Here is a 460,337-nt window from a genome sequence, read left to right as displayed (position 1 = left end):
CGCGCAGTTCCCGCATGAAGTTCTCCACGCCGAGCAGTCCGTCGGTGCGGCCGTTGGAGGTGCCGGCGGAGAGGCTGAGGACGTCGGGCCAGCCGCCGGCGTCGACGGCCTCGAAGAGCTTCTCGCCGAACTCCGACTCCAGGATGGCGCCCGCGTCGTTGAGGCTGCCGCGCACGGTGATGTCGGTGTTGGGCGCGACGGCGGCGACGAGCCCGGCGATGAACGTGCCGTGGCCGACGTACTGCTGGAGGATGCCCTGGTCGTCGCACTCCTGCACCTGGGCGTCGCCGCCGGTGTGGGAGAGCAGGGCGCTGGAGCGGTAGTCCTTCATCAGCCCGGTGTCGACGACGAGGACGCCGACGGCGGTGTCCGGGTCGTACGCGGTGTCGGCGGGCGCCGGGTTGAGCGGCTCGCTGAGCGGGACGGGGACCGGTTCGTCGCCGGGGCAGGCGTTGACCGCGATGTGGACGACATGGTTGCGGGCGGCCATCCGGTGCCCGGCCCGGTCCTCCCGTTCGCGCACGGACCGCAGCGCGTGGGCGACGGCGCGGTCGGCCTCCCGGCCGCCCTCACCGGGGTCGCCGACCCGGATGCGGGTGATGCCGCTGCGGTTGGTCCGCGGGCCGGCCCGGCGGATCTGGTCCTGGTCGAGGTCGGGAGCGGCCGTGAAGTGCGCCCGTACGGCGTCCTCGACGATGCCGGCCTCCTCGCCGTCGCGGACGAGGACGACGCCCTTCTCGTACATGAATTCGGCCGAGTCGTCCGGGCCCATCGCGAGGGGGACGTCCGGCATCGATCGCTGGATCTGGTCGAACTGTTCGTGGAATCGCTGAGGTGCCATGGCGGGTCCTCCCACTGGGCGACGGCGTCGGTCGGTGCGGCGGAGCGGTCGTCGGTACGCGCCGATCCTCCTCGACATGAGCCGCCCGGCCGTCATTTGATACAGCGCCGAACCTGTGGGGCGTGGTCGGGGGCCACTACCATCCGAGGAGTGACAGCGGGAAGCGACTCGGTGGCGGCACTGCTGCCGATGGTGTTCGCCGATCCGGGCGAGGCTCTCGCGAGGGCTCGGGCGCTGCTCGACGCCGATCCCGACCCGGTGCACGCCTCCGTCGCCCATCAGGTGATCGGTATCTGGCAGCGGGACTTCGGCGATCTGCGGCTCGCGCTGAACCATCTGCGGCGGGCCCGGGACTTCGCGGCGCGCGCGGACTCGGCCGACCGGGAGGCGGACGTGCTGGCCACGCTGGGCGTGGCGCTGGTGCACGCCGGGCGTACCCGGGAGGGCCTGGCGGCGTTCGAGCGGGGGGTCGCGCGGGGCGGTGGGCACACGCGGGCGCGGGTGCTGTACCGGCGGGCGTACGTGTGGTGGGTGCTCGGCCGGCATCGTGAGGCGCTGGAGGACGTACGCCGGGCGGTTCCCGTGCTGCGGCAGGCGGAGGACGTGATCTGGACGGCGCGGGCGCTGACCCTGCGGGCGACCGTGCATCTGGCGCTGGGGTCGGTGGAGCGGGCCGAGGCGGACTTCACCGCGGCCGAGGCGCTGTGGGACACGACCGGCCAGGAGCACGACAAGGCCGACGCGGTGGAGAGCCGGGGGCTCGCCGCGTTCCGGTCGGGTGACGTGCCGGTGGCGCTGCGGCTGCTCGACGAGGCGGAGGAGCGGTACGCCCGGCTCGGCACGCCGACGTTCATGCTGAACATCCGGCGCTGCGAGGTGCTGATGGCGGCCGGGCTCGCGCCCGAGGCGCTGGCCGAGGCGGACGCGGCGATCAGGAGGCTCGACGGGATCGGCGGTCAGTCCACGCGCAAGGCGGAGCTGCTGCTGGCCGCCGCGCGGGCCGCACGGCTGGCCGGGGATCCGCACACCGCGATAGCCCGTGCCGCCCTCGCGGTACGGCTGTTCGCCGGGCAGCGGCGCACCTGGTGGGAGACGCACGCCCGGCTGGTGCTGATCGAGGCGCGGCACGCGGCCGGGCGCGGGTCGGGCCGGCTGGTCGCCGACGCCGCCGCGGTGGCGGAGAAGCTGGCCTCGTTCGGCGCACCGGCCGCGCCGGAGGCCTCGCTGCTGGCGGGGCGGATGGCGCTGGGCCTGGGCTGGACGGCGGACGCGGAGCGGCATCTGGCCGTCGCCGCCCGCAGCAGGCGCGTCGGTCCGCCGCTGGCGCGGATGACGGGCTGGGCGGCTCAGGCGCTGCGGGCCCGGTCCGCCGGGTCGGCCCGGGGGGTGCTGGAGGCCTGCCGGCGGGGTCTGGACGTGCTGGACGACCACCGGATGACGCTGGGCGCCTCGGAGCTCAGGGCGCGCGCCACCGAGCAGGGCGCGGAGCTGGCCGCGCTCGCCCAGCGGGCGTCTCTGGTCTCGGGCGGGCCCCGGCGGCTGCTGGTGTGGAGCGAGCGCTGGCGGGCCACGGTGCTGTCCACGGCGCCGACCCGGCCGCCCGCCGATCCGGAACTGCTCAGCGGAATGACGGCGTTCCGAGAGATCGCCTCCCGTGCGGAGGCCGCCCGGATGGAGGGCCGGCCGGTCCCGGCGCTGGAGCGTGAACAGCGGCGCCTGGAGCGGGAGATCCGGTCCCGGACCCTGCACATGCGGGGCGAGGCGCCCGGGGACGGGGACCGCTTCGACGTCGGCAGGCTGCTGGAGCGGCTGGGCGACGAGGTACGGCTGGTGGAACTCGCCGTGCTCGACGGGCGGGTGCAGGTGCTGCTGTGCGGGCAGGGGCGGGTGCGCAGGTTCGAGGCCGGGCTGCTGGCCGAGGCGGAGACGGAGGCCGAGCACGTACAGGCCGGGCTGCGGCGGCTGGCCCATCCCGGGGCCGAGGGGCGCCTTCCGGTGGTGGAGGCGGCCGGGCGCCGGCTGGAGGAGCTGCTGCTCGGCCCGGCGGCGGCGCAGCTGGGCAGCGGCCCGGTGGTGGTCGTGCCGCCGGGGCGGCTGCACCGGGTGCCGTGGGCGCTGCTGCCGTCGCTGCGGGAGCGGGTGCTCAGCGTGTCGCCGTCGGCGGGCAGTTGGCTGCGGGCCAAGGAGACCGCGCCACCGCCGGACGGCTGCCATGTGCTGGTACGCGGCCCGGGCCTGGCGACCGGCGGCGCCGAGGTGCCCGAACTGGCGGGGCGGTACGGCTGCGCGACGGTCCTGGAGGACGGCGAGGCGCGGGTGCCGCGGGTGCTGGAGGAGCTGGACGGGGCCGCGCTGGCCCATATCGCCGCGCACGGCACGTTCCGTGCGGACAGTCCGCTGTTCTCGTCCCTGCGGATGGCCGACGGGCCGATCGTGGTGCACGACTTCGAGCGGCTGGACCGCAGCCCGTACCGGATCATCCTGTCCTGCTGCGACACCGCCCGCCTCGCGTCCGTCGGCGCCGACGAACTGCTCGGTCTGGTCACCGCGTTGCTGCCGCTGGGCACGGCCGGGGTGGTTGCGTGCAGCGCACCCGTCAACGACGCCGCGGTGGTGCCGCTGATGCTCGCGCTGCACAAGGGCCTCGACGCCGGTCTGTCCCTGGCGGAGGCGCTGCGCGACGCCCGGTCCGCGCTGCCGGGCGACGCACTGCACCAGGCCACGGGGTGGGCGTTCTCGGCGTTCGGGGCGGCCTGACCCGTCCCCTGTGCGGGTCAGGCCGCCGGTCTCGGGTGACTCAGGCCGGTTGGGCCTCCGGCACTTCGGTCAGCCATGGCAGGGCGCCGCGGTCGTTCGCGCCGAGCCGGGCGTAGGCGCTGTAGAGGTGGTTGCCGACGGTGCGGATCGACAGGGTGAGGCGTTCGGCGATCTGCCGGTTGCTCAGGCCCGCCGCCGCGAGGGTGACGATCTGCCGCTGCCGGGCGGTGAGTTCGCCGAGGACCAGCCCGGACAGCGCCGGTGTGCGGGCGCCCTGGCAGCGCCGGGCCAGGGCCACGGCCCGGGTGCGGGAGTGCCGGGCGGCACGCGGATCGCGGTGTGCGCCCACGGCCTGGGCGTGCGCCTCGGCGGCGAACAGCGTGAAGCCGCGCCGCTCCAGTTCCTCGGCGACCTCGTCCAGGGCCGGGCCGTCGGCGCGGGTGAGCGCGTCGGCGTGCCGGGCGAACACTCCGGTGAGCCGGTCGATGACCTTCTCGGGGGCGCCGAGGCGCACGGCGTCGTAGGGGTCGGCGAGGTCCGCGAGGAGGGTGTCGAGGTCGCCCCGGACGTCCGCGGTGGGCTCTCCCGACTGGGCGGAGGCACGGTCGAGTTCGTCCCGGCACGACGCGTCCGAGGGCGCTCCGCGCAGCCCCTCTCGCGCCCAGGCCGCCGCTTCCCGCAGCTCCCCGCGCAGCCGGGCGAACCGGGCGCGTACGGCGGCGTACCCGCTCGGCAGTGTGCCGCCCTCGGCGACCAGCCACTCCCCCACCGGCGTGGGCACGGCCCGTACGTCCGCTCGTTCGATCCCGTGCGCCAGTGCGGCCGACTCGGCGTCGAGGGCGGCGGCGTACACGTCCGGTGTCCGGGCCAGCCGACGTGCCCGCAGCCGGCCTGCCGCTGCCCTGAGCACCGGGCCGTGCAGGGGGTGCGCCAGGCGGACGGTGCCCGCGTCGTCGACGCGGATCAGGCCGTCGGACTCCAGGACTTCCAGCGCCCCGATGTCCGCGTCGTCCGGCTGCAGCGGCAGGGGTTCGGCGAAGGCGAGGCGGTCGAGGGTCTCGCGTTCGCGGGGGCAGGCGCGGTCGAGGACGGGGGCGGTGCGCTCCCGTACGGCCGTGGTCAGCGGCACCGGGCCCCGCCAGGTGCGTTCCTCGGTGCCCGGGACGTGGGTGAGCCTCCCCCGCACCGCGCCCAGCAGATCGCGCAGCAGCCGCAGATCGCCCTGGCTCAGTCGCCGCAGCCGGCCGGCGGTGAGCGGGTCGAGCGGGCCGGCGCCGGCCGTGAGGAGCTGTGCGATCTCCTCCTCGGCCGGCGGCTCCAGGGTGAGGCGGGGCAGCAGCTCGCCGGTCCACAGCCGGGAGATCGCGCCGGGCACCGGGGTGCCGTCCGTGGCGACGACCAGCAGACGGGTGCGTCCCTGCACGGCGAGTTGGTGGACCAGGGCGGCGGAGGCGTCGTCGAGGAGGTGCGCGTCGTCCACGACCAGCGTCCGTACGCCGGCCAGGAGCTGGACCGCGCGGTGCAGGGTGACCGTCTCGGGCAGCAGATGGGCGAACGCGGCGAAGGGAAGGGCGCGGCTCTCGGGCGTACCGGCCGCCCGGGCGCAGTCGGTGCCGCGGACGGCCTCGGTGACGAGACGGGTCTTGCCGCAGCCCGCCGGGCCCGTCAGCACGATGCCGCGGCGTCCGCCGGTCAGGGCCCTGCGGACCAGCTCCAGTTCGTCCTCCCGCCCGGCGAACGGCCAGGGCAGTTCCAGGGGTGTCGCGTCCCGCTCGTAAGTCGTCACACAGACATGAGCGCGACTACTCACTTCTGATACAGGGCGACTTGAGTAGCCCCCGACTCAGGCGCCCGGGACGGCCCGCGGGGCAGGCTGTGGCCATGACCGCACGCTACTGCTCGCTGGCTCAGGCGCCGGCGCCCGCCTTCGCACCGGGGCTGGCGGCGGAGCGGCTGAGCGCGCTCGCGAGCGGACGGCGGATGTGGGTCAACGGCACCGTTCTGCACTACTGGTTCTTCGACGGCGACACCGACGCGTCCGTCATCCCCGTGCCGGGGAGGGGGATGACGCGACGCGTGTCGTGGGCCGGCGCCGAGGAACAGCGGGATGTGGTGCGGGCGTGCTTCCAGGAGTGGCAGGACCTCGGCGGCGGGATCTCCTTCGCCGAGGTCGACGACCGCTCGGAGGCCGAACTGCGCATCGGGTTCCAGTTCGGCGACGGCTCCTGGTCGGCCGTGGGCCGCGACGCGCTCCTGGCCGGCCGGCACGAGCGGACCATGAACTTCGGCTGGGACCTGACCGCGCCCGGGGAGCGCGGGACGGCCCTCCACGAGATCGGGCATGCGCTCGGCATGCTGCACGAGCACCAGAGCCCGTTCGCCGGCATCCACTGGGACGACGAGGCGGTGTACGCCGAACTGGCGGGCCCGCCCCACCACTGGAGCCGGGAGAGGACGCACTACAACATTCTGCGCAAGCTCGACCCGGACGAGGTCAACGGCTCCGTCTGGGACCCACAGTCGATCATGGAGTACCCGTTCTCGTCGGGGCTGGTCCTGGAGCCGGAGCAGTACCGCGCGGGTCTGAACCCGCCCGGCACCCTGTCCGCCGCCGACAAGGAGTTCGTGCTCCGCTGGTATCCGCCGGCGAACCCGGCGGGACCGTCCGAACTGGTGCCGTTCCGCTCGGCCCCGCTCGGTCTCGGCCCGGGCGAGCAGGCCGACTTCGTCGTCGACCCGCCGGAGACCCGCACCTACACGCTGGGCACCTTCGGCGACGGCGACACCGTCGTCGTGGTCTTCGAGGAGCGGGACGGGGAGCCCCGCTACCTCGCCGGGCAGGACGACGGAGGGACCGCGCGGAACGCCACGATCAGCGCCCGGCTCGTCAAGGGCCGCCGCTACCACGTCCGCGTACGCCTGTACTCCGCCTGGGGTTCCGGCGAGACGGCGGTGATGTGCTGGTGACAGCACCGACGCGCCGCGCGGACACCTGAGCCACAGTCCGGCACCGGGGGAGCGGTCGAGGACGTCGCCCATGGGGGTGGGTGACGTCCTCGACCACGCCATGTCCTGGTTCACGGCCGGGGCGGGGGCGCACGGCCGACGGACGCGGTGCCGTCGAGGGCCTCACCGAGGGCGGCGGGGGCGGACGCGGGGCGCACCGGCCCCGGCGCCGTGGATCCACCCCAGGGGTGAAGAGCGTTCATCGGCGGCCGACATGGGGCATCGTGACAGGGAACGGCTGGCAATGGCGTTACGCCGTCCGAGTATTGATGCCTACGCTTGATTGCTCTCGCGGCTGCACGTCCGTACCGGAAGACGCACGAGGTGCCGGCGGCCCGACTACGCTCGCGGCGTAACACCGGGGGATGGGGGGGGAGCAGGTGGAGACGTCCCGACGCGATCGTGCCCGGCGGCCGAAGCTGCCGGCGGCGGTCCCGGCCGTCCTGCTCTGGGCGCTGGGCGCTCTGGTTCTGGGAATCGTGATCGGTCTGGCGGCGGACCCGTCGCGCCTGGTCGGCACCACCGGGTACGTCTTCGTCACCGGACTGCTGCTGGCCCTGGGCCTGTACGGCAGCACGTACGGCATCGAACTCGCCGATCTGCGCCGCGATCTGCGCGGTGTGGTCGCGGCGGTCACGCTGGGCGTCGTCCTGAAGGCGGCGATCGTCTCGGGCGTCATGGTCTGGGCCTTCGACCGCCCGCAGTATCTGATCCTCGGCATCGTCGTCGCACAGATCGACCCGCTGTCGGTGACCGCCCTCGGCAGGGACAAGCACATGTCGCGGCGCGCCCGGTCGCTGCTCACGGCATGGGCGTCCTTCGACGATCCGATGACGGTCCTGCTGACGCTGTACGTCGCCGGGTACGCCTACACGGCCGCGGGACACCCGGGCGCGCCGTCGGTGGTGGGCGGCGGAGCCCGCGGCTACGCCCTCGGACTGGCGTTCAACGCGCTGCTCCTGGCCGGTGCCCTGGCGCTGTGGTGGGCGGGCGGCAGGCTGTGGCCGGCGCGGCGGGCCAGGAAGGAGTCCGCCGAGCCCGGCGAACTCGACCGCCCCCGGCGGCCGGTGACGCCGCTCGGTGCCCTGCTGGTCGTGGCCATGCTCGTGCTCGCCGCGGCGAACATGCTGATGCTCGCGGTGGCGGTGGCCGGACTGTTCCTCCGCGCGCGGGCGTTCGCCCGGCCGCTCGCGCGAGCGGTCACCAGTGCCTTCCTGCTCGCGACGGCTCTGCTGGGCCTGTTCGCCGCCCAGGGAGTGTCGCTCGGCCCGGGGGTGCTGCTCGGCGCCTCGGCGTTCGGCGCGCAGGCGGTGGTGGCCGTGCTGCTGATGCCCCTCTTCGTACGCGGCCTGTCCCGAAGGGACCGGATCCTGCTGGGGATCGGTCAGCAGAACGGCCTGACGGCCGTGCTGCTCGCCCTCACCCTCGAACGCGACTTCCCGAAGATGGTCGGCATCGTCGCCCCGGCCGTGGTGACCGTCAACCTGCTGCACTACGGGGCGCGGATCGCGTTCGGCTGCTGGTCCCGCCACCAGGCCGGGAAGAACCGGCAACCCGAGGGCGGACGGCAGCGTCTCCCCCGGCATCCGGCGGCCGAGGACGGCGGGGCGGGCGAGGCACCGACGGCGACCGACGGACTGCGGTCCTCCGCGTAGCCGAATGTCGTGCGGCGGCCCGGACGGGTCGCGGCCAGGGGAACGGGGGAGGCCGGATGGGTGAGCGGAGAGGGAGCCGTGCCAGGCGTCCCCGCGGGCGACCGCGCTGGAGGCCCGTCCTGCTGCTCGGCACGTTGCCGCTCCTCCCCGCGACCGCCGGACCGGCCGCCGCCGACACGGGCAGGAGCGATGTCCGGCTGGTGTACTGCCTCGCCGACGAGCACCGGGGCGACCTCCGGGACGCGGCGGTGCGGCTCGGTGTGGTGCGGCGGGCCCCGGGTCCGGTCGGCGGTACGGACGCCGTACGGGTGCCCGGCCGCGGGGGCGGCGTGATGTCGCTCGACGACTGGACCGGCAAGCGCCCGGGCGACTTCGAACGAGTCTGCGACGCGGTGATGGCCGCCGCGGGCGACCCGCCGGGGGCGTCCGCGGACCAGGGCGGCGGGGCGCTGGGCGGGTTCGCCGACGGGGCTCTCCTGCTGGTGACCGGCGCCGTGCTCACCGTACTCGGACAGAAGACGGAACGGATCTCGGCGGAGCGGCGCACACACGGCCGGCAACTCTCGGCGGCCGTGCTGGAATTCCGGAGGATCGCATGGCTGTATCTCGCGGAGTACGAGCAGGTGGCCGAGACGGACCACGCCGAGGCGTCGCGGGCCCGGGAGGCGCTCAGCGGCCTCCTCGCCCTGGTGCCCGGCCCGGCCCCGCGCCGCGAGGCTGCCCGGCTGCTGGCCGAGTCCCTGCCCCTGGCGGACAGACTGCCGCGCAGCCGGGACGGGCAACTCCTGCAACCGCACGACAGAAAGAGCGAGGCGGACGCCGTGCGCACCACCCTGGACCGGCAGACACGGGAGGTGGGGGATCTGCTGCGCCCCGCACCCGTCCGGTGGCTGCGCGGATCACGACACAGCGGCCGTCCCACGAACGCCGGAGGGCAACACGGATGACCAACTCCGACTGGGCGAACCCCTACGGAGTGCGCAAACCGTACGGATCGAACGGCGCGGGCAACGGCGACGGCCGTGACAGCGGCGCGAACGGTTCCGCCGTGCTCAGCGCCGATCACCCCCTGGTGCCGTGGAAGCAGGCGGACCACATGGACCAGTGGGTCGACGTCGACCACTCCCGTGACGAACTGGACCGCTTCGAGCGGGACTGGCCCACCCTCGGCGAACTCCTCGACTCGAGCTCGGGGCACGGCCGGGTGGTGATCGTCAGCGGACAGCCCGGCATGGGCAAGACGTCACTGATCCACCGGTGCATCCACGAGGCACGCCGGCGTGTGGCGGCGGCGGCGTCCGCGGCCGGGAACCCGCTCGTGCTGTTCGCGCCGACCGCGGGGCTCGACAACGACGGCCGCCGGATCAGTGTCGACCCGGACGGCCGGTCGTTCGCGCCGACCCGGCTGATCAACGCCCGCATACGCCGCGAGATAGCCAAGAAGCTGCTGCTGCACGAGTTCTCCGAGCCACGGGTGCAGGCGATCATCGCGGAGGAGGACCCGTTCCAGGCCTACAGCGAGATGAGCGACCTGCTCATCCAGCACAACGCGCTGCTCTTCGTGGTGATCCCGCACATCCGGTGGAACGACGCCCATCTCCGGGCGGCATTTCTGCGCACCTGTCTGAGCCCGGCGCACCCCAGGATCGTACTTTTCGTCGAAGTGAGCCACGGCGCCGCGGAGACACCGAGGGAAGTGACCGCCGCACTCAGAGGATCGGCGGCGGTCACCCATCTCGCGCTGCGCGAGCTGGACTCCGAGGACATCTGGAGGTTCAGCCACAGCGCCCGGGCCGCCGACGGCGGACCGCACGGCCTGGTCGAGCCCGACAGGAGTTCCCTGATGGCAGCACACGACGAGTGGAAACCCTCCGACGTACGCGAACTGCGCAAGGTCTTCCACTCGGCGGCGAACGCCCTGCGCAGCGCGCCGCACCCCTGGCCGATCGACGCCGACGCGCTCAGACCCCACTGGGAGAGCCGGCGGGCGCACCGCGACGACCTGCTCCGTGAGCCGATCCTGCCCCGCCCCGGCGGCTGATGCCCGCCGCCACCCCGACCGCGCCTCTCCGGACCCGCAAGGAGTGCCATCGTGGCCGCAAGCAGCGCAGACACCTGGTACAGCAACCCCTTCCCCCTGGTGCCGGTCGTGCGGCTCGGCCCGTCGGCGGACCTGGGTGAGGCACCGGTCGAGGCCGCCGACTCGGGCAACGCCCATGTCTCCACCCGGTTCCTCGGGGATCTCGAGGGCCTGGTGCGCGACTACCTCCGGGACCGGCCCCGGGGTGGCCGGCGCGGCCGGGCGATCGCCGTGGTGGGAGAGTTCGGCCTGGGCAAGAGCCACGCGGCGCGCGAGGTCTGCAACGGGCTCGCCCGTCCGGACGGCCCGGCCATGTGGATCGTGGACGAACCGGTGCAGGACTTCGGCCGCATGTACCGCGACCGGCTGCGCGGCCCCGCCGACACCCCGGAGGGCAAGGCCGCGTTCGAGGAACTCGTCCGGGACTACTACGCCTATGTGACGGCGGCCCGGGTCGGCGAGCAGAGCTCCGACACCCGGCCGGGCCGGCCGGACGACATCCCGCTCGGCGACATCGCCCTCGACGACATCGCCACCGGGCTGCGCGACCGCGTCCTGGACCCCGACAAGGTGGTCTCCGCCCTGCGCTACGACCCCGAGGTGATGCACGCCGATCTGCGGGTCACCCTCGGCGAGGTCACGGAGCACAGGAGGTTCGCCACCGCGTTCGCCCTGCTGCAGGACCCCCGGTTCACCTCGATGGTCTGGGCGTGGCTGACCGGTGACGAGCCCGCCCCGCAGCTGCGGGAACGCGGCATCAGGGACGCCGTCACGGGCATCGACCCGGTCTTCGACGCGCTGGCCGTCCAGGGCTTCCTGCACGGCCGGGTCGGCAAGCCGTACGTCCTGCTGATCGACTCGCTGGAGAAGGTGCTGGACTGGCCGGAGGACTCCCGGCGTACGTTCGTCGATGCCTTCGAGCGCCTGGTCAACGTGTATGTGAGCCGGGGCGGGCTGCTGGTGTTCTGCACCTCGCCGAGCGGGCTCAACGCGTTCCGCCCGAGCCTGCACGAGCGGGTGGTGCAGCTGTGGCCGGCCCGCTTCACCGCGGAGCTGACGGCGGATCTCGTCGCCGAGTACATCGGTTCGGGTGCCCGTCCGGGCCCGGCCCAGGGCGCGGGCGCGATCGAGCGGTGGCCCGCGCCCTTCGGTTCCGAGTCGGTCGCGATCCTCCAGGAACTCACCGGCGGGGTGCCGCGGGAGATCCTCAAGACCTGCCACCACGCCTGGCAGTTGAGCGAGGACGGCGGCGGCGCGGTCCGGGAGGTGACCGCCGCGACCGTGCTGCGGGCGGTGCGCGATCTGCACGACAACGTCTCCGAGGACCAGGTGCTCTCCACCGTCCATGACGCACTGGCCCTGGGTCAGTGGCGCATCGCCTCGGTCGATCCGGTCCCGGAACGGGGGCCCGCCGTCGACGGGCCGCTGGTGGTGGCGTACTGGCTGGAGCCCTTCCCGAACGCCTACATCGCGATCGTGGTCACCCCGTCGGTGCTGGTGGCGGACGACCAGGAGCGCATCACCGCGCGCGTCCGGGCGCTGCGCGGCGCACTGCATCCGGCCCGGGCCGAGGTGCTGCTGGTGGTCAACGGCCATGTGTCGCGGACCATGCGGGACCGGCTGGCGCGCTCGCTCGGCTCGCAGCCCCTGCTGTACCGCCCGGGTGACTTCGAGCGGGCCGTGAACGAGGCCCTGGACCGGCTGCGCGCCCGGCTCACGGAACTCCGCCAGGAGGCCGATCTCGCGGAGCTGACCAGCGAGCTGCGCGGTGCGCTCGGCGAGCACAGTTCCCAACTGGGCCGGCTGCGCCGGACGGTGAGCGACCTGGCCCGGCGTGATCTGGTCGCGACGGCGCCCGGCCCGGCGCGTACGGCACTGCCGGAGCCGGTCGAGGGCCGGTTCGAGGAGGTGTTCTCGCTCCTCGACGCGGCCGTGGAACGGCTGGCCGGCCGTTCCTCCGGCGCCGGCCCGGGCGGCAGCACGCCGCTGCGGGCGGGGCGGGCCGATCTGACGGCGCTGGGCTGCGCCACGCTGGTCCGGCAGCTGACGGAGAGGTTCCGCACGGGCGCCGACGCCTGGTTCCGTGCCGCCTCGCCCGGCGCGCCGTCCGAGGAGCAGTGGGCGGGGCTGCGCCGGGTCTGCCGGGAGTACGAGACGGCGGTCGAGGTGCTGCCCGTGCAGTCCCTCGGCAGTTCCGGCCCGGCCCACCGGCCCAGCGCGGCGCGCGTGGTGGAGGCGCTCGCCGACGAGGTCTGGGGCGGGCTGGTCAGCGCGGTCCGGGCTCCGTGATCTCGCGCAGGACGCCCGCCAGTCGGTGCAGCCGGCTCTCCGCGTGGGCGACCTGCCGCTGGTCCAGCGTCACCCCGAGGACGTAGTCCCGCGGCGACAGCCAGGTCACGTACACGGCACCCTCCTGGACGTCCAGGACCAGACGGTCGGCGGGCGGCCGCACCACCAGCCGCAGCGCGTCGGTCAGCCGGGCGAGATGCCCGCGCAGGCTCTGGGCGAGGTCGCGGTACCCGGTGCGGCGTGAGCGCACGCTGGTCTCCAGGAAGCGCGGGCCGAGCTCGGCGTTCTCGAAGACGTCGCCCGCGCAGACGAGTCTCCAGTCCCGGTAGAAGGCCGCGTAGTGCAGGTCGATGGTGTTGACGTGACCGCCCCACAGGGCCCGCAGCCGCATTTCGGACAGGTTCTCGTGCTCGGCGGCCGCCGTCCCGAAGTCGATGCGCAGCTTCTCCTTGTGTTCCGGCAGGGGTACCGGGGGGTCCGTCAGGCCGCCGGGCAGTTCGTCGGGCAGGTGGTGCACCTGGGTGCGGATGGCGGAGACGAGGGTGTTCATGGCCTCGTCGGCGGCGGGCATCCCGCCGGGCGTGTCGGTGAGCGCGGCCAGGTACTCCCCCGGTTTGACGCGACCGCCCCACAGGCCACCGCGCGCGTTGGCGACCACGACGCGCATCAGCTCGCCGGTGCCCAGCGGCCGCATCAGCGCGCCCAGGTCCTGGGTGCACAGCAGGAGCCGGCTGCCGGGCAGTGCCTCGTTGGCGATGTCCTCGCCGCCCACGGTGACCAGGCCGGCCAGCGGGGCACAGTCGTTTCTGCGGAGGACGAAGTCGATGATTCCGCTGCTGTAGTGGGACACCGACCGGAGAGCGGGGACGCCGGCGAAGGCCCCTTGGCACAGCTCGGTTATTCGGCCGTGGCCCTCCGGGAACCAGTGGGACTCGGTGAAGAGCTCGGTCTCCGGGTGCGGGGCTGCTGCCACGTACGCTCACCTTTCCGTCGGGGGAACCGTCCGGACGCCGGCGCCGGCGCCGGGGCCGGTGTCCGGCCCTGGATCCGGGCCTAGATGCCGGGCAGTTCCAGATCGATGTCGAAGTCCCTGGCCGGTGCCGTGCGGGCGGTGGGGCGGGAGGTGAGCCAGGCGTGGTGCGCGCCCACCCGCCGGCCATCGGGCCGATGCCCCATGTCGAGGTCCCGCAAACGGCGCAGGGCGCGCTCGGCGAGTCCGGTCGCCTCGTCCACGCGCCCGGCCGCGGCCAGGGTGGCCGCGAGGGAGTTCTCCGCGGCGGAGACCCAGGGGTGGCTGTCGCCGAGCCGGTCCTCCAGGAGGTGCAGCGCGGCCCTGCCCGTGGCCTCGGCCTCCTCGACGGCGCCGGTGGCCCGCAGGTACACGGCGTGGCGGACCCCGGCCAGTCCGGCGTAGGGGTGCCAGGCGCCGAGGGTGCTCTCCAGGGCGTGGCGGCACTGGCGGGCCTCGTGTTCCGCCTCGTCGTGCTTGCCGAGCGCGTGCAGGTCGGCCGCCAGGCTGAAGCGGCAGCGCAGGGTGTCCAGGTGGTCGGCGCCGAACCGGCCGGTGGCTTCGGCGAGCACCCGCCGGTCGCGCTCCAGGGCCTTCTCGTAGCCGTAGACCTTCTCGTGCGAGCGGGCGGAGTTGTAGGTGATGCGGCGTTCGCTGACGGCCAGGCCGAGTTCGATGCTCAGCTGGGTGCCGGTCGCGACGTCGCCGTGCCGGTGCAGCCACTGGCGCAGCAGGTCCTGGGACTCCGCGTCGCGGCCCAGGGTGCGGTAGACCCAGGCGAGCAGGTCGGCGGACCGCCAGACGGCCGGGTCGTCCTCGCCGCCGGCGGCCTGGCGGTAGCGGAACCGGGCGAGGAGCCGGGCCAGCGAGTCGGCGGCGCGTCCGCTGAGGGCCTCCGTGAACGCGAGGTTGTGCTCGGCCTGCACGGTCGCGCGGTGCCGCGGTCCGAGCAGCAGCGTCAGGCCCTCCAGCACCGGCCGGGCCTGGAAGAGCGCGTCGGAGAACCTGCCGAGGGAGCGCAGCACGGCGCCGTAGGAGTCGGCGGACAGCAGCGTCCTCGGGTGCAGGGGGCCGAGCAGTCTGCGGTAGCCGCGCAGGGCCTGTTCGGAGAGCTGGCGGGCCTGTTCGTAGGCCCCGTCGAGGCGGTGGGCGCGGGCGGTGAGGTTGAGCAGGCGCAGATACTCCGGTGACGGGTCGTCGCTCTGCGGGCTCCAGGCCTCCTGCGCGCGTGCGGAGATGTCGAGCAGCCGGGCCAGGTCGGCGGTCTCGCCGCGCTGGCTCAGGGCGTTGAGATGGCGCAGCAGGGAGCGCCGGACGCGGGGGCAGTCGTCCTCCCACAGGCGCAGCGAGTACACCTCGCGTGCCCAGTCGGCGGACAGGCCGCGGTTCTCGTCCGGGGTGAACTCGGCGAGGGTGCCGCGCAGCACCTGCTCGATGCGGGCGCGCTCGTCCGGTTCCATGCCGTCGCGGAGGGCGTCCCGTACGGCGTGGTGCTGCCCGAGGGGCTGGTCGGGCCGGTCGAAGTCGACCTCCAGGAGTCCGACCCGGGACAGCGCCCACAGGGCGACGCTCACCATGTGCTCGTCGGGCAGCCGGGTGTCGGCCGGGGTGCGGCGGGCGCCGGGGTCCCGGGCCGTCGTGTCGTCGCGGGCCAGCTCCGAGAGGATGCGTCTCGACCTCAGCAGTTCGAGCCCCATGCCCCGGCCGGTGAGCAGCGAGGCCGCGTTCAGCAGCCAGCCGAGGGCGTCGCTGGTGCGGCTCTCGGCGCGCCAGGCCGCGGCGCCCGGGGTGTGCAGCACGGTCTGCCGGGCCACGCGCACCATGACCGCCACGGGCGGGGCCGTGCCCTCCCGTTCGAGCAGGGCCTCCTGGGCCGTGCGGTACTCGGCGAGGAGGTGGGCGACGGCGGCGCGGGCCGCTGTCCGGTCGTCCATGCTGTCGTCGCGCCGGTGCGCCGCGGCGCGCTCGGCGAGGCAGAGGGCGGCGATGCGTACGGCGAGCGGGACGAAGCCCAGGACCTGCCCGACGTGCTGGGCCTGTTCCTCGTCGATCTGCGCGAGCCGTTCACCCAGGACGGCCCGGCATTCGGCGGGCGACACGGGCGGCAGGGCGAAAGCCGCCATGTCCGCCGTGGCGGGGGCGGTGCGGCTGGTGATGAGGACGTGCCCGCGTGCGTGGGGCGTGGGCAGCAACTCCCGCAGTCCGTCGGGGGATTCGGCACCGTCGTACACGAGCAGCCAGCTCTGCGTGTCGGTGCGGGAGAGGTGGTCGAAGAGGGCCGGGGAGGCGCCGTCCCCCGTCGTGACCAGGTCCAGTCGGCCGGCGAGCCGGTTCAGGCCGCGGCGGACGCGGGGGAGCTCCCAGGAGCGCACCCACCACACCACGTCGTAGGCGGAGCCGAAGCGGTGGCACAGCTCCCGCACGGTCTCGCTCTTGCCCCAGCCGCTCGCGGCGTGCACGACCAAGGGGGTGTGGTCCCGGCCGGCCGTGTGCAGTTGCTCCAGGAGACCGCCGAGGACGTCGTCTCTGCCGACGAAGCCGCTGTAGCGGGGGGCCACGTTGGTGACGGCGGGCAGCCGCGGGAACCGCGCGCCGGGCGGGCCGTCGGCCGGGGGCGGGGCGCCGAGGCCGAGTCCGGCGTACAGCCGCCGCACGGCCTCGTCCTCGTCGGTCCCGCGCAGGTCGATGCGCTCGTGGTGGGCGGCGCCCGCGTCCGGGAAGGGCTCGTCGGCCAGGACGATCCGGACGTCGGGGTGGGACAGCGCGGCGAGCTGCGCCAGCGCCGCGTGGTCCATGTCCGCCGGGGAGAGGAACAGCAGGGCCGTGCCGGGGGCCGGGCGGTCGCCGGAGTAGGCGTCCTGGGCGCGCAGTTCGGTACGGATGCCGCCGCGCCGGAACCGGTCCTCCAGCCAGGCGGCCCAGGGGGCGTGGCGCTGGGAGTGGACGAGGGTGACCCGGCTGAGCGGCACCGGCCGCCGGTTGCGGAGCCAGTCGGCGAGCCGCTCGTAGTAGGGACGCAGCCCGGTCACCGAGCCCTCGGGCTCGCTCTCGACGGCGAGTTGCCGGGTGTCCAGGTAGAGCGGGTGGTACGGGATCTCCAGGAAGGCGACCTCGGACGTGCGGGAGGTGCGCGAGAGGGGGCCGAACTTGCTGCGGACCCGTTCGCGGGCGCCGCGCAGCCTGTCGTGCGACTCGACGTTGCTCTTCAGGCCGAGGGCCAGCAGCCGTACGGGCCGCTCGGCGCGGCCGCCGCTCAGCTGCTCGGCGAGGGCGGCGGCGCCGTCGATGGACCAGGCGGTCATGGCGAAGCAGAGGACCAGCGAGTCGGCCAGGGAGCCGAGTCTGCCCTCGGGCGGTGCGCCGGGCGCGTCGGGCAGCGGGGCCTCGACGAGGACGTGGTCGTGGCGCAGGGCGTCGGGGTCCGAGGCGAGGGCGAGGAGGGACGCCGCGTCCGGGCGGGTGACGGAGGCGATCCGGCCGGGCACGGGCTCGGGCACCGGTGCGCCCGCCGGTGCGCCGGTGGCGCGGCCGTCCACGATGAGCACGCTGCGGTTGCCCGCCGCCAGCAGGTCGGCGACGTTGCGGACGGTCGTGCTGACGCCGAGGTTCTCCGCGGTGGAGCAGAAGAGGACGAACCGTCCCGAGCGGTCGGCTGCGTGGGTGTCGGGCATGGCCACTCCGCTTTCGGACGGCAGGTGCTGGACGGTGGTGCACGACAGTCAGGGACGGTCAGTATAAGGCGGGTTGCCCCTGATCAGGCGGTTTCGCGCTCGACGGTGGCGTCGCCACGCGGCGCCGGTCACTGGCTCTCGCTGAACCCGGTGACGAAGGGATCTCCCGCCGTGCGCCCGGTGCGCAGCCGACGCAGGGTCTCCCCGAGCACCGAGGGCGGCAGCGCGGCGAGGTCGTCCAGCGGCACGTCGGTGAGGTCCAGCACGACGGACTCCAGGGTGGCCTCGCCCTGCTCGGCACCCGCTTCCTCGAGCTCTGCCATGGCCCATCCTCCGCGGATCGTGTCCAGTGTTGACGTCCCCACCGGGTGGCTCCCGAAACCGGCTACTTTCGGGCGGGGGCCGCGGGGACGACGGAATCTCGATGTTGACGGTCTGTCACGGGGACCGAATACTGGGGCAAATGGCGTGGCCGACCGGGTGGGCACCGGGTCGGTCGGCATGCGAACCGGGGGGTACGTATGAATCGACTGCGCCATGCGGAGCCGCCGTGGCCGGTCGCGGCCGACGTCGTGGCGAGGGAAGCCGCCGGATGGGTGCCCGCCCCGTTCCACTCCTTCGTGCTGAAGATGCACAGCCGCTGTGACCTCGCCTGCCGCTACTGCTACATGTACCGCTCGCACGACACGACTTGGCGCGAGCAGCCGCGGGTCATGGCGCCGGACGTCCTCGACCGTACGGCCGAGCGCATCGCCGGGCATCTGGCGGCGCACCGGGTGCCCGAGGCCGGGGTGGTGCTGCACGGCGGCGAGCCCCTGCTCGCCGGGGAAGCCACGCTCGGCCGTGCCGCCTCGGTGCTGCGCTCCGCCATGGGTCCCGGGGTGCGGCTGCACCTCGCGCTGCAGACCAACGGCGTACGGCTGACCGAGCGCTGGCTCGACCTGTGCGCCGAACACGGCATCCGCGTCTCGGTCAGCCTGGACGGCGACCGGGCGGCACACGACCGGCACCGGCGCGGTGCCGACGGGCGCGGCAGCCATGCCCGGGTCGCCGCCGCCCTGCACCGGCTGTCCGACGGGCCCCATCGCGAGCTGTTCGCGGGCCTGTTGTGCACCATCGACCTGCGCAACGACCCGGTGCGCTGCTATGAGCACCTGCTGACGTACCGGCCGCCGGCGGTGGACTTCCTGCTGCCGCAGGGCAACTGGCACACTCCCCCGCCGGGGCTGCGGCCCGGCCTGCCGGGCACGCCGTACGCGGACTGGCTGTGGCGGGTGTTCGAGCGGTGGTACGGGGCCAGCCGGCGGGAGACCCGGGTGCGGCTGCTCGAGGACATGATGGCGCTGCTGCTCGGCGGTGCGCCGGAGACGGAGGCGCTGGGTCTGGCCCCGGTGCGGTACGCCGTGGTGGAGACGGACGGCTCCCTCGCCCAGGACGACACGCTGCGCACGGCCTATCACGGCGCCGCGCGGACGGGTCTGCACGTCGGGCGGGACTCGTTCGACGCGCTGCTGCGCCATCCGGGCGTCGCGGCCCGCCAGTGGGGCGCCGACGGACTGTCAGCGCCGTGCCGCGACTGCCGGCTGCTGCGGGTGTGCGGGGGCGGCCACTACGCCAACCGCTACCGCCCGGCCACGGGGTTCGCCAACCCCAGTGTCTACTGCGCCGATCTGACTGCTCTGATCGACCGGGTCAGGGAGCGGCTGGCCGGGGACCTGGACCGGCTGCGCGGCGCCCCGGCGGAAGCCGCATGAGGCCCGTGCCGCTCCGTATGCCCGGCAGGCTCTTCACCGAGGTCGCGACGGGCGGCGGCGGGGCCGAGGCCCTGGAGCTGCTCGCCCGCGCCGAGTACAGCCGCCGCCTGGCCTGCGCCCACGCGGTCACCGAGGCCGCCCGTGACATCGGCGGCGGCGTGGCCGACACGGCCGGGCAGGCCTGGGAGCTCCTCGCCGCCGCGCACCGGGCCGATCCCCGGGCGGTGTCGGCGGTCCTGACGCACCCGTCGGCGGGCACCGCGCTGATCGGCCTGCTGGCCCGTCTCGACCGTGCCGTCGAGGGCGAGGCCGGTGCGGCGGGCGGGCTTCCGGTCCACCGGTTCAGCGCCCTCGCCGCGGCCGCTGCGGTCCGCGCGGGGGTGCCCGCACGGGTGCGGTGGCCGCTGACGGCGGACCGGGTCTTCCTGCCCTCGCTCGGTGGTGCCGGCTTCCCGGGTGCGGGACCGGGTGACGAGGCCGAGGTGGTGGTCGGTGCCGACGGAGCGGCCCGGATCGGGGTGGCGGGACGGAGTTCCGTGCCCGGCCCGGTCTACGTGCCGCGGGGCCCGTACGCCTCCGTATCGACGGGACGCTGGCAGTCGGCACACCGGCTTCTGGTGCTGGACTCCGGCGCGCCGCTGCTCCTGGACGACGTCGACCCGCTGCGCTTCCCGGGCGTCCCGGAACGGCCCCTGGGCCTGGCTGCGGACGATCTGCGCTGGTGGGAGGCCACGACCCGGGAGGCCTGCGACATTCTCCGGTCCCATCACCCGGGGACCTACGCCGAACTCGCCGCCGGCCCCCGCACCCTGGTCCCCCTCGACAGCACCGGCAGCTTCAGCGGCAGCAGCGCGGAGGCGTTCGGCTCCATGGCGTTGTCCCGGCCGCGCACCGGGCGGGGTCTCGCCCTGTCCATGGCCCACGAGTTGCAGCACAGCAAGTTCGCCGCCGTACTGCACCTGTTCGATCTGTTCGAGCCGCGTGGTGAGGAGCGCTACTACGCGCCCTGGCGCCCCGATCCCCGGCCCCTGCTCGGACTGTTCCACGGGGCGTACGCGCATCTGGGCGTGACGGACTTCTGGAACCGCCGCCGGGACGTGGAGCGGGACCCCGGGGAACTCGCCCGGGCCGAGGCCCAGTTCGTCCGCTGGCGCACGGGCGCCCGGGAGGCCGCGGAGGTCCTGCTGACCTCCGGGCGCCTCACGCCCCTGGGGCAGCACTTCGCCCGGACGATGCTGAACACCCTCGACGGCCTGTGCCGCCTGCCCGTACCGGCCGAGGCCCGGCGCCGGGGGCTGGCCCTGGCGGCGGAGCACCGGGCGGAGTGGGTACGGAGGAACGGCGTGCCACAGGCTCTGCTGATCTGACGGAGCCCGCGCGTACCGCGCCCGCGAACGCGATCGGGTGGGTGGCACATGCCACCCACCCGATGCGTCGGCGTACCCGCAGAGCTTTCTCAGGACTGCGGACGGCTGCCGTGGTTCGCGCCGTTCTTGCGGCGGGCCTTCTTCTTGCGACGTCGCTTCGAGGACATCGAACCTCCTCTTTCTTGCTTCTTGGTCACTGTCCACCGGCTTGTCGCATCCGGTGATCACAGAGCGCCTTTCCAGCCGTCGCTACGGCAAACACACCCGATGCGGATGCACATGGGTGGCCTACGTCACGGTGGTGGCCTGGGCGGTCCCTGGTCAGTCCGCCCGCACGGGATGCGTGAGGTTGGTTCCGGTCGCCGGGTCGAACACATGGGCCTTGGCCATGTCGACCCGCAGCTCCACCGGTTCTCCCTCGCGGGCACGCGTGGCGGCGTCCAGGCGGGCCACGAGGTGACTGGTGTCGGCGCCGGTGTCGCGCAGGCCGGACTCCTTGGCGAGCTCCTCCAGCTCGGCGGTCTTCACGGGCCCGCCCTCCGCCGCGAAGTAGACATACGCGTCGGAGCCCAGTGACTCCAGTACCTCCACGGTGGCGGTGAAGACCGGGCCGGTCCGGTCCCGGTCATGGGACAGGGCCAGGTCCGCGAATGCCTCCGGTCGCAGTCCGAGGATGACCTCGCGGGGAGCGTTCTGGCGTTCCAGCGACTGCCGCGTACGGTCGTCGAGGGTCAGGTCGCCCAGGGGCGAGCGCAGGGCACCGCCCTCCAGAGTGGCGTTCAGGAAGTTCATCGCCGGGGAGCCGATGAAGCCCGCGACGAAGATGTTGCGCGGCAGGTCGTACAGCTCGGCCGGTGTGCCGATCTGCTGGACCAGGCCCTGTCGCATGACCACGACGCGGTCGCCCAGCGTCATCGCCTCGGTCTGGTCGTGGGTGACGTACACGGTGGTCGTGCCGAGGCTCCGCTGCAGCCGGGAGATCTGGGTGCGCATCTGCACCCGGAGTTTGGCGTCCAGGTTGGACAGCGGCTCGTCCATCAGGAACGCCTTGGGATCACGGACGATCGCCCGGCCCATGGCCACCCGCTGGCGCTGACCGCCCGAGAGGTTGGCGGGCTTGCGGTCGAGGTGCTCGGTCAGGTCGAGAACGCGGGCGGCCTCCGTGACCTTGGCGTCGATGGTGGCCTTGTCCACCTTGGCCAGGCGCAGCGGGAAGCCCATGTTCTCCCGGACGTTCATGTGCGGATACAGGGCGTAGCTCTGGAACACCATGGCGACGTCGCGTTCCTTGGGAGCCAGGTCGTTGACGACTCGGCCCCCGATGCGCAGGGTGCCCTCGGTGATGTCCTCGAGTCCGGCGATCATGTTCAGGGTGGTGGACTTGCCGCAGCCGGACGGACCGACCAGGATCACGAACTCGCCGTCGGCGATGTCGAGGTCCACGTCCTTCACGGCGAGGGACCCGTCGGGAAAGCGCTTGGTGACTCCCTCGAGGATGATCTCGGCCATGGGTGGTGCCTCCTTGCCTTCCCCGTTCAGCCCTTGACTGCCCCGGAGGTCAGTCCGGCGACGATCCGCCGCTGGAAGAGCAGGACGAAAACGATGATCGGGATGGTGATCACCACAGCGGCGGCGGCGATCGACCCTGTGGGCTGCTGGAACTGGGAGCTCCCGGTGAAGAACGCGATCGCGGCCGGCACGGTGCGCGCGGACTCGGTGGACGTCAGCGAGATCGCGAACAGGAAGTCGTTCCAGCAGAAGATGAACACGAGAATGGCCGTGGTGAACACGCCCGGCGCGGCCAGCGGCGCGATGACCAGCCGAAAGGCCTGCGCGGGCGTCGCCCCGTCGACCTTGGCGGCCTTCTCCAGATCCCAGGGGATCTCCCGGAAGAACGCCGACAGGGTGTAGATCGCGAGCGGCAGCGAGAAGGTCATGTACGGGATGATCAGCCCGATCCAGGTGTCGAAGATCCCGATGATCCGCTCGATGTTGAACAGCGGTGACACCAGGGAGATCGGCGGGAACATGGCGATCAGCAGTGACATGCCGATGAGTACCCGCTTGCCGGGGAACCGCAGCCGGGCCACCGCGTAGGCGGCCATGGTGCCCAGCGCCACCGCGATCACCGTGGCGATCAGGGCGATACCGATCGAGTTGATCAGCGCACGGGTGAACTCGGAGGTCTCGAAGATGCCCCGGTAGTTCTCCCAGGTCCAGTCCCTGGGGATGTAGTCGCCGTCCGTGAGGGTGCCGGGGTCCTTGAACGACAGCGCGGCGATCCACCACACCGGGAACAGGGCGTACAGCACCACCACCACGTTCAGGACGCCCCAGCGGGCGGCATGTGTCTTTCCCACTTCGGCCATCAGCGCTTCACCTCCGCGCCGGGTGCGGCGGTGCCGAACAGTTTGACGAAGGTGAAGGCGATGATCCCGACGCAGATGAAGATCAGGACCGAGATCGCCGACCCGATGCCCAGGTTGAGCGCGGTGAACAGGTTGTCGTACCCGAGGATCGACAGCGAGCCGGTGCCCTGGGCGCCCGCGGTCAGGATGTAGATGTTGTCGAAGATCCGGAACGCGTCCAGGGTGCGGAAGAGCAGTGCCACCAGGATGGCCGGCTTCATCAGCGGCAGCATGATCTTGGTGAAGCGCTGCCAGGCGGTGGCCCCGTCCACCATGGCCGCCCTCAGGGTCTCCTCGGGGACCAGCGCGAGGCCCGCGAGCAGCAGCAGGGCCATGAACGGCGTCGTCTTCCACACCTCGGCGAGGATGATCAGCCAGAGGGCGGGCCACTGCTCGGTGAGCGGAGCCTCCCCGCTGGGCAGCAGCCCGGCGAGGTATCCGAGGTCCGGGGTCCAGGCGTACTGCCAGGAGAAGGCCGCGACCACGGTGACGATCCCGTACGGGATGAGGACCGAGGTGCGGACGACGCCGCGCCAGAAGATCGTGCGGTGCATCACCAGGGCGAGCCCCATTCCGAGGACCAGTTCGATCGCCACGGACACGGCGGTGATGAAGGCCGTGACCCAGAAGGCGTCCCACCAGAACGGGGAGGACAGCACCGCCCCGTAGTTGCTCAGGCCCACGAAGTCCGCCCGTCCGGGAAAGCGGAGGTCGTACCGCTGGAGGGACAGATAAATGGCGTACCCGATGGGGTAGGCGGTCACGGCGATCATGACCACGACGGCGGGCGCGCAGAGCAGCCAGCCGAGCCGCCGCTCCTGCCGGGCGCCCGCCGAGAGGGCCGCCCGGTCCGGCGCCTCCTGTTCGTGCTGGTTCACGGGATCACACCCTCGGATCGCAGGGCATCGTCGATCTGCTCCCTGATGGTGTTGACGGAACTCACCGGTTTGATCCCGGACGGCGGAGACAGCGTGTGGGAGACCGCGATCGACACGTTCTGGTAGACCGGAGTGATCGGGCGCACGCTCGCCGATTCCAGGGCGGTGAGCACGTCCTTGGAGAAGGGGTACTCCTTCATGAACGCGGGCTCGTCGTAGAGGGCGCGCAGCGTGGGCGGCAGTCCGCCCTCCAGCGCGGCGGTGAGCTGGTTCTCCCGGTTGCGCAGGCACAGCGCCGCCTCGAAGGCCAGGTCGGGGTGGCGCGAGTAGGCGCTCACCGCCAGGTCGATGCCGCCGATGGTGGGCCGTGCCGGGCGGTTCGCGTCGACCCGGGGGTACGGCGCCCAGCGGAAGTTCTTGAACAGCTCGGGGTTGTTCGCCTTCATCGACGGATAGACGAACGGGTAGTTGATCTCGAACGCCGCCACCCCCGACTCCATGGCGAGGCGGTTCTGGTCCTCCATCTGGTTGGGCAGGGAGGGGTCCGCGGCCGGGGAGTTCGCCAGATCCCGCATGATCCCGGCGGCCCGCACGGCGGGAGGACCGAGGGAGGGCTCGGTCGCGCTCGCGTTGAGGATGGAGCCGCCCGCGCTGTTGATCAGTGAGTTGAACCAGGCGGTCAGGCCCTCGTACTGGGCGCCCTGGATCTCCACGAAGTGCGGTTTGCCCTGCCGGGCGAGAGCCTCGGCCATGCCCAGCATCTCGGCCCAGGTCCTGGGCGGGGTGGGCACCAGGTCCTTGCGGTACCACAGGAGCTGGGTGTTGGTGTTGTACGGGACGGCGTACAGCTTGCCCTTCCAGGTCGAGGTCTGCAGCGGTACGCGCAGGGTGCCCTCGACGGCCTGCCGCTTCGCCGTCCCCGTCCATTCCCGGATCCAGCGGGCCTCTGCGAACTCCGCCGCCCAGGTGACGTCCAGACCCAGGATGTCGAGCGAGTCGTCCTCGGCGGCGAGCCTGCGGACCATCTGCTGGCGCTGGCCGTCCGCGGCGCGCGGGAGCTTGTTGTAGCTGATCCGGTAGCGGCCGCCCGAGGCCTGGCCGCACCGGTCGGCAGCCTTCTGGAGCGCGCCGGAGTCGTCCGGGAAGTTGTACCAGTTGAGGGTGGGCGTGCCGGAGTCCTCGTCACCGCCACAAGCGGCGAGCACGGACGCCAGCAACGGCAGTACGGCGAACGCCCTCAGCCATCGCGTCCCTCTGGGACGTCCTCTCGCGTGCACGCGCTCCACACCTCGCTCCCGGACGGTGGCACGTTCTCGGACCTCGCAGCGCTTCCCTCCCGGCGAACACTAAAGACCATGTAATGCAACATCAAGGACATATCGCATCGAATCGACCACGTCGGTGAACCCGAGGGCGCGAAAGGGGGAGGGGGGGAGGGGGAACGAAAAAGAGGCCACTTCCGATCAACCGGAAATGACCTCCGACCCGCTACTCAGCAAGTCGGGACGACAGGATTTGAACCTGCGACCCCTTGACCCCCAGTCAAGTGCGCTACCAAGCTGCGCCACGTCCCGATGCGTCCCGCGCGGGGTGAACCGCGTGATCACGCAGGTCAACCCTACCGCACCTGGGGAGGGGCGTCGGCCTCACGGCCCTCGTGGTGACTGCGGCCGATCTGGGCCCCGGTCCGGCCGGCGAGGCCCGCGGTCGAGACGGCGACGGCGAGGACGGCCCACCAGGGGATCTCCGCCCTGGTCGCGTGTCCGGCGCAGGCCGCGACGGCCAGGAGCGCCGGGACCGTACCCCCGATCAGCCCGGCACGCCGGACGGGTCGGTGCCGCGTCTCTTCCACGTCGTGATCCCCCTTCGCATGCGCGATCGCGCGCCCCGGGGAGCTCGACTCCCGGGCATATGCCGCAAACAATACGCGAAGTCGACGGCAACTCCCTACCCGGGCATACGGGTTGAGACGGACACCGGGCGATGTGCCCGTAATCGCCTGATGTCCGTCAACGCCCCGTGGTCCGCTCCCCCGTCAGTGCGCGCCGATCAGCGCCCTGCCCGTGCCGTCCCCGGCCGGCCGGCGCGCACCGCGTATCGCGGCCAGGCCGATGAAGGCCATGGAGGACAGGCCCGCCAGCGCGAAGGCGGTGAAGCCCCAGTCGCCCTTGTTCGCGGCGAGCAGCTGGCCGCCGAGCCACGGCCCGAAGACGGCGCCGAAGCGGCCCATGCCGGAGGTCCAGCCCACGGCGGTGGCGCGGCTCTGAGGGGCCGAGCGGATGGAGACGGTCGCGTAGATCATGGTCTGGGCGCTGTTGAGGAAGACGCCGGTGAGGAGCAACACGCCGTCGCCGGGCGGGAATTCGAGGGTCACGGGGGCGGCGGTGCCGGGGACGCCGGCGATCTCGGTGTCCCCCGTGTAGTCCACCCGGCCGCCCGGGGTGGCGAAGGATCGCGCAACGCCTCGATCACACTGCCGAGGTGGGCGCGGACGGCCTCCTCGGCCGCCTGCGGGTCCCTGGCCCTGATCGTCTCGATCATGGCCAGGTGCTCGTTCAGGGATTGCTGGGGGCGCCCCGGCCGCAGGGCCAACTGGTAGCGGTGACGCACCAGTTGGGCGTTGAGCCGCTCCAGCAGCTCCACGGCCGTCCGCTGGCCGGAGAACTCCCGGACGCGGGTGTGCAGTTCGTGGTTGAGGTCCGAGTAGGTGACCGGCTCGCCGTCGGCCACGGCCTTGGTCATCGCCGTGCCGAGAGCGGTCAGTTCGGCCAGTTGCTCGTCGCTCGCCGCCACGGCCGCCTTCGCCGCGCACAGCCCTTCCAGGGCCATGCGGCACTCGGTGATGGCGACCGCTTCCTCCACGCTCACCACCCGCACCCGCGAACCGCGGTTGCGGATCCGCTCGACCAGCCCTTGTGCCTCCAGATCGATCAGTGCCGCACGGATGCTGGCCCTCGTCACACCGAACTGCTCGGCGAGTTCGTTCTCCACCAGCCGCTGCGCCGGTGCCATCTCGCCGTGCAGGATCGCCCGCCGCAGCTGCGCGAGCGCGTGCTGCTTGGCCTGCTCTCCGGTGCTCGGACGGGCTTGAGTCGGCATGCGTTGCCCTCCCTGAGTGAGTGCCTGTCGAACGTAAATCTAGCCAAACAAGATTGTCAACAATTTTGTCGGCTAGATTGCCCGCAGGTACTCAGTCAGGGAGGGCTTCGGTCAGTACGGTCGCCAGGGTGAATTTGGTGATGTCGGCGAGATAGCCGTAGTCGAGCGTGTCCGGAGCGTCGGAGGTCCGGTGGTAGTGCGGGTTCCCTTCCCCTTCGTAGGCGCCGATCGTGACGTCTCCCCGCGCCTCGAACGGCATGTAGTCACTGGCGAAGATGGGGCCGAGTCGCACCGGCAGCTCCGTGTGGTCCGCCGCCGCCTGCGCCATGACCGCGCCGAAGGCGTGCGAGGCGGCGTCGTTGCCCGGCACGGCGTTCCCCAGGTCGCGCTCCACCGTCACGGTGCCGTCCTCCGGAGGTCGGCCCACCATGTCCAGGTTCACCACCCGCAAGGCCGAGACCCCCTCGGCCTGGAGTGCCGCCGCGTACGCCGTGGCCCCCCACAGTCCCTGTTCCTCGCCCGAGAAGGCCACGAACCGGACCGTGCCGGCCAGGGCGACCGGGGCGAGCAGGCGGGCGATCTCGAGGGTCGCGGCCACCCCGCTGGCGTTGTCGTCCGCGCCCGGCGCCCGGGCTGTGGCGTCGTCCGGGTCCTGCATGCGGCAGTCGTAGTGGGCGCACAGGATGATGACGGGCCCGTCGGCCGCCGTGCCGGGCTTGGTGCAGATCACGTTGTCGGCGCTGTGACCGGCGTTGGTCCAGGTGCGTCGGGTCACCTCCGGATATCCCGCCGCCGACAGCCGGTCCACGACCTCGTCGGCGGCCGGTCCGATGAACGGCGAGAAGGTGTGCCGCGTCGGGAAGTTCGCCAGTGCCTCCACGGTGTCGCGCAGTGCGTCCGCCGACACCGACGCGACGAGCGGGGCGATCGACTCGTCCGCACGCTTGCCCGTCCTACCGCGTTCCGTCGGCACGAAGGGTTCGGCGGGGCTTGGCGGGTGGGCCTTGAGCGGTGGCGCGAGCGGCAGGCCCTCGAGTACGTCGCGGTCCATCTCCTGCCTCCTCAGCCGGCGTGGAGGTCGGGCCGGCAGTAGGCACAGCCGGTGTAGCCGCGGGCGAGCGCGTCCTCGGCGCGCCGGAAGGGCACCTTGCTCCCGGCGCCGAGCCTGGACCAGTGCGGGCAGGTGGAGACGTGCAGTTCGCCGCTGCGCGGGTTGCCGAAGAAGAAGTCCTCCAGTTCCTTCACGGCGGTGATCTGGATGGTCATCCGCCCCGCGATCTGCCCGTCCTGGTACTGGGTGGCCACGAAGGGATAGAGCCGGAGGTGCTCCGCGTGCTGGGAGAAGTCGATCGTGATGTCGGCCGCCACCCGGTCGTCGGGCTCCAGCGTGAACCCGTCGACGACGGCGGTTCCGCCTCCGGGCATCTCCAGAGTGGAGCGGACCGTGCCCGTCTCGGTCAGGGTGCAGCCGGTCAGCTCCGCGTCCCGCGTGAGGCGGGTCAGCGTGCGGATCGAGACCCGGGAGTCGTCCGGCAGGGCGGTCGCGTCCAGGTGCCAGGAACCGCTGGTCCGGGCGAGGCCGCCGCGCAGCGTGATCGACATGTGCGTCTTGCCGCCCGGCGCGGCCAGTTGCGGCGCCACGTTCCGCTGCGCCACGTTGTTGTCGAACCGCACCAGGTGCCCGTGCGGCACCGGTCCGTTGAGGGTGGCGGTGATGGCGGGGTCGGGGGCACCGTGCACGACGGCGACCAGGCATTCGTGGTCGGCGCTCTGCGGGGTCCACACGAGCGGTCCCACCCGCACCGCCCCGCCCGCGGGGATCGGCTGGTCGATCACCACCGTGCCCAGCGACCGGAAGTGCGTCGGCCAGAGCATCCCCGTGCCCGGATCGCACCGGAACGCCTCCACCTGGAACGCTCCGCTCGCGGCCTCCTGGGTCCCTCGGTTGTGCACCCGCACGTAGAGGAAGTTGGGCCGGTCGTTGACAGGCGGCTCGTGGCCGAGTTCGGGGTTGTCACCCGTGCTGATGTCGTTGTTGCGGACCCAGATGTCCGGCGACTCCCAGAACGGGACACCGCTCGGCACGGTGCCGAGGTCGGCGGGGTTGTCGCCGATGTAGACGTCCACCGGCCGCGGCGCCCACAGTCCCTGGTTCACGAAGGCCTCGTCCATCACCTTGCTGTAGAGGCCGCCGGTGAGCGTGGAGTCGGCGGTGATGCAGCCCCTGGCCATGCTCACGGCGTGGCCGCGCCCCGAGGAGGTGTCGTCCGGCACGATGAGCAGCATCTCCAGCATCGTCCTGTTGATCGCGTCGGCCGCCGCTATCCGTACGGCGGGATCGGGCGAGTCGCCTCCCATGCCCAGGTAGCACCGCCACAGCGCCGTGCCGAGCATCGAGTTGCGCAGGTTGACGCCGAAGCCGTTGAACGCCGGGGCGTCGAAGCGCTGGGGGACGTCGAGCCGTCGCTCGGTGCTCCACCGGTCGGTCGCGTTGTTGTCGAAGGGGAACGTCTCGGTGCGCCGGTGCCCGCCGGGGTTGAACCGGTCGCGGTAGATCGCGGGCAGCGCGTCGCAGACGCTGTGCTCGTACGAGCCCGAGCCGCCGTGCTGGGCGTCGAGCCAGTCGAACACGCCGTGGGTGTACTCGTGGCCGATGACACCGAGGTCGCCCGCGTCGGGGGCGCCGCCCTCGCCGAAGCGGATCCGCGGAGGTGTCAGCGTGCCGTGCCATTCGCTCTGGTCCTGGCCGTCATAGGCCTGGGCGTCGACCTCGACCTTGGCCATGTTGGTGTTGAGCGTCGTATTGCCCAGGGTGCGCAGATAGCGCGCGAAGGAGTCGAGCCAGTAGTAGGCGTTGGCGCTCAGGAAGGCACGGTCGGCGGGGTAGGGCCGGTAGGTGAAGTCCGGCGACGTCTCCTCCGGCTGGGGGAAGGCCGGGGTGTCCCAGTCGGTGCACTCGAACCAGTCCCCGTCGAGCCGGAATCTGCCTCCGGCGGCCGGGGCGACCTCCGCCTGGACGTCCCGGCAGGAGGTGTCGAGGGTGGCCGCGCTGGAACCGCCGTGCACGGTGGCGTCGTCGGACGCGGTCACGGGGTCGGGCATGAAGACTCTGAGACCGGCCGTCACGTATTTCCCCGCGAGGGCGAGCCAGAGCAGCTTCCCGGAGACGGCGTCCACGACGACCCGGAAATGCTCGAAGGGGCCGGTGGTCTCGACGAGCAGATCGTGCACGAGATGGAGGGCGCCGTCGGGCTTCTGCCCCTTTTTCAGCAAGGCGACCGTCGCGCTGGGATAGTCGCTCTCCGGCAACGGGGGCCTGGCCGTGTCCCGCAGGTACACCAGCTCGTCCCTGACGATTCCGACGGACGCGAAATCGCCCTGGAACGGCGCGAGGGCGTTCTTCCGCACGGCGTCGAGCGGCTGGGCCGTACCGGGGTCGGGGGCATCCGTGACATCGACCTCCGCCGTGTGATCGACCTGGATGACGGCGGCCTGGTTCACATCGGCCACGGCCTGGACGGTGGCGCCCACGATCGGCAGGTCGTGATGGAACTGCTGGTAGCGCACGCGCAGGGTGGCCGCGCCCTCGGCGGAGTCGACCTCGCGCAGGTCGATCCGCTCGGTCCTGAGGTCACGGGAGCGCGCCTTCATGAAACGGTCGATGGCCTTGCGAGCCGTCGGCGCGCGGGTCAGGGTCGCCCCGGGATCCGCATAAGTCCGCAGCACACCGTCGGCGTCCGCGTGTTCACCCACGTCCGGAACCATTCTCAGCGGCTTGTGGGCCTCCGGGCCCGGCATATTCCTCTGCTGTCCGGCGTGGTGCGCATTCATGAGATGCCTCCTCCAGCGAATGTGGAGGGAAAGAGGAGAAAACGCCAAGCCGCCTTGGCACTCTCGGATTTGGGGGTGTCGGAATAAATTCTAGTCCCGCCTGTCAGGGGCGGCGACTTGGGAAATCCCGCCGGAATCAGCCTCGTTGAAAACGAAACGTCGTTCCCCGGACTTCCAGCGTCGGCGTCGCGAGGTGCACGCGCCCCTCTCCCCCGGGTCGTTCGAAACGGTCGAGGAGGAAACGGGCGGCGCGGCGGCCGACCTCGTGGCCGGCATTGTCGACGGTGGTGAGCCACAGATGGCGCAGCCGGGAGATGCTCGTGTTGTCGTAGCCGACGAGGGACACGTCGTGCGGGACGCGCAGGCCGAGTTCCGCCGCCGCCGAGAGGGCGCCGACGCAGGTGATGTCGTTGACGGCGAAGACGGCCGTGGGCCGGTCGGGGCGGTTGAGGAGGCGGACGGCGGCGCGGTAGCCGCCCTCCTCGGTCATGTCGCCGGTCTCGACGACGGCCCGGTCCGCCAGGCCGTGCTCCCGCATCGTCGCCTCGAAGCTGCGGCGGCGCAGTTCGCCGACGGCGCCGTAGCCGGCGAGGTGTGCGATGCGGCGGTGGCCGAGGCCGATGAGGTGCTCGGTGACCAGCCGGGCGCCCTTCTCGTCGTCGCCCGCGACCTGGTCCACCCCGGGCGGCACCGGCTCGCGGGCGCCCGCCAGGACGACCGGCATGCGCGCGGCGACCGCGCCGAGGGCCGCCGGGTCGGGCAGGGTGCCGACCACGACCAGCCCGTCGACGCGCAGGTCCAGCAGCGGGTCGGCCGGGTCCTGGCCGGTGCGGCGGTTGAGGCGTGCGTCGGCCAGCAGCATGTGCAGGCCGTGGGCGTGCAGCAGGGAGTTCAGGCCGTCGAGGAGGTCGACGAACCAGGGGTTGCGCAGGTCGTTCAGCAGGACGCCGACCGTGCGGGTGCGCCGCTCGCTGAGACTGCGGGCGGCGGCGTTGGGCCGGTAGCCGAGTTCCCGGGCGGCCCGGAGCACGGCGTCCCGCTTCTCGGGGCGCACCTGGTCGGAGCCGCGCAGCACCAGGGAGACCAGCGACTTGGAGACGCCGGCCCGCTCGGCCACGTCACGGATCGTCGGCGGTCTCATGGATGGACCGTTCCATGGAGTCAAGCGGCTTGTCAAAGGCTTGACATCCACGGGAAACCGCGCTCAGGGTGGCATGGACAGGTTCTGGAACGGTCCAAAGAGGGGCTCTCATGGTGGACACGCTCGGCGTCGCCGTCATCGGATTCGGCTGGATGGGGCGGGTGCACACCCAGGCGTACGCGCGCGTGCGGCACCACTTTCCGCGGCTGCCCCTCGTCCCGGAGCTGGTGACGGTCGCCGAGGAGGTGCCGGGCCGGGCGGAGGAGGCCGCCGCGCAGTTCGGGTTCGCCTCGACGACGCGTGACTGGCGCGAGGTGGCCGCCGACCCGCGGGTCAAGGCGGTCAGCATCACCGCCCCGAACTTCCTGCACCGCGAGATCGGCGTCGCCATGGCCGAGGCGGGCAAGCACATCTGGATCGAGAAGCCGGTGGGACTGACCGCCGAGGACGCCGGCGCCGTGGCGGACGCGGTGGCGAAGGCCGGTGTGCAGGGCGCCGTCGGCTTCAACTACCGCAACGCGCCCGCCGTCGAGGCGGCCCGCGAGCTGATCGCCTCCGGGGAGATCGGCACGGTCACGCATGTCCGCATCCGGCTGTTCAGCGACTACGCGGCTCATCCCGAGGGGGCGCTGACCTGGCGGTACGAGCGGGAGCGGGGCGGCAGCGGAGTGCTGGGCGACCTGGCCTCGCACGGCACCGACCTGGCCCGGCATCTGCTCGGCGACATCGCCTCCCTCACCGCCGACACGGCGATCTTCCTGCCCGAGCGGGCCCGCCCGACCGGCGCCACGGCGGGCCACAGCCGCGCCTCCGGCGGGGAACTCGGTCCCGTCGAGAACGAGGACTACGTCAGCTGCCTGCTGCGCTTCGCCTCCGGGGCGCGCGGTGTCCTGGAGGCCTGCCGGGTCTCGGTCGGCGAGCAGAACAACTACGGCTTCGAGGTGCACGGCACGAAGGGCGCCGTGTTCTGGGACTTCCGCCGCATGAACGAACTGGGCGTCAGCCGCGGCACGACGTACCAGGACCAGTCCGTCACCACCGTGTACGTCGGCCCGGGCCACGGCGAGTTCGCCGCGTTCCAGCCCGGTGCGGCGAACTCGATGGGCTACGACGACCTGAAGGTCATCGAGGCGTATCGCTTCCTCCGGTCGGTCGCGGAGGGCACCCCGCACGGGGCGACGCTCACGGACGCCGTGCACAGTGCGGCCGCGCTGGACGCGATGGCCCGGTCGGCGGCCGGTGGTGTGTGGGCGGACGTGTCCGCCGGGGCGTGACGTCTCAGGTCTGCTTCTGGAGGCGGCGGCCGAGGAGGAACCTCACCGGCACGAGGACGAGCCACAGCCACATGGCGTGGGACCCCGTCACCAGGGCCAGCGGGACGGTCACGGCGAACACCACCACCATCGTGGCGCTGTCGACGAGGTAGAGCGTGGTGGCGGCCTCGGAGGGGATGCCGCCGCGGAGCCAGGGGCGTTTGGCCAGGAGGGCGGCCAGCGCCAGGTGGCCGGCGCCCATCGCGGCGACCGCCGCCGCGTAGACGGCGACCGAGACGGGCTCGTCGCCGTACTCCGCGAGCAGCCTGGTCGGGAAGGGCACCAGGGCCGCGACACCCAGTCCGGCGATGGACAGAGTGATCACCTGTCCGTCGATCTCCCGTACATCACGGAAGATCCTGCGATGGTCGTGCCAGAAACTGCCGAGCACCGTGACGCTCAGGGCGTAGGCGCCGAGGTCCGGCAGCAGCGCCCGCAGGGACTCGCGATACGCGGCGGGACCGAGATCCCGGGGCACGTTGAGATCCAGGACGAGCAGGGTGATGGCGATGGCGAACACACCGTCGACCAGGGTCACCAGCCGCTCGGGCCCGCCGTCCGGGCGCGATGTCCACATGGGCACGACGGTAAGGCACCCCGCGTCACACACCCGGGGCCTGCGGCGGCATGTTGTACGGCGTCACCACCTGGATCGCGGACGGCAGGGTCACTCCCGCCGGCGGCAGCGCGTCGTGCGCCCGCATGACGGTGTGGCAGGCCTCGCGTACGTCCTGGCGCAGGTCGTGGTGGAGCACGGCGGACAGGCGGTGCTCGCGCAGCAGCCGGGTGTTGTCGTGGTCGAGGTCGTGCGCGACGAACACGGCGCACTCGCGGCCGAGGTCCTCGAACGCCCTGAGCGTGGCGATGTTGCCGCCGCCGATCGAGTACACCGCGCGGATGTCCGGGTCGCGTTCCAGCGCGGCCCGGACGAGGTCGTACTGGGTGGCGTCCAGGCCCTGCCCCTCGGCGATCTCGACCAGCGTGCGCTCGGGGTGCCGGGCGCGCATCCCGCCGCGGAAGCCCATCTCGCGCTCCTCCTCGTTGCGGAAGAAGCCGCTGCTGAGGCTGGTGAGGATGTTGCCCGGCCGGTCGCCGAGCCACTGTCCCATCAGATAGGCGGCCGTCGCCCCCGCCGCCCGGTCGTCTATGCCGACGTAGGCACGGCGGGCGCTGGCGGGCAGGTCGGTCACCAGGGTCACGACCGGGATGCCGGCGGCTTCGAGCCGGCCGACGGCCGCGGTGACCTCGGGGACGTCCGGGGCCTTGAGGATGACGCCCTGCGAGCCGCGCCGGGCGATCCGGTCCAGGGTCCGCACCAGTTCCCCGACCGGGCCGGTCTCGCGGAAGTGGAAGCGGGAGCGCAGCACCGCCGGGTGCAGGGACGGCAGCTCGGCCTCCAGGGCGGCGCGGATCGCCGTGGTGAAGCGCTCGGGCGCCTGCATCACGATGTCGACCATGAACGTCCGGCCGACGAGCCGGACCTGGGTGCGCTGCCGGTCCAGGTCGGCTATCGCCCGGCGCACCTCCCGCGCGGTGCTCTCCCGCACCCCGCCCCGGCCGTTGAGCACCCGGTCGACGGTCGCCTCGCTCAGCCCCGCCTGACGGGCGATCTCCCGGATCGGGAAGGGGTGGCCCATGCGTCGGCTCCTTGAGGGGTTTTTGATGGCTGCCTGCTGGTTGTTCGAGGGGTTTGTACTGACAAGAATGACAGGGCTGCGTCGCTCCGTGACCCCGAAGGGACGACGATGTCCTTCACTTCCGTACACCACCGTGCCTGGCTGTCCGAGCAGGACTGCGATCTCGACGCGTTCCGCGCGCTGGTCGAGCAGGAGACGGACCCCGCCGACCATCCGCACGCCTCCGCCGTGGAGCGGAACGTGCCGGTCTACGACACCGGTCTGCTGGAGGGCGACCGGGTGGTCCAGGCCGAGCTGTCCCGGGCGCTCGCCGACGGTCCCGGCATCGTCGTCTTCCGCGGTGCGTTTCCCGACCCGGACGTCGTGGACCGGGCCACCGCCGTGTTCGACGCCCTGATCGCCGAGCAGCGCGCCTCGGGTGCGACGGCCGGCGACCATTTCGCGAAGCCGGGCGCCAACGACCGGGTGTGGAACGCGCTGGAGAAGGCGGCCCTGTACGACGCGGAGACCTTCGCCGACTACTACGCCAACGAGGTGCTCGCGCTGGTCGCCACGGCCTGGCTGGGCCCCGGCTACCAGGTCACCTCCCAGCTCAACGTGGTCAACCCGGGCGGCGCCGCGCAGAGCGCGCACCGCGACTACCACCTGGGCTTCCTGTCGAACGAGGTCGCCGCCGCCTACCCCGCGCACGTGCACCGCCTCTCCCCCGTGCTGACCCTCCAGGGCGCGGTCGCGCACTGCGACATGCCGGTGGAGTCCGGGCCGACGATGTACCTGCCGCACTCGCAGAAGTACGAGCCGGGCTATCTCGCCTGGCGGCTGCCGCGGTTCCGGGCGTACTTCGACGCGCACCAGGTGCAGCTGCCGCTCGCCAAGGGCGACGCGGTCTTCTTCAACCCGGCCCTCTTCCACGCCGCCGGCACCAACCGCTCGGCGGACATCCGGCGCTTGGCCAACCTGCTGCAGGTGTCGTCCGCGTTCGGGCGCGCGATGGAGACGGTGGACCGGGAGGCCGTGGCCAACGCGGTGTACCCGGTGCTGCTGAAGCGCCGGTCCGAGGGTGCCGACCAGGCGTGGCTGGACCGGGTGATCGCGGCGAGCGCCGAGGGCTACCCCTTCCCCACCAACCTCGACAGCGACCCGCCGGTCGACGGCCTGGCCCCGCCCTCGCAGGCGGATCTCGTACGGCGGGCGCTGCGCGAGGAGTGGACCCCGGAAGCGCTCCGTGCGGAGCTGCGGGCCGGTACCGAACGGCGAGAGAGCTGAGGAATTTCATGGGACTTCTGGACGACCGGATCGTCCTGGTCAACGGCGGCAGTCAGGGCGTCGGCGCCGCCGTCGCCCGGGCCGCGGTCCGCGAGGGGGCGGTCGTGGCCGTCACCGGGCGGCGCCCCGAGCCCGGCGAGGCCCTGGTGGAGGAGCTGATCGCCGGAGGCGGCAAGGCCCTGTACATACGGGCCGATCTGTCGGACGCCGAGCAGGCGAAGGCCTCCGTGGCCCGGGTCGTCCAGGCGTACGGCCGTGTCGACTGCCTCGTGAACTCCGCCGGGCTGACCTCGCGCGGGACCCTGCTGGACACCACGCCCGAGCTGTTCGACCAGCACATCGGGATCAACCTCAAGGGACCGTTCTTCGCCATGCAGGCGGCGGTCGCGGACATGGTCGCGCGCGAGGCGCCCGGCACGGTCGTCAACATCATCACGTCGTCGGCGCACGGCGGGCAGCCGTTCCTCGCGCCGTACGTCGCCGCGAAGGCGGGGCTGATCGGGCTGACCCGCAACGCCGCGCACGCGCACCGGTGGGACCGGGTCCGGATCAACGGGCTGAACATCGGCTGGACGGCGACGGAGGGCGAGGACGCCACGCAGAAGGCCTTCCACGGGGCCGGGGACGACTGGCGTGACCAGGCCGCCGCGAAGCTGCCGATGGGCAAGCTGGGGCAGCCGGACGAGATCGCCGACTTCGTGGTCCTCCTGCTGTCGGACCGGTCCGGGGTGGTCACCGGGTCGATCATCGACTGGGATCAGAACGTCCTCGGCGGACTCGACTGAGGAACACAGCGCGCAGCACCACCCCCTGTTGACACCAAGGAGCAATACCCATGCGTATCGGAATCCTCGGCCTCGGCCGTATCGGCGCCTTTCACGCCGAGACCCTGTCCGGGCTCGACGCCGTCGAGTCGCTCGTCGTCACCGACCCGTTCGCCGGTGCCGCCAAGGCCGCGGCCGAGCGGTTCGGCGCCGAGGTCGTGGACTCGCCCGAGGCCCTGCTGGCCGCCGGCGTGGACGGCATCGTCGTCGCGGCGGCGACCGACGCCCACCCGGCGCTGATCCTGGCCGGGGTCGACGCCGGTGTACCCGTCTTCTGCGAGAAGCCCGTCGCCAAGACCATGAGCGAGGGCGTCGAGGTACTCAAGGCCGTCCGGGGCAGGGACGTGCCGATCCAGATCGGCTACAACCGCCGTTTCGACACCGGGTTCGTCGCCGCGCGGGCCGCGGTCCAGGCCGGTGAGCTGGGCACGCTGCACACCGTGCGCTCGACCACGCTGGACCCGGCGCCGCCGCCGGCCGCGTACATCGCCGCCTCGGGCGGCATCTTCCGCGACTGCTCGGTGCACGACTTCGACATCATCCGCTGGGTGACCGGCCGTGAGGTGACGGAGGTGTACGCCGTCGGCGGCAACCGCGGCGCCGACTTCATCAAGGAGGCCGGCGACGCCGACACCACCGGCGCGATCCTCACCCTCGACGACGGCACGATCGCGGTGGTCTCCAACTCCCGCCACAACGCCCGTGGTTACGACGTCCGCATGGAGATCCACGGCTTCACGGACTCCATCGCCGTGGGCCTGGAGGACAAGCTGCCGCTGCGCTCGGTCGAGCCGGGCGTGACCTTCCCCGCGGGCACGCCGCACGACTTCTTCATGGACCGCTTCACCGAGGCCTACCGCGCCGAACTGACCGCGTTCACCGAGGTCGTCGCCGGCTCCCGTCCCTCCCCCTGCACGATCGAGGACGCCCTGGAGGCGGGCTGGATCGCCGACGCGTGCACGCTGTCACTGCACGAGCACCGTCCCGTGACGATCGAGGAGGTACGGGCGCTCTGACGTTCCGCTGCGGGAGGCGGGCCCTGGCACCCGCGGCTCAGGGGGCGCGCCAGACGTTGGCGAACGCCTCGTCCTCGATGGCCCGTCGACGGCGGACGGCACCCAGTTCCGCCACGGCGTCGGCCACCGCGGCGCACACGGCCTGGGCGGCGTCGTCGGGCAACGGGAGGTCCTCGGGCACCTCGCCGCGTGCTCCGACGGCCGCCGCGAGTGTGGCGAGCACCGGCTCGTCGGTCGCCCGGCGGTGCCGGGCGCGCTCCCGGGCGGGGGACTCGACCGGCGCCGGCATGGTGCCGCGGAAGCGGATCCAGGCGGCCCGCGGCCGTACGAGGAGCCCCTCTTCCTCGAGGACGGTCAGGTACTCCTGGGCCAGTCCGCGGCCCCTGCGCCACAGCCAGTCCTCGATCGGCTCGTACGGCTCGTCACGCACCAGCGCCGTCGCGGCCCGCTCCAGCAGCGGGTCGTCGAGGGGCGGCGCCGGGCGGGACACGATGCGGTCGCCGTCCAGCGTCACCACCTCGGCACCGAGCAAGTCGATCACCTCGGCCCCGGCCAGCCCGAGCGACAGGTCACCCTGCGTCACCGGCCGGCCGGCGGCCGCGTCCATCGCCACGATCATCAAGTCGCGTGCCGTACCCATCACCGCTCCTCTCGGAGGCACTGATCACGCTACGCCGCGACCGCCCGCGGGGCGACCAGGATCCGTACGACGCCAGGCCACAACGAGGAGGAACGACAGGCATGAGCGCACCAGACCGGGAGCCCCTGCGCATAGGACTGCTGGGGGCCGCGCGGATCACCGAACGCTCCCTGATCGCCCCGGCCCGGGCGACCGGCCACCGGCTCGTCGCGGTGGCCGCCCGCGACCGTGCCCGCGCCGAGGCGTTCGCCGCCGGGCACGGTGTGGAGCGGGTGGCGGGGTCGTACGCCGAGCTGGTGGCCGATCCCGAGATCGACGTCGTCTACAACCCGCTCGCCAACGGACTGCACGGTCCGTGGAACCTGGCCGCTCTCACGGCGGGCAAGCACGTCCTGTCGGAGAAGCCGTCGGCGAGCAACGCGCGGGAGGCGGCGGAGGTACGGCAGGCCGCCCGGAAGGCCGGGACGGTCTTCATGGAGGCCTTCCACTACCTCTTCCACCCGGTCACCCGCCGCCTGCACGAGCTGCTGGACTCGGGTGAACTCGGCGAGCTGCGGCACGCCGAGGCCATGGTCGCCATCGCCGCGCCGCCGGACACCGACCCGCGCTGGTCGCTGCCGCTGGCCGGCGGCGCCCTGATGGACCTGGGCTGCTACAGCCTGCACGCGCTGCGGATGCTGGCCCCCTGGGCGGGCGGCGCACCGCGCCTGGCCGGGGCCCGGGCCGGGGAGCGCGCGGGCGCGCCCGGGGTCGACGAGTGGCTGGACGCCGATCTGGAGTTCCCCGGGGGCGCTACGGGCTCGGCCCGCTGTCACATGGCGTACGACGGGCTGGAGATGAGCATCCGGATCGTCGGCTCCCGGGGCGAGGCGACGGCCCCGAACTTCGTCCTGCCCCAGCTGGACGACCGGATCGTGGTCCGCACCCCGGAGGGCGAGCGCACGGAGCGGCTCGGGACGCGCTCGTCGTACACGTACCAGTTGGAGGCGTTCGCCGCGCGGGTGCGCGACGGTGCTCCGCTGCCGCTGGACGCGGACGACGCGGTGACGACCATGGAGCTGATCGACGCCAGTTACCAGGAGGCCGGGTTCGCGCCCCGGCCCCGGACCAGGATCTGAAACAGGCCCGGGGGGCAACCCCCGGGCCAGTTCACACGTACAGCTCGGGTCTCTCCACCAGCTCGACCTCGACCCGCCCGCCGTCCTCCAGCGCCCGTACGCCCGCCTCGCACACGGCCGCCGCGGCGTAGCCGTCCCAGACGCTCGGGCCGGTGACCTCGCCGCGCCGGGTGGCGTCGACCCAGGCCTGGATCTCGTGGTCGTAGGCCGTCTCGAAGCGTTCGGTGAAGTCCTGGGCAATGGTGCCGCCCCAGCGGCCGGCCATGTTGGTGACCAGGGCGTGGCCGTCGCCGACGCGGGCGGTGCCGCGTTCGCAGACCACCTCGGCCTGGACCTGGTAGCCGAAGCCGCAGTTGACGAAGATCTCCACGTCGGAGAGGGCGCCGCCGTCGGTCTCGAAGACGACGAACTGCGGATCGCGCAGCCCGTCGGGGGCGTTGGCGGAGGGGGTCGGGCGCAGCACCGTGACCGCCGTGATCTCGTGGCCGAGCAGCCAGCGGGTCGCGTCGGCCTCGTGGGCGACGGAGTCGGTGACGAGCATGGTGCTGGTGAAGAAGGGCGGGCTGGCCGCGTTGCGGTGCCGGTTGTGCACCATCAGCGGGCGGCCGAGCTGGCCGGTCGCCAGCAGGGCCTTCAGCTTCGCGTACTCGGGGTCGTAACGGCGCATGAAGCCGACCTGGACCCGGCGGTGGCCGAGGCGCGTTTCGGCTTCGAGGACGCGCAGGGCGGAGGCCGCGTCGGGGGTGAGCGGCTTCTCGCACAGGACGGGCAGATCGTGCTCGAAGGCGGCGAGCAGGGTGGCCTCGTGGGCCGGGCCCGGTGAGGCGATCAGGACGGCGTCGACGTCGGCCGCCGCCATCGCGGCGGCCGGGTCCGTGTAGGCGGTGCAGCCGTCGACGCGGGCGGCGACGGCTTTCGCGCGTTCCGCGTCGACGTCCACGACGGCTGTCACCCGTGCTCCGCTGGTGACTTCATGGATGCGGCGCACATGGTCGGCGCCCATCCTTCCGGTACCGATGACCGCGACTCCGAGGGTGGTGGCGCGCTCGGTCATGGCCGTCCTTTCGGGTCGTCAGGCGCCGCAGGACCTCAGGAACTTACGGGTGCGCACCGCGATCGGCAGCGGCTTGTCCGGCTCGCAGGGGTACATGTCCTGCTCGACGATGGCGAAGAGGTCCACACCGAGCTTCTGCGCGGCCGTCAGGACCGGGCCCAGCTCGGGCACACCGGCGGGCGGTTCGCACATCACACCGCGCGCCACCGCGGGGCCGAACGGCATCTCGTTCTTCACCACGTCGGCGAGGATGTCCGGGTCGACCTGCTTGAGGTGGAGGTAGCCGATGCGCTCGCCGTACGTCTCGATCAGTTTGACGCTGTCGCCGCCGCAGTAGGCGTAGTGCCCGGTGTCCAGGCAGAGGTTGACCGCGTCGGAGTCGGTCGAGTCGAGGAACTGCTCGACGTGCTCCTCGGTGTCGATGTGGGTGTCGGCGTGCGGGTGGACGACGATGTCCAGGCCGTACTTGTCCTTCACCTCACGGCCGAGGCGCTCCATGCCCGTGGTGAGGTTGCGCCACTGCTCGGTGGTGAGCTCCGGCGCCTCCAGGATCTCGGCGGTCTTGTCGTCGCGCCAGAAGGACGGGATCACGACGAGGTGCTTGGCGTCCATGGCCTGGGTGAGCGCGGCCACGTTGCTGACCTGCTCCCAGGTGGATTCCCACTCGGAGGGGCCGCGGTGCAGACCGCAGAAGATGGTGCCGGCGGAGACCTTGAGGTTCCGCTTGGTCACCTCGTCGGTGAGCCGGGCCGGGTCGGTCGGCAGGTAGCCGTACGGGCCGAGTTCGATCCATGAGTAGCCGGCTTCGGCGACCTCGTCGAGGAAGCGTACCCAGGGCACCTGCTGGGGGTCGTCGGGGAACCAGACGCCCCAGGAGTCGGGGGCGGAGCCGACCCGGATGCGGTCGAGCGCGAGGGCCATGTCAGGACTTTCCTTCCGAAGACGAGGCTACGGGGGCGGTGAGGTCTCCCGCCTCGGGGAGCTCTTCGACGTCGACGCCGCGTACCTGCGCCAACTCGTGCTTGAGGGAGGCCAGTTCGGTACCGCCGGCCATGTGGTTGGTCAGCTCTTCGAGGCTGACCTCGCTGCGGGAGGCGGACAGTTCCATGGTGCCGAGGCGCAGCACGCTGAAGTGGTCGCCGACCATGTAGGCGTGGTGCGGGTTGTGGGTGATGAAGATGACGCCGAGGCCCTTCTCGCGGGCGGCGGCGATGTACTTCAGCACGACACCGGACTGCTTGACGCCGAGGGCGGCGGTCGGCTCGTCGAGGATCAGGACGCGGGCGCCGAAGTAGACGGCCCGGGCGATGGCCACGCACTGGCGCTGGCCGCCGGAGAGCGTGCCGATGGGCTGCTCCATGTCGTCCAGGACGATGCCCATGTTGCGCAGTTCCTCGTCCGCGGTCTTCTTCATCGTCTCGATGTCGAGACGGCGGACCGGCCAGGGGCCCTTGGTCATCTCGGAGCCGAGGAAGAAGTTGCGCCACACCGGCATCAGCGGGACGACGGCGAGGTCCTGGTACACCGTGGCGATGCCCTGGTCGAGGGCCTCGCGCGGGGTGGAGAAGCGCACCGGTGCGCCGTCGACGAGGAACTCGCCCTCGGTGTGCTGGTGCAGCCCGGAGATGATCTTGATGAGGGTGGACTTGCCGGCGCCGTTGTCGCCGAGGACGCAGGTCACCTTGCCGGGGTGGACGGTGAGGTCGACGCCGTGCAGGGCGCGGATGTTGCCGTAGGACTTGCCGGCGCCCCTGAGTTCGACGAGTGCGGCGTCCTTGGTGGGGGCCTTGTCGGTGGCGGTTGCTTCGCTGGTCATTGCGGTCACCTCCGGGTCGCCGTGCGCTGGACCCACAGATTGATGAGGACGGCGCCGAGGAGCATCACGCCGAGGAAGGCCTTGAACCAGTCGGGGTTCCAGCCGGCGTAGACGATGCCCTGCTGCACCATGCCGAACATGAAGGCGCCGAAGACCGGGCCGATCGCGGAGCCGTAGCCGCCGGTGAGCAGACAGCCGCCGATGACGGCCGCGGCGATGTAGATGAGCTCCTGGCCCACGCCCTCGCCGGACTGCACGGTGTTGAAGGAGAACAGCTGGTGCATGCCGACGAACCAGGCGCCGAAGCCGACCAGCATGAAAAGTGAGATCTTGGTGAAGGTCACCGGAACGCCGACGGCCCGGGCGGAATGCTTGTTGCCGCCGACGGCGAAGATCCAGTTGCCGTACTTGGTGCGCAGCAGCACCCAGGTGGCCAGGGCCGCGAAGACCAGCCACCACACCACGGTGATCTTGACGTTGACCCCGCCGACCTCGAAGGTCGAGGCGAAGAGCTTCTGCGCCTGGGTGAAGCCGTCCATGTCGCTGATGTCGTCGGTGGCCACGTTCTCGGTGACCAGCTTGGTGACGGCGAGGTTCACGCCCTGAAGGATCAGGAAGGTGCCCAGGGTGACCAGGAAGCTCGGCAAGCCCGTCTTGACCAGCAGCCAGCCGTTGAACGCGCCGATCGCGAGCGACACGATCAGGGCGACGATCACGCCCACCCAGACGTTCAGGGTCAGCTGGTAGCTGAGCATCGACGCGGTCAGCGCCGAGGTGATCACGGCGACACCGGCCGAGAGGTCGAACTCGCCGCCGATCATCAGCAGGGCCACGGGCAGCGCCATGATCCCGATGGTCGACGACTGGTACAGGATGTTGGCCATCGAGCTGCCGTCGCGCACCGGCGGCGCCGTGAACAGGAAGAACACGAGCACGGCGACGGCGCCGAGGAAGACGCCGACCTCGGGCCGGGCGAGCAGCCGCAGCGCCAGCGGGCGCTGCCGCGTCCGGCCGTCGGACTGCTTCTGGCCGGGGGCCGGCGGTGTGTCCACCGCCGGCGTGGCCTGCTGGGTCATGCTCATCACCGGTTGCCCTTCGCGGCGAACTCCCCGATCTTGTCGACGTTGGACTTGTCGACGAAGGCCGGGCCGGTCAGCACGGGCTGCTCACCGCCACCGCTGTAGTTGCCGTTGTTCTTGTAGAGCCACAGGCCGTCGACCGCCAGGTAGCCCTGAAGGTAGGGCTGCTGGTCGACGGCGAACTGGATGTCGCCGCCCTTGATGGCCTTGATGAGGTCCTTGTTGAGGTCGAAGGTGGCGACCTTCGCCTTGCTGCCGGCGTCGCCGATCGACTGCACCGCGGTCAGCGCGAAGGGGGCGCCGAGGGTGACGACGTAGTCGATGGACGGGTCCTGCTTCAGCTTGGCGGTGATCGTCGACTTCACGCCCGGCATGTCGGTGCCGTTGACGTTCTGGGTGTCGAGCTTGCCGTCGAAGGTCTTCTCGACGCCGTCGCAGCGCTGGGTCAGGCCGACGTTGCCCTGCTCCTGCACGACGCAGAGGGCGTGCTTGGCGCCGACCTCGTTGAGCTTCTTGCCGAAGGCCTCGCCGGCGACGGACTCGTCCTGGCCGAAGAACTCCAGCATGTTGAGCTTCTTCCAGTCGCTCAGGCCGGAGTTGAGGCCGACGACGGGTATGCCGGACTTCTCGGCCTTGCCTATGACGCCCTTGAGCGCGTCCGGCTTGGCGAGGGTGACGGCGATGCCGTCGACCTTCTGGTCGATCGCGTTCTGGACCAGGTTGGCCTGGTTGCCCGCGTTCGGGTCGGCGGAGTAGACGAGCTTGATGTTGTCCTTGGCGGCCGCGGCCTCGGCACCCTTGCGGACGGTGTCCCAGAAGGTGTCGCCGGGTGCCTGGTGGGTGACCAGGGCGACGGTCATGCGCGGCGTGGTCGCCTTGCCGGCGGAGGCGTTCGCTGCGCCTTCCTCGGCCTCCTTGCCTCCGGAACTGCTGGAGCAGCCGGCGAGGGTCAGGGCCGCCACCGCGGCCACGGCGACGACGGGCGCGATCCTGCGAGAGCGGGGGTGAGAAGAGCGGTCCATCTTTCCTGGCACCTCACTGTGCTACTGCGGGGGAAAGGGGAGGGATCACGAAGGGGATCCGTGGTCCCGGAACCTTACGGAGTCCGGATCATGATGCCGCAAACAGACTGTGGCGATGCCACGGGATACAAGTCCCTGCCGCGCTCGCTGTCAATACTTTGTTAAGACATCATTTCACAAGCAGGTCCGAATGTAAGTACAAACTATTGACAGCGCCGCCCTCCGAGCCCTACACCTGAGGGGCGGCAGGTCCCTCGGATCCACGCCCCCACCGTGTCAGGGCGTCCCGGGACCCGCATCCCCAGCTTCCCGAGGAGGTCGCGCATGGCCGGGCCGGCACAGTATTTCGACTTGATCACGATGGGGCGCATCGGAGTCGACCTCTATCCCCTGCAGACCGGGGTCTCCCTGGACCGTGTGGAGACATTCGGGAAATTCCTGGGAGGTTCGGCGGCCAATGTGTCGGTCGCGGCGGCCCGCCTGGGACGCCGTACGGCGGTGATCACCCGCACCGGCGACGACCCCTTCGGCACCTATCTGCACGAGGAGCTGAAGTCCTTCGGCGTCGACGACCGCTGGGTCACCCCCGTCGAGGCCTACCCCACGCCGATCACGTTCTGCGAGATCTTCCCGCCGGACGACTTCCCGCTGTACTTCTACCGCCGCCCCAAGGCCCCGGATCTGGAGATCCACACCGACGAGCTGGACTTCTTCGCGATCCGCGGGGCCCGCATCTTCTGGATCACCGGCACCGGCCTGAGCGAGGAGCCGAGCCGCTCCGCCACGCTCGCCGCCCTCAAGGCCCGCGACAAGTCCGGCATCACCGTCTTCGACCTCGACTGGCGGCCGATGTTCTGGCGCGACCCCGACGAGGCCCGCCCGTACTACCGCGAGGCCCTCAGCCACGCCACCGTCGCGGTCGGCAACCTCGACGAGTGCGAGATCGCCACCGGCGTGCGCGAACCGCAGGCCTGCGCGGAGGCGCTGCTGGAGGCGGGCGTGGAGCTGGCCGTCGTCAAGCAGGGCCCCAAGGGCGTACTCGCCGTGCACCGCGACGGCACCAGGGCCGAGGTGCCGCCGGTGCCGGTCGAGGTGGTCAACGGCCTGGGCGCGGGCGACGCCTTCGGCGGCTCGCTCTGCCACGGTCTGCTCGCCGGCTGGGACCTGGAGAAGATCATGCGCCACGCCAACGCCGCCGGCGCCCTCGTCGCCTCCCGCCTCGCCTGCTCCTCCGCGATGCCGACCGAGTCCGAGGTCGCGGACCTCCTCGCCGAGGCGTCGTCGGCGAGCACGAGCCTCTGAAACGGAGCCCGCATTGAACATCGGCATCCCCGACCTCACCACGGTCAGGGCCCGCACCCCCGAGGCGGTCGCCGAGGCGGCCGCCCGCCGGGTGCGCCGCCCGCTGATCGGCGACAGCGGCCGGCTGATGATCGTGGCCGCCGACCACCCGGCGCGCGGCGCCCTCGGGGTCGGCGACCGGCGCCTGGCCATGGCCAACCGTGCCGACCTGCTGGAACGGCTGTGTGTCGCGCTGTCGAGGCCCGGCGTCGACGGGGTGCTCGCCACCGCCGACATCCTGGAGGACCTCCTCCTGCTCGGGGTGCTGGAGAACAAGGTCGTCATGGGCTCGATGAACCGCGGCGGACTCGCCGGGGCCTCCTTCGAGATGGACGACCGTTTCACCGGCCACCGCGCCGAGGACATCGCCCGGCTCCGCTTCGACGCGGGCAAGCTCCTGGTGCGCATCGACTACGACGACCCGGGCTCGCTGACCACCCTGGAGTCCACGGCCCGTGCCATCGACGCCATGGCGGCACACCGGCTCCCCCTGTTCGTGGAGCCGTTCATCTCCCGGCGGGTCGACGGAAGGGTCCGCAACGACCTGTCCGCCGAAGCGGTCACCCGGTCCGTCGCCATCGCCTCGGGCCTGGGCGGCACCTCCGCCTACACCTGGCTGAAGCTGCCCGTCACCGACGACCCGGACGACATGGCCGAGGTGCTGGAGACCTCCACGCTGCCCGTCGTCCTGCTCGGCGGCGAGGTGGGCGAGGACCAGGAGGGCGCCTACGAACGCTGGCGCAAGTCCCTGCGTCTGCCCACCGTCCAGGGCCTGGTCGTCGGGCGTTCGCTGCTCTACCCGGCCGAGGGCAGCGTGGAACAGGCGGTGGACACGGCCGTCGGCCTGCTGTGACGCGAGAGGCACCTGCTGTGATTCAAGTGGCACCTGCTGTGATCCGAAAGGCACGCACACGATGACGTATCACCTTCCCGCGGGTAAGGCCCTCGGCGGCCCCTACATCGTCGACATCACGCCCGAGAAGGCGGGCTGGGGCCACTCCAGCCTGCGGATCCTGGAGCTGCCGCCGGGCGGCACGCACTCCTTCGAGACCGGCGACAGCGAGTGGATCGTCGTCCCGCTGAGCGGCGGCTGCACGGTCGCCGCGGCGGACGACTTCGGCCAGGACACCTTCGAACTCCGGGGCCGCCGGGACGTGTTCAGCGGCGTCAGTGACTTCGCCTATGTGCCGCGCGACGCGCGGGCGACCGTGACGTCCGCCGCCGGCGGGCGGTTCGCGCTGACCGGCGCGCGCTGCGAGCGCCGGCTGCCCGCACGCTACGGAGCGGCCTCCGACGTGCCCGTGGAGCTGCGGGGCACCGGGAACTGCTCGCGGCAGGTCAACAACTTCGGCGCGGCGGGCGTGTTCGAGTGCGACAAGCTCATCGCGGTCGAGGTGATCACGCCGGGCGGCAACTGGTCGTCGTTCCCGCCGCACAAGCACGACGAGCACCGGCCGGGCGAGGAGTCCGTGCTGGAGGAGATCTACTACTTCGAGTTCGCCGGCCACGAGGGCATCCCCGGCCTCGGCTACCAGCGGGTCTCCCCCTCCGGCCCCGGCCGGGACACCGACGTGCTGGCCGAGGTCCGCGACGGCGACGTGGTCCTCATCCCGGACGGCTGGCACGGGCCCTCGATGGCCACGCCCGGCCACCACATGTACTACCTCAACGTCATGGCGGGCCCGGAGGCCGAGCGCGCCTGGCTGATCTGCGACCACCCCGACCACGCCTGGGTCCGCGACACCTGGCCGGACCAGCCGGTCGACCCCCGGCTCCCCCTCTACACCGCCCCGGAGACCTCCGCATGAACGCCCGCACCCGCCGACTGACGACCGCCCAGGCCCTGGTGCGGTTCCTGTCCGCCCAGTACACCGAGCGGGACGGCGTGCGGCGCCGGCTGATCGCCGGGACCTGGGGCATCTTCGGCCATGGCAACGTCGCCGGGGTCGGCCAGGCCCTCCTGGAGGCCGGCGAGAACGTCATGCCGTTCCACCAGGGCCGCAACGAGCAGTCCATGGTGCACGCGGCGGTCGGCTACGCACGGCAGCTCAACCGCCTGTCCGCGCAGGCGGTGACGACCTCGATCGGCCCGGGCGCCACGAACCTGGTCACCGGTGCCGCGCTGGCGACGATCAACCGGCTGCCGGTGCTGCTGCTGCCCGGCGACTACTTCGCCTCGCACGCCCCCGACCCGCTGCTCCAGCAGCTGGAGCACCCCGTCGAGGCGGATGTGTCGGTCAACGACACGCTGCGCCCGGTGTCGCGGTACTTCGACCGGATCACCCGCCCCGAGGCGCTGATCCCGTCGGCGCTCCAGGCCATGCGTGTGCTGGCCGACCCGGCCGAGACCGGCGCCGTCACCCTCGCCCTGCCCCAGGACGTGCAGGCGGAGGCGTACGACTGGCCGGAGGAGTTCTTCGCCGAGCGCGTCTGGTACGTACGGCGTCCCGCGCCGGACCCGGTGGAGCTGGCGGCGGCCGTCGAGGCGATCCGCTCGGCCGAGCGCCCGCTGATCGTCGCGGGCGGCGGCGTCCACCACAGCGAGGCCGAGGAGGCCCTGAAGGCGTTCGTGGAGGCCACGGGCGTCCCGGTCGCCTCCACCCAGGCCGGCAAGGGCTCCCTGCGCTTCGACCACCCCGCCGACCTCGGCGGCATCGGCCACACCGGCACGGCCGTCAGCGACGACCTCGCCCGCACCGCCGACCTCGTGATCGGCGTGGGCACCCGTTACACGGACTTCACCACGGCCTCGGGCACGCTCTTCCAGAACCCGGACGTGCGGTTCCTCAACCTCAACATCACCGGCTTCGACGCGCACAAGCTGGCGGCGCGCACGCTGGTCTGCGACGCGAAGTCCGGCCTGGAGCGGCTGCTGGAGGCACTCTCCGGCCACCGCGTGAGCGAGGCGTACGAGGCGGAGTGCCGCTCCGGCAAGGACCGCTGGGACGAGATCGTCGAGGCCGTCTACCGCGCCGACGACGAGAACGCCGTGCCGACCCAGACGCAGGTGCTGGGGGCCCTGGACGCGACCGTGGGCGACGACGACGTGGTGATCAACGCCGCCGGTTCGCTCCCCGGCGACCTGCACAAGCTGTGGCGCTCCCGCAGCCCGCGCCAGTACCACCTGGAGTACGGCTACTCCTGCATGGGCTACGAGATCCCGGCAGGCATCGGCGTCCAGCAGGCCGCCCCGGGCACCCCGGTCTGGGCGCTGGTCGGCGACGGCACCTATCTGATGATGCCGACGGAGATCGTCACGGCCGTGCAGGAGGGCCTGCCGGTCAACATCGTCCTCATCCAGAACCACGGCTACGCCTCCATCGGCGGTCTGTCGCAGGAGACCGGCGGCGAGCGCTTCGGCACGGCCTACCGCTTCCGGGCCGCCGACGGCACCTTCACCGGCGACCCGCTCCCGGTCGACCTGGCCGCCAACGCCGCCAGCCTCGGCATGGACGTGCTGCGCGCCAAGACGGTGCGCGAGCTGCGCGAGGCACTGGCCGCGGCCCGCGCCTCCGACCGGCCGACGTGCGTCCACGTCGAGACCGACCCGGCCCCGACGGCTCCCCCGGCCGAGGCCTGGTGGGACGTGCCGGTGGCCGAGACCGCCTCCCGCGAGGCCGCCGTGGAGGCCCGCGAGCGCTACGACCGCCAGGTCGCCGATCGCCGCCGCCACCTCTGAACTCCCCGCTGACATCAGGCTCCACGAAAGGCCCCGCACACGATGAGCACCATCACCCACTGGATCGACGGCAAGCCCGTCGAGGGCACCTCCGGCCGCTTCGGCCCCGTCTACAACCCGGCCACCGGCGCCCAGGAGAAGCAGGTCGCCTTCGCGACCGTCGACGAGGTGGACGCCGCCGTCGCCTCCGCCAAGGCCGCCTTCGAGTCCTGGGGAGAGTCCTCGCTCGCCAGGCGCACGGCGATCCTGTTCAAGTACCGCGAGCTGCTGGACGCCCACCGCGACGAGATCGCCGAGCTGATCACCGCCGAGCACGGCAAGGTGCACTCCGACGCGCTCGGCGAGGTCGCGCGCGGCATGGAGATCGTCGAGCTCGCGTGCGGGATCTCCGTCCAGCTCAAGGGCGAGCTGTCCACCCAGGTCTCCACCCGGGTCGACGTGGCCTCGATCCGCCAGCCGCTGGGTGTGGTCGCGGGCATCACGCCGTTCAACTTCCCGGCGATGGTGCCGATGTGGATGTTCCCGCTGGCCATCGCCTGCGGCAACACCTTCGTGCTGAAGCCCTCCGAGAAGGACCCGTCGGCCTCCTTCCGGCTCGCCGAACTCGCCTCCGAGGCCGGGCTGCCCGACGGCGTGCTGAACATCGTGCAGGGCGACAAGGTCGCGGTGGACCGCATCCTGGAGCACCCGGACATCGAGGCGGTCTCCTTCGTCGGCTCGACCCCGATCGCCAAGTACATCCAGCTCAAGGCCGTCGAGCACGGCAAGCGCGTGCAGGCCCTGGGCGGCGCCAAGAACCACATGCTCGTCCTGCCCGACGCGGACCTGGACCTCGCCGCCGACCAGGCGATCAACGCGGCGTACGGTTCGGCGGGCGAGCGCTGCATGGCCGTGTCGGTCGTGGTCGCGGTCGGCGACATCGGTGACGAGCTGGTCGGCAGGATCGCCGAGCGGGCGAAGAGCCTGAAGATCGGCCCGGGCAACGACCCGGCGTCGGAGATGGGCCCGCTGATCACCCGCGAGCACCGCGACAAGGTCGCCTCGTACGTGGCGAGCGCCGCCGAGCAGGGCGCCGAGGTCGTCGTGGACGGCACGGGCTTCTCGGTCGACGGCCACGAGGACGGCTTCTTCCTCGGCGTCTCGCTGCTGGACCGGGTGCCGCTGACGGCGGACGCGTACCGGGACGAGATCTTCGGCCCGGTGCTGGCCGTGGTGCGCGCGGAGACGTACGAAGAGGCCATCAAGCTGATCAACGACTCCCGCTGGGGCAACGGCACCGCGATCTTCACCCGGGACGGCGGCGCCGCGCGCCGCTTCCAGCTGGAGGTCAAGGCGGGCATGGTCGGCGTCAACGTGCCGATCCCGGTCCCGGTCGGCTACCACTCCTTCGGCGGCTGGAAGGACTCGCTCTTCGGCGACCTGCACATCTACGGCAACGACGGCATCGCCTTCTACACCCAGGGCAAGGTCATCACCACCCGCTGGCCGGACCCGTCCGACGGCGGCATCAACCTCGGTTTCCCGAGCAACACCTGACACCCGGAGGGGGGTTCATCCATGGCGAAGACCGGTGACCGGGCCCGCACCACGGCCGTCCCCGCGCTCAGCTCACTGGACTTCGCCCTGGACCGGGGCAGTCCCGTGCCGCTGTACCACCAGCTCGCGCAGCAGCTGGAGGCCGCGATCGAGCACGGGGTCCTCGCCCCGGGCAACCTCCTGGGCAACGAGGTCGACCTCTCCGTGCGCCTCGGCCTGTCCCGCCCCACCGTCCGCCAGGCCATCCAGTCCCTCGTCGACAAGGGGCTGCTGGTCCGGCGGCGCGGGGTGGGCACGCAGGTGGTGCACAGCCAGGTCAAGCGCCCGCTGGAACTGAGCAGCCTCTACGACGACCTGGAGGCGGCGAAGCAGGGGCCCACCACCGAGGTCATGCGCAACGAGGTCGTCCCGGCGTCCTGCGATGTCGCGGCCGCCCTCGGCGTAGCGGAGGGCAGCGAGGTCACCGCCCTGGAACGGCTGCGCCGCACCCACGGCCAGCCGGTCGCCCTGCTGTGCAACCACCTGCCGACCGCCCTGCTGGACCTCGACAGCGCCCGGCTGGAGTCGACGGGCCTGTACCGGATGATGCGCTCGGCGGGCATCACCCTGCACAGCGCCCGCCAGACCGTCGGCGCCCGCGCCGCCACCGCGGAGGAGGCCGCCCGCCTGGACGAGCAGGAGGGCGCGGCGCTGCTCACCATGCAGCGGACGGCGTACGACGACACCGGGCGCCCGGTCGAGTACGGGACACACATCTACCGGGCGTCGCGCTACACCTTCGACTTCCAGCTGCTGGTGAGGCCGTGAGGGAACCGGTCACCTCTTGCGCAGCATCCGGCTGAACGGCGTGTCGGGTCGGTCCAGGCGCTCGCCGTCCAGCGTGATGTCCACGGCCTCGTTGAAGAAGGCGACGCGCCCCTGGACCGCCGCCACGGCGGGCAGCGGGGCGGCATAGCTCCAGAGGATGTTGGGCGGCACATCGCCCTCCCCGCGCCAGGACCAGTACTCGGCGGTGCCCTTGTAGGGGCAGCCGGTGCTGTGGTCGGTGGTGTCGAAGAGGTCGAGGCGGACGTCCTCGCGGGGCAGGTAGTACCGGGTCGGCAAGGAGGTCTCGAAGAGCAGGACGGGGTCCCGGGTGTCCGCGACGGGCTGCCCGTCGATCTCGACCCGGACATGGCGGCTGCTCGGCAGCGCGTCCACGCGTTTGTGCGGGTCACGGGGGTGGATGAAGATCTCCTCGTCCTCCTCGTACCAGTGGTCGAGGCCGGTGTCGGTGCGCAGGAACCACTCGAAGGCGATGTGGCCGGCGAGGTCGTCTGCGGGGAACGTCCAGGCCGCGTTGGAGCGCACCTCGCCGTCCACGTCGAGGTCGTAGAAGATCCGGGAGCCGGTGTGTTTGCCGGTGGGCGGGTTCTTCGCCGGGCGGAGGAGGTCGGTGCGGACGTCCGCGTGCGGGAAGACGTACTGCGGCACCGGCAGGTGGGGCTCCCAGACGAGCACCGGGTGCCGGCTGTCGACGACGGTGACGTCGCCCTTGCGGCCGCGCACCCAGCGCTCGCTGGGTTCCCACATGAGGCCTTCGGGGGTGGTCCTGATCGACGGGGCGGCGGTGTGGGCCGGGCGTGTGGTCATGGCCGGTGCTCCTCGGGGAGGTCCGGATGTCCGTTCCCCTCCACGGTCCCACGGTCGCGGGAATCGGCGCCGAACCGGGCGGGAAAGCCGCATTAAGCTGGAGAGACCCGACATCAGGCCGCGAGGCGCTCGTGATGGCAGGAGAGAGGCGAGGTCAGCATCCCAGGCAGCCGCAGCTGCCCGACCTGCACGTGCGCCTGCGTACCGAGCTGAACCGGATCGACGAGCAGTTGCGCGCCCTGCTGGACGCCATGGACCGGATGCAGGGCCTGCTGGGCGCGGTGGTGGCCATCAGCCGGGAGGTGGAACTGACCGCGGTGCTGCACCGCATCGTGACCACCGCCATGGACCTGGTCGGCGCCCGCTACGGCGCGCTGGGCGTGCTCAACGCGTCCGGTGAGCGCCTGGAGGAGTTCATCACCGCCGGTCTGTCCGAGCGGGAACTCGACGACCTGGCCGACACCGACCTGCCGCGCGGTCTGGGCGTCCTCGGCCACTTGATCAGCCACCCCGAACCCCTGCGGCTCGACGACATCCCGGCCCATCCGTCCGCCGTCGGCTTCCCGCCCGGCCATCCGCGTCTGCGGACGCTGCTGGGAGTCGCCATCAGCGTCCGCGGCGAGATCTACGGCGATCTGTATCTCGCCGAGCGGCGTGACGGACAGCCCTTCGACGTCCATGACGAGAACGTCGTGACCGCCCTGGCCAGCGCCGCCGGGATCGCCATCGAGAACGTCCGTCTGTTCGAACAAGTGCGGGTCGGAGCCGAGCAGTTCCAGCGGCTTCTCCTGCCCGCGCTGCCCGACCTGCGGCCCTTCACCGCCGCCGCCGTCTACCGGCCGGCCGCCGAGCCCAGCAAGCTCGGAGGGGACTGGTACGACGCGATCCCGCTGTCCGGCGACATCGTGGCGGTCGTGATCGGGGACGTCGTCGGCCACGATCTGAAGGCCGCGGCCGCCATGGCCTCCACCCGCAACATGCTGCGGGCCCTGCTGTTCGACCGGGGCAGTACGCCCGGCGCGCTCCTGGCCCGGCTCGACCGCACGCTCCAGGCGATCACGAGCAATCCCGTCACCACCACCGCCCTGGCCCGCATCGAACCGGAGGGACCGGGCTGGCGCATCCACTGGAGCACGGCGGGCCATGTCCCGCCCCTGCTGATCACCCCCGGCGGACAGGCGGAGTACCTGATCGCCGAGCCCGGACTGCCGCTCGGGGTCGACCTGGACGAACCCCGCCCCGACCACTCCCGGTTCCTCCCCCCGGACGCCACCGTGGTCTTCTTCACCGACGGGCTGATCGAGCATCCCGCCCACCCCATCGACGAGAGCCTGGACGAGCTCGCCGTGCTCGCCGCCGCCCACGCGCATCGGCCGCTGCCCGAGTTCGTGCGGACGCTGGCCGACCAGCACCCGAGCGACGGTCACGACGACATGGCCGTCCTCGCGCTGCGCACCCCGCCCGCCTGACCTGCCGTGGAGGTTCGAGTGGATCCGACGGATGATGGTCGGGGGATGTCGATGCGGAGGTCCCCGATGGCTGTCGCGCGGCGTGCCGGGGCCCGGCGCTTCGGCGCGGTCGCCCTGGAGATCTGCGCCGTCACCGCGCTGTACTGGGGATCGGCCGAGATCGGACTGCTCCAGCAGCAGGTGCGTGGCCAGGTCACTCCCCTGTGGCCGCCCAGCGGTATCGCGCTGGCCGCCCTGCTGCTGCGCGGGCCGCGGGTCTGGCCGGGGATCGCACTCGGGGCGTTCCTGGTCAACATCGCGCTGGGGCCGTCGTTCCCGGCCGTACTCGCGATCGCGGCGGGCAACACGCTCGCACCCGTCTGCTCGTACGCCCTGCTCCGCCGCGCCGGGTTCCGCAGCGAGATGAACCGTCTGCGTGACGCCCTCGCCCTGATCTTTCTCGGCGCGTTCACCGGCATGCTGGTCAGCGCCACGGTGGGCACCGGGACGCTCGTCCTCACCGGGGTGCTGGACGCCGGCGAGTTCTGGGCGACGTGGTCGGTCTGGTGGACCGGCGACGCGGTGGGCGTCCTGGCGGTCACACCGGTCCTGCTGGTTCTCCGCTCGGCGCGCCTGCCCCGGGGCGTCCCGCTGTCCCGATGGGTGGAGGGGATCCTGCTCGTGGCGGTCACGATCTGCGTCGGCTTCGTCGAGACCAGCACCACGCCGCTGCTGTTCCTCGGCTTCCCGCTGCTGATCTGGGCGGCCTTCCGCTTCGGGCTGGCCGGGGCCGCGCCCTGCGCCCTCGCCGTGTCGACGTTCGCGATCATCGCGGCCGCGCAGAACACGGGCCCGTTCGCCGGTCATGACCTCTTCACCAACATGATCACCCTGCAGGCGTTCAACGGCTCCGTCTCGCTGACCGCCCTCGTGCTCGGAGCGGCGGTCAACGAACGCGCCCAGACCGAGCGGGAGATCGCGCTGGCGTGCGGACAGCTCGCCGAGATGGTCACGAAGATCGCCGCGAGTGACCGCCCTCCCGCGCTTCCCGCCGGTGAGGGTGAGCGCGACATGCGGGACACGGCCCCGAAGTGACGAAGGGGCGGTCCCCGGCTTTGGCCTGAAGGCCAAAGCAGCCCCTGCCGTCTTGGCCGACGCGCACACCCTTCTCCACTCCCCCGTTCCGCATCATCAAGGGCCGAAGCGGGAGTCGTGAGAGGAGTGAACGCGTGGACAGTGTGCGAACCAGGCCGCGGAGATCCGTTGACGAGGCCGGTATCCGCGGCAGGCTGACGCGGCGGCGGGACATCGCCGATCTGGTGGCCGAGGCCGACGGCGGTCAGCTCCGCCGGACCATGGGGCTCACCCAGCTCACGCTGCTCAGTGTGGGTGCCACGCTGGGCACCGGGATCTTCGTCGTGCTCGGCCAGGCGGTGCCCGAAGCGGGCCCGGCCGTGGTGTTCTCCTTCGTGCTCGCCGGGCTCACCGCGCTGTTCTCCGCCCTGTCCTACGCCGAGCTGGCCGGCATGATCCCCGGTGCCGGGTCCTCGTACAGCTATGCCTACGCCACGCTCGGCGAGCTGGTCGCCTGGGTGTGCGGCTGGTGTCTGGTGCTGGAGTACGGCGTCTCGGTGGCCGCCGTCGCGGTCGGCTGGGGCCAGTACGTGAACGAGCTGCTGGAGCTCACCGTCGGCTGGACGCTGCCCGCGTCGCTGGCCGCCCCGCCCGGCGCGGGCGGTGTGCTGAACGTCCCGGCCGCCGCGATCGTCGCCCTCGCCATGGTGGTGCTGTTGCGCGGCTCCCGGGAGAGCGCTGTCGTGAACGCCGTCATGGTGGCGGTGAAGGTGGCGGCCCTCGTGCTGTTCTGCGCCGTCGCGTTCACCGCGTTCCGCGCCGGCAACTTCCGGCCGCTGTTCCCGCTCGGCATGGCCGGGGTGAGCGCGGGCGCCGCCTCGCTGTTCTTCTCGTACATCGGCTTCGACGCCGCCTCGACCGCCGGTGAGGAGGCGAAGAACCCACAGCGCGACCTGCCGCGCGCCATCCTCCTCTCCCTCGGGCTGATCACCGCGCTGTACTGCGCGGTGGCCGTCGCGGCGGTCGGCGCGATGCCGTGGCAGCGGTTCGCCGGCACCGAGGCCACCCTCAGCGAGGTGCTGGTCCACGCGGTCGGCGGTGGCACCCTGTGGCCCGTCCTGCTGTCCGTCGGGGCGGTCGTCGCCACCACGAGCGTCGTACTCGCCGTGCAGTACGGGCAGACCCGCATCCTGTTCTCGATGGCGCGCGACGGGCTCGTCCCGCCGCTGTTCGCCAAGGTCCACGCACGGACCGGCGTGCCCCGCGCCAACATCGTCATCGTGTCCGCGTTCGTCATGGTGCTCGCCGCCCTGGTACCGCTGGGCGCGCTCGCCGACGCCACCAGCATCGGCACCCTTTTCGCCTTCGCGCTGGTCAACGCCGCCGTCCTGATCCTGCGCCGGCGCAGCCCGGGCGCGCCGCGCAGCTTCCGGGTACCGCTCGCGCCCCTGACCTGCACGCTGGGCACTCTGTGCTGCGGCTATGTGATGGGGGGACTCGGCGCCGACACCTGGATCGCGTTCGGCGCGTGGATGGCCGTCGGACTGGCCGTCTACCTGCTCTACGGCATCCGGCACTCCCGGCTCGGCCGACCCGCACCCGAGAAGGAGAGCACGGAATGATCCCGCTCGACCCGGCCGCGAACCCGGTGGACCTGGTGGATCTCACGAGAACCCTGGTGGACATCCCCTCCGAGAGCGGCGAGGAGGCAGGCCTCGCCGACGCCGTGGAGTCCGCGCTGCGCGCCCACCCGCACCTCAGCGTCGTACGCGTCGGCAACTCCGTCGTGGCCCGCACCGATACGGGCCGCGCCGAGCGCGTGATCATCGCCGGACACCTGGACACCGTCCCGGCCGCCGGGAACCTGCCCTCCCGGCTGGAGGGCGAGCGGCTGTACGGGCTCGGGGCGTGCGACATGAAGGGCGGCGTCGCCGTCGCCCTGCGGCTCGCGGCCGTCCTCGCCGCGCCGGTGCGGGACGTGACGTACGTCTTCTACGAGTGCGAGGAGGTCGCCGGTGACCGCAACGGCCTGCAGCGCATCGCCGCCGACCGCCCCGACCTGCTCGAAGCGGACCTCGCCATCCTCATGGAACCGTCCGACGCGGGCGTCGAGGCGGGCTGCCAGGGCGTCCTGAACGCGGACATCACGGTGCGCGGCGAGCGCGCCCACACCGCCCGCTCCTGGAGGGGCGTCAACGCCGCGCACCGAGCGGCCGCCGTGCTCCGGCGCCTCGACGACCACAGCGCCGAGCGGATCGTCATCGACGGACTGGAGTACCGCGAGGGGCTGAACGCGGTCGCCGTCCGCGCGGGCATCGCCGACAACGTCGTCCCCGACACCTGCGTGATCGGCGTCAACCTGCGTTTCGCGCCGAGCCGTTCGCCGGAGCAGGCCACGGCGTATCTGCGCGCGCTGTTCCCCGAGTACGAGGTGGAGGTCACCGAGGTGGTGCCGGGCGCCCTGCCCGGCCTCGGCCAGGGGCCGGTGGCCTCGCTGGTCGCGGCGCTGGGTGCGGTTCCCCGCCCCAAGCTGGGCTGGACGGACGTGGCCCGCTTCACCGCGCTCGGCACGCCCGCGCTCAACTACGGCCCGGGCGACCCGACGCTGGCGCACACCGCCGGGGAGTATGTGACCGTCGGGCAACTGCGGGAGTGCGAGCGGCGGCTCGCCTCCTGGCTGAGCGGCTGACCGACCCTGCCCGGGTGTCAGGCCAGGCCGGTGCCGCGCAGCCCTCCGAGCGTGCGCAACTGCAGCCACAGCACCAACCGCTCGTCCGGGTCGTCCAGATCGACACCGAGGTGCTGCTGCGCCTGTCGGAGGCGGTACCGGCAGGTGTTGGGGTGGACGGCGAGCAGCCCGGCGGCCCGCGCGACGTCGCCCCCGGCGTCCAGCCAGCACACCAGGGTCCTGGCGTAGTCGGTGCCGTGCCCGGCGTCGTACGCCAGGACCTCCCGCCAGGACCCGGCCGTCAACTCCCGCCGCCCGTCCATGAGTTCCCGCAGCCGCAGCAGCGTGACCCGGGCTCGTACCTCCGTCACGGCGGCGACGTCCTCCCCCGGGCCGAGCACTCGCAGCACCAGGTCGGCGTCGTCCCGCGAGCCGCGCACGGCGGCCGGCTCCGCCACCGTCTCGCCCAGCCCGGCCCGCACCCGCATCCGCAGCGCCTTGGCCGCGCGCCGCACGATGTCCTCGGCAAGGCGCCGGTGCCGCTCCTTGCGCCCGTCCGAGCCGCTCGGCTCCGCACCGGTCACCGGCAGCAGCGCGTACACACGCCCGTCGAGCAGCACGCACGCGTGCCGCCCGTACCGCGCCTCGCAGTGCAGCCGCACGAGGTCGAGCAGCCGCAGCGCGGTCTGTTCCTCGTCGGGCGTGGACCCGGCGCCGTCGAGGGCGAAGGCCACGACCCGTACCGGGGTTCCCTCGGCGAGGCCGAGGCGGTGCGCGGCGCCCGCCGGATCGGCGCTGCCGTCGAGGAGGCGGCGCAGCAGGTCGCTCGTCAGCTGCCGGGACAGCTCCTCACCGGCCCGCGCCCGCAGCAGGAGCAGGGCGGCCGTGGACGCGCCACGGGCGAGCGCCTCCTCGGCATCGGGGCCGAGATGTCCGTCGTCGACGACCCACACCGACCCCAGCGTCTCGCCGCCCGCGCGGATCGCCACGGCGAGCCGCGGCAGCTCCTCGCCGTCCAGCGCGGCGAGGCGTACGGGACCGGGGGCGGCGAACAGGACGCGGTACTGCTCGCTGTTCTCGGGGCTGCTCGGCACCTGACGGCCCAGAATGCCCTGCCGCCGGGCCTCGTCGACGGCCTGCCGGGGCAGGGTGGAATACGCCAGGATCCGCTGCCGGGCGTCCTCGACGACGGTCGCCCCGCCCACCGCCGCGGCCACCGCGTTGGCCAGCGAGAACAGGTCCCCGAACGCCGCTCCGCTGTCCCCCGGTCCCGGCCGGGACCCGATCGCCGAGGCCAGCAGCAGATGGACGTGATGCCAGGCGGCGTCCTCGTCGACGCCGAGCAGCGCGAGGCCGTGGGCCTCCGCCGCGGCCACCGCTTCGGGCTGCGCGGCCCCGCCCCGTACGACGAGTCCGGCCGCCCCGGCCGCGGCGGCGTCGCGCGCCAGCGGCTCGATCCGGCCCGGCGGCAGCCCGACGGCCAGTACCAGGGCACCGGGCGCGCTGCGCGGGAACGTGTCCCCGTGGCCGTACAGCAGGATCTCGGTGACGGGCGTGGCGAGGCCGTCCGCCGGGGCGGCGAGCACACGGAGCAGGGGCTCGCCGAGCGTGCCGGTCAGTTCCTCGAGGGTGCGGGCGTCCATGGGTGGTCGGGCTCCTGGGACGGTGGGGTACGGAGGGGGCGGCGGGATTCTGTCGGGCGATGATCCCGGCCGGCCTTGGCCGATCGCAACAGAGGCACGTGCCTTCATTGTGCCTGCCGACAACGGCCGCCGGCCCCCCGGCGACGGAGACTCACCGCATGACACCTGTGACGATCAGCGCCGCCGGGTCCGGGCCGGCGGAAGCACCCCGCACGGCCGGGGGCACACCCCTCGGCCCCTGGGCGGGCATCGCCGACGCCGCGGCCCGCACCGCCGCGGTCACGGTCCGGACCGTGCACGACGTGGCCGGTATCCACGCCGTGGCCGACTTCCTCGCCGACGTGTGGCAGACGCCCAGGGCCACCCCGCCGTACCCGGCCGAGGTGCTGCACAGCCTGGTGCACGCCGGTGGCGCGGTGCACGCCGCGTACGCCGCCGGACCGTCGGGCGAGCGGCTCGCCGGGGCGGCGGTGGCGGTGTTCGGCGCCCCCGCCGAGCGGGACGTGTACTCGTTCGTCGCGGCGGCGATCTCGGGGGGCCGGGGCGTGGGCTTCGCGGTCAAGCAGGCGCAGCGACTGTGGGCGCTGGAGCGGGGCGCCACCACCATGCGCTGGACCTTCGACCCGCTGGTCCGCCGCAACGCCCGCTTCAACCTGGTCAAGCTGGGTGCGGTCGGCAGCGAGTACCTGGTCGACTTCTACGGGCCGATGAACGACGGCGTGAACGACGGCGACGAGAGCGACCGGCTGACCATCACGTGGGACCTGACGACGGGGACCACACGCACGGACGACCCCGCCGCGGACCGCTCGGCGGCCGACGTCGTGAACCGGGCACCGGACGACGGACCGCTCGCCCTGCGCGACGCGGACCGGCTGTGGTGCCGTGTGCCCGAGGACATCGTCGCGCTGCGCGCCGCCGACCCGGCCCTGGCGCTCGCGTGGCGGCACGCCGTCCGCGGGGTGTTCACCGAGGCGTACGCCGAGGGCCTGCGCGCGACGGCCATGTCACGCGACGGCTGGTACCTGCTGACCCGTTCGTCCTGCAAAACGCCCCACGAAAGGCAGCGATGAAGCTCGAACGCGTGGAACTGCTCCACGTCGCCATCCCCCTGGTCACCCCCTTCCGAACGTCGTTCGGGACGATGACCAGCAAGGACACCTTCCTGCTGCACGTGGTGACCGACGAGGCCGAGGGCTGGTCGGAGTTCGCCGCCGACCCCGAGCCCCTGTACTGCTCGGAGTTCGTCGCGGGCGCCGAGATGGTCGTCCGGGACTTCCTACTGCCGCCCGTGGCCGCTCTCCCCGCACCGACGGCGGCGGCCGTCGCCCCCGCCATGGCCTCCGTCAAGGGCCATGAGCTGGCCAAGGCGACCCTGGAAACCGCCCTCCTGGACGCCGAACTCCGCGCCTACGGGATGTCCCTGGCGACGTTCCTCGGCTCGGTGCACGAACGGGTGCCCGCGGGCGTCTCGGTCGGCATCAAGAACTCCGTGCCCGAACTGCTGGACGACGTGGAGCGCTACCTCGCCGAGGGCTATCTCCGCATCAAGCTGAAGATAGAGCCGGGCTGGGACGTGGAGCCGGTGCGCGCGGTACGCGAACGCTTCGGCGACGCGCTGCCGCTCCAGGTCGACGCCAACACCGCCTACACGCTCGCCGACGCCGACCACCTGCGCACCCTCGACGACTTCGGGCTGCTGCTGATCGAGGAGCCGCTGGAGGAGAACAACCTCCACGCCCACGCCCGGCTCCAGCAGCGTCTGCGCACCCCGGTCTGCCTCGACGAGTCGATCCACTCGGCGCGCGACGCCGCGTCCGCGATCGCGATGGACGCCTGCCGGGTCGTCAACGTCAAGCCGGCCCGCGTCGGCGGCTACCTCGAAGCCCGCCGCATCCACGACGTGTGCGCCGCCCACGGCGTGCCGGTGTGGTGCGGCGGCATGCTGGAGACGGGCATCGGCCGCGCCCCCAACCTGGCGCTGGCCGCCCTCCCGGGCTGCACCCTCATCGGCGACACCTCGGCCTCCCGCCGCTACTTCGCGGAGGACATCACGGAACCCTTCACCCTCCACGACGGCCACCTCCCCGTACCCACGTCCCCCGGCATCGGCGTCACCCCCCTCGCGGAGGCCCTCGCACGCTTCACGACGTCGAGGCGGGAGCTGTACGCGGCGCGGCGGTGACGTCGTGCGGGCACGGGGTCGATATCCGTTGCACGGCGTGATTTCCCCGCACGACACGCCAGCAACCGTGTGACAGAGCGTCAGCCGGATCCCCCGGGCGGTCCAGCCGCCTCACCAAGTGCCTTTCGTTTCAGCATTTCTGATGGAACATCACAAGAGCGACCCCGAACCTTCGAACACCCGATCGGCCCCTTTTCGTCGCCCCTCGAAAATCCCTGAGGTGGCGACAGGAATAGGCATGCGTATGTTCATTCATGGTCGGCCGCTCAGCTGACAACCATGAGATATGGAGAAACGGAATGCCTGTGAGAAAAAACGGAATGCGCACGCGTACCGTTGTCGCGATCGCCTTGTCGGTGGGCATCACTGTCCTCGCTGCAGCCGGCGTGAACTACGCCTCGGCTTCCAGTCCGGCCCCGAAGTCCGCCCTGTCGGTCCAGCAGGCCGCCGCGTCCGCGCCCCTGGGAGGCGACGACCAGTCGAGCTACAGCCACGGGAACGACGACCACGGACGAGTTCACGTCAACGAGCGGATGTACTCGGCCGAGCCGGGTGTGTGCACCGCCGTGATCAGCAGTCCCGCGACCAGCTTCAACGTCCGGAACGAGAGTGACAGGACCGTCGAATTCTTCATCGGCATCACCTGCGACAACGGTTCCGCGATCGCCACCATCGGGCCTCGGAACTCCAGCAGCGCGATCCCCGGCACGACGGTCTTCGACGGGGCCGTGGTGCCCTTCGCGCTGGTCGGCAGCTTCCGGGCGGTCGACAAGCACCACTGACCCCACACGGATCAGGACAGCGACGCGCCTTCCTGTACGGCACTCGGCACCGGCCCGCCATCATCGGGCCGGGCCCGTGCGGGTCGGGGTGGACGATCGAGGAGTGCTCATGTCAGGACAGTTCGAAGCGACCATCGAGATCGACCGGCCGGTCGAAGCGGTCTTCGACTACCTCGCCGACGGACGCAACGATCCGCAGTTCAGCCCCCGCGTGCTCAAGATCGAGCGGGTTCCCGATGCCCCGACCAGCGTGGGAACGGTCTTCCGCAGCACGGTCAAGGACGCCGGGATGAAATCAGCCAGGGAGTTCCGCATCACCGACCTCGAGGCGCCGGTGAGGATCCGGTGGGCCGAGGTGTCGAAGAACAGCGTGACGGCCGACGAAGGCGGCTACGACCTGGAGCCCCTGGCCGGTGGCAGGACCCGGGTCCGCATCTACAACGTGCTGGAGGGCCACGGCCTCGGCAAGCTCCTCGTCGGCCTGGCTCTCACCGCCGCCCGCAAGGATGCCCCCGCCTTCGGCGCCCGGATCAAGGCAGCGGCTGAAGCGGCCCTGTGACAGGTGTTCGGGACGCCCCGCGGCCTCCACCTCCTCACGGGAGCCGCGACGCCCGCCGTCGTGCCACACGTCGTGCCTGTCACCGGCCGAGCAGACGCATGCCCGCCTCGTCGTGGTGGTCACCTGCCGCTGCGGGCAGCTGGTCGAGCTTCTCGATCTGCTCGCGGGTCAGGACGATGCCGTCGGCGGCGCTGTTCTCCTCGACCCGCTGCACGCGCTTGGTGCCGGGGATGGGGGCGATGTCGTCGCCCTGGGCGAGCAGCCAGGCCAGGGCCACCTGCGCGGGTGTCCCGCCGGCTTCGTCGGCGACGGCCCTGACCTCGTCGGCCAGGCGCAGGTTGCGCTGGAAGTTCTCACCGGTGAAGCGCGGGTTGTTCTTGCGCCAGTCGGTGTCGTCGAAGTCGTCGGTCGAGCGGATCTGTCCGGTGAGGAAGCCGTGGCCCAGCGGCGAGTAGGGCACGAAGCCGATACCCAGCTCCCGCAGGAGCGGCAGCACCTCCGGTTCCGGATCACGAGTCCACAGGGAGTACTCCGACTGCAGGGCCGCCACCGGGTGGACGGCGTGGGCACGCCGGATGGTCTCCACGCCGGCTTCGGACAGCCCGATGTGGCGGACCTTGCCCTCGGCGACCAGTTCCGCCAGGGTCCCGACGGTGTCCTCGATCGGGGTGTCCGGGTCGACACGGTGCTGGTAGCAGAGGTCGATGTGGTCCGTGCCCAGGCGCTTGAGGGATCCCTCGACGGCGATGCGGATGTTCGCCGGGCTGCTGTCGATGCCGCCTTCGCGGCCCGTGTGCGACATGAAGCCGAACTTCGTGGCGAGCACGACGCCGTCGCGGCGCCCCTTCAGCGCCCGGCCGACGAGCTCCTCGTTGGTGTACGGCCCGTAGACCTCGGCGGTGTCGATCAGCGTGACACCCAGGTCGAGTGCCCGGTGGATCGTACGGATCGACTCCGCGTCGTCGGTGCCCGCCCCGGTGTAGGCGTGGGACATCGACATCGCGCCCAGACCGATTCGGGAGACCTCCAGGTCTCCCAGCTTGATGTGCCGCATCGTCCGCTCCTCGTCGTTCGGATTCCTGGACCAGGTGCCAGCGTGCTGCCGATGCTCACCACCTGGCAGACCGCGCTGTGCCGGGGAGCGGTGTTCAGGGGTGTGACAGGGCCCCCCTTCCGGCTGGCCCGCAGGTCCACACGGCTCACAGACTGGAACGCATGACTGATCCGCGGCAGAACAGCACACTCACCCTCGACAACGGCATCACCCTGCCGGTGCTCGGCTTCCGGGTCTTCTAGAGGTCGGCGAAGGTCCGCGCCGCTCCGGGGTGGACCGCTCCGAGGTGTTCCTCGAGACCAAGGTCTGGGTCACGGACTACGGATACGACGAGACGCTGCACGCGTTCGAGAAGAGCACCCGCAAGCTCGGGGTGGACCGGCTCGACCTCCTGCTCCCGCACCAGCCGGTGCCGGAGCGGTTCGACACGACGGTCGCCGCCTACCAGGCACTGGAGAAGCTCTACGAGGAGGGCAGGGCCCGGGCGATCGGCGTCAGCAACTTCATGCCGCATCACCTCGCGGAACCGGTGGAGCGCACCAGCGTCGTCCCGGCCGTGAACCAGGTCGAGCTGCACCCGTACTTCACCCAGCCCGACGTCGAGAAGGCGAACGCCGAGCACGGCGTCCTCACGCAGGCGTGGTCTCCGATCGGCGGGATCACCTTCCACTGGGACAAGGACGGCACCGGACGCAGCACGCTCCAGGACCCGACCCGGATCGCCGAGAACTTCGACGTCTTCGGCTTCGAGTTGAGTTCCGAGGAGCTCGCCGCCCTGGACGCACTCGACACGGGGGTCCGCGGCGGCCCGGACCCCGACGTCACCAGCCCCGAGCGGTTCGACGTCGTCATCCCCGAGGACTGAGGCCGGAGATGTCGTCAAAGGGTCACGCTCACTTCAGGAGCGATGCGAGGATGACGGCTCCCGGGCAGAACCGGGCCGTGCCGCTCCGGAGCGGCACGGACAGCTGTCGGCCTGGCGGACCCGCTCCGTCCTGACCCTCGTCGCGGAGCCCGCTTTGCCTTTACGGACAGGCACCACCCGCCCCATACCCCTGCTCCTGTCGATCGTTCTCGCGGTCGGAACGCTCACCGGCTGCGCGCTACAGGACCTCGCCAGGGACTGTGGGGGGACCGACGACCGGGTGAAGGAGCTGGCCGCGCTCGGCATCCTCGACTCCCGGCCCGCCGGGGCCACCGTCGCCCGGGGCTTCGAGGAGGTCGACGCCGGCTGCTGGGCGGACAGCGGCGATGTCTCGGTGTACGCCGACCGGACCTACGCCTTCCCCGGCACGGAGGCCGAGGTCGCCGCGCACTACCGGACGGCAGCGGAACGAGACGGATGGGCTCCGGCCCCCGAAGCCGTGTCCGACGACCTCTGTTTCACCAAGAAGAGAGTGGCCCTGCGGATCGTCTTCCTCACCGCCGAGGGCCTCGCGGAGGACGGCCACGGAAGCCGCCCCGACCTCACCACCGGGGCCGGCTACTCGATCCGCGTCGACTCGTTCGCGAACAGCGGCGTCGAGGCGGGCTGCTAGACCCTAGCCCTGATCCGCCGGTGACGTGGCCGGTCAGTCGGCCGCCGCTGTGCGCAGGGCCTCGCGGTGGGCCCGCGCCGAGGTCCTCGCCGTTTCCGGCGCGTCCCGCGTCGACGCCGCCGTGGACTGCGTGGGCGGTGACGCCGTCGCCGTCTCCCAGAAGCTGCTGAAGGACCCTCCCGGGTCGCCTCGATCGTCGACCCCGAGGTCACCCGGCTCGGCGGACACCACGTGTTCACCCGGCCCGTTCCCGAGGACCTCGCCGCCCTCGCCGCCCTCGCGGCTCTCGCCGGCAAGATCGTGCTGGACATCGGCTGAACCCGAGCGCCGTGCCCGGACCTGCACAAGATCAGGACTGCATGACGAAGGGCCGGTTTCGGATGCCTCCGAAACCGGCCCTCACTCGCGACTCTCACAAGTCGGGACGACAGGATTTGAACCTGCGACCCCTTGACCCCCAGGAGTGAGCGTCGAGGGTATTTTACGGATATAGCAGACCTAATCATGACGCAGGAGGTGAGTGGAAGTTTCCCTCGTGCACCATCGCGCACACCGTGTGGTCCCCAACTGGTCCCCACTCGCGGGCACGGCTCTGATGCCAGACGCTCCGTGAGACGCATCGACGCCATGACCAGGATGCACCGGCTGGACATCTGCGGACGCTGCCGTACAGCTACCCGCCCCCCCCCGAGGGCGACATCTTCGCTCTAGGCACAGATCTTCACCACCGCCGACGCTACGAGGCAGATCCGTGATGGCGTCCCTTGACGTGGTTTAGTCGATCAAGGTGAGGGAGTGCGCTGGGGGCGTATGCCGATGGGTTTTCGCTCCCTGCCCGCAGGGTGGGCCATCGTGCAACTCTCCGTAGTGAACGCGCAGTTCAACGCAGGAGGTGCAGGATGGCCCTGTCTCAGCATGACTTACTGCGGCTGCTTGAGTCACTACGTTCGGCGGACGGGCTCGAGCTGGTCCGCCATGTGGCCGAGCGGCTGCTCCAGGAGCTGATCGAGGCCGAGGCCACGGCCCGGATCGGCGCGGAGTGGAATGAGCACACCGACACGCGCACCGCGTTTCGCAACGGCCACCGCGACAAAACGCTCAGCACCCAGGCCGGCGACCTGGACCTCGCGATACCCAAGCTCCGGTCGGGCAGCTTCCTTCCCGCACTGCTGGAGCGACGCCGCCGCATCGACCAGGCCCTGTATGCGGTCATCATGGAGGCCTACATCCACGGCGTGTCGACGCGGCCGGTCGACGGCCTGGTCAAGGCCCTCGGCGCGGACACCGGGATCTCCAAGAGCGAGGTCTCGCGGATCTGCCAGGACCTGGATGGCCAGCTGACCGCGTTCCGCGCCCGGCCCCTTGACCACGTCCGCTTCCCGTACGTCTATCTGGACGCGACCTACTGCAAGGCGCGGGTCGAGCACCAGATCGTGTCCCGCGCTGTGGTGATCGCCACCGGGATCACCGAGGACGGCGGCCGGGAGGTACTGGGTGTGATGGTCGGCGACAGCCAGACCGAGGTGTTCTGGACCGACTTCCTGCGTCACCTGCGCGAACGCGGTCTGACCGGGGTCCGGCTCGTCATCGGCGACCACGACCTGGGGCTGGTCAAGGCCATCCGCAAGGTCATGCTCGGGGCCGCCTACCAGCGCTGCAGGGTTCACTTCCTGCGCAACGTGTTCAGCGTGATCAGCAAGGAAGCGGCCGAGACGGCCGCCGCCACGATCCACACGATCTTCGCCCAGCCCACCGCGGATGCGGTCCGCACCCAGCTCGACACCGTCGCCGACATGCTCGGAAAACAGTTCGCCAAGGTCAAAGACATGCTGCTGGAGGCGAAGGACGACCTGACCGCCTTCGCCGCCTTCCCGGAGCGACATTGGAAGAAGATCCAGTCCACCAACCCGCTCGAGCGGATCAACCGCGAGGTCAAACGCCGCACCGACGTCGTCCAGGTCTTCCCCTACGACGAAGCACTCCTGCGGCTGGTCACCGCCGTGCTCTTCGAACTGCACGACGAATGGATCGCCTTTCCCCCGCCGCTACCTGCCCGAGGGAAGCATGGACCAGCTCCACCCCTCCGAGCGCCCAGAAAGCGCCCCCGCGCTACCCAACACCACCAACACGACCGCCGGATGATCGGCTACACCACGACAAGGGACACGACCCCTCGGCGGCCGAACTCCAGCCCACCTACACGCCCGACGTCCAACTGGCCAGTGCCTATGCGGGCGCGCCACCCGCCAATGACCGGGGTCATGAAGGGGATCGACGGAAGCGCCCTGGTCAGCGCTCTTGGCTAGGCGATCAACGGCTTCTCTCAGACCTACCCCACCTGCGCAGTGTCACCGAGGCGAACCTCAACGACGCCGGACGGGGCGGCAACGTCACCTACGCGGCCGTTGACCTGCCCAACCTCGGCGACAGGATCCTTACCAACCAACTCGCCCCCCCTCCTTACCGACCAGGGAACGGCGATCTCCTGGCCCACCGACCGACTGGAGGGCGAACGGACCGCGTTCAATTGCTGGACGATGCCCTTCCAGCCCTGATCGATCCATCCGGCGGCCCGCCACCGCGGCGGCCGCCGGCCGATCGGGCGCTGACGTCCGTCGCACCCGTTGAGAAGACACCAGCGGATCGGCGACCACATGTTGGACGGCTCACCGACAACTCCACGGCCGGCCTCGACGAAAAACGCTTCCGTTCCATCCGGCCCGGGGAACTGGTGCGGCTCGGTCTGGCGGCACCCGCCACCGGACGGCCCGGCGAGCAGCCAAGGGACGGACATCATGATCGTCGCGCCGTACGGGCAGGTGACAGCCCTCGACGACGTGTCGCTCACGGTTGAACCCGGTGTGGTGACCGGATTCCTGGGACCGAACTACGCGGGCAAGTGCCCGTTCTTCCCGTGCTGCAGGTATACGTGCAGCACGGGAAGATAGGGGCTCGTCGAGTGGCGCGGGAAGAGACAGGACGCGCCGCCGCCGACTCAGGCGGGCCGCTCGCGGTATCGGCGGCCGAGTCGGCGGCGCGCCGAGAAGTGTTCTGGCACGCACGCGGCGAGTGAGCCCACAAGCCGAGTTCCCACGGCGGCGGTGCCGAGTCCGCCGCCAGGCCCGTCAGAACGCCCCCAGCCCCACCACCGGGGCTTGTTCGGCCCTGCAGTGGCAGAGGACATTACGGATGAACAGCTGCACCCGTCAGCGACCGAAACCCGCTGACGAATCGAGGCCGGCCCATCCCTCCTTGTGCGCATTCGTCGTGGTCGCACACGCGACCGCATTGGCGTCAGACCTGTGACAAAGAGGCATGCCTTCGTCTACGAGTGAATTCGAGGACGCGACGAAATCCGAACCCACACTGTTGGGTGGCATGGCCGATGTGGTGGCCCCGTGGGCGGCACGGGTGGCGGCCACGTTGAGGCTGGCGGACCTGCTGCGGTACGAGGCAAAACCCGTGGCCGTTCTGGCCGCCGAGGCAGGCGCCGACGAGGACGCGCTGGGCAGACTGCTTCGATTCCTCTCCTGTCGCGGGGTGTTCATCGAGCAGGCACCGGGCACGTTCGCGATGAACGCCACGGCCGAGCCGCTGCTTGACGATCACCCGATGGGCCTGCGGATCTGGATGGACCTGAACGGGCTCGCCGGGCGGTTCGACGCGGTGTACTCCGCTGGTCTCCTGGATGCAGTGCGGACCGGCGCGGACGGCTACACGAGCGTCTACGGGCGGTCGTTCTGGGAGGACCTCCACGCGCACGGCCGGGTCGAGGAGTTCGACCGGATGATGAGCAGCGACGCCGGGATCTGGATGTCCGAGGTCGCCGCGCAGCACGACTGGGACCGGGTGGGCCGGGTGACCGATGTCGGAGGCGGAAACGGAGCCCTGCTCAAGGAGTTGCTGGGCGCCCACGCCGGACTGCGCGGGACGCTGGTCGACCTTCCCGGCTCCGTACCGGGCGGGAAGGCGACGCTGACGGGCTTCCCGGACCGTGTGTCGTTCTCGCCGGGCAGCTTCTTCGACCCCTTGCCCGAGGGATCGGACGTGTACGTGCTGGCGCACGTGCTGCACGACTGGAACGACTCCGATGCCCGCAAGATCCTCGCCCGGTGCGCGGAGGTGGCCGGGCTCCGGGGCCGGGTACTGGTCATCGACCGGACCGGCGCCGAGGAGGACGACCTGCTGGAGTTCACCGAGATGGACCTGAAGATGATGGTCCTCTTCGGCGCCAAGGAGCGCACCGCGGACGAGTTCGCCGCGCTGGGGGAGAGTGAAGGGCTCAGCCTTTGCTCAGCGAAGCCGCTCGAAGCCGGCCTGACGATGATGGAGTTCGCACCGCACGGTGCGTGAGAGCGTGCGGGCCGTACCGGTCACCGGGTGCGGCCCGCACCCAATTGTCCTCCGCGTGCCGGAAACGCGTGTGGATGTCACGCCAGTTCTGTGAACACCTTGAGCGCACAGCCACCGCAGGCATGTACTCCACGCGCGCTCATTCGGCCACCCTCACGAGGTCGATCGGGAGGACGGTGTCCGGGCGTCGAGGCGAATGAGGGTGTCCGGCGGAGCGCTCCGCTCCACTCCACACCGCCGCGACCTGCACCTTTCGCACCGCGACCCGAACCCCGATTAGACCCCGGGAGCTGCGCACAGACTTGACCAAAACTTGGGGAAAATTTCGCCTGTCATTGACGTTCGCCTGTCACGGATCTGATGATGGTCACAAGCGGACGGTAATTGACTCGTCTCAACTTCGGAATGTGAGGCAGCAAAAGAGGTTTCGTGGTGTGTAGGTAAGTTACTGGTCGGGTGATCAGTGTTCAGACGGAGGATTTCTGGGCTCATGCTGGACATTGCGCACAGCGGTGCGACGGAACCATCGAAATGCAGGAGTGAATCAATTTCCTTATCCATCGAGAAGTTACTCCTCTGCGACTCACCGAGATCGCACACTGTCGATTCCGACCATGTGAAGATGCTGGCCCAGCTGGAGGACAGCCTTCCGCCCATCACCGTGCACCGGGGGACGATGCGCGTGGTGGACGGTGTGCACCGTCTGGAGGCCGCCAAGATGCGCGACGCGACGGAAATCAACGTCGTGTTCTTCGAAGGAACGCTGGAGGAGGCGTTCGCGCACGCGGTCGAGAAGAACGTCCGGCACGGACTGCCCCTCACCGTTCAGGAGCGGACCGACGCGGCGGCCCGGATCATGACCTCGCACCCCGACTGGTCCGACAGGCGGGTCGCCTGCACGACGGGGCTGTCCCGGAAGGCCGTCGCGGAGATCCGGCGTACCGGTCTGGGGGACCACTCCGGGCAGACGGCCAGAACGGGCCAGGACGGACGTGTACGCCCGGTGAACAGCGCCGCCGGCCGCGAGCAGGCCGCGCAGGTGCTCCGCGAGAAGCCGAGCGCGTCACTGCGGGAGGTCGCCAGGGTCGCGGGCATCTCGCCCAGCACGGTGCGCGATGTCCGTAACAGGATCGCGAACGGCGACGACCCGGTGCCTGCCCGCAGGCAGCCGCAGGACCGGTGGCACCCCGCCCCGGAGACCGCCGCTCCCGGCACCGTCCGGTCTGCCGCGCAGCAGCACCAGCAGATGGTCCGCTCCCGTCACTACGAGACCCTCCTCCACGGCCTCAGAAGCGATCCCTCCGTACGTCTCACCGAGTCCGGCCGGCTCGTCCTGCGGCTCCTGGAGACACGGCTGATCCTGGTCGGTGAGCGGAACCGACTGATCCAGGGGATCCCGCACCACTGTGTGCCCAATCTGTCCGTCGCCGTACGGCAGTGCGCGGAGGCGTGGAACGAATTCGCCGCTCAACTGGAGACGCACGAGCTGGCTGAGGAAGCTGTCAGGGACTAGCAGGAACAGTCCAGCCGCGACGGGTGGCCGCCCCGGTGTGCAACTGGCTCCTGGGCCCAGTCGAACACCAGCGGGACCGCTCCCCGCGATCTCGCCGGGCACGGTCGGCGCTCGGGCGCCCGGTCGCAGCCACCCCGTGACGCGCGCCGGCCCCTCTGGCCGGGGCCGGCGCCTCAGGTGCCACAGCATCATTGGCAGGCCCGCTCCCAGGGAGCCGCCTGCGACGGGGACGCGGTCAACTCGCCGCGTCGCTGTGCAGATGGTCGAGGGTGTCGACGAAACCCTGCCAGGCAGCTTCGGTGTCGGATGTGCGCCGGTGCTCCCCACGGAACCACTCGACGAACTCCGCGACGTCCAGCAGGCTCCATCGGAGCCGGTAGAGCGCCAGCGCGGCCCGGTCGGGCGTATGTCCGGTCAGCTCCGTATAGCGGGCGAGGACCGCCGGATCCCCCGACATCAGAGAGAGGTCCCGTTCAGGTACCGCCAGCCCCACCGTGTCCCAGTCCACCAGCAGATAGCCGTGGTCACCGAGGATCAGGTTCCCCGGGTGCGGCTCGCCGTGCGTGACGACGAGCGGTGCCCCCCGGCCGCGTACCCGGGCAACCAGTTCGGCGAACTCCGACAGCCGCCGACGGAGCGTCGCCTCCTGACCGGCCAGCAACTCCCGGGCCGGCTCGGAGAACGGTCCGCCCGTCCACATGCCGGACAGCTCGGTCAGAGCGGTGTGCACGCCGTGCAGTCCGGCCGGCGCCAGGTCGGTGTGCGGGGTGGTCTCCGGCGGGGTCCGGCTGTGGAGCTTCGCGAGCAGCTCCAGCACCTGGTCCTGCTCCTGACCCGTCAGCTTTTGACCGAACTCGCCCGGACGGCCGTCGACATGAGGGAAGACGGTCAGTGCGTAGCGCGGGTCCAGTCGCAGGAGGGAACTGCCGTCCGCTGTGGTCCGGGGCGCCACCACGAAACCCAGACCGTCCTGCTCGCTCAGGTGCAACGCGGTGTCCATGGCGCGCCGCAAGCCGCGCAGCGCCGCTGCGGCGCCCTGGCCGCAGTGCTCCTTGTGCTCGAGATCGGAGACGGTGACGAACCACCGTTGTCCGTCGTCACCGGTGATGTGCCAGTGATAATCCCCGAAGCCGATCGGCGCGTACGACGAGGTCGCCGTGGAGATGCCGAAGTCGCGCAGCCGCTGAAATAAAATATCCTGGTTCAGTTTCTCAGGAAGATCTTCCATGGGGGAACGCTAACAGCTCGTCCGGTCGTTCATGAATGGATATTCATCGAATTCCCGCATGCGCCGCAGCGGCGAACACAACAGCATGGGAGCGACCACCACCAGAGCGCCTGCCAGGATCCACAGGGCCTGGCACACCCCCACGGAGGCGGCGAGCGCACCCCCTGCCGTCGCACCGAGTGGGGCGGCGCCCCACACGGCGAAGCGGAACATCGCCGTCATCCGGCTGAGCAGACTCGGCGGGCACACCTGCTGGCGATACGTGACCTGCATGATGTTGAAGACCGTGATTCCGGTACTGATCGCGATCTGTCCCAGGACGAACGCCGTGACCCGCCAGCCGTCGCCCGATAGCGGGATCAGGAACATGAAGGGAGCCACGACCGGGACCGCGAGCACCGCGGTGCGGCCGGCACCCAGCGCCGTGGTCAGACGGGGGGCCAGCCACGCGCCGATCAGGGCGCCCACGGCACCCGCGGCCAGTAGGAAGCCGACGAGCCCCGGAGCCACCCCGACGACGCTGTTCAGGAATACGACGTCCAAGGACAGCGTGGCCGAAAGGATCAGGTTGTTCGCACTCGCCGAGAGCGCGAGCAACCGCAGGACCGGATGCCGCAGCAGGATTCTGATGCCCTGCCACGTCTGTCGGGCCAGCCCGTGAGAGGGCTCGGGCGGCTTGGCGTCGGGCACCGGGATACGCCACAGCAGCAGTGCCGAAAGCGCCGAGGCCAGCCCGTTGGCCGCCACCGCGAGGTGCGTACCGAGCCACTGCACACACACGCCGCCCAGTCCTGGACCGCCCAACTCCGCCGTGGCTCGGATCATTTGGAGGTTGCTGTTGCTCCGGAAGAGGCGGTCCTTGACCATCAGCTGCGGCAGGTAACTGTGGTCGGCGATGTCGCCGAACAACTGGGCGCAGCCGAGCAGCAGGGCCACGGCGTAGAGGTGGGGCAGAAAGAGCGCGTCGATCGCCCAGGAGGCCGGCAGCGACATCAAGGCGGCGAACCGCAGCAGATCCGTGCCGATCATGACCCGGCGCGGCCGCAACCGCTCGACGATCGCTCCGGCGAGCAGGCCGAACACCAAGTAGGGCATGAAGTAGAACGTCTGTAAGAGAGCCATCTCCCAGGCCTCCGCGCCCAAGGAGAGTGCGGCGGTGAGCGGGAGCACGACCAGGGTGGCGGCGGCGCCGGTCTCGTTGAGGACGTGCGAGCCGAGGAACAGCCGGTAGCCGTAACGGCGTTCACGGTCGGTGTGGTGGGCAGGCGGGTGGTTCGCGTACGGGCCGGCAGTGCGGCCCGGGCGTTCTGGCATTGCGTCACCTTGGGTCGTCGTTGTCACACCACGTCATAAGGAGGCCGGTGCGTCGGTGCGCCGTGCGCACCGGGCGGCGGGTCGGGGACGCGCGGTCATTCGGGTCCGAGGAGCGCGCGGAGCTCTCCCACCAGGGCCGGTGGGCAGGCGATGACCATCCGGTCGCTCGCGGGACCGCCGTCGGCGTCGCCGACCCACGCACCCGCCTCGCTCGCGATCAGGGCTCCGGCGGCGCGGTCCCAGTGCCGGGTGTCGCCCTCGTAGTAGGCGCCGAGGCGGCCGGCCGCCACCCAGCACAGGTCCATCGCCGCTGATCCGCTGCTGCGGATGTCCCGGACGTGGCCCATGACGCGCGCGGCCAGCGCGGCCTGCTTCGCGCGCACCGTGAGGTTGCTGCTGAAGCCGGTGGACAACAGGGCCTCCCGGAGCGCGGTGGGGGCGGACACGCGCAAAGGCCGGCCGTTGAGGCGGGCTCCTTCACCGCGTACGGCGCTGAAGGTCTCCTGGCGGGAAGGGTCGTGCACCACACCCACGACACCGGCACCTTCCACTTCGGCGGCGAGGGAGACGACGAACGCCGGATTGCGGCTGACGAAGTTGCCGGTACCGTCAAGTGGATCGATCACCCAGCGCACGCCCGAGGTACCCGGCCGCTCTCCGCCCTCCTCGCCGAGGATCCCGTCGTCAGGCCGGTGCGCTGTCAGCAGTTCGACGATGCGGTCCTCGCTCCTGCGGTCGAATGCGGTCACCAGGTCAGTGGGTGACGCTTTCGCCTCCGCCTGTACGGGCCCGTCCGCCGGTGCGCTCAGCAGGATTTCCCCCGCTTCCCGCGCTGCGAAGACGGCGAGTTCTATCAGCGCGCCGTGGTCAAAGGAACTGTGCGAGGCGTTCATTGCACCCCCTTGTAGCGTCTTGATTTCCGTGTGAAGGTATCACCATCCCGTTTCCCGAGGCCCTGTCAGGGCATTCACCGTGCTTTCCACGGTTCTCCCGATGACCCGACGTCCTAAGTTGGTGCCGTGTCAGAAACAGAGCGCATACGCATAGGTGTGATCGGTTGTGGCACCGTTGCCCAGATCATGCACCTGCCCTATCTCCAAAGCCTTTCCGAGCAATTCGAGATATCCGCGCTCAGCGACCTTTCGCCCGGTCTGCTCGATCTGCTCGGTGACCAGTACGGCGTACCACCGGCCCGCAGGTTCCTGGATTACCGGGGATTGCTGGAGACCGATGTGGACGCCGTTCTGGTGCTCAGCGGCGGCAGTCACGCCCCGCAGGTCCTGGCCGCCGCAGAGGCGGGCAAGCACATTCTGGTGGAGAAGCCGCTGTGCTTCACCTTGCGCGAGGCGGACGAGATCGAGGCCGCTGTGAGCAGGTCCGGAGTGCGGCTGATGGTCGCGTACATGAAGCGTTTCGACCCCGGCTTCCGGCACGGGGAGCGGCTCGTCCGCGCGATGCGGGAGCCTCGGTACGTGCAGATCAACACGCTGCACCCGAGCGAGGACCAGTACATAGACATTCACGGGGTGCAGCGTTTCGGCGACATACCCCAGGCGGTCGCACAGCGGGTGGAACGGGCTCAGGAAGAGCTGCTCGACGAAGCCGTGGGCGGGATTTCCGACGCGTTGCGCTTCGTCTATCACGATGTGTTCCTGGGCAGCATGGTGCACGACATCAACGCGCTGCGGTCCCTCGCCGGAGAGCCGACGGATGTGCTCTTCACGCACATCTGGCCGGCAGATTCGGAGTTTCCCTCCGTCACCACCGTCCTGCGACACACCGGAAATCTTCGCACCGCGTACACCTGGACGTATCTGGCCGAGGTACGGGACTACTTCGAGGAAATCGCAGTGTTCTCCTCGGCCGAGCGGGTGCGTGTGCAGTTCCCGTCGCCGTTCCTCAAACACCGGCCGACACCCGTCGTCGCACAGCGCATGGAGAATGGCGCGCTGGTGGAGGAGCGGGTCGAGGTGTCGCACGCCGAGGCGTTCCGTGAGGAACTGCTGGCCTTCCACGAATGTGTGGTGAGCGGGGTCCGACCGCTCACCGACGTATCGGACGCTCGCACGGACATCGCGGTCCTCCAGCAGATCTTCGCGGCCTTCGATCCCCCCGGGCTCGGCGGAGAGACGAAGACGAGCCGGGGCTGAGCCATGCCCGCAGAAGGGGATACAACGTGAGTCACAGCGTCACGCTCCCGTCCACGGAGCACATCATCGAGCTGGAGAAGCGGCACAGGCTGCCCGGCAGCCAGTCAATGACCGACCTCGCGGGCATCGTCGTCGATCGCGCGGTCAACGCCGAGGTCTGGGACACGGACGGCAAGCGCTACATCGACTTCTTCACCGGGGTGGGTGTCAGTAACATCGGCCACTCCCATCCCCGGTTCCTGGAAGAGCTGAACGCGCAACTGAGCAAGTGCGCGGTGGGGACGTTCTACACCGACGCACGGTCCCGGTACTACGCTCTCCTCGCCTCCCAACTCCCCGAACAGCTCAGGGGCATCCACATGTTCTCGACCGGCAGTGAGGCGGTCGAGGCGGCGGTGAAGCTCGCCAGAGCCGCCACCGGCAAGCAGGAGATCCTCAGTTTCTGGGGCGGCTTCCACGGTAAGACCCAGGGTGCGCTGAGCCTGCACGGCGGGCCGCGCAAGCACGGCTCCGGCCCCTTCCCGCCCGGATCGCACCAGGCGCCCTACGCCGACTGTCGCCACTGCCCGCTCCAGTTGGAACACCCCGGATGCGGCCAACGATGTGTCGACCTCGCCGAGCAGTCCCTTGCCAACGCCTCCGTCGGGGACCTGGCAGCGGTCATCGTGGAGCCGGTACAGGGCACGAACGGGAACATCGTCCCGCCCGAGGGGTATCTGCGCGCGCTGCGTCACTTGGCCGACCGGCACGACGCGTTGCTGATTCTGGACGAGGTCATCACCGGCTTCGGACGGACGGGCGCCCTGTTCGCCTTCGAGCACGACCCCGGCATCGCGCCCGACATCGTCGTGCTCGGCAAAGCGATGGCGTCCGGCATGCCCGCGAGCGCCATCGTCAGCAGGCCGGGACTGGCCGAGGGCACCTCCTTCGCCGTACCGAGTGCCGCGGCGTCGACCTTCGGCGGCAACCCGCTGGCCAGCGCCGCCTCGCTGGCCACCTTGCGGGTCCTGCTGGACGAACGGTTGCCCGAACGCTCCCGGGAACTTGGAAAGTTGGTGGCGGACCGCCTGGCCGCGTGGCGGGAGGAGTTCCCCTTCGTGGGCAACGCGGACAACGCCGGCCTGATGATCGGCGTCGAGCTGGTGCACCCGGCGACCCGTCGCCCGCTCCCCAAGGACCTGACCCGGCGGCTCTTCCGGCAACTCATGGCCCGGGGCGTCCTGGCGATGGCATACGACAGCAGGATTCGGCTCTATCCACCGCTCAGCATCCCGCCGCACCACCTCGAAGAGGGCCTGGCCGCGTTCGAGGGCGCCTTCCGGTCGATGGCCCCCGCCATCAGCCGTCTGTGACCACGACGAACGAGGGGAGAGCGCCCATGGAACTGGGCTGTGTCGTACGGAGCGCCGAGGAGGCCGAGCACGCCGCCGGTCTCGCGTTCGACTACGGCGAGGTGAAGGGCGACATGCTCTGCGTCCCGAGGGACGATCTGCCGGCCCTGACCGCCCGCCTACAGCGCACCGGGCTGCCTTTCAAGGCCATGACCTCACCGCTGCCCCGGCGGTACGGGTGCCGGGTGGTGGGCCCGGATGCCGACCACGCGAGGGCACTGAGCGTCTTCCGCGACATGTGCGATCGGGGCGCCGCGCTCGGCGTGGGCACCGTCGTGCTCGGCAGCGGACAGGCCAGGGACGTGCCTCGAGGCTTCCCGACCGAGGAGGCCGGCCGGCAGTTCCGGGACTTTCTCGTCGCGGCGCGGGACGTGTGCGCCGAGCGCGCCATGACGGTCGCCCTTGAGCATCTGAACAGCACGGAGACGAACCTCGTCAACTCGTGCACCGAGGCCCGCACCGTCGTGGAAGCGGTTGACGGCGCCGGCGTACGGATCACCGCCGACTGCTTCCACCTCGTCAGCGAAGGACTCCACGTCCGTACGGAGGTCGCTGCCGCGGGCAGTGCCATCGCGCACGCGCACACCTCCGCGGTGCCGCGCGGCAGCGGCGACTTTCGGGAGGAAACACAGCGGGAGTTCGTCACGGCGCTGCTGGCCGCCGGTCACGACGGCGGGCTGACCGTCGAGGACGAGTTCGCAGACTTCGGCCGGGAGGCGGCAGAGGCGGCCGGCCTTTTCCACCGCATTCTCGGCAGCACGGCCGCACCGTCCTGAAGGCGGAGAGCGCACCGCACCGACCCCGGGAGTTGAACCGCGTGGCACTGACCTTCCTCACCGACCACACCTCGCCCCTCATGCGGGGCCTCGCCGACCGCGTCGTCGCCGACTGGAACGAGCGGCACTCCGACACCCCTGTCAGCCTGACGGTGCTCGACCACGAGGAACTGCGCGACGAGATGCGCACCTGCCTTACCGGAGCCCCGTCCGCCGACGTCATGACCTGGTTCGCGGGCAACCGGATGGACTCCATGGTGGACCAGGGCCTGATGCTCGACGTCTCCGCCATGTGGAAGACCGAGGGGTTCGACCACGTCTACCTGCCACGGTTCCGCAACATGGCCGGAGGCATGGGGCCCTCGTCCTTCCTGCCGACCTCGCACTACTGGTGGGCGGTCTACTACCGCCCCTCGGTCTTCGCCGCAGCGGGCATCACCGACCCCGTCACCACCTGGGACGACCTCACCGCTGCCTGCCGGAATCTCACCGCATCTGGAGTCACCCCCTTCGCGCTCGGCGCCCGCCACCGCTGTCCGGCCGCGGCCTGGTTCGACTACCTCAACATGCGGCTCAACGGGCCCGACGTGCACGAAGCCCTGATGACGCTGCGCATCCCGTATACGGACGACCGGATCCGCCGGGTGTTCGCCTTCTGGCGAGAACTGATCGAGCAGGGGTACTTCCTCGGCGACCCGGGCGGATACGACGAGGAAGAGGCAGTCGCCGCCGTCCTGCGCGGCGAGGCGGGCATGACGCTCACCGGCGCGTACACCACCGATGAGTTCACGCCGCCGGGGGAGCCGGACATCGACTTCTTCCGCTTCCCGCTCATTCACCCGGACCTGCCCATCGGGGAGGACACTCCCGTCGACGGGTACTTCGTGCCCGCGAACTCCGCCTCACCCGCCGAGGCCACCCGCTTCCTTGCCCACCTGGGCTCGCGGCACGTGCAGCAGCTGACCATCGAACGGCTTTCCACCCTGCCCACCCGTACCGACGTGGACACCGAGCGGGGAGGGCGGCACGTGGCCAAGGGCATGGAGATCCTCCGGGGAGCCGACCACCTGAGCCAGTTCTACGACCTCGACACGCCCTGGGAACTCGCGAACGTCGGCATGTCGGCGTTCGTTTCCTTCGCCCAGGACCCCACACGCGGCGACGAACTTCTGCGCGAGCTGGAGTCCGCGCGCCAGGACCAGCTCAGCAAGACCCCGCCCACCGCATCGCGCTCGCTACCCGCGTCCCACTGACCAAGCCTGGCCCCACCCACCCAGGGAGAAACATGATGCCCGCACGACGCTCTCCGTTGGCGCTGCACGGCGGGACTCCGGTCCACGACGGCGGCTGGCCCGCCTGGCCGCAGGCGCCGGAAGCCACCCTCACCATGCTCAAAGAGGCAGCGACGTCCAGGCGTTGGGCGATCAGCGGCGCCTACACCGGTACGCCGAGCTTCGAGCGCCGTTTCGCCGACGCCTTCGCCTCATACCACCAGGTGCCGTACGCGGTGCCCACCACCAACGGCTCCGCCGCGCTCACCATCGCCATGGAGGCGCTGGGTGCCGGGCCCGGCACCGAGGTGATCGTCCCCGGCCTGACCTGGGTGGCCTGCGCCTCTTCCGCGGCCGCGCTGGGTGCCACACCGGTCCTGGTAGACGTTGACCCCGAGACGCTCAGCATCAGCGCCGACGCGGCGAAGGCAGCGGTGACCGACCGGACCGTGGCCATACTCGTCGTGCACGCCTACTGCTCCGGCGCCGACATCGACGCGTTCCTCGAACTCTCCAGGAGCACCGGCATCCCCCTCATCGAGGACTGCTCCCAGGCGCACGGCGCCGAGTGGAAGGGCCGCAAGGTCGGCACGTACGGCACCATCGGCGTGTTCAGCCTCCAGCAGACCAAGGTCCTCACCAGCGGCGAGGGCGGCGTCGCGATCACCTCCGACGACGACCTCTACGACCGGCTCCAGCAGTACCGGGCCAACGGCCGGCGCTGGGCCGCGCGGCCGGTCCTCCACCAGCTCGAACTGGAGGACATCGGCACCTTCGAGGGACACAACCACGCGATGTCCGAGTTCCACGCCGCCGTTGCCCTCAGCCAGCTCGACTACCTGGACGCGCAGAGCGAGATACGGAGCGGCAACGCGCACATCCTGAACGGACTGTTGGAACACATACCCGGCGTGTCGACCGTGCCGGCCCCGGCCGGGCTCACGCGGCGCACCTACTACGACTACGTCATCCGGCTGGACTCCGACCTCCTCGGCCCGGTTCCGGTGGGCCGCGTGGCCGACGCGATGGCCGCCGAGCTGGGCATGTTCTTCGAGACCCTCGACGCACCGCTGAACGCGAACCCGCTCTACGGCCCGCTCAAATCGCCCCGCACGCCTCGCTCAACGGCTGTCCGGGAGGATCTGGACCCCGCGCGGTTCCCGCTGCCGGCCGCCACCGCCGCCTTCCACACCTGCTTCGCCTTCCTTCACCAGGCCCTGCTCGGCTCTGCGGAGGACATGGAGGCGATCGCGACCGCGGTCGAGAAGGTGGTGCGGAACATCGACAGGCTTCAAGACGGGCCGAAGGGAGCCATGCGATGAACGTGCACGTGGAAGACGGAAAGGTGATCAATCCGGAAGGCATCGAAATCAACGCGAGCTTGCAGTGCAACATGCGATGCAAGTCATGCGCGCACCTCTCGCCGCTCTTCCGCAGGGAGAACGCCGATCCAGCGGAGACACACGACATCCTCACCGTCCTCGCCGGGAACTACCGCGCGTCCTACGCCAAGATCATGGGCGGTGAGCCACTGCTGCACCCGGACATCGTCGGACTGATCGAGGCGGTGCGTGCGAGCGGGGTCTCGGACACCGTCCTCGTGGCGACCAACGGCACCCTGCTGGACCGAGCCCGCGAGGAGTTCTGGCGGATCGTGGACTCCCTCGAGATCTCGGTCTACCCCAGCCGCCCCCTCACCTCCGAACAGATCGATCGCTACCAGGGCATGGCCCGGGACCACGACGTGTCCCTGCTGATCAATCATTACGGGCACTTCCGTCAGATCTACTCGGAGACCGGCACCGACTCGCGGTCGCTGGTGCAGGACGTGTTCGACACCTGCAAACTCGCCCACTACTGGCGTTCGCACACGGTGTTCGACGGCTGGCTCTACCGCTGCCCGCAGAGCCTGTTCATGCCGCAGAAGCTGGAGAACGGCGGCTGGGACCCCCATGAGGACGGCCTTGAGATCGCGGACGACCCCGGCTTCCTGGACCGGCTGCACCAGTTCCTCACCCGCGCCAAGCCGTTGCGCGCCTGCGGGAACTGCCTGGGCAGCGTCGGCACGCTGCACCAGCACACCGAGCTGCCCCGCGACGCATGGCGGCCGCAGCAGAAGCTGGAGGAGCTGATCGATGTCGAATTCCTCGAGCTGTGCAAGAGCGACATCGCCGCAGACGACGGTTGCGTCGACTCGTCCTCCTTCGTCTCCCGAGAGGCAGGCTGACCATGGGCGAACAGTCACGATCCGAAGAAAGCGTCACCGTCGTCACTCTGACCCGCTACCGACCCGTACAGGTCCAGCGGGCGATGCGCAGCGTGCGTGCCCAGCGAGCCGGCGTGACCGTCCGCCACCTGGTGCTGATCGACGACAACCGGGAGATCCAGACCACTCTGGATGAGGTCGCCACGGACTTCCCCCTGTGCGACATCCGGTACGTCCCCCGTGAACCGCACGAGACTTCGGGCCCCGGCCGCGCCTCCCGGCTGCGGAACATGGGCGTGCGTCACGCCTCCAGCACGTGGGTCGCCTTCCTCGACGACGACAACGAGTGGGACCCCGACCACCTCCACAGCCTGCTCAGCTGCGTGCGGGAACACCGGACCCGCGCGGCCTTCAGCGACGTGAGCCTGCTGCACACGGACGGCACGCCCTATCGCGAGCCCCGCTGGCCTTGGGCGAACAGCACCGCCGAGGCCGAGGCCACCTACCGGGAGCTCGCGGCCCGGGGGATCTGCGAGCCGGGTTCCAACGTCATCCGGCACCGGCCCGACGCCCTGGAAGTCCCCGTGGACACCAGCGCCTGGCTGCTCGATCGCCAACTGCTGCTGGAGGTGCCGTTCGACGAGCACTTCTCGGCCACCGACGCCCAGAACCTCGTGAGCGAGGACGACAAGCTCTTCTACCGGCTGAACGAGCGTGGCGAGCCGATCATCGCCACCGGCCGGGCGACCCTCAACTACTACCTGGGCGGCTACTCCAACAGTGCCGAGACCGTCGCGCCCGCGGAGCGGGATGCCATCTCCTGGGCCCCCGAATGACCGCCGCCCCGCGACCGGGGAGGCCTGGGACCCGGCCTTGCCGACGCTTCACCGGAAGGGACCACATCCTCGTGACTGAGCCGACCACGACCGAAGACCGCTGCCCCTTGGAAGCCGACCACGGCGCCTTCCACTGGGGGGACAGCCTGCAACTGATGGAGGCCATCCCCGACGCCAGTGTGGACGCCGTGGTCTGCTCGCCGCCCTTCGAGGGCGGCGAGCTGATAGCCGACGAGGGCCGCACGGGCGACGCTTTCGTCGAATGGATCGAGCCCTTCTTCCAGCAGTTCCAGCGCGTCCTGCGTCCCTCAGGCTGCGTCGCGTTCGAGCTGGGCGGCATCTGGCTCTCGGACGGGCCCGGAAAGGCGGTGCAGCACGCGTCCGCGCTGCGGGCACTGGCCGCCTCGGGATGGCGGCTCGTGCAGGACTACTACTACTACAACCCGCAGTTGCTCCAGCCGGAGCCCGGCGGCGCGCCCCGGGCCGCCGACTCGGTCACGCCCATCTGGGTCATGGCCAGGACTTACGACGTCCATTACGACGTCGAGGCGCTGGGGCGCGGCGACCGGGGCAAGGTCGTACGCGGCAACCTCCTGGAATTCGATACGTCGGGTATCTGGGACCAGGCGTACGAGCAGACGCTGGCCCGACTGGGGCTGGAGCCGTACGGGGACCGCTGGCCGACGGCCGTCCCCGAGCTGTTCGTTGAACTGCTGACCTGGCCCGGGGGGCTGGTCCTCGACCCGTTCGCCGGTACCGGAGCCACCTGTTTCGCAGCCGAGCGGCTGGGCAGGCGGTGGATCGGCATCGAGCGCGACCGAGGACTGGAGCAGCACGTGCGCGCGATGTTCTCCGCCGACCGGAACGGCGCGCCGATCCTGGACTGAACCGGCTACGACCGGGGCGCGCACATCACCCGCCCCGGTCGTGGGGGCCGACCGTGCCTCAGGCGGCAACCGCCGGTGGCACCGAAAGCAGTTCCTCGGGCACCTCGCAGTCGGTCCAGCGGCCCTCGTCGGCCGCCGAGGCGTACGCCGCGTCGATCACGAACGACGTGGTGAGCGCTTCCCTGATCAGCTCTGTCTGGTGCCCGCGTTCGGCGGTCATGGCCAGGAAGTCCCGCAGCATGCTGGGGAACCACTCCTTGTGCGTCGGGTCGTCGAACCCGGACTCGACAGTGGTCCGCAGCACGTCCCCGCCGGCGGTGGCGGTGAGTTCGTCCCCGTCGACCACCACGGAACCGGCGCTGCCGATGACGGAGTAGCCGGTGCTGCGGTGCCCGGCAGCCCACGACAGGGTCATCGCGATCTCCACGCCGTCGTCGCAACGCATCCGCAGCAGTGCCGAATCCTCGGTGTCCCGGTAGGGGTCCCCTTCCCGCATGCGGCCGGTGAGGCAGGACACCGAGCGGGGTGTGCAACCCGTCAGATTCATGGCGAGATAGATGCTGTGGGGGCCGTGGTCGCGCAGGATGCCACCCCGTGACGTCTCGAACTCGCGCCGCCAGTGCGTCCGCCACTCCGGGACGCCCTTGGCGTGCCCGGAGCGCAGTGTCCGGAAGTTCGCGCCGAGCACCTTCCCGAACCCGGGGTTCTGGATGTGCTGCTTCAGCGAGGCCAGTACGGGCGCGAACTTGTAGACGTGGCACGGGTAGTAGACCCGGTCGGTCGCTCGTATCAGTTCCATCTGTTTCCGGTAGCCGCCGTCCTCGTCGGGCAGGAAGACCGGTTTCTCGCACAGAACGTGAAGACCGTTCGCTAGGCCCAGCTCGGAATACCCGGCGTGGCTGCCGGGCGGAGTGCAGATGTCGATGAAGTCCAGGTCCTCGTTCGCGACGAGGCTTTCGAAGTCGCTGTAGGCGGGCAGGCCGTACGTGTTCTCCACGTGATCTCGGCGTTCCTTCGAAACGTCCAGCACGGCGGTGATGGTCAATTCATCGACCCTGGAGTATCCGACCATGTGCCCCATGGCGATGGTGCCGAATCCAATGATGGCGCCCTTCATTGCAGCCTCCTTCGGGCGTGCGGATCAAGAGTATTGGTACTGGCGCGTCCAGTCGGGTGTCAAACTTCCATCTGCACAGCAGAATTGAGCCTGTGCAGAAAGTCAGGTCGCTCCCCGGTGAGAAATACGGTGACCGCACGTACCCTCTTTGAAAGGAGCTCGTCGAAGATCGAGGGGATCGTGCATGGTGAACATGAATGGGCAAGTCCCTGCCTTATCGCGGACAGCCGGGACGGCCGGGACAGCTGCTGTCGTGGGTGCTTCCGGCTTCATCGGGAGCCATCTCTGCCGTGGCCTCGCATCCGTCGGCATACGCACTTTCGGTTTCACTCGGGATAAACCGTTCGCCCCCCTGGGCAGCGTGCACCGGGAACTGCTGAAAGCCGAGACGATCTATTACTTGGCGGGCAGCGCAACCCCCGCGCTGGCGGAGGAGCGGCCGGATCTGGCCAAGGCGGACCTCTGGAATCTCCAGATGCTCTTGTGGAGTGTCAGAAAGACCACCCACCGCCCCTTGGTCGTGCTCGCCAGCTCGGGCGGCACCGTGTACGCGCCCGATGCCCCGCAGCCGTTCCGCGAGGATGCGCCAACCCTGCCGGTCTCGGCGTACGGAGCCGCGAAACTCGCCCAGGAGCGCGCGTTGACGGCGGTGGAATGGATCACCCCGGTGATCATCCGGTTCTCCAACCTCTACGGTCCCCGTCAGGTCCCGCGCCGGGGGTGCGGGGTGATCGCGCACTGGGTCAAGGCAGTGCGCGAGGGCGCACCGCTCACCCTCTTCGGCCACTCAAGCAGGGACTACCTGCACGTGGAGGACGCCGTCGAGGCACTGCTCGCGGTCCATCGGCGCGCCGCCCAGCTCCGTGCCGCCCGGACGCCCACCACACTGAACATCGGCTCGGGCGTTCCGGTGGGACTGAACGAGCTCTACCGGTGCTTCGAACTCGCCGCCGGGCACAGCATTCCGGTACAGCGCCGGCCTGCCAGGAGCTTCGACCGTACAGACATCTGCCTGGACGTGACGGCGGCCGAGAAAGCCCTCGGCTGGACCCCGCAGATCCCCCTGGAGGTCGGACTCGCACGCATTCTGGGCACCGCCGTGCGCCAGCCGTAACCGCCCGTGCGAACGGCTCGGACATCTTCCGCGACGAAGCCCGGACAAGGCTTGCTCGACCTTGCTATTCGGACGAGGCGAAAGCGGCACGGGAGCGGCACGGGACAGCCGCGCCATCAACTCAGCCGTTGTCGGCCGTGAGCACCTCTTGGTCAACGGGCGGTGCAGCGCCCTTCGGAACAGCACCTTCAGCCGCCATTCCAAGAGGCCAGAGCCTTACTGATCAGGCCCTTGGCGGCGTCCCCATAACAAGGGGCGTTGCTGCTGAGGCATCAGACGACCAGCGTCCATCTGCAGTCATTCCTGCGGCGGATTTCGGTGCGGCGTTCCCAGGGCCGGTGGGCGTCCCACGCCGCGGACAGCGACCGAGTCGCCACCCTGGCCCATGGCCACGCCACCGCCGACGAGATCGACCGGCGCCTGGCGACCCTCGACACCGCGCCCTGATCACCGCCCTCACTCACTGAAATTCAGCCACTGAATTTCCATCCCCTCCCGGAGGCCCCGCATGAGCACCCTCTCCTTCAAGGTCCTCGACCTCGCCTCCCGACCGACAGCAAGAACAAGACCGCCACACTCGTCACCGGTGTGCAGGAGCCGCTGCTCGTCGGCACCGCCTTCACAGCGCCGACGGCCGCCGCCTGGCCGCAGAGATCCTCGACTTCGGCAAGAAGCTGACCACCGTCTTCGTCAGCCACGGCGACCCCGATTTCTACTTCGTCGCCGAACCGGCAGCCTGCAGAGGCAAGTGGGGTCTCCGGTCGGGGTCCGGGTGGTCCTACCGGCGAGGGCCGGGCAGGGCCGGTCGGCGGGTGGTGCTCCAGCGCGGGATGCTGGGCGCGGGGAGCGCGGCCGGGCGGCGGGATGCGGCGGCCCGCTGCACAGATCGCGATCACGGCAATGCCCAGGGGCGTGGTCGACATCGAGGCCGTGGTGCTCAATCCAGCCGGGCCGGCGTGCACACGCGATCGTCGCTGCAGGATCCTGCCACACCAGCGCGCTCCAGTCGGCTCGGCGTACCTGCACCGCGCCAACACCGTCGCCCAGCTCGCCGTGCAATTCGGCCAGTTCGTCAGCACGGCACATGCCCACACGACAGCCCTCGTCGACCTGCTCGCCGACCGTGCGCCCGGCCTGCTGCGCGCCCTGCGCGAAGTCCGACGCTGACGACAACAGCTTCCTACTGCCGGGTGATCTGCACGTCGAGTTAAGCGAGTCTCCTCGGCGTGGGTCAGACTGCTCTGCAGTCCTTCGATCTCACCGAGCCCGCCCTCTCGTCCGGCTTCCAGGATTCGGGCAAGGAGGTTGTCGCGGATCTCTACGAGCCGCGGTCGTTCGGAGGCGTGGTCGATCGGCCCTCCTCTGACTGGGCACGGCCATGGACTCTCGATCCTCGTCGCCCCCACCATGCACCCCGTGCGGCACGGCTCAAGGTTCCAGTCGACTGCACACCTGGGGGGACAATCTCGGCGGGACGCGGGGACAGTGGCGGCAGATAGGAGGCAGCGGTGAGCGAGAAGTGGTCCGGGACGGAGGGGACCTGGCCGGACGGGCGGGAGATCGACCCGTCGCTGGCATCCTTGCGGGCCGCGACTCGAGCCTTGCGGTTTCATCTGGACACGCTGCCCGCGGTGTTCCACTTCGATGGGCCGGCCGACCAGTTCCTCACCGAGGCTGCGTTCCCCTACGCGCGATGGCGGTACGCCTGCGCGGACTCTCTGCTGGGTTCGGGGATCGGCGGCACCGTCGTGGGGGCCATAGCCCGCAGCCTGTTCGACGACGGTCTGCTGTGGCAGTGGATTGCCCAATCGCCTGCTGAGAGGCGGCCGGGTCTGCTGGATAGCATGCTTCAGGAACGCAACCGGATCTGCGGATATCTGGCCACCCACGATGCGACCTGCCCCAACTTGGCCCGCTGGTTCGTTCCACTGGACGGCGTCACCGACCTGACGGGGGCATCCCTGGAAGCACTTGCGGCACCGGCGCTTCCTGATGGCACCGAGCTCTTGGATCTGTTCCTCTCCACCACCCCCACCCGGCACGCGCCGACCTCGCTGCTCGGCGGAGGTGTCGAGGACCTGTTGGATGCCGCCCGGGGCTTGCTAGCCGTATCCGGTCTGCGTGGGGCGGTGATGGTGCTGGCGCACGCCGGTCATGGCAACCTGTTGGGATTGCAGAGCAGTCTGGCCGCCGGCGGTGCCGCCGGGCATGATCTGCGAGCCGATCACGAGGCGCTATTCATGCATGTAGCTGCCGTCGGAGTCACCGTCACCCTTCTCGGCGTCTGCGCGGCGGCTCCGGAGTGCTGGCCACCGGAAATCGGGCAGGCAGGCTTCCTGGGCACACTGATGCGGCTGACCGAGGATGTCGTCACGGCGGCAAGCATGGTACACGGCCTGGGCGACCCCAAGCCCCAGGCGGTAGTCAATCCGAAGGTCAGGACAAAGGTACGGACGCGGCGTCTGCGGCCCGAGACCCTGGTGGCGCATCACGAGGTGCTGCCGGACGTTCTGCATGCCGGTCCGGTCATCCGCGCGGTCCGCCAGTACGAGGAGTTCGTCGGCAGCTGGACCGTCAATCCGTGGGCTCATGGTGATCCCAAGCTAGCAAGTGTTCTGGCCTACGGCGGTGCCCATTCCACGTTCTCCACCGTGATGAACACCTTCGACGATCATGCCGCTGTATCAACCGTGTTCGCCGCGCGGATGCTCCTGGAGGAAGCGGCCCGTTTCACCTGGCTGACCCAGGACCTGCACGACGAGGACGCGTTCGTGCAGCGGTCCACCCAGTACTTCGACGAGTTCCGGGCGAAGAAGAAGAACGCGATCGCCACGTTCGCCGGCAACGGCGTTGCCCTCGCCGCAGCCACCAGGCTGCTGAAGACGCCCGATGGCGTCGTCGAGGGGCCGGAGACGATCACCAAGGGTCGTCAGCCGCTGCCGTCGATCGACAAGATGCTCCTGCTGATGGGGACGCCCTATCCCGAGCCGGGCTGGCTTCCCGTGGCCTACTCGCTCCTCAGCCAAGTCACGCACAGCACTCCCGTCGGCATCGTCCACATGACCCGCTATCGCGAAGACGTTCTGTCCGCACACGACATCTCCCCCGAGATGCTCTCCCTCGCTCTGGACGTGGCCTGCCTGGGCAGTGCACGCCTGCTCGGCATATCCGGCCTATTGCTGTCCCAAGGCAGTGACGAGGCGCAGCAGTACGCGATCGGCCTGGAAAGACGTGCCTACGAAGTCCACAACATCGCCCGTCTGGTGCACGGGCTGGACTGAGCCCGCCGACCGCCTGCCCGCGGGCGCGCCGTCAGTGAGTCGGGGTGGGGGTATCGAGCTGCCGATCGGCCTCGGCCCCGATCGCATCAAGGGTGGCCTTGAGGTGTTCGAGTGACCGGGGCAGGAGCCGGGGCCCGCGCTGCCTGCCCCGGGAGTCGAAGACACCGGATCGGTGAGCTCGACCTGCAACTCGGCCTTCCGATCGTCTTGGCGCTCGGAGATCACCACCGCGCGGTGCGTCACTTAGCCTCGATCCACCGACGCGGTTTCGAAATGATCTCCGAGGCTCCGTAACGGCATCCCGCACGCCTGCGAAGTCGCCGACCACTGCCGGGCAGAGCGAGGTATAGGCGACGGCAGCGGCAACGCGCCGGTAGCCGAAAGAGCTTGGGCACGTAGGCTGAACGGGTGCCTGATCAATCCCGTGTCCAGAACGACGAGAGGTGTGCAAGTCCGTATGCGACGGGCGGCGGAGGAACCGTCCTCGAGCACCGCTACGGGGCGCTGCTGCTAAGCCATCTACTCACAGCCGATCCCCTAGCAGAGCTCGGGGACGACGTGACCCCGGACGAGCTCGTCTTCCAGGCAAGTGCCTCCAGCGCGGTCGACGACCTGCTCCTGAGCGGACGTTCGGCCGACGGCGCTCGGCGGCGAGTCTCGATCGGCGTTCGCAGAGATCCATCGTTCGTACCCAGCAATCGGGCGACCGTCGAACTTATGGGCTCCTACGTCCGAGTGGTTCAGGAACACGGACAGGAAATCGCCGAGGGCCGCTGGCGGCTCGCCCTGATCGTGGCGAGCCCCAACCCGCACGTACGGGAACTCCGGGAACTGGCCGGAATCGCTCGCGACACCGAGAGTGCAGACCAGTTCCGTTCCGAGGTCTCGCGCCCTGGGCGGACGCAACGACAGGTACGGGAGCGACTGCGACATCTCGACACCGTCATCGCCCTGGCCGCGGCAGGTGAGGGGATCGACATGACCATCGTATCCGCGACCGAGCTGACCTGGCGTGTGCTAGGGACGTTGCGGCTCCGAGAAGTGCGACTCGAAGGTGTCGATGAGTCGGACCGCACGATGGTGGTGGGACGCCTCCGGGGCGTCGTCGAATCCGGCACGGCAGAAGCCGCGGACCGCTTGTTCAGCCGACTTTGCGAACTCGTCGGGCGGTACGCACCAGCTGCCGCGACAAAGTCGGTCGACTCCCTGCGACGTGACCTGATCGGCTTTCCTCTCGCCGTGAGCCCGTCGAAGGGCAAGGGCATTGACGACTCGGATGATGCGGCGGCGCACGTCCCTGTGGTGCGTTCCGCCTACTTGTCCCAGGTCCGGCGGATCGCGCCGGAGCGGCTGCGGTCGCGTGCAAACGAAATGGACAAGTTGACGCACTTCTGCACCGGCCCCGAACCGGGACCGCAGTACGTGTGGTGGCGCGCTGAGGCATGGGCGGGCAAGTCGGCACTGCTTTCAACCTTCGTGCTGAATCCGCCTCCCGGAGTGCGGGTGTTGTCCTTCTTCATCACCGCCCGCTGGGCAGGACAGGCGGATAGCAAGGCGTTCACGGAGGTAGTTCTCGAACAGGCATGGGAGCTCATGGGCGAGCCCATGCCTATGCTGCTCACCGACGCCACCCGCGAGGCACATCTGCTGGGGGCGCTCGAGCGTGCAGCAGACATGTGCCGGCGGAGGGGCGAGCGCTTGGTCCTCGTGGTGGATGGCCTGGACGAGGACCGTGGGGTGACCACCGGTCCGGACGCGCACAGCATCGCGGCGATCTTGCCAGCCGACCCGCCCTCCGGCATGCGCGTGATCGTCGCTGGGCGACCGAATCCTCCGATCCCCGTCGACGTCCCCGACGACCACCCGCTGCGCCGGCCTGAGATCGTGCAGACGCTGGCCGCCTCCCCGTACGCAGAGGTGGTCCGGCAGGACGCAGAGCGCGAACTCAGGAGACTCCTGCACGGAACTACGGTCGAGAAGGATCTACTCGGCCTGTTGGCGGCGGCCGGAGGAGGGCTCTCCGAAGCAGACTTGGCTCAGCTCACCGGCCTTTCGGAAGGGGAGATCGAGAGCCAGCTTGGGGCGGTTTCGGGTCGTACATTTGCCTCCCGGGCCGGACGGTGGCGATCACAGGTGGCGATCTACGTCCTCAGCCATGAGGAGATCCAGCGGCAGGCGCTGCGCTTTCTCGGCGAGACCCGCCTGGCCAAGTACCGGGAACGGATCCACGCATGGGCCGAAGGGTTTCGCGCAGCGAAGTGGCCGATCGGCTCGCCCGAGTACCTCCTGCACGGCTACTTCAAGCTCCTTCACAGCACGGGTGACGTCCCCCGCATGGTGACGTGTGCTACGGATCCCTACCGGCACCATCGGATGCTGGACACCATCGGCGGCGACAGCGTTGCGCTCGCGGAGATCGCGACCGCACAGGAGTTCCTGCTCCGCTCTCCCGCGCCGGACCTCGTCGGGCTAAGCCGACTGGCCGTCCACCGGGCCAAGCTCACCCAACGAAACGATCATATTCCTACTTATCTGCCTGTGGTCTGGGCACAATTGGATCGACACAGCCGTGCTGAGGCCCTGGCCCGCTCGATCACCACGCCGGCGCGACAAGTCCGGGCACTCGCTTCGGTTTCACGCCATATGGCGGCCGCCGGGGACGTCCAGCGCGCCCGGAAGGTGGCCGAGGAGGCCGAGCGGTGCGCCCTTACCGTGAGGGAGATCGGCGGGCAGGCTCACGCGTACGCGGTGACCGCCCGGGCCGTCGCCCGAGCCGGGAACCCGGATCGTGCGCGGTTGTTGGTCACGCACGCGGAAGAGCTGGCCGGCTCGATAGCGAACGGAGTGCAGCGGTCACAAGTCCTCTGCACCGTCGCACGTGCCGCCGCGGTCGGCGGGGACGTGAAGCGTGGCCTTGCGCTGGCGAAGTCCGTGCCGCACGCTTCTGAGCGTGCCCATGCCCTCTGCGCCGTGGTGATGGAGGTGGCCGACGCCGGTGACTGGCGCAGGGCCCAGGACATCGCGCGCTCGGTGCGCCCACCGTCCAATCGGGCCCAGGCGCTCGCTGTGGTCGCACGGGCGGCGAACGCCGCTGGCGCCGGGCGGATCGCCGCAGACCTCGCGAGGCAAGCCGAGTCTCTCGCGTCGTCCCTTCGGAACCCGGGACGCCGGGCCTGGATTCTCGCCTCAGTCGCACGTGAGATGGCGGAAGCCGGCATGGAGAGAAAAGCGATCAAGCTCCTTCGTCAGGCCGAGAAGGCCGCTCATGCGGTGACCCGAGGAGCCGAGAGGTTCAACTGCCTCATCGCCGTCGCCCGGGTCATGGCGTTCTCAGGTGCCTCAGATCGCGCAGTGACCCTAGCGCACAGCTTCGACTCCCCTGGCCGTCGGGCGACAGCGCTGGCAGTCGTGGCATCGGGCCTGGCCGCGAAGGGGGAAGCGCAGTGTGCAGAGGACCTTGCCACAGAGGCAGAGGCAAGGGCGCGATCCATGAACGGCCGGGATCACATCGGGAGAGACCAGGCCCTTCTCGCGCAGGCCACGGCATCGACCGGTGATCTATCTCGGGCCGAAGGGATCGCCCGCGCCATTTCCGATGTTCCGCAGAGGGATCGTTCTCTGACCGTCGTCGCGGAGGCGATCGCTCTGGCAGGTGACCTGGGCCGAGCGGAAGGCGTCGCCGCCTCCATCATCGACGTGGCACAGCGGTCGACGGCACTGTGGCTGATTGTCAAGGCGGGCCTGACTCGTGCCGATCGAGAACGGGTAGCCAGGGTTGCCCGTTCGATCGAGGACCCGGGGTGCAGGCGCAAGGCTCTCTCCGCGCTGTCGCGTGAAACACCTACAGTCCCTGGTGGGCAGAAGAGGTCGCCTCGAAAGCATCGCCCGTCCACTGACCCCGGGAACCCGAGTTCCTCCGAGACTGGGCACCCCCCGTGGCCCTCCTCTTTCGTCAACACACACCAACAGGCCGATGGTCCCGCCAACCATGCCCGTACGGCTGTGGAGAACGGTGACGTACAGGGGGCCAGAGAGGCTGTGGAGTCCATCGTCTCCCCCGGGCTCCAGGTCGAGACCTTCGTCTCCCTCTCGACGAAGGCCGCGGCGGCGGGAGACACACGGATGTCCGAGGACCTCATCGAGTGTGCCCTCGCCGTAGCCGACGCACTGCCGAACACAACGAGCCGAGCCCGGTACATTACCGTGATCGCGAAGGAGATGGCCCTGGCAGGCGACCCTGATCGAGCGGAACGGCTCATCGGTTCGATTACCAGCCCGCCACTCCTCCAGAAGGCCATGAGCGTCGCCGCCTCGGCCGCGGCACACGCCGGTCACCTCGTGCAGGCGGAGCGCATCGCCCGCAGCATCTCCGACGCGTCACGGAGGGCGAAGGCTCTCGCGGCCGTCGCGCGGTGCATGGTGGAGTTCGGCGCCCTCGACGATGCGGAGCGCATCACGCGGTCGATCACCGAACCGCTCCAGCGAGCGCGCATACTCAGCGAGATCGCTCTCGGCCACGCGGGAAGCGGCGACATCGCACGTGCCGCGGAGGTCGCCGCCAGCATTACCGAGCCTGCTGAGCGTTCCAGGGCTCTGACGACGATCGCGCTCGACTCCCATGCCGATCGTGCGCACGCGCTGGTTGCACAGGCCCTCTGCGCCGGCCACTGGAGCATCTGCCTCCCAGCGCTGGTCCGACTCGCACCCGAGGTTGTCACCGCGATTGGTGTGGAATCCCTTCGCGTGCACGATCAGGAGGACGCGGCCGCCGAGGCTGCCGGCCCGAGCAGAGGCGAACGCGATCGCCGAGACAGCCAACCCTGAAGATCGTAGAAGTACCGTCCGTGACGCGTGGGTTCGAACAGAGCATGCGGTAGGACTCCACGAAGCTCCCGCAAAAGCTCGCGAATCTGCACCTCGACCGCGTCCACCACCGAGCCCTTCGCCGGACGCTCATACTTCGGCGGCCGGTCATGCGCCAGCGCGCGTTTCGCCGTGTTCTTCGAGATGCCCAGGTGCCGGGGATCGCCCGGATCGGCATCTGCTCGGCCTAGGGGGTGTCTGACAATTCCGGTCTGATCAGCGAGATTCGGCTGAGCTGGCAATCCGGAGGTGCGCCGATCGGCTGGGGGACTGGGCAGTGGCTACGAACGGCGGGCCAGTAGATGGGCGTCGAGGAAGCCCCGGTCAGAGGCTGGATCGTGGAGCAGCCGGGTGAAGGGATCGAGCCCAGCATCGCCCAGCAGTTCGGCGAGGCGATCCACCGGCCAGCTGTAGGCGGGCGCCACCTTGTGGTCGAACCGGACCGGTTCTTGTCCGTCGGTCCCGAAGAAGGAGACCAGGAGCAGACCGTCCGGCGCCAGGACGCGTACCTGCTCGGCGAGCAGCTCCGGCAGCTCCCCCGGAGGGGTGTGGATCATCGAGTAGTGGGCCAGTACGCCACCGAGCGTGCCGTCCTCGATCGGCAGGGATTCCATCCGCGCCTCTTGGAAGCGCAGCGCCGGATGGGCCTGCCGGGCGTGGTCGACCATACCGGGGGCAAGGTCGAGTCCGAAGGCGTCCAGGCCAAGTTCGTGCAGCATGGCTGTCAGATGTCCGGGCCCGCACCCGACGTCCGCTGCCCGCAGGTTGCCCGTCGCGCGCACCAGTTCGGCGAAGGTGCCGATCATGGCCCGGGAGAAAGGCTGTGTCTCCAGCCGGTTTGCGAACAGCGATGCGTACAGCTCGACGACACCGTCGTAGGCCGTCCTGATCTCGTCCTGATGATTCGCCACGGGCAGGACTCTATAGCCGGTCCGATAATTGATCTTGTGGCAGGTCGAGGTGAGTTGACGGATGCGGCATGGAGGCGGATAGAGCCCCTTTTGCCTCAGGTGGACGGACGGGGCCGTCCGTGGCGTGATCACCGGCAGGTGGTCAACGGGGTGCTGTGGCGGCTGCGGACCGGGGCTCCGTGGCGGGATCTTCCCGACCGGTTCGGGCCGTGGCAGACCGTCTACGAGCGGTTCGCCCGCTGGGAGGCGGACGGCACCTGGGCACGGTTGCTGGAGCATGTTCAGGTCCGCGATGACGCGGTGGGCCGGGTGCTCGAACTCGGCGCGGTGATCCATCAGCCAGGCCAGGTAGAACAAGCCCTGATTGATCACGCCGGCATCCGTGCCACGCTTGTACTCAACGATGACCGGCGAGCCGTTCTCGTCCAGCCCGAGCGAGTCAATCCGGCCCCCGTGCACCGGTCCGGTGCTGTACTCGCTCGCCAGAAGCCGCACGCCCAGCAGCGTCTCCATGTGGGTCTCGACGAGGCCCTGTACATCTGCCTCGATCTCAGCAAGACGCGGCATGACCTCGGCCATGCCGTTGTTCGTCGTGTCCGTGCGGAACAGCTTCAGGCCCGACACCTTCCCCTCCTCGGCTCGGAGATCGCCAACGCCGACGAGGTGCGGGATTGTTTCCGCGAGAGGCTTCGGGGACGTGAAGATAATGTGAGAGCCTGCGTCCGGCCCGATCGCGGGGGCCCGCGTCCCCCGGTCACCGGGAATCCGCGATTCCCCCATGCGTCCCCCGCGCCCGGGGGGGGGGGGCAGCACCCGGAGGCTGCGTTTACGCAGGTCAGCCCCCGTAGCTCAGTGGATAGAGCAGGCGCCTTCTAAGCGCCTGCTCTATCCGAGGGCTACTGGGAGTGTCCGTGGGCCAGCAGCACGGCGACGCCACGCGGGTCAAGCGCAGCATGGCCAACTTCGCCGTAGTCGCCCTAGACCGGCTCGAAGCCCTCGTACGCAACCGGCTCAAGCGCCTTCGGTACCGGCCAGACACCCTCGACGGGTTCATAGCCGGCACCGGCCTGACTCTGGACGATCCAGAGCCCCCTGACGAGCCGAAGTCAGTAACTACCACCACAGCAGTAGTTCAGCCCCCTGCCATCAGAGTTCCGTTCAGGCCACCTCCAGAACCCTCGGAACGCCCCCACGTCGGCGGGGAGGGCCGGCTCTGAAGGCGATCAAGGGCCTGGGGGCTCGGAACACCCCCACGCCGGCGGGGAGGACGCACGCGGGTTCTTCCCGCCGGTGCTCCACACCGGAACACCCCCGCGTCGGCGGGGAGGACAGGACCGGCCGGGCCAGGTTCTTGCGGCGCTTCGGGACACCCCCTCATCGGCGGGGAAGACCGGGCGGCGCGTCCTTGCCGATGTTGGACAGCGGAACACCCCCGCATCGGCGGGGAGGAATCCTCCTGGTTGGCGAGGGTCTGCTCCATCTGCGGAACACCCCCGCATCGGCGGGGAGGACCACTCAGCGACGTACTGCCGGTTATCCGGGCCCGGAACAAGGAAAGAGCGGCGGTGGGGATGTAGACGAGGTCCGTGCGGTGTTCGTCGATCTGGATCTGCGCGCACACTCCGGTGTCGTCCTATACCACGCGGACCATGTCCAGGTACAGGAAGGAGAGGGAGTCAGAGTCCTCCCGCCGACGTGGGGGTGTTCCGTCGCCCGCCTTCACGCCCGGAGAGACGGACACGTCCTCCCCGCCGATGCGCGGGTGTTCCGATCCGCGAGCTGAAGGCCAAGCGGACCAAGCTGTGCTCCCCGCCGACGCGGGGGTGTTCCGCCCGGATCGCTGCACGACGCCATCGCCGCGCCAGGTCTCCCCGCCCACCCTGGGTGGCGTGCGGGTACTGAGCGTCCTCTCCGCCGACGTGAGGGTGTGCCGTCATTCTGCTCGTCCGTGAGCTGGAGGGCCAAGTCCTCCCCCACCACTGGGGTGCTCTGCCGACCAGCGACGCCGTCCCCTTGGCACTGCGGTCCTCCCCGCCGGCGCGGGGTGTTCCGGCGTCTCACTCGTACGCATTCGCGCCATGGGGTCCTCCTCACCGACGTGGGGGGGGGTGCCTCTTTCCCACGCGTCGCCCCCGGCATCGGCGGGGAGGACGGCGGACCGGCTGAGCGATCCACACGCGGGGTCCGAACATCCTCCCTTCGGCGAGGAGGACGTCGAGGTACAAGAAGTACAGGAAGTCGGCGACGCCGGGGAGAGCAAGGCCAGGGCGGTCGCGGCCAGGCGCTTATTGGCCTGGCCGCCGTCGAACGTGGGCTCATGCGGCCGCGCGGGCAAGGCTGAGCAGCCCAGCGCCGTAAGACTTGGCCCGTCCGATGCCGACCAGTACGGCCTCGGCCAGGGCGTCAGGGTCGGTGACGGTGGCGGTGCCGTCGTAGCGCACCAGGTGATGCCGCGCGGCGGCGGCGCTGTCGCGGCGGCCGTGCACGGCAGCGACCAGGGTGGGCAGCGCTGTGGTCAGGTGCAGTCCGGCCTCGTGGGCGCGGCGTGCCCACCACTGGTCGGCGTCCGGTCCGGTGAGCGCGATGCGTTTGCCACGTTGGCCCCTGTTCTCCAGTGGCAGGCGTTCGGTTTTGACCGGGTTGACGACGATGCGGTAGCGGACGGCGAGGCCCTTCTGAAGGGCGTTGAACACCGGGGTGAGGTCTTTGACGTCGGCGTGGCCGTAGTCGTCGGGCAGGCGTGTCGGGTCGAGGGTGGCGGCCTGGACCAGGAGCGTGCTGAAGGTGTCGGTTACGTCGAGGCGGTACAGGAGCCCGGCCGCCTGCCGGGGACTGCCGCCCAGGCCGTCGGGTACCAGACGCATAAGGGTGCGGTGCATGTCGGTAGCGTTGCGCAGGTCGCGCTGGACGGCGCGGCTGTGGGGATTGAGGCGGATGCGGGCGAGGGCCGCGCTGGGGCTCATGCGGCGGCCTCCTTCATGGCGTAGTGGACCAGCTTTGTGGGCAAGGTGTGGGGCCGGTAACCAGGTGCAGGGAGTAGCGTTCCCCGGTGCGGTGGAGCTGGCGTCGTGCGCAATTGCGGCCGTGCAGGGCGGCAGAGGGGCATGTCGTACACGGTGTGCACGTCTGCTTCGCCGGCCGCCGGGCCGGTCCACCCGGACGGTGAACTCCAGAGCCGCGTACCGGTCGAATGCGCCTGTGTCCTGGTGTGTGATGCCCTGCGCCGCGGCAAGCGCGCCGAGCAGCGCGGAGTGCCTGGGGGACGGGGCGGTGTCCCCGCCGGGGGGCGAACGCCGAGCGTTCGCCCCCGGACTGCATCAGGCCGGCCAGCCGGAGTGCGAGCCCGTTCGCGCCCGCGCTCTGGCGGAGCAAGCAGCATCGATGAGGGTATAGCAGGAGTCGTACGCCGCTTCGAGCGCGTCGGGGAACATCTGCACCATGCGCTGGCACAGTCGGGTGCCTTGCACGTTGCCGCTCAGTTCGGCGGGCCTCGCGAGAGCAGGGCACGATGGGGGGCTAGCCATGCAGTCACCGGGTGCTCCTTTCCGCCATCGCGAAGTGGGTGTCGATGTAGTTCTGGAGCGTCTCCAGGTAGCCGGTGCCGAAGCCTTTGTAGGCGGCGTCCGGTAGGTGCACGGCACGCCGGTACAGCGGCCGAGGCCGGTACCGGCGTGCCAGTGGTGCGAAAGACATAGGTTCGTCGGTGACCTCGCCGCTGTGGTGATCCCCGTCGCCCTTGTCCGGGGCGTCGGAGTTCACGGGGAGCGCACCGAGCGGTCTGTCGCCGTAGAACTCAATCGGCTGGCGGCCGCTGCGCGGCCTCTTGGCAGCCAAGGGCAGCTGTACCAGGTGGCGCAGCGGATCTTCCCCGCAGCCCAGCAGGATCGGGCCTTCCGGCGGGCATGACCGGCGGCCGAGAAAGAGCGGCCAGTACGGGTCACGCAGAGCAGCGGCGCACGTGTGCAGCAGCGCTTCATCATCGGACGTCAGCGCGAGCGTGAAAGCAGCGTCGGCTAGGTACTGGCGCCTGGATACCAGAGTGCCCTTACCCTCGGGGCGGTGTTTTCCGTCGACGGTGATCACTGTCTCGTCGGCGGGCAGTCCACCGCCGACGGTGTGGAAGTCGGACAGCACGACACCGGGTCGGTCGACACGTACGGTCATCGACAGCTCCGTGAGGTCGTCCAAGGACGCCTGGCGCACTCGCCCGAGACCTGCGGCTAGCATGCCCACGATGCCCGACCGGGTGGGGAATCGGGCTGTGTCACGTCGCGCGTACTTGCTGTGCGTGCCCCAGGACTGGAGTGGGCCTGCCAGACGCAACAGCAGCCCTCGGGAGGGGCGGTCGGTCACTGCGGGGCCTCGGCGAGAGCGAAGTCGACGGTAGCGGTGACGAGAGCGTCGAAGGACGAGTGACGCTCGCCGAGGTGCTCGAGCTTGTCGAACTGGAGGGAAGCATGGGCCGCGTGCAGAACTCGGTCGGGGCCGAGGAGAGTGTTCGCGGCCTTGGCGTACGCATCGATGCCTTCCACGGAGCGCCCGACGAAGCCGCCGTGTCCGGCTGAGCGTACGGGTTCCTCGAAGGCTGCGGCGAACGACAGCGGCCGGTCGGAGCGGACCGCCACGTGGACCAGATGCGGGATGGTGTGCGGGGCGGTGGAGTTCTTTTTCGCCTGCGGCAGGGACTCGATGAAGGAGAGCAGGAACTGGCCGACGAGCTCGCGGGCGGCATCGAGTGCGATGTCGCTGTCATCGCTCAGATTCTTGATGAGTTCCTTGAGATCGACGGTGGCGAACCGGTAGAAGGTGCCGGTGCTGAACTCGGCAGTGCCCATGTGGCCACTGCCCGTTTCATCATCCTTCGCTTCGGTGACATCGTCGACAGCTGCGAAGTAGTCGAGTTCGACCTCAGTGGTGTGCGTGGTGAAGGCGTGCGCGACCTGGACGGCACCGTCCACATTGGCCTGGTCGACCTCGGTGAGCATGCGGCCAAAGAGGTTGATGACCCCGTTCCTTTTGGCAAGGATCTTGTCGATCTTCCCTTTCAGGGCGCTTTCGGGCTTGTTCTTTCCTTTGCCGGTGAAGTCGGTCGTGAGCGCGTCCTTGTTGGCTTCGGCGATGTCGGCCAAGTCCTCGACAGCGTCTTCGGGAAGATAGACGAGCGCGTTGGTGAGGACCTTGTTCGTGATCGGTTGCTTGTCCTTCCCCTTGGCCACCTCCCACTTGATGCTGCTCCCCGCCGCAACATGCGCGCCCGCGCGTTCGGCAAGCGCCTTGTCCCACCCACGCTCGCGAAGCACCTCGGCGACCCGCTCGCCGATGCGGCGTGTGCGCAGCGCGTTCTCGCCGAGCGTGTCCTGGAAGTGCTTGCGGGTGGCCCGCTTCCAGGACTGGCTGGAGATGCGGGTACGCAGGGCGTCGCCGTAGAGCATGCTTTTCACCGAATTAGTGTCGTCCCGATTCAGGTTCGCGTAGGGGACTGGTTGGACGACGTGGATGTCGATGAAGCGTGGCTTGAGGTTCATCGGGGATCTCCTGTGGGTGAGGGTCAGTCCTGGTCGGCGCCGGCCGTGATCCGGTAGAAGTCCTGCAGCCAGCGGCGGCTGATACGCCCCGACTGGTACTGCCAGTCGACGAGGTCTGCCAACAACTGTTCCCAGTCCATAGAGGCGTCGGTGGTGCGTACCTGATTCACCGCAGCAGGGAGGTGCAGGTGGATACCGCGGAGGCTCTGCCGCGTCAGGAGGTTGATACGGCTTTCTGCGGCGCTCATCCGCATTGAGGCGCCCTTTGCGGTGACGGCTTGGCCCAGGGTGGCACCGAACGAGGAGCCATACGGTGTCGGCCCGGGCGGAGTCCCCCTCTCGTCCGGTTCTCCCTCCTCCCGAGGAGCCTCCTTCTTTGCGGCCCCGTGTTCATCTGCGGTGTCTTCGTCGTCTCCCTGGTCGGGTGAGAAGGCGTGTCGGGGCTGAGCCGCGATCAGCGAGGCTACTGTGTAGTGAGCCTGCGCTGTCTTGTCGTCGCACCCTTCCGGCAGGCGCGGCGTCAGCAGCCGGTGCATGGGGCGTGTGCGCGGGTGGTCCAGGTCGCGGCGCAGGCCCGCGCGCAGCGCCGCACGGGCGCCGGGGTCTGTGCGGCACAGATGTTCAATGTGTGCGGTGAATGCGGCGTACGTGGCGCGATTCCTCTGCCGCTTGCTCGCTTCAGAAGCTTGGAAGGTCACAGCTTGTCCTCGGGTCGGCGGGCGACGGTCACGACTTCTTGGCCGCACTTTTCGTCGCCGGTTCCTCCATCGCTTTGTGCGGGTCTTTCAGGGCGGCGAGAATGATGGCCTTCGCCCTGGTGACGGCCTTGGCGCCTCGTGGTGTGCGCGTCACGGAGCCGGTCACTGCCTCGTAGGCGTCGAGCGCGTGCCGTCCGAAGGCTCGGCACGCGGCCTCGAAGTCGAATCCGGTGTCCATGGGGCCGCCAGAGCGTGTCAACTGCCGGAACCGCGACCAGAACTCGTCCTCCGCCGACGGCCAGTACCGTGCCGCGACCGCATCCAGCCAGGCCCCCGGATCGTTCTTCTTGTCGTCCGTGTACTTCAGCCAGGCTTCCTTGGTGGCCTGCTCCAGCCGGTACCCGAAGAGCTCGCCGAGTTCGCGGAGCTGGCGCACGGGCCGCTCGGTGCTCGCCGCATCCTCTTCCACTCGGGATAGGAGCACCGGGGTCACGGAGTCGACGTACTGGTGGTTGGCTGCCTGGCTGGCGTCCTGTTCGAAGCCGAGGGCGCGTACCCGTAAGTACTCGCTGACGTCGAAGGCATGGTCCATGACCTTCGGCTGGATGGGGTTTGCGTCGTCCAGTTGCTTGAGCAGGAGGGCGTCGATGTCGCGCCACAGAGAACGGGAGGAGCATGCGAGCCGGGGGGATGTCTTCCCGTACTTGGCGATGTCCCAGATCAGGTAGTCGTCTTCCGGCCGGATCCGCTCGGCGTCATAAGCCCAGGTGATGTACGCGTCGGCCGTATGCTCGCCGTCCGGGGCGGGGATGAGACAGAGTGCGTGCTGTGAACAGGCGGTGAGCCGTGAGCAGGGGCCCTGCGGCTCGGGCATCGGCTTGAGCGGGTCTGGGAGGTCTTCGCGCTCCCACGGGCACAGGTCCGTGTGCCGACTGACGTCGCCGTCCGGCGGTGTGAGACCGGCCAGCAGCGTCAAGAGCAGGTTGTCGCACTGCGGGTGGTACGACAGCGCGGCTCGCAGTGGTGAAGCTTTCGCATAGTGGCTCCTCACTTGCCCGACCGCACGTCTCGAAAGGGCGCCGGGGTCTCCCCAGTAATGCCAGGTCAGCAGCGATAATGCCGTGTGCGAAAGATCGAGGGGCACGGGAGTGTCGTGGCTCCAGTGCTCGAACCAGGAGTGGTTGTTGCCCGCTGCCCGGCTCATGACCAGCTTGTGGACGCCGGCAGTGTTGTTCCTGTCGCACTGGTCAGGGAGGCGGGGGTCCTGGAGCCACGGACGATCGCCGTCGAACAGGTTGAAGCGGTGGCTCCACTGACCGAAGTAGCCTTCGATGCCGGCTTTGCGGCCGTCAAACAGGTCGATGCTCTGCTCAGGAAACCCTTGTTCGAGGACCTGTTCCCGTCGGTCGCCCCAGCTTCCGGGCCCTGCCTCGTCCAGAGCGGTGATCCGGGCGGTCAGCGCGTACAGCAAGCGCAGCAGCGCCGAGTGAGCCGGAGCCTCCGGGATCAGCAGAGTGCGGATCTCTCGGGCGTGCACAAACAGATCCCTGAGCCCCACTTCAGGTGGGCGCGACTGCCCCTTCACCCATGCGACCGGAATCCATGGCTGGTCGATCAGATTCGACGCAGACGTGTTCACGCCCCTCCCCCATCATTGCGCGTCACCAGATACTAGAAGGACAAGCGGGGAGGATGTGGGCCGTTAGGGCAACCGGTCGACAGTCAGGCCCAGTTCGTTTACGTGGAATCGGTGCCTCTCGCCGGTTCGCACCCACGTCCCGTCTTCCCAGGTCATGTTCAGCCGGAGGACAGTCTTGAGGGCGGCCATGTCGCGCCAGACGCTGTTTGCATCGCCCGCCACGCCGTCGACGAGTCGCTGCGGTACTGGGATCAGGTAGGGGACAAGCTGGCCCGGCTTCGGTCTGCGCTTGGAATCGCGTGCAAGCTTCTCCTTGAGGACCCCGTCCTCAAGGAGAGACCCCGGGTACAGGCACACCACATGCACCATCTCCTCGCCGAGCACGGAGGAGAGCAGTCCGGGCTCCATACCGGGGTGGTCGCGGCTCAGCAGGCCGAGGTCGCCATCAAGCTCCCGCGGCCCCGGCACCTGCAGCCAACCTGCAGTACCGGTGGCCCTTCGTTCTCGGACCGTCCGCCGGTTGTCCAGCTGCTGAAGCTCACGCGCCGCAGCCTCCCCCAGCCTGTTGACGAGTTCGTCGGCGTACACCTCATCCAACAGCAGGGGCACTTCCTCCGGCATGGAAATCGTCCTGCCGGCCCCCAGAACTATGTCAGTACGCCGCACCAGGGCGACGTCGTCCAGTTCAGACTTGTTGTCCGCTCGGAGCACCACGAGCCGCGGCTGGTCACCCGCGCCCTGTGCCGCACGGGCCAGCAGGTCCGCGAGCGGCGCCGGACCCGATACGACGAGGTCGAATCGCAGACCTCTGACGTGTTCCAGCATCGGCGTCGTCACCAGCGCGGAAGGCCCACTGATGCCGCCGCCGGGAGAGAAGTTTTTCCGGCAGGCCGCGAGACGCCGCCATCGGTCCTTGTTGCGCATCTGTTCATGAACCAGGGTCACATCGAGTCCGGGCAGGTCCTGCGAGAGCTGACGGAACGTACGGATGGCTTCCGCAGGCGTCGACCGGTAGACGACGGCCCTGCCGTTGCCGGCCACGACCAGGGGCACAAGAGCCGCCTGGATCTCGTCGTACGGTGCACCATCAAGGACCTTGATGCCGAGCGTGCTAGCACGAACGGCTCCCGCAGGCTGCCGAGGCAGGTGCCCGCCTCCGGACTGAGCATCCACGAACGACCACGCCGGCAGCCGGCGAGGCTGCACCATCGGCTCCCTACCCCCTCCAGCGCCACGGCGATAGGCCGCCAGCATCGCATCAACCGACTTGTCCGCAGACATCGCGGCCAGGACAACTGGAATCCGCAGCGCAGCGGCCCACTCCAGAAACCGGAGCATCAGCTTCTGCCCCCAGGCACCGCGGGCATGGGCCTCGTCCACCACGACCACCTTGCCGGAGAAGGCAAAGAGTCGCATCACGTTGAACTTCACCGGCATGACCGCCTGGAGAAGTTCGTCCACCGTCCCCGTGCCCAGCGCAGCAAGCAGTGCACGGTGATGGGAGTTGAGCCAGCTGTTCGCTTCCGGGGCCCACTCCTCACCAGGCTCCGCGCTGACATCACCGGCCACATGGGCCTGCGCCCACTGCTTCGCGGCTTCCACCGGCTTCAACCGCGAAGAGCTGTGAAGCAGGAGCGACCGCCAGGGGCCCGTCAGGGCCTGCTCAGCGAAAGCATGCACCTGCGCCATGTGGCTGTCGGCCGATGAACCGGTCGGCAGCGCATAGAAAAGACCGCGTGCGCCCGCTGCACGCCCGAGGACCGCCGCTGCGCGAAGAGCCGCTTCCGTACGCTCCTCCGACGGCGAAGACGTCACCACCACCAAGCCCGGACCGTGTTCAGTCACCAAATCAGGCAACTGACCCTCCATGCTGGCCAGAAGGCTGGTCTCACCCGCACACTGAACCGCGTCCGGCCGGGCGAAACCCGTCCCGAGCAGGTCGGTCTTCTGCACCAGACGGAGAGCCGCTTCGCGGGCGATCTTCCAGTAAGCGTCCAGGTCTTCAGGAGCCCCAGCCCATCCCTCCTCCCTGAGCCTGGCCCGAATCTCTACTTCGATGCTGGCCAGCCAGTCCGACAGGGTCACCAACCCCGTCAGAACGACAGCCGCTCCCGGCGTCATCCGCCCTTGCGGAACCGAGGTCGCCCCTGTCACTCTGCGCACCTCATCAAAGTGGACCCGCCGCTGCTCCTCCCAACTACTCGTGCCCAGACCGGGGTGACGGGCGACAGGGCACCTGTAATCCTTGCTGTAGACGGCCGGGTGGTAGCGACCGCCGTGCCCACCGAGCATTTGGGCCACCGCGTGACTGAGCTGGGACTGCGGACGCCGCTTCGACGACGGATAGCCGATCTCCTCGAAGATCCCCGCCAGCCACCAGTGCGCTGCCGCCTCGTGCGACTGCCTGTCCTGCGCGGCGTCAGCCGCGAATCCGTACCCCGGCTCACCGCCCAACTCCTGCGCCAGCAGCTCTCCATCCGCCTTCTTCGGGCCGCTCCGGTGGAGTTGGAACGGCACGCTGATCTTCCCGATGTCGTGCAGTCCCGCCCAGAACGCCGCGAGCGCCCGCACCTCCTCGTCCGGAACCTGCAGTGCCCCGACCACCATGCTCCGCTGGTGCGAGGTCAGCAGTTCATCCCAGACGACCTCCGCAACGGCTGCCGTATCCAGCAGATGACAGATCAAAGGGTGCGTGCGGTGAGCCCCGCGGGCGTTCTTGCCCAGCCCGGCAGCCTTGCCCCACAGGCGGGAGTCCAGGGACATGAGGTGCTCCTTGTCGCGGATGCAGTGCAGCTGCCGCACCTCTTTGAAGACCGGAGGGGGGAAATTCCCTCAAGCACTGCCACACCAACGTGCTTCCCGCCGTAGAGTACATACCGCTGCACGCCTCCCTGGGAGGTGCGCGGAACCTGATTGACTCTCCAGGCGACGACAACGCCGAGACGAACGCACGACCCTCCCGAGGGATGTGGCGCAACCTCGGCCCAGTCTGCGCTCTGGAGATGCAGTGTCCCGGTTCCTGCACAGGTTCGTCCTGCGCCGTGAGGTACTTCTCGGTACCTCACGCGTAGTGGTCAGCGCGGTGATCCGTGCTCTGATCAACGAACTCGTCAGCTGGCTCTTCTGAGCCAACGGTGACGGACCCCAGGGGTCCGTCACCCCTTATGTGCAAACGCCCCCCGATGGCCGAACACATTCTGCGCAGCCGGGTTACGCCGCACGACGAGACGTCCGGCTACAAGCAGACGATGCCGACTCCACCCGAGCGGAGGTAACCTCGCCCTCGCTGCTGCACTGGACGGCACGCGTCGCCTCGAGCGTGTCGAGTCGACGTACCTGGGCGTGCAGCAGGGCCCCAACAGCACGCTCGTGTCCTACTTCAACAAGCTGGCCAGGTGGCCCGCCCCTCCGAGACTTGTCCTCCCCGCCGACGCAGGGGTGTTCCGTGTGGCATGCAGAACGCGGACACCGGATGGAAGGCGTCCTTCCCGCCGACGCGGAGGTGATCCGCGGTCCGGGCGACGGCCCAGGTTCTTCCCGTCGTTCTCCCTACCAACGCGGGGGTGTTCCGGTCTGCCCACGCCACCAGTCGCCAGCCTGGTCGTCCTCCCCGCCGACGCGGGGGTGTTCCGACCTGTCCGGTGTCGTAGGAGCGGCCGTCGTTGTCTTCCCCGCCGACGCGGGGTGTTCCGTCGACGAAACGTACGGCGGCTCGCGTTGGCCGTGTCTTCCCCGCCGACGCGGGGGTGTTCCGGCCAAGGGCATGGAGTCGGAGCGTGTCCGGATGTCCTTCCCGCCGAGGCGGGAGTGTACCGTAGAAGTCGTATCAGGCGACCTATGGGGGCGGGTCCTCCCTGCCGACGCGGGGGTGTTCCGTACCGGGTCCGCTTCGCTGGCTCGCTGCGTGTGTCCTCCCCGCCGGCGCGGGGGTGTTCCGCTGACAATCGTCGGCAGCCCGAACGTCCTGCCGTCCTCCCCGTCGACGCGGGGGTGTTCCGTTCCACACCGCCCTGACCGAGGGCGAGCTCACGTCCTCCCCGCCGGCGCGGGGGTGTTCCGCACGGCGTTCGGATCTACTCCGTACTCGCGGAGTCCTCCCCCCGATGCGGGCGTGTTCCGCGGTGCCGTCCGGTACCGCTTCGTAGTCGATAGTCCTCCTCGCCGGCGCGGGGGTGTTCCGCGCGACCTGGCGCCGATCCATCGCAGGCCGGTGACCTGCGTGGGTCTTCCCCGCCGACGCGGGGGTGTTCCGATCTCGTACTTGGTGATGTGCGGAATCTTCGTGTCTTCCCCGCCGACGCGGGGGTGTTCCGGTCATCGAGTCGTGGACCGAGGATCCCGATCAGGCTTCCCCTCCGACGCGGGGGTGCTCCGGTGGCCATGGGGATCATCGGGGTTGCCATGGCGTCCTCCCCGCCGATGCGGGGGTATGCCGATCTCGCAGCGTGGGTACAGCCAAGCTTTCGAGTCCTCCCCAACGACGCGGGGGCGTTCCGCGGTGGACTCCCCTCCGACGCGGGGTGTTCCGCGGTGGTTCTCCGGGCCGTGCTGGAGCAGGCGGCCACCCGCCGACGCGGGGGTGTCCCGGACGGCACCGTCTACCTCGTCGGGTACGGTCGGTCCTCCCCGCCGACCCGGGGTGTTCCGTCGTACTGGCCGGTGAGACCAGCCCGGTTCGCGTCCTCCCCACCGACGCGGGGGTGTTCCGTTGTCCTGGAGCGTGGAGAGGGACGGCACGAGGTCCTCCCCGCCGACGCGGGGGTGACCCGTCGACTTCCCGGAGGGCAGCGGACGCCGGTGGGCCTCCCCGCCGACGCGAGGGTGTTCCGGTGCCGGACCCGGGCACAGTCCGGACGAGGCCGTTCTTCCCACCGACGCGGGGGTGTTCCGCCGGACGGTCACGCCGCCTTCACGCGGCCAGTGTCCTCCCCGCCGACGCGGGGGTGCTCCGGCTCCCACCGGCCAGCGGGACGCGGCGGGGGCGTCCTCCTCGCCAACGCGGGGGTGTTCCGGACGTGCCCCGTCTGGGCGAGGCGTACGTTGCAGACCTCCCCGCCGACGCGGGGGTGCTCCGGTGGCCGGCCAGTCCATCTACGTGCACGATGGGCCTTCCCCGCCGACGCGGGGGTGTTCCGTTCGCGGTCGATCTGACGACCGGTGACACGACGTCCTCCCCGCCAACGCGGGAGTGTTCCGGGCGCCATGCCCGGGCTCGTCGCCGCCGCCGAGTCCTCCCCGCCGACGCGGGGGTGTTCCGTACTCCCTGGACGCGGAGACGCTGGAGGCCGGGCCCTCCCCGCCGACGCGGGGGTGTTCCGCGTACAGACCCGATGACCGGGCTCGAGGTCGTGTCCTCCCCGCCGACGCGAGGGTGTTCCGATGTCGGTGACGGGCCAGTGCCACACCGGAGCGTCTTCCCTTCCGCCGCGGGGGTGTTCCGGACGAGGGCTACGTGCGCACCGCCGGATGGGCGTCCTCCCCGCCGACGCGGGGGTGTTCCGTCGTAGATTCCCTTGAAGCGCTTGGCCAGGTCGTCCTCCCCACCGACGCGGGGGTGCTCCGAACCGGCTTCAGGTGGCGTTCCGGTGGCTTCCTGCCTCCCCCGCCGACGCGGGGGTGCTCCAATGCGGCCCACCCTCAGGTCCACGACTCCGGGTCCTCCCCGCCGACGCGGGGCTGTTCTGGCTGCTCGTTGTCGCCCTCTGTCCGGTACAGGGTCCTCCCCGCCGACGCGGGGGTGTTCCGCAGGTTGCTCGATACGTCGAGTGGTCCGAGGAGTCCTCCCCACCGACGCGGAGGTGTTCCGGTGCCGAAGATGCGCAGCCAGGGTCCGATGTCGTACTCCACGTCGACGCGGAGGTGTTCCGTACACGCACATAGCGATGGGACTTACGCCCCCGTCCTCCCCGCCGACGCAGGGGTGTCGGTCCTCTCCGCCGACGCGGGGGTGTCCCGAGGATCAAGGACAGCGCCGCGGACTTGCCGGCGTCCTCGACGCGGGGGTGTTCCGGCGCTGACGAGCAGCCGTTCGTCGTGGGCGTCGTCCTCCCCGCCGACGCGGGGCTGTTCCGGACATCGGGCCCAGCGGCCCGGGCATCATCGTCTCCTCCCCGCCGACGCGGGGGTGACCCGTCCCGGCAGGTGCACTGCAGGGTCGCGCCGTCGTCCTCCCCGCCGATGTGGGGGTGATCCGGAGTCGAACCGCAAGTTCGACGAGTGGGCGGCGTCCTCCCCGCCGCAGTGGGGGTGTTCCGGCCTCGCCGGTGACTTCGATCCTCACCAGGTCATCCTCCACGCCGGCGCGGGGGTGTGCCGACCGTGAGCCGGGCCTTGGCGGTGCTCAAGTGGTCCTCCCCCGTCCCGACGCGGGGGTGTTCCGCAGATCATGGGACCGCTGTCCGGGGGGGCAGTTGTCCTCCCCGCCGACGCGGAAGTGTTCCGTACTCCGGGAACTCCAGCTCGTCCAGGAGGCTGTCCTCCTCGCCGACGCGGGGGTGTTCCGAGAGGCCACCGATGGCCACAGAGACTACCTTCGTCCTCCCCGCCAGGCGGGGGTGATCCGGTGATCGTGCGGCCGCCCGCGCCGTTGTTGACGACCTCCCCGCCAACGCGGGGGTGTTCCGTCGACCGGATGGCGGGCAGATGGCCGCTGGCGTCCTCCCCGCGCCGCGGGGGTGTTCCGAGCGGCATGGCCTACCTGACGTTCTCCTCCGGGTCCTATCCGCCGAGGCGGGGGTCTTCCGGCGACGCTTCATCAGACGCCCCCGGTGACGAGGTCCTCCCCGCCGAGGCGGGGGTGTTCCGAGCCTCGGCAGCCGGGAAGGCACGCTCGGCTTGTCCTCCCCGCCGACGCGGGGGTGTTCCGGTCACGGTGGTGACGAGGACGGCCACGGCCGAGCCCTCCCTGCCGCCTCGGGGGTGTTCCGGCCCTCGAAGAGGACATGTGGCTGTGGTGGGGGTCCTCCCCGCCGACGCGGGGGTGCTCCGTCGATCTCCCAAGTGCGTACCCCAATGCGTTCGTCCTCCCCGCAGGCGAGGGGGTGTTCCGTCGTCGGCCCACATGCGCACGTCCCGCAGCGTGTCCTCCCGCCGAAGCGGGGGTGTTCCACCGTCTGGGACGTACAGGGGTGGATCCTCGCGGTCCTCCCCGCCGACGCGGGGGTGCTCCGTACTCGTCGCACTCCCGTTCCAGGCGCTCCAGGTCCTCCCCGTCGACGCGGGAGTGTTCCGGGCAAGGACTACGGGCACATCACCAAGTCCTGGCCTTCCCGCCGACGCGGGCGTTTTCGAATGGACACTGGGACGTACTTCTATGCGGAGGGTGTTCCGGTGCGCGCGTCTCGTCTGCGTGTCGTTGTCGAGTCCTCCCCGCCGACGCGGGAGTGTTCCGGCCTTCGCCGCGCCCGAGACGGTCCCGTCCAGGTCCTCCCTGCCGACGTGGGGGTGTTCCGAACCGGAGTAGGGATGATCTGCTCGTCGCTGTCCTCCCCGCCGACGTGGGGGTGATCCGCGCGAGTACGTCCGCCGCCAGCTGATCGAGCAGTCCTCCACGCCGACGCGGGGGTGTTCCGACCAGCCGAAGAGCCTTGCCCGTCAGATCTGGGTCCTCCCCGCCGTCGCCGGTGGAGTGTTCCGGCCGGGTTCGACGCGATGGGCAACACCGTGGCGTCCTCCCCGCCAACGCGGGGGTGTTCCGTTGATCAGGTGGTACTGCCGCGCTCCCTGGACGTCCTCCCCGCCGCCACTCGGTGCTGGAGCAAGCTATGCCCGAGCGCGTGGGACGTTGCCCCGCTGTCCGGGTGGTGTGGCAGGGTGCTCGACATGTCGAGCACACCACCAGAGCTCTCCGAGGAAGACCTGGCCCGCCTGCGTGAAGCCATCAGCCGGGCGGCGAACCCGCACCTCCCTCGTCTTCAGGAAGCCATGGTCCGTATACAAGCCGATCAGCAAGCGCAACTGCGCCTGGCGGCCGCCCCCATGGCACGTATGCAGGAGCAGATACAGCGGCTCATGCGGGAGGTCATGGCGCCAGCCGAGGAGGCGCGGCGGGAAATGGTCCGTCAGGCGATGGCCCAGTGGAGCCACGGCTGGCGTCGTGCCTGGGAGGCGCATCTTCAGCAGAACCTCGTCGCAGCGCGGCTCGCCGCTCAGGCAGCTGTTCTGGACACAAGCCCGCTGAGTCGGGTGCTTCGGGACATGGAGGCGTGGCGGCGGCTAACCGAGCAGCAGCGGGCCGAAGCCGTCGCCGCGGTCGAGGAAGCCTACGAGGGCACGTCGGCCGACGAGGTCCCCGCCGGGATGGTTCAGGAGCTTGAGGACGCGGTCCGTGACTATGCGGCGTCCGAAGCTGTGTACCTGCCGATCGAGGTCCGCCGTGAGTCCTTCGCCCTGTTCATCGCCACCATCGTGCTGAGTACGCTGATGACGCTGGCGTTTACCAGTGACACCGCGGATGGTGTACTGACCAAGGCCGTGGAGCTCAGTGTCCTGGCCGGGGTGTCGATGGTCGCGGCCGGAAAGGCGTGGGACCGCTACAGCGGTATTGAGCAGGCCGACGGGGACGAGGGGAGCTAGGCGCCACACATAACAGACCTCTGCGGCTACCCCGGGCAATACCAGGCTATGAGGGGAACCGCCGTCGCGCACATGCAAGGGCCCGCAGCCGCAGCTCTGCTGGGCGTCTGGCTCGCCACCGACGTTCTTCGGTCGCTGGCGCCGCAGTCGTCCCCGCCAGCGCGGGGGTGCTCCGGAGTCCGACAGGATCGCCTCGACCGCGGCGATGCCCTCCTCGCCGACGCGGGGGTGTTCCGTCCTCGAACCAGGCGGAGCCCATCTTCACGTTGTCCTCCCCGCCCACGGGGGTGTTCTGTTGCAGGCCGTGACCTTGGTTGCGGAGCAGTGGTCCTCCCCGCCGACGCGGGGGTGTTCCGCTGGGCGAGCACATCGTCCGCCTGGAGCGGGAGTCCTCCCTGCCGACGCGGGAGTGCTCCGTTCGCGGTTGATCTGACGACCGGTGACACGACGTCCTCCCCACCGATGTGGGGGTGTTCCGCAGTACGCGGACAACCTACGGGCCGGCATCGCGTCCTCCCCGCCGACGCGGGGGTGCCCCGTTGATGATGTCCGTCTCGGAGGTCACCGCGCCGTCCTCCCCGCCGACGCGGGGATGTTCCGTTCCCCATCAATCACCGCCTGAAGGCCGCCGCGTCCTCCCCGCTGACGCGGGGGTGTTCCGGAGGATCAGGGCAGCATCGACCTCGAGGCTGCGGCGGGGCTGGGCTGGACTTGCCGGGAACGCAAGGGGCACTCCTATGAGCTGAGCGGCGGCTATGCCTCGGTCAACGGACGCAGCAGGGAGAATGTCTGCCATGACAGAGGGATGGGGGGCGGTTGCTGCTGCCCTGATTGCGGGCGTCGTCGCAGTCGCAGGTAGCTTCATCGGTATCTACGTCGGGCGACGCCACGCTAAGGCACCGGGCGAAGGCAAACAGACCATCGCCAACAAGGTGCTGACCAACGCCATGGTCTACGTGCCGGAGGTTGCCGTCACCGAGCTGGCCGACCTCTCCGAACGCCACCGCGGCGCCCTGGAGCAGGCCAAGGACATCAAGAAGCCCGCCGACAAGAGCATCCTGCCCCAAGGCGAAGTGGAGGGCGTGCTGCGCTCACGCAACGGCGTCATCAACCTCTTCGGACGCATGCTCGCCGAGATCGACGACGCCGGGGTGGACGGCGCCGTGCAGGTCGCCCACGCCCTGACCACACACGAAACCGACGTCGAACTCGACTACTTCTCCGCCGTCGACGACGTCACCGCCCTGTGGGACGACGCCAGCGGCAGCGGCCACATGGGACACGCCGAGTTCAGCGCCGGCACCTTCTACCGCTACGCCACCCTCGACCTGCGCGACCTGATGACCAACATCGGCGACGACCCCGCAGCCGCCCGCGACCTCACCACCGCCTTCCTGACCTCCTTCATCACCTCACTGCCCCAGGCCAAGAAGAACTCCACCGCCCCGCACTACCGCGCCCGCCCCCTGTACCGACGCACCCTCCACCTGCCCGCCGCCCAGCACACCGGCCTGGGCACCCACCACCTCCACACCCTCGCCGACTACCTCAACGACCACCTCAACCAGCCCGAGAGGAGCACGCGTTGAGCATCTGGCTGACCCGCATCGTCCCCGACCCCCGCTCCGCAGAAGCCCGCCGCGACCTGGCCGGCACCACCGCAGCCATGAACCTGCACCGCCGCCTGATGTCCCTGTATCCCGACCAGGCCGGACCCGACCCCCGCGCCCGGTTCGGCGTCCTGTTCCGCATCGACGACACCGCCACCGGAGCGCACATCCTCCTCCAGAGCACCCACCAGCCCGACCTCACCCGACTCCCCCACGGCTACGGCACCACCCAAAGCCGCCCCCTCGACGCCCTCCTCGACGCCCTCAAACCCGGCCTGACCATCCGCTACCGCTGCGCCGCCAGCCCCGTACGCAAACCCGGCGCCACCACCCGCGCCCTCTACAACCTCCCCGCCGCCGTCCCCCTCACCGGCAACCACGCCGACGAATGGTGGACCCGCCAAGCCGACACCGCCGGCCTCAAACCCCTCACCCTCACCTCCCACCCCCTCGACACCGCCCACGCCACCCGCACCCCCACCACCGGCGCACCTCAACGCATCCGCCACGCCCGAACCCGCTTCGACGGCTCCGCCACCATCACCGACCCCGACCTCCTCCGCCAGAAGATCACCGAAGGCATCGGCCGCGGCAAGGCATACGGCTGCGGCCTCCTCAGCATCGCCCCCACAAAGAACAACACCCCATGACCCGCCCACCAGCCGGGATTCTCGCCGACTTGACGCGCTCTCCGTGCGAGCGGAGGTAATCCGAAGGTGTGGCGCCTCAACGTCGTCGAGACGACGTGCTCTCCGCGCGAGCGGAGGTGGTCCGCCAAAGTAGAAGCGTGGCGCGTTCTGTACGCGGTGCTTTCCGTGCGAACAGAGGTGATCCGTACACCGGGGTTACGGGCGCGGACTTCGACCTGTGCTCTCGGTGCGAGCAGAGGTGATCCGCGGGTTGCTGGCTCGACGAGCGGTGCCGCACCGTGCTCTCCGTGCGAGCGGAGGTGATCCGGACGACTCCCAGTGGGCACGGTCGACCGAGACGTGCTCTCCGTGCGAGCGGAGGTGATCCGAGCGCGCCCACCCCGTTGCGCAGCCCACCGACGTGCTCTCCGTGCGAAGCGGAGGTGATCCGGTGGCCATGGGGATCATCGGGGTTGCCACGGTGTGCTCTCCGTGCAAGCAGAGGACCCGCGGCCCGCGCGGACGGCTTGTTCGGCGAACTCGTGCTCTCCATGCGAGCGGAGGTGATCCTCGTCCGTTTCGGGCTTGGATGTCCTTGCTGAGCTGCTCTCCGTGCGGCGGAGGTGATCCGACCATCAAGCCGGAGATGCGCGGCGCCGGGTTCTGCTCTCCGTACGAGCGGAGGTGATCCGTCCGCTGCGTAGGCGGTCTCGTGGCGGGTGAACTGCTCTCCGCGCGATCGCAGGTGATCCGACCATGTCGGCCTAGGGGGCGGGGGCGTGGCCCCGCTCTCCATGCGAGCGGAGGTGATCCGGTATACCACCCGGTGCACGAGGCCATCAGGCTGTGCTCTCCGTACGAGCGGAGGTAATCCGCTGATGCTGGATATGGGCAGGCCCTTGGGCAGGTGCTCTCCGCGCGAGCGGAGGTGATCCGTAGAACTGCCGCTCTGGGCGGCCTCGGAGTTTGCGCTCTCCGCGCGAGCGGAGGTGTTCCGACCCAGCACGGCAAGCGGTACCAGTGGGGCGGGTGCTCTCCGCGCGAGCGGAGGTGATCCGTCGTCTTCGTCCACGTCGCCGTCGTTCCAGGCGTGCTCTCCGCGTGAGCGGAGGTGATCCGGCGGGCACCAGGCGGTCGCCCAGCCACGTCGTGTGCTCTCCGCGCGAGCAGAGGTGACCCGGACTTTCCCCCCGGGCGCGGGCCCAGCCAGAAGTGCTCTCCCCGCGAGCGGATGTGATCTGTACGGCCCGGCAGGGGACGCAACCCCTGCCGGGTGCTCTCCGCGCGAGCGGAGGTGATCCGCTGGTCGACAGCCTCACCAAGGGGACCGCATCGTGCTCTCCGCGAGAGCGGAGGTGATCCGCTCCTCACGGACAACCGGTGGATGGCCAGCGCGTGCTCTCCGCGCGAGCGGAGGTGATCCGAGTCCGAGGTAGACGTCTCGGGCTCGCTCGATGTGCTCTCCGCGCGAGCGGAGGTGATCCGCTGCTGGGGGCCGTCTTCGGATGGCTGTGGGCGTGCTCTCCGCGCGAGCGGAGGTGATCCGGAGATCCGAGATGGGCTGGATCGCCGGATCGAGTGCTCTCCGCGCGAGCGGAGGTGATCCGGCGTTCGGCGCGATCTTCTCCTGGCTCTGGGCGTACTCTCCGTGCGAGCGGAGGTGATCCGGCGGTCGCCCCCTGGAGACTGCTGACCTGATCGTGCTCTCCGCGCGAGCGGAGGTGATCCGTGGACCACCGCGTTGCCGGCGTTCGTGGTCGAGTGCTCTCCGCGCGAGCGGAGGTGATCCGTGCGTGGACGCGGTGGAGTTCTGGTACAGCAGGTGCTCTCCGCGCGAGCGGAGGTGATCCGTCGATCGTGACCACGCCGGTGGTGAAGGCGGCGTGTTCTCCGCGCGAGCGGAGGTGCTCCGAACCCACTTCTCCCAATACGACTTGCCCGACCGTGCTCTCCGTGCGAGCGGAGGTGATCCGCGGGCCGTGATCGCCCGCGCTGTCCGCATCCTGTGTTCTCCGTGCGGCGGAGGTGATCCGACCATCGAGCCGGAGATGCGCGGCGCCGGGTTCTGCTCTCCGCGCGAGCGGAGGTGATCCGCGGGGGCGCACGGGCGAGGGGCAAGCGGTCGAGTGCTCTCCGTGCGAGCGGAGGTGATCCGTACACCGGTACCTGCATTCTGCTGGAGTACCAGTGCTCTCCGTGTGAGCGGAGGTGATCCGCACCCGGCGCAGGGCGAACGGTTCTTCGGTAAGTGCTCTCCGGGCGAGCGGAGGTGATCCGGCAGAGAAGAAGCGGCTTCAGAGGTTCGGTGTGTGCTCTCCGCGCGAGCGGAGGTGATCCGCAGGTCTTGCCCGCGCCGAGGAGGAGCAGCGCGTGCTCTCCGCGCGAGCGGAGGTGATCCGGTGACGGTGCCGCGCGGCCCGGGGACGGGTATGTGCTCTCCGCGCGAGCGGAGGTGATCCGACGGTGGCTGAGGACGAACGGTTCCCGGGCGTGTGCTCTCCGCGCGAGCGGAGGTGATCCGAAGCCGCTCACGTCGATGTCGCCGTAGTCGATGTGCTCTCCGCGCGAGCGGAGGTGATCCGCCTTCCGCAGCATGCCGAAGCTGGACGTCAAGGTGCTCTCCGCGCGAGCGGAGGTGATCTGGATTCGTCCGGGGAGCCGCATCCGCATAGGCCGTGCTCTCCGCGCGAGCGGAGGTGATCCGGTCGACGAATATCGGCCATCGAACTCGCCCGGTGCTCTCCGCGCGAGCGGAGGTGATCCGCTGGTCGCCAGGCGGTCGACATCCGGCGGCGCGTGCTCTCCGCGCGAGCGGAGGTGATCCGGTGCCGCGGTAGTCGTTTCCGTACTTGGCCAGGTGTGCTCTCCGCGCGAGCGGAGGTGATCCGTTCGGCGGGTTCTTGAACACGCACGTGTTGCCGTGCTCTCCGCGCGAGCGGAGATGATCCGCCTCCTGCCGGGTCATCACGGGTCCCATCCTCGTGCTCTCCGCACGAGCGGAGGTGATCCGACGTCCTGGTCGGGCAAGAAGGCCCAGGGTCGAGTGCTCTCCGCGCGAGCGGAGGTGATCCGTCGCTGGCCGACAGGGACGGCGGGACGCGCACGTGCTCTCCGCGCGAGCGGAGGTGATCCGTCGCTGGCCGACAGGGACGGCGGGACGCGCACGTGCTCTCCGCGCGAGCGGAGGTGATCCGGCGGGTGACCTGCTGGGCGCCTCGTTCGCGGCGTGCTCTCCGCGCGAGCGGAGGTGATCCGAACCCGGCGATGTACTCGGCAGCGCTCATGACGTGCTCTCCGCGCGAGCGGAGGTGATCCGGAGGACTGACGTGCTGCGCTCCGTACCCGCCCGTGCTCTCCGCGCGAGCGGAGGTGATCCGTCTCGGTCGCGCCGCAACACGTGACCTGGTGGGTGCTCTCCGCGCGAGCGGAGGTGATCCGTCCCGCCTCGACCAGTCGCTCGACGTGACGACGTGCTCTCCGCACGAGCGGAGGTGATCCGTCAGGCGAATAGCCTTGCCCGTGAGATCCGGCGTGCTCTCCGCGCGAGCGGAGGTGATCCGTACCGGTCCGGCTTCTGGTAGCCGGGCCGCACGTGCTCTCCGCGCGAGCGGAGGTGATCCGCCGGCCTTCCCCAACTGGCTCAACTCCACGCGGTGCTCTCCGCGCGAGCGGAGGTGATCCGCCCTTGATGGGGTCCAGGGTGGGGGCCCCGAAGTGCTCTCCGCGCGAGCGGAGGTGATCCGACCGCCTCACCCGCATCGTCGAGACCGCCACCGTGCTCTCCGCGCGAGCGGAGGTGATCCGGGTGACCGGTGTTCCCGCGGGAACACCCTCAAGTGCTCTCCGCGCGAGCGGAGGTGATCCGCCGGTGGTGGCCAGACCTCCGGCGACCTCGGGGTGCTCTCCGCGCGAGCGGAGGTGATCCGCCCGCAGTTTCCCTGACGGGCAGAAGGCGGCAGTGCTCTTCGCGCGAGCGGAGGTGATCCGATCTCGGGCGCCTTCACGGAGACGTTCGGCCCGTGCTCTCCGCGCGAGCGGAGGTGATCCGCATGAGGCCCTCGGCGTCCGCTGGTACGAGCTGTGCTCTCCGCGCGAGCGGAGGTGATCCGGACATCGGGTTCCCCTTCGAGTGGCTGGCCCTGTGCTCTCCGCGCGAGCGGAGGTGATCCGGAGATGGTCCGCCCGGTCGCCCTGGTCCGCCCGTGCTCTCCGCGCGAGCGGAGGTGATCCGTTGCGGAGCAGGCCGCTGTTGCCGATGGCCTTGTGCTCTCCGCGCGAGCGGAGGTGATCCGTCCAGGGCCGCGTACTCCAGCCCGAGCCCGGCGTGCTCTCCGCGCGAGCGGAGGTGATCCGAAGGCGCATTACCAGTCCCTCGCCCTGAAGTCGTGCTCTCCGCGCGAGCGGAGGTGATCCGATTTTCGCCCCCTTCGGGGCGGCGGCCGGTGCGTGCTCTCCGCGCGAGCGGAGGTGATCCGCCAGATGTGGCGATGCTGCTGCATCGCTCCGTGTGCTCTCCGCGCGAGCGGAGGTGATCCGACGACCTGGCGGCCCTGAGGGTTGTTGATCAGGTGCTCTCCGCGCGAGCGGAGGTGATCCGAACACCCCGGCGCAGGAGGCGGCGGCGAGGACGTGCTCTCCGTATGGGCGGAGGTGATCCGAACCAGGCCGAGCACTACAGCACGGCCCAGGTGTGCTCTCCGCGCGAGCGGAGGTGATCCGCCGATCGCGGCCTCCACGAACTCGGTCTCGCTGTGCTCTCCGTGCGAGCGGAGGTGATCCGCTCAGTTCCGCCTACGGCCTGGCTCCTGCTCGTGGCCGTTCTCTGGGACCTTCCTGGGACTTCCGGCCGCATCAGCCAGCACGAGCGTGAAAGAACCGAAAGGGCATTTGTACAGGTCAACGACCCACGACGACCGGACGCCGTAGGTCAGGACGTCCTTCCGGGACAACTGATCATCAGGAACGAGCAGCCCCACGCAGAGCGTCGCCCGCCCTCGGCACCCATCGGTATCGCCGGAAACCGCTCGCGCCCGGGCACCCAAGGCGTAACGGGCCGGTCTTGCCGCTCACAAGCAGTTCATCGGCCAGCACTACGCCACTCGGCGAGACACCTCCACCCCAGGACTGCATCCCACCACTCCAGCTGACGGTCAACGGGCCTCGGCCAGCAGGGAATGGGCTCATAGGACCAGCGTCAGGTTCCCGGTCCTGCCGCTTCCCAGCCCCACTCCCCCTGCGCAGCAGCGAAATAGCGGCCGTCGACGGCAGGAGTCCTGTGGGACCCCGTGGGAATTCCGGCTGCGTCAACGGACACGGCTGTGGAACATCCGAAGGACCGCCTACCGCCGTCCGACTCAGCGGCAACATAGCCCGGAAACGCCGGTTAGCCAAACCGGCGTTTCCGGAGACTATTAGTGCACCAACCTCCGCACCCGAGCACAACCGCAGATCGAAGCACCGGCGAAGGCACGTCGCCGTTGCCTGCCGGAAATTTGCTGCGCGTTCTCAGTTCGCGAACTGTGCTGTCCGTCTCTGGACTCAGTGACCTCGCCGCCTGCCTGAGAGTGGACGCCTCAACCCTGCGCCGCTGGCGCACCGCCCAGCCACCCCAGGGGCCGCCATTCGTCACGGTCTCGGAACGCGTCGTCATGTACAGCACCCTTGACGTCGAGGAATGGCTGCGCCACCGACGTACCGTCCCGGCCAAGGGGCTCAATGGCCGATAAGACCAACGTTCCTGTCGGTGTCCGACTCTCGACCGATATCGAGTACCGTCCTGACCGCCCCAGTCCCTATCGGGCGCGTGTCCGGTGGACCGATCCGACAAGCAAGCGACGCCAGTCGCTGTCCGAGGGAAAGGACAGCGAAGAAGAAGCCCAGGAATGGCTCCAGGCCATCATCGAGGCCGCGGAGGCCGGCCTGAGCCCGTCGCTGGCCACCATGAAGCTCGCCGAATACGGCGAAGGGAACATGGACCTCGCCCTGCGCGGCCTGGAGTTGAAAACGCTTGACCCCTACCTGTCGGGGTGGCGGATGCGCGTTGTCCCCGCCCTGGGCCACCTCGCGGTGCGGATGATCACCAATGGTGTCGTCGACCGCACCGTGCAGAACTGGATCGCCGACGAGCACAGCCGCTCCACGGTGAAGAACACGATCGCCGTCCTGGTCCGCATCATGGAGCAGGCAGTCCGCGACGGCATCATCAAGGTCAACCCCGCCCGGGTGACCGGCTGGCAGAAGCTCTACAAGCAGGCCGAGGACGAACTCCTCGACCCACGGGCGCTGGCCCTGCCCGACTGGGAGACCCTCGTTGCGCTGGCCGACGCGCTCGTTGCCGCCTCCCACGACCAGTACCGCGGCTGGGGAGATGTGGTCGTCTTCGCTGCGTGCACCGCCGCACGGATCGGCGAGGTCTCAGGCTGCCGTGTCGGGGACATCGACACCACCCAGTGGATCTGGACCGTGCGGCGCCAGACCACACCCGCGCCCGGCGGACTGACCGACAAGGGCACCAAGGGCAAGCGGGCCCGCAAGGTTCCCATCGTCGAGGAGATCCGCCCCCTCGTCGCTCAGCGTGTCCTGTCCGCCGGCCCGAATCCCGATGCCCGCCTGTTCACCGGCCCGCGCGGCGGACGCATCTCCACCGCCGTCCTGCGCGACGCTACACACTGGGACGACGTGGTCACCAAGCTCGGCTACGAGCACCTGCGCCGCCACGACCTCCGCCACACCGGACTGACCTGGTTCGCCGACGCCGGAGTGCAGGTACACGTCCTCCGCAGAATCGCCGGCCACGGCTCCCTGACCACCACTCAGCGATACCTACACCCCGACGTACACAAGATCACGGCCGCCGGGGCGGCGCTCTCCGCGCACCTCAGCGTGCTCCGCGCACCTCGCTCGCTGCCGACCCCGATCGTCGCGACCCGCTGAACCCGGTCAAGAGCGCCGGTCCCCAACTGGTCCCCAAGAATGATCAAGGACCGGTTTCGGATGCTTCCGAAACCGGTCCTGACCTGCGACTTCTCCAAGTCGGGACGACAGGATTTGAACCTGCGACCCCTTGACCCCCAGTCAAGTGCGCTACCAAGCTGCGCCACGTCCCGATGCGCGCCCACTCGCGGGTGAAACCGCGTGATCGCGCGAACAGCACCTTACCCCACACCCCTGGCCGCGCCGAAAACGGCCCGGGCGGGACAATCGGCGTATGGGCAGCAACGGCAGCAAGGGAAGCGCGGAACACACGGGAAGCTCCTCGGCGGACCGGGCGGGCGACGCCCGGGACCGCGACAGCGAGGGGCGGGCACGCAACGCCCGGCCGCGGGACGGTCTGGGGCGGCCCCTGCCGTACGGCACGGACGGTGTGCCCCGGCAGCCCGAGGGCGTGGTCCGCACGCCGGAGGAGACCGTCGCCGAGGCACAGCGGCTGCTGGACGAGGGAAAGCCGTTCCACGCGCACGAGGTGTTCGAGGACGCCTGGAAGTCGGGCCCCGACGCGGAGCGGGAGCTGTGGCGCGGTCTCGCCCAGCTCGCCGTCGGCCTCACCCACGCCGCCCGCGGCAATCTCACGGGCGGTGCACGGCTGCTGCGACGCGGGGCGGGCGCGACCGAGACGTGGGCCTCCGGCTCCGGGCAGCCGCTGCCGCACGGCATCGACCTGGCGGGCATCGCCGGCTGGGCCCGGGAACTGGCCCAGGACGTGGAACGGGACGGCCGCGCCGTGGACGCGGGGGCACGGGCGCCTCGGCTCCGGGGAGCGGGCGCGGGGCGCTGAGCAGACCCCTGAGCAGGGGCGCGGGGGCCGAGCCGGTGCGGGGGCTGTCAGTGGTGTGCGGCAGACTCGGGGTGTGCGAAAGATTCATGTCATCGGTATCGGCGCGGGCGACCCCGAGCAACTGACCCTGCAGGCGGTCAGGGCGCTGCGGAGCACGGACGTGTTCTTCATCCTGGAGAAGGGCGAGGTGAAGGCGGACCTCACCCGGCTGCGCCGGGACATGCTCGACACGCACCTGACGCAGGGGACGTACCGCGTCGTCGAGGCGCGTGACCCGGAGCGGGACCGGGCCGCCGACGGCGCGGCCTACTCCCCCGCCGTCGGTGACTGGCGCAGCGCCCGCGCCGACATCTACGAGCGGCTGATCGCGGAGGAGCTCGGCGAGGAGGAGACCGGCGCGTTCCTGGTGTGGGGAGACCCTTCGCTGTACGACAGCACGCTGGGGATCCTGGAGGAGGTGCTGGAGCGGGAGGCGGTGGCGTTCGAGTACGACGTCATCCCCGGCATCAGCAGCGTCTCGGCGCTCGTCGCCCGGCACCGGACGGGACTGAACCGCATCGCCCGGCCCGTGCAGATCACCCCCGGGCGGCGGCTCGCCGAGGGCTTCCCTGAGGGTGTGGACGACGTGGTGGTGATGCTCGACGCCCACCAGACCTTCCGGCAGTACGCGGGGGAGGACGTCGACATCTACTGGGGCGCCTATATCGGCACTCCGGACGAGATCCTGGTGTCCGGCCCGATCGCCGAGGCCGCGCCCCGCATCGAGCGGTTGCGTGCCGAGGCCCGTGAGCGCAAGGGCTGGATCATGGACACGTATCTGCTGCGCAGGCACCCCCGCGACTGACGGGGCTATCGTCCGGACATGGAGTCCGTGCGTGCCGTACTGATCGACATCGACGGGGTGCTCACCGTGTCGTGGCGGCCCCTGCCCGGGGCCGTGGAGGCGTTGCGGGAGATCCGGGAAGCCGGGCTCGCCGTCCTGCTGGTCACGAACACGACCTCCCGTACGCGGGCTTCGATCGCCGGGGCGCTGGCGGACGCGGGGTTCCCGGTGTCCGCCGAGGACATCCTGACCGCCCCCGCGGCCACGGCCGCGTATCTCGCCGAGCACTGTCCCGGCGCCCGGTGCGCCCTGCTGAACAGCGGCGACATCGAGGAGGACCTCGACGGTGTGACCCTCGTCGACGCGGCGGACACCGGGACCGTGCCGGATGTCGTGCTCGTCGGCGGGGCCGGTCCCGAGTTCGGCTGGGCGGCGCTCGACCGGGCCTTCGGGCAGTTGCAGCGCGGGGCCCGGCTGGTGGCGATGCACCGCAATCTGTACTGGCGTACGGACGAGGGGCTGCGGCTGGACGCCGGTGCGTTCCTGGCCGGGCTCGAGCAGGCCGCCCGGGTGGAGGCCGAGATCACCGGCAAGCCGGCGCGGGCGTTCTTCGAGGCGGCGCTCGCCCGGGTGGGCGCCGGTGCGGGAGAGGCCGTGATGGTGGGCGACGACGTCGAGTCCGACGTCCTCGCGGCGCAGCGGGCCGGTGTCACCGGGGTCCTCGTGCGGACCGGCAAGTTCCAGCCGGAGGCACTCCGGGCTGCCGACGGCACGCCCGACCACGTGATCGGCTCCTTCGCGGACCTTCCGGCGCTGCTGCGGGGCTCCGCGCGGCGGTAGTCGCCGGTCGGCGCGGCAAGGGCTTCAGCGCAGCAGGAGTTGCAGTCCGCCCACGATCGTCGCCGCGATGACCAGCTGCTCGAACAGCCGCTGGTTGATCTTGTTCACCGCCCACTTGCCGAAGAGCGCGCCGGGGACGACGAACACGACGAGCGCCAGGTCGAGGAGTAGCGAGCGGCCGTCGATCAGGCCGAGTCCGGCGCTGAAGGGCAGCTTGGAGACGTTGACGATCAGGAAGAAGAAGGCCGACGTACCGAGGAATCCGAGCTTGCGGAAGCCCGCGGAGAGCAGGTACATCGACATCACCGGGCCGCCCGCGTTGGCGACCATGGTGGTGAAGCCGCCGAGCACGCCGTAGGAGCGGGCCTTGGCCCGGCCCGCCCGGCTGGTGAGCGAGTCCGGTTCCTCCTCCGCGTCCGCCGTACGCCGGCGCCACACCGTCACGCCCGCCATCAACAGCAGGATCGCGCCGATCGAGGTCCGTACGATCGCGTCGTCCGCCCACATCAGGAACACCGTGCCGACGACGACGCCCGCGGCGACCGCCGGGAACAGCCGCCACAGGGTGGGCCAGTGGGCGTGCCGCCGGTAGGTGGCGACGGCCAGCAGGTCCCCGGCGATCAGGACCGGCAGCAGGACGCCGGTGGAGGCCCGGGCGGGCAGCACCGCGGCGAAGATGGCGAGGCTGACCGTGTTGGCCCCGCTCACGGCGGTCTTCGAGAAACCGACGAGGAGGGCCGCGAAGGCGAGTGCGGCGAACTCCCAGCCGGTGATGTTCCAGAGCGTCATCGTGTTCATGCGAACACTGATGCTATGTGCACCGAACGGGGCCCTGTAGTGCCGTCTCGCCTGGTGGCCCCAGAGGCGCCGGTCTACCCCCGTTCGACGAGAAGCGCGCTGCCCTGCCCGACCCCCACGCACATCGTCGCCAGCCCTCGCCCCGCTCCCGTACGCCGCATCCGGTGGAGCAGTGTCGTCAGGATCCGGGCGCCCGAGCAGCCCAGGGGGTGGCCGAGGGCGATGGCGCCGCCACTCGGGTTGACCAGGTCGGGGTCGATGCCGAGCTGGTCGACGCAGGCCAGGGCCTGGGCCGCGAAGGCCTCGTTGAACTCGGCCTCCTCCAGGTCGCCGACGCTCCAGCCGGCGCGGGCCAGGGCCTTGCGGGTGGCGGGGACCGGGCCGATGCCCATCACGTCGGGGTGGACACCGGCGGAGGCGCCGGCGACGTAGCGGCCCAGGGACTGAAGGCCCAGTTCGTTCAGGGCCTCCTCGCTGACCAGGAGGAGACCGGCGGCGCCGTCGTTCATCGGGGAGGCGTTGCCCGCGGTGACCGTGCCGCCGTCCCGGAAGACCGGCTTCAACCGGGACAGCTTCTCGTACGAGGTGTCCTCGCGGACACACTCGTCGGTGTCGACGACCACGCCGTCGGGGCGGGTCACGGGCAGGAGTTCGTCGTCGAAGTGGCCGTCCTTGCGGGCGAGGGCGGCCCGTTGGTGGCTGCGCAGGGCGAAGTCGTCCTGGCGTTCGCGCTCGATGCCGTAGCGGGCGGCGACCTCCTCCGCCGTCTCGCCCATGGACAGCAGTCCGTGCAGGTCCCGCATCGCGGGGTTGACCAGGCGCCAGCCGAGGCGGGTGTCGACGGTCTCGATGCGGTGGGGCAGGGCCTCGTCGGGGCGGGGCAGGACGAAGGGTGCGCGGCTCATCGACTCGGAGCCACCAGCGATCACGATGTCGGCCTCGCCTGCGGCGATGGTGCGGGCCGCCGTGGTCACGGCCTCCAGGCCCGACGCGCAGAGCCGGTTGACCGTGGCCCCGGGGACGGACTCGGGGAGGCCCGCGAGCAGGGCGGCCATGCGGGCGACGTTGCGGTTGTCCTCGCCGGCCTGGTTGGCGGCGCCCCAGTAGACGTCGTCGACGCGGGCCGGGTCCAGCGCGGGCACGTCGCCGACCAGGGCGCGGACCACGGTCGCGGCGAGATCGTCGGGCCGCACCGAGGAGAGGGCTCCCCTGAGCTTGCCGATGGGAGTGCGGCGGGCGGCCGCGAAGTGGACGGGACGCACGAGAGGACTCCTCACACACCGCACATTAATTAGCACTGCTAGTTTCGGACTATAGACCCTCGTCCCGCCGCCTGTGAAGATCCCGGGGGCGCACGGGTTCGGGGCGGGCATCGCCGCAGGTCGGCACGTCGTTCCGAGGCGGATGACGAGCGCGTTTTGCACGGGTACGCCCGGGGCACCCGCGCGGTCGTGGAGTGGCGTCACGCGCCGCTCCGGACCACGAAGAACGACGCGAGAAGGAGAAGCGCCCCATGACGGCCGTGAGGAGCACACTGTCCGACGAGGCCCGCCGGGTCTCCTGCGAGGCACTCCAGGACACCCTGGTCGATCTGCTCGGACTCTCGCTGGTCGGGAAGCAGGCCCACTGGAACGTCGTCGGACCGCGCTTCCGGTCCGTCCACCTCCAGCTCGACGAGGTGGTGACGGCCGCGCGGAACTTCGCCGACACGGTCGCGGAGCGGTCCGCGGCGCTCGGTGTGCCGCCGGACGGCCGGCCGGAGACCATCGCCAAGACGTTCACCCTGCCCGGCCCCGAGGAGGGCTGGGTGCGTGACTCGGACGCCGTGCAGGTCCTGGTGGAGGCCCTCGAGGACGCCGTCGGCCGGCTGCGCGAGCGCATCGACGCGACCGAGAAGGCGGACCTGGTCACCCAGGACCTGCTGATCGGCATCACCGCGGAGCTGGAGAAGCAGCGGTGGATGTTCGACGCCGAGAACTTCCCCCGCCAGGGCTGACCGGCGCACGCACGTACGTACGGAAGGAAGGGGCATCCGATGACCGACGCCCTCGAACTCGACGCGCTGTGGGAGGACTTCCACCGCGTGGTGAACATGACCTCACAGGAGCTCGCCGCCTGGTTGCGGATGCGCGACGCCGACGAGGACGCGGAGCCGCTGCCCGACCAGGCGGGGAGCGAGACCGGACAGCACGTCCTGGCGATCCTCCAGAAACGGCGCACCGACCTGACCGAGGACGATCTGCGGGTGATGCGGAACGTCGTGGACCGGGTCACCTCCCAGGTGGACCTGGAGAACGAACCGCTGCCCGAGGTGACGGCCGAGGACACCCGCCGCCGGCACCGGCTGATGACCGTCGGCCACGACCCGCTGAAGGCGTAGCGCCGAGCCGCGAGCAGCGGGGCGGCCTCCGGCGTGGCAGGAGGCCGCCCGCTGCTCAGCCCAGCAACCACCCCCCGTCCACGGTCAGTTCGACCGCGTTGACCGAGCGGTTGCGCAGCAGGAAGTCGACCGCGTCCACCACGTCCGCCATCGTGGCGAGGCGGCCCGTGGGCGTCTCGGTACGCAGTGTGGTGAGCACCTTCTCCGGCTTGGCCTGCCAGTAGGGGCTGTCGCCGACGACACCGGGATGCACGGCGTTGACCCGGACGGGAGCGAGTTCGACGGCGAGGGAGTTCATCAGGCCGCGCACGCCCGCGTTGACGGTCGCCACCGTCGTCGCGCCCGGATAGGGGCGCTCCTTGGCCTGTCCGCCGAACAGCACGATGGCGCTGTCGTCGTGCAGTCGGGTGCGCAGCGTGTGCACGACCTCGGTGTAGCCGACGAGCTTGAGGGTGACCAGACGCAGCGCGGCGTCGATGTCGTACTCGGTCACCTTGTTGTCGTCCCGGGAGACACCCGCGATCACCAGATGGTCGACGCGGCCCATGTCGGCCAGCGCCGCCGCGACCTCCAGCGGTCGCGACAGGTCGAGGGCGAGGCCCCGGGCGCCGAACTCCTTGGCGAGCGTGTCGGCCCGGTGGGCGTCGCGGCCGGTCAGGACCACGTCGTCCCCGCACTCGGCCCGGGCCCGAGCGAACTCCAGGCCGATCCCCGAGGTGCCTCCGACGACAAGGACACTGCTCATGACTCCTCCTCAAGCGCCTGGCGCAGGTAGTCCCAGTCCCGCGTGAACCGGTAGGAGTGCCGTGACGGCGGCTGCGGCGCCTGTGTCTCCAGCCACCGCAGGGGCCCCTGCCCGGCGTTGACGAACCCATGCACGCAACCGGCGCCCGCCCAGGCGAGGTCGCCGGGTTCCAGCCGGTACCGCTCGCCGTCGAGGGTGGCCTCCGCCACGCCCTCGAGGATCAGATACGTCTCCTCGAAGGGGTGGTCGTGCGTGCCGATGACGCCGTCGGACGCGTACCGCACCATGAACATCGTCGAGGCGACCGCGCCCAGGTCGCCGTCGACCATCATCTTCACGGTGATGCCGCTGTAGACGAGCAGCGCGGTGCGCATGCTCGCCGTGGCGGCCAGCAGGTCCTGGGACTGTTTGCCGGGATCCATCTGGTCGGGCTCGAAGTGCCCGAAGGTCCGGGTGCGCGGGTCGCGGACGTCGATCCGGACCGGGTCGCGGGCGGGCAGCTCCGGCACCGCCTGGGTGTCGTGCCCGTAGCGCGCCCGCGGCACGGGGGCCAGCATGTCCGCCCAGCACCCGCCGGTGTCCCCTGCCCCGCGCCAGGCGTGCGGAACGCCGGTCGGCAGGAGGCCGTAGTCGCCCTCCTCCAGGAGGTACGACCCGTCGGGCACGTCGAGGATCACGGCCCCGTCGAGGACGTGGAAGATCTCCTCGTACGAGTGCACATGGGCGGGCACGCGGCCGTCCGGCCGCAGTTCACAGAGGCCGAAGCCGGTGTGCACGCTGCCGTCGTCCTCGCCGACCAGCGTCCGCCGCCGGTGGCCGTGGCCGTCGTACGGCGGATCGGGCCGGTCGGCGGCGCGGCGCACCAGGTGGTTCGTCATGCGGGGGCCCTCTCCCCCTTCGCCTCCTTCGCCGCGAGGAGCCGGTCGCGGGACTCCTCGACGAGCCGGCGGGCCCGCCCGGTGTCGGCGAGCAGCCTCCCGTCGCGCTTGTGGATCACGCCGTCGACCAGGACGGTGTCGACGTTGGACACGTCCGCGCACAGGGTCACGGCGGCTGCCGCGTCGTGCACGGGGGCGACGTTCGGCGCGGTGGCGTCGATCGCGACGATGTCGGCACGCTTGCCGGGGGTCAGCGAGCCGGTGCGGTCCTCGAGACCCGCGACATGGGCGCCGTTGACGGTGGCGATCTCCAGCATCCGGCGCGCTGTCAGCATGGTGCTGGGCGCCGGCATGTTGGCCTGCCAGCAGTCGGCGTTGACGCGGGCGCGTTCGGCGCCGAAGGCGGCGCGGATCTGGGTGAACATGTCGCCGGGCACGGTGGTGACGACGTCGATGCTGAGCGAGGGCCGCAGTCCGTGCTCGATCGCCTGCATGACGGGCGGCCAGCCGTGCCCCATCTGGAGCTCCACCTGCGGCGCGACCGACACCGTGCCGCCGCTGTCGGCGACCATCCGCCACTCCCCCTCGCTGAAGTAGCAGCAGTGGACGTAGGTGGTGTCGGGGCCGAGGAGCCCCATGCCGTGGAGCTGCCTGACCATGCCGAAGCGGCCGGCGAGGCGCCCCATGGCGACGTGCACGGTGATCGGGATGCCCAGCTCGCGCGCCAGGGCCCACTCGGCGGCGACGACCTCGTTGACGCAGAAGCCGGGGCCACGGGTGGCGAGGCCCATGGTCAGCAGGCCGTCGTCGGAGGCGAAGTGCGTCGACCGGATCCTGCGGACGTCGTCCGCCGGGATCGCGACCTTGCTCTCGAACCAGTACTCGGCGAGGGAGGTGTTGGCGCTGCCGTACGCGTACTGCGCCCGGATGCCGGTTTCCTTCAGGCCCTGGATCGCGGCATCCGGGTGCTCGGGGGTGTTGTTGATGTGCGACCAGTCGACGAGCGTGGTGATGCCGGCGTTGAGGCATTCGAGCGCGCCCGCGAGGTTGCCGGCGTAGACGTCCTCGGGGGTGTAGAGGGGTGCGAAGCTGTCGAGGACGTCGACGAAGTAGTCGTCGAGGGTGGCGTCGGGGGCGACGCCCCGGATCGGGGCCTCCCAGGTGTGGCGGTGGGTGTCGACGAAGCCGGGGATGACGATGCGGCCGGTCATGTCGAGGATCTCGGCATCGGCGCTGATCTCGGGCCGTACGGCCGCGATCCTGCCGTCCTCGACGAGGACGTCCCCCTGGGGCAGGTCCCCGATGTCGGGGTCCATCGAGATCACGTGACCGGAGCGCAACAGTGTCCTTGTGGTCATCGCGCTTCCTCCCATGGGCTGTTCGGTACGGGGCCGGCGGGCAGCTCAGTAGGCGGCGAGTCTTCGCACCGCCGTGACGACTTTGCCGACGGTGGGGACGACCTGCTCCTCCAGCGCGTCGGCGAACGGCAGCGGGACACACTCCCCCGTCACCCGCCGTACGGGCGCGTCGAGCAGGCCGAAGCCCTCGTCGGCGACGACCGAGACGACGGTGGCGCCCCAGCCGCCCTGGTACGGGTTCTCCTCGACGGTGACGAGCCGCGAGGTCTTGCCCAGTGAGGCGAGGACGGTCGCGGTGTCCAGCGGGACCAGCGAGCGCAGGTCGATCACCTCCGCCTCGATCCCCTCCCCCGACAGCACGTCGGCGGCCCGCAGGGCCAGGGGCACCGTGGAGGCCAGCGTGACGAGCGTGACGTCCGTGCCCTCGCGCACGACGGCGGCCCGCCCCAGCTCGACGAGGTGACCGGGCGGTGGCGGTGTCCCCTTGGTGGCCAGGAGGGCCTTGTGCTCGAAGAAGACCACGGGGTCGTCGCTGCGGATCGCCGCCGCCAGCATGCCGATGACGTCGGCGGGCGTCGCCGGTGCCGCGATCCTCAGGCCGGGGACGGTCAGCGCCCAGTTCTCGGTGGCCTGGGAGTGCTGGGCGCCGAAGCCCAGTCCGCCGCCGTTGGCGGTGCGCACGACCAGGGGCACGGTCACCTGGCCGCCGGTCATGTAGCGGACCTTGGGGATCTCGTTGGCGAGGTAGTCCCAGCAGCAGGCCAGGAAGTCGGAGAACATGATCTCCGCGACGGGCCGCATCCCGGTCAGGGCGGCGCCCATCGCCGCGCCCACGATGGCCTGTTCGGAGATGGGCGTGTCCCACACCCGCCCGGGCCCGAACTCCTTGTGCAGCCCCACGGTCGTCTTGAACACCCCGCCGGCCGCGCCGATGTCCTCCCCGAGGCACACCACCGACGTGTCCCGGCGCATCTCGCGCGCGATGCCCTCGGCGACGGCGTCCCGGTAGGTGATCACGTCCGCCATGCGACACCTCCGTCGGCCCACACGTCGGTCAGTGCCTCCCACGGGTCGGGCGGCGGCGCGGCCTTCGCCGCCTCGACGGCCCGCTCCACGACGGCCCGGGCCCGCTCGTCGGCCTCGGTGACGGCCTCCGCCCCGATGCCCAGCTCGGCGAGCCGTCCCCGCGCGAGGTCCAACGGGTCGTGCTTCAGCCACCGTTCGACCTCCTCGGCCGGGCGGTAGGCCGCCGGGTCGGCGCGGCTGTGCCCGTAGTGGCGGTAGGTCTCGGCCTCCAGCACGGCGGGCCCGTCTCCGGCCCGGGCCCGCCCCGCGAGCCACTCCACCGCCTCCGCCACGGCCACCACGTCGTTGCCGTCGACCACCTCGCCCGGGATGCCGTACGCGGGCGCCCGGTCGGCCGCGGGCCGGGGCACCGCCGTGACCTCCGCGATGGGCGTGTACTCCATGTACAGGTTGTTCTCGCAGACGAACAGCACGGGCAGTTTCCACACGGCGGCCAGATTGAGCGACTCGTGGAAGGCGCCGATGTTGGTGGCGCCGTCGCCGAAGAAGGCGACCGCGAGCTGCTCGGTCCCCCGCAGCCGGGCCGACCAGGCCGCGCCGACCGCCATCGGGAGGTGGGCTCCGACGATGGCGTACGAGCCGAGCATGCCGGTGGCCGCCTTGGTCAGGTGCATGGAGCCGCCCTTGGCCCGGCACAGCCCGGTCGCCCGGCTCATCAGCTCCGCCAGGCACTCCTCGGGCGTGGCGCCCCGGGCGAGGGCATGGTGGTGGCCCCGGTAGGTGGCGAACACGTAGTCGTCCGGGCGCAGGGCGGCACTCGCGCCCACGGCGATCGCCTCCTGCCCGGCGGCGAGGTGGGTGGTGCCCTTCACCAGCCCCTGGAGGAACAGGTCGTGGGCGGCCTTCTCCGTACGGCGGATGACGGCCATCCGCTCGTAGGCGGCGAGGAGCCCGGCCGGTTCCATCACGGCGACCCGGTGTTCAGGTGCGACTGTGACTCCCGGCAGGTGTTCAGCTCGCCGCCCACCGTCCAGTACTTGCGCCCGGCCACCAGCAGTTCCTCGGCGGGGAACTTGGTGATGACCTCGCAGCCGTCGGCGGTGACGACCAACTCCTCCTCGATGCGGGCGGCGGACCAGCCGTCGGCGGCCGGCCAGTAGGTCTCCAGGGCGAACACCATGCCCTCCTCGAGGACTTCGGGGTGGTCGAGGGAGACCAGGCGGCTGAAGATCGGCTTCTCCCAGATCGACAGGCCGACACCGTGGCCGTACTGCAGGGCGAAGGCGGCGGTCTCGTCGGCGAAGCCGAACTCCTCGGCGCGCGGCCAGACCCGGACGATGTCGGCGGTGGTGGCCCCGGGCCGGACCAGGGCGATCGCCTGGTCCATGTACTCCCGGCAGCGCACATAGGCGTCCCGTTGCGCGAGGGAGGCGCTGCCCACGGCGAAGGTGCGGTAGTAGCAGGTGCGGTAGCCGAGGTGGCTGTGCAGGATGTCGAAAAAGGCCGGGTCGCCGGGGCGGATCAGACGGTCGCTGTAGACATGCGGGTGCGGTGAACAGCGCTCGCCCGAGATGGCGTTGACGCCCTCCACGTACTCGCTGCCGAGGTCGTAGAGGACCTTGCTGACGACCCCGACGCACTCGTTCTCGCGGACGCCCGGGCGCAGATGTCCGTAGAGCTCCTCGTAGGCGGCGTCGACCATGGCGCAGGCCTGGGTGAGCAGGGCGATCTCGTCGCCGGTCTTGATCCGGCGGGCCTCCAGGAAGACCTGCTGTCCGTCGACGACGTCGATGCCCTCGGCGCGCAGGGCGGCCAGGACCGGCATCTCGGCGACGTCGACGCCGAGCGGTTCGTTCACCGACCCGTGCTCGCGCAGCTCGGCGGCGATCTTGGCGGCCACGTCCTCGGCGATCCCGGCGTCCGGGTGGAAGGCGCCGCGCAGGGTGGAGATGCCGGCGCGGGCGCCGGTGGGCGGGCCGCCCTTGCCGTCGCTGTAGTCCAGCCACGGGTTGTACAGCTGGTGGTGGCGGGCGGCGGAGCCGAAGTCCCAGACGACCGGTTCGCCGTCGCGGACCAGCAGGGCGAAGCGGATCAGCTTGTCCATCGCCCAGGTGCCGATGTGTGTGGCCGTCATATAGCGGATGTTGGCGAAGTCGAAGCTGAGCACCGCGCCCAGCTCGGACCGGTTCAGGGACTCGTGCAGCCGGGCCAGCCGCTGCCCCCGCAGCCGGTCCAGGTCGATGCGCTCTTCCCAGTCGACGGCGTTGGGGCCGTATGTGCGGATCGCCATGGCGACCACCCCCACTTCGGAGTGAACGCCCGGGTGCCGGGGGTGTCAAGTGTCACTGAACATCGCCCGACACGAACCAGACGCCCACAGCGGGTACCTCTCCATCGTTGCGGTATCGGTGGGGAGTCGTCGACTCGAAGCAGACGGCATCGCCCGGGCGCACCGTGTACTCGTCGAAACCGAGGGTGAGGACCAGCTCGCCGGAGGTCAGATAGCCGTACTCGGTGCCCCCGTGCCGCATCAGTCCGCCGGAGCCGGCGGAGGAGCCGCCGGGCCGGTAGGTCACCAGCAGGAAGTCGATGTCCGCGCCCGGCACCCGGCCGAGACGCTCCCACACGACCCCCGAGTCCAGCTCCAGCGTCTCGCGCTCCCCCGCGACGGCCAGCGGGCCGATACGCCGCCCCGGGTCGGCGGCGAAGGCCGCGAGGGCGTGCGGGAGGGAACCGGGCGTGCTCGCGCCCACCACGGGCGCCGGGGCCCGTGCGTCGAAGAGGGACTCCACGGAGATCCCGAGGGCCGTCGTGATCGCGTACAGCGTGCTGACGGAGGGCTGGCTCTTGCCGGTCTCGATCTGCGACACGAGGCTCGCCGACACACCGACCTCCCGGGCCAGCGCACGCAGGCTCGTGCCGCGCTCCAGCCGGGCCTGCCGGATACGCGCGCCGACCGGCGGCACGACGGCGGGGGACACGGGCGGCTCCTCTCGCGCGCGGCGGGTGTACAGCTTCATTGAACAGCGCGCGTGAGCCCCGAAGCCAGGCGTCGGACGCCTCGCTCAGCGCTTCCCCGCCGGAAACGCCGCCCGCACCTGCCAGCCCGCTCCCCCGGCGCGCGGCCCCGCGCGCAGTTCGCCGCCCAGCGCGGTCACCCGTTCCGTCAGGCCGACCAGGCCGAAACCGCCGCCGTGGGCGGCCTCCGGGAGCTGGGTGCCGCCCTGGCCGTCGTCCTCCACCCTGACCTCCAGCCGGTCGCCGGGGCGGGCCAGATGGACGGTGACCCGGGTGGCGTCGGCCGCGTGGCGCCGTACGTTGGTCAGCGCCTCCTGGACGACCCGGAACGCCGCCGCCTGCACCTCGTGCGGCACATCGTCGGAGACGTCCGGGTCGCGGTGCAGGACGGACTGCTGGACCGGGCTCGCGAAGCCCTCGACCAGGTCGGAGATGCCGGCCAGGTCGCCGACGGGGCGGCGGTCGGCTGCCTCGGGGCCGGTGTCGCGCAGCACGCCGACCGTGCGGCGCATGGAGGCCAGCGCCTCGGTCGCGGCGTGCTCGATACCGGCCAGGACGGGGTCCAGGTCCTGCGGCTGCCGCTCGGCCATCATGCGGGCCACCTGCGTCTGCACGAGGATCCCGGTGACGTGGTGGGCCACGAAGTCGTGCAGGTCGGCGGCGATCGCGACGCGTTCGGCACGGCGGGTGTCGACGACCGCGACGGTGCGCCGGTAGTCCAGGGAGCGCAGGTACGCGGCGAGTCCGGCGGTGAGCCCGATCAGGAACAGTCCGATCGCGGCGTACGCCGGCACCTCGTCCTGCAACGACCGGAAGTACCGCACCGGCAACAGCAGCAGGGCCACCCCGTCGAGCACACCGCACAGCAGAGCCCACGGCCATGGGCAGTGGCGTACGGCGATGAACAGCAGGCTCAGCAGGATCGCGACCTCGCCCGGCCCGAACGGCACCTCCGCTCGGTCCGTCAGCAGCACCCCCGTCGTGAAGAGCACGGAGATCAGGGCGGGCCCTGCGGTGCGCAGCTGGGGGGTGAGCCACCGCGGCCGCCGCCCGTCCGGCCACAGCACCGCGGCGAGACCGGCGAGGAGCACCGCCGCCGACGGCCAGGGGGCCTGGCCGAAGCCGCTCGCGATCAGCAGGTCGTAGACCGCGGCCGCCACGAGGAACCCGACGCCGAAGCCCCGGACGCAGCCCCGGGGGGAGGTGGATCTCATGCGGATCACGGTAGGCGAGGCCCCCGCACGGCGGGATCGGCCGAACGGCCGAGGGCCCGCCCCCGGACCTGGCCGTTCGGCGGAGGCGCGCACCCGGGACCGCGGACAAGGCTGGAGCCTCGTCCGCCCGACGCCCCCCTGCCCGGTCCCGACCCTGAGGCATGATCGACCCATGACGAACCCCGTCCCACCGGGCCCCGCCGGTCGCTCCGGCGCTCCCATCCGGGTGCTCATCGCGGACGACCAGGACATGGTCCGCACCGGTTTCCGCTTCTTCCTCGACGCCCAGCCGGACATCACCGTGGTCGCCGAGGCCCGCGACGGCGAGGAGGCCCTGGCGCTGGCCCGCCGTGAGCGGCCGGACGTGTGTCTGCTGGACATCCGGATGCCGAAGCTGGACGGACTGGAGGCGACCCGGCTGCTGGCAGGACCGGATGTCGCCGACCCGCTGCGGGTGGTCGTGGTCACCACCTTCGATCTCGACGAGTACGTGTACGGCGCGCTGCGCGGCGGCGCCTGCGGCTTCCTGCTCAAGGACTCCGGCCCGACCCTGCTCGCGGAGGCCGTCCGTGCCGCCGCCGCGGGCGACTCGCTGGTCTCCCCGTCGGTCACGGTCCGTCTGCTCAGGCACATCACCGCCGCTCCGGCCTCCGACAGTGCCCAGCAGCCGGTGTCCCCGGCCCCCGCGGCCCCGCTCCAGGAGCCGCTGACCGAGCGCGAACTGGACGTGGTCCGCCTGGTCGCCCTCGGCCGCACCAACGCCGAGATCGCGGCCGAACTGTACGTCTCGCTCTCCACGGTCAAGACGCATCTGTCCAGCGTCCAGCTCAAGCTGGCCGCCCGGAACCGCGTCGAGATCGCGGCCTGGGCCTGGCAGAACGGGCACGCGCAGACCGGAACGTGAGACGTCCGCACTCCGGGCGGCGCTCACCCGAACAGTCCGGTGCCGGTGGTGGCCCGCCGGAGCCGGTGGTGCGCTGAGGACACGCGTCACGCTCTCAGGAGGCACTCCCGATGACCCGTCGCCCGTCCCCGCTCGCCCGCGTTCTCTCCACCGCCCTGGCCGCAGGCACGCTGCTGGCCACCGCCGCCTGCTCGGACGACGGAGACGGATCGCGCGCGTCGGGCATCACCGCGACACAGGTCGCCGGGAAGCAGCAGACCCCCTCCCCCAGCGCCACCCTCACCGAGGACGGCGCCCGGGCCGCGCTGATCACCGAGGCGGACATCGAGGACGACTGGACCCAGGTCAAGGACACGGAGGCCGAGAACTGGAACGACAGTCTGGTCATCGGCACGGTCGACGTCTCCGACTTCCTCACCGCCAAGACCGACGCCGCCGACTGCCAGCGCCTCATGAACTCCCTGTTCGACGACGATCTGCTGGGCAGGCCGTCGGGAGCGAACGCCTTGCGCGGCTTCGAGCAGGGTGACTCGCGCCTGCTGTACCAGGTCGCCTCCTACGACCGGACCGACCCGCAGGACTCCCTGAGCTGGATGGCGACCCTGCCGGAGAAGTGCGACCAGTTCACCGTCACCGAGGACGGCGAACAACGCACCGTCCAGGTCATCGAGACCTCGCTGCCGAAGGTGGGCGACGCCCGTCAGGGCCTGCGCGTGACGGTGCAGGGCACGGCCGGGGGCGCGGAGGCCACACTGACCCTGACCGTGGCAGCCGTACGCGTCGGCAACGACGCCATCACCGTCACGGCGGGCGGGCTCGACGGGGACGAGCAGGACTCCGCCGAACAGGCGGTGAAGATCGGCACCCAGAATCTGAAGGACGTGCTGGCCGGCAAGACGCCCTCCCCGGACCCCAGCGAGGTCGAGTAGGGCCCGCCGTTCTCTCCTGCACGCCGACCGATCCGCCGACCGCCTCCCCGCCTCCGCCGATTCCCGGGACAACGTGATCACCGGAACGGCACAATGGCGGCGATGACCGGTCCTCCGGTCGCTCGTGCGAGGAGAGGAAGAGACGTGAGTGAGAGCCACACCCCGCCGAGCGGCTCGGCGCGGCTGAACACCGGTGTGGCGCACAACGCGCGGGTGTGGAACTACTGGATCGGCGGCAAGGACAACTACGAGGTCGACCAGCAGGTCGGCGAGCACGTCGCCGGCATGTTCCCGATCATCCGGGACATCGCCCGGGCGGACCGGGACTTCCTGGGCCGGGCCGTGTCGTTCCTGGCCGGCGAGCGCGGAGTGCGGCAGTTCCTCGACATCGGCACCGGGCTGCCGACGGCGGACAACACCCACGAGATCGCCCAGCGGATCGCGCCCGACTCACGGATCGTCTACGTCGACAACGACCCGATCGTGCTGGTGCACGCCCGCACCCTGCTGACGGGCACCCGGGACGGCGTCACCGCCTACATCGACGCCGATGTGCACGACCCGGACGCCATCCTCGAACGGGCCGGGCACACCCTCGACTTCGACCGGCCCGTCGCCGTCATGATGCTGGGCATCCTCAATTTCGTGCTGGACACCGAGAAGGCGCGGGACATCGTGCGCCGTGTGATGGCCGCGGTCCCCTCCGGCAGCTTCCTGGTCCTCACCCACCCCACCTTCGACGACGAGCTCGGCGGCGCGGGCCAGATACCGGCCATGAAGTTCTGGAACGAGAACGCCACTCCCCCGATCACCGCCCGCGGCGGCGAGGACATCGCCGCTTTCTTCGACGGTCTCGAGCTGCTCGAACCGGGCATGGTGTCGTGCGGTCAGTGGCATGCCGAGGACGGCTCGGCCGTGCTGGTACCGCAGTTCGGCGCGGTGGCCGTGAAGCCCTGACCGGAGGAAGAGGCGTATGACCACCCTTGCCGATCCCGTGCCCGGCGGCCGCCCCGGCGACGTCGAGCGGGCCACCGCGCTGAGCGGCGAACTCGCCGGCCGGGGCGTGCACGGCGTCGTGCTCGCCTACGTCGACACCGCGGGCATCGGCCGGGTGAAGACCGTCCCGACGGCCCGGCTCGCCTCCGCCGCGGCCTGGGGCGTCGGCATGTCCCCGGTGTTCGACACGTTCCTGGCGAACGACTCCATCGTGACCACCGACGTCCTCGGCTCCCCCGACGGCGACCTGCGTCTCTACCCCGACCTCGACCAGCTGGTGGTGCTGGCCGGGCAGCCCGGCTGGGCGTGGGCGCCGGTCGACCGGATCACGCAGGAGGGGGAGCGGCACCCCGGCTGCACACGCACGTTCCTGCGCCGGGTCGTCACCGAGGCGGCCGAGCGGCACGGTCTCTCCTTCCGGGCGGCCATCGAGATCGAGTGGACCGTGGCCCGCGGCGACGCACCCGACGACGCGTTCGTGCCCGCGACGACCGGCCCCGCCTACGGCGCCACCCGGCAGGTCGAACTGGGCGACTGCACCGCCGACCTGCTGGCGGCCTGCGCGGCGCAGGGCATCGACGTCGAACAGGTCCATCCCGAGTACGCGGCGGGGCAGTTCGAGATCTCGGTGGGTGCGCTCGATCCGGTGGCGGCGGCCGATCGCAGCGTGCTGGTGCGGCAGACCGTGCGCGCGGTGGCCCAGCGGCACGGGCTGCGGGTCTCCTTCGCCCCGGCGGTCGTGGGACAGGGCGTCGGCAACGGCGGCCATGTCCACCTCTCCGCCTGGCGTGACGGCGTCAACCTGCACTCGGGGGGCGAGGGCCGGTACGGCATGACGGCCGAGGCGGAGTCGTTCACGGCCGGCCTCCTCGCCCATCTGCCCGCCCTCACGGCCGTGACCGCCCCGAGCCCGGCGAGCGGTCTGCGGCTCAGGCCCTCCCAGTGGGCCGGTGTGTTCACCGCCTGGGGCCGCGAGACCCGGGAGACCGCCCTGCGCGTCATCACCGGCACCACGGGCCTGCGCGACCAGGCGGCCAACCTGGAGATCAAACCGGTCGACCTGGCGGCCAACCCCTATCTCGCGATCGGCTCCCTGATCGCCGCCGGGCTGGACGGCCTGACGTCGTCCGCCGCCCTGCCCGGGGAGATCACCGGGGACCCGGCACGGCTGGCCGAGGCGGAGGCGGCGGCCCTGGGCGTACGGCGGCTGCCGGTCTCGCTGCAGGAGGCCGTCGAGGAGTTCCGCGCGGACGAACCGCTGCGGGCGGCCCTCGGACCGGTCCTGGCCGACGCGGTGATCGCCGTACGGCGGGGCGAACTGGCGTCCGTGGCCGGGCTGGACGACGACGAGGTGGCGGCGGCCTACCGCTGGAAGTACTGACGTGGGCGCGGTCCGCGAGACCCTCGACGCCCTGCGTCTGGTCGACCACCACTGCCACGGCACCGTCACCGCCGACCTCGACCGCGCGGCCTTCGAGTCGCTCATCACGGAGGGCGACGTCTGGCCGGGCTTCTCCCCCTTCGACAGCCCCGTGGGCGTGGCCGTGCGCCGCCACTGCGCTCCCCTGCTGGACCTGCCCCGGCACGCCCCGGTCGAGGAGTACCTCGCCCGCCGCTCCGAGCTGGGAGGGCACGAGGTGCGGCGGCGCTTCCTGCGCGCCTCGGGAACGGACGTCCTCTGCGTCGACACCGGCTTCGCCGCCCACCGGCTCACCACCCCGCCCGAACTCGCCGAGGCCGCGGGCGGGTCCGCGTACGAGGTCGTACGGCTGGAGGCGGTTGCCGAATCGGTGCGGACCGCCGGGGTGGAGCCGGACGCGTACGCGGACGTCTTCCGCGCGGCCGCGCTCGACGCCGTGCGGCGGCCCGGCGTGGTGGCCGTGAAGTCGGTGGCGGCCTACCGCACGGGCTTCGACCTGGACCCGGCCCGCCCCTCGGACACGGAGGTCACCGAGGCGGCCCGGCGCTGGTCCGGGCGCGGGGGCCGTCTCGCCGACCCGGTCCTCGTACGGCACCTGCTGTGGACCGCCGTCGACCTCGGCCTGCCGCTCCAGTTGCACACCGGGTTCGGCGACAACGACATCCGGCTGCACCGGGCCGACCCCGCCCACCTCACGGACTGGCTGCACCTGACCGCCGGGACGATCCCCGTGCTGCTGCTGCACTGCTGGCCCTACCAGCGGCAGGCCGCCTATCTCGCGGCGGTCTTCGAGCAGGTGTACCTCGATGTCGGTCTCACCCTGCACTACGTCGGCCCCGCCCGGGCCGGCGCGGTCCTCGCGGAGGCGTTGGAGATCACACCGTTCCGCAAACTGCTGTACAGCTCCGACGCGTACGGTGTGGCGGAGTTCTTCCACCTCGGGGCGCTGGCCTTCCGGCACGGGCTCGCGGGGCTGCTCCAGGAGCGGGTGGACGCCGACGAGCTGTCCCTGCCGGACGCGCTGCGCATCGCGCGGTGGGCCGGGCGGGACAACGCCCTGCGGGTCTACCGGCTGCCGGACGACATGCCGGGAGGGGATTAAGACGGCGTGGGGCCGGTCACAGTTCCCCTGGAGCGGCTATCCAGGAAGTCCGAACGGCTGAAAGTATGATCAAGCAATGTCTGACATGACCGATACCACGCCCGGCTGGCTGTCCTCCGACGAACTGGAGATGACACGCGCCCGCATGCCGATCCTGTACGTCGAGGCCGTCCCGGTACGCGTCGACGACAGCGGCGAAGTCACCAGTGTCGGTGTGCTGCTGCGCATCGGGCCCGACGGAACGGTCAGCCGGACGCTGGTCTCCGGCCGGGTGCTGCACCACGAGCGCGTCCGCGACGCCCTCCTGCGCCATCTGGAGAAGGACCTCGGCCCGGTGGCGCTCCCCCGCGTCCCGGCGTCGCTCCAGCCCTTCACGGTCGCGGAGTACTTCCCGACGCAGGGGATCACGGCGTACCACGACCCCCGCCAGCACGCGGTGTCGCTGGCCTACATCGTGCCGGTGACGGGCGACTGCCGGCCTCGGCAGGACGCGCTCGACCTGGTGTGGTTCAGCCCGCAGGAGGCCGTCTCCGAGGCGGTGCAGAGCGAGATGCCGGGCGGGCACGGAGTGCTGCTGAAGCAGGCGCTGGCCCATGCGGGCTGTGTGATCTGACGAGGGCGGGCCCTTACGAAGGGGTGAGCTGATGCGGCTTCCCGACATGCCGCTGCACGATCCGTTCGTCGTCGCCGACGAAGAGACCCGCACCTACCACCTCTACACGTCCAACGTCCCCTCCGTGTCGGGCGTGGACGGCACCGGCACGATGGTCTACCGCAGCCACGACCTGCGCGACTGGACGGCCCCCGTGGTGGTGTTCCGGACCGCAGGGCAGGAGGGGATCTGGGCGACGGACGGCGCGTGGGCGCCGGAGGTGCACGCGTGGGACGGCAGGTACTACCTGTTCACCACGCTGCACAACGAGGACCGACCGCTCCCGGTCCCGCCGCCCAACCAGTGGGGTGTCCCGTTCCGGACCCCGACCCATATGCGCGGCACGATCACGGCGGTCTCCGACTCGCCGCTCGGCCCGTTCACCGTGCTCGACCCCGCACGCCCCGTCCCGCCCGAGCACCTCATGACCCTCGACGGCACGCTGTACGTCGACCCGTCCGGGCAGCCCTGGATGGTGTACGCGCACGAGTGGCTCCAGACCGTCGACGGAACGATGGAGGCGGTCCGGCTGGCCCCGGACCTGTCCCGGACGACCGGCGACCCGGTCTACCTCTTCAAGGCCTCGGACGCGCCCTGGACCGCCGAGCAGATCCCCGCCGGCGTACCGCACCAGCTCGCGCCCTACATCACCGACGGCCCTCAGCTGTACCGCACCCCTGACGGGTCGCTGCTCATGCTGTGGTCGACCTACGAGAAGAACACGGCCGGCGAGGACGGCACCGTCAGCGGCGGCTACGTACAGACCTACGCGGTGTCGAGGTCCGGGGACGTCCGAGGCCCGTGGGAGCAGCGCCGGCCGCTGGTCCGCGACGACAGCGGCCACGGCATGCTGTTCCACACCTTCGACGGCCGGCTGATGATGATCCTCCACCGGCCCTTCGAGAACGCCCGCGGGAAGCTGTACGAGATGCGGCTGAGCGGTCACGAGCTGGAGATCCTGCGCCGACGCGACGACCTCGACGGTGGCGGCTGACGCCACAACGCTGACGCCGGAACGCAATCAGCGGGCCTGCCTTCCGGCAGACCCGCTGGTCGATTCTGTCGGGACGACAGGATTTGAACCTGCGACCCCTTGACCCCCAGTCAAGTGCGCTACCAAGCTGCGCCACGTCCCGTTGCCCGTCTGACCTGGGGGTTCCCCCGGCCGAACGCGCAGGGAAACAATACCGCACTCGCGCCGGTGATCGCGCATCCGTTTCCGGGGGCCGGCCCCCGGGGGGACGTCACTCCTCCGTCGGGAGTCCCAGCCGGGGATGCGCGTCCAGGAGCCGGTTCGGGGCCGCCTGGCGCCAGGAGTCGGCGAGGACGACCCGCAGCTCGCCCTCGTCCTCCAGTGCGTCGAGACGGGCCCGCACCCAGGCGAACGACGCCTCGTGGTCGGCGATCCAGAATTTCTTCGGCTCGGCGAGCACCAGTTCGTCCCGCTCCACCTTGGGGCAGCGCACGGCGACGGACGTCTCGTCCTCGGGCAGCGTCGCGAACATCTTTCCCGCGACCCGGAAGGTGGGCATGCTCCAGGCGATCTTCTCCGTCGTGTCCGGCAGGGAGAGGGCGATACGTCGTACGTCTTCGGCATCCGGCATGGCAGGCACGGTAGCCCCTCCCACTGACAGTCACCTGGTGAGAGCGCCTGCGGGGATGCGCTTGTAGTAGATCGTCGTCGGCCGGAGCACTCCGTCGGGGCTCGCCGCGTAGTCGGGGATCGCGCCGATCGCGGTCCAGCCGGCGGACCGGTACAGCCGCTCGGCGGGGCTGCCGGTCTCGGTGTCCAGGTGCAGGAGGGTGACCCCGGCCGCCGCTGCGGCGTCCTCCGCAGTCGCCAAAAGCCTGCGGCCGAGGCCGCGCCCGCGGGCGTCCGGGTCCACCATGAGCTTGACGAGTTCGGCGCGGTGCCGACTGTTGGCCTTGCCCGGGAAGGCGAGGCTCACGGTGCCCTGCACCCGGTCCCCGTCGTACGCGGCCCACACGACGAGCCGGCCCGCGGCCACGTCTGCGGCCCGCTCCGCCCACCAGGCGAGAGCCTCCGCGCGGTCGAGCGGGGCGAGGAAGCCGACCGAGGCACCGGTGTCGACGGTGGCGGCCAGCAAGTCCGCCAACTTCCCTATGTCCGCTGCCAGTTGCGCTTCGCCGAGACGATTGACGATCACGGCCGCACCACCGCCAGCAGGTACCGCACGCCCTCGGGAGCGGCGCACCGGAACCGGGTCGGCCCCCACACGCGCATGCGCAGGCAGTCGCCGGTGCCGAGGTGGTGTTCGGCGTCCTGCGCGGTCACGTCGAGGGCGCCTTCCAGGACCCAGATGTGCTGCTCCAGGCCGGCGACGGGCGGACGATCGTAGGCGATGTCGGCGCCGGGTGAGAGGCGGGCCTCGACGAGTTCGCCGCGCAGGGCGGAGTGCGGCGGGGACACGGACCGCCGTACGAATCCGGAGGCCTGGTCCTGCCAGCGTGGCTGGTCGGTCGCCCGCACCACGGGTGCCGGTTCGGCCTCGACCTCGCTGAGCAGCTGGGACATGGTCCGCCCGTAGACGGCGCACAGCCGGTTCAGCAGCGAGGCCGTGGGACTGATCTCCGCCCGCTCGGCCCGGGACAGGGTGGACCTGCTCACTCCACTGCGGTCGGCCAACTCGCCCAGGGACCAGCCGTGTTCGGCCCGCAGCTCGGCCAGGAGGACACCCAGCCGGGTGTCGACGGGGTCCGCACCATCGCCATCGGTTCTCATATTCGGGACGCTATCCCGGATATGAGACAACCGGGTTTCGCGATCCTCACACCGGCAGCGGCTGCGCCTGTCCCACCGCACCGAGCGCGTCCAGCACCGGGCGGATCAGGGGATGCTCCTCGGCTCCCCGGCGGACGGCGGCGAAGACCCGCCGGGTGGGTGCGGTGCCGTCGACGGGGCGGACGACCACGCCCGTCAGGTCCATGCCGCGCAGCGCCGAGCGCGGTACGAGGGCGACACCGGCGTCGGCGGAGGCGAGGGCGACGACCGCGCGGAAGTCGTCCGAGGAGTGCTCCATACGAGGCTGGAAGCCGGCGTTCTCGCAGGCCAGGACCACCACGTCATGGCAGGGGTTGCCGGGGTACGGGCCGATCCAGGGGTCCTTGGACAGTTCGGCGAGCGGGACCTCCGGCGCGCCGGACAGACGGTGGGTGACCGGCACGACGGCGTCGAAGGGCTCGGCGTACAGCGGGACGTGGGCCAGTCGCGGGTCGTCGGCGGGCGGGGCACCGCGGTACTCGACGGCGACGGCGACATCGACCTGCCGGTCCAGCACCATCGGCAGGCTGGCGTCGCCCTCGGCGTCCTGGACGCGGAGGCGGATCCCGGGCGCGGACTCGGCGAGCCGGGCCACCGCGGGCGCCACGACCAGGGCGATGCCGGTCGCGAAGGCGGCGACCGTGACGGTGCCCGCCGCTCCCGAGCTGTACGCGGCCAGCTCGGCCTCGGCCCGCTCCAGCTGGGCGAGGACCGCGTTGGTGTGGTTGAGCAGGATCTCACCGGCGGGGGTGAGCCGTACGCCCTTGGCGCCGCGTTCGACGAGCCGGTGCCCGGTCTCCTGCTCCAGCGCGGCGAGCTGCTGGGAGACGGCCGACGGGGTGAGGTACAGCGCGGCGGCAGCCGCCGTCACCGTACGGTGGTCCGCCACCGCACGGAGGATGTGGAGCCGCCGCGCTTCGATCATGCGATCGATTGTCTCAAACGCGCCGCTCAGGCCTGCTCGGCGTCCAGCTCGGCCCGTGCCGCCACGAACGCGTCCACCGCGCGGTTGACGTCCTCGGTCGAGTGCGCGGCCGAGAGCTGGACCCGGATCCGGGCCGCCCCCTGTGGCACGACCGGGTAGGAGAAGCCGATCACGTACACGCCGCGCTCCAGCAGCAACTCCGCCATGCGCCCGGCGACGGCCGCGTCACCGATCATCACCGGTGCGATGGCGTGGTCGCCGGGGAGGACGTCGAAGCCCTCCTCGGTCATCCGGCCGCGGAAGAGGGCCGTGTTCTCGGCGAGGCGGACGCGCAGGTCGTCCGCGGACTCCAGCAGGTCGATGACCTTCAGGGAGGCCGCCGCGATCACCGGGGCGAGCGTGTTGGAGAAGAGGTACGGCCGGGAGCGCTGGCGCAGCAGGGCGACGATCTCGGCGCGGGCCGCCACATAGCCGCCGGACGCGCCGCCGAGGGCCTTGCCGAGGGTGCCGGTGATGATGTCGACGCGGTCCATGACGCCGTGCAGTTCGGGCGTGCCGCGCCCGCCGGGGCCGACGAAGCCGACGGCGTGCGAGTCGTCGACCATGACCATCGCGTCGTAGCGGTCGGCCAGGTCGCAGATCTCGCGCAGCGGCGCCACATAGCCGTCCATGGAGAAGACGCCGTCGGTGACGATGAGCCGGCGCCGCGCGTCGGACGCCTCCTTCAGACGGGCCTCCAGCTCGGCCAGGTCACGGTTGGCGTAGCGCAGGCGGCGGGCCTTGGACAGCCGGATGCCGTCGATGATCGACGCGTGGTTGAGCGCGTCGGAGATGACCGCGTCCTCCGGACCGAGCAGCGTCTCGAACACGCCGCCGTTGGCGTCGAAGCAGGAGGAGTACAGGATCGTGTCCTCCTGGCCGAGGAACGCCGACAGCCGCGCCTCGAGTTCCTTGTGCACCTCCTGCGTGCCGCAGATGAAGCGGACGGAGGCCATGCCGTAGCCCCAGCGGTCCAGGGCCTCGTGGGCGGCCGCGACGACCTCGGGGTGGTCGGCGAGGCCGAGGTAGTTGTTGGCGCAGAAGTTGAGGACCTCGCCGGGACGGCCGCCCGCGGTGACGTTCACGGTGGCCGACTGCGGGGTGCCGATCACGCGCTCGGGCTTGTGCAGACCGGCGGCGCGGATCTCGTCGAGGGTGACGCGCAGGTCGTCGCGCACGGAGTCGAACATGAGGGCTCCTGAAAGGGTCGCGGAGAAACGTGCTGAAAGAAGGGGGAGTTACGCGGTCCAGTCGAGGATGACCTTGCCGCCGAGGCCGCTCGCCGCGTCGGCGAACGCCGCCTCGAAGTCGCGGAAGCCGTACCGGCCGGTGATGACGGGCGAGAGGTCGAGGCCGCCTTCGAGCAGCACGGACATCGCGTACCAGGTCTCGAACATCTCGCGGCCGTAGATGCCCTTGACGGTGATCATCGAGGTGACGATCCGGGCCCAGTCGACGGGGAACTCCTCGGCGGGCAGGCCGAGCATGGCGATCCGGCCGCCGTGCGTCATGTTGGCGATCATGTCGCGCATGGCCTCGGGGCGGCCGGACATCTCCAGGCCGATGTCGAAGCCCTCGCGCAGACCGAGCGTGCGCTGTCCGTCGGCGATGGTCGCGCCGGAGACGTCGAGCGCGAGGCTCACCCCGATCTTGCGGGCCAGCTCCAGCCGCTCCGGACTGACGTCGGTGATCACGACGTTGCGGGCGCCGGCGTGCCGGGCCACTGCCGCGGCCATCAGCCCGATGGGACCCGCGCCGGTGATCAGGACGTCCTCGCCGACGAGCGAGAACGACAGCGCGGTGTGCACGGCGTTGCCGAACGGGTCGAAGATCGCGGCCACGTCGAGGTCGACGGGCACCCGGTGCACCCAGACGTTGGCGGCGGGCAGCGCCACGTACTCGGCGAACGCCCCGTCCCGGCCCACGCCCAGCCCCACGGTGGCCCGGCACAGATGACGGCGGCCCGCCAGGCAGTTGCGGCACTTGCCGCACACCAGATGTCCCTCGCCGCTCACCCGGTCGCCGATGCCGATGTCGGTGACGTCCCGCCCGGTCTCCACGACCTCGCCGACGAACTCGTGCCCCAGCACGAGCGGGGTGCCGATGGTCTGCCGCGCCCAGCCGTCCCAGGCTCTGATGTGCAGGTCGGTGCCGCAGATACCGGTGCGCAGCACCTTGATCAGTACGTCACCGGCCCCGACGGCGGGCTCCGGGACGTCCGTGAGCCACAGCCCGGGCTCCGCCTTCTCTTTGACCAGTGCCTTCACCGCTGGGGCTCCTGAGGGTGAGTCCCGGCTCCGGGCATGCCGAAGAAGCCCCTGGGCCGGGAGAGGAGTGGGATCGCACTGCAATCTGCCGTACTGCGGCCGCACCGGTCCATCGAGACTTTCTTAAGCGCCGCCTCAGCTTTCCTTCACGCCCCCAGGGGAGGCCGCGCGAACCCGGGCGGTCAGTAGGGCAGCGAGCCGTCCAGGCCCTCCAGCCTCAGGACGAGCTGCGCGGCGTGTTCCTTGATGGCCGTCAGGCCCGGCTTCCCCCAGGGCCGCGGCTCGACGTCGGCGACACTGACCGTGCCCAGCACCAGCCCCGTGCCGTCGAGGAGCGGTGCCCCCAGATAGGAGCGGATGCCGAACTCGTCGACCACCGGGTTGCCCGCGAACCGCGGATAGTCGCGGACGTCCTCCAGGACCAGGGCCTTGCGTCGCGCCACCACATGGGGGCAGAAGCCATGGTCGCGGGGCAGGGCACGGCCCACCTGAGGGCTGGTGCCGTCGCCGCGCACCACCGGCGCGACGGCCGGGACGTACAGGCCCGCGTAGAACTGCCGCTGCTCGTCGGGGAAGTTGACCATGGCGTAGGGCGCCCCGGTGAACTCGGCGAGGCGGCGCGCGAAGGCGTCGAGCGCGGGTTCGGGACGCTCACCCAGGCCCAGCCGGCGCAGTCGGTGGGTGCGGGCGGGGGCCTCCTTGTCCTCGGGGGTGAGCAGCAGACGACCGGCCGGGCGCGGCGGGTCGTAGCTCATGGGCGTACTCGCGAAGTGTGGGCATGCGTCATACAGGGGCTCCGTGGCAGGTGTGAGGGGGTCACATATGGGCGCTGTACCCCGTCGTGGGGGCCGGGGTGTGGGCGATGAGGTGGCGGACGAGGGTCAGCAGGGTCCGGACCCCGGAGCTGGAGATCCGGGCGTCGCAGCACACGACGGGGACGTCCTCGGTCAGGTCGAGGGCCGCGCGCACCTCCTCGGGGTCGTAGCGGTGGGAGCCGTCGAACTCGTTGACGGCGATGATGAAGCCGAGGCCGCGCTGTTCGAAGAAGTCGACCGCCGCGAAACACTCCTCCAGACGGCGGGTGTCGGCGAGGATGACCGCCCCGAGAGCGCCCTCGCACAACTCGTCCCACATGAACCAGAATCGTTCCTGGCCGGGTGTGCCGAACAGGTACAGCACATGTTCGGGGTCGAGGGTGATGCGGCCGAAGTCCATGGCCACGGTCGTCTCGACCTTGTTCTCGATGCCGTCGAGGTTGTCGGTCGCGGCACCGACGGTGGTGAGAAGCTCCTCCGTGCTGAGCGGCGCGATCTCGCTGACCGCGCCGACGAAGGTCGTCTTGCCCACGCCGAATCCGCCCGCGACCAGGATCTTGAGCGCGGTGGGGAACGGATCGGCGCTGCCGCGCGGTCCGTCGGCGTAGTCAGAGCTGTCGTCGTAGTCCATCGAGCACTGCCTCCAGAAGAGCCCGGTCCGTCGGGTTGTGGTAGAACGCGGGGGGCTTGGTGGTCAGCGCCCCGCAGTCCACGAGATCCGCCAGCAGCACCTTGGTGACGGCCACCGGCAGTTTCAGATGGGCGGCGACCTCGGCGACCGCGACGGGCGCGCGGCACAGGTCGAGCGCCTGGGTGTGCTCGAGGCCGAGATAGCCGAGGGGGGTCGCCCCGGTGGCCATCAGCTGCGACATGAGGTCGAGCGCGACGGTGGGACGGGTGCGGCCGTTGCTGACGGTGAACGGGCGCACCAGCCGCCCGGCCGCGTCGTCGAGCCAGGGCCCGTCACCGGCCGCCGTCACGGTCAAGGCCTCATCGCCGGGGGTTCGACGGACTGCTGCCGGGGAGCGGTGACCAGGTAGGGGCGGACGCTCTTGACGAGCATCGCCATCTCGTAGCCGAGCACGGCCGCGTCGGCCTCGCGGCCGGCGAGCACGGCCAGGCAGGTGCCGGAGCCGGCGGTGGTGACGAACAGCAGGGTCGAGTCGAGTTCGACGACGACCTGCCGTACGTCACCGCCGTCGCCGAAGCGGACGCCGGCGCTGCGGCCGAGGGAGTAGAGGCCGGAGGCCAGCGCGGCCATGTGGTCGGCGCTGTCCGGGTCGAGGCCGTGCACGGACTTCACGAGCCCGTCGCAGGACAGGAGCACCGCGGCGTTCGTGTGCGGTACGCGCTGCACGAGGCCGCTCATCAGCCAGTCGAGATCGGACACCTGCGCGGTCGGCGCATCACTCGCCATCGTGGATCGACTCCTTGGGGTACGAAGGTCTGCGGGAGCGCTGGGGGCGGGGGTGGACATGGGTGTGGGGGTGGATACGGGGGTGGTCATCCGGCGGGTGCGCTCCCGTCCTGCCGGGTGGTGGTGCTGTGGTCGGTGTGCGCCGCCTCGGCGAGGCTGATGCCGCGCTGGAAGGCCGCCATCAGGCCGGGGTCGTGGCCGACGAGGTGCTCGGGGTCCTGGCGCGGCGTGGGACCGTCGCGCAGCTGGGGTGCGATGTGCTCCTGGGCGCGGCGGCGGGGCAGTTGGGGTTTGCCCATGGTGCCGCGCACGGCGCCGTTGCGGGGGGTGGGCGGCTCGGTCACGTTCCCGGCGAGGACGCGCCGGTCGTCCGGGCCGATCCCGGGACGTGCCTCGGCCGGGGTGGGCCGTTCCCGACGGGTGCCGCGCATGGGCAGGGGCGCGGGGTGGCCGTTCTTCGGGGTGCCGCCCGAGTCCGGTTCGGTTTCCCGCTGGTGCGCCCGGAACGCGATGGGTGCGGGGGGCGGGACCGACGGCACTGGCTCGGACGCGGCACCCGACACGGACGAGAATCCGTATGCCGTCGAGGCCCCTGACGCGGGAGCGGATCCGGAATCGGGCGGGCCGCCGTGGCCCATCCCGCCGGCCACCGCCACCGCCGCCTCGGTCGAGGACGGCCTCCCGGACTCCGCTGCCGGCTCGGACTCAGGCTGCCCGGTGCCCTCCGGCGCGCCGGCCCGAGCCCCCAGCAGTGCCTGCGGCACGACGAGCACCGCCTGCACTCCGCCGTAGATGTTGGTCTGGAGGCGGACGTTGATGCCGTGCCGCCGGGCGAGCTGTGAGACCACGAACAGGCCGATACGGCCGTCCGCGAGAAGCCGGGCGACGTTCACCTGGTCCGGGTCGGCGAGCAGGGCGTTCATCCGCGCCTGCTCCTCGACGGGCATGCCGAGTCCGCGGTCCTCGACCTCGACGGCGAGCCCGGAGGTGACGAGGTTGGCGCGCAGCAGCACCTGCGTCTGCGGGGCGGAGAACACCGTGGCGTTCTCGACGAGTTCGGCCAGCAGGTGGATGACGTCGGCGACGGCGTGGCCGCGCAGGGTGCCGTCGATCGGCGGCACGAGTTTGACCCGCGAGTACTGCTCGACCTCGGCGATCGCCGAGCGCAGCACCTCGGTCATGGAGACCGGGTTGCTCCACTGGCGGCGGGAGACCGCCCCGCCGAGCACGGCGAGGTTCTCGGCGTGCCGGCGGATGCGGGTGGCGAGATGGTCGACGTGGAAGAGCCCCTTGAGCAGCTCGGGGTCCTCCATCTCGTTCTCCAGCTCGTCGAGGATGGAGATCTCACGGTGCACCAGTGACTGCAGGCGCCGGGCGAGGTTGACGAACACCTCGAGCTTCTGTTCGCTGCCCGCCTGGCTGGAGAGCTGTGCGGCCTCGACGACGGCGGTGAGGGCGCCGTCGTGCGCACGGGTCAGGTCGGCGGCGAGGAGGTCGAAGTCGTCGGAGTCCTCGGCGGGACCGCCGCGCTGCTCGTCGGGAGCGTGCTGCGGCGGGCCGTCGCCGCGGCGCAGCGTCTCGACCAGGGTGCGCAGATCGGCCTCGCGCCGCTCGGTGGTGCGGCGCAGGACGCCGACGCGGTCGTGCACGGACCGGGCGGCCCGGTTGGCGGCCACCGCGGCGACGACGACGGCGACGAGGGTCACCGAGACCGCCCCGGCGAGCACGGCCCACAGCGTGGGGCCCGGGCGCGCTCCGGTGGACCGGACGGTGAAGAGGACGGCGGCGCAGCCGCTGAGGGCGACGGCGACGGGCGGCAGCACGGCGAGACGCAGCAGTTGGGGCCGTATGTGGGTCTCGGGCAGCGCGGGTGCGGTGCGGGCGGCCGGCCGCCCGTGCCGCCCGCCCTCACGGCGGTCTGCGCGTGGGGCCGGGGCGCGGAGCTGAGACATCGGTGTCCTCGTACTGGTCCGTCGGTCCGGGGTGCCAGGGGGGCTCGCGGGCGTGCGATCGGGCTCGCGTGGCCGCTTCCGCGCCCTCCGGGGCGCCTGTCCGGACGCTCCCCGACTCCGCCCGGCTCCGACGCGACCGGGATCCGGGTCCTGGCCCGGGCCGGAGGCCACGGCCGTGGCCGTACCGGCGTCGGTGGTGCGTGGGCGGCGGGGCTCCCCGTCGCGTCGACTCCCTCGTCCGCCTTGCGCCTGCACGTGCCGGTCCCCGCTCCCTGATCCGTCCTGCTTCCCGACGGCCACTGACAGTAGTCGCCAGCGCATCATGTGCGGTGGGCAGTTGACAAACTCATACGCTGAGCGTCCCGCCCTGGTATGAGGTCTCGCACGACAGACCGATAATTCCGCCCCGCACCCGGCCATGAACAGGCACAGTCCGATCCGACCTGGTCAGAAGCGGTCACACGGAAACGGCGAGGGCCGGGGAGCCTCTCGCTCCCCGGCCCTCGTCGACCGCCTGCGGCCCGCTCCCCGTCAGCCCGCCGGGAGCGTTTCGGGGTTCTCGGCGCCCTTCGCCGACCCACCCCGACCGTCACTCACCGTATCGGCCTGGGCCATGGCTGCCGCGTCCGCAGCCAGCTCGGCCGCCGCTTCCGCCGCCGCCGGAGCCGACTTGAAACCGGAGCCCGACCAGCCCGCGGCCACCACGGTGTGCGGAAGGCCGGGCACGGGTCCCAGCAGAGCTGTCGGACCGACGTACAGATCGCGGCCACGTACGCTGGTGAGCGCCCTCGCCGCGGTCAGGAACGGCAGCCGCGAACGCACCCGTTCTCGGAGAAGGCCGATCTGAGCAGCCGTCAGGGCCGTGTCGGCGGCGGGCGGCACGTCCCACTCCTCGACCGGGAACCCGGCCAGCACCGCGTCCAGGCCGTCGGGCCGCGCCCACATCCCGGTGGTCAGGTCGACCAGCGCGGGGAGCGGGGAGCTCCCCGTCCCGGTCGGCCGCTCGAAGATCGCGTACTGGATCCGTTTGGTGCGGGCGGTGTGCCCGGCAGGCCAGTGTTCACCGAGCAGTCCGGGCGTGCCGCAGCCCGCCGCCAGCACCGCCGCCGCCGCGTGCAGCCGGCCGTCCACGACGACTCCGGAACCGGCGTCTGCGGCCAGCGTCCGCGCCGCCGGGCCGTGCACGATGTGCGCCCCGGCGCGGCGGGCCCGGTCCGTCATCGCGGCCAGCGCCACGACCGCCACCGCGTACCCCCCGCCCGGCTCCCACACCGCGCCCTCGAGACCTTTGCCCTCGATCAGGGGCCAGCGGCGGGTCACGTCGTCGATGTCCAGGACCTCGGCGGCAAGGCCCCCGGCGACCAGGTCGGCGACTCCCTCGTCCGCGGCGGCCCTGCCCCCGGGCCCGAACAGGACCAGCGAGCCGGTCCTGCGGAACCCGTGGGCGGCCGCCCGCTCTTCGGTGCCCCACAGAAGCTGGAAGGATCTGATCGCCCGGACCCGCTCGGCGGTGTCGGCCTCATAGGCGCGCACCAGTGCCCCGGACACCGTGCTGGCGGCGTCTCCCTCGCCGTCCAGCAGCGCCACCGACCGTCCGCGCTCCGCGACTTCGGCCGCCGTCGCCCTGCCGACCACGCCCGCCCCGACCACGGCTACGTCGAAGGAAGCCCGAGGCGTGGGAGGGACGGCGACGGGCAGCACCTCCCAGCCCGCGCCGGGCGAGCCGGCCACCGGCTCACCCCGCGCGTCCAGCGCACAGGCCAGTTCGCCCCGCACGGTCTCCACCAGCCGCTCACCACGGCGCTCCGGATGCTTGCCGAGAGCTCCTGCCAGCGCCGCGCAGGCCGCCACGACCCGTGCCGCGGGTCCTCCGGTCAGCCGCGCGACCCGTACGCCCTCGACGGCGGCCCCCGCGAGCTCGGCGAACTCGGGTATGTCGCAGTCGTCGGTCGCGACGATCCACTGTCCCGGATCCGGCGGCGTCCGGCTCCGCAGCAGTGCGGCCGCCCCGTGGTGGACACCGCACAGGGCGATCGCCGCCCCCGGGGTCGCGCGCCACTCGGAGTGGACACCCACCGACAGCTCCGGCTCGGCGGCCTCCCGCAGGAGTCCGGCGAGCCGCAGCCCGTAGCCGGTACCGTCGTGCACCACGTCCAGGCGCTCGTGCCCCTGCCCGCGGCAGGCCGCCACCACGGCCGCGGCCTGCCCGGCGTCGTCGGAGCACAACCTCAGCGCGAGGCCGTCGGACCCGTCGAGCAGGCCGGGGGCCGTGGCGAGCGGCAGCAGCACCGGCAGCCGGTGCTCCCTGTAGACCGGCAGGGCGTCGCGGGCACCGAGGCTGTTGAAGTGGCCGACGACCGCGGCGAACCCACCGTCGGAGACGACCTCGCGCGCCCTGGCTCCGCCCTGCTCCGCGTCACCCAGGTCGTCGAAGAACTCCCACTCGACCGGGGCCCGGCGCACCGCGTCGACCGCACTGTTCAGGAGTTCGCCCCAGGCTGCGCGCGGCCCGCTGAAGGGCCCCACCACGGCCACCCGGGGGCGCAGGAGCACTTCCCGTGTTCGCATCGGCCGTCAGCTCCCGAAGACCGGGCCGTCCGGCAGCGTGAGCACCGTCCCCGCCGGGGGCGGGGCCAGTGCCGCCGCGTCCACGCGCCGCGCGGGGTCCCACCCCAGGGCCTCGCTCAGCCGGGCGGCGCCCATGGGGACGACCGGGGCGGCCCAGGCGGCCAGCGCCGATGCCACGGCGAGTTCGCCGCTCAGGGCGGCCCGATACGCGTCGCGGCCCGCGGGGCGTTCCCGCTCGTGGCGGTGGACATGTCCGAAGTCCGCCCCGCAGCGGACGACTTCGTCGAGGAGACCGACCGCGCGGCGGGTGTCGAAACCCTCGACGGAGTAGGCCTCGCGCAACTCGCCGCAGAGGCGAGTGAGGCGCGCTTCGAGCAACTCCCAGCCGTCGGCTCCGGCCGGTCGCTGGGCCGGGGCGACGCCGCCCGTCTCCGCGCGCAGGGCCTGGACCAGGCGGTTCAGCCAGTCGTTCCACACGGTGTCGAGGTGCTCGCGAGCCTGGACGAGGTCGCCGCGGCTGAAGTTGGTCTGGCGGCCGTTGGGCCGGTCACGCAGCACGTGGAAGCGCAGGGCGTCGGCACCGCCCTCCTTCAGCGCCTCCAGCGCCCACACGGCGTGCCGGCGGCTCGTGGAGAACTTCTTCCCCTCCAGCCGGTAGAACTCGTTGACGACGAACGCCCTGGCCAGCGGCATCTCCGGGTCCCAGGCCATGAAGAGCGCCGGGAAGAGGACGGCGTGGAAGTAGCCGTTGTCGTAGCCGAAGAACTGGACCGGGCCGACGGAGGGCCGGGCGGAGTCGGGATCGCACTGCAGGAGGTACCCGGGCGCCATCTCGAACCACACGAAGGTCCGCTGGTCCTCGAAGCCGGGCACGGTCACCGGGACGCCCCAGTCGGAGGGGTGGCTGACCGCGATCTCCGGCATGCCGTCCCCGAGCATCCGCTCGCACAGCGCGCGCAGGTGCGGCGGCATCAGCGTGTCCCGCCAGAAGCGGGCCAGGCGGTCGGCGAAGGGCGCCAGCGGCAGGTAGAGGCGGGTCTGCGGGCGCAGCTCGGCCGCCGCACCGCACACGACGCAGTGCGGGTCGACGAGGTCACCGCAGTCGTTGGGCCGACCGCACGGCTCGCAGGCGTTGCCGTTGGAGCCACTGCCGCAGTGCGGACAGCCTCCGGAGACGTACGCCTCGTAGAGCCAGCGGTCGCAGGGCACGCAGTAGGGGAGCGGCCGGGTGCGGGGCACCAGGACCCCGTTGTCGTACAGCTTCTGGAAGAAGGCCTGGACGAACTCGGCGTATCCCGGGTCCCTGCGGGGCGCGACCAACCGGTCGAAGTCGGCTCCGACGAGTTCCCAACCGCGGCTGATGCGCTCGCCGTTGAGGTCCGCGATCTCCTCGCCGGTGTGCCCGTCGAGTTCCCCCCGCACGGCGACGTAGCTCTGGTGGTCGTCGAGGCCACTGGTCATCAGGACGCGTTCGCGCTCGGCGAGAGTGAAGCGGCGCAGCACGTCGGCCGCGAGGTAGGGGCCCGCCATGTGGCCCACGTGCAGTTCGCCGTTGGGCGTCGGCGGGGTGGCGGTGATCCAGGTGAGGGTGGACGCGCTCATGACTCGTCCCCGTTCCTCGGGTTCTCCGGCTCGTGCAGGGGCCAGTAGAAGGAGACCCAGCTGAGGCCGGTGTCGCCGGAGTTGTGCACGACGTGGGCCTGGTTGCGGGGTATGACCAGCACCGTGCCGGCGTCGATGGCGGCGCTGTCGTCGCCGACGTCGACCGTGCCCCGGCCGCCCAAGGTGATCATCACCTCGTCCTGGTCGTGGCAGTCGGGCGCGGATCTGTCTCCCGCGGAGAGGAAGCAGGCCATGGCGCCGAAGGGCGGCTCCTCGCCCGGCCCGGCCCAGGGCACCAGACGCTGGCAGGCCATGCCGAACTCCGGTGCCGCGTTGTCTTCGTGGATTCGGAATGTCGTGATCATGTGCCTCTCGTTCTCTCAGCACGCGTTGGTGGGGCGTCCATCGGTCCCGGCCCGGCGGTCAGTAGGCCTTGACCGGGGCGGCGTCCTGCCGTGCGACGGCCGGGTCCACCGCGTGTCCGGCGCGTTCCAGCACGGAGTCGAGGATCTCGCCGGCGCGTACGGCGGCGTTGGACAGCAGTGAGGAGGTGATGCCGTGGGAGTGCTCGGTGGCTCCGCAGAGGTACACGCCCGCGTCGGTCTCGGACGCGGTGGCGACCCGGTAGTCGCGCTCGACGAGCAGCTTGCCCTCCGCGTCCCGGCGCAGCAGGTCTCCGGCGGGGCCGAGCAGATCGAGCGGGTCGGCCGCCCGGTAGCCGGTGGCGCAGACCAGCAGATCGGCCTCCAGGTCGGTGGTGCGGCCGGTCGGCTGGTGATGGATGGTCAGCTTCACGGATTCGTCGGATTCCTGGACGTCACGCATCACCGAGACGTTGTGCAGGAGCAGGCGCTCCACTCCGACGATCTTGTCCTGGTAGATCCGGCGGTACATCTCCTCGATGAGGTCGACATCCACGACGGAGTAGTTGGTGTTGGCGTGGTAGCCGAAGAGCGAGCCCTTCACCTGCGGCGGCGCACCGTGGAAGTCGTCGACGGCCGAGGGGTCGAAGATCCTGTTGGCGAAGGGGCTGTCGTCGGCCTGGCTGTAACCGAACCGGGAGAAGACCGCGTGCACTTCGGCCGCCGGGTAGGCGCGGTGCAGGTGGTCGGCGACCTCGGCGGCGCTCTGTCCCGCCCCCAGGACGACGAATCGGCGCGGGGTACGCGTCGACGCGTCCAGGCGTGCGAGGTCGTGCAGCGTGGTCGAGCTGTGCCGTACGTGCGCGGAGACCTCGAGCCCGCTGGGCATACGAGGGACGAGGCCCGGGGCGAGCACCAGGTTGCGGGCCCTCCTGACGACCAGTTCGCCCGTGTTCTCGTCGCGGGCGATGACCTCGAAGTGGGTGACGGCCCCGCCCTCGGCGACGGGCCTGGCGGAGACCATCTCGTGGCCGTAGCGCACCAGCTGCTCCAGCTGGCCGGCGCACCACGAGAGGTAGTCGTGGAACTCCACCCGGGACGGATACAGGACCTTGTGGTTGATGAAGTCGACGAGCCGGTCCCGGGCGTGCAGATAGGGAACGAAGCCGAAGCGGCTGACCGGATTGCGCATCGTCGCCAGGTCCTTGAGGAAGGCCACCTGCATGGTGGCGCCCTCGATGAGCATGCCGCCGTGCCAGTCGAACGCCGGTTTGCGTTCGAGGAACTCGGCGGTGAGCGGGACTCGGCCGCCGGTCTCGTTGTGTTCGGTGACGGCGATCGCGAGTGCCAGGTTGGCCGGGCCGAACCCCACGCCCAGCACGTCGACGACAGGGCTGTCCGTCCGCGACGAATCCATGTGTTTCCCTTTCAGTCTTGTGCCGGCCCCACGAGTTCGGAGCCCTCCCCGTCGAGCACGGCCCGTTGCCGGGCGCGCGCGACCAGGACGGTGCGGTACTTGAGGAGGATCACGATTCCGAAGAGGCCGTAGAGCGCCGCGACACCCCAGCTCGAGACGACCGCTCCGAGGGTCATGCACAGGGAGGCGATGAGCAGGGCGAGGCGGACGTTGAGGTTGAAGACCGCCATGTACTTGGTGCGCGACCGCTCGGGGACCAGGTCGGCCAGCATGGTCTGCTGCACGGGCACGTTGAGCAGCTCGCCGACGGTGAGGACCAGCATGGCCACGAGCAGTACCCAGCCGTTGCCCGACACGGCCATCACCATGTAGCCGGCGGTGAACAGGATCACGCCGGCGTACAGCCGCGGCGCGTCGCTCATCCGGCGCAGCACCCGGTGGACGACCAGGGCGAGCAGGACCACCAGGAGCGTGTTCTCGGCGCGCAGGATGCCGAGGATCTCCACTCCGTTGACCGTGGCGTCCCAGGAACCGAAGCTGAACAGCCGCTGTTCCTCGAAGGTCTCGCTCACCCGTACGTTGATGTAGTAGTTGATCTGTACTTCGATTGCCATCCGCAGGGTGGCCGCGATGAGGAGCGCCGAGAAGAGCCGGTCGGCGAGGACCGCGCGGTATCCGGAGGCGAAGCTGCGGACGTAGGCGCGCGCCGACTCGGCCTTCTCCGAGGCCGCACCGGCCGGGGCCGTCTCGCTGATCTTGAAGAACGTGATCAGCAGCACGGCGAGCGAACCGGCGGCGACGCCCGCCAGCATCTGGGGGAAGTAGTCCGCGTACAGGAAGCCGCCGATGAGAACGCCGCAGGCGAGGGCCAGGTTGATGGACCAGTAGTTGATCGTGTACACGAACTGCCGTGACTCGGGGGTGCTGACGTCGACGACCATCGCGTCGTTCGCCGGCACCGCGAGGTTGGACGCGAGGCTCGCGGCGAGGAAGCCGGCGTAGATGACGCCGGCGTTCTCCCACCAGGGCATCGCGGCGGCTGTCATCGTCACGTACGCGACGACGACACCCGCCTCGCCCGCCAGCAGCAGCGGACGGCGGCCGTGGATGTCGGCCAGGTAGCCACCGATCAGCGATCCCGACACCTCGCACACCGCGATGACCAGGACCATCGCGCCCGCCACCGCAACACCGAACCGCTGGGCCAGGAACACGGTCATCAGGGGCATGACCATGACGTGGAGGAAGCGCTGCACGGATCCCACGACGATGCGAATGCGGAGGTTGGGGTGCAGTGACCGGAATTTCATGTCAGGCACGCACTCCGGTGTAGATGTCGTAGTACTCGCCGTCGACGGGCGTCTTGTGCACGTCGACGAGGCCGCAGCCCTTGAGGATCTCGACGAGCTGGTCGTGGCGCAGATAGCGGGAGCGTCGCTGGAACTCGTGGCGGCTGCCGTTCACCGTCAGGGTGCTCGACCAGGTGCGGATACCCGTGGACCGGTCGATCGAGATGGACTCGGCGATGTCGACGGTGTGCTGCCCGATGCGCAGGGTGGGGTGGACGACCGACTGGTCCTCGCGCCGCTCCAGGTCCGCCGCACGCGTGATGTCGACGTAGAAGCGCCCGCCAGGACGCACGCAGGCCACCCACTGCCCGATGGCCTCGGCCATCTCGGCCTGGTCGGCCAGCCCTTCGTCGTCCCAGGCGCCGGCGTAGATGTAGTTGCCCCCACCGCGGTTCATCACCACGTCGAAGCCCTCGGCGTGCCGGCGCGGGAGGTCCTCCCACAGCACGAGTTCGGGCCGGACGTCGAGACCCTCGACGCGGGCGTTGCGCCGGAAGTGCGTCAGCATCAGTTCGCTGCCGTCGGTGCAGGTGACGTCATAGCCGCGGCGGATCAGTTCCAGGGCGGGAAAGCCGCTTCCGCAGGCACAGTCGAGAATGCGGAGGCCCTCCGCATCGCCCAGCCACTTGGCTATTCCGTCGGCGGTCTCCTCACGGTCGAACTCGAAGAGCATGCACAGTTCCCACAGCGTTCCGATATCCGGCTCACCGGCATCCAGAGCCGCCTCGATGCGCGCATCGGAAACTGACACGACTTCACTGTTCGTCAGGGCTGGTGCTTTTCCCACACCCCATCCTTCCCATGCCATATGAGCATTTCCTGTGACCTTCGCAGCGGCTCGAGCGCCCTGTCAAGCGGTTCCTGAAAACATCTCAGACCGCCTGGCCGTGCTATAGAACCGCGTTATGAGCTGATTAGGAGAAGGGATTGGACAGGCCCTCTCCTTTCGTGCGCCACTGGTTAAGCCGTACCGGAATTCCGAAAACTCGCCGGAGGTAGCCCTGATGCTCGATGAGCACTCGCGCGTGTTCCGCAGGCGGCGATATCTCATGTGTCCGCCGACCCATTTCGACGTCACGTACTCGATCAATCCGTGGATGGACCTGAGCAAACCGGTCGACCAACGGCTGGCCGTCACGCAGTGGGAGGGGCTGCGTGACCTGTACGTCGCGCTGGGACACACCGTCGAGTTGATCGATCCCGTGCCGGGCCTGCCGGACATGGTCTTCGCCGCGAACGGGGCCACCGTCGTGGACGGCCGGGTGCTGGGCGCCCGCTTCCGCAACTCGGAGCGCGCCGCCGAAGGGCCCGCCTACGCCGAGTGGTTCCGCAGCCACGGCTTCCCCGAGGTGCGCGAGTCCGACCATGTGAACGAGGGTGAGGGCGACTACCTCGTCACCGGTCGCTGGCTGCTGGCCGGCTGCGGCTTCCGCTCCGACCCGGCGGGCCACCTCAAGGCGCAGGAGTTCTTCCAGCGCCCGGTGGTGAGCCTCACCCTGACCGATCCGCGCTACTACCACCTCGACACCGCTCTCGCCGTGCTCGACGACGACCAGATCATGTACAACCCCGCCGCGTTCTCCCCCGGCAGCCTCGCGGTGCTGCGCGACCTGTTCCCCGACGCGCTGATCGCCTCCGACGACGATGCGGCGGTCTTCGGCCTCAACGCGGTCAGCGACGGATACAACGTGGTCCTGGCACAGGCCGCGACCGGGCTGATCGAGCAGTTGCGCGCGCACGGCTTCCACCCCATCGGCATGGACCTGTCGGAACTGCTGAAGGCCGGCGGCGGCGTCAAGTGCTGCACGCAGGAGATCCGCACACCGCTCACCGCCCAGCACCGGACGGCCGTAGTTCCCGTGTAGCCGGGGGGCGCGGGATCCGGGCGACCGCCGCGGCGTCCGGCGGCCGTATGCGCCGGGCCCGCCCGGGGGCGACGGCGTCCGGCGCGGACGAGGGTGACACGGCCGGTTCGACGGCGCCGTTCACGAACGACACGAAGGTGTGCAGGGCGGCATTGGCGTTGTCCTTCCGCCAGGCCAGCGCCATCGGCACCGCGACCGGCACGGTGAAGGGCTTGAACACCACGCCCGGCACGGCCAGCAGCGCCGCCGACGGCTCGGTGACCAGCGTGATGCCCGCGCCCTGTGCCACGGCCGCCAGCATGTGGGCCTCGTCGGGTTCCAGCCGGCTGATCTCCGGCGCGGCACCCTGTCCGTACACCGCGCCGAGGATGGACTCCCACAGACCGCTGCGCTCACGCGGGAAGAACACCAGTGGCTCGCCGAGGAGTTCCGTCGGCGAGACGCCCGGCCGGTCCGCGAGCGGGTGGCCGGTCGGGACGGCGACGACCACCCGGTCGTAGGCGATGACGGAACACTGGAGGTCGTCGCCGTCGATCGGCGGCCGGATGAAGCCGGCGTCGATCGTGCGCAGCCGGATCCTCTCGACGTTCGAGTGCGTGTGGCCCGTCGCGGTCTCGACCGTCATGTGGGGATACCGCTCCCGGAATCGGCTGGTCAGTTCGGATGCCAGCCCGATGCCGCCCGAGCGGGAGTAGGAGAGAGTGAGCTTCCCGTTGTGACGGCCTGCAAGCACACTGGCGAAGCGGTCGAACTCCTCCGCGTGGGCCAGCAGTTGCCGGGCCTTCGGCACCAGTACCCGGCCCGCGGCCGTCAGGGCGACGCCCTGCCGGTCGCGCTCGAACAGCGGCATGCCGAGCCGGCGCTCCAGCGCCTTGATGCCCTGGGAGAGTCCCGGCTGCGTCATGTGCAGTCGCACCGCCGCCCTGCCGAAGCTCAACTCGTCGGCGACGGCGAGGAAGTAGCGCAGGCTGCGCAGGTCTCCGGTGGTGATGCCCTCGCCCTCGAAGGCGTTCTGACCGTTCACGTCGCACGCTCCAGCAGCCCACGGGTACGCAGCACGTACCGCTCCAATGGTGCGAAGAGAAGGAGTTCGACACAGATGCCGACGCACAGGATCAGCAGGATCGTCGCGAGGACCAGAGGCATGTCCTGCGCCACGCGCCCGTTCTCGAGCATCTGGCCCAGTCCGTACCCCATCTCCGGGGATCCCGCGATGAGTTCGGCGGCCATCAGGGACCGCCACGAGAACGCCCAGCCCTGTTTCAACCCCGCGAGGTAGCCGGGCAGGGCGGCGGGCAGCAGGATGTGACGCACTCCCCGCAGGCCGCGTGCGCCCAGCGACCGCCCGGCGCGCACGAACAGCGGCGGCACCTGGTCCATGCCCGCCACCAGCCCGTTGGCGATGGACGGTACGGCACCCAGCAGCACGACCGCGTAGATGGCCGTGTCCGTCAGGCCGAACCAGATGACCGCGGCCGGGACCCAGGCCACCGAGGGCAGGGACTGCAACCCGGTCAGGATCGGCCCGACCGCGGTCCTGACGGGACGCACACGCCACACGAACAGCCCGAGCGGCGTGCCGATGGCGATCGCCGCCAGGAAGCCGAGGGCTCCACGCGAGACGCTCTGCCCGATCACGCCCAGCGTGGTGCCCAGGTACCACTGCTCCACCAGGGCGTCCCACACCGCACGCGGGCCGGGCAGGACGTAGTCCGGCTTGACCCCCGAAAGGTGGACCAGCTCCCAGACCGTCAGGAACAGGGCGCAGGCGACCACGGGGGGCGCCACGCGCGCCAACAGCACTCTGCCCAGTCTGGCGCCGCCCTTGTGCTGGGTGCTCTGCAGAGCGTCGAGGCCGGTGCTCAGCCCGTGCAGGTCGGTGCTGTCCCGCGAGGTGTCCGGCGGGACGACTGGGGCTTCGGCAGCGTTCCGGGACCGTCTGGTGTCAGCTCCTGGCATGACGGCTTATTTCCTTGCGTAACTCTTCGGTGATTTCCTTCGACTTCTCCGCCACTGCCTCGTCCTCCAGACGCCTGGGGTACGTCAGGTCGATGCGCCACTCGCGGGCGATCCGGCCGGGCCGGGAAGCCATCAGCACCACCCGGCCGCCGAGCCGCACCGCCTCCCGGACGTTGTGGGTCACGAAGAGCACGGACAGACTGCGGGTGTCGGTGGCGGGCTGGTTCCACTCCTGCCACACCCTGATCAGTTCCTCGTGCAACAGGTCGCGGGTGATGGCGTCCAGCGCCGCGAACGGCTCGTCCATCAAAAGGACTTGTGATGACTGGGCCAGGGCGCGGGCCAGCGCGACGCGCTGGCGCATGCCGCCGGACAGCTCGTGCACCCGTTTGCCGTACGCGCCGCTGAGCCGGACGAGTCCCAGCAGACGCTCCGCCTCGGGGCGGCGCTCACGCCGGGGAACTCCTCTGAGCCTGAGCGCCAGTTCGACGTTCTTCCCGGCGGTCAGCCACGGAAACAGGGCATGCTCCTGGAACATCAGCGCCGGGCGCGGGCCCACCGCCGAGACCTCCCCCGCGCTGGGCTCGTCGATCCCCGCCGCCAGCGCGAGCAGGGTGGACTTGCCGCAGCCGGAGGCACCCAGGAGACACACGAACTCGCCGGGCGCGACGGCCAGACCGATGTCGTCGAGCACGAGCTGATCGCGGCCCGGGCGGCCGAAGAACTTGGTCACCCCACGGAGTTCCAGCGCGGGCGGGACGGCGACGGCACGCACCGGGGCCGTGACCGGGGCCGGCGGGGCGCCGGCCGCCGCGAGGGACTCGGCCGTACGCGGACTGTCGTACACCGGCCGGTTCACAAGCCGCCCCCGTAGCCGTCCGTGAAGGCGGCGCCCGCCATGCCCGCGGCCAGCGTGGCACCGTCGGCCGGGTCGATCAGCAGGAAGGATCCGGTGCGGCGCGAGTGCGCGTACCCGTCCATGGCGAGCGGCTCGGAGGTGTGCAGCACGACCGTCGCGATGTCGTTGGCCGTCAGTGACTCCGGCCGGGGGCGGCGCGCCAGGCCGTGCGCCGTGTCGATCCGGTAGGGGAGGTCCTTGACGACCGCCCTGACGGTGCGCGTGGTGTGCTTGAGCAGTACGTGATCCCCCACGGCCAGGGGACGCTCATGCAGGTGGCACACCGTCGCCTCGACGCGCCGGGTGAGTTCGGGCGCGGCCCCGGTCGGCACGACCAGGTCACCGCGCGCGACGTCCAGGGCGTCGGCGAGCAGGACGGTCACGGACTCGGGAGCCGAGGCACGCGGGACGGGGACGCCCAGGGCGTCGATCCCCGCGATGGTCGTCACCTGGCCGGAGGGCAGCAGGGTGACGGACTCTCCGACGCGGAAGCTGCCGGCGGCGATCTGGCCCGCGTATCCGCGGTAGTCGGGGTGCTCGGCGGTCTGCGGCCGGATCACGTACTGCACCGGGAAGCGTGCCTGGTGCCCGGACAGGTCGCGGCTCACCGGGACGGTTTCCAGGTGTTCGAGGACGGTGGGGCCGCCGTACCAGTCCATGTTCGCGGACGGCTCCACGACGTTGTCCCCCGCCAGCGCGGAGATCGGGATCGTGGTGATCTCGGGAACGCCCAGGTCGGTCGCGTACGCGGTCAGTTGCACCGCGATCCGCGCGAACACCGACTCCTCGTATCCGGCGAGGTCCATCTTGTTCACGGCGAGCACCACGTGCGGGACCCGCAGCAGGGCGGCGATGGCGACATGGCGGCGGGTCTGCTCCACCACCCCCTTGCGGGCGTCGACGAGGACGACGGCCAGGTCGGCGGTGGAGGTGCCGGTGACCATGTTCCTGGTGTACTGCTCGTGGCCCGGGGAGTCGGCCAGGATGAACCGGCGCCGCGGGGTGGCGAAGTAGCGGTACGCCACGTCGATGGTGATGCCCTGCTCGCGTTCGGCGCGCAGACCGTCGGTCAGCAGAGCGAGGTCCGGGGTGTCCCGGCCTCGGTTGCGGGAGGCCTGCTCAACGGCCTCCAACTGGTCGGCCAGCACACTCTTGGAGTCGTACAGAAGCCGTCCGACCAGCGTGGACTTGCCGTCGTCGACGGAGCCCGCGGTGGCGAAGCGCAGCAGCGTGGTGGTGTCCGCCGGCCCCTCGGCGGGCTGCTCGGTGGTCGTCCCCATGTCTAGAAGTACCCTTCGCGCTTGCGGTCTTCCATCGCCGCCTCGGAGAGCTTGTCGTCGGCGCGCGTGGCGCCCCGCTCGGTCAGCCGGGTGGCGACGATCTCCGTGATGACCTGCTCGACGGTCCTGGCGTCCGAGTCCACCGCTCCGGTGCAGGACATGTCCCCGACCGTCCGGTAGCGGACCAGTCGCTTCTCCCCCGCTTCCGAGGCGGTGGGTCCGCCCCACTCCCCCGCGGTCAGCCACATCGCGGAGCGCCGGAACACCTCCCGTTCGTGGGCGAAGTAGATCTCCGGCAGCTCGATCCGCTCACGCTGGACGTACTGCCACACATCCAGTTCCGTCCAGTTGGACAACGGGAAGATCCGCACGTGCTCGCCCGGGGCGTGGCGGCCGTTGTAGAGCTGCCACAGCTCGGGACGCTGGCGGCGCGGATCCCACTGCGAGAACTCGTCCCTCAGGGAGAACACCCGTTCCTTGGCCCGCGCCTTCTCCTCGTCCCGGCGTGCGCCGCCGAAGACCGCGTCGAAGCGGTGCTGCCGGATGGCCTCGGTCAGCGGGATGGTCTGGAGCGGGTTGCGGGTGCCGTCGGGGCGTTCGCGCAGGACTCCGCGGTCGATGTAGTCCTGCACGTCGGCCACGAGCAGCCGCAGCCCGTACCGGGCCACCGTGCGGTCCCGGAAGGCGACCACCTCCGGGAAGTTGTGCCCGGTGTCCACGTGCAGCAGCGGGAACGGGACCGGTGCCGGGGCGAAGGCCTTCAGCGCCAGGTGCAGCATGACGATGGAGTCCTTGCCGCCGGAGAACAGCAGCACGGGGTTCTCCAGCTCGCCCGCCACCTCACGGATGATGTGCACCGCCTCCGACTCCAGCGAGTCCAGATGGCTCCAGCCCCGCGACACCGGCGTGTGCGAGTGAGCTGCGGTCGCCCGCGTCACGACAACCCCCTCACGATCAGCAGAGCGTGGAGCGACACGGCGGACTCCTGCACCGTCTGGTTCTGCGTCTCGATGCGCAGGTCCGGGGACTCGGGCACCTCGTAGGGGTCGTCCACCCCTGTCAGGCCGGTCAGTTCGCCCGCGGCCTGCCGGGCGTACAGCCCCTTCACATCGCGCTCGGCACACACCTCCACGGGCGTGGCGACGTGCACCTCCAGAAAGGCGGTCCCGCTCTGTTCATGGCGCTTGCGCACCGCCTCGCGGCTGTCCCGGTACGGGGCGATCACCGGGACGAGTGCGATGATCCGGTTCCGGGCGAGGATCTCGGCGACCAGCCCGATGCGCTGTACGTTCGTGTAGCGGTCCTCGCGGCTGAAGCCGAGGCCGGCCGAGAGGAACGAGCGGATCACGTCACCGTCGAGCACCTCGACGCGATGCCCGTCGCCGCGCAGCCGTTCGGCGAGCGCGGTGGCGATGGTGGTCTTGCCGGAGCTCGGCAGTCCGGTCAGCCAGACGGTACAACCCTGGTGTAAGACAGCCGTCATACCCCCGCGCCCTCCTCGGCGACCGGCCAGTCGGGGCAGACCCGGGCGAACGCCGCCCGGAACCGCTCGTGCAGCTCCGGCGCGCAGACGGCCAGGTCGGGCAGCATCGGATCCGCCCGGTTGTAGCGCGGCACGCTGCCGTCGAGCCTGAGAACGGTGCAGCCGTAGTGGGCGGCGACCGCCGCGGGCGCCGCCGAGTCCCACTCGTACTGGCCGCCGGCGTGCACGTAGAGATCCGCCTCGCCGAGCACGACGGATGCCGTCTTGGCCCCGGCCGAGCCCTGGGGCACGAGATCTGCGCCCAGTTCCCCGGCCAGACGTGTGACGAACTCGGGCGGCCGGGTGCGGCTGACCAGCATCCGGGGACGCCGCCGGACGGCCGCCCGGGGCGGCACCGGGTCGTCGGTGCACAGGACGGTGCCGCGTGCGGGCAGGGCGACGGCCCCCGCCCTCACCTCGCCTTCCTCCCACAGCGCCACGTGCACGGCCCAGTCCTCGCGCGGAGGCTCGGCGAACTCCCGGGTGCCGTCGAGCGGATCGATGATCCAGACCCGGCGCGCCCGCAGCCGGCCGCGGTCGTCGGCCGCCTCCTCCGAGAGGACCGCGTCGTACGGCCGGTGCCGCTTGAGCAGGTCGGCAAGGACGGACTGGGCACCACGGTCCCCGGCCGCCTTCAGCTCGCGCGGGTCGTTGTCCGGCGTCGCCGCCGCCCTGATCGCCATGAGCCGCGCGCCCGCCTCCTCGGCGCAGGCGCGCGCGAAGGCGTGGTCGTCCTGCTGCGCCTCACCCGTGTCGTGTGTGTCAGTGGTACTCATGTGTTCTCCCCGTGCTGGTCTTGCCCGGCCCCGGCCCCGCAGAGCCCTGCGGTCCGAGAACTCGTTGGAGGAAGGTGCGGGTGCGTTCCTGGCGGGGATCGTCGATGACCTGCGACGGCAGGCCCTCCTCGACGATCACGCCGTCGTCCATGAAGACGACGCGGTCGGCCACGTCCCGGGCGAACGCCATCTCGTGCGTGACCACGAGCATCGTCATGCCGTCCAGCCCCAGGTCGCGCATGACGGTGAGTACCTCGCCGACGAGCTCGGGGTCGAGGGCGGAGGTCGGCTCGTCGAAGAGCATCACGCTGGGGTTCATCGCCAGCGCTCGGGCGATGGCGACGCGTTGCTGCTGCCCGCCCGACAGCTGCGCAGGGTAGGCGTCGGCCTTGTCCACGACGCCGACGCGGTCCAGGCAGTCACGCCCGACGCGCTCCGCCTCGGCGCGGTTCCGCTTCAGGACGCGCCGCTGGGCGATGGTCACATTTCCCAGCGCCGTCAGGTGCGGGAACAGATGGAACATCTGGAAGACCATTCCCATGCGTCGGCGGGCCGCGTCCAGGTCGGTGTCGGGGTGGTTCATACGGACACCGTCGACCCGGACGACGCCCGAGGTGGGCTCCTCCAGCATGTTCACGCAGCGCAGCAGCGTGGACTTGCCGGACCCGGAGGGGCCGATGACGCACACGACCTCGCCGGGCGCGATGCTCAGGTCGACTCCCTTGATGACGTCGAGCCCTCCGTACGACTTGTGCAGTCCGACCACTTCGACGGCTGGTTGAGCCGTGGCCATGCGTCAGCCCCTTTCGGCGCGGCGGCTCTCCAGCCGACGCACCAGGATCCCGAGCGGGACGGTGATGAGGAGGTAGCCGAGGCCGGCCACCACGAGCGGGGTGGAATCGGCCTGGTCGGCCGCCACGTCGGAGCCGAACTTGGCGAGTTCGGTGGTGGCCGCCGTGACCCCCAGGACGAACGCCAGCGATGAGTCCTTGAAGAGCAGGACGAGTTCGTTGGTCAGTGGCGGCACGACGATACGCAGGGCCTGCGGCACCACGATCGAGACCATGGCCCGGGTGTGCGACATGCCCAGGCAGCGGGCGCTCTCCATCTGGCCCTTGGGCACGGCCTGGATGCCGGCCCGGAAGGTCTCGGCCATGTACGCCGCCGAGACCAGGCCCAGTGCCAGCGCCACCTGACCGTAGATGTCCCCGGGCAGCGTGAATCCGGGAAAGGCGACCGGGATCCCGAAGCCGATGATCAGGAAGATCACCAACGCCGGCAGTCCCCGGAAGATCTCTATGTAGAGCAGCGCGGTCCAGCGGTGCAACGGTACGGAGGACAGACGCATCAGGGCCAGCACGAGCCCGAGCAGGAAGCCGAGGACGTAGCCGCAGAGTGTGTAGATGACGGTGTTGCGCAGCGCCACCGTGAGCAGGTCGGGGAAGGTCTCGCGGGCGACGCCCAGGTCGAGGAAGTGCTCCTGGACGGCGGCCCAGTCGACCTGCAGGGCCGGCGCGGCGACAACGGTCACGAACACCGCGTACTGCACGATCAGGCTGACGCGTCTGCGGCGGCGCGGGCTGGAACCGGCTGTCGCGGAGGGTGCGGGAGCGGGGTCGAGGTTCAGGGGAGCTGCGGACGTCTTTGCCATGGCTCCCTCAGTGAGTCGCGCTCTGCTCGGGTGGGACACCGAGCCACTTCTGGTGGAGTCGGGCGTAGCTGCCGTCCCGCTTCGCTTCAGCGATCACCTCGTTGAGCACCTTCAGCAGGTGCTCACTGCCCTTCTTCTTCACCACGAAGCCGTAGTGCGCTCCGGTGCTGATGGGCTCTCCGGCCGTGAACTTCCCGGCCAGTTCGGGCTTCTTGAGCCAGCTGGTGACCACGGGGAGGTCCTGCACGATGACGTCGACGCTCCCCGAGCGCAGGGCGGTGAGCTGCTTGCCGGAGTCCTTGTACTCCTGAGGCTCGATGCCCTTGTCCACCGCGGCCTTCATGCTCGTGGTGCCGGTCAGCACGCCGACGCGCAGTTGGCCGGCTTCGGCCTCGTCGAGCGTGGCCACCGGCTTGTCCTCGGGGCTCATCAGGCTGAGCGCCTCGTCGAAGTACGAGTCCGAGAAGGCGACGTTCTTTCTGCGCTCCTCCGTGATCGTGATGCCGGCCGCCGCGACGTCGCACCTGCCGGAGTTGAGCGCCGCTCCGCTCCGGATCGGGTCGAAGTCGATGTCGACGATCTCCTGCTTCACCCCGAGCCGCTCGGCCACCTTGTCCATCAGCGAGATGTCGAAGCCGACGACCTTGCCGTCCCGGGTGAAGGAGAAGGGCTCGTAGGGCACGTTGGTGCAGACCACGATCTTCCCGGCCTTGACCAGCGTGACATTCTTGACCAGCGGTGACGCGGCCTTCTCGGTGGCCGTGCCACCGCAGGACGCGGTGAGGAGAGCCACCGACAGCATCGCGCCGCCGACGGCCCGGCGGCGTCTGTGGTGGGGCGACGCCGTCACGGAGTCTTCTGCCCTTGCGTCTCGCCGGCATCGACGACTTCCACGTCGAGCTTCTCCGCGAGGGCGCGGGCCACGTCGTGGACGACGGCCGGGTCCTGGCCGGGCTGCCAGGGGTGCCACACGGACAGCAGGCCGGTGAAGTCGAAGCCCTTCTCACCGGAGACGACGTCCGTGCCGGGCTTGGCCACCGGGAAGTACGTGCGGAAGTACGGCGAGTGCATGGCCTCGCCCACGCTGTTGCGCACGACCCGCCCGTTGCGGTAGACGACCTTGGCGCACACGGTCATCCGGGGCGACTGCTTCCGGTTCTCCTGGGCGAGGATGTCCTCGACGCTCTCGCCGCACGCCGCGCGCAGGAACATGCGCACGAAGTCGATGGCGTAGACGTCCTTGATGTGCCGGTAGACGTGACCGCCGGAGACGCGGATCGAGAACTCGACGACCCGGTAGCGCCCTTCGGCGTCCTGCCGCATCTCGGCGTTGAACAGGCCGTGCTTCACGCCGAGCGCACGGGTGATGCTCGCGGCGATGCCGGCGACCTCGTCCTCGTGCTCCGGGGTCTTGAACGGCAGCGTGTACAGGTCCTCTTCGAAGTGCGGGCCGGCCGAGTGCTTCTTGTTGTGGACGCCGCCGAGGATGAACTGCCCGTCGAGTACGACGCCGTCGAGAGTGATCTCCTCGCCCGGCAGGTACTCCTCGAGGACCGCCCAGGACTCCGGGGCGCCGGAGAAGTAGAAGTTGCGTCCGCTTTCGATGTAGCCCTGGATCACCTTGAGCGAGGCCCTCAACCGGTCCACGTCGCTGACGAGTTCGACGCAGTCGCTGGCGGCGGCCCGGGTCGGCTTCACCATGAGCGGCAGTCCTCGGGCGGTGGCCGCCTGGACGGCCGACTCGATGTCGGTGACCGGGTGGAACCAGACCGAAGGGATGTCGTGCTCGGCCAGGAACGTCCGCTGGCGCAGCTTGTCGCGGCAGATGCGGGCGGCCTCGGGGATCGCCCAGTCGAGGCCGAGTTCCGCGTTGGCGTCCTCGACGATCTCGATGTCCGGCTCGATGAAGGTGACGACGGCGGAGGCGCCGCGTTCCCGGGCGGTCTCGACGGCGGCCTTCACGAAGTCACGCTGGTCGGAGTCGTGCGGGAGCCGGCGTACGGAGGCGAAACGGGGGTCGTTCGCCCAGGGCTCCGTGTCAACGGTGAGGAGGTGGGTCCGTATGTCCAGGTCGAGCAGGGTCTGAACGTGGTCCGGGGACGTGCTCAGCCCGCGTCTCATCACGAGGACGAGGGTGCGTGTCCGGTCGGTGACCTTTGTCATGCGGCTTCGGAGCTCCTTGGTTCGGCGTACGAGGGAACAGAGTCCGCGGGCGACGGCCCAGGGCGGGGTTCTGGCCGGGGCTCAGGCGGGGTAGCCGTACAGCTCCAGGGCCTTGGCCAGGCGCTCGTGCGCGAGCTGTTCGACCCGTGGGGTGAACGCCTCCCGCCAGCTGCCGATCTGGCCCTTGAAGAAGGAGAAGGAGTCCCTGCGGAAGATCCCGTCGGAGGTCTTCTCGGGGTCCGCGTCGGCACCGACGAACTCGATCACACGCCGTACCACGTCGAGCTGGGCCTCGGCCGAGCCACCGCCCTGCGCCCCCACCATTTCCTCGAACGATATGTTGCAGACCTTGGGGTGGTTCAGCAGCCAGAGCATCCGCTCATGGTCGCCGCTGCCCGGGAAGGCCGGATCCGACAGCGCGTAGAGAAGGCGCTCCTCCAAGGATCCCTTGGCGGCCAGAATGTTGTTGAAAACCTGGAACTCGCTGAAGTTGCCGAATCCCTGAGCGGTCCTCCCGAGCAGGAAGTTCACCATCGAGAGAACCATGTCCCGGGGATCGCGGTACATGAAGAGGATGCGCGGCTCACCGGTCCGGGACCATTCCTCGATGAATTTCCCATCGACCTTCTTGATGTCGAGTTCCGGAACGATCCAGCAGGTGTTCTCCGGCGTCCAGGAGAAAGGTGTGTCCGAGGTGCGCCGCAGGGCGTTGTCGACGGCTTCGGTATGAGTGAGCTGAGCGCCGTAGCGGTTGACCAGAGGCATTCCGAGACGCTGTTGCCAGGCCCAGCCGAGCGCCTCCCAGGCCTGGTCCGCGCCGGCCCGGTAGGCCTCTTCCCCCTGCTTCTTGAGGGCTTCGGCCGCATGGTCGCCGTGCACCATGCGCACGACTCGATCACGCGTCTCGTCACCCAGAACCGGCCGGATTTCCTGTGGGATCCTGGACTGGCCGTAGATCTTGTAGCCGAGAGCCAGCATCAGCTCCTGTACGAGATGGGTGCCGGATTTCATCAGCGAGACAACAATGACTCTTTCCGCCCGAATACCGCTGACATCCGGAACCTGTTGCTGCACAGCCATCCCCTCACTTGCCAGCCGATGACTTTTGTCAATCAACGGACAACTCTGACTCTAATGTTGATTAAATCGTTGCAAGCCCTTGACATCAATGTCAACCAAAGAAACTTCTGCCCCATCCGTCCAGGGCGCCTTTCAGCCAAGAATGTTTCACCTTTGACACCCTCCCCACCCCCACGGCACTGATAAGTGCCCCTTATGGCGAAAAGGGGCGAACGGAACAATCACCTCACCCCGTGGCGCCGGGTCACCCCCGTGAACTCGCACCGCTCATAACGTTTGCTTTCGCTTAGCCGCCGCAAAGAAATGGAGGGGGGTATTCCGGGCGGCGGGGGACGGTGCGCATTGCAGCTTGCGTCGGCCATCCGATTGTCCGAGAAGCCCCCGTGAAGGCACATCGACCGGCCGATTCGCCCAGAATCCCCGACTCACCCTTGACGACCGCACCGAGTTCAGCACTCACGGATGGGGCGTAAGATCGGAATTCCCGTCAGCTCGCCTGGCCGTACGTCCGAACAGGAACAGCGCATGATGCACCTCACCGTCCTGGGCGGCTGCGGAGCATGGCCGGTCAAGGACCAGCCGTGCAGCGGATATCTGGTGGAGAGCGAGGGTTTCCGCCTGTTCGTCGACCCCGGTTACGCGACGTTCCCCGCGCTCCAGGAGCATCTGACGGCCGAGCAGGTCGACGCCGTCCTGGTCACGCACGGGCACCCGGACCACTGCGCCGACCTCAATCCCCTGCTGCGTGCCCGCGCCCTCACCGAGGAGCCACCGGCCGCCCTGCCCGTGTACACGCTGCCCTCGGCGCTGGACGCCGTGCTCTCCCTGGACCGTCCCGGGATGCTGAGGGGCTCCTTCGAACTGCGCGAGTTCCAGGGCGGCGACAGCTTCGAGATCGGCCCCTTCCGTATCGACACGCGCCTGCTGCCGCACTTCGTCCCGAACGCGGGCGTACGACTGACCGCGGGCGGCACGTCCCTGGCCTACACCGGGGACACCGGGCCCAGTCCCGAGGTGACCGCCTTGGCGCGGGACGCCGACGTGCTGCTGTCCGAAGCCACGTATGTCGATCAAGTACCGCGTGCCGACGAGGAGTTCCTCTTGAGCGCACGTATGGCGGGTGAGTACGCTGAGGCGGCCGGGGCAGCACGGCTACTGCTCACACATCTGTGGCCGGGCACCGGTCAGGCACCAGCCGTGAGCGCGGCTGCCCGGGCCTTCACCGGACCGATCGACGTGGCGCGCCCCGGCCTCGTGGCCCATGTCCCCGCGGCCGTCTCCCCTCCCTCCGCCGGTCTCCACACCTGACCTCGAGGACCCGCATGCGCCTTGCCCCGTTACCGTCAGTGCCCCTGATCCGGCTGGCCGCGGCGGTGGTGGCGCTCACCGTCGCACTGAGCCTGCTGGCGGGATGCGGATACGGAAAGAACCGGCCGATCGCGGCGGACGCGGCGGGGGCACCCGCCCGGGGCCCCAAGCTCTCCGTCGACACCGTGCGCGTCGGCTACCTGCCCAACCTCACCCATGCCACCGCGCTCGTGGGCCTCGAGCGGGGCTTCTTCGCCCGGGAGCTGAAGGGCACCGCGCTCGCTCCCCGCAGCTTCAACGCCGGCCCGGCCGTGATCGAGGCCCTCAACGCCGGTTCCGTGGACATCGCGTGGACCGGACCGTCACCCGCGATCAACGGATATCTGCGGTCGGGCGGGGACGCGCTGCGGATCGTGGCGGGCGCGGCCTCCGGCGGAGTGCGGCTCGTGGTGAACCCCGACCGCATTCGCTCCCTGAACGAGGTGAAGGGCAAGCGGATCGCCACGCCGCAACTGGGCAACACCCAGGACGTGGCGTTCCTGCACTGGGCGGCGAGCCGTGGGTGGAAGATCGACCCGGTGACCGGCCGGGGTGACGTCTCCCTGATCCGCACCGACAACCGGGTGACGGTGGACGCCTTCCGTTCCGGATCGCTGGACGGTGCCTGGGTTCCCGAGCCGACTGCCTCGATCCTGGTCGCGGAGGGCGCGCGCGTGCTGCTGGACGAGGCGGACCTGTGGCCCGATCGCCGGTTCGTCACGACGAACGTCATCGTCTCGCCCAGGTTCCTGGCGAAACACCGGGACGTGGTCGACGCGGTCGTACGGGCTTCCGTCGCCGCCAATGCCTGGATCGCCGAACACCCCGAAGAAGCCAGGACCACGGCCGGCGCCCACCTCGAGCGCTTGACGGGGCAGGCGCTTCCCGCCGCCGTGCTCGACGCCGCCTGGCAGGGCATCACGTTCACGAACGATCCGCTGGCCCCGACCCTGCGCGCCCAGGCCCGGCACGCCGCCCGGTTGCACCTGCTCGAATCGGATGACCTGACGGGGATCTACGATCTTGGCCCGCTCAAGAGGGCCTTGCGGTCCGCGGGGCTTCCGCCGGTCACGGATGATGGGCCCTGACCCCGGCGGCGGACCTCCCCACTCCTGAGGCGCCGCGCCGCCGGATCACTTCTCACCCGCGAGGTCGAGACCGTCCGGAGCCGTCGGAGCCGTCGCAGCTGTCGGAGCGGTCGGCACGGGCGACACTCCGGGCGGAGTGGCCGGCGCGGTGGCCCCCCTCGTGGTATCGCGCCACGGCCGGGCGATGGGTGCGGCCACCGCCTGCCACCAAGGCTGCCCGGGAAGCTTCCCAGCCGGTTCGAAGGGCTCGCCCGGCCGGGGGAACGCCACGTCCTGTCCCGCCTCCCCGGCCAGGTCCTTCGTCCACTCCCCCGGCTCCGCCCAGGCATGGGTGGCGAGGTTGAACGTGCCCCAGTGGATCGGCAGCAGCACGCCGTGCGGCTTGCCTCCTTGCAGGTCGAGGTGAGCCCGGAGCCCTTCCGGGGGCGTCATGTGGATGTCGGGCCAGAAGTCGGAGTAGGCGCCGATCTGGATCATCGTGGCGTCGAACGGCCCGTGCTCGGCGCCGATCTCCTTGAAGCCCTCGAAGTAGCCGGTGTCGCCACTGTGGTAGATCCGGTGCTCCTCGCCGGCGACGACCCAGGAGGCCCACAGCGTGTGCTGGGTGTTGCGCAGGCCCCGGCCGCAGAAGTGCCGGGCCGGGGTGGCGGTCAGGGCGAGGCCGCCGATCTTCGTGGTCTCGTGCCAGTCCAGTTCGCGCAGCCGGTCGGCGGACACGCCCCAGTGCTCCAGGTGCGCGCCGACGCCGAGCGGCACGGCGAACAGGGTGTCCGTGCCGGCCAGGGCCTTGATGGTGGGCATGTCCAGGTGGTCGTAGTGGTCGTGCGAGATGACCACCACGTCGACCGGGCCGAGCGCGGCCAGCGGCAGGGGCGCCGGGTGCAGCCGCTTGGGTCCGGCGAAGGGGAACGGGGAGCAGCGCTCGCCCCACACCGGGTCGAACAGGACCCGTCGGCCGTCGATCTCCGCGAGCACGCTGGAGTGCCCCATCCAGGTCAGCCGCAGCCCGGTGGCCGGGGGCCGGGCGATGTCGGCGAGGGTGGTGGAGTGCATCGGCACCGTGCCCTTGGGGCTGCGGCGGGGCCGGGTCTCCTTGTCGAAGAAGACCTTCGCGAAGTCCAGGGTGGAGCCCGAGGGCCGGGTCCGCGCGGGGCCGCCGGGGTTCTGGAAGACCCCGTCCTCGAAATGGGGTGATCTGCGGATGCGCGCCATGCGCTCACCGCGCGGATCCGCGCCGAACGCCCCGGGCCGCAGCGCACGGAGCCCGGTGCTCAGGGAACGGAAACCGGCCACGGTACCTCCAAGTGGAGTCGGTCAGGCTTTCCATTATGGTCGGCCCCTCCGACAACACCGGGGCACAGGGGTCCCTCCGAGCGTGATACTGACCCTTGATTCAGTAACACCGTCAGCGACCCCGGCGAAGGAGCCCGTATGGCCGGCCCCCTGCTGTCCCTCACCTGGACCGACCACCTCACCGGTCACCAGGGCTTTCTGGTCGTGGACCGGCTGGTGCGCGGTGTCGCCAGCGGCGGTCTGCGGATGCGCGCGGGCTGCACCCTGGAGGAGGTCACCGGCCTGGCCCGCGGGATGACCATGAAGGAGGCCCTGCACTACGACCCCGAGAGCCGCTACGTCCCGCTCGGCGGTGCGAAGGGCGGCATCGACTGCGACCCCCGGGACCCGGAGGCGTACCCCCTGCTCGTGCGCTATCTGCGCGCGATGCGGCCGTACATCGAGAGCTGCTGGACGACAGGCGAGGACCTCGGGCTCACCCAGGACCTGGTGGACCGGGCCGCCGCCGAGGCGGGGCTGGTCTCCTCCATACAGGCCGTGTATCCGCTGCTGGACGACGAGGCCGAGGCGCGGCGGCGGCTCGGGGACGCGTTCGCGGTCGAGGTGGACGGCCTCGGTCTCGACGAGCTGGTCGGCGGCTGCGGTGTGGCCGAGGCGGCCCTCACGGCCCTGGACCGGGCCGGCGTGCCGTACGCGGGGACGCGGGTCGCCCTCCAGGGGCTGGGCACGATGGGCGGGGCGACCGCCCGCTTCCTCACGCGCGCGGGGCTCACGGTCGTGGCCGTCGCCGACCTCAAGGGCACGATCGCCAACCCGGCGGGCCTGGACGTCGAGGCGCTGCTCGCCGCGCGGGACGCCCACGGCACCGTGGACCGCTCCGCGCTGCGGCCCGGCGACCGCGACCTGCCCGGCGACGCGTGGCTGTCGGCCGACACGGACGTCCTGGTACCCGCGGCCGTCTCGTACGCGATCGACTCCGGGAACCAGGAGCGGATCACCGCCCGCTGGGTCGTCGAGGCGGCCAACATGCCGGTACGACCGGAGGCGGAGCTGCTGCTGGCCGCGCGCGGGGTGACCGTGCTGCCGGACGTGGTGGTCAACTCCGGCACGAACGCCTGGTGGTGGTGGACGCTCTTCGGGGACATCGGCGCCGACGCGGAGGAAGCGTTCGCCCACACCCGTGGCTCGATGCGGACCCTGGTCGAGCGGATGCTGGCCCGCGCGCAGGCCGACGGGACGACACCGCGAGCCGCCGCGCACGCGATCGCGGCGGACCGGCTTCCGGTGATCGCGGAGCGCTTCGGCTGGTACCGCTGAGGGACGGCGAACCGGCCGAATCCACACGTCAAGGGGGTGCACGCGCGTGTGTAGGGTGACGGCGTGACGAGAGTCCGGTTGAGCGTGGCGGAACGGCGCGGTGATCTGCTGCGGGCCGCCGTCGAGCAGATCGAGGCCCGGGGTGTGACGGCGGTCCGCATCGCCGACATCGCCTCGGTGCTCGGTGTGAGCAACGCGCTGGTCCTCTATCACTTCTCGACGAAGGAACAGCTGGTCGCCGCCGCGTTCCGGCACGCGGCGGAGGGCGACCTCGCGCATCTGCGCAAGCTGCTGGGACGCCGTACGTCGGCGCTGCGCCGGCTGCGGTCGGCCGTACGGTGGTACGCCCCGACGGGCCAGGCCAAGGGCTGGCGGCTGTGGATCGAGGGCTGGGCGGCGGCGCTGCGCGAGCCCGCGCTGCGGGAGGTCGCCCAGGAGCTCGACCGGCAGTGGAAGGCGGCCATCGCCGAGGTCATCGCGGAGGGCGTCGCGGTCGGCGAGTTCCACTGCCCCGACCCGCACGGCACGGCCCTGCGCCTGACCGCCCTGCTCGACGGTCTCGCCGTCCAGCTGACGTCCTACGAGGGCGCGGTGCCACGGGCGCGGGCGCAGGAGTGGGTGGAGGACGCGCTGTCCCGCGAACTGGGTCTGGACTCAGCGGCCTTGCCGTGAGCCGGTCACACCCGGGCACCCCCGCCCCAGCGCACTCACGCCACCGAACCGATCCGCATCCTGATGTCCTCCGGCGACAGCGCCCCCTTGGCCGTCACATGGTCCCCCGACGACTCCCCGCGCAACCGGCGCCCGATCCACGGCACCAGGAACTCGCGCGCCCAGTGGACGTTGTCCCGCCGGACGTCGAGGGTGCCGCGGGGCGGCAGCGGGGGCCACTCCTGCTCGGGGTCGGCCGGCACCTCGAGGCCGAGCACCTGACCCGCCCGGAGCGCCACGCGCGTGTGCCCGTCGGGCGACAGGTGCAGCCGGTCGGCGTCCCAGGCCCGACGGTCCTGGACACTGCGCAGGGACCACAGGTCGAGCACCGGGCAGCCGTACCGGTCGGCGACGGCCCGGACATGCCCGTTGTACGTGGCGATCTTGCCGCGCAGATGCTTGAGCACGGGCACGCCACGGGTGTCGAACCCGGTCGTCACCATCACCGTGCCGGCCACCGCGGTCAGCTGGGCGATGGCCCGTTCGAACCGCTCGGCCACCTCGTCCGGGTCGGTGCCGGGCCGGATGATGTCGTTGCCCCCGGCGCAGAAGGAGACGAGGTCCGGGGCCATGTCTACGGCCCTCGGAAGCTGGTTCGCCACGATCTGGTCGAGGAGTTTTCCGCGTACGGCGAGGTTGGTGTACCGGAAGTCGCCTTCGGGCCTGCGGTCGGCGAGCAGCACGGCGAACCGGTCGGCCCAGCCGACGAACGCCCCGTCGGGGCCGGGATCACCGACGCCCTCGGTGAAGCTGTCCCCCACCGCCACGTACGACCCGATCACTGCTCTGCTGTCACTCTTCGAATCGTCTGCCACAGCAGCTCATGATTCACCCTCGAATGTGACCTACGCGACCGTAGGCAGGGGTTGACGGGCGGTGAGATAAGCCACTCCTAAAGTGTTCGCCAACTCCGGAATAGGCCACCCTTCAGGGATGTTGCGGGGTCAGTCGCCAGACCCGGAAGCCCGTGATCCGGAAGTGGCTCCACACGGTCCGGAAGGCGAAGTGCCCGCTCGTGTACGGCTGCGGGTCGGTGTAGTCGAAGACGAGCCGCCCGTTGTTCCACCAGCGCACCGTCGACCCGTCGGAGACGATCCGGACCCGGTTCGGCTCGCCCGGGACCAGCAGCGGCTCGGTGTAGTCGTAGACCAAGGGGCGCACACCGGCCTGGCCGACGTAACGCCGCAGCCGGGTCGTGGTGTTGTAGTTGGCGCCGAACCCGGCGTAGTACGTCGTCAGGTGGTCGTACTCCTCCAGCGCCCCGCCACGCGGCGTCGCGAAGAGGTCGCCCGGGGAGCGGACGTCGGTCGCGTTCCAGAAGTTGTTGAGGTCCGAGACCCGGTCGTTCACCCCGCCCTCGGAGACGGGCGTGGCGGTGTACTCGAGGACGTACGGCCCTTCGAGGCGACGCCGGAACCAGACGGTCGCTCCGCTCGGCACGTCGATGTCCAGGACGCCGCGGGAGGCGGTGACCGTGCCGCCGCCCTGGAGTTCGGTCGCCCACTGGGCGAGGCCGTGGCAGAAGTCGTCGTGGGCGATCAGGCGGCGGTGACGGGGCGCGGCGTTCGCGGTCGCCGTCGGGGCGAGGGCGGCCAGGGCGGCTCCGGCCGCCAGGGCTCCGAACGTTCTCCGGGTGGTCGGCACGGGACACAGCTCCTTCAGAAAGCGCTTGCACTCACGACGGGATCACTGTGTCCCAACTGCCGCTTCCTGTCGATCCCTTGAGGCCCTTGAGGCGAAAGGCGATCGACGGCCGCACACACCGAAGGCCGGACCCGGGGATCGGGGTCCGGCCTTCGGCCGCGTGTCAGGCAGGTGTCGTGCGATCGGTCAGCCCACGGAGACGCCGTGCGAGCGCAGGTAGGCGACCGGGTCCACGTCCGAGCCGTAGTCGGGCGAGGTGCGGATCTCGAAGTGCAGGTGCGGCCCGGTCACGTTGCCGGTCGCACCGGACAGACCGATCTGCTGCCCGGCCGTCACGGTCTGGCCGGCCGAGACGGAGAGCTGGGACAGGTGGGCGTACTGCGCGTACTTGCCGTCCTCGAGCTGGATGACGACCTGGTTGCCGTACGCGCCGCCCCAGCCGGCGGAGACGACCGTGCCCGCGCCGACGGCCTTGAGCGAGGTGCCGGTCGGGACGACGAAGTCGACACCGGTGTGGTAGCCGCTGGACCACATGCTGCCGGACATGTGGTACGGGGTGCCGACGGCGGCGCCGTCCACCGGGAGGCTGAAGCCGGAGGCCTCGGCGGCCGGCTTGGCGGCGGCCGGCTTCGCGGCGGTGTCGGCCTTGGAGGACGACTCGACGGCGGACGACTTCTCGGCCGACGCCTTCGGCTTCTCGGCCGCCTTCGGCGCGGACGACTGCGTCTTGGGCGCGCTCGCCGCCTTGTCGCCGACCGAGAGCTCGAGACCTGGGTGGATCAGCGACGGGTCGGAGCCGACCACGTCACGGTTGTCGTCGTAGAGCTTCTTCCAGCCGCCGCTGACGTTCTGGTCGTCGGCGATCTTCGCGAGATAGTCGCCGGCCTTCACGGTGTACGTGTGGGCGCCCGTGGCCTTTTCGGCGGCCTTCTTCTCAGCGGCCGGAGCGGACTGGACGGCCTTTTCCGGAGCCGACTGCGGGGTCGCGGCGTGGGCGCCGGCGGCACCCATGAGCGGAAGGGCGAGGGCGGCCCCGCCGGTTCCGGCGACGGCTATGGAGCGGGTGAAACGCTGGGACTTCGGGCGGCGGTGCTTACCCTTCGCGGGCATGGCGGATTCCTCTCCGGCGCCTGCGAGGTGAGCTGTCGGGTGCGGGCTGGAGATGCCCGGCCGCGCCGAAGTGCGGCTGAACCCCAAGCCGTTCCGGGAACCGGAACAGGCGTCGTACCTGTGGGTCCCCCGCTCCTGCCATACACGGGTGAGTGTGTGCGGGCTCCGGGCGGCGGCAGGATTAGGCGTCCGTCCGGATTGGTGTGGAACGTAAGCGACCGAGACGCAATGGGACAAGCTTGCGGTTGCCTGTGAGGGTGTTTTTCTTGACGCGTCGGCACATTTCCCGTCACCGAGCGTGGATTTCCGATCTCTGCTTCCCCTCAATGCCCCTGAATAACGCAAGAATTACGTGAACATGACGACAACACATCGTCACGAATATGACGATGGTCACGCACCCCGACCTCATCTCCTTTACGATCGGGGCACGTTATGCCGAAACACCTGAAGTGCCTTATTCGCCTTATTCGGACAGAACGACTACTTGCGCTTAAGGCGGACGACCGCGGCATCCAGGTCCCCGCGCAGACCGACCCGCAGCCCGTGATGTGCCAGTACGGCCCCTCGGTGAACTTCGCCCGTTTCGAGGCATTCGTACGTTGCTGTCGGGTCGAGGCCCCGCAGCCGGAGCGCCGGAACGGGCTCGCCGTAGCGCTGCGCCTGGAGCCAGGCCAGGACGACGGCCTCGTCGCCGAGGACGTACTGCACCGCGCTCAGGCCGCCCTCCGGGGGCCGCAGCCGGTACAGGTCGCCGCGCTGCACCACGGGCCGGATCTCCTTGTAGAGCCCCACCCACTGCCGCGCCTCGGCGAGCTCCTCCGCCGTCCAGCGCGTGAGGTCGCCGCCCACCCCGAGCACCCCGGCCATGGCACTGACGAACCGGAACCGCAGGGAGCTGGCCCGCTGGTTGAGCATGGCGTTCGGGCTGTCGGTGACCCAGGCGGCCATGACCCGGGCCGGATGGATCTGGCTGAAGCCGTGCTGGATGGCGAGCCGGTCGAGCGGGTCGGTGTTGTCGGAGGTCCACACCTGGTCCGTGCGGCCCAGCACCCCGAGGTCGATCCGGCCGCCGCCGCCCGAGCAGGACTCGAAGGCCACCCCGGGGTGGGCCGCCCGCAGCCGGTCCAGCAGGGCGTACAGGGCGCGGACGTGGTCGACCCAGAGCCGCTGCGGGTAGGGGTCGTCCGGCCACCCGGCGTCGCTGAAGCAGCGGTTGAAGTCCCACTTGACGTAGTCGATCGGCGCGCTGGAGAGCAGCCCGTCGAGCTGCTCCCACAGATACTCCTGGACGTCCTCGCGGGCGAGGTTCAGCACGAGCTGATTGCGGAATTCCGTCCGCTTTCGTCCCGGTTGGTACTGCACCCAGTCGGGGTGCGCGCGGTACAGGTCGCTGTCCGCGTTGACCATCTCCGGCTCGACCCAGATCCCGAACCGCATACCGAGGCCGTGCACATGGTCGGCGAGCGGCTTCAGCCCGCCCGGGAAGCGGTCGGGGTTGGGCGTCCAGTCACCGAGCCCGGCCCGGTCGCTGGTCCGGGACCCGAACCAGCCGTCGTCGACCACGAACAGCTCCACGCCCATGCCGGCGGCCCGCTCGGCGAGCGCCCGCTGCTGCTCCTCGGAGATGTCGAACTCGGTGGCCTCCCAGGAGTTGAACAGCACCGGGCGGTCCCGGTCCGCGTCCGGGACGACGTGGGTCCGCTGGTACGCGTGCCAGGCGCGGCTCGCCCCGCCGAAGCCGCCGTCGCTCCAGAGACCGGCGAAGACGGGGGTCGTGTACGACTCGCCCGTGCCCAGCGTCAGCAGGCCCGAGTCGTCGTACCCGGCCCCGCCGGTGATCTGCACGCGCGCGTCGGGGAGTTGGGCCACCGCCATCCGCCAGGACCCGGACCAGCCCAGGGCGCAGCCGTAGACCTCCCCGCGCTCCTCGGTCGCGTCGGTGTCGAGCGCGACCCACGGCAGATGCTGGTGGGAGGTGTGGCCGCGACGGCTGCCGATGATCTTCTCGCCGTAGGTGAGGGTCGAGCGCGTCAGCCGGGACTCGGCGCCCCAGCGGCCGTGCAGCTGGGACAGCCGCCAGGTGTCGCGGTCGGGCAGGGTCCAGGTGGCGGAGTCGGCGCGCAGCACCTCGACGGACGGTCCGTGGTTCTCCAGGGTCACCCAGCGCTCGACGACATCGGCCGAGGAGCGCATCCGGTAGTGCAGCGTGACGGCGAGGTCGCCGTCGCGGAAGCGGAGCCGCAGCTCGCCGTCCTCGGCGTTCTCGGCGTTCTCGGCGTCATGCCCCTCGTAGGTCCACTCGGTGCCGCGCCGCTCGGCGGTGCGCACGGACAGGGCGGGGCGGGTGAAGCGGGGGCCGCCCTCGACCGGGTACTCCTCGCGTCCGTCGAGCGGAGACTCGAAGGCCCAGTAGTCCGGCAGCGGCCGGACGGCCAGCGCCTCGGCGTCGGCGAGGCCGATCCGGGCGCCCCAGTGCAGGTGCAGCAGTTCGTCCCGGTCGGTGACATGGACGGCGTAACTGCTGGCCGGCCCCGAGAGCACCCATGTACGACCGTCTTCGGAGATCTCCAGCATCAAGCCCTCACAGATTCGAACAAGCCCGACCAGGTGCGACCAGGCACGAACATCATCAAGGGCTGCGGGGGCTTCCGGCAACGCCTGTGGACAACTCATTGCCCCTGGCAGGCATGTCGTATCGTCGAGTGGTGCCCGTCGACGAGCCGCGCCGACGGCGCCGTGTGGGAGGAGCCCCCGTGACGCAGCAGGTCCCGTCGACCGAACCCGAGCTGGCCGCAGTGCGCAACTTCCGTGATGTGGGCGGACTGCCGACCGTGGACGGTCGGCGGGTGCGCCAGGGAGTGCTGTTCCGCAGCGGCCATCTCGCGCACGCGACCGGTGAGGACGCCGCCTTCCTGACCGGCCTGGGCCTGCACACGATCTTCGACTTCCGCAACGAGGCCGACCAGAAGCTCGAGGGGCCGGACGTCGAGCTGCCGGGCGTGCGCAATGTGAACCTGCCGCTGAGCGACCCCGCCGACGGCGCCGAGTTCTGGAAGCTGGTCCGCGACGGCGACCTGGAGCAGCTGCGGGCGATCCTCTCGGACGGCAAGGGCGCGGGCCGGATGATCGCGTCCTACCGCACGATCATCAAGCACCGCACCGCCGAGCACTCGAAGGTGCTGCACGCGCTCGCCGAGGACAGCGTCCCCGCGCTGATGCACTGCGCGGCGGGCAAGGACCGCGCGGGCCTGTCGGTCGCGGTGACGCTGCTCGCGGTGGGCGTCGAGCGCGAGGCGATCGTCGAGGACTACCTGAAGTCGAACGAAAAGCACCGCCGCTACAAGGTGCGGCGCAGCGGCTCCGCCGACTCGGCCTACTCTCCCGAGGTCATGGAGCTGCTCAGCCCCCTGTTCGACGCGCGCGCCGAGTACCTGACGACTGCCTTCGACACCATCGAGGAGACCTGGGGCGGCGTCGACACCTACCTGGAGAAGGGGCTCGACCTCTCTCCGGAGACCCGCGAGCGCCTGCGCGACCGGCTCCTCGACTGAGGAACGGGACCGAACGGGACTAGCGGGCCCCCGCCTCGAAGAGGAAATAGACGAACGCGGCGAAGACATGCCCCATCACGAGGTAGACGAACAGCCGCACCCACAGGGCGCGCGGGAATTTCTCCTCCATGTCGCTCATGGCGTCTCTCCAGGGGTGGGGCCGAGGCACAGGGTGGCCGTCGGGCTCTGCATCAGGGTGTGGACGAACAGCAGCTCGACGCCGTCCTGGTCCTCGGCGGCGATCCGGTGCGGGGTGAGCGAGTCGAAGTGGGCGCTGTCGCCGGGCGCCAGCCGGTGGGTGGCGTCCCCGAGGCGCAGCCGCAGCCGGCCCCGCAGCACATGGAGCCACTCCTCGCCCGGGTGGACGCGCACGATGTCGCCCTGGGAGCCGTACGGCACATGGACGCGCAGAGCCTGCATCCCGCGCCCGGAGGCGCCGGCCTGCCAGTACGTCCAGCCGCCCGCCGTGGTCGGTTCCATGTCGGCGGCGCGGACTACGGCGTCCCGGCCGGCGACCGTCTCACCGAGCAGTTCGGAGACGGTCGTACCGTAGACGCGGGCCAGCGCGAGCAGCATCGGCAGCGAGGGCTGGCGCTGTCCGGTCTCCAGACGGGAGAGGTGGGCGGGCGACAGCCCGGCGGCACGGGCCGCGGCCTCCAGCGTCAGGGAGGCCTGGCGCCGCAGCGCGCGCAGCTGCGGGGCTACGGCGGGCAGCGCATCAGGCTGTTCGGAGGAGCTCATGGCTCCATTCAGCCGGAGGCTTGCCTCACCGGCAAATTTCTTGCCTCAGAGGCAAACCCACGAAGCAACGCTTACCGGTTGGCCACCGCCTGCTTGACCAAGGTCTTCCCGAAGTCCCACACCAGACCGCCGTCGTGCGCGTCGTCCATCACGGCGGTGAAGGCGTCGACGAAGCGGTCCACCTCCCGCTCGCCGATGATCAGCGGCGGGATCAGCTTGATCACCTCCATGTGGTCGCCGGAGACCTGGGTGAGGATCCGGTGCCGCTGGAGCAGCGGCACGACGACCATCTGCGCGAACAGTCCCTTGCGCGCGGCCTGGAGCATGGCCCAGCGGCCGCGCAGCTTCAGCGACTTCGGCCGGCCGAACTCGATGCCGATCATCAGGCCCCGGCCGCGGACGTCGGCGAGCATCTCGTACCGGTCCGTCAGTGCCGCCAGCCGGGACCTCAGCCGCTCGCCAGTGGCCCGGACATTGGCCACGACCTGCTCGTTCTCCATCACCGACAGCACGGCCAGGCCCGCCGCCATGGCCTGCGCGTTGGAGCCGAAGCTCGCCGAGTGGACCAGGACCCGGTCCATGGACGAGTAGACCTTCTTGAAGATCCAGTCCTTGCCGAGCGTGGCGCCGACCGGTACATAGCCGCCGGAGAGGGCCTTGGCCACGCACACGAGGTCGGGTTCCACGCCGTCCTCGTGCTGGTAGCCGTAGAAGTCGCCGGTGCGGCCGAGGCCGGTCTGCACCTCGTCGGCGATGAGCAGCGCCTTGTGCCGGTGCAGCAGCTCCTGCGCGGCGAGCAGATAGCCGGGCGGGGCCGCCAGCACGCCCTTGCCCTGGATCGGCTCGACGATCAGGGCGGCGACGTCGCCCTTCTTCAGCTCCCGTGCCAGCGCGTCGAGGTCGCCGAGCGGTACGGCCGTGTCGGGCAGCAGCGGGGCGAAGCCGTCGCGGAAGCCGGACTCGCCGTTCACGGAGAGGGAGCCGGTGGTCAGGCCGTGGAAGGCGTGCGCGCAGTACAGGACCCTGGGCCTGCCGGTGACGAACCGGGCGAACTTCAGCGCTCCCTCGACCGCCTCCGTGCCGCTGTTGCCGAAGAACACCCGGTCCAGGTGCGGGCTGTGCGCGAGCAGCTTCTCGGCGAGCAGGCCGGGCAGCGGCTGGCAGTCGAAGCGGGTGAGGTCGGCGAGCCGCGCGTCCAGGACGTCGTGCAGGGCCTTGCGGACGACGGGGTGGTGGCGGCCGATGCCCATCACCCCGAACCCGGCGAGCATGTCGAGGTAGTCGTTGCCGTCCGCGTCGTAGAAGTAGGCGCCCTCGGCGCGCTCGTAGACCTTGTCGAAGCCGATGGTGTGCAGCATGCGCGGGAGCTGGTGGTTGAGGTACCGGGTGTGCAGCTCGTAGCGCTCGGCCGCGCGCTCGGCCAGCAGCTTGCCGAGGTCGAACTCCCCGGCCTGCGACGACTCCGACGCGGACTCGGCGGTTGTCATTCCAGTGGCTCCTTGGACAGCTCTTGCTTGACGGCCAGGCTCGCGCTGATCCGTCCGGCGATCTCGACGGGTGTCAGGCCGATGTCGGCGAGCACCTCGCCGCGCTTGGCGTGCGCGAGGAACTGCTCCGGGATGCCGAAACGCCGTACCGGTACGTCGACGTCGGCGTCGCCGAGGGCCAGCGCCACGGCCGAGCCGACCCCGGCCGCGCGGCTGTTGTCCTCGACGACGGCGACCAGGCGGTGTGCGGCGGCGAGGCCCGGGAGCGCCGGGTCGACGGGCTTGACCCAGCGGGGGTCGACGACGGTGCAGCCGATGCCGCGGGCTTCGAGCAGGTCGGCGGTCTGGAGGCAGACGGGCGCCATCACGCCCACGGCCACCAGGAGCACCTCAGGCTCCGGGGCACGGTGCAGCACGTCCAGTCCGCCCACCCGGTCGAGCGCCGGGACCGACGGGCCGACGGACTCCTTCGGGAAGCGCAGCAGGGTCGGGGCGTCGTCGACGGCGACCGCCTCGCGCAACTGGAGCCGTAGTTGGTCGGCGTCGCGCGGCGCGGCGATCCGCAGGCCGGGGACGACCTGAAGGACGGACAGGTCCCACATGCCGTTGTGGGAGGCCCCGTCGACGCCGGTGACCCCGGCCCGGTCCAGGACGAAGGTCACCCCGCAGCGGTGCAGGGCGACGTCCATCAGGAGCTGGTCGAAGGCGCGGTTGAGGAAGGTGGCGTAGACGGCGACGACCGGGTGCAGTCCGCCCGTCGCCAGGCCCGCCGCGGACACGGCCGCGTGCTGCTCGGCGATGCCGACGTCCCACACCCGGTCCGGGAACCGCTCGGCGAAGGTGCCGAGGCCGACCGGATGCAGCATGGCGGCGGTGATCGCCACCACGTCGTCCCGCTCCTCGCCGATCCTGACGATCTCCTCGCCGAACACGGAGGTCCAGGAGGGGCCGCCCGCCGGTGAGAGCGGCGCGCAGGTCAGCGGGTCCATGACGCCGACGGTGTGGAAGTGGTCCTCCTCGTGGGCGAGGGCGGGTTCGTAGCCGCGGCCCTTCTCGGTGAGGCAGTGGACGAGGACCGGCCCGTGGAAGCGTTTCGCGCGCCGCAGGGCGGACTCCACGGCCCCGATGGCGTGCCCGTCGATCGGGCCGACGTACTTCAGGCCCAGGTCCTCGAACAGGCCCTGCGGGGCGAAGGCGTCCTTGAAGCCCTTCTTCGCGCCGTGCAGGGCCTCGTAGAGGGTGTGGCCGACCAGGGGCGTGCCCTGGAGCACGTCCTTGCCCCAGGCCAGGACCCGCTCGTAGCCGTCGGTCGTGCGCAGGGTCGCGAGGTGGTTGGCGAGGCCGCCGATGGTGGGGGCGTAGGAGCGTTCGTTGTCGTTGACGACGATGATCAGCGGCCGGTTCTTGGCGGCCGCGATGTTGTTCAGGGCCTCCCAGGCCATGCCGCCGGTCAGGGCGCCGTCGCCGATGACCGCGACGACATGGCCCTTCTCCCCCTGTACCTGGCGGGCCTTGGCGAGTCCGTCGGCCCAGCCGAGGGCCGTGGAGGCGTGGCTGTTCTCGATGACGTCGTGCTCGGACTCCTCACGCGAGGGGTAGCCGGACAGGCCGCCCTTGCCGCGCAGTTTGGAGAAGTCCTGCCGTCCCGTCAGAAGCTTGTGGACATAGCTCTGGTGGCCGGTGTCCCACAGGATGCGGTCGACCGGTGACTCGAAGACCCGGTGCAGGGCCACGGTGAGCTCCACCACGCCCAGATTGGGTCCCAGATGGCCACCGGTCCTGGCGACCGCGTGCACCAGGAACTCCCTGATCTCGTCGGACAGTTCACCGAGTTCCGCCTCGGACAGCGCCTTCAGATCGCGTGGTCCCCGGATGCTCTCCAGAATCGTCACGTCGGGCCCCCTTCGAATTCCGTGCTGCTCAGCTCACGGTGACTGCGGGCTCCCCCGGCCCCGTGCCGTCCTGCTCCATCTGCTCGGCGATCTTCATCGCCTCTTCGATCAGCGTCTCGACGATCTTCGACTCGGGGACGGTCTTGATGACCTCGCCCTTGACGAAGATCTGCCCCTTGCCGTTGCCGGAGGCCACCCCCAGATCGGCCTCCCGCGCCTCGCCGGGTCCGTTGACCACACACCCCATGACGGCGACCCGCAGCGGCACTTCCATGCCCTCGAGTCCGGCCGTGACCTCGTCGGCGAGCTTGTAGACATCGACCTGGGCGCGTCCGCAGGACGGACAGGAGACGATCTCCAGCCTGCGCTCCCTGAGGCCCAGGGACTGCAGGATCTGGATGCCGACCTTGACCTCCTCGGCCGGCGGCGCCGACAGCGACACCCGGATCGTGTCGCCGATGCCCCGGGACAGCAGCGCGCCGAACGCCACCGCCGACTTGATCGTGCCCTGGAACGCCGGGCCCGCCTCCGTCACCCCCAGGTGCAACGGGTAGTCGCACTGCTCGGCGAGCTGCCGGTACGCCTCGATCATCACGACCGGGTCGTTGTGCTTGACGGAGATCTTGACGTCCCGGAAGCCGTGCTCCTCGAACAGCGAGGCCTCCCACAGCGCGCTCTCCACCAGCGCCTCCGGGGTCGCCCTGCCGTACTTCTGGAGGAGGCGCCGGTCCAGCGACCCGGCGTTGACGCCGATCCGGATCGGAGTGCCGTGGTCCTTTGCGGCCTGCGCGATCTCCTTGATCCGGTCGTCGAACTGCTTGATGTTGCCGGGATTGACGCGGACGGCCGCGCAGCCCGCCTCGATCGCCGCGAACACGTACTTCGGCTGGAAGTGGATGTCCGCGATCACGGGGATCTGCGACTTGCGGGCGATGGTCGCGAGCGCGTCCGCGTCGTCCTGGGTCGGGCAGGCGACCCGGACGATCTGGCAGCCGGACGCGGTGAGTTCGGCGATCTGCTGCAGGGTGGCGCCGATGTCCGACGTACGGGTCGTCGTCATCGACTGCACCGACACCGGGGCCCCGCCCCCGACCGCCACCGGACCGACCTGGATGCGGCGCGACACGCGCCGCTCCGCGATCGGCCGGGCCGGCACCTCGGGGACACCCAGCGAAATGGCGGTCATGGCATCTGCTCCCGATTCCCGGAGACCGTCTCGCGCAGGGCGCGCAGGGACTCCTTCAGCGATCCCATGGTGGCGAGCACGGCGGTGGGCTCGTAGCCGCAGTGCGCCATGCAGTTGGCGCAGCGCGGGTCCTTGCCGCGGCCGTACTTGTCCCAGTCGGTGTCCTCGACCAGCTCCCGGTACGTCGGCACATACCCGTCGCTCATCAGGTAGCAGGGGCGCTGCCAGCCGAACAGCGAGTAGTTCGGGATCGCCCACGCGGTGCACGGGAAGTCGACCTTGCCCTCCAGGAAGTCCAGGAAGAGCGGGGAGTGGTTGAGCCGCCAGCGCCGCCGGTTGCCGCCCGCGAAGGCCTTCTTGAACAGCTCGCGGGTCTGGTCCACGCCGAGGAAGTGCTCCTGGTCGGGGGCCTTCTCGTAGGCATAGGCGGGCGAGATCATCATCTCGTCGACCTGGAGGTCGTCGTTGAGGAAGTTCAGCACCTCGATGATGGTCTGCGGGGTGTCGGTGTTGAAGAAGGTCGAGTTGGTGGTCACCCGGAAGCCGCGCCGCTTGGCCTCCTTGATGGCCTCCACGGCCTCGTCGAAGACGCCCTCCTTCGCCACCGACTCGTCGTGCCGCTCGCGCAGCCCGTCGATGTGCACCGCGAAGGCGAAATAGGGGGAGGGCTTGAACTTGTCCATCTTCTTGCGCATGAGCAGCGCGTTGGTGCAGAGGAAGACGTACTTCCGCCTGGCCACCAGCTGCCGCACGATCTCGTCGATCTGCGGGTGCATCAGCGGCTCGCCACCGGCGATGGACACCATGGGGGCACCGGACTCCAGCACCGCCCCGACCGCCTGCGCGACCGGCATCCGCTGCTTGAGCACCCCGGCCGGGTGCTGGATCTTGCCGCACCCCTCGCACTTGAGGTTGCAGGCGAACAGCGGCTCCAGCTCGACGATCAACGGGAACTTGTCCCGTCGGCGGAGCTTCTGTTCAGCCAAATATGTAGCGACCTTGATGGACTGTCGAAGCGGCATGGCCATCTGGCTCACCTCCTGGGGAGCAGCAAGGAACGGTGCCATTCGAAGAAAGCGGGAAGGACGGAACGAAGGACACGGAAAGCTGATATTCCACCGCGCACCGTGCCGATCCGGACGAGTTCATGTTCTGGAGCGTCCACGACCACCCGGACGGCCGCAACCGGGCGCTCGCCAGCGCGCACGGCGCTCAGGAGCGTGACGGCGGACTCCATGTCGACCGCGATCGCGCCGGTGGCGAGCAGATCGGACCGTTCGGGACCGCGTACGACGTGGTCGGAGCCGGTGAGCGGCCCGGTGTGCACGGTCCGCCCGGGTACGGCCCGGGCCAGCTCCTTGACCAGCAGCTCGGTCCCGACGCAGGCTGTCGTGCCCCGCGGGTCGCGGGTCTCCTCGGCGACGACCAGGTCACCGGGGTGCATGCCGGGCGCGAGGCCCGCGCAGAAGCCGGTGGCCAGGACGGCGGCGTCGCGCAGGGCCGGCTCGGCGAGCATCCGGGTGACGGACCGCTCGGCCGCCGCCGGCCCCATGCCCGTGCGCAGCACGGTGACCCGCCCGCCGGCGCCGCCCCGGTCGCCCGCGCGCAGGGCGAGCTGCTCGATGCCGAGCGCGCAGGCGATCAGCAGCGGGACCGAGGCCGGCTGGGTGCTCATCAGCTCCCCTTGGCCTTGGAGTACGGCCTCCCGGCCTCCCCGCTCCCCTGGTGCCGGTCGGCGAAGGGCTCCCCGTGGACGTAGCGGCCGAGCGCGGTGAGCGGGAACACCTGCCGGTAGAGGTGGTAGTTGATCGAGAAGTCCCACGGGAAGCCCGTCCCCGTGAAGTAGGGCTCGTCCCAGGAGCCGTCCTCCCGCTGGGTGGCGGCGAGCCATTCGACGCCGCGTTCGACGGCCTTGGAGTCCCGCTCCCCCGCCGCGAGCAGGGCCATCAGGGCCCACGCCGTCTGGGAGGCGGTCGAGGCGCCCTTGCCGCTCCACTCCTTGACGTCGTGGTAGGAGCGCAGGTCCTCGCCCCAGCCGCCGTCGTCGTTCTGGACCGACTCCAGCCAGGTCACGGCCCGCCGGATCGCCGGGTGCGCGGCGGGGATGCCCGCGGCCACCAGGGCGGGCACGACGGACCCGGTGCCGTAGACGTAGTTGACGCCCCAGCGTCCGAACCACGAGCCGTCCGGCTCCTGTTCGGCCAGCAGCCACTCGATGCCGCGCCGGGTGCGCGGGTGGTGGGCGAGTCCTTCCACCGCGAGCATCTCGACGACGTGCGCGGTGACGTCCGCGGAGGGCGGGTCGATGACCTCGCCGAAGTCGCAGAACGGCAGCCGGTTCGGGAACGGGCTGGTGTTGTCGACGTCGAAGGCGGCCCACGCGCCGTTCCTCGACTGCATGCCGAGGGTCCAGCGCAGACCGCGCGCGATGGCCTTGTCGATCCGCTCCGGGTCGTGGTGGGTGATCCGGCGCAGCGCGAGGATCACCTCGGCGGTGTCGTCGATGTCGGGGTAGTTGTCGTTGTGGAACTCGAACGCCCAGCCGCCGGGCGGAAGTTGGGGCCGTTTGACGGACCAGTCGCCGGGTCTGACGATCTCCTCGCCCAGCATCCAGTCCGCGGCCTTCACCAACTGGGGGTGGTCGGCGGGCAGTCCGGCGTCGGCGAGCGCGATCGCGGCGAGGCAGGTGTCCCAGACCGGCGACTGGCAGGCCTCGATCATCCGGGCCCCGTCCTCGCGCCACACGGCGAACCGGTCCAGGGAGGCCAGCCCCTCCCGCATCACGGGGTGCTGGAGGTCGTAGCCGAGCAGGTGCAGGGCGATGATCGAGTACACGGCGGGCGGCTGGATGCCGCCCCAGCAGCCGTCGTTCTCCTGCCGTTCGACGATCCAGCGGGCGGCGCTGTTCATGGCGGCTCCGCGCAGCCGGCGCGGGGCGACCTTCCGCAGGGCGTGCAGGCCCTTGTCCATCCGCTGGAAGGCGCCGTCCCAGCTGGCCATCGGGGCGATGGGCTTGGCGGGGTTCGGGGTGGCCGGGTCGGTGTGCAGCTCGTCGAGCGGGAAGGGCGCGGGGCGGACCGGCCGCTTGGCGGAGACGATCGTCAGGGGCACGATGGTCTGCCGGGCCCAGCAGCCGAAGTCGTAGATGTTGAGCGGCAGCCACTTCGGGAACCAGATCAGTTCCGGGGGGAGTTCGGGCAGGTCCTCCCACTTCCACCAGCCGAACAGCGCGAGCCAGATCCGGGTGAAGACCCGGGCGGCGGCGATGCCGCCCCGCTCGCGGATCCAGGCGGAGGCCTTGGCCATGTGGGGCGCGTCGGGCGCGTCGCCCGCAAGGCGGAGGGCGACGTAGGCCTCGATGGTGGCGGACAGCTCGCCGGGGCCGCGGTAGAAGGTGGCCCAGGCGCCGTCGTCGCGCTGCTCACCTCGGATGAAGAGCGCCGCGGCCCGGGTGGTCTTCTCGTCGCGGATGCCCAGGAACTGACGGAGCAGCAGGTCCTCGGCGTCCATCGTGACGTTGGTCTCGAGGTCGCCCTTCCACCAGCCCTCGGCGTCCTGGCGGGAGAGCAGGAAGTCGGTGGCACGCCGGGCGGCGCGTGCGGCGGCTTCTGGTACCCCGGCCGCCGCGGGGATGTCGGTGTCGTGTTCGCTGGCCGAGGCGGCGCGGGGTGGCAGGGCCCCGGTGCTTCCGTCGGTCGTCGCTGTCATGGCTTCCCCTTCGTGCAGTGGTGCAAGGTGTGCAGCTGCTGTGGGTCCGCCGTCGGCCGGTGCTCCGTGGTGCCTCGCGGCACCGGCCGGCGACTACGCGAGGGCTATTCGGCCGATAGTGATCATCTCTTTCGTACGACGACGAAGTCGGCGAGCGCGGCGAACTGGTCCCGCACCCGGTCGGGCATGTCGACGGCGTCGAGGGCTTCGATGGCGATGGTGTGCTGGCGGCGTGCCTCGTCGGCGGTCCATTCGCGGCCGCCCGCCTCCTCGATGAGGGCGGCGCGGGCCGCGAACTCCTCCTCGGAGAAGTTCTCGAAGTCGCTGCTCTTGGCGTCGGCGGCGAGGATCTCGCCGAGCCGCTCGGAGGCGGAGCCGCCCGCCGCGAGGGCGGCCACGACCGGCAGCGACTTCTTGCGCTGGCGCAGGTCGCTCCAGGTCCGCTTGCCGGTGGAGACCGGGTCGCCCCAGATGCCGAGGAGGTCGTCGACGGCCTGGAAGGCGAGGCCCAGGTGGTAGCCGTACTTCTCCAGCGTGTCGGCGGTGCGGTCGTCGGCGCCGCCGAGCACCGCGCCGATGGAGCTGGCGGAGGCGAGCAGGGCGCCGGTCTTGTTGCCCTCCATCTCCAGGCATTCCTCGACGGTGACGCGGTCGCGGTGCTCGTAGGAGATGTCCTGGGCCTGACCGTCGATCAGGGCGCGGGTGGCGGTGGTCAGACGGCGGGTGGCGCGGCCGGCCTCGACGGTGCCGAGTTCGAGGAGCACCTCGTTGGCGAGGGCGAACAGGGCGTCGCCGACCAGGATGGCCTGGGCGGGGCCGTGCACCTTCCAGACCGTGTCGCGGTGTCGGCGCTGCTCGTCGCCGTCCATCAGGTCGTCGTGGAGGAGGGAGAAGTTGTGGACCAGTTCCACGGCGACGGCGCCGGGGATGCCGGTCTCGGGGGCGGCGGACATGACCTCGGCGGACAGCACCGCGAGGGCGGGGCGTACGGCCTTGCCGCCGTCCCCCGCCGTGGGCCTGCCCTGGGCGTCGATCCATCCGAAGTGGTAGGCGGCAACAGTGTCCATGGGAGGTGCCAGGCGGTCGATGGCCGCCCGCAGGACCGGCATGGCCAGGGTCCGACCGCGCTCCAGGAGCGCGGCCACGTCCACCGCGGTCTCTCGAGCGGCCTTCGAGGCCGGGGGCACAGTGGGCACAGTCTCTCCTCTTGTTGCGGTACCGGAGGTGCGGGGGCCGCCTGCCGTGTGGTGCTGGTGATCGAGCATCACGCCGCCTCCTCGAACTCGAAGAGGTGGCGTGGGCGGGGCCGGCCCAGGGCGCCCAGCACGGCGTCCGCCGCGCCGACGCCACTTCGGACCGCACTCTCCATGGTCGCGGGCCACCCGGTGGCGGTCCACGCTCCGGCCAGGTAGAGGCCGGATGCCTTGGTGCGGGCACCGGGCCTGAGGCGCCCGACGCCGGGGGTGGGAGCGAAGGTCGCGGTGCGCTCCCGGGTGACGAAGAAGTCCTTCACCTCGGCGCCGCGGGTCAGGGGCAGCAGCCGCTCCAGCTCGGGCAGGTACCGCTCGCGCAGCACGGCCACGGGCTCGTCGATCTCGTCCTGGGCCGCGGACTGGGACAGGGCGAGGTACTGGCCCTCGCGCAGCCCGGACGCCTCGGTCCGGTCGAAGACCCACTGCACCGGGGAGCCGAGGGTGGTGAAGAAGGGCTGGGCGAGCACCTTGCGGTCGTACACCACATGGACGTTGAGGATCGGCGCGGTGCCGATCTCCAGAAGCCGCTCGGGGGCGTCCAGGGCCCCCTCGGGCAGCAGGTCGTGGGCCTCACGCTGCGGTACGGCGAACACCACCGCGTCCGCCTCCAGCGTCTCGCCGGGAACCTGAACGCTCCACCCGCCGTCGGTGTTCTCCACGACGGAGGTGACTCGTGTCCGGATCTCGGTGCGGACGCCCGCAGAGTCGAGGGCCTTGCGGGCCAGCCGGTCGTGCAGCTCGCCGAGCGGGACGTGCGCCCAGCCGATGTCGGCCGCGCCCGGGTCGGACAGCAGCCCGGTCTTGAACACCATCGCGGCGAGCCCCAGGGAGGCGTCGCCCGCGACCGCGTTGAGGGTGGCGACCCCGACCAGGTCCCACAGGGCCTCGACGGCACGGGCCGACTGGCCGTGCGCGGTCAGCCAGCTGCCGAAGTCCTGTGCGTCCAGCGCCGGATCGGCGAGGTCGAGGCCCTTGAGCGCGAGCGCGGCGCGGCCCACCTTGGCACGGTCGGCGAGCGAGAGGTGCGGGTAGGTGGCGAGGCTGCGTCCCAGATGCAGGGGCACGGGCAGCGCGTCGCGCCGCAGCCTGCCGAGGCGGCGTCCCTCGGGCCGCGCGACGTCCAGGACGGGTACGTCGAGCCGGTCCTGCAGCGGAGCCAGGGCCGCGCCCTCGATGCGGTCGAGGAACCAGCGGTAGGCGGTGCAGCAGCGCAGGTACACATGCTGTCCGTTGTCGACGGTCAGCTCGCCGCGCTGGAAGGAGAAGGCCAGCCCGCCGAGTCGCGGCCTGCCCTCCAGCAGGGTGACGCGCACTCCGGCGTCGGCGAGCGCGAGCGCGGTGGTGATGCCGGCGAGCCCGCCGCCCACCACGACGGTGTGCCGCCCGTCCGCGACCGGCCCCTGGGACCGCGTGCCGTGGGTCATCGCGCCCCCTCCCCTGCGCGGCGGCCGTGCGCCGAGAACGCTGCGGGACCGGCCGTCTCCGTCTGGGACGCGACACCGCACCGGAGGGTTGCCCACCGCTTGTCTCCGACGGTGTGGCGGAGAGGGACGTCGCAGCCACGCCGGGCCACCGCACCCCCACCGGCGAGGCCGCCGCCGACTACGGCGCCGGATCCCCGGCGGCGCGGGGAAGACCCCGGCCGCACCTCCCGACAGGCGCGCGGGCCGCGCGCCCTGGCACCGAGGCTGTCCGACCCGTCGCGGGTCCCTCGGCAGGCATACGGGGCCCGCGCCGTGACGCCGAAGCTGTCCGACCCGTAGCCGCACGCCCCGGCGCGAATGCCGTCCGACCCGAAGCCGGCCTCCCGGCAGGCGAACGGGCCGCACGCCGTGACGCCGCAGCTGTCCGACCTCACACCGGCCCGCCGACAGGCACGCAGGCCGCGCGCCGTGACGCCGCAGCTGTCCGGCCTCACACGGGCACGCCAGCAGGCACGCAGGCCGCGCGCCGTGACGGCGCGGATGGTGTCCGGACCGTAGCGGGCGTCCCGGCAGGTGTGCGGAGCGCGTGCCGGGAGGTCGGTGCAGTCCGACCCGTCACGGGTCCCCCGGCAGGGGTGTGCCTCGTCGTCGGTGGTCTCCTCCTGGCCCCGTTCGCCTGTCACGCGCGCCTCCTGACGGCACGTCGCGTCACATGGCGGGCGTCCAGGCCGGACAGGCCGCGTACGGCGACGTAGGCCTTCTCCCGGCCGGGGAGGGAGACGCGGCCGCGCAGCACGGCCTCCGGGTCGCGCTCGATGCGGTCGAGGAGGCGGCGGTAGATGCCGGCCATGGCGGCGACACAGGCGCCGCTGCGCCGGTCGAGCATGGGGAGCAGCCGGTAGCCCTCGGCGAACAGAGCGCGGGCCCGTCGCACTTCGAAGTGCACGAGGCCCGCGAAGTCGGAGCCCTCCGGTGGCCGCGGCCCGCTGAAGCCGGCCGAGCAGCCGAACTTGGCGAGGTCGTCGGCGGGCAGGTAGGTGCGCCCGCCCACGGCGTCCTCGCGGATGTCCCGCAGGATGTTGGTGAGCTGGAGCGCAAGCCCGAGCGTGTCGGCATACTCGGGCGCGCGGTCGACGCCGCGCGCCCCCGGCTCCGTGCCGAACACACCGAGCGAGAGGCGCCCGATGGCGCCCGCGACACAGCGGCAGTAGACCTTCAGGTCGTCCCAGGTCTCGTACGTCTCACCGCGGACGTCCATCAGGACACCGTCGATGAGCTCGTCCAGGCCGCCCAGCGGGATCGGGAAGGCCCCGGCGGCGTGCGTGAGCGCGACCGCGACGGGATCGATGTCGTCCTCGTCGACCTCGCCCTCACGGATCCGGGTGAGCAGCGCCCGGGTCTCCTCCATCCTGGCGACCTTGACATCGTGGGCGAGCGCGCCGTCGCCGATGTCGTCGACCCGCCGCGAGAACGCGTACAGCGCCGACATCGCACGGCGCTGAGGCGTCGGCAGCAGCCGGATGCCGTAGGCGAAGTTACGGGCCTGCCGCCCGGTGACGGCCTCGCAGTAGCTGTAGGCGGCGAGTACCGGTGGGGACGCGTGTGGTTCCGACTCCACGGTCCGGATCACCCCTCTCCTCGCAGAGTCACGCCCACCTCACGCAGCAACCGGACCTTGCCGGGCTCGGGCGGGCCGGGAAGTACGTCGTATTCGGCGGCGGCGATCGCGTGGACGGCCGCCCTTCCCCCCGCCACGAACCCCGCGAGCAGCAGCTTCAACCTGCCGTGGACGCTACCCACCAGGGGGGCGCCTTCATTCAGGAGATCCCGGGCCCTTTGCGCCTCATACGCAATCAACGCACGGACCGACGCTCCGGCAGATTTCGTGGCGAGATCCGCCTCCCGGACGTGAAATCGCTTCATGTCGGCGGCGGGCAGGTACACACGGTCGCGGCCGAGGTCCTCGGCCACGTCCTGGAGGTGCTCGACGATCTGCAGGGCCGTGCAGATCATGTCGGAGCGGCGGATCCGCTCGGGCGTCGAGGTGCCGGTGACGGAGAGGACCAGACGGCCCACGGGGTTGGCCGAGAGTTCGCAGTAGGCGAGGAGGTCGTCGTACGTCTCGTACCGGGTGACCAGCTGGTCCTGGCGGTTGGCGGCGATCAGGCCGAGGAACGGCTCCGGGGTCAGCGAGCAGCGGCGGACGGTGGGCTGGAGGCGGCGCAGCAGGGGGTGGCGCGGGGTGGAGTCGAAGACCCTGCGCAGGTCGGCCTCGAAGGCGTCCAGCAGGACCAGCCGGTCCTCGGCGTCCTGCGGGGCCACGCCGAGCAGCCGGGCGTCGGCACCACCGGGGGCCAGGTCGCCGTCGCCGATGTCGTCGACCAGGCGGGCGAAGCCGTAGACGGCCATGAGGTCGGCGCGCCAGGGCCGGGGCAGGAAGAAGGGGGCCACGGGGAAGTTCTCGCCCGCGGCCTTGTCGAGGGTGCCGCGCTCCGGGTCGAGGGCGCGTGCCGTGCCGGTTCCCGTCACCGCCGGCTGCCCGGCGCGGGGACGGCACGTGCTGCGTGGAGCTGGGGAGTATCCGTAGCCATCGCCGTCACATCTCCCGTTCTACACTGCCGACCCAATACACACTATTTCGGACACGCCGCCCAGCCGTCCGCACGGCTGCCCGACGAGCGGTGTCGCGCATTATCGCCCTGATTGCCGTGTTTCGGGACCTGTACAGCTTACGTTGTACAACGTGTCGGGGTCCGCCAGGGTGTCCCGCACATCACGAGAACACACCGATTGGCCCCAAGCTTCCTGAGATGGACCGGAGTTGACGTTTCCTTTGCAGACGCGGGGCCCCGCCGGAACAGTTGCGGCGGGGCCCTGGCCGATCCGGGCTACTTGCCGGTGAACTTCTCGTACTCCTTGAGCACCTCGTCGGTCGGGCCGTCCATCCGCAGCTCACCGCGCTCCAGCCACAGGACGCGGTCGCAGGTGTCGCGGATCGACTTGTTGTTGTGGCTGACCAGAAACACGGTGCCGGCTTCCTTGCGCAGCTCGCGGATGCGGTCCTCGGAGCGCTTCTGGAACTTGCGGTCGCCGGTGGCCAGGGCCTCGTCGATCATCAGGACGTCGTGGTCCTTGGCCGCGGCGATGGAGAAGCGGAGCCGGGCCGCCATGCCGGAGGAGTAGGTGCGCATGGGCAGGGTGATGAAGTCGCCCTTCTCGTTGATGCCGGAGAAGTCGACGATCTGCTGGTAGCGGTCCTTGATCTCCTCGCGGGACATGCCCATGGCGAGCCCGCCCAATATGACGTTCCGCTCGCCCGTGAGGTCGTTCATCAGGGCCGCGTTGACGCCGAGCAGCGAGGGCTGGCCGTCGGTGTAGACCTTGCCCTGCTCGGCGGGCAGCAGACCGGCGATGGCACGCAGCAGGGTCGACTTGCCGGAGCCGTTGGAGCCGATCAGGCCGATGGCCTCGCCGCGGTACGCCACGAAGGAGACGCCGCGTACCGCGTGCACCTTGCGCACGCCCCGCGCCGCGTCGTCGGAGCCCCGCTTCAGGATCCGGCTGAGGGCCGCGGTGGCGCTGCCCTTTCCGGACTTGGCGCCGTTGACGCGGTAGACGATGTGAAGGTCGTCCGCGACGACGGTGGGGATCCTCGCGTCCTGCTTCTGCTCAGCCACGGCCGTACCTCTCCTCCGCCTTCCAGAAGTACACGAAGCCGCCGAGGGCGAAGAGCACGGCCCAGCCGCCCGCGGCCGCCCACACATGGTCGGGCAGGTACTTGGAGCTGTAGTCGTCGATGAGGGAGAAGCGCATCAGATCCATGTAGATCGCGGCCGGGTTCCACTGCAGGACGTTCGAGATCCAGTCCGGCTTGGACTCGAGGAAGATCGGGATGGAGAACATCACGCCCGACGCGTACATCCACGTCCGCATCACGAACGGCATCAGCTGCGCGAGGTCCGGGGTCTTGGCGCCCGCCCGGGCCATGATCAGCGCGAGTCCGGTGTTGAAGCAGAACTGCAGGAGGAGCACCGGGACGATCAGCAGCCAGGACAGGTCGGGGTAGTGACCGAAGCCGATCGTGATGGCGAACAGCACGATCATCGAGAACAGCAGCTGCTGGAGCTGCTGCAGCGCGAACGAGATCGGCAGGGAGGCGCGCGGGAAGTGCAGGGCGCGGACCAGGCCGAGGTTGCCGGAGATCGCGCGCACGCCCGCCATCACGGAGCTCTGCGTGAAGGTGAACACGAACACGCCCGTGACCAGGAACGGGATGTACACGTCGCGGGTCATGCCCCGGTCGGCTTCCAGGAGCAGGCCGAAGATGAAGAAGTACACGGCCGCGTTCAGCAGCGGCGTGGCCACCTGCCACAGCTGGCCGAGCTTGGCCTGGCTGTACTGGGCGGTCAGCTTCGCGCGGGAGAAGGCGAGGATGAAGTGCCGCCGGTCCCAGAGCTGACGGACGTACTCGATGAGGGACGGCCGGGCGCCGCTGACGCTCAGCCCGTGCTTGGCGGCGAGCTCCCTCGCCGTGAGTCCCTCGTCGGGCGCCGCGGACGCGCTCACCGCGACCGGGGCATCGTGCGTTGTCTCACTCACTAGTGGAAACTTTCGTCTTCGAGATGCGTGGCCTGTGCGGGCCTGCATGAGCCGGGGGCCAGGGTACGGCCCGGGTGCTCCCGGATACTCCCGGATACGAGCTTGTCAGATGACGGGGGGCCGGCCCAGTCGGGTCAGCCGCCACACCGTACGCCACTTCATGGGCCGGCGGGGTCCGCACGGAGTCGTCCAGCCTTCGCGGAATCCGCCGAACCAGGCCCGCAGGGCGAGGCGGCTGGGGCGGCGTACGAGGGTGAGCAGCAGCCACACGCCGAGATAGACCGGGACGAGCGCCGCGGGGAGGTTTCTGCGGGCCAGCCAGACGCGGTTGCGGGCGACCATGCGGTGGTAGACCGCGTGCCGCGAGGGCGCGGTCGTCGGGTGGTACAGCACCATGTCGGAGCGGTAGTCGATCATCCAGCCCGCGTCGAGGGCCCGCCATGCCAGGTCGGTTTCCTCGTGGGCGTAGAAGAACTCGTCCGGGAGTCCGCCGACGTCGGCGAAGACCCGGGTGCGGACGGCGTTGGCGCCGCCGAGGAAGGTGGTGACGCGCGAGGAGCGCATCGGGTCGGCGGCGCGCAGCCGGGGCACGTGGCGGCGCTGGGTGACGCCGGTCTCCGGGTCGGCTATGCGAAAACTCACGATGCCGAGCTTCGGGTCGGCCTCGAAGGCCTTCCGGCACAGCGCGGCGGTGTCGTGGCCCGCGAGCAGCCCGTCGTCGTCCAGGAACAGCAGGACGTCGACGTCCCGGCCGGCCGGGCCGAAGGCCTCGATGCCGACGTTGCGGCCGCCGGGGATGCCGAGGTTCTCGGGCAGCTCGATGGTGCGGACGCCCTCGGGGACGTCCGGGACGGGCGAGCCGTTGCCGACGACGACCACCTCGACCGGGTCGCCGTCCTGCTTGGCGACCGAGTCCAGGAGGGCGCGCAGTTCGTCGGGGCGGTTGCCCATGGTGATGATGACCGCGCCGACCTTCATGCCGCTCACTTCAGCCTGCTCGAAGCGAGGATGGACACGAGGTGGAGCAGGGTCTGCACCAGCGCGATGCCGGCCAGCACGGCCACGCCGAGCCGGGAGAAGAAGAGGTCGCCGCGGGCCTGGTCGACGATCGCCAGCACCAGGATCAGCAGGGACGCCTCGATGCCGAGGATCAGCCGGTGGAACTTCAGGGCACCGGCGGCCTTGCGGGCCAGCGCCATGCCGGAGGAGCGCATCTCGGAGGCGGTCTCCTGGACCGGCGGCTTTCCGGCCTGGTGCCGGGCGACGCCGACGAGGTCGGTCTCGGCCTTGATCAGGATGGCGCCGAGGGCGGCCAGGGTGCCGAGGAAGGCCCACAGCCAGTCGATCCGGCCGCTGCCCCACAGGTCGGCGGCGCGCAGACCGAAGCCGACGAGCACCGCGGCGTCGGTGAGGTAGGCACCCACCCGGTCGAGGTAGACGCCGTTGAGCGAGTACTGCTTCTTCCAGCGCGCGATCTCGCCGTCGACGCAGTCCAGCAGGAGATACATCTGGACCATGACGACGCCGAGCACCGCGCCCGCGATCCCCGGCACCAGCAGGGCCGGGGCCGCGAGCACACCGAAGACGGTCATCAGGTAGGTGAGCTGGTTGGGCGTGACCCTGGTGTTGACCAGGTAACGGTCGACCCGCAGGGACACCTCACGCATGTAGAGGCGTCCCATCCAGTGCTCACCGCTGCGCCGGTCCTTCACCCCCGCGGGGTGAACGACGGGGCGTAGTTCAGCTACCGATGGCCTTGACATAGTCGGCGTAGATGTCCTTGATCTGTTCGGTGTTCAGGTCGAGGTGTTCGATGATGGTGTAGCGGCCGGGGCGGGTCTCCGGGGCGAACTCGACGGCCTTGACGAACTCGTCCGTCGTGAAGCCGATCTCGTCCGGCAGCACGGGCAGCCCGTGCCGGCGCAGCACCTCGGCCATGTAGGCCGACTCCTCGTGCGCCCCGCGCAGCCACATCGCGAAGGCCGCGCCCAGTCCGCACTGCTCGCCGTGGGCGGCGGCCCGCTTCGGGTAGAGCAGGTCGAAGGCGTGGTTGATCTCGTGGCACGCCCCGGAGGACGGCCGTGAGTCGCCCGACACCGACATGGCGATGCCGCTGAGGACCAGCGCCTCGGCGAGCACCTGGAGGAAGTCGTTGTCGCCGATGCCGCCGGGGTGCCGGAGCACGGCCTCGCCCGCCTGGCGGGCCATGGCCGCGGCGAGGCCGTCGATGCGCTCGCCCTTGACGCGGTTGGCCAGCTCCCAGTCGGCGATCGCCGAGATGTTGGAGACGGCGTCGCCGATGCCGGCGCGGACGAAACGGACCGGGGCCTCACGGATCACGTCCAGGTCGATGACGACCGCGATCGGGTTCGGCACTCCGTACGAGCCGCGGCCCGCGTCGTTGTCGAGGGTGGCGACCGGCGAGCACAGACCGTCGTGCGCGAGGTTCGTCGGGACGGCGACCAGCGGCAGGCCGACGCGCGCCGCGGCGAACTTGGCGCAGTCGATGATCTTGCCGCCGCCGAGCCCCACGACCGCGTCGAAGTGGCCGGCCTTTATGTCGCTCGCCAGCCGGACCGCGTCGTCGAGGGTGCCGCCGCCGACCTCGTACCAGGTGGCGCCGGGCATGCTCGGCGAGATGCGCTCGCGCAGCCTGGCGCCGGAGCCGCCGCTGACGGCGACGGCGAGGCGGCCGGACTGCGAGATGCGCTCGTCGGCGAGGACACAGGCCAGGTCGTCGAGGGCAGCCGGACGGATGTCCACGACGAGCGGGGAGGGGATGAGCCGGGTCAGTACTGGCACGCGATCTCCCGTCCGCGGGCGAGATCGTCGTGATTGTCGATCTCCACCCACTTGACGTCGCCGATCGGCGCCACGTCGATACGGAAGCCGCGGTTCACGAGCTCTTGGTAGCCGTGCTCGTAGAACTGCTGCGGGTCGGTCTCCCACACGGTCTTGAGCGCGTCGGCCAGCTCGGCGGCCGCGTCGCCCTCGATGAGGGTGACGCCGATGTACTCGCCGGTGGCCTCGGCGGGGTCCATCAGCTTGGTGATCTTCGTCATGCCCTTGGCGGGGTCGACGACGACCTTCATCTCCTCGTCGGCCAGGTCCTTGACCGTGTCCAGGGCGAGGATGATCTTCTTGCCGTCGCCGCGGGCGGCGAGCAGCGTCTTCTCGACGGAGACCGGGTGGACGGTGTCGCCGTTGGCGAGGATCACCCCGTCCTTGAGGGCGTCACGCCCGCACCACAGGGAGTAGGCGTTGTTCCACTCCTCGGCCTTGTCGTTGTCGATGAGGGTGAGCTTGACGCCGTACTTCGCCTCCAGCGCTTCCTTGCGCGCGTACACGGCCTCCTTGCGGTAGCCGACGATGATGCCGACCTCGGTGAGGCCGACCTCGGCGAAGTTGGCGAGGGTCAGGTCGAGAACCGTCGGTTCGCCCTCTATGCCCGCGGGACCCACCGGCACCAGAGCCTTGGGAAGGCTGTCGGTGTAGGGGCGCAGACGCCGTCCGGCGCCGGCCGCCAGCACGAGGCCGATCATGCGGGTTCTCCTTCATCGTGTACGGCGGGCGCGCCACCCTTGTGGGCGGCCACCCAGAAGCGGATGCTCTCGAGGAGCACCACCAGGGCCACGGCCACGGCCAGAGCCGTGAGCGCGACCGTGAACTGCGAGGCGGTGAGCAGCGCGGCGAGGACGGTGACGAGCAGCGTCCGTCCCTCGTGCCCCCCGATGGAACGCACCAGCCAGGCCGGGGACGCTCCGGCGTTGCCGCGGATGCGGTACACCGTGTCGTAGTGATGGTAGGCGACCGCGGCCACCAGCCCGAAAGCCGCAGGAAGGGCTCCGTTCACGTCCGCCTTGGCCGCGAGGACGAGGACGGTGCCGTACTCGGCGGCGCGGAAGAGCGGCGGGACGAGCCAGTCGAGGGCGCCCTTGAGGGGGCGGGCGACGGCGAGGCCCGAGGTCAGGGCGTAGACGACGGCGGCGACGATCGCCCACGGTCCGCCGAAGCCGGTCAGGGCGGCCGTGAGCACGACGGCGAGGCCGCCGAGGAAGGCCACGACGGGGGCCGTGAAGCCCGGCAGCCCGCGGGCGGGCTTCTTGAGCGCCTCCGCTAGGCCCTGGGCGAGCGGCCCGCTGTCCGCGAGGTCGGCCAGCGCCTGCGCCGCCCGGTCGGTCCGCCGGGCCTTGCGGGTCAGGGAGCGCAGCACCCGGCCCGCCGTGGTGTAGGTCGCCGCGAAGGCGCAGCCGATGAGCAGCGCGTAGAAGGTGATACGAGGAGTCGTGGCCGCCGTGAGGACCGCGATCATCGCCCAGCGCTCGCCGATGGGCAGGACGATCATGCGACGGACCCAGACCGTCCAGCCGACGCTGTCGAGCTTGCCCGAGAGGGCGGCGGTGGGGCTGGTGTTGGCGGTGGCGTCGTGGTTCGCCTCGTTGAAGGAGAAGTCCACGACGTGCCGGCAGGTCTGCAGGACCATGGCGCCGAGCGCGAGGGCCCAGACGTCGTCACCGCCGCGGGCGGCTCCGAGGGCGAGGCCGGCGTAGTAGGCGTACTCCTTGGCCCGGTCGAAGGTGGCGTCGAGCCAGGCGCCGAGCGTGGAGTACTGCAGGGAGTAGCGGGCGATCTGGCCGTCGACGCAGTCCAGTACGAAGGACGCGATCAGCAGGACGCCGGCCGCGACGAAGCCGCCGCGGGTGCCGGTGGCCGCGCAGGCCGCCGCTATGAGGGCGGTGATGAGCGAGGCGGTGGTGACCTGGTTCGGGGTCAGGCCGCGGCGGGCGCACCAGCGGGCGATGTAGCGGGAGTACGGGCTGATGCAGTAGGTGGTGAAGAAGCCGTCGCGGGACTTCACGGCCGACTTCAGGCGTACGGCCTCGTCGTCGACGGTCGTCAGCGCCTGCCGTGCCTCGTTGCGGACCTGCGGGTCGGCGGGGACGACGGCGACGAGGCTGCCCAGCTCGGGGCGGTGCACCTCGGTGCCGTCGGTGTCCAGGGCCGTGAGGATGCGGTCGGCGAGGCTGTCGACCAGGGTGGTGCCGCCGCCCGCGGAGTTCTCGCGGGCCATCGCCCGGGTGAGGGCCTGGCGGCCGGCGGGCTGTGCGGTGACGGCGCCGGGGATCGCGGCGAGCGGGAAGCGGGGGTCGGTGAGGCCGAGCCGCAGCGCGTGCACATGCCCCACGAACCGGGCGTCGACCAGGGCGACCCGTTCCTCGCCCGGCACCGCGGCGAGCAGGGTCTCGGCCTCGGCGGTGTCGGCCGCGCTCCGCACGTCGAAACCGAGGGACCGCAGATCGGCCTCGATCGACGATCCGGGGACCGGCTGACCGGTGAGGATGGCGGTCGACAACCGAATTCACTCCCTGGTACCGACGCGTCCGCGCCAGTGCTGTGCTGGGTGGGGGCGCCCGCTCCGGTGGCTCCCGGGCGGCATGTCGGCAGAGGCTATCGGATACCGGGAAGGCCACGTTCACCGCCTGTTCGGCAGATCGATCAACGTGGTTCGCACAAGCCTTTGCCGCGATCATCATCGTGGATCCGGGGCCCGCCCCACAAACCGCGCCCCCCAGACCGGACATCGGGGACATTGCGTGGGGCCCGGTCGTGGCGGCATAGGGTGGGCGACCATGACTTGGCTGATCACAGGCGGGGCCGGCTACATCGGAGCACATGTGGCGCGGGCCATGACCGAGGCCGGGGAGCGCGTCATCGCGCTGGACGACCTCTCGGCCGGGGTGCCCGCGCGGCTGCCCGGCGACGTTCCGCTCGTGGAGGGGTCGTCGCTCGACGGTGAGCTGCTCAAACGAGTGTTCGCCGAGCACGGTGTGACGGGTGTGGTGCATCTCGCGGCCCGCAAGCAGGTCGCCGAGTCCGTCGCCCAGCCGACGCGGTACTACCGGGAGAACGTCGGGGGCCTGGCGACCCTGCTGGACGCGGTCGCCGGGGCCGGTATCGAGCGCTTCGTGTTCTCCTCGTCGGCGGCCGTGTACGGCGACCCGGGTGTGGACCTCATCACGGAGGACACGCCCTGCGCGCCGGTGAACCCGTACGGCGAGACCAAGCTCACCGGTGAGTGGCTGGTGCGGGCGGCGGGCCGGGCGCACGGGATCTCCACCGTATGTCTGCGCTATTTCAACGTGGCGGGCGCGGCGGCGCCGGAGCTGGCGGACACGGGTGTCTTCAACATCGTCCCGATGGTCTTCGACCGGCTGACGCGCGACGAGGCGCCGAGGATCTTCGGCGACGACTACCCGACCCCGGACGGCACCTGCATCCGTGACTACATTCACGTCGCCGACCTGGCCGAGGCGCATCTCGCGGCGGCCCGGCGGCTCGCCGACGGGAACGTCCCGGGCGATCTGACGGTCAACATCGGCCGCGGCGAGGGTGTCTCGGTGCGTGAACTCATCACGGTCATCGGCGAGGTCACCGGCGACCGGCGGCCCCCGCTCATCGAGGAGCGCCGCCCCGGGGACGCCCCGCGGGCGGTGGCCTCGGCGGCCCGGGCGGCCGAGGAGCTCGGCTGGACCGCGCGGCGCGGGGTACGCGAGATGGCCGAGTCGGCATGGCGCGGCTGGCTGCTGCACCACGGCTCCTGACGCCCTGACGGCGCCCTGACCTGCGTATCGTTTCCGCAGGTCAGGGCACATGACAACGGTGTTCAGTGCCGCGTTGCACATACCCCCTCCCCGTAGTTCACTGGGGTGCCCGGGCACGAGCGGACAGACATCGGGCAGACACAGGAGGCGGCTTTCATGGGGGCTGGGCACGATCACGGGCATACGCACGGGGCGCCGGCCGGAGGTACGGCGACCTCGGCGTACCGCGGCAGACTGCGGGTCGCGCTGGCGATCACGCTCGGCATCGTGGTGGTCCAGATCGTCGGCGGGCTCCTCGCGGACTCGCTCGCGCTCGTCGCGGACTCGGCGCACATGGCGACGGACGCGCTGGGCCTCGGCATGGCGCTGCTCGCGATCCACTTCGCGAACCGCCCGCCCAGCGACCGGGCCACGTTCGGCTACGCCCGCGCCGAGATCCTCGCCGCCCTGGCCAACTGCCTGCTGCTGTTCGGGGTCGGCGGGTACGTCGTGTACGAGTCGGTCCAGCGCTTCATCACACCCGCGGACACCGAGGGCGGGCTCACCGTCGTGTTCGGTGTGATCGGCCTGGTCGCGAACCTGGTGTCGCTGGCGCTGCTGATGCGCGGCCAGAAGGAGAGCCTGAACGTGCGGGGCGCGTTCCTGGAGGTGGCGGCGGACGCGCTGGGCTCCGTCACGGTGATCGTCTCGGCGACCGTGATCATGCTCACCGGCTGGCAGGCAGCCGACCCGATCGCCTCGCTCGTCATCGCGCTGATGATCGCGCCCCGTACCTGGAAGCTGCTGCGCGAGACGCTCGACGTCCTGCTGGAGGCGGCGCCCAAGGGTGTCGACATGACGGAGGTACGGGCCCACATCCTGGCGACCGACGGGGTGGAGGACGTCCATGACCTGCACGCCTGGACGATCACCTCGGGCATGCCGGTGCTCTCGGCGCATGTGGTCGTCAGCCCGGAGGCGCTGAGCGCGACAGGCCACGAGAAGATGCTCCACGAGTTGCAGGGCTGCCTCGGTGACCACTTCGACGTGGAGCACTGCACCTTCCAGCTGGAGCCGACCGGGCACGCGGAGCACGAGCCGCATCTCTGCCACTGACGGTCGGTGGCTGATGGGGTGTCCGGGGCTGGTGGGGCGCATTCCGATGTGAGTGCGCCGGGGGACGCAGCGCCACGGCGCACGCCCACGCCCTGCCCCTCCCCGCATCGGCAGGGACGATTTTCGGCCCATCGCGCCGGGCACGATCTGCTCCTGGGTCCCTCTTCCGGCATCCAGCGGCGCCGTCCGCGCTCCGCGCTGCCGCGCGGGGACATGCGGGCCACGCCGCGAAGTGCCGGGAGTGCCGGATTCGTACGGCAGACTTGGGGCGCGAAGACCGATGTGAAGGATGGGTATGCCGATCACACCTGCCACCGCGACGCACAACCCGTCGAACGGCACCGCAGACGCGATTTTGCTGGAACTGGTCGACGAGGACGGCGTGACGATCGGCACCGCGGAGAAGCTCGCCGCCCACCAGCCACCCGGACAGCTGCACCGCGCGTTCTCCGTGTTCCTCTTCGACGAGTACGGCCGGCTGCTGCTCCAGCAGCGCGCGCTGGGCAAGTACCACTCCCCCGGTGTGTGGTCCAACACCTGCTGCGGCCACCCCTACCCGGGCGAGGCGCCCTTCGCGGCGGCGGCACGCCGGACCTTCGAGGAACTCGGCGCCTCCCCGTCCCTGCTGGCCGAGGCGGGCACGGTCCGCTACAACCACCCGGACCCGGAGTCCGGTCTCGTGGAGCAGGAGTACAACCACCTCTTCGTCGGCATGGTGCAGGCCGTGCTGCGGCCGGATCCGGAGGAGGTGGCGTCGACGGCGTTCGTGACCCCGCCCGAGCTGGCGGAGCGGCATGCCAAGGACACCTTCTCGTCCTGGTTCATGACCGTCCTGGACTCGGCCCGCCCGGCGATCAGGGAGCTGACCGGAGACTCGGCCGGCTGGTGACCAAGGGCCCGACAGCGGGGCCGGGACGGCCTTAGAGGAAGCGGACGGGCTTGAGCGGCAGGGCGGCCCAGATCACCTTGCCGCCGCTCGTGGTGTATTCGACGTCGCACATGCCGCCCGCCTCCCGGGTGACCTCGCGCACCAGGAGCAGTCCGCGGCCGCCGGTCCGGCCGTGGTCGGCCTCCAGCGCGGTGGGCCGGTACGGGTGGTTGTCCTCCACGGACACGCGCAGCCACTCCGCCCCGACGGCCAGCTCGACGGCGACCGTCGGCGACAGCACCGCCGCGTGCTTCACGGCGTTCGTCACCAGTTCGGAGACGATCAGCAGCAGCCCCTGGGCCAGGTCGTCCGAGACCGGCACGCCCTGACGCATCAGCAGGTCCCGTACGGCGTGCCGCGCCTGCGGGACCGAGGCGTCGACAGCCGGCGCGGTGAACCGCCAGACCCCCTCGTACGGCAGCGGATCCGCGGGCCCGAGAGGCACCGCGCCGCCCTGTGGACGTGGGCCGGACCCACGCCCCTCGTCGTCCATCGTCCGGTCGCCACCCTCGCGCTCGATTGTCGCCACGTCTCGAGTGTTGGTAACGATGCGCTCCGCACCCCGGGACTGAACAGAAGTCAGCAAGTATCGAGCACTTCTGACCGTTGGCGTATGACACGGTCAGTTGTGGGACTGGTCCTGTCCCTGTTGTGCCATCTCGGCGAACTATTCGGGTTGTACGGGTTTGCCTTCCGGATAGCATCCGGCGCATGGAGCCGCAGTTGTTGTACAGCGTGACCGACTCGGTCGCGACGGTCGTCATCCGCCATCCGGAGAAGCGCAACGCCATGACGGCCGCGATGTGGCGCTCGCTGCCGCAGCTGCTGGAGGAGCCGGCCGGCGACCCCGCCGTGCGGGCGCTGGTGCTCACCGGCGAGGGCGGGACGTTCTGCGCCGGGGCCGACATCTCGACGCTCCGGGGCTCGCCGGAGGAGGCACAGGGCCTTGCCGTGCGGGCCGAGGAGGCGCTCGCCGCGTTCCCGAAGCCGACGCTGGCCGCGGTGCGCGGGCACTGCGTGGGCGGCGGGGCCCAGCTGGCGGCGGCCTGTGATCTGCGGTTCGCCGAGGAGGGCGCGCTGTTCGGGGTGACGCCAGCGAAGCTCGGCATCGTCTACCCGGCGTCCTCGACCAGGCGGCTGGTGTCCCTGGTGGGTCCGGCCACCGCCAAGTACCTGCTGTTCTCCGGTGAGCTGATCGACACGGAGCGGGCGCTGCGCACCGGTCTGGCCGACGAGGTGCTGCCCGCGGGTGAACTCGGCAAGCGGGTCGCCGAGTTCACCCGGATCCTGGTGTCCCGTTCGCAGCTGACGCAGGCGGCGGCGAAGGAGTTCGCGAACGGCGGTACGGACCGGGACGCGCACTGGGCCGGGCAGGCGCGCGCGAGCGGCGACACCGCGGAGGGCGTCGCCGCGTTCCTGGAGCGCAGGCAGCCGCGGTTCGACTGGAGCGTGTCTACGTCAGCATGACGGCGGCGTGCGACCGGAGCAGTTCGACGACGTGCGCGGGGGCCTTCTCGGGCGATCCGGCGTCGTAGGGCGGCTGCGGGTCGTACTCGGTGGCGAGCTGGACCATCTGGGCGTGGTCGTCGCCCGCGATCCGGCCGAGGAGGGTCAGTCCCATGTCGATGCCGGAGGAGACTCCGGCCGCGGTGACGTACTTTCCGTCGGTGACGACCCGCTCCCCCGTGGGCTCGGCGCCGTAGCGCTTCAGTTCCTCCAGGGTCAGCCAGTGGGAGGTCGCGCGGCGGCCCCGGAGGAGTCCGGCGGCGGCCAGCAGCAGGGAGCCGGTGCACACGGATGTCGTCCAGGCAGTGCCGGCATCGGCGGCGCGCAGCCAGCCCAGGAGCGGCTCGTGCGCCATCAGCGCCTCCTGGCCCGGGCCGCCGGGGACGACGACGATGTCCGGGTTCGGCACGTCGGCCAGAGTCCGGTCGGCGATGAGCGCGAGGTTCCCCGTCTCGTTCCGCACGGGGCCGGTCCGCTCGGCGACGAACACGGTCTCCGCGTCCGGGAGGCGGCCGAGGGTTTCGTAGGGGCCGACGGCGTCGAGGGCGGTAAAGCGGTCGTAGAGGACGATGGCGATCTGCATGCGGGGTACCTTCCGACAGTTCGAGACGGTTCGTGGCGGTTCGCGTCGATGTGACGGGGCTCAGGGCGTGGTCGCGGGGCGGAAGCGGCGGCGGTACTCGGCCGGGGGCGTCCCGAGGGCTTTGACGAAGGCTCGGCGCATGGCCTCGGGGGTGCCGTAGCCGCTGGTGCGGGAGATCTCCTCGATGCCGTCGGTGGTGTCCTCCAGGAGCCGGCGGGCGTGTTCGAGGCGGACCCGGTCCACGTACCGCCCGGGCGTCATACCGGTCTCGTCCCGGAAGGCCCGGGCGAAGTGGCGGGGCGAGAGGCGGGCGCGGGCGGCGAGTGCCTCCACGGAGAGGTCGGCGTCAGGGCGTTCGGTGATGAACCGCTGGACGTCCCGGAGCGGCTCGCGGTGAGCGGTCTGGGCTTCGAACTGGGCGCTGAACTGGGCCTGGTTCCCCGGGCGGCGCAGGAAGACCACCAGGTGGCGGGCGATGGCCAGGGCGGCGTCCCGGCCCAGGTCCTCCTCGACCAGGGCCAGGGCGAGGTCGATGCCGGCGGTGACACCGGCCGAGGTGGCGATGTGCCCGTCGAGTACGTAGACGGGGTCGGGGTCGATCTCGACGGCCGGGTGGTCGCGGGCCAGCCGGTCGCAGTACGCCCAGTGGGTCGTGGCGCGGCGGCCGTCCAGGAGCCCGGCCTCGGCGAGCACGGCCGCACCGGTGCACACGGAGACCAGACGCACGGCACGCGGCCCGCGCTCGCGCACCCAGTCGACCAGGCGCGGGTCGGGGTCCAGGGAGCCCGACCCGCCGGGGACGAGAAGGGTGTGCGGGTCGGACGCACCGTCCAGGGACCCGTCGGGTACGAGGGTCAGTCCACTGGTGGTGCGCACGGGCGCGCCGTCCGGGGAGGCCGTGCGGATGCGGTACGTCCCCGGGGTGAGCAGCTCCGCGCCCGCGAAGACCTCCACGGGCCCCGTGACGTCGAGACTCTGCACGCCGTCGAAGAGGACGGCGAGAACGGTGCGCTGGGCCATGGCCTTGATTCTTCGCGGGCGCGGAGTGTGGCCGCAATGACGAATTTCCCACCTTTCCTGCCATGAGAGGTGTCATGGGAGGCGCCAGGGGAAGTGCGGCCGTGGAGGGCATACCAAGCGGTTGGTAACCTGCCGGGCATGACGACTGCCGCCCTTGAGCCGCTCGCCGGCCGCCGCTGCCAGAACGTGCTCAACTCCCTGCACGCGACGCACTACTTCTCGCCGGATCTGGGACGGGAAGTGGGCGCTGCCGGGATCACGCATCCCCACGCCGTGAACTTCGCCGTGCGGGCCGCCGCCCTCGGACCGGTCGGGCCCGGTGCGGTGACGGCGGCCTTCTACAACTACAAGTACGAGCTGGTGGCCCGGCATGTGCCGGCGGTGTGGGAGAGCGCCGCACCCGGCCAGGTGCTGGCGGCACGCTTCCGTGCGGTCGACGCGACCCTGCGCCGCCTGCTGGGCGAAGAGGCCCTGGCCTCGGAGGAGATGGCCGAGGCCGCGCGGCTCGCGCTGCGCGCCGCCGAGGCCTGTTCGCGCGGCGCGCGGCCGCTGTACGCCGCCCATGCCGACCTGCCCGTCCCCGAGGAGCCGCACCTCGCGTACTGGCACGCGGCGACCCTGCTGCGCGAGCACCGGGGCGACGGGCACCTGGCCGCCCTGATGGCCGCGGGCCTGGACGGCCTCGAGGCGATGGTGACCCACACCGCGACGGGCAAGGGCATGGCGCCGAAGTGGGTGTTCACCACCCGGGGCTGGAACCAGGAGGACTGGGACGCGGCGACGGACCGGCTGCGTGAGCGCGGGCTGCTGGACCCGGCCGGGGAGCTCTCCGAGCGGGGTGTCGCCCTGCGCGAGGAGATAGAGCGGGAGACGGACCGGCTCGACCGGGCACCGTACGAGCACCTGGGCCCGGAGGGCGTGGCCCGGCTGACCGAGCTCGGCGCCGGTTTCGCACAGGCCGCGTTCGTGGCCGGGGCCTTTCCGGCGGATCTGATCGGCAAGGCCTGAGGGCCGCCCCGCACCCCTGACCCGCATGAATGTTCCGCTGTGACGCATGGTGAGGCGTCGGTGAGGTACCCGGCCTCTCCCGATCAGTGCGGTCGGGAGAGGAAAGGGGAATCACCGTGTTCCGTGCCATCGCAGACGTGCTGCGCCAGATCGGCGGCGCCGTCGCCACCGTCGTGACGCTGCCCTTCCGGGCCCTGGCCCGGCTCTTCGGCGGAGCCTCCTCCGCCACCCGCGGCCGCAGGGCCTGACCGGGGGGCCGCCGGCGACCTGCCGGGGGTACCGCCCTGGCCCCCGAGTGTCGGTGTCACCTGCCACAATTGCCGCGCAACCTCAGTGGAGAAGGCGGTACGGGATCGTGACGACACCCGGGGCCAACGGGTCCATCAACGTAGGGTCCATCGAAGGCAGGATCGCCGAGGAACTCGGCGTACGGGAGCGGCAGGTCAGGGCCGCCGTGGAACTGCTCGACGGCGGTTCTACGGTGCCCTTCATCGCTCGCTACCGCAAGGAAGCGACCGAGATGCTCGACGACGCGCAGCTGCGCACCGTCGAGGAGCGGCTGCGCTATCTGCGGGAGCTGGAGGAGCGGCGGGCGGCGATCCTGGAATCGGTGCGCGAGCAGGGCAAGCTCACCGAGGAGCTGGAGGCACGGATCCGGGGCGCCGAGACGAAGGCGCGCCTGGAGGACATCTACCTCCCGTACAAGCCCAAGCGGCGCACCAAGGCGCAGATCGCCCGCGAGGCGGGTCTCGAGCCGCTGGCGGAGGGGCTGCTCGGTGATCCGGGTGTCGAGCCCCTCGCCGCGGCGGCCGCGTTCGTCGACGCCGACAAGGGCGTGGCCGATCCGCAGGCCGCCCTCGACGGCGCCCGGGCGATCCTCACCGAGCGGTTCTCGGAGGACGCCGACCTGATCGGCGAGCTGCGCGAGCGCATGTGGGTGCGCGGGCGGCTGGCCGCCAAGGTGCGGGACGGCAAGGAGGAGGCGGGGGCGAAGTTCGCCGACTACTTCGACTTCGCCGAGCCGTTCACCGAGCTGCCCTCGCACCGTGTGCTGGCCATGCTGCGCGGCGAGAAGGAGGACGTCCTCGAACTGGCCCTGGAGCCCGAGGAGGCCACGGACGGCCCGTCGTCCTACGAGGGGATCGTCGCGAACCGGTTCGGGATCGCCGACCGGGGCCGCCCCGGGGACAAGTGGCTGAAGGACACGGTCCGCTGGGCGTGGCGCACCCGCGTCCTCGTGCACCTCGGCATCGACCTGCGGCTGCGGCTGCGCACGGCCGCCGAGGACGAGGCCGTGCGGGTCTTCGCGGCGAACCTGCGCGACCTGCTGCTCGCGGCCCCGGCGGGCACGCGCGCGACGCTCGGCCTGGACCCCGGCTTCCGTACGGGTGTGAAGGTCGCCGTGGTGGACGCCACCGGCAAGGTAGTCGCCACGGACGTCATCCACCCGCACGTCCCCGCCAACCGCTGGGACGAGGCCGTCGCCAAGCTGGCCCGGCTCGCGAAGGAGCACGCCGTCGAGCTGGTCGCCATCGGCAACGGCACGGCGTCCCGCGAGACCGACAAGCTCGCCGGGGAGCTGATCACCAAGCACCCGGAGCTGAAGCTCACGAAGGTGATGGTGTCCGAGGCCGGCGCGTCCGTGTACTCGGCGTCCGCCTTCGCCTCGCAGGAGCTGCCCGACATGGACGTGTCGCTGCGCGGCGCCGTGTCGATCGCGCGCCGGCTGCAGGACCCGCTGGCCGAGCTGGTGAAGATCGACCCGAAGTCCATCGGTGTCGGTCAGTACCAGCACGACCTGTCCGAGCTGAAGCTGTCGCGTTCGCTGGACGCGGTGGTGGAGGACTGTGTGAACGGCGTGGGCGTGGACGTCAACACGGCGTCGGCCCCGCTCCTCGCCCGGGTCTCCGGCATCACCTCCGGGCTCGCGGAGAACATCGTGGCGCACCGGGACGCCAACGGGCCGTTCACGGCCCGGGGCGGTCTGAAGAAGGTGGCGCGGCTCGGCCCCAAGGCGTACGAGCAGTGTGCCGGCTTCCTGCGGATCCGCGGCGGTGACGACCCGCTGGACTCCTCCAGCGTGCACCCGGAGGCCTATCCGGTGGTGCGGCGCATGGTGAAGACCAGCGGCCAGGAGGTCGCCGCGCTCATCGGCAACACCGGTGCGCTGCGCTCGCTGAAGCCGCAGGACTTCGTGGACGAGACGTTCGGTCTGCCGACCGTCACCGACATCCTGAAGGAGCTGGAGAAGCCGGGCCGCGACCCTCGTCCGGGCTTCAAGACGGCCGCCTTCCAGGAGGGCGTGGAGAAGATCTCCGACCTGTCGTCCGGGATGGTCCTGGAGGGCGTGGTGACGAACGTCGCCGCCTTCGGGGCGTTCGTCGACGTCGGTGTGCACCAGGACGGCCTGGTGCACGTCTCCGCGATGTCGAAGACGTTCGTCAAGGACCCGCGGGACGTGGTGAAGCCCGGGGACATCGTCAAGGTGAAGGTCCTCGACGTGGACATCCCACGCAAGCGGATCTCGCTGACGCTGCGGCTGGACGACGAGGCGGCGGCCTCGCAGGGCCAGGGCGCCGGTTCCGGTGAGCGCCGGCAGCGGGGCGGGCGTCCGCCGCAGCAGCGGCAGGGCGGTCGTGGCGGTGGCGGCGGTCGTAGCGGGGGTGGCGGTTCGCGTCAGGCGCCGCCGCCCGCCAACAGCGCGATGGCCGACGCGCTGCGCCGCGCGGGCCTGGCCGATCCGAAGAACGGTCGCCGCTGACGGCTTCGTCTAAAGGCCGTGGGGAGCAGCGGGGCCGTTGTGGCTGGTCGCGCGGCTCCCCTCCGGCGGCCCGTCAGCGCTCGGTCACCTTGCCGTCCGCGACCTCCAGGCGGCGCGTCACATGGACGGCGTCCAGCATGCGGCGGTCGTGCGTGACCAGCAGGAGCGTGCCCTCGTAGGCGTCGAGGGCCGACTCCAGCTGCTCGATGGCGGGCAGGTCGAGGTGGTTGGTCGGCTCGTCGAGGACCAGGAGGTTGACGCCCCGGCCCTGGAGCAGGGCCAGGGCGGCCCTCGTGCGCTCGCCCGGGGAGAGGGTCGCCGCGGGGCGCAGGACGTGTTCCGACTTGAGGCCGAACTTGGCCAGGAGGGTGCGGACCTCGACCGGTTCGGTGTCCGGGACGGCCGCGCGGAAGGCGTCGAGCAGAGTCTCCTGGCCGTGGAACAACTGGCGGGCCTGGTCGACCTCGCCCAGGAGGACACCGGAGCCGAGCGCGGCGTGCCCGGCGTCGAGCGGGACGCGGCCGAGCAGGGCGGCGAGCAGCGTCGACTTGCCGGCGCCGTTCGCGCCGGTGACCGCCACCCGGTCCGCCCAGTCGATCTGGAGGGACACCGGGCCGAGGACGAAGTCGCCGCGGCGCACCTCGGCGTCCCGCAGGGTCGCGACGACGGCGCCCGAGCGCGGGGCCGACGCGATCTCCATCCGCAGTTCCCACTCCTTGCGCGGCTCCTCGACGACGTCCAGCCGCTCGATCATGCGCTGGGTCTGGCGGGCCTTCGCGGCCTGCTTCTCGCTGGCCTCGCTGCGGAACTTGCGGCCGATCTTGTCGTTGTCGTTGCCCGCCTTGCGGCGCGCGTTCTTCACGCCCTTGTCCATCCATGACCGCTGTGTCTGGGCGCGGTCCTGGAGGGCCGCCTTCTTGTCGGCGTACTCCTCGAACTCGTCGCGGGCGTGCCGGCGGGCCACGTCCCGCTCCTCGAGGTAGGCCTCGTAGCCGCCGCCGTAGAGGTTGATCTGCCCTTGGGCGAGGTCGAGTTCGAGGACCTTGGTGACGGTGCGGGTGAGGAACTCGCGGTCGTGGCTGACGACCACCGTGCCGGCGCGCAGGCCGCTCACGAAGCGTTCGAGGCGCTCCAGGCCGTCCAGGTCGAGGTCGTTGGTCGGCTCGTCGAGGAGGAAGACGTCGTAGCGGGAGAGCAGCAGGGAGGCGAGGCCGGCGCGGGCCGCCTGGCCGCCGGACAGGGACGTCATCGGCTGGTCCAGGTCGATCGCGAGGCCCAGTGAGTCGGCGACCTCCTCGGCGCGTTCGTCGAGGTCGGCGCCGCCGAGCCCGAGCCAGCGCTCCAGGCTGGTGGCGTAGGCGTCGTCGGCGCCCGGGGCGCCGTCGACCAGGGCCTGGGTCGCCTCGTCCATGGTCCGTTGGGCCTCGGCGACGCCGGTGCGGCGGGCCAGGAACGCCCGGACGGTCTCGCCGGGGCGGCGGTCCGGCTCCTGTGGGAGGTGGCCGACGGTGGCGGTCGGCGGGGACAGGCGCAGTTCGCCCTGCTCGGGTGCGACGAGTCCGGCGAGCATCCTGAGCAGGGTGGACTTGCCGGCGCCGTTGGCTCCGACCAGGCCGATCACATCGCCGGGCGCGACGACGAGGTCGAGTCCGGTGAACAGGGAGCGGTCGCCGTGGCCGGCGGCGAGGTTCTTGGCGACGAGGGTGGCAGTCATCAGGTCGCTGATTTTAATGGGCCGCTCAGTGGGTCACTGCCGTCACCAAAACGCTTCCGGAGGTGCGCGCCACGACGTAGGACCGGCCCTTCACCGCCCTGGCGTCGAGGGCGACGCGGTGACGGCCGGGTTCGAGGACGCCGTCGAAGATCTCGTGGGTGTGAGTGCGGGAGAGCCGGTCGAGGCGGTACGCGGTGAGGGTGACCCGGCAGGCGGAGGTGACCTCGATGTCCGCCCCGCCGTCGGCGGCGGTCAGGTCGGTGAGGCGGTGCTGTGCCAGCGGGCCGCGGTCCAGGGCGTGTTCGATCTGGGCGACGAGCAGGGGGACGATCGGGGCGAGGCCGTCGACGTGGACGACGGGGACCTCGGCCTGCTCGAAGGCGCGGCGGACGGCGGCGCGGTCCCGCTCGTCGGTCGCGTGGCCGAAGGCGACGGCGCCGTAGGCGCGCAGTTCGTCGGCGGGCACTCCGTCGGCGTCGTGGGCGATGTCGGCCCCGACGCCGATGGTGCGTAACGCCGCGGCGAGCTTGGCCAGGACGGCGACGCGGGCGCCGATCAGCAGGACACGGGGGCGCGTGTCGGGGGCGGAGCCGTTCAGCAGGGCGCTCAGGGCCGTCCGGTACTCGGCGCCGCGGAAGCGGAACGGGCCGATGCCGTGGTAGCCGTTGAGGTCGAGGTCGGCGTGTTCGTCGGTCTGCCAGGCGAAGTCCCGCCAGATGAAGTCCTCGCCGTCCCGTCGGATGACCGCGGTGACGGCTCCGCAGGCCAGGTCCTCGCACTCGGGGCAGCCGTAGACGACGTAGCGGCCGCCGGGCAGGGGTGCCGGGCTCTCCAGGAGCAGGCTGCGGACCTGCGCGGTGAAGATGGCGGGCGGGATGTCGGAGGCGAGCGGGGAGACCGCGTCGAGGTCGGAGAGCCGGAACAGCAGCGGGCGTCCGTCGACGATGAAGTCCACGAAGTCCCGGTGGACCTGGTATCCACCGTCGTGGAGAACTCCGCCCGCCCGCATCGCCGGTGCCAGGCCGAAGGTCGCATATGCGGCACACATGCTGTGAGTATCCCCATACTGCGCGTGATGTGAGCACGGCATGACACATTCCGCTACGGTCCCGGCATGGCGGGCGAGCGAAGTGACGAGATCCTGGTGGTCGGCGGCGGGGTCGTCGGGCTGACGACCGCGGTGGTGCTGGCCGAACGCGGGCGGCGGGTGCGGGTGTGGACGCGGGACGCCGTGGAGGCGACCACCTCAGCGGTCGCGGGGGCGCTGTGGTGGCCGTACCGGATCGAGCCCCTGGCGCTCGCGCGTGCGTGGGCGCTGCGGTCGCTGGAGATCTACGAGGAGCTGGCGGCGCGGCCCGAACCGACCGGCGTACGCATGGCCGAAGGGGTGCTGGGCGGGACCCGTCTCGACGAGGTCGGCGGATGGCTGGCGGGGCGGGTGCCGGGGCTGCGGCCGGCCACGGCCGGGGAGTACGCGGGGACGGGCGTGCGGGCACGGCTGCCGCTGATCGACATGCCGGCTCATCTGCCGTGGCTGCGGGAGCGGTTCGTGGCGGCGGGCGGGGTGGTCGAGGCTCGTACGGTGTCCTCGTTCGCGGAGGCCGACGCGCCGGTCGTGGTCAACTGCACGGGGCTGGCAGCGCGGGAGCTGGTGCCGGATCCGTCCGTGCGGCCGGTGCGCGGGCAGCTGGTGGTCGTGGAGAACCCCGGGGTCGACGAATGGCTCGTCTCCTCCGACGCGGCCGGGGACTACGCGTATCTGTTTCCGCAGCCGGGCGGGCTCGTCCTCGGCGGTACGGCGGAGGAGGACGCGTGGTCACCGGAGCCCGACCCCGCGACGGCCGAGGCGATCGTCCGCCGCTGCGCGGAGCTACGGCCGGAGATCACCGGCGCACGGGTCCTGGAACACCGGGTCGGGCTGCGCCCCACCCGCCCCGCGGTCCGGCTGGACCGCGACGCCCTGCCGGACGGCCGGCTCCTGGTGCACAACTACGGCCACGGCGGCGCGGGCGTCACGGTGGCGTGGGGGTGCGCGGAGGAGGCGGCGCGGCTGGTGTGCGACGGAGGCGACGGGTCGCTGCGCGGCTGACTGCCCCGAGCCGGGGCGAGAGGCGGACGCCGCCGGGTGCGGGCAGCCGGGCCGCTCGGCCCGGGGGCGTGGAGCCCGAAGCGCCTCGGCCAAGAACGCCCGGGCCGCCAAAGCCGGATGCCCCCGGCCCGAGGCATCGGAGCCGTCGGGCTCCGACGCCCCGGTCGGGGGCATCCGGCAGGGCGGTCGATCGGGTCAGTGCTTGCCGATGGGGTCGCCCTCGACGTCCGGGCCGCGGCCCGGGCCGACTCGGAACTCGAAGTCGCCGTCGTACTTCGTGTGGCCTTCCATCACGGCCATCTCGACGGCCTCGGAGCCCATCTGCTCACGCACGATCACCGGGTCGCGGCGCAGATCGCGCATGAGGGCGACGCACATGAAGGTCATCACGACGACGAACGGCGCCGCCGCGAGGATGGTGAGGTTCTGCAGACCTGTCAGCGCGTCGCCGGAGCCGCTGCCGACGAGCAGCATGATCGCGGCCACCGCACCGGTGACGACGCCCCAGAACACCACCACCAGGCGGCCGGGTTCGAGCGCGCCCTTCTGCGAGAGCGTGCCCATGACGATCGACGCCGCGTCGGCACCCGAGACGAAGAAGATGCCGACGAGGACCATCACCAGCAGGCTGGTGACGGTGGCGATGGGGAACTGCTGCAGCACGTCGAAGAGCTGGCCCTCCGCGGTCGCCTCCTTGCCGAGCCTGCCCTCCTCCTGCAGCTTCATCGCCGAGCCGCCGAAGATCGCGAACCAGATCAGGCTGACCGTGCTGGGCACGAGGATGACGCCGCCGATGAACTGCCGGATGGTCCGGCCCCGGCTGATGCGGGCGATGAACATGCCGACGAACGGCGTCCAGGAGATCCACCACGCCCAGTAGAAGACGGTCCAGCTGCCCAGCCAGTCCGCGACGCCCTCCCCGCCGCTGGCCTCCGTACGGCCGGCCAGCTGGGGCAGGTCGCCGAGGTAGGCGAAGACCGACGTCGGCAGCAGGTCGAGGACGATGATGGTCGGGCCCGCCACGAACACGAACAGGGCGAGGACCAGCGCCAGCACCATGTTGGTGTTGGACAGCCACTGAATGCCCTTCTCCACACCGGAGATCGCGGACGCGACGAAGGCCAGGGTCAGCACCGCGATGATCGTGACGAGCAGCCCGGTGCTCACCTTGTCCATCCACTTCAGCTCCTGCACACCGGAGCCGATCTGGAGCGCGCCGAGCCCCAGGGACGCGGCGGAGCCGAAGATGGTCGCGACGATCGCGAGGATGTCGATGACGCGGCCGGCGGAGCCGTTCGCGTGCTTCTTGCCGATGAGCGGGGTGAAGACGGCGCTGATGGTCTGGCGGCGCCGCCTGCGGAAGGTGCTGTAGGCGATGGCCAGGCCCACCACGGCATAGATCGCCCAAGGATGGAGCGTCCAGTGGAACAGGGTGGTGGCCATGGCCGTCTCCATGCGTTCGCCGGAGTCGGCCGGGTCGGTGCCCGGCGGGGGCGTCGAGTAATGCGACAGCGGCTCGCTCACGCCGTAGAACATCAGGCCGATGCCCATACCCGCGCTGAACATCATCGCGACCCAGGACACCGTGCGGAACTCGGGCTCCTCACCCTCCGCACCGAGGTGGATACGGCCGTAACGGCTGATCGCGAGCCAGAGGGCGAACACGACGAAGCCGGAGGCGGCGAGCATGAACGCCCAGCCGCCGTTGTGCATCAGCCCGCTGAGCATGCTGGAGGAGACGGATTCGAGCGAGTCGGTCGCCGTGGCGCCCCAGATCACGAAGGCGAGGGTGAGAGCCGCCGTGACACCGAACACGATCCGGTCGGTCTGGGGCCCCTCCTGACCGGGGAGGCCGGCTTCCGAACCCGGCAGCGCGCCTCCCCCCTGGGGATCGTTCTCGCTTGGTCGGTCGTGTGTCACTGGCGGCACCTTTCATTGAACGTAGGAGGAAGGTAAATCCTCCGTAACGCCCCTACCACGTGTGGCGCAATTACACCCCTCTCAACATTGCGTTTCGGACTCGGTCTCGGTCAGGTGGTAGGTGGCCCGCCCGTCGAGCAGCAGCGGGACGAGCGCCCGCAGGGGCTGGCGCAGGGGTACGAGCACGCCCTCGGCGTCCCGTCGTACGCGCACACCGTGCAGTGCGAGTTCGTCGCCGACCTCGGCGTACTGCGCGGCGGTGAGGCGGTAGCCACAGGGCGGGTTCTGGATCACCTCGGCGGGTTCGGGCGTGTCGTTGTCGGCGCCGCCGACGTAGACCGGGCCGGTGGCCGTGTAGCCGGCGAGCCGGGCCTCGGCCGTCGTCGCCTCGATGCGGTCCCGGCGCTGCTCGGTGTATCCGAACAGGCCCTTGAGGGCGTCCAGTTGGGAGGTGACCCGGCGCCGGTTGTTCAGCGCCTCGTCCGCCTTCTCCGCTTCGGTGAGCGGGTCCACGCGGCTCTCGATGAGCAGTCCGATCGCATGCTTCACACCGGACATATTGCGCAGAATGCGCTCCTGTCCGTCTCCGGCGACCTGTTTGACCGGTTCGCCGGTCTCGGGGTCGGTCCAGATGCCGTAGGTGCCGGTCGAGTGGCCGGCCCGCTGCGCCGCGGGGCGGACGTAGGCCTCGGAGAGGGTCTTCGCCTCGTCGTGGACCGCGTCGTGGGTGTTGAGGTTGCGCGGCCACAGGTCGAAGAGGGCTTTATCGTAGTACTGGGGTGTTGCTCCGTATTCGTGCAGGTCGTAGATGATGTCGGGGCGCTGGTCGCGGATGAGCGCGGCCAGGGCGCGGCCCTCGGCGGTCTTGAGGGCGAGGTGGTCGCGGTTGATGTCGACCCCGTCGCTGTTGCCGCGGGTGTTCGCGGCCCGGCCGTCGGGGTTGGCGGTGGGCACGACCAGGACGGTGGTGCGGTCCAGGAAGCGCCGGGTGCGGCTGTCGCGGGCGTACGCGAGGTCGCGGACGGTGGTCAGACAGGCTTCGCGGCCGGAGGGTTCGTCGCCGTGCTGGCTGCAGACGAGGAGCACCTTGTTCGGGCTCGGGCCGGTGCCGATCCGCACGACCTGGAGCGGGCGGTCCTGCTTCGTCGTGCCGAAGCGGGTCAGGGAGACCCGGCTGCTGGAGCGGTCGACGGCCCTGAGGAAGTCCTGTTCCTCGGGCTGGGTGGTCCAGCGGGCGCCGTCGGTCCGCTCGAAGCCGGTGCGCGGCGGGGAGTCGGTCGCCGTGGTCGCCTGTGCGGGGACGGCGACCAGGGACGCGGCGAGGGCGGCGGCGGTCAGGGTCAGGGCGCGGACGCGGTTCACTGGGTTCCCTCCGGGACGCGGTGGGTGGTGCGCGGTTCCCGTACGCCGTCCAGGAGCGCGGCGACGGGCGGGGTGAGCGCGGAACCCGCGGTGGCGCGGGCGAAGGCGGCGGGTCCGCCGACGAACGGCACGTCGGCCGAGGTGCGGGAGAGGTCGAGCGAGAGCTTCGGCGTGTCGGCGGGAGGGTCGATGAGGCCCTGGTCGGTGCCCGCGACGATCAGGGCCAGGCGGTGGCCCTTCGGGACGACATGGTCGGTCGCCGCCAGATCGAGGGTGATCGTGTACCGCCTGCCCGGGGTGAGCGGGGAGCCCTTGTCGTCCGAGGCGTGGTTGCCGAGGTCGGCCCAGCCGCGGCTGACGACCGTGTAGTCGACGTCGGCGGTCTTGGCCTTCGCCTCCTTGAAGCAGGAGCTGTCGCCGGCGGTGCTCGCGCCCCAGCAAGTGCGGTCCGGGAGGGTGGTGATGCCCTCGCCGGCGTCGGCGTAGTCGCGGATGGTGTCGGGGCCGATGTCCACGAGGACGGCCGAGAGATGGGCCGTCGGGGTGGACGGTGTCGCGGTGACGGTGACCTCGGAGGAGCCGGACAGGCGCAGGTCGCGGGTGAGCGGCCCGGTGGCGAACCCGGCCTTCTCCGGTGTCGACTTGTCGATCTGAGTGGCCCAGTCGGTCTCGCTCAGCTTCGGGTCGTCGGTGAACGTCTCGGTGCCGTGGCCGCGGCCCAGGCCGAGGGTGCCGACGCCGGGCTGGGCTCCCCGGTCGGGGCGCAGGGTGGTGGCCCGGGTGCCGGCCGGCGGCCAGACCTCGGAGGTGCTCCACTGGTCGGGGTGGCGTTCGATGTCGGCCATGGGCTCGCGGTCGATGCCGTTGTCGTAGCCCATGAGTTCGTGGTCGAACCAGCGGTGCAGGGTGTCGACCCAGGTGGCGCGGCGGAAGTCGAAGGGATCGACGTGGCCGGTCTGGGAGAGCCAGATCTTGCGCTCGACGCCGTGCTTCGCGAGGGCGTCCCACCACTGGCCGACGTGCTTCATGCGCACGTTGAGGTCCTGCATGCCGTGGATCAGGAAGACGCTGGCCCTGACCTTCTTCGCGTTCTTCACGTAGTCGCGCTCGGTCCACAGCGGGGTCCAGTCACCGGTGCGCGGGGCCCCGTCGACGAGCTTCTGCTGCACGGCGCCGCACTTCTCGCGGGCGTCGGGGCTGTTGACGTAGTCGGACAGCCACTCGGGGCCGGAGTCGTAGAGCGGGGCGCCCTGCTGGAAGTAGTAGTCGTACCAGGAGGAGATGGCGCTGATCGGGACGATGGTCTTCAGGCCCTTGACGCCGGTGGCGGCGACGCCGTTGGCGATGGTGCCGTCCCAGCTCTTGCCGATCATGCCGGTGCGGCCGTTGGTCCAGCCGGCCTTGGCGCGGGTGGTGCCGGTGCGGGTCGTGTAGGCCTTGGCGCGGCCGTTCAGCCAGTCGACGACGGCCTTCGCCGACTGGATGTCGGAGCGGCCGCCGACGTCGTCACAGCCGTCGGAGCGGTTGGTTCCGGCCAGGTCGACGCCGACGAAGGCGTAGCCGCGGGGCACGAAGTAGTTGTCGTAGTACAGCGGCATCTGGACGACGTCGCCGTTCGCGTCGTACGTCTTGCGCTGGCTCTCGTTGCCGCGCCCGCAGCAGGAGTAGTACGGGCTGGCGTCCATGATCACGGGGATCTTGCGGCCCTGCCGGGCGGGTTCGCGGGGGCGGACGATGTCGACGGCGACCCGGTCGGCCTTCCCGTCGCCGTTCCCGTCGAGTCCGGTGTCCACCCAGACGGCCTCGCGGACGGCCTTGTCGTACGAGTAGACGGGTTCGCTCCCGCGCGGGGCGGCCTGGGCCGCGGCCGGGGTGAGCAGGGTGGCCAAGAGGGCGGCGGTGGCCGCCGTCGCGAGCGGTCTCCAGGTCGTGAAGCGCGTGCGTTTCGGCATGCGCCGGACGCTACATCGGTGAACTCCTGTTCAGAAGAGGGCAGCTGACGGACCGGCGTGTCCCGCAGGGGCCCGAGGGGCGGGTGCCTCATGTCGGCCGAATGGCGATCGTGTGACAGCAGGGACCATGGACATGACTAGTGACACAGGGAGTCAATAGGCTCCGGACAGCTTTCGGGACCTACGACTTGGAGCCTTGCGTGCACCGCAGAATCATCGCGCCGGGAGCCCTGGCAGCGGCCGTTCTCCTGCTGGCGATCCCGGCGTCGGCCGCGCCCCACTCCCCCGGCGCGCCGGGTATCGGCGACCCCTACTACCCGGCCTACGGGAACGGCGGATACGACGTCTCCCACTACGACCTCCGGCTGAAGTACCAGCCGGCCACGGACGAACTGGAGGGCACGGCGACCCTCGTCGCCCGCACCACACAGGAGCTGTCGAGCTTCAATCTGGACTTCCTGCTGGACGTCGGCGAGGTGCGCGTCAACGGCGCGAAGGCCTCGTTCACGACCTCGGGCGAGCACGAGCTGGAGATCACACCGAGGGCGCCGCTGGCCAAGGGCACGTCCGTCACGGTCGTCGTGCGCTACCGCGGCGTGCCGTCGTCGAAGCAGGCCTACGGTTTCACCAGCTGGCACCGCACTCCGGACGGCGGGGTCGCGGCGAACGAGCCCGAGGCCGCGGCGTGGTGGTTCCCGGGCAACGACCACCCGCTCGACAAGGCCACCTACGACGTGTCCGTACTGGTTCCGGACGGTACGCAGGCCATCTCCAACGGCACGCTCCAGTCGACGAGTTCACGCCTCGGCTGGACCCGTTGGAACTGGCGCTCCACCAAGCCGCAGGCCACGTACCTCGCCACGCTCGCGGTCGGGAAGTTCGACATCACGACGGGCACGACCGAGAGCGGCATTCCGGTCCTCAACGCCTACAGCAAGGACCTGGGCGACCACGCCGGCGCGGCGCGGGCGAGCATCGAACGGACCGGGGAGATCGCGGACTGGCTGTCCGGGTACTTCGGCCCGTACCCCTACAACGCGCTCGGCGGATACGTTCCGAACACCACCACGGGCTATGCGCTGGAGACCCAGACCCGCCCGTACTACAGCCCGCGGCAGTTCGCGAACGGGTCGAACGTGTCCCTCGTCGTCCATGAGATCGCCCACCAGTGGTACGGGGACGACGTGTCCCTCAAGGGCTGGAAGGACATCTGGATCAACGAGGGGTTCGCGCGGTACGCGCAGTGGCTGTGGTCCGAGCACGAGGGTGAGGGCACGGCGCAGGAACTCGCCGACTACGTGTACGCCTCGCATCCGGCGGACGACGAGTTCTGGACGGTGAAGCCCGGGGACCCGGGTCCGGAGAACCAGTTCGACGCGGCGGTCTACGACCGGGGCGCGCTGGCCGTCCAGGCGCTGCGCAACGAGATCGGTGACGAGGCGTTCTTCGCGATCCTCAAGGGCTGGCCGCAGAAGTACGCCCATGGCAACGCGTCGGTCGCCGACTTCCGGCGCTACGCCGAGGAGGTGTCAGGCAAGCCCCTGGCCGCGCTGTTCGACACGTGGCTGTTCGAGGCGTCCAAGCCGGCGTCGGCGGCGGCCCGGACCGCGTCCGTGGCGAAGGCCGGGGGGACGGTGTCGCGGCCGAAGTCGTGGAAGAAGATCACCGCGACGAACGGGGCGCACGAGCACGCGCGGCACGGGAGCGGCGGGCACGAGCACTGACGCGCCTGCTCCCGCACGGCGGTCTACGGTGGGCCCATGCGCGTGAGGCGTATGGGCCCGGGCGGCGCGTCGGCCGGCCGGTGAAGGGAGCCGGGCGTGCGGGATGTGGCGATCATCGAGGCCCCGTCCGTGCTGGGGCTACGGCCGACCGGGGTCGAGGGACTGCCGGAGGCGCTGCTCGGGGCCGGGCTGGCCGAGGGGCTGGGAGCGGTGCGGGCGGGCCGGGTGGAGCCGCCGGCGTACGACCCTGAGCGGGATCCGGACACCGGGGTTCTCAACCCGGGCGGCATCGCCGGGTACTCCGTCGCGTTGGCCGACGCGGTCACCGCGGTCCTCGATGACGGCCGCTTCCCTCTGGTGCTGGGCGGTGACTGCAGCGTGCTCCTCGGCAACCTGCTCGCGCTGCGCCGCCGGGACCGGCACGGGCTGCTCTTCCTCGACGGGCACACCGACTTCTACCAGCCGTCGGCGGAACCGGCCGGTGAGGCGGCCTCCATGGAACTCGCCCTGGCCACCGGGCGCGGCCCACGCGTCCTGGCCGACCTGGAGGGCCGGGGCCCCCTGGTGCGCGACGAGGACGTCGTCGCCCTGGGGTTCCGGGACGCGGAGGAGTCCGCCTCCTACGGCATGCAGCCGCTGCCGCCTGCCCTGCACGCGATGGACCTGGTCACCGTCCGTGCCCTGGGGGCGGCCGAGGCGGCCCGGCGCGCGGTCGAGATGCTGACCGGCACCGGCTACTGGATCCACCTCGACGTCGACGTACTGGACGACACGGCCATGCCCGCCGTCGACTACCGACTCCCGGGCGGCCTGACCTGGCAGGAACTGGAAGCCGTCCTGCGCACGGCACTCTCGGACGACGGAGCGGTGGGCCTCGATGTCGCGATCTTCAACCCCCGACTGGATCCCGACGGGTCGATCGCGGAACGCCTGACCGAGTGCCTGGTACGGAGCTTCGACGGGCAGGGCTGAGCCGGGCCCGTCTCACTCAACGGTGGCATCACCCCGGACAGACCTGATCCCGGCATGACGCCACCGTCGGCTCGGCGCTACTTCGTGAGCTGCGACAGCTCCTGGTCCGCCGTCGCGGAGACCCTGCGGCGGATGCCGAACCAGCCCGCGACCAGCATGGCCGCGATGACGGGGACGAGCAGGAGGGTCTTGCGGCCGACCGCGGGGTCGTTCCACATCATGCCGAGGCAGGCCAGCAGGAAGACGATCGTGGTGATCTCCGTGACCGGGCTGCCGGGGAGGCGGAAGGTGGGGCGGTCGAGCAGGCCCGCCTTGGCGCGGCGGACGAAGACCAGGTGGCAGATCATGATGATCACCCAGGTGCTGATGATGCCGAGGGAGGCGACGTTCAGCACGATCTCGAAGGCCTGGGCCGGCACCAGGTAGTTCAGGCCGACGCCGAGCACACACACCGCGCAGGTGAGCAGGATGCCGCCGTAGGGGACCTGGCTGCGGTTCATGCGGGCGGTGAAGTTCGGGGCCGAGCCCGCCATCGCCATCGAGCGGAGGATGCGGCCCGTGGAGTACAGGCCGGAGTTGAGGGAGGACATCGCCGCCGTGAGGACCACCAGGTTCATCACGTCGCCCGCCGCGGGGATGCCGATCTTCGACAGCACCGTGACGAAGGGGCTCTGGTCGGCCGAGTAGACCGAGCCGGGCAGGAGCAGGGCCAGCAGGACGACCGAGCCGACGTAGAAGAGCCCGACCCGCCACATGATCGAGTTCACCGCGCGCGGCACGACCTTCTCCGGCTCGGCGGTCTCACCCGCGGCTACACCGACCAGCTCCAGCGCGGCGTACGCGAAGATCACGCCCTGCATGACCAGGACGACGGGCATCATGCCGTGCGGGAAGACGCCGCCGTTCTCCGTGATCACGCTCATGCCCGGCGTCTGGCCGCCCACCTTGTGCTGCGTGGCGAGCAGGAAGATGCCGATGAGCATGAAGCCGACGAGCGTGGCGACCTTGATGATCGAGAACCAGAACTCCATCTCGCCGAAGATCTTCACCGAGATCAGGTTCACGGCCAGCACGACCGCGAGGGCGATCAGCGCGAGCACCCACTGCGGGATGTCGGTGAACAGGCTCCAGTAGTGCGTGTAGAGCGCGATCGCGGTGATGTCGGCGATGCCGGTGGTCGACCAGTTCAGGAAGTACATCCAGCCGGCGACGTAGGCGCCCTTCTCCCCGAGGAACTCGCGCGCGTACGACACGAAGGAGCCCGAGGAGGGGCGGTAGAGCACGAGTTCGCCGAGGGCCTTCACGACGAAGAAGGCGAAGATGCCGCACACCAGGTAGGCGATCGCCAGCGCCGGGCCCGCGTTGTGCAGCCGCCCGCCGGCACCCAGGAAGAGTCCGGTGCCGATCGCGCCACCGATGGCGATCATGTTGACGTGGCGGGGCTTGAGGTCCTTGCTGTAGCCGGCGTCGCCCGCGTCCGCGGGCACCTGGGCCGCATCGGTACGCGGCGTCGCCGCAGCCGTGTTGACGGCGTCCTTGCTCACGGGTGGTTCCACTCTCTGGATCACCCCGGACGTCGTGGGCCCGGGGTCCGTACAGTGCGATGGTCCGCACCACCCTTATGACGCGGCGCGGACCAAGGCTGCACCTTCCCACACCGGTCTGCTCGCATTCGGTGACGGGCGTCACACAGCGTCACTTCTCACAAGGTCCACCAGGAACAGGCACAGCGGTCACCGACCATTCACTTCATGGTCATACGGGGATGCGGCGAGGTTTCACAGCACTGGTGAGACAGCGATACTGCTGCACATGACGACCGACACCGAGGAGCCGACCCTCACGATCGACGAGCTGGCCGCCCGGGCCGGTGTCACGGTGCGCACGGTCCGCTTCTACGGCACGAAGGGGCTGCTGCCGCCGCCGGTGCTCGGACCCCGGCGCGTGGGCCACTACGGGCGGGAGCACCTGGCCCGGCTGGCGCTGATCGAGGAGTTGCAGCGGCAGGGCATGACGCTGTCGGGCATCGAGCGCTATCTGCGGCAACTGCCACCGGACCTGAGCGCGCACGACCTCGCCATCCACCGTGCCGTGGTGGCCTCCTGGGCGCCGGACACCGTCGAGACGGTCACCCGGCAGGAGCTGGAGCGGCGGGCCGGGCGGCCGCTCGGCGCCGAGGACGTCGAGCGGCTGGTCGCGATGGGCGTGGTCCGGCCCGGGGACGACGGGTACGAGGCCGACCTCGGGCTGCTCCGGCTGGGCGTCGGGCTGCTGGACGTGCCGCTCTCCCAGGAGGCGATCTTCGCGGCGCGCACGGTGCTCATCGAACACACGCGCGCCGCGGCCCGTGAACTCTCCCAGCTCTTCCGGGGCGAGGTGGCGGAGCGTGACGCCCGGGACGTGCGGTCCCTGTCGGCGCACATGCACCCTCTGGTGGTGCAGGCGCTCCTCACGGCCTTTCAGCGGTCGCTGAAGGAAGAGCTGGGCGAGTGGCTCACGGAGCCTTCGGAAGAGTCAGCCGCGGGCTGAGTCGCTGAACCGCTCCCCCTTCTCCGCCTTGTCCACCAGCAGCGCGGGCGGGGCGAACCGGTCGCCGTAGCGCTCGGCGAGTTCACGCGCGCGTGCCACGAACCCGGGCAGGCCGACACCTGCCCCGGCGCCGCCGTCGTAGCCGTTGATGTACTGGAGCACGCCGCCGGTCCAGCCCGGGAAGCCGATGCCGAAGATCGAGCCGATGTTGGCGTCGGCGACCGACGTCAGCACGCCCTCCTCCAGCAGCCGGACGGTGTCCAGCGCCTCGGAGAAGAGCATGCGCTCCTTCATGTCCTCGAACGGGATCTGGTACCCGGGCTTGGTGTAGTGCTCGCGCAGTCCCGGCCACAGCCCGGCGCGCTTGCCGTCGTCGCCGTAGTCGTAGAAGCCGGCGCCGCCGCTGCGGCCCGTGCGGCCGAACTCGTCGACCATGCGGTCGATCACGGCCTCGGCGGGGTGGGCCGTCCAGGTGCCGCCCGCCTCCTCCACGGCCCGCTTCGTCTCGCCCCGGATCTTGCGGGGAAGCGTCAGCGTCAGCTCGTCCATCAGGGACAGCACCTTGGCCGGGTAGCCGGCCTGCGCCGCGGCCTGCTCGACCGACGCGGGCTCGATGCCCTCGCCGACCATGGCGACGCCCTCGTTGATGAAGTGCCCGATGACGCGGGAGGTGAAGAAGCCGCGCGAGTCGTTGACGACGATCGGGGTCTTGTTGATCTGCCGGACCAGGTCGAAGGCGCGGGCCAGGGCCTCCTCCCCCGTGCGCTCGCCCTTGATGATCTCGACGAGCGGCATCTTGTCGACGGGCGAGAAGAAGTGCAGTCCGATGAAGTCGCCCTGGCGCTCGACGCCCTCGGCGAGTGCGGTGATGGGGAGGGTGGAGGTGTTGGAGCAGAGCAGCGCGTCGGGCGCCACGACGTTCTGGATCTCCTGGAACACCTTGTGCTTGAGGGACGTGTCCTCGAAGACGGCCTCGATCACGGCGTCGCAGCCGGCCAGGTCCTGCGCCTCGGCGGTGGGGGTGATGCGGGCGAGCAGCGCGTCGGCCTTCTGCTGGGTCGTACGGCCCTTGGCGACGGCCTTGGCGCACAGCTTCTCGGAGTAGCCCTTGCCCTTGAGGGCCGACTCCAGGGAGACGTCCTTCAGGACGACGTCGATGCCGGCGCGGGCGCACGAGTAGGCGATGCCCGCGCCCATCATGCCGGCGCCGAGGACGGCGACCTTGCGGACCTTGCGGGGCTCGATGCCCTTGGGGCGGTTGGCGCCGGAGTTGACGGCCTGGAGGTCGAAGAAGAAGGCCTGGATCATGTTCTTCGACGTCTGCCCGGCCGCGAGGTCCACGAAGTAGCGGGCCTCGATGATCTGGGCGGTCTCGAAGTCGACCTGGGAGCCCTCGACGGCGGCGGCGAGGATGTTGCGCGGCGCCGGGTAGGGGGCGCCGCCCGTCTGCTTGCGCAGGTTCGCCGGGAAGGCGGGCAGGTTCGCGGCGAACTTGGGGTTGGCGGGCGTGCCGCCCGGGATCCGGTAGCCCGGCTTGTCCCAGGGCTGCTGGGACTCCGGGTTGGCGTCGATGAAGGCGCGGGCCTTGGCGAGCAGTTCCTCCTGGGTCTCGGCGACGTCGTCGACGAGCCCGTTCTCCCGCGCGCGGAGCGGGCTGTACTGGGTGCCCTGGAGGAGGACCTTCAGCAGGGCGTCGGCGATGCCGAGCAGGCGGACGGTGCGGACGACGCCGCCGCCTCCGGGGAGCAGGCCGAGGGTGACCTCGGGGCAGCCGATCTTCGAGCCGGGCGCGTCGAGCGCGACGCGGTGGTGGCAGGCCAGGGCGATCTCGTAACCGCCGCCGAGGGCCGCGCCGTTGAGCGCGGCGACGACCGGCTTGCCGAGGGTCTCGATGCGGCGCAGGTTCCGCTTGATCGCCATGCCGCCGTCGAACAGCTCCTGGGCCGTCTCGGGGGTGACGCGGATCAGGTCGCGCAGGTCGCCGCCGGCGAAGAAGGTCTTCTTGGCGGAGGTGATGATGACGCCCCGGATGGAGTCCTTCTCGGCCTCCAGGCGGTCGGTGACGGCGGCGAGCGAGTCGCGGAACGCCTGGTTCATGGTGTTCGCGGACTGGTTCGGGTCGTCGATGACGAGGGTGACGAGGCCGGTGCGGTCCTGTTCCCAGCGGATGGTGGTGGATTCAGTGCTCATGTGGAGGTGCTCCGTGTGATCCGTCGGGAGGGGGTCAGATGCGCTCGACGATGGTGGCGACGCCCATGCCGCCGCCGACGCACAGGGTGGCGAGGCCGTAGCGCTTGTCCTGGCGCTCCAGTTCGTCGACGAGCGTGCCGAGGATCATCGCGCCGGTCGCGCCGAGGGGGTGGCCGAGGGCGATCGCGCCGCCGTTGACGTTGACCTTGTCCAGGGACAGGCCCATGTCCTTCACGAAGCGCAGCACGACCGCCGCGAACGCCTCGTTGATCTCGACGAGGTCGATGTCGTCGATGGTCAGTCCGGCCTTGGCGAGGGCCTTGCGGGTGGCGGGGGCGGGGCCGGTGAGCATGATGGTGGGCTCGGAGCCGGACACGGCGGCGGAGACGATCCGGGCGCGCGGGGTGAGGCCGTAGCGCTCGCCGACCTCCTTGGAGCCGATCGCGACGAGCGAGGCGCCGTCCACGATGCCGGAGGAGTTGCCCGCGTGGTGGACGTGGTCGATCTTCTCCACCCAGTGGTACTGCTGGAGCGCGACCGCGTCGAAGCCGCCGAGTTCGCCGATGTCGGCGAAGGACGGCTTGAGCTTGGCCAGGGAGTCGGCGGTGGTGCCGGGGCGCGGGAACTCGTCGTGCTCGAGGACGACGAGGCCGCTGCGGTCCTTCACCGGGACGACGGACCTCTCGAAGCGGCCGTCCTTCGTGGCGGTGGCGGCCCGCTCCTGGGAGAGCGCCGCGTACTCGTCGACGTCCCGCCGGGAGAAGCCCTCGATGGTGGCGATGAGGTCGGCGCCGATGCCCTGGGGCACGAAGTTGACGTCGAGGTTGGTCATCGGGTCGTTGAACCAGGCGCCGCCGTCGGAGGCCATCGGCACCCGGGACATCGACTCCACGCCGCCCGCGAGGACGAGGTCCTCCCAGCCGGAACGCACCTTGGCGGCGGCCAGGTTGACGGCCTCGAGGCCCGAGGCACAGAAGCGGTTCTCCTGCACGCCGGCCACCGTGTCGGGCAGTCCGGCGGCGATGGCGGCGATCCGGGCGATGTCGGAGCCCTGGTCGCCGACCGGGCCGACGACGCCGAGCACGATGTCGTCGACGGCGGCCGGGTCGAGGCCGGGGAAGCGGGCACGGATCTCGTGGATGAGTCCGACGACCAGGTCGATGGGCTTGGTGCCGTGCAGGGAGCCGTTGGCCTTGCCGCGGCCGCGCGGGGTGCGGATCGCGTCGTACACGTACGCTTCGGTGCTCACGAGAGGGCCTTTCACTGAGGGTTGCGGAACGCTGGGAGGAGCCCGGGGACGTCCCAGTCCCGGGCGACGTCCGCCGTGTCGGCGCCCGGCCGCGCCGGGCCGGTGCGGACGGAGGTCGGGGTCGCGGAGAAACGGGGGGCCGGGGCGGGCTGGGTGATGCCGCCGTGGTCGGTGAAGGTGCCGCGGGCGGCGAGATGCGGGTGGTGCGGGGCCTCGCGCAGGGACAGGACGGGCGCCACGCACGCGTCGGAGCCCTCGAAGACAGCCGTCCACTCGTCCCGCGTCCGGGTCTTGAAGCGGACCGCGATCTCTTCGCGCAGTTCGCCCCACCGGGTGACGTCCTTGCGGGCCGTGGCCTGGTCCTCGATGCCGAGGAGGGCCAGGAACTCCTCGTAGAACCGCGGCTCCAGGGCGCCGACGGCCATGTGCAGGCCGTCGGCCGTCTCGTACGTCCCGTAGTACGGGCAGCCGCCGTCCAGGAGGTTGGCGCCGCGGCGGTCCTGCCAGCCGCCGGCGGCGAGCATGCCGTGGATCATCGTGGCGAGGTGGGCGGTGCCGTCGACGATGGCGGCGTCGACGACCTGGCCGGTGCCGCTCGCGCGCGCGTGGTTCAGGGCGGCGAGGACGCCGACGACGAGGTACAGGGAGCCGCCCGCGTAGTCGCCGAGCAGGTTGGCCGGGACGGCCGGCGGCTCGTCCGGCCGGCCGATCATGCCGAGCGTGCCGGTGGGGGCGATGTACGCGATGTCGTGCCCGGCGCGCTCGGCGAGCGGACCCTCCTGCCCCCAGCCGGTCATCCGGCCGTAGACGAGACGCGGGTTGCGGGCGTGGCAGGCCTCGGGGCCGACGCCCAGCCGCTCGGCGACACCGGGGCGGTAGCCCTCGACCAGGATGTCGGCGCGGGCGGCGAGGTCGAGCACGTGGTCGGGGCCGTCCGGGGACTTCAGGTCGACGACCACCGAGCGCTTGTTGCGGTTGGTGACGTCGTACGCCGGGTCGATCGCGAGTCCGGGGCCGCCGGGGCGGTCCACGCGCACGACGTCGGCCCCGAGGTCGGCCAGGAGCATGGCGGCGAACGGGCCGGGCCCGATGCCGGCCAGCTCGACGACGCGCACGCCGGTGAGCGGGCCGTGTCCTGGCGTCCTTGCCGTGGTCATCCAGCCCCCAGTGCTGTGACACAACCGATGTAACACCAGTGATGCTAAGAACGCGTTCCGATCGGCACAAGACCTGAAGAGAGCAAGCGCTTAGTAATCTGCCCGACGGAGTCAGTCCCCGTCCAGTTCCGCTATCAGCCGTTTCGGTGCGATCACCCGGTAGCTCTCCTCCACCCAGTCGCAGAGCATCTCCGCGGCCGGAGCGCCCTGCCGCTCCAGGGGGATGCTCACCCAGCCGGCCTTCCCCAGGCCGTAACCGGCGGGCTCGGCGCCGGGGCCGGCCAGGGCGTGGGCGTGGGCCGTCTCGTCCTTGAGCTTCACCGTCACACCCAGGGGGTAACTGCCGTCCTGGACGCCGAGGAAGACGAACACCTTCTTGTTGACCTTCGCGACGGACTCGCCCCAGGGGAACTCCTCGACGGCACCCGGCAGCCCCAGCGCGAACTCGCGCACTTTCTCCCACTTCTTCAGGGCATTCCTGGGCACGGCCATCGTCGTTCCTCCGGGCTCGTCGTCGGGCTCCGCACCCCTCACGCTAGCCTCGGCCACCGACAGCGGCACGGGCTGCACGACCGAGGGGTGTCATGAGCAGGCTGAACAGGACGGACCGTCCGTACGACATCGTGCTCTTCGGAGCCACCAGTTTCGCCGGAGTGCTCACCGCGGAGTATCTGGCCGCGCACGCGCCGGACGGGCTGCGCTGGGCGATCGCGGGCCGCAGCGCGGAGAAGCTGGAGCGGCTGCGCGAGCGGCTGCCGGACGACGCTGAGGTGGGGGTGCTGCGGGCGGACGTCTCCGACCCGGCCTCGCTGCGCTCCCTCGCCGGGCAGGCGCGCGTGGTGGCCACGACGGTCGGCCCGTACGTGATGTACGGCGAGGAGCTCGTGGCCGCCTGCGCGGACGCCGGGACCGACTACCTCGACCTCGCGGGCGAACCGGAGTTCGTGGACCTGATGTACGTCCGGCACGACGCACGCGCGCGTGAGACCGGGGCCCGGCTGGTGCACGCCGCCGGCTTCGACTCGATCCCGCACGATCTGGGCGTGTACTTCACCGTCCAGCAACTGCCCGAGGACGTGCCGCTGACCGTGGACGGCTTCGTGACCGCCGACGCGGCCTTCTCGGGCGGCACGTTCAACTCGGCCCTGAACCAGTTCGCCCGGCAGCGGGAGATGGCGGCGGCCGTGCGGGACCGGCGGCGGCACGAGCCTCGGCTGGTGGGACGGCGGGTCTCCGCGCCGACGGGTACGCCCCGGTTCGCCAAGGAGGTCGGCGCCTGGGCGCTGCCGATGCCGACCATCGACCCGCAGATCGTGCGGCGGTCGGCGGCGGCCCTCGAGCGGTACGGCCCCGACTTCCGCTACCGGCAGTACGCGGCCGTCCGGCACCTGCCCGTCGCGGTGGGCGGGGTCGCGGCCGTCGGCGCGCTGGTCGCGGCGGCTCAGGTGCCGCCCGCGCGGCGCTGGTTGTCGGACCGGCTCAAGCCCGGGGACGGGCCGAGCCCCGAGAAGCGGGCGAAGAGCTGGTTCTCCCTGCGCTTCGTGGGTGAGGGCGGCGGCCGGCGGGTGTACACGGAGGTCTCGGGCGGCGATCCGGGGTACGACGAGACGGCGAAGATGCTCGCCGAGTCGGCGCTGTGCCTGGCCTTCGACGATCTGCCGAAGCGGGCGGGTCAGCTCACCACGGCGGTCGCGATGGGCGACGCGCTGATCGACCGGCTGCGCGCGGCGGGGATCCGCTTCCGCGTCGCGTCGACCCGCTGAGGGAGCGCCGAGGAACTGCCGAGGGGATCCGTCCTACATCGGCCACTCGGCGAGGGTGTAGATCATCCCGGCGATCCAGGCGAGTCCTGCCAGCACGGCCAGGACGAGCCCTATCGTGACGGCCCGCTCGACCGTCTGGGTCGGACCGGCAACAGGCTTGGGAGCGCGGTGCGTTGTCATGCGCCCCAGCCTGCCGACGGGGCCGCGGCCGGACATCCGTACGGGTACTCAGAGCCGGTACTCAGATCACACGGGCCGACAGGTCTCCCGGAGGGCCTTGCGACAGAGGGCGTCCGCTCGGCGGGTGGTCTCCGGGAGGCGGTACGCGGGGGTCAGGGCGAGGGTGTGGGCACAGGCCCCGTCGAGCGTCACGCGGTGACCGACCGAGACGAAGACCGGCTTGACCGCCTCCCGGGTGCGCAGGGCGCGGCCGACCTCCTCGGAGCCGGCGAGCAGCGCGGAGCCGCTGCCGCGCGGGGTGTCCGGGTCGTCGTAGGCGAAGGTGAAGGGGTTCTTGGCCACGCCGATCGTGGGGAGGCCGGTGAGGACGCCGAGGTGGCTGGCGAGGCCGAAGCGGCGGGGGTGGGCGAGGCCGTAGCCGTCGCAGACCACCAGGCCCGGCGGGAGCGGCAGGGCGTCGAGGGCGGCCAGGACCGTGGGGATCTCGCGGAAGGCGAGCAGTCCGGGCACATAGGGGAAGGAGACGCGGCCCACCGCGGTGGCCTCCGCTAGGACCTCGAGATTCGACGCGTCCAGGACGACCGCGGCCGCCGCGACGACGTCCCGTTCGTCGTCGTAGGCCACGTCGACCCCCGTCACATGGCCCGTGCCGGGCGGCGGTCCGGGTTCGTCGAGGATCACGCGCTCACGCAGTTCGTCCTGGACGGCGCGGGCCTGTTCCTCGGTCACGGGCCAGTGTTCGGGGATGCGTACGGTCGTCATGGTGGGCCCGAGCCTACGGGCAGCGCGAAGACCGGCGGGACCAGGGAGTCCGGCCGGCCTCGGGAGGCACGGCCTCACTTGCCCAGTGCGCGCCGCAGCTGGCTCTTGTTCATCGTGGAGCGGCCGTCGACACCGCGGCGCCTGGCCTCCTGGTACAGCTGGTCGTAGGTGGGGCCCTGGGCTCCCTGGCCCGACCGCTGCCCGCCGCGCCTGCCGGAGGACATGTCCTGGGTGGAGGTCCGGCTCGCGGTCTTCGACTCGCCGGCGCGGGCGCGTTCCTTGTTCACCGTCCGCGCGGCGATCTCCTTGGCGCGGCCGGCGCTCTCGCCCCGGTCCCGCGCGCTCTCCTTGATGTGTTCGTACTGACGCTCCCGCTTGGAGCTCGAACCGCGTGGCATCGCCGCTCACTTCCTTTCACGACCAGTGAACGGGTACCCACCTTGCCAACGGTCAGGGCGGTCCGCATGCTCAGTGCTCCAGGCGGGCAACCCGGCCCTTCTCGCCGACGGCCCAGCACCCTCGGTGCGGGGTGCAGTCGACGGTGTCGTAGGAACCGGTGTCGACCGTCCGCCAGGTGCGGCCGCCGTCCGCGGTGAGGTCGGTGCCGGTGGGGCCGACGGCGAGGGCGGCGGTGCGGCTGTGCGGGAGCCAGGCGACGCCGGAGCGGTAGGCGGGCGGGGACGTGACGGCGGGGCGCCAGGCGCGGCCGCCGTCGGAGGTGCGCGCGGCGGCCTGCGGCGAGGACTGGTCGGGGCGGAAGTCACCGCCGACGGCGAGGCCGTGGGCGCGGTCGCGGAAGGCCAGCGCGAAGACGCCGCGGGCCGGGTCGCCCGCGGGGAGGGCCGTGTCGGTGGCCGTCCAGGTGTGCCCCCGGTCGGCGGAGTGCAGTACACGCGCGCGTGCGGCCCCGCCGGTGGCGAGCCAGACGTCCTTCGGCCCGGAGGTGACCAGACACTGGCCGCTCGCCGCGAATCCGGCCTCGCCCTCCTGCGCGGCCGGCATGCCCGCGTTGGGCAGCACCTTCCAGGTACGGCCGCCGTCGCCGGTCGACAGGATGCGGAACCTCCCGTCCACCGGGTCGCTCATGGCGAGGCCGTGGCGGGAGTCGAAGAAGGCGAGGCAGTCGTAGAAGGCCTTCGAGTCGGTGTTGCGGAAGGACTCCGTCCAGGTCGCCCCGCCGTCGTCGGTGCGGTACACCCGGGACGCCTCTCCCTCACCGATGGCCAGGACCACGGCCCGGCGCGCGTCGAACGCCTCGACGTCCCGGAACTGCAACTCCGCCGCGCCCGGGGGCGAGACGTTCCGCCAGCTCGCCCCGCCGTCGGTGGTGCGCAGGACGGTGCCGCCGGTCCCGGCGACCCAGGCGGTGTTCCGGCCGACGGCGGCGAGGCCGCGAAACCGTACGTCCGGGGTGCCGGTGTCCTTCAGCTCCCAGTGCGGCACCCGGCGCTCCGGCTCGTGCGCCTGTGCCGGTACGGCGGTCAGGGCGGCCAGTGCCGCCGCGCACGCCGCCGCAGCGGTCACCCTGCGCCGTGTTCGTCCCGTCCGTCGCGTGCTCCCCAAGCGCCTCATGGCCGGGGAAGCTAGCCCACGGTCCGGTCGCCGTCCAGACGGCCTCACGGACGCGGCGGGTGTTTCGACGGGCGCCACAAGTGCCCGCCGTGGCACATGAGGAGAGTCACGTCACTCTGGTGCATGAAGACGGTGACAGAGGTCACTCGCACTTCGTGTGCACGGATTGGCTGAATCCGGCGTCTCTTCCAATGCCCGGCCGCAATCCGACCGGAAGTCCGTCCAGCCGTCACAAGGGAGCAAGGCGTTGTCCATCGTCATCGAGCAACCCGTGGAGGCCCGTCTCGTCGCCGCCGCGCCGCGTATGCCGAGCATTCCCGCGACGCTGCACTACGACCGACGTGACCCGTTCGCCGTCCGCATGACCTTCCCCGCCCCGGCCACGCTGGAGGGCGTCGAGGTCTGCTGGACCTTCTCCCGCGAGCTGCTCGCCGCGGGCCTGAAGGAGGCCGAGGGACACGGCGACGTGCGGGTGCGGCCGTACGGGTACGACCGCACCGTGCTGGAGTTCCACGCCCCCGAGGGCACCGCCGTCGTGCATGTCCGCTCCAGTGAGATACGCCGGTTCCTGGAGGCCACGAGCGAACTCGTACCGGTCGGTCTCGAGCACCTCCAGCTGGATCTGGACCACGGCCTGGCGGAGCTGATGCGGGACGCGTGCTGAGCTGACGTCCCTGTGCCGGCAGGGTGTTGACCTCGTGCAGTCCAGTCCATCAGAGACCCGTATGTCCCCGTGCCCAGCAGCTCCCGCGCGGCTCGGCGGACCAGGGTTGCCCTCCGCTCGACGGCCGGCACCGGCGATGCGGGTGACGGCTTCGAGGGCGCCGTCGCGATCCACCTGTTCGCCGCCCGACGCGCCGAACCCCGGACGAGCCCGGTGCTGGTGGTGGCCACGACGGCGACCCCGCGTCCTCGACCGGCCGGGCGCTCACGGCGTCCCAGGCAGCGGGACGGGGCCGTGGCCGGCGGGAATCCGGCCTGGGCGTGGTCAGCGCAGGGCGGATGGTGTCGGCTCCGTCGTCACCGCCGTACGCAGCTCGCGCACGATCTTCCGCAGCCCGGGCGCCGTCGCCCCGGCTCGCTCGGTCAGCTCCTCGACGCGCTGCTCGTGGGCGTGGACGTCCTGCTCGGGCAGCAGGTCCGCCGCCGCGGTGAGGGTGACGAGCGCCGCGTCGCGCCAGGAGGTCTCGGCGACGGGCCACGGTCCCCGGAGGATCCGCCGCGTCTCCTCCCGCAGCGCCTCCACGGCGGTGACCCGCTCCAGTGCGTGGTCGACGGAGGGGAACACGCCGAGGACCCGCTTCTTCTCCGCCCGCAGATACCCTCCGGCCACGAGCTGCTCCCGCACGGCGTCGAGGGTCACCCGGGCCCGCAGTGTCACCCAGGTCCGCCAGGAGTGCGGGCACGACTCGTGGACCAGTTCCAGCAGCCCGTCGAGGACCGCGTCACCGGCGCGCGCGTCGAGGTCGACCGGCGTGGCGATGCCGTCCTCGTCGATGAGCAGGCCGCGCTGGGCCAGTTCGGTGAGGGCACCGGCCCGCACCAGGCCGGCCAGCCGGCCGGCGTCGGCGGCCGGCGGACGCGCGGAGTCCCAGGCCAGCAGGCAGAGCCGGGCCGGCAGCGAGAGCGGGCCGTCGGTCACGGGGCCTCCTCGGGACGCTCGGGGCGCACGTTAATTCGTTGACAGGCCCGACACCCCCTCGTACGTTGGACAGCGTCCTGTTGCCGCCGATTGGAGAAGGACGTTGCTCGTCTGAGGTCCTGAGACACCGCGTCACACCCATCAGGTGTGTGCGCTGCGTGCGACCTCGGCGACTGAGCCGTCCTCCGGTGCAGGGCTTTTCTCATGCCCGTGGAGTCCCTCCTCCCTGGTCGCAGGTGTCTCGATACGCGTTTGCCCCTGACCGCATCAAGCAACCGCGAAAGAGGCCCGCATGCCTACTTCCATCACTGTCACGTCCCTCTCCTTCACCTGGCCCGACGGCTCCTCCGTCTTCGAGGGCCTGGACGCCGCGTTCGGCCCGGGCCGGACCGGCCTGGTCGGTGTCAACGGGTCGGGGAAATCCACCCTGTTGAAGCTGATCGCCGGTGAGCTCGCACCGGCCGACGGCGCCGTCCGCGTGGCCGGCGAGGTCGGCTACCTCCCGCAGAACGTCACGCTCGACACCGCCCTGCGCGTCGACCAGGCGCTCGGCATCGCCGCACAGCGGGCCGCGCTGCACGCCATCGAGGCGGGCGATGTGGCCGAGGCGCACTTCGAGACCGTCGGCGACGACTGGGACGTCGAGGAGCGCGCCCTGGCCACCCTGGGCGAACTCGGACTCGGGCACGTCGAGTTGGACCGCACCATCGGCGAGGTCTCGGGCGGCGAGTCGGTCCTGCTGCGCCTGGCCGCGCTGCTGCTGCGCCGACCCGACGTGCTGCTGCTGGACGAGCCGACCAACAACCTCGACCTGTACGCGCGCAGGCGGCTGTACGCGGCCGTCCAGTCCTGGCCGGGCGTGATGGTCGTCGTCAGCCACGACCGTGAACTCCTGGACCTCGTGGACCAGATCGCGGATCTGCGCTCCGGCGAGATCACCTGGTACGGGGGCAACTACTCCGACTACGAGGAGGCTCTGTCGGTCGAACAGGAGGCGGCCGAGCGCATGGTGCGCGTGGCCGAGTCCGACTTCCGCAAGCAGAAGCGCGAACTGGCCGACGCCCAGGTCAAGCTGGCCCGCCGCAAGCGGTACGGGCAGAAGATGTTCGAACAGAAGCGTGAGCCGAAGATCGTCATGGGGGCACGCAAGCGCGCGGCGCAGGAGTCCGCGGGCAAGCACCGCATCATGCACGAGGAGAGGCTCGCCGAGGCCAGGGAGCGGCTCGACGAGGCGGTGGAGGCCGTACGGGACGACGACGAGATCCGGGTCGACCTGCCGTACACGGCCGTGCCGCCGGGACGTACCGTCCTCACCCTCCAGGATCTCGGGCTCCGGTACGGCGCCCGTGTGGAGGGCGGCTTCGAGCTGCGCGGTCCCGAGCGGGTCGCGCTGATCGGGCGCAACGGCTCGGGCAAGACCACGCTGCTGCGCACGATCACCGGCGAGCTGGACCCGGAGTCGGGCGACGTACGCACGCATGTGCCGTTGCGGTTCCTGCCGCAGCGGCTCGACGTTCTCGACGGGGAGCTGACCGTCGCCGAGAACGTGGCCCGGTTCGCGCCGGACGCCACCAACAACCGGATCCGGGCGCGGCTGGCCCGCTTCCTGTTCCGGGGCGCCCGGGCCGACCAGAAGGCGGCGACACTGTCCGGCGGCGAGCGCTTCAGGGCGGCGCTGGCCGCGCTGATGCTGGCGGAGCCCGCGCCGCAGCTGCTCATGCTCGACGAGCCGACCAACAACCTCGACATGGCGAGCGTGCGGCAGCTGACCACGGCCCTGGAGTCGTACGAGGGGGCGCTGATCGTGGCCAGTCACGACCTGCCGTTCCTGGAGTCGATCGGCATCACGCGCTGGCTGGAGCTGGAGGACGGAGAACTGAAGGAAATCACGCCAGAGGCTGTCGGGTATTCCGCCTAGCGTCGGCGGCATGACCGACTTCACGCACGATGTCATCACCCTGACCGGAGCACGCGAGAACAACCTCAAGGACGTCACCCTCCGCATCCCGAAAGGCCGGCTGACCGTGTTCACCGGCGTTTCGGGGTCGGGGAAGTCGTCCGTCGTGTTCGACACGATCGCGGTGGAGTCGCAGCGCCAGCTGAACGAGACGTATCCGTGGTTCGTCCGCAACCGGCTGCCCAAGTACGAGCGGCCGCACGCGGACGGTCTGGAGGACCTCTCCCCCGCGATCGTCGTCGACCAGCGGCCGGTCGGCGGCCACTCCCGGTCGACGGTCGGCACCATGACGGACGTCTACTCGGTGATCCGGGTGCTGTTCTCGAGGCACGGCACCCCGAGCGCCGGGCCGGCCACGGCGTACTCGTTCAACGACCCGTCGGGCATGTGCCCCGACTGCGACGGCCTCGGCCGTACGGTCCGGCCCGACTGGGACCGCATCCTGGACCCGGACCGCTCCCTCGCCGACGGGGCGGTCCGCTTCCCGCCGTTCGCCGCCGGGACCTGGCAGGGGCAGACGTACACGAACAGCGCCGACCTGGACCCGGGCAAACCGGTGGGGTGGTTCACGGCCGCAGAGCGGGAGTTCCTGATGCGCGGGCGGCCCGGCAGCAAGGTCACCGTCAACGGCACCGGCGGCACCTGGACCACCGAGTACGAGGGGCTGGCCGACCGCTTCGAACGGCTGTATCTGAAGCGGGACCTGTCGGCCATGAGCCAGAAGACCCGCGACCTGGTCCGGGAGTTCCTGGTGGAGGGCGACTGCCCGGCCTGCCGGGGAGCCCGGCTCAACGCGGCGGCGCTCGCGACCCGGATCAACGGGCGTTCCATCGCCGAGTGCGCCGGGATGCAGGTCACCGACCTCATCGCCGTACTGAAGGAGATCGACGACCCGGTGGCCGGGGTGATCGCGGGAGCGGCGGTGGCCGCGCTGGAGCGGATCGAGACGATCGGGCTCGGCTACCTCAGCCTCGACCGGGAGACGGCGACGCTCAGCGGCGGGGAGGGGCAGCGGCTGAAGACGGTGCGGCACCTCGGCTCCAGCCTGACCGGGATGACGTACATCTTCGACGAGCCGAGCGTCGGCCTGCACCCGCGCGATGTGGGCCGCCTCGGGGATCTGCTGCTGCGGCTGCGCGACAAGGGCAACACCGTGCTGGTCGTCGAGCACGACCCGGACGTGATCGCGCTGGCGGACCATGTGGTGGACATGGGGCCGGGGGCCGGGACCGGGGGCGGCACGGTGGTGTTCGAGGGCACGCCGGACGAGCTGGCCGCGTCGGGCACGCTCACCGGCCGCTGTCTGCGCACCCGTACGGCGGTCAAGGACGAGGTGCGCCGGCCCGTCGGCGACCTGTGGGTCAAGGGAGCCGACCGGCACAATCTGCGGGACGTCACCGTACGGTTCCCCGCCGGGGTGCTCACGACGGTGACCGGGGTCGCCGGGTCGGGGAAGAGCACCCTGGTCGCGGAGTTCACCGCCGCCCACGACGAGGCCGTGGTCGTCGACCAGTCGTCGATCGGGATCTCGGGCCGGTCCACTCCGGCGACGTATCTGGGGATCATGGACACGGTACGGAAGATCTTCGCCCGCGAGACCGGGGCCGAGGCGGGCTTCTTCAGCTTCAACTCGAGCGGAGCCTGCGGCACCTGCGAGGGCCGGGGCATCATCTACACCGACCTCGCCTTCATGGACCCGGTGACGACGACCTGCCACGACTGCGAGGGGCGGCGCTTCAGGGACGAGGTGCTGCGGCTCACCGTGCGGGGCCGTTCCATCGCCGACGTCCTGGAGATGACGGCCGAGCAGGCGCTCGGCTTCTTCGACGACACGGGCGTACGGCGCCGGCTGCGCGCCCTGCGGGACGTCGGGCTGACGTATCTGACGCTCGGCCAGCCCCTCTCCACCCTCTCCGGGGGCGAGCGGCAGCGGATCAAGCTGGCCACGCGGCTGCACCGGACGGGTGCGGTCTACGTGCTCGACGAACCGACGACCGGCCTGCACATGGCGGACGTGGCGGGACTCGTCGCCCTGCTGGACCGGCTGGTCGACACGGGCAACACGGTCATCGTCGTCGAGCACAACCTGGACGTGGTCGCCCGTGCCGACTGGGTGATCGACCTCGGCCCGGACGGCGGCAGGGACGGCGGCGAGCTCGTCTTCGAGGGGACGCCGCGGCAGCTCCTGGCGGCGGAGGGGTCGTTCACCGGGGAGCATCTGCGGCGGGCGGTGCGGGGGTAGGGGCCGTGCCTTTGCCCACCCACCCACCCGAATCGGTCGGACAAGAGGCTCGCCTCGCCCCGGGGCTCCGCCCCGGAGCCGGGCTTGGTCCCCTGCCCCCAGCAACGCGTCGCCCGTCGCGTGCTCGGCATGCCCCATGCCCGCATCCCAGCCGGGGTTCGCCCCCTGCGCCCCAAGCCGGGGCTTGCCCTGCCTCGGGACTCCCCCCGGGCCCCAGCCGGCGCTTCACCCTCTGCACCCCGAGCCGGGCCTGGTCCCCTGCCCACAGCAACGCGTCGCCGGCCGTGTGCTCGGCATGCCCCATGCGCGGCTCTCAGCGCCCCCAACTCCGGCGGGGGCTACGCCCCCCTGTCCCCCAAGCCGGGCTTGACCCCCTGCACCCCCAGCAACGCGTCGCCCGCCGCGCTCGGCACGCCTCATGCCCGGCTCCCAGCCGGGCTGCACCCCATGCGCCCCAAGCCGCGCATACCCTGCCTCGGGACTCCGCCCCCAACCCCGGCGGGGGGGGCGCCTCCTGCTCCCTTCCCGACCCCGGAGCCGCGCCCCCAGCTCCTCCCGCCGTCCCGGGGGTGTCCTCTCATCGAATCGACCTGCATCATGGTCGGCTGACGCCCGACGCGTTCCGGTCGATCCCGGGGGACCCGTCGGGGTGGTCCCGACACGTCCCATCCGATACGGAGTCACGCTCGTGCCCAGCAAGAAGGCCCTCGTCCGCCGCCCCAGCCCACGTCTTGCCGAGGGGCTGGTGACGCACATCGAGCGGGAGGGGATCGACGCCGACCTCGCGGTCGAGCAGTGGGAGGCGTATGTGACGGCCCTGCGCGCGCACGGCTGGGACACCATCGAGGTGGAGCCGGCCGACGACTGCCCGGACTCGGTGTTCGTCGAGGACACGGTCGTGATGTACCGGAACGTGGCGCTGATCGCGCGCCCGGGCGCCGAGTCCCGGCGTGCGGAGACCGCCGGGGTCGAGGAGGCCGTGGCCGGTCTGGGCTGCTCGGTGAACTGGATCTGGGAGCCGGGCACCCTGGAGGGCGGCGACGTCCTGAAGATCGGCGACACCGTGTACGTGGGCCGGGGCGGGCGCACCAACGCCGCCGGCGTCCAGCAGCTGCGCGCCGCGTTCGAGCCGCTGGGCGCGCGGGTCGTCGCCGTACCGGTGAGCAAGGTGCTGCACCTGAAGTCGGCGGTCACGGCGCTGCCGGACGGCACGGTCATCGGGCACATCCCGAAGATGGACACGCCGTCGCTGTTCGCGCGTTTCCTGCCGGTGCCCGAGGAGGCCGGCGCACACGTGGTCCTGCTCGGCGGTGACAAACTGCTGATGGCGGCGAGCGCGCCGAAGACCGCGGAGCTGTTCTCGGATCTCGGGTACGAACCGGTCGTCGTGGACATCAGCGAGTTCGAGAAGCTCGAGGGATGTGTGACATGCCTCTCGGTGCGGCTGCGGGAGCTGTACACCTGACCGGGCCGGCGCCTCACTCTTCCGGCCCTCGACCAGCGCGTCCGAGGGCGGCGCCGGGCCCGCGAGCGACCCGCTGATCAGCGGCCTTTACAGCGTTCTTAACCTACGGCATCGTAACCTACGGAAACGTAGCCTACGATTCCGTAAGTTACCGCTCACCGCTCGTCCGTATGTCCCCTGGAGAGTCCATGACGATCGCCACTCCCCATCTCGGCAGCCCCGCCGGCGCCTGGACCGACGCTCAGCTGCTGTACGCGCTGGAGGAAGTGGTCGAGAAGGAGCTCAACCGGCATCTGCAGGTCGCCAAGGACTGGATGCCTCACGAGTACGTGCCGTGGAGCGACGGGCGCAACTTCCCCGGCCTCTTCGAGGACGGCGAGGCGTGGGAGAAGGAGCAGTCCCAGGTCACCGAGATCGGCCGCATCGCGCTCATCGTCAATCTTCTGACCGAGGACAACCTCCCCAGCTACCACCACGAGATCGCCTCGCTCTTCGGCCGTGACGGCGCCTGGGGCACCTGGGTGCACCGCTGGACCGCGGAGGAGGGCCGGCACGGCATCGTGATGCGGGACTACCTGCTCACCTCGCGCGCCGTGGACCCGGACAAGCTGGAGCAGTTCCGCATGTCCCACATGAGCGAGGGCTTCGAGTCGGACAACCGTCACTCGATGCTGCACTCGGTCGCCTACGTCGCCTTCCAGGAGCTGGCCACCCGCATCTCGCACCGCAACACCGGCCACCAGTCCGGTGACCCGGTCTGCGACCGCATGCTGGCCCGCATCGCGACCGACGAGAACCTGCACATGGTCTTCTACCGCAACCTGCTCAAGTCGGCGTTCCAGCTCGCGCCCGACCTGACGATGCAGGCGGTGCGGGACGTGGTCGTGAACTTCCGGATGCCCGGTCACGGCATCCCCGGCTTCGAGCGGGCCGCCGCGCAGATGGCGATCGGCGAGGTCTACAACATGCGCATCCACCACGACGACGTGCTCCAGCCCGTGCTGCGCTTCCTGAAGATCATGGAGATCGACGGACTGGGCCCCGAGGGCCGCAAGGCGCAGGAGGAACTCGGCCTGTTCATGGGCGGCCTGGACTCCGAGGCGTCGAAGTTCGACGAGAAGCTGGCCGCGCGCAAGGCCCGCATGGCGGCGCGTGCGGCCGGCGCGTGACCCGGTAGACCGGCCCCAGCCACACGCTCAGCCCCCTGGCAGGACGTCCTGCCAGGGGGCTCTTGCGTGCGACACGGCCTGCTAGCTCGACCTGCGCCGCAGCTCCAGCCGTTCCTTCTCCGACATGCCGCCCCAGACGCCGAAACGCTCGTCGTTGTCCAGCGCGTATGCGAGGCACTCCGTACGGATCGGGCACAGGCCGCAGATCCGCTTCGCCTCCCGCACCGAACTGCCCGGTTCGGGGAAGAAGAAGTCCGCCCCGGTCTGCGCACACAACGCTTCCTGCTGCCAGGCGAGTTCGGGCGAGGTGATGGTGTCGATGTGCATGGCCAGAAGCGTCGCGGTCGGCGAAAAACGTTCGATCAACGCGGGATCAACACCGCGTTCATGCCCCCGGCCACTCCGATCATCACCTCTTCGGTGAGCCGACGCACGGCGGCGCGCGGGAACGTCGCGCACCATGCCCTCGCGGTGCTCCGGCGGCGCTTGTCAGTGGGCGGTGCGAGACTCGGCAGAGAGACGACGGGACCCTGTGCGAGGAGGGCGGCCATGCTCACCACCCGTTATGTCACCGGCGCTCCGAACTGGATCGATCTCGGCACTCCCGACATCGACGGCGCCGCCGCCTTCTACGGGGATCTGTTCGGCTGGAGTTTCCAGCCGGGCGACCCCGAGGTCGGGGGGTACGGCCTCTTCCAGCTCGGCGGCAGAACCGCCGCCGGCGGTATGCAGACCACGCCTGAGCAGGGCCCGCCTTCCTGGGGGGTGTACTTCCAAGCCCCGGACGCGGACGCCACGGCGAAGGCCGCGGAGCAGGCGCGCGGCTCGGTGCGGATGCAGCCCATGGATGTGCTGGACCTGGGCCGCATGGCGATCCTCGCCGACCGGGCGGGCGTCCAGTTCGGCCTGTGGCAGCCGGGGCGCAACAAGGGCCTGGACGTCGTCCAGGAGCACGGCTCGCTGTGCTGGGTGGAGCTGTACACGGCGGACGTCCCCGCAGCGGCCGCCTTCTACCACTCCGTGCTCGGCCTGGAGACCTTCGGCGTCGAGTTCCCCAGCGGCGCCTACACCACCTTCGTCCCCGCCGGGGAGCCCGAGGACGCCATGTTCGGCGGCGTCGTGCCGCTGGCCGACGACCCGGTGGAGGAGGAGGCGTACTGGCTGCCGTACTTCGAGGTCACCGACCCTGACGCCCTCGTCGCCCGGGCCGAGGAGCGCGGCGGCACGATCCGCCTGCCCGCCACGGACCTGCCGGGCGTCGGCCGCCTCGCCAAGCTCGCGGACCCGTACGGGGCCCGCTTCGCGGTGATCCACAGCGAGCCGCAGGCGGCCTGAGGCAGACTCCTGGCGTGATGCCGGCATGCGCCGGCGTCGGCCCCGTGTCGTGGCGTGGTGCCAGGCCGCTCTGGGCCGCTGCGCCTCCCGGCGTGGTGCGGACTGAACCTGGGCCGCTCCTTGGCCGCGCGCCAACCGGCCCGGGCCGGCCCCCTCCCCGCGTGGTGCAGGCTGGGCCTGCGCCGACCCTTGCCCTGGCACGGTGCCAACCGGCCTGAACCGCCCCCCCCGTAGCGCAGGCCTGCCCTGGCCGCCCCGCGTGGCGAGAGCCTGCCCGGCCTGCCGGGGAGCCCGGCCCTGCCCCGCTGCCGCACAACGGCCGGGGCGACGTCTCCCCCGAACCGCGCCGGCCGACTACGCCGACGCCCGCCGGACCAACGTCGTCGGCAGGACCACGCTGGAGGGCGTGCCATCGGCGGCCTCGTCCGAGGGCGCGTGCGAGGTGCCGCGGTCGAGTTCGCGCAGCAGCAGGCGGGCCATCAGGCGGCCCATCTCCTCGATGTCCTGACGGACCGTCGTGAGGGGCGGGTCGGTCTGTTCCGCGACGGGCAGCATGTCGTCGAAGCCGATCACGGCGATGTCGTCGGGGACGCGGCGGCCGGACTCGCGCAGGACGCGCAGGGCACCGGAGGCGGCGAGGTCGTTGGCGGCGAACACCGCGTCCAGGTCCGGGCAGCGGTCGAGGAGTTCGCGCATCGCGCGCTCGCCCCCGGCCGGGGTGAAGTCGGCCTCGGCGATCAATCGCGGGTCGGCGTCGGCCATGACGTCCCGGTAGCCGTCGAGCCGGTCCGCCGCCGAGGTCTGGTCGAGTGCGCCGGTGATGTGCGCGATCCGGGTGCGGCCGAGGCCGGCCAGGTGGCGGACGGCGTCGCGGGCGCCGCCCCGGTTGTCGCTGTCGACGTACACCACGCCCTGCCGGTCGCCGCTCCAACCGGGCCGGCCGCCGAAGACGGTGGGGACACCGGCCCGCTGGATCAGCTCCGGCAGCGGGTCGTGGAGGTGCAGGGAGAAGACGAGGGCCCCGTCGACATGTCCGCCGGCCAGGTACCGGCCGACCCGGGCGTGATCGTCCCGGCCCTCCGTGAGCAGCAGGACGAGCTGGTTGTCATGGGCCGTGAGTTCCTTGCTGATGCCGCGCAGCTGGAGCGCGAAGAACGGGTCGGCGAAGACCCGGGTCTCGGGTTCGGCGACGACGACCGCGATCGCGTCGTGCCGCCGGGTCACCAGGGAGCGGGCGGCCTGGTTGGGCACGTACCCGAGTTCGTCCACGGCCTTGCGGACCCGCTCCACGAGAACATCGCGCACCCCGTCCCCGCCGTTGACCACACGCGAGACGGTGGCCCGCGAGACACCGGCCCGGGCGGCCACGGCCTCCAGAGTGGGACGCGGCGCGGTGTCGGTCACTTCGGGGCTCCTCATCTGCGGCTGCGGATCAGGATAGCCCCGGGCGGGCAGGGTGGTGAGAGCGCTCTCGCGCGTGAGGTCAGTGCTCGTGCGCGTGTTCCGGCTGTTCGCCCCCGTGCTCGTGCGGCTCGTACCCGGGGATCGTCCCGTCCGGCTTCTTCACCAGGAACAGGCCCACCATCCCCATGTCGGAGTGGCTCTGCACATGGCAGTGGTACATCCAGGCCCCGGCACCGACCCCCTCCCCCGCGATCACCTGGAAGCCGAAGGAGTCGGCCGGGCCCGTGATCTTGTTGTCGATGACCTGGCTGGGGTCGTCCGGGCCGGTCAGCATGCCGGTGCGGTTGTCCGCCCAGCGATGACCGTGCATATGGAACGTGTGGTAGAACTCGCCGTGCGTGATCACGATGAACTCGACGCGATCCCCCACCGTGGCCTCGAAGTTCGGCCCGGAGTGCGGCGGCCTGTTGTTGATGCGCATGTCATTGAAGACGACCGTGTGCGTCCGGTCCGGCAGCACATCGCCCTTGCGGCGGACGATCACCGGGCCGTACAGGCCCTTCTGGAGCCCCTGCGTTCCGTGTTCGGTGCCGACGACATGGTCGTGGTAGTGCCAGTAACCCGCGCTGCCCGCCCGCCAGGTGCCGTCCTTGCGGCGGCCGGGGGCGTGGGTGCGCCAGGTGTAGGTGCGGGTGCCGCCCGGTTCGACATGGCTGCGGTTCATCTTCGTGCCGTCGCTGGTGATCTCGTAGTCCAGGCCGTGCACATGCAGGCTCACCGCCACGTCCATGGTGTTCTCGAACTCGACGTGCAGGGTGTCGCCCTCGTTGAGCTCGATCAGCGGGCCGGGGGTCGTCGCCTTGCCCTTCTCCAGGCCGTAGCCCATCTGGCCGTCGGCGAGCTTCTCGGCGTACAGCTTGATGCGCTTCACCTCGCCTCCGGCGGGTGCCGTCTTCGCCGGCCCGTCGGCGCTGATGGCCTCCGGCGCCACCGACAACGATGTCGCGACGGTCGCGGTACCCAGCAGGACCCGCCGGTTGAAGCTGCGTCTGTCCATGCGGAACTCCCCACCCTGGTAAGGCTTTTGCAGAGGCGTACCTGTGATGAACCTGTGCGACGGTACCGGCCGCGCTCCCGTTTATCCACACTCAAGACAAAGTTGGAGCCATCCCGGTCATAGGTATTGGCGAGCCGAGCAAAGGGGTTTAGCTTCCTTGGCGGTGTTGCTGTGACCGAGGAGGTGCCCATGCACTTACGAGGGTTGAGCAAGGGAAGACGTGTCTGGGCGGCCTCCGTGGCCGCCGGAGTCGTGACCGCCGGGCTGCTGTCGGGGCCGGCCGCGAACGCGAGGCCGTATCCGGAACCCCCGCTGACAACGATGTCGATCAAGTCGCCGCCGGGCGGCGCGAATGTACGAGTGCTGCTCTTCCACGGTTCCGCGGCGGCCGGGGAGGAGTCCCCCGTCGTGAACGCCGGGATCGAGGCGATCGAGAAGATCGGGCTCTCGGGCCCGGCGAACCGCCGTTTCAAGGTCGAAGCCACCGGCGACGCCTCGGTGTTCACCAACGAGACGAGGCTCGGCCGCTTCAACTCGATCGTGTTCCTGACCGGCGGGGGCGATGTCCTCGACGCGGAGCAGGAGGCGGGCCTTGAGGCGTACATGGAGGCCGGCGGCGGTTTCGTCGGTCTCCATGACGCGGCGCGCGCGGAGCCGTACTCCGACTGGTTCACCGGACTGGTGGGAGCCCGCCCGGCCGCGTCGAGCCCTTCGGCCGCGCAGCGGGCGACCGTCGAGGTCGGCGACCGCCGGCACCCGGCGACCAAGGACCTGCCGGTGCAGTGGAAGCACCCGGACAAGTGGCTGAACTGGGTGAAGAACCCCTCGGGCGATGTCCATACGGTGGCCCGGGTACGGGAGTCGAGCTACCAGCCTGGGACGGGCGCCAACGGCTGGGATCATCCGGTCAGCTGGTGCCGTGACTACGACGGCGGCCGCTCCTTCTACACCGGCATGGGCGGCACGGTGTCGTCGTACGACGAGACCGACTTCCGTGCCCATCTGCGCGGCGCGCTGATGTGGACGACCCGGCTGGAGCAGGCCGACTGCAAGGCGACCATCAACGCCAACTACCAGGCGGAACGGCTGACCAAGCCCAACCAGCCGGGGCGGAACGACCAGATCGGCGAGCCGCACGGGCTGGTCACCGCGCCCGACGGCCGGGTGTTCTACATCGGCCGGGGCGGCGCCGACTCCTCGCAGCCGGTGGTCACGGACTGGAACAACCCCGACATCGGCAAGGGCAAGGGCGAGATCCACGTCTATGACCCGAAGACCAAGCAGGTCACGCTCGCGGGTGCGCTCACCGTCTTCGGCAACAAGGGCGGCGGCGACGAGCTGATCAAGGTCGAGGAGGGGTTGCTCGGCATCGAGCTGGACCCGGGTTTCGCGACGAACGGCTGGGTGTATCTGCACTACACGCCGCACGCGCAGATCAACCGCGACACCCGCATGGCCGAGCGTCGCGTCTCCCGCTTCACGCTCGACCAGGCCACTAACAAGCTGGACCTGGCCAGTGAGAAGGTGCTGCTGAAGTGGCCGGTGCAGATTCACAGTTGCTGCCACTCGGGCGGCGGGATGGCCTGGGACTCCAAGGGCAATCTGTACATCGCCACCGGTGACAACAACTCCAGCGGGTTCAGCTCCGGTTACTCGGGCAACAACCCGCAGCCGAACTACAAGGGCGTCTCCTTCGCGGACGCGCGCCGCACGGCCGGCAACACCAACAACCTCAACGGCAAGATCCTGCGCATCCACCCGGAGCCGGACGGGACGTTCACGCTTCCCGAGGGCAACCTCTTCACCGGGAAGGAGACCGACGAGGGCGGTGGCAAGACCCGCGGCGAGATCTACGTGATGGGGGTCAGGAACCCCGCCCGTATCTTCGTCGACAAGTCGACCGATGTGCTCTACGCGGGCTGGGTCGGTCCGGACGCGAGCGCGCCCTCGACCACCTGGGGTCCGGCCAAGTACGACACGTTCGCCGCCATCACCAAGGCGGGCAACCGCGGCTGGCCGTACTGCATGGGCAACAAGCAGCCCTACCGGGACCGCAATCTGCCGGACCCGTCCAAGCCGCTGGGCTGGTACGACTGCGACCGCCCGAAGAACGAGTCGCCGAACAACGACGGCCTGGTCGATCTGCCGCCGGTCACCGGCAACAACATCTGGTACTCGCCGCAGGGCGGGGCGCCGGACTACCCGCGGGACGCGAACGGCGTCCCCTCGTACAAGCCGGAGCAGGCGACGTACCGGCTGCCCTGGCTGAAGGGCGGCGGCCAGGCCGCGATGAACGGGCCGGTCTACCGCTACGACGCCGGCAGCACGAGCGCGGCCAAGTGGCCCGCCTACTGGGACGGCAAGTGGTTCGTCGGTGACTTCTACGACGCCGACCAGCCGCGCAACGCGGTGCTCATGGACCCGAAGACACAGGGCGACGGCGGTCTGCCGGTGCACTCGGAGTCGCTGAAGAAGATCGTGCCGATCGGCAACGACGGCATCAAGAACCTCATGGACTGGAAGTTCGGTCCGGACGGTGCGCTGTACGTCCTCGACTACGGCCGCGGCTTCTTCACCTCGGACTCCAAGTCGGCCCTGTGGCGGGTCACCTACAAGGGCGGCGGGCCGACCCCGGCCGCCGACCAGCTGGCGAGGGGGACCGAGTGATCCGGCACCGAAGAATCTGGGCCGCCCTGCTGGCCGCCCTGCTCGTGATGCTCGGCGTGCAGGCGACGCCGGCGTCCGGGCAGCCCGAGGCGAAGGCCGCCGATCAGGTCCTCACCTGGACGGCCGGCAACGACATCGACAAGTACCTCTCGGCGCCGAAGACGGCGGTCGCGGGCACGGCCACGATCGTGTTCGAGAACAGCGTGGCCACCGGCAACACCATGGGCATGCCGCACACGCTGACGTTCGTGACGAGCGATCCCGAGTTCAACGACGACGTGACGCTCAACATCCTGGCCAACCCGAACGACGCCCAGGGCGGCAAGCACACCGCCCAGGTCACGCTCACGCCCGGCCGGTACTTCTACCACTGCACGATCCCCGGCCACGGCCAGATGCAGGGCATCCTCGTGGTGACCGAGGGCACCGGCGAGGACACCACGGCGCCCGAGGCGTCGGCGCAGGTGAGCGGCACGCAGAACACGCAGGGCGAGTACGTCGGCTCGGCGAGTGTGGCGCTGCGTGCCACGGACGAGGGCGGCTCCGGCGTCGAGAGGATCGAGTACGCGATCGGCGACACGGGTGCCTGGCAGCCGTACACCACGCCGGTCGTCGTCGACCAGGTCGGCGCCCACAAGGTCCGCTACCGCGCCTTCGACAAGGCGGGGAACGTCTCCGCCGAGAAGAGCGCGGCGTTCACGGTCGTGGCGCCGCAGTCGGACGACACGACCGCGCCGGAGACCTCGGCGACGGTGAGCGGTGAGCGCGATCCCGACGGGGCGTACATCGACATGGCGACGGTCACCGTCTCCGCCTCCGACACGGGTTCCGGCGTCAACACGATCGAGTACGCGATCGGTTCCGGGGCCTGGCAGCCGTACACCGTGCCGGTGATGGTGCACCAGGTCGGCACCCACACCGTCCGCTACCGCGCCACCGACAAGGCGGGCAACGTCGCGGCCGAGAAGAGCGTGCAGTTCAAGGTCGTCGCGGCACCGCCGCAGGACACCACTCCGCCGGTGACGGGTGTGTCCGTGGAGGGCACCAAGAACTCCGCCGGGGCGTACGTCAACAGCGCCCGGGTGACCGTCACGGCGACCGATGCGCACGGTTCGGGCGTCGAGAAGATCGAGTACTCGCTCGACGGCGGGCCGTATCTCCTCTACTCGGCACCGGTGGTGGTCGACCGGGCGGGCGGGCACACGGTGGCGTACCGGGCGAGCGACAAGGCCGGCAACACCGCGGCGGCACGCACCGTGTCCTTCACGGTCGTCTCCGGGCAGGTCCCGGCCCCCGACTGCCCGGAGTACGACGAGCGGTTGACGGTGATCGTCGGCTCGGTCGACTCGGGAGTGCGCAACCGGGTGACCGACAACCGGTGCCGGATCGGAGAGCTGATCGAGGACGAGAAGGAGTGGACGTCCCACGCGCTGTTCCTCAAGCATGTGACGTCCGTCCTCGACGCGCTGCTGAAGGAGGGCGTGCTCGACCAGCGCGAGTACAACGCCGTCCGGAAGGCCGCCCGGCAGTCCGGCATCGGCAAGCCGGGGCAGACCGATGGCTACCGCGCGCTCTTCGACGGCAGCGCGGAGTCGCTGGCCAAGTGGCGGCAGGTGGGCGGTGGTTCGTTCGGGCTGAACGCGGACGGGACGATCACCTCAAGCACCACGACGCCCGGCATGGGCATGCTGTGGTTCCCGGAGCGCAAGTACGGCGACTTCTCGCTGAAGCTGCAGTGGCGTGACGACGCGCCGGGCACGGGCAACGCCAACTCCGGTGTGTTCGTGCGCTTCCCCTGGGTCCACGACCACCCCGAGGAGTCTCGGCCGGAGTGGGTCGCCATCAAGTACGGGCACGAGGTGCAGGTGCTCGACCGGCCCGACGGCGACATGTACAAGACGGGGTCGGTCTACGGCTTCGACCGGGTGGGGCTCGCCGGTGCCGGCGTGACCCAGAAGGGCACCTGGAACGACTACGAGATCCGCGTGGTCGACCAGCACTACTCGGTGTACCGCAACGGTGTTCTGATCAACGAGTTCGACAACACCGGGGGCCAGGCGTTCACCCCGCCCCGCTCGGACGACCCGGGCACGGACGGGCGGCGCTTCGCCTCCGGCTACCTCGGGCTCCAGGTGCACGGCACGACGGATGTGGTCTCGTACCGGGACATCCGGATCAAGGAGCTGTAGGCGTCAAGGAGAAGCCGTAGGAGGCTTCTCCTTGCGGGCCCTGCTCGGCTGTACCCGCCTCGGTTCACCCGGCATCTTCGGATACTCGGGCGGGTACGGCAGGTCCCCCAGCCCGTGGTCGTGCTCGTCACGGCGGGCGAGGTCGAGCAGGGACTCCAGCGAATAGCGGTGGTCGTCCATGTCCGCGTGCACGTCGCCGAGTTCGGCGAAGCGCGCGGGCATGGTCGCGAGGTCGAAGTCCTGGGGGTGCGCGACGCCCACCTCGTCCCAGCTCAGGGGCGCGGAGACGGGGGCGTGCGGGCGGGGCCGTACCGAGTAGGCGGAGGCGATCGTGCGGTCGCGTGCCGTCTGGTTGTAGTCGACGAAGATGCGTCTGCCCCGCTCCTCCTTCCACCACTTGATGGTCACCTGGTCCGGCATGCGCCGCTCCAGCTCCCTGCCGACGGCGATGGCGGCGCGCCGGACCTGGGTGAAGGTCCAGCGCGGTTCGATGGGCACGAAGACGTGCAGGCCCCGGCCGCCCGAGGTCTTGGGGAAGCCGCGCAGTCCGCCGAACTCGTCGAGCACCGCCCGGAGTTCGTGGGCGGCGCGGGCGGCGTCGTCGTAGTCGGTGCCGGGCTGCGGGTCGAGGTCGATGCGGAGTTCGTCCGGGTGGTCGACGTCGTCGCGGCGCACCGGCCAGGGGTGGAAGGTGAGGGTGCCGAACTGGGCGGCCCACACCACCGCTCCGGCCTCGGTGGGGCACATCTCGTCGGCACTGCGGCCGCTGGGGAAGGTGATGTGTGCGGTGGGGATCCAGTCGGGCATGTTCTTGGGGGCCCGCTTCTGGAAGAAGTTCTCGCCGTTCAGCCCCTCGGGGTAGCGCTCCAGGGTCGTGGGCCGGTCGCGCAGGGCGCGCAGGATGCCGGGGCCCACGGCGATGTAGTAGCGGGCGAGGTCCAGCTTGGTGAAGCCGCGCTCCGGGAAGAACATCTTGTCCGGGCTGGACAGCCGTACGGTCCGGCCTCCCGCCTCCAGTTCCACCGCGTCACCCATGCTCGCCACGGTAGGCGCAGCGCGTGGGCCTCGCATGCGGAGCGTTCAGGCGTCACGGGGCGCGCAGGCGGGTGGCGAGCAGGGTGACGTCGTCCTCGGTGGTGCCGTGCACCAGACGTGCGAGGAGGCCGTCGACGACGCTCTCCAGGGGACCGTCGAGGTCGAGGCGCAGATGCGTCAGGCGTCGCAGCGAGGCGTCGATGTCCCTGCGGCGGTCCTCGATCAGACCGTCGGTGTACATGAGCAGCACGGTTCCGGGCTGCACCGGCAGGGTCAGTGCCTCGTATCCGCCGAGGTCGGTGCCGAGGGGAGGTCCGGTCGGGACGTGCACGAGTTCGGCGGGGGCGTCGGGGTGCAGCAGTACGGGCGGCGGATGCCCGGCGCCGGCGAAGGTGCAGGTGCCCCGGCCGGGGTCGACGAGGGCGAGCAGACAGGTGGCCACCCGGTCGAGGCCGATGCTCGCCAGCCGGTGGTCGGCCTCCTGGAGGATGCGTTCGACGGGGGCGCCGGAGGCGGCGATGGTGCGCAGCAGGGAGCGGTACTGGCTCATGGCGACGGCGGCGGTGAAGCCGTGGCCCATGACGTCGCCCATCACCTGGAGGGTGCGGCCGCAGGGCAGGGCCATCGAGTCGAACCAGTCCCCGCCGACGAGGGCGCGTTGCCCGGCGGGGAGGTAGCGGGAGGCCGTCTCGACGTCGGGGTGCGGGGTGCCGGGCTCGGACATGAGGGCGCGTTGCAGTTCCAGCGCCATGGTGTGTTCGAGGGTGTACTGCCGGGCGTTGTCGATGGAGACGGCGGCGCGGGCGGCGAGTTCCTGGGCCACGACGACGTCCTCGTCGGTGAAGGGCGCCGAGTCGCCGGCGCGGAGCAGGTACAGGACACCGACCGGGTGCTCTCGTGTGGGCAGGGGGACCACGACGATGGAGTGGATTCCGACCTCGCGGAAGACCTCCACGTTGAGCTGTGTGCGCACCATCTTCAGCAGGACGTCGTCCGAGGCGAGGTTCCCGACCCACGGGCGTCCGGTGTCGAGGCACTTCCGGGTCGGCGAGTCACGCACGACGTCGAAGTAGTATCCGGCCTTCGCGGTCAGCCCCACGCGGCCGACGACCTCCGGGCCGCCCGCCGAGGCGATGACCCGCAGCCGGAGGACGCCGGGCGCAGGCGGGGGCACGTCGTCGACGGTTCCCTCCGTGTCCAGGGTCCACACGGACGCCCGGTCGGCCAGACTCGGCACGACGAAGTCGGCCAGCTCCGCGCAGGTCTGTTCGACGCGGAGCGTGGTGCCGACCCTGGTCGCCGCGGTGTCCAGCAGGGCGAGGCGCTGGTGGGCCCGTTCCAGGTCGTCCAGGTACTGGCGCAGCCCGCTGACCTCGACCGCGATACCGCACAGGCCGAGCACGCGGTCGCCGTGGTCGAGGCGGTGGTAGACCGCGCTCCACTGGCGCTGCCGGAAGGGTGACGGGGCGTGCGTGGTGCCGGTGACGGACAGCGCCCGGGGGCGGCCGTCGCCGAGGATCATGCGCAGGACGTCCTCCGAGCGGTGGATGCCCGGCAGCACTTCGGCCATGGTCCGGCCGTGGAACGCGTCGGGCGGCACGCCGCTCATGCGGGCCATGGCGTCGTTGACGTACCGGAAGCGCAGCCGTTCGTCCACGATGGCCACGGCGGCCGAGGTGCCGTCGAGGACGTTGCGCAGGAGCCGGTACTCGTGCGCCTGCTCGACGGCCTCGGGCGGCGCGTCGGACAGCAGCGACAGCAGCGCGTCCTCGGCACCGGAGAAGAGCGACTTCAGCGGAAGCTGGTCGAAGCCCACGCGGATCCTCCTCGTCCGCCCCCTGATCAGAGCACGCCACGTTCCAGTGTGTCGCCGGGGCCTCACCTTCGCATCCTCGGGTGATCCCGTCCTGACCTGCGGCTTTCGCCTCCGCGCTCGACAGGCGGACCGCGGGGGCGGCTCTTAGAGTCGAGGCATGGATCTCCCGGTGATGCCCCCCGTGCTGCCGATGCTCGCCAAGTCCGTGGCGGCGATCCCCGCGGGGATGCAGTACGAGGCGAAGTGGGACGGGTTTCGGGCGATCGTGTTCCGCGACGGGGACGAGGTCGAGCTCGGCAGCCGGACGGGCAAGACGCTGACCAGGTACTTTCCCGAGCTGGTGACGGCTGTGCGGGAGCGGTTGCCGGAGCGCTGTGTGGTGGACGGGGAGATCGTGATCGCGCGGGAGGGGCATCTGGACTTCGACGCGCTGACGGAGCGGATCCATCCGGCGGACTCGCGGGTGCGGATGCTGGCGGAGCGGACGCCGGCCTCGCTCGTCGCCTTCGATCTGCTGGCGCTGGGGGACGAGTCGCTGATGGACGTCCCGATGACCGACCGGCGGGAGCGGCTGGCCGGGGAGCTGGCGGAGGTGACGGCGCCGGTGCACCTGGCGCCGGCGACCACCGACATCGAGGTGGCGCGGCAGTGGTTCGAGCAGTACGAGGGGGCGGGCCTGGACGGTGTCATCGCCAAGCCGCTGACCGTGCGCTACCGCCCGGACGAACGCGCCATGTTCAAGATCAAGCACGAGCGCACGGCGGACGTGGTCGTCGCCGGGTACCGGCTGCACAAGAGCGGCCCCGTCGTGGGCTCGCTGCTGCTCGGCCTGTACGACGACCGGGGCACCCTCCAGCATGTGGGCGTGTCCGCGGCCTTCCCGATGAAGCGGCGTGCCGAGCTGGTGGAGGAACTGGAGCCGCTGCGCCTGGACGACGCCCAAGGACATCCGTGGGCGGCCTGGTCCGACGAGGCCGCCCACGAGAAGGCCCGGCTGCCCGGGGCGCCGAGCCGCTGGTCGGGCCGGAAGGATCTGTCGTGGGTCCCGCTCAGGCCGGAGCGGGTGGCCGAGGTGGCGTACGACCACATGGAGAACGGGCAGCGCTTCCGGCACACCGCCCGGTTCCGCCGCTGGCGCCCGGACCGGACCCCCGAGAGCTGCACCTACGCGCAGTTGCAGGAGCCGGTCCGCTACGACCTGGCGGAGATCCTCGGCGCGTAGCGCCACGCCGGTTCAGGGCTGCATCAGCACCTTGACCGCGCCGTCCTGCTTGCGCTGGAACATCTCGTAGGCCTGCGGCGCCTCCGACAGCGGCAGCCGGTGGGTGGCGAAGTCCTCGACACCGAGGGGGTCCTCGTCGGTCAGGTACGGGATGATGTCGTCGCTCCAGCGGCGGACGTTGGCCTGGCCCATCCGGATCTGGACCTGCTTGTCGAACAGGGTGAGCAGCGGCAGCGGGTCCGCCGTGCCGCCGTAGATACCGGACAGCGAGAGGGTGCCGCCGCGCCGGACCAGGTCGATGGCCATGTGGAGGGCGGCGAGACGGTCGACGCTGAAGCGTTCGGCCATCGGGCCGCTCAGCTTGCGGGGCAGGATCGCGGCAGCGCTCTGCACCATGCGCGCCGCCGCGCTGCCGTGGGCCTCCGTGCCGACGGCGTCGATCACGGCGTCCGGGCCACGGCCGTCGGTTTCGTCGCGGATCGCCTCGATCAGTTCCTTCTCGTCGTCGAAGGACCTGAGGTCGTACGTCTCCACGCCCCGTGCGCGGGCCCGGCGCAGCCGCTCCGGGACCAGGTCCACGCCGAACACCCGCCCGGCGCCCCGGAGCCGGGCGACGCGGCAGGCCATGTCGCCGACGGGCCCGAGGCCGAGCACGGCGACGCTGCCGCCCTGCGGGACGTCGGCGTAGGCGACCGCCTGCCAGGCGGTGGGCAGGACGTCGGAGAGGTAGACGAAGCGGTCGTCGGGCGGGCCCTCCGGGACCTTGATCGGGCCGAACTGCGCCTGCGGGACCCGCAGGTACTCGGCCTGGGCGCCCGGCACGGCACCGTACAGGCGGGTGTAGCCGAACAGGGCGGCGCCCATGCCCTCGCCGCTGACCTGGGTGGTCTCGCACTGGGTGGGCAGGCCGGTGAGGCACATCCAGCAGTTGCCGCAGGCGATCTGGAACGGCACCACGACCCGGTCCCCGGCCTGGAGGTCCGGTACACCGGCGCCGACCTCCTCGACGATGCCCATGGGCTCATGACCGAGGATGTCCCCCGGTGTCATGAACGGCATGAGCACTTCGTACAGATGCAGGTCGGACCCGCACAGCCCGGTGGAGGTGATGCGGATGACCGCGTCCGTCGGCTCCTGGATCGTCGGATCGGGCACGTCCTCCACCCGCACGTCCCGCTTGCCCTGCCAGGTCACTGCCCTCATCGCCTCGCGCTCCCTCCGTCGGCGTGCGCGTCGGTCGTGTCGGCTCGGCCGTTTCGGAGAGGCCCGGGTACCCGGGTGCCCCGCAGTGAACCTTGAGCCGATCGACGGACGCGACGGGGACACCCTCCGTTCAGAAACAATCGGACATGGCCATCAATGCTCAGATAAGCGCACAATCAGAACAAGCAGCTGACATGAGGCGTGGTGGCGAGGGTGGGCATGGGACGAGAGGCGCGCGGACGGCGGTCCGCGACGACGGCGGCGCTGCTGGCCGCGACGGTGACGGCGGCCCTGGCGGCGGGCTGCACGAGCGGGGGCGGGTCGCCCGACGACGGGCGGGGGTCGGCCGGTGCGTCGGAGCGCGGCACGTCCTCCACGGCGGCCGACGGCTCCGTACTCGCCGTCAAGATCGACAATGCCGCCTCGGCCCGCCCGCCCACGGGTGTCGATGCCGCGGACGTGGTCTACGTGGAGCAGGTCGAGGGCGGGCTGAGCCGCCTGATGGCGGTGTACGCGACGAAGCTGCCGAAGGCGGTCGGTCCGGTGCGCAGCGCCCGTGAGTCGGATCTGGAGCTGCTGCGCCAGTTCGACCGGCCCACCCTCGCCTTCTCTGGCGCCCAGACGAAGCTCCTGCCGCTGATCGACAAGGCACCGCTGCGGACGGCGACACCGGGCAGCGCCTCCGACGCCTTCTTCCGCGACCCGGACCGGTCCGCCCCGCACAACCTCTATGTGCGGCCCGAGCGGATCGTGCCGGAAGCCCCGGGCCGGGCCGCCCTGACCACCGGCTTCCGCTACGGCTCCGCCCCGGCGGGCGGCACGGCGACGGCCTCGCAGACGGTGCGCTATCCGGCGGCCCGTTTCACCTTCACCTGGTCGGACTCCGGGGACCGCTGGCTGGTCGGCATGGACGGCACGCCCGCCACCACGGCCGACGGCAAGCGGATGGCGGCCGCGACGGTCGTCGTGCAGTACGTGAAGGTGCGCGAGTCCGCCTTCCGGGACTTCCTCGGCAACAACACGCCGTACACCGAGACGGTGGGCTCCGGGAAGGCGAAGGTGTTGCGCGACGGGCGGGCCTACGACGTGAACTGGGAGCGCGAGGGCGCCACGGACGGCACGGCGTTCACCACCCGCGACGGCTCACCCGTGAACTTCGCGAAGGGCCAGGTGTGGGTGGTGTACGCCAAGGCGCCCTGACCGGCACGCGCGGACCGCGCCGGTCAGCGGGGCGCCACCAGGGACTCCCCCGGGTTGCGCAGCCCTTCGGCCGCGTCCGACACGCGCCGGATGAGGTCGAAGAACACCGTCTGCTCCTCGGCGGTCAGCGGCGCCAGGAAGATCTGGTTCATCCGGGCGGTGCGCACCGTCACCTTGCGGTGGGTGCGCACGCCCTCTTCCGTGAGACGGAGCAGGAAGCGGCGGCCGTCCTGCGGGTCACGGACCTTGTCGAGCAGTCCGCGCCGGATGAGCCGGCTGATCACCTCGGCGATGGTGGACCGGTCGAGCCCCACCCGCTCCCCCACCGTGCGCTGGTCCAGCCCGGGTTCGGCGACGAGTGTGTTGAGGACCGCGTACTGGGGCGAGGTGATCTCCTCGGAGACCATCGTGTTCCACAGCAGGTAGTGCGCCTGCTGGAGCCGCCGGGCCAGGTGCCCGGGGTGGGTGGTGAGGTCGGCCGCCGCCATGTGCACCCCTCGGTCGTTTTCGTTGGTGCACTGAACAATACCGGCCCGCTCCCGGGCTGTCTGCCGACCGCACAAGGGATCAGAGACGCATTCACCGAGGTCTTGACGCCCTGCTGTGGCGATGGCAGCGTGAAAAGAGCTTCACGGAAATACTCAGTGCGCTGACTAATTGAGGTCGGGGTGCTCGGAAGAGATGGGGCTTCTCGGATGGACAAGGTGGTCGCCACAGCCCTGGAGGCGGTGGCCGATGTGCCGGACGGCGCGTCGCTCGCGGTGGGCGGTTTCGGGCTGAGCGGTGTGCCGAACGTGCTGATCCAGGCGCTGTACGAGCGCGGCGTGGCCGGGGTGTCGGTGGTCTCCAACAACTGCGGGGCGATGGAGTCGGGCCTCGCGGTCCTGCTCGGCGCGGGCCGGATCGCCCGGGTGACGGGCTCCTACATCGGTGCGAACAAGGAGTTCGCGCGGCAGTACCTGGCCGGGGAGCTGGAGGTCGAGCTGATCCCGCAGGGCACGCTGGCCGAGCGGCTGCGGGCCGGCGGTGCCGGGATCCCCGCCTTCTACACCCCGGCCGGGGTGGGCACCCAGGTTGCCGACGGCGGGCTGCCGTGGCGCTATGACGGTGAGGGCGGGGTCGCGCTGGCCTCGCCGCCGAAGGAGGTCCGGGAGTTCGACGGCGAGGAGTTCGTGCTGGAGCGCGGTATCCGTACGGACTTCGCCCTGGTCCGGGCGGCGAAGGGCGACCGGCACGGCAACCTGGTCTTCAACAAGTCCTCCCGGAACTTCAACCCGCTGGCCGCGATGGCCGGGCGGGTGACGATCGCGGAGGTGGAGGAGCTGGTGGAGCCCGGCGAGATCGATCCGGACGCGGTGCATCTGCCCGGCATCTTCGTGCAGCGGGTGCTCGCGCTCACCCCTGAGCAGGCGGCGGACAAGAAGATCGAGCGGCGGACGGTGAGCAGCTGATGGCCTGGACGCGTGAACAGATGGCCGCGCGGGCCGCGCGCGAGCTGCGGGACGGCCAGTACGTCAATCTCGGCATCGGCCTGCCCACCCTCATCCCCAACTACCTGCCCGAGGGCGTCGAGGTCGTCCTCGAATCGGAGAACGGCATCCTGGGCACCGGCCCCTACCCCACCGAGGAGACCGTCGACCCTGACCTGATCAACGCCGGCAAGGAGACCGTGACGGTCCTGCCGGGCGCGTCCTTCTTCGACTCGGCGCTGTCCTTCTCGATGATCCGGGGCGGGCACATCGACGTCGCGGTGCTGGGCGCCATGCAGGTCTCCGAGCGGGGCGACCTGGCCAACTGGGCGATCCCCGGCAAGCTGATCACCGGTATCGGCGGGGCGATGGACCTGGTGCACGGCGCCCGTACGGTCGTCGTCGTCATGACCCACACCGCCAAGGACGGCTCCCCCAAGATCCTCACCGAGTGCGCCCTGCCGCTGACCGGCAAGGGGTGTGTGAACCGGATCATCACCGACCTCGGCGTCCTCGACGTCACCGACGACGGGCTTGTCCTGGTCGAGACCGCGCCGGGCGTGACCGCCGAGGAGATCGTCGCCAGGACAGACGCCGAACTGACCGTGCCGGAGGGTGTGAAGTGAAGGACGTCTACATCGTCGACGCGGTCCGCACCCCGATCGGCCGCTACAACGGCGGGCTGGCCTCCGTCCGCCCGGACGACCTGGGCGCGCACGCGGTCCGCGAACTGCTCGCCCGCACCCCGGACTTGGATCCGGGCCGCATCGAGGACGTGTACTTCGGCAACGCCAACGGCGCCGGTGAGGAGAACCGCAACGTCGGCCGCATGGCGGCGCTGCTGGCGGGCCTGCCCACCTCGGTGCCGGGCGTGACCGTCAACCGGCTGTGCGCCTCCGGGCTGGAGGCGGTCATCCAGGCGGCTCGCGCGATCGCGGTCGGGGACGCCTCGATCGCCGTGGCCGGTGGCGTCGAGTCGATGACCCGGGCGCCCTATGTGCTGCCCAAGTCCGACAAGCCCTTCCCGGCCGGGCACACCGAGCTGTACTCCACGACTCTGGGCTGGCGGATGGTCAACCCGAGGATGGAGCCGCAGTGGACGATTCCGCTGGGCGAGTCGGCCGAACTCATCGCCGGCAAGCACAAGATCAGCCGCGAGCAGCAGGACGAGTACGCGCTCGGCAGCCATGAGAAGGCCGCGCGGGCGCGGGAACAGGGCCTGTTCGACGCGGAGTCGGCACCTGTGGCGGTCCCGCAGCGCAAGGGCGATCCGGTGGTCTTCGCCGCCGACGAGTGCGTGCGTGCGGATGCCTCCCTGGCGACGATGGCCAAGCTGAAGCCGTCGTTCCGCAAGGAGGGCGGCACGGTGACGGCGGGTAACGCGTCACCGCTCAACGACGGGGCGGCGGCCCTTCTCCTGGTCGACGAGGAGGGTCTGAGGGCCACGGGGCGCGAGCCGCTGGCCCGGGTGTCCGCGACCGGCGTCAACGCCCTCGACCCGGACTACTTCGGACTCGCTCCGGTCGAGGCCGTCAACCGGGCTCTGGCCAAGGCGGGCAAGGGGTTCGGCGATCTGTCCGTGCTGGAGCTGAACGAGGCCTTCGCGGCGCAGGTGCTGGGGTGTGTGGCCGAGTGGCCCGAGTTCGATCCCGCGATTCTCAATCCGCAGGGCGGTGCGATCGCTCTGGGGCATCCGCTGGGTGCGTCCGGGGCGCGGCTCGCCGGGACGGTCGCGCATCAGCTTGCCCGGCGGGGCAGTGGCGTCGGTGTTGCCACCCTCTGCATCGGGGTGGGCCAGGGCCTCGCCCTCGTCCTCGAACGCTAGAAGACTCCCAGGGACTCACATGACTCTCACTCAGCACGACATCGATCAGGAGATCGCGGCCGAGCACGCCGCGTACGAGAAGCGCCTCGCCGACGGCGGGCCCGTCGAGAACCAACCGCGCCGCGATTACGCGCCGTACCGCTCCTCGGTGCTGCGGCACCCCAAACGGCCGCCGGTCACGATCGACGTCAGCAAGGACCCGGAGCTGGTGGAGCTGTCCTCCCCGGCGTTCGGGGAGCGGGACATCACCGAGATGGACAGTGACCTCACCCGGCAGCACGACGGTGAGCCGATCGGTGAGCGCATCACCGTCTCGGGCCGGCTGCTGGACCGCGACGGCCGCCCGGTGCGCGGCCAGCTCGTGGAGATATGGCAGGCCAACTCGGCGGGCCGCTACGCCCATCAGCGCGAGCAGCACGACGCCCCGCTGGACCCGAACTTCACCGGCGTGGGCCGCACGCTCACCGACGCCGAGGGCCACTACCGCTTCACCACCGTCCAGCCGGGCCCGTACCCGTGGCGCCAGCACGTCAACGCCTGGCGGCCGGCCCATATCCACTTCTCGCTCTTCGGCTCGGCGTTCACCCAGCGGCTCGTGACGCAGATGTACTTCCCGAGCGACCCGCTCTTCCCCTACGACCCGATCATCCAGTCGGTGACGGACGACGCGGCCCGGCAGCGGCTGGTCGCCACGTACGACCACAGCCTGTCGGTGCCGGAGTTCTCGATGGGCTACCACTGGGACATCGTGCTCGACGGGCCGCAGGCCACCTGGATAGAGGAAGGGCGCTGACCTGCCATGACGAAGATCGACACCAGTAGCCCTGAGAACGTGCTGCCCACCCCCTCGCACACCGTCGGCCCGTTCTACGGCCACGCCCTGCCGTTCCGCGGCGGTGAGGACATCGCGCCCGCCGGGCATCCGGACACGGTCACCGTGCACGGGTACGTCCTCGACGGCGAGGGCGATCCGCTGCCGGACGCCCTGATCGAACTGTGGGGGCCGGACCCCGACGGCAACCTGGCGACGGCCGACGGTTCGATGCGGCGCGACCCGGCGTCGGGCGGCTTCCTGGGGCGCAACGGCGTGGAGTTCACGGGCTGGGGACGAATCCAGACCGACGCGAACGGTCACTGGTACGCGCGCACCCTGCGGCCCGGCGCACGCGGGCGGAACGCCCCGTACCTCAGCGTGTGCGTCTTCGCGCGCGGGCTGCTGGTGCACCTGTACACGCGGATCTATCTGCCGGGCGACAAGGCGGCGCTCTCCGCCGACCCGCTGCTGTCTGTGCTGGACGACGGGCGCCGCGACACGCTGATCGCCGTGGAGGAGGCGCGCGGCACGTACCGTTTCGACATCCGCCTTCAGGGCGAAGGCGAGACGGTCTTCCTGGAGTTCCAGTGACAGCTGCGCACGGCGACACCGGCCTGCTCGCCCCCGGGTGGGCCGACTCGGCGGCCGCGTCCGCGACGAGCGACCACGCGTATCTGCGGGCGCTGCTCGACGCGGAGGCCGCGCTGACCCGGGCCCAGGCCTCGCTGGGGCTCGCACCCGCCGAGGCGGCGACGGCGGTGACCGAGGCGGCAGGCTCCGGTGCCTTCGACGTCCGGTCCCTCGCCGAGCGGGCCCGCACCGGCGGCAACCCCGTCATCCCCCTGGTCGCGGAGCTGACGAAGGCCGTCGGCGAGGAGTACGGCTCCTACGTCCACCGGGGCGCGACCAGCCAGGACATCATGGACACGGCGACGATGCTGGTCGCCGCGCGGACCCTGGAGCTGCTCCTCGCCGACCTCGGACGCACCGAGCAGGCCCTCGCCCGGCTGGCCGCCGAACACCGTGACACCGCGATGCCGGGACGGACGCTCACCCAGCACGCCGTACCGACGACCTTCGGGCTGAAGGCCGCCGGATGGCGGGCGCTGGTCCTCGACGCGCGCGACCGGACGACGGCCGTACGGGACTCGCTGCCCGCCCAACTCGGCGGCGCGGCAGGCACGTTGGCTGCCTTCGGGGCGTACGGCGCGAGCGATCCGACCGGGCTGCCGGCGGCGTACGCCGGTGAACTCGGCCTCAGGGCACCCGATCTGCCCTGGCACACCCTGCGGACACCCGTCGCCGATCTCGCCGGATGCCTCGCCTTCACGGCGGGCGCGCTCGGCAAACTCGCCGTGGACGTCCTCACCCTGTCGCGCACCGAGATCGCCGAGGTCGCGGAGGGCAGCGGCGGGGGCTCGTCCGCCATGCCGCACAAGTCCAACCCCGTACGGTCCACCCTCCTCGCCGCCGCCGCGCGACGGGCACCGCAGCTCGCGGCCACGCTGTACGGCTCGCTGGCCGCGGAGGACGAGCGGCCGGCCGGGTCCTGGCACGCCGAGTGGGAACCGCTGCGGGACCTGCTGCGGCTGGTCGGCGGGGCCGCCCGGGACGCCGTGGAGCTGGCCGAGGGACTGCGGGTCAGGCCCGAGGCCATGCGTGAACACCTGGACCTGACCGGCGGGCTGATCGTCTCCGAGCGGCTCTCCGCCGAACTGGCCCCGGTGCTGGGCCGCGCCCGCGCCAAGGAACTCCTCACCCGGCTGGCCGCCGAGGGACGCCCGCTCGCCGAGGCACCGGAGCTGGCGGACGTCGACCTCGACCCCACCCACTACACCGGCTCCGCCGGAGCCCTCACCGACCGCGCTCTGGAGCGACGTTGACACTCCTGAACCATCACACCGAAGGGCCCGCCTCCGCTCCCCCGCTGCTGCTCGGCCCCTCCCTCGGCACCTCGTACGCCCTGTGGGACAAGGTGGCGCCCGAGCTGTCGATCACCCACCGGGTGGTCCGCTGGGATCTGCCGGGGCACGGCGGTTCGGCGGCCGGGCTCATCAAGGCGGGCGCGACGGTCGGTGACCTTGCCGACTTGGTGCTGAAGCTCGCCGACTCGCTCGGCATCGAGCGGTTCGCGTACGCGGGTGTGTCGCTGGGCGGCGCCGTGGGACTGCATCTCGCGGTGCACCGTCCGGAGCGGCTGTCGTCGCTCGCCGTGATCTGCTCGTCGGCGCACTTCAACGGCCCCGGGCCGTGGGAGGAGCGGGCCGCGCTGGTACGGCGGGAGGGGCTGGCCGGGCTCGCGGAGGGCGCGGACGCGCGCTGGTTCACGCCCGGGTTCACCGTGCCGGAGCTGGTGCGGGACCACCGGGACGCCGACCCGGACGCGTACGCCGCCTGCTGTGACGCGCTCGCCGCGTTCGATCTGCGGGACCGGCTGCCCGAGATCGCCGTACCGACGCTGCTGGTCGCCGGCCGGGAGGATCCGGCGACGCCGCCCGCGCATCTGCGGGAGATCGCCGACGCCGTGCCGGGCTCGACGCTCGTCGAGTTCCCGGGCGCCTCGCACCTGGCGCCCGCACAGTGCCCGGAAGCGGTACTGACCGCGCTGCGGGCCCACTTCGGCGGGCCCGTCGGACGCGGGATGGAGGTGCGGCGCCAGGTGCTCGGCGACTCGCACGTCGACCGGGCCCAGGCCCGGCAGACGCCCTTCACCGCGCGGTTCCAGGACTTCATCTCGCGCTACGCCTGGGGCGAGATCTGGACCGACCCGACGCTGTCGCGCCGCGAGCGCAGCATGATCACCCTCACCGCGCTGGTCGCGCACGGCCACTACGACGAGCTGGCCATGCACGTCCGAGCGGCCCGCCGCAACGGGCTCACCCCCGAGGAGATCGGCGCGGTGCTGCTGCAGACGGCCGTGTACTGCGGGGTGCCCGCGGCGAACTCGGCGTTCGCGACGGCCCAGCGGGTGCTCGCGGAGGAGGACGGCGCAGCAGGGTGACCCCGCCGGTCGTGGTCTGGGCTACGTCGGTCCGACACCGGCCTTGAGCACGGCCCGCGCCCGTTCCGCCAGTCCGTCCGCGCCGCACGAGACCGCCAGGTCCAGGCCGCGTTCGAGGTCGCTCACCGAGCGGGCCATGGTGCCGTACTCGATGCGGGCCGCCGCGTGCTCGTACTGGCAGGGCGAGGCCTCCAGGTAGGTGACGGCCTGGGCGGCGAGCCGGACCGCGCGCTGTCCGGTCTCCAGGGCGGCGGCGCAGCGCAGGGCCTCGCCGATGGCGGTGTCCGTGCCGAAGCGCTCGGCCTGCCGGCGGACGTCGACGGCGAGCCGGGCGGCACGGGCCGGGTCCTCGGTGCTGAGGGCCCGGGCGAGGTCGGCCGCCCAGGGGACGAGCACGGGGTTGAGGTGGCCGCGTGCCGCCGCCGCCTTCTCGGCGGCCTCCAGTTCGTTGATGCCGTCCTTGGTGCGGCCGACGGCCAGCAGCAGCCGGCCGCGCACCGAACGCGGGTCCGGCAGGACGATGGTGGAGGGGTAGGGCGGGGCGAAGCCGTACCGTTCGGCGACCTCCCAGGCCTCCTGGACATGGCCGCGGGCGAGCAGTGTGTCGACGAGGTTGCAGGTCGCGGACCAGTACAGCGGCAGACCGCGGCCGACGCGCTCGGCGAGGCGCAGCGACTCGCGCAGGGACGCCTCCGCCTCCTTCAGACGGCCGCGCCTGCGGTGGCCGAGCCCGACGTAGGCGTGGGCGAGGGCGAGGTGGCCGCCGCTCCAGCCGGCCGTCTCGTAGGCGCGCAGGGCCTCGTTGTAGAGGGTCTCGGCGCGGTCGAGGCGGTCGGTGAAGGCATACGCGTTGGCCAGCATCAGCAGCAGTTCGATGCCCCACTCGGTGTCGGTCCAGCCGAGCCCGGGGGCCAGGCGGCCGTTGACGAGGGCGCGGTCGCACAGTTCGGCGACCTCCTCCGCGTTCTCGCCGTGCATGAGGGCGTCGAAGCCGCGCAGCATGAGCAGCGCGCGTTCGGAGTTGTCCCGGCCGGTGCAGGTGGCGGCGAGGTCGGCGAGCCGCCGGGAGCGGTCGGGCGAGGTGGCCTCGCCCGCGTGTATGCCCTCCCACATGAAGTGCACGGCCTGGAGCCGCATCCGGGCGGGCCCGGGCTTCAGCCGGGCGGCCTCCGCCTCGACCGTGCGGACGGCCTCCTCCAGCTGGTCGTTGTGGAGCAGGGCCTGGGAGAGCCGGAACACGGCGTCCACCCGCTTGTCCCCGCCGAGGCCGGGCATGCCGAGCGCGGTCCGCAGATGGCCGATGGTGCGGGCGGGCGCGGTGAGGAAGGTGGCCTCGGCCAGTTCGTACAGCACATGGGGGTGGGACTCGGGCCGGGGCGGTTCCTCCAGGGCGCGCTCCAGGCAGCGGCGGGCCGCGTCGGGGGCGCCGACGGCGAGGTGCTCGCGGGCGGCCTCGCGCAGCTGCCCCACGAGTTCCTCGTCGTCGTCCGGGTGGACTTCGAGGAGGTGGCGGGCGGCCGCGGCGGCGCCGCGCCCCTCGTCGGTGACGATCCGGGCGGCTATGCCGTGCATGGCGGTGCACAGGGCGTCGGGTATGGAGTTGTAGACGGCGGTGGCGATCAGCGGGTGGACGAACTCCAGGTCGCCGTCGGCGCTGCGGCCGGTCGCGGGGTCGGGTGTGGTGAGGATGCGGGCGCTGCGCAGCAGTTCGGCGCAGCGGCGGGCGTCGTCGGGCCCCAGGGTGGCGAGTTTGGCGACCAGGCCGGTGGAGATGTCGGTGCCGAGGATGGCGGCGGCCCAGGCGAACCGCGTGGCGTCGATGCCGAGTTCCTCCAGGCGGGCGACGAGGCCGCCGCCGCGGGCCGAGCGGTTCAGTTCGCGCAGTTCCCCGGCCCGGGCCTCGACCGGTTCGAGTTCGCTGTCCTGGACCTTGGCGAGGAGTTCGACGGTCTCGTAGGGGTTGCCCGCGGTGACGGCCCAGACCTCGCGGCAGAACGCGGCGTCGGCGTGCGGGCCGAGGGTGGCGCGGGTGAGTCCGGCCGTCGCGTCCGGGGTGAGGGCGCTCAGCGTCGTGACGGGGCCGTGCGCGGCGGCGGCGACGGTGTCGAGGTGGCGGGCGCTGGTGCCGGAGACCTCGCCGGGACGGCGGGTGACCACGACCAGCACGGACATCTCGTCGAGGCGCCCGGCGAGCCCGGCGAGCCAGTGCAGGGTCTCCTGGTCGGCCCAGTGGGCGTCGTCGATCAGCAGCACCAGCGGCCAGTCCCGGCGGGCGAGCCGGCGCACGGCGGCGACCAGTCCGTCGCACACGCCCTGCGGGTCGGCCTGCCGGTCGCCGGGTTCGGCTATGCCGAGGGCGGGGCCGGCGATGTCGTACCAGTCGCCGAGGTACTCCCGGGCCTCCTCCGGGAGCATCGACACCAGGGCCGGCTGCAGCAACTGCCGTACCACGTTGAAGGGGACCGACCGGAGGGTCTCACCGCCGCGTGCCGACCAGACCGTGCAGTTGCGGGCCTCGGCGATGCGGCGGGTTTCGGCCAGCAGCGTGGTCTTGCCGAGTCCGGCCTCGCCCCGGAAGACCAGCAGTCCGCCGGACGAGGAGCGGTCCGCGCACAGGCCGTCGACCGCCCGCGCGACGGCGGCGACTTCCTCGTCGCGCTCCCAAAGGGAAGCCGAGGGGCCGGCCGTGGGCCGTACCTCCGTCATCCCGCTACCTCCCCAAGTCGCCCGAACGACGTACAGACGTCGAGCGTAGCCGTCCGATTGCCTGAGCGGAGGGCGGTCCGGGCACCTGTTGCCGTGACGGGTGAAACCGACGGCGACCGTACGACGCATCCGGCCCGTCACCAGCCGCCTTGTGGTCAACAAGGCACAACGGTACGGGAGGTGACGGTCATTCACCAGGGACGGGACACACGGGGCGGCCGGCGGGCGCTGGTCGCGGGGTCGGTGGGGAATCTCATCGAGTGGTACGAGTTCGGCGTCTACGGCTACTTCGCGACGATCATCGCGGCGCGGTTCTTCACGCCGGAGGGCGGAAGCGAGATCGAGGCTCTGGTGAAGACGTACGCGTCGTTCGCGCTCGCGTTCTTCTTCCGACCGGTCGGGGCGGCGTTTTTCGGCCGTCTCGGGGACCGCGTGGGCCGTCGGCCGGTGCTGGTTCTGGTGATCACGCTGATGACGGTGGCGACGACGCTGATCGGTGTGCTGCCGACGTACGCGCAGGCGGGTGCGCTGGCGCCCTGGCTGCTCACTTTTCTGCGGGTGCTCCAAGGGCTGTCGGCCGGTGGGGAGTTCGGCGGGGCGGTGTCGGTGATGACGGAGTTCGCTCCGCCGGGCCGGCGGGGGCTGTACGGGTCGTGGCAGTCGTTCACGGTGGCACTGGGGCTGTTGGGCGGTGCGGGCGTCGCGGCGCTGCTCGCCACCGTGCTGACCGAGGAGCAGCTCGGCGCGTGGGGCTGGCGGCTGCCGTTCCTGCTGACGCTGCCGCTGGGGCTCGGGGCGTTGTGGCTGAGGCTGCGGCTGGACGAGACACCGGAGTTCGTGGCGGAGCGGTCACGGGAGAAGCCTCCCCCGCGCGAGGTCGCGAGGGCGATCGCGCTGGGGGCGGGACGGATCATGGGCTGGGCCGCGGCCGGTTACACGTTCCTCGTCGTGCTGCCGTCGTATCTGCAGAGTTCGCTGGGCGCGACCTTCCAGCAGGCGCTGGTCGCCACCGTGCTGGCCAACTTGGGCTTCGCTGTGACGATCGTGCCGGCGGGGCTGGCTAGTGATCTGTTCGGCCGGAGGGCGGTGATGCTGACGGGCGCGGTGCTGGTCGTGGTCCTCTCGGTGCCGCTGCTCGACCTTCTGCAGGAGCCCGGCGTTTCGAACACCGTGAAGGGTGCGGCGGTGTGCGGCGCGGGTGCCGTGGTGGGGCTGATGGCGGGGCCGGGCCCGGCGATGCTGTCGGAGATGTTCCCGGCGCGGGTGCGGTACACGGGCCTGGGACTCGCCTACGCGCTGTCCAATGCGGTGTTCTCGGGGTGTGCCGGGCTCATCATCACGGAGACGATCGAGCGGACGGGGAGCGTGGACATCCCCGCGTACTACGCGGCGGCGGCGTGCGCGGTGAGCGTACCGGCCCTGCTCACGCTGCCCGCGCGGCGGGTGCGCGGGGCGAAGGCGGTGGAGGAGAGGACCGGTTGAGGCGATGCGGGTGATCGGCCTGATGTCCGGCACGTCGTACGACGCGATCGACGCGGCGGCGGCCGAGCTGGACCTCGTCGGCGACAGCCTGGTGCTGAAGCCGCTCGGCATGGTGAGCGAGGCGTACAACGGCGAACTGCGCGAGGCCCTGTCGGCCGCCCTGCCGCCGGGGACCACCACCCTGGGCGAGGTGTGCCGGCTGGACACCCGCATCGGGCAGGCCTTCGCGGCGGCCGCGCTCCGGGCCGACCGCGAACTGTGCGAGGGGCGGGCCGAGTTGGTGGCCTCGCACGGGCAGACCGTGTACCACTGGGTCGCCGAGGGCGAGGTCCACGGCACGCTCCAGCTGGGGCAGCCGGCCTGGATCGCCGAGGCGACCGGGCTGCCGGTCGTCGCCGACTTCCGGCCGCGCGACATCGCCGCCGGCGGGCAGGGCGCGCCGCTGGTCAGCCTGGTCGACCTGCTGTGGCTGCGCGGCCGTCCGGGCCGGCCCGTCGCACTCAACGTCGGCGGTATCGCCAACCTCACCGCACCCGACGGGACCGCCTTCGACACCGGGCCGGGCTGCGCGCTGATCGACGCGGCGGCCCGGGGGTTCAGCGGCGGTGCCCTGTCCTACGACACGGACGGCGCCCTGGCCGCCCGCGGCCGGGTGCACGGGCCGCTGCTGGAACGGCTGCTCCAGGAGCCGTACTACGCGCTGCCCGCGCCCAAGACGACGGGCAAGGAGCTGTTCCATCTCGGTCATCTGCGGGACGCGCTGGCCGGGTTCGGGACGCTGCCCGTCGAGGACGTCGTCGCCACGCTGACGATGCTCACGGCCCGGACCGTGGCGGACGCCGTGCGGACGGTGGACGCGACGGAGGTGATCGCCTCGGGCGGCGGGACGCGCAACCCGGTGCTGATGAGGATGCTCGGGGAGCTGCTGCCCGGGGTTTCGGTGCGCGCCTCGGACGAACTGGGGCTGCCGTCCGGGGCGAAGGAGGCCTACGCCTTCGCCGTCCTGGGGTTCCTGACCCTGCACGGCCTGCCCGGCACGTCCCCCGCGAGCACGGGTGCCCGGCATCCGAGCGTGCTCGGTTCGGTGACTCCGGGCCGGGACGGACTGCGACTCCCACCGCCCGCCCACCTTCTGCCGACCCGCTTGATCCTGGAATGACCGATCCTGGTCGACTCCTCTCATGCCTCTTTCACCGACGCCTCATACGGTGGGGGCATGACGCAGGAGACTCCTTCCGGGTGGTACCCGGACCCCGGCCAGAAAAGTGACGGGCCCGCCACCGAACGCTGGTGGGACGGCAAGGCCTGGACGGCCCGCATCCGCCCGGCCCAGCCGCCGACTCCTCCGGCGGCCGAGGAGGCTTCGGCTGCGACGAACTCGGGCGCCCCGGGCTCTGCTGGGGCTTCGGGGGCGGCTGACGGCCCGGCTCCCGCCGCGAGGAATCCGGCCGCCGCGGAGGGGTCTGTCTCTGCGGGAGACTCGGGCACCGGGGACAGTTCGGCCGCTGCGGGCGATATCGCCTCTGCAGCGGGCTCCGGCTCTGCGGTGAATGCGGCCTCCGCGGAAGGCGCGGGGGCGGCGACAGACGCGGGCGCCGCCGGCGACCCTGCCTTTGCGGCAGGCTCGGGCTCTGCGGGAGACTCGGGCACCGGGGACAGTTCGGCCGCTGCGGGCGATATCGCCTCTGCAGCGGGCTCCGGCTCTGCGGTGAATGCGGCCTCTGCGGAAGGCGCGGGGGCCGCGACAGACGCGGGCGCCGCCGGCAATCCTGCCCCTGCGGCAGGCTCGGGCACTGCGGGCGACCACGCCCCTGCCGTGAATGCGGCCCCTGCGGAAGGCTCGGGCGCCGCCGGCGATTCTGCCCCTGCTGCAGGCTCGGGCGCTGCGGGTGATTCGACCCCTGCGGGGGATCCGACTACTGCCGCACATCCGGACGCTGCCGGTCATGGCAGCGCCGCCGGGCACCCGGGGCCTCCCGGATACCCAGGCACCACGGGACATCCGAGCACCCCCGGGCACCCGAGCGCCACCGCATACCCCGGCACCCCTGGACACCCAGGCGCCACCGCATATCCAGGCACGCCCGGATACCCAGGCGCCCCCGGACAACCCCCAGGCCCGGCCCCCTACCCGAACACCCCCGGGTACCCGGGCGCCGGTGCCTACCCCGGCTATCCCGCCGCACCCCCGGCCGCCCGGGGCAGCCGGCTGCGGATCGGGATTGCCGTCGGGGCGGCCGTCGTCGTTCTCGCGAGTATCGGTGTCGGCGTGTACGCGCTGACCGGCAACGGCGGCTCGGGCGGCGGCTCGGCGACCTCGCAGGGGCCGGGCGGCCCGGGCGGAACCGGTGGCCAGGGTGGGCCGTTCGGCGGGCCGGGCGGGTCCGGAGGCAATGGCGGCTCCGGAGGTTCCGGCGGCTCCGGTGGGCAGAGCCCGTCCCCCGAGCAGTCCGAGCCGCCGAAGATCAGGAGCGGGTCGGTGACCGACGCCGTCAGCGGGATCAGCATGCCGATCCCGAAGGGCTGGTACGGCCAGGAGATCACGGTCGGCGCGCAGGTCACGTCCGACGACTCCTACAAGTGCCCCGGCGACACCTCCTCGACCTGCACGAAGGGCGGAGCCTACTCCGCACCGGCCCTGGCCCTCGGCGCCAAGGGCAGCACCCCCGAGGAGATCGCCAAGGCGGACATCTCGGCCAACGCGGAGGAGTCCTACGGCGGCAAGTCCTACGGCGGGATCACCTCGCACGACGTCCTGGCCTCCAAGGCGGTGACCGTGGCCGGGCAGAAGGGCTACCTGGTCCGCTGGAAGGCCGTCACCACCAAGGGCGCCGACGGCATCGTGGAGTCGCTCGCGTTCCCCTCCCCCGCGAACGCGAAGCAGATGGTCGTCGTCCGGTTCGGCGTGGACGCCGACCAGAAGGAGTCCGTCCTCGACGACATCGCCAAGGGCATCAAGGTTTCGACGGGCAGCGGCAACGGCCAGGACGTCTGACCAGGAGCACAAGAACCGGTCGGCCGGGTGGGGCGCCCCCCGCCGCTTACAGGGGAACCCCACCCGGCCGGGGGGTGCGCGCCGCCCCCGTCCCCACGGGTCGGCGCGGTCGGGTCACCGTCCTGTCATCCGACGGACGGCGGCCCGGGTCTCATCTCAGGCCCAGGGCCGGCAGCACGGCGGCCTCCACGAACCGGACCAGATAGTCCGGGTCGGCCCACTCGCCCTCCAGTACGGGCCGCACCCGCAGGACGCCGAACATCTGCGCAGGGATGTACTCCAGCGCCGGGTGATCGGCGGGCACCTCTCCCCGCTCCACCCCGCGCCGGATGATCTCCTTCAGTGCGGCGATCTCCGGTTCGATCAGCGCCTCGCGCAACGCCCGCTGCAGCTCCGGGTCCTGAGGGGCCGCGTGGGCGAGCGCCTGGAGAAGCTGGGTGTCCCGGCCCGACAACTCCCCCGCCGCCCGGGCGGCCTCGCGCAGGTCGTCCGCGAGCGAGCCGGTGTCGATGCAGCGCGTCCGCCGGTGCGAGCGCAGCGCCGCCGCCACGAACTGGGGCTTGGTCTTCCACTGCCGGTAGAGCGTGGACTTGCTGCAGCGGGTGCTGGCGGCGATCCCCTCCATCGTGACGGAGTCGTAGCCGCACTCGCGGAGCTGTTCCAGCACGGCGTCGAAGAACTCCTGCTCACGCTCCGGCGTGATCTTGGAGCGGCGGGTGGAACCGACCGGCTCGGGTCGGTCGTCCGCAGCCTGCGACGTCATGACCGTGCTCCTGGCTTCCCTCGGGCGGCCGAAAAAATTCCGGCCGGCAGTGTGTTCTACGTCTATCGATACGCCAGTGTACCGGAACGCGAGCGTATCGGTACACTGGCGTATCGGTACGCACTCGTACCGATAACAGCACCACCGTCACCGAAGGGGCCGGGGGATGAATGCCCGCACCGAGCCTGCGCCGGCGGGGTCCGACGCGACAGCGCGACCGCCGCACGTCATAGCCCGACCGCCGCTCGTCCGGGAGCTGCTGCTCGTCGCAGGGCTCTTCCTCGTCTACAAGTTCGGCCGACAGCTGGCCACGGGCCACACCGGCGAGGCCTTCCACAACGCACACCGCGTGTGGGACTTCGAGCGTGCGGTCCATCTGCCGGGCGAGGGGGCGGTGCAGGCCCTGCTGCTGCACGGCGACGGTATGGCGCATGTCGCGAACACCTACTACGCGGCCGTCCACTTCCCGGCCACCGTCGCCTTCCTGGTCTGGCTCTATCTGCGCCGCCCGGCCCACTACGTGTGGGCCCGCCGGGTCCTGGCCGCCGTCACCGCCGCCGCGCTGGCGCTGCACCTGCTGTTCCCGCTCGCCCCGCCCCGGATGCTGGCCGCGACCGGTCTGGTGGACACGGCGCGCGTGTACGGGCCGTCGGTCTACGGCGATCCCGCGACCGACTCCCTGTCGAACCAGTTCGCGGCGATGCCGTCGCTGCACTTCGGCTGGGCCCTGATGGTGGCGATCGGCCTGATCGTCGCGGCCCGGTCGCGGTGGCGTTGGCTCTGGCTGCTGCATCCGCTACTGACGCTGCTGGTGATCGTCGGCACCGCGAACCACTACTGGCTGGACGCGATCGTGGCGACGGCCCTGCTCGGTCTCGCGCTCGCGGTGATCCACGTGCCGCACCGCACAGCGACCACAGCCGGCCGCGCGCAGGGCACCCTCGTACCGGCCCAGGGCCGTACCGAGGAGCAGGCACTCGCGGGAGCCGGCCGATGAACGCCGTCGTCGTCGCCGTCGCCCTGTCCCTGGTCTCCGCCGTCGCCTACGCGGCAGCGGCCGTCTCCCAGGAGCGGCTCGCCTCCCGCTCCCCCGGCTCGGGCGTGCTGCGGCTGCTCGGCAGCGGCGCCTGGTGGTGCTCGGTCGGACTGAACGCGTCGGCCGCGCTGCTGCACGTCGTGGCCCTGAGGTACGGGCCGCTGACCGTGGTCCAGCCGCTCGGCGCGCTCACCCTGGTCGCGGCGGTGCCCATGGGGGCGCGGCTCGCGGGACGGCGGGTGAGCACGGTCGAGTGGAAGGGCACCGCGCTGACGCTGCTCGGCCTGGGCGCGATCCTGGTCACGGCGTCCGGCCCGGCGCCCGACGATGTGCTGAGCGTTCCCGAGGCGCTGGCCGTGGCGGGTGCCACCGCCGCCCTCATCTGGGTGCTGTCCCGGCCGGGTACCCGCCCGGGGCTGCGGCACGCGACCGCGTCCGGCATCGCGTCGGGAGTCGCCTCGGCCCTCACCCAGACCGTGACGGTGGCCGCGACGGACCGGTCGGGTCCGCTGCTGAGCGTCCAGGTGGTCGGGGTGGCGCTGCTCGTGGCGGCCTTCGCGGCCGGCGGGCTGTTGCTGTCGCAAGTGGCGTACCGGGGCGGTCTGGGCGCCCCGCTCGCGATGGTGACGCTGGCCAACCCGCTGGCCGCGGCGGTGATCGGGCTGTCGCTGCTGGGGGAACGACTCCAGGGCGGACCGGCGGGCGTACTGCTCGCGCTCGCCGGGGCGGGCCTGGCGTCCTGGGGCGTGGTGCTGCTCAGCAGGGCGGCGCCCGTGGACCACGACCGTCCGGTGGACGACGACCACCCGGTGGCCGCCGTCCTGGCGCTGGAGCCCGGCTCGGCCACGGCCGAACCGGCGTTGGTGCCCCGGCCGCACGATCCGGGGCACCTCTTCCCGGCTACCCGGTGACGATCGCCGGGTCGCTCACCCCCGGCCGGCCGTTCTCGACGTGCCCCGCGAACCGCCGCAGGAACGCCGCGTCGCCCTCGACGGTGACGGTCAGGTCGTACCAGCGGCGGCTGCGGTCGAGGTCGACGGTCCGCCGTACCTTCGCGCCCGGGCGGACGGTGACGGTCGTGGGCTTGGCACCGTAACGGTCGGAGAGCTTCAGCCGTGCCGTGCCGGAGCCCTTGTTGGTGAAGGTCAGCTCGATGTCGTCACCGGTGTGGCGTGCGGTGACCTCGCAGCCGGCCTTCTTGTTCGACCCCTTGAAGACCCGCACGAAGCCGTTCGGGCCGTGCACGGTCAGATCGTACGAACCCGCCGAGTAGGCGGAGTTCCAGGTGTCCGAGAGGGACTTGCCGGCCTCGGTGGTGTACATCCAGGGGCCGTCGGCGCGGTTGCCGGAGGTGATGTGGAAGGCGGCGCCGGCCTTCGGCCCGGAGGCGAAGGCGAGGGTGAGCTTCCCGGCGGCGGCGTCCACCGAGGCGTCCACGTGCGGGGCGTACCTCAGCGGCCGGGTGCGGCGCGAGCCGCGTTCCTGCCGGGGCATGCGCGGGTCGGCGGGCGGGGCCGGCTTGTAGTCGGGGTGACGTTCGCGGTCCTGCGGCTCGTACTCGTCGGTGCCGGGCAGCGGGACCGGCCGTGCGTCCTTGCGGGAGAAGTCGAACGCGGCCGTCAGATCACCGCAGATGGCCCGGCGCCACGGCGAGATGTTGGGCTCGCGCACCCCGAAGCGCCGTTCCATGAACCGCAGGATCGACGTGTGGTCCAGGGTCTCCGAGCAGACGTAGCCGCCCTTGCTCCACGGCGAGACGACCAGCATCGGCACCCGGGGACCGAGGCCGTAGGGGCCGGCCGTGTTCTTCGCGTCGCCCGGGAAGAGGTCGAGGGAGACGTCGACGGTGGACAGGCCTCGGGAGGCGTCCTTGGGCGGCAGCGGCGGCACCACGTGGTCGAAGAAGCCGTCGTTCTCGTCGTACGTGATGAACAGGGCGGTCTTCGACCAGACCTCCGGGTTGGAGGTGAGGGCGTCCAGGACCTGGGCGATGTACCAGGCACCGTAGTTCGACGGCCAGTTGGAGTGCTCGGAGAAGGCCTCGGGGGCGGCGATCCAGGAGATCTGCGGCAGCTTGCCCGCCTTGACGTCCGCCTTCAGCCGGTCGAAGTAACCCTCGCCCGCCTTGGCGTTCGTACCGGTGCGGGCCTTGTCGTACCAGGGGTCACCGGGCTGGGCGTTGCGGTACTTGTTGAAGTACAGCAGGGAGTTGTCGCCGTAGTTGCCGCGGTAGGCGTCCTCGATCCAGCCCCAGGAGCCCTTGGCGTCGAGGCCGTCGCCGATGTCCTGGTAGATCTTCCAGGAGAGGCCGGCCTGCTCCAGGCGCTCGGGGTAGGTCGTCCAGCCGTAGCCGAGTTCGTCGTTGCCGAGGACCGGGCCGCCGCCGGTGCCGTCGTTGCCCGTGTAGCCGGACCACATGTAGTAGCGGTTCGGGTCGGTGGAACCGATGAACGAGCAGTGGTAGGCGTCGCAGACGGTGAACGAGTCGGCGAGGGCGTAGTGGAACGGGATGTCCTCGCGGGTCAGGTACGCCATGGTCGTGGTGCCCTTGGCGGGCACCCACCGGTCGTACTTGCCGCCGCGGTAGGCCTGGTGGCCGTCGGGCCAGGAGTGCGGCAGGCCCTCCAGGAACTGCATGCCGAGGTCGTCGGCGTCCGGGTGGAACGGCAGGATCTCCTTGCCGTCCTTCTCCTGGTGCCAGACCGGCTTGCCGTTGTCGAGCGTGACCGGACGCGGGTCGCCGAAGCCGCGGACGCCTCTCAGGGTCCCGAAGTAGTGGTCGAAGGAACGGTTCTCCTGCATCAGGACGACGATGTGCTCGACGTCCTCGATCGACCCGGTGCGATGGTTCGCCGGAAGCGCGGCGGCGCGCTGGATGCTGGCGGACAGCGCACTGAAGGCCGTGGTGGCACCCGCGAGTTGAAGAAAGCGGCGCCGGTTTACTTCGGACATGAAGGACAGACCTCTCATCCTGAGGTGCTGGATGGCCGGAACATGACGGAATCTGCGCGGAAGGAGTGTTTCAGGGACACCAAACGCCAAGGAAGGGGCTGGTGACACTCATGTGAAAGTCGCGGGTACGACAGGTGTGGCGGGGCCTTGCCCGGGGAGGGTGAGGGGCGTGACAGAGACGCAGACGGTTTCCCCGCCGACGAAACGGCCCGTCCGCCAGCTCCTCGCCGCCTCCGTGGGCAACGCCGTGGAGTGGTACGACTGGTACGCCTACACGTTCCTGGCGACCTTCATCGCCTACCAGGTCTTCCCGAAGAGCGCGGACAACTCGCTGGTGCCGCTGCTGTCGACGTTCGCCGTGTTCGCGGTGGGCTTCTTCATGCGGCCGGTCGGCGGGCTGCTGATGGGCGCGGTCGCTGACCGGCACGGGCGGCGGGCCGCGCTGACCGTCACCATCCTGCTGATGGGCGGCAGCAGCCTGCTGGTCGGGCTCACCCCGACCTATGCCTCGGTGGGCGTGCTGGCTCCGGTGGTCCTCGTGCTCGCCCGGCTGCTGCAGGGCCTGTCCGTGGGCGGCGAGTTCGCGGCCTCGACGACCTTCCTGGTGGAGTCGGCGGGCCCGGGCCGGCGGGGGCTGTTCTCCAGCTTCCAGTACGTGTCGACGACCGTGGGGCAGCTCGTCGCCTCCGGCATCGCCACGCTGCTGGTGGGCACGCTGAGCGTCGCGCAGATGGACAGCTGGGGCTGGCGGGTCCCGTTCGTGCTCGGGGCCGTGCTGAGCCTGGTCGGCTTCTGGATCCGGCGGGGTGCGCAGGAGACCCGCAGCGCCGAGCAGCGGGAGGCCCCGCGCCCGGGCCTGTTCGAGGCGCTGCGCCGGCACCCGCGCGAGTCGCTCCTGATCTGCGGCATCACGGCGGGCGGCACCATCGCCTACTACACGTGGACGTCGTATCTGCCGACGTACGCCGAACTCAACGCGGGTCTCTCGAAGTCGGACGCGCTGCTCGCGGGCACGATCTCACTGGCCTTCTTCGCCCTGCTGCAGCCGCTCGGCGGACTGCTCTCGGACCGCTTCGGCCGCCGCCCCCTGCTGCTCTTCTTCGGCCTGGGGTTCGCCCTGCTCACGGTGCCGCTGCTGCACAGCCTGCGCGACTCGTTCGCCGTGCTGCTGCTCGTGCAGTGCGCGGGCATGGTGCTGCTGACCGGTTTCACCTCGATCAGCGCGGCCGTGAACGCGGAGATCTTCCCGCCCCGGGTGCGCGCGGCCGGTATCGGCTTCCCCTACTCGCTGACAGTGGCCCTCTTCGGCGGCACGGCTCCCTACGTCGGCACCCTGTTCAAGGAGCTGGGGCACTCGGGGCTGTTCCCCTGGTATGTCGCGGTGATCTGCCTGCTGTCGTCGCTGGCGTATCTGCGGCTGCCGGAGACGGCGCACACACCGCTGCGGCGGTGAGCGGCCGGCCGGGTCACGACCCGGGTCGCCGGCCGGGCTCCACCGCCCGCTCCTCCTCGCCCGGGCCCTCCCGCGTGGCCTCGAGAGGCCCTTCGTACTCTCCGTTGCCGGATCGGTCGGCGGCCGGCGGTCCGGGCGCCGCGGGCTCTCCCTCCGCGGCGATCTCCTTGACGGCGGCCCGCTCCGGGTCGGTCGCGGCGTCCGTGGGTCTGCCCACCTCCGCCAGCGTCATCTGGGCGCGGTCGTCGACGAGTCGGGTCACCAGGTGCTGGGCGGCACCGAAGGCCGCGGCCCAGCCGAGGACCTGCGCCCTGCTGTCGAGATCGCTCAGCCCGGGGACGAAGGCGCCCCGGATCAGCAGCAGCCCGAGGAAGGCCGACAGGGCGCCGGTGGGGAACTTCAGCACCGCCGACGCCAGGGGCAGCATGTAGGGCGAGTCGGTGCCCCGGATACGCCGCAGTGAGGCGATGACGGTGAGGGCCGCGCCGGCGAGCCCGGCGATCTCGACGGTGAGGATGTCGCGCGACTTTGCCAGGCTGCTGGCGTCGGTGCCCGCCGGGACGTTGTGATGCTCCGCGGTGGGGCAGACGACGGTGACCTGGTCCGAAGCGCTGGGACCGGTCTGGGGCGTGAAGCACAGACTCAGCGAGCCGGGTGAGAACCAGCCGTAGAGGGCGAGGCCGGTCACGCCGAGCAGCACGAGGAAGGTCGCGGTCCACAGGATGTTGCGCAGGCTGCGCACCCGGGACAGTTCGTCGTCCAGGGCGCTGTACGCGGCGTCGAGCGCCCGGACCATGAGGTCCCGGTCGCTCTGCGTCATGCTCCCGGCGACGATGGGGCGCAGTCGCCGGGCGAGTCTGACCCGCCGGGGGTCGTCGATGTCGAGGTGCCGTTTGACCAACGCCATGACTTCGCTGGCGCGGCCCGCGGCTTCCTCGTCGGACACCAGCTGAAGCAGTATCACTTCCGCGCTGCGCACATTCGACCAGACGCCCTCACGGGCAGCGGACCTCGACCACGGCCATCGCCATCCGAAATCCTCGTCGGCAGCCGCACAGGCCTTTTCGAGATGGACCCGCATTCCCTCGACGAGGGTCATGCGGTCCTCCGGACACGGCCTGACGCTTTCGTATCTCAGCTGCGCTTCGAGATAGGAGATCCGCGTCTTGGCCCGTGCGCGCCACGCCGACCGCGGCGGCCCGTTACGCAGGCCTATCCGGCTGTGCGTACGGGCCGACCGGGTTTCTGTTCTGGTCACTCGTAAACGGCTGGCACGTGCAGCTTGTCCCAGGACTTCCGACCCGGAATGCCGTCCGCGTCAGGGCCACCGAATCCGAGCTTGCGCTGCCACTTGGCGTACGACTTCCGGTCGGCCTGGCTCCACTGCGAGTCGGGCCCGCCGGAGTACTCCGAGCAGCCTTCGTCGATCAGGCGGTAGCCCATGGCTTCGATGACCGGGCTGGTCACTGACGCTTGGAAGAAGTCTGCGCCTGGAAAGGGCTCGTACTCACCGTCCGTTTCCGGTTCCTGAGGCGGGGCCACGCGAATCCGCTGGTCGGGGTAGATCTTATTTCGGTCCTTGATCTGCGGGTTCCATGCCATGATCTGGTCCACCGTAGTATGGAACATGCGCGCGATCTTGGTGAGGTTGTCGCCGGTTTTCACTACGTAGAACTGCGTTGTCTTTTCCATGCATCCACAGTAGATGAGTTTCCGGAAATATCGAAGTGGAGAATTCCGTTTCGATTTCACTTTTTGATTCGGAAACTGCTTTCCCCGGAAGGGACTTCCGCCTGGCGGAAGGACCGTTGCGGCGCCCGGAACGCCGCCTCGACGATGTCGGCACCACCAGAGACGGGAGCCGACCCCCATGCCTCACATGACCGCCTTCGCCAGGAACCAGTGGTACGTCGCCGCCTACAGTCACGAGGTCGGGCGGGAGTTGCTCGGCCGGACGATCCTCGGTGAGACGCTCGTGCTGTACCGGACCGAGGAGGACGGCACGCCGGTCGTGCTGCACGACCGGTGTGTGCACCGCCGGTACCCGCTGTCGGAGGCGCCGACGCGGCTCGACGGGGACCGGATCGTGTGCGGGTACCACGGGTTCACCTACGACACGACCGGTACGTGTGTGTACGTGCCGGGGCAGAAACGGGTGCCGCGCACCGCCCGGGTCGCCTCCTACCCGGTCGTCGAGCAGGACTCGCTGATCTGGGTGTGGATCGGCGACCCGGCGCTCGCCGACCCGCAGACCATCCCCCGGGCCAGGCATCTGGACTCCCCCGGCTGGGTCACCGTGCGCGGCATGGAGCCCATCGACTGTGACTACGGGCTGCTCGTCGACAACCTGCTCGACCTCTCCCACGAGACGTATCTGCACGGCGGGTACATCGGCACCCCCGAGGTCGCCGAGACGCCGATCACCACGGAGGTCGACGAGGGCGCCGGGATCGTCCGGGTGAGCCGGCACATGGACGACGCCGAGTGCCCGCCGTTCTACGCCAAGTCCACCGGCATAGCGGGCCGGATCACCCGCTGGCAGGACATCGAGTACCACACGCCCTGCCTGTATCTGCTGCACAGCCGCATCGCCCCGGTCGGGGTGGTGCCCGAGCCGGACGGCAGCGATCCGAACGGCTTCCACACGGAGATCACCTACGCGATCACTCCGTCCGGCGACGGCAAGGTGTACGACTTCTGGGCCGTCTCGCGCGACTGGGCGACGGACGACGCCGAGGTCACCGAGTTCCTGCGGGGCAACAACCACACGGTCGTGATGCAGGACGTCACCGCGCTCAACCTGCTGCAGAAGACGCTCGGCACCGAGCGCACCGGCTACCAGGAACTCAGCATCAACATCGACACCGGTGGCCTGGCCGCCCGCCGTATCCTCGCCCGGCTGGTCGAGGAGGGCGACAAGCCCCTGGAGAAGGTCCAGTGACGTCACCCTCTTCGTCCAGGACCTTCAGGACCGGCGAGGTCTACCGCATCGACTGGCTGCCCGGCACCGACGTCCTGCACGGCACCTGCCACTGCGGCCGTGAGCACACCGCGCAGGACCCGGTCGAGATGTGGGAGTGGATGCTCGCCCACCCCCAGGGGCACTCCGTCCACGAGCCGCGAGGGAACAGCTCATGAGCGTGTACGAAGCCGAACTCGTCGTCGAGCGGCGGGAGTCCGCCGCCGACGGCGTGCTCGCCCTCACCCTGCGCCACCCGCTGGGCGAGCCGCTCCCGGACTGGGAACCGGGCGCCCACATCGATGTGGTGCTCGGCCCCGGCCTGGAGCGGCAGTACTCGCTGTGCGGTGACCCGGCGGACCGGTCGGCCTGGCGGATCGCGGTGCTGCGCGAGCCGGACGGGCGGGGCGGATCGGCCCATGTGCACGAGCGGGTGGGGCCGGGCGACAAGGTCCGGGTACGCGGTCCCCGCAACAACTTCGGCCTGGAGCCCGCCCCGCGCTACCGGTTCGTCGCGGGCGGTATCGGCATCACCCCGATCCTGCCGATGCTGGCGGCGGCCGAGGCCTCGGGCGCCGAGTGGACGCTGCTGTACGGCGGTCGCACCCGCCGGTCCATGGCCTTCGGCGAGGAACTGGGCCGGTACGGCGACCGGGTGACGATCGCGCCCCAGGACGAGACGGGGCTGCTTGACCTGCCCTCGGTGCTGGACGACGTACCCGAGGGGACGCTCGTCTACTGCTGCGGCCCCGGCCCGCTGCTGGACGCGGTGGAGGCCCGGAGCCCGTCCGGGGTACTGCGCGTCGAGCGGTTCCGGCCGAAGGAGCGGGAGACCGGCGGCGACACCGCGTTCGAGGTGGAGCTGGCGCGGAGCGGCAGGACGCTCACCGTGGCGCCGGAGGTGTCGGTGCTCGACACCGTGCGCGCCGCCGGGGTCGAGGTGCTGTACTCCTGCGCCGAGGGCACCTGCGGCACGTGCGAGACCGATGTCCTGGAGGGCGACCCCGACCACCGCGACTCGGTCCTCACCGACGACGAACGCGCGACGGGCGAGACCATGCTCATCTGTGTGTCCCGCTGCCGTGGGAAGCGGCTCGTGCTGGACCTGTGATCCGGGCGGTCAGGGCGCCGCCCACAGGCCCCGGACATGCCCGAGGTGACGGGTCATCACCGTCCGTACGGCCTCCTCGTCCCGGGCGAGCAGCGCGTCCAGGATCTCCAGGTGTTCCTCCGCCGACGCCTCCAGCCGCCCCTGCTCGACGAGCGCGGTCAGCCCGTAGAGCCGGGAGCGGCGTCGGAGGTCCCGTACGACGTCGACGAGATGGTCGTTGCCGGCGAGGGCCAGCAGGCCGAGGTGGAAGCGCAGGTCGGCCTCGACGTAGGCGATGAGGTCGCCGGCCGCCGCGGAGGTGACGATCTCCTGGGCGACCGGGCGCAGTGCCTCCAGCGCCACCGGGTCGGCGGTGACCGCCAGGCCCGCCGTGGTGGGGATCTCGATCAGCGCCCGGATGTGGGTGTACTCGTCGAGTTGCCGCTCGGAGACGGCGGTGACGCGGAAGCCCTTGTTGGGCACGGTGTCGACCAGGCCCTCCTTGGCGAGGTCGAGCATGGCCTCGCGTACGGGCGTGGCGGAGACGCCGAAGCGGGCCGCGAGGCCGGGGGCCGAGTAGACCTCGCCGGGGCGCAGTTCACCGGCGATCAGGGCGGCCCGCAGCGCGTCCGCGACCCGCTCCCGGTGGCTGGGCTTCCTGCTGCCCAGCAGGGGCAGGGCGGGGGTGTGCTGCGGGGCAGCCATGACGGTCGCGGTGTCCTCTCGTGGTCGGGGCTACAGGACGAATCCGGCGGGGAACGGGTCGTCGGGGTCGAGCAGGTACTGGGCGGTGCCGGTGATCCAGGCGCGTCCGGTGAAGCTGGGCCGTACGGCCGGGCGGCCGGCCACCTCGGTCGTGCCGAGCAGTCTGCCGGTGAACCGGGTGCCGATGAAGGACTCGTTCACGAACTCGGTGTGCAGCGGGAGTTCGCCGCGCGCGTGCAGTTGTGCCATGCGGGCGCTGGTGCCCGTGCCACAGGGCGAGCGGTCGAACCAGCCGGGGTGGATGGCCATGGCGTGCCGGGAGTGGCGGGCGGTGGAGCCGGGGGCGGCCAGGTAGACGTGGTGGAGGCCGTGGATGGACGGGTCCTCCGGGTGGACGGGCGGGTCCTCGGCGTTGACGGCGGCCATGAGAGACAGGCCCGCCTGGAGGATGTCGTCCTTGCGAGACCGGTCGAAGGGCAGGCCGAATTGCTCCAGCGGCAGGATGGCGTAGAAGTTGCCGCCAAAAGCAAGGTCGTACGTCACCGTCCGCCCGTCGGCGAGGGTGGCCTCGCGGTCGAGGGCGACGGCGAAGGAGGGCACGTTCTGGAGCGTCACCTCCTTGGCGACGCCGTCCTCGACCGCCACCTCGGCCACGACCGGGCCCGCCGGGGTGTCGAGACGGATGGTGGTGACCGGCTCGACGACTTCGACCATCCCCGTCTCGACGAGCACGGTCGCCACGCCGATCGTGCCGTGCCCGCACATCGGCAGATAGCCGGAGACCTCGATGTAGACGACGCCCCAGTCGCAGTCGGGGCGGGTCGGCGGCTGGAGGATCGCGCCGCTCATGGCGGAGTGGCCGCGCGGTTCGTTCATCAGCAACTGCTTGATGTCGTCGCGGTGTTCGCGGAACCACAGCCGCCGCTCGTTCATGGTGGCGCCCGGAATGGTGCCGATGCCGCCGGTGATCACCCGGGTGGGCATGCCCTCGGTGTGCGAGTCGACGGCGTGCAGGACGAGTCCGCTGCGCATGGTCCCTATGCCAATCCGGCCGCTACGGCCTTCTCGGTGGCGGCCCGGACGGCGGCGTCCTGCTCGGGCAGCAGCGGCACGCGCGGCGGGCGGCAGGGGCCTCCGTGGCGGCCGACGAGGTCCATGGACAGCTTGATGGCCTGGACGAACTCCACCCGCGAGTCCCACCGCAGCAGCGGATGCAGCTGCCGGTAAAGGCCCCGCGCGGTGTCGAGGTCGCCGTCGACGGCCGCGTGGTACAGCTCGACCGAAGCCTGGGGCAGCGCGTTCGGGTAGCCCGCGACCCAGCCCTTGGCGCCCGCGACGGCCAGCTCCAGCAGGACGTCGTCCGCGCCGATCAACAGATCCAGTTCGGGGGCGAGTTCGGCGATCCGGTAGGCCCGGCGGACATCGCCGGAGAACTCCTTCACGCCCCGGATGTGCCCCTCGCCGTGCAGCCGGGCGAGCAGTTCGGGCACCAGGTCGACCTTGGTGTCGATCGGGTTGTTGTACGCCACGACCGGCAGGCCGGCCTTCGCGACCTCGGCGTAGTGGGCGACGACGGAGCGCTCGTCGGCGCGGTAGGCGTTCGGCGGCAGCAGCATGACCGCCTGGCAGCCCGCCTCGCCCGCCTGTTCGACCCAGCGCCGGGACTCGGCGGACCCGTACGCGGCGACCCCGGGCATGACGCGCTGCCCGCCGATCGCGGCGACGGCCGTCTCGACGACCCGGGCGCGCTCCTCGGGGGTGAGCACCTGGTACTCGCCGAGGGAGCCGTTCGGCACGACGCCGTCGCAGCCGTTCTCGACCAGCCAGGCGCAGTGTTCGGCGTACCGGTCGTAGTTGACGGAGAGGTCGTCGTTCAGGGGGAGCGCGGTGGCGACGAGGACGCCGCGCCAGGGGCGGTGATCGGTCATGACTGTCCCTCCTGGGGGTGTTGCCGTGCGAGGACGCCGAGCGGAACGGGACGGGCGAGGGGCCTTCTGTCCGGGGCAGGCGGGCATCCGGCCAGGCCGGCGACCGCGCCGGCGCACATCCGGCCCTGGCACCAGCCCATTCCGGCCCGGGTGAGCAGCTTCACGGTGCGCACGTCGCCCGCCCCGAGGTCCAGGGCGTCGCGCACGGCCCCGGCGGTGACCTCCTCGCAGCGGCAGACCACGGTGTCGTCGGTGATCCGCTCGGGCCAGTGCGCGGGCGGCGCGTAGGCGGCGTCGAGAGCGGCGGCGGATCTGCCGAGCTTCGTACGGGCCTTGAGGGCGGCGGGCGCCGGGTCGGGGGCGGTGCCGTGCAGGTGCGCGGCGGCGGAGCACCCGGCGATGTGGCCCTCGGCGAGGGCGAGGGCCGCGCCGCCGATGCCGGTGGCCTCGCCGGCCGCCCACACGCCGGGCACGTCGGTGCGCTGCTCGGTGTCGACGGCCATGGCGAGCCCGTCGAGGCCGCAGCCGAGGCCCTCCGCCAGGTCGGTGTGCGGGAGCATGCCGTGGCCGACGGCCAGGGTGTCGCAGGGCAGCTGCCGCTCGGTGCCGGTCCGGACGTGTCCGTCGCTGTCGAGGGCGGCGACCGTGACGCCGGTCAGCCGGTCGTCGCCGTGGGCGCGGAGGACGGTGTGCCGGGCGAGGAACGGCACGCGGTGGCGCAGCAGCCGGGCGGCGTACCCGGCGCCCTCGGGGAGTTTGCCGGCCAGGGCCGGGCCGTGGCGGGCGAGGCGCCCCGGGCCGGTGGACTCGACGAGCGCGGCGACCTCCACACCGGCCGCCGCGAGCCCGGTCGCCACGGGCAGCAGCAGCGGCCCGGTCCCGGCCACGACGGCTCGGCGCCCCTGAACCACCAGTCCGCCCTTGAGCATGGCCTGGGCGCCCCCGGCGGTGACGACGCCCGGCAGGGTCCAGCCGGGGAAGGGCAGCACCTGCTCGTAGCCGCCGGTGGCCAGCAGCACGGCACGGGCCCGCACCTCGGCCGGCTCCTCCTGTTCCGGCCCGAGCAGCGCGTGCACGACGAAGCCGTCGGACACCTTTTCGACGCACCACACATGATGATCGGTCAGCACCCGTACGGCACTGGCGGCGAGTCCGTCGCGCAGCCGCTCCCAGGTCCGCCACCGATGGTGCAGCGCCTCGGGCCGCCCGGCTCCGAGCCCGGCGGCGGGCTGCCGGTAGAACTGCCCGCCCGGCTCCGCCGCCGCGTCGACGAGCGCGACCCGCGTGCCCCGCGCGGCCGCCGCGAGGGAGGCGGCGAGACCGGCCGGCCCGGCCCCGATCACGACCAGGTCAGTCCGCATGGCGCACCCCCTCATGGCCGGTCCCCTCCTGGGTGCCGATCACGTCCCCCGGCCTTACCGGCACCAGACAGGCGCGTCGGTTGGGGCGGCCGTTGACGGTCACCAGGCAGTCGAAGCAGACGCCGATCCCGCAGAACACCCCACGCGGACGGCCCTCGCCCCGGGTGGCACGCCAGGAGGTGATGCCCGCCGCCCACAGCACGGCGGCGACCGTCTGCCCGGGCAGCGCCTCGACGGGCCGCCCGTCGAACGTGACCGTGAAGGCGGGGCCGGGCCTGGCTCCCGCCAGCTCCAGGGGATTCACTCGGCCTCCTCGGTGAAGCGGTCGGGCCGGAACGGGCCGAGGTCCAGGTCGGGCGTCTGCCCGGTCAGCGCCTGGGCGATCAGACGGCCCGTGCCGGTGGCGAGGCCGATGCCCGCGCCCTCGTGCCCGCAGGCGTGCAGCAGTCCGGGCGCCCGGGGATCCGGGCCGATCGCGGGCAGATGGTCCGGCAGATACGGCCGGAAGCCCACGTACGTGCGCAAGGCCCGGACATCGGCGAGGAAGGGGAAGAGGCCGGTCGCGCCCGCCGCCAGTGCGCGCAGGGCCGGGAGCGACAACGACCGGTCGAAGCCGACCCGTTCGCGGCTGGCGCCGATCAGCACCGGCCCGGCGGGTGTGCCCTCCACCACCGGGGAGGCCTGCAGCGCCGCAGAGTCGCTCGCGACGTCGCCCACATAGTCGGCGGCGTACACCTTGTGCCGGATACGGGGCGGCAGCGGCTCGGTGACCAGGACGAAGCCGCGCCGGGGCAGCACGGGCAGGGACACGCCCGCGCGGGCCGCGACCTCGCCGCCCCAGGTGCCGGCCGCGTTGACGACGGCCGGGGCGTGGATGTCGCCCCGGTCGGTCCGCACCCCGCGCACCGCACCTCCGGGCCCTCGCAGCACCGCGGCCATCTCCCGGCCGGTGAGCAGCCGGGCGTTCGAGGCGCGCAGCAGGTGCGCCGCCGCGAGGGCGGGCATCACCTGGGCGTCCTGCGGGTAGTGCATGCCGCCCGCGAGGCCGGGGGCCAGGTACGGCTCCAGGTCGGGAAGCCGGTCGGGCGGCACGGGGACGGCCTCGACCCCGGCCGCGCGCTGTCCTGCGGCGAGTTCCTCGAGACCGGCCAGCGCCCCTTCGGTGCCGGCGACGACGACACCGCCCTTGGCCTCGTACTCGACCGGCTTCCCCAGCCCCTCCCGGGCCAGTTCGGCCCAGAGCCGGGCGGACAGCAGGGCGAGTTCGAGCTCGGGTCCGGGCTCCTTGTCGGAAACGAGGAGGTTCCCCTCCCCCGCGCCGGTCGTACCGCCGGCCACCGCGCCCCGGTCCACCACGACGACATCGAGGCCGGCGCGGGCCGCGTACAAGGCACAGGCGGCGCCGACCACTCCGGCTCCGACCACCACGACATCGCAGGTCAGCGACTCGCTCACGCCAGTACTATGTCACACACCACAACGCCTGGGAATGGGGCGAACGCCGGTCGGTCAGGGCCGGAAGCGCTCAGTCGGCCGCCGGTACGACCCTCAGGTGGGAGGCGGTACGACGCGTCCCGCGCTCCCTGGACGGGGTGCGGCGGGCCTCGCGCGGCACGAACGTGAGCCGGGTGCAGCCCAGTTCCTCGAGCGTCCTGGACGTCTCGACGACGACCCGGCACTCGGTGGCACCCCGGCGCGGGTCCGGATGCAGCAGCGGGCGCACGGCGCCGTCGTGCTCGACGGCGTCCTCGCCGACCGAGCGGATCCAGTGCGGCAGGCCCTGCCGGTACGCGGCCTCCATGATCGGGTCCTGGGCGATGTCACGGCGGATGGCCTGGAGCCCGTGGTCGGGGCCGTGGCTCTCCACGGTGCGCGCGAAGTGCGCGAGCATCGGCAGACACCAGCTCGACTCGTGCTCGCCCAGCACCGTGGGGGCGTCGGGGTGGAACAGCACGAACCTGAGGAAGTTGTCGCCCGGCATGGCCGTCGGGTGCGGATCCACGCCGCCGAAAAGTGACCGGAACGCGCTATTGGTCAGCGCCACGTCCCAGCAGTGGTCGACGACGAGCGAGGGGGAGGAGACGGCCTCCAGAAGCCCGGCGTAGTCCTCCAGATAGGCCTGGGCCTCTGGAGTCTCGGCGACGGGCCGCGGTGCCGGCCGCTGCCCTCCTGCCTGAAATGCCATCGGGAGGTCACCCCTCTTGCCTGTGCGGCCTTGACGCGGCGCCCCGATCCTGCTGCCCCGAGCTGAGGCGTGTCAACTATCGTGGCATTTCATGCCTGTTGACGGCTGAAATTGGCCACAGTTGTGGCGAGACCTGGATGTGAGTTCGAAGCACCGGCTACGCTCCGGGAAGTTCACGCCGGGGAAAGTCACGGCATCCACTTGTGAGAAGCCTGTGAGAGACGTAGGAGATCTGTCGGTGACGGGTGGCTTCGTCGAAAGTCCGGGCGCCACGCAGACGGCCGTGCTACCGGCCGTCGTCTCCCGTGTCACCGCGCTCGCCGACCGGCTCGGCGTGCCGCATGCCGAGGTCTTCGGCATCGGCCGGCTGTCCGTCGCGTCCGGGGTTCCGGAGCCGGTGGTGAAGGCCCTGCTCTGCGGCAGGCCCGCGGGCGAGCCCGATGTGCAGGCCCGGTTCCTGCAACGCCTGGACCTGCTGCGCCGGACCCGGCTCAAGCCCACCGGCCGCAAGTACACCCAGCAGGAGATCGCCGACGGCGCGGGCATGTCCCGGCAGCAGGCCGGCGCCCTCATCAACGGCGACCGTCGGCCGACCATGGAGCACTGCGACGCCCTCCAGCGGTTCTTCCGGGTGCACGCCGGTTTCCTCACGGCGGAGGACCCCGAGGCGCTGGTGAGCGCCCTCCAGCACATCGAGCAGGAGCTGTTGCAGAAGCTCGCCGACCGCGAGCGGGCGGCGGCCGCGGCGGCCGACGACCCGCTGGAGCGGCTGTTGCAGGACCACGGCGTGCGCGGCATCGCCTGGCGGGCCGCACAGCTGCCCACCGACCAGCACCGCGACAAGGTCGCGGAGTGGCTGGACATGCTCCTGGAGAGCGTCAAGCGGCCCGATTCGTGACCGTGGGGAGAACTGTGGGCATCGGTAAGGAAATGCGCCGCCTGTGCGGCGAGCTGGTCGCGGAGCTGACCCTCCCCGCGCCGGCGCGGCCCGACGAGCTGTACGCCGCGCTGTGCGACGCCATGAGCAGACGCCGCGGCCGTCCCGTCCACTTCCGTACGGCCGCCTTCCCGGTCGGGACCGCGAGCGGGCTCTGGCTCGACATGGCCGAGCAGGACCTCGTCGTGATCGAGGAACGCACCGCGCCGGACCATCAGTTGGTGATCCTGGGCCACGAGCTGTGGCACATGAACGCCGGGCACTGCTCCCACCACGTCGAGGGCGCGGCGGTCGCGGCCCGGCTGCTCGACGACACCGCCGATCTCCAGGCGACGGTCCTGAAAGTCGCGGCGCGCACCCGCTTCGACCAGGACGACGAGAAGGAGGCCGAGAGCTTCGGTCTGCTGCTGGCCAGCAAGTGCCGTGCGTGGCTGGCCGGTTCGTCGTCGCGGGGGCCGGTGCAGCGGGATCATCTGGCGGGGCGGATCGAGGCGTCGCTGGGGTACCGGGGACCGCAGGGCTGACGGGCCGTCCGGGTTCTTCCGCCGAGCGGGCGAACCGGGGGGCGGCGGGGCCGGATTGTCAGTGGTGGACGGCAAGCTGGTGGTGCGCCCTTTCTGTGCGGGCGTGCGTGCCGCATGGCGCGGGACCGATGACGCCGACACGGGGAGAGCCGACCGATGCAGACCGCTGTACTGACCGACCGTGAGCGCACCGCCGTCCAGGCGTATCTGCGACTGCTGCACACTGTTCGGGCCGCGTTCGATCTGGAGACCGGCAGCCGTCCCGCGATCGTGCCGCCCGGCGTTCTCGCCGAGGCGGAGGCGGCGCTCGAGCGGGCGGGGCTGACCGGGAACGAGGAGGAGTTCTTCCGGTTGCTGCGGGATTGGTGTCCCGAGTCGTAGCAGGTGCGGGCTGTTCGGGGTTGGTCGCGCAGTTCCCCGCGCCCCTGAAGGGCGTTGCGCCTCAGGTGTGCGGTACCGCGACGGCCGTCGCGACCAGGCCTCGGGACGTGGTCCAGCGGCCCTCGAAATGGTCGACGCGGTGGGCGCCCACCAGGGGTCCGGGGACGAGGAGTGCCGCGCGGAAGCCGCCGTCGGCGGAGATCTCGATGTCCGCCTCCATGAAGTCCAGCCACTTCCCGGTGAGGGGGAACCACGCCTTGTAGACGGACTCCTTCGCGCTGAACAGCAGCCGGTCCCAGTGGACGTCGGGGCCCTGTGCCGCCAGCCGGCGCAGCCGCTCCGCCTCGGACGGCAGGGACACCGAGGGCAGGACCCCCTCGGGCAGCGGCCCGTGGACCTCGGCGTCGATGCCGAGGGAGGCCAGGTCGGCGGCGCGGACCAGGGCGGCGGCACAGTAGCCGTCGCAGTGCGTCATGCTGCCGGCCAGCCCGGCCGGCCAGCCGGGGGCGCCGCGCTCGCCGGGCAGGATCGGCTGCGGCGGCACACCGAGCTTCTCCATGGCGCGCCGGGCGCAGGAGCGTACGACGGCGAACTCCCGCCGGCGCTTGGCGACCGCCCGCGCCACGAGCGCCGCCTCCTCGGGGTACAGCGGGGTGTCCGCGCCGTCCTGGCCGTAGGCCTCGACGGTGACCACGCTCGCGGGCAGCAGTTCCTCGATCACCTGTCCTCACCCTCCCTCGGCAGGATGCGCCGCAATCGCCCCGGGTCCCCGGACCGCTTGCGCCACTCGCGGGGATAGCCCACCGACACCTCCTCGAAGCGCACGCCCTCGTGCCGGGTGGTGCGAGGGATGTGCAGGTGGCCGTAGACCATGGTGTGGACGCGGAACCTGCGGTGCCAGTCGGCGGTCAGATCGGTGCCGCACCACATGGCGAACTCGGGGTGCCACAGGACGTCCATCGGGTGCCGGTGCAGCGGGTAGTGGTTGACGGGGATCACGGGCAGATCGCCGGGCAGCTCGGCGAGTCTGCGTTCGGTCTCGGCGACCCGGGCCCGGCACCAGGCCTCCCGGCTCGGGTACGGGTCGGGGTGCAGCAGATACTCGTCGGAGCACACGATCCCCGTGCCGTGGGCGTACTCCAGGCCCTGCTCCTTGGTCGTGCACCCGGTCGGCAGGAACGAGTAGTCGTACAACAGGAACAGCGGGGCGACGGCGACCGGGCCGCCGGGGCCGTCCCAGACGGGGTAGGGGTCCTCGGGTGTCGTCACGCCGAGTTCCCGGCACAGCTCGACCAGATACTCGTATCGGGCGACGCCCCGCAGGGTGACGGAGTCGCTCGGATGGGTCCACAGCTCGTGGTTCCCGGGCACCCAGACGACCTTGCGGAAGCGGCCCGCGAGTGTCTCGAGGGTCCAGCGGATGTCGGCCACGGTCTCCGCGACGTCACCGGCCACGAGCAGCCAGTCGTCGTCCGTCTCGGGCGCCATGCGCTCGACCAGGGCGCGGTTCTCCGGGTAGCCGATGTGCAGATCGCTGATGGCCAGCAGCTGTCCGGCACCACCGGCCGTCGATGTCACCCTTCATCCCCCTCCGCACACACGAACGCCACCAAGAGATCACATCCCGGCGTCCGGGGACAAGACCGGCCGGATGGCCGCACGCGAGGAATCCTTCACACGCGCGTTGCACGGGAGAGCCCACCGAAGCCGTATGATCGGCCCCAACACCACCGCTGAGAACTTCCCTTCACAGGGGCGGTTTGGTGTACCCACATTCATCCTGCCCGGGCACGGGCCGCTGAGCCCTGCCCGCGAACCGTGAAAGGCGGCCTGCATGGTCTCTCGCGTACGCGTCTGGCTCAACCGCACGTACGCGGAGAACGTGTTCTTCATGGATCAGCTGCGGAGAAATCCCAGCGACCGGGCCGTCGAGATCCATGCCACCCACGGCGACCCCGACTCCCCCGTGCTGGCCGCCGCCGACACCGCCGAGCTGGAGCCCGAGGGCCTGTCCCCGGCCGGGTACGTCGAGTACGCGCTGGTGCAGTGCGTGCGGCGCGGCATCGATGTGTTCGTGCCCCGGCTGCACCAGTCGGCGATCGTGGCGCACCGCGCCGAGTTCGAGGCGGCCGGTACGGCGGTGCTGGCGCCCCCGCCCGAGGCGGTGGCCGTCTTCCACGACAAGGTGATCGCCTACGAGGCGGTCCAGGCGATCGGCGTGCCGGTGCCGCCGTGGTACCGGGTCCGCTCGGAGGACGAACTGGTCGCCGCTGTCGAGGAGTTGGAGGCCGGTGGGCACAGGGCGTGCTTCAAGCCGGCGTCCGGAGCGGGCGGGGTGGGCTTCCGCGTGATCACCCGCTCGCCCTTCTCGCTGTCGCAGCTCGACGGGTTCCCCAGCCCGTACGTGCCGCTCGATCTGGTGGTGGAGGCGCTGCGGCAGGCCGAGGAGCCGGTGGACTGGCTGGTGATGCCGCGCCTGGAGCAGCCCGAGGTGTCGGTGGACTGCCTGACCGGTCCGGACAACCGGGTCCGGATGGCCGTGGGCCGCACCAAGAACGGCCGCCGCCGGGGCTTCACGCTGCACGAGCAGTGGCTGGACCCGGCCCGGCGGCTCGCGGAGGGCTTCGGTCTGCACTACCTGTCCAACATCCAGTTCCGGATGTTCGGCGACCGGCCGGTCCTCATGGACGTCAACACCCGCCCGGCCGGCGGCCTGCACCAGCTGTCCCTGTGCGGGATCAACGCCCCTTGGGCTGCTGTGCAGTTGGCGCTCGGCGAGGACCCGGGCGAGGTGGTTCCGCCGTTCCTGGGCCAGGACTACTCGGTGGTGTCGGGGCCGCGCCCGCTGCGTCCGGTGGCGCTGCCGCAGCAGCGGGCGGAGGCGGCCGAGCCGCTGCCGCCGGTGCCGGTCGACTCCGTCGGGGCGGCCCCGCAGGCCGCGGTCGGGGCCCTGCCCCTCTAGGCCCCGCAGGCTCCCGTCAAGCGCTGTACCCCCACGCCTGGGCCAGTTCCTTCAGGCGTGGGGGCAGTGCGACGTCCGGGTCGGCGGTGCGGGCCGTCTGGATGCGGCCGGACTTGATGGTGCTGGACCAGTCGCCGAGCTGGGGGCGGAAGGTGCCGTGGTCCTTGCTGCCGTAGTCGAGCATGCCGGGCTCCCAGGACACGCCGAGGTGGTCGCAGATGCCGCGGGTGACCTTCTCCGGCTCGGCGGTGAGGTCCTCGTACGTGATCACGTGCGGGTCGAGGTTCCGGCGGGCCTCCTCCAGCTTCTCGCTGTACTCGAGGACCTCGGCGCGGACGGCCTCGTGATCGGGGTCGGTGCGGCGGCTGGTGAGGGAGGCGACGACCGCACCGGGGTGGCGGAGCAGCAGGATGTAGCGGGCGCCCGGCCAACATCGGCGCAGCCGGGGCCAGATGAGGGTGTTCGGCGGGGTCTTGTCGACGATGACGTCCTTGCCGCTGCGGGTGAGTTCGAGGTGCAGCACCCGGTCCCACAGCACGTGTTCCAGCTCGTCCTTGTCGAGGTGGAGCGCCCGCATGGCGTCCGCGGTGAAGTCGCGGGAGAGGCTGACGTGCACGGTGCGCAGATGCATCTCGTGCGGGGCGCGGATACGGCTGTGGCTGTTCAGCAGGACGCGCAGCAGGGTCGAACCGGAGCGCACCGACGACAGCACGAAGACGGGCGAGTCCACCAGCCGGGGAGCGGTCGGGGCGGTGTAGGTGTCGGTGTCCGGGCGGGGGCCGGGGACGGCGTCGAGGTTCCGGCGTGGGGGACTGACCGCCTCCATCACCAGCCTTCCGCGACGCTTCAGTCCCTTGCCGATGACGGACATACGCGGGTCTCGCACGGTGACACCTTTCTTTCGCTGTGCGCACCGATCCCAGGGGGACCGGGCGAACCGCAGGTGTCGCACAGACGAACCGGCCTGCTCACGGGCGTCCACATACCGCCCGTGAGCAGGCCTTTCGCCGCTTTCTTAAACTTTCGTCAGAACCGTCCTGCGCCGCGGTACAGCTCCAGTTCCCCTTCCAGTTCGACGGCCAGCACCGTGGCGTACGGGTCGAGGTCCGCCGCAGCGGGGGGTTCGATCCAGAGGATGCCCGGTGTCTCGTGGAGGCCGCCGGTGACGCGGTGGGGCAGTTCCGTGCCGCTGCCCAGGACCGTCACCCGGCGCACCGTGCCGAGCAGTCCGCGGACGTTGATCTCGGCGCGTGGGGCGTCGAACAGGGTCAGGTAGAGGGTGCGGCGGTCCTGGGAGAGGGTGCTCGGGCCGTAGTGGTGGCCCGGCGGGAGTCCCCGGACGGTGCCGTACACCGCTTCCGCGTGCTTGGCGATCCAGGCGCCGAGTCCTTCCAGCCGCTCCGCCTGCTCGGCCGGGATGGTGCCGTCCTCCCGCGGGCCGACGCTGAGAAGCAGATTGCCTCCGCCGCCGATGGTCTCGGTGAAGTAGCGGATCAGCTGGTCGACCGACTTGTGGTTGTGGTCGTGGTGCTGGTGGCCCCAGGAGTCGTTGATCGTGAGGCAGAGCTCCCAGGGGCCCTCCGGCGGGATGACGGGTGCGCCCTGTTCCGGGGTGGCGTAGTCGCCCTCGCTCAGCATGCGGGCGTTGAAGACGACGTCAGGGACCTCGGAGCGGATGAGGGCGGCGAGTTCGGGGATGCGCCACTGCTCCTCGCTGCGGTCCCACTCGCCGTCGAACCAGAGCAGGTCGGGCCGGTAGCGGGTCACCAGCTCCCGCAGCTGGCCGTCCCGGTAGGCGAGGAAGCGTTCCCAGGCGGCCAGGTCCTCGTCCTCCGCCGCCACTTCCGAGTAGCGGTTGTCCTCCAGCTCCGGCGGGCGGCCGGGCTTGCGGGTGGAGGCGTAGTCGGGGTGGCTCCAGTCCGAGTGCGAGTAGTAGAGGCCGACCTTGAGGCCCTGCTCGCGCAGGGCGTCGGCGTAGCCGGCGATCAGATCGCGACCCACGTTGAGGTCGCCGTGGGCGCTGTCCCACAGGGCGACGCCGTCGTGGTGGCGGCTGGTCAGCACGGCGTACCGGGCGCCGGCCCGCGCGAAGAGCTGTGCCCAGTCGCGCGGGTCGTAGCGGGCGGCCGTGAAGCGGTCGAACTGGGACATGTAGCGGTCGTAGGGGACGATGTCGTCGTAGAACGACCAGGACTCCTGCACGCCGTCGACGGCGTAGATGCCCCAGTGGATGAAGATCCCCAGCTTGGCGTCGGTGAACCAGGGTCGTATGGCCATGGGTCAGCCCCTGCGCAGACGCAGTGTGAGGATCTGGAAGGGCCGCAGGGTGACGGGGACACCGGCGTCGGTGATCTCCGCTTCCTCGGTCGGCCGCTCCAGCAGGTCGGTGATCTGGGCTCCGGCCAGCGGGAAGCCGGTGCGCAGGACGCCCTGGGCGCGGCCGCCGCGCGACTCGTAGAGCCGTACGACGACATCGCCCGAGGTGTCGTCGGCGAGCTTGACCGCCTCCACGGTGACGCCCTCGCCCTCGACGGAGACGACCGGTGCGGGGGCGCCGGCCGTTTCGGCCACCCGGAGCGGCAGATTGAGGGCGTAGCCCTCGGCGACGGCGTCCTCGATGCTCGCGCCGGGCAGCAGCGCGTAGGTGAAGCGGTGGCGGCCCTGGTCGGCCTCGGGGTCCGGGATGCGCGGCGCGCGGACCAGGCTGAGGCGGACGGTGGTCGTGGTGCCGCCGTCCTCGCGGACCGTGCGGGAGACGTCGTGGCCGTAGGTCGAGTCGTTGATGACCGCGACGCCGTAGCCGGGTTCGCCGAGGTGCACCCAGCGGTGGCCGGAGACCTCGAAGCGGGCCGCCTCCCAGCTGGTGTTGGTGTGGGTGGGCCGCTGGATGTGGCCGAACTGGATCTCGGCGGAGGAGTGCGGGGCGCGGATGTCGACCGGGAAGGCCGCCTTGAGGATCTTCTCGGTCTCGTGCCAGTCGATGTCCGTCTCGATGTCGATCCGGGGGCTGCCGGCGCGGACGGTGATCGTCTGGGTGATCGTGGAGCCCTTGCCGAAGGACCGCTCGACGCGGACCGCACCGACCAGCGGGTCCTGCTCGACGACCGTGACGGACGAGGCGTCGAGGAGGTCCGTGTAGCGGTTCCGGTAGTGCTTGTCGATGTCCCAGGCGTCCCAGTAGTTGGGCAGGTCGGTGTGCAGGCGCAGCAGGTTGCCCTGGTCGGCCAGGACCTCGCGGTTCGCGCGCAGGTCGCGCACGGACGACAGGGTGCCGTCCTCGGCGATCTCCACGCGGACCAGCCCGTTGTCGAGCACCCGGCCGCTCACCGTCACGGGGTGCGGGGGCCGGGCATCGGCGAGGGGCGCTGAGCCGCTCGCGGGCACCTCCACGTACACCGGCGCGCCGTCGGCGGTGCGGACCACTTCGGCACGGTCGTAGGGGCTGGTGTTGAAGGCATGGGGCCCGCCGGAGCCGAGGGCGGCGAGTGCCTCGGCCGTGAGTTCCTTGAGCTCACCGGCCACACGGGCGTACTCGGCCTCGGCCTCGCGGTGTACCCAGGCGATGGAGGAGCCGGGCAGGATGTCGTGGAACTGGTGCAGCAGCACCGTCTTCCAGAGCCGGTCCAGCTTCTCGTGGGGGTAGGCGTACCCGGGTGCGTGCAGCGCGGCGGTCGTCGCCCACAGTTCGGCCTCGCGCAGGAGGTGCTCGGAGCGGCGGTTGCCCTGCTTGGTGCGGGCCTGGGAGGTGTAGGTGGCGCGGTGCAGCTCCAGGTAGAGCTCGCCGACCCAGACGGGCGCGTCCGGGTACTCCTCGCGGGCCTTGGCGAAGAACTCGTCGGGGTGTTCGACGACGACCTTCGCGGAGCCCTCCAGATCCGCCAGCCGGCGGGCGCGTTCCATGATCTCGCGGGTGGGGCCGCCACCGCCGTCGCCCCAGCCGAAGGGGGCCAGGGAGCGGGAGGCGCCGCCCTTCTCCGAGTAGTTGCGGACCGCGCGGGACATCTCCTCGCCGCTGAAGCGGGCGTTGTAGGTGTCGACGGGCGGGAAGTGGGTGAAGATGCGGGTGCCGTCGATGCCCTCCCACCAGAAGGTGTGGTGGGGGAACTTGTTGGTCTGGTTCCAGGAGATCTTCTGAGTGAGGAACCACTCGTTGCCGGCGAGCTTGGCGATCTGCGGGTAGGCCGCGTTGTAGCCGAAGGAGTCCGGCAGCCAGACGCCCTTGGTCTCGATGCCGAAGTGGTCCATGAAGAACCGCTTGCCGTGGATGAACTGGCGGGCGACGGCCTCGCCGCCGGGCAGGTTGCCGTCGGACTCGACCCACATGCCGCCGACCGGCGCCCACTGGCCCTTCTTGACCGACTCCTGGATGCGGGACCACACCTTCGGGTAGTTGTCGCGCACCCACTCGTACTGCTGGGCCTGGGAGCAGGCGAAGATGAAGTCGTCGTACTCGTCGGCCAGGGACGTGACGTTGGAGAACGTGCGGGACGTCTTGCGCTTGGTCTCGCGGATCGGCCAGAGCCAGGCGGAGTCGATGTGGGCGTGGCCGACGCCGGAGACGGTGTGCGCGCTGGCGTGCGCGGGGCGGGCGAGGACCGGCTTCAGCGCCTCGCGGACGGCGGGTGCGGAGCCGGAGACGTCGTCGAGGTCGAGCAGGTCCATCGCCCGGTCGAGCGCGTGGGCGATCTCGTGCCGGCGGGGGTCGTGCTCGCCCAGCTCCAGCATCAGCTCGCGCAGCACCTGCACGTCGAGGTCGAGGTGCCAGACCTCCTCGTCGAGGATCGCGAGGTCGGCACCGCGGAAGGTGTAGAGCGGCTTGTCGCCCGCGGTCAGCTTGTCGCCGAGCGGGGTGATCTTCGAGAAGTTGTCCGCGAGGATGTCCGGGTTGGAGGCGGCCTCGACCAGGTAGTCGATCGTCTCCCCGCCCGTCGCCGGGTTGGCGATCGCCACGTACTGGTTGAGCGGGTTGACCGCCTTCAGCGGGGTGCCGTCGGTGAGGTGCACCAGGGCCTCGGCCTGGTTGCCGGGCCAGTCGCCCACGAACCCGAGGTCGATGACGGCCTCGACGCGCTTGCCGGCCCACTCGGCGGGCACCTCACCGCGCATGCGGAACCAGGTGGTGCCCCAGGGCGGGCCCCAGGGGGTGCCCATGGCGAACGGCTCGTACGAGGCGGCGGCGGCCTCCTCGAAGGAGACCGGCTCCCCCGGTGCCTGCCAGGCCTCCACCTCGAAGGGGACGGTGGCCGCGTAGATCGCGGTCTTGATGCGCTGGTCGTGGAGGCGCTGGACGCGCTCTTCGATCCGGCGGCTTTCGTCATGCATGAGATGTCTCCAGGAAGCGGAACGAGCGAGCAGGCGGGAAGCGGCGTGGGGAAAGCGCTTACCGGACGGCGTTCATCTAAGGTACGCCAGCCCGGGATGGACCTCGGTGTAGCCCTCGACCAGCCGGCGGGCCACATTGACGGAGTCGACGAGCGGGTGCAGCGCGAAGGCCTTCACAGCGCTCGCCCGCGAGCCGGAGTCGGCGGCGGACAGCACCTCACGCTCGACGGCCTTGACCGCGCAGACCAGTCCGGTGGCGTGGTCGGGCAGCGGCTCGACGGTGACGGGGTGGGCGCCGTTGGCGTCGACGAGGCAGGGGACCTCGATGACGGCGTCGGTGTCCAGGACCGACAGGGTGCGCCGGTTGCGGACGTTGAGGATCAAGGTCGTGCGCTCGTCCCGGGCGATGGCCCGCATCAGGGCGAGGGCCACCTTCTCGTAGCCGCCCGACAGATCGTCCTCGTCGCGTTCGCCGGCGCCCGCCGTCTCACGGTTCTCGGCCATGTAGGTGGCCTCGCGTTCGGCGCGGGTGTCGTCCCAGACCTTCCAGGCGGGGGCGTCCGGATTCCGCATCTCGGCGTAGAAGCGGGCCTGCTGGTCGTGCAGGAAGGCACCGCGGGTCTTCTCGGCCTGCTGGTACGCCCGTACGGCCTCACGGTTGAAGTAGTAGTAGTGCAGATATTCGTTGGGGATCGCGCCGAGAGAGCGCAGCCAGTCGACGCCGAAGAGCTTGCCCTCCTCGAAGGAGCCGAGCAGGTCGGGGTCGGCGAGCAGCCTCGGGAGCTCGTCGCGGCCGGCGATGTGCAGGCCGCGCACCCAGCCGAGGTGGTTGAGGCCGACGTAGTCGATCCAGGCTTCCTTGGGGTTCCCGCCGAGCACGCGGGCGATGCGGCGGCCGAGGCCGACCGGGGAGTCGCAGATGCCGATGACGCGGTCGCCGAGGTGGCGGGACATGGCCTCGGTGACCAGGCCGGCCGGGTTGGTGAAGTTGATGACCCAGGCCTCGGGCGCGAGCCGGGCCACCCGCCGCGCGATGTCGACGGCGACCGGGACCGTGCGCAGGCCGTAGGCGATGCCGCCGGCGCCGACCGTCTCCTGGCCGAGGACGCCCTCGGCCAGGGCCACCCGTTCGTCGTTCGCGCGGCCCTCCAGGCCGCCGACGCGGATCGCGGAGAACACGAAGTCGGCGCCGCGCAGGGCCTCGTCGAGGTCGGTGGTGGCGCTCACCTCGGGCGCGTCGGGGACACCGGCCGCCTGCTCGGCGAGGACCCGGGTGACCGCCGACAGCCGTCCGGCGTCCAGATCGTGCAGGACGACGTGTGTCACCCGGCCCTCGGCGTGGTCCTGGAGGAGCGCCCCGTACACCAGGGGCACACGGAACCCTCCGCCGCCCAGAATCGTCAGTTTCACGTCTGCACCTTTCCCGCCACGACGACCTCGACGCCCGCCTCCTGCAAGGAGGCCCGCGTCGCCGTGTCGACCGGCGCGTTCGTCACCACCACGTCCAGGTCCTCGGGACCGCAGACCTTCGCCATCCCGTGCCCGGGGAACTTCGCCGTGTCGGCGAGCAGGGCGACCTTCTCACTGGCCTTGATCATGGCGCGCTTGACCGGCACCTCCACGACCGTCGTGTCCATGACCTGCCCGCCGGGCCGTACGCCGCTGGTGCCGAGGAAGAGCCAGTCGGCGTGCAGCTGGCGCAGGTTGTCCTCGGTGAGGAAGCCGACCAGGGAGCGGTACTCGCGGCGGACCATGCCGCCGAGCAGGACCAGTTCGATGCCCTCGTCGTCGGCTAGTTCCTCGTAGACCACCAGGTTGCTGGTGATCACGGTGAGCCGGCGGCCGTGCAGTTGCCGGGCCAGGCGGTAGGCGGTCGTCCCGATGTCCAGCAGGACCGACTGGCCGTCCTCGATGAGCGCCGCGGCGCGCTCCGCTATGGCGTCCTTCTCGGACACGCGCACCTCGGCGACCTCGGCGAAGGGCTGGTCGCCCTCCTCGACGACGGCGCCTCCGTGGACGCGGGTGAGAAGACCGTCTTCTTCCAGTTTGACCAGGTCACGCCTGATAGTGGCGGGGCTCACACCCAGCCGCTCGGAGAGGTCGGTCACAGCCGCGGGGCCTCCTGAGCGAAGGGCCCGCAGGATGAGTTGGTGTCGTCGTTCTGCCAGCACGGCCGGAACACTACTCGTCATCTTCAATCATTTCCATGCTCAGTTCTGCTCGGGTATTGACCAATCTCTCGGAGCAGCGCACGATTCCGGTCACGGAAATGAAGAGTTTTGACGATCTCCGTCGAACTCGAGCGAGAGGACACATCCGTGGACGACGACCGGCCCGATGTGCTGCTGACCGGGCTGCTCTTCTACGACCTCGTCCTCACGGGACTCGGCAAGCCGCCGACACCCGGCGAGGAGATCTGGACCGAGGGCATGGGCTGCGGCCCGGGCGGCATCGCGAACCTCGCGGTGGCGGCCTCCCGCTTCGGCCTCAGGACCTCCCTCGCCACCGTGTTCGGCGACGACTTCTACGGCGAGCACTGCCGTGACGTCCTGTGCGACCAGGAGGGCATCGACCTCTCGCTCTCCCGGACGGCGGACGGCTGGCCGACCCCGGTCACCGTCTCCGTCGCCTTCGGCCACGACCGCGCCCTGCTCACCCATGGCCAGGAGCCGCCGTACTCGCAGGACGTGCTGATGGGCGACCCGCCCGAGGCGCGCACCGCCCTCGTCCACCTCGAGGCCGAGCCGCGCGAGTGGCTCGCCAAGGCCGCCGCCAACGGCACGCAGGTCTACGCCGACGTCGGCTGGGACCCCACCCAGGAGTGGCCGACCGCTCTCCTGGAGCAGCTGGCCCTGTGCCACGCCTTCCTCCCCAACGAGACGGAGGCCATGGCCTACACCCGCACCGACAGCGCGGTGGCCGCGCTCGGCACGCTGTCCGAGCTGGTGCCGGTCGCCGTGGTCACCCGGGGCGGGGACGGCGCGCTGGCCGTCGACCAGATCACCGGCGAGTACGCGGACGTGCCCGCCCTCGACGTCGACGTGCTCGACGCGACGGGCGCCGGGGACGTCTTCGGCGCCGCCTTCGTCACCGCCTCGCTCGGCGGCTGGCCGCTGACGGAGCGGCTGCGGTTCGCGGTGCTCGCGGCCGGGCTGTCCGTCGGACACCACGGCGGAGCCCTCGCGGCCCCCGGCTGGTACGGCGTGCACCGCTGGTGGCACTCCCTGACCGATCCCGAACTGAAGCGGTCGTACGGCTTCCTGGCCGACCGGCTCCCGGCGGACCCCGGGCCGGCGGTCGCGTACGCCCCCCTCACCCCGCCGGCCCCTCACACGTCCGTCGGCCCACGCGCCTCCGAACGGCGGCACTGATCCCCGCACCCCTCTCCACGTCGAACATGAACAACAGGAGTGACCCGTGGACCTTTCCCGCAGACGCTTCCTCCAGGCCGCAGCGTTCACCGCGGCCGCCTCCGGTCTGACCGTGGCATGCGGCAACGGCTCGGACTCGGCCGGCAGCAAGAACGGCAAGAACCTCACCTTGTGGTACTGGGGAGGCGCGCTCAGCGACAAGGTGGTCGCCGAGGCCAAGACGCACTTCGGCAAGCAGGTGAAGCTGACCGTCGCCTCCATCGGCGGCGACTTCAAGTCGAAGCTCACCACCACCCTCGCGGCGGGCACCTCCGTGCCCGACATCACCGGCATCAAGGGCGAGGACATGGCGTCCTTCCTGCCCAACGCGAACCGCTTCCTCGACCTGAACGACCTGGGCTTCAAGGACATCTCGTCCCAGTACCTGGACTGGAAGACCAAGCTCGCCCGGACCGAGGACGGCAAGCAGATCGGTTTCCCGATCGACATCGGCCCCACCGCGCTCTTCTACCGGGCGGACCTGTTCGACAAGGCCGGACTGCCCACCGACCCCGACAAGGTCGCGGCCCGGGCGGGGACCTGGGAGGAGTACTTCGCGCTCGGCACCGAGCTGAAGGAGAACGTGCCCGGCACCTACCTGGTCAACAACATCGGCTCGGTGTTCAACATGGTGGTCGGGCAGGGCACCGAGCGGTTCATCGACAAGGACGACCACTTCATCGGCGACCAGGACCACATCCGCAAGGCGTGGACCACGGCGGTCCGCCCGTACACCCTCGGCCTCGACGCCAAGATCAACGACAACAGCTGGAACGCCGCCGTCGGCAAGAGCCTGAGCACCGAACTCGGTGCGGCCTGGCACGCGCTGGACATCGAGCAGGCGGCCCCGAAGACCAAGGGGAAGTGGCGGGTCTGCGCCATGCCCGGCGGACCGGCCAACCAGGGCGGCTCCTATCTGGCCCTGCCCAAGCAGTGCCGGAACCCCGAAGAGGCGTTCAAGATCATCAGCTGGATCCTCAGCCCGGAGAACGACGCCCGCGGCTTCGCCGACGCCGCGATCTTCCCGGCCGCGCCGGCGGCGTACGCCATGCCGGCCATGACGGGCGGCGACCCCTTCTTCGGCGGACAGAAGATCATCGAGGTGTTCGGCCCGGCCGCCAAGGCCATACCGGCCAGCTACGAGGCACCCGCGGACGCCGCCGTGATGGCCCCCTTCATGACCGAGCTGACCAGCATCGAGTCCAAGGGCAAGAAGCCCGACGACGCCTGGAACGACGCGGTCGGCCAGGCCAAGCAGATCGCCCGCCGCCAGGGGGTGAGCTGAGCGATGTCCTCACCTCCGGTCACCGGTCCCGCCGCGGTGCCCCGGCGCCACGGCGGGCCGGTCCCGGCCCGCTTCCGCCCCCGGCGCACGCCGCCGGCGGGCTCCGTGCGGCCGAGGCGTCGCGGGGTGCTGTCCCACTGGCGGCAGTACCTGGCGATCTCCCCCTTCTTCCTGATCTTCGGCGCCTTCTCGTTCTTCCCGGTCTTCTACTCGCTGTACCTGGCCTTCCAGCGCTGGGACGGCATGGGCACCATCCAGTTCGTGGGCCTGCAGCAGTTCCGGTTCCTGTGGGACGACCCGGTCTTCTGGCTGTCGATCCGCAACACCCTGGTGATCTGGGTCCTGTCGACCGTTCCCACGCTGTTCGGCGCGCTGGTGCTGGCGACGCTGCTGCACTCGGTGCGGCGCTTCAAGGGCTTCTACCGCATCGCCCTCTACCTGCCGAACGTCACCTCGATCGTCGCCGTGTCGATCTTCTTCGGGGCGGTGTTCAGCAACAACTTCGGCCTGGTCAACGCGATCCTGGGCACCGTCGGCATCTCACCCGTCCCGTGGATGAGCAATCCGTGGCTGATCAAACTGGTCATCGCGCTGCTGATGACCTGGATGTGGACCGGCTACAACATGATCATCTACCTGGCCGGCCTCCAGGCCATCCCCACACAGATCTACGAGGCGGCCAGGCTCGACGGCGCCGGGCCCATCCGCACGTTCTTCCAGATCACCATGCCGATCATGCGGCCCATCATCCTGTTCACGGTCGTCATCTCGACCATCAACGGCCTGCAGAGCTTCAGCGAGCCCCAGGTGCTGTTCGGCAGCAACGCCGCCAACCCGAACCTCGGCGGCCCGGGCCAGGCGGGCCTGACCACGCTGCTGTACTTCTACCAGTCGGCCTTCGTCAACAACGACTACGGCTACGGCGCGGCCATCGTGTGGGCCTTCTTCGTGCTGATCATGCTGCTGGTCGTCGTCAACTGGCGCGTCGTCCAGCGCGGGAGGAAGTCATGACCGCAGTGGTCAAGAGGCGGTCCCGGCGCCCCAAGGGACTGACCGCGCACATCTTCCTCGGCCTGGCCGTGCTGATCTCGGTCTTCCCGTTCGTGTGGACGATCGTCATGGCGACGAACACCACCGAGGACATCTACAAGAGCCCGCCGAAGCTGACCTTCGGATCCCACCTGCTGGAGAACATCCGGCACGTGCTCGACACCATCGACTTCTTCGGGTCGATGCTGAACACCCTCGTCGTCGCGACCGTCACCACCGTCCTGGTGCTGTTCATCGACTCCCTGGCGGCCTTCACCTTCGCCAAGTTCGACTTCCCCGGGCGCAAGGTGCTGTTCGCCATGCTGGTGGGGTTCATGATGCTGCCGCTGCAGCTGGCCGTCCTGCCGCAGTTCATCCTGATGTCCGACATCGGCTGGGTCGGCACCCTCAAGGCACTGGTCCTGCCCGCCCTCGCCAACGCCTTCGGCATCTTCTGGCTGCGCCAGTACATCGAGAACGGCGTGCCGGACGAACTCCTCGACGCGGCGCGCATCGACGGCGCGGGCTTCTTCCGCCAGTACTGGAACATCGTGCTGCCGATGATCAAGCCCGCGTTGTCCTTCCTCGCCATCTACGCCTTCGTCGGCGCCTGGAACGACTACATCTGGCCCCTCGTCGTGCTGACCGACCCCGGCCACCTCACCCTCCAGGTGACGCTCGCCCAGCTCCATGTCGGCCACACCACCGACTACAGCATGGTCATGGCCGGTGTGCTCATGGCGTCCGTTCCGCTGGTCGTCGTCTTCACCATCTTCGCCCGCGGGTTCATCGCGGGCGCCACGGAGGGGGCAGTACAGGGGAGCTGACGCGCCCCAAGGGGCGCGGGGCTGTGTCGATATACGGCTCCGCCGCGTGGGCGCGACCAGCCACCGCGGGCACGCAGCCGAGAACCGGCAGTCGGTCCCGAGCTCTCAGGACACAAGGGAGGCACCCAGTGACGGACGTCAACTCCGAGGCTCCACGCGCCAAGGTGCTCGTCGTCGGCATGGACGGACTGCGCTACGACCGGCTCGTCCGCTCCCCCTCCACGGCACCGGTGCTGCACGGCCTGATGGCCGCGGGCGCCGTCGGCACCAGCCTGCTGCCGTACGGCGAGGCCGACGGCCAGGCCGAGGACGGGCCGTCGACCAGCATGGCCTACACCGACTCCGGGCCCGGCTGGTCGAGCGTGCTGACCGGGGTGTGGCCCGACCGTCACGGGGTGACCGGCAACGACTTCACCGGGGCCGACTACACCCGGTACCCCGACTTCCTGAGCCGCGCCGTGGCGGCCCGGCCGGGTCTGCGCACGGCGGCCGCGGTGTCCTGGCCGGAACTGGTCCGGCGCGGTGTCCTCGGCCCCGCGATCGGCCGGCGGGTGTACCACGACGGCGAAACCGACGGCTACGCGAGCGCGGACCGCCGCGTCGCCGACACCGCGGCGGGCTGGCTCACCGAGGACGACCCGGACGTGCTGTTCGTGTACCTCGGCGCCACCGACGAGGCGGGCCACGCCACGGGCCCCCTCTCCCCCGCCTACGATCACGCCCTCCTCGCCCAGGACGCGCACCTCGGCCGGCTGCTGGAGGCCATCGACGCCCGGCGCTCGGACCCGGCACGCGCCGGGGAGCGCTGGACCGTGCTGGTGACCACGGACCACGGTCACCTCGACGCCGGCGGCCACGGCGGTGACACCCGTGCCGAGCGGGAGGTCTTCGTCATCCTCGCCGAGCCCGGCGCGCCCCCGCGCACCCGGCTCGACACACCCCGTCTGATCGACATCGCCCCCACGGTCCTGGACCGTCTCGGCATCCCCGTCGACCCCGCCCGGGGCCCGGCGGGCCGTGTCCTGCCCCGCCCCACCGCACCGATTTCGGAATGGTCATGACCGACGCATCTCTCGATCCCCTGCTCGCCCTGCGCCCCTGGGAGGCACCCGAGCTGACCTCCTGGGGACGGCTGCCCATGAACGCCGTCGACCGGCGGGCCGGGGCCGTTTCCCTGGACGGCGACTGGCGCTTCCAGTTGCTGCCCGCGCCGGACGCCCCGCTCGGGGAGGTCTGGTCGTCGTCGTACGTACCCGGCGTGTGGACCATGCAGGGGACGGACGACCTTCCCCGGTACCTGAACATCCGCATGCCGTTCGCCGAGTACCCGCCTCAGGTGCCCGCCGCCAACCCGACGGGTGTGTACGAGCGGGCGGTGGACGTGCCGGCCGAGTGGGCCGGGCGGCGGATCGTGCTCCAGGTCGGGGCCGCCGAGAGCGTGCTGCTGGTGCATGTGGACGGGCGGCCCGTCGGGATGTCCAAGGACTCCCATCTGGCCGCCGAGTTCGATCTGACGCCGGTGCTGCGCCCCGGCGAGCGAAGCGAGATGGGGGTCCCCCCGGCCGAAGGCTGGGGGAGGGCCACCCTGCGGCTGACCGTCGTGAAGTGGTCGGACGCCTCGCACATCGAGGACCAGGACCACTGGTGGCACGGCGGGATCACCCGCTCGGTGCTGCTGTACGCGCGGGACCCGCTGCATCTGGCGGACGTGGCCGTGCGGGCCCGGCGGGACGGCGACCTGCGGGTGGACTGCCGGGTGCGGGACGCGGGCGGTGCGCTGCCCGAGGGCTGGTACGTCAGCGGGGAGCTGGACGGGCAGCTGCTCACGCAGGACACGGAGTTCGACCGCTCCAACGCCGAGGACCAGCGCGTCTCCGACTTCCTCGGCGAGGCCCGGCTGCGGGCCGCCGTACCGGACGTGCGCACCTGGACCGCCGAGACGCCCGAGCTGTACGGGCTGACCGTACGGCTGCACCGCGCCGACGGCACCGTCGCCGACACCTCGCACCACCGGATCGGCTTCCGTGACGTCGAGATCTCCGGCCGGGACCTGCTGGTCAACGGCGAGCGCGTGTTCATCCGGGGCGTCAACCGGCACGACTTCCATCCGCTGACCGGCCGGACGGTGTCGTACGACGACATGCGCGCCGACCTCGTCCTGCTCAAGCGGTTCGGGTTCAACGCGATCCGCACCGCGCACTACCCGAACGACCCGTCCCTGTACGACCTGGCCGACGAGCTGGGTTTCTACGTCGTCGACGAGGCGGACATCGAGTCCCACGACCACGCGCACGAGATCGCCGACGACCCGCGCTATCTGGGCGCCTTCGTCGACCGGGTCGCGCGGATGGTGCTGCGGGACAAGAACCACCCGTCCGTCATCATCTGGTCGCTGGGCAACGAGTCCGACTACGGCGCCAACCACGACGCGGCGGCGGGCTGGGTCCGCCGGCACGACCCGGCCCGGCGGCCGGTGCAGTACGAGGGCGCCGCCAAGCTCGGCTGGGCCGATCCGGACCTGGCCTCCGACATCGCCTGCCCGATGTACGCGCCCCTTCAGGAGTGCGTCGCGCACGCCATGTCCGGGACCCAGACCAAGCCGCTCATCCAGTGCGAGTACTCGCACGCCATGGGCAACAGCAACGGCACGCTGGCCGACCATTGGGAGGCCATCGAGGCCACCCCGGGTCTTCAGGGCGGGTTCATCTGGGAGTTCTGGGACCACGGCATCCTCCAGCGTGTGAACGACGGCAGACCGGCCGGGCGTGGGGGCGCCGGGCTCTATGACAACGGTGTCGCCGCGCCCGGGCATCGCTGGGCGTACGGCGGCGACTTCGGGGAGAGCGACCACGACGGCGCCTTCATCGCCGACGGGGTGGTCTTCCCCGACCGCACCCCCAAGCCCGTGATGTTCGAGCACCGGGAGATCGCCGCGCCGGTGCGGATCGAGTGCTTCCGGCACGAGGGCATCGTCCTCGGCAACCACCAGCACTTCCGGGGCCTGGACTGGCTGTCCGGCGAGTGGGAGCTGTCGCTCGCCGACGGCGGCACGCTGACCGCTCCCGCCGAGCTGCCCGATCTGCGGCCGGGCGAGACGGCCGCCGTACCGCTGCCGTTCGAGCTGCCGGAGGACGGCGGCGAGGCCTGGCTGACGCTGCGCGTCACGACGGCCCGGGACGAGGCCTGGGCGCCGCGCGGCACGGTCGTGTGCCTGCCGCAGGTGCGTCTGCGGGCGGCGGAACCGGTACGGCACACCCCGGTCGCGAACCGTCCGGTGGAGGTCGACGAGGACGGGCTGCTGGTCCATCCGCTGCTGGCGGCCGCGCCCACGCTGTCCCTGTGGCGGGCGCCCACCGACAACGACGAACTGGGCGGCATGGCGGGCCGCTGGCGGGACTGGGGGCTCGACGCGCCCACCCGGAAGGTCGTCGCCGTACGGCGTGACCCGGGCCGGGTGGCCGTCGTCGCCGACCTTCTCTGCCCGGGCGGGACCGTCCGGCACGAGCAGGTGTTCACGGCCGTCGAGGGCGGGCTGCTGGTGGAGGAGAGCGCCGAGCTGCCCGAGGCGCTGGACGACGTGGCCCGGGTCGGGTCGGTCTTCGAGACGGTCGCCGGGCTGAACCTGCTGGAGTGGTTCGGGCAGGGCCCCTGGGAGTCGTATCCGGACCGGGGCGCGGGCGCGCCCGTCGGCCACCACGGTCTGCCGGTGGACGAGCTGTTCACACCGTATCTGCGGCCTCAGGAGAGCGGCGGGCGGCACGGCGTACGGCGGTTCACGCTGTCCGCGCCGGACGCCACCGGGCTGGCGGTGCGGCTGGACCGGCCCAGCCAGGTGTCCGTGACCCGCCATCGCGCGGCCGACCTCGCCTCGGCCGCGCATCACGACGAACTGGTGCCGCGTGCCGGGTGCGTGGTGCACATCGACGCGGCGCACCGCGGGCTGGGCACGGCGTCGTGCGGGCCCGACACCTTCGCTTCCTATCTCGTCGCGGCGGGCGTCCATCGCTGGAGCTGGACGCTGCACGTGCTCTGAGTTCTTCGAGTTCTTCGAGTTCTTCCTTCCCTGTTTCTCTGTCACCTCATGGAGCACCCGTGTGCACTTCGCATGACCACGACCTGGGCGAGGCGCCCCAGGCCGGTGCCGGAAGACGCAGTTTCCTTCGTGCCACGGCGCTGCTCGGCGCGACCGCCGGGGTGGTGGCCGCGCTGCCGGCCGTCACCGCCGGGGCGGCGCCGTCGAGTTGGCGTCCCGATCCGCACAGCCGCCGCTTCACGCTCGCCGTGATGCCGGACACCCAGTACCTCTTCGACGGGCCGAGCATCGACAAGGCACCGGTGGAGGCGTCGCTGCGCTATCTGCTGGAGCACGGCAAGGAGGAGAACCTCGTCTTCCTGTCGCATCTCGGGGACCTCACGCAGAACGGCGCGAAGGAGGAGTTCGCGGCGATCGGCGAGGCGTTCAAGCTGCTGGACCGGCGGGGCGTCGGCTACAGCGTCCTGGCCGGCAACCACGACGTGAAGTCGTCGACGACCGACCAGCGCGGTGCGACGCCGTACCTGGACGCCTTCGGTCCAAGGCGGTTCCGGGGGCAGCCGACGTTCGGCGGCGCCTCCCCGGACGGCTACAACACCTTCCACCTGTTCACGGCGGGCGGCCGGGAGTGGCTGGTGCTGGCGTTGGACTGGCGGCTGTCGCCGCAGGGCTACGCGTGGGCGAAGGAGGTCCTGGCGAAGCACCCGAAGACACCGGTGATCCTCACGACGCACGAACTGGTCGTCGAGGACGACTCCCTGTCGGAGTACGGCCAGCAGCTCTGGGACCAGCTCGTCGAGGAGCACGACCAGATCTTCCTCACCCTCAACGGGCACTACTGGCCCGCCGCCCGCGCGACGCGGAAGAACGCGGCCGGGCACGACGTCCATCTGCATCTGACGAACTACCAGAACCGCTACTTCGGCGGCGCGGCCATGATCCGCCTCTACCGCTTCGACCTGGACCGGAACGTCATCGACGTGGAGACGGTCTCCCCCTGGATCCTGGGACGGGCCAAGAAGGGGCTCAACGAGCTGGAGCGGCAGGAGATGGAGCTGAGCGGCGACGCCGACCGGTTCTCCGTCGAGATCGACTTCGAGGAGCGTTTCTCGGGCTTCGCGCCGGTGCCCGCACGGCCGGCCAGGCCCGCCGCGAAGCTGCTGGTCCCGGGCACGATGGCGTACTGGCGCTTCGAGAAGCCGGTGAACGGCACGGTCCGCGACCTGTCGGGGCGGGGCAACGACCTCTCCCTGGTCACGGTCGGCGGCGGCGCGCTGGGCTGGTCGGCGGACCACCACCCCGACCAGCCGGGCCACGGCAGCCTGGAGTTCCAGGGGTTCAAGTCGCCGCTGAAGGGCGCCTATCTGCGCACGGTCGACGGCGCCCCGCTCAACGCGGCCACCTTCAAGGACGGCTACACCATCGAGGCGTTCTACCGGCTGCCCGCCGACTGGGACCCGGACCACAACGCCTGGTCGGGTCTGGTCTCGCGCACGGGCACGGGCGGCGCCGCCGGCAAGACCGCCGACGACCCGGACGAGCCGCTGGCCACCCTGTCGCTGTCCAACGACCGTGAACCGCAGTGGGCGATGCGCCCGCTCAACCAGCAGGGCATCGCCACCAACTGGGCGCAGGAGACCCCGCTGGAGACCTGGTGGCACCTCGCGGTCGTCAACGACGGCAGGCACAGCACGCTGTATGTCGAGGGCTGCCCGGTGCTCCGCAACCCCAAGGCGGCCTCCGTCGGCATCACCTCCGTGGGGCTGCCGTGGCTGCTGGGCGGTTACGAATACGGCGGGAAGATCGACCAGATCCTGCACGGACGTCTCGGTGACGTCCGCATCGTCGAACGGGCGCTGCCCGTCACCTCCTTCATGACGCACTGACTCCCTTCTCGAGGATCACCATGACCGAGCAACAGCTGCCCGACTGGGCCGACCCTTCCGTCTCGCCCGCCGCACTCGATCCGCAGGGCCTGTCCAGGCGCGGACTCCTGCGCCGCGCGGGCCTGTTCGGCGCCGCCTTCACCCTCGGCTCGGCCGCCGTGCCCGCCGCGGCCTCACCGAAGCGCTTCGGCGGCGACGACCCGCGGCTGGCGTATCTGGTGGGCGACCACCACGTCCACTCCGTCTACAGCCACGACGCCAAGTACACGTTCTCCCAGCAGGCGAAGGCCGCCGCCGAGTACGGCCTGGACTGGATGGTGTTCAACGAGCACTCCAACTTCGGGCACGCCTCCTACGGCGCGCAGCTGGAGCACGAGGAGATCCTCAAGGCCCGTGCGGAGAACCCGCGTCAGCTGATCTTCCAGGGGCTGGAGTGGTACATCCCGGCCGCCGAGCACTGCACGGTGTTCGCGGCGCCCGGCCCCCACGAGGTGGACCTGCTCACGCGGTTCGAGCTCGCCTACGACGGCAAGCTGCTCAACTACACCGAGGGCTCGGCCGGCGCGGCCGACACGGCCCGCAACGAGGCGCACGCCGTCAAGGCGATCAAGTGGCTGGCCGAGCAGCGCCGTTCGGGCTATGTCGACGACGTCCTCGTGATCGCCAACCACCCGCTGCGGCTCGGCATCGACTCCCCGCACGAGATGCGCAACTGGCGGGACGCGGCTCCCGAGATCATGATCGGCATGGAGGGTGCCCCCGGTGCCCAGGGTGCCGCCATCCCCGGCTGGCGCGGCACGACCTCGATCCGCGGCGAGTACGAGAACAAGCCGTCCGCCCAGTCCTGGTCCGGCTACCCGGCGGACGCCTATCTGACGTACGGCGGCTTCGACTGGGCGACGGCGACCGTCGGCGGGCTGTGGGACGCGCTGCTCGCCGAGGGCAGACTGTTCTCGATCACCACCAACTCCGACAATCACCGGACCGTCTTCGACACCTGGAAGAACGGCGACTGGCCGACCGGACAGAACTTCGACAACACCGGCAGGCTCCCCGACCCGGTGAACACCGACACCCCGCAGCCCGGCAGCGACTTCTGGCCCGGCCAGTTCAGCCGCACCCACGTCGGTGTCACCCGCTACGGCTACCGCGCGGTCATGGCGGGCCTGCGCGCGGGCCGTGTCTGGCTGGACCACGGGCATCTGCTCGACGGGCTCGACGTCCGGGTCAAGCGGGACCGCGACGCCGGTCGCGGCGTCACCCTGGGCGGCCGGCTGCGCGTCCGCGAGGGCGAGAGGATCAGCCTGTACGTCACCGTCACGACCGCCTCCCGCCCCAACGCGCAGGGCATCCTGCCCGAGCTCCGGCACGTCGACGTGATCCGGGGCGCGGTGCGGGGCCCCGTCACCGACCGGGACACCTGGAAGGCGCCGGACACCAAGGTCGTGCACACGAAGGACGTCAGCGGCCGCAAGGGGACGTACACGCTGCGCATCCCGCTCACCGCCGGGGACGAGTCCTTCTACGTCCGGCTGCGCGGCAGCGACGGCAACCGGAACGGCACCGGCTACCTCGGTGCCTCGGTCGACCCGCACGGGCCGGTCCCGCACGAGCCCGGGAACGGTGACCCGTGGGCGGACACGTGGTTCTATTCCAACCCCGTGTTCGTCGATGTCGAGGGTTCCTGACCCCGGGTACCAGCAGGTCACGGACTGATCCGGCGGAGGTACGGTGGGCCGCGTGACCGGTGAAGAGTCGCTGCGGCCCCAGTCCCTCATGCTGACGTTCCTGGGCGACCAGGTGCTCGGGCGCGACGTGTGCGTGTACTCGGGCAGCGTCATCGACGTGTTCGCCCGCGCCGGGATCGGCGAGCAGGCGACCCGCTCGACGCTGACCCGCATGGTGGGCCGTGACCTGCTGCGCCGCCAGCGTGAGGGCCGCCGGATGTACTTCGGGCTGACCGAGCGCTCGGAGGCGGTGCTGCGCGACGGCGAGCGGCGCATCTGGCAGACCGGCGCCGTCAACCGGCACTGGGACGGCACCTGGACCCTGCTCGGCTTCTCCCTGCCCGAGTCCTGGCAGCGCCAGCGCCACGACCTGCGCTCCCAGCTGACCTGGAGCGGCTTCGGACCGCTGTTCAACGGGCTGTGGATCGCCCCGGGCGAGGTCGACGTGTCGGCGCTGGTCGCCGAGCTGGGCCTGTCCGCCCATGTGAAGGTCTTCCGGGCCCACGCGGACACCGGCATGGACATCGGCCAGATGATCGAGGAGACCTGGGAGCTGTCCGACCTGGCCGGGCACTACGAGGCGTTCGTACGACGCTGGCAGCCCTGGGAGGACGATCTGCCGGACGCCGACGACGCCCTGGCCCTTCGGCTGCGCCTGCAGACCGAGTGGCTGCGCATCGTCCGGCGCGACCCGCGCCTGCCCGTCAAACACCTCCCGGACGACTGGCCGGCGGACCAGGCCGAGAAGACGTTCCGGTCCGTGCACGACCGGCTGTCACCGCTCGCGCGCGACGCCTCGGAACGCCTGCTCGACCTGGTGCCCGCGCGGTCTCAGGCGTAGAACCGCGACAGGCTCTGCAGCACCGCCGCCGGCTTGGCGCCGCCCTCGATCTCGATGGCGCCCTCGACGGTGATCTGTACGCCGCCGGGCACCTCCTCGACCTCGGCGAGCCTGGCCGTCAGCCGGATGCGGGAGCCGACCTTCACGGGGGAGGGGAAACGCACCTTGTTGAGGCCGTAGTTGACCTTCGTCGTCACGCCCTGGACGTCCAGCAGTTCGGTGAAGAGCGGGATGAAGAGGGAGAGTGTGAGGTAACCGTGGGCGATGGGGGCGCCGAAGGGGCCCTCCTTGGCCTTCTCGGGGTCCACATGGATCCACTGGTGGTCCCCGGTCGCGTCGGCGAAGGTGTCGATCCGCTCCTGTGTGACCTCGATCCACTCGCTGGTGCCGAGGTCGCTGCCCGCGAGCTTCTTCAGTTCGTCGAGGCCGTTGACGGTGATGCTCATTCAGCGTTCCTTCGCTAGGAGTTGGTGCCGTAGCGCTTGCGCACACGGGACTTCAGGAGCTTTCCGGAGGCGGTGCGCGGGAGTGCGTCCGCGACGACGACCGACTTCGGGATCTTGTACTTGGCGAGGTGTCCCGCGAGCGAGGCGAGCACCTCGTCGGGGTCGAGCGCGGCGCCCTCGCGGGGGACGACGACCGCGCGCGGCACCTCGCCCCACTTGTCGTCCGCCACACCGATGACCGCGCACTCGACGATGTCCGGGTGGGCGAGGAGCCGGTCCTCGATCTCGGCGGGGTAGATGTTCTCCCCGCCGGAGATGATCATGTCCTTGATGCGGTCGACGATGTGGACGTAGCCGTCCTCGTCGACCTGGGCCGCGTCGCCGCTGCGGAACCAGCCGTCCACGAAGGACGCGGCCGTCTCCTCGGGCAGCCCCCAGTAGCCGGGCATGACGTGCGGTCCGCGCACCACGACCTCCCCGACCTCGCCGACGTCGACCGGCGCGAGGTCCGGCCGTACGACGCGTACGTCGCTGAAGAAGTGCGGCACGCCCGCCGAACCCGCCTTGCTGACGGCGTGCTCGGCGTCGAGGAACAGCGTGCCGGGCGCGGCCTCGGTCATGCCGTAGCCCTGGAGGAAGGTCAGTCCGCGCTCCTGGTAGGCCGCGATCAGCGGGGTGGGGACCGGGGAGCCGCCGCAGGTCAGGATCCGCAGCGAGGAGAGGTCCGCCCCCGGCCAGCGCGGGTGCCTGGCCACCTGGTCGAACATCGTCGGCACGCCGAACATGAAGGTGATCCGGTGCCGCTCGATCAGGTCGAAGGTGGCGTTCGGGTCGAAGGCCTCGACCAGGACGCAGGTGCCGCCCTTCAGCAGGACCGGGAGCGTCAGCATGTTCAGGCCGGCGGTGTGGAACAGCGGGGCGGAGACCAGGGCGCGTTCGTCGGCGACCAGGTCGTGGTCGATGAGGACGTTGACCGCGTTCCAGGTGAGGTTGCCATGGGTGAGCATGGCGCCCTTGGGGCGGCCGGTCGTGCCCGAGGTGTACATGATGATGCAGGTGTCGTCCGGAGCGACCGGTGTGTCGATGGGCTCTTCGGAGGCCGACGCCAGCGCCTCCTCGTACTCGGCACCCACCTCGGCGTACGTCCGCACATCCGTGCTGCCCGGCAGGCCCGCGACCAGGCCGGAGTGCGAGGGGCCGTAGACGAGGGCCTTGGCGCCGGAGTCGGCGAGCTGGTAGGCGATCTCGGGGCCGGCCAGGCGCGTGTTGAGGGGGACGAAGACCGCGCCGAGCGTGCCGGCCGCGAACAGGGTCTCCAGATAGGAGGGGTGGTTCGGGCCGAGGTAGGCGATGCGGTCGCCGCGCCGGATGCCCCGCTCGCGCAGGGCGTGGGCGAGGCGGGTGGTGCGCTCGTACAGGCCGGCGTAGGTGCGGGTGGTGTCGCCGTGGATCAGGGCGGTGCGGTGCGGGGTCTTGCGGGCCCGGCGTGCGGGCCATGACCCCAGTCCCTCGTTGCGCATGTCACGCCCCTTACGGTTTCGTCAGCCCGAGCAGGCGGGCGGCGTTCTCCTTGAGGATCTTCGGCCGGACCTCTTCCTTGATCGTCAGCTTGTCGAAGTCGGCGAGCCAGCGGTCGGGGGTGAGGACGGGGAAGTCGGAGCCGAAGAGGACCTTGTCCTTCAGCAGGGTGTTCGCGTACTGCACGAGCTGCGGCGGGAAGTACTTCGGCGACCAGCCGGACAGGTCGATGTGCACGCCCGGCTTGTGCGTGGCGACGGCCAGGGCCTCGTCCTGCCAGGGGAAGGACGGGTGCGCCAGGATGATCTTCAGATGCGGGAAGTCGGCGGCGACGTCGTCCACGTGGAGGGGGTTGGAGTACTTGAGGCGGATGCCGCCCCCGCCGGGCACACCGGCCCCGATGCCGGTCTGGCCGGTGTGGAAGAGGGCGATGGTGCCGGTCTCCTCGATGACCTCGTAGAGGTCGTAGGCAACCGAGCGGTCGTTGGGGAAGAAGCCCTGGATGCTGGGGTGGAACTTGAAGCCCTTCACCCCGTACTCCTCGACCAGGCGGCGGGCCTGCTTGACGCCCGCCTTCCCCCGGAAGGGGTCGATGGAGGCGAAGGGGATGAGGACGTCGGCGTTGGCGGCGGCGGCCTCGGCGACCTCCTCGTTGGGGACGGGCGGGGTGCCGGTGGCGGACTCGGCGTCGACCGTGAAGATCACGGCGGCCATCTGCCGCTCGCGGTAGTACGCGGCGGTCTCCTCCAGGGTCGGCTTCCGCTTGCCCTCGACCTTGAAGTAGGCGGAGGAGGCGTCGTGCAGGTCGTCGTCCAGCGAGGAGTGGCCCTTGGAGGACACCTCCGCGTGGGTGTGGACGTCGATCGCGACGAGGTCGTCTGCGTTCATCGAGGGGGCCATCACGCCTCCGGGAACTTCGGCGCCGGGATGCCGACCGACTGGGGTTCGGCACCGACCGAGGTGGGCCAGGCGTCGGCCAGGGCGCCGGGGGTCCAGCCGCCGTCGGCGTACGCCGCCCTGACCTCCTGCGGATGCGACCAGAGTGCCACCTTGTCGCCGCCGATGCCGATGGCCTGGCCGGTGACGCCCCGGGCGGACTCGGAGGCGAGGAAGGGGACCAGGGCCGCGCAGTCCTCCGGGGTGCCGAAGCCCTCGCCCTTGCGCAGGAAGTCCGGCAGCGGCTCGCCGTCGCGCATGGCCTCGATGTACGGGGCGAAGGCCGGGATCGTCTCGGTCATCGCGGTCGCGGCGACCGGCACGATCGCGTTGACGGTGATGTTCGCGCGGGCCAGCTCCATGGACCAGGTGCGGGCCATCGCGGCGATGCCGGCCTTGGCTGCCGCGTAGTTCGTCTGGCCGAAGTTGCCGCGCTGCCCGGCCGGGGAGCCGACCAGGATCAGCGAGCCGCCCTCGCCCTGCTCGCGCATCCGTACGGCGGCGGCGCGGGCGCAGGTGAAGGTGCCCTTGAGGTGGGTGGTGATCACCGCGTCGAAGTCCTCGTCGGTCATCTTCCACAGCACCTTGTCGCGCAGGATGCCCGCGTTGGTGACGAGGACGTCCAGCCGGCCGAACTCCTCGACCGCGCGGTTCACCAGCCGCTCGGCGGCCTCGGAGCTGCCGACCGGGACGACCTCGGCGACGGCCTTGCCGCCCACTTCCCCGATGGACTTCACGGCCGCCTCGGCCACGGCCTCGTCGACGTCGTTGACCACCACGGAGGCGCCGTGGGCGGCCAGGGCATGGGCGTAGGCGAGGCCGAGGCCCCGCCCGCTTCCGGTGACGACGGCGACCTTGCCGGAGAGATCGATGCTGGGCACGGGTGGGTCCCTTCACGAGCTGATGCGGGTGGTGCGGCTTCGAGATCGAAGCTAAGAGCAATAATTGTTGACGTCAATAGTTGTTGATGACCCACGGGTGCGAGATGCTGGGGATCCCAGGAAGCACCGAGCACAGGGAGCCCGTCATCGCACGCCAGAACGTCACCCCGAAGCCCATCGACGCGCACGAGCCGTGGATGCGCGGGCTGCACGCCGACACGGGCTATCTGCTGTACCGCCTGGGCCTGCGCTCGGGGCAGCTCTTCAACGCCTGCCTCCAGGAGTCGGGGGTGCGGCTGCGCCACTACGCGGTGCTGCGCTTCCTCGCCACCACCGAGGGCGCCCTCCAGCGCGAGCTGAGCACCCGGCTCGGCTACGACCCGAGCGCCATCGTCGGCCTGGTCGACGACCTGGAGAAGCTGGGCTTCGCCGAGCGCCGCCCCTCCCCCGACGACCGCCGCAGCCGGATCGTCGTCCTGACCGAGAGCGGCCGCGCGTTCCTGCGCGACACCGACGAGGCCGGACTGCGGGTGACCAACGAACTGCTGGGCCCGCTGGAGGACGCCGAGCGGGAGACGCTGCACGCGCTGCTGCTGCGGATCGCGGAGGACGGCCTGAACTGATGTTGTGCAAATGATTGACTGCTGCACGATGGATGCATAACTTCACGGGCTATCCGAGACCCGTCCCCAGGGAGCTCCCCGTGCAGCCATCCCCCTCAGCCGCTCAACCCGCCCCGGATTCACGGCAGTTGCGCCGCGTGGCCATCTCCGGCCTGCTCGGCACGACCGTCGAGTTCTACGACTTCCTCGTCTACGGCACGGTCGCCGCGCTCGTCTTCGGCGACCTGTTCTTCCCCCAGGCCGACCCGGCGGTCGGCACCATCGCGGCGTTCGGGACCTTCGCCGCGGGCTATCTCGCCCGTCCGCTCGGCGGCATCGTCTTCGGCCACTTCGGCGACCGGATCGGGCGCAAGTCGATGATGCTGGCGACCATGGTCATGATGGGCCTGGGCAGCTTCCTCATCGGCCTGCTGCCCACCTACGACGCGATCGGCGTCTGGGCCCCCGTCCTGCTCGTCGCGCTGCGCGTCGTGCAGGGCATCGCGATCGGCGGCGAGTGGGGCGGCGCCATGCTGATGGTCGTCGAGCACGCCGAGAGGACGCAGGGCTCCCGTCGCGGTCTGTGGTCCAGCTTCACCCAGCTCGGCGCCCCGCTCGGGTCCGTGCTGTCGGCCGGTGTGGTCACCCTCGTCGCCGGACTGCCCGACGACGACTTCCGCTCCTGGGGCTGGCGGGTGCCGTTCCTGCTGAGCATCGTGCTGCTGGCCGTCGGGCTGTTCGTGCGCCTCAAGGTCGCGGAGAGCCCGCTGTTCGCGCAGGCCAAGCGCGAGCCGGTGGACAAGCCGCCGATCGTGGAGCTGCTGCGCCGCCCGAAGCCCGTGCTGCTCGCCGCGTGCGTCGGCATCGGCGCGTTCACCACCCAGTCGCTGCTGACGAGCTTCATGATCTCCTACGCCGTCGACGAGGGGTACACCCGGCCGCAGGTGCTGACCGCGGTGACCGTCGCCTCCTGCGTGGCCCTCGCCGTCCTGCCCGCCGCGTCCGCGCTGTCGGACCGGGTCGGCCGCCGGCCCGTCGTGCTCGCCGGCGCCCTCGCCTCGGCCGCGCTCGCCTTCCCCGTACTGGCCCTGGTCGACTCCGGCTCGCCCGGCCTGCTCATCCTCGCGCTCGCCCTCGGTCACGGTGTCGCCCAGTCCACGATGTACGGGCCGCTCGGCGCCCTGCTCACCGAGATGTTCGGCACCCGCGTCCGCTACACCGGCGCCTCCCTCGGCTACCAGGCGGCCACCCTGATCGGCGCCGGCTTCTCCCCGCTGATCGCCGGCAGCCTCCTCGCCTCGTACGGGGGTGGCAGCACTCCCGTCTCGCTGCTGCTGTGCGCCGGCGCGGCGATCACCGCCGTCACCGTGTGGCGGCTGCGCGAGACGCACACCGACGCCCTGGACTCCCCCGCCGCGACCCCCACTCTGGAAGGAACCCCGCGTTGAGGATCCGCCTCGCCCTGCTGACCACCTGCCTGTCCCTGGCGACGGCCCTGCCCGCGCAGGCCGCCGACGCCGGCGACAGCCGTCTGGAGGGCAAACTCCCCTCCGGCGCCGCGTACGTGATGGACGTACCCGCGTCCTGGAACGGCACGGTGCTGCTGTACAGCCATGGCTACTCCCCGGCCGGGGCCCCCAACCCGGCCCAGAACACGCCGCGTCCGGCGGTCCGCGACAAGCTGCTGGCCGAGGGCTACGCCCTGATCGGCTCCTCGTACGCGACGAACGGCTGGGCGATCACCGAGGCGGTGCCCGACCAGCTCGCCACGCTGGACCTGTTCACCGAGAAGTTCGGACCGGCCAGTCGGACACTCGCCTGGGGCACCTCCTACGGCGGCTTCGTCACCACCATGCTCGCCGAGCGGCACGCAGACCGCTTCGACGGCTCGCTGTCGATGTGCGGGCTGGTGCAGGGCGGCGTCGCCAACTGGAACAGCACTCTGGACCCGGTGTTCGCGCTGCGCACGCTGCTCGCCCCGGGCTCCGGCATCCGGCTTGCGGGGTTCGCCGACCAGGCGGAGGCGGTCGCCGCCGCCAAGTCGCTCACCACGAAGGTCGACGCCGCCCAGCAGACCCCGCAGGGCCGGGCCCGGATCGCTCTCGCCGCCGCGCTGCACAACATCCCCGGCTACAACGACGCCGCGCAGCAGAAGCCGGGCCCCACCGACTGGGGGACCCAGCAGTCCAACCAGTTCACCGCCGTCCGGGGGCTGCTGCAGATGCCCGCCTTCAGCTGGCGGCAGGAGGCGGAGAGCCGGGCGGGCGGCAACCCGTCCTGGAACACCGGCGTCGACTACACCGCCCTGCTCGGCCGGTCCCCGCTGTACAAAGAGGTGACCGAGCTCTACAAGGAGGCGGGACTGTCCTTGCGCGGCGACCTCTCGGCCCTCGGCCGGGCCCCCCGGATCTCCGCCGACCCCTCGGCCGTGGGGTGGATGCGGAACACCAGCGTGCTCTCCGGCCGGCTCACCGACCCCCAGCTCAACATCCACACCACGGGTGACGCGCTGATCCCGGTGCAGGCCGAGAGCGCCTATCGGCGGGCGGCCACGGCCGGCGGCTCCGCGGGGCTGCTGCGCCAGGCGTACGTCGACGGCCCCGGCCACTGCACCTTCACCACCGGCGAGACCCTGGCCGCCCTGGACACCCTGGAGGACCGCCTGGACACGGGCCGCTGGGACGTGTCGCCCGGCACGCTCAACTCCCGTGCGGGGCAGGAGGACCCGACGACCGCGGCCCGCTACGTCCCCTACCGCCCGAGCGCCTACCCCCGCCCCCACGACCTCGCCCACCCGGGAGACAACCGGCCATGACCGGCCCCACCGCGCCCGACCGGCTGCTGTCCGTGCTCGGGGCCTTCGACCACGAGCACCCGGCGCTGTGCCTGACGGACATCAGCCGGCGGGCCGGGCTGAGCCTGACCACCGCCCACCGGCTGGTGGGCGCGCTCACCGAGTGGGGCGCCCTGGAGCGGGACGAGTCCGGCGTCTACCACGTCGGGCTCCGGCTGTGGGAACTCGCCGCGCTCGCGCCGCGCGGCCTCGCCCTGCGGCAGATCGCGCTGCCGTATCTGGAGGACCTGTACGAGGCGACGCACGAGAACGTGCAACTGGCCGTGCGGGACGGGTCCGACGTCGTCTACATCGAGTGGCTGTCGGGCCGGTCGGCGGTCGGCGTGCACATACGCGTCGGCGCCCGCTGGCCGCTGCACGCCACCGGCGTCGGGCTCGCCCTGCTGGCCCACGGCGCCCCACGGTTCCAGCAGGAGTACTGCGCGGGCGACCTCGCGTCCTTCACGTCGTACACGATCACCGATCCGGCAAGGCTGCGGCGGGAACTGGCCGAAGTACGCCGCACCGGAGTCGCGGTGAGTGACCGTCAGATCACGGACGACGCCCTGTCGGTGGCCGCCCCGGTACGGGCGGCGGACGGCACGGTGACCGCCGCCGTGTCCATCGTGGTCCCGCATGCCGACGCCCAGGTGCCCGTGCTGGCCCCCGCGGTGCGGGTGGCGGCGCGGGGGATCTCACGGGCCCTGGGGTGGCAGCCGGAGCGAGCCAGGGGCGGAGTGCGCGGCGAGGACGGGGAAAGCACTCGTCAGAGTGAACTTCCGTCCGGTCAGCGGCGAACGACCGCATAGTGAGGTGAAAGGGAGGCGCGGAATCGGGACGCGACCAGTGCCCCGCCCTCCCGACGGGGGGTCACCATGGAGCCGCTCTTCCGCCTCGCCCTGCTGCGACCCGCGATCGCACCGGAACCCGACGACACCGGCATCGAACTGGCGCAGCAGACGGACTTCCAGCGGGCGCTGACCGCCGCGGCCGGCGCGGCGGACCCACGCACCGAACTGCGGCGCGTGGTGGGCGAGTACGTCGCCGGCCCACTGTTCGTCGGAAAGCCCGAACAGGCTCCGCTGGCCAAGGAGACGGCCAAATTCGTGGCCGCGCTGGACCGGCTGCCCGCTCTGACGAGGCCTGTTGCCGACGCCCGCCCGGAAGCCGCCGCGCCGCACCCGCCCTCGCTGCGGGACACGGTGATCGCCGCCGTCCGGGACGCGTTCGGCGCGGCCCCGGCCGATGTCGTGCAGGGCGCGCCGTACAAGGAGGCGGTGGCCCGGCTCCGGGACAGCGTGCTGGCCGTCAAGTACCTGCCCGCCGAGCACACCAGGCCCCTGGAGGAACTGGTCCGCCGGCTGCGCCACCTGGAGATCGTCGCCCGCCTCGTGACGCACACCGCCTTCCCCGCCGCCCCGCGGGAGCTGCGGCGGGCCCGCAGGCGTCCCCTGCGGCTGCCGGGTGCCACGGGCCTCGAACCCGTGCTGTCCACCGTCGAGGCCGAGCGCAGGCGGCGGGAGAAGGAGGCCGAGGCGGCCGGGGAGCGACGCCAGCGCGCCGAGCGACTGCTCACCTTCTTCCGGCAGTTGCGCACCGCCATCGATGAGCTCACCGGACTCGGCGGTGAGCACTTCAGCGTCTCCCCGCAGAACCGGTCGGAGCAGGTGCTGCCGCCGCCCGAGTACACCCCGCCCGCCGAACTGGCCCGCCAGATCACCTTCCACAAGCTCCTCTCGGAGGCCAACCTGCGGGCCTTGGCCGGAGGCACCGGCACAGGCGGAGGCACGGGCGGCGGGACCGGAACAGGCGGCGGAAGCGGTGGCGTTCTCGGCGAGGCGGGGCCCGAAGCGGAAGGCGGCACCGCGCGAGCGGCGGCCGAGGAACCCGCTCCGAACCCCCCGGAGCCCACCGTCGTGGCGGGAGCCGCCCAACTCGCCGGGCAGGTCTTCGGCGCCAGGCCCGACCTCCTCGCCGGCACCCCCGGCTTCGTCCCGGCCCTGCTCAAGGATCTCGGCTTCCGGCTCCTGCCGGCGGCGGTGCAGCAACTGTCGGAGGCCACCCGGGCCCTGCTCACGGCACGCGGCATCGACATCACGGCCCAGCCTCTGGACCGCGTCGTCGCCCTCCTCCAGAGCGAGGCCGACCGGACGGCGGCAGACCTGGAGAAACTGTTCGGCAAGCCGGTCAAGCGCAGCGTGCGACGGCTCGGGGACACACTGGTCACGACCTCCACACCGGTGCCGTCCGTCTGGAACGCGATCAGCATCGGGGACCTGGACCCGGTCGAGCAGATCCCCCTGGAGGCAGAACCCCTCCCGACCACGCGGGGCAGTGTGAAGCCGTCCGGGGTCGCCGACCTGCTCGTGGTCCGCCAGCAGCTGATCGGCTACGAGGGCGCCGACGTCGCCCACATCGAGAACGTCCTCAAGGGCGAGACCAAGCTGCGCGAGCACACCCGGCGCGAGGAGACCGAGCAGACCACCGTCACCGAGACGGAGACGATCACCTCCGAGGAACGTGAGCTGGAGTCGACGGACCGCTTCGAGATGACCAGGGAGGCCAGTGCGGTCATCAAGGAGGACGCGGCGCTGAAGGCAGGCCTGACCGTCACCGGCAAGTACGGCCCCACGGTGGAGTTCTCGGCCTCCGTCGAGGGCTCCGTCTCCCGGTCGAAGGAGGAGGCGACCAAGTCGGCGTCCACCTTCTCCCAGGACGTCACCCAGCGCAGCGCCTCCAAGATCTCCGAGCGGGTACTCCAGCGCACCACCCTGCGGATCACCACCGAAGTCACCGAGAAGAACACCCACACCCTCGACAACAGCCCCGGCATCGACCACATCTCCGGGGTCTACCAGTGGGTCAACAAGATCTACCGCGCACAGATGTACAACTACGGGCTGCGCACCATGTTCGACTTCATGATCCCGGAGCCCGCCGCCTTCCTCATCCACACCCTCCAGTCGGCCCACGCGGGAGCCGTCCAGGTGGACAAGCCGCCGGCGTTCACCCTCCATGCCAACAAGATCGACGAGACCAACTACCACTACTGGGTGCAGGTGTACCAGGCCACGGACGTCACTCCGCCGCCCGAGATGTACCTGACCAAGTCCTTCGACTTCAAGGCGGGCGGCGGGGACAGCAGGACCAACTACAACCACTCCGGCCAGGTCACCCTCGACGAGGGCTACCAGGCGTTCCAGGCGTCCGTGGCCCGCCTCTGCAACATCTGGGAGGGCTACCACTCCCTCGACGTCGCCGTGGGCCGCCGGACCCATCGGTTCGGCCCGGACGACCACTGGGTGTGGATCACCATGCTGGACGAGGAGCAGAGCTCGATCCCGGTCGCCGTCGACAGCTTCCGCCTCTCCCAGGTCTCCGTCGCGATCGAGATCAAGTGCCGGCGCACCGAGCGCGCGATGGAGAAGTGGCGGGCGGAGACCCACGCCAAGCTGACCACCGCCTACCGCGCCCGGCTCTCGGAGTACGAGGAGAAGGTCGCCGCTCTGACCTTTCAGGCGGGCGTCGCCATCGAGGGCCGCAACCCGCTGGCCAACCTGGACCTGATCGCCCACGAACTGCGCAAGAGCTGCGTCAGCATCCTGACCGAGCAGCACTTCGACCTCTTCGACGCGATGAAGGGCGAGCCCGGCCAGGTCCCGCAGTTCGACATCGACGAGGCCGCGGTGGAAGGCGCCTACGTCCGCTTCTTCGAGCAGGCCTTCGAGTGGGAGCATCTGACGTGGGTCGCGTACCCGTACTTCTGGGGCCGTAAGAGCGAATGGGACGAGCGCCTGGCCTACGACGACCCCGACCCGTTGTTCAACCAGTTCCTCAAGGCCGGGTACTGCCGGGTCACGGTCCCCGCCCGCCTCGGCTTCGAAGGCGCCATCGACCACTTCATGCAGTTCGGCGAACTGTGGGACGGCGGCCCGCTCCCCACCGTCTCCAGCCCCCTCTACCTGCCGATCGCCGACGAGATCGCCGAGCGTCTCGACCGCCCGGGCGACGAGATCCCCCAGGGCGACCCCTGGACGGTGCGCATCCCCACCAACCTGGTGCGGCTGCGCGCGGACGACCGGTTGCCCCGCTGGGTGCAGAACTCCGAGGGCGAATGGGTCGAGGACTGAGGCGATGAAGCACTTCGTACTGGTGGCGGGCTGCAAGCTGCCGCCCAAGCAACTGCCGTTCCGGGCCTATTGCGAGAACCGGGTCCGGCAGCATGTGGCGGCCAACAGGGCCAAGGAGGACCTGGTCTTCCAGATCCTCGACGTGGAGAGCGGGGAGGTCGTCGTCCGGACGTTCACCTACCCGGGAGGAACACGGACCGAGTCGGTGGCCGCTGTCCGCTCCTTCGAGCGCGTCACCCGCGCCCACTACAACGGCCGCCTCTTCGGTGAGGGCCACCCCGACGTGATGTCGGCGACCGATGTCTACGCGGCCGTACGGAGCATCGGAATCCGCGCTCCCGGCACCCTGATGGAGCTCAGCTTCTTCTCCCACGGCTTCGCCGGCGGCCCGGTCCTGGTCGACAGCATGGACGACGGCCAACTGGAAGAGCGGAACGCCCAGGGCCAGCTCGAGGCCCAGCCCCTGGGCATGCGCCGCGACCCCGAGGACAAGGATCCGCGCCCGAAGGACTTCCACCAGGCCAACATGGGGCCCGAGGAACTCGCCGCCTTCCGCGCGGCCTACCACCCCGACGGCATCAACTGGAGCTGGGGATGCGCGTTCACCCCCAACGCCAACGAGATCCTGCACCATCTGGAGCACCACCCCGACTACCGGTCCTCCGGCCTGCCCGACGACAAGGTGCTGGTCTTCCGCACCTTCACCCCGTCGAACCTCGCTCACCTCAACTCGTTCCTCCCCCTCTCCCTTCCCGACCACCGGAAGGTGGAGATCACCTTCGGCGAGCTGAAGCGGTACATCCGCAACCAGATCCTGGCCTCCTACGGCCACGCCCTCGCGGTCGCCTCCGGCCGCAGAACCTTCGGCGCCCTGGTCGGCACCTACGCCGAACCCGATCACGGCCCACGCCCGCTGATGCACGTCAACCACAACTTCAGCAGGCATTTCGCCTTCTACAGGAACTACTTCAGCTTCACCTTCGACCCCGAGCGACGGTGGTACGGCGCCTACGAACCGGGCTTCACCCAGTGAACGGCCTTCTCTGCTGTACCTCTTGACGACCCGGATGCCGTGGAGCACATTGACGGCACTTTGAGAGCGCTCTCACCCCTCCACTCGAGAGGCATCCCCCCATGAGCGATTCCTCCCGCACCTCCCACAGACGCCGCCCCTTGCGGCGGGCGTTCGTCGCCCTCGTCAGCACGCTCGGTCTCGCGGCGGCGGCCACCACCGCCTCCGCCCCGGCCGCGAACGCCTCCGCCCCGCCGCCCCCGTCGGGCTGGACGCAGCTGTTCGTGGACGACTTCAACGGCGCCGCGGGCAGCGGCGTCAACACCTCCCACTGGCAGTACGCGACGGGCAAGGGCTACCCGGGCGGCCCGGCCAACTGGGGCACGGGCGAGATCGAGACGATGACGAGCAGCGCGGACAACGTCTCCCTCGACGGCAACGGCAACCTCCGCATCACCCCCCGGCGGGACGCCGCCGGGAACTGGACCTCCGGCCGCGTCGAGACCAACCGCACCGACTTCCAGCCCCCGGCCGGCGGCACACTCCGCGTCGAGTCGCGCATCCAGGTGCCGAACGTCACCGGGGCAGCGGCGAAGGGCTACTGGCCCGCCTTCTGGATGCTGGGCGCCCCCTACCGCGGCAACTACTGGAACTGGCCGGCCGTCGGCGAGCTGGACATCATGGAGAACACCCAGGGCATGAACACGGTGTTCGCGACCATGCACTGCGGCACCTCGCCGGGCGGCCCCTGCAACGAGACCAGCGGCATCGGCAGTTCGACCACCTGCCAGGGCACCACCTGTCAGGCCGGCTTCCACACCTACCGGATGGAGTGGGACCGCTCGACCGGCGTCGAGGAGATCCGCTTCTCCCTCGACGGCGTCAACTTCCACACCGTGCGCGCCAACCAGGTCGACGCGACGACCTGGAAGAACGCCACCGACCACGGCTTCTTCGTCATCCTGAACGTCGCGATGGGCGGCGGCTTCCCCGACGCGTTCGGCGGCGGCCCGGACGCCGGGACGCAGCCGGGCCACTCGATGCTCGTCGACTACGTCCAGGTGCTGTCGTCCGGCGGCGGCACCACGCCCCCGCCGACCGGCAACCGCGACGCCTACTCCGCCATCCAGGCCGAGTCGTACGACGGCCAGTCCGGGGTGAGCACCGAGACGACGACCGACTCCGGCGGCGGGCAGAACATCGGCTCGCTGGCCAACGGCGACTGGCTGCACTTCAAGGGCGTCACCTTCGGCTCCACGGCGGCCCGGCAGTTCAGCGCCCGGGTCGCGAGCGGTGCGACGGGCGGTGTCAGCGGGCTGGTCGAGGTGCGGCTGGACAGCCGTAGCAACGCGCCCGTCGGGAGTTTCGCGGTGGGCGGCACCGGGGGCTGGCAGTCGTGGCGGACGATCCCGGCGAACATCAGCTCCGTGACGGGCACGCACGACGTGTATCTGACCTTCACCAGTGGTCAGCCGCAGGACTTCGTGAACGTCAACTGGTTCACCTTCGGGCACTGACGACTGCTCGACAGGGGGCCCCACGCGCGCGTGGGGCCCCTTTTCGCCGTCCTCAGCGCAGGTCCGCCCGGAAGACCGCCGGCGTCTGGTCCGTGTGCTGGTGGAAGAACTTGGAGAAGTTCGCGGCGTCGGGGAAGCCGACCGCCGCGCCGACCCGGCCGATCGGCAGGTCGGTGTGGGCGAGGAGCCGCTTGGCCTCCAGCACGACGCGCTTGTCGATGAAGGCCTTGGGGGTGTCGCCGGTGGCGGCGCGGACCGCGCGGACCAGGGTGCGACGGGAGTAACCGAGCGCGTCCGCGTAGGCGCTGACGCTGTGGTTGGTGGCGAAGTCCCGCTCCACGGCGTCCCGGAAGAGCGTGAAGGTGGAGTCCGACTGCCGGCGTACCGACTCCGCCGCACTCGCGGCCAGATGGGCGAGCCGCAGCAGAAACGCCGTCAGCGAGTGGCGCAGGACGGCGGTGTGCAGGCTGAGCGGCAGCGTGGCCGTGTCCTCGTACTCGCGCCGCAGGTGGTCGAGCGCGGCGCGCAGCCCGGCGAGCTCGGCCGCATCGGGACGCAGCAGCGGCGGCAGGTCGTAGCGGTACAGGCCGGTGGCCTCCACGGTCGCGCGGGGCAGGAAGCCCGGCTGCATGGTGAGCACCGTTCCGCGGTACTCGCTCGTCCGCGAGAAGCGGTGGACCTGCCCCGGGCGGATCCACAGCAGGTCACCGGCCCCGGCCTCGTGCTCGGTGAAGTCGACCATGTGCCGGACCGGGCCCTCGGCGAACAGCATCACGACATGGAAGTCGATGCGGTGCACGCGCTCCAGTGGCGCGTCGGCGTGCCAGGTGCGGCCGGTGCCCATCGGGCCGACCTGCATGCCGACACCGCCGACGCTCAGCTCGACCGGAAAGGGGAACGTTCTGATCCCGTCGCCGTCTTCGATGGTTCTGTCCGCCATGTCCGCCATGTCTGCCTCGCCTTGCCCCGTTCGCGCCCCGCGCTGCCTCGGGGTGTCCCACTTTCACCACACCCTGGCACACGGCGACCTTCCGTCGAAAAAGTCAGACTTTTAATTTTGAACACGTCAGACCAGCCACTTCGCTCCTATCGAGGACTTCTTGAAGATGAGCACGCAGACAGCGGACAGCTTCGAATGGACCGAACTCGACCGGCGTGCCGTCGACACCGCCCGTCTTCTGGCGGCGGATGCCGTCCAGCGGGTCGGCAACGGCCACCCCGGCACCGCGATGAGCCTCGCGCCGGCCGCCTACACGCTCTTTCAGAAGGTGATGCGGCACGACCCCGCCGACCCGGAGTGGGCCGGCCGTGACCGCTTCGTCCTGTCCCCCGGCCACACCTCGCTGACCCTGTACACGCAGCTGTACCTCGCGGGCTACGAGCTGGAGCTGGACGACCTGAAGGCGTTCCGTACGCACGGCTCGAAGACGCCGGGCCACCCCGAGTACGGGCACACCGCGGGCGTGGAGACCACGACCGGCCCGCTCGGCCAGGGCGTCGCGAACGCGGTCGGCATGGCGATGGCGGCCCGCTACGAGCGCGGCCTGTTCGACCCGGAGGCCCCGCAGGGCGAGTCGCCCTTCGACCACACCGTCTGGGCCATCGTCTCCGACGGCGACCTCCAGGAGGGCGTCTCCGCCGAGGCCTCCTCGCTGGCCGGCCACCAGAAGCTCGGGAACCTGGTCTTCCTCTACGACGACAACCACATCTCCATCGAGGGCGACACCGCGACCGCCTTCTCCGAGGACGTGCTGAAGCGGTACGAGGCGTACGGCTGGCATGTGCAGCGGATCGAGCCGCAGGAGGACGGCGACGTCGACGTACGGGCGCTGGACGCGGCCCTGAGGGCGGCTCAGGCCGAGACCGGGCGCCCCTCGATCATCGCGATGCGCACGATCATCGCCTGGCCCGCCCCGAACGCCCGGAACACCGAGGCCTCCCACGGCTCGGCGCTCGGCGAGGACGAGGTCGCCGCGACCAAGCGCCTGCTCGGCTTCGACCCGGAGCAGACCTTCGAGGTCGCCGACGAGGTGCTGGCCCACACCCGCGGGGCCCTGGACCGGGGCGCCGAGGCGCGCACCGCCTGGGACAAGCGGATCGCCGCCTGGCGCGGTGACAACCCGGAGCGGGCCGTCACCTTCGACCGCGTCAGCAAGGGCGAGCTGCCCGAGGGCTGGGAGGACGCCCTGCCGGTGTTCGAGCCGGGCAAGGCGGTCGCCACCCGGGCCGCGTCCGGCAAGGTCCTCCAGTCGCTCGGCACGGTCGTCCCCGAGCTGTGGGGCGGCTCGGCCGACCTGGCCGGTTCGAACAACACCACGATCGACAAGACGTCGTCGTTCCTCCCGAAGGGCAACCCGCTGCCGGAGGCGGACCCGTACGGCCGGACGATCCACTTCGGCATCCGCGAGTTCTCCATGGCCGCGGAGATGAACGGCATCGCGCTGCACGGCAACACCCGCGTCTACGGCGGCACCTTCCTGGTGTTCTCCGACTACATGCGCAACGCGGTGCGGATGTCGGCCCTGATGCAGCTCCCGGTGACCTACGTGTGGACGCACGACTCGGTCGGCCTGGGCGAGGACGGCCCGACCCACCAGCCGGTCGAGCACCTGGCCGCGCTGCGGGCCATCCCGGGCCTGAACGTCGTACGCCCCGCCGACGCCAACGAGACCGCCATCGCCTGGGCCGAGATTCTCAGGCGGCACACCACCGACCCGGCCCCGCACGGTCTCGCGCTCACCCGCCAGGGCGTGCCCACGTACGAGCCGAACCCGGACGCGGCGCGCGGCGGCTACGTCCTGGCCGATTCCTCGACCGAGGTGCCGGACGTGGTGATCGTCGCCACGGGCTCCGAGGTGCAGCTGGCCGTCGCCGCGCGCGAGGCCCTGGAGGCCGAGGGGGTCGGCACCCGGGTGGTGTCGATGCCGTCGGTGGAGTGGTTCGAGGAGCAGCCGAGGGAGTACCGCGAGCGGGTGCTGCCGCCGTCCGTGAAGGCCCGGGTCGCGGTCGAGGCCGGTATCGGCCTGACCTGGCACCGGTTCGTGGGGGACGCGGGACGCATCGTCTCCCTGGAGCACTTCGGCGCCTCCGCCGACGCCAAGACCCTGTTCGCCGAGTTCGGCTTCACCCCCGAGAACGTCGCCGCCGCGGCCCGCGAGTCCCTCGCCGCCGCGCGTGACTGACCCGAACGCCCGAAAGAAGATGATCACTGTGACCGAAGCGACCGCGAGCGCGGGAGCACTCAAGCGCCTGTCCGACGAGGGCGTGTCGATCTGGCTCGACGACCTGTCGCGCCGGCGGATCGAGTCCGGCAACCTGGCCGAGCTCGTCGCCGCGAGGAACGTCGTCGGCGTCACCACCAACCCGTCCATCTTCCAGGCCGCCATCGGCTCGGGCGAGGGCTACGAGGCGCAGCTCGCCGACCTGGCGGTGCGGGGCGTCACGGTCGACGAGGCCGTCCGGATGATGACCACCGCCGACGTCCGCGCCGCCGCCGACGTCCTGCGGCCGGTGTACGACGCCACCGGCGGCCGGGACGGCCGGGTCTCCATCGAGGTCGACCCGCGCCTCGCCCACGACACCACGGCGACCGTGGCCGAGGCCCGGCAGCTGGCCTGGCTGGTGGACCGCCCCAACGTGATGATCAAGATCCCGGCGACGAAGGCCGGCCTGCCGGCGATCACCGAGGTGATCGGCGCGGGCATCAGCGTGAACGTGACGCTGATCTTCTCGCTGGAGCGCTACCGCGAGGTCATGGACGCCTATGTCGCCGGCCTGGAGAAGGCCCAGGCGGCCGGTCTCGACCTGTCGGACATCCACTCGGTGGCGTCCTTCTTCGTCTCCCGCGTCGACTCCGAGATCGACAAGCGGCTGACGCTGCTGGGCACGGACGAGGCCCTCGCGCTGAAGGGCCGGGCGGCCCTGGCCAACGCGCGGCTCGCCTACGAGGCGTACGAGCAGGTCTTCGCCGCGGCCCGCTGGCAGGCGCTGGGCGGGGCCCGCGCGAACCGGCAGCGCCCCCTTTGGGCCTCCACCGGTGTGAAGGACCCGGCATACAAGGACACCCTGTACGTGGACGAACTGGTCGCCCCCGGCACGGTCAACACCATGCCGGAGGCCACGCTGAACGCCGTCGCCGACCACGGTGACGTCCAGGGCGACACGGTCACCGGCGGATACGCCCAGGCCCGCGCCGACCTGGCGGCCGTCGAGCGGCTCGGCATCGGGTACGACGAGGTGGTGCGGCAACTGGAGAACGAGGGCGTGGCCAAGTTCGAGGTGGCCTGGCAGGACCTGCTGGACGCGGTCACCAAGTCCTTGAACGACAAGGGAGTTGACGCGGAATGAGCGAGGGCATCCCCCAGACGGCCGAACAGGAGACCAAGGGGACCAAGGAGGAGAAGGAGGCCGTGGCGGCCCAGGAGGCGGCCGGGGTCGAGCGGACCGGGGTGAGCGGCACGGCCGAGGCCCGCCCGCGCCCGGAGTTCACCGAGGCCGACTTCGTCAATCCCCTGCGCGACGCGCGCGACCGCCGGCTGCCCAGGATCGCGGGCCCGTCCGGGCTCGTCATCTTCGGCGTGACCGGCGACCTGTCCCGCAAGAAGCTGATGCCGGCCGTGTACGACCTGGCCAACCGCGGTCTGCTGCCGCCGGGCTTCTCGCTGGTGGGCTTCGCCCGCCGGGACTGGGAGGACCAGGACTTCGCGCAGGTGGTGCACGACGCCGTCCGTGAGCACGCCCGGACCCCGTTCCGCGAGGAGGTCTGGCAGCAGCTCTCCGAGGGCATGCGGTTCATCCCCGGCGACTTCGACGACGACACGGCGTTCAAGCAGCTGCGCTCCGCCGTCGAGGAGCTGGACGCCTCCCGGGGCACCAGCGGCAACTACGCCTTCTACCTCTCGGTGCCGCCGAAGTTCTTCCCGAAGGTCGCCCAGCAGCTGAAGAAGCACGGGCTGGCGAACGCGCCCGAGGGCTCCTGGCGCCGCGCGGTCATCGAGAAGCCGTTCGGGCACGACCTGGAGTCGGCCGAGGAACTGAACACGATCGTGCACGACGTGTTCGACCCGGAGCAGGTCTTCCGGATCGACCACTACCTCGGCAAGGAGACCGTCCAGAACATCCTGGCGCTGCGCTTCGCCAACCAGATGTTCGAACCGATCTGGAACCGGTCATACGTCGACCATGTGCAGATCACCATGGCCGAGGACATCGGCATCGGCGGCCGGGCCGGGTACTACGACGGCATCGGCGCCGCCCGTGACGTCATCCAGAACCACCTGCTCCAGCTGATGGCGCTCACCGCGATGGAGGAACCGGCCGCCTTCGACGCGGCGTCGCTGCTCACCGAGAAGCTGAAGGTGCTCCGGGCCGTGCAGCTGCCCCAGGACCTGGGGAAGAACACCGTCCGCGGCCAGTACGCGGCGGCCTGGCAGGGCGGCGCGAAGGTCGGCGGCTATCTGGACGAGGACGGCATCGACGCCTCGTCGAAGACCGACACGTACGCCGCGATCAGGCTCCAGGTGGACAACCGCCGCTGGGCGGGCGTCCCGTTCTACCTGCGCACCGGCAAGCGGCTCGGCCGCCGGGTGACGGAGATCGCCGTGGTGTTCCAGCGGGCCCCGCACTCCCCCTTCGACTCCACCGCGACCGAGGAGCTGGGCGCCAACGCGATCGTCATCCGCGTCCAGCCGGACGAGGGCATGACGGTCCGGTTCGGCTCCAAGGTGCCGGGTACGTCGATGGAGATCCGGGACGTGACGATGGACTTCGCCTACGGCGAGTCGTTCACCGAATCGAGCCCGGAAGCGTACGAACGGCTGATCCTTGACGTCCTCCTGGGCGACGCCAATCTGTTCCCCCGTCACCAGGAAGTGGAAGAGTCCTGGAAGATCCTCGACCCGATCGAGCGGTACTGGGCCACGCACGGCAGGCCCGCGCAGTACCAGTCGGGCAGCTGGGGACCCGCGGAAGCCGACGAGATGCTCGCACGAGACGGACGGAGCTGGCGCAGGCCATGAAGATCGACCTGACCGACACCACGGCAAGCAAGATCAACAAGGCGCTGGTGCAGGGGCGCCGGGCCATCGGCACTCCCGCCGTGGGCATGGTCCTGACGATGGTGATCGTCACGGACGAGGAGAACGCCTACGACGCGATCAAGGCGGCCGAGGAGGCCTCGCACGAGCACCCCTCGCGCACCCTGGTCGTCATCAAGCGGCAGGCCCGCACCCCGCGCGATCGCACCCAGTCCCGGCTGGACGCCGAGGTCCGGGTGGGCGCCGACGCGGGCACCGGCGAGACGGTGGTGCTGCGGACCTACGGCGAGGTGTCCGACCATGCCGACTCGGTGGTGCTGCCGCTGCTGCTGCCGGACGCGCCGGTGGTGGTGTGGTGGCCGGTGGAGGCCCCTGAGGTGCCTTCGAAGGACCCGCTCGGGGCGCTGGCCCAGCGGCGGATCACCGACCTGTACGCCGTCGAGAACCCCCTGGCGACGCTCCAGAACCGGGTCCGCTCCTACGCGCCCGGCGACACCGACCTCGCCTGGACCCGGCTGACGCCCTGGCGTTCGATGCTGGCCGCCGCGCTGGACCAGGCCCGGGCACGGATCACCTCGGCGGCCGTGGAGGCCGAGGCCGAGAACCCGGCCGCCGAGCTGCTGGCCCGCTGGCTGGAGGCGCGACTGCACGTCCGGGTCGACCGGGTGGTCACCGCCGGGCCGGTCGTCACGGCGGTACGCCTGGGCACCGAGAACGGCGAGATCGTCATCGACCGCCCCGAGGGCCCGCTGGCCACGCTGACCCTGCCGGGCCAGCCCTCCCGCACCCTGGCACTGAAGGTCCGTGCCACCTCCGAACTCATCGCCGAGGAGCTCAGGCGCCTCGACGCCGACGAGATGTACGCCATCGCCCTGAACGGCGAGGCCACCGAGGAGACCCCCGCTCATGTCTGACTCCCCCTCCGGCTCCCCCGAGCTCACCCGGCGGCCCGAGTGGACCGCCCTGGAGGACCACCGCACGGACACCCTGCCGCAGCCGGACCTGCGTGAGCTGTTCGCCGCGGACCCGGGGCGCGCCGAGCGCTATGTCGTGCGCGTGGGCGACCTGCGCATCGACTACTCCAAGCACCTGGTCACCGACGAGACGCTGGCCCTGCTCCAGGAGCTGGCCGGCGCCACCGACGTGTTCGGGCAGCGCGACGCCATGTTCCGCGGCGAGCGGATCAACGTCACCGAGGACCGGGCCGTGCTGCACACCGCGCTGCGCGCCCCCCGGGACACGGTGATCGAGGTCGACGGCGAGAACGTCGTCCCGGGCGTGCACGCCGTGCTCGACAAGATGGCCGGCTTCGCCGACCGCGTCCGCTCCGGGGAGTGGACCGGCCACACCGGCAAGCGCATCCGCAACGTCGTCAACATCGGCATCGGCGGATCGGACCTGGGCCCGGCGATGGCGTACGAGGCGCTGCGGCCGTACACCGCGCGGGATCTGACGTTCCGCTTCGTGTCGAACGTGGACGGCTCCGATCTGCACGAGGCCGTGCGCGACCTCGACCCGGCGGAGACGCTGTTCATCGTCGCGTCCAAGACCTTCACCACCATCGAGACGATCACCAACGCGACCTCGGCGCGCTCCTGGCTGCTCAAGGGCCTGGGCGGCGACGAGAAGGCGGTCGCGAAGCACTTCGTGGCGCTCTCGACGAACTCCGAGAAGGTCGCCGGGTTCGGTATCGACGTCGACAACATGTTCGAGTTCTGGGACTGGGTCGGCGGCCGCTACTCGTACGACTCCGCGATCGGCCTGTCGCTGATGATCGCCATCGGCCCGGACGGTTTCCGCGAGATGCTCGACGGCTTCCGCATCGTCGACGAGCACTTCCGCAACGCCCCCGCCGAGGCCAACGCCCCGCTGCTGATGGGCCTGCTCGGCATCTGGTACGGCAACTTCCTCGACGCCCAGTCGCACGCCGTCCTGCCCTACAGCCACTATCTGTCGAAGTTCACCGCCTACCTCCAGCAGCTCGACATGGAGTCCAACGGCAAGTCGGTGGACCGCGAGGGCCGTCCCGTCCAGTGGCAGACGGGGCCGGTGGTGTGGGGCACGCCCGGCACCAACGGGCAGCACGCCTACTACCAGTTGATCCACCAGGGCACCAAGCTCATCCCCGCCGACCTGATCGGCTTCGCCCGGCCCGTCGCCGAGCTGGGCGACGAACTGAAGGCGCAGCACGACCTGCTGATGGCCAACCTCTTCGCCCAGGGGCAGGCACTCGCCTTCGGCAAGACCGCCGAGGAGGTGCGGGCGGAGGGCGTGCCCGAGGAGCAGGTGCCGCACCGCACCTTCCAGGGCAACCACCCGACCACGACGATCCTGGCCGCCGAACTGACCCCGTCGGTCCTGGGCCAGCTGGTCGCCCTCTACGAGCACAAGGTGTTCGTGCAGGGCGCGGTCTGGAACATCGACTCCTTCGACCAGTGGGGCGTCGAGCTCGGCAAGGTCCTCGCCAAGCGCGTCGAGCCCGCCCTGACCGAGGGCGCGGATGTCCCCGGTCTCGACCCGTCCACGGCCGCGCTGGTGGCCGCCTACCGCAATCTTCGGGAAGTGAACTGACATGCAGATCGGTCTTGTGGGTCTCGGCAAGATGGGCGGCAACATGCGCGATCGCCTGCGCAACGCCGGCCACACCGTCATCGGCTACGACACCAACCCCGAGAAGTCCGACGCGACCAGTCTGGCCGACCTCGTCAACCAGCTGGAGGCGCCCCGGACGGTCTGGGTCATGGTCCCGGCCGGTGAGCCCACCCAGCACGTCATCGACCAGCTGGCGGGTCTCCTCAAGCCCTACGACACGGTCGTCGACGGCGGCAACTCCCGCTGGACGGACGACGAGAAGCACGCCGAGGAGCTGAGCAAGCGCGGGATCGGCTTCGTCGACGCGGGTGTCTCCGGCGGCGTGTGGGGCCTGAAGAACGGCTACGCCCTGATGGTCGGCGGCGAGAAGGAGTACGTCGACCCGCTGCTGCCGATCTTCGAGGCGCTCAAGCCGGAGGGCCCGTACGGCTTCGTCCACGCGGGCAAGGTCGGCGCCGGGCACTTCGCGAAGATGGTCCACAACGGCATCGAGTACGCCATGATGCAGGCCTACGCCGAGGGCTGGGAGCTGCTGGAGGCCGTGGACTCGGTCGACAACGTCCGCGAGGTGTTCCGCTCCTGGCAGCAGGGCACCGTCATCCGCTCCTGGCTGCTGGACCTGGCCGTGGACGCCCTGGACGACGACGAGCACCTGGAGGAACTCCGGGGCTATGCCCAGGACTCCGGTGAGGGACGCTGGACCGTGGAGGCCGCGATCGACAACTCCGTACCGCTGCCCGCGATCACCGCCTCCCTCTTCTCCCGGTTCGCCTCCCGTCAGGACGACTCCCCGCAGATGAAGATGATCGCGGCGCTGCGCAACCAGTTCGGCGGCCACGCCGTCGAGTCCGCGAAGAAGGCGTAGCACCGTGGGCGATCTGCTGATGGTCCGTCACGGCGAGACGGAGTGGAGCCGGAGCGGACAGCACACCAGCTTCACCGACCTGTCCCTCACCCCGCGCGGTGAGGGACAGGCCGAGTCGCTGGTTCCGCTGCTGGCGGGCCGCCCCTTCGCGCTGGTCCTCACGAGCCCCCTCACCCGCGCGGTGCGCACCGCCGAACTCGCGGGCCTGACGGGGGCCGTGCGGGACCCGGACCTGCACGAGTGGTACTACGGCGCCTACGAGGGCGTCACGAGCGACGAGATACACCGCACCCGCCCGGACTGGGACCTGTGGACCGACGGGTGCCCGCCCGGCGCCGACGGCAAGCCGGGCGAGTCCCCCGAGGAGGTCGGCGAGCGCGCCGACCGGGTCCTGTCCCGGGTGACGGCGGCGCTGCCCGAGGGCGATGTGATGCTGGTGGCCCACGGCCACTTCCTCCGCGCCCTGACGGCCCGCCGCCTCGGCCTGTCCGCGGCGGAGGGACGACTGTTCCGTCTGGAGACGGGCACGGTGAGCCGGCTGTCCACCGAGCACGACCGGCCTGTGATCGCGGAGTGGAACGCGAGGGCCTGACGCACTGAGGCCGGGGGCGAGTTGACAGCCCCCGGCCGGGGCGTCAGAGTCCCCGCTGATGGAGATCGACAATATGACACCCGCCGAGGAGCGGGTGTGGCGCGCCTTCTCGCGCGGTCAGGACGTGAACTTCCGGGAGTCGGCGGACGAGGATCCGGAGCGGGGTGCCGAGTGGGGCCCCGAACGGACCGTCCGTGCGGCCGTGTTGCGGGCCCTGCTGCTGAGCGCACCGCAGGAGGACGGGGAGACCGCCGCCCTCAGACTCGGGGGTGCGCGGATCACCGGGGTGTTCGACCTCAAGTACGGCGAGATCGATCACGCCGTGCGCCTGAGTCACTGCTACTTCGAGAACGTCCCCGTGCTCTACGCGACGCGCCTGCGCCAGTTGAACCTGCGCGACTCCGCCCTGCCCGGCCTGGACGCCGCCACCCTGCGGGTGGACGGCGTCCTGCGCATGTCGGACTGCCTGTTCGACGGGCCCGTACGGCTCGGCGGCGCGCAGATCGCCGGGGCGCTGTTCCTGGACCGCGCCGACATCGACGCGCTGTCCGCCGGTCAGCCGGCGCTCCAGCTCAACCATGTGACCGTCGGGGACGGCCTGTCGGCGCCGGGCCTGCGGGCGCGGGGCGGGGTGCGCCTGACGGGCGCGTCGGTCGCCGGGTCCGTCGACCTGGGCCAGGCCCGGCTGGAGGGCAGCGGGGGTGAGGTCGTCCTCGACGCGGAGCTGGCCGCCGTGGAGGGCGACGTCCTGCTGCGCGGCGTGGAGGTGCACGGCTGGATCGGCCTGCGCGGCGCCCGGATCGGGGGCCGTCTCGACCTGTCGCACGCGCGCCTGTCGAACCCCGGTGACGCCGCGCTGCGGGCCAGCAGCTGCACCATCGGGGAAGTCTGGCTGCGCAAGAGCCCGCCCATGGAGGGCACGCTCAACCTGCGCCGCGCCCAGCTGGACGTCCTGTGGCTGGAGCCGGACGTGGTCCCGGAGGAGGTCCTGCTCGACAGCCTCGTCTACACGTCCCTCACACCGCACGCGCCCGCCGAGCGCCGTCTGGCGATGCTGGAGCGGGACGGCGAGGGCTATGTCCCGCACGCCTACGAGCAGTTGACCGCCGCCTACCGCCGGATCGGCGACGACAACGCCGCCCGCCAGGTCCAGCTCGCCAAGCAGCGCCGCCACCGCGGCACCCTCCCCTGGTACGGCCGGCTCTGGGGCTATGTGCAGGACGCCACCGTCGGCTACGGCTTCCGCCCCCTGCGGGCCGCGGGCTGGCTGGTGTCGCTGCTCGTGATCGGCTCCCTCGCCTACGCGCTGCACCACCCCCAGCCCCTGAAGGCGGACGAGGCCCCGCAGTTCAACCCGGTGTTCTACACACTCGACCTGCTCCTGCCCGTGATCTCCTTCGGGCAGGAGGGGGCGTTCGGGCCGGCCGACGGCTACCAGTGGCTCTCCTACGCCCTCGTCCTCACGGGCTGGATCCTCGCCACGACGGTCGTCACGGGCATCACCCGGACCGTCAGCCGCCAGTGAGGGTCCGCACCGCGTGCTGGGCCGCGAGCCGCACCGGGGCGTTGGCGGCACCGTAGCCCCGGTAGCCGTCGTCGCGCTGGACCAGTTCGAAGAAGACGCGGCCGACGGTCCGGGTGTAGCAGTGGCGGAAGACGCCGTGCGCGTCGCGGTCGTAGAGGATGCCGAGGTCGCGGTAGGTCTCCAGCTCGCCGTCCGCGAACTCGAAGCGGGCGGCGAGGTCGTCGTAGTAGTTCGCCGGGACGGGCAGCAGCCGGCCGCCGGCCTCGCGGAAGCGGCGGGCCGCGGCGACCACGTCGTCGGTGGCGAGGGCGATGTGCTGGGCCTGGACGGTCTCGTCCGTGGGCGCGGCGCCGACGGTGAGGGCGATCCGGACGCTGCCGTCGGCGTTGGTGACGGCGCGGCTGCGCAGCAGCCCGTAGGGGTCGGCGACGTCGACGCTCTCCTGGCCGTGCAGTCCGAGCACCCCGCGGTGGAAGAGGGCCGCCTCGTCGAAGTGGTGCCAGGGCTGGGTCAGGGCGAGGTGGTCGATACGGCGGATGCCCGTGGGGGCGGGGGCCGGGCCGGTGTCCTCGAAGTCGGCCCGCCAGTCGGGCAGGCCCGGGCGGCCGGTGGCGCAGAAGAAGAGTTCCGTGCCGTCGGGGGCGGCGACCGCGTCCAGCGGAGCGTCCTCGGGTGCGCGGCGGCGGGGCAGGACGGGGGCCAGCAGTGCCTCGGCACGCCGGGCCGCGGCGGCGGGGTCGGGCGACTCCAGCCCGATCGCGGCGAGCTGGGTGCCGTCACGGCGGACGGCCGGCCCGGTGTTGACGAGGATCCGCGCCTCGCCCTGCTCCCACAGGGCGACGGGCTTGCCGCGGTGCCGGGCGGTGCGGGTGAAGCCGAGGGAGCCGAGCAGGGCGGTGAGGGGCTCGGCGTCGGGCGTGACCAGCTCGGCGAAGGCGACGCCGGTGGGGACGACGGGGTCGGGCAGGGGTGCCCGGCCGACCGTCTCCTGGAGGACCAGCAGGGAACGCCGGGCGTCCACGGCGGTCGGGCCGGCGTCGGCCTGCCGGAAGACGTCGTTGAAGACCTCCAGGGAGAGCGGGCCGTCGTAGCCGGTGCTCAGCACGTGCCGCACCAGGCCCGCGACGTCGAAGCCGCCCTGGCCGGGGAAGCAGCGGTAGTGGCGGCTCCACTGGAGGACGTCCATGGCGAGCAGCGGGGCGTCGGCGAGCTGGAGGAAGAAGATCTTCTCGCCGGGGATGTCCGCGATGCCCTTGGGATCCGAGCCGCGCGAGAGGATGTGGAAGCTGTCCAGGCAGGTGCCGAGCGCCGGGTGGCCGGCCGCCTCGACGATGCGCCAGGCGTGGTCGTACGTACTGACGTGCCGCCCCCAGGCGAGGGCCTCGTAGGCCACCTTGACGCCGGACTCCCGCGCGAGGTCGGCGAGCCGGCTCAGCTGCTCGGCGGCGAGGGCGTCGTCGTCCACCGCCTGCGGCGAGACGCTGGAGCAGACGAGAACGGTGTCGGCGCCGAGCCTGCGCATCAGCTCGAACTTGTGGCGCGCCCGCCGCAGGTTCCGGGCGAACTCGGCCTCGGGCACGGCCTCGATGTCCCGCATGGGCTGGAAGAGGTCGATGCTCAGGCCGAGATCGGCGCAGCGGGCGCGGATGTCCTCGGGGGTGAGGGGGCTGGCCAGCAGGTCGTTCTCGAAGATCTCCACCCCGTCGAAGCCGGCCCGGGCGGCGGCGTCGAGTTTCCCGGTGAGGGATCCGCTGAGGGAGACGGTGGCGATGGACGTACGCACGGTCGGTACCTCTTCCTAGTTCGGTGCGCCTACGACCCCGGCCAGTTCGGTCAGGTCCGTCAGCATCCGCGCGGCGTCGGGTTCCCGCCCGGTGAACAGGCGGAACGCGTCGGCGGCCTGGAAGGCGGCCATGCCGCCGCCGTCGAGGGTGGCGCAGCCCAGCGCGCGGGCGGTGCGCAGCAGTTCGGTCTCCAGCGGGCGGTAGACCACCTCGGCGACCCACAGCCCGGGGTGGAGCAGGCCTGCGGGCAGGGGCAGGCCGGGGTGGGCCGCCATGCCGGTGGGCGTGGCGTGGACGATGCCGTCGGCGTGGGCGAGCAGCTCGGCCTGCCGTTCCGGGGGCGCGGCGGCCGCACGGCCCTGACCGAAGGCGCGGTTCAGGGAACCGGCCAGGGCGGCGGCCCGTTCGGGCAGCGCGTCGACGACGGTGACCCGCTCGGCGCCGAGGGTGAGCGTGGCGTGCGCGACGGCCGCGCCCGCGCCTCCGGCGCCCAGCTGCACGACCCGCTCCAGCGGTGCGTCGGGCAGTCCGCGCGCGAAGGACGCGGCGAAGCCGGTGACGTCCGTGTTGTGGCCGACGGCGCGGCCGTCCTCGAAGACGACGGTGTTGACCGCGCCCAGCGCCTCGGCCTGCGGGGCGAGCGCGTCCAGGTGCTCGATGACGAGTTGCTTGCAGGGGTGCGTGATGTTGAGCCCGTCGAAGCCCAGGTCGCGGGCGGCCCGCACCAGATCGCCCACCGCCTCGGGCGGCACCCCGAGCGGGTCGATGTCGATGAGCCGGTACAGCAGTCGCAGGCCCTGGCGGTCGCCCTCCCGCTCGTGCAGCGCCGGACTGAGTGAGGGGCCGATGCCGGAACCGATCAGTCCGACGAGATACGAGTCCTTGGGCACACGGGCCTCCTGAGCAGCTGCCTAATGTACGAACTAGTACGTTAGCTATATCAGCCGAGGACGGGCTCGGGAAGACCTCATGGGCGGGCGCACCCCTGCTTCTACAATCACCGGCACCGGCCCCTCCGCCCGAAGGAACCTGATGACCAGCGTCGAAGAACCGGCACGTCCTGGCGAGCGCATCCGTGACGCCGCCCGCACCCAGGCCGAGATCCTCGACGTCGCCACGCAGGAGTTCGCGCGGGCCGGCTACGACGGGGCCCGGGTGGACGAGATCGCCGCCCGCACCCGCACCACGAAGCGGATGATCTACTACTACTTCGGCGGCAAGGAACAGCTGTTCACCTCCGTGCTGGAGCGGGCGTACGGCGTGATCCGGGAGGCCGAGCAGCAGCTCGACGTGGACCACCTGGACCCCGTGGCGGCGATCAGGCGGCTGGCCGAGGTGACCTTCGACCACCACGAGCAGCACCCGGACTTCATCCGCCTGGTCAGCATCGAGAACATCCACGGCGCGCAGCACATCGCCGCCTCGGAGAAGCTCGGCAAGATCGGCTCCCCCGCCCTGGACGTGATCCGGCGGATCCTGGCGTCGGGACAGGAGTCGGGCCTGTTCACGGCCGACGTCGACGCCGTCGACCTGCACGCGATGATCTCCTCCTACTGCTTCTTCCGGGTCTCCAACCGGCACACCTTCGGGGCGCTGTTCGGCCGTGACCTGCTGGACCAGGCACGGCGCGCGCACTACCGCACCATGCTCGGCGACATGGTGATCGCGTACCTCACGGCGGAGCGCACGGCGGACTGAACCTCCGCGCACGACCTCTTGACACCGGCGGCAGGCGGGCGCAGCATCACTGGCCATCCCCTACTAACTACCCAGTGGGTTAATTAGCCGCGATCCGGCCCGCCCTCTCTGCTCGCCGTTCGTCTCACTCCGCCTAGGGTGGAGCCCGCTAAGGAGCCGCCGTGTCCGTCCCCGCCACGCCCCAAGGGGCCGCAGCCCCACCCGGTCAGCCGAAGAAAGCCGCGACCGCCGCCTGGATCGGCAGCGCACTGGAGTACTACGACTTCTTCATCTACGGCAGTGCCGCCGCGCTGATCTTCCCCGCCGTGTTCTTCGACGAGTCCGACCCGGCCACCGCGACCCTGCTGTCGCTGGCCACGTTCGGCGTGGCGTACGCCGCCCGCCCGGTCGGCGCGCTGGTCCTCGGCCACTTCGGGGACAAGCTCGGCCGCAAGAAGATCATGGTCTTCACGCTGATGCTGATGGGCCTGTCGACGTTCCTCATCGGCTGTCTGCCGACCCGGGACCAGGTGGGCACGCTCGCCCCGGCCCTGCTGGTGCTGTGCCGGGTGCTCCAGGGCATCTCGGCGGCGGGCGAACAGGCCAGCGCCAACTCCATGACGCTGGAACACGCGCCGCCGGGCCGGCGCGGCTTCTTCACCAGCTTCACCCTCAGCGGCACCCAGGGCGGCCAGCTGCTGGCCACGCTGGTCTTCATCCCGGTCGCCGCGATGCCCGAGGAGCAGTTGCTGTCGTGGGGCTGGCGGGTGCCGTTCTGGCTGAGCGTCGGCGTCGCCGTCGTCGGCTATGTCATCCGGCGCAAGCTGGACGAGACCCCGGCCTTCGCGCAGCAGGCCGCGGAGGAGGGCGTCGTCAAACTGCCGCTGGTGGTGCTGATGCGCGAGCACTGGGCGGATGTGCTGCGGGTGATCGGGGGCGCGCTCATCGCCTCGGTCAGCACGATCTTCACGGTGTGGGCGCTGGCGTACGCCACCAGCGACGCGGTGGGCATGTCGCGTACGGCCATGCTGTGGGTGGGTGCCCTGGCCAATGTCGTGGCGCTCGCCGCGATCCCGCTGTGGGCGACGCTGTCCGACCGGATCGGCCGCCGCCCGGTGTTCCTGATCGGCGCGGTCGGCAGCGCGGTGACGATGTTCCTGTACCTGTGGGCGGTCTCCACGGGCTCCTACCCGCTGACCTTCCTGACGGGCATCGTCTGCTTCGGTGTGGTCTACAGCGCCGCGAACGGTGTGTGGCCCGCCTTCTACGGTGAGATGTTCACGACCCGGGTCCGGCTGTCGGGCGTGGCCATCGGCACGCAGATCGGTTTCGCCGCGGCCGGTTTCGCGGTGACGTTCGCCGCGCAGATCGCCGGGCCGGACGGCGACGACTGGTCGGCGGTGGCGCTGTTCACGGCGGCGCTGTGCGTGCCGCCGGTGATCGCGGCGGTGACGGCGCGGGAGACGCACCGGGTTCCCACGGAGGTGCTCGGTGAGCGTGCCGCTCGGGGAACTGTTCAGCCGGCGAAGGTGACGGTCTGACCACCCTTTGGTGCCGGGTGCGGGCGCGTGGGGGCTGGTCGCGCAGTTCCCCGCGCCCCCAAAGGGCTGTCTTCAGCTGTTGGACCAGGCTCGACGGCACAGGACCAAGCGGTAGCCGTCGGGGTCCTCGATGGTGACGCCCCACTCGTTCCAGTACGGGTTGGGGGATTCCACCCTCTTGCCGCCGTGCTGCTCCAAGCGGGCGACGAGGTCGTCCGGGACGGGGCCGTCGGCGTAGATCACGAGCAGATCCTCCTCAGTGGGGCGGGGCTCGACCGGGCGGGCGGCCTCGTACACGAGCTCCAGATGCCAGTCGGCGTCGGGCCAACCCAGCATCAGCAGGTCGTGCTCCCCTGGTTCGCCCCCGCCCTCGGCCCGCCACACCACATCGAGCCCGAGCCCCTCGCGCCAGAACCGCTCGGCCGCGGCGAGGTCCCGGGAGGGACGGGCGATACGGATGTGGCTACGACCGTTCACGGGCATGGCGACCTCTTCTCGTGGCGTCCTGGGCTGCGACGGCGACCCGTCCCGCAGCTTAGGAAGCCGACCGCCACGGGGACATCGGCCATCGGACCTGCACCTCGCGGCCTAGGTCGCGTCTGTCAGGACTTGGTGTGCACGATCTGGATGAGGTTGCCGCAGGTGTCGTCCAGCACCGCGGTGGTGAGCGGGCCCATCTCCGTCGGCTCCTGCGTGAACCGCACACCGAGCCCGCGCAGCCGCTCGAACTCCGCATGGACATCGTCGACGGCGAACGAGGCGGCCGGGATGCCGTCCTCGACCAGCGCCGTCTTGTAGGGCTGCACCGCCGGATGGCCCGAGGGCTCGAGGAGCAGCTCCGTCCCGTCGAGATCCTCCGGCGAGACCACGGTCAGCCACCGGTCCGTCCCCACCGGGACGTCGTGCTTCTTCACGAAGCCCAGCACGTCGGTGTAGAAGCTCCGGGCTTTCTCCTGGTCGTCGACGAAGACACTGGTGATGTGGATCCTCATGGGCTGCTCTCCGGAGTGTCGGACCTGATCTCGAACAGGCTGTGGCCGTCCCGTTCCGACGGTACCGGTGACCTGTGTCATTCACCTGTTCCTGCACGGTCCGTGCGGGGTATGCCGGTTCTCACCTCGACGAGCGCGACGGAGGAAGAGCGATGGCACAGCTGCGACAAGAGGCCGATCCGGGTGAGGCGGGGCTGGACCCGCGGGTGCTGGACGACATGGACCGGCACTTCGCCCGACTGGTCGACGAGGGGCGGCTGCCGGGCTTCCTCGTGTCGGTCGCCCGCGCCGGGCGCGTCGCGCACCTGGCGACGCACGGGCTGCGTGACATCGCGGCCGGGCTCCCGGTCGAGCCCGACACGCTGTGGCGGGTCTACTCCATGACGAAGCCCGTCACCGCGGTCGCCGCACTGCTGCTGGTGGAGGAGGGCCGGCTGTCGCTGGACGACCCGGTCGCCGACCATCTGCCGGCCTTCGCCGAGCCCCGCGTGTACGTCAGCGGCTCCGGGTCCGACGTACGGACCCGCCCGGCTGACGGACCCATACTCGTCCGGCACCTGATGACCCACACCTCGGGTCTGACCTTCGGGTTCTACCACAGCCACCCCGTCGACGCCCTGTACCGCGCGGCCGGCCTGGAGTCGTCCGTGCCGCCGGGTGCCGACCTGGCCGAGACCATCGAGGTGTACGCGAGCCTGCCGCTGCAGTTCGAGCCGGGCACCCAGTGGAACTACTCGGTGGCCAGCAATGTCCTGGGCCGGATCATCGAGGTCGTGTCGGGGCAGCCGCTCGACGTGTTCTGTGCCGAGCGGGTCTTCGGCCCCCTCGGCATGACGGACGCGGGCTTCCACGTCACGGACGCGCAGGCGCCCCGGCTGTCGGAGATGTACGGCGAGAAGGAGGGCGGCGCCATCGAGCCGATCCCGGGGCTGCCGCTGCGCGGCCGGCCGCGGTTCCTGTCGGGCAGCGGCGGCATGGTGGCCTCCGCCCACGACTACCACCGTTTCACGGAGTTGCTGCGCCGCCGCGGCGAACTGGACGGCGTCCGGCTCCTCGCGCCCGGGACCGTGGACCTGATGACCCGCAACCACCTGCCCGACGGCGCCGACCTGCGCGCCTTCGGCAGCCGTCCCGCCCACGACGAGCCGGGCAACGACGGGGTCGGCTTCGGCCTCAACTGCTCCGTGGTCATCGACCCGTCCCGCACCCTCGTGCCGTCCGGACTCGGCGCCTACGGCTGGAGCGGAGTGGCGACGACGACGTTCTGGGTGGACCCGGGCCGCGACCTGACGGTGCAGTTCATGACGCAGGTGCGGCCCCGGTCCTCGCACACGGTGTTCCGGGATCTGAAGAGGCTGGTCCACGAGGCCCTGTCGGGCTGAGCACCGCTACCGGTCGACGCGCAGGGTGAACTCGACTCCGTCCTGGGCGAGTTCACTCAGCCACTGCTCGGACCGGGCCGCCGTCTCGGCGGCGCGGTTCAGGCCCGGGGGCAGGGAGCCGTCCAGGACGTGGCCGACGCCGAGGGCGAGGGTGCGTGAGACGCAGCGGGCCATCGCGCTCTCCCTCGCGTCCCCCACCAGGTCCAGGAGGTAGCCGCCCGCCCACGTCCGCCCGGTCTCGGCCCGTACCTCCAGCGACACGGCGAGAACGACCCGGTCACGGTCCTCGTCCGTGGTGGGGTAGGTGGCGGCCAACTCCTGGGCCAGGGCGGCGATCCGGGTGTCGTCGCCCCCCTTCAGCTCCTCGAAGACGCCGTCCCAGGCCCGCAGCCAGCCCTCAAGACGCAGGGTGCCGCGTACGAACGTCCGCGGCGTCCAGGCGTCGGGAAGCTCGTACTGCGCGACGAACGGGACGCTGTCGCGGTTGGGGTAGACCTCGAACGTCTCCCCTTCGACGACATGCCGCCGGGTCGCCTCCCACGGACGGTCGGCGACGGTCTCGGCACCGCCGTCGATGTAACGGGCCGGGGAGCGCAGGGCGTTGAGGACGCCCGCTGGTGCCCAGCTGAAGCGGTACGTGAAGTCGTTCGGGACGGCGGGGACACCGCCGCAGTACGAGGTGAGGATGTACGAGGCAGGGGTCCCGTCGCCGATGGCGTCCCGGGCCCGGGCGACGAGGTCGTGCGCGAAGAGGTGGTCGATGCCCGGGTCGAGCCCGGACTCGGTGAGGACGACGACCCCGGCCTTCTCGGCCGCGGGCACCTGCTCCAGCACCGCCGGGGACACATAGCTGGAGCAGGCGAAGTGCGCTCCCCGCCGTACGCACTCGGCGAGCAGCGGCGCGTGCTCGGCCGCCGGCAGCATGGACACGACGACGTCGCCGGGCGCGAGTTCGGCGGCGAGCGCGGCCGGTGTGTGGGCACGGGGCTCGGCCCGTCCGGCGAGGCCCAGCCGGCCGAGGGCGTCGGCCGCGCGGCTCTCGGTGCGGTGCCAGAGCCGTACGCGCTCGGCGGTGTCGCACAGCGCGGCCAGTCCGCTGCCGGTGGAGAGGCCGGCGCCGATCCAGTGGACGGTTCCGCTCGCGGGTACCGGGTCAGTGGTCATGGAACTCCCCCTCATCGAATTCCCCCTTGTCGAGTCCGTGTTCACGGCAGGCCTGACGGAACCGGTCCAGGCAGCGCCCCCAGGGCCCGGCGACGCCGAAGTCGAGGAGCTGCGGATACAGGGCGGCCGAGAAGTCGGCGCTGGACTCCAGCGGCAGCAGGGAGGGGAGGTTGTCGATGGCGATCAGGTCGAGCGGAGGGTCGTCGCGCAGCCGGCGTACGGGCTCGTCCCAGTCGGTGGTGTCGTCGTACACCGGAAGGACGTTGAGCGGGGAACCGACGTCGCAGGTCACGTCGCACAGGGTGCGCAGCCGGCGGTCGGGGGTGTCGAGGTCCTGAGCGCGGAGAAAGGGCGGGACGGGGGTGGTGGCGAGGACCGCGTTGACCATCACGTCGTGGTCCAGCAGGGCGCGGCGGTCCAGGTCGCGGGTCTCGGCGAGGTCCCAGCAGGTCGGGTCGACACCGGCGGCGGCGAACGCCACGCGGGCACCGCGGCCGCTGCGTCCCAGGGCGCCGATGACCAGGCTCGTGAACTCGGGGTCCTCGGCGGCGGGCTTGAGGGTCTCGTCCAGCTCCTCCTTGGTGGTGGGCGTCAGCGGTGCCCGCAGCCGGCCCCGGTGCCGGAGCACCGCCAGGGCGGCGCCCAGATAGCCGGCCCAGAAACCGAACGCGGCGAGGCGCCGCCCGGTGTCGTCCACCAGGTACTCCAGGTCGAACAGCGTCCCGCCCCCGGCGGTGAACCGGCCCAGCAGGTCGGCTGCTCCCGGCTGGCCCTTGTAGGCGTGGCCGAAGAAGATGTGCCGGTGCGTCAGTCCCGCCGGGTCTTCGGGAAGTTCCTTCAGGCCGAGCACGACGGCGTCCCGCGGCGCCGTCACCCAGGAGCCCGCGGGCGCGACGCGGCAGCCGGCCGCCTCGTACTCCTCGATCGGGAAGACCCGCTGCGGGGACTCCTCGACGGTCAGTTCCACTCCGTCCCCGACGAGCCGCCGGGCGTCGTCGGGCACGATCGGTGTGCGTCGCTCGGTCGTTCGGGCCTCGTGGCGCAGCCACAGATGGAGCTCGGTCATACCGGGTGGGCCTCCGGACGTCAGGCGTCGGCCCTCCGGGCCGACGCTCAAGGGGCTGACGTCCACGAAGCGTACGCGGCCGGGGCCTCAGGAGGAGCTGACCACCGCGTCCAGATGGGGCAGGTGGTGGTCGAGACGCTCCCGCTTCGTCCGCAGATAGGTGATGTTGTTCTCGCACGGCGGGATCAGCAGCGGCACCTGCTCGGCGACCGTGATGCCGTGGCTCACCAGGGCATCACGCTTGCGCGGGTTGTTGGACATCAGACGGACGGACTTCACGCCCAGGTCCTCCAGGATCCGGGCGGCCACCCCGTAGTCACGGGCGTCGACCGGAAGCCCCAGGGCGAGGTTGGCCTCCACCGTGTCCAGGCCCTCCGCCTGCAGGGCCATCGCGCGCAGCTTGGCGAGCAGGCCGATGCCTCGGCCTTCATGCCCTCTGAGGTAGACGACGACACCGGCGCCCTCGGCGACGACCGCGCGCAGGGCGGCGTCGAGCTGGTCGCCGCACTCGCAGTGCTGGGAGCCGAAGGCGTCGCCGGTCAGGCACTCCGAGTGCAGCCGGATGAGAACGTCGTCCGTGCCGAGGTCGCCGTAGACCAGCGCCACCTGTTCGTCACCGCGGTCGTGGTCCAGGTAGCCGACCGCCTGGAATTTCCCGTACACGGTGGGCAGGGGCGCATTCACGACGCGTTCCACGCCGGTCCGCTGCGGTGACTTCTTGCCGAGTACACCAATTTTTTCTGTCATGATTCTCGAGTTCCTAAGCAGAGACGAAAGGCCGTGACGTTATGAGTGATCTGGTGCCGGCGGACACCACGGAAGACGTACGGACGCGGGGCGCCGGTGTCTCACGGCAGGTCGCGGTGCTTCCCGTGGGGAGCTTCGAGCAGCACGGTGCGTTTCTTCCCCTGGCGACCGACACGCTCGTCGCCTGTGCCGTCGCGCGGGAGATAGCCGGCGCGTACCCGGTGCACCTCCTTCCTCCGGTGACGATCTCGTGCTCGCACGAGCACGCGGCCTGGCCGGGGACCGTCAGCATCTCCTCGGTGACCCTTCATGCGGTGGTGCGGGACATTGCGGCTTCGCTCCGCCGGTCCGGCGTCGAGGCCCTCGTGGTGGTCAACGGGCACGGCGGAAACTACGTACTGGGCAACGTGGTTCAGGAGTCCTCCGCCCGCGGCGAGCGGATGGCGCTCTTCCCGGCCGCGGAGGACTGGGAGGAGGCGCGTGAGCGGGCGGGTGTGGTCACCTCGCTGCTCACCGACATGCACGCGGGGGAAATAGAAACCTCCATCCTTCTGCACGCTCATCCCGAAATGCTCCGACCCGGATATGAGACCTCCGATTTCGTCGCTGACGACCGGCGTCATCTGCTCACCCTCGGCATGTCCGGCTATACCGATTCCGGTGTCATCGGCCGTCCTTCGCTGGGCTCGGCGGAAAAGGGGAAGGAACTCCTGGCGAGCCTCGCGGATTCCTTCGGGGCGTATTTCTCGATGCTGACCTCCGAGGACGGCGGGGCTGACGGGTAGTCGTTTGCGGGCGCGGCGGCCCGGGACCGGGCGCGCAGGCCCGTGTACCAGCGGGCGACGAGGACGATCAGGCCGGGCAGGCTCGCCGCGAGGCTGAGCACCCCGTAGACGACCGCGACGGCGAGTCCCCGGCCGGCGCCCAGCCCCGCGGCGCCGAACGCCCAGGCGGTGACGCCCTCCCTCGGCCCCCAGCCGCCGACGTTCAGCGGCAGCCCCATCGCCAGCAGCGCGAGGACCGCGAGCGGCAGCAGGACGGCCACCGAGGCGGTGGTCCCGGCGACACGGGCGGCGAGGACGAACATGGCCACGTAACCTGCCAGAACGACCACGGAGGAGACAATGACCCCGGGCGCGTTGCGGCGGGACAGCAGCCCTTCGCGTGCCTCCGCGAGGACCCCGCGCAGCTTCCGGCCCCGGCGTGAGGGCGCCGCCCGGTTCATGCGCACGGCGAGGAGCACGGCGAGGGCGCCCACCGCGGCCAGGGCCGCGAGCGGGGCGATGTGCCGGGCCTCGTCCAGCACCGGCGACGGCATGGTCAGCAGCACCACGGCCCCGACGGCGAACAGGGCGATCTGTCCGGCGGCCCGTTCGAGGACGACCGCCTTCACGCCCCGGCCCAGGTCGCCCTCGCTCTGCCCGTGCCGGACCGCCCGGTGCACGTCGCCGAGGACGCCGCCGGGCAGCGCCGCGTTGAGGAACAGCGCGCGGTAGTAGTCGGCGACGGCCGGTCCGAACGGCAGCCGGATCCGGAGCCCCCGGGCCACCAGCGCCCACCGCCACGCGCTGAACACCGTGGTGACGAGCCCGATCCCGAGCGCCAGCAGCAACGATGTGCCGTCGATCCGGCTCAGCCCGTCCAGGAAGACTCCGGTACCGAGCCGCCACAACAGCACACCGAGGATGGCGATCCCGGCGAGGGTGCCGAGATGCGTACGGACCTTGCGGGAGCCGATCCGGGTCAGGACGGCCCGGACCGGGCCGGGCGACGGGGAACCGGCAGGGCGGGAAGCCTCCGGTGCCGGGGCATCGGGGGCCCCGAGCGGACTGCCGCTGTCACCGCTCCGGGGCAGCCGGTCGCTCTCGATGGACGTCGGTCGCGGACGTGTCCCCGTCGCCTGGGGGCTCATGACGCTCCGCCCGCCGGACGGCTCAGGGCCAGGAGATCGGTGTGGTGGACGAGGACGCGCAACTCACCGGCGGCGCAGGCGGCCAGGCGTTCGGCCAGATAGGTGTCGGCGCGATCGCGCAGGTCGGGGCGTTGCTCGACGGCGGCGCCGACCCAGCCGCGCAGCCACTGCTCGGTGAGCGCGGCCTGCTCGGGGCCGAGCCGCCAGGGGCTCGGGTGCAGCCGTACGGTCGCACCCTGTTCGGAGAACGCCTCGGCCGCCGCCGTGACCGCGTCCGGGCCGAGCAGGCCGTCGCGGCGCTGGTGCTCGTTGAACGCCTGGGCGATCTCCGTGTCCAGCGGGTGGGACGGGGTCAGTTCGACGCGCCCGGCGACGGACAGCGTCAGCAGGGCGGGGCAGCCGGCTCCGGCGCAGGCGGCGGCGAGGGTGTCGATCTCGTCGCGGGTGAGGACGTCCAGCAGCGCGGACGCCGTCACCAGGGACGCGCCCTTCAGGGCGTCCGGCGTGAGGCGGGCGACGTCACCGCGCCGCGTCTCCACCGAGACCCGGCTGCCGTCGGCGGCCGAACGCGGGCTGGCGACGGCGGCGAAGTGCAGCAGGTAGGGATCGCGGTCGTGCAGCACCCAGTGCTGGGCGCCGTCCAGGCGGGGGGCGAGCCAGCGGCCCATGGACCCGGTGCCGCAGCCCAGGTCGTGGATGGCGACGCCCGACTTCCCCGGCAGGTTGGCGAGCCGGATGCGCAGCGGGTCGAGCAGGTCGTGGGCCCGCGCGGCGGCGTCGGCCGGCTCGCGCAGCTCCAGCCACTCGGGCGCGTAGCGGGGCGGATCGTCGGGGTCGGCCTCGCGCAGCTTCACGGTGGGCCGAGAGCCGGGTGCGCCGCTGGGGCCGGCGCCCGGGATGACGGCGCCCGCCACGACCGCGTCACCCGCCCACGCGATCACCGAGTCTCCCGGCTTCGCAGCCGTGGCGTCCGCCGGCTTGACGGCCTCTGCCGACTCGGCGGCCTCTCTGGGCCCGGGCTGCGTCGGAATCGCCCCGCTCTGCTGGGTCGTCGCCGGGTTCGTCATGCGGCCCTCCGGGGTTCGGTCGGGAGCCGGCGCAGTACCGCCGCCAGGCTCTGTGCGGTCGTCGCCCAGCCGTCGAGCGAGGCGCGGCGACTGCGGGCGGCGGCCTTGAGGCGACGCCGTACATCCGCCTCGCCGAACCAGCCGCGCAGTTCGGCGGCGATGGCGGCGGGGTTCTCCGGCGGGACGAGAATGCCGGGCACGCCGCCGTCGGGGGCGCGGCCGACCGCCTCGGGGAGCCCGCCGACGTCCGTGGCCATGACCGGGATGCCCCGGGCCAGTGCCTCGGTGACGGCCATGCCGTAGGTCTCGGCGTAGGAGGTGAGGACCATCAGGTCGGCGGTGGAGTAACTGGCGTCGAGTGCGGCGCCGGCCTTCGGGCCGGCCAGCTCCAGCCGGTCCTCGAGGCCGTGCTCGGCGATGAGGGACCGCAGATGGGCGACGTACTCGGGCTCCTGGGTGAGGCTGCCGACGAAGACGCAGCTCCACCGCAGGTCGGTGACCGTGGCCAGCGCCTCCACCAGCCGGTGCTGCCCCTTGCGCGGGGTCACGGCGGCCACGCACAGCAGCCGCGAGACCCCGTCGGTGCCGGGTGCGAGGGGTGCGATGTCGGCGCCCGGGGCCGCGACATGGACGCGCTCCGGGGGAAGGCCGTGGTGGGAGACCAGGCGGCGGACCGCCCAGTCGCTGGTGGCGACGACCGCCGGCACCGCCCGCAGCACCGCCCGCTCCTTGGCGTCCAGTTCGGCGGCCACGACCGGGTCGAGCCCCGTCTCGTCGCCGAGCGGGAGATGGACGAGGACGGCCATGCGCAGCCGTTCCGCCTCCGGCACGACGATCTCCGGGACCCCGCAGGCCACCAGGCCGTCGAGCAGGACGGCGGCACCGTCCGGCAGTTCGCTCAGGACTCGGGCCAGTTCCGTACGAGCCGCCGCTCCCGGGCGGGGCCAGTCACCGGCGACGGCGTGCTTGGTGACCTGCCAGCCGAAGCCGGGCAGGTCCAGGCAGACGCGCCGGTCGTAGGCGTTGCCGCCGCTGGGCGCCGCCGGGTCGTCGATGCCACCGGGGAGCACGAAGTGCACGGTGCGCAGGGACATGGGGATGATCTCGGCGTTCTTCAGGGCGGCGTGCTGCACCGGAACGTAGTTCAGGCGTGTCGGTCCGGTCTGCCCGGGCCGCTCGATGGTCGTGTCGGTCACAGCGCACGCTCGTAACTCGCCCAGGCGATGTGCGACTCGTGCAGGGTGACCGACAGGCCCGCGATGCCCTTGGCGCCCTCGCCCAGCGCCCCCTTGTGGATGCGCTCGGCGAGCCGGTCGGCGATGACCTTGGCGAGGAACTCCGTAGAGGTGTTGACACCGGCGAAGTCGGGTTCGTTGTCGAGGTTGCGGTAGTTCAGCTCGCTGACGACCGCTCCGAGTTCCTGGGTGGCCAGCCCGATGTCGACGACGATGTTGTCCTCGTCCAGCGCCTCGCGCCGGAAGGTGGCGTCCACGAGGAACGTGGCCCCGTGCAGGCGCTGCGCCGGTCCGAAGACGTCGCCACGGAAGCTGTGGGCGATCATGATGTGATCGCGGACGGTGATGCTGAACAACGGACGACCCTCCAGGTGCGGCGCGTCTGCTCCCCCGCTGTTGGCTGCCGGGGATGCCGGGTAATACGGCTGCTTGCCTTCCCCTGTTCAGCCTCCGCTACGTCTTTTCTCAGGTCAGGCGCTCTTGTCGTACCGATGTCGTACCGGATGGAACGAATCGTCATCCGATGCGCCAATCGCTCTGGTCGTACGGGTCACTCGCTCCGGTCGTAGCGGACGCGGTGGCACAGCGCGGGGATCTCGCCGGAGGCGAGCCTCGGCAGCAGGTCCGGCAGCTCCTCGAAGGCGGATTCGCCGGTGACGAGGGCGTCGAGCGCCGGGTCGGCGAGCAGGTCGAGGGCGACGGCGAGCCGGTCGGCGTACGTGCGGTTCGGGCGGGCCGGGGAGACGGTGCCGACCTGGCTGGAGCGGATGACGAGCCGCCGGGAGTGGAAGGCCTCGCCGAGCGGCAGGCTGACCTGCCGGTCGCCGTACCAGCTCAGTTCGAGCACGGTCCCCTCGGCGGTGAGGAGTTCCAGGGACCTGGCGAGGCCCTGCTCGGTGGCGCTGGCGTGGACGACCAGATCGCACTCGCCCTCGGCGTCCGCGGGGCCGGCGAAGCCGACGCCCAGGGCCTTGGCGATGGCGGCGCGGGACGGGTCGGCGTCGACCAGCTGGACGCGGACGCCGGGGAACCGGGCGAGCAGGGCGGCCACCGAGCAGCCGACCATGCCGCCGCCGACCACGGCGATCCGGTCGCCGACCAGGGGCGCGGCGTCCCACAGGGCGTTGACGGCGGTCTCCACGGTCCCGGCGAGCACGGCCCGTTCGGCCGGCACGGTGTCCGGTACGGGTGTGACGGCATGCGCCGGGACGACGTACCGGCTCTGGTGCGGATAGAGGCAGAACACCGTACGGCCGACCAGTTCCTCGGGCCCTTCCTCCACCAGGCCGACGTTGAGGTAGCCGTACTTCACCGGGCCCGGGAAGTCACCCTCCTGGAACGGTGCCCGCATGGCCGTGTGCTGGCTGGCCGGCACGCCGCCGCGGAAGACGAGCGTCTCCGTGCCGCGGCTCACGCCGGAATACAGCGTGCGGACCAGCACCTCGCCCTCGCCGGGGTCCGGCAGGGTGACGTCCCGGATGCCGCCTCGCCCAGGCGAGTCGATCCAGAACGCCCGTGCGGTGTGCTTCATCGAAGTCCTCCTGAACGATCGGGAAGCTGCTTGCGTACCGAGGGGTGCACAGGCCGCGCACAAGGTAGCGGCGTTGATCGACTCTGTCACACGGCCGGAGGGTGTTCGGTGGCCCTGAACAACACTTACGACGCGAGGCTCGTACAGCAGGAGACCGCCCTGGGGGCGGGAGTGCAGGTCCTGCTGCTCGCCCTGATCGGTACGGCGATCGGGATGGGCCCGGCGGGCTGGCTGACCGGCCTCGCGTTCGCCCTCGCCACCTGGGCGGTGCTCTCCCGGGCCCTGCACCGTTCCCGGCTGCGCTCCTTCGGCGCGGCCAACCGGGTCACCCTCGGCCGCGCCACCCTCGTCGGCGGGGTCACCGCGCTCGTCGCGGACTCCTTCCAGAGCTCGCCGCCCGTGTCGCTGTTCGTCGGCCTGACGGCGGTCGCCCTGATCCTCGACGGCGTCGACGGCAAGGTGGCCCGCCGCACCGGCACCTCGACTGCGCTGGGCGCGCGCTTCGACATGGAGGTCGACGCGTTCCTGATCCTGGTGCTGAGCGTGTACGTGTCGATGGAGCTGGGCCCGTGGGTGCTGCTCATCGGCGGTATGCGGTACGTCTTCGTCGCCGCCGCGCGGGTCTGGCCCTGGCTGACCGCCGCCCTCCCGCCGAGCACCGCCCGCAAGACGGTCGCGGCCCTCCAGGGCGTGCTCCTGCTGGTGGCGGGCGCCGATCTGCTGCCGTACGCGGGCAACTTCGGGGTCGCCGCCCTGGCCCTGGGCCTGCTGGTGTGGTCGTTCGGGCGGGACGTGCTGTGGCTGTACCGGACCTCGCGGGTCGAGGAGACCTCGGCCCGGCGGCAGGTGCGGGAACTGGTCGCGAGCTGACGGCCCGGCCGGTCAGGCCTCGAAGCGCCCTCGCGCCGTCTCGATATGACCGAGGTACTGGTGGGTCCAGCCGCAGAGCAGGTCGACCGTGGCCCGCAGGGCCCGGCCCGGCTCGGTGAGCGTGTACTCGACCTTCGGCGGCACGGTGGGGTGCACCTTCCGGTCGACCAGGCCGTTGCGCTCCAGCATCCGCAGGTTCTGGGTGAGCATCTTGTGGCTGACGCCCTCGACCTCGTCGCGCAACTCGCTGAAGCGCAGGGTGCGTTCGCCGAGGGCTTCGATGATCAGCAGCGCCCACTTGTTGGCGACGTCCGAGAAGATCTCACGCGCCAGCGAGTCCGCCCGCCGCAGATCCGCGTCCTCGGGCAGACCGCTCAACTCCTGCTTGGTCACCATCTGGTTCCCCAGTCACCGAAAAGTGCGTTCTTCCAGGTCGGCGGTCACTCTCCTACAGTTCCCGAGTAACCGCAAGAGAGCACGCGAGCGCGTGCTCGGCGGAAGGAACGGAAGGACAGGAACTGTGACGACTCCCGATGTCTACGACCACGCCATCCCGGCCGAGACCCACTTCGGCTACGCGCAGGCGATCAGGTCCGGCGACCTGATCCATGTCTCCGGGCAGCTCGCGTTCGACGAGGCGGGCGGATTCCGCCCCGAGGACGACGTGGCCACCCAGCTCCAGCTGACCCACGTCAACATCGACAAGGTCCTGGCCCACTACGGCGTCACGCGCAACCAGGTCGTCTCCCAGACGCTGTACGCGGTGGACCTGGTGCGCCACGCCGAGGTGGTGGCGAAGGCCAACCGGGCGTACTTCGGCGCCCACCGCCCGGTCGCCACGGCCCTCGGCGTCACCGAGTTGACCTTCCCCGGGCAGTTGGTCGAGATCAGCTGCGTGATCGACACCAAGCTGCCCGCGTGAGGGAGCTCAGCGACGTGTCCCGACACCCACCAGGGTCCGCTCGTAGGGGTCGAGGACGACGCCCCGGACCTCGGTGGAGACGCCGGCGATGATCTGCTGGTGGGCCAGCGGCACGACGGCGTCCGTGCCGAGGGTCGCGGCCTCGGCGGCCATGGCGGCGTCCTGCCGCTCACCGGTGCCGTCGGTGCCGTCGGCCTCGGTGACGGCCCGGTCGACGTTCTTGTCGCACAGCAGGGCCAGGTTGTAGCCGCCGTCGCAGGTGTAGTCGCTGCCGAGGACGCCGACGGGGTCGCCGGTGTCGAGGAGGCTGTTGCGGGCGCCGATGAACGCGTCGAACTTCCCGGCGAGCGCGTCGCTCTCCAGCCGTGAGTACTCGCGCACCTCCAGCTTCACCTCGAAGCCGGCCTTCTGAAGCTGCTGTTGCACCACCTGGGCGGTCTCGGGCAGCTCGGGCCGGTTGTCGTAGGTGGCGAGGGTGATCTGCTCACCGTCGGGCTCGGCGGCGTCCGCCCGCCCGGCCGGCTTCACCCGCTTGCTCTCGGCCCAGGTGACGGCGGGACCGAAGATGCCCGCGCCCGGGTCGGCGTACCCCTCGAAGACGCCCTTGACGATGGTGGAGGAGTTGACCGCTTCTCGGGCGGCGGCGCGCAGCTTCGGGTCCCTGAAGGGACCGGTCTTGGTGTTGAGCTGCAGGCTGGTGGTGCGGGTGGTCCCGGCTTCCTTCAGGGTCGCCTTGTCGAGGGTGGCGGCCTGGGCGACGGGTATCGCCTCGGCGATGTCGATGTCGCCGGTGCGGACGGCGTTGGCGCGTGCGGTGCCGTCCTTGACGAAGCGGGCGTCGATGCCGGAGGCCTGGGCGCGGCCGCCCCAGTAGTCGTCGAACCGGTCGAGGGTGGCGGACCCGCCGCCGTTGACCTTCGTGATCTCGAAGGGCCCGGTGGCGGTTCCGACCGGGTCGGGGTTGCCCTTCGCTCCGTACGCCTTCGGGGAGAGGATCGCGAGGCTCGGGCTGGACAGCCGCATGGGCAGCACGGGGTCGGCGGCGGCCGTGGTGATGCGCAGGCCGCGGTCGCCGTCGGCCTTCGCGTCGAGCGAGACACCGGCGAGGGCGGCGGGCGCGGGTTTCGCCTTCGTGGCGCGGGTGAGCGCCGCGGCCACGGCGGACGGGGTGACGTCCGCGCCGTCCTGGAACGTGGCCTCACGCAGGGTGAACCGCCAGGTGCGGTCGTCCTCGCGGCGCCAGGACTCGGCGAGCGCGGGGGTCGCGGCGCCGTTGGCGTCCAAGGCCGTCAGGCCCTCGGTGACACCGAGACGGCTGAGGAGCGTGGCATCGGCTCCGTACGGCGAGAAGTTCTCGGCGGGCGGGAAGGCGAGGGCGACACGCAGCCGGGAGCCCGACTGCCCGCCGTTCGACGACGACTCCCCTCCCGGGGAGGCGAAGCAGCCGGCCAGGCACGGGACGAGGACAAGGGCGGCGAGGAACCGGGGGCGGCTCTTGATGCTGTGGGGACGCACTTGCACAGCATATGCACCGGCCGGACGAGCCCGACGGTCCGGGCGAGCCGCACCCGGGACGGAAGAAGAAGTCCCATACGGCCCAACCGATTTGACAGTGACGACGATCACTCCCTAAACCTAGCCACATGACATCCATTTTCAACAAGGTGGGGCGGTCGTGAGGATCGCGTTCGTCGGCAAGGGTGGCAGCGGCAAGACCACGCTGTCGGCACTCTTCTCCCGCCACCTGGCGCGCTCCGGCGCCCCGGTCCTCGCCATCGACGGCGACATCAACCAGCACCTCGCCGAGGCGCTCGGCGGGCTGGAGAAGTCCGCCCCTCCCCTGGGCGCCCACCTGCCCTCGATCAAGGACCTCCTGCGCGGCACGAACCCCCGCATCAGCTCCCGCGAGGCGATGATCAAGACCACTCCCCCAGGACGCGGCTCCCGTCTCCTGCGCCCGCTCGGCGACGACGAACTCCACGCCCGGCACGTCGGCCGCGCGGGCGGCGTGCCCCTGATGGTCACGGGCGAGTTCGACGAGTCCGACCTCGGCGTGGCCTGCTACCACTCCAAGCTGGGCGCGGTCGAGCTGTACCTCGGCCACCTGCTGGACGGCCCCGGCGAGTACATCGTGGTCGACATGACAGCAGGCGCGGACGCCTTCGCCTCCGGCCTCTTCACCCGCTTCGACCTCACCTTCCTGGTGGCCGAACCGACCCGAAAGGGCGTCTCGGTCTACCGCCAGTACCGCGACCACGCCCACGAGTTCGGCATCCGCGTCGCGGTGGTCGGCAACAAGGTGACGTGCGAGGAGGACCTGCTCTTCCTCAAGGAAGAGGTGGGCGACGACCTCCTGACCTACCTGATCCACTCCCCCTGGGTCCGCGCGGCCGAACAGGGCCGCGCGCAGGACGGCTCAGACCCCCTGGCATCTCTGGAACCGCACAACCGCCACGCCCTCTCCCTCCTCCGCGAGGCAGTCGACTCCCACCCCCGCGACCGGGAGCGGCTGCACCGGCACGCCGTGGAGTTCCACCTGCGCAACGTCCGGGCGTGGGCAGACGCGCGCACGGGAGAGGATCTGGCGGCGCAGGTGGATCCGGACTTCGTCCCGGGACCGGCCGCCCTGTCCTGAGGCGCACCCTTCACGGGGGTGAAGACACCCACGACCGCTGACTCACCCCACCGGCTACTCGATCCCCGTGGCATCGAGTAGCCGGACCAGGTCCTTGCGCCCGTATCCGAGCAGTCGGGCGCGGTCGGCGGCCATCAGCACCACGTGCGCGACGATCTGCGCCGCGTATCCGTTCTTGTTGTCCGCGTCGAACCATTCCTGAGGCTTCTCCACACCCAGGCTGTTCATCACCAGCCCATGCTCTCGGCGAACCTCCGCGACCGTGGCGGCGACCGCGTCCATGAGTGTCTTTCCCGGCCGCTCGCACTCCAGGGCGAAGCACCCCCGGTCGACCGGCACGCACCCCTCCGGCGGACGCGCCCGCAGCCCCGCATACCGCTCGTCCCCGAACCCGGTAGCCCGGAACTCGTCGTGCACCAAGGGGAACTGATGGAACCCGGGCGGAACCGGAGGCGGTGGAGGCGTGTACTCCCACCCGGCGTCCTCGTACAACCGCCGCTTCACCTCTTCCTCTTCGGCATGCGTCACGCTGAAGCCGTTCGCCTCGTTGCGCCCGGTCGTCGTGCCGTCGGGGTTGCGGTGGAAGTGCAGGCCCATGATGTGCTCCCGCTTGCGTGATGGCAATGGACGAGAATTCCCCGTCACCAGCTCGAACGGCCCGCAAAGCCGGCCCGTGCCCGCCCCTCCGCGGCATCACCCGATCGCGTGAAACAGACGGCTCGGGAACTGATGGGCTTCGCAGGATCGGCGGTCTCTGCGCTCCGACTGACGGTACAGAGGACACGACGAACTCCCTTTCCAGACCTCGTCGTTGACCTACGGTGACATCATGACGACGAAGCCTCTCCCCCACCTCACCCCGACCGGCACCTGCTGGTGCGGATGCGCCAAGAAGGTCGGCGCCGGATCCTTCTTCGCCCCCGGTCACGACAAGGTGGCCGAGGCGGCGCTGCTGGCAGTCGAGTACGGCTCCTCCGTGGCCCAGTTGCTGCACGGACACGGATACGGTCCGGGACATTCGGTGAGCACTCGTGCCGTGTCCGAGGGCGTGTGGCAGAGGTGCTCGTCCTGCGACTACGCCGGAGCCCCGGCGAGCATCGCCAACCACACCAGGCGGGCGCACTCCACCGCGATCGCCGACCAGGTCTGAAGATCGGCGAAGGGTGACCGGGGCGAACACCGGCCACCAGCCGACGCGTCGGCCTTGTAAAGGCGGTGCGGCCACACGGCTGCCGCGCGTGCGGGTCGGGGCCTCTCCCCTTCCTTGCCGGAATGGGAGAGGCCCCGACCGAGCGCTACCGCACCGGCGTAGCCACCGGCGCCGGCGCATAACCCGTCGGCCGGGCCGTGAACGTGCCGCGGCCCTGGGTGCGGCTGCGCAGGCGGGTCGCGTAGCCGAAGAGCTCGGCCAGCGGCACCGTGGCCGTGACGATCGCCGCGCTCGAGCGGGTGGCCGAGCCGGTCACCCGGCCGCGGCGGGCGGCGAGGTCGCCGAGTACGCCGCCCACCGCGTCCTCGGGCACGGTGACGGTGACCTCGACGACCGGCTCCAGCAGGACCATCGCGCAGGCGCGCAGGGCCTCGCGGAGGCCGAGGCGGCCGGCTGTGCGGAACGCCGTGTCCGACGAGTCCTTCACATGGGTCGCCCCGTCGGTGAGCGTGACGCGCAGCCCAGTCACCGGGTGACCGCCGAGCGGCCCTTCGGCGAGGGCGTCGCGGCAGCCGGCCTCGACGGCCCGGACGTACTCCTGCGGCACCCGCCCGCCGACGACGGCCGAGCGGAAGTCGAAGCCGCCGTCGTACGGCTCCACGTCGAGGACGACATGGGCGAACTGCCCTGCCCCGCCGTCCTGTTTGACGTGCCGGAACACCAGTCCGGACACGCCCCGGCCGACCGTCTCGCGGTGACTGACCCGGGGACGGCCGATGTTGACGTCCAGTCCCAGCTCACGCCGGAGCTTCTCCACCGCCACCTCCAGGTGCAGTTCACCCATGCCCGACAGCACCGTCTGCCCGGTCTCCGGGTCGGTCCGCACGACCAGCGAGGGATCCTCCTCGGTCAGCCGTGCGAGCCCCGAGGCCAGCCGGTCGGTGTCGCCTGCCCTGCGGGACTCGACCGCGACCGAGACCACCGGCTCGGGCACGCCGGGAGGCTCCAGGACGAGCGGGGCGTCCGGCGCGCACAGGGTCGAGCCGGCGCGGGCGGACTTCAGCCCGACGACGGCGACGATGTCGCCGGCGACCGCCCGGTCCAGCGGTGCGTGCCGGTCGGCCTGGACGCGCAGAATCCGGCCGATCCGCTCGGTGCGCCGCGCGCTCGCGTCCCACAGGGTGTCTCCCTTCTCGATCGTTCCCGAGTAGATCCGCAGATAGGTCAGCCGGCCCGTCGGGGTGGCGTGCACCTTGAAGGCGAGGGCGGCCGGCGGTGCCGCCGGGTCGGCGGGCCGTTCCCGCTGTTCGCCGTCGTGCGTGCCCCGGATGGGCGGCACGTCCAGCGGCGACGGCAGATACGCCACGACCGCGTCGAGCAGCGGCTCGACACCGCGGTTGCGGTAGGCGGAGCCGCACAGCACGACCACGCCGTCGCCGTCCCGGGTCAGGTCCCGCAGCGCCGAGGAGAGGGTCCGCTCGCCGAGCGTGCCCGTGTCGCAGAACTCCTCCAGTGCGCCCGGATGGAGTTCCGCCACGGCTTCCTCCAGCGCACGGCGACGTGCCAGGGCCTCGTCCCGAAGGTCGTCCGGGACCGGCACCTCCTCGCAGGCGTCACCTTCGGTCCACAGCAGCGCGCGCAGGCGTACGAGGTCGACGACACCGGTGAAGGCATCCTCCGCACCGACCGGCAACTGCACGACCAGCGGCGCCGGGTGCAGTCGCTCCCGGATCGATGCCACGGCCGCGTCGAGGTCGGCTCCGGCACGGTCCATCTTGTTGACGAACGCGATCCTCGGTACGCCGTGCCGGTCGGCCTGCCGCCACACCGACTCGCTCTGCGGCTCCACCCCGGCCACCGCGTCGAACACGGCCACCGCGCCGTCGAGCACCCGCAGCGCACGCTCCACCTCGTCGGCGAAGTCGACGTGCCCCGGCGTGTCGATCAGGTTGATCCGGTGACCGTCCCAGGCGCAGCTCACCGCCGCGGCGAAGATGGTGATACCCCGGTCCCGCTCCTGCGGGTCGAAGTCCGTGACGGTCGTGCCGTCGTGGACCTCGCCGCGCTTGTGCGTGGTTCCGGTGGCGAACAGGATCCGTTCGGTGACGGTGGTCTTGCCGGCGTCGACGTGGGCGAGGATGCCGAGGTTGCGGACGACGGCGAGCGGGTTGTGGTGGGTGCGCACGGCCCATGGCCTTTCGAGGCGATCAGGAAGGGGGCAGCGCGATTTCGGGGCGAGGCAGGTGTGGTGACACACGTCTGTTCCGGCCTGCCGACGCTAGGTCGGCAGGCCGAAACAGGCGCTTCTCAGGCGTTCGTCCCGGTCATCCGGAGTCCGCCGCGCAGCGGGCACCGGAGCGACGAGGACACGAGGATCACCTCGTAGCGCGGCAGGGAGACGGCGACAGCGGTGTGGTCACGCATGGCGGTCTCCCTTCGTTCGTCACGACGGCGCGCGCCGCTCACGTCGTGGGCGGCGCCGGGTACTCCGTGAGTGTAGGGAGGGCGGGTGGAATCGGGCCAGGGATTATTCCGGCGGGGTCGGGGTGTCGTGGGTCCGGTACATCGCCTGGACGTCCAGCTCCAGTTGGACCGTCGGCCCGACCACCGCGATGCCCCGGGCCAGCATGGTGCGCCAGTTGAGGGTGTAGTCCTCGCGGTGCAGTTCCGCCGTCGCCAGGGCCGCGCAGCGCAGCTCCTGCCCGTAGCCGCCGTTCACCGTGCCGAGATACGTCGTGTCGAGCGAGACGGAGCGGCTCACGCCGTGCATCGTGAGGGAGCCCAGCAGTGACCACTTGCTGCCGCCGCGATAGGCGAAGCGGGTGCTGTTGAAGTCGATGTACGGGAAGCGTTCGACGTCGAGGAAGTCGGCGGACCGCAGATGGTTGTCGCGGGTGGTGTTGCCGGTGGTGATGCTGGAGGCGTCGATGCGGACGGACACCCGGGAGGCCGTCATGTCCTGGGAGATCTGGATCCCGCCGTCGAAGCGTTCGAAGCGGCCGTGGACGTGGGCCATGCCGACGTGCTTGGCGATGAACCGGATCGCGGTGTGCGGCGGATCGAAGAGCCACGTTCCGGGTGCCGGCAGCTGGAGTGCCTCGGCCGGCTGCAGCCAGACGCGCTCGGTGGGCGTCGACGCACCCGTGCCGATCTCGATCGTCTCGCGGTGCGGCCGCAGGCCCTCCGCCGCGACCATCAGGCTGTACCGGCCGGGCGGCAGCGCGGCGAGGAAGTAGCCGTACGGGTCGGTCGTCCCGCGGGCGGCCACCCGGTGGGTGTCCAGGGCGGTGACGGTGACGTCCGCGGCCGCCAGGGGCGAGCCCATCGGGTCCACGACCTCACGGGCCACGGCACCCGCGCCGGACGGAAGGGGGAGCGCGAGGCCCGCCGCCGCGGCGGAGGCGCCCTTGAGCCGCCGGCGCCGGAGCAGTGCGAGGGCCATGATGTTCACCTTTCATCAGGTGGCACGGCCGTACGCACGGCGGTTCAGCGCACGCCGACGGCCGCACCCTGTTGCGGTCACACCCCCCTTTTCGATCTTGCGTCAGCGGGCTCCGGGACGGGTGTCTCAATACGAGACAGTCAGGACGAGACAGTCAGACCCGTTTCCGGAAGACGTCGGCGTGTTCGCCGGCCCACTGGGCGAAGGTCCGGGCCGGGTGGCCGGTGACCTTCTCGACCGTGCCGGACACCGTGCGGCCCACCTCGGGGGTGTTCCCGTACGCCTCGAGCAGGAAGCCGATCACGTCCTCGGGGAGGTACGCCGCCCGCCACCGGGCGACGGCCTGTTCCTCGGTCAGTTCGACCAGGGCGATCTCCCGGCCGGCCGCGGCGGCGACGGCCGCCACCTTGTCGCCGACGGTGAGCAGTTCTGGGCCGGTGATCACGTACTCCTGGCCCGCGTGGCCCTCCTCCGTGAGCGCGACCGCTGCGACGGCTCCGATGTCACCCTCGTGGACCATGGCACTCAGCCGTGCGACGAACGGCTCCCGCACCTCGCCCGCGGCCTGGATCCCGTCCGCCCACTCCAGGGCGTTGGCCATGAACTCGACGGGCATGAGCACGGTCCAGCCCACTCCGTCGTCGCCGCGCACCGCGTCCTCCAGCGGGGTGGGACCGCCGCCGTGCAGCACGGTGATCCGTCGGACACCGGCCGAGCGGGCCAGTTCCAGGATCCTGGGGCCGGTCTCCAGCGGGGTGAAGGCGGCCCCGCCGAAGGTGATCAGGTGGAGGCCGGTGATCCCCTCCAGGGCGGGGGCCAGGCCGCCGGGGTCGGTCAGATCGCCCTCGACGACCTCGACGCCGTCCGGGAAGACGGCTTTCGCGGCGTCCCGTGTGAGGGCGCGGACCGCGTGGCCCCGGGCGAGCAGTTCGGCGACGACCTGGCGGCCGACGGTTCCGGTGGCACCGGTGACAAGAATCCTCTGCGTCTGCTTCATGCCACGACCGTAGGAACCCTTGCGGCCATCTTCTGTCCGCGATCGCGTGGCCTCTCCATGGAAAAGCCACGCGATCGCGGGGGACGGTCAACCGGCCGCGGCCCCCGCGTCCTCACGCGCGCGCAGCTCCCCGTGGAGCCGGGCGAACACCGCGCACACCAGCGGCATCACCACCGGGGGCAGCAGGAGCAGGGCCACGGCTGTGGGCGTGATCAGCACCAGCACGCCGGTGATCCACACATTGTCGTCGCTGAGCGACAGCATGCCGAGTCCGGCGAAGTGGGCGAGGGGAGCGGCCGCGTACCGGGCCGGCCAGAAGACGAGCACGGCGACCGCGGTGACCAGCGCGCCCACGCCGAGGACACGCCATCGTGCGGGGCGGGTCAGCACCCAGGAGCGGTACAGCGCCACGAACGGGGAACGGCGCTCCAGCACCGTCTCGGCGGTGGCCGGTGCCAGACGGGAGTACAGCAGCGGGCCGAGACACCCGACGGCGATCGGCAGCACCCACCCCACCAGCGTGTACTGCGGGGACGCGGTTTCGCCCAGCGGCGTGGGCTCGACACCCGGCACCTCGCCGCTCTCGACGAGGCCCCACATCACCAGGGCCGCCAGCTCCACGGCGCCCACGGCCAGTCCGGTCAGCGCGTTGACCGCGAGGGCGGCGAGCAACCGCCGACGGGTGCGCCGCCACAACTCGCGGACGGAGAGCGGCCCGCCGTCGCGCGTGGCATGGGAGTCGGCGACGGCGTACGCGGTGTGCAGGACGGAGACGACGAGGAGTCCCAGCCCGAGCAACAGCACCGACACCACGGCGCCGACCCGGACCAGCGGGGGCCGGCCGCCGTCGGCGTAGGCCACGTAGGAGTCCTCGTTGGCGATGTTGCGGTCCGCGTAGTCCCGGACGTTCTCGAAGGCGTCCCATGCCGCCGCGAATCCGCCGGCCAGGATCGCGCAGCCGAGCACGGCGGTCAGGACGGACACGAGCACGGTGAAGCCGTACAGCGGGCGACGGTGGCGCCTGATGACGTCGAGCGCCCCGCCGATACCGTCGGTCGGGCGGTTTCCGTCGTGTGCCATGAGCTGGGCCGGCCTTCGTGAAGATCTGTGGGAACAAGATCCAAGACGCCGCGCCGGGGGCGTGAGGTTCCCGGGAACCCCGCGCCGGGGGCGTGAGGTTCCCGGGAACCTTCCCGGACCGGGCCTAGGCGGGCCGGTACAGGTCCCGGACCTCGGGGCGTTGACGGAAGCCGGCTGCCTCGCAGGTGGCGACGGCGGCGGCATTGGAACTCGGCGTACAGACGAGCGCGCTCGAAGAGCCCAGTTCCCGGAGTGCGGCGGCCGCGGCGAGGGTGATCGCCCTGCCGTGGCCGTGACGGCGATGTTCCCGGTGCACACCCATCGGTTCGAGCAACCCGGGCCTGCCCGGACCGGCCGACCACACCGTCACCGCCGCCACCGCGTGGCCCTGGTCGTCGTAGGCGATCAGACACCGGGCGTCGGCGTACGGCGATCCGGTCGCCATCGCGTGCCAGTGCCCGGCCGTGAAGCTCGACCCGTCAAACGCTGCTCGCTGTACGGCGGCCCGCACCTGTGCTTGCTCCGGCCCGGCCACCTCGATCCGTACGCCCGGGTCCTGCACCGGCTCCGTGAGGTCGCGGCGCAGCGGGGTCCACGGCTCGTCGGTGTTCCAGCCGTTCTCGGACAACAGGTCCTGGACCAGTGCGCCCATCGGCGCCTCGATGTTCGCCTTCCCCTCGGGCAGCACGCCGCGTTCCGGCTCGGTCACGTCTGCGACCAACTGCCGTGCCAGCTCCTCGTCCCGGCGGTCGGCGGGCGCGATCGTCAGCCGTAGCAGGCCGGGGCCGTCCAGCAGCCCGACGGCGAGGATCCGTCCGTCCCGGCTCCAGGTCCGGACGGCCGCGGCGGTCGCTTCCGCGCCCGACCGCCAGAACCAGCCCAGGTCGCCCGGATGCAGTTGCGTCGGCGCCCCCTCGTACTGCCACTCCCGCAGCACGCCCACGGCCTCGCTCAGCCCGTCGACTCCCGGCTCGCCCAAGACAATCGCCATGTCCCGATCACACACCAAGAGCCCGACTGCCCGCACCCGGTTTCCCACCGGCTCTAGGCGGGCTCCGGAAGCCCTCCCTCGTACGCCGCCCGCAGCACGGCCAGGGCCCCGTCCGCCGTCACCGGGCGCGGGTTGGCGTACGGCTCGCCCGCGACCCTGGCCGCCGCCGGTGCCAGGTCGGCTTCCTTGAGGCCGAGTTCGGCGAGGGACCGCGGTGCGCCGAGACGTCCGGCCAGCTCCCACAGGGCGCGCGGCACGTCGTCGGTGCCGAGGGCCCGCCCCAGTACGGTCAACGCCTCCGGGGCGGCGAGGGCGTTGTAGGCCAGGGCGTACGGCAGCACCACGGTGTGCGTCTCGGCGTGCGGCAGCCCGAAGGTGCCGCCCAGCACGTGGCACGTCTTGTGGTGCAGCCCCATCGTGGTCGCGCCGAGGCACGCGCCGCACAGCCACGCCGCGTACAGCGCCCGGCTGCGCGCGTCCAGGTCCCGCGGGTCGGCGACAAGGTCCGGCAGGGCCCCGGCCATCGCCCGCACGCCCTCCTCGGCCATGACCGAGACCAACGGCGAGGCGTCCGGGGCGTACAGCGCCTCGACGGCGTGCGCGAGCGCGTTGACGCCGCTGGTCACAGTCAGCGGCACGGGCAGGGAGAGAGTGAGCCGGGGGTCGTAGACGACGCTGCGGGGCTGGACGACCGGGTCGCGGCCGGTGCGCTTGGCGCCGTGCTCGGTCAGGCCCCAGACCGGCGTCATCTCGGAGCCCGAGTAGGTCGACGGCACGGCGATCAGCGGCAGCCCGGTGCGCAGGGCGATGGCCTTGCCGAGCCCGATCGCGGAGCCGCCGCCGACCGCGACGCACCCGTCCGCCCCGGCCGCGCGCACCGCCTCGACGGCCCGGTCGGCGTCCTCGGCGGGTACGTGCATCCGCGCCTCGGCGTGCACTCCCGCACAGGTGTCGCCGAGCGCCTCCGCCACCGCCCGGGCGACCGTCTCGCCCCGGCCGCCGCACACCACGAGCAGCCGCCGCAGGCCCAGGCGCGCGGCCTCGCCCGGGGTCGCGGTGACGGCCGCGCCGGGCCGGAAGACGACCCGCACGGGCCGGGTCTCGTACGAGAACTCGCTCCGGAACGTCATACGGCACGCTCCAGGACTAGGTCGAAGCGGGCGAGCCGGAAGGGGTTCGGCACGCCGAACTCCTTCGCCAGGGCGGGGTCGTCGGTCTCCGCGAAGTCCTTGACCAGGCTCTGCTTCACGGCGAACACCGCGTCGCTGTCCAGGTACTCCCCGCCCGCGACGAAGATGTGGGTGGTGACGGGCGTGTGTCCCTCGGCCGTGGCGATGAAGTGGATGTGCGCGGGACGGTAGGGGTGCCGCCCGGTCGCACGCAGCAGACCGCCGACCGGGCCGTCGGTGGGGATCGGATACGCGGCGGGAACACAGGTGCGGAACCAGAAGCGGCCCTCGGCGTCGGCGGTGAACAGCCCGCGTCCGTTGCCCGCGGGCTGGACGCCGGGCTGCTGGACGTCGTAGTAGCCCTTGTCGTCGGCCTGCCAGACGTCGACGGAGGCGCCGGGCAGCGGTGTGCCGTCCCGCGCCAGCACCCGGCCGCTGATCACGCACGTCTCGCCGCCGCCCACCAGGTCGATGTCGGCACCGAGTTCACGGACCGGCGACTCGGTCAGGTGGAAGGGACCGAGCACGGTCGACTCGGTGGCCCCGGGCGCACGGTCGCCGTTGACGGTCTCCACGAGCATGGACAGACCAAGCACGTCCGACAGCAGGATGAACTCCTGCCGGGTGTCGGTGCAGGCCTGCCCGGTCGCCGTCAGAAAGGAGATCGCCCGCTCCCACTCCTCCTGCGTGAGCCGGGTCTCCCGCGCGAAGTCGTGCAGATGGCGGACGAGTCCGGTGAGCAGCTCGCGCAGCCGCGGGTCGGCGGTTCCGCTGAGGCTGGCGATGGCCTGCCCGGTGACGCCGGTCCCGGTCGCGTCGGTGGTCATGTCGGCTCCCCTTCGTCGACGTCCGCTTCCTCCATGAGGCGTCCGATTCCCCCATGTGACGTCCGCTTCCTCCATGATTGCGCGTTCAGGCGTGACCGAGGATCCGCCGCAGCGTGTCCGCGAGCAGTTCTCCGGCGTCCGGAGCAGCGGACGCGTGCCGGAAGGCGACGAAGCCGTCCGGGCGTACCAGGAGGGCGCCGGTGTCCGTGATCTCGCGCAGCCGCGCCCAGTCGCCGTACGGGTCCTCGTACCGCTGCCCCGGACCGATCACCACGGTGGCGATCTCGATGTCCTGGGCCTCGGCCGCGCGCACCCACTCCTCTCCCCCGATGCCGGTCAGCAGCGTGAAGCGGCCCCGGCCGACCGTGTCGAGGGTGGAGAGCGTGCGGGTGCCGGAGGTGATCCAGGCGTGCGGGAGCCGGGAGCCGGGGCGGGAGGACGGCTGGTGGTGCAGCTCGGGGTCGCGGGCGAAGCCGGGGTCGGGCGTGCCGTCCGGGACGATCGCGGCAGAGTTCTCGGCGGGATAGCGCTGGTTGAGATCGACGCCGTGCGCGTTGAACTCGTACACCTTGAAGGCGATCGCCTCGCGCAGTTGCGCGCGCTGCTTCTCGGCGGCCTCGGTGGCGTCCTTGCGGGCGGCGATGTTGGCCCACAACTGCTCGGGGGTCTGCGGGGAGAGCCCGTCGAGGGCCTCGAAGACGGGGGCGGTCTCGCGGATGGACTGGTTGGCGCGGGTGACGATCTGCCGGCCGATGGGCGCGCGTTCGGCGGTGTAGCTGTCGAGCAGCCTGGGGTGGGCGGCGCCTTCGAGGACGAGCTTGAGCTTCCAGGCCAGGTTGTAGGCGTCCTGGATGGAGGTGTTGGAGCCGAGGCCGTTGGACGGCGGATGCCGGTGCACGGCGTCGCCGGCGCAGAAGACGCGGCCGTTGGCGTACCTCTCCGCGTACATCTCGTTGACCGTCCACGCGGAGGACGACTTGATGGTCACGGGGATGTCGTCGTCGCCGACGAGCTTGCGGACGACGGATTCGGCGTAGGCGGTGGTCAAGTCCGGGGCGCCCGCGGTGACGTCGTAGCCCCACACGATCAGCCACTCGTTCCAGGGCCGGACGCAGCGCACCAGACCCGCGCCGATGCCGCCGACCGTCGCGCCGGGCGCGAGGACCCAGTAGAGGGTGGACGGCCGGTGGGCGGTGTACTTCGTCAGGTCCGCCTCGAACACGATGTTGACGCTGCCGGCCACGCCCATCTGGCCGCCCATCGGCAGCCCGGCGTCCGCGGCGACCTTCGACCGTCCGCCGTCGGCGCCGATCAGGTACTTGGCGCGGATCTCGTACGTGTCCCCGCGCAGCCGGTCGCGGACGGTGGCCGTGACGCCGTCCGCGTCCTGGGTGTGGGACAGGTACTCGGTCTCGAAGCGCAGCCGGGTGCCACGGGCGACGGCCGCGTCCACGAGGACCGGCTCCATGAGGTGCTGGGGCATGTCGCACATGCGAGTGGGGCTGGCGAGTTCGTGTTCCGCCTGGACCAGCGGGTCGTTGCCCCAGGAGCGCACCCGGCCCAGTTCCTCGCCCGCCAGGCTGGTGCAGAAGGTCGTGTTGCCCATCAGGTGCTGCGGGGTCGCCTGCGCGACGACCTCCTGCTCCACACCGAGGTCGCGCAGCACCTCCATGGTGCGCTGGTTGGTGATGTGCGCACGGGGCGTGTCGGCGAGGCTCGCGTAGCGGGTCACCACGAGGTTGGGCACGCCGTAGGTGCTCAGGGCGAGCGCGGCCGAGGCACCGGCCGGGCCGCTGCCCACGATCAGGACGTCGGTCTCGACGACGGTGGACACGGGGCGCTCCTGCGGGGGGGAATCGGACTTCGGCCATTCATGATCATGGAGGGGATCTGCGGGAGACGGGTGTCTCATTACGAGACATCGTGTGCGTCGGACGTTCCGGACACGGCAGTGGTTGTCCGTTCAACGGAACCCGATACGGTGGACATGTCGTGACCACCACAGAGCACACCTCCGCCGCCACCCGTCCCTCGCTGGACGACGCCCGCGCACGCTTCCTGACGGGGCGCCCGTTGCCCGACGGCGTACCGGAGGAGGTCGCCGCGGCGTGGCGGCGGGCGAGGTTCTTCGGAGTGCCGCACGACTTGAAGGAACCGGCGGTTCGTCCGGTACGACCGGTGGAGTCGGCGCTGCTCGGGGCGGCCCGACCGGTGCTCGACCGGATCGTCCCGGCCCTCGGCGCCGACCGGTATCTCCTCGTTCTGACCGACGAGCGGTTGCGTGTGCTGTGGACCGCGGGGAGCGCGTCCGGGCTCGACACCTGTCCCGTGCTGTCGGAGTCGGAAGTGGGCAACAACAGCGCGGCTCTCGCGCTGCGCACCCGGCGCCGGGCCGAGATGCACGGGCCGGAGCACTTCCTCGACCGGTGGCAGGACGTGTCCGCGGTGTCCGTCCCGGTGCTCGACGCGAAGGGTGCCCAGGTGCTCGGCACGGTGACCGTGGCAGGACGCCTGTCCACCACGCGTTCGCCCCATCCGCAGGCGGCACTCGCCGAGGCCGCCGCGGCCGCGGTCGAGACGGAACTGCGCGCGCGGGCGGGGCGGGCCGAGCGGGTGCTGCTGGACGCGTATCTGCGAGCGGCAGCCGGCACGGTGTGCGGGGCGGACCCGGCCGTGGTCGCCCTGGACGGCCGCAACCGGCTGGTCAGCGACGCCGCGCAGCGGCTGCTGACACCCGGGGTGCTCGAGGCAATGGAGCGTACGGCGGTGAGCGCGCGGCGTGGGGACGCCGTGGACGCGGCGGCCGTGACCGTGGGCACCGGATGCACCGCCCGGATCACGCCCGTGCGCCTGGACGACGGTACGGTCCTCGGGATCGTCGCCGTCCTGGAACGACTCGGCGATTCCCCGCCGCCGGCGCCGGCCCCGCCCAGCTCTCCCGTCGCCCTCACCGGTTCCTCGGTCCCCTGGCGGCACGCAGTCGCACGTGCGGTCGAACTGGCACGCTCCCCGGAGCCGCTGCTGCTGACCGGCGAGCGCGGAACCGGCAAGTCCGCGCTGGCCCGGGAACTGCTGGGCCTGCCCGGCCCGTCTGGCCCGTCTGGCTCGCCCGGCCCGCCTGCCCCGCCCGGCTTGCTCGACTCGCTCGGCGAAGGCGCGGTCCGGGTCGTCGACGCGGCGCAGGACACCGGGCTCGACGGGGCCCTGGCCGCGTGGACGGCCGACCGGCCGCTCCTGCTGCGGCACGCCGAGCGCCTCGCGCAGCCGGGCGTGGCCGCGCTCAACTCCCTGCTCGACACGCGACCTGACACTCGCGTGCTGATCACCTACACGCCCGGCGCGCAGATCGGCCCGTGCCTGCAGCGTCTGCTGGACAAACTGTCCGCCCGCTCGGTGACCCTGCCCCCACTGCGGGAACGCACCGAGGACATCCGGGAACTGCTGCCCGTCCTCGCGCCACGGCCGGCGCCCGGACAGCCCCCGCTGACCTGGACCCTGGACGCCCTGCGCGCGCTCGAGCTGTACCCGTGGCCCGGGAACGTCACCGAGCTGGCCCATGTCGTCCGGGCCCTGGCGGAGCAGCGGCGGATGTCCGGCCCGGTCCGCCGGGCCGAACTCCCGGACCCGGTACGCGAAGGTCCGGCCCCGCGGCCCCTCAGCCCGATGGAACACGCCGAGCGCGCCGCGATCCTGGAGGCACTGCGCCGGCACGGCGGCAACAAGGCACGCGCGGCGGCCGCGCTGGGGATCGGCCGGGCGACGCTGTACCGCAAGCTGCGGGGATACCGGGAGTGAACAAACAGCTCGGGCGGGCCGGGAGATTTCCCGACCCGCCCGAGCTGATCTGTGTCCGAGGGGGGACTTGAACCCCCACGCCCGATAAAGGGCACTAGCACCTCAAGCTAGCGCGTCTGCCATTCCGCCACCCGGACAAGGTGTCTGCCGCCTGGCCAGGAGTGCTCCCGGCGGCGACATGGACAACAATACCAAGGTTTCGGAGTGCCTTTCACCTGCGTTTCCGTCCGCCTGGCGGGGGTCCGGGACCTCGCGGCCCGATACCCCTAGGGTCGCACCATGAGTGACTGGATGGTTACGCAGAGCCCCGCTTCGGGTCGCCGCCCGCGTGCGCTGTCGCCGCTCCGGGAGCATCTGCGGGACACGTTCTGGTTCGCTCCCACCCTGGCCATGGTGAGCGTCTTCGTGGTCTGGGTGGGAGCGCAGGTTCTCGACACGGTCATCGTCGACGCGCTCCAGGAGGACGGCGACTACGAGACGCTCGACGAGCTGCTGCGGTTCGCGGAGGACGCGAAGGCCGTCGTGACCGTGGTCGGCTCGGCGATGATGACCTTCATCGGTGTGGTCTTCAGCATCTCGCTGGTGGCCGTGCAGATGGCGAGCGGCCAGTTCACCCCGCGCGTGGTGCGGCTCTTCGTGCGGAGCCGGATCACCAAGGCGACCTTCGCGGTGTTCCTGGCGACCTTCGTGCTGACCCTGCTCGTCCTGACGTCCTTCGACACCGCCGACGACCCCCGTGACGCGGCGTCGGTGCCACTGGTGCAGTCGGTCCTCACGCTCTGCATGGTCGCGCTGAGCCTCTTCCTCTTCGTGCTGTACGTGAACACCACCCTGCGGCTGATGCGGATCAGCCATGTCATCGCGCGGATCGCCACGGAGTCCTTCCGGGTGGCCGCCTCGATGCCCGTGCCGACGGGCGGACACGACGGGCGCGACGGGCACGAGGCAGCAGCCCATCTAGGTTCCCCGACCGCGTGGGTACCGCACGAGGGCCGGGCAGGTGTGCTGCGGGACGTGCACATCGCGCGATTGGTGCGGGTGGCGCGCAAGCACGGGGTCGTGCTGCGGCTGATCCCGAGGATCGGGGACTTCGTCGTGCCCGGTACGCCCGTACTGGCCGTCCACGGGGGTCCGGCCCCGCCGCGCGGGGCGCTGCGCTACACGGCCTCGGTCGGGGTGGAGCGGACCTACCACCAGGATCTCGGCTTCGGACTGCGCCAGTTGTCCGACATCGCGCTGCGCGCCCTGTCGACCGCGATCAACGATCCGACGACCGCCGTCCAGGCGCTGGACCGCATCATCCAGTTCCTGGCCTCGCTGAGCCGGCGCCCACTGGACACCGCCCTCTACCGGGACCGGGCCGGTGCGGTGCGGCTGGTGCAGCCCGTGCCGGGGTGGACCGAGTTGGTGGATCTTGGGTTCACCGAGGTACGGGGGTGCGCCATCGGGAGCCCGCAGGTCTCCCGGCGGATGCTGGCCGGACTGGACGACCTGCTCCTGCTGGTGCCGGTGGAACGGCGGGAGCCGCTGCTGCGCCACCGCGCACTGCTCCGGCAGGCGGTCGACCAGGCCGAACCGTCCCCCGCGGACCGCGCGTTCGCCCTGCGCCCGGACCGGCAGGGCATCGGCTGAGTCCGAGAGGGTGCCTCCTCACGGCACGAGCTGGTACTCCGGGAAGTTGCCCGGCAGCCGCTCCCCCGCCGGTCCCCGCGTCACCGCGCGCACCAGCAGCTCGCCGCCGACGAACGCCCCGCGCCAGGACGCGCCGAGCCCGCCGAAGAGCTCGTCACGGTCACCGCGGGAGCGGGGCCGGCCGTGGCCGACCTTGAAGGCGCGGATGTGCGGGGCGAGCCGCTCGTAGGTGGCCCGGTCGTCGGTGGACAGCGTGGCCACGAGCGCGCCGTTCGAGGCGTTCATCGCGGCGAGCAGCTCCGCCTCCGTGTCGACCAGGACGATCGTGTCGACCGGGCCGAACGGCTCCGCGTGGTGCAGCGGAGAGGACGGGGGCGGATCGAGGAGCGTGACCGGCTGGACGTAGGCCGAGGTGTCCTGGCCGGCCAGGAAGCGGGCGTCGGCCGGGCTGCCGCGGTGCAGTGGCACGGCGCCGCGCTCGATCGCCTCGGCGACCTGGTCCTGGAGCTCCTTGGCCTTGGCGGCGTTGATCACCGGCCCGAAGTCCAGCTCGGCGTACGGGTCGTCGGGCTTCTCGACGGCGAGCGGGTGTCCGACCCTGACATCGCGGACCGCCGGGAGGTACGCCGCCAGGAACGCGTCGAACAGGTGCCGTTGGACGACGAAGCGCGGGTACGCCGTGCAGCGCTGCTTGCCGTAGTCGAAGAGCTTGGGGATCAGCGCGGTGAGCGTGTCCCAGTCCGAGTAGTGCCAGATGCCCCAGGTGTTGAGTCCTTCCTGTTCGAGTACGTGTCGTTTGCCGAGGTCGGCGACGGCCGTGGCCACCGCGGCGCCGGTGTCGCGGCCGCCGACGAAGGAGACGCAGCCGATCTCGGGCGCCCGCACCAGCGCCTGGGACAGCTCGCCTCCGCTGCCGCTGACGAGGGTCACCGGGATCCCCTCGCGCGCGGCGAGGGCACTGGCCAGGGTCAGGCAGGCGACACCGCCGTCGGTCGGGGTCTTGGCGATGACCGCGTTGCCTGCCAGTGCCTGCACCAGTAATGCGTGAACGAGCACGCTCATCGGGTAGTTCCAGCTGGCGATGTTGGACACCGGGCCGTCCAGCGGGGCCCGTCCGGCGACCATCGGTTCGATGCCGTCGACGTACCAGCGGACCCCGTCGATCGCCCGGTCGACGTCCGCCTGGGCCAGCCGCCAGGGCTTGCCGATCTCCCAGACGAGCAGGAGTGCGAGCAGCCGGCGGTGTTCGGTGAGGGCGTCGAGCGTGGCGGCGACGCGGGCCCTGCGCTCCGGCAGGGGGACGTGCCGCCAGGCGCGGTGCTGATCGAGGGCCGCGCGCACGGCCCGGTGGGCGGTGGATCCGTCCAGGCGTGGCGGCCCGGCGATGGGGCTGCCGTCGACCGGGCTGACGGCGGGCAGGACCCTGCCGTCAGCCTGCCAGGCGGAGTTCCAGAGGTTGAGGACCCGGTCGTCACGGAAGGCCTCGGGCGCGACGGTGCGGCAGCGCTGCCACGCGTCGGGCCAGGACGTGCCGGACTTGAGGGTGAGGGTGGGTGCCATGGGGTTGCTCCGCTCTCGGTGCACGGTCGGGGGCGGGGATCGGCCTCGGGTGGAGCGCTATCGGTCTTCGAGACGCGCCGGCACGAGCTTCGCGGTCTCGGTCGGTGTGCTTCCCACGCTCACCCCGACCGCCTCCAGGGCCTCCTTCTTCGCCTGTGCGGTGCCGGACGAGCCGGACACGATCGCGCCCGCATGGCCCATGGTCTTGCCCTCGGGTGCGGTGAAGCCGGCGATGTAGCCGACGACCGGCTTGGTGACGTGCTCGCGGATGTACGCCGCCGCGCGTTCCTCCGCGTCGCCGCCGATCTCGCCGATGAGGACGATCAGTTCGGTGTCGGGGTCGTCCTGGAAGGCGGCGAGGCAGTCGATGTGCGTGGTGCCGACGACCGGATCGCCGCCGATGCCGACGCATGTGGAGAAGCCGATGTCGCGCAGTTCGTACATGAGCTGGTACGTCAGCGTGCCCGACTTGGAGACCAGGCCGATCCGGCCCGGCTTGGCGATGTCGGCCGGGATGATGCCCGCGTTGGACTCGCCGGGGGTGATGAGGCCCGGGCAGTTGGGGCCGACGACACGGGTGCCCTTCTCCTTGGCGTACGCGGTGAAGGCGACGGAGTCGTGGACGGGGATGCCCTCGGTGATGACGACCGCGAGGCCGATGCCCGCGTCGGCGGCTTCGACGACGGCCGCCTTGGCGAAGGCGGGCGGGACGAAGACGACGGTGACGTCCGCTCCGGTCGCGCGCATGCCCTCGGCGACCGAGCCGAAGACCGGCACGGCCATGGGGGCGCCTCCCGGGCCCTTCAGAGCATGAGGGACGTCGAAGTCGACCGTGCGGCCCGCCTTGCGCGGGTTGACTCCGCCGACGACGTTCGTGCCGGCCGCGAGCATGCGCCGGGTGTGCTTCATGCCCTCGCCGCCGGTCATGCCCTGGACGAGGACCTTGCTCTCCTTGGTGAGGTAGATGGCCATGGCGTTCCCTCTCCTCAGGCCGCGGTGGCGAGTTCGGCGGCGCGGCGGGCGGCGCCGTCCATGGTGGTGGCCTGCTGGACCAGCGGATGCGCGTGCTCGTCGAGGACGGCCCGACCCCGGGCCGCGTTGTTGCCGTCGAGGCGCACGACGAGTGGTTTGGTCAGCCGGACGGTGTCCAGGGCCCGGACGATGCCGTCGGCGACCGCGTCGCAGGCGGTGATCCCGCCGAAGACATTGACGAAGACGGACTTCACATCCGGGTCGGAGAGGATCAGGGACAGTCCGTCCGCCATGATCTGGGCGCTCGCTCCGCCGCCGATGTCGAGGAAGTTGGCGGGGCGTGCGCCGCAGCCCGCGACCACGTCCAGGGTAGACATGACGAGTCCGGCGCCGTTGCCGATGATGCCGACCTCGCCGTCGAGCTTGACGTAGTTGAGGCCCTTGGCGGCTGCTGCGGCCTCGAGGTCGTCGTCGTGCGCCTCTTCGTCGGCACCCCATCGCGCCTGTCGGAAACGGGCGTTGTCGTCGAGGGTGACCTTGCCGTCGAGGGCGAGGATCTGCCCCTGCCGGGTGCGGACGAGCGGATTCACCTCGACGAGGAGGGCGTCCTCGCGGACCAGGACGTCCCAGAGACGTACGAGGACGTCGACGGTCTGCGGCGGCAGCCCGGCCGCCCGGGCGATCTCGCCCGCCTTCGCGGAGGTGACGCCCTCGGCGGGGTCGACGGGGACACGGGCCACGGCCTCCGGACGGCCGGCCGCCACCTCCTCAATGTCCATGCCGCCTTCCGCCGAGGCGATCGCGAGGAAACGGCCGGCCGCCCGGTCGAGTACATAGGACACGTAGAACTCGGTCTCGATGTCCACCGGTTGGGCCAGCATCACCTTGCCGACCGTGTGGCCCTTGATGTCCATGCCGAGGATCTGACGGGCGGTGAGCTCGGCGGCGGCCGGGTCGGCGGCGAGCTTCACACCGCCCGCCTTGCCGCGTCCTCCGGTCTTCACCTGCGCCTTGACCACGACCCGTCCGCCGAGGCGGCGTGCGATCTCACGGGCTTCCTCGGCCGAGTCCGTCACCTCGGCCCGAGGCACCAAGATGCCGTGTTCTTCGAAGAGTTCCCTTGCCTGGTGTTCGTACAGGTCCATTCCGGCTCCTGACTGAAAGTGCCGCACGCCCCCTGGACACCACCCACCGGATGCGGGATAACAAGCTTCATACAGTATTCGTCGACTGTATGCAATGTACCGCGAGCCGTTCCAACCCCCTACGAAGGGACAGGACTTCGCCATGCCCGACGACACCCAGGACCTGATTTCCGGTGGTCATCTCGTAGCCAAGGCACTGAAGGCCGAGGGGGTCGACCGCATCTACACGCTGTGCGGCGGCCACATCATCGACATCTACGACGGCTGCGTCGACGAGGGCATCGAAGTCGTCGACGTACGCCATGAACAGGTCGCCGCCCACGCCGCCGACGGCTACGCGCGCATCACCGGCAAGCCCGGCTGCGCCGTGGTCACCGCCGGACCGGGCACGACCGACGCCGTCACCGGCGTCGCCAACGCCTTCCGCGCGGAGTCCCCCATGCTGCTGATCGGCGGTCAGGGGGCCCTCACCCAGCACAAGATGGGATCCCTCCAGGACCTGCCGCACGTCGACATGATGAGCCCCATCACCAAGTTCGCGGCGACCGTGCCGGACACGGCACGCGCGGCGGACCTGGTCTCCATGGCGTTCCGCGAGTGCTTCCACGGCGCGCCCGGTCCCTCCTTCCTGGAGATCCCGCGCGATGTACTGGACGCCAAGGTGCCCGCGGCCAAGGCACGGGTGCCGCAGTCCGGCGCCTACCGTGCCTCGACCCGCTCGGCCGGTGACCCCGAGGCGATCGAGAGGCTCGCCGACCTGCTGGTGCACGCCGAGAAGCCGGCCATCCTGCTCGGCAGCCAGGTGTGGACGACCCGGGGCACCGCATCGGCCATCGACCTGGTGCGCACCCTGAACGTCCCGGCGTACATGAACGGCGCCGGCCGCGGCACCCTCCCGCCCGGCGACCCGCACCACTTCCAGCTCTCGCGCCGGTACGCCTTCTCCAACGCCGACGTGATCGTCATCGTCGGCACGCCCTTCGACTTCCGCATGGGCTACGGCAAGCGCCTGTCGCCGGAGGCGACCGTCGTGCAGATCGACCTCGACTACCGCACGGTCGGCAAGAACCGCGACATCGACCTCGGCATCGTGGGCGACGCCGGGCTGGTGCTCAAGGCCGTGACCGAGGCGGCCTCCGGGCGCGTCAACGGCGGTGCGTCCAGGCGCAAGGAGTGGCTGGACGAGCTGCGCGCGGCCGAGCAGACCGCTCTGGAGAAGCGGCTGCCGAGCCTGAGGTCGGACGCCTCGCCCATCCACCCGTACCGCCTGGTCAGCGAGATCAACGACTTCCTCACCGAGGACTCGATCTACATCGGCGACGGCGGCGACATCGTCACCTTCTCCGGGCAGGTCGTGCAGCCCAAGTCACCCGGGCACTGGATGGACCCGGGACCCCTGGGCACGCTCGGCGTCGGCGTCCCCTTCGTACTCGCGGCCAAGCAGGCACGGCCCGACAAGGAGGTCGTCGCGCTCTTCGGCGACGGCGCGTTCTCCCTCACCGGCTGGGACTTCGAGACCCTCGTCCGCTACGACCTCCCGTTCGTCGGCATCGTCGGCAACAACTCCTCCATGAACCAGATCCGCTACGGCCAGGCCGCCAAGTACGGCAAGGACCGCGAGCGGATCGGCAACACCCTCGGCGACGTCCACTACGACAAGTTCGCCCAGATGCTGGGCGGTCACGGCGAGGAGGTCCGCGACCCCGCCGACATCGGCCCGGCCCTGCGGCGTGCCCGTGAGTCGGGCAAGCCGTCCCTGATCAACGTCTGGGTCGACCCCGACGCGTACGCCCCCGGAACCATGAACCAGACCATGTACAAGTGAGGTGCCCCGATGACTGCTCCGTCCACCAAGGCCCTCGAAGGCATCCGCGTCCTGGACATGACCCACGTCCAGTCCGGGCCCTCCGCGACCCAGCTGCTCGCCTGGCTCGGCGCGGACGTCGTCAAGCTGGAGGCGCCGACCGGTGACATCACGCGCAAGCAGCTGCGTGACCTGCCGGACGTCGACTCCCTGTACTTCACGATGCTCAACTGCAACAAGCGGAGCATCACCCTCAACACCAAGACCGAACGCGGCAAGGAGATCCTCACCGAGCTGATCCGGCGCTCCGATGTCATGGTCGAGAACTTCGGACCGGGCGCGGTGGACCGGATGGGCTTCACCTGGGACCGCATCCAGGAGATCAATCCACGGATCGTCTATGCCTCCATCAAGGGGTTCGGCGAAGGCCCGTACACCAACTTCAAGGCGTACGAGGTCGTCGCGCAGGCCATGGGCGGGTCGATGTCGACCACCGGTTTCGAGGACGGGCCGCCGCTGGCGACGGGAGCCCAGATCGGGGACTCGGGGACGGGTGTGCACGCCGTGGCGGGGATTCTCGCGGCGCTGTTCCAGCGGGAGAACACCGGGCGCGGTCAGCGGGTCAACGTGGCCATGCAGCATGCCGTCCTCAACCTCTGCCGGGTGAAGCTGAGGGACCAGCAGCGGCTGGCCCATGGCCCGCTCCGTGAATATCCCAACGACGACTTCGGCGACGAGGTTCCCAGGTCCGGAAACGCGTCCGGCGGCGGTCAGCCCGGCTGGGCGGTCAAGTGCGCGCCGGGCGGCCCGAACGACTACGTGTACGTCATCGTGCAGCCCGTCGGCTGGCAGCCGATCAGCGAGCTCATCGGCCGGCCCGAGCTGGCCGACGACCCCGAGTGGGCGACGCCCGAGGCGCGGCTGCCCAAGCTGAACAAGATGTTCCAGCTGATCGAGGAGTGGTCCTCGACGCTGCCCAAGTGGGAGGTGCTGGAGCGGCTCAACGCGCACAACATCCCGTGCGGGCCGATCCTGTCCACCCGGGAGATCATCGAGGACCGGTCGCTGGTCGCCAACGAGATGGTCGTCACCGTCCCGCACCCGCAGCGGGGCGAGTTCGTGACCGTCGGCAGCCCGCTCAAGCTGTCCGACTCCCCCGTCGAGGTGACCGGTTCACCGCTGCTCGGCGAGCACAACGAAGAGGTCTACGTCGGCGAACTCGGCCTCGGCGACGAGGAAGTGCGCCTGCTCAAGTCGAACGGAGTGATCTGACGTGATGGCAGAAGACCGCCTTCTGCGGGTGCGCGGCCTCCTGGACTCCGTGCGGGCCGAGGGGCGGACCGCGCTGACGGCGCCCGAGGGCAAGGTGATCGCCGACGCGTACGGGATCGCCGTACCGGGCGAGGAGCTGGCGACCGACGTCGAGGAGGCCGTGGCGTTCGCGGCGCGCTTCGGCGGACCCGTCGTGATGAAGATCGTCTCGCCGGACATCCTGCACAAGACCGACGCGGGCGGGGTCGTCGTCGGCGTCGAGGGCGCCGCGGACGTACGGGCCGCGTTCCACACCATCGTCGACAACGCGCGCGCCTACGACGCGGACGCCCGCATCGACGGGGTGCAGGTGCAGGAGCTGCTGCCGAAGGGGCAGGAGGTCATCGTCGGCGCGGTCACGGACCCGACGTTCGGGAAGGTGGTCGCGTTCGGGCTCGGCGGGGTGCTCGTCGAGGTCCTGAAGGACGTCACCTTCCGGCTCGCCCCGGTGGACGCCGACGAGGCCCTGTCGATGCTGGACTCGATCCGCTCGGCGGAGATCCTGCGCGGGGTGCGCGGCCAGACGGGTGTGGACCGGTGGGCCGTGGCCGAGCAGATCCGCCGGGTGTCCGAACTCGTCGCGGACTTCCCGGAGATCGCCGAGGTGGACCTCAATCCGGTGATCGCGACGGCGGAGGGCGCCGTCGCGGCCGACATCCGGGTGATCCTCGCCGAGTCGCAGCCCCGGCCGCGCCGGCGGTACTCGAGGGACGAGATCCTCGCGTCCATGCGCCGGCTGATGCAGCCGAGCTCGGTCGCCGTGATCGGCGCCTCCAACGAGCAGGGCAAGATCGGCAACTCCGTGATGCGCAACCTCGTCGACGGGGGCTTCGCCGGGGACATCCACCCGGTGAATCCCAAGGCCGATGACATTCTGGGCCGCAAGGCGTACAAGAGTGTCACGGACGTTCCCGGTGAGGTGGATGTGGCGGTCTTCGCGATCCCCGCCAAGTTCGTGGCCTCGGCCCTGGAGGAGGTGGGACGCAAGAAGATCCCGAACGCCGTGCTGATCCCCTCCGGCTTCGCCGAGACCGGCGAGCACGAACTCCAGGCGGAGATCGTGGAGATCGCCGAACGGCACGGCGTACGGCTGCTGGGTCCGAACATCTACGGCTACTACTCCACCTGGCAGGACCTCTGCGCCACGTTCTGCACGCCGTACGACGTCAAGGGCGGGGTCGCGCTGACCTCGCAGTCGGGCGGCATCGGGATGGCGATCCTGGGCTTCGCGCGCACCACCAAGACGGGTGTGTCGGCGATCGTGGGGCTCGGCAACAAGTCGGACCTGGACGAGGACGATCTGCTGACCTGGTTCGGGGAGGACCCCAACACCCAGTGCATCGCGATGCACCTGGAGGACCTCAAGGACGGGCGCGCCTTCGTGGAGGCCGCGCGGGCGACCGTGCCGAAGAAGCCGGTGGTCGTGCTGAAGGCGGGGCGTACGGCGGCGGGCGCGAAGGCGGCCGGTTCGCACACCGGTGCCCTGGCGGGCGACGACGCCGTGTACGACGACATCCTGCGGCAGGCCGGAGTCATCCGGGCCCCCGGGCTGAACGAGATGCTGGAGTACGCGCGCGCGTTGCCGGTGCTTCCCGCCCCCCAGGGCGACAACGTCGTCATCATCACGGGGGCCGGCGGCAGCGGTGTGCTGCTCTCGGACGCGGTGACGGACAACGGCCTGTCGCTGATGGAGATCCCGCCCGATCTGGACGAGGCGTTCCGGAAGTTCATCCCGCCCTTCGGGGCCGCCGGCAACCCGGTGGACATCACCGGGGGCGAGCCGCCCTCGACGTACGAGGCCACGATCCGGCTGGGGATGGAGGACCCGCGCATCCACGCGCTCGTCCTCGGCTACTGGCACACCATCGTCACCCCTCCGATGGTCTTCGCGGAGCTCACCGCGCGCGTGGTGGCCGAGTTCCGGGAGCGGGGTATCGAGAAGCCCGTCGTGGCATCGCTCGCGGGCGATGTGGAGGTCGAGGAGGCCTGCCAGTACCTCTTCGAGCGCGGGGTCGTGGCGTACCCGTACACGACCGAGAAGCCGGTGGCCGTGCTCGGCGCCAAGTACCGCTGGGCGCGGGAGGCGGGGGTGCTGGGGGGCGGTACATGAGGTGAGGGAGCGGGGGCCGGCCGACGGTGCGCGTCGGCCGGCCCCCGGACCCCTACGCGCACGAAAGGCATGGGACAGGGGGCGCTGGCCAGATCTTTCGACGCAAGGGGTGCAATCCACGTGACAACCACCGACGTTCCACGGGTCGCCGCCTATCGCGAGCTGACCGACAAGAACGGACGCGTCTATCGCGTCGGCGAGTCCGACATCGACATCATGGGGCGCAAACGCAAGTGGATGGTGATCCTGCCCTGGATCGGCATGATGGGCATCTCCTCCGCCGAGTACGCGTTCGCCTCAGCCGAGGACACCCTGCACACGGCGCACAGCTGGAACAGCATGCACATCTTCTGGATGATGACCGTCTGGGTCTTCTTCCAGGCCGCGGTGGCCTTCCCCGCGGGCAAGCTGCGTGAGAGCGGAAGGCTTCCGGCCCGCTGGGCGATGATGTGCGGCGCGACGGGCACCCTGCTGGGCTATCTGTCGCTGGCGTTCGCACCGCACGTCGTCTTCGCCTACATCGGCTTCAGCATGTTCAGCGGCATGGGCGCGGGCATGGTGTACGCCACCTGCGTCAACATGGTCGGCAAGTGGTACCCGGAGCGCAAGGGCGGCAAGACCGGCTTCGTCAACGGCGGTTTCGCCTACGGCTCGGTGCCCTTCGTCTTCCTCTTCAACGGCTACATGGACCTGACCAACTTCCGCTGGGTGCTGGTCTCGGTGGGTGTGTTCCTGGCCGGGATCGTCGCCTTCTCCGGCTACTTCTTCAGGGACCCGCCGAAGAACTGGTGGCCCTCCGCGATCGACCCGCTGAACCCGCCCGCCGACCCGCGCGCGGCACGCTCGCTGCGGATGAACCCGCCGGCGGTCCACCAGTACTCCCCCAAGGAGGCGTGGAAGACCGGCCGGGTGGCCCTGATGTGGTTCTGCCTGGCGTGCACGTCCGGCGTGAACATCTTCGGTATCGCGTTCCAGGTGGACATCGGCGAGGAGGCCGGCTTCGCGGGCGGGATCGTGGCCACGGCCATGTCCCTCAAGGCGATCGTCAACGGTACCGGCCGCGGCGTCATCGGCTGGCTCTCCGACCTCTACGGCCGCAAGCGGTGCCTGCTCGCCGTGTGTGTCATCCTGGGCCTGGCCCAGTTCGGCATCCTCTGGTCGGCGGACAGCAAGAACCTGACCCTGTTCCTGATCTTCTCCGCGATCTCCGGCTTCGGCGGCGGCGCCATCTTCCCGATGTTCGCGGCCCTCACCGCGGACTACTTCGGCGAGAACAACAACGCGTCCAACTACGGCATGGTCTACAGCGCCAAGCTCGTCTCCGGTCTGGGCGCGGGTATGGGTGCCGTGGTCGTCGGCGCCTGGGGACACTCCGGTGCCTTCATCTTGGCCGGATCGATCTCGCTCTTCGCCGGCTGCGTGGCGCTGTTCCTCAGCCCGCCGGGGCGCGACAAGGAGGAGAGCCGCATCGTTCCCAATCCACAACCGCTCGGCGAGGACACGGCCTGACCGTGACGCGCCCGGACCCGGCTCGTGGGCCGACCGTCCCACCTGTGAGGAGGCCCCTCCCTGACGCGGGAGGGGCCTCCTCATGCCGGTAGGGCCCTCAGCACTTCTCCCTCAGGGAGTGCAGGTGCGCGCTGGAGCGGCGCGCGAAGGTGAAGGACTCGGCCGGGTTGTCGTGCTCGGCCTGCCAGTGGTGGGCCATGCGGTGGCCGCGCAGCCGGGTGACGGCGGAGATGAAGCGCTGGTAGTCGATGTCGCCGTCGCCCACGTCGGTCATGTTGTAGCCGTACGGGTTCGACGGGTCGCTCTCCCCGTCCTTCACGTGGAACAGCGGGTAGCGGTCGGGCCGCTTGAGGACGTAGTTCAGCGGTTCGAAGGGCGCGGGCTTGCCGTCGGGCCGCTTGGAGAAGCGGAACTGGCCGACGTACGCCCAGTAGATGTCCATCTCCAGATAGACGAGGTCCGGGTCGGTCTCCTTGAGCAGGATGTCGTAGAGGCGGACCTTGGGGTTGTCCGTGGCGAAGGAGAACTCCTCGGAGTGGTTGTGCTGGTAGAACTTCATGCCCCGGGCTTTCGCCGCGGCGCCGTAGGTGTTGAAGTCATCGGCGGCGCGCTTCCAGGCGTCGACGGTGGAGCCGTAGCGGAACGGGCCCGAGGCCGTGCCGATGTGCTTGAGGCCGAGGGCCTGGGCGTCGTCGAGGACCTTGGTGAGGTTCTGCGCGAAGGTGTAGGCGTTCGGGTCGTTGGAGTAGTAGCCGACGTGGCTGCCGATGGGGTTCAGGCCGTGGTTGCGGGCCAGCCGCTTGAGCTGGGCGAGCGTGATGGGGCCCGCGGAGCCCTGGGTGTAGCCGGCGAACTCGACCTCGTCGTAGCCGTACCTCTCCAGTTCGGCGAAGACGGGGCCGAAGCCGAGGGTGGAGACCTTGTCGCGCAGGCTGTAGAGCTGGATGCCGAGGCGGCCGGGCGGCAGGACGGGGCGGCCCCGGCCCTTGGCACCGGACGCGGTGCCGGTGGCGCCCGTGTTGCCGGTGGTAGCGGTCGCACTTCCGGTGGCGGCCGTCGCGGGGGCCGCGGCGCCGAGCAGGGCGGCGGCGGTGGCGCCGGCGGCCACGCCGAGCATGCCGCGTCTGCTGAGGCGGTGAGTGAGTTCGGGATCGGGCTGGGAGAAGCGGCTCATGCGTGGAACTCCTCGTGATCGCGGGGCGTTGTCAGTGGTGAGTGCTTCACTTGTGACCAGTCGGGACTGAGGCTCTGTCCTCAGCCGAGGCCGGCGAGTTCGAGCAGCAGTGACTTCACATCGGTGGCCGCGACGCGGTCACCGACAGCACGGGGGGTGGAGCAGATGAGGAGCGGACCGTCGTCGTCGCTCGCCGGAAGGCGGCCGTGGCTGCCGCGAATAGGTGAGGGGTCCAGGGGCACGACCGCCATGCGGTAGCGCATGCCGAGTTTCTTGCGCGCCAGTGCGGTGGCCGCCTTCACCTTGACGTAGGGGTCGAGGGGATCCATGAAGAGTTCGACCGGGTCGTAGCCGGGTTTGCGGTGGATCTCGACGAGCTGGGCGAAGTCGGGCGCGTGGGCGTCGTCGAGCCAGTAGTAGTACGTGAACCAGGCGTCGGCTTCCGCCACGGCGACGAGTTCGCCCGCGCGCGGATGGTCGAGGTGGTGGGCCTTCTTGCCCTCGTCGTCGAGGAGTTGGCCGAGGCCGGGCAGACCGTCGAGGGCGGCCCGGGTGGCGTCGAGGTCCTCGGGGCGGCGCACATAGACGTGGGCGATCTGGTGGTCGGCGACCGCGAAGGCGCGTGACGCCATCGGGTCGAGGTACTCCATGCCGTCCTGCGTGTGCACTTCCAAGAGGCCGGCGCGGCGCAGGGCGCGGTTGATGTCGACGGGCCGGCTCACACGGGTGATGCCGTACTCGGACAGCGCGACGACCGTGCGGCCCTCGGCGCGGGCGTCGTCCAGGAGCGGGGCCAGGGAGGCGTCCAGGTCGGCGGCCGCCTTCAGGGAGCGCGGGTCGTCGGGGCCGAAGCGCTGCAGGTCGTAGTCGAGATGAGGGAGGTAGCAGAGCGTCAGATCGGGGTGCCGGGTGCGGTTGATGTGGCGGGTCGCGTCGATGATCCACCGGCTGGAGACGAGGTCGGCTCCGGGGCCCCAGAAGTGGAAGAGAGGGAACGTGCCGAACTTTTCGGTGAGTTCGTCGTGCAGCGCGGCCGGCCGGGTGTAGCAGTCGGGTTCCTTGCGGCCGTCGGCGTAGTAGACCGGACGGGGGGTGATGGTGAAGTCAGTGTCGGCGCCCATGGCGTACCACCAGCAGATGTTCGCGACGGTGTAGCCGGGGTGGGCGCGGCGGGCGGCGTCCCAGAGCTTGTCGCCGGCCACGAGCCCGTTGTGCTGGCGCCACAGGAGGACGTCGCCGAGTTCGCGGAAGTACCAGCCGTTGCCGACGATGCCGTGCTCCGAGGGCATGGTGCCGGTGAGGAACGTGGACTGGGCGGCGCAGGTGACGGCGGGCAGGACGGTGCCCAGCGCGGCGCGGGAGCCGGACTGTCCGAGCGCCTTGAGACGGGGCATGTGGTCGAGGAGCCGGGGGGTGAGGCCGACGACGTCGAGGACGAGGAGGGGTGTGGGGCCTGCCGGGGCCGGGTGGGAGCCATGGGCGGAAGGGTCGGCGCCCGGGGCGGAAGGGTGGGTGCTCATGGCAGCTCCTTCAGGCCGAGGTCCGTCAGCAGGTCGCGGGCGAGGGTGAGTTCGGCGGCGATGCCCTCGGCGAGCTGGGTGCGGCCCCGGGGGCGCAGCTCGGGCGGGAGGGCCTGCCAGGTGTAGGTCTCGACCTCCAGGTGGCGGGTGAGCGGGGCCGGGCCGCCGACGAGCCGGGTCAGTGCGGACTTCAGGACCGGGAGTGTGGAGGTGAGAGGCGCGGCGGGGGCCGCGTGCAGGGGGACGTGGAAGTGGGCGCGCCAGGGTGCGCCGTCCGGCAGGACGTGGCCCGCGAGGGCCTCGTCGAGGTCGTCGGTGGCGCGCAGGCCGGCGGCGGTGGCCGTGCGGGTCTGGTGCAGGAAGCGGGGTTCGTCGAACGCGGCGAGGGCCTCGCGGACCTCGGGCAGATGGGGGTGCTCGGCGTGCAGGGCGGCGGAGAGCTGGGATTTGACGACGGGGACACGGGCCTCGGTGAGGGCGTCCAGGGCGGTGTCCGGATCTTCGAAGGAGGTGGCGAGATGGCAGGTGTCGACGCAGATGCCGATGCGGTCGTGGCCGATCGCGGTGAGCGGGGCGATGGCGTCGCGGGTGGTCTCGACGACGCAGCCGGGTTCCGGTTCCAGGCCGACGCGGATGGAGCGACCGGTCAGTTCCTCGATGGCGTCGAGACGTTCGGCGAGGGTGCGCAGGGCGGTGCCGGCGGTCTCCGCGCGCTCGTCGTCGTAAGCGGTGCGCCAGGCGAGGGGCAGGGTGGAGATGGTGCCCTCGGCCACGTCGTCGGGGAGGAGTCCCGCGAGGACCCGGGCCAAGGCGCTGGTGTGGTCGAGGCGTTCCGGGTCGGCCCAGTCCGGCTTGTAGACGCGGTACTTGACCTCCTCGGCGCCGAAGCCCTCATAGGGGAAGCCGTTGAGGGTGACGACTTCGAGGCCGCGCCGGTCGAGTTCGGTGCGCAGGCCGCGCAGCGCGGACGGGTCGGTGACGAGGGCGTGGGCGGCGTCCTTGGCGAGCCACAGCCCGATCCCGAGCCGGTCGCGTCCCAGCCGGCGGCGGACGGGCTCGCAGTGGTCACGGAGCTGGGCGAGGACCCCGTCGAGGGTTTCGGCGGGGTGGACGTTGGTGCAGTAGGCGAGGTGGACGGTGGACCCGTCGGGGTGGCGGAAGCGCATGGTTCACGCCCCCGCGACGGGGACGCGAGCCGGCTCGTCGCCGTCTCCCGGACCGGGATCGATCTCGTGCGGGTCCTTGGGGGCACCGCGGAGGATGGAGTTGCCCTCGTGCGTGGCCTCCGTGCCGGTGACGTCGAGGTTCAGGCGGCCGCTGAGCCCGTAGAAGGCGACGGGGTTGCGCCACAGCACCCGGTCGACGTCGTCCTCGTCGAAGCCCTCGGCCAGCATCAGGTCGCCGACCTTGCGGGTCTTGAGGGGGTCGCTCCTGCCCCAGTCCGCGGCGGAGTTCACCAAAACCTGCTCGGTGCCGTAGGCGCGCAGGATCGCGACCATCCGTTCCTCGTCCATCTTGGTGTCCGGATAGACGGAGAAGCCCAGCCAGCAGCCGCTGTCCTTGGCCTCCTTGACGGTGGTCTCGTTGAGGTGGTCGACCAGGACGCGTTCCGGTGGCAGGGCCGACTCCCGGACGGCGTCGAGGGTGCGGCGCAGGCCGGCGAGCTTGTCGCGGTGCGGGGTGTGGACCAGGGCGGGCAGGACGTGGTCGGCAGCGAGCTGGAGCTGCGTGGCGAGGGCGGCGTCCTCGGCGGGGGTCATCGAGTCATAGCCGATCTCGCCGACGGCCACGACGTTGTCCTTGACGAGATACCGGGGCAGTTCATCCAGGACGGGCGCGCAGCGCGGGTCGTTCGCCTCCTTGGGGTTGAGGGCGATCGTGCAGTGGTGCGCGATGCCGTACTGGGCGGCGCGGAAGGGTTCCCAGCCGAGCAGGGCGTCGAAGTAGTCACGGAAGGAGGCGGGCGAGGTGCGGGGCTGGCCGAGCCAGAAGGAGGGCTCGACGACGGCGCGGACGCCCGCGGCGTACATGGCCTCGTAGTCGTCGGTGGTCCGGGAGGTCATGTGGATGTGGGGGTCGAAGATGCGCATCAGGACTCCTTGCCGTGGGGGTGGTCCGTGCCGGGGGCCGGGGGCACGGACTCGGTCAGGTCCAGGACGCGGTACAGGTCCTCGGGGACGGTGCGGCCGGCGGCGGTGCGCTCGGCGGCGTAATCGCCCAGCATGCGGGCGAGTTCGTCGTCGCCGTGGGAGCGCCGGGGCAGGTCGGCCACGTGCTCGACGGGGACGCCGGTGAACAAGCACTTCAGCACGGCGTGGCGCCAGTCGTGGGGGGCCAGGTGCCGGGCGGCGTACGGGCCGACGGCGGCGGTGAGGAGCCTGGTGTCGTTGGTGCGCAGGGCGTCCTCGACGAGAGGGAGGGCGCCGGGGCCGGACACGAGGTGGGGCAGGGCGTGCAGGACGGCGCGGCGCTCGTCGGCGGTGCCCTGGAAGTACACCCGGGTCAGGGCGTCGGTGCCGGCGCGGGCCGCGTGCAGGATGAGGACCCGGGCGGCGTCGGCGTGCGCGGCACCGCAGCGACGACCGGCCTCGGCGAGACGCAGCTCCCACGGGGAGATCGGCCCGTGGATGCCGGGATGGGCGGCGGCCTCGTCGAGGGCGTGCTCGAGCCAGGACCGGGCGGCTCCGTCGAGGTGGGTGGTGAGGTGGCGACGGAGATCGGCGGGCGAGGGGGTGAGAGCGGTGCCGGGACCGGGTTGGCCGCTGTGGGTGGTGCTGTCGGTTCTTGCCGCCGGTGTGGTGCGGGGCTGGGTCATGCGGTGCTGCTCCCTTCAGGGGTGGCGGAGGGAGCGCCGTGGGGTGGCGCGGCCTGCTGGAGGGCCGGAGCGGGGTGGGGCGACGCGGTGGCCGCGACCTGCTCGGCGTGGCGGAGGAACGGGAGGGAGTGCGCGGCGAAGTGCGGGCCGGCGTGGGAGTGGCGGGGCAGTTCGACGACGGTCAGGCCCTGGTAGCCGGTGGCGGCGAGGGCCGCCAGGACCGGCGGGAAGTCGATCTCCCCGTCTCCGAACGGGAGGTGCTCGTGGACACCGCGCCGCATGTCCTCGATCTGGACGTGCCGCAGCCAGGGTGCGGCGGCCCGCACGCAGTCGGCGGGAGAGAGGGGTTCGAGGCACTGGCAGTGGCCGAGGTCGAGAGTGAGGCCGAGATGCTCCGGGTCGCCGAGCGTGCGGCGGAGGTGGTGGAAGTCGGCCAGGGTGGCGAGGAGGTGGCCCGGTTCGGGTTCGACGGCGAGCGGGATGCCGGCGGAGGCGGCGGCGTCCAGGACGGGCGTGAGGGTCTCGGCGAGACGCTTCCACGCGGTGTCCGTGTCGGTGCCGTCCGGGAGGACGCCGCTGAAGCAGTGGACCGCGTGGGCGCCGAGGTCGGCCGCGACCCGCACGGCAGTGACGAGGAGTTCGGCCCGGCGCGCCCGGTCACCGGGGTCCGGGTCCAGCAGGGAGGGGCCGTGTTTGCGGCGCGGGTCGAGCACATAGCGGGCGCCCGTCTCCACCGTGACGCCCAGGCCGAGCGCGTCCAGCCGCCGGGCGACCCGTCGGGTGCGGGTGGCGAGGTCGGGGGCGAGGGGGTCGAGGTGCATGTGGTCGAGGGTCAGACCGACGCCGTCGTAGCCGAGATCGGCGAGGAGGGAGAGCGCGTCGTCGAGCCGGAGGTCGGCGAGACCGTTGGTGCCGTAGCCGAAGCGGAGGGGCTGGAGGGACTGGAAGGGCTGGAGGGGATCGAGAGGAGCGATCTCCGGAGTCACGTCACACTCACCTTCCTCGCGAGCCGCGCTCCCAGCGGGGCCAGGGCCGCGATGAGAAGGGCCGTGGCCGTGCCCTTGGAGCGGGCGGTCAGGGTGGCCTGAAGGGGGATCGTGGCGCGGACGCCGGCGCCGACGGCTCGTTGGGTGAGCGGAGGTGAGGGGTTGAGCGTGGCGTGGAAGTAGGGGCGGGCGGTGGCCGCGACGTAGGCGGCCGCGAGAGCGGTGGTGACCGCCATGCCGCTCTCCTGCCGCGGCCTCGCGGGACTGAGGTGTGCCGCGGGCTTCCGGCCGAGCACAGGTCCTGGAGGCCGAGTCGCTCCTGGCCCGAGAGGGGCAAGAGCGGTTGTCCCCCGGTGCTCTGAAGGGCGGTGCGTCACCACACGGGTCAGCAGGGCGGTCGTCGCGAGCGCCGCCAAGGGGGCCAGAGGCGTACCGCCCTGGGCTTCCTGACGGGAGACCGTCGTGACGGCCAGCGTGTGGGTGCCGAGGAGGGCCGCTGAGGGAAGGGCCGGTCGGGTGCGGCCGGTCGTTGCGGCGGCTCCCAGGAGCAGGTCGAGTCCACGGGCCGCGGCCATGGCCACGGGGCCCGCGGGGGTGTGCTTCAGGCCGAGGTCGTACGCCCAGACCGTCGCCGCGAGGGGCACGGCGACGGCCAGGGCGGGACGGCCGGCGCAGGAGGCCAGGGCCAGCCCCGCGCCGGTGAGAGCGCAGGCCGCCGTGAGTGCGGCAGCCGGGCGGATGCGGCCGGAGGGCAGGGGGCGGTGCGGGCGTTCGACGGCGTCGATGTCGCGGTCCGCCCAGTCGTTGAGGGCCATGCCGGCCTCGTAGAGACAGAGGGAGGAGCCGATGGCGAGCAGGGTGCGGGCGTTGGGTGTCGCGCCGGTCGCGGCCGTGCCGGCCAGGGCGTCGCCCGGGACGCTGAACAGGGCGGGCAGACGGAGGAGTTCGGCCCAGGCGCGTCCGCGCGGTGACCGGCCGGTGCAGGTGCAGGGGGCCGTGTCGCCGGTGCCGGCTCGAGGAGCGGCTGTGGACGAGCCCGCAGAGCATCCGCAAGAGCTGTCGCGAGGCGTCACAGGGCATCCCCCACGTCGTCACGGCGCTCCTCCACCGACCCCACACCCCGGCGGCCCTCTTCACCGGCCCGCCCCAGGCTCCGCCCGAACCGGACCAGTTCCTCGTACTGCTCGGCGAGGCCGGACGGCCCCTCCCCCACGGGGTCCTTGAAGTAGAAGCCGAGGGCGTCGAGCGGACCGGACCGGCCGGCCTCGTGGGCCCGGAGGGTCAGCCGGGCCAGGTCCAGGACCAGGGGTGCGGCAAGGGCCGAGTCGCAGCCCTGCCAGATGGTCTGGAGGATCATGCGGGTGCCGAGGAAGCCGTCGAAGGCGATGTGGTCCCAGGCGGTCTTCCAGTCGCCGAGGGCCGGGACGTCGTCGATGTGGACCTCGCCCTCGGGGACGGTGCCGAGGGTGTCGGCGAGGACGCGTTCCTTGCCGGCGTTCTTCGCCGCGGCGGCGGCCGGGTCGGCGAGGGCGGCTCCATCGCCCCCGCCCAGCAGGTTCGTGCCGGACCAGGCCCGGACCCGCAGCGCCCGCTGCGCGAACATCGGGCCCAGCACGGCCCGCAGCAGGGTCTGTCCGGTCTTGCCGTCCCGGCCGGCGTACGGCAGGCGGCACCGCTCGGCCTCGCGGGCGGCCGCCGGGTGGTGGATGCCCTCGGAGGGGGTGAAGTTGACGTAGGGGCAGCCCGCGCGCAGGGCCGCCAGTGCGTACAGGGTGCTGGCGGGGAGCGGGGCGTCGGGGCCCTGGGACGCTGGTTCGGTGGAGGCGACGTTCACCACCACGGTCCGCTCCAGCTCGTGGCGGTGCGCGAAGTCGCGTATGTCGTCGGCGAAGGCCGTGATCAGGTCGGCTTCACTCCTCGTGTCCCCCGGGGTGGGGCCTCCGGGCCTGATCTCCCGGTCGGCGGCGGCGAGGTCGGCGGCGACGGCGGTGGCGACGCCCGGCGGGAGGACGCCGCCGGCGGTCAGGGTCTCGGCGCGTTTGGGGAGGGGGCAGTCGAGGGTGTCGTGGCCGCCGAAGACGAGGTCGGACAGGGCGGGCAGACCGCTGGCGGTGAACGCCGGGGTCTCGGTGACCATGCCGGTGGGCGGGTGGAGTCCCGCGGTGATGGCGGCGCACCCCGTGACGACGGTGGTGGCGACGGAGCCTCGGGCTCCGATCAGCCACACCCCCACACGCGGTCGGGAGAGGGACGCGGACATGGGCAGCCTCCTGAACGTGCGCGAACCCGAGGGGGAAGGGAGACGGCGGGCGGGGGTCCGGCGTCCCCCGCCCGCCGCCGTTCAGTCGCCCTTGACGGGCAGTTCCTTCAACTGGATGTTGCGGAAGGAGACCTGGTCGTCGGCGCCATGGTTCTGGAGGCCGATGTAGCCGTCGGTCAGGCTCCGCTGGGGGTCCTTGTTGGTGAAGTCGTTGATCTTGACTCCGTTGAGGAACACCTGGAGGCGTTCGCCCTGGACCTTGATCTCGTAGGAGTTCCACTGGCCGGGCGGCCGCAGCACCTGGTCACGGGCCTTGATGTTCGCAGACTTGAACGAGTAGACGGAGCCCGTGGTGCGGTCGGCCGCGTCCGTGGCGTCGATCTGGATCTCGTAGCCCTTGTTCACCGCGGACCAGGGGTCGTCGGAGGCCGGGAAGCCCACGAAGATCCCGGAGTTGTCGTCGCCCCGCATCTTCCAGTCGAGCTTGAGGGAGTACGACGTCAACTCCTTGGCCTGGTACCAGAGCAGGCCCATGCCGCCCTCGGACTCCATCACGCCGTCCTTGACGGCGAACTTGCCGGGGCCGGCCTGCTTCCAGCCGTCCAGGGTCTGGCCGTTGAAGATCTTCCGGTGGTCCTTGCCCGGCTTGCAGTCCGCCTTCACCTGGCCGGTGGCGTACTGGAGGCCGCCGAGCAGGTGGGCGCGGAAGGCTTCCTCGGCGTAGGACTCCTTGGTGTGGCCGCCGCCGGTGTAGAAGGACCGGCCGCCGCCGTAGCTCTGGCACCAGGCGATCGGGTGGTCGCCCTTCATGTTCCCGCCCTGGTAGGTGGTCTCGTCCAGGGTGGCGAGGACCTTGGCCTGCTCACGGGGGTTGGTGCGGTAGTTGTACCACTCGTCGGTGCGCTCCCAGGCGTCGTCCAGATGCCCGGTGGACGGGTGGTCGTGGTCCTCGACACGGACGGTGGCCTTCTGGATGGCCGGGTGCGAGTCGAAGTAGGCGCCGACGAGGCCGCCGTAGAACTGCCAGTCGTACTCGGTGTCGGCCGCGGCGTGGATGCCCAGGTAACCGCCGCCGCCCGCCACGTAGTCCTCGAAGGCCTTCTGCTGCTCGGCGTTGAGGACATCGCCCGTGGTGGACAGGAAGGCCACCGCGTCGTACTTGGCGAGGTTGGTCGTGGTGAACTGGCGGGCCTCCTCGGTCGCGTCGACCGTGATGCCGGCCGGGCCGCCGAGCTCCTTCAGGGCGGTGATGCCCGCCGGGATGGAGTCGTGCCGGAAGCCGGCGGTCTTGGAGAAGACCAGGACCTTCTTGCCACCCTTGAACGGCTCCTTGGAGAACTCGAAGTCGTCCACGTCGTAGAGCGCGCCCTCGCCGCCCTTGAAGACCAGATAGATGTCCGTGGTCTTCTTGGGCAGGGACCGCAGCGGAACGTCGACGTTCTGGAAAGTCTCCCAGCCGCCGGTCGGCGGGATGTACGCCGAGCCGTGCAGCGGTCCGTCGGGCGAGCCGGTGCGCAGTTCGATGAAGCCGCCCGCGCCGCCGGAGGAGGCCCGCACGGTCATCTTCTTCTGCCCGTCGAACCGGTAGGGGGTGAAGGAGATCCAGTCGCCGTCGTCGATGTTGCCGACGGTCTTGCCGCCGTTGGCGCCGGTCTTGTCGATCACCGTCACGCCCGACTGGGTGGTGAAGTGCTCGCCCTGGCGGTGCAGGGGCTGGAGCACGGTGCGGGCGGTGCCGGTCAGGGCCTCCTGGCCGTTGGCCCCGCCGTCGGTGTAGCCGGCGCCGACGACGCCGTAGATGTTGGCGTTGGGGTCGTGGCCGCCGTCACCGGGGGGCGGCTTCAGGGTGCCCTCGCAGCCCATCTCGCTGGTCAGCTCGTGGGCGTGGGAGTCGTGGCCGAGGCTGTAGGCGACCTTGACCTTGGAGCAGTCGACCGTCTCCTCGGGGTCGGTGACGGTCACCTTGAAGGGGACGGGCTTGCCGAATTCGGCCAGGGCACCGTTGCCCGGGATGTCGATCCGCACCTTGGGCTCGGTGTTGCCGACCACGATCCGGGTGCTGGCGTTGCCGGTGTGGCCCTCGGCGTCCTTGGCGGTGAAGGTCGCGGTGTAGGTGCCGACCTTCTTGTACTTGTGGGTGGGGTTGAGGCCCTCGCCCTTGGTGCCGTCGCCGAAGTCCCAGCTGTAGGTGAGGTCCGGGGAGTCGGCGTCCTTGGCGGAACCGGTGAACTTGACCTTCAGGCCGGCCGCTCCGGACGTCTTGTCGGCGCTCACCTCGGCGATCGGAGAGAAGCCGTCCTCGGCGTTCTCGATCCGGTACAGCGCGGAGTGCTCGTCGCCCTGGAACCAGGAGACGCCGTAGTCGAGGACGTAGAGCGCGCCGTCGGGGCCGAACTCCATGTCCATGATCTGGGTGCCGGTCCACGGGAAGTCGTTGATCTTCGCGACGGCGCCCTCGGCCGTCTGCTCGATGCGCTTGATCCAGCGGCGGCCGAACTCACCCGCGAAGAAGTCGCCGTCGTAGGCCTCGGGGAACTTCACCTTGGAGTCGAGGTCGGGGTCGTAGCGGTAGACCGGGCCGGCCATCGGGGACTCGGAGCCGGTGCCGAACTCGGGCACCGAACCGCCGTCGTAGGGGATCCAGGCGGCCTGCGCGGGCGGCAGGTCGGTGAGGCCCGTGTTGTACGGCGAGGTGTTCTTCGGCGCGGCGCAGTCGAACTTCTCGCCGGACTCCTTGGTGGCGAAGTCGTAGTCGAGGTAGGCATCGTTGTTGCCGGTGCAGAACGGCCAGCCGAAGTTGGCGGCCTTCGTCACCTTGGCGAACTCGACCTGTCCCGCCGGGCCCCGCTTCGGGTCGGCGGCGCCCGCGTCCGGGCCGTAGTCGCCGACGTAGACGATGCCGGTCTTGTCGTCGACGCTCATCCGGAACGGGTTGCGGAAGCCCATCGCGTAGATCTCGGGACGCGTCTTGTCCGTGCCCGGGGCGAAGAGGTTGCCGTCCGGGACGGTGTACGAGCCGTCCTCGGCGACCTTGATGCGCAGGATCTTGCCGCGCAGGTCGTTGGTGTTGGCGGAACTGCGGCGGGCGTCGAAGGCGGGGTTGCGACCCTCGCGGTCGTCGATGGGCGTGTAGCCGTCGGAGGCGAAGGGGTTGGAGTCGTCGCCGGTCGACAGATAGAGGTTGCCGGCCGCGTCGAAGTCGATGTCGCCGCCGACGTGGCAGCAGATGCCGCGGGAGGCCGCGACGTCGATGACCTTCTTCTCGCTGGCCGTGTTCAGCGTGCCGTTGGCGTTCAGTGTGAAGCGGGAGAGGCGGTTGACGCCGTCGAACTTCTTGAACTCCTCGGCGGTGCCGGTCTCCGGGGCGTCGCCCGCGGGGGTGTCGAGCGGCGGGGCGTAGTAGAGGTAGATCGCCCGGTTGTTCTTGAAGTCCGGGTCGATGCCGACGCCCTGGAGGCCCTCCTCGTCGTGGCTGTAGACGTCGAGCTTGCCGGCGATCTTGGTGACGCCGCCCTGGTCGGTGAGGCGCAGTGTGCCGTCGCGCGAGGTGTGCAGCACGCTGCGGTCCGGGAGCACGGCGAGCGACATCGGCTCGCCCGTCTCGGGTTCGCCCTTGGCGAGCGGCACCTGCTGGAACTGCCCGTCGGCGACCGGTTCGTCGTGTTCCGGATGGCCGGGGTGGGCGCCGGCGACGGTGGCGGGGGTGCCCACGGCCAGGAGCAGGCCGGTGAACAGGGCGACCGTGGCGCGAAGCCCGGGAAGCCTGGGATACCTGGGGGTGCGGGTGCTTCTGAGTCTGGTTCTGTGCACGAAGTCCCTCCGGGAACGGGGTGGGCCGTACGGGGTGGGTGCGTAGACGTGCGGTGCGGGCGCCGGGGTGCGCCGTCACCCCGGAGGTTAGATGTCCTGGTTCAGCTGTTGAACGCCGCGTCGAAGGACGCGCTCGGTGGGTCGAAGTCGAAGGCCTTCAGCCGGGTCAGCGCCTCGGGCGCCCCCTGGAGCCGGTCCATGCCGGCGTCCTCCCACTCGACCGAGACCGGGCCCTGGTAGTCGATGGAGCGCAGCATCCGGAAGACGTCCTCCCAGGGGACGTCGCCGTGCCCGGCGGAGACGAAGTCCCAGCCGCGCCGCGGGTCGCCCCAGGGCAGATGGGAGCCGAGCCGGCCGTTGCGTCCGTCGAGGCGCTTGCGGGCCTCCTTGCAGTCGACGTGGTAGATCCGGTCGCGGAAGTCCCAGAGGAAGCCGACCGGGTCGAGGTCCTGCCACACGAAGTGCGAGGGGTCGAAGTTGAGGCCGAAGGCGGGGCGCCGGCCGACCGCCTCCAGCGCGCGGGCCGTCGTCCAGTAGTCGTAGGCGATCTCGCTGGGGTGCACCTCGTGGGCGAACCGCACGCCCTCGGCGTCGAAGACGTCCAGGATCGGGTTCCAGCGGTCGGCGAAGTCCTGGTAGCCGCGCTCGATCATCGCGTCGGGGGCGGGCGGGAACATGGCGACCAGGTGCCAGATGGCGGAGCCGGTGAAGCCGATGACGGTGTCGACGCCGAAGGCGGCCGCGGCGCGCGCGGTGTCCTTCATGCGTTCCGCGGCCCGCTGCCGTACGCCTTCCGCGTCTCCGTCGCCCCACACGGCGCCCGGCACGATGGCCTGGTGGCGTTCGTCGATGATGGCGTCACAGACCGCCTGGCCGACCAGGTGGTTGGAGATGGCCCAGCACTTGAGGCCGTACTTGTCGAGCAGGGCCCGGCGGCCGTCGAGATACCCCGGGTCGGAGAGCGCCTTGTCGACCTCGAAGTGGTCGCCCCAGCAGGCGAGTTCGAGTCCGTCGTAGCCGAAGTCGCGGGCGAGCCGGCAGACCTCCTCCAGGGGCAGGTCCGCCCACTGGCCGGTGAACAGCGTGAACGTACGCGGCATTGCGCGTCAGCCTCCTCAGACCGCGATCGGTGTGTAGACGGAGTTCTTCTCGGCGCTCTCCTCGACCGCGGCGAGCACGCGCTGCACCTGCAGCCCGTCGGCGAAGGAGGGTTCGGGGCGGCGGCCCTCGGCGACGGCGTGGACCAGGTCGCGGGCCTGGTGGACGAAGGTGTGCTCGTAGCCGAGGCCGTGGCCCGGCGGCCACCAGGCGTCCAGGTAGGGGTGGTCGGGTTCGGTGACGAGGATCCGGCGGAAGCCGGCCTCCGCGCCCGGCTCGGTGCCGTCGTGGAACGACAGCTCGTTGAGCCGCTCCAGGTCGAAGGCGAGCGAGCCGCGCTCCCCGTTGAGTTCGATGCGCAGGGCGTTCTTGCGGCCGGTGGCGTAGCGGGTGGCCTCGAAGGAGGCCAGGGCGCCGGAGGGGAAGCGGGCGGTGAACAGGGCGGCGTCGTCCACGGTGACCTGGCCGGTGCCGGCCGAGGAGACCGCGGCCAGGCCGCTGGTGGCACCGGTGGGCAGCGGCCGCTCCCGTACGAAGGTCTCCGTCAGCGCGGAGACGCCCGCCAGCCGCTCCCCCGTCAGATACTGCGCGAGGTCGACGATGTGCGCGCCCAGGTCGCCGAGAGAGCCCGAGCCGGCCTGCTCCCTGCGCAGCCGCCAGGTCAGCGGGAACTCCGGGTCGACGAGCCAGTCCTGGAGGTACGACACGCGCACGTGCCGCAGCCTGCCCAGGCGGCCCTCGGCGACCATCCGGCGGGCCAGGGCGGTGGCCGGCACCCGGCGGTAGTTGAAGCCGACCATCGCCACCTGGCCGCGTGCGTACGCCTCCTCGGCCGCGCGTTCCATCGACGCGGCCTCCTCGACGGTGTTGGCGAGGGGCTTCTCGCACAGGACGTGCTTGCCGGCGGCCAGGGCGGCGAGGGCGATCTCGGCGTGGCTGTCGCCGGGGGTGCAGATGTCGACGAGGTCGATGTCGTCCCGTTCGACGAGGGCACGCCAGTCGGTCTCGACGGACGCCCAGCCGTGCCGGTCCGCCGCTGCCCGCGCGGCGGCGGCGTCCCGGCCGCAGATCGCGGCGCGCACCGGGTTCAGCGGCAGGTCGAAGACGCGGCCCGCGGTGCGCCAGCCCTGGGAGTGGGCGGCGCCCATGAAGGCGTAGCCCACCATCCCCACGCGCAGGGGTGGCTTGCCTGCCTCCTCGGTCCCTTCTGACTGCTGCTGCGGCTGTCCCATGTGGGAGTCCTCCTCGTCCTGGTCGGGGTCGCGCACGTGGGGGGTGCGGGGGCGGAACCGGTCACTGGAAGCCGGTGGGCATGTACTGGTCGACGTTGGTCTTGTCGACGACGGCCGAGTAGAGGGTGATCGACGCGGGGATCTCGAACTCGGCCATGCCGCCGATGCCCTTGCCCTGGCCGAGGGCGCGGGCGAGGTCGATCGCGGAGGCGGCCATGGTCGGCGGGTAGAGAACCGTCGCCTTGAGCACGCCGTCGTCCTGCTTGATGGCCTGGAAGGCGGAGAGCGCACCGGCCCCGCCGACCATCAGGAAGCCGTCGCGCCCGGCCTGCTCGATGGCGCGCAGCGCGCCCACGCCCTGGTCGTCGTCGTGGTTCCACAGCGCGTCGAACTTCGACTGGGCCTGGAGCAGCTGGGCCATCTTGGCCTGGCCGGACTCGACGGTGAAGTCGGCGGCCTGGCGGGCGACCTTCTTGATGTTGGGGTAGTTCTTCAGGGCGTCGTCGAAGCCCTTGGTGCGCTGCTTGGTCAGCTCCAGGTTGTCCAGGCCGGCCAGTTCGATGACGCGGGCGCCCGACTTGCCCTTGAGCTTCTCGCCGATGTAGTGCCCGGCGTTGAGGCCCATGCCGTAGTTGTCGCCGCCGATCCAGCAGCGGTAGGCCTGCGGGGTGTTGAAGATCCGGTCGAGGTTGACGACCGGGATGCCCGCGCGCATCGCCTTCAGCCCGACCTGGGTGAGGGCCTTGCCGTCGGCGGGCAGCACCACCAGGACGTCGACCTTCTTGTTGATGAGGGTCTCGATCTGGCCGATCTGCTGGGCGGTGTCGTTGGAGCCCTCGGTGATCTCGAGGGTGACGTCGGAGTACTTCTCGGCGCGTTCCTTGGCGTTGTCGTTGATGGCGTTGAGCCAGCCGTGGTCGGCCTGCGGTCCGGCGAAGCCGATGGTGACCTTCTTGCCCGGCTTGTCGTCGGCGGCGGGCTGGTCGTTCCCGGCCGGCTCGTCCTTGGAGTCGGAGGGCTCGTTGCTCGTGCAACCCGTCAGGAGGGCACCGGCGGAGACGGCGGCGGCCCCGAAGAGCAGTCCTCTGCGGCTCGTGATCTCTGTCATGGCGGTGAACCCTTTCCTCAGGTCGTGCTCGCGGTACGGCGCTGGACCAGCACGGCGGCGACGATGATCGCGCCCTTGGCGATCTGCTGGACGTCGCTCTGCAGGTTGTTCAGGGCGAAGATGTTGGTGATCGTGGTGAAGATCAGGACGCCCAGCACGGAGCCGGTGATGGTGCCGCGGCCGCCGGTGAGCAGGGTGCCGCCGATGATCGCGGCGGCGATGGCGTCGAGTTCGTAGAGGTTGCCGTTGGTGTTCTGGCCGGAGCCGGACAGGATGATCAGCAGGAAGGCGGCGATGCCGCAGCACAGGCCGGACAGCAGGTAGAGGTAGAGCCGCTGGCGGCGTACGTCGATGCCGGCGAGCCGGGCGGCCTCCGGGTTGCCGCCGACGGCGACGGTGCGGCGGCCGAAGGTGGTGCGGTTGAGCACCAGCCAGCCGATGACCGTCACGACCGCGAAGACCAGGACCAGGGGCGGGATACCGAGGACGTAGGCGTCGCGCTCGCCCAGGTCGAGGACGGAGGGCACGGTGACGATCTGTGTCTTGCCGTCGGTGATCTGCAGGGCGAGGCCGCGGGCGGAGGCCAGCATGGCGAGGGTGGCGATGAACGGCACCATCGCGCCGTAGGCGATGAGCACCCCGTTGACCAGGCCGCAGCCGACGCCGACGATCATCGCCGTGAAGAGGATGCCGGCGAAGCCGTACTCCTGGGTGGCGACGGTGGTGGCCCACACGGAGGCGAGGGCGACGATCGCGCCGACCGACAGGTCGATGCCGCCGGAGACGATGACGAAGGTCATGCCGACGGTGACGACGCCGATCACGGAGGCCTGGGTGAGGACGAGTTGCAGGTTGCGGGTGTCGAGGAACTCGTCGGGCTTGGTGATGCCGCCGATGAGGATCAGCGCGGCGAGCACGCCGAGCAGGGAGAGGGTGCGGACGTCGGCGCGGAACAGCAGGCCGCGCCAGGCCGGGGGCTGAGCCTCGGGCACCTTGTCGGTGCTGTCCCGCGGTGGGGAGACGGGCTGCGTCATGACGCCGGGCTTCCTTCCATGACCAGGTCGAGTACGCGGTGTTCGTCGAGTTCGCGCGCGGGTGCCGTGTGGACGACACGGCCCTCGCGCAGCACCAGGACGCGATCGGCGAGGCCGAGCACCTCGGGCACCTCGCTGGAGACCAGCAGCACGGCGAGGCCTTCGTCGGCCAGCCGGCGGACCACGGCGTACAGTTCGGCGCGCGCGCCGACGTCGACACCGCGGGTGGGTTCGTCGAGCAGCAGCATCCGGCAGCCGCGCAGCAGCCAGCGGGCCAGGACGGCCTTCTGCTGATTGCCGCCGGACAGGGTGCGCACGGGCACGGACGGGTTGTCCGGCCTGAGGGACAGCTCGCGCGTCGCGGCCCGGGCGGCACCGAGTTCGGCGCCCCGGTCGATCCAGCCGCCGCGCGAGAAGCGGGACATGGAGGAGACCGACACATTGCGGGTGACGGACTCCAGCATCAGCAGGGCCTGGGCCTTGCGTTCCTCGGGGGCGAGCCCGAGTCCGGCGCGGACGGCGGCCCGTACGCTGCCCGGCTTCAACGGGCGCCCGTCGACAAGGACCTGACCGGACGTCGGTTTCCGGGCCCCGTAGACGGTCTCCAGGATCTCGGAGCGGCCCGAGCCGACGAGTCCGGCGAGGCCGACGATCTCGCCGGGCCGGACCTCCAGGTCGAAGGCCTCGAACTCCCCTTGGCGGGCCAGCCCTTGAATCTGGAGAACCGATTCTCCGGTCGGCGGGGACACGGGCCGGTCGGGGAAGACGTACTCGACGTTGCGGCCCGTCATCAGCGCGACGACCTCGCGGGTCGGCGTCGACTTCGCCGGGAGCCCGTTCGCGACGGCCCGCCCGTCCTTCAGCACGGTGACCCGGTCGCCGATGCGCCGGATCTCCTCCAGCCGGTGCGAGATGTAGACGACGGCGACTCCGCCGGCGGTGAGATCGCCGACGATACGGAAGAGGTTGTCGACCTCGTCCGGGTCGAGAGCGGCGGAGGGCTCGTCCATCACGATGAGCCGCACGTCGTGGGAGAGCGCCCGGGCCATGGACACGATCTGCTGCTGCGCGGCCGACAACTCCCCGACCAGGCGGGCCGGATCGACCTCCGGATGCCCGAGCCGCTTGAGGAGCCGAGCGGTCGACTCGCGCGCCGTCCTCCCGCGTACGACGAACCCGGCGGTGGTCGGTTCGTGGCCCAGGTGGACGTTCTCGGCGACCGACAGATGCTCCACCAGGTCGAGTTCCTGGTAGATGGTGGCGATGCCGAGACGCATGGCGGCGATCGGCGAGCGGAGCGTGACCTCCTCGCCGCGCCAGCGGATGGTGCCGGTGTCGGGTTGGTGGGCACCGGCCAGGACCTTGATGAGGGTCGACTTGCCGGCGCCGTTCTGGCCGAGCAGACAGTGCACCTCACCGGCCTGGACGTCGAGGTCGACGCCGTCGAGCGCCCGGACTCCGGGGAACGACTTGGTGATGCCGGACATGCTGAGCAGCGGTGGTTCTGGTGCCATGCGAATTCCCCTTGGCGGGCGGGCCGGTTTCAGGGCAGGGCGGAGCGGAGCGGAGCAGGGCACTGTGCAGGGCGCGGTAGTGGTACGCCGTACGGAACTGTGCGCTTACGCAGGTGAGAACAGGTGATCGCTGATGAGCCGGGCCGCGCCGATGACACCGGCGGCTGGTCCCAACTCGCCCAGGACGATGGGCAGATTGCCGGTCGCCAGCGGCAGCGACTGGCGGTAGACCTGGGTGCGGATCGCGGCGAGCAGCGTGTGGCCGAGGCCGGTCACCCCGCCGCCGATCACCACCAGGCCCGGGTTGAAGAAACTGACCAGGCCTGCGATGACCTGGCCGGTGTGATTGCCGCCCTCGCGGATCAGGTCGAGGGCAGTGGCGTCGCCCGCGGCGGCCGCGGCGGCGACGTCGACGGCGGTGAGACCGCCGTTCGTCTCCAGACGTGACGCCAGTTCGGCCGAAAGCCCCTGCTGGGCGGCCTCCGTGGCGTCGCGGGCGAGGGCCGCCCCGCTGAAGTGGGCCTCCAGGCAGCCCCGGTTGCCGCAGGCGCAGGGCCTGCCGTCGGGCACGGCCTGGATGTGCCCGATGTCGCCGGCGCTGCCCGTCGTACCGCGGTAGACCTCACCGCCGACGACGATGCCGCAGCCGATGCCGGTGCCGATCTTGACGCAGAGGAAGTCGGCGACGGTGCGGGCGACGCCCGCGTGCTGCTCCCCCATCGCCATGAGGTTCACGTCGTTGTCGACCATGACCGGGCAGCCGAGTTCCTGGCTGAGCGCCTCCCGCACGGGGAAGCCGTCCCAGCCGGGCATGATCGGCGGTGCCACCGGGATGCCCTCGGGGAAGCGGACCGGGCCCGGGACGCCGATGCCGGCGCCGTCGAACCCCTCCGCGAGCCCGGAGGCCTTGAGCTTGGCGGCCATGGCCAGGACTTGTTCGAAGACCGCGACCGGGCCTTCGCGTACGTCCATGGGCTGGTTGATGTGGCCGAGCGTCTCCAGTTCGGCGTTGGTGACGGCGACGTCGACCGAGGTCGCGCCGATGTCGACGCCGAGGAAGCGCAGACCGGGGTTGAGCCGGATGTTGTGGGAGCGGCGGCCACCGCGCGAGGCGGCGAGTCCGTCGGCCACGACCAGCCCCGTCTCCAGCAGCCGGTCCACCTCCACGGCGAGCTTGGACCGCGAGAGGTCGACCTGGTCGCCCAGCTGGGCACGGGAGTTGGGGCCGCCGTCGCGCAACAGCGTGAGCAGTCGGGCCTGGTGGGCGTTTCCGGGTCGTGCGGTCATACGTCTCACGAGCCCCTCCCCGCCTCGATCGGCCTGTGCGCGCCGGTTTTCCGCCACATCAGTGGCTTGCTTTCGAAGGGAACGTAGCAGCGGCTGCCGGAGGTGGGAAGAAGTCGCGCAGGAATTGGGTTCCACTTTTTCCACTCACAGGACAAAGACGCGAGGGGCGGGTCTTACCCGGCGGGTAGTCGAGCGTGAGCGCGGCCCAGGTCAGGCTGGCACCAGCACGCTGGGTGTCGCTCATGAGGGACCTCCGGACTGGGCATCGCCCTCGAGGAGGCCGCCCCCGCCCGGGTCAGGGCCGCGCTCCCCTGGGCTCCGGAGTGGTGCACGGTGGGCGGCGCCCTGCACGGCGGAGCCCTGATGGCGCTCGCCGACACGGCCGGCGCCGTCTGCGCGTTCCTCAATCTGCCGCCGGGCGCGGGCACCTCGACGGTCGAGTCGAAGACGAACTTCTTCCGCGCCGTGCGGTCGGGTGTCGTCCGCGCCGAGGCACGGCCCGTGCACGTGGGACGCTCGTTCCTCGCCGTCCGGACGGACCTGCACGACGAGGAGGGCACCCTGGTGGGCCAGACGACGCAGACCCAGGCGGTGCTGACAGCCGGCTGAGGGAGCAGCTCTACGAACGCGCCCGCGCGTGATACGAGCGCCGCGTGTGCTCCGTGTGTTCGCGCATCAGCTGGGTCGCCCGCTGTTCGTCCCGGCCGGCGATCGCCGCGATCAGTTCGCGGTGTTCGATCCAGGACTGGTGGCCGCGCCGGCGGGCCACCGGCGTGTAGTACCAGCGCACGCGCCGGTCGACCTGGGCGGCGAGTTCGGCGAGGACGGCGTTGCCGGCGAGCTCCATGATCTTGGCGTGGAAGCGGGCGTTCATGGCGACGGCGCCGTCCACGTCGTCGGCCTCGACGGCCTTCTCGCCCTCCGCGCAGAGGGTTTCCAGGGCGGTGAGGCCCGCGCTGTTCGCGTTGGCCGCCGCGAGGCGGGCCGCCTCGGCCTCCAGGAGCGTACGGACCGTGAGGAGCTGGTCGGCCTCCTCCTCCGTCGGCTCGTGCACGAACGCGCCCTGGGCGGGCCGCAGATCGACCCACCCCTCGGTGTTGAGCCGCTGCAGCGCCTCGCGCACCGGCTGCCGGGAGACCCCCAGATGCCCGGCGAGTTCGCTCTCGACGAGGTGCTGGCCGGGCTGGAGGGCACGGGTGGTGATGAGTTCGAGGAGTGCCTCGTAGACGCGGTCACGCAGCGGACCCGGGCGTTCCAGCTTGGGTACCGCCCCCTGGGGCAGGCCTGTCGACAGCATCGCGGTCCCCCTCCTCGGCAGGGCCGTGCACAGCGCGACGGCAGCCGGTGTCGCCGCAGAGTCAGTATCGATTGTCTTTCGTCTACAGTCTACGGCGCACAAAGACCAGAGTTTGGGGCAGTTGGCCGCGTCACACCTCTGCGGCCGGAGGGCTCAGGGGCAGCGCACGACCTGTCCCGCGTACGACAGGTTCCCGCCGAAGCCGAACAGCAGGACCGGGTCGCCGGTGGAGACCGCGCCCTGTTCGACGAGCTTGGAGAAGGCGAGCGGGATGCTCGCGGCGGAGGTGTTGCCGGACTCGGTGACATCGCGCGCGACGACGGCGTTCACCGCGCCGATCTTCTCGGCGAGCGGTTCGATGATGCGCAGGTTCGCCTGGTGCAGCACGACCCCGGCGAGGTCCGCCGGCTCCAGACCGGCCCGCTCGCACGCCCGGCGCGCGATGGGCGGCAGCTGCGTGGTCGCCCATCGGTAGACACTCTGCCCTTCCTGGGCGAAACGGGGCGGAGTGCCCTCGATCCGCACCGCATGGCCCATCTCGGGCACCGAGCCCCACAGCACCGGTCCGATGCCGGACTCCTCGGCGGCCTCGACCACCGCGGCCCCGGCCCCGTCCCCGACGAGCACGCAGGTGGTGCGGTCGCTCCAGTCGGTCACCTCGGACATCTTGTCGGCCCCGATGACCAGCGCACGGCTCGAGCCCCCCGCGCGAACGGCGTGGTCGGCGGTGGCCAGGGCGTGGGTGAACCCGGCGCACACGACGTTGAGGTCCATGGTGGCCGGGTTCGGCATCCCGAGGCGGGCCGCGACCCGGGCGGCCATGTTGGGCGAGCGGTCGACGGCGGTGGAGGTGGCGACCAGCACCAGGTCGATGTCGGCGGGGGTGAGACCGGCCGCCGCGAGGGCCTTGGCGCCGGCGTGGGCGGCCAGCTCGTCCACCGGTTCGTCGGGCCCGGCGATGTGGCGGGTGCGGATGCCCACCCGGCTCCTGATCCACTCGTCACTGGTGTCCACCAGGCCCGCCAGGTCCTCGTTGGTGAGCACCTTGGCGGGCTGGTAGTGGCCGACGGCGGCGATGCGCGAGCCGTTCATGTGGGTGGGTCCCCCTCGTTGCCTTGGGTAGCGTGACCCACCAGTCTGATCAGTGACTCACGGGTACGACGGCAGCCAAGGCAACAGGAAACGAGCACCAGGGTTGTCAGCTTCGGTCAGGACCCCCGACCCCCACACACCTGTCGAACGTCTAACCGGTGAAGAGCTGCGTGGCCTTCCGGACGAGCTCGTACAGCCCGTAGGCGAGCGGTACGCCCACCCATACCCAGGCCAGGGCGATCAGCCACCGCCGGTCCGGGCTAGGCGGACTCTGACTGCTGCTGGACACGATCGGCCTCCTTCGGCTGCGGGACGTGATGGCGGGCGTGGACGGGCCGGACGAGTTCGTTGGCGACGAAGCCGACGACGAGCAGGCCGATCATGATGACGAACGACAGCCCGTACAGGGACGCGCCGTGCCGGCCCGCCTCCTCCTGCCGGTCGGCGATCCAGTTCACGATGAGCGGCCCGAGCACACCGGCCAGGGACCAGGCGGTGAGCAGCCGACCGTGGATGGCGCCGACCTGGTACGTCCCGAACAGGTCCTTCAGATACGCCGGGATCGTCGCGAAGCCGCCGCCGTAGAAGGAGAGGATGACCAGCGCGCACAGGATGAACAGCGGCTTGGAGGTGTCGCCGAACAGGGCGATGAGCGCGTACATCAGCGCGCCGACACCCAGGTAGACGCGGTAGATGTTCTTGCGGCCGATCAGGTCGGACGTCGAGGACCAGCCGATGCGGCCCGCCATGTTCGCCGCCGACAGCAGGGCGACGAAGCCGGCGGCGGCCGTCACGGACACCGGTGTGGAGGTGTCCGCGAAGAAGTCCGTGATCATCGGCGCGGCCTTCTCCAGGATGCCGATGCCGGCGGTGACATTCATGCAGAGCACGAGCCACAGGCACCAGAACTGCGGGGTGCGGATGGCCTGGTTCGCGGAGACCTGCGGGCCGGTGGTGGCTTGCGGCGCGGTTCCCCGCGCCTGCGGGGCACTGCTCGGAACCCGGACCAGGAGCACACCCAGCAGCATGAAGACCGCGTACGACAGCCCGTGCACAAGGAAGGCCAGGGCTATCCCGGAGCTGTCGCCGCCGAACGACTCCAGCATCTGCGCCGACCACGGCGAGGCGATCAGCGCACCGCCGCCGAAGCCCATGATGGCGATGCCGGTGGCCATGCCGGGCCGGTCCGGGAACCACTTGATCAGGGTGGAGACGGGCGAGATGTAGCCGATGCCGAGGCCGATGCCGCCGACGAAGCCGTAGCCGAACACGATCAGCCAGTACTGCTCCAGGGACGCGCCCAGCGCGGAGAGCAGGAAGCCGGACGAGAAGCAGATCAGGGCGACGGTCATCGCCCAGCGGGGGCCGTTGCGCTCCACGAGCGTGCCGCCGAACGCGGCGGACAGGCCCAGCATGACGATGCCCAGCTGGAAGGGCAGCGCGCTCTGCGTGCCGCTGAGTCCGAGCGCGGACTCGAGGGGCGGCTTGAACACGCTCCAGGCGTAGGCCTGGCCGATGGAGAGATGCACGGAGAGAGCGGCGGGCGGAACGAGCCAGCGGCTCCAGCCCGGGGGCGCGACTGGGGGACTCATGATTCCCGGACGGTAGGCAGTCGCACGGGAGTTGAAAAGGCGGCGCGTCGACCGTATGCGGTGAGCGGTATTCAGCATGCGGCGAACGGTCGCCGCGCGGACCCTTGCCGCCCCAACCTCCATACTGTAGACAATATTTCGTCGACACAAGCCGCACGGCGCGTTCCCAGGTGGCCGTACGGCAGTCACACCTCCGCGGTATCCCTCAAACCGAACGGAGTGTTCCCGTGAAAGTCGCAGTTCTCGGCGCCGGTGCCATCGGCGCCTACGTCGGCGCCGCGCTCCACCGCGCGGGTGCCGAGGTCCATCTCATCGCCCGTGGACCGCATCTGGCGGCCATGAGGCAGCACGGAGTCCGGGTGCGCAGCCCGCGCGGCGATTTCACCGCGCACCCCCACGCGACCGACGACCCGGCCGAGGTCGGCCCGGTCGACTACGTCTTCCTGGGCCTGAAGGCCAACGCGTACGCGGCGTGCGGGCCGCTGATCGCGCCGTTGCTGCACGGGACGACGGCGGTCGTCGCGGCCCAGAACGGCATCCCCTGGTGGTACTTCCACCGGCACGGCGGCCCCTACGACGGCCACCGCGTCGAGAGCGTGGACCCGGACGGCGCGGTCAGTGCGGTGCTCGCGCCCGAACGGGCCGTCGGATGTGTGGTCTACGCGGCGACCGAACTCGAAGGGCCGGGCATCGTACGGCACTTGGAGGGCACGCGGTTCTCCATCGGCGAGCCCGACCGCAGCCTCTCCGACCGCTGTCTCGCCTTCAGCGAGGCGATGCGGGCGGGCGGGCTCAAGTGCCCGGTGGAGCCCGATCTGCGGGACGACATCTGGGTCAAGCTGCTCGGCAACATCTCCTTCAACCCGATCAGCGCGCTGGCCCGCGCGACCATGCGGCAGATGTGCCTGCACGGCGGCACCCGCCGGGTCATCGAGATCATGATGACCGAGACGCTCGCGGTCGCCGAGGCCCTCGGCTGCGAGGTCGGCGTCTCCATCGAGCGCCGGCTCGCGGGCGCCGAGCGGGTCGGCGACCACCGCACCTCCACGCTCCAGGACCTGGAGCGCGGCAAGCCGCTCGAACTCGACGTACTCCTCGCGGCGGTCGTCGAGCTGGCGGAGATCACCGGCGTGGACGTGCCCACCCTGCGCACCGTGCACGCCCTCTCGGACCTGCTCGCGCTGGGGAGCGCCGCATGAGGAAACGCGATCGAAGCCCGAAGACCTACACCCGGCTGACGCACCCGCTCGTCCGGGACTCCCGCGACGAGCCCTTCCGGCGGGCGAGCTGGGAGGAGGCCCTGGACCGGGCCGCCCGGGGCATCCAGGCCGCGCGCGGCGCGTTCGGGATGTTCTCCTGCGCCCGCGCCACCAACGAGATGAACTACGTGGCGCAGAAGTTCGCCCGGGTCGTCATGGGCACCAACAACGTCGACTCCTGCAACCGCACCTGTCACGCCCCGAGCGTGGCCGGCCTGTCGGCGGCGTTCGGCTCGGGCGGCGGGACGTCGTCGTACGAGGAGATCGAGCACACGGACCTCGTCGTGATGTGGGGCTCCAACGCCCGCTTCGCGCACCCGATCTTCTTCCAGCACGTACTGAAGGGGATCAGGAACGGGGCCCGGATGTACGCGGTCGATCCGCGCCGGACCTCGACCGCCGAGTGGGCGGAGAGCTGGCTCGGCCTCAACGTCGGCACCGACATCCCGATGGCGCACGCGATCGGCCGCGAGATCATCCACGCGGGCCTCGCCAACGAGGCGTTCGTCGAGCGGGCGACCACCGGCTTCGAGGAGTACCGGGCGCTGGTCGAGCCGTGGACGCTGTCGCTCGCCGAGAAGGTGACGGGCGTGCCCGCCGCCGCGATCCGGGAGCTGGCGCATGCCTACGCCCGGGCCGAGCGCGCCCAGCTCTGCTGGACCCTCGGCATCACCGAGCACCACAACGGCACCGACAACGTCCGCGCCCTGATCAACCTGTCCCTCCTCACCGGGCATGTCGGCCGCTACGGCTCCGGCCTGCAACCGCTGCGCGGGCAGAACAACGTGCAGGGCGGCGGTGACATGGGCGCGATCCCCAATCGGCTGCCGGGCTTCCAGGACATCCTCGACCCGGACACCCGGCTGAAGTTCGAGTCGGCCTGGGACACCGTCATCCAGCCGCACTACGGACTGAACCTCACGGAGATGTTCGAGGCGATGGAGGACGGCAGTCTCAAGGCCGTCTACTGCATCGGCGAGAACCCGGCCCAGTCGGAGGCCGACAGCGAGCAGGCCGTGCGGCGGCTCAAGGCACTGGACTTCCTCGTCGTCCAGGACATCTTCCTCACGAAGACGGCCGAACTCGCGGACGTCGTGCTGCCGGCCACCGCCGGCTGGGCGGAGACCGAGGGCACGACCACCAACAGCGAGCGGCGGGTGCAGCGCGTCCGCAGGGCCGTCACCCCGCCCGGCGAGGCACGTGAGGACATCGACATCCTCTGCGCCCTCGCGGCCCGCCTCGGCCACGACTGGAAGTACGCCGACGCCGAGACCGTGTGGAACGAGCTGAGGTCCATCTCGCCCGACCACTACGGCATGACGTACGAGCGGCTGGAGGAGCACCAGGGCATCCAGTGGCCGTGCCCCAGCACGGAGCGGCTCGAACCGACCTATCTGCACGGCCGGTTGTGGGAGTCCGCCCCCTCGGCACGCGGCCGGCTCGCGCCCTTCGGGATCGTGCAGCACGACCCGCCCGTGGACCTCACCGACGAGCGGTACCCGATCCGGCTGACCACCGGGCGGCGGCTGGACTCGTACAACACCGGTGTGCAGAGCGGCGGTTACGCATCGCCGCTGCGGCGCGGCGAGTTCATCGAGCTGTGCCCGGAGGACGCCGAACGCTACGGGGTGGTGGTCGGTGAGCGGGTCCAGGTCACCTCGCGGCGCGGGTCGGTGACCGCGCCCGTGTGGGTGGACACCGCGCTGCGGCCCGGGCTCGCCTTCATGACCATGCACTTCCCCGACGAGGTGGACACCAACGCGCTGACGATCGAGGCGAACTGCCCGATCGCGGGGACGGCGGAGTTCAAGGCGTCGGCGATCCGGATCGAGAAGCTGCCCATCGCGACCATCGTGGGGTGACGCACTGTGGACCTGCACTTCGGTGACAGCAAGCCGACGGACGAGGAACGGGCGGCCGTCGACGCCCTGCTCGGTCCGCCCGAGTCCTCCTGGGAGGGCGCCGACCGCTCCGATGCCGATCTGCGGTGGGCCCGGGGCGGGCGCGAGGCACGGGACCGCCGCGACCTGCTGTTGCCGGGGCTGCACGGGATCAACGACCGGATCGGCTGGATCAGCGACGGCGCCCTCGACTACCTCTGCCGGCGGCTGACGGTGCCTCCGGCGGAGGCGTACGGGGTCGCCACCTTCTACGCCATGTTCTCGGTCAAGCCCCGTCCGGCGACCGTGCTCCAGGTGTGCACGGACCTGGCGTGCGCGGCGGCCGGGGCGTCCGAGCTGTGCGCCGGGATCGAGGCCCGGCTCGGCCTCGGCAGCGGAGTCGCGGTGGAGCGCGGCCCGTGTCTGGGGCTGTGCGAACGGGCCCCGGCCGCGCTCGCGATCAGGGCCGGGGATCCCGTGCGTACGGCGGTGTCGGCGCCGGCGACCGTCGAGCGGGCCGTCCTCGCCGCGAGCGCTCCCGACTCGGCGCCGGAGGAGCCGCCCGCCGCGCTGGCGGTGCCCCAGGCGGGGCAGGACGGCCTGATGCTGCTCCAGCGCGTCGGCGTGGTCGACCCGGCGTCCCTCGACGACTACCGGGCCCACGGCGGCTACACGGCCCTGCGTCGGGCCTTCGAACTGGGCCCGGCCGGGGTCATCCGCGAGGTCACCGACTCGGGCCTGGTCGGGCGCGGCGGTGCCGCCTTCCCGACCGGCCGCAAGTGGCAGGCCACGGCGTCCCAGCCGGACCGTCCGCACTACCTCGTCTGCAACGCCGACGAGTCGGAGCCGGGCACCTTCAAGGACCGTGTGCTGATGGAGGGCGACCCGTACGCGCTGGTCGAGGCGATGACGATCGCCGCGTACGCGACCGGCGCCCACCGGGGCTACCTGTACCTGCGCGGCGAGTACCCGCGTTCCCTGCGCCGGCTGGAGCACGCGATCGCGCAGGCACGCGCGCGTGGACTGCTCGGCGACGACGTCCTCGGCCAGGGGTACGCCTTCGACATCGAGATCCGGCGCGGTGCGGGCGCCTACATCTGCGGTGAGGAGACGGCCCTGTTCAACTCCATCGAGGGCTACCGGGGCGAGCCCCGCTCGAAGCCGCCGTTCCCGGTGGAGAAGGGCCTGTTCGGCAAGCCGACGGTGGAGAACAACGTCGAGACGCTGGTCAACGTCCTGCCGATCCTCACCATGGGCGCCCCGGCCTACGCGGCGATCGGCACGGACCGGTCCACCGGGCCGAAGCTGTACTGCGTCTCGGGGAGCGTGGAGCGGCCCGGTGTCTACGAGCTGCCGTTCGGCGCGACGCTGGGCGATCTGCTCACGCTCGCCGAGGTGCGGGAAGGGCTGCGGGCGGTGCTGCTCGGCGGGGCGGCGGGCGGCTTCGTACGGGCCGACGAGCTGGACATCCCGCTCACCTTCGAGGGGACGCGGGAGGCGGGCACGACGCTCGGCTCGGGGGTCGTCATGGCCTTCGACGACAGCGTGCCCCTGCCCAGGCTGCTGCTGCGCATCGCCGAGTTCTTCCGGGACGAGTCGTGCGGGCAGTGCGTGCCGTGCCGGGTCGGGACCGTGCGGCAGGAGGAGGCGCTGCACCGGATCGTGGAGCGCACCGGCGCCGCCGCCGCAGGGGACATCGCGCTGTTGCGGGAGGTGGGCCGCGCGATGCGGGACGCCTCGATCTGCGGTCTCGGGCAGACCGCGTGGAACGCCGTGGAATCCGCCATCGACCGTCTGGGGGCGTACGAATGACCGTCACACCGCTGGGGATCCCGCGCCGGCTGCTGGAGTTCACGCTCGACGGGGAGCCGGTGCGGGCGCCCGAGGGCTCGACGATCCTCGACGCCTGCCGGGCCGCCGGGAAGGACGTCCCGACCCTGTGCGAGGGCGACACGCTCCGGCCCAAGAACGCCTGCCGTGTCTGCGTCGTCGAGGTGGAGGGGGCCAGGACCCTCGTCCCGGCCTGCTCCCGCAAGGCGGAGCCCGGCATGGAGGTGCGCACGGACACCGAACGGGCCCGGCACAGCCGGAAGGTCGTCCTCGAACTGCTGGCGTCCTCCGTGGACCTGTCGACGACCCCGAAGGTCGCCGCCTGGCTCAAGGAGTACGAGGCGAAGCCCGACCGCTTCGGCCCGGACGCGGCCCGGCTGAACGAGGAACCGAAGGTCGACAACGACCTCTATGTGCGCGACTACGACAAGTGCATCCTCTGCTACAAGTGCGTGGACGCCTGCGGCGACCAGTGGCAGAACACCTTCGCGATCTCCGTCGCGGGGCGCGGTTTCGACGCCCGGATCGCCGTGGAGCACGACGCGCCGCTGACCGACTCGGCGTGCGTGTACTGCGGGAACTGCATCGAGGTGTGCCCGACGGGCGCGCTGTCCTTCAAGTCCGAGTTCGACATGCGCGCGGCGGGTACGTGGGAGGAGTCGCGCCAGACGGAGACGACCACGGTGTGCGCGTACTGCGGAGTGGGCTGCAACCTGACGCTCCATGTGCAGGACAATGAGATCGTGAAGGTCACCTCGCCGCACGACAACCCGGTGACCCACGGCAATCTCTGCATCAAGGGCCGCTTCGGCTACCAGCACGTACAGAACCGGGGCTGATCAGGACATGGGACGAGTCACGGAACGACGCAAGGTGCTCCGCATCCGGGACGGGGCGGTCTCCAGCCGCCCGGACACGCTCGTCGCGGAGGAACCCCTGGAGATCCGGCTCGACGGCAAACCCCTGGCGATCACCATGCGCACCCCGGGCGACGACTTCGCCCTGGCCGCGGGATTCCTGGTGAGCGAGGGGGTGCTGGCGGAGCAGCGGGACCTGCAGAACATCGTCTACTGCGCCGGGGCGACGGTCGACGGCTCGAACACGTACAACATCGTCGACGTGAAGACGGCCCCGGGCGTGGTGATCCCCGACATCACGCTGGAGCGGAACGTCTACACCACCTCCTCCTGCGGCCTGTGCGGCAAGGCGTCACTGGACGCGGTGCGCACCACGGCGCGGTGGCCCATCGCCGACACTCCCCCGGTCCGGGTCACCCCGGAACTGCTGGCGGGCCTGCCCGACCGGCTGCGCGCAGCCCAGCGGGTCTTCGACCGGACCGGGGGCCTGCACGCGGCGGCCCTCTTCTCCGAGGACGGGGAACTGCTGGACGTCCGGGAGGACGTGGGCCGGCACAACGCGGTCGACAAGCTGGTCGGCCGCGCCCTGCAGAACGGGGACCTGCCGCTGTCGCGGACGATCCTGCTCGTCTCGGGCCGGGCCTCCTTCGAGCTGGCGCAGAAGGCCGTGATGGCCGGTCTGCCAGTGCTGGCGGCGGTGTCGGCGCCGTCATCGCTGGCCGTGGACCTGGCCGCCGAGACGGGACTGACGCTGGTGGGCTTCCTGCGGGGCGGTTCCATGAACGTGTACGCGGGTGAGGACCGGATCGCTCTGCGGGCGGCGGCCGCCCAGGGCTGAACAGGTTCCTCCGCGACACGGCGGCGGGGCCCCGACCGGCGGGGAGCGCCCCCTGCGCCGCAGGGGCCCCGTCTCGAACCCGGACCGGCCGCTTCAGCCGTCCGTGCCGGATATCCGGCGCAGCATCCCGGTGAACTGTTCGCGTTCGGACGCCGACAGCGGGGCGAGCAGCTCGTCGTTGGCGGCGCGGGCCGCCTTCTCGCAGCGCTTGAGCAGCCGGGCTCCCCGTGCGGTGAGGGACACCGCGTTCTTGCGGCGGTCCCTCGGGTCCGGCTCGCGCAGCACCAGGTCCGCCGCCTGGAGGTCGTCGAGGATGCCGACCAGGTCCTTGGGGTCGAGCCGGATCCCGCGGCCGAGGTCGGCCTGGGCGACAGGGCCGAGGTCACGGACGGCGGACAGCACCACGTGGTGCCACATCTTCATGTCCTCCTCGGCCAGCGCCTCGGCCACCAGGGTCCGGCCGCGGGCGGCGGCGCGGCCGAGCAGCCAGCTGGGCAGGGAGCGGATCGCGGGGAGAGGGGCTTCCGACATGGCCGCAGCGTAACCAAGAAATCGTTGGTTCTTCCTATGATCCTCCTATACCGTTGGGCTTCCCAACGACTTCGTTGGGATGACCAACGACCCCGGAGGTGCGATGCGCCGCGTCCGCTACGAATCCCGAGGCGGCCCCCTGTTCGTGGAGGAGGCTCCGGTCCCCGAGCCCGGCCCCGGAGAACTGCTCGTACGCGCACAGGCGATCGGCGTCACACTCCCGGTCGTACGCAAGGTCACCGAGGCGGCCGAGCCCGTCCCGCTCGGCGGCGAGATCGCCGGGGAGGTCACGGCCGTCGGCGAGGGCGTCACCCGCTTCGGCACCGGCGACCGTGTGACCGGGCTCTGCTTCGGCCACGGCTACGCCGACTTCGCCCTCCTGCACGAGGCCATGGCCTCCCCGGTCCCGGCCGGTGCCCGCGCCGTCGACGCGGTCGCCCTGGTCCGCGGCGGCCTGGTCGCCCTCGGCGCCCTGGCGGCGGCACGGCCCGAGCCCGGCGAAGCGGCCCTGATCACCGGGGCGGCGAGCGGCGTCGGGCATCTGGCCGTGCAGCTGGCCAGGACGCGGGGTGCGGGCCGGGTCGTGGCGGCCGTCTCCGACCCGGCGAAGGCCGGCTTCGTCCGGGGCCTGGGCGCCGACCACGTCGTCACGTACGACGACGACAGTTGGGGCGCGCCCGTCGACTACGCCCTGGACGCGGTCGGCGGCGCGCTGCTCACCCGGACCCTCGCCGCACTCGCCCCGGAGGGACGGCTGGTGGCGTACAGCTCGGGCGGCGGCACCGTCCGGGCGTACGACCTGCTCGTGGGCGCCAAGTCGGTGATCGGGTTCCAGATGGCCCGAATCGCCCGAGGGAAGCCGGAGTTGTACGAGCGGTGGCGCGAGGAGCTGTGGCGGCTGTTCGCGGCCGGAGAGATCGAGCCCGTCGTCCACGGGGAGTTCGCCCTGACGGACGCCGCGAAGGCACACGGAGAGATCGAGGCACGGGCCAACCGCGGAAAGGTCGTCCTGATCCCCTGACGCACGCTTCTTGTGGGGGGTCTGTGAGTCCAAGTACCGTCTGTGGCCCCACACACGGGACGTGGGATGTCCGGTTGTCCGCATCAGCCGCCCGGATGTCCGTTCCCATGGCTCGGTGGTCCAGCCGACAGACGCATGAAGGGCAGGTCGCACCATGCCGTCAAGTCTTCGCGCACGTCTGAGATCCACCCTGACAGCCGTTCTCGCCGCCGCCGCGCTGCTCGCGCCGGCCCTCCCCGCCCAGGCCCGACCGGCCACAGTCTTACCGGAGTTCGAACAGCAGGTCCTCTTCAAGGCCTCCCAGGATCCCGGCTACGCCTGCTTCCGCATCCCGGCGATCGTGCGGACCACGGCCGGCACGCTGCTCGCCTTCGCCGAGGGCCGCGTCCTCAACTGCGGTGACGCGGCCGACATCGACCTCGTCCTCAAGCGCTCCACCGACGGCGGCCGCACCTGGGGACCGCTCCAGGTCGTCACCGAGGGCGCCGGCGACACACACGGCAACCCGGCGCCCCTCGTGGACCGCAGGACCGGCCGGATCCTGCTGGCCGAGACGTACAACACCGGTCGTACGGACGCCGGGAACTGCACCGTCCCCTGCGACCGCACCCCGCATCTGCAGTACAGCGACGACGACGGCAGGACCTGGTCGAAGCCGCGCGACCTGAGCGACCAGATCCTGCCCGCGCACTGGAACTCCTGGTACGCCACCGGGCCCGTGCACGGCATCCAGCTCACCCGCGGCAAGCACGCCGGGCGGCTCGTGTTCGGCGTCAACACCGAGACCTGGGACGGCGGCCGGGTCACCGCGAACCACGCCGCGCTCATCGTCAGCGACGACGGCGGCGACCACTGGCGGGTCGGCGCCACGGACTCCTGGCCCATAGCCCAGGACGGCACGTTCCGCCAGAAGCCGTCCGAGGTGACGCTCACAGAACGCGCCGACGGCGCCGTCCTCGTCAGCGGCCGGGAACAGGACGGCACCGACCCGGGCCACCGCTCCCAGACCCTCAGCCGGGACGGCGGCGACAGCTTCGCCACGCCCTTCCGCGACCTCCCGGACCTCTACACCCCGCAGGTCCAGGGCGCGACCGTACGCCTGGGCGACCGGCTGCTGCTGTCCGCTCCGGCCGACCCCGACCGCCGTCGGACGATGATGGTCCGCTCCTCCTGGGACGGCGGGCGCACCTGGGACACCGTGGACCGGGGCACGGTCGTCACCACCGACTGGTCCGGCTACTCCGACATGGCGGCGGTCGACGGCACGACGGTGGGCCTGCTGTACGAAGGCGGCGCGGTCGACGCCCGCGACGAGATCCGCTTCGCCCGCTTCACCGAGGACTGGCTGAAACCGCGCCGGGGCCCCGACCCGACCACCCGCGACGCCGCCTCGGCCATGACGCCCGCGGCCGTGCTCGGCGGTGCCGCCCGGACCACCGGCGTGCGCGGCGGCGCCCTGTCCTTCGACGGCACCGACGACGCCGTACGGCTGCCGTACCGGTCCCGGCTCCCGCTCGGCGAAGGCGACTTCACCGCATCGCTGTTCTTCCGCTACACGGCCACGACCGGCGAACAGCCCTTCCTGTGGATGGGCGGCATCGGCAGCACCCAGCCGCAGATCTGGCTGCGCGGGGAACCGGCGAGCAATCGGGTCCGGGGGCTCGTCACCACCCGGTCGGGCGCGAGCACCGTCAGATCGGCCTCGGTGTGGACCGACGGCGCCCACAACGACGGACGCTGGCACCATCTGGCGCTGCGCAGGGGCGGCGGGAAGCTGACGCTCCTCCTCGACGGTGCGCCGCTCACCACCACGGACGTGCCGGGCTCGGTCAGCCGCAACTCCCCGTTCGGCGTGCACATCGGCCAGCGGATGGACAGCAGGGCGTTCCTCAGCGGGGCCGTCGACGACGTCCGCGTATGGAACCGGGCGCTGTCCGACGAGGAGTTGGCGTCCGGTGCCGCGGGAGCGGACGCCGAGGGCACCGTCCTGTGGCTGCCCATGGACCAGGTGAGCGGCAGCAACTAACGTCACGGAGCGTGCCCGAAGACGCAGACGCAGCACGAGCACGACAGCGCACCGGAACCGGGATCGGCCTGCTGCTGGTCCTGGTTCTCGGTGCCGCCCTGCTCTTCGCCCTGCCGGAGGACGAGAGTCCGGACGACGACGGCGTCTGCCGGGCACGGACGGTGGACTCCTGGCAGGCGGACGACGGCCTCACCGCCGAGTTCGCCCGCTACGGCGACGACGCGAGCCGCAGCGACGACTGGACCGGCGGCGACGGCACCCACTCGCTCCGGCTGCCGGACGGCCGGGTGCTGTGGCTGTTCTCGGACACCTTCCTGGGCCGGGTGTACGGTCCGCCCAACCCGGCCGGCGAGTCCTACGCCTGGCGGGACACGGCCGAGCCGCTGGTGCGCAACTCGGCCGTGCTGATGCGTGACGGCAGGCTCGAAACGACCCTGCCCGCCCCGCTGTTCGCCGACCCGGCGCCGAACCAGTGGCGCTGGCCGGTCGCCGCCCGCGTCGAACCCCGCTCCCCCGGCTCCTCCGAACAGGTCGTCCGGGTGCTGCTGTGGGTGCGCACGGCGGGGCAGGCCCCGTGGATCTACGGCGTGCCCACCGCGACCGAGGTCGCCACCCTGTCGCTGCCCGCTCTGCGCCTGGAGTCGATCGTCAAGGTGCTCGACCAGCAGCTGGTCCCCGACCCGTCCCGGCGGGTGCTGTTCGGCACGACACTGGTCGAGGAGGACGGCTGGACGTACGTCTTCGGCGGCGACGACGGACAGGCCGCCTCCCGCCCGGCCTCGCACGCGTACGTGGCCCGCGTACGGGAGGGCAGGCTCGGGGATCCGGCGGCCTGGCGGTACTGGAACGGCTCGGCGTGGACGGCAGCCGCCCGCCCCCGGCCGGTGCTCGGGGACGGGCAGCGCAAGGGCGTCGGCAGCGCGTTCTCGGTCGTCCGGGACGGCGGCACCTACGTGCTGTTCACGATGGCCACCGGCACGAAGGGCCTGACCACCGTGGCCTCGTACTGGGCGTGCTCCCCGGCCGGGCCCTGGCACGGGCCGGCGAAGGAGTTCAGTCCGTCGCTGCCGCAGGGCCAGGTGGCCGCCTACAATCCGCAGGCCCATCCGGTGCTGAGCGGCGACGGACGGCTCGTGCTGAGCTACGACGTCAACTGGCTGGAGACGACCGGCGCGGCGGCCCAGCTCAGCCGGAACGTGTCCCTGTACCGACCGCGGTTCGTGTCTCTGCGGCTGGCTCCGGCGCGGTGACCTCCGCGCTGGGGTCGTGCGAGCGGCGCTTGGCGATCACCGCGCACACCATCAGCTGCATCTGGTGGAAGAGCATCAGCGGCAGCACGGCCAGCGAGGCGTGCGCGCCGAACAGGACGCTCGCCATGGGCAGTCCGGAGGCCAGGGACTTCTTCGAGCCGGCGAACTGCAGGGTGATCCGGTCCTCCCGGCTGAAGCCGAGCCCCTTGCCGCCGTACCAGGTCAGCAGCAGCATCACGGCGAGGAGCACGGCCTCGACGCCGAGCAGCGCACCCAGCCGGGCGGGGCTGATCTGGTGCCAGATGCCCTGCACCATGCCCTGGCTGAACGCGGTGTAGACGACGAGCAGGATCGAGCCGCGGTCCACGAGCCCGAGGACCTTCTTGTGGCGGGTGACGAAGCCGCCGATCCAGCGGCGCAGCAGCTGTCCGGCGAGGAACGGCACGAGCAGTTGCAGCACGATCTTCAGCAGCGAGTCCGCGGAGAACCCGCCGCCGCTGCCGCCGAGCAGCGAGGCCGCGAGCAGCGGGGTGGCGACGATGCCGATGAGGGAGGAGAAGGAGCCCGCGCAGATCGCGGCGGGCACGTTGCCGCGGGCCATCGAGGTGAAGGCGATCGACGACTGGACGGTCGAGGGGACGAGCGTGAGGAAGAGCAGGCCCTGGTAGAGCGGGTCCGTGAGGATCACCGGCACCAGCCCGCGGGCCGCGAGGCCGAGCAGCGGGAAGGCGACGAAGGTGGCGGCCAGGACCGTGAGGTGGAGCCGCCAGTGCCGCATGCCGTCCAGCGCCTCACGGGTGGAGAGCCGGGCTCCGTAGAGGAAGAACAGGAAGGCGATCGCCGCCGTGGAGGCCCCGGACGCCACATCGGCGACCGACCCGCGGGCCGGGAAGAGCGCGGCCACTCCCACGGTCGCCAGCAGGAGAAGGATGAACGGGTCGATCGGCATCCGGCGCGGCCGGCGCAGGCGTTTCACGGTGCTCCACTTGCTCGGTACGTACAGGCGGTACAAGGGCCGGGGAGGCCCCCTCCCATCCTGCTCCCCGGTCCGGCGATCGGGAATCCCGTATACCGCTCTTACTGCCATCGCGTTTCGCGATAAGCGATAGCCTGAGGGTCATGTACGAGCCCTCCCATCTGCGCACCTTCCTGTCGGTGGCGCAGACGCTGAGCTTCACGCAGGCCGCGCGGCGGCTCGGGCTGCGGCAGTCGACGGTCAGCCAGCACGTGCGGCGGCTGGAGGACGCCACCGGGCGGACGCTGTTCACCCGGGACACGCACTCGGTGGAGCTGACGGAGGACGGCGAGGCCATGCTCGGTTTCGCGCGCCGGATCCTGGAGGTGCACGAGCAGGCGACGGCGTTCTTCACGGGCACCCGGCTGCGCGGCCGGCTGCGCTTCGGCGCCTCCGAGGACTTCGTGCTGACCCGGCTGCCCGAGATCCTCGAGGGCTTCCGGCACGAACACCCGGAGGTCGACCTGGAGCTCACGGTCGAACTGTCGGGCACGCTGCACGAGCAGCTGGCGGCCGGGAAGCTGGACCTGGTCCTGGCCAAGCGGCGCCCCGAGGACCCGCACGGCGAGCTGGTCCGGCACGACAGGCTGGTGTGGATCGGCGCGGAACGCCTCCGGCTCGACCCGGACCGCCCGGTGCCGCTGATCGTCTACCCGCCGCCGGGCATCACCCGCGCGCTCGCCCTGGAGGCACTGGAGCGGCAGGGCCGCGAGTGGCGTGTGGTGTGCACGAGCGGCAGCCTCAACGGCCTCGTCGCGGCGGCCCGCGCGGGCCTCGGCGTGATGGCCCACTCCCGCGGCCTCATCCCGCCGGGCCTGGTCCGGGTCCCGGACCGGGCGGGCCTGCCGGAGCTGGGCCAGGTCGACTTCGTGGTGGTCCACGGCCGGCGCCGCCCCTCCGCGCAGGGCGCGGCGGACGCCCTGGCCGCGGCGATCCTGGCGGGCGGGGACCGGCTGCACCGCAGTGCGCCGAAGGCCCTGTGAGGCGTGCGCCGGGCCGTGGCAGGGTCGTACAGATTCGGTGGAGATTACGGCACCGAAACTTACTCAACCGTCAGTAATCTGTCCGACCCTTCCCTGTCTGAGCGCATTTTCCCGCGTTGACCAGCGCGAACCAGAGCATCGCTCGGCTTCGCGCCCCTCCCGCACCCCTGGCCGGGTGGGGTAGCTTTCACGGCGCTGTGCGGAGCGTCACTCAACAGAAGCGCTGAGGAGCGGGGAGCGGGGTTTGCGCGAGTTCACCAACCCTCCGTTGGCGTTGGCACCTCCGGTGGGCGGCCTGGCCGACGTGGTCTTCCAGCATGCCCAGGAAGACCCGCTGTACATCACCCTGGGCCGCAAGGACGACACGGGGTACTGGCGGGATGTCACCGCCGCCGAGTTCCGCGACGAGGTGCTCGCCCTGGCCAAGGGACTGCTGGCGAGCGGCATCCGGTTCGGCGACCGCGTCGCGATCATGTCCCGTACGCGCTACGAGTGGACGCTCTTCGACTACGCGCTGTGGACGATCGGCGCCCAGGTCGTGCCCGTCTACCCGACGTCCTCGGCCGAGCAGTGTTTCTGGATGCTGTACGACGCCGAGGTGTCGGCCGCGATCGTGGAGCACGAGGACCACGCGATGACGATCGCCACCGTCATCGACCGGCTGCCGCAGCTGCGCCGCCTGTGGCAGCTCGACTCGGGTGCCGTGCACGAGCTGTACGACGCCGGCGCGCACCTCGACGACGAGGTGGTGCACCGCCACCGGCAGGCCGTCACGCCCGACTCGGTCGCCACGATCATCTACACCTCGGGCACGACCGGGCGCCCCAAGGGCTGTGTCATCACGCACGGCAACTTCGCGTACGAGGCGGACACCGTCATCGAGCGCTGGGAGCCGGTGTTCCACTCCAAGCGGGGCGACGAGGCCGCCACCCTGCTGTTCCTGCCGCTCGCGCACGTCTTCGGGCGAATGGTCCAGGTCGCGGCGATCCGCGGCAGGGTGAAATTCGGCCATCAGCCCCAGCTGAACGCGGCGGCCCTGCTGCCCGATCTGGCCGCGTTCAAGCCGACGTTCTTCCTGGCCGTGCCGTACATCTTCGAGAAGGTGTTCAACGCGTCCCGCCGCAAGGCCGAGAAGGAGGGCCGCTCCGGCCCGTTCGAGAAGGCCGTGGACATCGCGATCAAGTACGCGGACGCCGTCGAGGCCAAGGCCTGGGGCATCGGCCCCGGCCCCTCGGCGGGGCTGCGCATGCAGCACCAGCTGTTCGACAAGCTCGTCTACTCCAAGATCCGGGCCGCGATGGGCGGCCGGATCCGGCACGCCATGTCGGGCGGCTCGGCGATGGACCGACGGCTCGGTCTGTTCTGGGCCGGGGCGGGCGTGCACATCTACGAGGGCTACGGGCTGACCGAGTCCACGGCCGCCGCGACCGCCAACCCGCCCGGCCGCACCCGGTTCGGCACGGTCGGCCAGCCCATCCCCGGCATGACCGTGCACCTCGCGGACGACGGCGAGATCTGGCTGCACGGCCAGAACGTCTTCCAGGGCTACCTCAACAACCCCAAGGCCACGGACGAGACCCTGCACGACGGCTGGCTGGCCACCGGCGACCTCGGCTCGCTCGACGAGGACGGCTACCTCACCATCACCGGCCGCAAGAAGGAGATCCTGGTCACATCGGGCGGCAAGAGCGTTTCGCCCGGTGTGCTGGAGGAACGCGTCCGTGACCATCCGCTGGTCAACCAGTGCATCCTCGTCGGCAACGACCGCCCCTACATCGCCGCCCTCGTCACCCTCGACCAGGAGGCCGTGGAGCACTGGCTGACGATGCGGAACAAGCCGCAGCTGTCCGCGGCGGAGCTGGTGCGGGACGCGGACCTGGAGACGGAGGTGCGACGCGCGGTGGTCGCGGCGAACACCCTGGTCTCGCAGGCCGAGTCGATCCGCACCTTCCGCATCCTGGCCCAGCCGTTCACCGAGGAACACGGGCTGCTGACCCCGTCGCTGAAGCTGAAGCGCAAGGCGATCGAAAAGGCGTACGAGAACGAGGTCGAGGCCCTCTACCGGGCATGAACCGCCTGTTGACGGATGGTGTGCCACCCGTCTGAATTCTCCCGTCAGGAATGCATCACGGCTCGTGATCGTTGACGATGGGAGTACACATGACCACAAACCTAAGGATCGAGAGCTCGTGAGCAAGGTCCCCCAGATCACCCTGAACAACGGCATCGAGATGCCCCAGCTGGGGTTCGGCGTCTGGCAGGTGCCGGACGACGAGGCCGAGTCGGCCGTCGCGACGGCGCTGGAGGCCGGGTACCGCAGCATCGACACAGCGGCGATCTACGGCAACGAGGAGGGCACCGGCAAGGCCATCGCCGCCGCCGGCCTCCCCCGCGAGGAGCTCTTCGTCACCACCAAGCTCTGGAACGCCGACCAGGGCTACGACTCCACGCTGCGCGCCTTCGACACGTCGCTGGAGAAGCTCGGCCTGGACTTCGTCGACCTGTACCTGATCCACTGGCCGCTGCCGGCCAAGGGCACGTACGTCGACACGTACAAGGCGTTCGAGAAGCTGCACGCCGACGGCCGGATCCGGGCCATCGGTGTCTCCAACTTCCTGCCCGAGCACCTGGAGCGGCTGATCGGCGAGACGTCGGTCGTCCCGGCCGTGAACCAGATCGAGCTGCACCCCCACCTGCAGCAGAGCGCCGCCCGTGAGTACCACGCGGCGCAGGGCATCGCCACGGAGGCCTGGTCGCCGCTCGGCCAGGGCAAGGGCCTGCTGGAGGTTCCGGCGGTCGTGGCCATCGCGCAGAAGCACAACCGCACGCCGGCCCAGGTCGTGCTCCGCTGGCACATCCAGCTGGGCAACGTGGTGATCCCGAAGTCCGTGACGCCGTCGCGGATCAAGGAGAACATCGAGGTCTTCGACTTCGAGCTGGACACCGAGGACTTGGCGGCCATCAGCGCCCTCAACGAGGACCGCCGCATCGGCCCGGACCCGGCGACGTTCGACGGAGCCTGAGCCTCCGCTCGGCCCTACGATTGCCCGCAGCTGGTCACTCGGCTGCGGGCAGTCGTGTTCCTCGGGGCGGTACGGCCCTGCTCAGACCGCCCGAACCGCCGTGTGCACCGTGTGCGCCTCCAGCACGAACACATCCGACCGCCGGTACAGACTCGCCTCGTCGTCGGGGTCGAGAAGCCGGTCGAGGGTGGCGAGGTCGTCCGCGTCGAAGCCCTCGGGAATCCGCTCCCGCAGATGGGACAGGGACCCGACGACATACTCACGGGCCCGGTCCGAGGCGGGTGCGGGCAGGTCCAGCAGGAAGGTGTGCGTCCTGGCGGGCTTCAGCCCCGCCGACGCCAGCAGGGCCGGCCAGTCCTCCGTTTCGGCGACATAGCCCGGCAGCTCCGTGCGCATCCGCGTGAACCACTCCGCCTCCAGCGCGTCGAGCCGCGCCTGGAGCCCGGGCCGGCCGATACCGAGGTCGCGCGGCAGATACCGGGCGGGCAGGCCGCCCTCCATCAGGGCCAGCGTGCCGCCGGGCGCCAGCCGGGCCGCGAACGCGGCGAGCGCGGCCCGCTGGTCGCCGAGGTGGTGCAGGCTGCGGCTCGCCCAGAGCAGGTCGGCCGGGTAGTCCAACTCGTCGAGCACGCCGGGGAGTTCACCGGCGATCGTGGAGAAGCGGTCGGCGACGCCCAGCCGCTCGGCGCGTGCCCGCGCCCGCTCCAGCAGCGGCTCGGAGCCGTCCACCGCGACGATCCGCGCGCCCGGGAACGTCTCGGCGAACAGACACGACACCACGCCCGGGCCGCTGCCCGCGTCGACGATCAGGCCCGGCTCGGTCACCTCGTGCGCCAGCCAGCCCATGGCCCGCTCGTACAGGGAAGCGAACAGCTCCGCCTGGGACTCCAGCCTCGGAGCCATCGCGGCCCAGTCGAGGTGCGTGTGGTCGTGACGGTCGTGGTCGTGACGGTCGTGGTCGTGACGGTCGTGGTCGTGGTCGTGCGCCATGGTGGTCAGCCTCTCCCTCGGATGCCGCCAGACTGCGCCGACGCACCGGGGGAAGGCCACCGCTGTTGCCGCTCCCGCAAAAATGATCCGCCGGGGCCGAAGCCCCGGCGGACCCGTGGGGACGGGGTGTCAGCCGGTCAGGGCAGCGGCGGGTACGCGTTCTGCATCAGCTGCCGGAACTGGGCGGAGAACCAGTGCCCGGACAGCGGCGCGTCCGCGAGGGAACCGGACAGGTTGTTGCCGTTGCGCGGGTTGCCCGTGTAGGTCGGGTCGCACATCCGGTCGAAGCCCTTGCCCTCGTCGTTGGCGATCTCCTTGCTCGCCCCGTCGGACTCGCCCGGCGGCTTCATCCACACATAGGCGTCGATCCCCGCGGCGGGACTGGCCTGGGGCCGCTCGCCGAGGCCGGCTCCGGACTGGTTGCACCAGTTGCCGACGTGGATGCGGCGGTCGTAGCGGCCGCCGTTGACGTAGGTGTCGACGGAGGTCTGCGCACCGGGTCCGCTGGGCCGGGCCGAGCCGCCCCAGCCGTTGCGGGAGGTGTCGATCAGCATGCCGATGGAGGACGGGAAGCCCGCCGAGACCAGTTGGTTGCGGAAGCCCTGGGCGAAGGACTGCTCGTCCGTGTAGCGGTTCCAGTCGACCCACTTCGACTCGCGGACGGACTTGCCGGCCACGTTGTCGTTGATGGTGAAGTTGTTCTCCTTCAGGGCGCTGTAGTTGGCCGTGTTGGTGATGAAGCCGTGGACGTCGTTGACCGTGGCGCCCTCGGCGGTCGCCGCCTCCTTGAACAGGGTCGCGGAGGCACCGAAGTTGTCGTCCCAGCCGATCCAGCCGTGATGCCCGGCGTCGACGTAGTTGTAGACGTTCGCCACGTCGCCGAGCTTGTTCAGCGCGTAGCCGACGCCCTTGACGTAGTTGCCGTTGGCCTTCATCACGTCGCACTGCGGGGTGGCCGTCGGGCGGCTGCCGGTGTTGGTGACGAGGTTCGGCAGCGAGTCGATCTCGACCGTGGTGACGATCCGCAGCGAGGCGTACTTCGAGTCGGCGAGGATCGTCTTGATCGGGTCGATGTACTGCGTCTTGTACTTGTCGATCTCCGTCGGGCCGAGCTCGCCGTTGGAGGCGAGGGCGGCGCAGTCACGGCCGGGCAGGTTGTAGATGACGAGCTGGACGACGAGTTCGCCGGAGCCCTTCTGGCGCAGCGCCTCGTCGAGGTGGGCGCGCAGGCCCATACCGCCGTTGGCGCCGTTGATCGCCGCGATCCGGTCCAGCCAGACACCCGTCGGCTGGCTGGAGACACGGCTGCCGCCCGGCTCGGCGGCGGCCTTGGCCGACCACTCCGGGTTCACGTACACCTTGGCGCCGGCATAGGGGTTGTCGACCCGGTTGGACGGGCCGCCCGGGCCCGGCGGGTCGGTCGGCCCCGGGGTGCCGCCGTCGTCGACGTTGCAGGTGACGCCGTCGAGAGTGAACGTGCCCGGGATCGCGTTGCTGCCGCTGTAGCTGCCCTGGAAGCCGAAGCTGACCGAAGCGCCGGTCCCGAGCTGGGCGTTGTAGCTCTCGTTGGCCGCGGTGACGGCGGCACCGCTCTGGCTCAGCTTGGCGTTCCAGCCGCTGGTGACCTTCTGGTTGCCGGCGTAGGACCACTTCAGCGACCACGACGACTTGGCGGCGCTGTTGTTGGTGATGGTCACGGCGGCGGTGAAGCCGGTGCTCCACTGGTTCTGGATCTTGTAGTCGACGGTGCAGGGGACGGCGGCGATGTCGGCGCCGCCCGGGTCGACGGCGAACGCCGTGCCGGTCGCTCCGGCGACCAGGGCCATGGCGGCCAGTAACGCTGTTCTCGTACGGCTCATGAGTGCGGGTTTCCCTTTCGCTGGTGAGGGTGTCAGCTGTTCAGGGCGCGCTCCGACAAGGACATGAGGAACTGAGGAACCCGGCATGGCACTCGCGCAGACGGGGACCACCGCGCTGGGGGCGGCTCAAAGTACTGAACGCGAGGGGTGTCGCATGAGCGACTCCTTGCAGGCCGGGCACGCCGTGACGGACGCGTCGACTGATGGAATCGCTCCCACTGGTGTCAAGGAAGGTAGCGCCAAGTGTCTGCAAAGAACAGGGGAGTCGCTGACTTTCGCTCAACCCGGGGCGTCGAATCTTTTCGACTCTTCAACCCCTTGACCGATACCACACCCGTCCTCACTATGGGAGCGCTCCCACTGGTTCAAGCCTTGACTTCTCCGAGCCGCAAGGAGGAACCAGCACCATGCATCCCCCACCCCGGAGACGCGGAGCGGTGCGGCGCGTGTGGATCGCCGCCGTCGCAGCTCTCGCGCTTCCGTTGACGATGCTCTCCTCAGGGTCGACTCCCGCGCAGGCGGCCGCACTTCAGTGCAGTGTCGATTACAAGACGAACGACTGGGGCTCCGGCTTCACCGCGGATCTGACCCTCACCAACCGCGGCACGGACGCCATCGACGGCTGGACGCTGACCTACGCCTACTCCGGCAACCAGAAGCTGGGGAACGGCTGGAACGGCACCTGGTCGCAGTCCGGCCAGAACGTCACCGTCAAGAACGCCCCCCACAACGCGCGGGTCGCCGCGGGCGCCGCCGTCTCGACCGGCGCCCAGTTCACCTACAGCGGCTCCAACGCCGCTCCGACGTCCTTCTCGGTCAACGGCACCGCCTGCACCGGCGCGCACCAGCCGCCGATCGCCGTGCTGACCAGCCCGTCCGCCGGCGCCGTCTACACCCAGGGCCAGGCGGTCCCGCTGGCGGCCACGGCGGCCGCCGCGGACAACGCCACGATCAGCAAGGTGGAGTTCTACGACGACACCAGGCTGCTGGGAACCGACACGAGCGCGCCCTACGCTCTTTCGGTCTCCGACTTGACCGTGGGCAGTCATTCCCTGGTGGCGAAGGCGTACGACAGCACGGGCGCCTCCGCGAACTCCACCCCGGTCGGCATCACGGTCTCCTCCGGTCCGACCGTCGTCGCCTCGCCGCTGCAACTGGGCGTCCAGTCGGGCAAGTCGGGCACCTACGAGGTGAAGCTGTCCAAGCAGCCGGCGTCCAACGTGACGGTGGCGTCGGCTCGCGCGAGCGGCAACTCGGGCCTGTCGGTCACGGGCGGCGCCTCGCTCACCTTCACCCCGCAGAACTGGAACACGGCACAGAAGGTGACCGTCACCGCCGCCAACTCCGGCACCGGTTCGGCCGTCTTCGAGTCGACGGCGACGGGCCATGCCAAGGCCTCGGTCACCGTGACCCAGCTGGCGGCTGCGAAGGTCTACGACGCCCGCTTCCTGGAGCTCTACGGGAAGATCACCAACCCGGCGAACGGCTACTTCTCCCCCGAGGGCATCCCCTACCACTCGGTCGAGACGCTGATCGTCGAGGCGCCGGACCACGGCCACGAGACCACCTCGGAGGCGTACAGCTACCTCCTGTGGCTCCAGGCCATGTACGGCAAGGTGACCGGCGACTGGGCCAAGTTCAACGGCGCGTGGGACCTCATGGAGAAGTACATGATCCCCACCCGCGCCGACCAGCCGACCAACTCCTTCTACAACGCGTCCAAGCCGGCGACCTACGCGCCCGAGCTGGACACCCCGAACGAGTACCCGGCCAAGCTCGACACCGGCGCCTCGGTCGGCCGGGACCCGATCGCGGCCGAGCTGAAGAGCGCGTACGGCACGGACGACGTCTACGGCATGCACTGGCTGCAGGACGTCGACAACGTCTACGGCTACGGCAACTCGCCCGGCAAGTGCGAGGCGGGCCCCTCGGACACCGGCCCGTCGTACATCAACACCTTCCAGCGCGGCTCGCAGGAGTCGGTGTGGGAGACGGTGCCGCAGCCGACCTGTGACGCCTTCAAGTACGGCGGCAAGAACGGCTATCTGGACCTGTTCACCGGTGACGCCTCCTACGCCAAGCAGTGGAAGTTCACCAACGCGCCGGACGCCGACGCCCGGGCCGTGCAGGCCGCCTACTGGGCGGATCTGTGGGCGAAGGAGCAGGGCAAGGGCGGGGACGTCTCCGCGACGGTCGGCAAGGCCGCCAAGATGGGCGACTACCTGCGCTACTCCATGTTCGACAAGTACTTCAAGAAGATCGGCAACTGTGTCGGACCCTCCGCCTGCCCGGCGGGCACCGGCAAGGACGCCTCGCACTACCTGATGTCCTGGTACTACGCCTGGGGCGGCGCCACCGACACCTCGGCCGGCTGGGCCTGGCGCATCGGCTCCAGCCACGCCCACGGCGGCTACCAGAACCCCCTCGCGGCCTACGCGCTCGGCAACTACGCCCCGCTGAAGCCCAAGTCGGCGACGGGCGCGGCCGACTGGTCCAAGTCCATGGAGCGGCAGCTGGAGTTCTACCGCTGGCTGCAGTCGAGCGAGGGTGCCATCGCCGGCGGCGCGACCAACAGCTGGGCGGGCCGGTACGCGACCCCGCCCGCCGGGAAGTCGACGTTCTACGGCATGTACTACGACGAGAAGCCCGTGTACCACGACCCGCCGTCCAACCAGTGGTTCGGCTTCCAGGCGTGGTCCATGGAGCGGGTCGCCGAGCTGTACCAGCAGACGGGGAACGCGCAGGCCAAGACGGTCCTCGACAAGTGGGTCGACTGGGCGCTGTCCAAGACCACGTTCAACCCGGACGGCACGTTCCGGATTCCGTCGACGCTGCAGTGGTCGGGCCAGCCCGACACGTGGAACGCCTCCAGCCCGGGTTCCAACAGCGGACTGCGGGTCACCGTCGCCGACTACACGAACGATGTCGGTGTGGCCGCCTCGTACGCCAAGACCCTGACGTACTACGCCGACCGCTCGGGAGACACGGAGGCCGGCGCGGCGGCGAAGAAGCTGCTGGACGGGATGTGGGACAACCACCAGGACGCGCTCGGGATCGCCGTCCCGGAGAACCGGGCCGACTACAACCGGTTCGACGATCCGGTGTACATCCCCAGTGGCTGGACGGGCACGATGCCGAACGGTGACGCGATCAACTCGTCGTCGACGTTCGACTCGATCCGGTCCTTCTACGAGGACGACCCGGCCTGGTCGAAGATCGAGAGCTATCTGGCGGGCGGTGCGGTTCCGTCGTTCACGTATCACCGGTTCTGGGCTCAGGCGGATATCGCGCTTGCCATGGGCTCGTACGCGGAGCTTCTCGAATAGCCCCCGCCGGGCGCTCCGCCGAGAAGCAGGTGCGTCCGAAGCTCTGCGTACGTGGCCCTGCACCTGACGCGGGGCCACCTCGGCCGGGCGGCTCCACCCGCACGGGAGCCGCCCGGCCCTCGCACGTCCCCCTCACGGAAGGACCCCCACCGTGCGAAGAACCCGCATCCTCACCGCCGTGCTCGCGTTGGCCGCCGGGCTGCTGTCGGGCGCCCCCTCCGCCCTGGCCGCTGATCCGCCCTCGACGAAGCTCGCCGCCGATACCTACACCTGGAAGAACGCCCGGATCGACGGGGGCGGATTCGTCCCCGGGATCGTCTTCAACCGCTCCGAGAAGAACCTCGCCTACGCCCGTACCGACATCGGCGGCGCGTACCGCTGGCAGGAGTCGTCGAAGACCTGGACGCCGTTGCTGGACTCGGTCGGGTGGGACGACTGGGGGCACACGGGTGTCGTCAGCATCGCGTCCGACTCCGTCGATCCGAACCGGGTGTACGCGGCGGTCGGGACGTACACCAACAGCTGGGACCCGAAGAACGGCGCGGTCATGCGGTCATCCGACCGGGGCGCGAGCTGGCAGAAGGCGAATCTGCCGTTCAAGCTGGGCGGGAACATGCCGGGGCGTGGCATGGGCGAGCGGCTGGCGATCGACCCGAACCGCAACAGCGTGCTGTATCTGGGCGCGCCCAGCGGCAAGGGACTGTGGCGGTCGACGGACTCGGGCGCGACGTGGTCGCAGGTGGCGAACTTCCCGAACGTCGGGAACTACGTGCAGGACCCGAGCGACACGTCCGGCTACGCGTCCGACAACCAGGGCATCGTCTGGGTCACCTTCGACGAGTCCACGGGCACCTCGGGCAGCGCCACGAAGACGCTCTACGTCGGGGTCGCCGACGCGGAGAACGCGGTGTACCGCTCGACGGACGCGGGCGCGACCTGGCAGCGGCTGGCCGGACAGCCGACGGGCCAGCTGGCGCACAAGGGCGTCCTGGACGCGAAGAACGGCTACCTGTATGTCTCCTACAGCGACAAGGGCGGCCCGTACGACGGCGGCAAGGGCCGGCTGTGGCGGTACGCGACCGGGACCGGGACCTGGACGAACATCAGCCCGGTGGCGGAGGCCGACACGTTCTACGGCTTCAGCGGGCTGACGGTGGACCGGCAGAAGCCGGGCACGGTCATGGCCACGGCGTACAGCGCCTGGTGGCCGGACACGCAGATCTTCCGTTCCACGGACAGCGGGGCGACCTGGACCAAGGCGTGGGACTACACGTCGTACCCCAACCGTGAGAACCGCTACACCATGGACGTCTCGTCCTCGCCGTGGCTGACGTGGGGCGCGAACCCGGCGCCTCCCGAACAGACCCCGAAGCTGGGCTGGATGACGGAGGCGATGGAGATCGACCCGTTCGACTCCGCTCGCCTGATGTACGGGACGGGCGCGACCATCTACGGCACCGAGAACCTCACGAACTGGGACAGCGGCGGGAAGTTCACCGTCAAGCCGATGGTGCGGGGGCTGGAGGAGACGGCGGTCAACGACCTGGCCTCTCCCCCGTCCGGTGCCCCGCTGCTCAGCGCGCTCGGCGATGTCGGCGGCTTCCGTCACACGGACCTGACCAAGGTGCCGTCGATGATGTTCACGCAGCCGAACTTCACGACGACCACGAGCCTGGACTTCGCCGAGTCGAACCCGAACACGGTCGTCCGGGCCGGCAACCTCGACTCGGGCCCGCACATCGCGTTCTCGACGGACAACGGAGCCAACTGGTTCGCGGGCACCGACCCTTCGGGAGTGAGCGGCGGCGGCACGGTCGCGGCGGCGGCCGACGGCAGCCGGTTCGTATGGAGTCCGCAGGGCGCCGGCGTGCACTACGCGACGGGCTTCGGCACCTCCTGGCAGGCCTCCGGCGGGATCCCGGCCGGGGCGCTCGTCGAGTCGGACCGGGTCGACCCGAAGACCTTCTACGGCTTCAAGTCGGGGAAGTTCTACGTCAGTACGGACGGCGGGGCGACGTTCAAGGAGTCCCCGGCCGGCGGACTGCCGAGCGGCGACAGCGTCCGCTTCAAGGCCCTGCCCGGCGGCAAGGGCGATGTGTGGCTGGCGGGCGGCGCGAGCGACGGGGCGTACGGCCTGTGGCACTCCACGGACGGCGGGGCGAGCTTCACGAAGCTCTCGAACGTCGGGCAGGCCGACACGATCGGCTTCGGCAAGGCGGCGCCCGGTGCCTCCTACCAGACGCTGTACACGAGCGCGAAGATCGGCGGCGTGCGGGGCGTCTTCCGCTCCACGGACAAGGGCGTGAGCTGGACACGCATCAACGACGACGCCCACCAGTGGGGCTGGACGGGTGCGGCCATCACCGGCGACCCGCGGGTCTACGGCCGTGTGTACGTCTCGACGAACGGCCGTGGCGTCGTCTACGGCGACAGTTCCGACGGCGGCAGCACGGACCCGGGTCCTGGCCCCGACCCCACCCCGACGGGCGCCTGCAAGGTGACGTACAAGGTCACCAACCAGTGGTCGGGCGGCTTCCAGGCGGACGTCCAGCTCGCCAACACCGGTACCGGCACATGGAACGGCTGGTCGCTGAGCTGGCCCTTCGCCGACGGGCAGAAGCTGACCCAGGCCTGGAACGCCGAGGCCGCGCAGTCGGGTTCGACGGTGACGGCGAGGAACGTCGGCTGGAACGCGAACGTGGCGGCGGGTTCGTCGGTGAGCTTCGGCTTCACGGCGAACTGGTCCGGGGCGAACACGAAACCGACCGTGTTCAAGCTGGGTGACCAGACCTGCACGGTCGCCTGACGGCCCTGCTGTCGTGACCGGTGGGTGCGTGCTCCCCTGTGGCACGCACCCACCGGGGTCTCACGGGGTGTAGACCGTCGGCCGCGGAGCCGTCGGCATGGCGTTGCCGAGGAAGAAGCTCGGGTGCGGCGGCTGGTTGTAGGCCGTGTTCTGCCAGGCCAGGGCCGTGCGGTATTGCGTGTCGTGGAGCAGGGTCGTGATCCTCGTGTTCGTCTCGTGCGGGGTGGAGTAGACCCGCAGGGCCGTGTTGTCGCTGGTGCGCCAGACCACTTCCTCGCGCCAGTCGCCGAGGAGGTCGCCGGACAGGACGGGAGTGGACTTCGTGCCGTTGTTGGAGGAGACGCCGGATCCGGTCAGCAGGCGGGTGTCGCCCGACGTGCCGTACTTGTCGATGCGGGTGCCGTCGAGGAGTTCGCGCACGGGGTCGCCGTCCCACCAGGACAGGAAGTTCGTGCTCGACGGCTCCCGGCCGAGGGAGGCGCCGGTCGCCGAGCGCAGGGTGGTGTCGGAGGCGGACCAGGCCTCGGCGCCCGCGCTGCCCGCGTAGATGTCGGCGGCGACTCCCCGGCCGTTGTCGGCGCCGGAGGCGGTCTTCCAGAGGATCGCGCCGGTGCGGGCGTCGGCCATCCAGGAGCCGGGCTGGCTGGTGCTCTCCGAGACCTTGAAGTACTCCAGGCCCGCGCGGGAGGGGTTCAGGTCGCCGACATGGCCGGCGTCGCCATGGCCCGTCTTCGTGGTCCAGAGTCCGTTGCCGTTGTCGTCCACGGTCATCGCGCCGTAGACGATCTCGTCCTTGCCGTCCGCGTCGACGTCCGCGACGGACAGGCTGTGGTTGCCCTGGCCGTCGTAGCCCTTCCCGCTGTTGGTGGAGGAGCTGGTGTCGAAGGTCCAGCGGCGGGTGAAGGAGCCGTTCCGCCAGTCCCAGGCGGCGATCACCGTGCGGGTGTAGTAGCCGCGCGCCATGATCAGGGAGGGGCGGGATCCGTCCAGGTACGCCGTGCCCGCGAGGAAGCGGTCGACGCGGTTGCCGTAGGAGTCGCCCCAGGAGGAGACGGTGCCGCGGGCCGGGACGTAGTCGACGCTCTGCATCGCCTTGCCCGTCTGGCCGTTGAACATGGTCAGGAACTCGGGCCCGGCCAGCACATAGCCGCTGGAGTTGCGGTGGTCCGCCGACGAGCTGCCGATCACCGTGCCCGTGCCGTCCCGCGTACCGTCGGCGGTCTTCATGGCGACCTCGGCCTTGCCGTCGCCGTCGTAGTCGTACACCTGGAACTGCGTGTAGTGCGCGCCGGAGCGGATGTTGCGGCCCAGGTCGACACGCCACAGCCGGGTGCCGTCGAGCTTGATGCCGTCGACGACGGTGTTGCCCGTGTAGCCGGACTGGGAGTTGTCCTTGGCGTTGGTGGGCTGCCACTTCAGGACGAGGTCCAGGGCACCGTCGCCGTCGAGGTCGCCGAGGGAGGCGTCGTTGGCGTCGTAGGTGTACGCCACCCCGTCGGGGGTCGTACCGCCGGCGGGCGGCGAGATCGGGATGTCCTTGTAGCCGGTGCGGAACTGGACCGCGTGCACCGAGTCGCCCTGCTCCGTGCCGTTCACGACCGCGCGGACGGTGTAGTCGGCCTGGGCGGGTGCGCCGGAGTGGAAGTAGTTCGTGGAGCCGGTGACCGGCGTGGAGTTGACCTTCGTACCGGCCCGGTAGACGTTGAAGGAGACGTTGTCCGGGTCGGTGCCGAGCCAGCGCCAGCTGACCAGGTTGCCGCTGCCGGTGTGGACGCTGACCACGCCCCGGTCGAGCTTCTCGACCTGCCGGGCGGTGGCGGCCATGGGGGCCCCTCCCGCGCGAGTCAGTTCGAGCGTGGGGGAGGTGTCGCCGGTGGCGAACGTGGTCAGGCCGGCGCCGGCGAGCGCCGCCGTGGCCACGGCCACCGGGAGGAGCACACGGCGTCTGCGGTGTCTGTGGGGGTGCTTCACGTGACGGACCTCCTGGGAGGACGGGCGGGTTCCGCCTCTCAGTCGCCGCCGGGTGCACGGGAGTTGCCGTACCGCTCGGCCAGTTCGGCGACCGTACGGGCGATGCGCGACCGCAGCTCGTCCGGGGCCAGCACCTCGATGCCCGTGCCGAGGCGCAGGAACTCGGCGTGGGCGTGCTCGACGGACTCGATGGGGACCGTGGCACGCGTCCAGCCGTCCTCGTCCGTACGTCCCTCCCGCCGGACCGCCTCCCCCGCCGGGCCGGTGAGCGTCGTCCCCGGGGCCAGTCGCACCACCGCCTCGCCGCGGTGCAGCCGGTCGTGGAAGTCACGCTGGTACGCCGCCCAGTACGCGGCCAGGTCGAAGTCGCCGGGGCGCGTGAACTCCTCGTCGCCGGTGGCGAGTTCGAGGATCTGGTCGACGCGGAAGGTCCGCGGTCCGGGCCCGGCGACGACATACCAGCGGCCCGCCTTCAGCACCAGCCCGTACGGCTCCAGGCGGCGCTCCACATCGGTGGGCTCGCGCCAGCGGCGGTAGCGGACGTGCAGCACCCGTCCGCTCCAGACGGCGTCGGCGACGGCCGGGAGGTACGGGGTGTCGTCGGCGTCCGTGTACCAGCCGGGGGCGTCCAGGTGGAAGCGGCCGCTGATCCGGTCGGCGTGGGTGCGCAGCTCCGGCGGCAGGGCGGCACGCACCTTGAGCTGGGCGGCGGCCAGGACCGAGCCGAGGCCGAGCTGGGCGGCAGCGGCGGGGGCGCCCGCGAGGAAGAGCGCCTCCGCCTCGCCGGTGGTGAGGCCGGTCAGGCGGGTGCGGTAGCCGTCGAGGAGGCGGTAGCCGCCGGCGTGGCCCGCGTCGCCGTACAGCGGGATCCCGGCGGCGCCCAGGGCCTCCACGTCCCGGTACACCGTCCGCACCGACACCTCCAGCTCGTCGGCGAGCTGGGCGGCGGTCATCCGGCCGCGGGTCTGGAGCAACAGCAGGATCGAGACGAGTCGGCTGGACTTCACTGACACAGGATGGCAGTGAAGCGGCCTTAGCGTCCCGCCATGCCCTTCACGGAGAAACACCTGACCGTGCCGCCGCCCGTCGAGGTGGCGGGACGGTGGGTCAAGCGCTACCACGTGACCGCCGACCCGGCGGGCATCGCACCCGAGGTCGAGGAGAGCGCCTACCGCTTCCTGCCCACGCTGCTGCCGAAGCCGGACGGCACTCCCCCGGCGACGTTCGTCGTCCTGCACCGGGGCGGTGACGACGGCGCCTATCTCAACGCCTACAGCTGGGTGTGGGACAACGTCCTGCACTTCGGGGGCGCGGCGGCGGGCCAGCCCGTCCTCGGCTGCCCGGACCACGACCCCACCCACTTCGTCGCGCCCGGCAAGCCGTGGATCGGCTGCGTCTGGGAACTGCCCCCGATCCTGCACGAACGCGACGCCTGGGTGCGCCACATGCTCGCCCCCGACACCCCCGACCTCGACGCCTACCTGGCCGACTCCCTGCCCGACGGAACCACTGGAGACCGCTCATGAGCAGCCCGCACGACTTCGACTTCTTCCACGGCGCCTGGCAGGTCCGGCACCGCAAACTGACCGACTTCCTCGACCCGGACAGCGCCTGGGAGGAGTTCACGGGCACCAGCGACTGCCGGCCGCTGTTCGACGGGACCGCCAACCTCGACGAGATCGACATGCCGCACCTGGGCTCCAAGGGCGCCACCCTGCGGCTGTTCGACCCGGCCACGAAGCTGTGGTCGCTGAACTGGGCCTCCAGCCGCACCGGCACCCTGTTCCCGCCCGTCTTCGGTCGGTTCGAGGGCGACCGCGGCGAGTTCACCGGCAGCGACACCCTCCCCCACTCTCGGCTTCGCTCGAGCGGGGGGACCCCCATCGGCAAGGACGCGCTGGTGCGGTTCGTGTGGTCGGGGGTGCGGGACACCGCCGCCCGCTGGGAGCAGGCCTTCTCCCTGGACGACGGCCGGACCTGGCTGACCAACTGGATCATGGACTTCACCCGGCCGGAGGGTCCGCCGGCTTCCTGAAGGCGCGGAGCGTGAAGACCGGGTCGGGGCGCGGCCGGTCCTGGTCGGGGAGTTCCGCCAGCCGGGTGGCGAAGCCGTCGGCGAGCGGGTCGCCGGGCGGCAGCGTGACGAACCAGCCGCGCCTGAGGTCGGCCACCGTCCGCCGGGGGCTGCGGCCCTGCCCGTGCCCCCGGAAACAGGTCTGCCCGGCCGGGACCAGGCCGTGTCCGGCGGCGCCGGCCACGACGTCCGCCGCTCCGTCCCGGATCGGGCTCGGCGGACGGGAGGACAGGACGACATCGATGTCACTGCCCACGTTGTGGGAGGCGGCCTTGTCGACCGTGGTGACGTAGACCCCGCCGGGCCGCAGCACCCGGGCGCACTCGCCGACGATGGTCCGCACATCGGCGGGCCCCGCGGCCAGGTGCAGCAGCCACACGCTGCTGACGGCGTCGAACTCCCCGTCCCGGAAGGGCAGGCGCCTGCTGTCGGCGAGCACGACCGCGCCGGGCAGCCGGGCGGCGGCCTGCCGGGCCATGGCGAGGGCGAGGTCCACGCCGGTCACCCGCATGCCCTCGCGGGCGGCTGCGAGCCGCCGGGTCACTATGCCGGTGCCGCAGCCGAGGTCGAGCAGGCTGCGCGTGTCCGGCGGTACGAGGCTCAGCACCGCTTCCGCGGCGGCGGCAGCCCTGGGCTCGCCGCCGCGCGAGGCGTCGTACCGCGCCGCTTCCTTGTCGTAGTCGAGCACCCGGTCAGTGTGCCCCGTGCCCGGGGGCCAGGTCCTCCACCCTGCGGGCGAGCTCGATGTCCTTCTCGGTGACGGCGCCGCCCGCGCTGTGGGTGTGGACGGCCAGGGAGACGGTGTTGTAGCCGAGTGTGAGGTCGGAGTGGTGGCCGAGCTCCTCCTGGACCTGGGCGATGTGCACGACCATCGCCGTCGCCGCGAAGTGCGAGCCGAGCCGGTAGGAGCGGGTGAGGCGGTCTCCGTCGAGCGACCAGCCCGGCAGCTCGGCCAGCCGGTCCTCGACCTCCTTCTGCGACAGCGGTTCGACGGGCATGGGCTGCGCTCCTTCCCTTGCGCCGGGGTCCTCGGTGTCCTCTCAGCCTGCCACAGCGGGGCGCCCGAGACCCTGGTCAGAGGCGTGTGCCTGTCCGGCACGACCGGTTCTCGACTACGGTCCCGACATGACCACTCACCCCTCCACGGCCGGCCAGGGCGTGGGTCCGCTGCTGCGGGCCTGGCGGGAGCAGCGCCGGGTGAGCCAGCTGGAGCTGGCCCTGCGCGCGGACTCCTCGGCCCGGCACATCAGCTTCGTCGAGACGGGCCGGTCCCGGCCGAGCGAGGAGATGGTGCTGCGGCTGGCCGAGCATCTGGATGTCCCCGTGCGGGAGCGCAATGCCCTGCTGCTGGCGGCCGGTTACGCCCCGCGCTACCCGGAGACGCCGCTGGACGACCCGGCGCTGGGCGCGCTGCGCGAGGGCATCGAACGGCTGATCGGGGGCTACGAGCCGTATCCGGCGCTGGTGGTGGACGCGCTGTACGACGTGGTGGCGGCCAACCGGGGGATCATGACGCTGGTCGACGGCGTCTGCCCGTCCCTGCTGGAGCCGCCGCTGAACGCGATGCGGCTCGCCCTGCACCCGCGGGGCCTGGCGCCCCGCATCCGCAATCTGCGCGCCTGGCGCGGTCACCTGCTGGAGCAGATGGAGCGGCAGATCGCCCTGCACCGCTCCGAGCCGCTGCGGGAGCTGTACGAGGAGGTGGCGGCGTATCCGGTGCCCGAGGAGGATCCGTGGGCCGGGTCTCAGGAGCCCTCGGAGCCGGTGCCGTACTTCGCGCTGCCGCTGCGGATCGAGCACGAGGGGCGGACGCTGTCGTTCATCTCCTCGATCTCCACGTTCAACACCCCGATGGACGTGACCGTCGCCGAGCTGGCCATCGAGACGCTCCTCCCGGCCGACCCGGCGACGGCCAAGTACCTTCAGTCGCTGCTGTCCTGACGTACCTTCAGTGCCGTGTGCTGGAGGACGGCGAACCCGGCCACGGTCAGCGCCTGGAGCACCGTCCACACGGCGCCCGCCGTGCTCGGCGTGAGCCACAGCGCCAGGGCCACCAGGCTCACGACCGTCCAGGCGAGGTTGGCCTCGACGACGGCCCGCACGCCGAGCGCCGGTGGGTGCCGGCGGGAGGCCAGCAGACCGACACCCGCCGCGTAAGCGGCGAGGAACGCGCCCAGGGCGAGCAGCAGCGTGGAGCCGACCCCGAGGAAGCGTCCGAGGGGGCCGGGGAACACGAGGTAGGCGAGGGCGTTGGCGCCGGTCACCGCGGCGTCCAGGGCCAGGAAGCGGCGCAGCATGGACTGCGGCTCGGAGGTCCGGGCGAGTGCGGCGAGCTGGATCGCAGACATGGGGCATCACCCTCCGTCGGGTCATGGTGCGGCTGGGGACCGGGGCCCGGGCCGGAGTGCGCCGGCCCGGGGCCCGGTGGGTTCACGATCCCGTCCTGACCGCTCCCGGTCGATTACCCGCGGGGTAATGCCCCGGCGACACGTCCTCTCTCGTGATCTCCTCGCCGTCGGCCCTGGGAGACTGCCGTCGGTACATGGCAGACTGATCGCGGGCTTGGGCGCGTTGGGGAGGCGTGGCGTGAGTGAACGGCGGGCCGCACCCACGGTGGGCCAGGTGGTGCTGGGCAAGCGGTTGCAGGAACTGCGCGAGGCGGCGGGCATCGGCCGTGACGAGGCCGCCCGGGTGCTGCGCGTCGCCCCCGCGACGGTCCGGCGGATGGAGACCGCCGACGTCGCGCTGAAGATCCCGTACGTGCAGATCCTGCTGACCGCGTACGGCGTGCCCGAGGACGAGGTGACCGCGTTCGTCGACCTCGCCGAGGAGGCGAACCGGCCGGGCTGGTGGCAGCGGTTCCACGACGTGCTGCCGGAGTGGTTCAGCCTGTACGTGAGCCTGGAGGGCGCCGCCCGGATCATCCGCTCCTACGAGCCGCACTTCGTGCCGGGGCTGTTGCAGACCGAGGGGTACGCGCGTGCGGTGCTGGAGGCCGGGACCATCGCGAACGCGGGGCCCGAGGCGGTGGAGCGGCATGTGTCGCTGCGCATGGAGCGGCAGCGGCTCCTGGAGCGTGAGAACCCGCCGCATCTGTGGGTGATCATGGACGAGACGGTGCTGCGCCGCCCGGTGAGCGTCGACGGCCGGGTGATGCGCGACCAGCTGGACAAGCTGCTGGAGTACGCCGAGCGCGACCGGGTCACGCTCCAGGTCGCCGAGTTCGAGGACGGCCCGCATCCGGGGACGTACGCCCCGTTCTCGCTGTTCCGGTTCGCCGAGCCCGAACTGCCGGACATGGTCTTCACCGAGTATCTGACGGGCGCGCTGTACCTGGACTCCCGCAAGGAGGTCTCCGCGCATCTGGAGGTCCTGGACCACATGACGGCCCGCGCGGGCTCGGCCCAGCGCACGGAGACGCTCCTGCGCGAGTACCGCGAGGGGTTCTGACCCGTACGGGCGCCGTCGGCGGGTGTCCTCCCCGGCCCGCCCCTAGCGTCGGCATCACGCGGCACGCAAGGGAGCGCACGCGAAGGAGGTCCGATGCCCGGATTCGAGCTGCTGTACCAGGCGGCCGCGCTGTGCCTGATGTACCCCGACGACGACTTCCGTGCCCGGCTGTCGCTGCTGCGCGAAGCCGCCCCGCAGCTGAGGGAGTTCGCCGACCACGCGGCCGTCACCCCGCCCCGGGAGCTGGCCGCGCACTACGTCGAGGTCTTCGAGGCCGGGCAGGACCACAGCCTGTACCTCAGCGTCTGGCGCGAGGCGGCACCGGCGCCCTCCGAGGAGATCTACCGCGCGCACGGCCTGGAGACCACCGGCGAGGAACCGCCCGACTTCCTGCCCGCGGTCCTGGAGTTCGCGGCCCGCACGGGCAGCACCGAACTGCTGACCGAGCACCGCGACGGCCTCGATCAGCTCCGGTCCAGGCTCACCGACTTCGGTACGCCGTACGCGACGGTCCTGGACGCGGTGTGCGCGACACTGCCGCCCGCGCACACCGGCCTCTAGGACGGCCGAGGGCGGTGGGGCCTAGGCGGCGCCGCCCTTCTCGTCCCGCTGGTCCTTCTCCTCGTCCACGATCTCCGCGTCGACCACGCCCTCCTCTTCCTGCGCGGTACCGGAAGACTCCTCGGTGGGGGCCTGCTGGGCCTGGGCGTACATCGCCTGGCCCATCTTCTGGCTGACGGAGGCGAGTTTCTCGACGCCGGTGCGCAGGGCCGCGGTGTCCGCCTGCTGCTCCAGCAGTTCCTTCACCTCGGTGACGGCCGACTCGACCTCGGTCTTGGTGTCGGCCGGGATCCTGTCGCCGTTCTCGCGCAGGAAGTTCTCCGTCTGGTAGACGAGTTGCTCGGCCTGGTTGCGGGTCTCGGCGGCCTCGCGGCGGCCCCGGTCCTCCTCGGCGTACTGCTCGGCCTCGCGCATCATGCGGTCGATGTCCTCCTTGCCCAGGGCCGAGCCGCCGGTGACGGTCATCTTCTGTTCGCGGCCGGTCGCCATGTCCTTGGCGGAGACGTGCATGATGCCGTTGGCGTCGATGTCGAAGGCCACCTCGATCTGCGGGACGCCGCGCGGTGCCGGCGGCAGGCCCGTCAGGTCGAAGACGCCGAGCTTCTTGTTGTAGGCGGCGATCTCCCGTTCGCCCTGGTAGACCTGGATGCCGACCGAGGGCTGGTTGTCGGCCGCGGTCGTGAAGATCTCCGAACGCCGGGTCGGGATGGTGGTGTTGCGCTCGATGAGCTTCGTCATGATGCCGCCCTTGGTCTCGATGCCCAGGGACAGCGGGGTGACGTCGAGCAGCAGCACGTCCTTGACGTCGCCGCGCATGACGCCCGCCTGGAGCGCGGCGCCGAGCGCCACGACCTCGTCGGGGTTGACGCCCTTGTGCGGCTCCTTGCCGGTGAGTTCCTTGACCAGCTCGGTCACCGCGGGCATCCGGGTCGAGCCGCCGACGAGAATCACGTGGTCGACCGCGGAGAGCTTCACCCCCGCGTCGTCGACCGCCTGGTGGAAGGGCGCCTTGCAGCGGTCCAGCAGATCGGAGGTGAGCTCCTGGAACTGGGCCCGGGTCAGCTTCTCGTCGAGATGCAGCGGCCCTTCGGCGGAGGCCGTGATGTAGGGCAGGTTGATCGTCGTCTCGGTGGAGCTGGACAGCTCGATCTTGGCCTTCTCGGCGCCCTCGCGCAGCCGCTGCACCGCCATCTTGTCGTTTCCGAGGTCGACGCCGTACTGGCCCTTGAAGCGCTTGACCAGGTACTCGACGATCCGCTGGTCCCAGTCGTCGCCGCCGAGGTGGGTGTCGCCGTTGGTGGCCTTCACCTCGATGACGCCCTCGCCCATCTCCAGCAGCGACACGTCGAAGGTGCCGCCGCCGAGGTCGAAGACGAGGACCGTCTGGTCGTTCTCCTTGTCCAGGCCGTAGGCGAGGGCCGCCGCCGTCGGCTCGTTGATGATCCGCAGGACCTTCAGGCCCGCGACCTCCCCGGCCTCCTTGGTCGCCTGCCGCTGATGGTCGTCGAAGTAGGCCGGGACGGTGATCACCGCGTCGGTGACGTCCTCGCCGAGGTAGGACTCCGCGTCCCGCTTCAGCTTCTGCAGCACCCGGGCGGACAGCTCCTGCGCCCGGTAGCGGGTGCCGTCCACGTCGCCCTGGTCCGGGAAACGCCAGCTCGCGTCGCCCATGTAACGCTTGACCGAGCGAGCGGTGCGCTCCACGTTCGTCACGGCCTGCCGTTTGGCGACCTCCCCCACCAGCACCTCGCCGTTCTTGGCGAACGCCACGACCGAGGGCGTGGTTCTGGCCCCCTCCGCGTTGGCGATGACCGTGGGCTCACCGCCCTCCAGCACGGCCACCACCGAGTTCGTGGTCCCTAGGTCGATCCCGACCGCTCGTCCCATCGCTGTCCCCTTCCGTCAGAGCACCGGCCGCCCACTCCCCACTCTCCAGCACAAAACTTGAGTGCGCTGTTGTCAATGCCGCGAAGGAGTGATGGGCCCGCGCAGGGCCACGGCGCGCCGGGGCCGGTCGGTGACCAGCACGTCCACGCGCGGGTGGGCGAGGAACGCCCGCATCAGGGTGTCGTCGTTGACCGTCCACACCATGGTGAACAGGCCGCGCCGGGTCGCCTCGCGCAGCACGGTGGTCCTGGCCAGCCGCTGGTGCACGGCGACGCCGTGGGCCCCGCAGGCGCGGATCCGGCGGGCGGGGAACAGCTCGCTCAGCCGGGTCCCGGGCAACTGTGCCAGGGCGAGGTCCTTGCGGTCGCGTCCCAGGGACAGCGCGGTGCGCACCCCGGGGAAGGCCCGTGTGACGGCGGCGAGGGAACGGTCCTCCAGGGTCGTCACGACGAGTCCGTCCGTACCGAGCAGGGCCACCGCCCGGTCGACCACCTCCTGCTCGTAGCCCACCTCCTTGAGGTCCAGGTGGGCCACGAGTCGCCCGGCGATCATCGCCATGACCTCGTCCACCACCGGCACGTCGTAGCCGGCCCGCTCGCTCAGCTCGGCGTGGGTGAGCCGGGACAGCGGCGGCCCGGTGGGCCCGACCCGGGGGTCGTGGTAGACGACGAGGACCCCGTCGGCCGTGCGGCGGATGTCGAACTCGACGTACTCCGCGCCGGACTCCAGCGCGTCCTTGTACGCCTCCCAGGTGGCGGCGTCGGCGCGCTCGGAGCCGCCCCGGTGGGCGGAGACGGCGGGGCGTGGCGTCATGGTCGGGGGCTCCCGGAGGGCGGGCGTGGCGGCGGTACGGGTACGGCGTCGTCGTACGTCGGCAGCAGCGAGCCGGAGCGGGTGCTGATGCGTCTGAGCAGGACGTATCCGATCACGACGAGGACGACGAAGGGGAGCCAGGCCAGCGCGTAGGCCGTTCCGTAGGCGCGCAGGTCGAGGATGGAGCGGTGCTCGTCGACGTTCGTGCCGTTCACGCCGAAGAAGGCGAGCAGCAGGGTCGGCGGCAGGGCGATCAAGGTGGCGGCGGCGACCAGGCCGGACACGGTGCGGTCGCGGCGCTCGTCGCGCTCGGCGAGTTCGGCGTCCAGGGCGGCGGAGCGGGCGCTGATCACCGAGGTCAGCCGCTCGACCATGCGGGCCGAGTTCTCCAGGCTGTCGCGGATGCCGAGCGCGTCACGCTGCGAGGACTGGAAGGCCTCCATGACCATCTCGGGGATCAGCAGGCTGTCGACGTAGGCCTCGACGCCGAAGGCGAGGTCCAGCTGGAGTTCGTTGACGCCGGCGGAGAGGCGGGAGATCAGGGAGCGGATCTCGGTGGGCGAGTCGGTCAGGGCCTGCTCGTTGGCCTTCATCATGGCGAAGGCGGCGAGCCGGGTGCGCTGGAGCACGGCCAGGGCGGAGACCATGCCGACGGCGACGAGCATCAGGCCGTTCTCGACGTGCGGGGCCCAGCCGGCCTGGACGGAGACGCCCCGGCCGAGGGCGGACAGGGTGAGGCCGTGGTTCCTGAGATGCGGCGCGAGGCTCGCGTCGTAGGGCGTGGCGGGGTTCCAGGGCATCCGGCCGCGGTAGACGATCTCGTTCAGCAGGATCGCCTTGCGGGCCTCGTCGGCGCTGAGCAGTTCGCGGTGTAACCGGCCGCCGGGGAAGACGAGTTGGTGCACGTTCTGGCCGAGGGCGAGCGGGCGGCCGAGCTGCTCGGTCAGCGTCTGGAGCAGCGGGCGGTCGTCGAGTTCGATGCGCTCGCGGTCGAAGCAGGTCGTGGCCAGCCAGGCGGCGAGGTCGCCGGCCGTGGTCTCACCCGCGAAGGCGCAGTCCACGACCAGGGTGGCGTCACCGCGCGGGGTGGCGACGACGAGAATCCGCAGGGACGCGAGGCCCAGGCCGTGGTCGCCGTGCGGCAGCCGCAGCCGGCGGGGCGCGATCCGTTCGTCGAGGACCGGGACGGGGAGCACGTCCTGGCTGGTCATCAAGTGGGAGGCGAAGCGGCCGTAGTCGTAGCGGTCGACGAGGGCGCCGAGGGCGGTGTCCCGGGGGCGGAGCCGTCCGGAGAGGCTGAACAGCAGCAGGACGCGGGTCCGGTCACGGGCGGCGGAGTCGAGCACCGTGGCGTTCGGGGACGTTCCCGGCAGCATCGCGTTCCTTCCGGCCCGGCGGTTCGAGAGCGTCTGGTTCCTACCCCCGCCGCGGGTGGCGAACCGACGACGCGCGGGCCGCCCCTGGTGGGCGGCCCGCGCGACGGGGGTGTGTCGGGTCAGGCGAGCTTGGCGGTCAGCGTGATGGGCGTGGCCTTCAGCGCCTGGCTGACCGGGCAGCCGGTCTTGGCCTCCTCGGCGGCGGCGAGGAAGGCCGCCTCCTCGATGCCGGGGACGGTGCCCTCGACGGTGAGGTGGATACCGGTGATGCCCTCGCCGGGCTGGAAGGAGACGTCGGCGGAGGTGACGAGCTTGGTGGGCGGCGTCCCGGCCTTGTTCAGGATGTTGGAGAAGGCCATGGAGTAGCAGCTGGAGTGGGCGGCGGCGATCAGCTCCTCGGGGCTGGTCTTCCCGTTCGCCTCCTGGGCGCGCGACGCCCACGTGACCGGCTGCTCGCCGATCGCACCGGAGGAGTCGAAGGTGACGACGCCGTTGCCCTCGAGCAGGCTGCCTTCCCAGACGGTGTGTGCGGAGCGCGTGGTAGCCACGGTTCTTCCTTTCGCGTACGGACTCGCTGTGGGGCCCGTCTCCGGGTCCCCTTCCCCCATCCGATCACACCCGTGGCGCCGCGTCCGCGCACGCGCCGAATTTCAGGCCGCGCGTTCCTCGCTGCTCTCCACCGGCACCTGAGGGCCGTTCGACTCGCGCAGCCAGCGGCGCAGGACGCGGTGGACGTGCTCGGCGCCGACGAGTTCCGCCCCGTCCGCCACCGGTGGGGAGAGGGCCAGCGGGGACAGCAGGAAGGGTTTGCCCTGGGCGCCGCCGAGGCCGCCGTGGGAGCCGATCTGCTCCTCGAAGGCGAGGACTTCGCCGTCGGCCGGGTCGTGGAAGGAGTTGACCATGATGTCGGCGGTGTGCGGGAAGGAGTGCGTACGGCGCACCGCGTCGGCCGCGCCCGGCCCGAACGCGGCGAGCGGGCCCGGGTCGTCGTCGAGGCCGGCCAGCGGGATCTGGGCGCCGTTCGCGCCGAGGACGACGCCGCCGTGCTCGTCGCTGCGGACCAGCAGGAAGCCGATGCCGGGGTGGTTGGCGAGGGTCGGCAGCAGCGCGGGGTGGCGGGCGTCTATCTCCTCCTTGCTCATCCGGTGCGTGACGTCCGGGAAGGAGACCAGGCCGAGGTTGCCGGAGGCCAGCACGATGGGCTCGGAGCGGCGCGCGGGGCGGTGCCGCTCGCCGCCCTCCTCGACCGGGATGCGCAGCGCGGCCCGCACGGCGGCACGGGCCTCCGCCCCGCTGCGGGTGCGCTCGGCGCTGCGCGACACGGGCAGTCCGCACCCCGCCCGCACCAGGTCGCCGAGGGTGAGGCCGTAGCGGGAGCGGAACGTCTCGCCGGGGCTCTGGCCGTGGTCGGACAGCACGACGATCCGGTACGGGCGCGGGGCGTGCTCGGCGACGTTCTCGATCAGGGCGAGCGACCGGTCGAGCTTCTCCAGGACCTTCTGCGCGTCGCGGCTCACCGGGCCGGAGTGGTGGGCGACCTCGTCGTAGGCCACCAGGTCGGCGTAGACGGCGGTGCGGCCGACGAGCATGTCGCCCGTCACCGAGGCGACGACGACGTCCCGCTCGACGACCGTCGCGAAGGCCCTCACGAACGGGTAGAGGCCCGCACGGGAGACCCTGGGGCGCTGCTTGCGCAGGCGGGCCCGGGTGGACTGGCCGATCTCCCGGCCGACGTCGGCGACGAAGGACAGGGCGGTGCGCACGGCGTTGGCCGGATCCGAGAAGTAGGCGAAGTAGCCCGCCCGGGAGCGGTTCTCGCGGCTGCGGCGGCGGGTGGCGATGGACAGCACGAGGGCCTGCTGTTCGGCGCCGCCGCTGAACAGGTTGCCGCGGCTGGCGCCGTCGACGGTGAGCAGACCGCCGTGTCCGGCGTATCCGACGGCGCGGCGCTGGAGTTCGGCGGCGCTGGTCGGGCGGTTGCAGACGACCACCTCGCGGGTGTCCTTCTCGTACCAGCGGAAGGCGGGGACGTCGTGGTTGCTGCCGTGCAGGATGCCGAGCTGGCTGGCGCCGGTCTGGCTGGACCAGTCGGTGCGCCAGGGGGTGAGGCGGTGGGTGGAGCGGCCGCCGTCGCCGAAGTCGAGCCAGCGGGCGACGGTGGGCATCAGGCCCTTGCCGACCGCGTCCAGCAGGACGTCGTGGCCGACGCCGTCGAGCTGGAGGAACACCGTGCCGGGGCTGGAGGGGCTGGGCGGTCCGGCGCGGCGGCGCCGGTCGGAGAGGCGGTACAGCCTGCGGCGGTAGGCGTCGTCGTCGCGCACGGCCAGGGCGGCGCCGGTGGCGGACGCCACGGCGGACATCACGGCGGCGACCACCACGGCGGTCTCCGGGGCGGCGGCGCCGCGCTCGGCGGGGTTGAGACGCAGGGCGAGCAGCAGCAGCGCGCCGTTCAGGAAGAACACCAGCAGCCCGAGCACGAGCGCCGGCACGAGGAGCAGGAGCCGGACGAGCAGCGGCCACACCACGGCCGACAGCAGACCGAAGGCTCCGGCGCCGAAGGCGGCCGTGACGGCGATATCGGTGGCACTGTCGCCGTTTGCCGACCGGAGCCGGAAGTCCGGCAGGATCCCGGCGAGCAGGAGCAGGGTGACGGTGGAGACCGCCCACACGGCGACGCTCCGCCCGATCTGACTGGCGACCCGCCGCCACCGCACGCTGCGCACGCCCCGCCACCTCACGTCCCGGCCCGCCGCCGCGGGCTCTTCCCCACCCTGTCACAACGCCCCGGGAACGCCCTTTGTCCCTCGAACCGCCCTGTGAAACCCCCAGCGGACCCAGGTCACGCCTCTCGCCGCGGCCGGGTCAACGTCCGTCGTAGCCCGCTGTCGGCATCGACAGCCGGCGGTGCACGCACGCCTTCATCGCCGCGTCGTACGCCGGCTCCGCGTGCCCCACCGTCTCGACGCGCACCCCGCGCTTCGCGCACTCCGCGGTGAACTCCTCCGCGGACGCGAGCGCGCTCTCGAGTACCCGCCGGCTGGGCGCCACGAACAGGTCGAGGCCGGGCCGGACGCCGTCCCAGAGGGCACCGTGGTCGGGGCGCAGCCCCCGGACCAGTAACTCCCGGCTGACCACATAGCCCCGCTCGGCGGCCCAGCGGGCGCACATCGCGTGCTGGCTGCGGGAGTCGACCAGGAACGGATCGTCGTCCAGTTCCTCCAGCGGTGTCAGACTCGCGATCGCCGTGACCCGGACCGGCACCATGGCGTCCCCCCTCACCTCCGGTTTCGCCGCCGACCCTACTCCTGCCCGTAGGCTTCGGGGAGTCGCGCGAAGGAGGCAAAGAAGTGCCGGTGGAGATCACCTGGTGGGGTCACGCCACTTGCACGGTCGAGGACTCGAACGTACGCGTGCTCACCGATCCCCTGTTCGCACGCCGGCTCGCGCACCTGCGGCGCCGGCGCGGAGCCCTGCCGCCGTCCGGAGCCCTGGACGCGGACGTGGCGCTGGTCTCCCACCTGCACGCCGACCATCTGCATGTGCCCTCGCTGATGCGGCTCGCTCCGGGCACGCGCCTGCTCGTGCCCCGGGGCGCGCGCCGGGCGGTGCCCGGACTGCGCCGGCTCGCGCACCTGCGGGTGAGCGAGATGGCGCCCGGGGACGAGACCTCGGTCGGCGACGTCGTCGTACGGGCCGTGCCCGCGCGGCACGACGGGCGGCGGCTGCCGCTCGGACCGCACCGCGCCCCCGCGCTCGGCTACGTCATAGCCGGCGAGGCCCGGACGTACTTCGCCGGGGACACCGGGCTGTTCGACACGATGGCCGAGGAGGTCGGGCCGGTCGAGGTGGCGCTGCTGCCGGTCGGCGGCTGGGGGCCGTACCTGGGCGAGGGACACCTGGACGCGGGACGGGCGGCGGAGGCGCTGGCACGACTGGCGCCGTGCAGCGCGGTGCCGGTGCACTACGGCACGTACTGGCCGATCGGGATGGACGCCGTGCGCCCCCATGAATTCCATGCGCCGGGGGACGAATTCGTACGGCTGGCGGCCGGCCGCGCACCCGATGTGGCGGTGCACCGGCTCGGGCACGGGGAGAGCGTGCGCCTGAAGGGCACGCGGTGACCTGGACCGCGCCCGTGGCGCAGGCCGGTCTGCCCCTGCTGGCGGCGTCGGCCGTCACCCCGGCGTCGATCGTGCCGACGTCCACACAGCAGGCGGTCGGCTATCCGACGCTCTTCCTGCTGGTGCTGCTCGGGGCGCTGGTGCCGGTGATTCCGACGGGGGCGCTGGTGAGTTCGGCGGCCGTGGTCGCCTTTCACCAGGCGTCGCCGTTCTCGCTGGCGATGGTGTTCCTGACGGCGTCGGTGGCGGCGTTCCTCGGGGACGCGACGCTGTACTGGCTGGGGCGGCGGGGGCTCAAGTCGAAGAACGGCTCGCGCTGGCTGGAGGCGATCCGGGCGCGGGCGCCGGAGGACCGGCTCGCCCAGGCGCAGGAGAAACTCGCCGCGCACGGGGTCGCGGTGCTGGTGCTGTCCCGGCTGGTGCCGGCGGGGCGTATCCCGGTGATGCTGGCCTGTCTGCTGGCGGAGTGGCCGTTGCGGCGGTTTGCCCGGGGGAACCTGCCGGCGTGTCTGGCGTGGGCCCTGACGTATCAGTTGATCGGGATTCTCGGGGGGTCGCTGTTCGATGAGCCGTGGGAGGGTGTGGTGGCGGCGATCCTGCTGACCTTGGTGATCAGTGCGGTGCCGGGTGTGTTGCGGCGGGTGCGGTAGCGCCGTGGTTTACTGCAGCACCCTTGAAGCGCCTACGGGCATGTCCCACAGGTCTTCCCGGGGCAGGCCCGCCTTTTCCCAGGCCGCTCGTACGCGCTGGAGGGGCTCAAGGACCGGCTCCGCCGAGAGGACGAAGGTCGCCCAGTGCATGGGGGCCATCCTGGTCGCGCCCAGGTCCTGGGCGGCGCGGACCGCCTCCTCCGGGTTGCAGTGGACGTCGCTGAGCCACCAGCGCGGATCGTAGGCGCCGATGGGGAGGAGGGCGAGGTCGATGCCGGGGTAGCGGCGGCCGATGCGGGAGAACCAGTGGCCGTAGCCGGTGTCGCCGGCGAAGTAGACGCGCTGTCCGTCCCGGTCCGTGAGCACCCAGCCGCCCCACAGGCTGTGGCAGGTGTCGGTGAGGGTGCGCTTGGACCAGTGGTGGGAGGGGACGAAGTCGAAGCGGACGCCGTCCAGTTCGGCCGCCTCCCACCAGTCGAGTTCCGTGACGTGGGTGAAGCGGCGGCGGTGGAACCAGCGGGCGAGCCCGGCCGGGGCGAACACGGGGGTGTCGCGCGGGAGCCGGCGCAGGGTCGGGGCGTCCAGGTGGTCGTAGTGGTTGTGGCTGATGACGACGGCGTCGACGCGCGGCAGCTCTTCCCAGGGGACGCCCACGGGGGTGATGCGGGCGGGGGTGCCGAGGATCCGGCGGGACCAGACCGGGTCGGTGAGGACCGTGAGGCCGCCGACGCGCAGCACCCAACTGGCGTGCCCCGCCCAGGTGACGGCGATGGTGCGGGCGTCGACGCGGGGAAGGGGGCCGGGGGCGTAGGGGAGCCGGGGGATGTCGGCGAGGCCTTCGGGACTCGGTCTCACGGAGCCTTCACGGGCGAAGCGGGCGATGGCCTTCAGGCCGGGGAGCGGGGAGGTCAGCCGGTCGTGGAAGGTACGCGGCCACACTCTCCGCTCGGCCGGCGGCCGGGGTTCGGCCAGGGGCGGGTACGGGGGCGCGAGGGGGGACGGGAGTGCCGGTTCGGCGGCCTCCTGGGTGGTCGTACCCGTGGTCGACTCGGACTGCTGCGTCATCGAGGAGGCTCCCATCGCTGAGCTTCGTCGCGGAGATCGTCGAAGACCGACTCCAGCCGGATCAACGCGCCTCGCACGTGCGGCAGTTCCAACGGCGCGGGTGAGGTGAGGCATTCCGCGCGTTCCGGATCGGAGGCGGGCAGCAGTGCGCCGGTGGAAAGCCGCACGCGCGGGGCTTCGAGGTCGTCGCCGAAGCGGTGGCCGCCCGGCGCGGGCATGCCGAGGCGGGCGGAGAGGAAGTCCTCCAGTTCCTGTGCGTCGCCCACCCCGTGCGCGGTCAGCGCGGGGCGCAGCGGGGCGAGGTCCACGTACAGGTGCCGGCCGGAGTGCGGGGGCCGGGAGAGGGCACCGGCGGCGACGACGGCGGAGTGCGCCGCGGCGGCCAGGCGCGCGTGCAGGCGCACGGTGGCGGCCACGCGCGCCGTGACGGGTTCCGGTTCGGCCAGGGCGTACCCGGCCGCCGCGGCGACGGGGGCGGCGACGCGGGCGTCGAGCGCGGTGAGGACGTCGAGCACGCGCGCGTGGAGGCCGTCGCCCTCCTCGCCGGCCGGGAAGCGGGCCACGGCGGCGGGCCAGCCGGGCGGGAGCAGGGAACCGGCCAGGTCGGTGACGACGGTGACCCGGTCGGGCAGCATCTCGGCGGGGCTGAGCAGCACGGTGTCGTGCGGGTCGTGCAGGGTGTCGCGCCAGGTCTCGTCGCTGACCAGGTGCAGTCCCTCCCCCTGGGCGGCCTCGAGGGTCTCGTGCAGCAGCTCGGGCGGGGCGACGGTCGCGGTGGGGTCGTCGGCGACGGACAGCACCAGCAGGCGCGGGTCGCCGCCCTCGGCGCGGACCCGGCGCACGGTCTCCAGCAGGGCGTACGGATCGGGGACGCCGCCGCTCTCGGGCGGGGTCGGCACATGGAAGGCGGGCCGCCCCAACAGGCGGGCGTACGGCGCCCACCAGGCCGCGCAGGGCCTCGGCACCAGGACGTCACCGCCGAGGGCGGCGGTCAGCGCGAGCAGCAGGGAGGGCGCGCCGGGGCCGGCGGCCGCGCGGTCGGGGGCGCAGTGCAGTCCGCGCCGGTCCCAGTAGCCGCAGGCGGCCTCCCGCAGCGCGGGTCCGCCACCGACCGGCTCGTGGTCGCCGCGGGACGCCGCCGCGGCGAGCACCGCGGACAGCTCCGGCAGGACCGGCAGCCCGTCCTCGGGGAGCGGCGGCCCGAACCGGACCGGGCCGTGGCCTTGCGGGTCCGTCCGCCGCATCCGTACCTCCGCAGTGCCTGGTGCCGCCGTGTTCCGGTGATCCGTACGGTGCGGCTCGTGCCCTCGGCCACTGAGTACCCAGGGTGCCGCCGCCCCATGGGCACCCACCCGGTTGGGACGGTCACGGCGTGAGCGGTCCGGGCCCCGGCAGGTCAGCGGTAGGGGTCGCTCTCCCGGTGGCGCAGCCGGTGCGCGGCGGCGCCGAACGCGCCCGCGATCAGCAGCCCGCCCGCGACCAGGGCGGGCACGGAGTCGGTGAAGGCACCGCCGTCACCGGCCCGTACCCCGCGCTGGACCACCGCCCCGCCGCACTCGGTGTCGTGGGGGTGGTGCGGTTCGGGGCAGGGCTTGTGGGTGGGCCGGTGCGACGGCTTGTGGTGGCCACCGCCGCCGTGGGTCACCGTGAACGTCGCGCTCCATTCCTTGCCCTCCCCGCCGGGAGCGGCCGGGCAGGTGCCGTCGACGGTCCACGCCGAGTCCTCGCCGAGGGCGTCCGGATCGCCCTCGAAGTTCTCGGCGGACGCGATGCGGGCCGTGCCCCGGTAGGCGGGCCCGGACATCTTGTCATCGTTGCCGGTGACCTTGCGCAGCGGGACGGTGCCCTCGTCGAAGGCCTGCGAGGTGGCGTCGATGGTGTCGGGCGGCGGCCCACCGGTCGGATCACAGCTGACCGAGACGGTGAGCGTCCCGCCGGGCTCGACGGTGGCGGGACTGACCTCGGCGGTGGGTTCGGCGGAGACGGCGGGTGCGAATCCCATCAGCGCGGACCCGGCGAGAACGGCGACGGAGAGAGCGTGCACGGTGCGGCGCATGGAGGGGACTCCTTCGGGCGACGGCAGAATGTCCCTCTGCCATCACAGCCCGCCCACCGGGCCGCCGCGCGCGTCCGGACCCCATTAGCGGGACGGCGCCCTCCAACCGGGTGAAGCGGGACGTCCCCCCTCGGGGGCGGCGCTACACCGCGTCCCGCATGACCTGCTCCCGCACCCTCCCGCAGCACCGGCTGATCAGCCGGGACACATGCATCTGCGAGATCCCCAGCTCCTCGGCGATCCGGCTCTGCGTCATGTCGGAGAAGAACCGCATGTAGAGAATCGCCCGCTCCCGCTCCGGCAGCGCGGCCAGCCCGTCCTTCACCGCCTCCCGGTCCACGACCGTGTCCAGCGCGGGATCCGGCGACCCGAGCGCGTCGCTCAGGGAGTACCCGTCCTCGCTGCCCGGCAGCTCCGCGTCCAGGGACAGGGCCGTGAAGCTCTCCAGCGCCTCCAGGCCGGTCTTGACGTCCTCCTCGCTCATCTTCGCGTGCTCGGCGATCTCGGCCACGGTGGGCCGGCGGCCGGAGATGGTCTGGGACAGGTCCTGCGAGGCGAACCGGACGCGGTTGCGCAGGTCCTGGACCCGGCGGGGTACGTGCAGGGTCCACATGTGGTCACGGAAGTGCCGCTTGATCTCGCCGGTGACGGTGGGCACGGCATAGCTCTCGAAGGCGTTGCCGAGTTCGGGGTCGTACCGGTCCACGGCCTTGACCAGGCCGAGGGCCGCGACCTGGCGCAGATCGTCCAGGTTCTCGCCGCGGCTGCGGAAGCGCCCGGCGATGCGGTCCGCCATGGGCAGCCAGGCCTCGACGATCTCGTCGCGGAGCGCGTCCCGCTCCGGGCCGGCGGGGAGGGCGGCGAGCCTGCGGAAGGCCTCGGCGGTGTCGGGGGCGTCGTCGTGGGGGTGCTGCTTTGTGCTCATGTGAGTCGGCATGATGCGTCGCAATTCCCTTGCAGATGCTCTGGGTCGGACCGTCACCGTGGGAGCGCATCCGCTGCGGGACAGGGGCGCCGGTGGCGACGCTTCACGCCGCTCCCACGGGCGTGCCTCCTGTCCGAAGCACTGAAGGGCGCCTGCCCCGGGCCCTCACACGCAAACCCGGAGAGGTTTCCCGCGGTCGCGCAGGGTGACCCGACGCGGACCGGGATCGACGGTCGAGCAGGGCTTCACAAGGTCGAGCGGGGCCCCGGTTCACGCCGTTCGGCGTTCTCCTGCGGCAGCAGCAGTTCCTCGTACCGGCCCAGAACGAGCACCACTCCGAGCATGAGCGGCGGGATGAGCACAGCGAGCATCGCCATGGCGGGTCCTTCCCCAGGGAGGTGTGACCCGGGTCTCCCCCAGGCCGTGGCGCAAACCAAGGCGGGTGTGGCGATCCGGTGTGCGGAACCCGTGTCGGCTCCCGGTGTTCGGGTACGCGGTGCGGACCCCCGAAGCTCTGGAGGGAGACATGCAGCGAGGCAGCGACCGGCTGAGCGTCCACCGGGACGACGAGATGAAGCACGAACTGCAGGGTCTGCTCAGGTCCGGGCATCCCACGCGCAGTGAGGAGTGGCACGACCCGGAGCCGGCCGCCGAGGACGACCCCGAGGTCGCGTACGGGCCGGTGACACCGAGCCGTGCGCCGACGTCTCTGGAGTCGGTGCGGCTGGATCTGGCCCGGCTCCTGGGCCGCAAGGCGTTCCCGGCCGGCTCGCGCGAGCTGGCCCGCGAACTGCGCGGCCACCAGGCGCCCGACACCCTCGTCGAGGCTCTGGAACGGCTGCCGCGGCAGGAGCGCTACGGCAATGTCCAGGAACTGGCCCAGGCCCTGGTCCGGGCCCGCGAGACCGGGCCGGAGGAATACGCGTAGTGACCGCGCGGGGGTGGCG

Annotated in this window: 379 protein-coding genes, 5 tRNA genes, 12 pseudogenes, 1 CRISPR repeat array and 1 riboswitch (1 of these 398 running past the window's edge); of the genes and pseudogenes, 174 read left to right on the top strand and 222 right to left on the bottom strand. The window is 71.2% G+C overall.

Going from position 1 to position 460,337, the window contains the following annotated elements; all coding sequences use genetic code 11:
• A protein-coding gene (locus ACFT4A_RS06695; RefSeq protein WP_382826553.1) for a S8/S53 family peptidase crosses the window boundary here: on the bottom strand, positions 1 to 841 show its 5' portion. The gene continues 590 nt to the left of window position 1, outside the view; 841 of the gene's 1,431 nt are visible here — the first part of the coding sequence; the start codon lies at positions 839 to 841; its stop codon lies off the left edge, out of view.
• A gap of 189 nt (positions 842 to 1,030) precedes the next feature.
• Here ACFT4A_RS06695 and ACFT4A_RS06690 point away from each other — a divergent pair, with 189 nt between their 5' ends.
• Positions 1,031 to 3,598 (top strand): CHAT domain-containing protein, encoded by a 2,568-nt coding sequence (locus ACFT4A_RS06690; protein ID WP_382826636.1) that lies wholly within the window; start codon positions 1,031 to 1,033, stop codon positions 3,596 to 3,598.
• Between the two features lie 40 nt (positions 3,599 to 3,638).
• Here the strand turns inward: ACFT4A_RS06690 and ACFT4A_RS06685 are convergent, their stop codons facing one another.
• Complete coding sequence (locus tag ACFT4A_RS06685) at positions 3,639 to 5,384, bottom strand: LuxR C-terminal-related transcriptional regulator (RefSeq protein WP_382826551.1); 1,746 nt, start codon at positions 5,382 to 5,384, stop codon at positions 3,639 to 3,641.
• 95 nt (positions 5,385 to 5,479) lie between these two features.
• Here ACFT4A_RS06685 and ACFT4A_RS06680 point away from each other — a divergent pair, with 95 nt between their 5' ends.
• From ACFT4A_RS06680 to ACFT4A_RS06660, 5 genes are all read left to right on the top strand, one after another.
• Positions 5,480 to 6,565 carry a M12 family metallopeptidase gene (locus ACFT4A_RS06680; protein WP_382826550.1) on the top strand — a complete coding sequence of 362 codons (1,086 nt, stop codon included), beginning with the start codon at positions 5,480 to 5,482 and terminating at the stop codon, positions 6,563 to 6,565.
• A 404-nt stretch (positions 6,566 to 6,969) separates the two neighbouring features.
• Positions 6,970 to 8,259 (top strand): hypothetical protein, encoded by a 1,290-nt coding sequence (locus ACFT4A_RS06675; RefSeq protein ID WP_382826549.1) that lies wholly within the window; start codon positions 6,970 to 6,972, stop codon positions 8,257 to 8,259.
• A gap of 56 nt (positions 8,260 to 8,315) precedes the next feature.
• On the top strand, positions 8,316 to 9,206 hold the full coding sequence (locus ACFT4A_RS06670) for a hypothetical protein (RefSeq protein ID WP_382826548.1): 891 nt from the start codon (positions 8,316 to 8,318) through the stop codon (positions 9,204 to 9,206).
• Positions 9,203 to 10,300, top strand: a complete 1,098-nt coding sequence (locus ACFT4A_RS06665; protein ID WP_382826547.1) for an AAA family ATPase — start codon at positions 9,203 to 9,205, stop codon at positions 10,298 to 10,300. The genes ACFT4A_RS06670 and ACFT4A_RS06665 overlap by 4 nt, the downstream gene beginning before the upstream one ends.
• Before the next feature lie 51 nt (positions 10,301 to 10,351).
• Complete coding sequence (locus tag ACFT4A_RS06660; RefSeq protein ID WP_382826545.1) at positions 10,352 to 12,628, top strand: hypothetical protein; 2,277 nt, start codon at positions 10,352 to 10,354, stop codon at positions 12,626 to 12,628.
• On the opposite strand, the gene ACFT4A_RS06655 is transcribed toward ACFT4A_RS06660, so the two are convergent.
• From ACFT4A_RS06655 to fxsA, 3 genes are all read right to left on the bottom strand, one after another.
• Positions 12,606 to 13,601, bottom strand: a complete 996-nt coding sequence (locus ACFT4A_RS06655) for a hypothetical protein (RefSeq protein WP_382826543.1) — start codon at positions 13,599 to 13,601, stop codon at positions 12,606 to 12,608. The two genes, ACFT4A_RS06660 and ACFT4A_RS06655, sit on opposite strands and share 23 nt — an antisense overlap.
• 80 nt (positions 13,602 to 13,681) lie before the next feature.
• Positions 13,682 to 17,308, bottom strand: coding sequence for an FxSxx-COOH system tetratricopeptide repeat protein (gene fxsT / locus ACFT4A_RS06650; protein WP_382826541.1), 3,627 nt, complete (start codon positions 17,306 to 17,308; stop codon positions 13,682 to 13,684).
• 128 nt (positions 17,309 to 17,436) lie between these two features.
• Positions 17,437 to 17,631, bottom strand: a complete 195-nt coding sequence (fxsA, locus tag ACFT4A_RS06645; RefSeq protein ID WP_311128909.1) for an FxSxx-COOH cyclophane-containing RiPP peptide — start codon at positions 17,629 to 17,631, stop codon at positions 17,437 to 17,439.
• Positions 17,632 to 17,829: 198 nt separating this feature from the next.
• Between fxsA and ACFT4A_RS06640 the strand changes: the two genes are divergently transcribed.
• Together ACFT4A_RS06640 and ACFT4A_RS06635 are read left to right on the top strand one after the other, a co-directional pair.
• Positions 17,830 to 19,062 carry an FxsB family cyclophane-forming radical SAM/SPASM peptide maturase gene (locus tag ACFT4A_RS06640; protein ID WP_382826539.1) on the top strand — a complete coding sequence of 411 codons (1,233 nt, stop codon included), beginning with the start codon at positions 17,830 to 17,832 and terminating at the stop codon, positions 19,060 to 19,062.
• Entirely contained in the window at positions 19,059 to 20,429 is a 1,371-nt protein-coding gene (locus ACFT4A_RS06635; RefSeq protein ID WP_382826537.1) for an aKG-HExxH-type peptide beta-hydroxylase, read from the top strand. The genes ACFT4A_RS06640 and ACFT4A_RS06635 overlap by 4 nt, the downstream gene beginning before the upstream one ends.
• Before the next feature lie 89 nt (positions 20,430 to 20,518).
• On the opposite strand, the gene ACFT4A_RS06630 is transcribed toward ACFT4A_RS06635, so the two are convergent.
• From ACFT4A_RS06630 to ACFT4A_RS06575, 12 genes and pseudogenes are all read right to left on the bottom strand, one after another.
• The gene (locus ACFT4A_RS06630; RefSeq protein ID WP_370443954.1) at positions 20,519 to 20,596 is read right to left on the bottom strand and encodes a 50S ribosomal protein bL37; all 78 of its coding nucleotides are present in this window, start codon (positions 20,594 to 20,596) and stop codon (positions 20,519 to 20,521) included.
• Positions 20,597 to 20,750: 154 nt separating this feature from the next.
• Positions 20,751 to 21,938, bottom strand: coding sequence for an ABC transporter ATP-binding protein (locus ACFT4A_RS06625; protein WP_382826535.1), 1,188 nt, complete (start codon positions 21,936 to 21,938; stop codon positions 20,751 to 20,753).
• Between the two features lie 26 nt (positions 21,939 to 21,964).
• Entirely contained in the window at positions 21,965 to 22,798 is an 834-nt protein-coding gene (locus tag ACFT4A_RS06620) for a carbohydrate ABC transporter permease (protein ID WP_382826533.1), read from the bottom strand.
• Entirely contained in the window at positions 22,798 to 23,715 is a 918-nt protein-coding gene (locus ACFT4A_RS06615; protein WP_382826531.1) for a carbohydrate ABC transporter permease, read from the bottom strand. The genes ACFT4A_RS06620 and ACFT4A_RS06615 overlap by 1 nt, the downstream gene beginning before the upstream one ends.
• Entirely contained in the window at positions 23,712 to 24,992 is a 1,281-nt protein-coding gene (locus ACFT4A_RS06610) for an ABC transporter substrate-binding protein (RefSeq protein ID WP_382826529.1), read from the bottom strand. The genes ACFT4A_RS06615 and ACFT4A_RS06610 overlap by 4 nt, the downstream gene beginning before the upstream one ends.
• Before the next feature lie 223 nt (positions 24,993 to 25,215).
• Positions 25,216 to 25,289: transfer RNA gene (locus ACFT4A_RS06605), tRNA-Pro, on the bottom strand.
• A 44-nt stretch (positions 25,290 to 25,333) separates the two neighbouring features.
• Positions 25,334 to 25,567 (bottom strand): hypothetical protein, encoded by a 234-nt coding sequence (locus tag ACFT4A_RS06600; protein WP_382826528.1) that lies wholly within the window; start codon positions 25,565 to 25,567, stop codon positions 25,334 to 25,336.
• 183 nt (positions 25,568 to 25,750) lie between these two features.
• A pseudogene (locus ACFT4A_RS06595) lies at positions 25,751 to 26,059 on the bottom strand (MFS transporter); the annotation flags it as partial.
• 107 nt (positions 26,060 to 26,166) lie between these two features.
• Positions 26,167 to 26,814: pseudogene (locus tag ACFT4A_RS06590) on the bottom strand (GntR family transcriptional regulator); the annotation flags it as partial.
• A 91-nt stretch (positions 26,815 to 26,905) separates the two neighbouring features.
• Positions 26,906 to 27,865 (bottom strand): M28 family metallopeptidase, encoded by a 960-nt coding sequence (locus tag ACFT4A_RS06585; protein ID WP_382826526.1) that lies wholly within the window; start codon positions 27,863 to 27,865, stop codon positions 26,906 to 26,908.
• Between the two features lie 11 nt (positions 27,866 to 27,876).
• Positions 27,877 to 30,645, bottom strand: coding sequence for a hypothetical protein (locus ACFT4A_RS06580; RefSeq protein WP_382826524.1), 2,769 nt, complete (start codon positions 30,643 to 30,645; stop codon positions 27,877 to 27,879).
• Between the two features lie 136 nt (positions 30,646 to 30,781).
• Positions 30,782 to 31,786, bottom strand: a complete 1,005-nt coding sequence (locus ACFT4A_RS06575) for a LacI family DNA-binding transcriptional regulator (protein WP_382826523.1) — start codon at positions 31,784 to 31,786, stop codon at positions 30,782 to 30,784.
• Between the two features lie 110 nt (positions 31,787 to 31,896).
• Between ACFT4A_RS06575 and ACFT4A_RS06570 the strand changes: the two genes are divergently transcribed.
• Positions 31,897 to 33,060 carry a Gfo/Idh/MocA family protein gene (locus ACFT4A_RS06570; RefSeq protein WP_382826521.1) on the top strand — a complete coding sequence of 388 codons (1,164 nt, stop codon included), beginning with the start codon at positions 31,897 to 31,899 and terminating at the stop codon, positions 33,058 to 33,060.
• A gap of 4 nt (positions 33,061 to 33,064) precedes the next feature.
• Here ACFT4A_RS06570 and ACFT4A_RS06565 read toward each other — a convergent pair whose 3' ends face one another.
• Both ACFT4A_RS06565 and ACFT4A_RS06560 read right to left on the bottom strand, forming a co-directional pair.
• Entirely contained in the window at positions 33,065 to 33,676 is a 612-nt protein-coding gene (locus ACFT4A_RS06565; protein ID WP_382826520.1) for a TMEM175 family protein, read from the bottom strand.
• Between the two features lie 25 nt (positions 33,677 to 33,701).
• A complete protein-coding gene (locus ACFT4A_RS06560) occupies positions 33,702 to 34,736 on the bottom strand; it encodes a LacI family DNA-binding transcriptional regulator (protein ID WP_382826519.1) in 1,035 nt (344 codons plus the stop codon).
• 108 nt (positions 34,737 to 34,844) lie between these two features.
• Between ACFT4A_RS06560 and ACFT4A_RS06555 the strand changes: the two genes are divergently transcribed.
• Genes ACFT4A_RS06555 through ACFT4A_RS06545 form a run of 3 tightly spaced genes read left to right on the top strand, consistent with a single transcriptional unit; the run spans position 34,845 to position 37,842 of the window.
• Positions 34,845 to 36,002, top strand: a complete 1,158-nt coding sequence (locus ACFT4A_RS06555; RefSeq protein WP_382826518.1) for a phytanoyl-CoA dioxygenase family protein — start codon at positions 34,845 to 34,847, stop codon at positions 36,000 to 36,002.
• 8 nt (positions 36,003 to 36,010) lie between these two features.
• Positions 36,011 to 36,787 (top strand): SDR family oxidoreductase, encoded by a 777-nt coding sequence (locus ACFT4A_RS06550; protein ID WP_382826517.1) that lies wholly within the window; start codon positions 36,011 to 36,013, stop codon positions 36,785 to 36,787.
• Positions 36,788 to 36,837: 50 nt separating this feature from the next.
• A complete protein-coding gene (locus ACFT4A_RS06545) occupies positions 36,838 to 37,842 on the top strand; it encodes a Gfo/Idh/MocA family oxidoreductase (protein ID WP_382826516.1) in 1,005 nt (334 codons plus the stop codon).
• A 37-nt stretch (positions 37,843 to 37,879) separates the two neighbouring features.
• Here ACFT4A_RS06545 and ACFT4A_RS06540 read toward each other — a convergent pair whose 3' ends face one another.
• Positions 37,880 to 38,482, bottom strand: coding sequence for a GPP34 family phosphoprotein (locus tag ACFT4A_RS06540; RefSeq protein WP_382826514.1), 603 nt, complete (start codon positions 38,480 to 38,482; stop codon positions 37,880 to 37,882).
• Positions 38,483 to 38,583: 101 nt separating this feature from the next.
• Here ACFT4A_RS06540 and ACFT4A_RS06535 point away from each other — a divergent pair, with 101 nt between their 5' ends.
• Positions 38,584 to 39,600, top strand: coding sequence for a Gfo/Idh/MocA family protein (locus ACFT4A_RS06535; protein ID WP_382826513.1), 1,017 nt, complete (start codon positions 38,584 to 38,586; stop codon positions 39,598 to 39,600).
• A 31-nt stretch (positions 39,601 to 39,631) separates the two neighbouring features.
• On the opposite strand, the gene ACFT4A_RS06530 is transcribed toward ACFT4A_RS06535, so the two are convergent.
• From ACFT4A_RS06530 to ACFT4A_RS06510, 5 genes are read right to left on the bottom strand one after another with little or no spacing between them, the layout of a single operon-like run.
• Entirely contained in the window at positions 39,632 to 40,654 is a 1,023-nt protein-coding gene (locus tag ACFT4A_RS06530; protein ID WP_382826512.1) for a Gfo/Idh/MocA family protein, read from the bottom strand.
• Between the two features lie 18 nt (positions 40,655 to 40,672).
• Positions 40,673 to 41,575, bottom strand: coding sequence for a sugar phosphate isomerase/epimerase family protein (locus tag ACFT4A_RS06525; protein WP_382826510.1), 903 nt, complete (start codon positions 41,573 to 41,575; stop codon positions 40,673 to 40,675).
• A 1-nt stretch (position 41,576) separates the two neighbouring features.
• Positions 41,577 to 42,470: an ATP-binding cassette domain-containing protein gene (locus tag ACFT4A_RS06520; protein WP_382826508.1), complete on the bottom strand. Its 894-nt coding sequence runs from the start codon at positions 42,468 to 42,470 to the stop codon at positions 41,577 to 41,579.
• A gap of 5 nt (positions 42,471 to 42,475) precedes the next feature.
• Positions 42,476 to 43,552, bottom strand: a complete 1,077-nt coding sequence (locus tag ACFT4A_RS06515) for an ABC transporter permease (RefSeq protein WP_382826506.1) — start codon at positions 43,550 to 43,552, stop codon at positions 42,476 to 42,478.
• Positions 43,552 to 44,571, bottom strand: coding sequence for a sugar ABC transporter substrate-binding protein (locus ACFT4A_RS06510; protein ID WP_382826505.1), 1,020 nt, complete (start codon positions 44,569 to 44,571; stop codon positions 43,552 to 43,554). The genes ACFT4A_RS06515 and ACFT4A_RS06510 overlap by 1 nt, the downstream gene beginning before the upstream one ends.
• 324 nt (positions 44,572 to 44,895) lie before the next feature.
• Here ACFT4A_RS06510 and iolC point away from each other — a divergent pair, with 324 nt between their 5' ends.
• The 6 genes from iolC to ACFT4A_RS06480 all read left to right on the top strand — a co-directional run bounded on the left by iolC (position 44,896) and on the right by ACFT4A_RS06480 (position 51,934).
• The gene (gene iolC / locus ACFT4A_RS06505) at positions 44,896 to 45,873 is read left to right on the top strand and encodes a 5-dehydro-2-deoxygluconokinase (protein WP_382826503.1); all 978 of its coding nucleotides are present in this window, start codon (positions 44,896 to 44,898) and stop codon (positions 45,871 to 45,873) included.
• A gap of 13 nt (positions 45,874 to 45,886) precedes the next feature.
• A complete protein-coding gene (locus ACFT4A_RS06500; protein WP_382826501.1) occupies positions 45,887 to 46,765 on the top strand; it encodes a deoxyribose-phosphate aldolase in 879 nt (292 codons plus the stop codon).
• 61 nt (positions 46,766 to 46,826) lie between these two features.
• Complete coding sequence (iolB, locus tag ACFT4A_RS06495) at positions 46,827 to 47,720, top strand: 5-deoxy-glucuronate isomerase (RefSeq protein WP_382826499.1); 894 nt, start codon at positions 46,827 to 46,829, stop codon at positions 47,718 to 47,720.
• Entirely contained in the window at positions 47,717 to 49,591 is a 1,875-nt protein-coding gene (iolD, locus tag ACFT4A_RS06490) for a 3D-(3,5/4)-trihydroxycyclohexane-1,2-dione acylhydrolase (decyclizing) (protein WP_382826497.1), read from the top strand. Before iolB ends, iolD begins: the two co-directional genes overlap by 4 nt.
• Before the next feature lie 42 nt (positions 49,592 to 49,633).
• The gene (locus ACFT4A_RS06485; protein ID WP_382826495.1) at positions 49,634 to 51,127 is read left to right on the top strand and encodes a CoA-acylating methylmalonate-semialdehyde dehydrogenase; all 1,494 of its coding nucleotides are present in this window, start codon (positions 49,634 to 49,636) and stop codon (positions 51,125 to 51,127) included.
• Positions 51,128 to 51,148: 21 nt separating this feature from the next.
• Positions 51,149 to 51,934, top strand: coding sequence for a GntR family transcriptional regulator (locus ACFT4A_RS06480; RefSeq protein WP_382826493.1), 786 nt, complete (start codon positions 51,149 to 51,151; stop codon positions 51,932 to 51,934).
• A gap of 9 nt (positions 51,935 to 51,943) precedes the next feature.
• Here ACFT4A_RS06480 and ACFT4A_RS06475 read toward each other — a convergent pair whose 3' ends face one another.
• Complete coding sequence (locus tag ACFT4A_RS06475; RefSeq protein ID WP_382826491.1) at positions 51,944 to 52,759, bottom strand: DUF427 domain-containing protein; 816 nt, start codon at positions 52,757 to 52,759, stop codon at positions 51,944 to 51,946.
• Positions 52,760 to 52,893: 134 nt separating this feature from the next.
• On the opposite strand from ACFT4A_RS06475, the gene ACFT4A_RS06470 reads away from it, so the two are divergent.
• The 4 genes from ACFT4A_RS06470 (at position 52,894) to dapE (ending at position 57,970) form a co-directional block, all read left to right on the top strand.
• Complete coding sequence (locus ACFT4A_RS06470; RefSeq protein WP_382826489.1) at positions 52,894 to 54,228, top strand: PP2C family protein-serine/threonine phosphatase; 1,335 nt, start codon at positions 52,894 to 52,896, stop codon at positions 54,226 to 54,228.
• Positions 54,229 to 54,294: 66 nt separating this feature from the next.
• Positions 54,295 to 55,302, top strand: a complete 1,008-nt coding sequence (locus ACFT4A_RS06465) for an MASE1 domain-containing protein (protein WP_382826488.1) — start codon at positions 54,295 to 54,297, stop codon at positions 55,300 to 55,302.
• 134 nt (positions 55,303 to 55,436) lie between these two features.
• Entirely contained in the window at positions 55,437 to 56,903 is a 1,467-nt protein-coding gene (locus ACFT4A_RS06460) for an amino acid permease (protein ID WP_382826486.1), read from the top strand.
• Positions 56,900 to 57,970 carry a succinyl-diaminopimelate desuccinylase gene (gene dapE / locus ACFT4A_RS06455; protein ID WP_382826484.1) on the top strand — a complete coding sequence of 357 codons (1,071 nt, stop codon included), beginning with the start codon at positions 56,900 to 56,902 and terminating at the stop codon, positions 57,968 to 57,970. The genes ACFT4A_RS06460 and dapE overlap by 4 nt, the downstream gene beginning before the upstream one ends.
• 17 nt (positions 57,971 to 57,987) lie before the next feature.
• Here dapE and ACFT4A_RS06450 read toward each other — a convergent pair whose 3' ends face one another.
• Positions 57,988 to 59,592, bottom strand: a complete 1,605-nt coding sequence (locus tag ACFT4A_RS06450; protein WP_382826483.1) for a PucR family transcriptional regulator — start codon at positions 59,590 to 59,592, stop codon at positions 57,988 to 57,990.
• Between the two features lie 158 nt (positions 59,593 to 59,750).
• Between ACFT4A_RS06450 and ACFT4A_RS06445 the strand changes: the two genes are divergently transcribed.
• The 4 genes from ACFT4A_RS06445 (at position 59,751) to ACFT4A_RS06430 (ending at position 63,118) form a co-directional block, all read left to right on the top strand.
• Positions 59,751 to 60,665: a chorismate synthase gene (locus ACFT4A_RS06445; protein ID WP_382826481.1), complete on the top strand. Its 915-nt coding sequence runs from the start codon at positions 59,751 to 59,753 to the stop codon at positions 60,663 to 60,665.
• On the top strand, positions 60,662 to 61,777 hold the full coding sequence (gene menC / locus ACFT4A_RS06440) for an o-succinylbenzoate synthase (RefSeq protein ID WP_382826479.1): 1,116 nt from the start codon (positions 60,662 to 60,664) through the stop codon (positions 61,775 to 61,777). The genes ACFT4A_RS06445 and menC overlap by 4 nt, the downstream gene beginning before the upstream one ends.
• Before the next feature lie 320 nt (positions 61,778 to 62,097).
• Entirely contained in the window at positions 62,098 to 62,559 is a 462-nt protein-coding gene (locus ACFT4A_RS06435) for a hypothetical protein (protein WP_382826477.1), read from the top strand.
• A 109-nt stretch (positions 62,560 to 62,668) separates the two neighbouring features.
• Complete coding sequence (locus ACFT4A_RS06430; RefSeq protein ID WP_382826475.1) at positions 62,669 to 63,118, top strand: SRPBCC family protein; 450 nt, start codon at positions 62,669 to 62,671, stop codon at positions 63,116 to 63,118.
• Positions 63,119 to 63,197: 79 nt separating this feature from the next.
• Here ACFT4A_RS06430 and ACFT4A_RS06425 read toward each other — a convergent pair whose 3' ends face one another.
• Positions 63,198 to 64,172 (bottom strand): aldo/keto reductase, encoded by a 975-nt coding sequence (locus ACFT4A_RS06425; RefSeq protein WP_382826473.1) that lies wholly within the window; start codon positions 64,170 to 64,172, stop codon positions 63,198 to 63,200.
• Between the two features lie 259 nt (positions 64,173 to 64,431).
• Between ACFT4A_RS06425 and ACFT4A_RS06420 the strand changes: the two are divergent.
• Together ACFT4A_RS06420 and ACFT4A_RS06415 are read left to right on the top strand one after the other, a co-directional pair.
• Positions 64,432 to 65,037: pseudogene (locus ACFT4A_RS06420) on the top strand (aldo/keto reductase); the annotation flags it as partial.
• A gap of 154 nt (positions 65,038 to 65,191) precedes the next feature.
• Complete coding sequence (locus ACFT4A_RS06415) at positions 65,192 to 65,710, top strand: hypothetical protein (RefSeq protein WP_382826471.1); 519 nt, start codon at positions 65,192 to 65,194, stop codon at positions 65,708 to 65,710.
• A 33-nt stretch (positions 65,711 to 65,743) separates the two neighbouring features.
• Here ACFT4A_RS06415 and ACFT4A_RS06410 read toward each other — a convergent pair whose 3' ends face one another.
• The gene (locus ACFT4A_RS06410; protein ID WP_382826469.1) at positions 65,744 to 66,055 is read right to left on the bottom strand and encodes a hypothetical protein; all 312 of its coding nucleotides are present in this window, start codon (positions 66,053 to 66,055) and stop codon (positions 65,744 to 65,746) included.
• A gap of 554 nt (positions 66,056 to 66,609) precedes the next feature.
• Here ACFT4A_RS06410 and ACFT4A_RS06405 point away from each other — a divergent pair.
• From ACFT4A_RS06405 to ACFT4A_RS06390, 4 genes and pseudogenes are all read left to right on the top strand, one after another.
• Positions 66,610 to 67,852, top strand: a pseudogene (locus tag ACFT4A_RS06405) (IS256 family transposase).
• Between the two features lie 19 nt (positions 67,853 to 67,871).
• Positions 67,872 to 68,265 (top strand): annotated as a pseudogene (locus ACFT4A_RS06400) (lipase family protein); the annotation flags it as partial.
• Between the two features lie 823 nt (positions 68,266 to 69,088).
• On the top strand, positions 69,089 to 70,063 hold the full coding sequence (locus ACFT4A_RS06395) for a methyltransferase (protein WP_382826467.1): 975 nt from the start codon (positions 69,089 to 69,091) through the stop codon (positions 70,061 to 70,063).
• A gap of 622 nt (positions 70,064 to 70,685) precedes the next feature.
• Positions 70,686 to 71,576: a ParB N-terminal domain-containing protein gene (locus tag ACFT4A_RS06390; RefSeq protein ID WP_382826465.1), complete on the top strand. Its 891-nt coding sequence runs from the start codon at positions 70,686 to 70,688 to the stop codon at positions 71,574 to 71,576.
• A gap of 235 nt (positions 71,577 to 71,811) precedes the next feature.
• On the opposite strand, the gene ACFT4A_RS06385 is transcribed toward ACFT4A_RS06390, so the two are convergent.
• The 3 genes from ACFT4A_RS06385 to ACFT4A_RS06375 form a co-directional block, all read right to left on the bottom strand.
• Positions 71,812 to 72,804 carry a phosphotransferase gene (locus ACFT4A_RS06385; RefSeq protein ID WP_382826463.1) on the bottom strand — a complete coding sequence of 331 codons (993 nt, stop codon included), beginning with the start codon at positions 72,802 to 72,804 and terminating at the stop codon, positions 71,812 to 71,814.
• 9 nt (positions 72,805 to 72,813) lie between these two features.
• The gene (locus ACFT4A_RS06380; RefSeq protein ID WP_382826461.1) at positions 72,814 to 74,118 is read right to left on the bottom strand and encodes an MFS transporter; all 1,305 of its coding nucleotides are present in this window, start codon (positions 74,116 to 74,118) and stop codon (positions 72,814 to 72,816) included.
• Positions 74,119 to 74,213: 95 nt separating this feature from the next.
• Positions 74,214 to 75,011: an inositol monophosphatase family protein gene (locus tag ACFT4A_RS06375; protein ID WP_382826459.1), complete on the bottom strand. Its 798-nt coding sequence runs from the start codon at positions 75,009 to 75,011 to the stop codon at positions 74,214 to 74,216.
• 126 nt (positions 75,012 to 75,137) lie between these two features.
• On the opposite strand from ACFT4A_RS06375, the gene ACFT4A_RS06370 reads away from it, so the two are divergent.
• The 8 genes from ACFT4A_RS06370 to ACFT4A_RS06335 all read left to right on the top strand — a co-directional run bounded on the left by ACFT4A_RS06370 (position 75,138) and on the right by ACFT4A_RS06335 (position 83,635).
• Positions 75,138 to 76,268 (top strand): Gfo/Idh/MocA family protein, encoded by a 1,131-nt coding sequence (locus tag ACFT4A_RS06370; RefSeq protein WP_382826457.1) that lies wholly within the window; start codon positions 75,138 to 75,140, stop codon positions 76,266 to 76,268.
• A 26-nt stretch (positions 76,269 to 76,294) separates the two neighbouring features.
• The gene (locus ACFT4A_RS06365) at positions 76,295 to 77,620 is read left to right on the top strand and encodes an aspartate aminotransferase family protein (RefSeq protein WP_382826455.1); all 1,326 of its coding nucleotides are present in this window, start codon (positions 76,295 to 76,297) and stop codon (positions 77,618 to 77,620) included.
• A gap of 26 nt (positions 77,621 to 77,646) precedes the next feature.
• Positions 77,647 to 78,435, top strand: coding sequence for a sugar phosphate isomerase/epimerase family protein (locus ACFT4A_RS06360; RefSeq protein WP_382826453.1), 789 nt, complete (start codon positions 77,647 to 77,649; stop codon positions 78,433 to 78,435).
• 41 nt (positions 78,436 to 78,476) lie between these two features.
• On the top strand, positions 78,477 to 79,688 hold the full coding sequence (locus ACFT4A_RS06355) for an ABC transporter substrate-binding protein (RefSeq protein ID WP_382826451.1): 1,212 nt from the start codon (positions 78,477 to 78,479) through the stop codon (positions 79,686 to 79,688).
• Between the two features lie 35 nt (positions 79,689 to 79,723).
• On the top strand, positions 79,724 to 81,028 hold the full coding sequence (locus ACFT4A_RS06350) for a DegT/DnrJ/EryC1/StrS family aminotransferase (protein WP_382826449.1): 1,305 nt from the start codon (positions 79,724 to 79,726) through the stop codon (positions 81,026 to 81,028).
• A complete protein-coding gene (locus ACFT4A_RS06345; protein ID WP_382826448.1) occupies positions 81,025 to 81,933 on the top strand; it encodes a radical SAM protein in 909 nt (302 codons plus the stop codon). The genes ACFT4A_RS06350 and ACFT4A_RS06345 overlap by 4 nt, the downstream gene beginning before the upstream one ends.
• A 2-nt stretch (positions 81,934 to 81,935) precedes the next feature.
• Complete coding sequence (locus tag ACFT4A_RS06340) at positions 81,936 to 82,748, top strand: glycosyltransferase family 2 protein (protein WP_382826446.1); 813 nt, start codon at positions 81,936 to 81,938, stop codon at positions 82,746 to 82,748.
• 71 nt (positions 82,749 to 82,819) lie between these two features.
• A complete protein-coding gene (locus ACFT4A_RS06335; protein ID WP_382826444.1) occupies positions 82,820 to 83,635 on the top strand; it encodes a DNA-methyltransferase in 816 nt (271 codons plus the stop codon).
• A 58-nt stretch (positions 83,636 to 83,693) separates the two neighbouring features.
• Here the strand turns inward: ACFT4A_RS06335 and ACFT4A_RS06330 are convergent, their stop codons facing one another.
• Positions 83,694 to 84,752, bottom strand: coding sequence for a Gfo/Idh/MocA family protein (locus tag ACFT4A_RS06330; protein ID WP_382826442.1), 1,059 nt, complete (start codon positions 84,750 to 84,752; stop codon positions 83,694 to 83,696).
• Between the two features lie 253 nt (positions 84,753 to 85,005).
• On the opposite strand from ACFT4A_RS06330, the gene ACFT4A_RS06325 reads away from it, so the two are divergent.
• The 6 genes and pseudogenes from ACFT4A_RS06325 to ACFT4A_RS06300 all read left to right on the top strand — a co-directional run bounded on the left by ACFT4A_RS06325 (position 85,006) and on the right by ACFT4A_RS06300 (position 93,971).
• On the top strand, positions 85,006 to 85,866 hold the full coding sequence (locus ACFT4A_RS06325; RefSeq protein ID WP_382826440.1) for an NAD-dependent epimerase/dehydratase family protein: 861 nt from the start codon (positions 85,006 to 85,008) through the stop codon (positions 85,864 to 85,866).
• A 258-nt stretch (positions 85,867 to 86,124) separates the two neighbouring features.
• Positions 86,125 to 86,313: a hypothetical protein gene (locus tag ACFT4A_RS06320; protein WP_382826438.1), complete on the top strand. Its 189-nt coding sequence runs from the start codon at positions 86,125 to 86,127 to the stop codon at positions 86,311 to 86,313.
• 61 nt (positions 86,314 to 86,374) lie between these two features.
• Positions 86,375 to 86,603, top strand: a pseudogene (locus tag ACFT4A_RS06315) (MBL fold metallo-hydrolase); the annotation flags it as partial.
• 229 nt (positions 86,604 to 86,832) lie between these two features.
• Positions 86,833 to 87,021, top strand: a pseudogene (locus ACFT4A_RS06310) (IS5/IS1182 family transposase); the annotation flags it as partial.
• 353 nt (positions 87,022 to 87,374) lie between these two features.
• Positions 87,375 to 89,147, top strand: a complete 1,773-nt coding sequence (locus tag ACFT4A_RS06305; RefSeq protein ID WP_382826436.1) for a hypothetical protein — start codon at positions 87,375 to 87,377, stop codon at positions 89,145 to 89,147.
• A gap of 558 nt (positions 89,148 to 89,705) precedes the next feature.
• Positions 89,706 to 93,971: a hypothetical protein gene (locus tag ACFT4A_RS06300; RefSeq protein WP_382826434.1), complete on the top strand. Its 4,266-nt coding sequence runs from the start codon at positions 89,706 to 89,708 to the stop codon at positions 93,969 to 93,971.
• Between the two features lie 68 nt (positions 93,972 to 94,039).
• On the opposite strand, the pseudogene ACFT4A_RS06295 reads toward ACFT4A_RS06300, so the two are convergent.
• A pseudogene (locus tag ACFT4A_RS06295) lies at positions 94,040 to 94,188 on the bottom strand (IS21 family transposase); the annotation flags it as partial.
• Positions 94,189 to 94,291: 103 nt separating this feature from the next.
• Positions 94,292 to 94,921 carry a class I SAM-dependent methyltransferase gene (locus ACFT4A_RS06290; protein WP_382826432.1) on the bottom strand — a complete coding sequence of 210 codons (630 nt, stop codon included), beginning with the start codon at positions 94,919 to 94,921 and terminating at the stop codon, positions 94,292 to 94,294.
• A gap of 36 nt (positions 94,922 to 94,957) precedes the next feature.
• Here ACFT4A_RS06290 and ACFT4A_RS06285 point away from each other — a divergent pair.
• Both ACFT4A_RS06285 and ACFT4A_RS06280 read left to right on the top strand, forming a co-directional pair.
• A pseudogene (locus tag ACFT4A_RS06285) lies at positions 94,958 to 95,233 on the top strand (IS5 family transposase); the annotation flags it as partial.
• 526 nt (positions 95,234 to 95,759) lie between these two features.
• Positions 95,760 to 95,839: transfer RNA gene (locus ACFT4A_RS06280), tRNA-Arg, on the top strand.
• Between the two features lie 1,397 nt (positions 95,840 to 97,236).
• On the opposite strand, the gene cas6e (ACFT4A_RS06275) is transcribed toward ACFT4A_RS06280, so the two are convergent.
• The 6 genes from cas6e (ACFT4A_RS06275) to ACFT4A_RS06250 form a co-directional block, all read right to left on the bottom strand.
• Complete coding sequence (cas6e, locus tag ACFT4A_RS06275; protein WP_382826430.1) at positions 97,237 to 97,884, bottom strand: type I-E CRISPR-associated protein Cas6/Cse3/CasE; 648 nt, start codon at positions 97,882 to 97,884, stop codon at positions 97,237 to 97,239.
• Positions 97,885 to 98,449: 565 nt separating this feature from the next.
• On the bottom strand, positions 98,450 to 99,274 hold the full coding sequence (gene cas5e, locus ACFT4A_RS06270; RefSeq protein WP_382826428.1) for a type I-E CRISPR-associated protein Cas5/CasD: 825 nt from the start codon (positions 99,272 to 99,274) through the stop codon (positions 98,450 to 98,452).
• Positions 99,271 to 100,446 carry a type I-E CRISPR-associated protein Cas7/Cse4/CasC gene (cas7e, locus tag ACFT4A_RS06265; protein ID WP_382826427.1) on the bottom strand — a complete coding sequence of 392 codons (1,176 nt, stop codon included), beginning with the start codon at positions 100,444 to 100,446 and terminating at the stop codon, positions 99,271 to 99,273. The genes cas5e and cas7e overlap by 4 nt, the downstream gene beginning before the upstream one ends.
• A gap of 23 nt (positions 100,447 to 100,469) precedes the next feature.
• A complete protein-coding gene (gene casB, locus ACFT4A_RS06260) occupies positions 100,470 to 101,144 on the bottom strand; it encodes a type I-E CRISPR-associated protein Cse2/CasB (RefSeq protein ID WP_382826425.1) in 675 nt (224 codons plus the stop codon).
• 28 nt (positions 101,145 to 101,172) lie between these two features.
• Complete coding sequence (gene casA, locus ACFT4A_RS06255) at positions 101,173 to 102,783, bottom strand: type I-E CRISPR-associated protein Cse1/CasA (RefSeq protein WP_382826423.1); 1,611 nt, start codon at positions 102,781 to 102,783, stop codon at positions 101,173 to 101,175.
• A gap of 63 nt (positions 102,784 to 102,846) precedes the next feature.
• On the bottom strand, positions 102,847 to 105,546 hold the full coding sequence (locus tag ACFT4A_RS06250) for a CRISPR-associated endonuclease Cas3'' (RefSeq protein ID WP_382826421.1): 2,700 nt from the start codon (positions 105,544 to 105,546) through the stop codon (positions 102,847 to 102,849).
• A 5,058-nt stretch (positions 105,547 to 110,604) separates the two neighbouring features.
• Between ACFT4A_RS06250 and ACFT4A_RS06245 the strand changes: the two genes are divergently transcribed.
• The 4 genes and pseudogenes from ACFT4A_RS06245 to ACFT4A_RS06230 all read left to right on the top strand — a co-directional run bounded on the left by ACFT4A_RS06245 (position 110,605) and on the right by ACFT4A_RS06230 (position 120,529).
• Positions 110,605 to 111,357 (top strand): hypothetical protein, encoded by a 753-nt coding sequence (locus tag ACFT4A_RS06245; protein ID WP_382826419.1) that lies wholly within the window; start codon positions 110,605 to 110,607, stop codon positions 111,355 to 111,357.
• A gap of 803 nt (positions 111,358 to 112,160) precedes the next feature.
• Positions 112,161 to 112,808 (top strand): annotated as a pseudogene (locus ACFT4A_RS06240) (type I-E CRISPR-associated protein Cas7/Cse4/CasC); the annotation flags it as partial.
• 134 nt (positions 112,809 to 112,942) lie between these two features.
• A complete protein-coding gene (gene cas6e / locus ACFT4A_RS06235) occupies positions 112,943 to 113,617 on the top strand; it encodes a type I-E CRISPR-associated protein Cas6/Cse3/CasE (protein WP_382826417.1) in 675 nt (224 codons plus the stop codon).
• 521 nt (positions 113,618 to 114,138) lie between these two features.
• A CRISPR array of direct repeats spans positions 114,139 to 118,376; the repeat unit is 29 nt; unit sequence GTGCTCTCCGCGCGAGCGGAGGTGATCCG.
• 935 nt (positions 118,377 to 119,311) lie between these two features.
• Positions 119,312 to 120,529 (top strand): tyrosine-type recombinase/integrase, encoded by a 1,218-nt coding sequence (locus tag ACFT4A_RS06230; protein ID WP_382826415.1) that lies wholly within the window; start codon positions 119,312 to 119,314, stop codon positions 120,527 to 120,529.
• Between the two features lie 99 nt (positions 120,530 to 120,628).
• Here ACFT4A_RS06230 and ACFT4A_RS06225 read toward each other — a convergent pair.
• Positions 120,629 to 120,702: transfer RNA gene (locus ACFT4A_RS06225), tRNA-Pro, on the bottom strand.
• Positions 120,703 to 120,803: 101 nt separating this feature from the next.
• Between ACFT4A_RS06225 and ACFT4A_RS06220 the strand changes: the two genes are divergently transcribed.
• From ACFT4A_RS06220 to ACFT4A_RS06210, 3 genes are all read left to right on the top strand, one after another.
• Positions 120,804 to 121,370, top strand: coding sequence for a DUF309 domain-containing protein (locus ACFT4A_RS06220; RefSeq protein WP_382826413.1), 567 nt, complete (start codon positions 120,804 to 120,806; stop codon positions 121,368 to 121,370).
• Between the two features lie 73 nt (positions 121,371 to 121,443).
• On the top strand, positions 121,444 to 122,214 hold the full coding sequence (cobF, locus tag ACFT4A_RS06215; RefSeq protein ID WP_382826411.1) for a precorrin-6A synthase (deacetylating): 771 nt from the start codon (positions 121,444 to 121,446) through the stop codon (positions 122,212 to 122,214).
• An 18-nt stretch (positions 122,215 to 122,232) separates the two neighbouring features.
• The gene (locus ACFT4A_RS06210) at positions 122,233 to 123,033 is read left to right on the top strand and encodes an HAD-IIA family hydrolase (RefSeq protein ID WP_382826410.1); all 801 of its coding nucleotides are present in this window, start codon (positions 122,233 to 122,235) and stop codon (positions 123,031 to 123,033) included.
• A 24-nt stretch (positions 123,034 to 123,057) separates the two neighbouring features.
• Here the strand turns inward: ACFT4A_RS06210 and ACFT4A_RS06205 are convergent, their stop codons facing one another.
• Together ACFT4A_RS06205 and ACFT4A_RS06200 are read right to left on the bottom strand one after the other, a co-directional pair.
• Positions 123,058 to 123,831 (bottom strand): sulfite exporter TauE/SafE family protein, encoded by a 774-nt coding sequence (locus tag ACFT4A_RS06205; RefSeq protein ID WP_382826408.1) that lies wholly within the window; start codon positions 123,829 to 123,831, stop codon positions 123,058 to 123,060.
• Between the two features lie 74 nt (positions 123,832 to 123,905).
• Positions 123,906 to 125,093: a thiolase family protein gene (locus ACFT4A_RS06200; RefSeq protein ID WP_382826407.1), complete on the bottom strand. Its 1,188-nt coding sequence runs from the start codon at positions 125,091 to 125,093 to the stop codon at positions 123,906 to 123,908.
• Between the two features lie 251 nt (positions 125,094 to 125,344).
• Between ACFT4A_RS06200 and ACFT4A_RS06195 the strand changes: the two genes are divergently transcribed.
• Entirely contained in the window at positions 125,345 to 125,827 is a 483-nt protein-coding gene (locus ACFT4A_RS06195; RefSeq protein ID WP_382826406.1) for a Dps family protein, read from the top strand.
• A gap of 39 nt (positions 125,828 to 125,866) precedes the next feature.
• A complete protein-coding gene (locus ACFT4A_RS06190) occupies positions 125,867 to 126,211 on the top strand; it encodes a DUF3140 domain-containing protein (RefSeq protein ID WP_382486225.1) in 345 nt (114 codons plus the stop codon).
• 55 nt (positions 126,212 to 126,266) lie between these two features.
• On the opposite strand, the gene ACFT4A_RS06185 is transcribed toward ACFT4A_RS06190, so the two are convergent.
• The 8 genes from ACFT4A_RS06185 to ACFT4A_RS06150 form a co-directional block, all read right to left on the bottom strand.
• Positions 126,267 to 126,956: an SDR family oxidoreductase gene (locus ACFT4A_RS06185; RefSeq protein ID WP_382826405.1), complete on the bottom strand. Its 690-nt coding sequence runs from the start codon at positions 126,954 to 126,956 to the stop codon at positions 126,267 to 126,269.
• Complete coding sequence (locus ACFT4A_RS06180) at positions 126,953 to 127,834, bottom strand: cupin domain-containing protein (RefSeq protein ID WP_382826403.1); 882 nt, start codon at positions 127,832 to 127,834, stop codon at positions 126,953 to 126,955. The genes ACFT4A_RS06185 and ACFT4A_RS06180 overlap by 4 nt, the downstream gene beginning before the upstream one ends.
• Positions 127,831 to 129,192, bottom strand: a complete 1,362-nt coding sequence (locus tag ACFT4A_RS06175) for an amidohydrolase family protein (RefSeq protein ID WP_382826402.1) — start codon at positions 129,190 to 129,192, stop codon at positions 127,831 to 127,833. The genes ACFT4A_RS06180 and ACFT4A_RS06175 overlap by 4 nt, the downstream gene beginning before the upstream one ends.
• A gap of 45 nt (positions 129,193 to 129,237) precedes the next feature.
• A complete protein-coding gene (locus ACFT4A_RS06170; protein ID WP_382826400.1) occupies positions 129,238 to 130,218 on the bottom strand; it encodes an alpha-ketoacid dehydrogenase subunit beta in 981 nt (326 codons plus the stop codon).
• Complete coding sequence (locus ACFT4A_RS06165) at positions 130,206 to 131,183, bottom strand: thiamine pyrophosphate-dependent dehydrogenase E1 component subunit alpha (protein ID WP_382826399.1); 978 nt, start codon at positions 131,181 to 131,183, stop codon at positions 130,206 to 130,208. The genes ACFT4A_RS06170 and ACFT4A_RS06165 overlap by 13 nt, the downstream gene beginning before the upstream one ends.
• A complete protein-coding gene (locus ACFT4A_RS06160) occupies positions 131,183 to 132,508 on the bottom strand; it encodes a M24 family metallopeptidase (RefSeq protein ID WP_382826397.1) in 1,326 nt (441 codons plus the stop codon). The genes ACFT4A_RS06165 and ACFT4A_RS06160 overlap by 1 nt, the downstream gene beginning before the upstream one ends.
• Before the next feature lie 52 nt (positions 132,509 to 132,560).
• Complete coding sequence (locus tag ACFT4A_RS06155; RefSeq protein ID WP_382826395.1) at positions 132,561 to 133,199, bottom strand: helix-turn-helix domain-containing protein; 639 nt, start codon at positions 133,197 to 133,199, stop codon at positions 132,561 to 132,563.
• Between the two features lie 84 nt (positions 133,200 to 133,283).
• Positions 133,284 to 134,450 (bottom strand): sensor histidine kinase, encoded by a 1,167-nt coding sequence (locus tag ACFT4A_RS06150; RefSeq protein ID WP_382826393.1) that lies wholly within the window; start codon positions 134,448 to 134,450, stop codon positions 133,284 to 133,286.
• A gap of 172 nt (positions 134,451 to 134,622) precedes the next feature.
• On the opposite strand from ACFT4A_RS06150, the gene ACFT4A_RS06145 reads away from it, so the two are divergent.
• From ACFT4A_RS06145 to ACFT4A_RS06115, 7 genes are all read left to right on the top strand, one after another.
• On the top strand, positions 134,623 to 135,354 hold the full coding sequence (locus ACFT4A_RS06145; protein ID WP_382826391.1) for a response regulator: 732 nt from the start codon (positions 134,623 to 134,625) through the stop codon (positions 135,352 to 135,354).
• Positions 135,355 to 135,464: 110 nt separating this feature from the next.
• A complete protein-coding gene (locus ACFT4A_RS06140; protein ID WP_382826389.1) occupies positions 135,465 to 136,283 on the top strand; it encodes a hypothetical protein in 819 nt (272 codons plus the stop codon).
• Positions 136,284 to 136,427: 144 nt separating this feature from the next.
• Positions 136,428 to 137,240: an SAM-dependent methyltransferase gene (locus tag ACFT4A_RS06135; protein WP_382826388.1), complete on the top strand. Its 813-nt coding sequence runs from the start codon at positions 136,428 to 136,430 to the stop codon at positions 137,238 to 137,240.
• 16 nt (positions 137,241 to 137,256) lie between these two features.
• On the top strand, positions 137,257 to 138,660 hold the full coding sequence (locus ACFT4A_RS06130) for a glutamine synthetase (protein WP_382826387.1): 1,404 nt from the start codon (positions 137,257 to 137,259) through the stop codon (positions 138,658 to 138,660).
• A 1-nt stretch (position 138,661) separates the two neighbouring features.
• Positions 138,662 to 139,801, top strand: coding sequence for an amidohydrolase family protein (locus ACFT4A_RS06125; RefSeq protein ID WP_382826386.1), 1,140 nt, complete (start codon positions 138,662 to 138,664; stop codon positions 139,799 to 139,801).
• Between the two features lie 76 nt (positions 139,802 to 139,877).
• Positions 139,878 to 140,414, top strand: a complete 537-nt coding sequence (locus ACFT4A_RS06120) for an NUDIX hydrolase family protein (protein WP_215117242.1) — start codon at positions 139,878 to 139,880, stop codon at positions 140,412 to 140,414.
• Between the two features lie 31 nt (positions 140,415 to 140,445).
• Positions 140,446 to 141,447, top strand: coding sequence for a glycoside hydrolase family 43 protein (locus ACFT4A_RS06115; RefSeq protein ID WP_382826385.1), 1,002 nt, complete (start codon positions 140,446 to 140,448; stop codon positions 141,445 to 141,447).
• A gap of 68 nt (positions 141,448 to 141,515) precedes the next feature.
• On the opposite strand, the gene ACFT4A_RS06110 is transcribed toward ACFT4A_RS06115, so the two are convergent.
• The 18 genes from ACFT4A_RS06110 to ACFT4A_RS06025 form a co-directional block, all read right to left on the bottom strand.
• A tRNA-Pro gene (locus ACFT4A_RS06110) sits at positions 141,516 to 141,589 on the bottom strand.
• A gap of 108 nt (positions 141,590 to 141,697) precedes the next feature.
• A complete protein-coding gene (locus ACFT4A_RS06105) occupies positions 141,698 to 142,057 on the bottom strand; it encodes an MmcQ/YjbR family DNA-binding protein (protein WP_382826384.1) in 360 nt (119 codons plus the stop codon).
• Between the two features lie 30 nt (positions 142,058 to 142,087).
• Entirely contained in the window at positions 142,088 to 142,621 is a 534-nt protein-coding gene (locus tag ACFT4A_RS06100; RefSeq protein WP_382826383.1) for a GNAT family N-acetyltransferase, read from the bottom strand.
• Positions 142,618 to 143,196: a helix-turn-helix domain-containing protein gene (locus ACFT4A_RS06095; RefSeq protein ID WP_382826382.1), complete on the bottom strand. Its 579-nt coding sequence runs from the start codon at positions 143,194 to 143,196 to the stop codon at positions 142,618 to 142,620. Before ACFT4A_RS06095 ends, ACFT4A_RS06100 begins: the two co-directional genes overlap by 4 nt.
• 46 nt (positions 143,197 to 143,242) lie before the next feature.
• The gene (locus tag ACFT4A_RS06090; protein ID WP_382826380.1) at positions 143,243 to 144,160 is read right to left on the bottom strand and encodes a LysR family transcriptional regulator; all 918 of its coding nucleotides are present in this window, start codon (positions 144,158 to 144,160) and stop codon (positions 143,243 to 143,245) included.
• A gap of 26 nt (positions 144,161 to 144,186) precedes the next feature.
• Positions 144,187 to 145,389, bottom strand: a complete 1,203-nt coding sequence (locus tag ACFT4A_RS06085; RefSeq protein WP_382826379.1) for a glycine C-acetyltransferase — start codon at positions 145,387 to 145,389, stop codon at positions 144,187 to 144,189.
• Positions 145,390 to 145,437: 48 nt separating this feature from the next.
• Positions 145,438 to 146,466: an L-threonine 3-dehydrogenase gene (gene tdh / locus ACFT4A_RS06080; RefSeq protein ID WP_382826377.1), complete on the bottom strand. Its 1,029-nt coding sequence runs from the start codon at positions 146,464 to 146,466 to the stop codon at positions 145,438 to 145,440.
• 182 nt (positions 146,467 to 146,648) lie between these two features.
• Positions 146,649 to 147,221 (bottom strand): GAF domain-containing protein, encoded by a 573-nt coding sequence (locus ACFT4A_RS06075; protein WP_359889626.1) that lies wholly within the window; start codon positions 147,219 to 147,221, stop codon positions 146,649 to 146,651.
• A gap of 61 nt (positions 147,222 to 147,282) precedes the next feature.
• Positions 147,283 to 147,912, bottom strand: a complete 630-nt coding sequence (locus ACFT4A_RS06070; protein ID WP_382826376.1) for an ATP/GTP-binding protein — start codon at positions 147,910 to 147,912, stop codon at positions 147,283 to 147,285.
• The gene (locus ACFT4A_RS06065; RefSeq protein ID WP_189726304.1) at positions 147,890 to 148,261 is read right to left on the bottom strand and encodes a DUF742 domain-containing protein; all 372 of its coding nucleotides are present in this window, start codon (positions 148,259 to 148,261) and stop codon (positions 147,890 to 147,892) included. The genes ACFT4A_RS06070 and ACFT4A_RS06065 overlap by 23 nt, the downstream gene beginning before the upstream one ends.
• A gap of 2 nt (positions 148,262 to 148,263) precedes the next feature.
• On the bottom strand, positions 148,264 to 148,698 hold the full coding sequence (locus ACFT4A_RS06060; RefSeq protein WP_215117258.1) for a roadblock/LC7 domain-containing protein: 435 nt from the start codon (positions 148,696 to 148,698) through the stop codon (positions 148,264 to 148,266).
• A gap of 86 nt (positions 148,699 to 148,784) precedes the next feature.
• On the bottom strand, positions 148,785 to 150,650 hold the full coding sequence (locus ACFT4A_RS06055; protein WP_382826374.1) for a sensor histidine kinase: 1,866 nt from the start codon (positions 150,648 to 150,650) through the stop codon (positions 148,785 to 148,787).
• A gap of 531 nt (positions 150,651 to 151,181) precedes the next feature.
• Positions 151,182 to 153,218, bottom strand: a complete 2,037-nt coding sequence (locus ACFT4A_RS06050) for an FAD-dependent oxidoreductase (RefSeq protein WP_382826372.1) — start codon at positions 153,216 to 153,218, stop codon at positions 151,182 to 151,184.
• Positions 153,219 to 153,224: 6 nt separating this feature from the next.
• Complete coding sequence (locus tag ACFT4A_RS06045; protein ID WP_382826370.1) at positions 153,225 to 154,820, bottom strand: class I tRNA ligase family protein; 1,596 nt, start codon at positions 154,818 to 154,820, stop codon at positions 153,225 to 153,227.
• The gene (locus ACFT4A_RS06040) at positions 154,817 to 155,185 is read right to left on the bottom strand and encodes a cupin domain-containing protein (RefSeq protein WP_382826368.1); all 369 of its coding nucleotides are present in this window, start codon (positions 155,183 to 155,185) and stop codon (positions 154,817 to 154,819) included. Before ACFT4A_RS06040 ends, ACFT4A_RS06045 begins: the two co-directional genes overlap by 4 nt.
• A gap of 58 nt (positions 155,186 to 155,243) precedes the next feature.
• Positions 155,244 to 156,599, bottom strand: coding sequence for a lysine N(6)-hydroxylase/L-ornithine N(5)-oxygenase family protein (locus ACFT4A_RS06035; protein ID WP_382826367.1), 1,356 nt, complete (start codon positions 156,597 to 156,599; stop codon positions 155,244 to 155,246).
• 11 nt (positions 156,600 to 156,610) lie between these two features.
• Positions 156,611 to 157,909 carry an MFS transporter gene (locus ACFT4A_RS06030; RefSeq protein ID WP_382826634.1) on the bottom strand — a complete coding sequence of 433 codons (1,299 nt, stop codon included), beginning with the start codon at positions 157,907 to 157,909 and terminating at the stop codon, positions 156,611 to 156,613.
• Position 157,910: 1 nt separating this feature from the next.
• Positions 157,911 to 158,699 (bottom strand): class I SAM-dependent methyltransferase, encoded by a 789-nt coding sequence (locus ACFT4A_RS06025; RefSeq protein ID WP_382826365.1) that lies wholly within the window; start codon positions 158,697 to 158,699, stop codon positions 157,911 to 157,913.
• Positions 158,700 to 158,952: 253 nt separating this feature from the next.
• Here ACFT4A_RS06025 and ddaH (ACFT4A_RS06020) point away from each other — a divergent pair, with 253 nt between their 5' ends.
• Complete coding sequence (ddaH, locus tag ACFT4A_RS06020) at positions 158,953 to 159,813, top strand: dimethylargininase (protein ID WP_382826364.1); 861 nt, start codon at positions 158,953 to 158,955, stop codon at positions 159,811 to 159,813.
• Here the strand turns inward: ddaH (ACFT4A_RS06020) and ACFT4A_RS06015 are convergent.
• From ACFT4A_RS06015 to ACFT4A_RS05960, 12 genes are all read right to left on the bottom strand, one after another.
• Positions 159,776 to 160,837: a LysR family transcriptional regulator gene (locus ACFT4A_RS06015; RefSeq protein ID WP_382826362.1), complete on the bottom strand. Its 1,062-nt coding sequence runs from the start codon at positions 160,835 to 160,837 to the stop codon at positions 159,776 to 159,778. The two genes, ddaH (ACFT4A_RS06020) and ACFT4A_RS06015, sit on opposite strands and share 38 nt — an antisense overlap.
• Positions 160,834 to 161,772, bottom strand: coding sequence for an ABC transporter permease (locus tag ACFT4A_RS06010; protein ID WP_382826361.1), 939 nt, complete (start codon positions 161,770 to 161,772; stop codon positions 160,834 to 160,836). Before ACFT4A_RS06010 ends, ACFT4A_RS06015 begins: the two co-directional genes overlap by 4 nt.
• Entirely contained in the window at positions 161,759 to 162,547 is a 789-nt protein-coding gene (locus tag ACFT4A_RS06005) for an ABC transporter ATP-binding protein (protein WP_382826632.1), read from the bottom strand. Before ACFT4A_RS06005 ends, ACFT4A_RS06010 begins: the two co-directional genes overlap by 14 nt.
• A gap of 80 nt (positions 162,548 to 162,627) precedes the next feature.
• Positions 162,628 to 163,950, bottom strand: coding sequence for a sulfate adenylyltransferase subunit 1 (locus ACFT4A_RS06000; protein WP_382826359.1), 1,323 nt, complete (start codon positions 163,948 to 163,950; stop codon positions 162,628 to 162,630).
• 2 nt (positions 163,951 to 163,952) lie between these two features.
• Positions 163,953 to 164,888, bottom strand: a complete 936-nt coding sequence (cysD, locus tag ACFT4A_RS05995) for a sulfate adenylyltransferase subunit CysD (protein ID WP_382826357.1) — start codon at positions 164,886 to 164,888, stop codon at positions 163,953 to 163,955.
• A complete protein-coding gene (cysC, locus tag ACFT4A_RS05990; protein ID WP_382826355.1) occupies positions 164,885 to 165,433 on the bottom strand; it encodes an adenylyl-sulfate kinase in 549 nt (182 codons plus the stop codon). The genes cysD and cysC overlap by 4 nt, the downstream gene beginning before the upstream one ends.
• On the bottom strand, positions 165,430 to 166,248 hold the full coding sequence (locus ACFT4A_RS05985; protein WP_382826353.1) for a 3'(2'),5'-bisphosphate nucleotidase CysQ: 819 nt from the start codon (positions 166,246 to 166,248) through the stop codon (positions 165,430 to 165,432). Before ACFT4A_RS05985 ends, cysC begins: the two co-directional genes overlap by 4 nt.
• Positions 166,235 to 167,041 carry an amino acid ABC transporter ATP-binding protein gene (locus tag ACFT4A_RS05980; RefSeq protein ID WP_382826351.1) on the bottom strand — a complete coding sequence of 269 codons (807 nt, stop codon included), beginning with the start codon at positions 167,039 to 167,041 and terminating at the stop codon, positions 166,235 to 166,237. The genes ACFT4A_RS05985 and ACFT4A_RS05980 overlap by 14 nt, the downstream gene beginning before the upstream one ends.
• Positions 167,042 to 167,044: 3 nt before the next feature.
• On the bottom strand, positions 167,045 to 167,899 hold the full coding sequence (locus ACFT4A_RS05975) for an amino acid ABC transporter permease (protein WP_382826349.1): 855 nt from the start codon (positions 167,897 to 167,899) through the stop codon (positions 167,045 to 167,047).
• Positions 167,900 to 167,906: 7 nt separating this feature from the next.
• Positions 167,907 to 168,749 carry an ABC transporter substrate-binding protein gene (locus tag ACFT4A_RS05970; protein WP_382826347.1) on the bottom strand — a complete coding sequence of 281 codons (843 nt, stop codon included), beginning with the start codon at positions 168,747 to 168,749 and terminating at the stop codon, positions 167,907 to 167,909.
• Complete coding sequence (locus ACFT4A_RS05965) at positions 168,746 to 170,062, bottom strand: acetyl-CoA carboxylase biotin carboxylase subunit family protein (protein WP_382826346.1); 1,317 nt, start codon at positions 170,060 to 170,062, stop codon at positions 168,746 to 168,748. Before ACFT4A_RS05965 ends, ACFT4A_RS05970 begins: the two co-directional genes overlap by 4 nt.
• An 81-nt stretch (positions 170,063 to 170,143) precedes the next feature.
• On the bottom strand, positions 170,144 to 171,142 hold the full coding sequence (locus ACFT4A_RS05960; protein ID WP_382826344.1) for a hypothetical protein: 999 nt from the start codon (positions 171,140 to 171,142) through the stop codon (positions 170,144 to 170,146).
• Between the two features lie 525 nt (positions 171,143 to 171,667).
• Between ACFT4A_RS05960 and ACFT4A_RS05955 the strand changes: the two genes are divergently transcribed.
• Both ACFT4A_RS05955 and ACFT4A_RS05950 read left to right on the top strand, forming a co-directional pair.
• The gene (locus ACFT4A_RS05955; RefSeq protein ID WP_382826343.1) at positions 171,668 to 172,450 is read left to right on the top strand and encodes an MBL fold metallo-hydrolase; all 783 of its coding nucleotides are present in this window, start codon (positions 171,668 to 171,670) and stop codon (positions 172,448 to 172,450) included.
• 14 nt (positions 172,451 to 172,464) lie between these two features.
• A complete protein-coding gene (locus ACFT4A_RS05950) occupies positions 172,465 to 173,577 on the top strand; it encodes an ABC transporter substrate-binding protein (RefSeq protein ID WP_382826341.1) in 1,113 nt (370 codons plus the stop codon).
• Between the two features lie 45 nt (positions 173,578 to 173,622).
• On the opposite strand, the gene ACFT4A_RS05945 is transcribed toward ACFT4A_RS05950, so the two are convergent.
• Positions 173,623 to 174,870, bottom strand: coding sequence for an MBL fold metallo-hydrolase (locus ACFT4A_RS05945; RefSeq protein WP_382826339.1), 1,248 nt, complete (start codon positions 174,868 to 174,870; stop codon positions 173,623 to 173,625).
• 138 nt (positions 174,871 to 175,008) lie between these two features.
• Here ACFT4A_RS05945 and ACFT4A_RS05940 point away from each other — a divergent pair, with 138 nt between their 5' ends.
• Both ACFT4A_RS05940 and ACFT4A_RS05935 read left to right on the top strand, forming a co-directional pair.
• Positions 175,009 to 176,187 (top strand): Glu/Leu/Phe/Val dehydrogenase dimerization domain-containing protein, encoded by a 1,179-nt coding sequence (locus ACFT4A_RS05940; RefSeq protein WP_382826337.1) that lies wholly within the window; start codon positions 175,009 to 175,011, stop codon positions 176,185 to 176,187.
• A gap of 63 nt (positions 176,188 to 176,250) precedes the next feature.
• Complete coding sequence (locus tag ACFT4A_RS05935; RefSeq protein WP_382826336.1) at positions 176,251 to 176,859, top strand: TetR/AcrR family transcriptional regulator; 609 nt, start codon at positions 176,251 to 176,253, stop codon at positions 176,857 to 176,859.
• Positions 176,860 to 176,894: 35 nt separating this feature from the next.
• On the opposite strand, the gene ACFT4A_RS05930 is transcribed toward ACFT4A_RS05935, so the two are convergent.
• The 4 genes from ACFT4A_RS05930 to ACFT4A_RS05915 all read right to left on the bottom strand — a co-directional run bounded on the left by ACFT4A_RS05930 (position 176,895) and on the right by ACFT4A_RS05915 (position 182,229).
• The gene (locus ACFT4A_RS05930) at positions 176,895 to 177,680 is read right to left on the bottom strand and encodes an SGNH/GDSL hydrolase family protein (protein WP_382826631.1); all 786 of its coding nucleotides are present in this window, start codon (positions 177,678 to 177,680) and stop codon (positions 176,895 to 176,897) included.
• A gap of 145 nt (positions 177,681 to 177,825) precedes the next feature.
• On the bottom strand, positions 177,826 to 178,542 hold the full coding sequence (locus tag ACFT4A_RS05925) for a DUF6250 domain-containing protein (RefSeq protein WP_382826335.1): 717 nt from the start codon (positions 178,540 to 178,542) through the stop codon (positions 177,826 to 177,828).
• Positions 178,543 to 178,728: 186 nt separating this feature from the next.
• Entirely contained in the window at positions 178,729 to 179,652 is a 924-nt protein-coding gene (locus ACFT4A_RS05920) for a peptidoglycan DD-metalloendopeptidase family protein (RefSeq protein ID WP_382826334.1), read from the bottom strand.
• 4 nt (positions 179,653 to 179,656) lie between these two features.
• Positions 179,657 to 179,813: riboswitch (cyclic di-AMP (ydaO/yuaA leader) on the bottom strand.
• Positions 179,814 to 180,135: 322 nt separating this feature from the next.
• Positions 180,136 to 182,229: an alpha-galactosidase gene (locus ACFT4A_RS05915; protein WP_382826333.1), complete on the bottom strand. Its 2,094-nt coding sequence runs from the start codon at positions 182,227 to 182,229 to the stop codon at positions 180,136 to 180,138.
• Between the two features lie 179 nt (positions 182,230 to 182,408).
• Here ACFT4A_RS05915 and ACFT4A_RS05910 point away from each other — a divergent pair, with 179 nt between their 5' ends.
• Positions 182,409 to 183,206, top strand: coding sequence for a tyrosine-protein phosphatase (locus tag ACFT4A_RS05910; RefSeq protein WP_382826332.1), 798 nt, complete (start codon positions 182,409 to 182,411; stop codon positions 183,204 to 183,206).
• Between the two features lie 19 nt (positions 183,207 to 183,225).
• On the opposite strand, the gene ACFT4A_RS05905 is transcribed toward ACFT4A_RS05910, so the two are convergent.
• The 20 genes from ACFT4A_RS05905 to ACFT4A_RS05810 all read right to left on the bottom strand — a co-directional run bounded on the left by ACFT4A_RS05905 (position 183,226) and on the right by ACFT4A_RS05810 (position 204,849).
• Positions 183,226 to 183,345, bottom strand: coding sequence for a DUF6126 family protein (locus ACFT4A_RS05905; RefSeq protein ID WP_190050455.1), 120 nt, complete (start codon positions 183,343 to 183,345; stop codon positions 183,226 to 183,228).
• Positions 183,342 to 183,947, bottom strand: coding sequence for a helix-turn-helix domain-containing protein (locus ACFT4A_RS05900; RefSeq protein ID WP_382826330.1), 606 nt, complete (start codon positions 183,945 to 183,947; stop codon positions 183,342 to 183,344). Before ACFT4A_RS05900 ends, ACFT4A_RS05905 begins: the two co-directional genes overlap by 4 nt.
• Positions 183,948 to 184,018: 71 nt before the next feature.
• Positions 184,019 to 185,434 carry an aspartate aminotransferase family protein gene (locus tag ACFT4A_RS05895; protein WP_382826329.1) on the bottom strand — a complete coding sequence of 472 codons (1,416 nt, stop codon included), beginning with the start codon at positions 185,432 to 185,434 and terminating at the stop codon, positions 184,019 to 184,021.
• Positions 185,431 to 187,326, bottom strand: coding sequence for a 1-deoxy-D-xylulose-5-phosphate synthase (gene dxs / locus ACFT4A_RS05890; protein ID WP_382826327.1), 1,896 nt, complete (start codon positions 187,324 to 187,326; stop codon positions 185,431 to 185,433). The genes ACFT4A_RS05895 and dxs overlap by 4 nt, the downstream gene beginning before the upstream one ends.
• A 28-nt stretch (positions 187,327 to 187,354) precedes the next feature.
• Complete coding sequence (gene ispG, locus ACFT4A_RS05885) at positions 187,355 to 188,512, bottom strand: flavodoxin-dependent (E)-4-hydroxy-3-methylbut-2-enyl-diphosphate synthase (protein ID WP_382826326.1); 1,158 nt, start codon at positions 188,510 to 188,512, stop codon at positions 187,355 to 187,357.
• Complete coding sequence (hpnH, locus tag ACFT4A_RS05880) at positions 188,509 to 189,540, bottom strand: adenosyl-hopene transferase HpnH (protein WP_382826325.1); 1,032 nt, start codon at positions 189,538 to 189,540, stop codon at positions 188,509 to 188,511. The genes ispG and hpnH overlap by 4 nt, the downstream gene beginning before the upstream one ends.
• A gap of 5 nt (positions 189,541 to 189,545) precedes the next feature.
• Entirely contained in the window at positions 189,546 to 190,187 is a 642-nt protein-coding gene (locus ACFT4A_RS05875; protein WP_382826324.1) for a 1-hydroxy-2-methyl-2-butenyl 4-diphosphate reductase, read from the bottom strand.
• On the bottom strand, positions 190,187 to 192,220 hold the full coding sequence (gene shc, locus ACFT4A_RS05870) for a squalene--hopene cyclase (RefSeq protein ID WP_382826322.1): 2,034 nt from the start codon (positions 192,218 to 192,220) through the stop codon (positions 190,187 to 190,189). The genes ACFT4A_RS05875 and shc overlap by 1 nt, the downstream gene beginning before the upstream one ends.
• Before the next feature lie 122 nt (positions 192,221 to 192,342).
• Positions 192,343 to 193,407 carry a polyprenyl synthetase family protein gene (locus tag ACFT4A_RS05865; RefSeq protein WP_382826629.1) on the bottom strand — a complete coding sequence of 355 codons (1,065 nt, stop codon included), beginning with the start codon at positions 193,405 to 193,407 and terminating at the stop codon, positions 192,343 to 192,345.
• A gap of 77 nt (positions 193,408 to 193,484) precedes the next feature.
• Positions 193,485 to 194,897: a hydroxysqualene dehydroxylase HpnE gene (hpnE, locus tag ACFT4A_RS05860; protein WP_382826320.1), complete on the bottom strand. Its 1,413-nt coding sequence runs from the start codon at positions 194,895 to 194,897 to the stop codon at positions 193,485 to 193,487.
• A complete protein-coding gene (locus tag ACFT4A_RS05855) occupies positions 194,894 to 195,046 on the bottom strand; it encodes a DUF6380 family protein (RefSeq protein WP_382826628.1) in 153 nt (50 codons plus the stop codon). The genes hpnE and ACFT4A_RS05855 overlap by 4 nt, the downstream gene beginning before the upstream one ends.
• A gap of 530 nt (positions 195,047 to 195,576) precedes the next feature.
• Positions 195,577 to 196,527: a presqualene diphosphate synthase HpnD gene (gene hpnD / locus ACFT4A_RS05850; protein ID WP_382826318.1), complete on the bottom strand. Its 951-nt coding sequence runs from the start codon at positions 196,525 to 196,527 to the stop codon at positions 195,577 to 195,579.
• On the bottom strand, positions 196,524 to 197,426 hold the full coding sequence (hpnC, locus tag ACFT4A_RS05845; RefSeq protein ID WP_382826316.1) for a squalene synthase HpnC: 903 nt from the start codon (positions 197,424 to 197,426) through the stop codon (positions 196,524 to 196,526). The genes hpnD and hpnC overlap by 4 nt, the downstream gene beginning before the upstream one ends.
• 359 nt (positions 197,427 to 197,785) lie before the next feature.
• Positions 197,786 to 198,574, bottom strand: coding sequence for an ABC transporter ATP-binding protein (locus ACFT4A_RS05840; RefSeq protein ID WP_184588096.1), 789 nt, complete (start codon positions 198,572 to 198,574; stop codon positions 197,786 to 197,788).
• Complete coding sequence (locus ACFT4A_RS05835) at positions 198,567 to 199,496, bottom strand: ABC transporter permease (RefSeq protein WP_382826314.1); 930 nt, start codon at positions 199,494 to 199,496, stop codon at positions 198,567 to 198,569. The genes ACFT4A_RS05840 and ACFT4A_RS05835 overlap by 8 nt, the downstream gene beginning before the upstream one ends.
• A gap of 105 nt (positions 199,497 to 199,601) precedes the next feature.
• Complete coding sequence (locus tag ACFT4A_RS05830) at positions 199,602 to 200,474, bottom strand: glycosyltransferase family 2 protein (RefSeq protein ID WP_382826626.1); 873 nt, start codon at positions 200,472 to 200,474, stop codon at positions 199,602 to 199,604.
• Positions 200,475 to 200,479: 5 nt separating this feature from the next.
• Positions 200,480 to 201,259, bottom strand: coding sequence for a CDP-alcohol phosphatidyltransferase family protein (locus tag ACFT4A_RS05825; protein WP_189726014.1), 780 nt, complete (start codon positions 201,257 to 201,259; stop codon positions 200,480 to 200,482).
• Positions 201,237 to 202,298, bottom strand: coding sequence for an iron-containing alcohol dehydrogenase family protein (locus tag ACFT4A_RS05820; RefSeq protein WP_382826313.1), 1,062 nt, complete (start codon positions 202,296 to 202,298; stop codon positions 201,237 to 201,239). Before ACFT4A_RS05820 ends, ACFT4A_RS05825 begins: the two co-directional genes overlap by 23 nt.
• A complete protein-coding gene (locus ACFT4A_RS05815; protein ID WP_382826312.1) occupies positions 202,286 to 203,038 on the bottom strand; it encodes a sugar phosphate nucleotidyltransferase in 753 nt (250 codons plus the stop codon). Before ACFT4A_RS05815 ends, ACFT4A_RS05820 begins: the two co-directional genes overlap by 13 nt.
• Positions 203,035 to 204,849, bottom strand: coding sequence for a DUF5941 domain-containing protein (locus ACFT4A_RS05810; RefSeq protein WP_382826310.1), 1,815 nt, complete (start codon positions 204,847 to 204,849; stop codon positions 203,035 to 203,037). Before ACFT4A_RS05810 ends, ACFT4A_RS05815 begins: the two co-directional genes overlap by 4 nt.
• A gap of 277 nt (positions 204,850 to 205,126) precedes the next feature.
• Here ACFT4A_RS05810 and galE point away from each other — a divergent pair, with 277 nt between their 5' ends.
• From galE to idi, 3 genes are all read left to right on the top strand, one after another.
• Positions 205,127 to 206,098: a UDP-glucose 4-epimerase GalE gene (gene galE, locus ACFT4A_RS05805; RefSeq protein ID WP_382826308.1), complete on the top strand. Its 972-nt coding sequence runs from the start codon at positions 205,127 to 205,129 to the stop codon at positions 206,096 to 206,098.
• Between the two features lie 156 nt (positions 206,099 to 206,254).
• The gene (locus ACFT4A_RS05800; RefSeq protein ID WP_382826306.1) at positions 206,255 to 207,193 is read left to right on the top strand and encodes a cation diffusion facilitator family transporter; all 939 of its coding nucleotides are present in this window, start codon (positions 206,255 to 206,257) and stop codon (positions 207,191 to 207,193) included.
• A 295-nt stretch (positions 207,194 to 207,488) separates the two neighbouring features.
• A complete protein-coding gene (gene idi / locus ACFT4A_RS05795) occupies positions 207,489 to 208,082 on the top strand; it encodes an isopentenyl-diphosphate Delta-isomerase (protein WP_382826305.1) in 594 nt (197 codons plus the stop codon).
• A 31-nt stretch (positions 208,083 to 208,113) separates the two neighbouring features.
• Here the strand turns inward: idi and ACFT4A_RS05790 are convergent, their stop codons facing one another.
• Positions 208,114 to 208,614: an ATP-binding protein gene (locus ACFT4A_RS05790; protein ID WP_382826624.1), complete on the bottom strand. Its 501-nt coding sequence runs from the start codon at positions 208,612 to 208,614 to the stop codon at positions 208,114 to 208,116.
• A gap of 218 nt (positions 208,615 to 208,832) precedes the next feature.
• Here ACFT4A_RS05790 and ACFT4A_RS05785 point away from each other — a divergent pair, with 218 nt between their 5' ends.
• Positions 208,833 to 209,588, top strand: coding sequence for an enoyl-CoA hydratase/isomerase family protein (locus ACFT4A_RS05785; protein WP_382826303.1), 756 nt, complete (start codon positions 208,833 to 208,835; stop codon positions 209,586 to 209,588).
• Here the strand turns inward: ACFT4A_RS05785 and ACFT4A_RS05780 are convergent.
• Both ACFT4A_RS05780 and ACFT4A_RS05775 read right to left on the bottom strand, forming a co-directional pair.
• A complete protein-coding gene (locus tag ACFT4A_RS05780) occupies positions 209,575 to 210,210 on the bottom strand; it encodes a DJ-1/PfpI family protein (RefSeq protein WP_382826301.1) in 636 nt (211 codons plus the stop codon). The two genes, ACFT4A_RS05785 and ACFT4A_RS05780, sit on opposite strands and share 14 nt — an antisense overlap.
• 60 nt (positions 210,211 to 210,270) lie before the next feature.
• A complete protein-coding gene (locus ACFT4A_RS05775; protein ID WP_382826299.1) occupies positions 210,271 to 211,230 on the bottom strand; it encodes a GlxA family transcriptional regulator in 960 nt (319 codons plus the stop codon).
• A 138-nt stretch (positions 211,231 to 211,368) separates the two neighbouring features.
• Between ACFT4A_RS05775 and ACFT4A_RS05770 the strand changes: the two genes are divergently transcribed.
• The 3 genes from ACFT4A_RS05770 (at position 211,369) to ACFT4A_RS05760 (ending at position 214,999) form a co-directional block, all read left to right on the top strand.
• A complete protein-coding gene (locus tag ACFT4A_RS05770; RefSeq protein WP_382826297.1) occupies positions 211,369 to 212,238 on the top strand; it encodes a hypothetical protein in 870 nt (289 codons plus the stop codon).
• A gap of 116 nt (positions 212,239 to 212,354) precedes the next feature.
• Entirely contained in the window at positions 212,355 to 212,486 is a 132-nt protein-coding gene (locus tag ACFT4A_RS05765; RefSeq protein WP_271321520.1) for an LPFR motif small protein, read from the top strand.
• A gap of 107 nt (positions 212,487 to 212,593) precedes the next feature.
• Entirely contained in the window at positions 212,594 to 214,999 is a 2,406-nt protein-coding gene (locus ACFT4A_RS05760) for a Tex family protein (RefSeq protein WP_382826295.1), read from the top strand.
• Positions 215,000 to 215,072: 73 nt separating this feature from the next.
• On the opposite strand, the gene ACFT4A_RS05755 is transcribed toward ACFT4A_RS05760, so the two are convergent.
• Both ACFT4A_RS05755 and ACFT4A_RS05750 read right to left on the bottom strand, forming a co-directional pair.
• Positions 215,073 to 216,713 (bottom strand): ABC-F family ATP-binding cassette domain-containing protein, encoded by a 1,641-nt coding sequence (locus tag ACFT4A_RS05755; protein ID WP_382826293.1) that lies wholly within the window; start codon positions 216,711 to 216,713, stop codon positions 215,073 to 215,075.
• A 25-nt stretch (positions 216,714 to 216,738) separates the two neighbouring features.
• Positions 216,739 to 217,761 (bottom strand): oxidoreductase, encoded by a 1,023-nt coding sequence (locus ACFT4A_RS05750; RefSeq protein ID WP_382826291.1) that lies wholly within the window; start codon positions 217,759 to 217,761, stop codon positions 216,739 to 216,741.
• Between the two features lie 66 nt (positions 217,762 to 217,827).
• Here ACFT4A_RS05750 and ACFT4A_RS05745 point away from each other — a divergent pair, with 66 nt between their 5' ends.
• Positions 217,828 to 218,802: an FAD-dependent oxidoreductase gene (locus ACFT4A_RS05745; protein ID WP_382826289.1), complete on the top strand. Its 975-nt coding sequence runs from the start codon at positions 217,828 to 217,830 to the stop codon at positions 218,800 to 218,802.
• A gap of 195 nt (positions 218,803 to 218,997) precedes the next feature.
• Here the strand turns inward: ACFT4A_RS05745 and ACFT4A_RS05740 are convergent, their stop codons facing one another.
• The 3 genes from ACFT4A_RS05740 to ACFT4A_RS05730 form a co-directional block, all read right to left on the bottom strand.
• Positions 218,998 to 220,722 (bottom strand): BCCT family transporter, encoded by a 1,725-nt coding sequence (locus tag ACFT4A_RS05740; RefSeq protein ID WP_382826288.1) that lies wholly within the window; start codon positions 220,720 to 220,722, stop codon positions 218,998 to 219,000.
• Positions 220,723 to 220,803: 81 nt separating this feature from the next.
• Positions 220,804 to 222,084: a M14 family metallocarboxypeptidase gene (locus ACFT4A_RS05735; RefSeq protein ID WP_382826286.1), complete on the bottom strand. Its 1,281-nt coding sequence runs from the start codon at positions 222,082 to 222,084 to the stop codon at positions 220,804 to 220,806.
• Positions 222,081 to 224,036 (bottom strand): Xaa-Pro dipeptidyl-peptidase, encoded by a 1,956-nt coding sequence (locus ACFT4A_RS05730; RefSeq protein WP_382826284.1) that lies wholly within the window; start codon positions 224,034 to 224,036, stop codon positions 222,081 to 222,083. Before ACFT4A_RS05730 ends, ACFT4A_RS05735 begins: the two co-directional genes overlap by 4 nt.
• 200 nt (positions 224,037 to 224,236) lie before the next feature.
• Here ACFT4A_RS05730 and ACFT4A_RS05725 point away from each other — a divergent pair, with 200 nt between their 5' ends.
• Complete coding sequence (locus tag ACFT4A_RS05725) at positions 224,237 to 225,760, top strand: M1 family metallopeptidase (protein ID WP_382826282.1); 1,524 nt, start codon at positions 224,237 to 224,239, stop codon at positions 225,758 to 225,760.
• A 96-nt stretch (positions 225,761 to 225,856) separates the two neighbouring features.
• Positions 225,857 to 226,732: an arginase family protein gene (locus ACFT4A_RS05720; protein ID WP_382826280.1), complete on the top strand. Its 876-nt coding sequence runs from the start codon at positions 225,857 to 225,859 to the stop codon at positions 226,730 to 226,732.
• Between the two features lie 77 nt (positions 226,733 to 226,809).
• On the opposite strand, the gene ACFT4A_RS05715 is transcribed toward ACFT4A_RS05720, so the two are convergent.
• Complete coding sequence (locus ACFT4A_RS05715) at positions 226,810 to 228,276, bottom strand: amino acid permease (protein WP_382826278.1); 1,467 nt, start codon at positions 228,274 to 228,276, stop codon at positions 226,810 to 226,812.
• Between the two features lie 268 nt (positions 228,277 to 228,544).
• Here ACFT4A_RS05715 and ACFT4A_RS05710 point away from each other — a divergent pair, with 268 nt between their 5' ends.
• Positions 228,545 to 229,261, top strand: a complete 717-nt coding sequence (locus ACFT4A_RS05710; protein ID WP_382826276.1) for a MerR family transcriptional regulator — start codon at positions 228,545 to 228,547, stop codon at positions 229,259 to 229,261.
• Here ACFT4A_RS05710 and ACFT4A_RS05705 read toward each other — a convergent pair.
• The 4 genes from ACFT4A_RS05705 to ACFT4A_RS05690 all read right to left on the bottom strand — a co-directional run bounded on the left by ACFT4A_RS05705 (position 229,247) and on the right by ACFT4A_RS05690 (position 234,349).
• Positions 229,247 to 231,451 carry a 3-hydroxyacyl-CoA dehydrogenase NAD-binding domain-containing protein gene (locus tag ACFT4A_RS05705; RefSeq protein WP_382826274.1) on the bottom strand — a complete coding sequence of 735 codons (2,205 nt, stop codon included), beginning with the start codon at positions 231,449 to 231,451 and terminating at the stop codon, positions 229,247 to 229,249. The genes ACFT4A_RS05710 and ACFT4A_RS05705 overlap by 15 nt on opposite strands.
• Positions 231,452 to 231,485: 34 nt before the next feature.
• The gene (locus tag ACFT4A_RS05700) at positions 231,486 to 232,700 is read right to left on the bottom strand and encodes an acetyl-CoA C-acetyltransferase (RefSeq protein WP_382826272.1); all 1,215 of its coding nucleotides are present in this window, start codon (positions 232,698 to 232,700) and stop codon (positions 231,486 to 231,488) included.
• Positions 232,701 to 232,711: 11 nt separating this feature from the next.
• Positions 232,712 to 233,857 (bottom strand): CaiB/BaiF CoA transferase family protein, encoded by a 1,146-nt coding sequence (locus ACFT4A_RS05695; RefSeq protein WP_382826270.1) that lies wholly within the window; start codon positions 233,855 to 233,857, stop codon positions 232,712 to 232,714.
• 111 nt (positions 233,858 to 233,968) lie between these two features.
• Positions 233,969 to 234,349 (bottom strand): MmcQ/YjbR family DNA-binding protein, encoded by a 381-nt coding sequence (locus ACFT4A_RS05690; protein WP_382826268.1) that lies wholly within the window; start codon positions 234,347 to 234,349, stop codon positions 233,969 to 233,971.
• Between the two features lie 92 nt (positions 234,350 to 234,441).
• Between ACFT4A_RS05690 and ACFT4A_RS05685 the strand changes: the two genes are divergently transcribed.
• Entirely contained in the window at positions 234,442 to 235,620 is a 1,179-nt protein-coding gene (locus tag ACFT4A_RS05685; RefSeq protein ID WP_382826266.1) for a saccharopine dehydrogenase family protein, read from the top strand.
• A 33-nt stretch (positions 235,621 to 235,653) separates the two neighbouring features.
• On the opposite strand, the gene mmpA is transcribed toward ACFT4A_RS05685, so the two are convergent.
• From mmpA to ACFT4A_RS05665, 4 genes are all read right to left on the bottom strand, one after another.
• Positions 235,654 to 235,800 carry a morphogenic membrane protein MmpA gene (mmpA, locus tag ACFT4A_RS05680; RefSeq protein WP_382826265.1) on the bottom strand — a complete coding sequence of 49 codons (147 nt, stop codon included), beginning with the start codon at positions 235,798 to 235,800 and terminating at the stop codon, positions 235,654 to 235,656.
• A gap of 66 nt (positions 235,801 to 235,866) precedes the next feature.
• Positions 235,867 to 236,562: an endonuclease V gene (locus tag ACFT4A_RS05675; protein ID WP_382826263.1), complete on the bottom strand. Its 696-nt coding sequence runs from the start codon at positions 236,560 to 236,562 to the stop codon at positions 235,867 to 235,869.
• Between the two features lie 74 nt (positions 236,563 to 236,636).
• Positions 236,637 to 236,960, bottom strand: a complete 324-nt coding sequence (locus ACFT4A_RS05670) for a plasmid stabilization protein (RefSeq protein ID WP_382826261.1) — start codon at positions 236,958 to 236,960, stop codon at positions 236,637 to 236,639.
• A 70-nt stretch (positions 236,961 to 237,030) separates the two neighbouring features.
• The gene (locus ACFT4A_RS05665) at positions 237,031 to 238,134 is read right to left on the bottom strand and encodes a WD40/YVTN/BNR-like repeat-containing protein (RefSeq protein ID WP_382826259.1); all 1,104 of its coding nucleotides are present in this window, start codon (positions 238,132 to 238,134) and stop codon (positions 237,031 to 237,033) included.
• Between the two features lie 247 nt (positions 238,135 to 238,381).
• Between ACFT4A_RS05665 and ACFT4A_RS05660 the strand changes: the two genes are divergently transcribed.
• Entirely contained in the window at positions 238,382 to 238,798 is a 417-nt protein-coding gene (locus ACFT4A_RS05660) for an SsgA family sporulation/cell division regulator (RefSeq protein ID WP_382826257.1), read from the top strand.
• A gap of 324 nt (positions 238,799 to 239,122) precedes the next feature.
• Here the strand turns inward: ACFT4A_RS05660 and ACFT4A_RS05655 are convergent, their stop codons facing one another.
• A complete protein-coding gene (locus tag ACFT4A_RS05655) occupies positions 239,123 to 239,776 on the bottom strand; it encodes a GPP34 family phosphoprotein (protein ID WP_382826255.1) in 654 nt (217 codons plus the stop codon).
• A 292-nt stretch (positions 239,777 to 240,068) separates the two neighbouring features.
• Between ACFT4A_RS05655 and ACFT4A_RS05650 the strand changes: the two genes are divergently transcribed.
• The 4 genes from ACFT4A_RS05650 (at position 240,069) to ACFT4A_RS05635 (ending at position 246,609) form a co-directional block, all read left to right on the top strand.
• A complete protein-coding gene (locus tag ACFT4A_RS05650) occupies positions 240,069 to 241,694 on the top strand; it encodes an ABC-F family ATP-binding cassette domain-containing protein (RefSeq protein ID WP_382826253.1) in 1,626 nt (541 codons plus the stop codon).
• A gap of 10 nt (positions 241,695 to 241,704) precedes the next feature.
• Positions 241,705 to 243,975 carry an ATP-binding cassette domain-containing protein gene (locus ACFT4A_RS05645; RefSeq protein ID WP_382826251.1) on the top strand — a complete coding sequence of 757 codons (2,271 nt, stop codon included), beginning with the start codon at positions 241,705 to 241,707 and terminating at the stop codon, positions 243,973 to 243,975.
• A 688-nt stretch (positions 243,976 to 244,663) separates the two neighbouring features.
• Complete coding sequence (gene ddaH / locus ACFT4A_RS05640; protein WP_382826250.1) at positions 244,664 to 245,440, top strand: dimethylargininase; 777 nt, start codon at positions 244,664 to 244,666, stop codon at positions 245,438 to 245,440.
• Between the two features lie 188 nt (positions 245,441 to 245,628).
• The gene (locus ACFT4A_RS05635) at positions 245,629 to 246,609 is read left to right on the top strand and encodes an acyl-ACP desaturase (RefSeq protein WP_382826248.1); all 981 of its coding nucleotides are present in this window, start codon (positions 245,629 to 245,631) and stop codon (positions 246,607 to 246,609) included.
• An 81-nt stretch (positions 246,610 to 246,690) separates the two neighbouring features.
• Here the strand turns inward: ACFT4A_RS05635 and ACFT4A_RS05630 are convergent, their stop codons facing one another.
• Entirely contained in the window at positions 246,691 to 246,936 is a 246-nt protein-coding gene (locus ACFT4A_RS05630; protein WP_382826246.1) for a WhiB family transcriptional regulator, read from the bottom strand.
• 222 nt (positions 246,937 to 247,158) lie between these two features.
• On the opposite strand from ACFT4A_RS05630, the gene ACFT4A_RS05625 reads away from it, so the two are divergent.
• Entirely contained in the window at positions 247,159 to 247,944 is a 786-nt protein-coding gene (locus ACFT4A_RS05625) for a VOC family protein (RefSeq protein ID WP_382826245.1), read from the top strand.
• 354 nt (positions 247,945 to 248,298) lie between these two features.
• On the opposite strand, the gene ACFT4A_RS05620 is transcribed toward ACFT4A_RS05625, so the two are convergent.
• Complete coding sequence (locus ACFT4A_RS05620) at positions 248,299 to 249,348, bottom strand: LacI family DNA-binding transcriptional regulator (RefSeq protein ID WP_382826244.1); 1,050 nt, start codon at positions 249,346 to 249,348, stop codon at positions 248,299 to 248,301.
• 79 nt (positions 249,349 to 249,427) lie between these two features.
• Positions 249,428 to 250,405, bottom strand: coding sequence for a multicopper oxidase domain-containing protein (locus tag ACFT4A_RS05615; protein WP_382826243.1), 978 nt, complete (start codon positions 250,403 to 250,405; stop codon positions 249,428 to 249,430).
• A 189-nt stretch (positions 250,406 to 250,594) separates the two neighbouring features.
• Here ACFT4A_RS05615 and ACFT4A_RS05610 point away from each other — a divergent pair, with 189 nt between their 5' ends.
• On the top strand, positions 250,595 to 253,072 hold the full coding sequence (locus tag ACFT4A_RS05610; protein ID WP_382826242.1) for a ThuA domain-containing protein: 2,478 nt from the start codon (positions 250,595 to 250,597) through the stop codon (positions 253,070 to 253,072).
• A 47-nt stretch (positions 253,073 to 253,119) separates the two neighbouring features.
• Positions 253,120 to 255,261, top strand: a complete 2,142-nt coding sequence (locus ACFT4A_RS05605) for an OmpL47-type beta-barrel domain-containing protein (RefSeq protein WP_382826622.1) — start codon at positions 253,120 to 253,122, stop codon at positions 255,259 to 255,261.
• A 3-nt stretch (positions 255,262 to 255,264) separates the two neighbouring features.
• On the opposite strand, the gene ligD is transcribed toward ACFT4A_RS05605, so the two are convergent.
• Entirely contained in the window at positions 255,265 to 256,296 is a 1,032-nt protein-coding gene (gene ligD, locus ACFT4A_RS05600; protein ID WP_382826241.1) for a non-homologous end-joining DNA ligase, read from the bottom strand.
• A 52-nt stretch (positions 256,297 to 256,348) separates the two neighbouring features.
• Positions 256,349 to 258,112, bottom strand: coding sequence for a SpoIIE family protein phosphatase (locus ACFT4A_RS05595; protein ID WP_382826239.1), 1,764 nt, complete (start codon positions 258,110 to 258,112; stop codon positions 256,349 to 256,351).
• A gap of 157 nt (positions 258,113 to 258,269) precedes the next feature.
• Between ACFT4A_RS05595 and ACFT4A_RS05590 the strand changes: the two genes are divergently transcribed.
• Positions 258,270 to 259,334, top strand: coding sequence for an ATP-dependent DNA ligase (locus ACFT4A_RS05590; RefSeq protein WP_382826238.1), 1,065 nt, complete (start codon positions 258,270 to 258,272; stop codon positions 259,332 to 259,334).
• A gap of 12 nt (positions 259,335 to 259,346) precedes the next feature.
• On the opposite strand, the gene ACFT4A_RS05585 is transcribed toward ACFT4A_RS05590, so the two are convergent.
• The gene (locus tag ACFT4A_RS05585) at positions 259,347 to 260,537 is read right to left on the bottom strand and encodes a zinc-dependent alcohol dehydrogenase (protein ID WP_382826236.1); all 1,191 of its coding nucleotides are present in this window, start codon (positions 260,535 to 260,537) and stop codon (positions 259,347 to 259,349) included.
• A 219-nt stretch (positions 260,538 to 260,756) separates the two neighbouring features.
• Between ACFT4A_RS05585 and ACFT4A_RS05580 the strand changes: the two genes are divergently transcribed.
• Entirely contained in the window at positions 260,757 to 261,737 is a 981-nt protein-coding gene (locus tag ACFT4A_RS05580; protein WP_382826234.1) for a DUF3048 domain-containing protein, read from the top strand.
• 23 nt (positions 261,738 to 261,760) lie between these two features.
• Here ACFT4A_RS05580 and ACFT4A_RS05575 read toward each other — a convergent pair whose 3' ends face one another.
• Positions 261,761 to 262,225 (bottom strand): MarR family winged helix-turn-helix transcriptional regulator, encoded by a 465-nt coding sequence (locus ACFT4A_RS05575; protein WP_382826232.1) that lies wholly within the window; start codon positions 262,223 to 262,225, stop codon positions 261,761 to 261,763.
• A gap of 207 nt (positions 262,226 to 262,432) precedes the next feature.
• On the opposite strand from ACFT4A_RS05575, the gene ACFT4A_RS05570 reads away from it, so the two are divergent.
• From ACFT4A_RS05570 to pcaD, 7 genes are read left to right on the top strand one after another with little or no spacing between them, the layout of a single operon-like run.
• A complete protein-coding gene (locus ACFT4A_RS05570) occupies positions 262,433 to 263,188 on the top strand; it encodes a CoA transferase subunit A (protein ID WP_382826230.1) in 756 nt (251 codons plus the stop codon).
• Entirely contained in the window at positions 263,188 to 263,832 is a 645-nt protein-coding gene (locus ACFT4A_RS05565) for a CoA transferase subunit B (RefSeq protein WP_382826228.1), read from the top strand. The genes ACFT4A_RS05570 and ACFT4A_RS05565 overlap by 1 nt, the downstream gene beginning before the upstream one ends.
• Complete coding sequence (locus ACFT4A_RS05560; RefSeq protein ID WP_382826227.1) at positions 263,829 to 265,031, top strand: thiolase family protein; 1,203 nt, start codon at positions 263,829 to 263,831, stop codon at positions 265,029 to 265,031. Before ACFT4A_RS05565 ends, ACFT4A_RS05560 begins: the two co-directional genes overlap by 4 nt.
• 19 nt (positions 265,032 to 265,050) lie before the next feature.
• A complete protein-coding gene (pcaH, locus tag ACFT4A_RS05555; protein WP_382826225.1) occupies positions 265,051 to 265,824 on the top strand; it encodes a protocatechuate 3,4-dioxygenase subunit beta in 774 nt (257 codons plus the stop codon).
• Positions 265,825 to 265,830: 6 nt separating this feature from the next.
• Positions 265,831 to 266,436 carry a protocatechuate 3,4-dioxygenase subunit alpha gene (gene pcaG, locus ACFT4A_RS05550; protein WP_382826224.1) on the top strand — a complete coding sequence of 202 codons (606 nt, stop codon included), beginning with the start codon at positions 265,831 to 265,833 and terminating at the stop codon, positions 266,434 to 266,436.
• Positions 266,433 to 267,728, top strand: a complete 1,296-nt coding sequence (gene pcaB / locus ACFT4A_RS05545; protein WP_382826222.1) for a 3-carboxy-cis,cis-muconate cycloisomerase — start codon at positions 266,433 to 266,435, stop codon at positions 267,726 to 267,728. Before pcaG ends, pcaB begins: the two co-directional genes overlap by 4 nt.
• On the top strand, positions 267,725 to 268,846 hold the full coding sequence (gene pcaD, locus ACFT4A_RS05540; RefSeq protein WP_382826220.1) for a 3-oxoadipate enol-lactonase: 1,122 nt from the start codon (positions 267,725 to 267,727) through the stop codon (positions 268,844 to 268,846). Before pcaB ends, pcaD begins: the two co-directional genes overlap by 4 nt.
• A gap of 21 nt (positions 268,847 to 268,867) precedes the next feature.
• On the opposite strand, the gene ACFT4A_RS05535 is transcribed toward pcaD, so the two are convergent.
• Complete coding sequence (locus ACFT4A_RS05535) at positions 268,868 to 271,552, bottom strand: ATP-binding protein (RefSeq protein ID WP_382826218.1); 2,685 nt, start codon at positions 271,550 to 271,552, stop codon at positions 268,868 to 268,870.
• A gap of 180 nt (positions 271,553 to 271,732) precedes the next feature.
• Between ACFT4A_RS05535 and ACFT4A_RS05530 the strand changes: the two genes are divergently transcribed.
• From ACFT4A_RS05530 to ACFT4A_RS05515, 4 genes and pseudogenes are all read left to right on the top strand, one after another.
• Entirely contained in the window at positions 271,733 to 273,034 is a 1,302-nt protein-coding gene (locus ACFT4A_RS05530) for an MFS transporter (RefSeq protein ID WP_382826217.1), read from the top strand.
• A gap of 4 nt (positions 273,035 to 273,038) precedes the next feature.
• Entirely contained in the window at positions 273,039 to 274,193 is a 1,155-nt protein-coding gene (locus ACFT4A_RS05525) for an anhydro-N-acetylmuramic acid kinase (protein ID WP_382826216.1), read from the top strand.
• 57 nt (positions 274,194 to 274,250) lie between these two features.
• A pseudogene (locus ACFT4A_RS05520) lies at positions 274,251 to 274,334 on the top strand (DUF2510 domain-containing protein); the annotation flags it as partial.
• Between the two features lie 408 nt (positions 274,335 to 274,742).
• Positions 274,743 to 276,029 carry a hypothetical protein gene (locus ACFT4A_RS05515; RefSeq protein WP_382826620.1) on the top strand — a complete coding sequence of 429 codons (1,287 nt, stop codon included), beginning with the start codon at positions 274,743 to 274,745 and terminating at the stop codon, positions 276,027 to 276,029.
• Positions 276,030 to 276,180: 151 nt separating this feature from the next.
• Here the strand turns inward: ACFT4A_RS05515 and ACFT4A_RS05510 are convergent, their stop codons facing one another.
• Positions 276,181 to 276,792 (bottom strand): TetR/AcrR family transcriptional regulator, encoded by a 612-nt coding sequence (locus tag ACFT4A_RS05510; protein ID WP_382826215.1) that lies wholly within the window; start codon positions 276,790 to 276,792, stop codon positions 276,181 to 276,183.
• A 166-nt stretch (positions 276,793 to 276,958) separates the two neighbouring features.
• Between ACFT4A_RS05510 and ACFT4A_RS05505 the strand changes: the two genes are divergently transcribed.
• Both ACFT4A_RS05505 and ACFT4A_RS05500 read left to right on the top strand, forming a co-directional pair.
• Positions 276,959 to 277,789 carry a phosphatase PAP2 family protein gene (locus tag ACFT4A_RS05505; protein ID WP_382826213.1) on the top strand — a complete coding sequence of 277 codons (831 nt, stop codon included), beginning with the start codon at positions 276,959 to 276,961 and terminating at the stop codon, positions 277,787 to 277,789.
• Complete coding sequence (locus ACFT4A_RS05500; RefSeq protein ID WP_382826211.1) at positions 277,786 to 278,739, top strand: hypothetical protein; 954 nt, start codon at positions 277,786 to 277,788, stop codon at positions 278,737 to 278,739. Before ACFT4A_RS05505 ends, ACFT4A_RS05500 begins: the two co-directional genes overlap by 4 nt.
• Here ACFT4A_RS05500 and ACFT4A_RS05495 read toward each other — a convergent pair.
• Entirely contained in the window at positions 278,729 to 280,780 is a 2,052-nt protein-coding gene (locus ACFT4A_RS05495) for a phosphocholine-specific phospholipase C (protein ID WP_382826210.1), read from the bottom strand. The genes ACFT4A_RS05500 and ACFT4A_RS05495 overlap by 11 nt on opposite strands.
• A 169-nt stretch (positions 280,781 to 280,949) precedes the next feature.
• Here ACFT4A_RS05495 and ACFT4A_RS05490 point away from each other — a divergent pair, with 169 nt between their 5' ends.
• Entirely contained in the window at positions 280,950 to 282,233 is a 1,284-nt protein-coding gene (locus ACFT4A_RS05490) for an MFS transporter (protein ID WP_382826209.1), read from the top strand.
• Between the two features lie 13 nt (positions 282,234 to 282,246).
• Here ACFT4A_RS05490 and ACFT4A_RS05485 read toward each other — a convergent pair whose 3' ends face one another.
• On the bottom strand, positions 282,247 to 283,179 hold the full coding sequence (locus ACFT4A_RS05485; protein ID WP_382826208.1) for a hypothetical protein: 933 nt from the start codon (positions 283,177 to 283,179) through the stop codon (positions 282,247 to 282,249).
• Positions 283,180 to 283,487: 308 nt separating this feature from the next.
• Positions 283,488 to 283,925: a peptidoglycan-binding protein gene (locus ACFT4A_RS05480; RefSeq protein WP_382826207.1), complete on the bottom strand. Its 438-nt coding sequence runs from the start codon at positions 283,923 to 283,925 to the stop codon at positions 283,488 to 283,490.
• Positions 283,926 to 284,103: 178 nt separating this feature from the next.
• Between ACFT4A_RS05480 and ACFT4A_RS05475 the strand changes: the two genes are divergently transcribed.
• Genes ACFT4A_RS05475 through ACFT4A_RS05465 form a run of 3 tightly spaced genes read left to right on the top strand, consistent with a single transcriptional unit; the run spans position 284,104 to position 286,303 of the window.
• On the top strand, positions 284,104 to 285,174 hold the full coding sequence (locus tag ACFT4A_RS05475) for a Rieske 2Fe-2S domain-containing protein (protein ID WP_382826205.1): 1,071 nt from the start codon (positions 284,104 to 284,106) through the stop codon (positions 285,172 to 285,174).
• Complete coding sequence (locus ACFT4A_RS05470; protein WP_215117408.1) at positions 285,171 to 285,371, top strand: hypothetical protein; 201 nt, start codon at positions 285,171 to 285,173, stop codon at positions 285,369 to 285,371. Before ACFT4A_RS05475 ends, ACFT4A_RS05470 begins: the two co-directional genes overlap by 4 nt.
• Positions 285,368 to 286,303, top strand: a complete 936-nt coding sequence (locus ACFT4A_RS05465; RefSeq protein ID WP_382826203.1) for a PDR/VanB family oxidoreductase — start codon at positions 285,368 to 285,370, stop codon at positions 286,301 to 286,303. The genes ACFT4A_RS05470 and ACFT4A_RS05465 overlap by 4 nt, the downstream gene beginning before the upstream one ends.
• Positions 286,304 to 286,312: 9 nt before the next feature.
• Here ACFT4A_RS05465 and ACFT4A_RS05460 read toward each other — a convergent pair whose 3' ends face one another.
• The 7 genes from ACFT4A_RS05460 to ACFT4A_RS05430 form a co-directional block, all read right to left on the bottom strand.
• On the bottom strand, positions 286,313 to 286,987 hold the full coding sequence (locus ACFT4A_RS05460) for a GntR family transcriptional regulator (RefSeq protein ID WP_382826202.1): 675 nt from the start codon (positions 286,985 to 286,987) through the stop codon (positions 286,313 to 286,315).
• A 30-nt stretch (positions 286,988 to 287,017) separates the two neighbouring features.
• Positions 287,018 to 288,019: a proline racemase family protein gene (locus tag ACFT4A_RS05455; protein ID WP_382826200.1), complete on the bottom strand. Its 1,002-nt coding sequence runs from the start codon at positions 288,017 to 288,019 to the stop codon at positions 287,018 to 287,020.
• A gap of 5 nt (positions 288,020 to 288,024) precedes the next feature.
• Complete coding sequence (locus ACFT4A_RS05450) at positions 288,025 to 288,915, bottom strand: dihydrodipicolinate synthase family protein (protein WP_382826199.1); 891 nt, start codon at positions 288,913 to 288,915, stop codon at positions 288,025 to 288,027.
• On the bottom strand, positions 288,912 to 290,276 hold the full coding sequence (locus ACFT4A_RS05445) for an FAD-dependent oxidoreductase (RefSeq protein WP_382826197.1): 1,365 nt from the start codon (positions 290,274 to 290,276) through the stop codon (positions 288,912 to 288,914). The genes ACFT4A_RS05450 and ACFT4A_RS05445 overlap by 4 nt, the downstream gene beginning before the upstream one ends.
• Complete coding sequence (locus tag ACFT4A_RS05440) at positions 290,266 to 290,580, bottom strand: (2Fe-2S)-binding protein (RefSeq protein ID WP_382826195.1); 315 nt, start codon at positions 290,578 to 290,580, stop codon at positions 290,266 to 290,268. The genes ACFT4A_RS05445 and ACFT4A_RS05440 overlap by 11 nt, the downstream gene beginning before the upstream one ends.
• A complete protein-coding gene (locus tag ACFT4A_RS05435; RefSeq protein WP_382826193.1) occupies positions 290,577 to 291,731 on the bottom strand; it encodes an NAD(P)/FAD-dependent oxidoreductase in 1,155 nt (384 codons plus the stop codon). The genes ACFT4A_RS05440 and ACFT4A_RS05435 overlap by 4 nt, the downstream gene beginning before the upstream one ends.
• A gap of 70 nt (positions 291,732 to 291,801) precedes the next feature.
• On the bottom strand, positions 291,802 to 292,461 hold the full coding sequence (locus ACFT4A_RS05430; protein ID WP_382826191.1) for a hypothetical protein: 660 nt from the start codon (positions 292,459 to 292,461) through the stop codon (positions 291,802 to 291,804).
• A 238-nt stretch (positions 292,462 to 292,699) separates the two neighbouring features.
• Between ACFT4A_RS05430 and ACFT4A_RS05425 the strand changes: the two genes are divergently transcribed.
• The 3 genes from ACFT4A_RS05425 (at position 292,700) to ACFT4A_RS05415 (ending at position 294,303) form a co-directional block, all read left to right on the top strand.
• On the top strand, positions 292,700 to 293,359 hold the full coding sequence (locus tag ACFT4A_RS05425) for a helix-turn-helix domain-containing protein (RefSeq protein WP_382826190.1): 660 nt from the start codon (positions 292,700 to 292,702) through the stop codon (positions 293,357 to 293,359).
• Positions 293,360 to 293,391: 32 nt separating this feature from the next.
• Positions 293,392 to 293,922, top strand: coding sequence for a toxin-antitoxin system, toxin component (locus ACFT4A_RS05420; protein ID WP_382826618.1), 531 nt, complete (start codon positions 293,392 to 293,394; stop codon positions 293,920 to 293,922).
• A gap of 156 nt (positions 293,923 to 294,078) precedes the next feature.
• Complete coding sequence (locus ACFT4A_RS05415) at positions 294,079 to 294,303, top strand: hypothetical protein (RefSeq protein WP_382826189.1); 225 nt, start codon at positions 294,079 to 294,081, stop codon at positions 294,301 to 294,303.
• A gap of 61 nt (positions 294,304 to 294,364) precedes the next feature.
• Here ACFT4A_RS05415 and ACFT4A_RS05410 read toward each other — a convergent pair whose 3' ends face one another.
• Together ACFT4A_RS05410 and ACFT4A_RS05405 are read right to left on the bottom strand one after the other, a co-directional pair.
• Positions 294,365 to 295,024: a 4'-phosphopantetheinyl transferase gene (locus ACFT4A_RS05410; RefSeq protein ID WP_382826187.1), complete on the bottom strand. Its 660-nt coding sequence runs from the start codon at positions 295,022 to 295,024 to the stop codon at positions 294,365 to 294,367.
• Positions 295,021 to 295,881, bottom strand: coding sequence for a metallophosphoesterase family protein (locus tag ACFT4A_RS05405; RefSeq protein ID WP_382826185.1), 861 nt, complete (start codon positions 295,879 to 295,881; stop codon positions 295,021 to 295,023). Before ACFT4A_RS05405 ends, ACFT4A_RS05410 begins: the two co-directional genes overlap by 4 nt.
• Before the next feature lie 256 nt (positions 295,882 to 296,137).
• On the opposite strand from ACFT4A_RS05405, the gene ACFT4A_RS05400 reads away from it, so the two are divergent.
• Positions 296,138 to 297,265: an ATP-grasp domain-containing protein gene (locus ACFT4A_RS05400; protein WP_382826184.1), complete on the top strand. Its 1,128-nt coding sequence runs from the start codon at positions 296,138 to 296,140 to the stop codon at positions 297,263 to 297,265.
• 16 nt (positions 297,266 to 297,281) lie between these two features.
• Here ACFT4A_RS05400 and ACFT4A_RS05395 read toward each other — a convergent pair whose 3' ends face one another.
• The 5 genes from ACFT4A_RS05395 to ACFT4A_RS05375 all read right to left on the bottom strand — a co-directional run bounded on the left by ACFT4A_RS05395 (position 297,282) and on the right by ACFT4A_RS05375 (position 304,758).
• Positions 297,282 to 298,136 carry a sulfotransferase family protein gene (locus tag ACFT4A_RS05395; RefSeq protein ID WP_382826616.1) on the bottom strand — a complete coding sequence of 285 codons (855 nt, stop codon included), beginning with the start codon at positions 298,134 to 298,136 and terminating at the stop codon, positions 297,282 to 297,284.
• Positions 298,137 to 298,291: 155 nt separating this feature from the next.
• Complete coding sequence (locus tag ACFT4A_RS05390; protein WP_382826183.1) at positions 298,292 to 299,542, bottom strand: alpha-L-fucosidase; 1,251 nt, start codon at positions 299,540 to 299,542, stop codon at positions 298,292 to 298,294.
• Between the two features lie 3 nt (positions 299,543 to 299,545).
• Positions 299,546 to 302,587, bottom strand: a complete 3,042-nt coding sequence (locus tag ACFT4A_RS05385; protein ID WP_382826181.1) for an alpha-mannosidase — start codon at positions 302,585 to 302,587, stop codon at positions 299,546 to 299,548.
• A gap of 72 nt (positions 302,588 to 302,659) precedes the next feature.
• The gene (locus tag ACFT4A_RS05380; RefSeq protein WP_382826179.1) at positions 302,660 to 303,997 is read right to left on the bottom strand and encodes a 6-phospho-beta-glucosidase; all 1,338 of its coding nucleotides are present in this window, start codon (positions 303,995 to 303,997) and stop codon (positions 302,660 to 302,662) included.
• A complete protein-coding gene (locus ACFT4A_RS05375; protein WP_215117424.1) occupies positions 303,994 to 304,758 on the bottom strand; it encodes a DeoR/GlpR family DNA-binding transcription regulator in 765 nt (254 codons plus the stop codon). The genes ACFT4A_RS05380 and ACFT4A_RS05375 overlap by 4 nt, the downstream gene beginning before the upstream one ends.
• 147 nt (positions 304,759 to 304,905) lie before the next feature.
• On the opposite strand from ACFT4A_RS05375, the gene ACFT4A_RS05370 reads away from it, so the two are divergent.
• From ACFT4A_RS05370 to ACFT4A_RS05330, 9 genes are all read left to right on the top strand, one after another.
• Positions 304,906 to 305,958: a carbohydrate kinase family protein gene (locus ACFT4A_RS05370; protein WP_382826177.1), complete on the top strand. Its 1,053-nt coding sequence runs from the start codon at positions 304,906 to 304,908 to the stop codon at positions 305,956 to 305,958.
• A 46-nt stretch (positions 305,959 to 306,004) separates the two neighbouring features.
• On the top strand, positions 306,005 to 307,282 hold the full coding sequence (locus ACFT4A_RS05365; RefSeq protein WP_382826176.1) for an ABC transporter substrate-binding protein: 1,278 nt from the start codon (positions 306,005 to 306,007) through the stop codon (positions 307,280 to 307,282).
• A 126-nt stretch (positions 307,283 to 307,408) separates the two neighbouring features.
• On the top strand, positions 307,409 to 308,293 hold the full coding sequence (locus ACFT4A_RS05360; protein ID WP_382826614.1) for a carbohydrate ABC transporter permease: 885 nt from the start codon (positions 307,409 to 307,411) through the stop codon (positions 308,291 to 308,293).
• Positions 308,290 to 309,138: a carbohydrate ABC transporter permease gene (locus tag ACFT4A_RS05355; RefSeq protein WP_382826174.1), complete on the top strand. Its 849-nt coding sequence runs from the start codon at positions 308,290 to 308,292 to the stop codon at positions 309,136 to 309,138. Before ACFT4A_RS05360 ends, ACFT4A_RS05355 begins: the two co-directional genes overlap by 4 nt.
• 179 nt (positions 309,139 to 309,317) lie before the next feature.
• Positions 309,318 to 310,199, top strand: a complete 882-nt coding sequence (locus ACFT4A_RS05350) for an alkaline phosphatase family protein (protein ID WP_382826612.1) — start codon at positions 309,318 to 309,320, stop codon at positions 310,197 to 310,199.
• Positions 310,196 to 313,171 (top strand): glycoside hydrolase family 2 TIM barrel-domain containing protein, encoded by a 2,976-nt coding sequence (locus ACFT4A_RS05345; RefSeq protein WP_382826173.1) that lies wholly within the window; start codon positions 310,196 to 310,198, stop codon positions 313,169 to 313,171. Before ACFT4A_RS05350 ends, ACFT4A_RS05345 begins: the two co-directional genes overlap by 4 nt.
• A gap of 59 nt (positions 313,172 to 313,230) precedes the next feature.
• The gene (locus tag ACFT4A_RS05340) at positions 313,231 to 315,057 is read left to right on the top strand and encodes a LamG-like jellyroll fold domain-containing protein (RefSeq protein WP_382826172.1); all 1,827 of its coding nucleotides are present in this window, start codon (positions 313,231 to 313,233) and stop codon (positions 315,055 to 315,057) included.
• Positions 315,058 to 315,077: 20 nt separating this feature from the next.
• Positions 315,078 to 316,745, top strand: coding sequence for a PHP domain-containing protein (locus tag ACFT4A_RS05335; protein ID WP_382826170.1), 1,668 nt, complete (start codon positions 315,078 to 315,080; stop codon positions 316,743 to 316,745).
• A 52-nt stretch (positions 316,746 to 316,797) separates the two neighbouring features.
• Entirely contained in the window at positions 316,798 to 317,625 is an 828-nt protein-coding gene (locus ACFT4A_RS05330; RefSeq protein ID WP_382826168.1) for a PaaX family transcriptional regulator C-terminal domain-containing protein, read from the top strand.
• Here ACFT4A_RS05330 and ACFT4A_RS05325 read toward each other — a convergent pair.
• From ACFT4A_RS05325 to ACFT4A_RS05310, 4 genes are read right to left on the bottom strand one after another with little or no spacing between them, the layout of a single operon-like run.
• Positions 317,616 to 318,071, bottom strand: a complete 456-nt coding sequence (locus ACFT4A_RS05325) for a MaoC family dehydratase (RefSeq protein WP_382826166.1) — start codon at positions 318,069 to 318,071, stop codon at positions 317,616 to 317,618. The two genes, ACFT4A_RS05330 and ACFT4A_RS05325, sit on opposite strands and share 10 nt — an antisense overlap.
• A gap of 14 nt (positions 318,072 to 318,085) precedes the next feature.
• Positions 318,086 to 319,591, bottom strand: a complete 1,506-nt coding sequence (locus ACFT4A_RS05320) for a long-chain fatty acid--CoA ligase (protein WP_382826164.1) — start codon at positions 319,589 to 319,591, stop codon at positions 318,086 to 318,088.
• Between the two features lie 10 nt (positions 319,592 to 319,601).
• Positions 319,602 to 320,477, bottom strand: coding sequence for an amidohydrolase family protein (locus tag ACFT4A_RS05315; RefSeq protein ID WP_382826163.1), 876 nt, complete (start codon positions 320,475 to 320,477; stop codon positions 319,602 to 319,604).
• An 11-nt stretch (positions 320,478 to 320,488) separates the two neighbouring features.
• A complete protein-coding gene (locus tag ACFT4A_RS05310) occupies positions 320,489 to 321,406 on the bottom strand; it encodes an SDR family oxidoreductase (RefSeq protein ID WP_382826161.1) in 918 nt (305 codons plus the stop codon).
• A gap of 197 nt (positions 321,407 to 321,603) precedes the next feature.
• Between ACFT4A_RS05310 and ACFT4A_RS05305 the strand changes: the two genes are divergently transcribed.
• The 7 genes from ACFT4A_RS05305 to ACFT4A_RS05275 all read left to right on the top strand — a co-directional run bounded on the left by ACFT4A_RS05305 (position 321,604) and on the right by ACFT4A_RS05275 (position 331,500).
• On the top strand, positions 321,604 to 322,029 hold the full coding sequence (locus tag ACFT4A_RS05305; RefSeq protein WP_382826611.1) for a MarR family winged helix-turn-helix transcriptional regulator: 426 nt from the start codon (positions 321,604 to 321,606) through the stop codon (positions 322,027 to 322,029).
• 80 nt (positions 322,030 to 322,109) lie between these two features.
• Positions 322,110 to 323,456, top strand: a complete 1,347-nt coding sequence (locus ACFT4A_RS05300; protein ID WP_382826159.1) for an MFS transporter — start codon at positions 322,110 to 322,112, stop codon at positions 323,454 to 323,456.
• Positions 323,453 to 324,823: an alpha/beta hydrolase family protein gene (locus ACFT4A_RS05295; RefSeq protein WP_382826157.1), complete on the top strand. Its 1,371-nt coding sequence runs from the start codon at positions 323,453 to 323,455 to the stop codon at positions 324,821 to 324,823. Before ACFT4A_RS05300 ends, ACFT4A_RS05295 begins: the two co-directional genes overlap by 4 nt.
• Positions 324,820 to 325,650 (top strand): IclR family transcriptional regulator, encoded by an 831-nt coding sequence (locus ACFT4A_RS05290; RefSeq protein ID WP_382826155.1) that lies wholly within the window; start codon positions 324,820 to 324,822, stop codon positions 325,648 to 325,650. Before ACFT4A_RS05295 ends, ACFT4A_RS05290 begins: the two co-directional genes overlap by 4 nt.
• A gap of 66 nt (positions 325,651 to 325,716) precedes the next feature.
• Positions 325,717 to 328,971, top strand: coding sequence for a hypothetical protein (locus ACFT4A_RS05285; RefSeq protein ID WP_382826153.1), 3,255 nt, complete (start codon positions 325,717 to 325,719; stop codon positions 328,969 to 328,971).
• 4 nt (positions 328,972 to 328,975) lie between these two features.
• Positions 328,976 to 330,004 carry a hypothetical protein gene (locus ACFT4A_RS05280; protein ID WP_382826151.1) on the top strand — a complete coding sequence of 343 codons (1,029 nt, stop codon included), beginning with the start codon at positions 328,976 to 328,978 and terminating at the stop codon, positions 330,002 to 330,004.
• Positions 330,005 to 330,105: 101 nt separating this feature from the next.
• Positions 330,106 to 331,500 (top strand): glycoside hydrolase family 16 protein, encoded by a 1,395-nt coding sequence (locus ACFT4A_RS05275; protein ID WP_382826149.1) that lies wholly within the window; start codon positions 330,106 to 330,108, stop codon positions 331,498 to 331,500.
• A gap of 52 nt (positions 331,501 to 331,552) precedes the next feature.
• Here the strand turns inward: ACFT4A_RS05275 and ACFT4A_RS05270 are convergent, their stop codons facing one another.
• Positions 331,553 to 332,440: a helix-turn-helix domain-containing protein gene (locus ACFT4A_RS05270; protein ID WP_382826147.1), complete on the bottom strand. Its 888-nt coding sequence runs from the start codon at positions 332,438 to 332,440 to the stop codon at positions 331,553 to 331,555.
• Between the two features lie 166 nt (positions 332,441 to 332,606).
• Between ACFT4A_RS05270 and tkt the strand changes: the two genes are divergently transcribed.
• The 8 genes from tkt to ACFT4A_RS05230 are packed head-to-tail and all read left to right on the top strand — an operon-like array spanning position 332,607 to position 343,109.
• On the top strand, positions 332,607 to 334,682 hold the full coding sequence (tkt, locus tag ACFT4A_RS05265) for a transketolase (RefSeq protein WP_382826145.1): 2,076 nt from the start codon (positions 332,607 to 332,609) through the stop codon (positions 334,680 to 334,682).
• A 19-nt stretch (positions 334,683 to 334,701) separates the two neighbouring features.
• Complete coding sequence (gene tal, locus ACFT4A_RS05260; RefSeq protein WP_382826144.1) at positions 334,702 to 335,847, top strand: transaldolase; 1,146 nt, start codon at positions 334,702 to 334,704, stop codon at positions 335,845 to 335,847.
• Positions 335,844 to 337,517 (top strand): glucose-6-phosphate dehydrogenase, encoded by a 1,674-nt coding sequence (gene zwf / locus ACFT4A_RS05255; RefSeq protein ID WP_382826142.1) that lies wholly within the window; start codon positions 335,844 to 335,846, stop codon positions 337,515 to 337,517. The genes tal and zwf overlap by 4 nt, the downstream gene beginning before the upstream one ends.
• Positions 337,514 to 338,449, top strand: a complete 936-nt coding sequence (gene opcA / locus ACFT4A_RS05250) for a glucose-6-phosphate dehydrogenase assembly protein OpcA (protein WP_382826140.1) — start codon at positions 337,514 to 337,516, stop codon at positions 338,447 to 338,449. The genes zwf and opcA overlap by 4 nt, the downstream gene beginning before the upstream one ends.
• The gene (gene pgi / locus ACFT4A_RS05245) at positions 338,442 to 340,106 is read left to right on the top strand and encodes a glucose-6-phosphate isomerase (protein WP_382826138.1); all 1,665 of its coding nucleotides are present in this window, start codon (positions 338,442 to 338,444) and stop codon (positions 340,104 to 340,106) included. Before opcA ends, pgi begins: the two co-directional genes overlap by 8 nt.
• 1 nt (position 340,107) lies before the next feature.
• Positions 340,108 to 340,992: a phosphogluconate dehydrogenase (NAD(+)-dependent, decarboxylating) gene (gene gnd, locus ACFT4A_RS05240; RefSeq protein WP_382826136.1), complete on the top strand. Its 885-nt coding sequence runs from the start codon at positions 340,108 to 340,110 to the stop codon at positions 340,990 to 340,992.
• A gap of 4 nt (positions 340,993 to 340,996) precedes the next feature.
• The gene (locus ACFT4A_RS05235) at positions 340,997 to 341,584 is read left to right on the top strand and encodes a histidine phosphatase family protein (protein WP_382826134.1); all 588 of its coding nucleotides are present in this window, start codon (positions 340,997 to 340,999) and stop codon (positions 341,582 to 341,584) included.
• A gap of 58 nt (positions 341,585 to 341,642) precedes the next feature.
• The gene (locus tag ACFT4A_RS05230; protein ID WP_382826132.1) at positions 341,643 to 343,109 is read left to right on the top strand and encodes a membrane-associated oxidoreductase; all 1,467 of its coding nucleotides are present in this window, start codon (positions 341,643 to 341,645) and stop codon (positions 343,107 to 343,109) included.
• On the opposite strand, the gene ACFT4A_RS05225 is transcribed toward ACFT4A_RS05230, so the two are convergent.
• Both ACFT4A_RS05225 and ACFT4A_RS05220 read right to left on the bottom strand, forming a co-directional pair.
• Positions 343,096 to 344,892 (bottom strand): bifunctional sugar phosphate isomerase/epimerase/4-hydroxyphenylpyruvate dioxygenase family protein, encoded by a 1,797-nt coding sequence (locus tag ACFT4A_RS05225; RefSeq protein ID WP_382826130.1) that lies wholly within the window; start codon positions 344,890 to 344,892, stop codon positions 343,096 to 343,098. The genes ACFT4A_RS05230 and ACFT4A_RS05225 overlap by 14 nt on opposite strands.
• 15 nt (positions 344,893 to 344,907) lie before the next feature.
• A complete protein-coding gene (locus tag ACFT4A_RS05220) occupies positions 344,908 to 345,783 on the bottom strand; it encodes a shikimate dehydrogenase (RefSeq protein ID WP_382826129.1) in 876 nt (291 codons plus the stop codon).
• 142 nt (positions 345,784 to 345,925) lie between these two features.
• Between ACFT4A_RS05220 and ACFT4A_RS05215 the strand changes: the two genes are divergently transcribed.
• On the top strand, positions 345,926 to 346,591 hold the full coding sequence (locus ACFT4A_RS05215) for a TetR/AcrR family transcriptional regulator (protein ID WP_382826127.1): 666 nt from the start codon (positions 345,926 to 345,928) through the stop codon (positions 346,589 to 346,591).
• A 161-nt stretch (positions 346,592 to 346,752) separates the two neighbouring features.
• Positions 346,753 to 348,111 carry an MFS transporter gene (locus ACFT4A_RS05210; protein ID WP_382826125.1) on the top strand — a complete coding sequence of 453 codons (1,359 nt, stop codon included), beginning with the start codon at positions 346,753 to 346,755 and terminating at the stop codon, positions 348,109 to 348,111.
• A gap of 72 nt (positions 348,112 to 348,183) precedes the next feature.
• Here ACFT4A_RS05210 and ACFT4A_RS05205 read toward each other — a convergent pair whose 3' ends face one another.
• Positions 348,184 to 348,594 (bottom strand): VOC family protein, encoded by a 411-nt coding sequence (locus ACFT4A_RS05205; protein WP_382826123.1) that lies wholly within the window; start codon positions 348,592 to 348,594, stop codon positions 348,184 to 348,186.
• Between the two features lie 119 nt (positions 348,595 to 348,713).
• A complete protein-coding gene (locus ACFT4A_RS05200; RefSeq protein ID WP_189726123.1) occupies positions 348,714 to 349,103 on the bottom strand; it encodes a VOC family protein in 390 nt (129 codons plus the stop codon).
• A gap of 152 nt (positions 349,104 to 349,255) precedes the next feature.
• Here ACFT4A_RS05200 and ACFT4A_RS05195 point away from each other — a divergent pair, with 152 nt between their 5' ends.
• Positions 349,256 to 350,485: a serine hydrolase domain-containing protein gene (locus tag ACFT4A_RS05195; RefSeq protein ID WP_382826121.1), complete on the top strand. Its 1,230-nt coding sequence runs from the start codon at positions 349,256 to 349,258 to the stop codon at positions 350,483 to 350,485.
• Positions 350,486 to 350,491: 6 nt separating this feature from the next.
• On the opposite strand, the gene ACFT4A_RS05190 is transcribed toward ACFT4A_RS05195, so the two are convergent.
• The 3 genes from ACFT4A_RS05190 to ribA form a co-directional block, all read right to left on the bottom strand.
• Positions 350,492 to 351,649: a saccharopine dehydrogenase family protein gene (locus tag ACFT4A_RS05190; protein ID WP_382826119.1), complete on the bottom strand. Its 1,158-nt coding sequence runs from the start codon at positions 351,647 to 351,649 to the stop codon at positions 350,492 to 350,494.
• On the bottom strand, positions 351,639 to 352,715 hold the full coding sequence (locus ACFT4A_RS05185) for a saccharopine dehydrogenase (protein ID WP_382826117.1): 1,077 nt from the start codon (positions 352,713 to 352,715) through the stop codon (positions 351,639 to 351,641). The genes ACFT4A_RS05190 and ACFT4A_RS05185 overlap by 11 nt, the downstream gene beginning before the upstream one ends.
• 87 nt (positions 352,716 to 352,802) lie before the next feature.
• Positions 352,803 to 353,462, bottom strand: a complete 660-nt coding sequence (gene ribA / locus ACFT4A_RS05180; RefSeq protein WP_382826115.1) for a GTP cyclohydrolase II — start codon at positions 353,460 to 353,462, stop codon at positions 352,803 to 352,805.
• 41 nt (positions 353,463 to 353,503) lie between these two features.
• Here ribA and ACFT4A_RS05175 point away from each other — a divergent pair, with 41 nt between their 5' ends.
• On the top strand, positions 353,504 to 354,247 hold the full coding sequence (locus tag ACFT4A_RS05175; RefSeq protein WP_382826114.1) for a creatininase family protein: 744 nt from the start codon (positions 353,504 to 353,506) through the stop codon (positions 354,245 to 354,247).
• An 89-nt stretch (positions 354,248 to 354,336) separates the two neighbouring features.
• On the opposite strand, the pseudogene ACFT4A_RS05170 reads toward ACFT4A_RS05175, so the two are convergent.
• The 5 genes and pseudogenes from ACFT4A_RS05170 to ACFT4A_RS05150 form a co-directional block, all read right to left on the bottom strand.
• Positions 354,337 to 355,374 (bottom strand): annotated as a pseudogene (locus ACFT4A_RS05170) (lysylphosphatidylglycerol synthase transmembrane domain-containing protein); the annotation flags it as partial.
• Positions 355,371 to 356,441, bottom strand: coding sequence for a class I SAM-dependent methyltransferase (locus ACFT4A_RS05165; protein ID WP_382826112.1), 1,071 nt, complete (start codon positions 356,439 to 356,441; stop codon positions 355,371 to 355,373). The pseudogene ACFT4A_RS05170 and the gene ACFT4A_RS05165, both read right to left, overlap by 4 nt.
• Complete coding sequence (locus ACFT4A_RS05160; protein WP_382826110.1) at positions 356,438 to 357,637, bottom strand: glycosyltransferase family 4 protein; 1,200 nt, start codon at positions 357,635 to 357,637, stop codon at positions 356,438 to 356,440. The genes ACFT4A_RS05165 and ACFT4A_RS05160 overlap by 4 nt, the downstream gene beginning before the upstream one ends.
• Complete coding sequence (locus ACFT4A_RS05155; RefSeq protein WP_215117465.1) at positions 357,634 to 358,032, bottom strand: 6-carboxytetrahydropterin synthase; 399 nt, start codon at positions 358,030 to 358,032, stop codon at positions 357,634 to 357,636. The genes ACFT4A_RS05160 and ACFT4A_RS05155 overlap by 4 nt, the downstream gene beginning before the upstream one ends.
• Before the next feature lie 194 nt (positions 358,033 to 358,226).
• On the bottom strand, positions 358,227 to 359,207 hold the full coding sequence (locus tag ACFT4A_RS05150; RefSeq protein ID WP_382826107.1) for a zinc-binding alcohol dehydrogenase: 981 nt from the start codon (positions 359,205 to 359,207) through the stop codon (positions 358,227 to 358,229).
• Between the two features lie 108 nt (positions 359,208 to 359,315).
• Between ACFT4A_RS05150 and ACFT4A_RS05145 the strand changes: the two genes are divergently transcribed.
• A complete protein-coding gene (locus ACFT4A_RS05145; protein ID WP_382826105.1) occupies positions 359,316 to 360,077 on the top strand; it encodes a CDP-alcohol phosphatidyltransferase family protein in 762 nt (253 codons plus the stop codon).
• 12 nt (positions 360,078 to 360,089) lie between these two features.
• Here ACFT4A_RS05145 and ACFT4A_RS05140 read toward each other — a convergent pair whose 3' ends face one another.
• Positions 360,090 to 360,473: a winged helix-turn-helix transcriptional regulator gene (locus tag ACFT4A_RS05140; RefSeq protein ID WP_382826103.1), complete on the bottom strand. Its 384-nt coding sequence runs from the start codon at positions 360,471 to 360,473 to the stop codon at positions 360,090 to 360,092.
• A gap of 124 nt (positions 360,474 to 360,597) precedes the next feature.
• On the opposite strand from ACFT4A_RS05140, the gene ACFT4A_RS05135 reads away from it, so the two are divergent.
• On the top strand, positions 360,598 to 360,999 hold the full coding sequence (locus ACFT4A_RS05135) for a Rid family hydrolase (RefSeq protein ID WP_382826101.1): 402 nt from the start codon (positions 360,598 to 360,600) through the stop codon (positions 360,997 to 360,999).
• Between the two features lie 6 nt (positions 361,000 to 361,005).
• Here ACFT4A_RS05135 and ACFT4A_RS05130 read toward each other — a convergent pair whose 3' ends face one another.
• Positions 361,006 to 362,520: an ABC transporter substrate-binding protein gene (locus ACFT4A_RS05130; protein ID WP_382826099.1), complete on the bottom strand. Its 1,515-nt coding sequence runs from the start codon at positions 362,518 to 362,520 to the stop codon at positions 361,006 to 361,008.
• Positions 362,521 to 362,674: 154 nt separating this feature from the next.
• Here ACFT4A_RS05130 and ACFT4A_RS05125 point away from each other — a divergent pair, with 154 nt between their 5' ends.
• A complete protein-coding gene (locus ACFT4A_RS05125) occupies positions 362,675 to 363,634 on the top strand; it encodes an ATP-binding protein (protein WP_382826097.1) in 960 nt (319 codons plus the stop codon).
• A gap of 54 nt (positions 363,635 to 363,688) precedes the next feature.
• Here the strand turns inward: ACFT4A_RS05125 and ACFT4A_RS05120 are convergent, their stop codons facing one another.
• Positions 363,689 to 364,231, bottom strand: coding sequence for a hypothetical protein (locus ACFT4A_RS05120; protein WP_382826095.1), 543 nt, complete (start codon positions 364,229 to 364,231; stop codon positions 363,689 to 363,691).
• 232 nt (positions 364,232 to 364,463) lie between these two features.
• Here ACFT4A_RS05120 and ACFT4A_RS05115 point away from each other — a divergent pair, with 232 nt between their 5' ends.
• Positions 364,464 to 364,784: a hypothetical protein gene (locus tag ACFT4A_RS05115; RefSeq protein WP_382826094.1), complete on the top strand. Its 321-nt coding sequence runs from the start codon at positions 364,464 to 364,466 to the stop codon at positions 364,782 to 364,784.
• Positions 364,785 to 364,929: 145 nt separating this feature from the next.
• On the opposite strand, the gene fusA is transcribed toward ACFT4A_RS05115, so the two are convergent.
• The 8 genes from fusA to ACFT4A_RS05075 form a co-directional block, all read right to left on the bottom strand.
• Positions 364,930 to 366,969 carry an elongation factor G gene (fusA, locus tag ACFT4A_RS05110; protein ID WP_382826092.1) on the bottom strand — a complete coding sequence of 680 codons (2,040 nt, stop codon included), beginning with the start codon at positions 366,967 to 366,969 and terminating at the stop codon, positions 364,930 to 364,932.
• A gap of 342 nt (positions 366,970 to 367,311) precedes the next feature.
• Positions 367,312 to 368,226 (bottom strand): YceI family protein, encoded by a 915-nt coding sequence (locus tag ACFT4A_RS05105; protein ID WP_382826090.1) that lies wholly within the window; start codon positions 368,224 to 368,226, stop codon positions 367,312 to 367,314.
• Positions 368,227 to 368,380: 154 nt separating this feature from the next.
• A complete protein-coding gene (locus ACFT4A_RS05100) occupies positions 368,381 to 369,223 on the bottom strand; it encodes an NAD(P)H-binding protein (protein WP_382826088.1) in 843 nt (280 codons plus the stop codon).
• Between the two features lie 87 nt (positions 369,224 to 369,310).
• Positions 369,311 to 370,303, bottom strand: coding sequence for a hypothetical protein (locus tag ACFT4A_RS05095; protein ID WP_382826087.1), 993 nt, complete (start codon positions 370,301 to 370,303; stop codon positions 369,311 to 369,313).
• 124 nt (positions 370,304 to 370,427) lie between these two features.
• Positions 370,428 to 371,294 (bottom strand): GNAT family N-acetyltransferase, encoded by an 867-nt coding sequence (locus ACFT4A_RS05090; RefSeq protein ID WP_382826085.1) that lies wholly within the window; start codon positions 371,292 to 371,294, stop codon positions 370,428 to 370,430.
• Positions 371,295 to 371,347: 53 nt separating this feature from the next.
• On the bottom strand, positions 371,348 to 372,424 hold the full coding sequence (locus ACFT4A_RS05085; RefSeq protein ID WP_382826083.1) for a maleylacetate reductase: 1,077 nt from the start codon (positions 372,422 to 372,424) through the stop codon (positions 371,348 to 371,350).
• Entirely contained in the window at positions 372,421 to 373,290 is an 870-nt protein-coding gene (locus ACFT4A_RS05080; protein WP_382826081.1) for an intradiol ring-cleavage dioxygenase, read from the bottom strand. Before ACFT4A_RS05080 ends, ACFT4A_RS05085 begins: the two co-directional genes overlap by 4 nt.
• 85 nt (positions 373,291 to 373,375) lie before the next feature.
• A complete protein-coding gene (locus ACFT4A_RS05075) occupies positions 373,376 to 375,124 on the bottom strand; it encodes an FAD-dependent oxidoreductase (protein WP_382826079.1) in 1,749 nt (582 codons plus the stop codon).
• A gap of 158 nt (positions 375,125 to 375,282) precedes the next feature.
• On the opposite strand from ACFT4A_RS05075, the gene ACFT4A_RS05070 reads away from it, so the two are divergent.
• A complete protein-coding gene (locus tag ACFT4A_RS05070; RefSeq protein WP_382826077.1) occupies positions 375,283 to 377,085 on the top strand; it encodes a sigma-54-dependent Fis family transcriptional regulator in 1,803 nt (600 codons plus the stop codon).
• Between the two features lie 52 nt (positions 377,086 to 377,137).
• Here ACFT4A_RS05070 and ACFT4A_RS05065 read toward each other — a convergent pair.
• A tRNA-Leu gene (locus ACFT4A_RS05065) sits at positions 377,138 to 377,222 on the bottom strand.
• A gap of 142 nt (positions 377,223 to 377,364) precedes the next feature.
• Here ACFT4A_RS05065 and ACFT4A_RS05060 point away from each other — a divergent pair.
• On the top strand, positions 377,365 to 378,717 hold the full coding sequence (locus ACFT4A_RS05060) for a DUF2254 domain-containing protein (RefSeq protein ID WP_382826075.1): 1,353 nt from the start codon (positions 377,365 to 377,367) through the stop codon (positions 378,715 to 378,717).
• An 18-nt stretch (positions 378,718 to 378,735) separates the two neighbouring features.
• Here ACFT4A_RS05060 and ACFT4A_RS05055 read toward each other — a convergent pair whose 3' ends face one another.
• The 3 genes from ACFT4A_RS05055 to sucC are packed head-to-tail and all read right to left on the bottom strand — an operon-like array spanning position 378,736 to position 382,394.
• Complete coding sequence (locus ACFT4A_RS05055) at positions 378,736 to 380,277, bottom strand: aldehyde dehydrogenase family protein (RefSeq protein WP_382826073.1); 1,542 nt, start codon at positions 380,275 to 380,277, stop codon at positions 378,736 to 378,738.
• 57 nt (positions 380,278 to 380,334) lie between these two features.
• Positions 380,335 to 381,249, bottom strand: a complete 915-nt coding sequence (gene sucD, locus ACFT4A_RS05050) for a succinate--CoA ligase subunit alpha (protein WP_382826071.1) — start codon at positions 381,247 to 381,249, stop codon at positions 380,335 to 380,337.
• A gap of 14 nt (positions 381,250 to 381,263) precedes the next feature.
• The gene (gene sucC / locus ACFT4A_RS05045) at positions 381,264 to 382,394 is read right to left on the bottom strand and encodes an ADP-forming succinate--CoA ligase subunit beta (RefSeq protein ID WP_382826069.1); all 1,131 of its coding nucleotides are present in this window, start codon (positions 382,392 to 382,394) and stop codon (positions 381,264 to 381,266) included.
• Between the two features lie 142 nt (positions 382,395 to 382,536).
• Here sucC and ACFT4A_RS05040 point away from each other — a divergent pair, with 142 nt between their 5' ends.
• The 4 genes from ACFT4A_RS05040 (at position 382,537) to ACFT4A_RS05025 (ending at position 389,128) form a co-directional block, all read left to right on the top strand.
• Entirely contained in the window at positions 382,537 to 384,219 is a 1,683-nt protein-coding gene (locus ACFT4A_RS05040; RefSeq protein ID WP_382826067.1) for a thiamine pyrophosphate-binding protein, read from the top strand.
• A 9-nt stretch (positions 384,220 to 384,228) separates the two neighbouring features.
• The gene (frc, locus tag ACFT4A_RS05035; protein ID WP_382826065.1) at positions 384,229 to 385,470 is read left to right on the top strand and encodes a formyl-CoA transferase; all 1,242 of its coding nucleotides are present in this window, start codon (positions 384,229 to 384,231) and stop codon (positions 385,468 to 385,470) included.
• Between the two features lie 4 nt (positions 385,471 to 385,474).
• Positions 385,475 to 387,619: an acetate--CoA ligase family protein gene (locus ACFT4A_RS05030; RefSeq protein WP_382826063.1), complete on the top strand. Its 2,145-nt coding sequence runs from the start codon at positions 385,475 to 385,477 to the stop codon at positions 387,617 to 387,619.
• 120 nt (positions 387,620 to 387,739) lie between these two features.
• Positions 387,740 to 389,128 (top strand): OFA family MFS transporter, encoded by a 1,389-nt coding sequence (locus tag ACFT4A_RS05025; RefSeq protein ID WP_382826061.1) that lies wholly within the window; start codon positions 387,740 to 387,742, stop codon positions 389,126 to 389,128.
• A 97-nt stretch (positions 389,129 to 389,225) separates the two neighbouring features.
• On the opposite strand, the gene ACFT4A_RS05020 is transcribed toward ACFT4A_RS05025, so the two are convergent.
• From ACFT4A_RS05020 to ACFT4A_RS04950, 15 genes are all read right to left on the bottom strand, one after another.
• Positions 389,226 to 390,302, bottom strand: coding sequence for a sugar phosphate isomerase/epimerase family protein (locus ACFT4A_RS05020; RefSeq protein ID WP_382826059.1), 1,077 nt, complete (start codon positions 390,300 to 390,302; stop codon positions 389,226 to 389,228).
• A gap of 80 nt (positions 390,303 to 390,382) precedes the next feature.
• On the bottom strand, positions 390,383 to 391,822 hold the full coding sequence (locus ACFT4A_RS05015; protein WP_382826057.1) for an alkaline phosphatase family protein: 1,440 nt from the start codon (positions 391,820 to 391,822) through the stop codon (positions 390,383 to 390,385).
• Entirely contained in the window at positions 391,819 to 392,988 is a 1,170-nt protein-coding gene (eboE, locus tag ACFT4A_RS05010) for a metabolite traffic protein EboE (RefSeq protein WP_382826055.1), read from the bottom strand. Before eboE ends, ACFT4A_RS05015 begins: the two co-directional genes overlap by 4 nt.
• Positions 392,989 to 392,991: 3 nt before the next feature.
• Positions 392,992 to 393,912 carry a TatD family hydrolase gene (locus tag ACFT4A_RS05005; protein WP_382826054.1) on the bottom strand — a complete coding sequence of 307 codons (921 nt, stop codon included), beginning with the start codon at positions 393,910 to 393,912 and terminating at the stop codon, positions 392,992 to 392,994.
• Positions 393,912 to 394,637 carry an EboA domain-containing protein gene (locus ACFT4A_RS05000; RefSeq protein ID WP_382826053.1) on the bottom strand — a complete coding sequence of 242 codons (726 nt, stop codon included), beginning with the start codon at positions 394,635 to 394,637 and terminating at the stop codon, positions 393,912 to 393,914. The genes ACFT4A_RS05005 and ACFT4A_RS05000 overlap by 1 nt, the downstream gene beginning before the upstream one ends.
• Positions 394,634 to 395,623: a sugar phosphate isomerase/epimerase family protein gene (locus ACFT4A_RS04995; RefSeq protein ID WP_382826051.1), complete on the bottom strand. Its 990-nt coding sequence runs from the start codon at positions 395,621 to 395,623 to the stop codon at positions 394,634 to 394,636. Before ACFT4A_RS04995 ends, ACFT4A_RS05000 begins: the two co-directional genes overlap by 4 nt.
• Positions 395,620 to 396,696 carry an SCO3242 family prenyltransferase gene (locus tag ACFT4A_RS04990; protein ID WP_382826049.1) on the bottom strand — a complete coding sequence of 359 codons (1,077 nt, stop codon included), beginning with the start codon at positions 396,694 to 396,696 and terminating at the stop codon, positions 395,620 to 395,622. Before ACFT4A_RS04990 ends, ACFT4A_RS04995 begins: the two co-directional genes overlap by 4 nt.
• Entirely contained in the window at positions 396,693 to 397,883 is a 1,191-nt protein-coding gene (locus ACFT4A_RS04985; protein ID WP_382826048.1) for an inositol-3-phosphate synthase, read from the bottom strand. Before ACFT4A_RS04985 ends, ACFT4A_RS04990 begins: the two co-directional genes overlap by 4 nt.
• Before the next feature lie 81 nt (positions 397,884 to 397,964).
• Positions 397,965 to 401,693 (bottom strand): ThuA domain-containing protein, encoded by a 3,729-nt coding sequence (locus ACFT4A_RS04980; protein ID WP_382826047.1) that lies wholly within the window; start codon positions 401,691 to 401,693, stop codon positions 397,965 to 397,967.
• Positions 401,694 to 401,794: 101 nt separating this feature from the next.
• Positions 401,795 to 402,793: a sugar phosphate isomerase/epimerase family protein gene (locus ACFT4A_RS04975; protein ID WP_382826045.1), complete on the bottom strand. Its 999-nt coding sequence runs from the start codon at positions 402,791 to 402,793 to the stop codon at positions 401,795 to 401,797.
• 15 nt (positions 402,794 to 402,808) lie between these two features.
• Positions 402,809 to 404,023, bottom strand: coding sequence for a Gfo/Idh/MocA family protein (locus ACFT4A_RS04970; protein WP_382826043.1), 1,215 nt, complete (start codon positions 404,021 to 404,023; stop codon positions 402,809 to 402,811).
• 61 nt (positions 404,024 to 404,084) lie between these two features.
• Positions 404,085 to 405,131 carry a substrate-binding domain-containing protein gene (locus ACFT4A_RS04965; protein WP_382826041.1) on the bottom strand — a complete coding sequence of 349 codons (1,047 nt, stop codon included), beginning with the start codon at positions 405,129 to 405,131 and terminating at the stop codon, positions 404,085 to 404,087.
• Positions 405,132 to 405,148: 17 nt separating this feature from the next.
• Positions 405,149 to 406,165 carry an ABC transporter permease gene (locus tag ACFT4A_RS04960; RefSeq protein ID WP_382826039.1) on the bottom strand — a complete coding sequence of 339 codons (1,017 nt, stop codon included), beginning with the start codon at positions 406,163 to 406,165 and terminating at the stop codon, positions 405,149 to 405,151.
• The gene (locus ACFT4A_RS04955) at positions 406,162 to 407,679 is read right to left on the bottom strand and encodes a sugar ABC transporter ATP-binding protein (protein WP_382826037.1); all 1,518 of its coding nucleotides are present in this window, start codon (positions 407,677 to 407,679) and stop codon (positions 406,162 to 406,164) included. The genes ACFT4A_RS04960 and ACFT4A_RS04955 overlap by 4 nt, the downstream gene beginning before the upstream one ends.
• A gap of 105 nt (positions 407,680 to 407,784) precedes the next feature.
• Entirely contained in the window at positions 407,785 to 408,966 is a 1,182-nt protein-coding gene (locus ACFT4A_RS04950) for an ROK family transcriptional regulator (RefSeq protein ID WP_184588398.1), read from the bottom strand.
• 258 nt (positions 408,967 to 409,224) lie between these two features.
• On the opposite strand from ACFT4A_RS04950, the gene ACFT4A_RS04945 reads away from it, so the two are divergent.
• On the top strand, positions 409,225 to 409,575 hold the full coding sequence (locus ACFT4A_RS04945; protein ID WP_382826610.1) for a PaaI family thioesterase: 351 nt from the start codon (positions 409,225 to 409,227) through the stop codon (positions 409,573 to 409,575).
• Positions 409,576 to 409,585: 10 nt separating this feature from the next.
• Here ACFT4A_RS04945 and ACFT4A_RS04940 read toward each other — a convergent pair whose 3' ends face one another.
• The 4 genes from ACFT4A_RS04940 to ACFT4A_RS04925 form a co-directional block, all read right to left on the bottom strand.
• The gene (locus ACFT4A_RS04940; RefSeq protein WP_382826035.1) at positions 409,586 to 410,263 is read right to left on the bottom strand and encodes a GntR family transcriptional regulator; all 678 of its coding nucleotides are present in this window, start codon (positions 410,261 to 410,263) and stop codon (positions 409,586 to 409,588) included.
• A 153-nt stretch (positions 410,264 to 410,416) separates the two neighbouring features.
• Positions 410,417 to 411,355, bottom strand: coding sequence for a beta-ketoacyl-ACP synthase III (locus ACFT4A_RS04935; RefSeq protein WP_382826033.1), 939 nt, complete (start codon positions 411,353 to 411,355; stop codon positions 410,417 to 410,419).
• Positions 411,356 to 411,506: 151 nt separating this feature from the next.
• Positions 411,507 to 411,644 carry a hypothetical protein gene (locus ACFT4A_RS04930; protein ID WP_189726171.1) on the bottom strand — a complete coding sequence of 46 codons (138 nt, stop codon included), beginning with the start codon at positions 411,642 to 411,644 and terminating at the stop codon, positions 411,507 to 411,509.
• Positions 411,616 to 412,947, bottom strand: coding sequence for an OFA family MFS transporter (locus tag ACFT4A_RS04925; RefSeq protein WP_382826031.1), 1,332 nt, complete (start codon positions 412,945 to 412,947; stop codon positions 411,616 to 411,618). The genes ACFT4A_RS04930 and ACFT4A_RS04925 overlap by 29 nt, the downstream gene beginning before the upstream one ends.
• Before the next feature lie 104 nt (positions 412,948 to 413,051).
• Between ACFT4A_RS04925 and ACFT4A_RS04920 the strand changes: the two genes are divergently transcribed.
• The 5 genes from ACFT4A_RS04920 to fdhD are packed head-to-tail and all read left to right on the top strand — an operon-like array spanning position 413,052 to position 419,611.
• Positions 413,052 to 414,146: a 2-dehydropantoate 2-reductase gene (locus ACFT4A_RS04920; RefSeq protein ID WP_382826029.1), complete on the top strand. Its 1,095-nt coding sequence runs from the start codon at positions 413,052 to 413,054 to the stop codon at positions 414,144 to 414,146.
• On the top strand, positions 414,143 to 416,068 hold the full coding sequence (locus tag ACFT4A_RS04915; protein WP_382826028.1) for a molybdopterin oxidoreductase family protein: 1,926 nt from the start codon (positions 414,143 to 414,145) through the stop codon (positions 416,066 to 416,068). Before ACFT4A_RS04920 ends, ACFT4A_RS04915 begins: the two co-directional genes overlap by 4 nt.
• Positions 416,069 to 416,074: 6 nt before the next feature.
• A complete protein-coding gene (locus ACFT4A_RS04910; RefSeq protein WP_382826026.1) occupies positions 416,075 to 417,898 on the top strand; it encodes an NAD(P)H-dependent oxidoreductase subunit E in 1,824 nt (607 codons plus the stop codon).
• Positions 417,895 to 418,755: a 2Fe-2S iron-sulfur cluster-binding protein gene (locus ACFT4A_RS04905; RefSeq protein ID WP_382826024.1), complete on the top strand. Its 861-nt coding sequence runs from the start codon at positions 417,895 to 417,897 to the stop codon at positions 418,753 to 418,755. Before ACFT4A_RS04910 ends, ACFT4A_RS04905 begins: the two co-directional genes overlap by 4 nt.
• 7 nt (positions 418,756 to 418,762) lie before the next feature.
• Positions 418,763 to 419,611 carry a formate dehydrogenase accessory sulfurtransferase FdhD gene (fdhD, locus tag ACFT4A_RS04900; RefSeq protein WP_382826022.1) on the top strand — a complete coding sequence of 283 codons (849 nt, stop codon included), beginning with the start codon at positions 418,763 to 418,765 and terminating at the stop codon, positions 419,609 to 419,611.
• Between the two features lie 93 nt (positions 419,612 to 419,704).
• On the opposite strand, the gene ACFT4A_RS04895 is transcribed toward fdhD, so the two are convergent.
• Positions 419,705 to 420,142 (bottom strand): MarR family winged helix-turn-helix transcriptional regulator, encoded by a 438-nt coding sequence (locus ACFT4A_RS04895; protein ID WP_382826020.1) that lies wholly within the window; start codon positions 420,140 to 420,142, stop codon positions 419,705 to 419,707.
• 103 nt (positions 420,143 to 420,245) lie between these two features.
• Between ACFT4A_RS04895 and ACFT4A_RS04890 the strand changes: the two genes are divergently transcribed.
• The 3 genes from ACFT4A_RS04890 to ACFT4A_RS04880 all read left to right on the top strand — a co-directional run bounded on the left by ACFT4A_RS04890 (position 420,246) and on the right by ACFT4A_RS04880 (position 424,439).
• Complete coding sequence (locus ACFT4A_RS04890; RefSeq protein ID WP_382826608.1) at positions 420,246 to 421,163, top strand: zinc-binding alcohol dehydrogenase family protein; 918 nt, start codon at positions 420,246 to 420,248, stop codon at positions 421,161 to 421,163.
• Between the two features lie 154 nt (positions 421,164 to 421,317).
• Positions 421,318 to 423,189 (top strand): exo-alpha-sialidase, encoded by a 1,872-nt coding sequence (locus tag ACFT4A_RS04885; protein ID WP_382826018.1) that lies wholly within the window; start codon positions 421,318 to 421,320, stop codon positions 423,187 to 423,189.
• Positions 423,190 to 423,200: 11 nt separating this feature from the next.
• A complete protein-coding gene (locus ACFT4A_RS04880) occupies positions 423,201 to 424,439 on the top strand; it encodes a DUF4185 domain-containing protein (RefSeq protein ID WP_382826016.1) in 1,239 nt (412 codons plus the stop codon).
• Here ACFT4A_RS04880 and ACFT4A_RS04875 read toward each other — a convergent pair.
• Positions 424,375 to 425,388, bottom strand: coding sequence for a bile acid:sodium symporter family protein (locus tag ACFT4A_RS04875; RefSeq protein WP_382826607.1), 1,014 nt, complete (start codon positions 425,386 to 425,388; stop codon positions 424,375 to 424,377). The two genes, ACFT4A_RS04880 and ACFT4A_RS04875, sit on opposite strands and share 65 nt — an antisense overlap.
• Before the next feature lie 170 nt (positions 425,389 to 425,558).
• Between ACFT4A_RS04875 and ACFT4A_RS04870 the strand changes: the two genes are divergently transcribed.
• The 3 genes from ACFT4A_RS04870 to ACFT4A_RS04860 all read left to right on the top strand — a co-directional run bounded on the left by ACFT4A_RS04870 (position 425,559) and on the right by ACFT4A_RS04860 (position 429,460).
• Positions 425,559 to 426,437, top strand: coding sequence for a LysR substrate-binding domain-containing protein (locus tag ACFT4A_RS04870; protein WP_382826015.1), 879 nt, complete (start codon positions 425,559 to 425,561; stop codon positions 426,435 to 426,437).
• A gap of 244 nt (positions 426,438 to 426,681) precedes the next feature.
• Positions 426,682 to 428,508, top strand: coding sequence for an AMP-dependent synthetase/ligase (locus ACFT4A_RS04865; protein WP_382826013.1), 1,827 nt, complete (start codon positions 426,682 to 426,684; stop codon positions 428,506 to 428,508).
• A 160-nt stretch (positions 428,509 to 428,668) separates the two neighbouring features.
• The gene (locus tag ACFT4A_RS04860) at positions 428,669 to 429,460 is read left to right on the top strand and encodes an aldo/keto reductase (protein WP_382826605.1); all 792 of its coding nucleotides are present in this window, start codon (positions 428,669 to 428,671) and stop codon (positions 429,458 to 429,460) included.
• Between the two features lie 81 nt (positions 429,461 to 429,541).
• Here ACFT4A_RS04860 and ACFT4A_RS04855 read toward each other — a convergent pair whose 3' ends face one another.
• On the bottom strand, positions 429,542 to 430,450 hold the full coding sequence (locus ACFT4A_RS04855; protein WP_382826011.1) for a class I SAM-dependent methyltransferase: 909 nt from the start codon (positions 430,448 to 430,450) through the stop codon (positions 429,542 to 429,544).
• Between the two features lie 137 nt (positions 430,451 to 430,587).
• Entirely contained in the window at positions 430,588 to 432,309 is a 1,722-nt protein-coding gene (locus ACFT4A_RS04850) for a glycoside hydrolase family 6 protein (protein WP_382826010.1), read from the bottom strand.
• A 407-nt stretch (positions 432,310 to 432,716) separates the two neighbouring features.
• Here ACFT4A_RS04850 and ACFT4A_RS04845 point away from each other — a divergent pair, with 407 nt between their 5' ends.
• Positions 432,717 to 435,635, top strand: a complete 2,919-nt coding sequence (locus ACFT4A_RS04845; protein WP_382826008.1) for a glycoside hydrolase family 48 protein — start codon at positions 432,717 to 432,719, stop codon at positions 435,633 to 435,635.
• Positions 435,636 to 435,786: 151 nt separating this feature from the next.
• The gene (locus tag ACFT4A_RS04840) at positions 435,787 to 438,441 is read left to right on the top strand and encodes a cellulose binding domain-containing protein (protein ID WP_382826007.1); all 2,655 of its coding nucleotides are present in this window, start codon (positions 435,787 to 435,789) and stop codon (positions 438,439 to 438,441) included.
• Positions 438,442 to 438,501: 60 nt separating this feature from the next.
• On the opposite strand, the gene ACFT4A_RS04835 is transcribed toward ACFT4A_RS04840, so the two are convergent.
• A complete protein-coding gene (locus ACFT4A_RS04835; protein ID WP_382826006.1) occupies positions 438,502 to 440,412 on the bottom strand; it encodes a rhamnogalacturonan lyase in 1,911 nt (636 codons plus the stop codon).
• A gap of 38 nt (positions 440,413 to 440,450) precedes the next feature.
• A complete protein-coding gene (locus tag ACFT4A_RS04830; RefSeq protein ID WP_382826004.1) occupies positions 440,451 to 441,419 on the bottom strand; it encodes a helix-turn-helix transcriptional regulator in 969 nt (322 codons plus the stop codon).
• A gap of 39 nt (positions 441,420 to 441,458) precedes the next feature.
• Here ACFT4A_RS04830 and ACFT4A_RS04825 point away from each other — a divergent pair, with 39 nt between their 5' ends.
• Positions 441,459 to 441,938, top strand: coding sequence for a hypothetical protein (locus tag ACFT4A_RS04825; protein ID WP_382826002.1), 480 nt, complete (start codon positions 441,459 to 441,461; stop codon positions 441,936 to 441,938).
• Positions 441,935 to 442,447, top strand: coding sequence for a hypothetical protein (locus ACFT4A_RS04820; protein ID WP_382826001.1), 513 nt, complete (start codon positions 441,935 to 441,937; stop codon positions 442,445 to 442,447). The genes ACFT4A_RS04825 and ACFT4A_RS04820 overlap by 4 nt, the downstream gene beginning before the upstream one ends.
• Here ACFT4A_RS04820 and ACFT4A_RS04815 read toward each other — a convergent pair.
• Entirely contained in the window at positions 442,416 to 443,174 is a 759-nt protein-coding gene (locus ACFT4A_RS04815) for a class I SAM-dependent methyltransferase (RefSeq protein ID WP_382825999.1), read from the bottom strand. The genes ACFT4A_RS04820 and ACFT4A_RS04815 overlap by 32 nt on opposite strands.
• Before the next feature lie 4 nt (positions 443,175 to 443,178).
• A complete protein-coding gene (locus ACFT4A_RS04810; protein ID WP_382825998.1) occupies positions 443,179 to 443,484 on the bottom strand; it encodes a 4a-hydroxytetrahydrobiopterin dehydratase in 306 nt (101 codons plus the stop codon).
• Between the two features lie 127 nt (positions 443,485 to 443,611).
• Between ACFT4A_RS04810 and ACFT4A_RS04805 the strand changes: the two genes are divergently transcribed.
• Complete coding sequence (locus ACFT4A_RS04805; protein WP_382825996.1) at positions 443,612 to 444,427, top strand: helix-turn-helix domain-containing protein; 816 nt, start codon at positions 443,612 to 443,614, stop codon at positions 444,425 to 444,427.
• Here ACFT4A_RS04805 and ACFT4A_RS04800 read toward each other — a convergent pair.
• Positions 444,409 to 444,834, bottom strand: coding sequence for a hypothetical protein (locus tag ACFT4A_RS04800; RefSeq protein WP_382825994.1), 426 nt, complete (start codon positions 444,832 to 444,834; stop codon positions 444,409 to 444,411). The genes ACFT4A_RS04805 and ACFT4A_RS04800 overlap by 19 nt on opposite strands.
• A gap of 238 nt (positions 444,835 to 445,072) precedes the next feature.
• Between ACFT4A_RS04800 and ACFT4A_RS04795 the strand changes: the two genes are divergently transcribed.
• Complete coding sequence (locus ACFT4A_RS04795) at positions 445,073 to 445,936, top strand: helix-turn-helix domain-containing protein (RefSeq protein WP_382825993.1); 864 nt, start codon at positions 445,073 to 445,075, stop codon at positions 445,934 to 445,936.
• A 93-nt stretch (positions 445,937 to 446,029) separates the two neighbouring features.
• Positions 446,030 to 446,497 carry a nitrate reductase molybdenum cofactor assembly chaperone gene (locus ACFT4A_RS04790; protein WP_382825991.1) on the top strand — a complete coding sequence of 156 codons (468 nt, stop codon included), beginning with the start codon at positions 446,030 to 446,032 and terminating at the stop codon, positions 446,495 to 446,497.
• A gap of 21 nt (positions 446,498 to 446,518) precedes the next feature.
• Here ACFT4A_RS04790 and dnaK read toward each other — a convergent pair whose 3' ends face one another.
• The 6 genes from dnaK to ACFT4A_RS04760 all read right to left on the bottom strand — a co-directional run bounded on the left by dnaK (position 446,519) and on the right by ACFT4A_RS04760 (position 453,837).
• Positions 446,519 to 448,384, bottom strand: a complete 1,866-nt coding sequence (dnaK, locus tag ACFT4A_RS04785) for a molecular chaperone DnaK (protein WP_382825989.1) — start codon at positions 448,382 to 448,384, stop codon at positions 446,519 to 446,521.
• A gap of 72 nt (positions 448,385 to 448,456) precedes the next feature.
• A complete protein-coding gene (locus tag ACFT4A_RS04780) occupies positions 448,457 to 449,197 on the bottom strand; it encodes a glycerophosphodiester phosphodiesterase family protein (RefSeq protein ID WP_382825987.1) in 741 nt (246 codons plus the stop codon).
• Positions 449,194 to 450,573, bottom strand: a complete 1,380-nt coding sequence (locus ACFT4A_RS04775) for a hypothetical protein (RefSeq protein WP_382825985.1) — start codon at positions 450,571 to 450,573, stop codon at positions 449,194 to 449,196. Before ACFT4A_RS04775 ends, ACFT4A_RS04780 begins: the two co-directional genes overlap by 4 nt.
• Before the next feature lie 119 nt (positions 450,574 to 450,692).
• Entirely contained in the window at positions 450,693 to 451,121 is a 429-nt protein-coding gene (locus tag ACFT4A_RS04770) for an OsmC family peroxiredoxin (RefSeq protein ID WP_382825984.1), read from the bottom strand.
• A 102-nt stretch (positions 451,122 to 451,223) separates the two neighbouring features.
• Positions 451,224 to 453,296, bottom strand: a complete 2,073-nt coding sequence (locus ACFT4A_RS04765) for a phage holin family protein (RefSeq protein ID WP_382825982.1) — start codon at positions 453,294 to 453,296, stop codon at positions 451,224 to 451,226.
• A gap of 139 nt (positions 453,297 to 453,435) precedes the next feature.
• On the bottom strand, positions 453,436 to 453,837 hold the full coding sequence (locus tag ACFT4A_RS04760) for a hypothetical protein (protein ID WP_382825980.1): 402 nt from the start codon (positions 453,835 to 453,837) through the stop codon (positions 453,436 to 453,438).
• Between the two features lie 83 nt (positions 453,838 to 453,920).
• Here ACFT4A_RS04760 and ACFT4A_RS04755 point away from each other — a divergent pair, with 83 nt between their 5' ends.
• Both ACFT4A_RS04755 and ACFT4A_RS04750 read left to right on the top strand, forming a co-directional pair.
• Positions 453,921 to 454,694: an MBL fold metallo-hydrolase gene (locus tag ACFT4A_RS04755; RefSeq protein WP_382825978.1), complete on the top strand. Its 774-nt coding sequence runs from the start codon at positions 453,921 to 453,923 to the stop codon at positions 454,692 to 454,694.
• 38 nt (positions 454,695 to 454,732) lie between these two features.
• A complete protein-coding gene (locus ACFT4A_RS04750; protein WP_382826603.1) occupies positions 454,733 to 455,344 on the top strand; it encodes a DedA family protein in 612 nt (203 codons plus the stop codon).
• 9 nt (positions 455,345 to 455,353) lie between these two features.
• On the opposite strand, the gene ACFT4A_RS04745 is transcribed toward ACFT4A_RS04750, so the two are convergent.
• The 5 genes from ACFT4A_RS04745 to ACFT4A_RS04725 form a co-directional block, all read right to left on the bottom strand.
• Entirely contained in the window at positions 455,354 to 456,409 is a 1,056-nt protein-coding gene (locus tag ACFT4A_RS04745) for an MBL fold metallo-hydrolase (protein ID WP_382825976.1), read from the bottom strand.
• The gene (locus tag ACFT4A_RS04740; protein WP_382825974.1) at positions 456,406 to 457,653 is read right to left on the bottom strand and encodes an aminotransferase class I/II-fold pyridoxal phosphate-dependent enzyme; all 1,248 of its coding nucleotides are present in this window, start codon (positions 457,651 to 457,653) and stop codon (positions 456,406 to 456,408) included. Before ACFT4A_RS04740 ends, ACFT4A_RS04745 begins: the two co-directional genes overlap by 4 nt.
• 152 nt (positions 457,654 to 457,805) lie before the next feature.
• Positions 457,806 to 458,465, bottom strand: coding sequence for a hypothetical protein (locus ACFT4A_RS04735; protein ID WP_382825972.1), 660 nt, complete (start codon positions 458,463 to 458,465; stop codon positions 457,806 to 457,808).
• A gap of 142 nt (positions 458,466 to 458,607) precedes the next feature.
• Complete coding sequence (locus tag ACFT4A_RS04730) at positions 458,608 to 459,402, bottom strand: RNA polymerase sigma factor SigF (protein ID WP_382825971.1); 795 nt, start codon at positions 459,400 to 459,402, stop codon at positions 458,608 to 458,610.
• Between the two features lie 233 nt (positions 459,403 to 459,635).
• Positions 459,636 to 459,767 (bottom strand): hypothetical protein, encoded by a 132-nt coding sequence (locus ACFT4A_RS04725; protein WP_382825970.1) that lies wholly within the window; start codon positions 459,765 to 459,767, stop codon positions 459,636 to 459,638.
• 149 nt (positions 459,768 to 459,916) lie between these two features.
• On the opposite strand from ACFT4A_RS04725, the gene ACFT4A_RS04720 reads away from it, so the two are divergent.
• Positions 459,917 to 460,318, top strand: coding sequence for a DUF2795 domain-containing protein (locus ACFT4A_RS04720; RefSeq protein ID WP_382825968.1), 402 nt, complete (start codon positions 459,917 to 459,919; stop codon positions 460,316 to 460,318).
• The last annotated feature ends 19 nt before the right edge of the window (positions 460,319 to 460,337 follow it).

The sequence above is a fragment of the Streptomyces sp. NPDC057099 genome (genome assembly GCF_042671245.1).
In the GTDB taxonomy this organism is placed as follows: domain Bacteria; phylum Actinomycetota; class Actinomycetes; order Streptomycetales; family Streptomycetaceae; genus Streptomyces; species Streptomyces purpurascens.
This window is presented reverse-complemented; position numbering and strand designations above follow the sequence as displayed.

Coding starts and splice junctions, on each gene's coding strand:
- ACFT4A_RS06690 (WP_382826636.1), top strand. CDS start 1,031: ATGGTGTTCGCCGATCCGGGCGAGGCTCTCGCGAGGGCTCGGGCGCTG.
- ACFT4A_RS06680 (WP_382826550.1), top strand. CDS start 5,480: ATGACCGCACGCTACTGCTCGCTGGCTCAGGCGCCGGCGCCCGCCTTC.
- ACFT4A_RS06675 (WP_382826549.1), top strand. CDS start 6,970: ATGGGGGGGGAGCAGGTGGAGACGTCCCGACGCGATCGTGCCCGGCGG.
- ACFT4A_RS06670 (WP_382826548.1), top strand. CDS start 8,316: ATGGGTGAGCGGAGAGGGAGCCGTGCCAGGCGTCCCCGCGGGCGACCG.
- ACFT4A_RS06665 (WP_382826547.1), top strand. CDS start 9,203: ATGACCAACTCCGACTGGGCGAACCCCTACGGAGTGCGCAAACCGTAC.
- fxsT (WP_382826541.1), bottom strand. CDS start 17,308: ATGCCCGACACCCACGCAGCCGACCGCTCGGGACGGTTCGTCCTCTTC.
- fxsA (WP_311128909.1), bottom strand. CDS start 17,631: ATGGCAGAGCTCGAGGAAGCGGGTGCCGAGCAGGGCGAGGCCACCCTG.
- ACFT4A_RS06640 (WP_382826539.1), top strand. CDS start 17,830: ATGAATCGACTGCGCCATGCGGAGCCGCCGTGGCCGGTCGCGGCCGAC.
- ACFT4A_RS06635 (WP_382826537.1), top strand. CDS start 19,059: ATGAGGCCCGTGCCGCTCCGTATGCCCGGCAGGCTCTTCACCGAGGTC.
- ACFT4A_RS06630 (WP_370443954.1), bottom strand. CDS start 20,596: ATGTCCTCGAAGCGACGTCGCAAGAAGAAGGCCCGCCGCAAGAACGGC.
- ACFT4A_RS06625 (WP_382826535.1), bottom strand. CDS start 21,938: ATGGCCGAGATCATCCTCGAGGGAGTCACCAAGCGCTTTCCCGACGGG.
- ACFT4A_RS06620 (WP_382826533.1), bottom strand. CDS start 22,798: ATGGCCGAAGTGGGAAAGACACATGCCGCCCGCTGGGGCGTCCTGAAC.
- ACFT4A_RS06585 (WP_382826526.1), bottom strand. CDS start 27,865: ATGGACCGCGACGTACTCGAGGGCCTGCCGCTCGCGCCACCGCTCAAG.
- ACFT4A_RS06580 (WP_382826524.1), bottom strand. CDS start 30,645: ATGAATGCGCACCACGCCGGACAGCAGAGGAATATGCCGGGCCCGGAG.
- ACFT4A_RS06575 (WP_382826523.1), bottom strand. CDS start 31,786: ATGAGACCGCCGACGATCCGTGACGTGGCCGAGCGGGCCGGCGTCTCC.
- ACFT4A_RS06570 (WP_382826521.1), top strand. CDS start 31,897: ATGGTGGACACGCTCGGCGTCGCCGTCATCGGATTCGGCTGGATGGGG.
- ACFT4A_RS06565 (WP_382826520.1), bottom strand. CDS start 33,676: ATGTGGACATCGCGCCCGGACGGCGGGCCCGAGCGGCTGGTGACCCTG.
- ACFT4A_RS06560 (WP_382826519.1), bottom strand. CDS start 34,736: ATGGGCCACCCCTTCCCGATCCGGGAGATCGCCCGTCAGGCGGGGCTG.
- ACFT4A_RS06555 (WP_382826518.1), top strand. CDS start 34,845: ATGTCCTTCACTTCCGTACACCACCGTGCCTGGCTGTCCGAGCAGGAC.
- ACFT4A_RS06550 (WP_382826517.1), top strand. CDS start 36,011: ATGGGACTTCTGGACGACCGGATCGTCCTGGTCAACGGCGGCAGTCAG.
- ACFT4A_RS06545 (WP_382826516.1), top strand. CDS start 36,838: ATGCGTATCGGAATCCTCGGCCTCGGCCGTATCGGCGCCTTTCACGCC.
- ACFT4A_RS06540 (WP_382826514.1), bottom strand. CDS start 38,482: ATGGGTACGGCACGCGACTTGATGATCGTGGCGATGGACGCGGCCGCC.
- ACFT4A_RS06535 (WP_382826513.1), top strand. CDS start 38,584: ATGAGCGCACCAGACCGGGAGCCCCTGCGCATAGGACTGCTGGGGGCC.
- ACFT4A_RS06530 (WP_382826512.1), bottom strand. CDS start 40,654: ATGACCGAGCGCGCCACCACCCTCGGAGTCGCGGTCATCGGTACCGGA.
- ACFT4A_RS06525 (WP_382826510.1), bottom strand. CDS start 41,575: ATGGCCCTCGCGCTCGACCGCATCCGGGTCGGCTCCGCCCCCGACTCC.
- ACFT4A_RS06520 (WP_382826508.1), bottom strand. CDS start 42,470: ATGACCAGCGAAGCAACCGCCACCGACAAGGCCCCCACCAAGGACGCC.
- ACFT4A_RS06515 (WP_382826506.1), bottom strand. CDS start 43,552: ATGAGCATGACCCAGCAGGCCACGCCGGCGGTGGACACACCGCCGGCC.
- ACFT4A_RS06510 (WP_382826505.1), bottom strand. CDS start 44,571: ATGGACCGCTCTTCTCACCCCCGCTCTCGCAGGATCGCGCCCGTCGTC.
- iolC (WP_382826503.1), top strand. CDS start 44,896: ATGGCCGGGCCGGCACAGTATTTCGACTTGATCACGATGGGGCGCATC.
- iolB (WP_382826499.1), top strand. CDS start 46,827: ATGACGTATCACCTTCCCGCGGGTAAGGCCCTCGGCGGCCCCTACATC.
- iolD (WP_382826497.1), top strand. CDS start 47,717: ATGAACGCCCGCACCCGCCGACTGACGACCGCCCAGGCCCTGGTGCGG.
- ACFT4A_RS06485 (WP_382826495.1), top strand. CDS start 49,634: ATGAGCACCATCACCCACTGGATCGACGGCAAGCCCGTCGAGGGCACC.
- ACFT4A_RS06480 (WP_382826493.1), top strand. CDS start 51,149: ATGGCGAAGACCGGTGACCGGGCCCGCACCACGGCCGTCCCCGCGCTC.
- ACFT4A_RS06475 (WP_382826491.1), bottom strand. CDS start 52,759: ATGACCACACGCCCGGCCCACACCGCCGCCCCGTCGATCAGGACCACC.
- ACFT4A_RS06470 (WP_382826489.1), top strand. CDS start 52,894: ATGGCAGGAGAGAGGCGAGGTCAGCATCCCAGGCAGCCGCAGCTGCCC.
- ACFT4A_RS06465 (WP_382826488.1), top strand. CDS start 54,295: ATGGCTGTCGCGCGGCGTGCCGGGGCCCGGCGCTTCGGCGCGGTCGCC.
- dapE (WP_382826484.1), top strand. CDS start 56,900: ATGATCCCGCTCGACCCGGCCGCGAACCCGGTGGACCTGGTGGATCTC.
- ACFT4A_RS06450 (WP_382826483.1), bottom strand. CDS start 59,592: ATGGACGCCCGCACCCTCGAGGAACTGACCGGCACGCTCGGCGAGCCC.
- ACFT4A_RS06445 (WP_382826481.1), top strand. CDS start 59,751: ATGACACCTGTGACGATCAGCGCCGCCGGGTCCGGGCCGGCGGAAGCA.
- menC (WP_382826479.1), top strand. CDS start 60,662: ATGAAGCTCGAACGCGTGGAACTGCTCCACGTCGCCATCCCCCTGGTC.
- ACFT4A_RS06435 (WP_382826477.1), top strand. CDS start 62,098: ATGCGCACGCGTACCGTTGTCGCGATCGCCTTGTCGGTGGGCATCACT.
- ACFT4A_RS06430 (WP_382826475.1), top strand. CDS start 62,669: ATGTCAGGACAGTTCGAAGCGACCATCGAGATCGACCGGCCGGTCGAA.
- ACFT4A_RS06425 (WP_382826473.1), bottom strand. CDS start 64,172: ATGCGGCACATCAAGCTGGGAGACCTGGAGGTCTCCCGAATCGGTCTG.
- ACFT4A_RS06395 (WP_382826467.1), top strand. CDS start 69,089: ATGGCCGATGTGGTGGCCCCGTGGGCGGCACGGGTGGCGGCCACGTTG.
- ACFT4A_RS06390 (WP_382826465.1), top strand. CDS start 70,686: ATGCTGGCCCAGCTGGAGGACAGCCTTCCGCCCATCACCGTGCACCGG.
- ACFT4A_RS06385 (WP_382826463.1), bottom strand. CDS start 72,804: ATGGAAGATCTTCCTGAGAAACTGAACCAGGATATTTTATTTCAGCGG.
- ACFT4A_RS06380 (WP_382826461.1), bottom strand. CDS start 74,118: ATGCCAGAACGCCCGGGCCGCACTGCCGGCCCGTACGCGAACCACCCG.
- ACFT4A_RS06375 (WP_382826459.1), bottom strand. CDS start 75,011: ATGAACGCCTCGCACAGTTCCTTTGACCACGGCGCGCTGATAGAACTC.
- ACFT4A_RS06360 (WP_382826453.1), top strand. CDS start 77,647: ATGGAACTGGGCTGTGTCGTACGGAGCGCCGAGGAGGCCGAGCACGCC.
- ACFT4A_RS06350 (WP_382826449.1), top strand. CDS start 79,724: ATGCCCGCACGACGCTCTCCGTTGGCGCTGCACGGCGGGACTCCGGTC.
- ACFT4A_RS06345 (WP_382826448.1), top strand. CDS start 81,025: ATGAACGTGCACGTGGAAGACGGAAAGGTGATCAATCCGGAAGGCATC.
- ACFT4A_RS06340 (WP_382826446.1), top strand. CDS start 81,936: ATGGGCGAACAGTCACGATCCGAAGAAAGCGTCACCGTCGTCACTCTG.
- ACFT4A_RS06330 (WP_382826442.1), bottom strand. CDS start 84,752: ATGAAGGGCGCCATCATTGGATTCGGCACCATCGCCATGGGGCACATG.
- cas6e (WP_382826430.1), bottom strand. CDS start 97,884: ATGAGCCCCAGCGCGGCCCTCGCCCGCATCCGCCTCAATCCCCACAGC.
- cas7e (WP_382826427.1), bottom strand. CDS start 100,446: ATGAACCTCAAGCCACGCTTCATCGACATCCACGTCGTCCAACCAGTC.
- ACFT4A_RS06250 (WP_382826421.1), bottom strand. CDS start 105,546: ATGTCCCTGGACTCCCGCCTGTGGGGCAAGGCTGCCGGGCTGGGCAAG.
- ACFT4A_RS06245 (WP_382826419.1), top strand. CDS start 110,605: ATGTCGAGCACACCACCAGAGCTCTCCGAGGAAGACCTGGCCCGCCTG.
- ACFT4A_RS06230 (WP_382826415.1), top strand. CDS start 119,312: ATGGCCGATAAGACCAACGTTCCTGTCGGTGTCCGACTCTCGACCGAT.
- ACFT4A_RS06220 (WP_382826413.1), top strand. CDS start 120,804: ATGGGCAGCAACGGCAGCAAGGGAAGCGCGGAACACACGGGAAGCTCC.
- ACFT4A_RS06210 (WP_382826410.1), top strand. CDS start 122,233: ATGGAGTCCGTGCGTGCCGTACTGATCGACATCGACGGGGTGCTCACC.
- ACFT4A_RS06205 (WP_382826408.1), bottom strand. CDS start 123,831: ATGAACACGATGACGCTCTGGAACATCACCGGCTGGGAGTTCGCCGCA.
- ACFT4A_RS06195 (WP_382826406.1), top strand. CDS start 125,345: ATGACGGCCGTGAGGAGCACACTGTCCGACGAGGCCCGCCGGGTCTCC.
- ACFT4A_RS06190 (WP_382486225.1), top strand. CDS start 125,867: ATGACCGACGCCCTCGAACTCGACGCGCTGTGGGAGGACTTCCACCGC.
- ACFT4A_RS06185 (WP_382826405.1), bottom strand. CDS start 126,956: ATGAGCAGTGTCCTTGTCGTCGGAGGCACCTCGGGGATCGGCCTGGAG.
- ACFT4A_RS06180 (WP_382826403.1), bottom strand. CDS start 127,834: ATGACGAACCACCTGGTGCGCCGCGCCGCCGACCGGCCCGATCCGCCG.
- ACFT4A_RS06175 (WP_382826402.1), bottom strand. CDS start 129,192: ATGACCACAAGGACACTGTTGCGCTCCGGTCACGTGATCTCGATGGAC.
- ACFT4A_RS06170 (WP_382826400.1), bottom strand. CDS start 130,218: ATGGCGGACGTGATCACCTACCGGGACGCCGTCGCCGAGGGCATCGCG.
- ACFT4A_RS06165 (WP_382826399.1), bottom strand. CDS start 131,183: ATGGAACCGGCCGGGCTCCTCGCCGCCTACGAGCGGATGGCCGTCATC.
- ACFT4A_RS06160 (WP_382826397.1), bottom strand. CDS start 132,508: ATGGCGATCCGCACATACGGCCCCAACGCCGTCGACTGGGAAGAGCGC.
- ACFT4A_RS06150 (WP_382826393.1), bottom strand. CDS start 134,450: ATGAGATCCACCTCCCCCCGGGGCTGCGTCCGGGGCTTCGGCGTCGGG.
- ACFT4A_RS06145 (WP_382826391.1), top strand. CDS start 134,623: ATGACGAACCCCGTCCCACCGGGCCCCGCCGGTCGCTCCGGCGCTCCC.
- ACFT4A_RS06140 (WP_382826389.1), top strand. CDS start 135,465: ATGACCCGTCGCCCGTCCCCGCTCGCCCGCGTTCTCTCCACCGCCCTG.
- ACFT4A_RS06130 (WP_382826387.1), top strand. CDS start 137,257: ATGACCACCCTTGCCGATCCCGTGCCCGGCGGCCGCCCCGGCGACGTC.
- ACFT4A_RS06120 (WP_215117242.1), top strand. CDS start 139,878: ATGTCTGACATGACCGATACCACGCCCGGCTGGCTGTCCTCCGACGAA.
- ACFT4A_RS06115 (WP_382826385.1), top strand. CDS start 140,446: ATGCGGCTTCCCGACATGCCGCTGCACGATCCGTTCGTCGTCGCCGAC.
- ACFT4A_RS06105 (WP_382826384.1), bottom strand. CDS start 142,057: ATGCCGGATGCCGAAGACGTACGACGTATCGCCCTCTCCCTGCCGGAC.
- ACFT4A_RS06095 (WP_382826382.1), bottom strand. CDS start 143,196: ATGAGAACCGATGGCGATGGTGCGGACCCCGTCGACACCCGGCTGGGT.
- ACFT4A_RS06090 (WP_382826380.1), bottom strand. CDS start 144,160: ATGATCGAAGCGCGGCGGCTCCACATCCTCCGTGCGGTGGCGGACCAC.
- ACFT4A_RS06085 (WP_382826379.1), bottom strand. CDS start 145,389: ATGTTCGACTCCGTGCGCGACGACCTGCGCGTCACCCTCGACGAGATC.
- ACFT4A_RS06075 (WP_359889626.1), bottom strand. CDS start 147,221: ATGAGCTACGACCCGCCGCGCCCGGCCGGTCGTCTGCTGCTCACCCCC.
- ACFT4A_RS06070 (WP_382826376.1), bottom strand. CDS start 147,912: ATGGACTACGACGACAGCTCTGACTACGCCGACGGACCGCGCGGCAGC.
- ACFT4A_RS06060 (WP_215117258.1), bottom strand. CDS start 148,698: ATGGCGAGTGATGCGCCGACCGCGCAGGTGTCCGATCTCGACTGGCTG.
- ACFT4A_RS06055 (WP_382826374.1), bottom strand. CDS start 150,650: ATGTCTCAGCTCCGCGCCCCGGCCCCACGCGCAGACCGCCGTGAGGGC.
- ACFT4A_RS06050 (WP_382826372.1), bottom strand. CDS start 153,218: ATGCGAACACGGGAAGTGCTCCTGCGCCCCCGGGTGGCCGTGGTGGGG.
- ACFT4A_RS06045 (WP_382826370.1), bottom strand. CDS start 154,820: ATGAGCGCGTCCACCCTCACCTGGATCACCGCCACCCCGCCGACGCCC.
- ACFT4A_RS06040 (WP_382826368.1), bottom strand. CDS start 155,185: ATGATCACGACATTCCGAATCCACGAAGACAACGCGGCACCGGAGTTC.
- ACFT4A_RS06035 (WP_382826367.1), bottom strand. CDS start 156,599: ATGGATTCGTCGCGGACGGACAGCCCTGTCGTCGACGTGCTGGGCGTG.
- ACFT4A_RS06030 (WP_382826634.1), bottom strand. CDS start 157,909: ATGAAATTCCGGTCACTGCACCCCAACCTCCGCATTCGCATCGTCGTG.
- ddaH (WP_382826364.1), top strand. CDS start 158,953: ATGCTCGATGAGCACTCGCGCGTGTTCCGCAGGCGGCGATATCTCATG.
- ACFT4A_RS06010 (WP_382826361.1), bottom strand. CDS start 161,772: ATGCCAGGAGCTGACACCAGACGGTCCCGGAACGCTGCCGAAGCCCCA.
- ACFT4A_RS06000 (WP_382826359.1), bottom strand. CDS start 163,950: ATGGGGACGACCACCGAGCAGCCCGCCGAGGGGCCGGCGGACACCACC.
- cysC (WP_382826355.1), bottom strand. CDS start 165,433: ATGACGGCTGTCTTACACCAGGGTTGTACCGTCTGGCTGACCGGACTG.
- ACFT4A_RS05985 (WP_382826353.1), bottom strand. CDS start 166,248: ATGAGTACCACTGACACACACGACACGGGTGAGGCGCAGCAGGACGAC.
- ACFT4A_RS05980 (WP_382826351.1), bottom strand. CDS start 167,041: ATGGCCACGGCTCAACCAGCCGTCGAAGTGGTCGGACTGCACAAGTCG.
- ACFT4A_RS05975 (WP_382826349.1), bottom strand. CDS start 167,899: ATGGCAAAGACGTCCGCAGCTCCCCTGAACCTCGACCCCGCTCCCGCA.
- ACFT4A_RS05965 (WP_382826346.1), bottom strand. CDS start 170,062: ATGACAAAGGTCACCGACCGGACACGCACCCTCGTCCTCGTGATGAGA.
- ACFT4A_RS05960 (WP_382826344.1), bottom strand. CDS start 171,142: ATGGCTGTGCAGCAACAGGTTCCGGATGTCAGCGGTATTCGGGCGGAA.
- ACFT4A_RS05955 (WP_382826343.1), top strand. CDS start 171,668: ATGATGCACCTCACCGTCCTGGGCGGCTGCGGAGCATGGCCGGTCAAG.
- ACFT4A_RS05950 (WP_382826341.1), top strand. CDS start 172,465: ATGCGCCTTGCCCCGTTACCGTCAGTGCCCCTGATCCGGCTGGCCGCG.
- ACFT4A_RS05940 (WP_382826337.1), top strand. CDS start 175,009: ATGGCCGGCCCCCTGCTGTCCCTCACCTGGACCGACCACCTCACCGGT.
- ACFT4A_RS05920 (WP_382826334.1), bottom strand. CDS start 179,652: ATGCCCGCGAAGGGTAAGCACCGCCGCCCGAAGTCCCAGCGTTTCACC.
- ACFT4A_RS05915 (WP_382826333.1), bottom strand. CDS start 182,229: ATGCTGGAGATCTCCGAAGACGGTCGTACATGGGTGCTCTCGGGGCCG.
- ACFT4A_RS05905 (WP_190050455.1), bottom strand. CDS start 183,345: ATGAGCGACATGGAGGAGAAATTCCCGCGCGCCCTGTGGGTGCGGCTG.
- ACFT4A_RS05900 (WP_382826330.1), bottom strand. CDS start 183,947: ATGAGCTCCTCCGAACAGCCTGATGCGCTGCCCGCCGTAGCCCCGCAG.
- ACFT4A_RS05895 (WP_382826329.1), bottom strand. CDS start 185,434: ATGACAACCGCCGAGTCCGCGTCGGAGTCGTCGCAGGCCGGGGAGTTC.
- ispG (WP_382826326.1), bottom strand. CDS start 188,512: ATGACCGCCATTTCGCTGGGTGTCCCCGAGGTGCCGGCCCGGCCGATC.
- hpnH (WP_382826325.1), bottom strand. CDS start 189,540: ATGGCCATGCCGCTTCGACAGTCCATCAAGGTCGCTACATATTTGGCT.
- ACFT4A_RS05875 (WP_382826324.1), bottom strand. CDS start 190,187: ATGAGCACCCAGCCGGCCTCGGTCCCGCTGCTGATCGCCTGCGCGCTC.
- shc (WP_382826322.1), bottom strand. CDS start 192,220: ATGACAGCGACGACCGACGGAAGCACCGGGGCCCTGCCACCCCGCGCC.
- hpnE (WP_382826320.1), bottom strand. CDS start 194,897: ATGACCCACGGCACGCGGTCCCAGGGGCCGGTCGCGGACGGGCGGCAC.
- ACFT4A_RS05830 (WP_382826626.1), bottom strand. CDS start 200,474: ATGAAGGTCGGCGCGGTCATCATCACCATGGGCAACCGCCCCGACGAA.
- ACFT4A_RS05825 (WP_189726014.1), bottom strand. CDS start 201,259: ATGTCAAGGCCATCGGTAGCTGAACTACGCCCCGTCGTTCACCCCGCG.
- ACFT4A_RS05815 (WP_382826312.1), bottom strand. CDS start 203,038: ATGATCGGCCTCGTGCTGGCGGCCGGCGCCGGACGGCGTCTGCGCCCC.
- galE (WP_382826308.1), top strand. CDS start 205,127: ATGACTTGGCTGATCACAGGCGGGGCCGGCTACATCGGAGCACATGTG.
- ACFT4A_RS05800 (WP_382826306.1), top strand. CDS start 206,255: ATGGGGGCTGGGCACGATCACGGGCATACGCACGGGGCGCCGGCCGGA.
- idi (WP_382826305.1), top strand. CDS start 207,489: ATGCCGATCACACCTGCCACCGCGACGCACAACCCGTCGAACGGCACC.
- ACFT4A_RS05790 (WP_382826624.1), bottom strand. CDS start 208,614: ATGGACGACGAGGGGCGTGGGTCCGGCCCACGTCCACAGGGCGGCGCG.
- ACFT4A_RS05785 (WP_382826303.1), top strand. CDS start 208,833: ATGGAGCCGCAGTTGTTGTACAGCGTGACCGACTCGGTCGCGACGGTC.
- ACFT4A_RS05780 (WP_382826301.1), bottom strand. CDS start 210,210: ATGCAGATCGCCATCGTCCTCTACGACCGCTTTACCGCCCTCGACGCC.
- ACFT4A_RS05775 (WP_382826299.1), bottom strand. CDS start 211,230: ATGGCCCAGCGCACCGTTCTCGCCGTCCTCTTCGACGGCGTGCAGAGT.
- ACFT4A_RS05770 (WP_382826297.1), top strand. CDS start 211,369: ATGACGACTGCCGCCCTTGAGCCGCTCGCCGGCCGCCGCTGCCAGAAC.
- ACFT4A_RS05755 (WP_382826293.1), bottom strand. CDS start 216,713: ATGACTGCCACCCTCGTCGCCAAGAACCTCGCCGCCGGCCACGGCGAC.
- ACFT4A_RS05750 (WP_382826291.1), bottom strand. CDS start 217,761: ATGTGTGCCGCATATGCGACCTTCGGCCTGGCACCGGCGATGCGGGCG.
- ACFT4A_RS05745 (WP_382826289.1), top strand. CDS start 217,828: ATGGCGGGCGAGCGAAGTGACGAGATCCTGGTGGTCGGCGGCGGGGTC.
- ACFT4A_RS05730 (WP_382826284.1), bottom strand. CDS start 224,036: ATGCCGAAACGCACGCGCTTCACGACCTGGAGACCGCTCGCGACGGCG.
- ACFT4A_RS05710 (WP_382826276.1), top strand. CDS start 228,545: ATGACGACCGACACCGAGGAGCCGACCCTCACGATCGACGAGCTGGCC.
- ACFT4A_RS05705 (WP_382826274.1), bottom strand. CDS start 231,451: ATGAGCACTGAATCCACCACCATCCGCTGGGAACAGGACCGCACCGGC.
- ACFT4A_RS05695 (WP_382826270.1), bottom strand. CDS start 233,857: ATGACCACGGCAAGGACGCCAGGACACGGCCCGCTCACCGGCGTGCGC.
- ACFT4A_RS05690 (WP_382826268.1), bottom strand. CDS start 234,349: ATGGCCGTGCCCAGGAATGCCCTGAAGAAGTGGGAGAAAGTGCGCGAG.
- ACFT4A_RS05685 (WP_382826266.1), top strand. CDS start 234,442: ATGAGCAGGCTGAACAGGACGGACCGTCCGTACGACATCGTGCTCTTC.
- mmpA (WP_382826265.1), bottom strand. CDS start 235,800: ATGACAACGCACCGCGCTCCCAAGCCTGTTGCCGGTCCGACCCAGACG.
- ACFT4A_RS05675 (WP_382826263.1), bottom strand. CDS start 236,562: ATGACGACCGTACGCATCCCCGAACACTGGCCCGTGACCGAGGAACAG.
- ACFT4A_RS05670 (WP_382826261.1), bottom strand. CDS start 236,960: ATGCCACGCGGTTCGAGCTCCAAGCGGGAGCGTCAGTACGAACACATC.
- ACFT4A_RS05665 (WP_382826259.1), bottom strand. CDS start 238,134: ATGAGGCGCTTGGGGAGCACGCGACGGACGGGACGAACACGGCGCAGG.
- ACFT4A_RS05650 (WP_382826253.1), top strand. CDS start 240,069: ATGCCTACTTCCATCACTGTCACGTCCCTCTCCTTCACCTGGCCCGAC.
- ACFT4A_RS05645 (WP_382826251.1), top strand. CDS start 241,705: ATGACCGACTTCACGCACGATGTCATCACCCTGACCGGAGCACGCGAG.
- ACFT4A_RS05635 (WP_382826248.1), top strand. CDS start 245,629: ATGACGATCGCCACTCCCCATCTCGGCAGCCCCGCCGGCGCCTGGACC.
- ACFT4A_RS05630 (WP_382826246.1), bottom strand. CDS start 246,936: ATGCACATCGACACCATCACCTCGCCCGAACTCGCCTGGCAGCAGGAA.
- ACFT4A_RS05625 (WP_382826245.1), top strand. CDS start 247,159: ATGCTCACCACCCGTTATGTCACCGGCGCTCCGAACTGGATCGATCTC.
- ACFT4A_RS05615 (WP_382826243.1), bottom strand. CDS start 250,405: ATGGACAGACGCAGCTTCAACCGGCGGGTCCTGCTGGGTACCGCGACC.
- ACFT4A_RS05610 (WP_382826242.1), top strand. CDS start 250,595: ATGCACTTACGAGGGTTGAGCAAGGGAAGACGTGTCTGGGCGGCCTCC.
- ACFT4A_RS05605 (WP_382826622.1), top strand. CDS start 253,120: ATGCTCGGCGTGCAGGCGACGCCGGCGTCCGGGCAGCCCGAGGCGAAG.
- ligD (WP_382826241.1), bottom strand. CDS start 256,296: ATGGGTGACGCGGTGGAACTGGAGGCGGGAGGCCGGACCGTACGGCTG.
- ACFT4A_RS05590 (WP_382826238.1), top strand. CDS start 258,270: ATGGATCTCCCGGTGATGCCCCCCGTGCTGCCGATGCTCGCCAAGTCC.
- ACFT4A_RS05585 (WP_382826236.1), bottom strand. CDS start 260,537: ATGAGGGCAGTGACCTGGCAGGGCAAGCGGGACGTGCGGGTGGAGGAC.
- ACFT4A_RS05580 (WP_382826234.1), top strand. CDS start 260,757: ATGGGACGAGAGGCGCGCGGACGGCGGTCCGCGACGACGGCGGCGCTG.
- ACFT4A_RS05575 (WP_382826232.1), bottom strand. CDS start 262,225: ATGGCGGCGGCCGACCTCACCACCCACCCCGGGCACCTGGCCCGGCGG.
- ACFT4A_RS05570 (WP_382826230.1), top strand. CDS start 262,433: ATGGACAAGGTGGTCGCCACAGCCCTGGAGGCGGTGGCCGATGTGCCG.
- ACFT4A_RS05565 (WP_382826228.1), top strand. CDS start 263,188: ATGGCCTGGACGCGTGAACAGATGGCCGCGCGGGCCGCGCGCGAGCTG.
- pcaH (WP_382826225.1), top strand. CDS start 265,051: ATGACTCTCACTCAGCACGACATCGATCAGGAGATCGCGGCCGAGCAC.
- pcaG (WP_382826224.1), top strand. CDS start 265,831: ATGACGAAGATCGACACCAGTAGCCCTGAGAACGTGCTGCCCACCCCC.
- ACFT4A_RS05535 (WP_382826218.1), bottom strand. CDS start 271,552: ATGACGGAGGTACGGCCCACGGCCGGCCCCTCGGCTTCCCTTTGGGAG.
- ACFT4A_RS05525 (WP_382826216.1), top strand. CDS start 273,039: ATGCGGGTGATCGGCCTGATGTCCGGCACGTCGTACGACGCGATCGAC.
- ACFT4A_RS05510 (WP_382826215.1), bottom strand. CDS start 276,792: ATGACGTCGCAGGCTGCGGACGACCGACCCGAGCCGGTCGGTTCCACC.
- ACFT4A_RS05505 (WP_382826213.1), top strand. CDS start 276,959: ATGAATGCCCGCACCGAGCCTGCGCCGGCGGGGTCCGACGCGACAGCG.
- ACFT4A_RS05500 (WP_382826211.1), top strand. CDS start 277,786: ATGAACGCCGTCGTCGTCGCCGTCGCCCTGTCCCTGGTCTCCGCCGTC.
- ACFT4A_RS05495 (WP_382826210.1), bottom strand. CDS start 280,780: ATGTCCGAAGTAAACCGGCGCCGCTTTCTTCAACTCGCGGGTGCCACC.
- ACFT4A_RS05480 (WP_382826207.1), bottom strand. CDS start 283,925: ATGGAAAAGACAACGCAGTTCTACGTAGTGAAAACCGGCGACAACCTC.
- ACFT4A_RS05475 (WP_382826205.1), top strand. CDS start 284,104: ATGCCTCACATGACCGCCTTCGCCAGGAACCAGTGGTACGTCGCCGCC.
- ACFT4A_RS05465 (WP_382826203.1), top strand. CDS start 285,368: ATGAGCGTGTACGAAGCCGAACTCGTCGTCGAGCGGCGGGAGTCCGCC.
- ACFT4A_RS05460 (WP_382826202.1), bottom strand. CDS start 286,987: ATGGCTGCCCCGCAGCACACCCCCGCCCTGCCCCTGCTGGGCAGCAGG.
- ACFT4A_RS05455 (WP_382826200.1), bottom strand. CDS start 288,019: ATGCGCAGCGGACTCGTCCTGCACGCCGTCGACTCGCACACCGAGGGC.
- ACFT4A_RS05450 (WP_382826199.1), bottom strand. CDS start 288,915: ATGACCGATCACCGCCCCTGGCGCGGCGTCCTCGTCGCCACCGCGCTC.
- ACFT4A_RS05445 (WP_382826197.1), bottom strand. CDS start 290,276: ATGCGGACTGACCTGGTCGTGATCGGGGCCGGGCCGGCCGGTCTCGCC.
- ACFT4A_RS05430 (WP_382826191.1), bottom strand. CDS start 292,461: ATGGCATTTCAGGCAGGAGGGCAGCGGCCGGCACCGCGGCCCGTCGCC.
- ACFT4A_RS05420 (WP_382826618.1), top strand. CDS start 293,392: ATGCGCCGCCTGTGCGGCGAGCTGGTCGCGGAGCTGACCCTCCCCGCG.
- ACFT4A_RS05415 (WP_382826189.1), top strand. CDS start 294,079: ATGCAGACCGCTGTACTGACCGACCGTGAGCGCACCGCCGTCCAGGCG.
- ACFT4A_RS05400 (WP_382826184.1), top strand. CDS start 296,138: ATGGTCTCTCGCGTACGCGTCTGGCTCAACCGCACGTACGCGGAGAAC.
- ACFT4A_RS05395 (WP_382826616.1), bottom strand. CDS start 298,136: ATGTCCGTCATCGGCAAGGGACTGAAGCGTCGCGGAAGGCTGGTGATG.
- ACFT4A_RS05390 (WP_382826183.1), bottom strand. CDS start 299,542: ATGGCCATACGACCCTGGTTCACCGACGCCAAGCTGGGGATCTTCATC.
- ACFT4A_RS05385 (WP_382826181.1), bottom strand. CDS start 302,587: ATGCATGACGAAAGCCGCCGGATCGAAGAGCGCGTCCAGCGCCTCCAC.
- ACFT4A_RS05355 (WP_382826174.1), top strand. CDS start 308,290: ATGACCGCAGTGGTCAAGAGGCGGTCCCGGCGCCCCAAGGGACTGACC.
- ACFT4A_RS05350 (WP_382826612.1), top strand. CDS start 309,318: ATGGACGGACTGCGCTACGACCGGCTCGTCCGCTCCCCCTCCACGGCA.
- ACFT4A_RS05345 (WP_382826173.1), top strand. CDS start 310,196: ATGACCGACGCATCTCTCGATCCCCTGCTCGCCCTGCGCCCCTGGGAG.
- ACFT4A_RS05335 (WP_382826170.1), top strand. CDS start 315,078: ATGACCGAGCAACAGCTGCCCGACTGGGCCGACCCTTCCGTCTCGCCC.
- ACFT4A_RS05325 (WP_382826166.1), bottom strand. CDS start 318,071: ATGAGCATCACCGTCAACGGCCTCGACGAACTGAAGAAGCTCGCGGGC.
- ACFT4A_RS05320 (WP_382826164.1), bottom strand. CDS start 319,591: ATGCGCAACGAGGGACTGGGGTCATGGCCCGCACGCCGGGCCCGCAAG.
- ACFT4A_RS05315 (WP_382826163.1), bottom strand. CDS start 320,477: ATGAACGCAGACGACCTCGTCGCGATCGACGTCCACACCCACGCGGAG.
- ACFT4A_RS05305 (WP_382826611.1), top strand. CDS start 321,604: ATGCGCGGGCTGCACGCCGACACGGGCTATCTGCTGTACCGCCTGGGC.
- ACFT4A_RS05290 (WP_382826155.1), top strand. CDS start 324,820: ATGACCGGCCCCACCGCGCCCGACCGGCTGCTGTCCGTGCTCGGGGCC.
- ACFT4A_RS05285 (WP_382826153.1), top strand. CDS start 325,717: ATGGAGCCGCTCTTCCGCCTCGCCCTGCTGCGACCCGCGATCGCACCG.
- ACFT4A_RS05280 (WP_382826151.1), top strand. CDS start 328,976: ATGAAGCACTTCGTACTGGTGGCGGGCTGCAAGCTGCCGCCCAAGCAA.
- ACFT4A_RS05275 (WP_382826149.1), top strand. CDS start 330,106: ATGAGCGATTCCTCCCGCACCTCCCACAGACGCCGCCCCTTGCGGCGG.
- ACFT4A_RS05270 (WP_382826147.1), bottom strand. CDS start 332,440: ATGGCGGACAGAACCATCGAAGACGGCGACGGGATCAGAACGTTCCCC.
- tkt (WP_382826145.1), top strand. CDS start 332,607: ATGAGCACGCAGACAGCGGACAGCTTCGAATGGACCGAACTCGACCGG.
- tal (WP_382826144.1), top strand. CDS start 334,702: ATGATCACTGTGACCGAAGCGACCGCGAGCGCGGGAGCACTCAAGCGC.
- zwf (WP_382826142.1), top strand. CDS start 335,844: ATGAGCGAGGGCATCCCCCAGACGGCCGAACAGGAGACCAAGGGGACC.
- opcA (WP_382826140.1), top strand. CDS start 337,514: ATGAAGATCGACCTGACCGACACCACGGCAAGCAAGATCAACAAGGCG.
- pgi (WP_382826138.1), top strand. CDS start 338,442: ATGTCTGACTCCCCCTCCGGCTCCCCCGAGCTCACCCGGCGGCCCGAG.
- gnd (WP_382826136.1), top strand. CDS start 340,108: ATGCAGATCGGTCTTGTGGGTCTCGGCAAGATGGGCGGCAACATGCGC.
- ACFT4A_RS05230 (WP_382826132.1), top strand. CDS start 341,643: ATGGAGATCGACAATATGACACCCGCCGAGGAGCGGGTGTGGCGCGCC.
- ACFT4A_RS05215 (WP_382826127.1), top strand. CDS start 345,926: ATGACCAGCGTCGAAGAACCGGCACGTCCTGGCGAGCGCATCCGTGAC.
- ACFT4A_RS05205 (WP_382826123.1), bottom strand. CDS start 348,594: ATGCCCGTGAACGGTCGTAGCCACATCCGTATCGCCCGTCCCTCCCGG.
- ACFT4A_RS05200 (WP_189726123.1), bottom strand. CDS start 349,103: ATGAGGATCCACATCACCAGTGTCTTCGTCGACGACCAGGAGAAAGCC.
- ACFT4A_RS05195 (WP_382826121.1), top strand. CDS start 349,256: ATGGCACAGCTGCGACAAGAGGCCGATCCGGGTGAGGCGGGGCTGGAC.
- ACFT4A_RS05190 (WP_382826119.1), bottom strand. CDS start 351,649: ATGACCACTGACCCGGTACCCGCGAGCGGAACCGTCCACTGGATCGGC.
- ACFT4A_RS05185 (WP_382826117.1), bottom strand. CDS start 352,715: ATGACCGAGCTCCATCTGTGGCTGCGCCACGAGGCCCGAACGACCGAG.
- ribA (WP_382826115.1), bottom strand. CDS start 353,462: ATGACAGAAAAAATTGGTGTACTCGGCAAGAAGTCACCGCAGCGGACC.
- ACFT4A_RS05175 (WP_382826114.1), top strand. CDS start 353,504: ATGAGTGATCTGGTGCCGGCGGACACCACGGAAGACGTACGGACGCGG.
- ACFT4A_RS05165 (WP_382826112.1), bottom strand. CDS start 356,441: ATGACGAACCCGGCGACGACCCAGCAGAGCGGGGCGATTCCGACGCAG.
- ACFT4A_RS05150 (WP_382826107.1), bottom strand. CDS start 359,207: ATGAAGCACACCGCACGGGCGTTCTGGATCGACTCGCCTGGGCGAGGC.
- ACFT4A_RS05140 (WP_382826103.1), bottom strand. CDS start 360,473: ATGGTGACCAAGCAGGAGTTGAGCGGTCTGCCCGAGGACGCGGATCTG.
- ACFT4A_RS05120 (WP_382826095.1), bottom strand. CDS start 364,231: ATGGGCCTGCACTTCCACCGCAACCCCGACGGCACGACGACCGGGCGC.
- ACFT4A_RS05115 (WP_382826094.1), top strand. CDS start 364,464: ATGACGACGAAGCCTCTCCCCCACCTCACCCCGACCGGCACCTGCTGG.
- ACFT4A_RS05105 (WP_382826090.1), bottom strand. CDS start 368,226: ATGGCCCTCGCACTGCTCCGGCGCCGGCGGCTCAAGGGCGCCTCCGCC.
- ACFT4A_RS05100 (WP_382826088.1), bottom strand. CDS start 369,223: ATGAAGCAGACGCAGAGGATTCTTGTCACCGGTGCCACCGGAACCGTC.
- ACFT4A_RS05095 (WP_382826087.1), bottom strand. CDS start 370,303: ATGGCACACGACGGAAACCGCCCGACCGACGGTATCGGCGGGGCGCTC.
- ACFT4A_RS05090 (WP_382826085.1), bottom strand. CDS start 371,294: ATGGCGATTGTCTTGGGCGAGCCGGGAGTCGACGGGCTGAGCGAGGCC.
- ACFT4A_RS05085 (WP_382826083.1), bottom strand. CDS start 372,424: ATGACGTTCCGGAGCGAGTTCTCGTACGAGACCCGGCCCGTGCGGGTC.
- ACFT4A_RS05080 (WP_382826081.1), bottom strand. CDS start 373,290: ATGACCACCGACGCGACCGGGACCGGCGTCACCGGGCAGGCCATCGCC.
- ACFT4A_RS05060 (WP_382826075.1), top strand. CDS start 377,365: ATGAGTGACTGGATGGTTACGCAGAGCCCCGCTTCGGGTCGCCGCCCG.
- ACFT4A_RS05055 (WP_382826073.1), bottom strand. CDS start 380,277: ATGGCACCCACCCTCACCCTCAAGTCCGGCACGTCCTGGCCCGACGCG.
- sucD (WP_382826071.1), bottom strand. CDS start 381,249: ATGGCCATCTACCTCACCAAGGAGAGCAAGGTCCTCGTCCAGGGCATG.
- sucC (WP_382826069.1), bottom strand. CDS start 382,394: ATGGACCTGTACGAACACCAGGCAAGGGAACTCTTCGAAGAACACGGC.
- ACFT4A_RS05040 (WP_382826067.1), top strand. CDS start 382,537: ATGCCCGACGACACCCAGGACCTGATTTCCGGTGGTCATCTCGTAGCC.
- frc (WP_382826065.1), top strand. CDS start 384,229: ATGACTGCTCCGTCCACCAAGGCCCTCGAAGGCATCCGCGTCCTGGAC.
- ACFT4A_RS05030 (WP_382826063.1), top strand. CDS start 385,475: ATGGCAGAAGACCGCCTTCTGCGGGTGCGCGGCCTCCTGGACTCCGTG.
- ACFT4A_RS05020 (WP_382826059.1), bottom strand. CDS start 390,302: ATGAGCCGCTTCTCCCAGCCCGATCCCGAACTCACTCACCGCCTCAGC.
- ACFT4A_RS05015 (WP_382826057.1), bottom strand. CDS start 391,822: ATGAGCACCCACCCTTCCGCCCCGGGCGCCGACCCTTCCGCCCATGGC.
- eboE (WP_382826055.1), bottom strand. CDS start 392,988: ATGCGCTTCCGCCACCCCGACGGGTCCACCGTCCACCTCGCCTACTGC.
- ACFT4A_RS05005 (WP_382826054.1), bottom strand. CDS start 393,912: ATGCGCATCTTCGACCCCCACATCCACATGACCTCCCGGACCACCGAC.
- ACFT4A_RS05000 (WP_382826053.1), bottom strand. CDS start 394,637: ATGACCCAGCCCCGCACCACACCGGCGGCAAGAACCGACAGCACCACC.
- ACFT4A_RS04985 (WP_382826048.1), bottom strand. CDS start 397,883: ATGTCCGCGTCCCTCTCCCGACCGCGTGTGGGGGTGTGGCTGATCGGA.
- ACFT4A_RS04975 (WP_382826045.1), bottom strand. CDS start 402,793: ATGCCGCGTACGTTCACGCTGTTCACCGGCCAGTGGGCGGACCTGCCC.
- ACFT4A_RS04970 (WP_382826043.1), bottom strand. CDS start 404,023: ATGGGACAGCCGCAGCAGCAGTCAGAAGGGACCGAGGAGGCAGGCAAG.
- ACFT4A_RS04965 (WP_382826041.1), bottom strand. CDS start 405,131: ATGACAGAGATCACGAGCCGCAGAGGACTGCTCTTCGGGGCCGCCGCC.
- ACFT4A_RS04960 (WP_382826039.1), bottom strand. CDS start 406,165: ATGACGCAGCCCGTCTCCCCACCGCGGGACAGCACCGACAAGGTGCCC.
- ACFT4A_RS04955 (WP_382826037.1), bottom strand. CDS start 407,679: ATGGCACCAGAACCACCGCTGCTCAGCATGTCCGGCATCACCAAGTCG.
- ACFT4A_RS04950 (WP_184588398.1), bottom strand. CDS start 408,966: ATGACCGCACGACCCGGAAACGCCCACCAGGCCCGACTGCTCACGCTG.
- ACFT4A_RS04940 (WP_382826035.1), bottom strand. CDS start 410,263: ATGCTGTCGACAGGCCTGCCCCAGGGGGCGGTACCCAAGCTGGAACGC.
- ACFT4A_RS04935 (WP_382826033.1), bottom strand. CDS start 411,355: ATGAACGGCTCGCGCATCGCCGCCGTCGGCCACTACCAGCCCGCCAAG.
- ACFT4A_RS04925 (WP_382826031.1), bottom strand. CDS start 412,947: ATGAGTCCCCCAGTCGCGCCCCCGGGCTGGAGCCGCTGGCTCGTTCCG.
- ACFT4A_RS04915 (WP_382826028.1), top strand. CDS start 414,143: ATGAGGAAACGCGATCGAAGCCCGAAGACCTACACCCGGCTGACGCAC.
- ACFT4A_RS04905 (WP_382826024.1), top strand. CDS start 417,895: ATGACCGTCACACCGCTGGGGATCCCGCGCCGGCTGCTGGAGTTCACG.
- fdhD (WP_382826022.1), top strand. CDS start 418,763: ATGGGACGAGTCACGGAACGACGCAAGGTGCTCCGCATCCGGGACGGG.
- ACFT4A_RS04895 (WP_382826020.1), bottom strand. CDS start 420,142: ATGTCGGAAGCCCCTCTCCCCGCGATCCGCTCCCTGCCCAGCTGGCTG.
- ACFT4A_RS04890 (WP_382826608.1), top strand. CDS start 420,246: ATGCGCCGCGTCCGCTACGAATCCCGAGGCGGCCCCCTGTTCGTGGAG.
- ACFT4A_RS04885 (WP_382826018.1), top strand. CDS start 421,318: ATGCCGTCAAGTCTTCGCGCACGTCTGAGATCCACCCTGACAGCCGTT.
- ACFT4A_RS04875 (WP_382826607.1), bottom strand. CDS start 425,388: ATGCCGATCGACCCGTTCATCCTTCTCCTGCTGGCGACCGTGGGAGTG.
- ACFT4A_RS04870 (WP_382826015.1), top strand. CDS start 425,559: ATGTACGAGCCCTCCCATCTGCGCACCTTCCTGTCGGTGGCGCAGACG.
- ACFT4A_RS04860 (WP_382826605.1), top strand. CDS start 428,669: ATGCCCCAGCTGGGGTTCGGCGTCTGGCAGGTGCCGGACGACGAGGCC.
- ACFT4A_RS04855 (WP_382826011.1), bottom strand. CDS start 430,450: ATGGCGCACGACCACGACCACGACCGTCACGACCACGACCGTCACGAC.
- ACFT4A_RS04850 (WP_382826010.1), bottom strand. CDS start 432,309: ATGAGCCGTACGAGAACAGCGTTACTGGCCGCCATGGCCCTGGTCGCC.
- ACFT4A_RS04845 (WP_382826008.1), top strand. CDS start 432,717: ATGCATCCCCCACCCCGGAGACGCGGAGCGGTGCGGCGCGTGTGGATC.
- ACFT4A_RS04825 (WP_382826002.1), top strand. CDS start 441,459: ATGCCCTTCACGGAGAAACACCTGACCGTGCCGCCGCCCGTCGAGGTG.
- ACFT4A_RS04820 (WP_382826001.1), top strand. CDS start 441,935: ATGAGCAGCCCGCACGACTTCGACTTCTTCCACGGCGCCTGGCAGGTC.
- ACFT4A_RS04810 (WP_382825998.1), bottom strand. CDS start 443,484: ATGCCCGTCGAACCGCTGTCGCAGAAGGAGGTCGAGGACCGGCTGGCC.
- ACFT4A_RS04805 (WP_382825996.1), top strand. CDS start 443,612: ATGACCACTCACCCCTCCACGGCCGGCCAGGGCGTGGGTCCGCTGCTG.
- ACFT4A_RS04800 (WP_382825994.1), bottom strand. CDS start 444,834: ATGTCTGCGATCCAGCTCGCCGCACTCGCCCGGACCTCCGAGCCGCAG.
- ACFT4A_RS04790 (WP_382825991.1), top strand. CDS start 446,030: ATGCCCGGATTCGAGCTGCTGTACCAGGCGGCCGCGCTGTGCCTGATG.
- dnaK (WP_382825989.1), bottom strand. CDS start 448,384: ATGGGACGAGCGGTCGGGATCGACCTAGGGACCACGAACTCGGTGGTG.
- ACFT4A_RS04780 (WP_382825987.1), bottom strand. CDS start 449,197: ATGACGCCACGCCCCGCCGTCTCCGCCCACCGGGGCGGCTCCGAGCGC.
- ACFT4A_RS04775 (WP_382825985.1), bottom strand. CDS start 450,573: ATGCTGCCGGGAACGTCCCCGAACGCCACGGTGCTCGACTCCGCCGCC.
- ACFT4A_RS04760 (WP_382825980.1), bottom strand. CDS start 453,837: ATGGTGCCGGTCCGGGTCACGGCGATCGCGAGTCTGACACCGCTGGAG.
- ACFT4A_RS04745 (WP_382825976.1), bottom strand. CDS start 456,409: ATGACGCAGCAGTCCGAGTCGACCACGGGTACGACCACCCAGGAGGCC.
- ACFT4A_RS04740 (WP_382825974.1), bottom strand. CDS start 457,653: ATGCGGCGGACGGACCCGCAAGGCCACGGCCCGGTCCGGTTCGGGCCG.
- ACFT4A_RS04735 (WP_382825972.1), bottom strand. CDS start 458,465: ATGCGCCGCACCGTGCACGCTCTCTCCGTCGCCGTTCTCGCCGGGTCC.
- ACFT4A_RS04730 (WP_382825971.1), bottom strand. CDS start 459,402: ATGCCGACTCACATGAGCACAAAGCAGCACCCCCACGACGACGCCCCC.
- ACFT4A_RS04725 (WP_382825970.1), bottom strand. CDS start 459,767: ATGGCGATGCTCGCTGTGCTCATCCCGCCGCTCATGCTCGGAGTGGTG.
- ACFT4A_RS04720 (WP_382825968.1), top strand. CDS start 459,917: ATGCAGCGAGGCAGCGACCGGCTGAGCGTCCACCGGGACGACGAGATG.